Origin of the sequence: Salmonella sp. SAL04202 (assembly GCF_046550775.1) — a bacterium.
GTDB classification, from domain to species: Bacteria; Pseudomonadota; Gammaproteobacteria; order Enterobacterales; family Enterobacteriaceae; genus Salmonella; species Salmonella enterica.
This window is the reverse complement of sequence record NZ_JBGDXK010000001.1, coordinates 632,114-1,093,486: the sequence shown is the minus strand read 5'-3', so window position 1 is coordinate 1,093,486 and position 461,373 is coordinate 632,114. Positions and strand designations below refer to the sequence as shown.

The window sequence follows — 461,373 nt, the reverse complement described above, 5'->3', positions numbered from 1 at the left end:
CAGCGTCTGGACAACCAGGCTACTAAATACCGTAAGTAATAGTACCTGCGTAATAAAAATGGCGCACATCGTGCGCCATTTTTTTTACCCACATAACCACGCAAAGTATAATGTTATTGTTATGAACCGTACTAACAAGCTGATCTTAGGTGCAGTAGTTCTGGGTTCCACGTTACTGGCAGGTTGTTCAAGCAACGCTAAAATCGATCAGTTGTCTTCCGATGTACAGACGCTGAGCGCTAAAGTTGAGCAACTGAGTAATGACGTAAATGCAATGCGTTCCGACGTTCAGGCTGCTAAAGACGATGCTGCTCGCGCGAACCAGCGTCTGGACAACAAAGTAGTATCCCACGTCCGTAAGTAATTTGACGCACGATATAAAATGGCGCACATCGTGCGCCATTTTTTTGTCCGTCGTTTGCTGCGAAGACTACTGCGTGACGCGCGTTTGCCCCTCTTCTCCGACAAAACCGTTCTGAGCGGATTCGACTGCGGTCGTATTTACCGCTGGCGTCTGCCCGGCGCTCACGCTGACTGGATACCCGGCTCGCCGGTATAGCGCCTTATCGACCAGGCGACTATCCACCCCTTGCGCGTTTCTGAACGCGGTAAATTCCGCAGGCAACACGTAGGGCATCGTCTGCACGTTTTGCTCTTCTTCCGGCGATAGCGGCCTGTGTACCTCTACATAACGAATGCCATTCGGCTCGACAGAGAATTTCACCGGCTGGTTAATCACTTTTACCGGCGTCCCCGTTCTGACCTGCGCAAATAACGCTTTGATGTCCGGCGCGTTCATGCGAATACAACCGGAACTCACACGCAGACCCACGCTATCCGGCGCGCTGGTGCCATGAATGAGATATTCCCCATTACCGTGCGCCAGACGCAGCGCATAGCGTCCCAGCGGGTTATTTGGCCCGGCAGGGATCACCGGCGGCAGCGTGATCCCCCGCTCAAGCGAACGTTGGCGTATGCCCGCCGTCGGCGTCCACGTCGGGTTGGGGATCTTTTGCCCTATCCGGGTGTCCATGACGGGAGTTTCCAGCCCCTGCAAACCGATGCCGATGGGATACACCTGAACGCGGTTTTCTCCCGGCGGGTAATAATACAACCGTAGCTCCGCGAGGTTGACGATAACGCCTTCCCTGGGCGCATCCGGCAATAGCATCTGCGAGGGAATGGTAATTAGCGTACCGGGCTTAGGCACCGGCGCAATCGTATTGTTCGCTTCAAGAATGAGCATCGCCGCCGTATCAAAACGCCGGGCGATAGCCTGCAGGTTTTTATCACCTTCCTGTACGGTATAGGTTTGATTCTGACCAATAAGACGGCTGCCTTCGGGCGGTAATGGATAATCAACCGCCCAGGCTGCCTGTAACGCGCTATACGCGCCGATAATAGTTAGCGTAATGAAAGACGCACGTTTCATACCAAACCTCCTGTATTCCTGGTGATGCCCTCTGCGACGACTGGTAGCGCTTCGCTTATCAGAACAACAAAATATACGCTCTGTCCACTCTGGATAAAGCGACGTCGCCGTCCGACAAAGGATTTGACATCAGGTAGAACGCTGTCTGTACAGTTTAGCTAAGAGTGGCGGCCTTAGCGCGAATTGCGCGAATCATTGCTTCCAGCCCCTGAGAACGAGAAGGCGTGAGGTGCTGCGTAAGCGCCATTTTTTCGAACCATGGCCGGACATCAAAATGCACAATATCCTGCGCCGTCATTTGGTGGTACAAAATAAATACCACCGCCATAAGGCCTTTAACGATCGCCGCGTCGCTGTCGCCCTGCAATTCGATAATGCCGTTGGCGTTTCGCCGCATCACGATCCACACCTGGCTCTGACAGCCATGAATCGTATTTTGCGGATTGCGATCCTGCGGATTTAACTCCGCCAGGCACTGCCCCAACTCAATAATATATAAATATTTCTCTTCCCAATTAGCGCAACGCGTAAAGTTACGCAGCAATTTTTCTTTATCCGGTAGCGCAGCCATAAAACCTCACTGTTATCCCAATAAGCGGTGGATACGCGTTAATCCTGCCACCAGTCGGTCCACTTCTTCATGGGTGTTATACATCGCCAGCGAAGCCCGGCACATTGCCGGCACGCCATACCAGGCCATGAGCGGCATCGCGCAGTGATGCCCCGTTCGTACCGCGATACCGTAGTTATCAAGAAAGCTGCCGACGTCGTAAGCATGGTGTTTACCCAGATTGAACGCGATGACGCCCAACCGCTGCGCCGGACCATACAGCGTGATATCAGGCACCTGCGCCAGTTGCTCCAGCGCATAGCGCATCAGCATCTGCTCATAATCGCCAATCTTATCCAGTCCCAGCGACGTCACATAGTCAATTGCCGCGCCGAGACCGATGATGCCGCCAGTATTCGGCGTTCCCGCCTCAAAACGCCAGGGCGCTTTCGCCCATGTCGTTCCCTGCGTCAGGCTGACGGTCGAGATCATCGACCCGCCCCCTTCCCACGGCGGCATTTCTTGCAGCAACGCCTCTTTAACATACAGAATACCGATGCCGGTCGGCCCGTAAAGTTTATGGCCGGAGAAAACGTAAAAATCGCAGTCCAGCGCCTGGACGTCAACAACATGGTGCATCACGGCCTGGGCGCCATCCACCAGCACTTTCGCCCCATGCTGGCGCGCCAGCGCAATCATGTCCGGCAGTGGGTTTTCCGTCCCCAGCACATTGGAAACATGGGTAATGGCCAGCAGTCGGGTCCGGTCATCGAACAGCGTAGCTAAGGTCTCCAGCCGCAGCGTACCGTCAGGATGCAATGGGATCACGCGCAGTTCAGCGCCTTTGCGCTCGCACAGCATCTGCCAGGGAACGATGTTGGCGTGATGCTCCATCTCGCTGATGATAATGTTATCCCCGGCGCGAATATTTTCCGTTCCCCAACTGTTGGCGACAAGGTTAATGCCCTCCGTCGTACCGCGCACGAACACCAGTTCTTCTGCGGAGCGGGCGTTAATAAACCGCGACGCCTGCTTACGCACATTCTCCATGCTTTCGGTCGCCTGCGCGCTTAACGTATGGATACCCCGATGTACCGCAGCATAGCCGTGACGGTAGAAGGCAGATTCAGCATCAATCACCTGATTAGGTTTTTGAGCGCTGGCTGCGCTGTCCAGGTAAGCCAGCGGCAGGCCGTTAACTTCACGCTGCAGTATGGGAAAATCCGCCCGTACTTTTTCTACAGGAAATGTCATACCAGGCCTCCGGGCAGTCGCTGGCCGATTCGCGCCAGCACCTGCTGTTTAAGGGCGCTATCATAGATAGCTTCCGTTAACTCTGCGGCAAACGCGTAAAGAATCATGTGCCGCGCCTCCTGCTGCCTGATGCCGCGTGATTGCAGATAAAACATCTGCTCATCGTCAATACGCCCGATCGTCGCGCCGTGGCTGCACTTCACGTCATCGGCATAGATCTCTAATTGCGGTTTGGTATCGACTTCAGCCAGTTTCCCCAACAACAGGTTATTATTGGTCATCTGGCCGTCGGTTTTAATGGCGTGTTGCGCCACGTTAATCAGGCCATTAAAGACCGCGCGTCCTTTGTCGCTGACGATGGTCTTGTGCGACTGGCGGCTGTTACAGTAGCCTTTGTTATGTTCCAGCCATGTCCGCGTATCGCAGACTTCATTTTTCACCGGCATCGCCAGACTATTCAGTCGAAGCGTCGCGTTTTCACCATTCAGTTGTGAGCTGCTGTGGTGACGTAGTACTGCGGCGCCCAGCAGAAAACTGTGGCTAAACGCCGAGGCGTCTGTCGCCAGCAGAAGATCGTTATGCGCAAAGTGATAGCTGGACGCATTTTCAAACGCCAGTTTGATATGATGCAGTTGCGCATTGTCTGCAACGTTCATCGTCAGACGCGCGCCGGTAAAATGTTTTGCCGCTGTAAGGCTGACATAATGCTCAATAACCGTCGCTTCCGCGCCTTCCGCCAGCGCCAGATGGTGGCGATAATGCGCGGTGTTCAGCTCGTCGCCATCCACGCCCTGCGTGATATGCATTAACAGTAGCGGCCTGGTCGGACGCTGATTTCGCCGTACCTGTATATACGTGACACATTGCGCCAGGCTTTCCGTCAGATGCAGAAAAACCTCAGGATGTACCGGCGCGGCAAGCGTCTGGCGCTCATCCCTGACGCTAACGTCAAATCCGCTGTTTTGCGTGCTATCACTGAGCTCTGGCATAAACCGACCATCGACAAACACCAGCCGCACGGCATCGATTTGCAGCGCCAGCGCATCACGCTGTGCGGCGCTGATAGTCGCACACTGCTGGATAAACTGGCTATGGGTTAAGCCCTCCAGCGGCGTGTATTTCCAGTCTTCATGTTTACGCGTCGGCAATCCCAGACGTAACATCTGTTGTAAATGTTGTCTTGCTTGCTCAGTTCGACTTTCTCCTTTTTCTTCAAAGAGATGTTGCCATTGCTGTAGCGCTTTACTGCTGTTCGGTAAGCCAGCCATAACCCTGCTCCTCCAGTTGTTTGACCAGAGTAAAATCGCCGGAACGGACAATTCGCCCCTGATAGAGGACGTGGACGTAATCGGGCTTGATGTAGTCCAGTATGCGCTGATAGTGGGTCACGATAATAAAAGCGCGTTTATCGTCGCGTAACGCGTTGACGCCTCCCGCCACAATTTTCAACGCATCGATATCCAGTCCGGAGTCCGACTCATCAAGGATGCACAGTTCCGGCTCCAGCACCGCCATTTGCAAAATATCATTGCGCTTTTTCTCCCCGCCGGAAAAACCGACGTTTACCGAACGGATCAGCAAATCTTCCGGCATTTTCAGCAATGCGATCTTCTCTTCCATCAGATCCTGAAAATCAAAGCGATCCAACGACGCCTGCCCGCGGTAGGCGCGCACGGCATTCAGCGCGGTTTGCAGGAAAAACTGGTTACTGACGCCGGGGATTTCTACCGGGTACTGGAAGGCCATAAAAATCCCTTCGCCCGCCCGTTCCTCCGGCGACAGTTCAAGCAGATCTTTACCTTTGAACGTAACCGAGCCGCCGGTGACCTCATAATCTTCACGTCCCGCCAGAGTGGCGGAGAGCGTGCTTTTCCCGGAACCGTTCGGCCCCATAATGGCATGAACTTCGCCGGGGCGAATCTCCAGATTCAGGCCACGCAAAATCGCTTTTTCTTCCACACTGACCTGTAAATCTTTAATGCTTAACATGGGTTTTCCTTCATCATTAACCGACGCTGTGCTCAAGGCTAATCGCCAGCAGTTTTTGCGCTTCAACGGCGAACTCCAGCGGTAGTTCCGAGAAAACGTCTTTGCAGAAACCGTTGACGATCATCGAAATAGCGTCTTCTTCGCTGATACCGCGTTGCAGACAATAGAAAAGCTGATCTTCACCGATGCGTGATGTTGTCGCCTCGTGCTCCAGCTGCGCGCTGTTATTGCGGCATTCAACATACGGGAACGTATGCGCGCCGCAGTCCGCGCCAATCAACATGGAGTCGCATTGGGTGAAATTTCGGGCGTTGGTTGCCGTCGGCATAATTTTTACCAGCCCACGGTAGCTGTTCTGGCTGTGGCCGGCAGAAATGCCTTTTGAGATAATGGTTGAGCGCGTGTTTTTACCGATATGGATCATTTTGGTACCGGTGTCAGCCTGCTGATGTCCACTGGTCAGCGCAACGGAATAGAACTCGCCGATAGAATTATCACCGCGCAGGATACAGCTCGGGTATTTCCAGGTAATCGCCGAACCGGTTTCCGACTGGGTCCACGACATCTTGCTGTTTTCCCCTTCGCACAACGCCCGCTTGGTCACAAAGTTCAGAATGCCGCCCGTGTTGTTGTCGCCCGGGAACCAGTTTTGTACGGTGGAATATTTTACTTCAGCATCTTTATGGATGATGACTTCCACTACCGCGGCGTGGAGCTGATAACTGTCGCGTACGGGCGCGGAGCAGCCTTCGATATAACTCACATAGCTGCCTTCATCCGCCACCAGAATCGTGCGCTCAAACTGACCGGTTTTCTCGGCGTTAATGCGAAAATAGGTGGATAACTCCATTGGGCAACGCACGCCTTTGGGAACATAGATAAATGTCCCATCGGAAGCGACTGCCGCATTCAGCGCGGCAAAAAAGTTATCGTTCCCCGGCACGACGGTGCCAAGATATTTCCTGACCAGGTCAGGGTGATCGTGTATCGCTTCGCCAAAAGAACAGAAAATAATGCCCTGTTCCGCCAGTTTTTCACGGTATGTGGTCGCTACGGAGACCGAGTCAAAAATCGCATCGACGGCGACCTCTTTCCCTTCGCGAACCGGAACGCCAAGTTGCTCGAAGGCGTCTTCAACCTCTTTACTCAAAAAGGTATTCGCGCCCGTTTGCTGTACGGCTCCCGGCTGGGAAACGCAGCTATCGTCGCAGTTTCCGCATGATGGCGCAGAGTAATAGCTGTAGTCCTGATAGTTCAGTTTATCGTAGTGCGCTTTCAGCCAGTGCGGTTCATCCATGTCCAGCCAGGCTCTATAGGCATTGAGACGAAATTCCAGCATCCACTCAGGTTCGTTACGCTTTGCGGAAATCGCGCGCACCACCTCTTCGCTGATGCCTTTTGCCAGTTCATCAGTGGGTAATTGCGTGAAAAATCCTTCTTTGTAATTAAGGCGTCCGCCTGTCCAGATGCCGACCTCTTCCGTTGCTTCAGTATTACGAGACATAGTACCGCCTATACCCCAAAACTTTCGCCGCAGCCGCATTCATTCTGGGCTTTGGGGTTATGAAATTTAAATAACTGGTTCAGCCCTTCCTGTACGTAATCCACTTCTGTTCCGTCAATAAAAGGCATCGCCTGTAACGGTGCGAAAAGCTTTGCGCCTTCGGCTTCAAAAACCAGATCGTCTTTATCCGGCTCCCGAACGGTATCCAGAACATAGCCGAATCCGGCACATCCCGTCTGTTTTACGCTTAACCGCACGCCCAACATGCCCGGCTGCTTTGCTGCCAGTTCACGTATGTGCGCAGCCGCCGCTGGCGTTAACGTCAGCCCTTGCCAGGGGAAGTCCTCCGGGTTAAACGTGCCTGAATGCAATTCCATAGAGTTACCTCGCGTTCTAAATCACCAGGATATAACAGCATGTTAGTGATAATGATTATCACTTCAACCCCTTAACCGCAGGGGCTTTCCAACAAATGGTTATATTGAGCGCCTTTTATTAAGCATAGACCCTGTCCGCCAGGTCATACGACAGACAAAAAATCGCTTAACATTTTGATAATTAATGATTTATAAGACATTAACCGTTCTGGCAGGTCAAAAACGAAAAGATGTATAGAAAATGACTATTTAATTAATAGGCTGTCGACATTGCCGGGCTGCGAGGTCAGAACCCCATTTTTTGTATGGATACCTGGCGTTGCGCTCTTTATAATCCGCTGCGGTTCTATAACTCAGTTTGAGCTATAGGTTTATGTAAACTCTTTCCGGCATTTCAGGTGCTGAATGAGGCAAGAGGCTTAAAATATGGTTGTTACGCTCGCGTATATCGCACTTTTTTTGGTTTTCTCGTGGGTCATCTTGAGAATTAATCAAAAAAGCGATTCCCTGTCGAAAAGCGTTTTTATCGCTATCTTTTTAGGGGCTGTTATTGGTTTATCCCTGCATTTTATTTCAGCAAATCACACTAAAACCATTATCGAATGGTACAGCATCGTCGGCAATGGTTACGTCCATCTGTTGAAACTGGTCGCTATGCCGCTGATTTTTATTTCTATTCTTTCCGCCATCAATAAACTGGAAAATAGTGCCGGCATCGGAAAAATGTCGCTGACGATCGTCGGATGCATGTTATGTCTGGTGATGGTTGCCGGTTTTATCGGATTACTGACCGCTCATATACTGGGGCTTGACGCCAGCGCTTTTGTGCACATGCCGTCAATGTTAACTACAGAAGAAGTCAATAAGACGGCCGCGGTGTCGATTCCCCAGTTAGTGACATCGCTGATTCCGACTAATATTTTTCTTGATCTTACGGGGGCCAGAAGTGTTTCCGTTATCGGCATCGTTATCTTCACGCTAATAGCGGGGATCGCCCTGTTAAAGGTCAAAAAAGAGGCGCCGGAAGAAGGTCAGAAATTAAGCGCAGGCATTAACGCTATCCAGATCTGGGTCATGAAGATGGTACGTATCGTTATTGCATTAACGCCCTATGGCGTCATGGCATTAATGACTACCGTATTTTCATCATACCACTTTGAACAATTCGCCAGCTTACTTGGTTTTATCGGCGCCTGTTATATCGCGATTTTCATGATGTTTATCGTGCATGCCATCTTGCTGATCCTCAGCGGTAATAATCCAGCGCGTTATTTCAGAATGGTGTGGCCCGTCTTAACCTTTGCGTTTGTTTCCCGCAGCAGCGCAGCCTCTATCCCGCTGGCCATTTCCGCCCAGGAAAAATTTGGCGTACAAAGCACCATTGCCAATATTTCCGCCTCGTTTGGCTCCAGTATGGGGCAAAATGGCTGCGCCGGGATTTATCCGGCTATTATGGTAGCGATGATTGCGCCCACCATCGGCATTGATCCGCTCTCGCTGCATTTTCTGGCCGCGATGTTGCCTGCCATTGCGCTAGGGTCTATTGGCGTAGCCGGCGTCGGCGGCGGCGGTACGTTCGCGGCGCTGATTGTCCTGTCGACGTTGAATTTTCCCGTTGCGCTGGTCGGTATTTTTATTGCCATCGAACCTATCGTTGATATGGCCCGCACGGCTCTGAACGTTAACGGATCGATGATGTCAGGTGTGCTGGCTAACCGTATTTTGAATAATCATACGGCTGACGACATGCCAGCGGTTATTGACAGACCTTAGTTTTTTACGCGCCCGGAAAAGAAAAACCCTTAAGTCTGTTCAATACAGGCTTAAGGGTTCCGGCCCCATCCGGCGCTTATCTCCGGCACTCTTAATGGCTTAGCTCTTGAAGGGGCATAAGAATAATCTCATAAAGAGCGCGCGCCTTTTTAGCACAAATGGCGATCTGTATTTTTTTTAAACAAAATCAAGGGGGTTATCTATTACCTGGGGACAGTGTCTGGTGAGATTGCCTGGTAACATAGCCGGATGGCGGCTAACGCCTTATCCGGCCTACACAGACTTTATTAATGCACGCCCAACCGCCAAGCGAAATAGATCTCTTCTTTCAGTTCGGTTGCAGAGAGGGTGAGGAGATCGGCAAACTCTAACTCCAGCTGTTTTAAACGCTTCAAATACTGCGCGGGAGAAAGTTCGGTTTTATCACGGCGTAAAAATTCAATCGCCAGTTGGGTTGGGTCTAAATCAGTAGACATATCATCCTCGCTTATGTGTAAACGTGCACAGTATATCACCTTTTTCTGCGCACATTTTGACCAAAAGCAATATGCATCACACTTTTATGGTGACAACGTCACACAATCGCCGTAGTAAGGCGCGAAGAACAGCACAGACGTCCCTGTTCATCAAAGATCTCTATCTGCCAGACCTGATGGCGAGCCCCGGTATGCAACGCTTTACAGACGCCTCGTACGCGCCCCTGACGCGCCGACCGTACATGGTTGGCATTCACCTCCAGCCCCACCACCTTTTGCTCCCCCTGCGTACACAGATAGCCTGCGACCGAGCCGATACTTTCCGCCAGCACCACAGACGCTCCGCCATGCAGCAAGCCGAACGGCTGTTTGGTGCGATGATCGACGGGCATTGTCGCTTCCAGCGTATCGTCCCCAATACGCTCAAAGCGGATATCAAGCAGGCCAACCATATTCCCTTCCCCCATCGCATTAAGCGCATCGAGGGTCACTTCACGTTTCCAGATCAACCTATAATCTCCAGTAATGCCTGCAACGGGTGACGCACGCCCGTACCTTCAATGCGTTTAACCTGGCTTCGGCAGGAATAGCCGGTTGCCAGGCAGCGGTTTCGCGGTAGACGTTGCATCGCCTGATGCCAGGATAGCTCATAAATTCCCAGCGAATTTTTATGATTGGTGAGTTCATGTCCATAAGTGCCCGCCATACCGCAGCAGCCTACGCTGACATTTTCCAGCTTCGCGCCAAAATGGGCAAAGATGGCGGCCCACTGCGCAGGCGCGCCGGGTAAAGCCGTGACTTCCGTACAATGACCAAAAAAGTACCACGGTTCGCCGCTCATCTCGACGGACAGTCTTGCATTTATTTCCTGCGCCAGCCATTCATTCACCAGCAACACATGAAAATCGCCGCGCTGTTCGCCCAGCGCCAGTTTGTATTCGTCGCGATAACACAGAACCAGCGCCGGATCGACGCCCACCATCGGCATCCCCAACGCGGCGATCCGATTAAGGAACTCAGAGGTTTTTTTCGCCGTTTTCGCAAAGCGATTAAGAAAACCTTTAATATGCTGCGCCTTACCATTCGGCGAGAACGGTAACAATACCGGCCTCCTGCCCAGCTTTTCCGCCAGGCGGATAAAGTCCGCCACGACCCGGGCGTCGTAGTAGCTGGTAAACGGATCCTGAACCACCAGTACCGTTTTCGCTTTTTGCTCGGCGCTCATGCGCTCCAGTTGCTCAAGCGTCATATTAGCGGACGGATGGCCCACCAGTTGCTGTTGCAACGAAGGGGCAGAAAGCAGAGGTAAATCCACCATACCGATATGTTTTTTCGCCAGATTGCGAACCATCGGTTGGTTAATAAAAAAGTTAAAGGTCTTTGGCGCACGCGCCATCAGCGGCGCGTAGGTCTCGACCGTCGCCACCAGATGATCGCGTACCGGACGCAGATAACGCGTATGGTAAAGCTGTAAGAAACGTGAACGAAACTCCGGAACATCGATTTTAATCGGACACTGGGTCGTACAGGCTTTACACGCCAGACAGCCGGACATGGCCTCTTTAACTTCATGGGAAAAGTCATACTCGCCTTTGCGTTTGTGCCAACTATTCCGGGTGCGGGCAATCAGCGTGCGTAAGCTGGCGCGTTTTTCCGGCAGCTCCTTTTCCAGCTTCAACGGATCGACGCCGCGATCGGCCAATAGACGGAGCCATTCCCGCACCAGTGTCGCCCGCCCTTTCGGCGAGTGGATCCGGTTAAGGCTAATTTTCATCGACGGGCACATCGGGCTTTTCGCATCGAAATTAAAGCACAGGCCGTTACCATTACACTCCATAGCGCCGCGCCAGGTCTGCCGTACCGCCAGCGGGATTTGCCGATCCCAGGTGCCGCGTTTTACCGCATCCACCTTCATCATCGGCGCCTCTATCCCCTGCGGCGGACAGATTTTACCCGGGTTAAGTCGATTATGCGGATCAAAAGCCGCTTTTATTTTGCGCAGCTCGCCATACAGGACTTCGCCGAAAAAGGCCGGGCTGTATTCCGCGCGAAAACCTTTTCCATGCTCGCCCCACAACAGCCCGCCGTATCTGGCGGTCAGCGCGACGACCTCATCGGAGATCTGTTTCATCAACAGTTCCTGCTGCGGATCGCACATATCCAGCGCCGGACGCACATGCAGCACCCCGGCATCCACGTGGCCGAACATGCCGTAACTTAAGCCATGACCATCCAGCAGGGCGCGAAATTCGGCGATGTAATCGGCCAGATGTTCAGGCGGCACGCAGGTATCTTCCGCAAAAGGAATCGGTTTGGCAGCACCTTTCGCATTACCCAGCAGCCCTACCGCTTTTTTACGCATCGCGTAAATACGCTCAATACCCGTCAAATCGGTACAAAGTTGCCAGCCGATCACGCCCGCTTCCGCACGCGCCATCAGGCCATCCAGCCGGTGGCACAGCGCCTCGACCTGTCCGTCAATAAGCGCTTCATCGTCACCCGCGAATTCCACGATATTCAGGCCAAGCATCTCTTTATCCGGCACATCGGTAATCAATTCGCTAACGGAGTGCCAGACAATATCTTCCCGCGCAAGGTTAAGGACTTTGGAATCGACCGTCTCGACGGATAAGGCGCGCGCGTCAACCATAAAAGGGGCGTTACGCAGCGCGGAATCAAAGGAGTCGTATTTTACATTCACCAGACGGCGAACTTTGGGTATCGGGGTAATATCCAGCCGGGCTTCAGTAATAAACGCCAGCGTCCCTTCCGACCCCGTTAAGATGCGGGTAAGATCGAAGCGGGTCATGTCATCGTTAAAGACGTGGCGTAAATCGTAGCCTGTCAGGAAGCGATTGAGCTTTGGAAAGCTATCGAGGATAAGTTGACGGTTTTCCAGGCAGGACTGATAGACGGTCTGATAGATGCGGCCTGGCATCGTCGTGTTTTCACCCAGCGTCCGGGCAAGCTCTACGGGCATTGATTGCGTGTCAAGGATATCGCCCCCCAACAATACGGCCCGTATGCCTAAGACGTGATCTGACGTTTTCCCATAGACCAGCGAACCCTGACCAGAGGCATCGGTATTAATCATACCGCCAAGCGTGGCGCGATTACTGGTGGAAAGTTCCGGCGCAAAAAAATAGCCATACGGCTTTAACGCCTGATTAAGCTGATCTTTTATCACTCCCGCCTCTACCCGCACCCATCCCTCTTCAGGATTAATTTCAATAATGCGGTTCATATAGCGGGACATATCAACAATAATGCCCTGGTTTAGCGCCTGGCCATTCGTGCCAGTACCGCCGCCTCGCGGGGTAAATATCAGCGACGTAAAGCGCGGCTCCGCCGCCAGACGGGCAAGAAGCGCGACATCCGCCGTAGAACGGGGAAACACAACAGCATCGGGAAGAAGCTGGTAGATACTGTTATCGGTCGACATTGTCAGACGGTCGGCATAGCTGGTTGCCGTATCGCCCGTAAACCCTTGCTGCTCCAGCGCCTGCAAAAAATTGAGCACCAGCTGAACGACGCCGGGTGCCTGAGAAATTTGTGGAATCATTATATTGACCTTTTCCTGCGGTCTATGTTGTGAACGGTGGCGCCCAACCCGGCGAGCGCGAGCGGTCTACGCACAGGAAGGGATGCTTAATCGTTTGCGTGTTGCGTTATTTGTTGTATCACATTTTTTTCCTGTGCGCCCAACAGAATTACATGCAGAATCGGCCTGTTAAAAACCGCTGAAATTGCTCATCATTATAGGGTGTGGTTTGCATGTTCACGTCGCGCCAACGTTCTGGCGCAAAGACAAAGGTGAAAAGTATTTATGGTAAATGTTCGTCAGCCCAGGGATATTGCGCAAGTGCTGCTATCGGTGCTGTTTTTAGCCATCATGATTGTGGCCTGTTTGTGGATAGTACAGCCTTTTATTTTGGGGTTTGCATGGGCAGGTACGATTGTTATCGCGACCTGGCCCGTTTTGCTGAAATTACAAAAAATATTGTGGGGCCGCCGCTCGCTTGCCGTACTGGTCATGACGCTGCTGTTAGTGCTGCTCTTCGTTATTCCCGTCGCCTTGCTGGTGAACAGCATTGTCGATGGTAGCGGCCCGCTCATCCATGCAGTGACCGGCGGCGATATGACGCTACCCGATCTGGCATGGTTAAATAATATTCCGTTGGTTGGCGCCAAACTGTATGCCGGATGGCATAGCCTGCTGGATATGGGCGGTAGCGCTATTATGGCGAAAGTGCGGCCTTATATCGGCACAACCACGACCTGGTTTGTCGGTCAGGCGGCGCATATCGGACGCTTTATGATGCACTGCGCCCTGATGCTGTTGTTTAGCGCCCTGCTTTACTGGCGCGGCGAACAAGTGGCGATGGGTATACGCCATTTTGCCTGTCGTCTCGCGGCTAAACGCGGCGATGCGGCGGTTCTGCTGGCTGCCCAGGCGATCCGCGCCGTGGCGCTTGGCGTGGTGGTCACCGCGCTGGTACAGGCGGTACTTGGCGGCGTCGGGCTGGCGATTTCCGGCGTGCCTTACGCTACTCTGTTGACGGTAGTGATGATCCTTTCGTGTCTGGTTCAGTTGGGGCCGTTGCCGGTATTGATTCCAGCCATTATCTGGCTTTACTGGACAGGCGACACCACCTGGGGCACCGTGCTGCTGGTTTGGAGCGCCGTCGTCGGCACTCTGGATAACGTGATTCGCCCGGTACTCATCCGCATGGGCGCCGATTTACCGCTGCTTCTGATCCTTTCCGGGGTAATCGGCGGCCTGATTGCATTCGGTATGATTGGTCTGTTTATTGGACCGGTGCTTCTGGCCGTGACCTGGCGTTTGTTCTCCGCATGGGTACATGAAGTTCCGGCGCCGACGAATGAACCAGAGGAGATCCTTGAAGAGCTGGATGACATCGAGGAAGCCAACAAGCAGTCATAATCCCGTCGGGCGGCATTGCCGCCCGATGCTTTAGCGACGTTTATCAATTCAACGCACACCCCATTTTGATTCGCCCGTCTGTTCCCCGCCGCATCTCATTTCTGTCGCAAATCCGTTACAGTTTTTAAACTATTGAGACGAATCTGATCGACGCAAAAAGTGCTCATGCCTACTATTAGCACACGGTTATAAATCAACACATTGATTTATAAGCATGGAAATCCCCTGAGTGAAACAACGAATTGCTGTGTGTAGTCTTTGCCCGTCTCCTACGATGGGCTTTTTTTTTAACTTTTTTCGCTGCATTGTTACATAAGCCAGCTCCCGTTTCCCTTCAACACCGCGATATCTGCAACGAACAAATAATATTGCACAAAATAGTGTGATTCTGTTCAAGTCGAAACGGTGTCGGTGGTGCTATTTATAGCATCACTTTTTTCATATAAAAGCCTAAAAAATGATGAACGCGTTAGAACTACAAGCACTACGGCGTATTTTTGATATGACGATTGAAGAATGCACAATCTATATCACCCAGGATAATAATTCGGCAACCTGGCAACGATGGGAAGCTGGCGACATACCCATCTCTCCAGAAATCATTGCCAGGCTGAAGGAAATGAAAGCCAAGAGACAGCGACGAATTAACGCCATTGTTGACAAAATAAATAACCGCATCGGCAATAATACAATGCGTTACTTCCCTGATTTATCTTCTTTTCAGTCCATTTATACAGAGGGGGATTTTATCGAGTGGAAAATTTATCAATCTGTTGCTGCCGAACTTTTCGCACATGATCTGGAGCGGCTGTGTTAGACGTAAACTTTATCGCCGCATCGTATTGATACCGGATAGAAAACCACACAATCACGACATTGACTTGTCACCCTATCCAATATGCTTCCTGCCTGTGTATACCACTGTAACGTTCAGGCGGCATCTCTGAGTCAGATAATATGAAAAATCGTTATTTCCCTACCGCTGTAGGGTTGTATTTTAATTACTTTGTACATGGCATGGGGGTTATCCTGATGAGCCTGAACATGTCATCGCTTGAACAGCAATGGCATACCAGTGCCGCAGGCGTATCTATTGTGATCTCTTCGCTTGGTATTGGCCGGCTAAGCGTTTTGTTAATCGCCGGTATGCTTTCCGATCGCTTTGGTCGCCGTCCTTTTATCATTCTGGGGACCGCCTGTTACCTGATTTTTTTCATTGGCATTCTTTATGCTCAGACGATTTTTGTCGCTTATGCCTGTGGCTTTTTAGCGGGTATGGCCAACAGTTTTTTAGATGCAGGTACCTATCCCAGTTTGATGGAAGCCTTCCCTCGCTCCCCCAGTACGGCAAATATTCTGATCAAAGCATTTGTCTCTGGCGGGCAATTCTTGTTGCCCATTATTATCAGTTTATTAGTCTGGGCTAATATGTGGTTTGGCTGGTCCTTCCTGCTTGCCGGGGCGATCATGCTTATTAATGCTCTGTTTTTATTACGCTGCCCTTTTCCACCCTATCCTGGTCGGATATTGAAACCCAAAATCTCGCAAGCGCCTGTTGCAGGCGTACATCATTGCTCCCTCATCGATCTTATCAGCTACACCCTTTATGGCTATATCTCGATGGCAACCTTTTACCTTATCAGCCAGTGGCTGGCGCAGTATGGACAGTTCGTCGCAGGAATGTCGTATACCCAATCCATCAAACTGTTAAGTATTTATACCTGCGGATCGCTACTGTGCGTTTTTATTACTGCCCCGCTGGTCAGAAAAACAATTCGCTCTACCACATTATTGATGTTTTATACCTTTATCTCTTTTATTGCGCTTCTGACGGTCTGCCTGCATCCTCAGGCCTATGTTGTTATGATCTTCGCATTCGTCATTGGATTCTCTTCCGCCGGTGGCGTAGTACAAATCGGCCTGACGCTGATGGCGGCCCGTTTTCCACAGGAGAAAGGTAAAGCGACCGGCATTTATTACAGCGCCGGCAGTATCGCGACGTTCACTATTCCGTTGATCACAGCGCGGATTTCAGAAATGAGCATTGCACATATTATGTGGTTTGATACCGGTATCGCCGCAGTGGGATTTCTCCTCGCACTGTTCATCGGTTACCGAAGTCGGGCTGAATCACAACATCACGCTGAAGCAGCGTCAACTGCGCAATAAATGTTAGCGTGCCAACTGCAATATTATTGCCTTGCTATGCAAAATAAAACGTTAGCCATTATCACCGGGAAACAAAAAATGTAATTTTCGTGTTAATTATTATTCATTATCTTCACACTTATCAGAAAAATTGCGATGAGCATCACGAGTTATATGTATTAAACAACAAATTCGCAGCAATTTTTATATTTCCCGGCTAACAAATGAAATGCTATCAATGCAATAAACCTGGCATTTTAAACGCCATGTTATGTACATATAACGACAGTACCGACTTATAGTGTTACTGAACAATCGCTGCATGTAGTAATAGCAGTAATAAGAGCCTATCCCAGTAGGCGTTATTGGCGCAGCCAGTTTGGACACGGACAGCGCGCAAAAACCGGAGCGTACACGTAGTACGTGAGGATTTTGAGCACTGCCCAGGACCAAAATGGCAAGTAAAATAGCCCTAATGGGATAGGCTCTAAGCAGGACATTGAATCAAACCATCAGCAAGGAGCTGTGAACAAATGTCTCAGAACAAGGCTCGCAACATGCCATATTTGCTGGCTGTTATCTGCATTTATTTTAGTTACTTTCTCCACGGCATGAGTGTTATTACACTAGCCCAGAACATGACCTCCCTTGCACAGAAATTCTCCACGGATAGTGCCGGTATCGCCTATTTAATCTCTGGCATTGGTCTTGGTCGTCTGGTCAGTATTTTATTCTTTGGCGTACTGTCCGATAAATTTGGCCGTCGGGCAATAATACTGCTTGGCGCCGTACTATATATGCTATTTTTCTTCGGTATTCCCGCCAGTCCTAACCTGATGATCGCTTTCATATTAGCGGTGTGTGTCGGCGTGGCGAACTCCGCGCTGGATACCGGCGGATACCCTGCATTAATGGAGTGTTTTCCCAAAGCATCGGGCTCGGCAGTTATTCTGGTTAAAGCGATGGTCTCTTTTGGGCAAATGATTTATCCCCTTATCGTCAGCGCCTTGTTAGTCAACCATATCTGGTACGGCTACGCGGTGGTAATCCCCGGTATCCTTTTCGTCCTCATCACGTTGATGCTGTTGAAAAGCCGTTTTCCCAGCCAACTTGTCGATGCCAGTATTGCGAAAGAATTACCCCAGATGAACAGTACTCCCCTCGTCTGGCTGGAAGGCGTAGCTTCCGTTTTATTTGGCGTCGCCGCGTTCTCAACCTTCTATGTGATTGTGGTCTGGATGCCTAAATATGCGATGGCCTTCGCCGGAATGGCGGAATCCGACGCGCTGAAAACCATCTCTTATTACAGTATGGGATCGTTGGTTTGCGTGTTTATTTTTGCCGCATTGCTGAAAAAAATGGTTCGCCCCATCTGGGCCAATGTTTTCAATGCCGGGCTGGCGACACTCACCGCTGCGGCAATTTACCTGTATCCCTCTCCACTGATCTGTAATGCTGGCGCCTTCGTGATTGGTTTTTCCGCTGCTGGAGGTATTTTACAATTAGGCGTATCGGTAATGTCGGAATTTTTCCCTAAGAGTAAAGCTAAAGTCACCAGTATATATATGATGATGGGGGGCGTAGCTAACTTTCTTATCCCACTGATTACCGGTTATCTCTCTACTATTGGCCTACAATATATCATTTTGTTAGATTTTGCCTTTGCACTACTGACATTTATCACCGCCATTATTGTATTTATTCGCTATTATCGCGTATTTAAGATCCCGCAAAACGATGTCCGATTTGGCGAGCGTTATTTCCAGTAAAAATGTTAACTATGCGCAACAGGCATGCGCCCTGCTCTGCACTGTCCACTTATTAAGGAGTATAAAATGGATGTTACCGCAAAATATGAATTAATTGGTCTTATGGCGTATCCTATCCGTCATAGCTTATCGCCCGAAATGCAAAACAAAGCGTTAGAAAAAGCGGGGCTACCGTATACCTATATGGCTTTCGAAGTGGATAACACGACGTTTGCCAGCGCCATTGAAGGACTGAAAGCATTAAAAATGCGCGGTACGGGCGTCTCCATGCCAAACAAACAGCTCGCGTGTGAGTATGTCGATGAATTAACGCCAGCAGCAAAACTGGTTGGCGCTATCAACACCATTGTTAACGATGACGGCTATCTACGCGGCTACAACACGGATGGTACGGGCCATATTCGGGCAATTAAAGAAAGCGGTTTCGATATTCGGGGAAAAACCATGGTGCTGCTCGGCGCGGGAGGCGCGGCTACCGCCATTGGCGCCCAGGCAGCCATTGAAGGCATTAAGGAAATTAAACTGTTTAACCGTAAAGATGACTTTTTCGAAAAAGCGGTTGCCTTTGCGAAGCGGGTGAATGAAAACACCGATTGCGTCGTTACCGTCACCGATCTTGCCGATCAGCACGCTTTTACTGAAGCGCTTGCCAGAGCAGATATTCTGACGAACGGCACCAAAGTTGGCATGAAACCATTGGAGAACGAATCCCTGATCGGTGATGTTTCCCTGCTCCGCCCTGAATTGCTGGTCACCGAATGTGTTTATAATCCGCATATGACAAAGTTATTGCAGCAGGCGCAACAAGCTGGTTGCAAAACAATTGATGGTTACGGCATGTTGTTATGGCAAGGAGCCGAACAGTTTGAACTGTGGACAGGAAAAGCATTTCCATTGGACTATGTGAAGCAGGTGATGGGATTCACAGCCTGACCGGTAAAATTATAATTGCGACGAATGACAATGAAGGGTACCAAATGAAAACCGTAACTGTAAGAGATCTCGTGGTTGGCGAAGGCGCGCCAAAGATCATTGTGTCGCTAATGGGAAAAACCATTACCGATGTGAAATCGGAAGCACTCGCCTACCGTGAAGCGGATTTCGATATTCTGGAGTGGCGCGTTGACCATTTTGCCAACGTGACAACGGCGGAAAGCGTACTTGAGGCCGCCGGCGCCATCCGGGAGATTATCACCGATAAACCCTTGCTATTTACCTTCCGCAGCGCGAAAGAAGGCGGCGAACAGGCACTAACCACCGAACAGTATATCGCTCTGAATCGTGCAGCGGTTGACAGCGGTCTGGTCGATATGATCGATCTTGAGCTTTTTACCGGCGACGATGAGGTGAAAGCCACCGTCGGCTATGCTCATCAACACAATGTTGCGGTGATCATGTCTAACCATGATTTTCATAAAACGCCCGCAGCGGAAGAGATTGTTCAGCGTCTGCGTAAAATGCAGGAACTGGGCGCCGATATTCCGAAGATCGCCGTCATGCCGCAGACTAAAGCCGATGTCCTGACCTTACTTACCGCCACTGTAGAAATGCAGGAGCGCTATGCGGATCGTCCGATTATTACCATGTCGATGTCGAAAACCGGGGTAATATCTCGTCTTGCCGGCGAAGTGTTCGGTTCTGCAGCAACGTTTGGCGCGGTGAAAAAAGCATCTGCGCCGGGACAAATATCGGTAGCCGATCTGCGTACCGTATTAACTATATTGCACCAGGCGTAATACTTTATCGTGTGGCAGAATATTCTCTTTCTGCCACAATAAAAATAAATAGTTATCTGACATGAATATGTTCCATATTCATTGAAAGCCGCTGTCTTTATTACCTTAACACGGTTATATCGATATTGCTTTCAGGGATAATAGTGGAGTAAATATGAAACTCAATAAGCCATCACGCATTAATGGCCGCGTTCCCGTGCTCTCTGCACAAGAAGCAGTAAATTATATTCCAGACGAGGCCACTTTATGTATTCTGGGCGCAGGCGGCGGTATTCTCGAAGCGACAACATTAATTACCGCACTGGCAGATAAATATCAAGCAACCCAGTCACCACGAGATTTATCTATTATTAGCCCTACCGGATTAGGTGACCGCGCCGATCGCGGCATCAGCCCGCTGGCGCAGGAGGGACTGGTAAAATGGGCGCTATGCGGACATTGGGGGCAATCTCCCCGTATTTCTGAACTGGCTGAACAAAATAAAATCGCCGCCTATAACTACCCACAAGGCGTATTAACCCAGACGCTGCGCGCCAGCGCCGCACACCAGCCGGGTATTCTGAGCGATATCGGTATTGGTACCTTTGTCGACCCTCGCCAACAGGGCGGAAAATTAAACGACGTGACTAAAGAAGATCTCATTAAGCTGGTAGAGATCGATAATAAAGAATATCTCTATTATAAAGCGATAGCGCCTAATGTGGCTTTTATCCGCGCCACCACCTGCGACAGCGAAGGCTATGCATCATTTGAAGATGAGGTGATGTATCTTGATGCGCTGGTGATCGCCCAGGCCGTTCACAATAATGGCGGTATTGTAATGATGCAGGTACAGAAAATGGTAAAAAAAGCCACGCTGCATCCAAAATCCGTGCGTATTCCCGGCTATCTGGTGGATATTGTGGTTGTCGACGCCGACCAGACGCAACTCTATGGCGGCGCGCCGGTGAACCGATTTATCTCCGGGGATTTTACTCTTGATGATAGTACCCAGCTTACCCTGCCCCTTAATCAGCGCAAGCTGGTAGCCCGACGCGCGCTGTTTGAAATGCGTAAAGGCGCGGTAGGCAATGTGGGCGTAGGCATTGCCGACGGTATTGGTCTGGTCGCTCGCGAGGAAGGCTGCGCCGATGACTTCGTGCTGACCGTAGAAACTGGCCCGGTGGGCGGTATTACCTCTCAGGGCGTGGCCTTCGGCGCCAATGTCAATACCCGAGCGATCCTCGATATGACCTCACAATTTGATTTTTATCACGGCGGTGGGCTCGATGTCTGCTATTTAAGTTTTGCCGAAGTGGATCAACACGGTAATGTCGGTGTACATAAATTCAACGGCAAAATTATGGGCACCGGCGGGTTTATCGATATTAGCGCAACGTCGCAAAAAATTATTTTCTGCGGAACTCTGACGGCCGGAAGTTTAAAAACTGAAATTACCGATGGCAAATTAAATATTCTGCAGGAAGGTCGCGTGAAAAAATTCGTCAGCGAACTGCCGGAAATTACGTTCAGTGGAAAAATTGCGCTTGAGCGCGGGTTAGACGTGCGTTACATCACTGAACGTGCGGTTTTCACTCTCAAACAAGATGGCCTGCATTTAATTGAAATTGCGCCTGGCGTCGATCTGCAACGGGATATTCTTGACAAGATGGATTTTTCACCGGTTATCTCACCAGATTTAAAACTGATGGACACAAGATTATTTACCGATAGCACTATGGGATTCACGCTTCCTGACGCAACACATTAAAAGGAGTACAAATATGGATTTTTCATTAACTGAAGAACAAGAACTATTACTGGCCAGTATTCGCGAGTTAATCACCAGCAATTTTCCGGAAGAGTATTTCCGTACCTGCGATCAAACGGGCACCTATCCCAAAGAATTTATGCAGGCGCTGGCGGAAAACGGTATTTCGATGCTGGGCGTCCCGGAAGAATTCGGCGGCATTCCGGCTGACTATGTAACGCAAATGCTGGCGCTGATGGAAATCTCAAAATGCGGCGCTCCGGCCTTTTTGATTACCAACGGCCAATGCATTCACAGCATGCGCCGTTTTGGTTCCGCAGAACAACTGCGTAAAACAGCAGAAAGTACTCTGGCCACCGGCGATCCAGCATATGCGCTAGCCTTAACAGAACCTGGCGCGGGCTCTGATAATAATAGCGCCACAACAACCTGGACGCGTAAAAACGGCAAGGTTTATCTTAACGGCCAAAAAACATTTATCACCGGTGCAAAAGAATATCCTTACATGCTGGTTCTGGCGCGCGATACGGAGCCAAAAGATCCTAAAAAAGCGTTCACGCTTTGGTGGGTGGACTCAAATAAACCGGGCATAAAGATTAATCCGCTGCACAAAATTGGCTGGCACATGTTGAGTACATGCGAAGTTTATCTCGATAATGTCGAGGTGGACGAAAGCGACCGGGTCGGTGAAGAAGGCATGGGTTTCCTCAATGTCATGTACAATTTTGAGATGGAGCGTTTGATTAATGCGGCGCGCAGTACAGGTTTCGCCGAATGCGCATTTGAAGATGCCGCCCGTTACGCCAACCAGCGTATCGCCTTTGGTAAACCCATCGGCCATAACCAGATGATCCAGGAAAAGCTGGCGTTAATGGCCATCAAAATCGAAAACATGCGCAATATGGTGTTGAAAGTCGCCTGGCAGGCCGATCGGGAAGAGTCACTGCGTACCAGCGCCGCGCTGGCTAAGCTGTACTGCGCACGCACAGCGATGGAAGTGATTGACGATGCGATTCAGATTATGGGTGGACTTGGCTATACCGACGAAGCCCGTGTCTCCCGCTTCTGGCGCGATGTTCGCTGCGAACGTATCGGTGGCGGCACGGATGAAATTATGATCTATGTGGCAGGACGCCAGATTCTGAAAGACTATCAGAACAAGTAAGGATCGTACCGGAACGTCTTATTCGGCCTGACTGCTTTACGGCATCAGGCCGAATAAATCAGATATATTTCGCCGTCAGGTATTTGGCAGCAAATACGCCTGCTCAACCAGACTATTTTTAAATTGCTTACGATAATCGTTGGGAGAACATCCTACATGCCGCATAAACAATTTGGCAAAATGGTCCACATTTTCATATCCTACCCGCCATGAAATTTCTGCCAGTGGCGACTCAGTGTTTGTCAGCGCAAACTTGGCCTCGGTCATACGTCGTTGAATAACATAGTTGATAGGGGATATATGATATTCTTTGGCAAATTCATGGCATATATAACTGACGCTGGCACGAAATTTTTTCGATAGCTGGTCAAGCGTGATTTTTTCACGATAATTATTATTGAGATAAACAAGCACATCCTTAATTAATACATCTTTTTTAATGTAGCCTTGTTCAGAACGATAGGCATTTTTAAAATTTTCATAGTAAAGTGCGGTCAGAGTGTAAGCAAATGCATCGTATACAGAGGAAGCCAATACGTTTTTCCCCTGCGGAAGTAACACGCTTAATTCATTAAAGATACTTTTAATGACCTCTTTTCCCTGAACCACGGAAACCACCGGACAGGAATGACTCTGCAATAGTTGGTTTTCTTCCCAACCTGGAAAACAAAACCCATACAGCGCACAGGTATAGGTGGTAGCCGGCGAATTGCTGTCGGATGCTACAGCGTGTAGCCGCCCCCGCTCAACGACGACAATATCGTCCGCATGCGCGACGTAGAGTGAAGAGTCAATAATTAACCTGGCTATCCCTTTTTTGACGTAAATAAGCTCTGTTTCATTATCATGCATATGATGGCCAGACTCCCAGTTTGGATCATCGCTAATGACAAAACGTGAAAATCGAGGGGTCTTGTCCTGTTCAAAAATCGTCTCCGCGGCGGAGTCAAAACAGCGCTGATACATAATAACCTCTGTCAGGTTTAAAAAGATAACCAGGATAAAATAAAGCGAGCGTCAGTGTTGTACAACCGTGGAGATTACCAGCAAAACAAGATTATTCGTTCCGAATGCAAGATATTATGTTCTTTTGCAGACAGCTCAGATTACCTGTCGATAGCGTATTACCAGACAAAAATACATAGCCGACATATCTTTGATGTTTTCTTTTAACCTCACAGAAACAACATCGCACGTTTCATGTTAAAAAATGATGATATGCTTCGCACTTATTATTCTCACTACCGTATTTATATTTTTATGACGCCCTTTTCAGATGGTTGCTAACGATTCTCTGTTCGCAGATTTTTCGTGCAAGATTGTTGGCAAGGAAAACAGATTGACCCATCGAAAACCTCTTCAGACTGCCGCAGACTATTTTCAGTCAGATTTACGTTACTTATCCGCACGCGACTCACTGGAGATGCAATGAAAATAATAACCTGCTTTAAGTTGGTGCCTGAAGAACAGGACATTACCGTGACCCCGGAGCATTCGCTCAATTTTGATCGTGCCGAGGCCAAAATCAGCCAGTTTGATTTAAATGCAATTGAGGCCGCCGCGCAGTTAGCTGGCGATGGCGACGAGATCGCCGCGCTCACCGTCGGCGGCTCTCTGTTACAAAATTCAAAAGTCCGCAAAGATGTGTTATCCCGCGGGCCGGATGCGCTTTTTATGGTTCAGGATGCGCAACTGGAGCACGCCCTGCCCAAAGAAACCGCGCTGGCGCTAGCATCCGCGGCGGAGAAAATCGGCTTTGACCTGCTGCTCTTTGGAGAGGGCTCCGGCGATATTTATGCCCAACAGGTGGGCCTGCTGACTGGCGAACTCCTGAAACTCCCCGTCATCAACGCAGTAAGCCATATTCAACGCGACGGCGACAAAATCATCGTTGAACGCACACTGGAAGAAGACGTTGAAATTATCGAGCTCACGCTGCCCGCGGTACTTTGCGTGACCTCAGATATTAACGTTCCACGCATCCCGTCAATGAAAGCCATTCTCGGCGCCGGGAAAAAAGCCGTTACGTCGTGGCTGGCGAGCGATATCCACTGGACCCCAACCACGCCACTGGCGGAACTGGTCGCCATCTCGGTACCGCCGCAGACAGAACGCAAGCATATCATTCTCGATAACGATTCGCCGGAAGCCATTACCGCACTGGCCGACCATTTGAAAAAATCCCTGAACTAAACCCAACGGAGAAAAATTATCATGAATCATTTAGCTAACGTATGGGTATTTAGCGATAACGTAGAGCGTTATGCCGAATTAATGACCGGCGCGCGGCAGTGGGGAGAAAAAGTTTACGCCATCGTGCAAGGAAACACGGAGATCGACTACGTGAAAGCGCTTGGCGCTGATGAGATAGTCATTCTTGAATCGCATACGAATTTGCAGCGCGTGGAAAACTATGCCGAAACGCTGGCCTCGTTATTAGGCGACAAAAATGGGCTACTGCTCATGGCGGCGACCAAGCGCTGTAAAGCGCTGGGCGCCCGGTTGAGCATCCAGCTTGACGCCGTGATGGTGAACGACGCGACGTCTATTGACCTCCTCGACGGGACGCTACACGCAGAGCATCGCATGTACGGCGGACTTGCTTTCGGCAAAGAGAAATTAAACAGCCCGCAGGCGATTATTACGCTGGCACCCGGCGTGCTGGAACCCGCCGCCCCTCTCCCCGGTCATACTTGCCCGCAGACCACGCTGGCATATATTGCCCCACGCCACGAGGTATTGTGCCAGCAGCGGCGCGCAAAATCGTTAAGCAGCGTCGATTTGAGCAAAGCCAAACGGGTCATCGGCGTAGGACGAGGCCTGGCGGCGCAAAGCGATCTGGATATGGTGCATAAACTGGCGACCGTCCTCGGCGCAGAAGTGGGCTGTTCCCGCCCCATTGCGGAAGGTGAAAACTGGATGGAACGCGAGCGTTATATTGGCGTATCCGGCGTTCTGTTGAAATCCGATCTCTATCTGACGCTGGGCATTTCCGGCCAAATTCAACATATGGTGGGTGGAAACGGCGCAAAAATTATTGTCGCAATTAACAAAGATAAAAACGCGCCCATTTTCAATTATGCCGATTATGGTCTGGTGGGCGATATCTACAAGGTTGTTCCTGCCCTCATCGACCAGTTAAGCCGCTAATTCCTTTTTCAACGCACATCTCCCGTCGTCGATACGGCGGGAAAGGAGCATAAAGCATGTCGGATGATAAATTTGACGCTATTGTGGTGGGCGCAGGCGTAGCAGGAACGGTCGCTGCGTATGTGATGGCAAAAGCGGGACTGGATGTACTGGTTATTGAACGCGGAAACAGCGCGGGCAGCAAAAATATGACCGGTGGGCGGCTCTACGCTCACAGTATCGAAAGTATTATGCCGGGATTCGCAACGTCCGCCCCCATCGAACGCGTCGTTACCCGTGAAAAAATCTCCTTTTTAACCGAAGAAAGCGCCGTCACACTTGATTTTCACCGCGCGCCCCCTACTCCGCCCCTTACGTCATATACCGTACTGCGCAACAAACTGGACCCGTGGCTAATGGCGCAGGCGGAGCAGGCTGGCGCGCAGTTCATCCCAGGTGTACGGGTCGACGCTCTGGTACGTGAAGGCAATCGCGTCACTGGCGTTCAGGCCGGGGATGATATTCTTGATGCGAATATTGTAATTCTCGCGGACGGCGTGAATTCCATGCTGGGCCGTTCGCTGGACATGGTGCCTGTCTCTTCTGCGCATCACTATGCCGTCGGCGTAAAAGAGTTGATTGGGCTCTCTCCGGCACTTATTGAAGAGCGCTTTAATCTGGCGTCCCATGAAGGCGCCGCCTGGTTATTCGCTGGCGCGCCCTCCAACGGGCTCATGGGCGGCGGGTTTCTTTATACCAACCGCGATTCGGTTTCTCTGGGGCTGGTATGTGGCCTGGGCGACATTGCTCACGCGACCAAAAGCGTACCGCAAATGCTGGAAGATTTTAAACAGCATCCGGCAATACGCCCTTTGATTCAGGGGGGAACGCTGCTTGAATACTCCGCTCATATGGTGCCCGAAGGCGGCATAGCAATGATGCCGGAGCTGGCAAATGACGGCGTGATGATTGTCGGCGACGCCGCCGGTCTTTGCCTGAATCTCGGTTATACCGTCCGCGGCATGGATTTAGCCATCGCGTCCGCGCAAGCGGCCGCTCAAACCGCCATTGACGCTAAAGCGCGGCAAGATTTTTCCGCCGCGAGTCTTGCCGGTTACAAACGCGCGCTGGAGAAAAACGGCGTGTTACGCGATATGCGGCATTTCCGCAAACTCCCCGGATTAATGGAAAACCCACGGCTTTTTACCGAGTACCCGCGAATGGCGGCAAACATTGTGGGCGATCTGTTCACCGTTGATGGCGGTCCAGTCCCACCGTTGCGTAAAACTATCCTGTCACATGCGAAAAAAATTGGACTGGTGAATCTATTAAAAGACGGCATAAAAGGGGCTACGGCATTATGAGTTCGGACAATAAGGTGAATGTTGACGTCAAATTGGGCGTAAATAAATTTTACGTAGATGAAGGACACCCACATATCATTTTGCGCTCCTCGCCTGACATGCAGGAGTTTAATAAATTAATAAAAGCCTGCCCTGCCGGACTCTATAAGCTGGACGATGCGGGAAATATTCATTTTGACTCCGCGGGCTGCCTGGAATGCGGGACCTGCAGGGTTCTCTGCGGCAATACTCTTCTCGAAAAATGGGAATACCCGGCGGGAACGTTCGGCGTTGAGTTTCGCTACGGCTGACGCTCTGAAACACCGGATAACGACGCTACGGCGTCTTATTCGGCTTGCCCCCGGAGATTACGTCATTTGTATTAATAGAGAACAAGTCAATGAGTGTTACATTAACGTTTGACGCCGCAAGGCGGAAAACCTATCGCGAGTCCGGCTACTGGGGCGATGCTTCACTGGGCGACTACTGGCGGCAAACCGCACGCGCCGTACCCGATAAAATCGCCGTGGTCGATAATCATGGCGCGTCCTGGACCTACGCCGCGCTCGACTGCGCGGCAAGCCGCCTGGCAAACTGGTTACTGTCTCAGGGGATTCAACCGGGCGATCGCGTGGCCTTTCAGCTTCCGGGCTGGTGTGAGTTTACCCTCATTTATCTGGCCTGCCTGAAAACGGGCGCGGTATCTGTCCCGCTACTTCCCGCCTGGCGAGAAGCAGAGCTGGTTTGGGTGCTGAACAAATGTCAGGCTAAAATATTCTTCGCCCCCACCGTGTTCAAACAGAATCGACCGGTCGATCTTATCCTTCCGCTACAAAATCAACTGCGCCATCTGACGCATATTGTCGGCGTGGATAAACTGGCGCCTGCCACCACAGCGCTTGCGCTTAGTCAAATCATCGACCGCAGCGAACCGTTGCAGTCAGACATTAACATTCACGGTGATGAACTGGCGGCAGTGCTGTTTACCTCCGGCACAGAAGGAATGCCGAAAGGGGTAATGTTGACCCACAATAATATTCTTGCCAGCGAACGGGCGTATTGCGCGCGGTTGAATTTAACCTGGCAAGATGTGTTCCTGATGCCTGCGCCACTTGGCCACGCCACCGGATTTTTACACGGCGTCACCGCGCCCTTTTTAATCGGGGCGCGTAGCGTATTGCTGGACATCTTTACCCCAGAAGCCTGCCTTACCTTATTAGCGCAGCAACGCTGTACCTGTATGTCAGGCGCGACGCCGTTTATTTACGATCTGCTTTGTGCCGTTGAGCAACAGCCTGCCGACCTCTCCTCACTGCGATTCTTCTTATGCGGCGGCACGACTATTCCCAAAAAGGTTGCCCGCGACTGCCAGCAGCGCGGTATCAAATTATTGAGTATTTACGGTTCTACAGAAAGTTCTCCACACTCGATGGTTAATCTGGGTGATTCGACTTCACGCATGATGAACACCGATGGTTATGCCGCCACCGGTGTAGAAATTAAAATCGTGGATGAAGATCGCAATACGCTTCCAGCAGGCCACGAAGGCGAAGAAGCCTCGCGCGGGCCGAACGTTTTTATGGGATACCTGGACGAGCCGGAACTTACCGCCCGCGCACTGGATAATGAGGGCTGGTATTACAGCGGCGACCTCTGCCGCATGGATGAAGACGGTTATATCAAAATTACCGGGCGCAAAAAGGATATTATTATACGTGGAGGTGAAAATATCAGCAGTCGCGAGGTGGAGGATATTTTATTGCAACACCCCCGCATACACGATGCTTGCGTCGTTGCTATGCCTGATGAACGCTTAGGCGAACGTTCATGCGCGTATGTAGTCTTAAAACCGCCGCACCTTTCGCTGACGCTGGAAGAGGTGATCGCTTTTTTCAGTCGAAAACGGGTAGCGAAGTATAAATATCCGGAACGGATCGTCATCGTAGAAAAACTGCCCAGAACCGCCTCTGGCAAAGTGCAGAAGTTTCTGTTGCGGCAGGATATTATTGAGCGGCTGCGCCAGGAGCACACTGCGGTATAAATTGCCGGATGGCGACGTTAACGCCGCCATCCGGTATTACACTACTTCTTCAGTTCCGCCAGACTCAGCCAGGTCTGAACCACGGTGTCCGGGTTCAGCGACAGGCTGTCGATCCCCTCTTCCATCAGCCAGGCGGCAAAGTCTTCATGGTCGGACGGACCCTGACCGCAAATTCCAACATATTTGCCCTGTTTTTTCGCCGCGCGGATCGCCATCGACAGCAGCGCTTTCACCGCGTCGTTACGCTCGTCAAACAGTTCAGACACCACGCCGGAATCGCGATCCAGCCCCAGCGCCAGCTGCGTCATGTCGTTAGAACCAATCGAGAAGCCATCAAAATACTCGAGGAACTGTTCAGCCAGCAAGGCATTGGACGGGATCTCGCACATCATGATGATCTTCAGCCCGTTCTCGCCGCGTTTAAGCCCCTGGCGCGCCAGCTCTTCGATGACCGCTTTCGCCTGGTCGACCGTCCGCACGAACGGGATCATGATTTCGACGTTGGTAAGGCCCATATCGTTGCGCACGCGTTTCACCGCTTCGCATTCCAGCGCAAAACAATCGCGGAAACTTTCTGCGACGTAACGACCCGCGCCGCGGAAGCCCAGCATCGGGTTTTCTTCATGCGGCTCATAGCGTTCGCCGCCGACCAGGTTGGCGTATTCGTTGGACTTAAAGTCAGACAGGCGAACGATGACGCGTTTCGGGTAGAAGGCGGCGCCTAACGTCGCGATCCCTTCCGTCAGTCGACCAACGTAAAATTCACGCGGCGAGTCAAACCCTTTCATCATCTCACGAATGTCGTTTTGCAGCGCGGCATCCTGGTCGTCAAACTCCAGCAGCGCGCGTGGGTGAACGCCAATCATACGGTTAATGATGAATTCCAGTCGCGCCAGACCTACGCCTTCATTCGGCAGGCAGGCAAAGTCAAATGCCCTGTCCGGGTTGCCGACATTCATCATGACCTTCAGCGGTAGCTCTGGCATGGTGTCTACGCTGGAGCTTTTTACGCTGAAATCCAGCATGTCGGCATAAACATAACCGGTATCACCTTCTGCGCAGGAGACGGTTACTTTTTCGCCATCTTTCATGCGTTCGGTGGCGTCGCCGCAGCCGACTACCGCCGGAATGCCCAATTCGCGGGCGATAATCGCCGCGTGACAGGTGCGCCCGCCACGGTTAGTGACAATCGCCGCCGCTTTTTTCATGATCGGTTCCCAGTCCGGGTCGGTCATATCGGTGACAAGCACATCGCCAGGCTCAATACGGTTCATTTCGCCGATATCGTGAATAACTTTTACCGTACCTGCGCCGATACGATGCCCAATGGCGCGACCTTCGGCAATGATTTTCCCCTGCGCATGTAGCGTATAACGCTCCATCACCTGGCCACGGGAGCGCACGGTTTCCGGACGTGCCTGCACAATAAAGAGCTTACCGGTATGGCCGTCTTTCGCCCATTCGATATCCATCGGACGACCATAGTGCTGCTCAATCTGCACCGCTTGTTTCGCCAGTTCCTGCACTTCTTCGTTGGTGAGCGAGAAAATGTCGCGCTGTTCCTGCGGCACATCTTCAATCTTCACTTGCTTGCCGTGCTCCTGGGTGGCGGCGTAAACCATGCGGATTTTTTTCGACCCCATGGTGCGGCGTACGATGGCCGGACGGCCTGCCGCCAGGGTTGGCTTATGGACATAAAATTCATCCGGGTTAACCGCGCCCTGCACCACCATTTCACCCAGTCCCCATGCCGAGGTGATAAAGACCACCTGGTCAAAGCCGGATTCGGTATCGATAGAGAACATCACCCCTGACGAGGCGAGATCGGAGTGAACCATCCGCTGCACGCCAGCGGAAAGCGCTACGCCGCGATGATCATATCCCTGGTGAACGCGATAAGAGATGGCGCGATCGTTAAACAGAGAAGCAAATACGTGTTTCACTGCCACCAGTACCGCATCGAAGCCCTGAACGTTAAGAAACGTTTCCTGTTGGCCCGCAAACGAAGCATCTGGCATATCTTCCGCCGTGGCGGAGGAACGCACGGCAAAAGAGGCATTTTCATCATCCGACGAAAGCTGCGCATAGGCATCGCGGATGGCGTTTTCCAGCGCCGGCTGGAAAGGAGTGTCGATAATCCACTGGCGGATCTGCGCGCCCGCTTTCGCCAGCTGGGAGACATCATCAATATCTGTCTTATCCAGCAGCTCATAAATGCGCTGGTTTACGCCGCTTTGATCCAAAAACTGGTTAAACGCATCGGCAGTGGTTGCAAAACCATTCGGAACGGATACGCCCATGCCGGAAAGGTTAGTAATCATTTCACCCAGGGAGGCATTTTTGCCCCCAACTCTGTCTACATCATTCATGCCGAGTTGGTTATACCAAAGCACCAGCGGTGACGAGCCATTGTTGGACATCGAACAATCCTTTTGTGATAAATGAACGAGTTTAAGAAACACATAGTTGCGTATTTATCCTGGCATACTTAAACCCGCGAAAAAAACGGTGAATCGTTCAAGCAAATTTATTTTTTCATTTTTTCAGATTGTTTACGTAGTTGCGCAAACCCGCGCATAGCACGGCATTCCCTGAATAACCCCCGGTATAAACTGCGTTTCCAGGAAATGAAACACACTTTTCATTAATTATAAAAAGCGCCTGTCATTTTATAAAATAAGCGACAAGTTATACGTTTCCCGTTACTTTTAATTTATGCTTTCAGATAATTATGTTTACTCTTCAGGATGAACAGAATGGATAATGTTGTTGATCGCCATGTTTTCTATATTTCTGATGGTACCGCCATCACCGCCGAGGTCCTGGGTCACGCGGTCATGTCGCAGTTTCCGGTGACGATCAGCAGCATCACGCTGCCATTCGTGGAAAACGAAAGTCGCGCCCGCGCCGTCAAAGACCAAATTGACGCCATTTATCAGCAAACCGGCGTTCGCCCGCTGGTATTTTACTCGATTGTTTTACCTGAAATTCGCGCCATCATCTTACAGAGCGAAGGTTTCTGCCAGGATATCGTCCAGGCGCTGGTGGCGCCGCTTCAGCAGGAGATGAAACTGGATCCGACGCCGATCGCTCATCGTACTCATGGGCTTAATCCGGGTAACCTGAACAAGTATGACGCCCGTATTGCCGCTATCGATTATACCCTGGCGCATGATGATGGCATTTCATTGCGTAACCTCGATCAGGCCCAGGTCATTTTACTTGGCGTTTCGCGCTGTGGAAAAACGCCCACCAGCCTCTATCTGGCAATGCAATTCGGTATTCGTGCGGCTAACTACCCTTTCATCGCCGATGATATGGATAATTTGACGCTGCCCACATCGTTAAAACCGCTACAACATAAACTGTTCGGCCTGACAATTGACCCTGAACGCCTGGCGGCAATTCGCGAAGAACGCCGTGAAAACAGTCGCTATGCCTCGTTGCGTCAGTGCCGCATGGAAGTGGCGGAGGTCGAAGCGCTGTATCGTAAGAATCAGATCCCCTGCCTGAACAGCACCAATTATTCCGTTGAAGAGATAGCCACCAAAATTCTCGACATTATGGGGCTTAACCGCAGGATGTACTAGCAAACTAGTTTAATGGGTTGGTTTTTGTTATCATGCCGTTCTGCCTGCGAGGTGTGACACGCCTCGCACTTGAAATCAGCAGGGATTGGTTTATCGTGATGCCCATCACTTCCCGGTAGTCCTGCCGTTGAAGCAACAAATTTCTGAGACTTGTAATGAACAGAACCGACGAACTCCGTACTGCGCGTATCGACAGCCTGGCAACACCGACCGAACTCGCGCAGCGGTATCCTGTATCGTCCTCCGTCGCCAGTCACGTTACCGACTCCCGACGCCGGATAGAAAAGATTTTAAATGGTGAAGATCCACGGCTACTGGTCGTCATTGGCCCCTGTTCGATTCACGATCTGAATGCTGCCATGGAATACGCGACGCAGCTCCAGGCACAACGCCAAAAGCATCAGGCGCGTCTGGAAATCGTCATGCGCACCTATTTTGAAAAACCGCGCACCGTTGTGGGATGGAAAGGCCTGATTTCCGATCCTGACTTGAATGGAAGTTACCGCGTCAATTATGGGCTTGAACTGGCGCGTCGCTTGCTATTGCAGGTGAACGAACTGGGAGTACCGACCGCCACAGAGTTTCTTGATATGGTCACCGGCCAGTTTATTGCCGATCTGATCAGTTGGGGAGCGATTGGCGCGCGTACCACCGAAAGCCAAATCCATCGGGAAATGGCTTCCGCACTCTCTTGTCCGGTCGGCTTTAAAAATGGTACGGATGGCAATACTCGCATTGCCGTTGACGCTATTCGCGCCTCCCGCGCCAGCCATATGTTTCTCTCGCCGGATAAAGACGGACAGATGACCATCTACCAGACGAGTGGCAACCCGTATGGGCACATCATCATGCGCGGCGGTAAAAAACCGAACTACCACGCTGAAGATATTGCCGCCGCCTGCGACACGTTGCATGAATTTGATCTGCCGGAGCATCTGGTCGTCGACTTCAGCCACGGCAACTGTCAAAAACAGCATCGCCGCCAGTTGGAGGTATGTGATGATATTTGCCAGCAGATTCGTAATGGCTCCACGGCAATTGCCGGGATTATGGCCGAGAGTTTTTTACGGGAAGGCACGCAAAAAATTATCAGCGGTCAACCGTTAATCTATGGTCAATCCATTACCGATCCCTGCCTGAACTGGGAAGATACGGAAGTTCTGTTGGAAAAACTTGCCGCGGCGGTAGACAGCCGCTTTTAATAGCTCGCCCATCCTGCCGGGATGGGCGTTTCTTCGATGCGTTACCCACCCTTTTCTCTCCGCGCGCGTATATCACTCCACAGAATTAGCACTTGCTGTTATCGCATTAATTATTGATAATAATAATCATTGTGAGTTTGATTATTAATAAATAACATGTCGCGTATGGATAACACCGAGCTGCCTCACCCTAAGGAAATAGACAATGAAACGCTTCTCCCTGCCGCTGAACGGCGCGTCAACAGTCAGGCGCTATTAGGTCCGGACGGCAAAGTCATTATCGATCACAACGGTCAGGAGTATCTGTTGCGTAAAACTCAGGCTGGTAAGCTACTGTTAACCAAATAACGCTCCGCCAGCAGACGATGCTGCTGGCGTCAGGCTAACTTGAACAACTGACCTCCAGCCGCTTTCCCCACTCCGGCGGTCGGCTGGCATAGTCATCATCTCGATCGGTAAAAGGTTGACGTAAAACTTCATGCAACCGATGCAGTTCCGCCATGTCTCCTTGTTCAGCCGCATCTATCGCGCGTTGCGCCAGCCAGTTGCGCAACACAATCGCAGGATTCACGCGTTGCATCTGCTGCTGGCGCAGCGCGTCATCCACCGCCTCTGTGCGCAATCGCGCCCGGTAGTGGTCGAACCAGGCATCGAACGCCGCGCGATCGATAAACGTATCCCGCAACGGCGAGGAAGCGCTCTGTTGCTCCGTATGGCTTAACATCCGAAATGTACGGGTATAATCACTCCCTTCGCGCGCCATCAGACTAAACAATTCATTCAGTAAAGCGTTATCGTCTTTTTGCTCGGTAAAGAAACCCAGCTTCTGGCGCATTCGCTGCCCATAGTGCGTTAACAACGCGTCCTGGTAACGATCCAGCGCTCTGTTTAACGCGTCGATCTCAATAAAAGGGGTTAACGTCTGCGCCAGACGTTGTAAATTCCACAGCGCCACCGACGGTTGATTATCGAAGCGGTAACGTCCCTGATGATCGGAATGGTTACCAATGAAGCCGGGATCGTAGTCATCGAGAAAACCAAAGGGGCCATAGTCGATGGTCAGCCCCAGAATCGACATGTTATCCGTATTCATAACGCCGTGCGAAAAACCGACGGTTTGCCACTCGGCGATGAGTCTTCCGGTACGCGCCGCCACCTCTTCAAACCACAAAGCATATTTTTCCGGGACATCCTGCCATTGCGGCCAGTAATGACGAATAGCGAAATCAGCCAGTTGCTGAACTTTTTCCGGCTCACGGCGGTAGTAGAAATGTTCGAAATGACCAAAACGCATATGACTTTGTGCCAGACGCATTAACATCGCGCCCGTTTCCTGCGTCTCTCGCTGAACCGGCGTATCGCTGGCTACGATAGATAACGCGCGCGTAGTGGGAATACCCAGATAATGCATGGCTTCGCTGGCAAGACTTTCTCGTATGGTTGAACGCAGGACGGCGCGTCCATCCCCCATTCGCGAATAGGGTGTTAATCCGGCGCCTTTCAGATGCCAGTCGAGCGTCGAGCCATCCGCCAGGAGCTGTTCGCCCAGCAAAATACCGCGTCCGTCGCCGAGTTGCCCCGCCCAGACGCCGAACTGATGCCCGCTATATACCTGCGCGACAGGCGACATACCGGGTAATAAGGTTTCGCCGCCCCAAACGCCAGCGCCATTGGTAGCGTCAAATAACGAAGCGGGAATGGCTAACTGCTGCGCCAGTTCGTCGTTATACCAAATCAGTCGCGCATTTTTTAACGGTGTGGGTAAAAGCGCGGTATACGTTGCTGGCAATTCATCGCGCCAACGGGCAGTAAAAGACAGGGTCATAGGGCCTCCTGTCTCCAGTGTAGACGGTTAATCACCGGTTAAACACCGGCCAACAGAAAGGTTATCGCTGAACGAGTTTAATGAGCTGGCTTACCGGCACCGAAGGCCATAGTCCGCCCTGGAATGCGCTAAACCCCAATGGCGCTGCGCGCGCAAACATCGCCTCAGTATCAATACCGGCAATCATCAGCGACTCGCAGCTGGAGGAGATCTGGGCAACAATAGCGTGCATGAATGGTTCGAATGAGATCATTTCAGCTCGCTGCTGAATAAAATTTTTATCCAACATGACTCGTTTGAAAAGCCCATCGAAAATAGCTTTAGTCGACGCCTCGCCTGCGCCAAAATTTGCCAGCATTAATGGGAAATGCATTGCCAGATTAGCTAACGTTTCATTGTTTTTGCCCTGGTTTAACCCAGGATAATTCTCATTTATAGCTAATTCAAGAAACGGAAAGCGCGCTGCCCGGGAAAAAAGTTCGCTATCTAATAATAATAAGTCACTAATTGCAGGCGGTAAATTAAGCCATGCAATAAGTTTATGCTGAATAAAAAAGTGCTGACAGGTTTCTAACAACGCCAGTTTTTCAACAAACAGACAGTATTGTTCCTCCACCGAAAGGCGAGGCGCTACCAACTCAGTCGGCATCCGCACGGCGCCGTCTTCAGCGGCAAACGTTGCAATAATCTCCAAACCAACAAGCCGAGCGTTTTCATCCATGACGGGAAGGAAAAAGAGTTCGGAATGGTAAAGCTCATCAAGTGAAGCAATCATTACGCCAGTCCCATGGTTAGGGCGCTATTCGCCATCCAGTCACTACGGACGGAAACAGACGTAACTTCAGATACTAATTGAAGCGTCATCATTTTTCTTGTTTACCGGTGAACCGGTTCCTTTTTTTAACTTACTCTGATTATAAACCAATATTCAATCTTGTACTTTTAACAGGGCGTGAACACGCCCGTTTTTAATAAAAGTACGTTTGTAAATGCTACGGTTATATCATTATATATGATGACAACAGATGTCATAAGTTCAACCGGCGATATGTTAAAAATAGACTATAAAATTTATATCGTCTGCGAGGTTAAATTCGCCGTGCCTGCCAGAAGTTTTTTCGCCAGTACACATTATCCAGCGATGAACGCATCACGCCACGACTGGTAGAGGCATGAATAAACTCATTATTTGTATCGTAAATACCAACATGTAAACCACTTTCGCCCGAACCGGTTTTAAAGAAAACCAAATCTCCGGGCAGCAATTCATCTTTATCGATTCTGGTGCCGATTTTTGATTGTTCACGCGTATCACGAGGCAACTGCAAATCAAACTTGTCGCGCATAGTGACTACCACAAAGCCGGAACAGTCCACGCCTCTGCGACTCATGCCGCCGTAACGGTATGGCGTACCGCGCCAGGACTGCAACTGATCGTTCAGACCCGCAATGACGGTAATGGAGTCTGATAATCTGGCATTTGGCGCCGGTGCCCGATGAGTACTGCATCCTGCCAGGAACAATGCTGTGATAACAAGAAGCCAAAAACGCATGCCGCAACAATCCTCTGTTTTTATTTTGGTATTAATTTAGCGTCGAAATTACCTGCTTTTCAAGAAACGATTTTACTTAAGTGGCCGAAATGAGCATTGGATGCCCCTCGACGTCGAGTCGTCGAAAGCGCAGACCGTAGGCTTGCGCCAGATAAGAGGGGGTGAGCACCTCTTCCCGGCGGCCGCAGGCAATGAGTTTACCGCGCTTTAGTAACCAGGCTTTATGCGCATGGCGCAGCGTGTGGTTCAGATCGTGGCTACTCATCACAATCGCAATTCCTGCCTGACATAAATGATGTAATACCCGATCCAGAGCGTTTTGTTGCGCAACATCGAGACTGTTCATCGGCTCATCAAGCAGCAATAATTGACCGACCGGATTAGCGTCGGGATGAATTTGTAGTACAACGGCAGCAAGGCGAACACGCTGCCACTCGCCACCGGAAAGCTGATTCACGCTTCGCCCCAGTTTGTCGCCCAATCCAAGCATATCGGCCACCTCGTTAAGCTGCCCGGTTCGCGTTTTATCAGGTTGATGCAATGTCAGGTAATGCCAGACCGGCATGGCGAACGGCGGATTTTGCTGTTGCGCAAGATAAGCGCGGTGTTGGGCAAGCGTTGCCGTCGCCCATGCCTCCAGCGGCGCTCCGCCAAACCTGATGCTCCCCTCGCCGGAGGTTAACCCCGCCATACGCGCCAGTAGCGTGCTTTTCCCGGCACCGTTCGGCCCGACAAGATGAAGGATCTCTCCTGCGCTTACTTCGCCGGAAAGCGGCCCCAGGCGGGTGCTCTCGGCGACATCCTTTAATTGCATCAATTGAGACATTATTTTGCCAACGCGATTTTTATGCTTTCCATCACAATAGGATCTTCAGGCGTCATATCCGGCGAAAAACGCTGTACCACCTGACCATCCCGGCCTACCAAAAATTTTTCAAAATTCCACAGAATATCATCCGGATAGAGTGGCGTACGCCCTTTGCTTACCATCCGTTCGTAAAAGCCGCTCTTCTCCGGCGCGACTGCCGTTGGCGCAGCGGCTATCAGTTTTTGATACAGCGGATGGCGCGTGTCGCCATTCACATCAATTTTGCTGAACATCGGGAACGTGACGCCCCAGGTGCTGGCGCAATAGGTTTTAATCTCCTCTTCGCTGCCTGGCTCCTGCCCCATAAACTGGTTGCAGGGAAAACCCAACACGACAAACCCCTGATCTGCCCACGCCTTCTGGATATTTTCCAACTGTTCATATTGCGGCGTCAGGCCACATCTGGAGGCGACGTTTACAATGAGCAGCACTTTTCCGGCGTATTTTTCAAGTGTAGTAACCTCTCCATCAATCGTCGTAACGTGAGTATTAAGAAGCGAGTTTTGCATGGTGTCTCCCTGATGTCGGTAGAATAGCGGGTTTCATCGTTAGCCTTTAATCATAGACTGCGAATGATGAAAGCAGTTGTTTACCGATGCGCTAACGCGCGGATTTGAGTAGCAGCCAGATAAACACTGGTGCCCCCAATGTGGCGGTGACCACCCCGATAGGCAGTTCAGCCGACGCCAGCGCCAGTCGGGCGACCACATCAGCCAATAGCAGGGCGATAGCCCCGGCCAGCGCGCAGCCGGGAAGTAAAACCCGGTGATCGGTTAAACCACATAAGCGCAGGATGTGCGGAATAACCAGACCGATAAAACCAATCGCCCCCGCCATCGCCACGCTGACGCCCACCATCCAGCCGGTGGCGATGACCAACAAATTGCGCCAGAACCACAGCGGCAGGCCAAGCTGCCGCGCCGAGGTTTCCCCTAGCGCCAGCATATTCAGCGGTTGCGACTGGCAACATATCCAGATCAGTACCGGGATGAGCGCAATCATTAGCCAGCTCTGCTGCCAGTCAACGCCGCCAAATCCTCCCATCATCCAGTACATTAATTGCCGCAGATCGAAAGAGGTGGAAAAATAGATAGCCCACGTCATCAGCGCGCTACAGATAATGCCTAGCGCGACGCCCGCCAACAACAAGCGGCTGGTAGAAAGATGGCGACGCGCAAAACGCAGCAGGATTAACGTAATAATGAGCGCGCCGGCTATAGCGCACAGCCCCAGCGCCCATCCTGGCAGTTGCCCCTGCCCCAGTAAGACGGCGGCAATAAGCCCAACACCGGCCCCATTCGAAACGCCGAGCAGGCCCGGTTCAGCAAGTGGATTTTCAAACAGCGCCTGCATCACGGCGCCAGATAGCGCCAGCGCAGCGCCAACCAGCAATACCGCAAGCGTGCGGGGAAGGCGAATTTGCCAGACAAACAGTTCCCCCCGGGCGCTTAACCAGTCACCGGGGGCAATCCACTGTTCGCCTGCGCATAAGCTCAGAAGTGTAGCCAGTAGCACCAGCAGTGACAGGCTCAGAAGCCAGCGAACGTTTCGTCGCTGTTGTTGGCGGGCAAAAGTCAGCATGTTATCCATTCAGCTGAAAAGAGGTAGCGTGATTTTACGGTGGGTATCCTTTACTTGAAAGAAAAAAGGCCGCAATGCGGCCTTTTTAGTTATACGGGTCATCTTTCAGGCTGACAGATACGCTGTCATCCCGCTGATCTACTTTCGGGATGGCAGCGTATCTGCCGCAATACACCCTGATGGATGTTATGCCTGGATCTGATTACTCTTCTTTGGGCGAAGCGTTTTCGACCCGGCTCTTTAACTTCTGCCCGGGTCTGAAGGTCACCACGCGCCGTGCTGTAATAGGAATATCTTCACCCGTTTTCGGGTTACGCCCCGGACGTTGATTTTTATCACGCAGATCGAAGTTACCAAAACCAGAGAGTTTCACCTGCTCACCGTTTTCCAGAGCACGACGGATCTCTTCGAAAAACAGTTCAACCAGTTCTTTGGCATCCCGCTTGCTAAGCCCAAGCTTATCAAACAGATATTCTGACATTTCAGCTTTTGTAAGCGCCATAGGTTCAATCCCTCAATGATGCCTGGAATCGCTCTTTTAATGCCTCTACACATTTGGCGACGGTAGCGGCAATCTCCTCTTCTTCGAGTGTACGGTTGGTATCCTGAAGGATCAGGCTGATAGCGAGGCTCTTATAACCCTCCGCAACACCCTTACCGCGGTACACGTCAAATAAGTTTACGCCAACTACCTGATTTACGCCAACTTTCTTACATTCGGATAAAATATCCGCTGCGGGAACGTTTTCTGCAACAACAACCGCAATATCGCGACGGTTGGCCGGGAAGCGTGAAATCTCCCGCGCCTGCGGCACGATACGGTCTGCGAGCTTATTCCATTCCAGTTCAAACACCAGCGTACGACCATTCAGATCCAGTTTACGTTCCAGTTCAGGGTGAACAACCCCAATAAAACCAATATGTTCATCTTTCAGATAAATCGCCGCAGACTGTCCCGGATGCAGAGCCGGATTCATCTCCGCCTTAAACTGGATATCACCCAGTTTGCCGGTTAAATCCAGTACTGCTTCCAGATCGCCTTTCAAATCATAGAAATCAACGGTCTCTTTTGCCAGGTTCCAGTGCTCATCATAGCGGTTACCGCAAATCACGCCAGCCAGCATCAGATCCTGTCGAATACCCAGATTGGCTTGTGTATCCGGAACGAAACGTAAACCGGTTTCAAAAATACGCACGCGATTCTGCTGACGGTTTTGGTTATAGACCACCGTCGCCAACAATCCGCTCCACAGAGACAGACGCATCGCCGACATCTCAACGGAGATAGGGTTTGGCAGCAGCAGCGCTTCTGCGCCTGGATGGATGAGCTGTTGTACTTTAGGATCGACAAAGCTATAGGTAATCACTTCCTGATAGCCTTTGTCGTTCAGCATGGTTTTAACCCGCTTCAACGACAGATCGGCTTCACGGTGCGTCCCCATGATTAAACCGGCCTGGATTGGCTCGTCCGGAATATTGTTATAGCCGTAAACGCGGGCCACCTCTTCCACCAGATCTTCTTCAATTTCCATATCGAAACGCCAGGTCGGCGCTACGGCTTTCCACTCGTCCTGCCCTTCGGTCACTTCACAGCCCAGACGACGCAGAATATCACTGACCTGCTCATCCGCAATATGATGCCCGATCAGGCGATCCAGTTTACTGCGACGCAGCGTAATGGTGGCGCGTTTCGGCAACGTTGCTTCGTTGCTCACATCAATTATCGGACCCGCATCACCGCCACAGATATCAAGAAGCAGACGAGTAGCGCGCTCTATCGCTTTATATTGCAGCGCCGGGTCCACCCCGCGCTCGTAGCGGTGAGACGCATCGGTATGCAGACCGTGGCGGCGAGCGCGACCGGTGATAGACAGCGGATTAAAGTACGCACACTCCAGCAGCACATTTTGCGTTTCGCCGTTCACGCCGGAATGTTCGCCGCCAAAAATACCGGCTATCCCCAGCGCCTTATGGTGATCGGCGATCACCAGCGTGTCCGCATTTAACGTCGCTTCGCTACCGTCCAGCAGGACGACGGTTTCACCCTCTTTTGCCATCCGCACGACAATACCGCCATCAATGCGATCTTTATCGAAAGCATGCATTGGCTGACCCAGTTCGAGCAGCACATAGTTCGTGACGTCAACCACCGCATCGATGGAGCGAATACCGCAGCGACGCAGTTTCTCTTTCATCCACAGCGGCGTCGGCGCGTTAACATTGATGCCTTTTACCACCCGGCCCAGATAGCGTGGACACGCATCAGCGGCCTCTACTGTAATCGGCAGCGTATCGCTGATAGTTGCCGTAACCGGCGCCATTTCAGGCTCCTGGAGCGGCGCTTTGTTCAGTACCGCCACATCACGCGCAACGCCGATGATACCTAAGCAATCCGCACGGTTCGGCGTGACGCTAATTTCGATGGTATTGTCGTCAAGCTTCAGGTATTCACGGATATCGGTACCCAGCGGCGCATCCGCCGGCAGTTCGATAATGCCGCTGTGATCGTCGGAAATCCCCAGTTCGGAGAAGGAGCACAGCATCCCTTCAGACGGTTCGCCGCGCAGTTTCGCCGCTTTAATTTTGAAATCGCCCGGCAGAATAGCGCCAATGGTGGCCACCGCTACTTTCAGCCCCTGACGACAGTTTGGCGCGCCGCAGACGATATCCAACAGGCGTTCTCCGCCAACGTTGACTTTCGTTACACGCAATTTGTCAGCGTTCGGATGCTGGGCGCACTCAACCACTTCCCCAACCACAACGCCATTGAAGCTTCCCGCGACCGGCTCAACGCCGTCTACTTCCAGGCCAGCCATCGTAATCTGGTTAGCCAACGCATCGCTATCAATTGCCGGGTTAACCCACTCGCGTAACCACAGTTCGCTGAATTTCATTGTTTTATCCTGCCTTTATTTAAACTGTTTAAGGAAACGCAGATCGTTTTCGAAGAATGAACGCAGGTCGGTGACGCCGTAACGCAACATGGTCAGGCGTTCCATCCCCATACCAAAAGCGAAGCCAGAATAGATTTCCGGATCGATACCGACATTACGCAGCACATTCGGATGCACCATCCCGCAGCCCAGCACCTCCAGCCATTTACCGTTTTTACCCATCACATCCACTTCCGCAGAAGGTTCGGTAAACGGAAAATAAGAAGGACGGAAGCGAATCTGCAGATCCTCCTCAAAGAAATTACGCAGGAAGTCGTGCAGCGTACCTTTGAGGTTGGTGAAGCTGATGTTGGTATCAACAATCAGACCTTCCATCTGATGGAACATCGGAGTATGCGTCTGGTCGTAGTCATTACGGTATACACGGCCCGGCGCAATAATACGGATCGGCGGTTGCTGCGCTTTCATCGTCCGGATCTGGACGCCAGACGTCTGGGTCCGCAGCAGACGGGTCGCGTCAAACCAGAAGGTATCATGATCGGCGCGGGCCGGATGATGACCCGGAATGTTTAACGCATCGAAGTTATGGTAGTCATCTTCGATTTCCGGGCCAGTAGCCACGGTAAAACCAAGCTCGCCGAAGAAACTTTCAATACGGTCAATGGTACGCGTGACCGGATGCAGACCGCCGTTCTCAATACGGCGCCCCGGCAGGGAGATATCGATGGTTTCAGCGGCCAGACGGGCGTTAAGCGCTGCGCTTTCCAGCTCGGCTTTACGCCCGTTAAGAGCCTGTTGTACCTGCTCTTTCGCGGCGTTAATGACTGCCCCGGCTGCCGGACGCTCTTCCGGCGGCAGATCGCGTAGGGTCGTCATCTGAAGGGTTAAATGCCCTTTCTTGCCCAAATATTCGACGCGTACATTGTCTAACGCGGCAACATCTGACGCCTGGTTAATGGCGGCCGCTGCATTGGCAACCAGCTCTGCGAGATGTGACATGGTTTTCCTCATTGTGTCGGTGAAGACACCGGTTCATTGGACGTAATCTCTCGATTTCAGATACAAAAAAAGCCTCCATCAGGAGGCTTTTTTGCGCTGTTTTTCGTTTCGTTTTTCACGCGCTAGCCTCCTGGGATCAGGTGCTAAAGTAAAAAAAGAAACGGAAAATAGCAGCGTTCATGCTTGCGTTACCTTATGTGGTAAAACCGAATATCCTTTATTGAAAAGGGTTACAGGTCAATTGTCAACTCACTGAACAGTAAATAAAAGAGAGGGAGCCAGGCTCCCTCTTTTCACTGGCTTATGCCAGAGCTGCTTTCGCTTTTTCAACCAGCGCGGTGAACGCGACTTTGTCGAATACGGCGATATCAGCCAGGATCTTACGGTCGATTTCAACAGAGGCTTTTTTCAGGCCGTTGATGAATTTGCTGTAAGAAATACCGTTCTGACGTGCTGCTGCGTTGATACGCGCAATCCACAGTTGACGGAACTGACGCTTACGTTGACGACGGTCACGGTAAGCATACTGACCAGCTTTGATAACTGCCTGGAAGGCAACGCGGTATACGCGAGAACGCGCACCGTAGTAGCCTTTGGCTTGTTTCAAAATTTTCTTGTGACGTGCGCGTGCAATTACACCACGTTTTACGCGAGCCATATGTGCTCTCCTGTATCTATTCTAATTAAAAAGTTAAAAACGTTAACGGCTTATGCGTACGGCAGGCACGCGATAACCAGGCCCAGATCGCCTTTAGAAACCATGGCTTTCGGACGCAGGTGACGTTTACGTTTAGTCGCTTTTTTGGTCAGAATGTGACGCAGGTTAGCGTGCTTGTGCTTAAAACCACCTTTACCGGTTTTTTTGAAGCGCTTAGCAGCACCGCGTACGGTCTTAATTTTTGGCATTTTAATAACTTCCACTTCGCATTGTTAATAAACGAAACATAGGCGAACAAAACCTGTGAAGCCCGAAGGCTTCACAGAATTGTTACTTGAAGGCCTTACTGTTTCTTCTTAGGAGCAAGCACCATGATCATCTGACGGCCTTCGATCTTCGTTGGGAAGGATTCGACCACTGCCAGTTCTTGCAAATCGTCTTTCACGCGATTAAGCACTTCCATACCGATTTGCTGGTGGGCCATTTCACGACCGCGGAAACGCAGCGTGATTTTGGCCTTATCGCCCTCTTCGAGAAAGCGAATCAGGCTGCGGAGTTTTACCTGATAGTCGCCTTCATCTGTCCCAGGACGGAATTTAATTTCCTTCACCTGGATAACTTTTTGCTTTTTCTTCTGTTCCTTAGAAGACTTACTCTTTTCATAGAGGAATTTGCCGTAATCCATTATACGACAAACCGGCGGCTCGGCGTTAGGGCTGATTTCGACTAAGTCTACTCCGGCTTCTTCAGCTTTTTCCAGAGCTTCTCTCAGACTCACAATACCAAGCTGCTCGCCTTCCAGACCTGTTAAGCGAACTTCTTGCGCGCGAATTTCGCTATTAATACGATTCGGACGCGCCGTTTGAACTCGTTTTCCGCCTTTAATACTTTATTCCTCCAGTTGTTGAAGACTGCGGCTGCGAATCTCTTGTTGCAGCTTCTCAATCACGTCATTTACGTCCAGACTGCCCAGGTCTTTACCGCGGCGGGTGCGAACGGCAACTTTGCCTGCTTCCACCTCTTTATCACCACAGACCAACATATAAGGGACACGACGTAAAGTGTGCTCGCGGATTTTAAAGCCAATCTTCTCATTTCTCAAGTCTGCTTTTACACGAATGCCCGCATTTTGTAGTTTCTGCGTCAATTCGTTAACGTATTCAGACTGCGAATCGGTAATATTCATCACGACTACCTGAACAGGCGCGAGCCATGTCGGGAAGAAACCAGCGAACTCTTCGGTCAGGATACCGATGAAGCGTTCCATCGACCCAAGAATCGCACGGTGAATCATTACCGGCACCTTACGCTCGTTGTCTTCGCCTACATAGGAGGCGCTCAGACGAGACGGTAAGGAGAAGTCCAGCTGTACTGTACCGCACTGCCATGCACGATCGAGGCAGTCATATAAGGTAAATTCAATTTTCGGACCGTAGAATGCGCCTTCACCCAGTTGATACTCAAACGGGATATTATTTTCTTCCAGCGCAACCGCCAGATCCGCCTCAGCACGATCCCACATCTCATCGCTGCCGATACGCTTGTCAGGACGAGTGGAAAGCTTGACGACGATCTTCTCGAAGCCAAAGGTGCTGTACATATCGTAGACCATACGAATACAAGCGTTAACTTCATCGCGGATCTGCTCTTCGGTGCAGAAGATATGCGCATCATCCTGCGTAAAGCCGCGTACGCGCATCAGACCATGCAGCGCGCCTGATGGCTCGTTACGGTGGCAGCTACCGAATTCCGCCATACGCAGCGGCAAATCACGATAGGATTTCAGACCCTGGTTAAAGATCTGAACGTGGCCCGGGCAGTTCATCGGCTTGATGCAATATTCGCGGTTTTCTGAGGATGTGGTGAACATCGCATCTTTATAGTTGTCCCAGTGCCCGGTTTTTTCCCACAGCACACGGTCCATCATGAACGGGCCTTTAACTTCTTGATACTGGTACTCTTTGAGTTTAGAACGAACAAAGACCTCCAGCTCGCGGAAGATAGTCCAGCCGTCGTTATGCCAGAACACCATGCCCGGCGCTTCTTCCTGCATATGATACAGGTCGAGCTGCTTACCAATTTTACGGTGGTCGCGTTTTGCGGCCTCTTCCAGGCGCTGCAGATAAGCGTTCAGGGCTTTTTTATCTGCCCATGCCGTACCGTAAATACGCTGCAACATCTTATTATTGCTGTCACCGCGCCAGTATGCGCCGGCAGTTTTCATCAGTTTAAAGTGATGGCAGAAACGCATATTCGGCACGTGCGGACCACGACACATGTCGACATATTCTTCATGATGGTACAAGCCTGGCTTGTCATCATGAGCAATGTTTTCATCAAGAATGGAAACTTTGTAGCTTTCACCACGCTTCACGAAGGTTTCACGCGCTTCGTGCCAGCTGACTTTCTTCTTGATAACGTCGTAATTTTTCTCGGCGAGCTCATGCATCCGCTTTTCGAGCGCTTCGACATCTTCCTGAGTTAGCGTGCGGTCAAGATCAACGTCATAGTAAAAACCGTTGTCGACAACCGGGCCGATCGCCATTTTCGTGTGCGGCCAAAGTTGCTTGATAGCGTGACCTAACAGATGCGCGCAAGAGTGACGAATGATCTCCAGACCCTCTTCATCTTTTGCGGTGATGATGGAAAGCGTCGCATCATTTTCAATCAGATCGGAAGCATCAACCAGCTCGCCATTCACACGGCCCGCAATGGTGGCTTTCGCCAGGCCAGGACCAATGTCCAGAGCAACATCCATCGGGCTTACAGGGTGGTCATAATGGCGTTGGCTGCCATCAGGAAGAGTAATAACAGGCATGTAATATCCTTATTTGCAGTGGTGACCCATACGCAAGATCACATACAAAGAGAAAATGAATTTATTGACAGTGAGTTGTGTATCCATCTAGCCAACCATTGCTAAATTGGCGCACAACCTTCGACACAGACGAAAATCGCTATTTTCGTCCGGCATGACGATGGTAACACTAAAAAAAGGGAGATTGCATCACTCTGTAGCAAATCAAGGCCCTTGACAGAGTTTCTCCATTATCTTTCCACGCGCCGTATAGCGCTTCTCATCGACAACCTAACTTCTGCGCCAGACTCCCCTTTGTCGTTTTCACCTCGCTGGCTACCGCTTCAGGCAAGGCAGACCACAGCGTCAGCACTGGCTTCGTTTTATGTTCGATAGCCTCCACGGTAACCTGATAGTCGCAAAAATTCGCCGAACGAGGCGTATTCTGATCCATAATAAACGCAGCGTAATTTCCTTCACTTTTTGACGGCGCCGTTCCGGTGAATAAAACCTTCCAGTACCCGCTGGGAATTTCTACCGTCGCATCTTCTGGCAATGTGGCGATATGCCGCTCAAAAAGGGGGCCGGTCACTACGTGCACTACAGATACATCAGCCTGTTTGGCAAGTTCGCGCACCCGGTTTTCCAGTGCAGCCCATGCTCCCTGGTTCAGGGCGGATTTCTGCGGCGTAATATTCGATAAATAATTTAACGACGGCCAGTCCGAAACGCCGCCCAATCCTGCCAACGGCGCCTGGTGTCCCCTGTCGACTTTTAATAGCGTATGGGCATTTTTATAGGCCGAAGGGGCCAACGTATCCGAGGGCGGTAAATCGGGGTCCTGCGCCCAGTTCCGCGGGCGACCGCTTGCCTGGCTGGTCTTTGTCACGCTATAGGCAACCCAGTTGGCAAATTTCGTGGCGCTATTATTATTGAGCGTATAGACATGGCGATAGATTGTTTGTTGACTTCCTCCTTGAGGACAGCCAACGCTACAGTTATCAGGTTGTTGAACGAGTACGTTACGATGGGGTAACTCGGGTGCCGATGTTGTATCCTGGGGAGGATACGATGTAGTACATGCGCTTAATAATACTACGGGCAGTAATTTTAGCAGATTAATGGTCTTATTCACTTTTTCTTCCTTAATAATAACTGCCCTAATAATTCAGATAGTAATAATTTGGTTATATTACCCTACCAGCCGTTAGATACTCTCATCATTAAAGACAACACTATCACGGTAAAAATTAATAACAGATAAACATCGAAGCCATCAAAGAAAATGAGCTCAAAAGAATACAACGTGATATCCATATTGATACCAAAAAACATCGTATTATATGCATAATCGTGAAGCCAATAATTTCTCGCACTCAGATAGCGAATGAAAAATGGATATTCAATAATATCTGGCGCATGTTTTTTAACACCATTTTTCAACATTAAGGCAACGTATCCTCTCAATGACTCGCTGCTGGCAGGAGTTTAGTTATATTTAAAGGTTTAATAAGCACTGCGCATCATGCTGCTGTGCTTATTACTTTGTAAAAATAAGAGTATTCACTTTCATATTCAGGGGTAAAAAGTGAACAAATACAGCTATTGCGCAACGATGATTGCCGCCATACTCAGTACGACCACAATGGCCAATGCCAGTAGCCTTGCTATTTCAGTGGCGAATGATGATGCAGGTATATTTCAACCATCCTTAAATGCCCTTTATGGGCACAAGGCTGCAGACCGGGGTGATTATACTGCCGGGCTCTTTTTAGGCTACAGCCACGATCTCACTGACGCCAGTCAACTCTCTTTTCATATCGCGCAAGATATTTATTCTCCATCAGGCGCCAATAAGAGAAAGCCTGAAGCCGTCAAAGGCGACCGCGCGTTCAGCGCCTTTCTTCATACCGGACTGGAGTGGAATTCATTAGCCACCAATTGGTTACGTTATCGTTTAGGTACCGATATTGGCGTTATTGGTCCTGACGCAGGCGGTCAGGAGGTTCAGAATCGGGCGCATCGAATAATAGGCGCAGAAAAATACCCTGCCTGGCAGGATCAAATTGAAAACCGTTATGGTTACACGGCAAAAGGAATGGTCTCCCTTACGCCAGCTATTGATATTCTGGGTGTCAATGTGGGCTTCTATCCAGAAGTCTCTGCTGTCGGCGGCAATCTCTTCCAGTATTTGGGGTACGGCGCAACCGTTGCGCTGGGAAATGATAAGACCTTCAACTCTGATAATGGGTTTGGGTTACTGTCCCGCCGAGGGTTAATACACACTCAAAAAGAGGGATTGATCTATAAAGTATTTGCTGGCGTTGAGCGCAGGGAAGTTGATAAAAACTACACATTACAGGGGAAAACGCTGCAAACAAAAATGGAAACGGTGGATATTAATAAAACCGTGGATGAATATCGCGTCGGTGCCACCATCGGCTATTCTCCCGTCGCATTTTCTCTTTCTTTAAACAAAGTCACGTCGGAATTTCGCACCGGAGACGACTATTCTTATATCAACGGCGACATCACCTTCTTCTTCTGAGGCGTCACCACGGAATAACCGGGTTACGTAACGTAACCCGGCGCAATATTACATCTTATAGCCCAGCGTTACCGTAGTGCGGCGATCGGTATGTTCAGGCGCTGATTCAGGCGGCTGCGAGTTCCACGTTAAATTATACCCCACCTTTAGACCAAAATGTTCGTTAATGGCGACATTGAGGGCTGTTTCCGAATTTAGTGTGGTGTCTTCTGCGCCAAATACTGACACCCCCTGTGTAAACTTAGCATTGTCAGTTAACTGCCAGGCATAGCTGCCGGAAGCATAACCCAACGGCTGCGTTTCAGTAGTATCGTCCGTATGTTCGTCATAGCGAACCCCAGGACCGAATTCAAAACGGAAGCTGTGCACTGGGCCATTAAGGAACTGCCGCCCGTAACCGGCGGTCAGTACGTCGCGCTGACGATAACCGTTGAAACGGTCTGTCAGCCAACTGGCCTGGCCAAAGGTATAATCATAATCCGTCATATTAAAACGGTTACGCGCGCCTATCGCATATTTTTCTGAAGAGCGCTCATCATTAGAGGAGGTATTGCTGGCATTGCCCCATAATGACCAGGCGGTACGTTGTCCATACCAGGTCATCGCCGTGTCAGCCGTTAAGGAAGAACTTTTAGTATTGCCTGACTGAGCAAGGTAGCCCGCATTCAGATTACCTTCAAAAGGTTTTTTCGCGGTGGAGGGATCATCCATGACAGTAAAAACGGAATCATCGGCGGCGGCATACAGAGACGCGAACACGCCACCCGCCAGCATAACTACAGCGGGTACTGCCTTCAAAAGCTTCATTTATATAGAGTCCGTACAACTAAAAAAGAGACCACGACGGTCCCGGAAACTTTCATAGGGATCAATGACAAACGCCCCTGGAAAGGTAGCGAATTATAAGAAGCCCCGAATAACATAGCAATCAATTACTATTTCATTTTTTGAATAAGAACCCTCCCGAAGCATTCATTTATTTATATAACTTTACATCGTACTTCTTTAAATAAAGATCCGGAAAATCATATTGTTAATTCCTTCACTTTCCGGGGATTAAGTGCCAGACTGAAATCAGCCTAACAGGAGGTAACGATGGTACGTATCTATACGTTGACGCTTGCGCCCTCTCTCGATAGCGCAACAATCACGCCGCAAATTTATCCCGAAGGTAAACTGCGGTGCTCCGCGCCGGTATTCGAACCCGGCGGCGGGGGTATTAATGTCGCTCGCGCCATTGCGCATCTTGGCGGCACCGCGACCGCAATTTTCCCGGCTGGCGGCGCTACCGGCGAACATCTGGTCGCACTACTGGCTGACGAAAATGTCCCCGTGTCTACCGTCGATGCGAAGGACTGGACGCGTCAGAACCTGCACGTCCACGTCGAGTCCAGCGGCGAACAGTATCGTTTTGTTATGCCCGGCGCCACGCTGGACGATGACGAATTTCGCCAGCTTGAAGAACAGGTACTGGAAATTGAATCCGGGGCAATTCTGGTTATCAGCGGCAGCCTTCCGCCCGGCGTTAAGGTCGAGAAACTCACGCAACTGATTTCCGCCGCGCAGAAGCAAGGCATTCGCTGCATTATTGATAGCTCTGGCGACGCGCTCACCGCCGCGCTGGCGCTTGGCGATATCGAACTGGTGAAACCGAACCTGAAAGAATTGAGCGCGTTGGTTAATCGTGATCTGACGCAGCCTGATGATGTGCGTAAAGCGGCCCAGGAATTAGTGCAAAGCGGCAAGGCTCGCCGGGTAGTGGTCTCTCTGGGGCCGCAAGGGGCGCTGGGTATAGACAGTGAGAATTGCATCCAGGTTGTTCCTCCCCCGGTGAAAAGTCAAAGTACTGTTGGCGCAGGCGACAGTATGGTAGGCGCGATGACGTTAAAACTGGCGCAAGACGCGTCGCTGGAAGAGATGGTGCGCTTCGGTGTGGCGGCAGGCAGCGCTGCTACGCTCAATCAAGGTACGCGTCTGTGTTCTCGTGACGATACCCAAAAAATATACGCCTATCTTTCCGCGCAATAATCGTTTCCCCCTCGCCGAGGGGGATAACGGAAAATCGGTTAACGGGCGGCGCATCCGCCGCTGTTAAAAACACAGTTGCTCCCAACGAGGTGAACGATGGCCAGTGGCGATATTACCCGTTATGTTATTACCGTAACCTTCCATGAAGATTCCCTGACCGAGATTAACGAACTCAATAACCATCTGACGCGTAGCGGTTTTTTGCTGACATTAACGGACGATGAAGGGAATGTGCATGAGCTCGGCACCAATACGTTTGGCTTTGTTAGCGCTCAGAGCGCTGATGAAATCAAAGCGCTTGTCGCCGGACTTGCGAAAAGCGCGTTAGATAAGGATGTCGACATTACCGTGGCGACCTGGGAGGCGTGGAGTAAAAACGCACAATAAGTGCCATTCCCGCCGCGGCGCGTCCGCGATGTGCGTTAGTTCGTATTTTTCAACCGCATTTTTGCGCTAACCTTATGATCTGGCAGACAACGTGGGGAGAGACATTATGTGGCAAGCTATCAGTCGTCTTTTAAGCGAGCAAGTCGGTGAAGGCGAAATCGAACTGCGTAATGAACTGCCAGGCGGAGAAGTTCATGCCGCATGGCATTTACGTTATGCAGGCCATGATTTTTTCGTAAAGTGCGATGAACGAGAAATGCTTCGCGGTTTTACCGCTGAAGCCGATCAGCTGGAGCTGCTCTCCCGCAGTAAAACCGTTGTTGTGCCTAAGGTATGGGCGGTAGGTTCGGATCGGGATTACAGCTTTTTAGTCATGGACTACCTCTCGCCCCGCCCGCTGGATGCCCATAATGCGTTTATTCTTGGGCAACAGCTGGCGCGCCTGCACCAATGGAGCGACCAACCTCAATTCGGCCTCGATTTTGATAACGCGCTCTCTACCACGCCGCAGCCGAATACCTGGCAACGCCGTTGGTCGACTTTTTTCGCCGAACAGCGCATTGGCTGGCAGCTTGAACTCGCTGCGGAAAAAGGCATTACCTTTGGTAATATTGACGCCATTGTTGAACATGTTCAGCAACGTCTGGCGTCGCATCAACCGCAGCCTTCTCTTTTGCATGGCGATCTATGGTCGGCGAACTGCGCGCTTGGCCCTGACGGCCCCTATATCTTCGATCCAGCCTGCTATTGGGGCGACAGAGAATGCGATCTGGCGATGCTGCCGCTGCATACCGATCAGCCACCGCAGATTTATGATGGCTATCAGTCCGTTTCGCCGCTACCGCTGGATTTTCTCGACAGGCAGCCGATTTACCAGCTCTACACCCTGCTTAATCGGGCAAGGCTGTTTGGCGGTCAGCACCTGGCTACTGCGCAAAAAGCGATGGATCGGCTGCTTGCGGTATAGGTCCAGCCCATGCCGGATACGGACTATCCGGCATTTTTCAGTTTACATGAAGCCTAACAAGGAAAAGAAAAAGTAGCCGAGCACGATAATAATGACCGGCAAAATATAGAGCGGGAAAAACTGTAAAAAGATGGTATGGTGCGGCACCACGATACGTGACTCTATCTGCTCACGCGTTAGCCCTTCCGCGCCTTTTGCTTTTTCCAGGATCAACTGATCTTCCACGCCTTCACGCAAAAAACGTGACTGACGGCTCATTCTGGCGCCGGAATCCTGCATCGCCAGCCCGACAAAAATCAGAATAAAAATGAGCCAGAAACCGATATTCAGGCTTCCCTGAAAATTCGGCGTCGGCGAGTTGTACCAAAAAACATTCAGAAACGGCGTATTCACGCGCATCATGTCTATCATTACGTGGGTAAAATCCAGCATTACCGCATTTATCCCCTCCTGCTTTTCACTGTGCGCATACATAAATTTAAGGACTGAGATGAGCGTGGAAAGCAGTGCCGGAATAAAAATAACCCACCCAACAACTCTTTTTAGGATTGCAATGCGTCCAGCTTGTTGATACGTCATGAGTTCCCCTTGATAAAGACGCGTCGTTTTGGCCTAAGTCTACCTGTTGATTCCCGTTTTCGCCTGATCTTTAAGGGCGATATACTAAGAACATGGTCATAATGAACGCTTAATTCGTTATTTTTTAATCTCAACAGGAGAGGTTGTGATGTCAACCCCACGTCAAATTCTTGCTGCAATTTTCGATATGGATGGACTACTGATCGATTCCGAACCGCTCTGGGATCGCGCTGAACTGGACGTGATGGCAAGTTTAGGCGTAGATATTACTCGGCGCCATGAACTGCCAGACACGCTTGGGCTACGCATTGATATGGTTGTCGATCTCTGGTTTGCGCAGCAACCGTGGAACGGCCCCGATCGCCAGGAAGTGACAAACCGTGTTATTGCCCGCGCGATTACGCTTATCGAAGAGACGCGCCCTCTTTTACCGGGTGTGCGTGAGGCCGTGGCGCTATGTAAAGCGCAGGGGCTATTAGTGGGGCTTGCCTCGGCATCGCCGCTGCATATGCTGGAAAAAGTGCTCACCATGTTCGAACTGCGCGACAGTTTTGACGCGCTGACTTCTGCAGAAAAATTGCCCTACAGCAAACCGCACCCGCAGGTCTATCTGGATTGTGCGGCCAAACTAGGCGTTGATCCATTAACCTGCGTGGCGCTGGAGGATTCGGTGAATGGTTTAATTGCGGCAAAGGCGGCGCGAATGCGCGCCATTGTGGTGCCAGCAGAAGAAAACCAGCATGATCCGCGCTTTGCGCTGGCGAATGTCAAACTTAACTCACTGACAGAGCTGACGGCGGCGCATCTACTCGGTTAAGATGTTTCCGAAACAAAGTCAACGGGCAATTAGCCGCTGAGCCAGACGGCAAGCGGCTTTGACAGAGACAAAGAGTTACAACGTCACCACTTCCGCCTACTGTATAAAAACCCTATACTGTATGAATTGACAGTTTAATGGGTTTTATCATGACGGCGGAAGGACATCTTCTTTTTTCTATAGCCAGCGCGGTTTTCGCCAAGAATGCCGAGTTAACGCCCGTCCTTGCGCACGGCGACTGGTGGCATATTATTCCTTCGGCTATTTTGACCTGTCTGCTGCCGGATATCGACCACCCCAAATCTTTTCTTGGTCAGCGCCTGAAATGGGTATCAAAACCAATCGCCCGCGCGTTCGGTCACCGGGGGTTTACCCATAGTCTGCTGGCGGTCTTTGCCCTACTGGCGACCTTTTATCTCAAGGTACCGGATACGTGGATTATCCCGGCGGATGCGCTGCAAGGCATGGTACTTGGCTATTTAAGCCATATCGTCGCGGATATGCTCACCCCCGCAGGCGTTCCCTTACTGTGGCCGTGCCGCTGGCGTTTCCGCCTGCCTATTCTGGCGCCGCGCAAAGGCAATCAGCTGGAGCGATTTTTATGTATGGCGTTGTTTGCCTGGGCGGTGTGGATGCCGCAGTCCATGCCGGAAAACAACGTCATACGCTGGTCTTCGCAGATGATCACTATCCTGCAAATGCAGTTCAATCGTTTTATAAATCACCAGATTGATTAGTAAATCAACGCCAAAGTCATTTTTGGTATAAACCATTCCATTTGAATATAAGAGCCAGCTCACAGTTCTGCTAATCTTGCGCGAACAGAATCGCTAAAACACAGCGCTTCATAATAAAAAAATTAGGAGAACGGGGATGAATTTTCCATTAATTGCGAACATTGCGGTGTTCGTCATTCTGCTGTTTGTACTGGCGCAGGCCCGTCATAAACAGTGGAGTCTGGCTAAAAAAGTGCTTGTCGGCCTTGTGATGGGCGTGGTCTTTGGTCTGGCCCTGCACACCATTTATGGCGCTGACAGTCAGGTGTTAAAAGACTCCATTCAGTGGTTCAATATTGTCGGCAACGGTTATGTGCAATTGCTACAAATGATTGTGATGCCGCTGGTATTCGCCTCTATTTTAAGCGCCGTGGCACGACTGCATAACGCCTCTCAATTGGGGAAAATCAGTTTTCTGACTATCGGCACGCTGCTGTTTACTACCCTTATCGCAGCGCTGGTGGGCGTGCTGGTCACCAATCTGTTCGGACTGACGGCGGAAGGTCTGGTTCAGGGCGGCGCGGAAACCGCGCGTCTGAATGCCATTGAGACGAGCTATGTCGGCAAAGTGGCCGATCTCAGCGTGCCGCAACTGGTGCTGTCTTTTGTACCGAAAAATCCGTTTGCGGATCTGACTGGCGCAAATCCTACGTCTATTATCAGCGTGGTGATTTTCGCCGCATTCCTGGGCGTGGCCGCGCTTAAACTGCTGAAAGATGATGCGCCAAAAGGCGAGCGTGTGCTTGTTGCTATCGATACCCTGCAAAGCTGGGTGATGAAGCTGGTGCGTCTGGTGATGCAACTTACGCCTTATGGCGTACTGGCGCTGATGACGAAAGTGGTTGCCGGCTCTAATCTGCAGGACATCATTAAGCTTGGAAGCTTCGTGGTAGCGTCATATCTTGGTCTGGCGATAATGTTTGTGGTTCACGGCATACTATTGGGCGTGAACGGGATTAGCCCGCTGAAATATTTCCGCAAGGTGTGGCCGGTGCTGACATTTGCCTTTACCAGCCGCTCCAGCGCCGCCTCCATTCCACTTAATGTCGAAGCGCAAACCCGCCGCCTGGGCGTGCCGGAGTCCATCGCCAGCTTTGCTGCCTCTTTTGGCGCGACCATCGGCCAAAACGGTTGTGCCGGTCTTTATCCTGCAATGTTAGCGGTAATGGTTGCGCCGACGGTCGGCATCAACCCCTTAGACCCCGTATGGATAGCCACGCTGGTGGGTATCGTTACCGTAAGTTCGGCGGGTGTTGCCGGCGTTGGCGGCGGCGCGACCTTCGCCGCGCTGATTGTGCTGCCTGCCATGGGCTTACCGGTCACGCTGGTCGCGCTGTTAATCTCCGTCGAACCGTTGATTGATATGGGCCGTACCGCACTGAACGTGAGTGGCTCAATGACCGCGGGTACGCTGACCAGCCAGTGGCTGAAGCAGACCGATAAAACCATTCTCGATAGCGAAGAAGACGCTGAACTGGCGCATCGATAATACATTATCGGGAGTTCACATCGTCTGAGACACGACGATCGGCAACTCAAAATGTCTGTCACTAAAAACGCCGGTCTCCAGTACCGGCGTTTTGTTTTTTCTTAGTCAGCGATTTCGTTTTCCTGGCGAACCTGATTCGCCCAACGTTGCGCCGATTCTGGCACGCTAAAGGCGGGCGACCGTTGAAATGACTCCCCCGTCAGAACAAAGGCAACATATTTACCGCGCAGTATCCAGACGTCGCGAAACGTATCCATTTTTATCGCATGTTCCGGCGGCGCGGGTTCAACACGCGGAATATAGCTAATAATCTGGCGATTTTGCTGGCGAAGAGGTTTCATCATTAATGCTTCACTAAAAGAGGCTAAGAGCCTATCCCATTAGGGCTATTTTACTTGCCATTTTGGTCCTGGGCAGTGCTCAAAATCCTCACGTACTACGTGTACGCTCCGGTTTTTGCGCGCTGTCCGTGTCCAAACTGGCTGCGCCAATAACGCCTACTGGGATAGGCTCTAAGGCTAAAAATCAGAAAAACACTATTTTAGCCGATCTTCGCCCCCGACGTCCTGTTCCGCGCGTGCGATTTCCCTATTGAGCCTTGTCTGCCGTTCCGCTCTCCCCCGGCATAATTGCTGAAATGTTCTATAGTTAGAGTGATTTTGACTACTACCACGCCCATTTCAGTGATGAAAGCAGGAGACGAGTTCAATGTCGCATAATGAGAAATCCCCCCATCAGTCCCCCGTGCATGATACCCGTGAATCACAGCCCGGCCTGGACTCCCTGGCACCGTCAGACGGTTCACATCGCCCCACGCCAGAACCGACGCCGCCGGGCGCGCAACCAACGGCCCCCGGCAGCTTAAAAGCGCCCGAGACCGCGAATGATAAGCTCACCGCCCTCGACGCCTTTCGTAAAGGCAGCGAAAATTATGCGCTGACCACCAATCAGGGCGTGCGCATCGCCGACGATCAAAATTCTCTTCGCGCCGGCAGCCGTGGCCCTACGCTGTTGGAAGATTTTATCCTGCGCGAGAAAATTACCCACTTTGACCATGAGCGTATCCCGGAGAGGATCGTTCACGCCCGCGGATCAGCAGCGCACGGCTATTTCCAGCCATATAAAGACCTGAGCGACATCACGAAAGCCGCGTTTCTGTGCGATCCACAGAAAATTACCCCGGTCTTTGTTCGCTTTTCGACAGTACAGGGCGGCGCGGGATCTGCTGATACCGTACGTGATATCCGCGGTTTTGCGACCAAATTTTATACCGAAGAGGGAATTTTCGATCTCGTCGGTAATAACACGCCGATCTTTTTTATCCAGGATGCGCATAAGTTTCCGGATTTTGTGCACGCCGTTAAGCCCGAACCACATTGGGCTATTCCGCAAGGACAGAGCGCGCACGACACCTTCTGGGACTATGTTTCCTTACAGCCTGAGACGCTGCACAACGTCATGTGGGCAATGTCGGATCGCGGTATTCCACGCAGTTATCGGACGATGGAAGGGTTCGGCATTCACACCTTCCGTCTGATCAATGCACAAGGGAAAGCGACCTTTGTCCGTTTCCACTGGAAACCGTTGGCAGGTAAAGCCTCGCTGGTGTGGGATGAGTCACAAAAACTGACCGGTCGCGATCCGGATTTTCACCGCCGGGATCTGTGGGAGGCCATCGAAGCGGGCGATTTCCCGGAATACGAGCTGGGCCTACAACTCATTGCCGAAGAGGATGAATTTAAATTCGATTTTGATCTGCTCGATCCGACCAAACTGATTCCGGAAGAGTTGGTGCCAGTACAACGCGTCGGCAAAATGGTGTTAAACCGTAATCCGGATAACTTTTTCGCTGAAAACGAACAGGCGGCATTTCATCCAGGACATATTGTTCCCGGCATTGATTTTACCAACGATCCGCTGTTACAGGGGCGTCTGTTCTCTTATACCGACACGCAAATCAGTCGCCTGGGCGGGCCAAACTTCCACGAAATTCCGATTAACCGCCCTACCTGCCCCTACCATAACTTCCAGCGTGACGGTATGCACCGGATGGATATCGACACCAATCCGGCGAACTATGAACCGAACTCCATTAATGACAACTGGCCGCGCGAAACGCCGCCAGCGCCAAAACGCGGCGGCTTCGAATCATACCAGGAACGCGTGGATGGCAATAAAATCCGCGAACGCAGCCCCTCTTTCGGTGAATATTACTCGCATCCTCGCCTGTTCTGGCTCAGTCAGACGCCGATAGAACAGCAGCATATTATTGACGCGTTCAGCTTTGAACTGGGTAAAGTCGCCCGCGCGTATATTCGGGAGCGGGTGGTCGATCAGTTAGCGCATATTGATGTCACGCTGGCTCAGGGCGTCGCGCATAATCTCGGTTTTGCACTCACCCATGAGCAAACGCAAATTGCCCCGCCTCCTGATGTCAACGGTCTGAAAAAAGATCCGGCGCTCAGCCTGTATGCGGTGCCGGACGGCGATGTTAAAGGCCGCGTGGTCGCTATCCTGCTGAACGATAAGGTTAACGCCGCCGATCTGCTGACCATTTTGCAGGCTTTAAAAGCCAAAGGCGTCCACGCAAAACTGCTCTATTCACGGATGGGTGAAGTAACGGCTGATGACGGTTCAACATTAACTATTGCGGCAACCTTTGCCGGCGCGCCGTCGCTAACGGTCGATGCGGTAATAGTACCGTGCGGCAATATTGCCGATATCGAGAGTTGCGGCGATGCCCGTTACTACCTTCTGGAAGCCTACAAACATCTGAAGCCCATCGCACTGGCAGGCGACGCCCGACGGTTTAAGGCGCTTTTAAACATTGATAGCCAGGGGGAAGAAGGACTTGTTGAGGCAGATAACGTTGACCACCACTTTATGGACACTCTGCTGACGCTGATGGCGGCACACCGTGTCTGGTCGCGTGCGGGGAAAATTAACGCGATTCCTGCATAAACGGCAAAAAATGCGGCGCATTCTTGCGCCGCAAACTCAGGAGCTAAATATCAAGAAAACTGCCAGGACGATATCCACGTTCCGCAATCGCTGCCTTGAGTGACGCAGACGTCAACACTTCCAGTTCAGTTAAGCGGGGGTAACAATAGGCGCTCTGGCGAATAATGTTGTCCACAAACGCCGGATGACACATCACCTCCAGAGAGGCCTCTCCTCGATGCGCAGAGGCATCCAGAATGCGTAAAAAGCACGCTTCGGTGATCTCCTCGCCGTAAAATTCACTACTAAATCCTTGAGTGCTGCGCAAATCCGACGGCAGATCGTCGGCGTTCAACACCGTCTGGCGGTCAATACGTAACGCAATCCCGCGCTGCGCCGCAAAGCGGGCGACGATGGGGAAAATTTGCGGGAACATATGCACATGATGGTGACTGTCGAGATGCGTTGGCTCGCGGCCAAATACGTCGATGAAACGCTGATACTGACACGCCAGTTCATGCGCAATTTCATCCAGCGGAAGCGTATCCTCCTCCGCCATTTGCCAGATCCATTTCCCCAACAGGCCGTCTCGCGTCAGGCCCGGCATCTCTGACACCGGTTTGCCTAACGTCAAAACAAAATGCATTCCCACCCCAAGCGCAGGCAGCTCGCGGCTAAGCTGCGCCGCATGGTCAATAGCCTCGCCATTGACCAGCGCCGTCGTGGAGGTCACAACGCCGTTGCGATATGCTTCAACAATGCCGTAATTTTGCCCTTTACTCAGGCCAAAATCATCGGCATTCACAATCAACACGCGTTCCATAGCCTACCTCTGTCAGTGGTGCTTACCTTTAAGCGCTTCGATGCAAGCGGCAAAATTAGGCAGCCATTTTTCATGCGCCAGAATGAGTTCACGCGCCAGGACTTCTGCGTCGCGGTCGGAATGCACCAGCGGACTCAGGTTAAGCGCCAGCAGCACATCATTAAAGTTTCCGCTCAGCGCCGCATTGCTGGCCGCGACCTCAAATCCTTTAATCGTGTGGATAAGCCCCAGCACTTTTTCGTCAAAACGGGTGATACGCGGGTGCGGCGTCGCGCCATTGCGTCCCAGAATGCAGGTCATTTCCACCGCCCAGTCCGCCGGGATATTCTCGACATGCCCATGATGTGGAATATTAACGTAATGCTCAGTCTGCTTGTCATTATAAATAGCGTTAATGACTTCACAAGCGGCATCGGAATAATAAGCGCCGCCGCGTTGCTCAAGCTCTTTCGGCTTCACGTTTAGCTCAGGATCTTTGTACAAGTCGAAGAGTTGTTTCTCCACTTTCTGTACGACCTGAGCGCGCGCGCCGCCTTTGTAATATTCGCCCATTTCAATCGCCAACATCTCTTTTTGCTTGAAGTAATACAACAAATAAGAGCACGGCAGCATGTTCAGCGAACGAATCAATCCTTCACTAAACGGCAGATCAAAGATATTTTTTACGGTTGACGCTTTCAACTGACCGGACGCCACGCCATCCAGTAATTCTGCGAACCGTGAGGTGCCATTCACCAGCACGTCTTTAATAAAGACCATATGGTTTAGACCAAACAGGTCAATGGAGAGATCGTCATTCTCATTCAGCGCCAGCACGTCATGAATAAACATTTTCATGCCGACAGGAATATTACATACGCCAATGAACTTTTTAAAGTTGGTATGACGATAAACCGCTTCCGTCACCATCCCCGCCGGATTAGTAAAGTTAATGACCCACGCATTCGGACATAATTCTTCAACATCTTTAATGATGTCAAAAATAACCGGAATGGTACGTAACCCTTTAAATAAACCGCCAGCGCCGTTGGTTTCTTGCCCCAGATAGCCGTGGCTAAGCGGGATACGCTCGTCCAGCTCACGGGCTTTGAGTTGACCAACGCGTAGCTGGGTAGTGACAAAATTAGCGTCTTTCAGCGCTTCCCGGCGATCCAGCGTTTTATACAATTTTAGCGGAACGCCTGCTTTATCAATCATTCGCTGGCAGAGATCATAAATAATGCCCAGCTTCTCTTTCCCGTCTTCAACGTCAACCAGCCATAATTCGGTGACAGGTAATTCATGGTAGCGCTTAATAAAGCCTTCAAGTAATTCAGGGGTGTAGCTGCTCCCGCCACCAATAGTGACGACTTTTAATTTCTGGCTCATAATATCTCCCTTCAGTGTATGACACTGATATGTATTACGCTATGCCCGCTCGTAAGAAATAGCGTGACGTTCCCCGCGCTATTGGGGCAAGCGTGAAATGTAATTAATCGAGCAATGCAAACCGTTACTCATTAATTTCCGTCAATCGCTTCCGATAACTATTCGGCGTAAATGAGGTCATCTTCTTAAACGTTTTAATAAACAGACTTGGACTGCTATACCCGGCTTCATAAGCAATATCCGTAACCGAATAGTTGGTCATTTCCAACTGTTTCTTGGCAAAATTAATGCGAATCTCATTAATGATTTGCATCGGCGTTTTGCTGTAATAACGTCGGGTGGCGCGCGTCAGATACTCCTGGGATTTTGCCGACAGGCGCACCATATTTTCCAGCGCATGTTCGCCAAACTGCGTTTTATCATGCATTATCTCCACGGTTGCTTTCAGCCATTGTGGAATATCATCATAAACCTGCTCTTCGCGGTAATGGCGTAAGCGGTTTATAATATAAAATGTCACCACTTCGATAAATTCGTCGAGCCCATTGCCGCGAAAATTCAACGACGCAATCACCGTTTCAATATAGGTAAGGAAGGTGCTATTCGCCCTGTATACCTGCGATGCCACAAAACAAAACGGCAGTAACGGAAGATAATGCTGTTCAAAAAAACGTTTACTAATTCCTACGTTCAGAATACGTGTTGCGCCAAACTCATAGAAACTTTGGTGATTCGACCCCACCGGGATAAAAACAAAATCTCCACGTTCCAGCAGCACACGCTTCCCGTTAATCTCCTGGTAATAACGTCCGGTTAATACCAGGGTAAATTCATAGTAGTCGTGCTGATGCAGCCCGGTGACGCTTTCCGTCTTGTTATAGATAAACACATGGAAATTTTTGCCATTGAAGAGCTGCTGCTCATAAACCGTTTTGATTTCCGTTGCGTTAACCTGTAGCTGCATCATCCGCCCCCTGTTATTTCAGTTTCTCATGGAGCTCAATCAACTCAGCGATCAGTTCACGAGCCAACATTGAGGTCATCAAATGATCCTGAGCGTGAACCAGGACCAGACTGACTTTCATTTTACCTTCGCCCTGATCGCCTTCGATGAGTTTTGTCTGCACAAGATGCGCTTCATTGAGCGCTATGCGCGACTGGTCCATCATCGCTTTCGCCGCCTCAAAATCGCCTTCTTTCGCTTTTCTGAGCGCGCCATATGCCAGGCTGCGCGCCTGACCAGAATTGATGATAAGCCCCATAACGACTTCTTCGAGTTCCTCAGCCGCTGTCTGGTTATCTACAACATTTTCAAGATCAAACATAGTCTTTCCTCTGATTCAGCCCGGCATGGCATCCCATGCCGGCGCGGAGTTTAGAATTTCAGTGCGTTAGCGATATCTTCTTCGCTTTCTTCCTGCTCGATGGCGTTCTGCGCTTTGTTAGCCACCACCACGAAGGGGAGATAAATCAGGGTAGCGACTGCCAGGTTAAATAGCGCAACCAGCAACGCGGCGACACTGCCGTTGGTGTTAAAGAACGCCCCCAACCCGGTTGGCATGGTCCACGGCGCAATATTGGTAATCGGCGGAATAATACCCAAATAGTAAGCCACCAGCGTAATCGCCGCCAGAATCGGCTGAACCAGAATGAAGGGGATAAACATCACCGGGTTCATAATAATCGGCAGGCCAAACAGGATGGGTTCGTTAATCTGGAAGATACCTGATGGCAGCGCCAGTTTTGCCACCTGGCGATAGTCCGCGCGACGGGATGCCAGGAAGATAGCGATGATCAGACCCAGCGTTGCGCCGCTACCACCGAGGAAGATATAAGAATCCAGCATCGGTTTCGCCCAGATATGGAACGTTTTACCGGCTTCCAGTGCCGCATCGACGGAGCCATACTGCTGGTAAATAGAGATGTTTTCCAGCGCCCAGGGCGTCATGATGCCGCTATCCAGCGCGGTCAGCGCCAGCGAACCATGAATACCAAAGAACCACAGCAGCGGTACAAAAATGACATATGCCCACCCTACCACGCTACCCAGCGATGCCAGCGGCGTAGAGATAGTGTCCATAATAATCTGATGGAAGTTAGAACCGTAATTAGACAGCGCCCAGGCAATAATCCCCATAATAGAGAGAATAATAAAGCCGGGAATTAATGCTGAGAATGAACGAGACACCGAAGCCGGTACGCTGTCCGGTAGCTTAATCACCCAGTTGCGCCGGACAATAAATGTAAACATCTCCGCGACCACCAGGCCAATAATAATACCGGAGATAATATTTGCACCACCCAGCCAGTTAGCGCCTACGGCATAGGCCTCGCCGACACTATACGGCGTTACGGTCATAAATGCCGCCACGGAAAGCAATCCGGCGGCCAGCGCATCAACCTTGCGCTCTTCCGCCAGCGCCATGCCGATAAAAAATGGCGCCATGAGCGACATAATGCCCAATGTGCCGTTATAGACGTTCCCGCCGATGCCTTTCAATCCATTAAGTGTTTCAATGGTTGAGGCATCAAGCCGAATGCCCATGGAATAAAAAAACGACCCCTCCCCAAAGCTCAGGAAAACGTTATTAATTAATACAAACATCGCCCCCGCAAGGGTTAATGGCATTAAACGAATAAAGCCGTTCTTGATTGCATTAACGTGTGGCTGCTTTCCTATTTTTACAGCAAAAGGAAGGAGTACCTTTTCAAGTGAAGCAATAACGTTACTCATAGAAAAATACCCTTAAATACCGCAATAAAATATTGCGGTTAGTGTATGAAATAACTCTTTGACGGGAAAAATTAAAAAATAATTAATTCGCGGCGGCTTTTTTAATTGCCGCTACCGCAGCTTTAAGCACGCCTAAGCCATCTACCTTGCCGTACAACATTGAATCAATGACTTCTACCGGTTTACCGGGTAATAAACGCTGAATTTCGGGGAGCATATAAGCAATTTGCGGGCCTAATAACACGACGTCCGCTGCCGGGCCTTTTTCACCGGCCAGGGTTTCAGGGAATGCTTCAATAATCACCGGCACTTCATATTTTTCAGCCTGAGCGCGCATTTTTGATACCAGTAACGATGTTGACATGCCCGCAGAACAAAACAGATAAATGTGTTTCTTTTCCATAAAAACCTTCCTCATGTGCGATTATCTGTCAACCAGATACGCCGCAAGCCTCAACCTGCATCCATACTCTGGGCGACTTGCGTAACCGGATTTACTTTTTTAGGTGGCTGAAATGAGTATACGGGATCGGACCGCCGGATGGTATTTCCTTGACCCACTAAATTGTCTCTCATTGACCTGGCGTTATGACCCCCCTCACATTTCGGGCAAATAATTCGCGATAATAAATAAGGTTATGGCAGGCACAAAAAAACCGGCTCGCAGGCCGGTTTCCTTGAATGTTCAGGCAATGTACAGTTGTTACTGCTTCGGCGCCTGTGGGTCAGTGTCGTACTCCGCACAGGTCTGGTAGCCGGAGTTAATCACGTGCCCGGTATCATCCAGCGCAACAAAGTAGGTTTCCGCTTTACCATCACGTTGACCCAGGATGTAGGTCTGACAAGTACCGCGCGCATGAATCATGCTCACTTCAGATGACGGTTTGCCCGCAATCTGCGCAACCTGCGCCCTGCTCATTCCTTTTTTAACATCTTTAACGACAGGCTCAACAAATTGGTCTTTTGTACGATCATACGCCGTACAGCCTGCCAGCATAGTCATTACCGCCGCTGCGCTTAAAATTCCTGCTACGTTCTTGTTCATTTTCCGTCCTCTTGTTTATCAGCGTGTTATGTAAGCCTGGAATACATCAGAACATTTTTCAAGCCGCGCCTCGCCACAAAAAGTCTTTCGGAAAATTCTCTAACGCAGCGATATGTTGTTTTAAACACCGCTTAGCCCGCCAAACCTTGTCGTTTCAGCGGCGAAGGGTTAGCTTTAACAGGGTAAAGATTCATTTTTTTAATGTCGAAGGGGGTTAAATGACTCTGCAGCAAGAGATAATCCAGGCGCTTGGCGCGAAACCGCATATCAACCCTGAAGAAGAAATTCGCCGCAGCGTGGATTTTCTTAAAGCGTACCTGAAAACCTATCCCTTTTTGAAATCGCTGGTGTTAGGCATCAGCGGCGGGCAGGATTCGACGCTGGCCGGGAAACTTAGCCAGATGGCTATCGCCGAATTGCGGGAAGAGACTGGTGATAATGCGCTGCAGTTTATCGCCGTTCGTCTGCCTTATGGCGTACAGGCCGATGAACAGGATTGCCAGGACGCCATCGCTTTTATTCAGCCGGACAGAGTACTCACCGTCAATATTAAAGGCGCCGTCCTCGCCAGCGAACAGGCGCTGCGCGAAGCGGGAATTGAGCTGAGCGATTTTGTTCGCGGCAATGAAAAAGCGCGTGAGCGAATGAAAGCGCAATATAGCATCGCCGGTATGACTCACGGCGTCGTGGTGGGCACCGACCATGCGGCGGAAGCGATAACCGGGTTCTTCACCAAATATGGCGATGGCGGTACCGATATTAACCCGCTTCATCGCCTTAACAAACGCCAGGGCAAACAGCTTCTCGCAGCGCTGGGCTGTCCTGAGCATCTGTATAAAAAAGTCCCCACCGCCGATTTGGAAGACGACCGCCCTTCACTGCCTGATGAAGCCGCGCTGGGCGTAACGTATGACAATATTGACGATTACCTGGAAGGCAAAACGCTGGACTCCGCCATCACTAAAACTATCGAAGGCTGGTATGTAAAAACTGAACATAAGCGCCGTTTGCCGATTACGGTATTCGACGACTTTTGGAAAAAGTAAGCGTACTTCTACTGTTGTGCCGGATATCGCTCGTCTATCCGGCCTCCTCTCTTCCCAGCCTCTTTTTTAATCACCCATCCGCTGTTATACTGGATGAATAACCAGTTAACGGAGATCACTGTGGTACGGCGTCAATCAGCCCCCCGCCTTGAGTTTGAAGCAGCGGCCATTTACGAATATCCAGAACATTTACGTCCTTTCCTCAGCGAAGCGCCAGCCTTACCGGGCGTCTATATATTTCATAGCGAAAGCGAGACGCTGCCGCTTTATATCGGTAAAAGCGTAAATATTCGCAGCCGGGTGCTCTCACATCTGCGAACGCCTGACGAGGCCGCTATGCTGCGACAGGCGCGGCGGATAAGCTGGATCTGCACCGCTGGGGAAATGGGCGCGTTGCTGCTGGAGGCGCGACTGATCAAAGAACAACAGCCGCTGTTTAACAAGCGGTTACGTCGTAATCGCCAGCTTTGCTCTCTACAGTTGAGCGAACAAAAGATTGAGGTCGTTTCCGCCCGCAGCGTCGATTTTTCCCATGAGCCGAACCTGTTTGGGCTCTTCGCCAACCGTCGGGCAGCGCTGCAAAGCTTACAGAACCTCGCCGATGAACAAAAATTGTGTTATGGCCTGCTGGGGCTTGAACCGGTAAGCCGTGGGCGCGCCTGTTTTCGTTTCGCGCTGAAGCGCTGCGCTGGCGCGTGTTGTGGGCAAGAAACCCCGCAGGCGCATTTTCTTCGCCTGCAGGCCTCACTGGAACGGTTACGTGTGGTTTGCTGGCCCTGGAAAGGCGCTATCGCGTTAAAAGAGAGCCGCCCACAAATGACCCAGTTCCACATTATCAACAACTGGTTATGGCTGGGGGCGGTACCCTCGCTGGATGAGGCCGCCACCCTGGTGCGCACCCCTGCGGGCTTTGATCAGGATGGCTATAAAATTCTCTGTAAGCCACTAATGTCAGGTCAATATGAGATCATTGAACTGCACACCGACTGTCGTCAGTCATAAAGAAAACCGCCGATCCTGTCCACCTCAACGATTGTGTTGTCGACAAGACCGGCGGTCTTAAATTATGCGGAAAGTTATTCTGCCGCAGCAGGCATTTTACCTTCTTGCGCCGGGCGTTCTGTCAGACGCTTCTCAAAATTAGCGTTATATTGCTTTTTCTGCTCCGGCGTCAGAACGTTATAAATTTTATTCTGGGTTTCCATATGCGCCAGCATATTGGCCTTGCGCTGCGCTTCCATTTTCGTAATTTGCGCTTCGGCTTTGGCTTTATCGAAGGTATCGCTGGCAATAATATCATGCATGGCGCGACGCTCTTCCAGCGGCGGACGTTTCATTTGCTCGCGCTGCGCTCTCATAATGTCGCGAATTTGTTGCTTCTGCGCGTCCGTCAGGTTCAGGTTTTTAAACATCATATCGTGATGTGGGCCAAATTTACCTTTATGCTGCATCATTGGCTTCGCATCCGCTGGCGCGGCGGTGGTAGTCTCAGCGGCATGAGCCAGATTCGCAGCACCCATCGCCAGGGTAGAGGCAACAAATAGAGCAGTCAGTTTACGCATATTTCCATCCTTCCTTTCAGTTATTTTTACGGCATATTTAAAACAGCGCCGTGTTGTCGTGATTAACTTTAACCGTCTTAGCGTCAATTAGTCATAACAACGGTAAAACAATGAAAGTATAAAAAACACTTTTTCGCCAATTGTGAAGAAAAAAAGAATAAATTGCGCAGAGTTGAAAGAGAAATATACAACAGCATGATATAGCAGAAATTATGCAGAACTATAACTCAGCAACGCTTATTAATAAAGCAATTCTCCAGGAATAATCCGTAATAGCATGAAACTGTATCCCAAATCATCCCTGTAATCCTAACGTGAGCTTACAGGGACGTTTATCAGGGCAGTCTTTCCAGCATTAATCCAGCCCGCAATCCGCAGGCGACAGAGGGATTAGGAAAGAGAACATATTCAACGTCATGCGTCACCGTTACGCGCTTATCCCCCTCCTCGGCCAGCAACGTTCCCTTCGCAAAGGCAGTAAAATTCAGCGTTTGCGCATCCATATAAAGCGCGAACTTATCGCTGTGACGCGTGATTTGCGACACCACCCGATAGCGTAGCGGCGGCGAAAACGAGGTTGACGTTTCGACACCGCTCAGCAACGCCGACAACGCCTGCGAGGTTACGCTGAACTGCGTCAGATCGTTTTGCCCAAACGGCAACGCCTTTCCCAACTCCAGCGTACAGGAAAGCGCGCCGAAATGTTCAGAGCTAAAGTGCGTAAACGTACCGCCTGGCGCCTGATGAAATACCAACGCCTCCAGTCCTGCCGCGCCCAGCCACGCCAGAAAATCCGCCTCCCACGGGCGGTCGCGCTGCGGCAATACGCCAAAACGCAAATGATGCGAGCCACGAATGGCGGTATGCAGATCCAGATGCCAGCGTACCTGCGCCTGACCAGAGGAAAAGAAGGTCTCCAGACTTAGCTCCAGCTCACGCGCCCGCCGCGTTTCATCGCTTTCGGCAAAGGACTGCCAACGCCCGCCAAACATACGGTTCATATCGCTGTGACAGTAGCGTATTCCCGCCGCCAGCGCCTGCGGATTGCCGAGTACCACCAGCACTCGCCACGTTAACGTCAAGCTGCCTGAATACAGCGCCGACAGCAGCTTATCCAGCATCTCTACCGGCGCGGTTTCATTGCCGTGTATCCCCGCAGAAAGAATTAACGCGCGGTCGACCGGCGCATCGGGCGTGAGTTCAAGCAGACCATGGCCTAACCAGCGCCAGCGAAAACCCGCGCCCTTCCCCTGCGTCACCCGTGGTGTCGTGCCGCTTAGCGTCAACGCCAGAAAGTTATCCATCAGCCGCCCCCGTTTGCTGGAAAGGATAAACCGACCCCAAATCCAGCAGACGCGTTAACACATCCAGCGCCTCCCGGCCTTCTCGCAATAATAACGGATCGGCCAGATCGGCAGCGGTCAGGCGATCGCGATAATAACGATCCGCCCACGCGTTAAGGGCCGTAAACAGAGCGTCATTCATCATTACCGCTGGATTCACCGCCCGTCGTTCTTCTTCTGTTAACACCACGCGTAATCGCAGACAGGCCGGGCCGCCGCCGTTGGCCATACTTTCTCGCAAATCAAACACCTGCATCGCGCTGATGGGGTTATCCTCCGCCACCAGCTTATTCAGATAGCGCCAGACGCCGGCATGGTCCTGACATTCCCGCGGCAACACTAACAGCATTGAGCCGTCGTCACGGCTTAACAACTGACTATTAAACAGGTAGGTCGCCACAGCATCTGATACAGAAACCTCTCCGGCGGGCACCTCTATCGCCATAAAACCGTCAACGCGCGTACGCAACTGATTAATGAGCACTTTCTGCCGGGCAAACGCCGCTTCGTGACAAAACAATACCTGTCGATTCGAAACGGCGATGACATCATTATGGAATACGCCTTGATCGATGACCTCCGGGTTCTGCTGAGCGAAGATAACCTGTTGCGGATTCACCTGATTAAGACGCGCCACGGCCTCGCTGGCTTCGCGGCTCTGGCGCGCCGGATAACGAGCGGGTCGTATTTCATTCTCCTCTTCGCGCCCATAGACAAAAAGCTGCACGCCTGCCGAACCATACTCGCCGCCAAGACGGTTATGATTCGCCGCGCCTTCATCTCCCAATAATGCGACCTGCGGTAACGCGCTATGCACTGAAAACTGACTTTCATCGCGAAATATGGCGCGTAGCAGCGCTTCGGTAACAGGCGCCTCAAGAGCGCGATGAAATTTATTGTTTAAATTCGCCACCGTCAGGTGAACTTTCCCGTCCAGCGCATCTGCCGATGGGCAAACCGTCGCCGCATTCGCAACCCACATTGGCGACGCGGAACTCACGCTAGAAAGCCAGCGTGGCGCCTGACGCGCAACCTTATCCAGAATCTGCTCATCGCTACCCGTGAAGCCGAGCTGACGCAACGCCGGAATAAAAGGCCGCTCATGCGGCGGGATCACCGCCTGGGGAAAGCCGGCATCCGCCAAAGCCTTCATCTTTAGCAGCCCCTGCTTTACTGCCAGACGAGGATTCGACACCTGAAAACGGTGGCGGGTCGATGCCTCATTGCCGAAGGATAGCCCGGCATAATGGTGCGTAAGCCCCACCAGCCCGTCAAAATTAACTTCATGCGCCGTCATACCGCCTCCCTGCGAGAAAAGTCGAGGCCAGGGCTTAATGTCGCAGGCAACGTCAGTTCGGGAGATTCCAGACTGGCCATCGGCCAGGCGCAATAATCGGCGGCATACCAGGCGCTGGGCCGATGGTTGCCAGACGCGCCGACACCACCAAACGGCGCAGTACTCGCTGCCCCGGTGAGCGGTTTATTCCAGTTAACGATCCCTGCCCGCGCCTCCAGCAAGAGCTGTTCGAACTGCGCGCGATCCGTCGACACCAGCCCACACGACAGACCAAAACGGGTATTATTCGCCAGACGAATCGCCTCATCGAAATGCGCATAACGCCAGACGTTCAGCAGCGGACCAAACACCTCTTCATCCGGCACATCCGCGACGCCGGTCAGCTCAATGATGCCAGGCGTCAGCAGAGAGGTTCCCTCTTTGACCTTCCGCGGCGCCAGTAGCGTGCGACCGCCTAATGCCTCTCGTTGACGCCAGGCCTCCATCACATGCTGTGCCGCCTGCGCTGAAATCAGTCCGCCGATAAACGGCTGCGGATCGTCGTCCCATCTGCCGGGCTGCAGACGTCCGGCGACGTCAACCAGCCGCGCCAGAAATGCATCTCCCTGCGCACCCTGTTTTACCAGAAGGCGTCGCGCGCAGGTACAGCGCTGTCCGGCGGTAATAAACGCCGATTGCAGCGTCAGATGTACCGCCGCATCTATATTTGCCGCATCCTCAATAATGAGCGGATTGTTTCCGCCCATTTCAAGGGCCAGGATTTTTTCCGGCTGGCCGGATAGCTGGCGATGAAGCTGATATCCGGTACTGGCGCTGCCGGTAAACAGCAGTCCGTCGAGATCGTCGAGCGAACTTAGCGCTTGTCCGGTCTCCCGGCCGCCCTGCACCAGATTAAGAACGCCTGCCGGTAGCCCTGCCCGTTCCCAGAGTTTTATTACCGTTTCCCCGGTCCATGGCGTTAGCTCGCTAGGTTTGAAGATCAGCGTATTGCCTGCCAGCAACGCGGGCACAATATGACCATTCGGTAAATGGCCGGGAAAGTTATAAGGGCCGAATACCGCCAGCACACCGTGAGGACGATGGCGCAACGTCGCGGCGCCATCGACAAGTTCGCTTTTTTGTTCGCCTGTTCTGGCGTGGTAAGCCTTAATCGAGATGGCAATCTTATTGATCATCGCCGTCACTTCCGTTGCCGCCTCCCAGCGCGGTTTACCGGTTTCACGCGCGATGACTTCCGTGAGCTCGGCTTTATGCGCCTCCAGCAGGGCGGCAAATTTCTCTACGATAGCCTGTCGTGCCGCAAAAGGCTGTCTGGCCCAACGAGGAAACGCCGCGCGCGCCGCCTGACAGGCCTCGGCGACCTGTGCCGCATTAGCGTCATTCCCCTGCCAAATTATCTCCGCGCTCACCGGGTTCGTTTTGCGGCGGCGTTCGCCCTGACCGGTTATCCAGTCGCCGTTTATCCATAGCGTCATACGGTTTTCTCCTCTGCACAAAGGCGTACCAGCCGAACGTGGTCGCCCGCGCGACATTTCAGCGCATCCAACTGCGCTGCGGTAAGTACAAGTCGTGAAGTCTGCGGATCGGCACGCACCAGCGCGGCCCGAAAGTGGTGATAGTTTTCATTGGCGACCAGACATGCCGGATAGTCGCCAGGCGCGGGTTGCCCTTCCGCGACTTCCACCAGTCGGCTTTTACGAATAGCCCGCACGCGGTCAATATCACACTCCAGCGTCGGCCCACCGTCGAAGATGTCGATATAGTGGCGATAGCGAAAGCCTTCCTTTTCCAGCACCGCGCGGGCTGGCGCCGTTTGCGGGTGGACTTCGCCAATCACGGCCTGTGCCTCTTCAGATAAGAAGTGGGTATAAATAGGATGTTTGGGCATCAGCTCGGCGATAAACGCTTTTTGCCCGGTACCGCATAAAAAATCCGCCCGGCTGAAATCCATAGAAAAAAAGCGTTTGCCGAGACTTTGCCAGAAGGGAGAATAACCGTGCTCGTCAATGACGCCGCGCATTTCCGCCACCACTTTCTCATTGAATTTATCGCGAAACGCGGCCATAAACATAAAGCGCGATTTTGACAACAAGTAGCCGTTACCCTCTTTACGCCATTCGGGATCGAGAAACAGCGTGCAAAGCTCACTGCTGCCAGTGTGATCATTACTCAGGAATAATGTTGGCAACGCGTTATATACATTCAGCTCTTTGGAGGCATGAACCAGCGTACCGACACGATAGTTATACCAGGGGTCGTTAAGGCCGACCGCGACCTCAATGGCGCAGATCCCGCCGACCTCACCCGTTTCACTATCCTCGAGAACGAATACATATCCTTGTTCGCCTTTTGGCAGCTCGCCGGACCAGGTTTTTAGCGCGCGTTCAATGCGGGCCGCCAGCGTCGCTTCATTTGCCGGTAGCGAGGTTAAGCCGCCGCCCGTTTTGCCTGCAAGCTGCATCAGCGCGGCGATATCCGCATGTTCGACAGGACGAATCACCCGCATGGTGCGCCTCCCGTCTGAAGGCGTTCGCACGCCAGGGCAAAACGATCAAGCCCGGTGGCTATCTCCTCGTCGCTCACATTTAACGCTGGCGCAAAACGCACCACGTCGCCACCGGCAATGAGCACCATCACGCCTGCTTTTGCCGCTTCCTGAGCGATGAGTTTGGCTTTTCCGGCAAACTCCGTCTGTAGCACACAGCCAAGCAGTAGCCCCAGCCCGCGAATTTCACTGAACATGCCAAAACGTACATTAATGGTATTTAGACGTTCAATAAACGCATCGTGGCGCTGTCTGACGCCGTTTTGCATCTCCGGCGTATTGATGGTATCCAGTACTTTTCCGGCAACTGCCGTTGCCAGCGGATTACCGCCGTAGGTGGTGCCATGCGTGCCTGGCGTCATGACGCTGGCATAGTCTTGCGTGGTCAGCATCGCGCCGATCGGGAAGCCGCCGCCCAACGCTTTAGCGGTCGTCAGGATATCGGGCGTAACGCCATAATGCATATATGCATACAGTTCGCCGGTACGTCCGACGCCCGTCTGCACCTCATCAAAAATCAGTAACGCCTGATGCCGGTCGCACAATTCACGCAGCCCCTGCAAAAAAGCTTTCGTGGCGGGGATCACGCCGCCCTCGCCCTGCACAGGTTCTACGATCACGGCGCAGGTATTGTCATCAATTAGCGCGCTGGCGGAGTTCAGATCGTTATAGGCTGCATGACGAATATCCGGCGGCAGCGGCGCAAAGTCCTGTGAATAGGTGGGTTGACCGCCAGCGCTGACGGTAAAGAGCGTGCGGCCATGGAACGCGTTTTTAAAGGCCACAATGCCGCTTTTATGATTGCCGACACGATCGTGGGCATATTTGCGCGCCAGTTTTAATGCTGCTTCATTTGCTTCAGCGCCTGAATTACAAAAGAAAACGCGTTCGGCGAAGGTCGCGTCGATCAGTTTTTTCGCCAGTCGCAGCGCCGGCTCATTGGTGTAACCGTTCCCGGTATGCCAGAAGCGATTCGCCTGTTCATTTAACGCCTCGCGCAGCGCCGGATGCGCATGTCCCAAGGCGTTGACCGCGATCCCGCCAGCAAAATCAATGTACTCCTTCCCCTGCTGATCCCACAAGCGTGAGCCTTCTCCGCGTACAGGAATAAAAGGCGCGGGAACATACACCGGCACCATCCATTCATCAAAGTTTTCGCGCGTAACTGACAGAGACATAGCGACCTCTTTTGGTAAAAATAAAGTTATTTATATGTTAATTAATATGAGTGTTTGCGCTGTAAATGTAGATTGCAGCATTCGTGCCAGCCAGCGTTAACATTGCATAAACAGAGGTGATAAACGGTAAATCAATGAGTTACAGCGTAGCGATATTCACTTTTACTGCATGAAAAGTGAATATTTCCGCATAATCGGTGGCTAAAAAGAGGAAAAAGCGAAATATTATTCAGTTGCCAAATATAATTCTGGAATTGTGATCTTATACGAAATTTACTGGAAATTACCGCCCCGTTCTGGCGCATCTGCACGCAAACTGTGCCATTTTCGCGCTATAGAAAACACCATACGCTTCCATTGGCCGAATCTGACGATGAGTGGCAGTCACCCGGTAAAATTTCTGCTACCATCCCAACACGATTCACCTTGCAAAGTGGCAGTGACTATGAAATTTGTCTCTTTTAATATCAACGGCCTGCGCGCCCGTCCCCATCAGCTTGAAGCGATTGTCGAAAAACACCAGCCCGATGTGATCGGTCTACAGGAGACAAAAGTCCACGACGAAATGTTCCCGCTCGAAGAGGTCGCGAAGCTGGGCTATAACGTTTTCTATCATGGACAAAAGGGCCATTACGGCGTCGCGCTGCTAACAAAAGCCACGCCCATTTCCGTCAGACGCGGTTTCCCGGATGATGGCGAAGAGGCGCAACGCCGCATTATCATGGCGGAAATCCCCTCACCGCTGGGTAATATCACCGTCATTAACGGCTATTTCCCGCAGGGGGAAAGCCGGGATCATCCGTTGAAGTTCCCCGCGAAAGCGCAGTTTTACCAGAACTTGCAAAACTATCTTGAAACGGAACTCAAGTGTGATAATCCGGTATTAATTATGGGCGACATGAATATCAGCCCGACCGATCTGGATATTGGCATCGGCGAAGAGAACCGCAAACGCTGGCTGCGTACCGGTAAATGCTCCTTCCTGCCGGAGGAGCGTGAATGGATGTCACGGTTACTGAAGTGGGGATTAGTGGACACGTTCCGTGAGGCGAATCCGCAAACGATGGATAAATTTTCGTGGTTTGATTACCGCTCAAAAGGTTTCGTGGATAATCGCGGACTGCGCATCGATCTCTTGCTGGCAAGCGCTCCGCTGGCGGAACGTTGCGCAGAAACCGGTATAGACTACGACATTCGCAGTATGGAAAAACCCTCCGACCATGCGCCGGTCTGGGCGACGTTTCGTGTTTGATTCCGCTTTCTGATTAACCGTAAGGCCGGGATAGCGCGACGCTTCCCGGCAGGAATAACGACCTTAACGACAATGATAAAAAAACTCGATGTTGTTGCCGCCATCATTGAACGCGACGGCAAAATTCTGCTGGCCCAGCGCCCAGCTCATGCGGATCAAGCCGGTTTATGGGAGTTTGCCGGCGGTAAAGTCGAACCCGGCGAAACCCAGCCGCAGGCGCTTATCCGCGAGCTACGCGAAGAGTTAGGGATTGACGCCACGCCCGGCGTCTATATCGCCAGCCATCAACGCGACGTGTCTGGCCGACGAATTCATTTGCACGCCTGGCATGTGCCTGCGTTTAACGGTCTGATACGTGCGCTGGAACATCAGGCATTAGCCTGGTGTACGCCGGAAGAGGCGCTGGAGTACCCCCTCGCCCCGGCGGATATTCCGCTATTGCAGGCGTTTATGGCTTTACGCGACGCCAGACTAACGGATTCGTGCTGATGGTTTTTTCGTCACGCTGGCACTGGAGCAAGACGCCTTCCACTTTTATTACCGCGCCTTCGGAGTAATTCTGATCCTGGTAAACGCAGCACTGAATGCAGGGCTGGGACGACTGACCGCGCGTGCTGAAAACTTCCGGCGGGACATTCACCTGAATATCAGGACGACTGTTCTGGTTTGCCAGCCCGACCATTGGCATTATCGCCATCACGGCGACCACGAGGCTTCGGCGCATAGGATTTCCTTATTTTTCTAAGTATATTCTCAGTATAACGGTAAGCCGCCGTGAAAACTTTAATCCTCTTTTGTCATCGCTTTTAGTTATGACCCTCGCCCCGTTATGAATTTACTTAGCAGCGTCATTTTTTTCTTGCTTACCGTCACATTGCTGATGGTATAGTCGAAAACTGCAAATACATATTCTGATAAAACGCAAATACAACCACATTAATATATAAGAGGTTTTTATATCTATGGATCAGACATGTTCTCTGGAATCGTTCCTCAACCATGTACAAAAGCGCGACCCGCATCAAACCGAGTTCGCGCAAGCCGTCCGTGAAGTCATGACCACCCTGTGGCCGTTTCTTGAACAAAACCCCCGTTACCGCCACATGTCTTTACTGGAACGTTTGGTTGAACCAGAGCGCGTAATTCAGTTTCGCGTAGTGTGGCTGGACGACAAAAACCAGGTGCAGGTAAATCGCGCCTGGCGCGTGCAGTTCAACTCTGCTATCGGCCCCTATAAAGGCGGTATGCGCTTCCATCCTTCGGTAAACCTTTCCATCCTTAAGTTCCTCGGCTTTGAGCAAACCTTTAAAAATGCCCTCACCACGTTGCCGATGGGCGGCGGTAAAGGCGGCAGCGATTTCGATCCGAAAGGGAAAAGCGAAGGCGAAGTGATGCGTTTCTGCCAGGCGCTGATGACTGAACTGTATCGCCATTTAGGGCCGGATACCGACGTGCCTGCCGGGGATATCGGCGTGGGCGGGCGCGAAGTGGGCTTTATGGCGGGAATGATGCGCAAGCTTTCCAATAACAGCGCCTGCGTCTTCACCGGCAAAGGGCTTTCCTTCGGCGGCAGCCTGATTCGCCCGGAGGCGACGGGCTATGGCCTGGTCTACTTCACCGAAGCAATGCTTAAACGTCATGGTCTCGGTTTCGAAGGGATGCGCGTCGCCGTGTCCGGCTCCGGCAACGTAGCGCAATACGCCATTGAGAAAGCGATGGCCTTTGGCGCGCGCGTGGTTACCGCGTCGGATTCGAGCGGGACGGTGGTCGATGAAAGTGGCTTCACGCCAGAGAAGCTGGCGCGTCTGTGTGAAATTAAAGCCAGCCGTGACGGTCGCGTCGCTGACTACGCCCGTGAGTTTGGCTTAACCTATCTGGAAGGCCAGCAGCCCTGGAGCGTACCGGTGGATATCGCCCTGCCATGCGCGACGCAGAACGAACTGGACGTTGACGCCGCGCGCGTACTGATTGCCAATGGCGTAAAAGCCGTGGCGGAAGGGGCAAATATGCCAACCACGATTGAAGCGACCGATCTCTTCCTTGAGGCGGGCGTACTGTTTGCGCCGGGTAAAGCCGCCAACGCGGGCGGCGTGGCGACATCAGGGCTGGAAATGGCGCAGAACGCCGCGCGGTTGAGCTGGAAAGCCGAGAAAGTGGACGCCCGTCTGCATCACATTATGCTGGATATCCACCACGCCTGTGTCGAGTACGGCGGCGATAATAAGCATACCAACTACGTTCAGGGCGCCAACATCGCCGGTTTCGTGAAAGTCGCCGACGCCATGCTGGCGCAGGGCGTCATTTAATCCCGTCGTCAGGCCAGATAGCTTTACGCTTATTCGGTCTGACGGCCTGTCTCCTCAGCAGGCGGGCTTTTTTTGCCCGCTCGCTTACGCGGCGCGCTCTTTTTCTTGTCTCCACCGCCTGGCGCGACTATCCCTCTGAAGCGCTTCACCGGCGTGCGCTTAGCCTGCTCGATCAGCTGATATAACGTGCCGACCAGCGGTTGCATAAAATCCTGGTAACGGCACTGCTTTTCGCTGATTTGCGTCAAAACAGATTCCCAGTGCGCGGTCATATCTGGACGGGCCGCCATTTCCGGCAGCGAATGTATTAACGCTTTGCCAGCATCGGTAGAATGAATATAGCGCCCTTTTTTGGTCAGAAAGCTACGTTTGAACAGCAGTTCGATAATCCCGGCGCGCGTGGCTTCCGTCCCCAGCCCATCGGTCGCGCGCAGGATCTTTTTCAGATCTTTATCCTGCACGAAGCGGGCAATTCCGGTCATCGCGGAAAGCAATGTCGCATCGGTGAAATGACGCGGCGGCTGGGTTTGGCGCTCGACCACTTCCCCCTTTTCACACAGCAACTCATCACCTTTGGCGACAACCGGCAGCGGCGTACCGTCGTTTTCCTCGTCGCGCTCTTTACTGCCCAGTAACGTCCGCCAACCGGCCTCCGCCAGAAAACGCGCTTTGGCGACAAATTTTCCTTTGGCGATTTCCAGTTCAATAACGCATTTACGAAACACCGCGTCCGGGCAGAACTGCATCAGATACTGACGCGCAATCAGGGTGTACACTTTCGCTTCGTTTTCCGTCAGATGGACAGAAGAACTGCGCGCCGTCGGGATAATCGCGTGGTGCGCATCCACTTTTTTGTCATCCCAGCAGCGATTGCGCGTATCAGGGTTAACCACAGGCTGCGGCAGTAAATCCGGGGCGTGGACGCTAATCGCATTCATGACCGCCTGCCGTCCGGCAAAGTGTTCTTCCGGCAGATAACGGCAGTCGGAACGCGGATAGGTAATCAGTTTGTGGGTTTCATAGAGCTTCTGACAAATATCAAGCACGTTTTGCGCGCTCAGGCCAAAGCGTTTAGCGGCTTCAATCTGTAGCGTCGAGAGCGAAAACGGCAGCGGCGCGGATTCTGATTCCCGTTTATCATTATAACTGGTTACCAGCGCGGGCTGACCGTTGATTCGGTTCACTACATGCTCCGCCAGCGGACGATGCAGCAAGCGCCCCTCTTCATCCTGATAAGGTTCGCACGCCTCGCTCGGCTGCCAGATAGCGGTAAAACGCTCGTCGGCAGGCGTAACGATGTGCGCCTTCACTTCAAAGAAGTCTTTGGCGACGAAGTTCTCAATCTCTTCGTCTCGCCGCACCACCAGCCCCAGTACCGGCGTCTGCACGCGTCCCACGGATAACACGCCCTGATAGCCGGCATTACGGCCCAGGATCGTGTAAGCGCGGGTCATATTAATGCCATACAGCCAGTCCGCTCGCGCTCGCGCCAGCGCGGAGACGCACAGCGGCACGAAGTCGCTGTTCGCCCGCAGCCTGTCGATAGCACGCTCGACCGCCTGCGGGTTAAGGTCGTTTATCAGACAACGCCGCACCTGCTGGCGCTTTTCGGCAGGAAGCTGGAGATAATCCAGCACTTCATCAACCAGAAGCTGCCCTTCGCGATCCGGGTCGCCGGCGTGAATAATTTCACCGGCTTGATGCAAAAAGCGCTTAATCACATTGAGCTGTTTGGTGACGGAAGGACGAGGCTGAAGCTGCCATTTTTCCGGCACGATAGGCAGGTCAGCCAGATTCCAGCGCGCATAACGGCTGTCATACGCATCCGGCTGCGCCTGTTCCAGCAAATGACCAATACACCAGGTGACGACCTGCCCGTTTCCGCACTCAATAAAACCATCGCCTTTACGGTGCGGTTTTGGCAGCACATCCGCAATGGCGCGCCCCAGACTCGGTTTTTCGGCAATAAACAACCGCATCAGGTTAACGAATCTCAACCATAGCGCGACCGCCGCGGGCCTCGACCAGTTCGCCAATCGCGGTCAGATCGATACCAAATTCCGCCGCGGTGGCTTTAACATCGTCTTCGGCGTCCGGCGTTACCGCCAACAACAGACCGCCTGACGTTTGCGGATCGCACAGCAGGCTACGAACTTCACGCGACATGTCGCCCATCAAATGACCATAGCTGGCGAAGTTGCGCTCTGTGCCGCCCGGTACGGCGCCCAGAGCAATATACTCTTCCACGCCCGGCAGTTTAGGGATGTCCTGATAGCAAAGCAGCGCCTGCACGCCTGCGCCCTGGCACATCTCGCTCAGGTGCCCCAGCAGGCCAAAACCGGTAACGTCAGTCATAGCTTTTACGCCGTCGATATTGGCAAACGCCGCGCCAGCAATGTTCATCCGACACATGACTTCCGTCGCCAGCCCCTGATGTTCAGGCTTAAGCAGCGATTTTTTCTCGGCGGTGGTCAACACGCCAATCCCCAACGGTTTGGTCAGAAAGAGTTTGCATCCCGCCTGCGCGGTACTGTTTTTCTTCACCCGTTCGGTCGGCACTATGCCTGTGACCGCGAGACCAAAGATCGGCTCCGGGGCGTCAATAGAGTGTCCGCCCGCCAGCGCGATACCGGCCTGACGGCAGGCAAAACGCCCCCCCTCGGTCACTTCACGCGCAATATCGGGCGACAGGGTATTAATCGGCCAGCCAAGGATCGCGATCGCCATAATCGGTTTGCCGCCCATCGCAAAAATATCGCTGATGGCGTTTGTTGCCGCAATGCGGCCAAAATCAAACGGGTTGTCGACTATCGGCATAAAGAAGTCGGTGGTGCTGATAATACTGGTGCCATTACCCAGATCGTAAACCGCCGCATCATCGCGGGTTTCATTACCCACCAGCAGGTTCGGGTCGACGAACTTCGCCTGCTCGCTATGCAGGATAGTCTCCAGCACTTTAGGGGAAATTTTACAACCGCAACCAGCGCCGTGGCTGTATTGCGTTAAACGAATGGCTTGCTCGCTCATGGACATCTCCTGTCATTGCATTCGCGCTATGGTAGCGCTCATTCCCTGATGTGGTAAGTATCACTGTCTGAATTACCGCGCCTTTGCTCAGAATCCAGACAGTTTTATCCCTCAGCGTCAGAAATAACGCACAAACGGCGTGGGGTCGGGGGTACTGATCGTCGTTGACGCTTTGAGCTGCGGCGTGCCGAGATAGAGAAAACCAACAATTTTATCCTGCGGGCGGCACTCAAAGGCTTCCCGCACGATAGCGCTCTCCGTTAATGCGCCGCTACGCCAGATACCATTAAACCCTTGCGCAATCGCCGCCATTTGCATCGCCATCACCGCGCATCCGGCAGACATCTCCTGCTCCCACACTGGAACCTTATGGTTTTCTTCGCATTTCGCCACCACGGTAATGATCAGCGGTGCGCGAAACGGCGCATTACGCGCTTTTTCGATCGCTTTCTCATCGCCCCCGGCAGCGACAGCGCCTTGTTCAAGCACGGCGCTGAAGCGGTCGCGCCCCTCTCCTTCAATCACAAAAAAACGCCACGGCTGTAGAGATTTATGATCGGGAACACGCATTCCCGCCCGCAGAATGTTCTGTAATTGCTCTCCGACAGGCGCCGGTTCTGCGAGACGAGAGGCGCTACGACGGTTGACCAGCAGTTCTAGTGCATCCATTTGATTAACTCCAGCAATGATATTTATTCACAAAATTAACACGGGAGCGGATTTTGTTACAGCGCAGGCAGTGATTCCTGCTGACAACTGCCTGATGGGTCATTACGATAGCCACATCTTAATGCTTTATCCTCACCAAGGTATAAGCGTTGTTACTCAGATAGGGAGAATACATGCGAACCCTGTGGCGATTTATTGCCGGATTTTTTAAATGGACGTGGCGAGTGTTGAACTTCGTCCGTGAAATGGTACTCAACCTGTTCTTTATTTTTCTGGTTCTGGTGGGCGTTGGGATCTGGATGCAGATCGGTAACGGCAGCAACAGTGAGCAAACGGCGCGCGGCGCTCTGCTGCTGGATATTTCCGGCGTCATTGTGGATAAACCCTCCACCAATCACCGTCTGGGCGCGCTGGGACGCCAGTTATTTGGCGCCAGCTCCGACCGTCTGCAGGAAAACTCCCTGTTTGACATCGTCAACGCTATTCGTCAGGCGAAAGATGACCGTAACATCACGGGTATCGTTCTGGATCTGAAAAACTTCACCGGCGCCGATCAGCCGTCAATGCGCTATATCGGTAAAGCGCTGCGCGAATTCCGCGACAGCGGCAAACCGGTTTTTGCCGTGGGTGAAAACTACAGCCAGGGTCAGTATTACCTCGCCAGTTTCGCCAATAAAATTTGGCTTTCCCCACAGGGTCAGGTAGATCTTCACGGCTTCGCTACGAATGGCCTGTACTACAAAACGCTGCTGGATAAACTGAAAGTCTCTACCCACGTTTTCCGGGTCGGCACCTATAAATCCGCCGTCGAGCCGTTTATCCGCGACGATATGTCGCCCGCCGCCCGCGAGGCCGACAGCCGCTGGATAGGCGAACTGTGGCAGAACTACCTGCATACCGTTTCTGCCAATCGCCAGATTTCGCCGCAACAACTCTTCCCCGGCGCGCAGGCTATTATCGACGGGTTAACCAGCGTGGGCGGCGACACCGCCAAATATGCGCTCGACCATAAACTGGTGGACGCCCTCGCCTCCAGCGCAGATGTTGAAAAAGCGCTGACGAAGCAGTTTGGCTGGAGTAAAACCGAAAATAACTATCGCGCGATCAGCTATTACGATTATTCGCTGAAAACGCCTGCGGATACCGGCGGTACTATTGCGGTTATTTTCGCCAATGGCACGATTATGGATGGCGAAGAAACGCCAGGGAATGTCGGCGGCGACACTACGGCATCGCAGATCCGCGACGCACGCCTTGATCCTAAAGTGAAAGCGATTGTGCTGCGCGTCAATAGCCCAGGCGGTAGCGTCAACGCCTCCGAAGTTATCCGCGCCGAACTGGCGGCAGCAAGAGCGGCTGGCAAACCGGTGGTGGTCTCAATGGGCGGCATGGCGGCCTCCGGCGGTTACTGGATCTCTACGCCGGCAAACTATATCGTGGCCAGCCCCAGCACGCTGACGGGTTCAATTGGCATCTTCGGCGTCATCAATACGGTGGAAAACAGCCTGTCGTCGATTGGCGTACACAGCGACGGCGTTTCCACCTCGCCGCTGGCGGATATTTCGATGACCAAAGCGCTGTCACCGGAAGTGCAGCAGATGATGCAACTCAGTATTGAGTACGGCTACAAACGCTTTATCACGCTGGTGGCAGACGCGCGTAAGCGTACGCCGGAGCAGATTGATAAAATCGCACAAGGCCATGTCTGGACCGGAGAAGACGCGAAAGCCAATGGTCTGGTGGACAGTCTCGGCGACTTTGACGACGCCGTCGCCAAAGCGGCGGAGCTGGCGAAACTGAAACAGTGGCATCTTGATTACTATCAGGACGAACCGACGGTCCTTGATATGGTCATGGACAGTATGACCGGATCAGTACGCGCCATGCTGCCGGAGGCCATTCAGGCGATGCTCCCGGCGCCGCTCGTTTCCGCCGCCAACACGGTGAAGGCCGAGGGGGATAAACTGGCGGCATTTAACGATCCGCAAAACCGTTATGCGTTCTGTTTGACTTGCGCGAACGTTCGCTAATGCTTCATCAATAGCCATACCGGATGGCGGCGTCTGCTCATAGCCGCCATCCGATAATCATTAATACGTCCTTCGCGACACGACTGAACATTATCATGCAAAAGAAATCAATTTACGTTGCCTATACCGGCGGTACTATCGGTATGCAGCGCTCAGATAAAGGGTATATCCCGGTGTCCGGGCACCTTCAGCGGCAGCTGGCGCTGATGCCGGAATTCCACCGCCCGGAGATGCCGGATTTTACCATCCATGAATATGCCCCGCTGATGGATTCATCAGATATGACGCCGGAAGACTGGCAGCATATCGCTGCAGATATCAAAGCGCACTACGATGAGTATGACGGTTTTGTTATTCTGCACGGCACCGACACGATGGCGTATACCGCATCGGCGCTCTCTTTCATGCTGGAAAATCTGGGTAAACCAGTTATTGTGACAGGGTCACAAATTCCGCTGGCTGAGCTGCGCTCCGACGGGCAAATTAATTTGCTGAATGCGCTTTATGTCGCCGCCAACTACCCTGTTAATGAAGTAACGCTGTTTTTTAATAATCGTCTGTTCCGCGGTAATCGCACGACCAAAGCCCATGCGGATGGGTTTGACGCTTTTGCCTCTCCCAATCTGCCGCCCTTGCTGGAAGCAGGAATTCACATTCGCCGTTTAAATACGCCTCCCGCGCCCTACGGTTCTGGTGAATTAATCGTTCACCCTATTACGCCGCAGCCGATAGGCGTAGTAACGATTTATCCGGGGATTTCCGCCGAGGTAGTACGTAACTTTCTGCGTCAGCCGGTAAAAGCGCTGATTCTGCGCTCTTATGGCGTAGGCAACGCGCCGCAAAATAAAGCGTTTTTACAGGAGCTGAAAGAGGCCAGTTCGCGCGGCATCGTGGTGGTTAACCTGACGCAATGCATGTCAGGGCGAGTCAATATGGGCGGGTACGCTACCGGTAATGCGCTGGCGCACGCTGGCGTGATTGGCGGTGCCGATATGACCGTCGAAGCTACCTTAACCAAACTGCATTATTTGTTAAGCCAGGGTCTGGACACTCAGGCGATTCGTAGCGCGATGGCGCAAAACTTGCGTGGTGAATTGACGCCGGATGATTAAAAAATCCCGACGACAAGGAGAAGATAATGACAAACCGGGCCTTATTACTGGTCGACTTGCAAAATGACTTTTGCGCCGGCGGCGCGCTGGCTGTAGCGGAAGGCGACAGCACCATCGACATCGCCAACGCTCTTATTGACTGGTGCCAGCCCCGGCAGATTCCGGTGCTGGCCAGCCAGGACTGGCATCCCGCGCAGCATGGCAGCTTCGCCAGCCAGCATCAGGCGGAACCCTATAGTCAGGGAGAGCTGGACGGGCTGCCGCAAACGCTCTGGCCGGATCACTGCGTTCAACATACCGACGGCGCGGTGTTACATCCCCTGCTTAACCAACATGCGATTGACGCCTGCATCTATAAGGGTGAAAACCCGCTGATTGATAGCTACAGCGCGTTTTTTGACAACGAACATCGGCAGAAAACTACCCTTGATACCTGGCTTCGCGAACATGACGTTACCGAGCTTATCGTGATGGGGTTGGCGACCGATTACTGCGTAAAATTTACGGTGCTGGATGCGCTAGAGTTGGGCTATGCCGTTAACGTTATCACCGATGGCTGTCGCGGCGTGAATATTCACCCGCAGGATAGCGCACACGCGTTTATGGAGATGGCGGCGGCAGGCGCGACGCTGTATACGCTGGCAGACTGGGAAGAGACGCAGGGCCAGGCTGTCGCCAGGTAGCGGAGCAGGTATCGTATCCGGTCAATACATCACGCAACGGTGAGACCATTGCATAGATCTTTGGGCCGGATACGTCACGTCAGCGCCGCTACCAGGCAAAGCTCAACGCAGGCTGGAGAGCGCTTCTAACGAAACTCTTCTCGTTTCAATGCCAAAACAAAATAATATCAGCGCGCACGCCGCCAGCAGCATACCCAGCACAACAAAAACGGTGACAGATCCATAGCGGGTCAATAAAACCGCCACGCCGTAGGGGGTAAAGACAGCGACGATCCGCCCTACCGCATTCACAAAACCCGATCCACGTAGTCTAAGGTGCGTAGGCCATAATTCGGGAACGTAAACCGCCGAGGCGAAGCAGACGTACATATACAGAAAGGAAATCATGACTAGTCCATAAACCAGAATGGCCCATTCCTCAGTCTGTATTGAGTAAAAATATCCTACTACCGCAATAACGATAAGCAACAGCGAACCAAATAACCGTCTGGGGAAATGATCAATAATGAGCGCGGCGATAAATATGCCCACCGGCGCGCCAATCATAATGATGGCGGTCATGAAAATGGATTTTGTAACATCAATTCCTGAATTAACAAAAATTGTCGGGATCCATACCGTAATGGTATAAAGCGAAATGTTCATCGCAATCAATACAGTGATCGCCACTAACGTGCGCCGCAGCATTTGTCCTTTGAATAAGAGCCAGAATGTACCGTTTTCAAAGCGCGATTCCGTGGATTTATTGCTTTCCTGATGCGGCGGCAAAACAATACTTTTTTCTTTTTCTATTTGCGATTCAATCATGAGAAGCTGCTGTTCAGCCTCGCGTTGCCGCCCTTTACCTGCTAACCACCTGGGCGATTCGATAAAGTACTTCCCCGAAAGAGACCACGCCAGCAGCATCCCTATCCCGCCAAGAAGAAACATCATCCGCCAGCTTAAAAACGCAATGACCACTACGCCAATCCCCGCAGACAGCATCGGTGACCAGTTCCCTACAAAAGAGAGACGCGCGGACCATTTTCCTCGTACAACGGGAGGGATAAACTCGGTAAAAGAAGCATACCCAACCATAATCAATGCTCCCATGCCTGTCCCCATCAGACAACGAAAGAAAATCAGCCAGTACATATTGGGAACAAATGCGGCAGCCGTTGCGGAGATGCCCACAAGCAACAAATTAATGCGAAACGCTTTTCGACGCCCCAAGTAATCCCCAATAAAACCGCCGGTAAGCGAACCAATAAAATAGCCAAGCATCAGTGCCGATGTGAACGCGGCATTAAGATAATTATTCGACCAACCATTGTTTATCAATTTGGCCAGAACCACATTTCCTGAGTAACTCAAAAACCCCGTTAATAGCAGGCCAAAACTAATTATTCCAAAAATACGAAAATGAAACCGGGATAAAGGTAAGCGGTCTAGTCTGGCGCCGATATGATCATTGTCTTCCATCTGGATGGCCTCTAACGCAGCAAAATAATAAATTATTGTCTCGCGGCAAAGGGGTATTTGCCGCACTTGCTATCATCTGCCGTTTTTTTTGGCATAGTCCAGGCGAAAACAATCCAGGCAAGGATAATCTATCGATTAATAGACAAGCTGGATATTATTTTTATCGCAAAATGCGATCCATTCATCACCTGGCGTTTTATTCGTTATCAGGTAATGGATATGACTAAAATCGACCAACCGCACGAACGCTTTACGATCAAATTTTGAGTGGTCCACCAATAACGCCACCTCTGTGGCCTGGCGAATCATCGTTTTTTTGATTTCAGCTTCCGCCTCGTTAGAATCAAGCGCCCCGCTCGCCATATCCAGCCCTTTACAACTCATTACCATAATATCAACATGATAACGGCTGATTATTTCTTTAGTGATACGCCCCTGCAGCGACAGCGTATTTTTATTTAACTCACCGCCCGTAGAAACAAGATTAATGTCCGATTGCGCCAGTTCATGGAAAGCTTCCGCTGAGTTAGTTAACAAAGTAAGATCGTTTCGGTCTTTCAGGAGTTTTAGCAATTCCATTACCGTACTGCTGGAGTCGGCGGCCATCGTTGTTTTGTTTTTAATAAACGGAAGCGTATTACGGGCTATAATTTGCTTCTCTTCATAGAACGATTTTGCACGCTTATAAAAATGGATATTGTCAGCCAGCACCGCCGAATTTAATACCGCACCGCCATAAGTTCGAGTCAAAAAGCCTTCATCTTCGAGTTTTTCCAGATCGCGTCGAATTGTCTCTTCGGTTACCTGAAAAATTGAACTCAAGTTAGAGACTGTTACTTTTTTATCATTAGCGACCATTTGTTTGATCGCCTGAATCCTGTCTTTCGCCGCCACGATTACACCTCTGTTTTCGACGTCATGATAAACGTTGAGTATCTCACAGACTATGTTTACTTTCAAAATAAGCCGTTTGAATAACAGATTTTATCTGCATTTCGCCAAAAAAGAGGTGTAATGTATTGCTTATGGATTGTCCAGCGCTTCCGCCATTTGTCTCATCAATAACGCATCGTCATCCGTTAAGGTGATGGACAGCGCAGCGATATTCTCTCGTACCTGCTCCGGCGACGTGGCGCCGCTCAGTATCGAAATCAGTTCGCTTTGTCGCAATATCCACGCCAGCGCCAGCGTCGGGACGGCGCAATGGTATTTGTCGCACAGTGGCTGCCATTGCTCCAGCATATCAATAACCCGCAACATATTCTCACGCTGGAACCAGAGTTTATTCGCGCGCGCCCCGCCGGGAACATAGTCACGGGTAATGGTGCCGGTTAACAATCCCTGCTCCAGTGGCGAATAAACCTGTACCACGATGCCGTGCTCGCGGCATAGCGGCAGCAGCTCCGTTTCCAGCGCCCGGTCAAGAATGCTGTATTTCGCCTGTATGATGTCCAGCTCGCCATGTTTAAGGTATTCGCGGATATGGCTGACATCTACATTCGCCGCCCCGATAGAACGGATTTTCCCCTCTGCTTTCAGCTCATTGAGCACGCCAACGGTTTCCGCAATCGGCGTAAAAAACGGCGGTACCGACTGCCAGTGGGTCATATAGATATCAATATAATCAATCCCTAGTCGCTGGAGACTGGCATCAACTTCTTTACGAATAGAGTCCGGAGAAAGATTTTTATAAAGCTGGCGATCGCCGACTTTATTGAACAGGCTCCCTTCCCGCTCCCAGACGATCCCGCATTTGGTCTCCACCACCATCTCGTTACGCGGTAATTTTTTCAGCGCCTGGCCGACAATCACTTCGCTATTGCCAAAGTTATAGCCCGGCGCCGTATCAATCAGGTTAATACCGCAACGGTGCGCCTCAACGATAGTATCGATGCAAACCTGCATATCGAGGTTGCCATTCCATGCCGGACCGCCGCCGATAGCCCAGGTGCCGAGTCCCATACGGGAAAGCGCTATATCTGTATTACCTAAAGGTATCATTTTCATCTGCCGCTATTACCCTTCGTATTCATTCAGGAGTTGTTCCACTAGCATTCTGTTTTTCACGCCCGTTGTGGCGCCCACGCTGAGTACCGATATCGCGGCCGTCGCATTGGCGAACCGTGCGCATTCACGCAGCGTTTTTCCCTCCAGCAGCGCGGCGATAAATCCCGATGCAAAATTATCGCCGGCGCCAATAGTGTCGATGGCGGTAATGCCTGCCACCGCAGGCACCTCCATTTTTATATCGGCGCTTTTGATAAAGCAGCCTTTCTTGCCAGTTTTAATCACCACCGTTTTTACGCCACATTGCAAAAAACAATCGGCAATATCATCCAGCGTCTCTTTCCCGGTCAGCTTTTTGGCTTCATCAATATTAGGAAACAGATAATCGACAAAACTTAGCGCTTCGCGAATATCGTCCAGAGTTTCATTCAGCCGCGGTTTGATCATGTCAGCGCAGATAACCAGTTGATGCGCTTTCGCCTGCGTAAAAATAGCCGTTAATGCTTTGCCATCCAGCAGCGGGCTGTTAAAGATACTTGCCAGTGATAACAGCCTGACCTGAGAAAAACGGTCAAAATCGACATCGTTAATATTTAGCTTCCACAGACTGCCGTTACGGTTAGTGACAAAGGTGCGCTCACCATCATCAGTCACCAGCCCAACATTAATTGAGGTATCAATATCAGCATCCTGCTTCAGGCTCTGAATATCGATATTCTCCTTCCGACAGTGGTCGAGAATAAAATATCCTGCCGCATCGTCGCCAACGCGACTCATTAGCGCAGTGCGATGCCCGAGACGCGAAATAATCGTGGCTTCATTAATCGCATCTCCCCCTGTGGTCATGGCAATTCGTTCTAATGGATACGAATCGACATCAAAGATATTTTTACTAACCGGTTGCAAAGGAATGTCGACAATGGCCGCCCCTATGCAAAGAACTTCGATTTCGTCCATATCATCATTCCGCTTTACCATCTGAACCAAACAGTTTGATTTTTTCCAGTGCACGGGCTTTTACCGCTTTGCGTACTTCGCGTTCCAGATGCAGGAACGGCTGATCCTGATTCTCTTTTACAGCTACCATCGCGGCCTGACACAGTTCGGTGTGGATATTGATTTTCGAGATGCCCAGCGAAATGGCTTTTTTGATATCCGCGTCGCTAATACCGGAAGCGCCGTGTAACACTAGCGGTACGGAAACTGCCTGGCGCACGCGCTCCACGACCTCAAAATTCAGTTTTGGTTCAGAGGTGTACACGCCATGCTGGTTGCCAATGGCGACCGCCAGCGAGTCACAACCGGTGCGCGCTACAAATTCCGCCGCCTGATCCGGGTCGGTATAGTGATACCCCGCCAACGCCTCTTCATACACCGTTTCGTTCCCTACGTGCCCTAACTCCGCCTCTACCGGAATACCCAGCGGATGAAAGAAATCAACGGCTTCTTTGGTCAGGCGAATATTTTCTTCAAAATCAAAGGATGAAGCGTCACGCATCAGCGAGTTCATGCCGTGCGCCCAGGCATTATGGATAATGTCCATGCTACGTCCATGATCCCAGTGGGTAATTACCGGCACAGAGGCTTTTTTAGCCATGGAAACCATCATATGAGAGAAGTCTTCAAATGAAGTATTGCCCACAAATCCGGTACCAAAGGAGATAATAACCGGCGAATTTGCCTCTTCCGCCGCATCAATCACTCCCATCAACATTTCCGCATTCCACACGTTAAAGTGCGCAATCGCGTAATGTTTATTTTGTGCATCATTTTCCCAATATTTTATATCTGCCAACATCGCTGTTTCTCCCGTTTTTTATTAATCGCAAACTTTAATAACGCCTTTAATAATGTCGCGTTTGTTATTCACCGATTCTTCAAATGCACGTTGCACGTCTTTGTAATCGTAAATATGCGTCACCATTGATTTCACATCGAAACGCCCGGAGGAGATGGCATCAATAGTCACCGGATAGCGGTTGGCATAGCGGAATACCGTCTGGATGGAGACTTCACGGTTAATTTTGAGGAAATTAATCGCTGAATCTCCCGCGACAGTGCCAACAATCATGATCTTCCCGCCGCGCATGACCAGATACGGCGCTTGCTGAGTTGTGACGGCGGAACCGGCGGTTTCAAACACAATATCGGCGCCCATATCGTCGGTGAACTGCTGGCAGCGCGCGACAGTATCTTCTTTCGCCCCATTGATAACGGTTGTCGCGCCCAGTCGTTCAGCCATTGCCAGCCGTTTTTCCAGCACATCCACTACCGCGATATTGGTCGCCCCCAGACACTTACACGCTTGCAGGGTCATTAAACCAATGCAGCCCGCGCCGAGAATGACGATTTTCTTACCCGGTTTAACATCCGCCAGCATTGCCGCGTGCATTCCAACCGCAGCGGGTTCCACCAGCGCACCTTCCATAGTGTCCATATTGTCCGGAAGCTTGTACGTAAAACTTTCCGGATGGCACAGATAGTGAGTTAAGGCCCCGCGATAATTCGGCTGCGTCGCCATAAAATCAACATCCGGACAAATATTGTATTTTCCTTCCAGACAATAGCGGCAGTGGCCGCACGGCACGCCCGGCTCGATATTAACCCGATCGCCTGGCTTAAATTTGCTTACCCGATTGCCGACCGCAATGACCGTTCCGGCACACTCATGCCCCAGGCCAATTTCCTGATTTGGATCCTTCGGCGGAATGAATGGCCCGGATTCAAAACCGTGAACATCTGAACCGCAAATACCGACATATTCCACTTTGATCAGCACTTCGTTATCTTTTGGCACCGGAATATCCGCTGCGATAATTTTCATGGTGCCCGGCGTTTTTAATATCGCTTTTGAATTTTTCATTTTTATTCCTTTATTTACTCGTGACCTTATCAATGCCCAGACTTTCGACCGAAACACCCTTGGTCTCGATTCCGATAGTCGCTATTGCGACGGCGACGATAATCGAGACAGCGCCCAGCAGGACGAAAACGCCCGTCACGCCATAACCGTTGAGTAATACCGCCACCGCATAGGGGGCAGCGATACCGCTGATTCTGCCGACAGCGTTCGCCAGGCCGGAACCGCGAAGTTTCGCTTCTGTTGGCCAGATCTCCGGCACATAGACCGCCGAGGCATAACAGACATACATATAGACAAAGGTAATCAGGAAAAAGCCAATTAAGGTGATGAGCAACATGCTGGTTTGCAGCGAATAAATATATCCCAGCACGGCAATCAGAATTAATAAACCGACACCCATGGTTTTGCGCGGAATTTTATCCATTACCAGCATAGCGATAAATATGCCAAACGGTGCGCCGAACATACTCATGGTATTTAAAACGATCGAATCTTTGAGGTTGATGCCCTGTGTCATAAAGATGGTGGGCAGCCAGTTAATTAACGTGTATTGCACAACGTTCATGGCAATCAGCACGCAGGAACCCAAAATAACGCGTTTCAGTAATACGCCAGTGAGCAACGCTGAATACGGTACGGAACGCGGCGGCTTGCCGCTGCTTTCAATAACAACCGGCGGCAGCGGTTTTCCTGTCTGACGTTCGATGCCTGCTTCAATGGCCTGCATAACCTTTTCGGCTTCCTGATAACGCCCGCGCGATTCCAGCCAGCGGGGAGATTCAGGGAAGTATCGCCAGGCAAGCGCGGTAGCAATCAGCGACAGCACAGCCGGGATCAGTAACTGCACGCGCCAGTTCCATTCCGCGCTAATTAGCGGCGTCAGCCCCATTGCAATCAGGGAACACAATGGATATGACCAGTTGCCAATAAACGAAACACGACTCGACCAGGTGCCGCGATTTCTGCCGGGCATGTACTCAGTAAATCCGGCGAACAGCGTGACCAGTAGTGCCCCTAATCCCACGCCCATCACAAAACGACAGGCAATCAGGAACATCATATTCGGTGAAAATGCGCCCACGACCATCGAGGCAATGTGAATCGCTTCATAAAGAATAAAGGCGTTCCTGCGTCCGGTTTTATCGCCGATAATGCCGCCCACCAGCGCGCCGAGAAACATCCCCGCCGTGGTAATGGCGGAGAAGGTGGCTGTCGTGGAATTATCGGTCCAGCCTAACTCCTTGAGCTGGGCAAGAATTAATCCGCCGACGGCATTACTCCAGCAAACAAGCAGACCAAAGGCGACGACGGCAAACATTGATGAATGCCAGCGGCAATCCGGCAGGCGATCCAGCCGGGCGCCGCAGTGCGGTTTTGTTATCTGTTCCATGCGATAACGTTCCTTTAGCAGAAGGGTTATTCATCAAAGTCGTAGGTCATGATCACTTTAATGGCTGTCTTATCGACCATTGCGTCAAAGCCTTCGCGCCACTGAGAAAGACCGATACGATGGGTGATCATTGGTTTTACTTTGATAGCGCCGCTGGCAAGCAGGCGAATCGCATTGCGCCAGGATGTGGAGTCATAGGCCATATGCCCAATGATGCTTTTGTTCCAGGAAGTAATGTCGTTAATGGAGAAATCGAGCGGCTTAAATCCCATACCGACGCGAACCACTTCACCATTTGGCCGCAGCATGTCGATGGCCTGTTTAAGCGCAATGTTGGCACCGGAGCATTCGATCACCAGACCGAGGTTGTCTTTGCCGCAAATCTCCTGGCAGCGTGCGACGACATCTTCCGTGGAGCCGTTAACAAACGCCGTCGCGCCGAGTTCTTTGGCCACAGGGAAACGGACAGGAACATCCTCATCCAGGCCAACCACCACGATATTTACCGCCCCCATAATGCGGGCCATTTGGACCGAAAACAGACCTAACGGACCGGTGCCGATGACTACCACGTCCTGGCCGGGTAAAAATTTGGATTGCTGGGCGATAGATTTATAGGCGTTGCAGATAGGGTCCAGTACTGCGGCTTCCTCGTAATCCACGCCTTCCGGGATCTCCCACAGGGCATGGCGATGGATTTTCAGGATTTCTCCCGGAACCAGGCAGTATTTGGAAAATCCACCGCCCCAGGTGTTGTTATCCAGACCCAGATTCACTTTTTCTGTACAACACAGAAAATCACCTTGTTCACAGGCAGGGCAAACGCCGCAAACGTGTCCGCTGTTGTCAGAAACCACGCGCTGGCCGACTTTCCAGTCTTTCACTTTTTCGCCCACCCGCGCGATACGTCCGGCGAATTCATGACCGCGAACGGAGTTAAATTCGTCGGACCCGCTGTCAACGTTATAGTGCTTCATATCCGCGCCGCAGATCGCCGCCGCTTTGATTTCGATAATCACGTCTTCCGGACCGCATACCGGCTCCGGGACATCAATCATTTTGTAGCCGCCAAAGGCCTTGCCAAATCTCGCCAGTGCTTTCATTGCATCTTCCTTTGTGTTTGGTGTGCATCAATGCTCATCATACTTAACCATAAAATCTTTAAGGTCAACGATAAATCTTTAAAACACAGATAATGATCTGTATTTACCAACCAAGATCACAAACTCAACGAAACAAACGGCGATAAAACCAAAAAGATGGAAGCCGTATCGCGAAAGACGGCGTGAACGCCTGCGCAGGTTTCCATGGATGAAGACGCTAATCTGCTGCGGTTATTTTTTCGTCACTCCATTCTGTGGCGTGTTTCTGTTTTAGATGTCGAAGAGGATCGTTAAAGAAGCCCGCGCGGTGTTTATTAAACCGGCGCAGAAGATTGTCGACAAATATGGTCTCGATGGGATCGATCTTGACTGGGAATATTCGTTTAACGTCGCATTTAAAAGCGCTTCGTCAGCTAATAGGCCCCAAAAACGGGTCACCCTCGCCGTCGGCGCGAATGCGGAAAGTCCGAAAAGCTGGCTGGACGTGAAAGCTATAGCCCCGTAGCTCGACTTTATCAATTTGATGACTTACGACATGGCCTACGGCACGCAGTATTTCAACGCCAATCCGTATGACTCAAACGCCTGGCCTGCTGCTGTCAGTGAAGTCTGCCGGGGGAAAGCGCTGTTTGCCCTCCCTTATGAAAATCCGCGCTCGGTGGCGATCAACGCGGACCAGATTAAAAAGCGCGGGCTGGCTGGCGCAAGTTCTGGGAATAGGCCGCCGATGACAATAATCAGTTAGCGACACAGTTGGCGGACTCGCTGGACATTAAGCGTTATTCGTAAAAATATGGCGGGCCTGTGCCTGGCAGCAATGAGCAGGCCCGGTAAGCACAACGCATTGGCAATGAAACCGCCGGATGGCGGCTACCTCTTATCCGGCTGCCGTTACTGCATTTTCAATGTCGCAATCGGCTTTGACGTAATACCGAAATCCGCTTTGAGCTGCTGCTTGCTTTTCATCACCATCTGACCGTGAGTATCGATCGTCATATGTTGCGCTTCGGTATTGTGCCGCGCCTGCCATAGCATCACCAGTTGCAGGCTGTTTTCTTTCTGTTCCGGCGTCAACGCCACGCCATCCGGCCACTTACCCAGCTCAACGGCGGTGGATAAACGTTGATACACTTCCGGCGTCATGCTGTTAATGATCTCATCAAGATTCATGATGTGTCCGCTCCTGTGGAATAATTTGCTGAATCGTTTTTTCAGCCTTTCAATTGATCGCCGTTTTTCTCGTCAGAAAAGGCCAGCGAGGCCGAGTTAACGCAATAGCGCTCACCGGTTGGCTGCGGCCCGTCCGGGAAAACGTGTCCGAGATGCGCATCGCAGTTACCGCAACGAATTTCGACACGCTGCATGCCATGAGAAAAATCGTCTATGTAACGAATCGCCTCTTCGCTGACAGGCTGGTAAAAGCTAGGCCAGCCGCAGCCTGAATCGTATTTGGTGTGGGAGTGAAAAAGCGGCGTATCACAGACCAGGCAGTGATAAACCCCATCGCGTTTATTATGTAGCAGGCGTCCGGTAAATGGCGGTTCTGTGCCACGATCCTGCGTCACGTAGAATTGCATTTCGGACAATTTTTTCTTGAGTTCTTCTGCTGAAGGTTGGTTAGCCATTTGCTCACATCTCACTTTAAACGTGCTCACATTGCCTGACCGATTCTAACAAAACATTAACACCTCAGTACCAACTTTTGTTCTAAACTTGATCATTGCGAAATGGCGGCTCACGAATCGTGACTGATGTCACATTATTATCTCGGTTGCCCTTTAAAATTCGGGGCGGCGCCCCCATGTGGTTTCAAGCCGAAAGGAAGAGTGAGGCGAATCAGCCGCGCAAAGGTTGTGCAGAGGATTGATTTGTCGCAATGATTGACACGATTCCGCTTGACGCTGCGTAAGGTTTTTGTAATTTTACAGGCAACCTTTTATTCACTAACAAATAGCTGGTGGAATATATGACTATCAAAGTAGGTATCAACGGTTTTGGCCGTATCGGTCGCATTGTTTTCCGTGCTGCTCAGAAACGTTCTGACATCGAGATCGTTGCAATCAACGACCTGTTAGACGCAGAGTACATGGCATACATGCTGAAATATGACTCCACTCACGGCCGTTTCGACGGTACTGTTGAAGTGAAAGACGGTCATCTGATCGTTAACGGTAAAAAAATCCGTGTTACCGCTGAACGCGATCCGGCTAACCTGAAATGGGACGAAGTTGGTGTTGACGTAGTGGCTGAAGCTACCGGTATCTTCCTGACTGACGAAACCGCGCGTAAACACATCACCGCTGGCGCGAAAAAAGTGGTTCTGACGGGTCCGTCTAAAGACAACACCCCAATGTTTGTTAAAGGCGCTAACTTTGACAAATACGAAGGCCAGGACATCGTTTCCAACGCTTCCTGCACCACCAACTGCCTGGCGCCGCTGGCTAAAGTTATCAACGACAACTTCGGCATCATCGAAGGTCTGATGACTACTGTTCACGCGACTACCGCAACCCAGAAAACCGTTGACGGCCCGTCTCACAAAGACTGGCGCGGCGGCCGCGGCGCATCTCAGAACATCATCCCGTCCTCTACTGGCGCTGCTAAAGCGGTAGGTAAAGTACTGCCTGAACTGAATGGCAAACTGACCGGTATGGCGTTCCGTGTTCCTACTCCGAACGTATCCGTTGTTGACCTGACCGTTCGTCTGGAAAAAGCGGCTACCTACGAGCAGATCAAAGCTGCTGTTAAAGCTGCTGCCGAAGGCGAAATGAAAGGCGTTCTGGGTTACACCGAAGACGACGTTGTATCTACCGATTTCAACGGCGAAGTATGCACTTCCGTGTTCGATGCTAAAGCAGGCATCGCGCTGAACGACAACTTCGTGAAACTGGTCTCCTGGTACGATAACGAAACCGGTTACTCCAACAAAGTACTGGACCTGATTGCTCACATCTCCAAATAAGTTGAGATGACACAGTCATTGGTAAGAGCGACTCAGGTCGCTCTTTTTTTTGCTTAAAGATATACCCGTCATACTTCAAGTTGCAGGTGTGTTGGCTATGCTTTCTCACCCGAATCACTGACGGAAGTCGAACTTATCGGGATGAATCAGGGATGTCCCTGGCCGGAGATGACCTACGGTTGTTCAAGTTCGTTCCCGATGAATTTGTCGTTCACTTGCCGCGTTACTCGGCCTGCGGCCTCGTCTCTACGGGCCAGCGCAAGCACTGGTCAAGGCACAAGCGCCTTGTCATGCAACTCGAATTATTTAGGGTTAAGAGGATTGCGTAATGATTAATAAAATTTTTGCCCTCCCGGTTATCGAACAGCTTACCCCTGTCCTTTCCCGTCGTCAGCTTGATGACCTGGATCTGATCGTCGTTGACCATCCGCAGGTTAAAGCCTCTTTTGCATTACAGGGCGCGCACCTTCTCTCCTGGAAACCCGTTGGCGAGGAAGAGGTATTGTGGCTCAGTAATAATACGCCTTTCAAAACCGGCGTGGCGCTACGCGGCGGCGTACCGATCTGCTGGCCCTGGTTTGGACCTGCGGCTCAACAGGGTCTGCCGTCACACGGCTTTGCGCGTAATCTACCGTGGGCGCTAAAAGCGCATAATGAAGATGATAATGGCGTAATGCTGACATTTGAGCTGCAAAGCAGTGAGGCCACCCGGAAATACTGGCCGCACGATTTCACGCTGCTGGCACGTTTTAAAGTGGGCAAAACCTGTGAAATTGAACTGGAAGCGCATGGCGAGTTTGCAACCACATCCGCGCTCCACAGCTATTTTAACGTTGGCGACATCGCCAACGTTAAGGTCAGCGGACTCGGCGATCGGTTTATTGATAAAGTTAACGACGCTAAAGAAGATGTCCTGGCCGACGGTATACAAACCTTTCCGGACCGTACCGATCGCGTTTACCTCAATCCTGAAGCATGTAGCGTGATCCACGATGCGACATTAAACCGCACGATTGATGTAGTTCACCACCATCACCTTAACGTCGTAGGCTGGAACCCTGGCCCGGCGTTGTCCGTCAGCATGGGCGACATGCCGGATGACGGCTATAAAACGTTTGTCTGCGTTGAAACGGTTTACGCTACTGCGCCGCAACAAGCCACAGAAGAAAAACCCTCTCGTCTGGCGCAGACTATCTGCGTCGCTAAACGCTAAAAGTGAATGGATAACGGCGTTGCTATAGACTCTGGAAGGCGTCAGCCGCCATCAGGCATGACTTGCCGGATGGCGGCGCTTACACATTTTATCCGGCGTCACACCATATCCAACGCGGTTTTCCCTTTTGGCGCAGGCCAGGCGTTGTCCAGTAAGGCAAGTTCGTTTGCTGACAAGGCGATCTCAAGCGCCGCCGCATTTTGCTTCACGTGTTCTGTACTTCCGGCTTTCGGGATCGCCATCACGCCCGGATGCGCAATCACCCACGTCAGTAAGATTTGCGCCGCCGTTGCGTTATGCGCTTGCGCAATTTCATTCACCACCGGATGATTCAGTAAACCGCTACGTAACCGGCCAGCCTGAGCCAGCGGGCTATAGGCCATCACTGGCATTCGCTGTTGTTGACACCACGGCAATAAATCATACTCAATACCGCGTGACGCCAGATGATAGAGCACCTGATTTGTCGCGCATTGCTGTCCCCCGGGGATGCGCCACAGCGCCTGCATATCGTCATAATCAAGATTAGAGACTCCCCAACGGCGAATTTTTCCCTGCGCGATTAGCCGCTCCATACCTTCAACGGTCTCTTCGAATGAAAAGCTTCCGGCCCAGTGCAATAGATAGAGATCGAGGTAATCTGTTTTCAGACGACGCAGGCTTTCCTCACAGGCGGCAACTATCTTCTGGCCGCCAGCGTTCCACGGGTACACTTTTGACACCAGAAATGCCTCATCGCGTCGCCCTGCTAACGCCTCGCCCACGACCTTTTCCGCCCCGCCGTCGGCATACATTTCCGCCGTATCAATAAGGCGTAACCCCAAATCCAGCCCCGCGCGCAGCGCCGAAACCTCGCGCTGACGTTGATCCGCGCGCTCGCCCATATACCATGTTCCCTGTCCGATGGCAGGAAGCGTCACCTGCCCGCAAAACGTTACGTTTTTCACTGATTTCATTTCCTTTTCAATGTCACTCGACGGTAAAACAATACAGGACTCTTAGACCCTACGGTAATGTCCGGCATCATACCGCGCAAGGGGGCGATTTTCTTGTCACTGACGAACGTCATCCGCAATCATGTCGACGATGCGGGTAATATGCGCGGCGGGTCGCTGATTCAGTAATAATTGACGCATCACATTCATATAGGGCGTCACATGTTGAAAGAACTCCAGATATCCTTTACAGAGATAATTTTGCCGTTCGCCGCCGTCCATACAAATTCGATGTTTCGGACAACCGCCGTGACAGGCAAAGCGCCACGTACAGTTCTGGCAGCGTGAGGAAAGGTTTGCTTTAGCCGCGCCAAACTGCTGCTGAAAAGGAGAGGCCGCCATTTCTTCTAAAGAGTGTTGCTGCAGATTGCCCAGTTTATAGGCGGGAAAAACAAAATGGTCACAGCTAAACACGTCGCCATTCTGCTCCACCAGCAAACTTTGCCCGCAGGTCGACTGCATCGTACAAAGCGTGGCGGGCTCCCCCATCCAGACGCCAAGTAAGTTGTCAAAAAGCTGTACGAATATGCGTCCGACATCGTGACGTATCCATTGATCAAAAACATCGCACATAAAGGCGCCCCACCCTTCAGGCGTGACGGAAAAGGGCATCAACGAAGGCGAATCTTCATTGTCAGATAACGTCAAAGAACGCTGCGCTTTTTGCGCGAGCGGCTCAACAATGGGAATAAATTGCAGGTGTTTACTTTCCAGTTCCTGCGTCAAAAAATGATAAATAGCGTTGCCATGACGGCATGACGCATCATTCACGACAGTGAGCGTGTTGAACTCGACATCATTTGCCTGCAGAAGGCGGATAGCATTAACGACTCGGGAAAAAGACGCCCGCCCTGACGGTGTTTTCCGGTAATTATCATGAACGACTTGCGGCCCATCAATCGATATACCAATCAGGAACTGATGCTGCGCAAAGAATGCCGCCCACTCTTCATTGATTAATACGCCATTGGTTTGCAGACTGTTGTAGATAGTTTTGCCGTTGGCATAGCGTTGCTGCAAGCGCACCACTTTTTGGTAAAAAGAAAGACCGCATAGCGTCGGCTCTCCCCCCTGCCAGCAAAACGAGACCTCTGAGGATGGCGTATCATCAATTACCCGACGGATATACGTCTCCAGCACATCGTCAGACATGACGCGCTGGCCCCGGGGTTTATCAAGATAGAAACAGTACTTGCAGGATAAGTTACACAGACTGCCGCTGGGCTTGGCTACGGTATTGAATACTATGCTCATTCGTCTTACTCGCTGTGAAGAATGGGTATAGCATAAGCGGGACGTGACAGGGCGATATCAGCCAGCATTGCAACAATTATTACGCTAATTGTTAGCGCAGTTGTAATCACCTGGATTTTTCATATAAAAGGCTAGTTTTTTAAATTGATGTAACAAAGTATAAATCACGTAAGGCTGCGCCATCCCCGGTCAACAGCGCATTTATGCAAGCCGCCATGTTCGCGTTTCAGTTAGCACAAAGCCTGCATAACGCAGGCTTTGTCATGGTTTTTCCGGCAAATTCAATCAATCAGAATCTATAGGTCACGCCAGTAGAAAGGATACCGGTCCAGGATTTATCCACCATCGGGCTGTCGGTAATTTCATCCGACAGGCGGGTATAGCGCGCAGTACCATATACGCTCCAGTTACCGGCGAAATTATAGTTAGCGCTAAGTTCAAGATACGGGTTCCAGCTATCGTTCGGGTTATAGCCGCGCAGGCCGCTACGCGAAGATTCTTTACGTGATACGCCGTAATAGTAATCGTTCTGGTTCTCGCTATTCCATTCAACCCCGATACCTGGCGTTAAGGTCAGCCCGCCATTGGTATACCGATACAGCCAGGCCAGATCCCAGACAATACCGTTACTGTTATCCAACGTATCCCCTGCCAGTGAGGTACGCAGGAATCCATACTGGGTGTGATGCGCGTAAGAAACGCCCGCCATCATAGTACTTTTACGCCTGTCCAGACGACGCAACTGATGGTCATCGCTGTCGCCCGGTTTGAAGTACATCGGGGACCAGTATGCCATGATTGACAACTTATCGGCATTGTCATTCCACAAGTAGTACCCGCCGCCCAGACCACGGAACCAGAAGTTTTCGCTTTCATAAGCGATGACCGGTATCGGATAAACGTCGCTATCGTAATCTTTATAAGGGTGTTCAACCACACCAACGCCTGCGCCCAACGTCAGGTTGCTTTCAGCGTGCGCGACGCTGGCGGATGTTGCAATAAACACGCCAAGAGCCAGAAGTTTAAGTTTGGTCACAATCCATAATTCCTTATTCAAATGTTCTGCGGCAAAAGTGTAACCGCCAATACCTGTAAGCCCAACTATTTTACACAATGTAACCGTTTAATATCACCACAACCGATTATTTTCAGATGATCGGCTGATGATCGTTATGTGACCGGGAACGCTTTTTCTGATATCCACCAGCCTTTTCTACCTGATGAGTTATTGATATGTCATCGAAATCCACTGACGCGTACAGGCAAGTTTTGCAAATGCCATCTACGCTTAATGTTAAGAAGGTGTATCACCGGACACGTTGATCTTCTGACCAATAAAATGGCATGAGAGTTGCTTTTTTTTCCTTAGCAGAGACGGCGTTCAGTCTACCTCTTCCGGGAGCCTCTACTATTCATATGAACGGCTCTTAACATGTGCGAAAAAACGAAAGGATGGCATATCATGAATATATTCGATCACTATCGCCAGCGTTACGAAGCTGCCAAGGACGAAGAGTTCACACTGCAGGATTTTCTTACCATTTGTCGGCAAGATCGCAGTGCTTATGCCAACGCGGCAGAGCGGCTATTAATGGCTATCGGCGAGCCTAATATGGTCGACACTGCCCAGGAACCCCGACTTTCCCGACTCTTCTCCAACCGGGTTATTGCTCGCTATCCTGCGTTTGAAGAGTTTTACGGCATGGAAGACGCGATTGAACAGATTGTCTCTTATCTGAAACATGCGGCGCAAGGGCTGGAAGAGAAGAAGCAAATTCTCTATTTGCTGGGACCTGTGGGGGGTGGCAAATCATCGCTCGCTGAACGGCTGAAATCGCTAATGCAGCGCGTGCCAATTTATGTTTTAAGCGCCAACGGCGAGCGTAGTCCGGTCAACGATCATCCATTATGCCTGTTTAATCCGCAGGAAGACGCGCAGATTCTGGAAAAAGAGTACGGTATTCCGCGCCGCTATCTAGGTACGATTATGTCCCCGTGGGCGGCCAAACGCCTGCATGAGTTTGGCGGCGATATTACTAAATTCCGCGTGGTGAAAGTCTGGCCCTCCATTCTGGAGCAGATTGCCATCGCCAAAACGGAACCCGGCGATGAAAACAACCAGGATATTTCGGCGCTGGTCGGCAAGGTGGATATTCGTAAACTCGAACACCACGCCCAGAACGATCCGGATGCGTATGGTTACTCTGGCGCGCTGTGCCGCGCTAACCAGGGGATCATGGAGTTCGTCGAGATGTTTAAAGCGCCTATTAAGGTGCTGCACCCCTTGCTGACCGCAACTCAGGAAGGTAACTACAATGGTACGGAAGGTATTTCCGCCCTGCCCTTTAATGGCATCATACTTGCCCACTCAAACGAATCTGAATGGGTGACTTTCCGTAACAATAAAAATAACGAAGCGTTCCTCGACCGTGTCTATATTGTGAAGGTGCCTTATTGCCTGCGAATCTCCGAAGAGATCAAAATCTACGAGAAACTACTTAATCATAGCGAGCTGGCTCATGCGCCCTGCGCGCCGGGCACATTGGAAACGCTTTCGCGCTTCTCGATTCTTTCCCGCCTGAAAGAGCCGGAAAATTCCAGTATTTACTCGAAAATGCGCGTTTATGACGGTGAAAGCCTGAAAGATACCGACCCCAAAGCTAAATCGTACCAGGAGTATCGCGACTATGCGGGTGTGGACGAAGGGATGAACGGTCTCTCCACCCGATTCGCCTTTAAGATCCTCTCCCGCGTATTCAACTTCGACCATGCGGAAGTGGCGGCAAACCCGGTACATCTGTTCTACGTTCTGGAACAACAAATCGAGCGCGAGCAGTTCCCGCAGGAGCAAGCTGAGCGTTATCTGGAGTTCCTGAAAGGCTACCTGATCCCGAAATACGCCGAATTTATCGGCAAGGAGATCCAGACGGCCTATCTCGAATCTTATTCTGAGTACGGGCAGAACATTTTTGATCGTTACGTGACTTATGCGGATTTCTGGATTCAGGATCAGGAGTATCGCGACCCAGATACCGGTCAACTGTTCGATCGCGAGTCGCTGAACGCCGAACTGGAAAAAATTGAAAAACCAGCGGGTATCAGTAACCCGAAAGATTTCCGTAATGAGATAGTAAACTTTGTCCTGCGCGCCAGAGCCAACAATAGCGGCCGTAATCCAAACTGGACCAGTTACGAGAAGCTGCGCACGGTGATTGAGAAAAAAATGTTCTCTAATACTGAAGAGCTGTTGCCGGTCATTTCTTTTAACGCCAAAACGTCGACTGACGAGCAGAAAAAGCATGACGACTTTGTCGATCGGATGATGGAAAAAGGGTATACCCGTAAGCAGGTTCGTTTGCTGTGCGAGTGGTACCTGCGCGTGCGTAAATCGTCGTGATGTTAATGCCCGGTGGCGCTTGCGCTTACCGGGCCTACAAAGTAATGTTCTGTAGACTGGCTAAGCGTTAGCGCTATCCGGCACTAACAGAACAGGCGCTCAGTTGGCAGTACGGGGGGCATATGACCTGGTTCATAGACCGACGTCTTAACGGCAAAAATAAAAGCACGGTGAATCGCCAGCGCTTTTTGCGTCGTTATAAAGCACAAATTAAGCAGTCGATTTCCGAAGCGATTAATAAACGCTCTGTGACCGATGTCGACAGCGGAGAGTCCGTCTCTATTCCAACCGATGATATTAGCGAACCGATGTTTCATCAGGGGCGCGGCGGTCTGCGCCATCGCGTCCATCCGGGTAACGATCACTTTATCCAGAATGATCGCATTGAGCGTCCGCAAGGCGGTGGCGGCGGTTCCGGCAGCGGTCAAGGTCAGGCCAGCCAGGACGGCGAAGGCCAGGATGAGTTTGTTTTTCAGATTTCAAAAGATGAGTATCTGGATCTGCTCTTTGAAGATTTAGCGCTGCCTAATCTGAAAAAAAACCAGCATCGCCAGCTTAACGAGTATAAAACTCACCGCGCCGGTTTCACCTCAAACGGCGTGCCGGCCAATATCAGCGTGGTACGTTCGCTACAAAACTCTCTGGCGCGCCGTACAGCAATGACGGCAGGAAAACGCCGCGAACTGCACGCGCTGGAAACGGAACTGGAGACCATCAGCCACAGCGAACCAGCTCAACTGCTTGAAGAGGAGCGGTTACGTCGGGAGATTGCCGAACTACGGGCTAAAATCGAGCGAGTGCCGTTTATCGACACCTTTGATTTACGCTATAAAAATTATGAAAAACGGCCTGAGCCCTCCAGCCAGGCGGTGATGTTCTGTCTGATGGACGTCTCGGGTTCGATGGACCAGGCAACCAAAGATATGGCCAAGCGTTTTTACATTCTGCTTTATCTGTTTTTGAGCCGAACGTATAAGAACGTAGAAGTGGTTTATATCCGCCACCATACCCAGGCGAAGGAAGTGGACGAACATGAGTTCTTTTATTCGCAAGAGACCGGGGGGACGATTGTCTCCAGCGCGCTTAAACTCATGGATGAAGTGGTTAAAGAGCGCTACGACCCGGGGCAATGGAACATCTATGCGGCGCAAGCGTCAGACGGTGATAACTGGGCCGACGATTCACCGCTGTGTCATGAGATTCTGGCGAAAAAGCTGCTGCCGGTAGTGCGCTATTACAGCTATATTGAGATTACCCGCCGCGCCCACCAGACCTTATGGCGCGAGTATGAACATCTACAGGCGACGTTCGATAACTTCGCCATGCAGCATATTCGCGATCAGGAGGATATTTATCCGGTATTCCGCGAATTGTTTCAGAAACAGAGCGCCAATCAAAGTGCATAACCCTAAATCAGCCCGTAATGCGTCACGGGCTGATTTATCACTAACAAGGCGATTATACATACCGCCACTACAATAGCCGTAAACCTGTATATCAACTGACTGGATTTACCCTACATGCTCTTACTTACCACTGAAAGCCTATGGATTTATTAATGCCAGCAATGCTCACCAGAAGGTGGCGGGAATTGCAGAGAATCAGGTTTTGCAGCTTACAAAAAAGTCATAAAAACCATTTGATTTTCGTTAGTGTTAAATCGATGCCGTTAATTAACAATTTACTTTTTGCGACAATAGTTACGACTGAAAATATCAACATCACATATTATTGAATTTATTAAATCGAGAATGATTTTTATTTCATAACATCAACACGTTTTATTTTTAAACAGTCTATTAGAGGAATTCTCATCGCTATGGTAAACTAACGCATCCGACTTTCAGGGCTGTAGTTCATCATGAATTTGCATCATAAAGCGCTCAGGCACTTTATCTCAGCAAGCGTCATCGTTTTGACATCGTCCTTCCTGATTTACGAACTTATTGCCAGCGACAGGGCAATGAATGCCTATATGCGTTATATCATGGAGAGAGCCGATTCGTCGTTTTTGTACGATAAGTACCAGAATCAAAGCATCGCCGCACATTTGATGCGAACTTTTGAAGCGCCGGGAGATCCCGTCACTGCAGAAAAACGCCGCGCGTTTTGCGACGCCTTTGAGGCTATTAACGGTACGCACGGTGTCAACCTGACCCGGCATAATTATCCGGCGCTACATGGCACCCTGCAAACCGCCGCTACACAATGTACCGATAATCTTGATGACGCCCTTTTACTGCCTGCATTTGATCAGGCGGTAAGCATCAACCGTTCGCAGGACGACCACAGTCACGGGCTGGGCACACTGGAGCTTAAATTCCGTTATTACGTTGATTTAAATAAATATTATGTCTATTTCTATGATTTAATCAACTCACGGCGCTTCGCCATGCATCGTTGGACTTTTTTACAAAAAGGCACAATGGGTATTAACAGAAAAGATATAGATAAACTTTTTACCGGCCGTACGGTTATTTCAAGTATTTACATGGATGATATTACCCAGGAAAACGTCATGAGCTTTTTAACGCCAGTCTATCTGGCGGGAACGTTAAAAGGTATCGTGATGGTGGATGTTAACCAGGATAATTTAAAAAATATTTTTTATACTCAGGACCGTCCGCTGGTTTGGCGTTATCTTAACGTAACACTAAAGGACATGGACTCCGGAAAAGAAATTCTTATTAATCAAAGCAAAAATAATCTGTTTCAATATGTGAATTATAGCCATGATATCCCTGGTGGACTGCGCGTTTCGTTGTCCCTTGATTTAACCTATTTCCTTGTCTCGTCCTGGAAAGCGCTGGCCTTTTACTTACTGGCAACGGCGCTCCTGCTTAATATGGTACGGATGCACTTTCGGCTTTATCGCAACGTCACACGCGAAAATATTAGCGATGCCATGACCGGGCTTTACAACCGTAAAATATTAACACCGGTGCTGGAACAGCGACTGCAACGCCTGGTCAATACCGGGACGCCGGTGACATTTGTCGCTATTGATTGCGATAGGTTAAAACTGATCAACGATACCCAGGGGCACCAGGAAGGCGACCGAATTATAACCCTGTTGGCGAAAGCGATTAAAACATCGATTCGTAAAAGCGATTACGCCATTCGCCTCGGCGGCGATGAGTTCTGTATTATTCTTGTTGATTACGCGGCGGATTTGGCTATCCATCTGCCGGAGCGTATTATTCGTAACCTGCAAATTATCGCACCGGATAAGACAGTCCATTTTTCTGCCGGGATTTATAATATGCAGCCCAATGATACGATTAATGATGCCTACCAGGCTTCCGATGCGCAGCTCTATCTGAACAAACAACAAAAACAACATCGTTCATCATAGTGCTTCGCAGTAAATGTTCATATTGCACCAGGAGTGAGAAATGGCCGAAATGACTGAAGTCGCGAAGGGTGTCGCTACACACCAACGTTTAGTGGCTTTATTAACCCAGGAGAACGCGCGCTATCGTGTGGTGAACCATGAAGCGGTAGGGAAATGCGAAGCGGTATCTGAAATACGCGGTACTGCGCTGGGCCAGGGCGCAAAAGCGCTGGTCTGTAAAGTCAAAGGCAACGGCGTCAACCAGCACGTTCTTGCTATTCTGGCGGCCGATCAGCAAGCCGACCTCTCTCAGCTTGCTTCACATCTGGGCGGCTTACGCGCTTCCCTTGCCAGCCCGGCGGAAGTCGATATGCTGACCGGCTGCGTTTTTGGCGCGATCCCGCCTTTCAGTTTTCACCCTAATCTGAAACTGGTCGCCGATCCGCTCCTGTTTGAGCGTTTCGATGAAATTGCCTTTAATGCCGGCCTGCTGGAAAAATCAGTCATTATGAATACACAGGACTATCTGCGCATCGCCCGACCAGAACTGGCAGTTTTCCGCCGCTTTCAGTCATCGCCAACGGCTTAGAGCCTATCCCACCAGGCGTTATTGGCGCAGCCAGTTTGGACACGGACAGCGCGCAAAAACCGGAGCGTACACGTAGTACGTGAGGATTTTGAGCACTGCCCAGGTCCAAAATGGCAAGTAAAATAGCCCTAATGGGATAGGCTCTTAGTCCCCTTCCCCTTCAAGGAGCAATACCGACACAACGATAATGATAAAAATGGCGAAAAACGACGCCGTAATCATCAGCGCTTCAAGAAACGGTGGATCGTACATAATTGTATCCTCAGGAAGACAACAATGACGGTTCACCTGTTAGCAATACGCGGCGTTGATGGCAATTTAATGACAACGCCGTTTTTCACGTAGAGATTGTCTTTCAGGCAGTTGCCTGAAATCCGCATCAATCGTTAAAAAGGCCTGTGCGCTTTGCCGTTTGGGCGTAAAGTAGTCAGGCTTACTTTTTGGCAAGGAAACCATAATGTTTGATGTCACTCTGCTGATCCTGCTCGGACTGGCAGCTCTGGGATTTATCAGCCACAACACCACTGTCGCCGTCTCAATTCTGGTGCTGATTATTGTCCGCGTAACCCCGTTGAATACCTTTTTTCCCTGGATTGAAAAACAGGGACTCACCGTCGGGATTATCATTCTGACCATCGGCGTGATGGCTCCCATCGCCAGCGGAACCCTACCGCCCTCCACATTGATCCACTCTTTTGTGAACTGGAAATCGCTGGTCGCGATTGCCGTCGGCGTTTTCGTCTCCTGGCTGGGCGGCCGCGGCATTACGCTGATGGGAAACCAACCGCAGCTCGTCGCCGGGCTGCTGGTCGGTACGGTACTTGGCGTCGCGCTGTTTCGCGGCGTGCCGGTCGGCCCACTGATTGCGGCGGGGTTGGTCTCTTTAATTGTGGGGAAACAGTAACTCGCCCGTCAGATACTGGCCTGGCGTCTGCCCCAGGCCTTTTTTAAACATGGTAATGAATGCCGTGGTGGAATCATAACCCAGCATTTGCGCCGTCTGCTGTACATTACGCCCCGCGATCAGCGCTTGTAGCGCCAGAATTAATTGCAACTGATGACGCCAGCGACGAAAGCTTAGTCCCGTCTCTTTGACGACCAGCCGGGCAAGGTTACGCTCGCTCATCGCGAATACGCTGGCCCACTGCCCTAACGTATTCCATCGCGCGGGCTCCTGCGCCATTGTCTCAACCATTTGGCGAATTTTCGGATGCCCCGATACCGGTAATTGCAATTGTTCCTGCGGCTGCTGCGGCAGTTCATCAAACAACACCTGAATAAGGCGCTGCGTTGGCATTTGCGCTCTTTCGGGATCGGTTCTGCGCGCCAGCGATAAAATCAACTCCCGGCATAACGGCGAAATTTTCAGCGTGCAGCAACGCTCCGGCATGACGACCGCTGCAGGTTCAATAAATAAAAAGCACAGCTCCGCCCCTGCGGTCACATGATTACTGTGCGGCAGCGAGCCGGGGAGCCAGACGGCATACTGGGGCGGAACCATCCACATCGCATTTTCCACCTCACAGGTGATCGCGCCGTGCAGAGCGAGGATCAACTGTCCCTTGCGATGCTGATGGCGAGGGCTAAACAGTTCATCATCCCTGGCGCGAATACAAAAGGCCACAGCGGCATCGTGGTGAAGGTCGGGATCGTAACCGTCCAGTCTCAGACCAATCATTATATTGTCCGATTTTAGCGATAAATTGTCATTTTAGCTTGATTCATCCAAACAGTAAAAACTGTTAAGGTATCGCCTCGCCTGACGAGATGAGAAAACGATGACGACAGCCCTTTCACCACGCGGCAAACAGGGCGCTTTACTGATTGCCGGTATTTTGATGATAGCCACTACGCTACGTGTAACATTTACCGGCGCTGCGCCGTTGCTGGAGACAATCCGTTCGGATTACGGTCTTTCCACCGCCCAGACGGGCCTGCTAACAACCTTGCCGCTTCTGGCGTTTGCGCTGGTTTCGCCGCTGGCGGCCGGTATTGCCCGCCGGTTTGGGATGGAACGCAGTCTGTTTGCCGCAATGCTGCTGATTTGCGCGGGTATTGCCCTCCGCTCCCTGCCCTCCGCTGCATTGTTGTTTGCCGGAACTGCCATTATTGGGTGCGGGATAGCGCTGGGTAATGTGCTGCTACCAGGATTGATTAAGCGCGATTTTTCACAACATGTCGCCAGGCTGACGGGCGCGTACTCATTGACGATGGGCGCCGCCGCCGCGTTGGGGTCTGCGCTGGTGGTTCCGCTGGCGTTGCACGGTTTTGGCTGGCGCGGCGCGCTGTTAATGCTGATGCTGTTTCCGCTGTTGGCGTTTCTTATCTGGTTGCCGCAGTGGCGCACTACCCGCTCAGCTAACCTGAGTAGCTCCCGGGCATTACATGAACGCGGTATCTGGCGTTCGCCTTTAGCCTGGCAAGTTACGTTGTTTCTGGGACTTAACTCACTGATTTATTATGTGATTATCGGCTGGTTACCAACAATACTCATCAGCCACGGTTACAGCGAAGCACAGGCAGGATCGCTACATGGCCTGCTGCAACTGGCGACCGCGGCGCCTGGGTTAGCTATTCCGCTTATTTTGCATCGCTTTAACGATCAACGCTGGATTGCCGCGCTGGTCTCACTCTTGTGCGCAGTGGGCGCGGCGGGGCTTTGGTTTGTGCCGGGCCAGGCTGTCATCTGGACGCTACTGTTCGGCTTCGGTTCAGGCGCGACGATGATCCTCGGCCTGACGTTTATCGGCCTGCGCGCCAGTTCGGCGCATCAGGCGGCGGCGCTTTCCGGCATGGCGCAGTCGGTCGGGTATTTACTGGCGGCATGTGGGCCGCCCGTCATGGGAAAACTTCATGATGCCAGCGGTAGCTGGTATCTGCCGCTATCGGGCGTAACGGTTCTGGCTATCATCATGGCGATTTTCGGCCTCTACGCCGGACGCGATCGAGAGATAGCGTCATAAATAAACCTGATACCCACTTGAATGCCTGATGACGCTTCGTTTATCAGGCCTGATCCATTAAAATCATTACCGCTATCCGACAAAAGTACCGTAAGCGACACCAACACAGGAGGGAAAAATGCGAATCCAGTGTAAGCGCGTCTATTTCCCGGCGGAAAAAGACGATGGTTATCGGGTATTGGTTGACAGGCTATGGCCGCGCGGCATTAAAAAAGCAGCGCTGGTCTATGATGAATGGAATAAGGCCATTACGCCCTCCACCGAATTGCGCAAAGCCTTTCATAGCGAACTGATTGATTTTAACCACTTCGCGCAGCAATACCGGGCAGAACTTGCGCAACAGCATCAAGAAGGCAAACGGCTGGCGGATATTGCCCGACACCAGCCGCTAACGTTGCTATACGCCGCTAAAGATACTCGCCAGAACCATGCCATTGTGCTGGCAGAGTGGCTACGAGAGCTGTGATTGTCGTGCCGCCGCCTGGCCTGGTTGTCTGTCCGGGGACAACGGCATCAAATGTTCTGCCCGCACCCAGGCAAAACCGTGCTGACCATCGGCGGAGGCTACATCGCCCGTGACCAGCCACAGCGCCCGAGGCGCTTCTTTCGGCAGTAAGGTGACGTGTCCATTTACCGGGTTAATGAATTCATCTCCGGGTTGACACAGGCAAAATAGCTCAACCGATTTACCAATATTCTGCCGTCCGGCGGGTGTTTTAGCGCCAATAACTATTGCCAACGCGCCCGGCTTTAACTGAAACATATTTTCTTGCGCCGCATGAAACTCATTATCAGATTGTTCTTAATCATATCCCGTCGGACCGCAGGTTGTCACTTTTTCGTATCAGGGTGCTCTCTGCGCCATAATGTCCACTCATCAATGATTTCGCCATTGGGCAATTTGCAATCGGAACGCACGCCTTGTGGGGTCTGCACCGGCATCAGCGTACCGCCCTGTTGCTCACAGTAGACGGCTGCCGGATTAGGCATCCCAATACGCGGCGGCCTGGGGGCGTTGGGTTGCGACGATGAACAAGCGCTCAGCAGCAATACGCCTGGCAACGCAATCCACGTAAATTTCATAACGACTCCTTAAAGCGATATTTTGTCCAGGATAACCTGGCGGGTACGCTATTTCCATACTTTCTGTCAGCGCTTTAGTGGGTGTTTATCCCGGGTTAAGTCAGTAATAACCACGCCCTGTCACAAAGCAACCGACCTTTTGTCGCTGAGAAAACCCTGCTATTCTGGCGCCCCCTGAACAGTGAAGGTAATAGCATGAGAGTGGGTATCCTCTTCCCTGTCGTCATTTTCATTACGGCAATATTATTTTTGGCATGGTTTTTTATTGGCGGTTACGCCGCGCCGGGAGCATAACCATGAGGAAAACAACGATGGTGTTGATGGGCATCGCGCTAATTGCGGTGGCGGGTACCGAACTGGGCTGGTGGTAAATTCATTTTGAATAATAAAGGCTACCTGTCGTAGCCTTTATTATCTCTGAAAGTTCTGCGTTTAGCTTTTGATTTTTCTGTAGATTAACAGCACGACAATCGCGCCGATCACCGCGACTGCAAAGCTGCCGAAGTTGAAACCATCCACTTTGCCAAAGCCAAAGAACGTACTGATCCATCCTCCGACTACCGCACCAACGATCCCCAGAATGATCGTCATAAAGAATCCGCCGCCATCTTTACCTGGCATGATCCACTTAGCCAAAATACCCGCAATAAGTCCAAAAATAATCCATGAAAGAATGCCCATTTTTTCCTCACTTATGTCTTAACGTTAGCGGTTTATTTGCCGTTAAAAAGAATAGCACATCGTCAGGAAAGTGAAGTTTGTGATATCCATCACCTTTTAGCGCCGTGGATAAAAGCGCATAAATATCAGGGTTGCAATCATTAATGATAACGATTATCTTTATCAACACCGAGTAGTTGAGTTTATAACCCACCTGTTCGGTACGACATTGCTCACATTGCTTCCAGTATTATTTGCCCGCCTCACCGAGTGCGGGCTTTTTTTGCTAACCGCTATCTATCCCATGTCGAATTCATGGTCTTTTTCAGCCGCGCTATTTTGCGTGATACGGGGTCATCTCCAGCGCCGTACATTCATCCTGCTTGTCCTGCTGCATAAACACCACGGTCACCATAAACAAACCGATCATAAATGGCACTTCATAAAGCTCTTCAATCAAATCTGTGTAACGAGCGTTATGCAGGAATATCGGCGACAACCACCGATGATGCTCGACAGTGTCGGAAATCAGATATGAACATGCCGTCACGGTAAACAGCCACAATGGCAGAGGAGCGTCCCGTAGGCGACGAACAATCTCCTTACGGAGCCCGGCAGAAAACAGGACTGGCAAGACTAACGCAGCAATTAATAGCACTGAAATCGTTCTGAACAGCATACGCGGCTCGTCAGGGAAATAGTCACGCCCCCAACTGGTGCTTCTACCCAATAGCACCACCCACCAGACAACAGCCCATAGCCAAAACTGCTTTGCCCCTTCGGGACGGGAAAGTGGCCGTATATACCAGGCGGTAAATAGCGCCCCAAACAGTAACCATAACGCTTGTCCGTTTTCAATCCATCGGACCACCACGCCGTTAAGCAAAGGCAATTGCCAGTCCGCCGTAAACGGGATGACCACAGCGGCAAGCGCAAGAGTAAGTGCTGACGAAGTTAATCGGGTATCGAGTTTCATGATTATAAGACTCTTCTGGTTTTTAATACCCAATCATAAGTTTTATGAATACGCTCTCATTAGCAAACAATGCGATATTCTTAATGTTTTCTTAATGTTTCTTTTCAACCCATGTCTGATGTAAATAAACAGCGCTTTTCAATACGCAAAAACCGCATCACGCTGGCGACGCGCGATGCGGCTTCTGATTTAAAAAATCACTTTATATCAAATAGATACTACAAGATCCTTACCAACCGCAAACGTCGTGTTCGTTTTCGGTATCGTAGGAACGCACGGTATTGACCAAATCCTTCACAACTTCTGCTGCAACTTCAGGTACCAGCAACGTCATCGGTGCTTCCGTTTCATAGTCCACAGAGACGCCGTTGCTATTATTCGTGACCGTGACGGTATAAGTGGCTTTTCCCATTATTATTCTCTCCCGGCATGAATGACTTTTCGTGAGGTCGCCCCTTCCATCAGTACTTCCGGCGCGACAAAAAAGTCGATGTTAAAATAGGTATCATCCGTCATGACCTCAATATTGTGCCACTTTTCCGGAGGAAACACGCCAAACTCGCCGGCATTGATCACCATGATCTCTTCCGGCTCAGAGCAATGTTCATCAGCGTATCCGAGATATTTGACCGCCCCCTGCATCACCGAGAGGCGAGGATAAACGCCGGGTCGCGTTCCCTTATCAAGGTGGCGTTCGAAAATTCCGGCAGGCGCCGTCTCTTTGTTCCAGAAGGGCGTGGAACGTGTATGGATATGATTTTGTGGAATTTGCCGCATTTGCTTCCCTCTTCACGCAGGTTACTCAGCGATAATCTCATCGCTGTCGTAAAAAGGTTACGCTCCAAAAACAGTATTTTAAATACCATTTATTGGTTACTATTTTGCTGTTTTCCACGCAATAAAACCGAAAGGAGAGCAATGACCCGCCGTTGACGACGGGTCCGGGAGGGTTAAGACTGGAGCGTTGCCAGGCGGGCGGCAAACCCGACGAAAAGAAGGCCAATCAAAGAATTGCCCACTTTTGCCAGTTTCTTTTTGGTACCAATATAGTGGGTTACAAAAGCGCCAGAAAGAATTAAAAAGCTCAGATAGCAAAAACTGACGATTTCAAGGGTGGTGGCCAAAATAAAAAATGACACCCCAGTATGCGGCGCAGTAACATCAATAAATTGCACAAAAAAGGAAACATAAAAAAGTATGGCTTTAGGATTCGTCAGGCTAAGAATTAAAGCACGCTTAAAAATAGCGCCAAAAGGAACTACCGTTTCCGTCGCCGCACGCCCTTTTGAGGTCAGAGTGGCGTAAAGGATTTTTGCGCCAAGGTAGAGCAGATAAAACGCGCCGAGATAGCGAACAATGTTAAACAGAACCGGCGTTGTTTTGATCAGCGTCGCCACGCCCGCATACGCCAGAAACATTAATATCGCATCGCCGATAAACACGCCGCATGCGGCAAGATATCCTCCTTTAACCCCGCGTCCCACGCTATTTTTAAGCACAAAAAGCGTATTCGGCCCCGGTACCAGAACGATAAAAATCGCCCCGACCAGGTACGTCCAATAATTCAGAACACCATACTCCGCGAACACATTAACCTCTTCCTGAAAACATTTACGCTTAGCTGCGAAACAGTATGCTAACGAATGCACCGGAAGATGGGAAGCGAAACCACGTCTCTCCAGCCGCTATTCCGCCACGCTTATATCCCCATCACCCAAAAACGTTCTTTTATCGCGCCCCCGCAGGCAATCACCCGGTATTGGCCCACGTTTCCTCATGGGGGATTAACGCGCGCGTCGCACCAAAGATAGGGCTGCCAACACATCACTGATATCGCTCTCATTCAGATTCGGCGCATTAAAGTGCGTTCTCAGCCACACCATATCCTCATGGCTGAAAGCGCCGATCATCAGGCGCTGGCTGATAATGATCAACATTTGATTATCAAGTTGTCGAATACGTTGCCGGGTGACCGACAAGGTTTGTATCGGAAAGGAGGGTTCTGAGCCGGTTCGCCACTGCGCTAAATAGCGGTACTGTATCGCTTTACTGGCATCCATTAGCGAACGAATAAAAGGGGTTATCGAATGCGGGTCCAGACCGTTATTTTTCGCTTCTTCTTCAGCCTCGGCAAAAACATTTTGTTCACGTGTGAAATCCTCTATCGGCAGATGGTGCTTCATTTTATAAGCAGCCACATCTTTCATTAATAACATGCGTTCATTGAGCGCGGTTAAGAGCGCGCCAAGCGATACCGACGTTACCGAATCGGCAAAAGTGGTGCTGCACATCAATAAAGAACAAAGAAAAATGGCGATATGACGAATCATTAATCAACCTCCTTTTACGGAGGCCTGACAGTAATTTACCTTTATTAAGATAACATTAAGTAATTATTACAGATGGGTATTAATGCTTATTCGTTTAAACTGGAGTGATAAAAAGAACAGGCCGTTGATTCTACGGAATCTTCACCTTCACTTAAAGTGTATAAAATATACAACAAATCACACAAATGTGATGCACATCACGTTTTTATGATTTTTTATTACGGTTTTATGATATAGGTCTAATTTTAATAGGTCACTAATTTCTCTCCCCCGCTCAGGGAGATCGGCTTCAATTTACATCGAATATGGTGAAATATGACTACCATTACACTAGTCAACGAACAAAATAGTACTGGCAATCCTTTTTCTGCACATATGTTATGTGAACAGCGAGCTATTCAGGAAATTACTTACGAACTATTGCAATCGCAGCAGCATGTCTCAAATAAGGATATCATCGCCAAACTTATTGAAAAACTGGAAACAGAAAAAGACGTAGTGCAGCTTGATATTTACCGTAATGCCTTAGAAGCCGTTTTGTTTCAGACACCTGACGACATCTAATATATACCCAAAATAATGCGAGTTGCTTAAAGGCGGCAAGGGAGTGAGTCCCCAGGAGCATAGATAACTATGTGACTGGGGTGAACGACAAATCTGCCGGGAGCAGATTTGAACGTCGCGTGCGACGGCCCGTCAGGGCGAGGCCCATGGATGGGCCGAGTAATCCGTAGCCAACACATAAGCAACTTGAAGTATGAAGGGTATAAACAAGGGAGGGGGTTACTCCTCCCCTGTTCGTTAATAATGCAGATGCCTCAACGTGCGGTGCCTGATTTTTCGTAGCCGTTTGCATGGATTTGCGGTGCAACATGCTGCATGCTTTCTGGCATCTCATGCTGCCGATATACGGCTGGCAGTAATGTTAAGCCTGAGCCATTTTTCACATGAAGACTAAATTTACCCGATTCTTTTAAAGCCTGAATAAGATTTTCCTGCGCGGGAGTTAATGTCTCATCATGCCACAAAACAATATGCTCGAAAGACGTTGATAAAAGATCGGGCATCGGCGCCTGCCAGGGGATGACTTCAACTCGCATACCTTCACTACAATATTTAATCGTTTCCAGCCATAGCTCAATGGGGTCGTTCAGCGAAAACGCAGCAATAAGCATTGTGCCTGCTGGCGCCTTTCGTACGCTACTTAGCTGGAACGTGGCGTATTCAATAATCGCAGTATCCAGTAATGCCTTTTCAAATCGGCGTGCATCATCATCGCCTGCGGACAACCACAGCCGTAAAGGACGCAGTATTGACTCAATTACGATACACGGCGGAATTTCCCGACCATAACGCCAGAGTAATTTTCGCAATTTGGCGGGTTCGAATTTTCTACACTGCGCTAAAATCTCTTCCTGGTAGAATAACCATCCCGAGCGGCAATGCGTTTCTTCACCATAGAGGGCAGGTTTAATCTCTTTTAATGAAAAGCCTTTGCTTAACGCGTCGATAATATGCTGTATTCTGATAGCATCTTCTATGCAATAAAAACGATTGCCAGCTTCATCTTTGGTAGGTTGAAGCAGGCCATAGCGTTCCCAGGACCTGATATTTGCTGTTGTGACACCACACTGCGCCGCCATTGCGCTAATACTAAAAGTAGCCATGCCTGTCTGGCCTCATGATGATGTAAGAAAGCATAGTGAACCTAAACGCCATCAGAAGCAAATCATTATTAAGCAATGACCTTACTATTTACACGGGAAATTACATTATCAACATTATTTATTGTAAGCCAGTGCGTAAAGGCTTTAGAAACGGACAGTATTTGATAATCCAGAACTGTTCTACAACCTAATTTAGTCAGAACATGGTAGCGTACTGAGTAAATAGTTTTTAAATGTACATTCAGCTCACAGCTTATTTGTCGGATATCCATTCCTTTAACAAGCATCGCCAAAACATTTCTTTCATTCGCCGTTAATCTGACTTTCTCTGACCTGGGAAAAAATTGACCAGCAGCGGCCAAAATCAGTAACTCACGCCACTCAGCAATAGAGGCATCGACCTTTATTCGATATATAGCATGATGTTCATCAATAAAGTTATATTCATTATGGGTAACAATTCCAATGAGTACCGTTTTAAATGTGGAAGTAATATACTGCTGTACGGTGTAGTAATCGTCGATATCAAAAATAATATAATTTACGTTGCCAGCTATTATTGCGACGTCCTTAAATAAGGACTCCAGACCATAATTAAGAAACAGGTTTTCGCTCAATAGTCTTGTATCTGTCTTTAAAACAGATGATGCGGAACCAGTCATATCCACCTCAACAAAACGAGAGCCATGTGGGAATATCCATTCGATGGCCGCATAAGATCATCTGCTTACTTCAGCGATGAGAACCTATTAAGTAGTAGTTGAGGAACGCCGTTTGCGCAACCTGACAGACGTCCTGGGGCATCTTATGTGAACTGCGTGGGGATGTGCGCTTTGGCAAAATCCACAAAGCGTACGACCGCAGGCAGCAAAATATGCCAGTCCTGTTGCTCCAGACCTAAATATTCACGCTGCGCCGCACGCAACGTGGCAGCATAATCTTCTGGCAACTGAGGTAACAGCCAGTCAGCCGCCGCATCCTTAGAGGTAAATCTCCCGGTAGAAAGGGTATACCAGATACGCGCCAGGGTTAAAACGATATGATACTCATCTCCCTGCACATCTGCCGTGGATTGCCAAAGGTCGAGGGGATAACGCAAGGCCTTCAGCAACTGCGCCGCAGGGGCTGGCGTGAACAGCCGTTCCGCGCGTTCTCCCTTTAGCGGTATACTGGTTTCCAGAATTTGGGTTATCAGTAACACAATGTCCCAGTCCTGTTGCGCTGGTTCATAAATCCCCTGGCAAATGTCCTCTCTTAGCCACTCGCCAAATTGCATTTCCCGGGCAGGTGGAAAACACCAGGGAACCAGCTGCGAATAAAGCACGACCGTGGCCTCCAGAGCGCGTTTTTCTGCTGACGCCTCCGGCGGCGATGAAAGCGCCAGCAATTCCTGCATCAGCGTTGCGCGTTGGGCCTCCGTCAGCGGCTGGCATATTGTCACCAGCAGATCAATGTCGCTGTTTGGCTTCAGACCGCCCGCGACAGCGGAACCATATAAATGAATAGCACGCAACGTATCGCCTGTGACACGAGTAATCAGGCGACACGCCGCTTCCGTTTGGCATTGAATCGAGGGCGGTATGGACAGCGTCATCGTTGCTCCGGGGGCACAGGTATTTTTTATATTGATTGCCAGAAATATGGCATAACGGCAGAAAAAAGCTCGCTATTCATAGCGAGCTTTTAACATTGCATCAGACTTAATGATGTAGCATTTCGTCAACGACCTCATTCGCCTTTAACTGATAAGGATAATAGGTAGGCCAGTTTTCCATCTCTTGCAACAATGCCTGCTGCGAGGTATTTCCCATAAAGATATGGAAGTGCGCCGATTTGCGCGGGGCAATGATATGATCACTAAACTGAACATATTTAGGCGCTTTGCTATTCGCATCTTTACATTCGAACAGGTAGCGCACCCCTTTTTTACCCGATGCGTAAGTCAGAATTTTATAGCCGGCATAATTGTATTTACAGGATGCAACGTTATTGTCGCGATGGAATTCTATAACGCCATTTTCAATGCCGATCGTCTCAACATTCGTCGCGTATCCTTTGCGATAATACGCTTTAATATCCTCAAACGTTTTCTCCGGGTCTTTCTTCGCCTTTTGTCTGAAGACAGGGTCCAGCTCGCCGCTGACCAGATAAGGATAGACGGATTGCCACATACCATCCCAGTCGGTGAGCGCGCGATCGCGTACATTAGCGTCATCAAACACACCCGCTGCCGCTTTTTGCTCAACCTCCGTCATCGGCGCGCCATGAGCATGATGACCATGCGCGAAGGCAGGACTATTTACCAACAGCATTCCCAGAAGCATTGTCAGTTTTTTTAAATGAATCACCAAAACGTTACCCTCATCTTTCTTAGAAAGATGATTGTTATATTATAACATTGCATTTATTTCAACAGAAACTCAGCGGCCACCGCGCAGGTGGCCTTTTTTGATATCAACTGGTCCGCCATCGAGGAATTGAACCCCGAACCTTAGAGGTAGAAGCTCTATGCTCTATCCGGTTGAGCTAATGGCGGAAGAAAAATTACGCGGCCATTTTAAGGCAGGCGTCTGCGCATTGGCTGCATGCCCGCGCGCAATTCTGGCAATGGTCGTGATCGTGCCTTGCACACTCTTCGGCGCAGGCTTTGCAGATATCCGCGCACAGGCGACATAATTTTTGTGAGTACTCGCTTTCCAATGCCATAAATTGCGCCGCCAGGCGACAAATGGCCGCACATTGCATATCTAACTGGATGCAGTGCTTCATCATTTCGACGTTATCTTCACGCAGACAAGAAGAGGCGCAGATATCACACGCCGCCGCGCATTCATAACACTGCTCAATACACTCACGATGTTCTTGTTGCATAAATGACTCCTTATTTTATTAAGAGGAGTAGATAAGTCTGCACAGAAACGCCGGGATAGCCAAACGGCTACCCCTCTTTTTCATACTTTTTGAACAAAAGTGCTGAATAAAACAGCAATAGTAAAGCCGGAAATCGGCCTCCGTGATGTGACGTCTATACTGTAATGTTCATCTGCTTTTCATCGGAGGTAAAATGGAGTATTTAGCACGACTAAATATCGTTGCGATGCTGATGTCAACGACGTTCTGGATCAATCTGGCGGTCGTTTTTTTCGTCACCCTCATTACTTACTGGCTCATCAACTGGCTACTTAATGTGGTCTATAAAGCGCTACAACGCCCGGATAAAAAGGATGATGCTCATGGGCGGCTGCGGCCTATTGTTTTCGAGATGCTGAAAAAGACCAGTAAGATGCTAATCTTTTTTGCCGCATTTCTCTTTAGCCTGCGCTTTGTCGCCCTGCCCGACCGGTTATTCTCTACCCTCTCTCACGCCTGGTTTTTAGTGGTTGCGATTCAAATGGCGATTTGGCTTGATCAGGGCGTACAGTCATGGATGCGTCATTTACTGTATGCCCCAGGCTCCAATAAAAACCCGGTGACGTTAGTCATTCTTGGTATGATTTTGCGCGTGCTCGTCTGGTCTATGATGTTGCTCTCCATCCTGGCGAACGTCGGCGTGGATATTACCGCACTGGTAGCCAGCCTCGGCGTGGGCGGTATTGCTATTGCCCTGGCGGTACAAACCGTTCTGAGCGATGTCTTCGCTTCGCTGTCGATTGGTTTCGATAAGCCCTTCGAGATCGGCGATTTCGTCGTCTTTAATGATGTAGCCGGTACGATTGAACATATCGGTTTGAAAACCACTCGCATCCGTAGCCTCAGCGGCGAACAGATCGTTTGTGCGAACGCGCAGTTGTTGCAGCAAACCATACACAACTATAAGCGGATGCAAACGCGTCGTATCGTGTTTACTTTTGGCGTCGCCACTGCGACACCGCCGGAAAAGTTACGCCTCATCGGCGATATGGTGAAAAAGATTATTACCGATGTCGGCGAAACACAATTCGACCGCGCCCATCTACTGGCCTTTGGTCAGGATCGGCTGACCTATGAGGTGGTGCATATCGTCAATACCGCGGATTACAATAAATACATGGATATTCAGCAAGAGATAAATATCCGTATTATTGAAAAACTCATTGAGAATGATATCGAACTGGCGCTGCCAAGTCTGGTTGTCAGAGCCCCTGTACAGGTTGAAGAGACCAGGGACTACAGTAATACCGCTGATGCAAAAAACGCAGATAAACGCGTCATGCAGTAAAATCTCTGCCGACAATACCGGGAACCCATGGGTTCCCGGTGCGTTAACGGCGACACGGCAATGCGGAGAAACGACTTGCGGCTATTCCACCTGTAAATGGCGGGTACAGACTTGATCAAGTAGCGCAGACTGATGACTAATCACCAACATTCCTAATGAACGGCTGCGGCACACCTCAAGCACGTATACCCATATCGCTTTTTGAATAGACGGATCGAGTTGCGCCGTCATTTCGTCGGCAATCAGAAAACGCGTTCGCGGGTCAAGCGCGCGCAGTATCGCAATACGCGCCAACTCCCCGCCTGAGAGCTGCATTGGCCGACGCGTCAGCCACTCGGGCTGCACATGCAAACGCCTCATCGTTTCCGGGTCAGGCTGCCAGGCATCACGTACAGCGTCTCCGGCGCTTCGCCAGGGATTAAACGTCAGTTCAGGATGCTGGGGGACAAGCTGTACCGGACAATACTGATGCAGGGGTAACGGGCTGCCGTCCAGCAGAACATCGCCCGCCGTCGGCTTTTGCCATCCGGCCAGGACGCGCCCCAACGTTGTTTTCCCCGTTCCGCTTGGCGCATGAATTCCTACCCGTTCACCGGCAGAAATCGTAAACGTCAGGTTCTGCCATAAGACTTTCCCGCCCTGACGAATAACGAGGTCGCGGCAGCTTAGCATTCTATTCCCTCTCCGGTCGGCATAAATAACGGGTTTAGTTCAGGCAATGCTTGCCATTGCCGTTTTAACGGCTCACTCATCTCTTCCGGCTGTAACTGCTCGCAGCGGATATTGTCCGTGATATAACCCTGATGCAGCGCCACAATGCGATCGGCATACCGCGCCGCCAGCAGCAGGTCATGAGTCACCCACAGCACGCCGCATCCCCGCTTGCAAAGACCTCGCAAGTGCTCGAGCAACTGGTTTGCCAGTGCGGTATCAAGCCAGGCGGTGATCTCATCCGCGAGAATATAACGTGCCTGGCTAAGCGAGGCGTGGCACGCCAGAATTCGTTTAGCCATCCCGCCGGAGAGCTGGCGGGGAAAGCGTTCCAGAACTGTCGGTTCGAGATCGCTTTGCTGCAATAGCTGTACCATCTGCGTCTCATCCCAGGCGCGTCCGGTCAGATGACATGCTCTGTTCAAATGTTTTCTGATATTCAGCATGGGATTAAGCGCCTGTACCCCCTGCGGCACGTAGCTAAACGTATTGCCCCTAAGCTGCCTGATGGTATGTCTGTCCAGCCGGTTGCCATCAAGCGTAATCTCCCCCCGAAAGCGTAAATTTTCCGGCAGCAGATCGAGCAGGCATTGCAGCAGCAGACTTTTGCCCTCCCCGCTGCCGCCAACCAATGCCACCATTTCGCCGGGCGCGATATCAAAAGAGACATTCTGTAATAACGGCGACCAGCGTCTCGCGCCATACCAGCGATAACGCGCGCTTTCCAGCGTAACCTGTTGTAAACTCAGCATACGTCACTCCTTAGCCACAGCCGCTGAATGGCGCGCGCAAACTGATCGAAGAGCATCACCAGCGTGAATAACATTAGGCCGGGAAACAGCACCAGCCACCAGTTTCCATGGCTAATAAACCGTAACGCATCCGCCAGCAACAGCCCCAGCGAAGGCTCATGCGGCGCCAGCCCAAACCCCAGAAAACTTAACGCCGCGCTGTGCAATACCGCATGAGGAAACATCAATAACGTTCCCGTCAACCATTGCGGCAATAGCGCCGGAAAATAGTGATATCGCCAGCAATAAAGGTGTCCATGCCCCAGACGATAGGTCAATGTCAGGTAGTCACTCTGCGCTACCCGCTCCGCGTCGGCGCGCAGAATCAGCGCCAGACGGGGCCAGTGCGTTAACGCTACGGCCGCAATGACGCCGCTTTTACCGCCGCCGAGCGTAAAACAGATAAGGATCAGCAAAAGTAAATGCGGCATGGCGAGCATGGCATCGGTTATCAGCCGCATCAGGAGGTCCAGCCGGGGATGAATGCGCGCCACTGCCGCCATCACTAGCGCGATAACGCCGCTGCACAGCGCGGCGCCAACACCAATTTGTAAACTGGTGAAGGCCCCCTGAAAGCAACGAAGCCATACATCGCGCCCCAGATTATCGGTGCCAAACCAGTGCTGGATATCAGGCGACAGATGCCGGGCAAGCAGATTAACCTCTGGCGGCTGGCTCAACGTGGCATAACCGTATCCGGCAATAAACAGCAGACAGGTAACGGAGAGGATCAGACGAAACAACGTCGGGGCAGGATTATAGAGCATCGGGACGCTCCAGCGATCGATTAAGCACCACCACAAGCCAGGCTGAAATCGTATTTCCGGCAAACACTAATAGCGTACAGAATAAAACGATCCCCATGAGTAGCGGGACATCGCCACGCAGGCCGGCATCGATAGTGGCCTGTCCCAGCCCCGGATACGCAAAGACTTTTTCTGCCAGTAACGCTCCCCCCATCAGTTCTCCCAGAGAAGCAAACTGTAAACAGAGTGCTGGGGTAATCGCATGACGTAACACCTGGTGACGTAACAGCGACCATCCTTTATCCCCCTGAGCGCGCGCAAAACGAATAAATTCGCTCTTCATTACACTGGCTATTTTTTCTCGCGTATGCAGCGCAATTTGCCCCATGCCCAACAGACTTAACGCACATACCGGCAACACAAGATGGCGTAAGCGTTCCGATAAAAGAGCTGTTCCTGCATTATTTCCGGGGTCCCAGGCGCAACAAACAGGTAATACCGGCCAGCGGACGGCAAACAGCGCCAGCAACAGCATTGCTATCCAGAAAGTGGGCAACGATGACAATAAGTAGCTGATACGGCAAATCATCTTATCCGGCCAGCGGTAGAGAAAACGTCCGGCCAGAAAACCCAATGTCACGCCCAACACACCAGACAATAGCCAGGCGCCTGCCAGCAGCGCGAATGACGTTGCAAAACGTTCCCGGATCACGTTGGCGACAGGCATGTTGAACAGCATGGAATACCCCATGTCTCCCTGGAGCAAACGCCAAAACCAGTGACCGAAACGCTCCCACAGCGGCTGGTCGAGCCCCCAGCGCGCCGCAATCCGCGCATATTGTTCTGGCGGAACATGGAGCAGATCGTTGCCAATATAAGCACGGATAGGATCAACGGGCGAAAAGCTAAGCAAAATGAAGGTGCCGGCAGCCACCAGCACCAACAGAATAATCAGCCGCAAAAAATGACTGAAGAACAATTTCATCACCGACAGGTCCAGGTCCAGTCATCAAGATTGTTTAACACCGACCAGCTACCGTGGATTTCTGGCGCGCCTTTTCCCAGATCAATACAGGGGTTGGCCAGATAGGTATGCTGAATATTAAGCAGCCATGCCCATGCCGCATCGCCCTGGACGCCCGCGCCCTGCTTCCCATCCCACTCAACCTGCTGCCAGAAAGGAATCGCCTTTTGCCAGTCAGGCGCATCTATAGCCTGTTTCAGATGTGCTTCTACCGCAGGGTTGCTGTAATAGCCCGGGTTATAATATTCCACACCAGCGGCTTTCCCACTGTAGTGATGGAAGAGTTCCATCGGGTCCAGACTTCCCCAGCCAAACAGCGTAGGGTTAGCGTGCATATGGCGCTCTACAGTTTCCCAGCTTCCCGATTGCAACGAGACGACAATGCCTAAAGGCTGCAACATGGCGCGCACCGCCTCGGCCAGATCCCGTCGGGTGCTGTCGCCACTGGCATACCATAAGGTCAGACGCGCTTCTTTACCTGCTTTTTCACGCACGCCCGCACTGTTTATCTTCCAGCCAGCCTCTTCCAGGATGGCGCGCGCTTTTGCAATATCGCCATCGCTGAATATCACTGAAGGATTTTGCCACGGCAATCCCTGCACCGCGCTATAGGCGGGTATCGCATGGCCTTCCATCACCTGTTCCGCCAATTGCTTACGATTAATGGCATAGTTAATTGCGCGTCTGATAGCGACATCAGCGGTCACATCGTTGCCGACAGGATAACCGTTAGCATCCTTTTTACCGGCAGGCACCATCGGGAAGACAATGCCCCGGTTTTCAACGCTATCGCGTACCCAGAGTTTAAGATTATCCTGCTGCGGGGCCACCGCCATAGAAGGGGCAATGCGCACCAGTCCCAACTGTCCGCTGCGCGCGGCAGCATAAGCATTATCTTCATCCAGAAAGACAAAAACCAGTCGGTTAAAGTCATTCTTTTTACCCGCATACCAGGGATTAGCTTCAACGATCAGTTGCTGACCCGGCTGAAAGCTGACCAGTCGGTATGGACCGGCGCCTATCGGTTCACGGGCGAACGTTTTTTCATCATAACGGCTGGCCGGAACAATCCCTAACGATCCTAATACATTCACAAAGGTGCTCTGCGGATGGCTCAGCGTCATCTCAATTCGGCGCGCATCCAGCGCTCGCGCATGACTAAAGTTGCCCATGTCAATTTTACCGCCGCTCTTCGCCGCTTTGTTATATGTAAAAACGACATCTTCGGCAGTTAATGGCGAGCCATCGGAGAATTTCAGATCGGGTTTTAAGGTCAGTATCCAGGTTTTACCATCGGGGCTGGTGTCCACTTTTTCCGTCAGTAAATTACCCCAACTCATATCGGCGTTTTGCTTGAGCAACGGCGCATGAAGCAATAAGTAGCTGCCGTGGCTCCAGCCCAGCATAGGATCAAAGCCTTCCGTTGGCTCAGGGCCAATGGCCAACTTCAGGGTACGACCGTCTGCCGTGTCCGACGCGGCGAAAAGCGACGAAGTGAATACCAGAGTCAGTGCGCACGTCACGAGCGCCAGTTTGCCTTTAATCATCAATTTGTCCCAGATTATGCGTTGTTTTTGTTTCTCCCGGCGCAGCATAAACGTCGGGAGACCTCCTGAGGACGGCATTATGGCGAGCATTTGTAATGAAAAAATTGACGCAGAACAGAAAGTATGACGATCTTTTAAAAACATCATACGCACAAACGTCGGGAGCGCCAACGTGGGCTAAAGGCCGCTTTTGACGGGGATAAAACGCAAGGGAAATGACGCAAGGAATACCGGGTTAATTAACGCCATCTTATTCTCTTATTTCCTTTCTATTCTGTATTACGTCTTCCCATCCGACGCTGTTCATTTTCTCAACGTTATTAGTCAGTACTGAAACGTAAGAAGGTATCGTAATTAGCGCTTCCTGGCTTTAAACCTAAACCAATATTAAACGAACCGGGCGTTAATGAAACTTACCAGCAGAACGCCAGTCATATGGCAACCCGATGAAATGACATGCTATGGAGTCCAACCGAAAAATGTTAACGCCGCCAGGGCTCGTGATGATTTTTTTAGCCGTAGTGTTCTCATTGCTGACAGGATGCGCAAGTTATAAAAACACGGCATGGGGAATATATCCGGCTTCAACGGATATTTGTCCATCAGGTACGACATCAACAGGAGGGTGCAAAGAGTAATATCGCATATTTAATATACACCACTTTTTAAATGACTGTCCGGACATTTTCGGACGGTAAGTTTTCTATTAATTTATAATGGACTAATCCCATGACAAATAAAAAACACATTTTTTCAATTATCTTTATTGGTTCTCTTTTAACGGGGTGTGCTACAGGACCATCACCGACAGGGATTGGCTTATATACGGATGTTAAAGGGCCAATTACTGCCACGAGTCTCCCGGCAACCAAAACCGGTAAAGCGTGTGCGCAAACGGTATTGGGTATTGTAAATACCGGCGACGCATCTATTGATTCAGCGAAAAAAGCGGGCGATATTTCTTTAGTGTCGAGTGTTGATTATGAAACTACAGGCTCATATCCGTTTTATGGTAAAACCTGTGTTGTCGTAAGAGGACAATAACAACAGTAAGCCGGCGATGCCGCCGGCTTTTTATCCCATTTTACGTGCCGCTATCTCTGTCTGTTCCTTGCGACTCAGCCCCCGCTTTAAGGTTCTGTTAAGATTTTACGCATACCCTACAAGCAGTTGTTAATAAAGGATAATAATAATGGCACATTTCTCAAGACTGCAAATAACGCTTCACTGGTTAACACTGCTCCTGACAGGCATCGCATATGCGGCTATTGAGTTACGGGGGTGGGCGCCAAAAGGCTCCAGCGTTTACCTGTTTATGAAAGACATGCACTATGACATGGGCGTTCTGGTCTGGGCGCTGATGTTTTTACGGTTATATCTTAAACACAAATACCCGGATCCGGTCATTACGCCTCCCCCTCCTCACTGGCAGCACGTAGCCGCTAAATTAATGCATATCGCGCTTTATCTCACTTTTCTCGCCTTACCGCTGCTGGGCGTCGCGATGATGGCATCAGGCGGGAAAAGCTGGAGCTTTTTTGGTTTTACTGTACCGGTATTTTTGACGCCAGATAGCACCCTAAAATCGGATATAAAGCGTATTCATGAAATGCTGGCCAATATCGGCTATTTCCTGATTGCCATGCATGCAGCAGCGGCGTTGTTTCACCATTACATACAAAAAGACGATACATTTTCAAGGATGTTACCCGGTAAATCATGACTATTTCGGCCATCCCGGCGTGAGAGAGCACGCCGGGCAAGGCATTATTATTCCAGCGCTATCGGTTTCGACTGATAGCGCCTTATACCGTTTGTAATCGACAATATACGATATTTTTCCGGTTCCACGTGTAGGTGATATGTACGACGCCGCCCTCGCTAATAATAGCGGGATAAGAATACTCACCGCGGTCACTTTCCAGGTCCAGTAGCGGTAGCCATGATTCGCCATTATCCTGGGAAGCAATCAGTGAAAGCGGATAGCGCTTTCCCCAGTTGCCGTTGACCGGATTTAACCCAAGAATCAGCGTACCGTCCTGCATACTAACCAGATCGATACCACTATTATTATTCGGTAAAGATGTCGCGCGGGCAACAGACCAGGTAGCGCCATAGTCAATTGAATCACTGCGAAAAATTGCCCCGCGTGTGCTTCGTAACAACATATGGATATGTCCCGGAGAAGACTCCCACAGCGTAGGCTGAATAACGCCATCCCAGCGCAGGAGGTTTTCCAGACAACATTCCCACAACATCCCCTTTTTTACACCATCCCACAACGCTACGTTTGTCCCGGAAATAGCGTTATCAGGCTCCAGCGGAACAAAAGAGATATTCCAGTGTTTTCCTTCGTCAGAGGATCGATCCACAAATGCCCTCCACCGTTCAGGACTTTCAATCGACCCTGGCGCAATCCAGGCGCCATTTGATGCCAGCAGGAGTTTATTTTTTACGGGACCGCGCGGCAAAATATCATCGTTAACCAACGGAGCTGGCGTACTCCAGGTAAATCCTCGATCGCTGGAGGTGATAAACCAGGTTTTCCACACGTGTACATCGCTGCCTACTTTATAAAATAACCACAATTTATCCGACGGGTAAAATAACACCGGATTCCAGTGCGCTTCCCCCTCGCGTGCCGCCACTCGCTGCGGTGTTGTCCAGATATTATGTTCATAGCGAGATAGCCAGATGGCTGTATCTTCGCTTCCTTCGCGCAACCCCGCGAACCATGCGGCCACGAGCGTACCGCACGGTAAGCGAACAAGCGTAGAGGCATGGCACTGGAAGGACTCGGTTCCGCTTTCCGGTAAAATGACCTGCCGATTGACGAGCGCTAATTTCATACCTGCCTCGATTAAATAAGGTAAAAAGCATCAGCTTTTTTATGTATGAAAGTAGTGTTAGCAGAAATAGCATCAACGCGGTGAAAACGATCAACCGCTATACGAATTTATGTTCAGATATCGCGCCCATAACAGGCAGAATGTCGAGAGTGGACAAAAATTGGACTGACCTCGCGGATAATTCCAACTTACCGCCGTCCAATGGCGACGAGGTCAGTGGCACGGGATAATATAGAGGTCAGGGCTATAATATTTAGCGATCTGTGCCTACAAGCATGACGGGATACTTTTCGCTACAGACAATGAAGGCCCGTCTAAACGGGCCTTCATTAACGCGATTATGATTTGTGTTCAATCGCCTTTGGTTTACTTTCTATGGCAATTTTTTTCGGTTTCTCGCTTTCAGGGATCTCCTGGTAAATCTCGACCAACAAGAGGCCCTGTTCCAGTTTCGCATTATTCACCTTAGCATGTTCAGGCAAAGAAAAACTCAACTGGAAATCCGCCTTACGAATACCACGATAAATCCAGTGCGTCTGATCCTCTACCGTCTCTTCAGTGTGTTTACCCGTAATATTCAGGTTGCCGCCAACCGTTTCAATTTCAAGCTCTTCCTCTTTCCAGCCAGGAACGCTCACGGTAAGCAGATAGTTATTCGCATCGCGCTTTTGCAGATCGTAAGCTGGCGTCGCAGCGACTGGCGTATCTCCTGTTAATTGACTGAAAAGTCTATCAATACGGTTGAAACGGTCAGAGAAAAGAGAATCAGCAAACACGGGAAGTGCTGACAAGGTTCTGAGTGCCATCATTAACCTCCTGAATCACTATTCAAAAGTTCAACATCAAGGCAAGCATTGCTTGTCCACTGACTACATAGGGACGGAAAAAACATTTTCAAGCCTATAAAAGCTTTTTTTAGTCACGAATTTAAGTGGTTAACGAAAAGTCTCATCCCGTTCATTGCCATTTCCGCTGTCCCTTCATCTTTACAATTTTTCTTCATCAGTAGAATTGATAATGATTATCAATTGCATTAGTGTATACAGGTTGGTTATGGCAGTGACCAACGCCCTTCTCCATTATCAAACCCAGCGCCGCTTTCGGGCGGCCTTTTGGGAGGAAATATGGTCGCCAAAAATAAAATTCACGGTCGTCGTATTCGTCAATCTCTGCAACAGTTACATCATCGTTGTCTTTTTCAGCAACTGGCGGTAAGCCCACCAGGAACAAAATATGTTTCAGTCACCGCTGAAACAAAAAACTGGCTTATTCATCTTGTGACTTCAGAGGGCCGCTAGCACGCGGTAGTGACTGTCCATGTTGTCGCTAAAATTTTAATGAAATGACTTTTATACACCTACAATTTGCGCCCGGCTACTCCGGGCGCCATACCTGAAGATATGACACCCGTTGCCAACTGACTGGAATTTTAGCTATCGTCTCCGACGTAGAAAAATTCGATATCTTTATTAAACCATTTATCAATGTTGTGCCACATCAGACAACCGGTCAGAAAACTTGCGATCAATATCCCTCCTATAAGCCACTTTTTCACATATACTCCTGAATAACCCCTGTTGATGCCATTATCTGATCGATAATAAAAAGACCATCATTTGAAGAAATAGTTTCACTGACAGATACCGTATGAAACGAGACAGTGAACAGTACCGTTTTCTTCGGTTTTTATGCCATAGTATTGAGCAGTGGTGACAATCATTTTCTATCGCACCATAATGATTTGCAGCCTATAGTTTATGATTTTAAGATTTGTCTACTCATCACATATGCCAGTAATAGATAAATTATAATACGCTTTTCTGGCGCACTTTTCGTCAGTAAACAGGAATACTACAGCATTCATCATATTGATGCCGCTTTATCTCCCGTACTCCAGGGAATTAACGACAATTTTATGCACAAAGGATACTAATGATGAAACGTAAATTGATCCCATTTACCCTCTTTCTCGCTGCGCTTAGCGCCAGTACCACCTCTATAGCAGCTTCGCAGGAGATTTCTAAATCTATATACACCTGTAATGATAACCAGGTTATGGAGGTGATTTACGTCAACACCGAGGCTGGAAACGCCTATGCGATTATCAGTCAGGTAAACGAGATGATCCCGATGCGGTTAATGAAAATGGCCTCTGGAGCAAATTACGAAGCCATAGACAAAAATTATACTTATAAACTTTATACCAAAGGCAAAACGGCTGAACTGGTGGAAGGTGATGATAAACCTGTTCTCAGTAACTGTTCCTTAGCTAACTAACCTTAAGAAATGCCTGAAGGCTCATCAGGCATTTCCACTTCAACCTTCCTGTAACGTAACGTTAAAGAATATGTGAATCACTACCGTAGTATAATGGCTAATTAGTAACCACTTTTGAACATGGTTAATCCTATTTTTAAAGAAAAGTTCGAACTGTCTGAATTGTCGTTGTTGAGTGTTTAAATGTTTTGCTTTATTAAGTGGCCCAGGTAGAATTCGCAGCGGCTGGTAACCATTCATATTCGCACTATTGAACGATCACCGGCCAACCGCGCCAGGGTCTTGCATACGCTCTGGCGCGGTTAAATCCCCAGACCATAAACGAAATCACTGGTTTCTACTATTGATCGTATCTTTCACGTTAACCTGTATTATGCTTGCCCACCTGATGTAAAAAGACACCGCTCTGAACCATAGGGTGTGAATTTCATTTTATAAAAAATTGCGGTGCCGGGTGCCTCCCGGTGAACCATACCACAGTCAATATGGTTCGCGAGGAACATTAACTATTTGACTGGACGCCCCGCCGCAAAGGGGGATTCACCGCATAAGAAAAATCTACAACTCACAAGTAATAAAAGACAATAACATTTTTGTGCATTTTTTATAAATGACTATCTTGTCACGTAATAAATGAAATTATTCTGTAACAGGATTGCAAGACAATACTTATTCAAAACTGAAGTGGTCAGTGGGAGTCGAACCCACATCATCAGCCTGACACTGAGGTAATAACATTATACGATAACCACATTGGACCGCCACCGAGGCCTCGAACCTCGCACCATCAACTTAGGAGGTTGATGCTCTATCCAGCTGAGCTAGTGGCGGCTGGGGACTTCTGCCAGGCGCAAAAAAGGTGCTCTCCTGGATAAAATACATACCTTGCTACTTTTCAGTAGTCGTTCAACGGCAGGTACAATATGCGAAGGCGGTCACAAAATCTTGATGACATTGTGATTAATTCCAGGAAAATTTTTCAGAGTGAATCTTGTGAGATCTGGCGTTATTTACACCAGATTTTCCTTCCTGCTTATCACCTACCTGAGCAACCTTGATTGCTTACCACAACCCCTTATCTGTGCTTATGCTGGTGAGATGTTATGTACAGCGTCACTATGACGAAGAGAGAAAAGACAGGCAGGTACGTGTTACTGGTAAAGAAGCCCTGTTTTGTGACTGGCGGTGCGGAAGGCGAACCTTCCGCATAGCTTATGCTTTTCAGAAACGGTATCCAACCCCGACGTTGAAGCCGTTTATTTTTGTAGAGGAGATGTTGCTTCCTTCATACCCAACATCGACGACGATATTCTCCAGCGGATTCATCTGTACACCCGCGCCCCAGGCAAATCCCGTTTTCCTTGAGGAAATTTTGTTAGAAAAAGAATCGCCATCCTGAGTGGAATGTTCTTTAAATGTCGCCTTTACCGTGCCGACACCCGCCAGCGCGTATAACGAAAAATTGTCAGACAATCGATAGGCTGGCCCAACCATTAAAGAACCGTACTTCACCTCAAACTTGTCATGGTAATGAATACCTTCAGGCTCAACAGACCCGGAAGCCTGTCTGTCTCCATATAAGTAACTTAGCGAGGAAATAAAACTTACCGGAGAGTCATCCTCATAACGGTATTTCACATTTACCCCTCGGATATTTTTGAAATCCTGAACTTTACTTTGTGCATACCCCACGGAAAAGGCGTTAGTATCGGCCTGTGCAACATTTACAACCAAAACGCTTGTAGTAATAACTAAAGTGGATAAAATAATATTTTTCATAACAACTCCTTAATACTACTTATTATTTACGGTGTGTTTAAACACCTGCAGTACCGATCCGGCATTCAGTTATCGCCACTATGCCGAATCGACAAAACCACGAATAATTCACCGCTATCGCTCCTGATGTGTTTACTTCCTGAAAGATATTTTTACTACCGAAGCACTCTATCGCTCATTTAGGTAACCGGTTCTACAATGTCATCTAACTTTTATAGATTTGAATGCTAATTTTTCTCACGCATATATATTTAACAGAAACCATAAAGTGTTTAGCCACTATAGAACAACAAATCACCCATGCAACATTTTGATATTTAAAGAGAAAATCTCACAACCACATTAAGAAACCTGACGCCGAACGGCTAAAACATGTCATTAAGCAAACTCGCCATATAACCAGAACATATCGCATTGTGCTTCACAGTCCTCACGTGACGCTCCAGCCGCAATACCGTATATGCCATCGCAGGCGCTGTAATCATATTCACGATGATGCTTAGCACGATTTATTCCCGCTCCGATTTAATCTTTTAATATGTCTATCAGTTACAACATTTCTTGTTATAAGAATAGAATCAACACCACAATTCCAACATAAATATCACCTGTGTTGAGAGAGAATTTACATTCCAGAAAAATAATAACGGACGCAAATATTGAACGCGCGATAAAAAAGTCTATTTCGCTATAAAACCCATTATTATTAAGAGTGGTTAACTCTTCGTTGAATAAAAAATGCCAATGACGTTCCATAATTCATTAGATGAACTTCACAAGTCATTACATATAACAGGAGGTGCTATGAAACATCATGCTTTTATGCTTTGGTCATTACTTATTTTTTCATTCCATGTTTTGGCCAGTTCAGGCCATTGTTCTGATTTACAACAGGCATCATGGGATATTTTTATCTACGATTTTGGTAGTAAAACCCCGCAACCACCTACAAATACCGATAAAAAGCAAGCCAGGCAGATTAGTTCACCATCCTGCCCGACGACAAAACCCATGATGTCCGCACCAACCAACGACGCCAGGAAAGGAAATACTTTCTCCAGAACATAATGTTATTTATCTACAATGGTGCCGAACGACTACTTTTAGCCATCCGGAAATCTTGATTGCCATCAAATATAGCTGGCATTATTTTTCCTGACGTGTATAGTGCGCCTCGTTATCCCCATTAAGGAATTTGTTTGTCTCGTAAAATGACAGGAATTGTCAAAACCTTTGATTGTAAGAGCGGTAAAGGTCTCATCACCCCCTCCGATGGACGCAAAGATGTTCAGGTCCACATTTCAGCATGTCGCCAACACGAAACAGAAGCGCTTATCCCCGGTATACGCGTTGAGTTTTGTCGTATTAATGGCCTCCGCGGACCTACCGCCGCCAACGTTTATCTTTCATAATTCGTCACTCGGCATTTTTTCAGAAAAATTTAGCGAGTACGTATACCTCCGCAGTTTGCTATGAGGCTTTGCCTGAAAGGCTGCAGAATGTTTTCAGTGGCGAAAATCTAAAGGATTTATTTTGCTAATGACTCCTGTGACCTCTTTTATCATATATCGGGTGCCCCCCCTTCTCACTTTGTTTAACGTGAAGAAATGTACAGCCGTTTTTCACTGTGATAGCATCTAATATTGCAAAAGTATTTAACGCTATATACCCATCGTCACAGGAGTGGCTGGCTGCGCGCATTTAACCGAAGTATTTATGTGATTCTATCGGAATTATCTCTATTGCCGCTCAATGCTACGTCATATTCAGTGGGTATAAATCGCCAATATAGTTGTAACGCTATTTATTTTTAGGGTAATAATTGAATGACTTTGCTTTCAGGAAAAACCACACTGGTTCTCTGCCTCTCCTCTATTTTATGTGGATGTACGACGAACGGCTTACCCACACCTTATAGTATTAATTTGTCGTTCCCGGTCATTACACAAAACCAGATTAATTCCGGTGGTTATTACATAAATGACGCGGAACAAATTCGGACAACTGATGGTCTGTGCCTTGATGCAGGCCCAGATCAACAGAATCGTTTGACGCTGCGGGAGTGTAAGCATGTGCAATCTCAGCTTTTCTCATTTCACCGAGACAGAATCACGCAGGGTGAGAAATGTCTGGATGCCGCAGGACAAGGTACAAAAGAAGGCACACCAATCATTCTTTATTCATGCACGGGTAATGATAACCAGCGCTGGCTCACTGATGATAACAAAATTAAGGGGAAACAGAGCCGAAAATGCCTGGGCACAAATAGCATTATTGTCAGAAAAGGCGACCCTGTTGTGTTGGCCGATTGCGATTTTAGTCGCGCCCTGGAATTTACCATCAGGTAGCAGGACACCGCTGTGAAGAGAGAGCCGCTAACCTCATGACACGACAACAGGTTAGCGACCTTTACTTCCACGTGCGGTCACGTCCGCAACGTCAGGATGACAAAACGGCGGCTAAACCTTGACACCAGTTATATACCCAGCTTAAATACTGGTCATCCAACCAGTAAAAAGGAAATGGCGATGTTCGTCGAACTCGTTTATGACAAGCGAAATGTTGAAGGTTTGCCAGGCGCACGCGAAATCATCCTCAATGAACTCACAAAACGCGTACATCAACTTTTTCCCGATGCGCAAGTGAAAGTTAAGCCAATGCAGGCGAACGCATTAAACAGTGACTGTACAAAAACCGAGAAAGAACGACTGCACCGTATGCTGGAAGAGATGTTTGAAGAGGCTGATATGTGGCTGGTCGCCGAATAACGTCCCCTCCTGCGAAAGCGACATGTCCGATCGAAAACAGCGCCCTGAGGCGCTGTCTGTGACGATATAACGCAAACGCCACCACTCAGAACATGTTGTTGTTGATATCTCAGACCGGTATGTGGAACCGACATTCATCGCTTCACTGGCCTGTCGGTATGAGTAGCCCTTATCAACAATCAGCTATGCGCATTCCAGCCTGAACTCTGAAAGTACGTTTGGTTTTTTTGTTTATTAAGAGCCTATCCCATTAGACTCTTTTATTCGCCAAACTGGCTTTAACGATTACGCCTACTGGGATAGGTTCTAAACTTATCATCAATACGTAAAATACCTATTTACGAACAAAAAGTAACAGGTAAAAATCCGAAATAAAACCAGCATAACTAAAACTTACTGCAGATATGCACACGCATTATTACTATGTTTCCAGGATAGTCTCGACCAGTCAAGACTATCTATTTTATATAAAAAAGGGAAATACTTCACATGAATAAAATACATGTTACATATAAAAATCTCTTACTTCCGATTACCTTCATCGCGGCAACTCTAATTAGCGCCTGTGATAACGATAAAGATGCCATGGCGGAAGCTGAAAAAAATCAAGAGAAATACATGCAAAAAATCCAGCAAAAAGAGCACCAGCAATCAATGTTCTTTTACGACAAAGCCGAAATGCAAAAAGCTATTGCCAATATCAACGCAAAAGGTGGAGCCAATCTTGCGATTATTGAAGTCCGTTTCTTCAAGGGCGGGTATTCATTCATTCGACAGAGCGTTAACACCCCTGCTAAAGTAGAGATGTTTAAATTTAACAACGGCTACTGGGGGGGACCTTCGCCTGTCAACTTAACCATCTTTGGCACTATAACAGAGGAGCAAAAACAAGAAGCACTAAAAGAGGCTTTATTCAAATTCGACTCGATCAATTTCAGCATTATACCAGAGCGTATTCAGGAAACAATTAAACGCGCTAACGCCAGTGGCATCATTTCCGTTACGGAAGATAGCGATATCGTTGTACGAGCAGAGATAGCTCATAATGGCGAATTCGTCTATGACATTACCATCACTGCTAAAAATACAGCACGTGCGGTAATGACCTTAAATAAGGATGGTTCTATTGCCGGATATGAGACCAAAGAACCTTTCGACCCAAAAAAAGAAGCCGAAAAAGCACAGCAACTTGTTGAACAATCGAGAAAAGACATTGAAAGTCAGCGTAAAAAAGCAGCTGAAAAGATGAACGAAATACAACAGACATTTAAAAAATAGCAGGCGATACAAACATTGATAAAAATTATAGCACGAAAGAGCGCGTGCCAGGTACTAAGGCACTGCCTGAAGACAGCGAATCGCCATTTCATTCTCTGACACTGTAATTTTTCGTACTCAAAATATTTATTTATTGAGTCTTTTTTGGATAACCAGGTGACGTTATGTGACGCCAGGAACCTGGTCCAGCGGGCGTACTTGTTGGAGCCAGTGTGAAGCCGGGCAGCGCGCAGAAACCGGAGCGTACACGTTGTACGTGAGAATTTCGAGCACTGCCCGACCTAAAAATGACGAATAAGATAGATATTTTAAAGAGGTAATATGAAGAATTTTTTCAAAATAATTACTGATTTCATCGCGAATATTTCCCTTGATCTATTTGCTATATTTTTATGCATGCTATTCGTATACAAAACAGGACCATCAATTGGTGTGATATCATTTTTTATTGCATTAATTATGTATCTCATTCTTCATTTTGTTTTTTACTCATTTCGTGAAAAAATCATAAAAAAATATTCAAATAAGTATTGAAAATTATTTTTTTGAGGTACAAGTTCAGCGCAATAAAACAGAGCAACTCAAAAACAAAAAATTAGGCGTAGCGAAGTGGTAGAGGACTGTCATGTACTGGACCGTGAGCTGGTCGGGAGAGCAATGTACGGGAAAGAGCGCAATACTGTCATTGATGGCAACAGATGATAAGCGACAAATGGAAAAATACAGGGTGTTGGTAAACCGTGTGGACACATCAAAACCTGACTGGCCTGATAGGCCTGTAAGCCAGTAATATAACATTGTGAAAAATCAGGCTGGCGTTAATAAAACACACCAGCCTGAGGTAATATTCAGTTCAGGATGAGCTGATGAAACATAATAGTCAGATATACCCTCAGTCCTGATATGGTTGATATAGTTTTCTGTAAAAAACTAACAACCACAAACATCACACCACCCCGGTGGCTTTAGCTCACCTTCTGGCCAATGGTCACACCAGCCTGGGTGAACCAATGATTCGGGGTTTGGCCAGCCACCGAAGGCGTGTTTTGTATTATCTGGTGGGGGTTTTGAATCACTGGCAGCCATCGCCGATGCCGAAAAGGCTGTAGCCGACAACACCAGAAGCAATGGGAAAAATACACGATGTCTCATAATATCACCCGTAAATATTAAGATTATCCTTGCTGTTAACTTCCCTCATTTTCAGCATAACTCATGCTTCATCATCATTGAATAAACAATTAAGTTTGTTGAACGAAAATTTACTTAAAGAAAAAATAATAAGCCTTAATATTTTTTGCAGTATTTTAATTTATAGCAGAATAAATGTACGTAGATGGCGTAAAAACCTGATGAGCAGGAATATCGATAGCCAGTAAATCACTCCTGTGGTAATGCAGGACACCTGATGACTGTTAAGGTCGCTTCATCTGTAGCGCCGGTGAATTCCAGCGATTTAAGTGAAAAGTAGCCAGCAGGCGCTTCTGCTGGTCCATATTCCTCTATTTTTCAGGCCATACTGAAGTGCCACACAGGTATCTGACAGAACGGTCCTGAGATAATAAATATAAAAGCAGTTACTGCCTACCTCAAGAAGTATGTGCTCATGATCATTTAAAGCTCTTTTAAAGAGACTGATAATAAGCTTGTCAATATAATATTATGCAGTCTCTATTAAGCGCCTGGTTTATTTGTTTTGCATAATCATATAGTTGACTTTTCGAGTAAGAATTTTCTTGCAAAGACAAATAAACGTGTTTTATATCTCTAAATAAGCATACATCACCATGAATATGAGCTTCTATATAATTCCCTTCATAGCCTGTACCATAATTAGAATGAGCTAAAAATTTTTCGCCCTTAGCCATTTTAACCAAACTCTTAAAGCAATTATAACCAAAAAAATCATTTTGACAGGATGCAATCAGGTTCTCCATATGGCAAAATGTAGATAATTTACTCGTATCCAGGCCAAATCTGTGACCGTAGATATCAAAAGGTGAGAATGTACAATTTGTTTTTACATTATCATTTAATTCAAAAAATGATTTCCCATAGGCGCTGGCACCTCCATTTTCACCGTTCAGAAAGTCCAGTGCAGCATAAATTGGTCTGCTTGTAGGGCTAAAAGTTTTACTGTTGGGAGTATATGCTACGGAAAAACCGCCTGTCTGACCATATGGGGCATAAGGTGAATCTGCAAGCTTCTCCAGTTCAAATGCTTTAGTTTCAACTGAATCACGCCCGACATTATAAGCAGGTAAATCTCCCGGTCTGCAACCTAATGCATAAGAGTTCAGATATTCTTTATTTTTTAAGAGAGAGACAAAGTCAATTTTTGCTGCATTAAAATTTATTGTCAGCCGGGCATTTTGTAAAATATCCACCATCTTATTTAGCAAGAGAGCGCAATCTATTTCGGCACCACACTCACGGCTTATCCGCCTGAGCGCTTTTTCTCTTATTATGTCAGCGTCGCGCTGACACCTGGAATGAATATGCGCAAGTACTTGTTTTCCAAAAAGGCGGCCATACACCTTTTTACGCTCTTCATTGCTGAGACCGCAAAACACTTCGTCAAAAGAAAGCCTGTACGCTGCGCTTACAGAACCGCTCACCGCTCCGCTTTCTGGAAATGGCGGAACATCTTCAACAACATTTTTAACTTGCTGAATATCTGAAGACAGAGGAGTACGTCCGACATTTTTTTCCTTATCTGTTTCCAGATATTCCGGAACCTTTACACTTCCACTATAGCAGATAGGTTTGAGCATATGTCTCCTGAATTTTTACGACTAATAGTATTCACTTTCGCTGACGTATTCTTTATCAGGCTGATATTTCAACACTTTTTAGCCGCCTTGTAGAAGTGCAAATAAAGACACTAATGATTTCATAAAATGCTTAATCTACCCACTATTGCAGGCAATAAATTATCACCTTTTATTGAAATATTATCCTGATAATAACAACAAATCTAATAAGGCACTTTCAAAAAATAGCCAAACCACACATCATAAAGAAAACCACACACAATCAAAATCGGTAACTATCAGCTTTCAACGGGGCTCAGGTTATCATGACGATCGGGGTAAAGGATGGATTACTATTGCGGTCAGAATTGAGGAAGTTTTGATAAATTTTTTTGATAAAATTTTGATAACCGTTCGAATGCTAATAATAAAAACGGGGACGTTAAGTCCCCGTTTTTGTTTTTAACAATTATCGTTATTACATATTTGCGATAATCGCGTCGCCAAACTCACTACATTTCAGCAGTTTAGCGCCTTCCATCAGGCGTTCAAAGTCATAGGTCACGGTCTTCGCGGCAATCGCGCCTTCCATACCTTTAACAATCAGATCCGCCGCTTCGAACCACTGCATGTGACGCAGCATCATCTCCGCAGACAGAATAATGGAGCCTGGGTTGACTTTATCCTGGCCCGCATATTTCGGCGCAGTCCCGTGAGTCGCTTCAAACAACGCGCATTCGTCGCCGATATTCGCACCCGGTGCAATACCGATACCGCCAACCTGAGCCGCCAGGGCATCGGAAATATAGTCACCGTTCAGGTTCATACAGGCGATAACGTCGTATTCCGCCGGACGCAACAGGATCTGTTGCAGGAACGCATCGGCGATAACGTCTTTAACCACGATCTCTTTACCCGTGTTCGGGTTCTTAATTTTCAGCCACGGACCGCCGTCAATAAGCTCACCGCCGAACTCGTCGCGCGCCAACTGGTAGCCCCAGTCTTTAAACGCGCCTTCGGTGAACTTCATGATATTGCCTTTATGTACCAGCGTAACGGAATCGCGATCGTTGGTAATAGCGTATTCAATCGCCGCGCGAACCAGACGTTTAGTGCCTTCTTCAGAACACGGTTTGATACCGATACCGCAGTGCTCCGGGAAGCGAATTTTCTTCACGCCCATCTCTTCGCGCAGGAACTTGATCACTTTCTCAGCGTCTGCAGAGTCAGCTTTCCATTCAATTCCGGCGTAGATGTCTTCAGAGTTTTCACGGAAGATGACCATATCGGTCAGCTCCGGATGTTTCACCGGACTTGGCGTGCCCTGATAGTAGCGAACGGGACGCAGACAAACGTACAGGTCAAGCTCCTGACGCAGGGCAACGTTCAGAGAGCGGATACCGCCGCCAACCGGCGTGGTCAACGGACCTTTAATCGCTACGCGGTAATCACGAATTAAATCAAGGGTTTCAGCGGGAAGCCAGACATCCTGGCCGTAAACCTGTGTGGATTTTTCTCCGGTGTAAATTTCCATCCAGGAAATTTTACGCTCGCCTTTATAGGCTTTCTCGACGGCGGCATCGACCACTTTAAGCATGGCTGGAGTGACATCAACACCGATACCATCGCCTTCAATAAACGGGATAATCGGATTCTCAGGAACGTTGAGTTTGCCGTTTTGCAGGGTGATCTTCTTACCTTCCACCGGAACAACTACTTTGCTTTCCATTCACCTCTCCTTCGAGCGCTTCTGGTTTGCTCGTCTGTCATCGCGCTGCATGTGCAATGGCGTCCTGCTGCACGACTGCGTTAGAGCAATTTTTTGTTAATGTTTTGTAATGAGCATGTCAATACTACCCTATTGTTTGCCGCCATGAAAGACACTCATTATTGCGCTATAATGCGGCAATTAATAAGTTCTGAAAACACCATGCAAAAAACTTCTTTTAGAAATCACTACGTTAAGCGATTCAGCTCACGACAAGCATCTAAATCACGGAAAGAAAACCAGCCAAAACGCGTGGTTTTGTTCAATAAACCTTACGATGTGTTGCCGCAGTTCACGGATGAAGCAGGTCGCCGCACGTTAAAAGATTTTATTCCTGTGCAAGGCGTTTATGCCGCAGGCCGCCTGGACCGCGACAGCGAAGGGCTTTTGGTGCTGACTAATGACGGCGCGCTGCAGGCGCGCCTCACGCAACCGGGCAAACGCACCGGCAAGATTTACTATGTTCAGGTAGAAGGTATCCCGGATAATGCAGCGCTGCAGGCGCTTCGTACTGGCGTCACGCTCAACGATGGCCCTACCCTGCCCGCCGGTATTGAGATTGTCGCGGAGCCTGACTGGCTGTGGCCGCGCACCCCGCCGATTCGCGAACGGAAGAATATTCCCACCAGTTGGCTAAAAGTCACCTTATATGAAGGCCGCAACCGCCAGGTAAGACGCATGACAGCGCATGTCGGTCATCCCACTCTACGATTAATTCGTTACAGCATGGGCGACTACACGCTCAACGGCCTCGATAATGGACAGTGGCGCGAGATCGCACAGGAGAAAGACAGATGAAACGGCTTCTCATTGCTTTTGCTTTATTAACACCGTTATCCGTCGATGCGGCCAGCTTCGACTGCCAGAAAGCGCAGGCTGCGGATGAAAAGGCTATCTGCGCGCACCTGACGCTGAATGATAAAGACGTGGAAATGCACACCAAATATCAGTTTCTGAAAGGGTTGTTCGCGATGGGCAGTCGCGGCGCCCTGCAGGACGCCCAGCAGAGCTGGCTTAAACAGCGTCAGCAGTGCAAGGCCGACGTCACCTGCCTGACAAAAGCTTATAACGAGCGTCTGAAACAGCTTGACGCGATCTATGACCACATTGATAAACCGCTTTAATAAGGATGCCTATGTTCAAGCCGCACGTGACCGTTGCCTGCATCGTACATGCCGAAGATAAATTTCTGGTGGTGGAAGAGACCATCAACGGTAAATCGTTATGGAATCAACCTGCCGGACACCTGGAGGCAGATGAAACGCTGGCGCAGGCCGCCGCGCGTGAACTGTGGGAAGAGACTGGCATCACGGCGCAACCACAGTATTTTATCCGTATGCATCAGTGGATTGCGCCGGATAAGACCCCGTTCCTGCGCTTTTTATTCGCTATCAAGCTTGATCATATTTGCGCGACCGAACCCCATGACAATGACATCGATTGCTGCCGTTGGGTGAACGCCGACGAGATTCTGAACGCGCCGAATTTACGTTCTCCGCTGGTGGCTGAAAGCATTCGCAGTTATCAAACGGGACAACGTTACCCCTTATCTATAGTGGGCGAATTTAACTGGCCGTTTACAGAGGGTGTCAAGTAAAGGGCTGCGTGGTAGAATACGCCGCCTTGAAGTTCAATGTCGCGAGTATTCCAATGTCAGAAAGCCCAAAAAAAGTGATCGTCGGCATGTCCGGCGGTGTCGATTCCTCCGTTTCCGCCTGGCTGTTGCAACAACAGGGTTATCAGGTAGAAGGCCTGTTCATGAAGAACTGGGAAGAGGACGATGGTGAGGAATACTGTACCGCAGCAGCCGATCTGGCTGACGCGCAGGCCGTGTGCGACAAGCTTGGCATTGAACTGCATACCGTTAATTTTGCCGCAGAATATTGGGATAACGTCTTTGAACTGTTCCTTGAAGAGTACAAAGCGGGCCGTACGCCGAACCCGGATATTCTGTGCAATAAAGAGATCAAATTTAAAGCCTTCCTTGAATTTGCCGCAGAAGATTTAGGCGCCGACTATATCGCCACCGGTCACTACGTTCGCCGCGCGGATGTAAACGGCAAAAGCCGGTTGTTGCGCGGGCTCGACGGTAACAAAGATCAGAGCTACTTCCTCTATACGCTTGGCCATGAGCAGATTGCGCAAAGTCTGTTCCCGGTTGGCGAGCTGGAAAAACCGCAGGTGCGTAAAATCGCCGAAGATCTGGGGCTGGTAACCGCCAAGAAAAAAGATTCTACCGGTATCTGCTTTATCGGCGAGCGCAAATTCCGCGACTTTTTAGGGCGCTATCTGCCTGCGCAGCCGGGGAAAATCATTACCGTTGACGGCGATGAAATCGGCGAGCATCAGGGTCTGATGTATCATACGCTCGGTCAGCGTAAAGGGCTGGGAATCGGCGGCACCAAAGACGGTAGCGAAGACCCCTGGTATGTGGTGGATAAAGACGTTGAAAACAATGTGTTAATTGTCGCCCAGGGGCATGAGCACCCACGTCTGATGTCGGTAGGCCTCATCGCCCAGCAGCTACATTGGGTCGATCGCGAACCGTTCACCGGCACCCTGCGCTGTACGGTAAAAACCCGCTACCGCCAGACCGATATTCCGTGCACGATTAACGCGCTGGATGACGATCGTATCGAGGTCATTTTTGACGAGCCGGTTGCCGCCGTTACGCCGGGCCAGTCCGCTGTCTTTTACAGCGGCGAAGTCTGCCTGGGCGGCGGCATTATCGAGCAGCGACTGCCGCTGACGGTCTGATTATTCAATACACAACACCATTCAAGTCGCCTCAAAGCGGCTTAAAAGATGAAGTGTATTTTATTTGATACAAGGAAGCAGTGATTGTGGCAAAGAATTATTATGACATCACCCTCGCGCTGTCTGGCATTTGCCAGTCGGCACGCCTGGTGCAACAACTGGCGCACCAGGGGCACTGTGATGCCGACGCGTTGCACGTTTCACTCAACAGTGTCATTGATATGAATCCCAGTTCTACTCTGGGCGTGTTCGGCGGCAGCGAAGCTAACCTGCGTCTTGGTCTGGAAACACTGCTCGGCGTGCTGAATGCCAGCAGCCGACAAGGACTTAACGCCGAACTGACGCGTTATACGCTTAGCCTGATGGTGCTGGAGCGCAAGCTGTCATCCGCCAAAGGCGCATTGAATACGTTAGGCGATCGCATTAACGGCCTGCAGCGCCAGCTTGATCATTTTGATTTACAGTCAGACACGTTAATGAGCGCCATGGCGGGCATCTACGTGGATGTGATTAGCCCATTGGGCCCGCGCATTCAGGTGACGGGCTCCCCGGCCGTTCTGCAAAGTCCGCAGGTGCAGGCCAAAGTCCGCGCCTCGCTACTGGCAGGCATCCGTGCAGCCGTGCTCTGGCATCAGGTAGGCGGTGGTCGCCTACAACTTATGTTTTCTCGTCATCGCCTGACGACTCAGGCAAAACAAATTCTTGCTCATTTAACCCCGGAGTTATGATCTATGGAATTATCCTCACTGACCGCCGTTTCCCCTGTCGATGGACGCTACGGCGATAAAGTCAGCGCGCTGCGCGGAATTTTTAGCGAATACGGTTTGCTGAAATTTCGTGTACAAGTCGAAGTACGTTGGCTGCAGAAATTAGCCGCGCACGCAGCGATCAAGGAAGTTCCTGCTTTTGCTGCCGACGCAAACGGTTACCTGGATACGCTTGTGGCAAACTTCAATGAAGAAGATGCCGCGCGCATTAAAACCATTGAGCGCACCACGAATCACGATGTGAAAGCGGTTGAGTATTTTCTGAAAGAAAAAGTCGCCGCGATCCCGGCGCTACATGACGTTTCCGAATTTATCCACTTTGCCTGCACTTCTGAGGACATTAACAACCTGTCGCACGCGTTAATGCTCAAAACCGCGCGCGATGAAGTGATCCTGCCTTACTGGCGTCAGGTGATTAACGCGGTTAAAGATCTCGCCACGCAGTATCGCGATATTCCTCTGCTCTCCCGTACCCACGGTCAACCTGCCACCCCGTCTACGCTGGGCAAAGAAATGGCTAACGTGGCTTACCGTATGGAGCGTCAGTTCCGCCAGCTCAACCAGGTGGAGATCCTCGGTAAAATCAACGGCGCCGTAGGCAACTATAACGCGCATATCGCCGCCTATCCGGAAGTTGACTGGCATCAGTTCAGCGAAGAGTTCGTCACCTCGCTGGGCATCCAGTGGAACCCTTACACCACCCAGATTGAACCGCATGATTATATTGCGGAACTGTTTGACTGTATCGCGCGCTTTAACACCATCCTGATCGATTTCGATCGCGATGTATGGGGCTATATTGCGTTGAACCATTTCAAACAGAAAACCATCGCCGGGGAGATCGGTTCTTCTACCATGCCGCATAAAGTTAACCCCATTGACTTTGAAAACTCAGAAGGCAACCTCGGTCTGTCTAATGCAGTGTTGCACCATCTGGCAAACAAACTGCCGGTTTCCCGCTGGCAGCGCGATCTGACCGACTCAACCGTCCTGCGTAACCTGGGTGTCGGCATCGGCTATGCGCTTATCGCTTATCAGTCCACCCTGAAGGGCGTCAGCAAGCTGGAAGTAAACCGCGATCATCTGCTTGACGAACTGGATCACAACTGGGAAGTATTAGCCGAACCGATCCAGACCGTCATGCGCCGCTATGGTATTGAAAAACCATATGAAAAACTGAAAGAGTTGACCCGTGGCAAGCGTGTTGATGCCGAAGGAATGAAACAGTTTATTGATAGTCTGGCCCTGCCGGAAGCAGAAAAAACGCGCCTTAAAGCCATGACGCCGGCAAATTATATCGGTCGCGCTGTGACTCTGGTCGACGAACTTAAATAATGTCTGCCTCACCCTCTTTTCTTCAGAAAGAGGGTGACTATTTGTCTGGTTTATTAACTGTTTATCCCCAAAGCACCATAATCAACGCTAGACTGTTCTTATTGTTAACACAAGGGAGAAGAGATGATGCGCGTACTGGTTGTAGAGGATAATGCATTATTACGCCACCACCTGAAGGTTCAGCTCCAGGATTCAGGTCACCAGGTCGATGCCGCAGAAGATGCCAGGGAAGCTGATTACTACCTTAATGAACACCTTCCGGATATCGCTATTGTCGATTTAGGTCTGCCGGATGAAGACGGCCTTTCCTTGATACGCCGCTGGCGCAGCAGTGATGTTTCACTGCCGGTTCTGGTGTTAACCGCGCGCGAAGGCTGGCAGGATAAAGTCGAGGTTCTCAGCTCCGGGGCCGATGACTACGTAACGAAGCCATTCCACATCGAAGAGGTAATGGCTCGTATGCAGGCGTTAATGCGCCGTAATAGCGGTCTGGCCTCCCAGGTGATCAACATCCCGCCTTTCCAGGTGGATCTCTCACGTCGGGAATTATCCGTCAATGAAGAGGTCATCAAACTCACGGCGTTCGAATACACCATTATGGAAACGCTTATCCGTAACAACGGTAAAGTGGTCAGCAAAGATTCGCTGATGCTTCAACTGTATCCGGATGCGGAACTGCGGGAAAGTCATACCATTGATGTTCTCATGGGGCGTCTGCGGAAAAAAATACAGGCCCAGTATCCGCACGATGTCATTACCACCGTACGCGGACAAGGATATCTTTTTGAATTGCGCTAATGAATAAATTTGCTCGCCATTTTCTGCCGCTGTCGCTGCGGGTTCGTTTTTTGCTGGCGACAGCCGGCGTCGTGCTGGTGCTTTCTCTGGCATATGGCATAGTGGCGCTGGTCGGCTATAGCGTAAGTTTTGATAAAACCACCTTTCGTTTGCTGCGCGGCGAAAGCAACCTGTTTTATACCCTCGCCAAATGGGAAAATAATAAAATCAGCGTTGAGCTGCCTGAAAATCTGGACATGCAAAGCCCGACCATGACGCTGATTTACGATGAAACGGGCAAATTATTATGGACGCAGCGCAATATCCCCTGGCTGATTAAAAGCATTCAACCGGAATGGTTAAAAACGAACGGCTTCCATGAAATTGAAACCAACGTAGACGCCACCAGCACGCTGTTGAGCGAGGATCATTCCGCGCAGGAAAAACTCAAAGAAGTACGTGAAGATGACGATGATGCCGAGATGACCCACTCGGTAGCGGTAAATATTTATCCTGCCACGGCGCGGATGCCGCAGTTAACCATCGTGGTGGTCGATACCATTCCGATAGAACTAAAACGCTCCTATATGGTGTGGAGCTGGTTCGTATACGTGCTGGCCGCCAATTTACTGTTAGTCATTCCTTTACTGTGGATCGCCGCCTGGTGGAGCTTACGCCCTATCGAGGCGCTGGCGCGGGAAGTCCGCGAGCTTGAAGATCATCACCGCGAAATGCTCAATCCGGAGACGACGCGTGAGCTGACCAGCCTTGTGCGCAACCTTAATCAACTGCTCAAAAGCGAGCGTGAACGTTATAACAAATACCGCACGACCCTGACCGACCTGACGCACAGTTTAAAAACGCCGCTCGCGGTTTTGCAGAGTACGTTACGCTCTTTACGCAACGAAAAGATGAGCGTCAGCAAAGCTGAACCGGTGATGCTGGAACAGATCAGCCGGATTTCCCAGCAGATCGGCTATTATCTGCATCGCGCCAGTATGCGCGGTAGCGGCGTATTGTTAAGCCGCGAACTGCATCCCGTCGCGCCGTTGTTAGATAACCTGATCTCCGCGCTCAATAAAGTTTATCAGCGTAAAGGGGTGAATATCAGTATGGATATTTCACCAGAGATCAGTTTTGTCGGCGAGCAAAACGACTTTGTCGAAGTAATGGGCAACGTACTGGACAACGCTTGTAAATATTGCCTGGAGTTTGTCGAGATTTCGGCTCGCCAGACCGACGATCATTTGCATATTTTCGTCGAAGATGACGGCCCAGGCATTCCCCACAGCAAACGTTCCCTGGTGTTTGATCGCGGTCAGCGCGCCGATACCCTACGACCAGGACAAGGCGTGGGGCTGGCTGTCGCGCGCGAGATTACGGAACAATACGCCGGGCAGATCATTGCCAGCGACAGTCTGCTCGGCGGTGCCCGTATGGAGGTCGTTTTTGGCCGACAGCATCCCACACAGAAAGAGGAATAAACATTTCTGTGCGTTCTTCCACGCATCTCGTTAAGCATCCGTTATAATCGGTGTCAGATACCAGCCTGCGGATACTTAACATGGAATACCAATTAACTCTTAACTGGCCCGACTTTCTTGAACGCCACTGGCAAAAACGCCCGGTGGTCTTAAAACGTGGGTTTAGCAACTTTATCGATCCGCTCTCGCCGGATGAGCTGGCGGGGCTGGCGATGGAAAGCGAAATCGACAGCCGTCTCGTTAGCCATCAGGATGGCAAATGGCAGGTCAGCCATGGCCCTTTCGAAAGCTACGATCATCTGGGTGAGAGCAACTGGTCGCTGCTGGTACAGGCGGTAAACCACTGGCACGAACCCACCGCCGCCTTGATGCGCCCGTTCCGCGCTCTGCCGGACTGGCGTATCGACGATCTGATGATCTCCTTTTCCGTTCCCGGCGGCGGCGTTGGCCCGCATCTGGATCAGTATGATGTGTTTATTATCCAGGGAACCGGTCGCCGTCGCTGGCGCGTGGGCGAAAAGCTGCAAATGCGTCAGCACTGCCCACATCCCGACCTGTTACAAGTCGATCCGTTCGAGGCCATTATTGATGAAGAGCTGGAGCCGGGCGACATTCTGTATATTCCGCCAGGATTCCCGCATGAAGGCTATGCGCTGGAAAACGCCATGAACTATTCGGTCGGTTTTCGCGCGCCCAATAGCCGTGAGCTGATCAGCGGTTTTGCCGACTACGTCCTGCAACGGGAGTTGGGCAATACATACTACAGCGATCCGGATATGCCGTCCCGCAAGCATCCGGCGGATATCCTGCCGCAGGAGATGGATAAACTGCGTAATATGATGCTCGATTTGATCAATCAACCCGCGCATTTCCAACAGTGGCTTGGCGAGTTTCTCTCTCAGTCACGCCACGAACTGGATATTGCGCCGCCGGAGCCGCCGTATCAGCCTGATGAAATTTACGATGCCTTAAAGCAAGGCGAGGTATTAGTACGTCTCGGCGGGCTTCGCGTATTGCGTATCGGCGATGAGGTCTATGCGAATGGCGAAAAAATAGACTCTCCGCATCGCCCCGCTCTGGAGGCGCTCGCCAGTCATATTGCACTGACCGCTGAAAACTTCGGCGATGCGCTGGAAGACCCGTCCTTCCTCGCGATGCTGGCGGCACTGGTGAATAGCGGGTACTGGTTCTTCGAAGGATAAGAACATCGCAATGCCCGGCGACCGCCGGGCTGACGCAAACTATCCACAACGATCGCCGCCAGGTTTGGCGAAATCGTTATATTGCGGATCGCCCGGATAAATCGAGTGGGCCATTCGATGGCGAAATGACATTTGCCGATAGCGCCGCGCCAGTACGTTATCTCCAAGACCTTCGGCAATATTAGCCAGTTGCTGTAATCGTTCATACTGCATCTTTGCTGGATAAGCTACGGCATCAAGCGTAAAGGCGCGTTCCGCAAAGTCTTTTGCTTGTTCAAGCTGTTGATTATTCTTATAAAGCAGCGAAACACCATACAACACCATTGATACGTCAGACTGCCGACGTTTATATTCTTCCAGCAATGGGAGATAGAGGGAAGTACTGTCCAGGTCGATGTTTTCGGGCAAATAAAAGCGTAATCGTGATATTACCGTCGCCATTGGCGTTAAACGGCTCTGGTAATACGCGATAAGTTTAAGGTAGAGATCTTTCGCTTCCTTATAATGATGGCCCTGTGCATAAAAGCCAGCAAGATTATTGCTGTCAACCGTCATTTCGCCGAATTCGGCGCCATAAAGCGTTTGCTTAATTTTTAGCGCCTGACTTAGCGCATTAATCGCCTCGCTAATATGTCCTGCATTATAAGCAATATCCGCTTTCTGCTGCAAAAAAGAGGCGACGCGCTCACGATTATCCCAGGTTTTATCCCGTAAAATAACGCCCAACCACTGCCGCTCCGTTGCGTCTATCTTCGCCAAATAATAGGCTTTACGCGCACTATCACATTCGACATCCCGCTCTTCCAGCGCATCAGAATAAGCGTCGCGCATCCTGTTTAAGGTATAAACCAATGCCTCCGTCGATGCCTTTTTGTCTTTAAGACGCCACGTTAATGCCTGCTCTTGCCAGGCTATTCGCTGACGGTAATCAACCTTGATCTCGTATCGCCACTGCTCTGTAGATGAATACTCTATATGGCGATCGTCACTGTAAACATTAAAGGCCGCAAGGTGTTCAAACATATCGGCCCGATCGCCCGGATAAGTGCCCGCCGGAAATGTTTTCATGATTGCCCGCGCTCGCAGCAGCATTTGCGGCGTTAATTCAGGTTTACCCAGCCATTGATAAATATCGCTTTGTAATAGCAGGCTACGAACAAGCTGTATTGAGCGTTTGCCATATTGCCGCGAGGCCAGCCTCACCGCATCATCAATAAACGTCATGCAGGTTTCATCGCCGGTCATAAAACATGCTGCAGATTGTTGCTGGCGCTGGGACCAGGAAGGCGGATATTCGGCGCTCCAGGCAGAAAAATTGATGGCGGAAAATATCCCGCCATAAATAATAAAACGCTTCACCACAATGCGTAACATTCGCTACTGGCCGCGCTTCGCCGTCAGCTCCGCGATACGTACAATCACCTGTACCGCTTTTTCCATCCCCTCCAGCGTCACAAACTCATGTTTACCATGATAGTTATATCCGCCGGTAAAGAGATTAGGACACGGCAAGCCCATAAACGACAGTTGCGCCCCGTCTGTACCGCCGCGAATCGGTTTCATCTCCGGCGTAATATGACAGTCGCGCATGGCCTGCTGGGCGATATCGAGAATATGCGGATGCTCAACCACTTTTTCGCGCATATTGTAATAACTGTCTTCAATCACCAGTTCGATATAGCAGTCCGGATGCAGCCCCTTACCGACTTTTTTGGCAATCTCCATCATTTTGCGTTTACGCGCTTCAAACTGCTTACGGTCGAAATCGCGAATGATGTAGTGCATTTCGGCTCGGTCAACGGTGCCTTTCATGCTGGCCAGATGATAAAACCCTTCGTAACCTTCAGTGGTTTCAGGCGCTTCATCCGCCGGCACTTCCGCGTGAATCCTCGCCGCCAACGACAACGCATTGACCATCACACCTTTCGCCGTACCAGGATGCACGTTATTGCCGACGATTTTGATATTCACCGAGGCGGCATTGAAGTTTTCAAACTCCAGTTCGCCCACGCCGCCGCCGTCGACCGTATAGGCCCACTGCGCGCCAAATTCCTCAACATCGAAGTGCTTCGCGCCTTTCCCTACCTCTTCGTCAGGCGTAAACGCCACTTTAATGTCGCCGTGGGGAATAGGATTACCTTTCAGCACCGCCAGCGCGGTCATGATCTCCGCAACACCGGCTTTATCGTCCGCGCCCAGCAATGTCTTACCATCGGTAGTAATCAGCGTCTGTCCCAGTAATTGATGCAGTACCGGGAACATCACGGGTGACAACACCTCATCGCCAATCCCTAATGCTATATCGCCGCCGCGATAATTCTCGACAATCTGCGGGTTAACGTTTTTACCGCTGAAATCCGGAGAGGTATCCACATGGGAGATAAAACCAATGGCGGGAATATCCCCCTCAACATTGGCCGGGAGCGTCGCCATCAACGTCCCTTTTTCACTTAATGTAATGTTAACCAGCCCCATCTCTTCGAGCTGCTGTTTGAGCAAACGTAGTAACTTCCACTGCCCCTCAGTGCTGGGAACCTGCCGAACACCCGACTTTGATTGGGTATCCAGCGATACGTAGTGTAAAAAACGCTCAAGTAGTTTATCCATGCAGTCACCCTCACTTTTCGTGACAACATTATTAATAAGCAAGAAAAGACAAATATTGCGTCAGGTCACTTTTATCCCTGCAAACAAGAATATTTCACTTTGACACGCTTTCTGACTATAAAGCTAAGTCAGTAATTCGCAACAAGGATTGGCGATCACAGTGGTTTGCCGTAGAATGACCGCCCTCATTAAGAGTGATTAAGGTGGTTAACCACAAACCCCGCAGCGGTCAGCCATCCGTTGCGTTTACATGGGACAGAGTAAGAAATTGAATAATCAACCGCGTTCGCTTTCACCGCTGGTGCTTTTGTCGGGAATTAGCAAAAGTTTCGATGGCAAAGAGGTCATTTCACAGCTGGATTTGACCATTAACAATGGCGAATTCCTCACGCTGCTTGGCCCTTCCGGCTGTGGTAAAACAACCGTTCTTCGCCTGATTGCCGGCCTGGAAACCGTTGATGCCGGGCATATCATGTTGGATAACCAGGATATCACCCACGTTCCCGCCGAAAATCGTTATGTAAATACCGTATTTCAAAGCTACGCTTTATTTCCGCATATGACGGTGTTTGAAAATGTCGCGTTTGGCTTACGGATGCAAAAAACGCCAGCCGCCGAGATAGCGCCTCGCGTGACCGATGCGCTGCGTATGGTGCAGCTTGAAGAGTTTGCACAACGTAAACCGCACCAGCTTTCCGGCGGACAGCAGCAGCGTGTGGCTATCGCTCGCGCGGTGGTGAATAAACCTCGCCTGTTATTACTGGATGAATCGCTTTCCGCGCTGGACTATAAATTGCGCAAACAAATGCAGAACGAGCTTAAAGCATTACAGCGTAAACTCGGTATCACGTTTGTTTTTGTCACTCACGATCAGGAAGAAGCGCTCACCATGTCCGATCGTATCGTGGTAATGCGTAATGGCGTGATTGAGCAAGACGGCACGCCGCGTGAAATCTATGAAGAGCCAAAAAACCTGTTTGTCGCCGGTTTTATCGGCGAAATTAACCGCTTTGACGCAACCGTCATTGAACGGCTTGATGAACAGCGCGTCCGCGCCAGCGTAGAAGGTCGGGAGTGCAATATATACGTCAATTTCGCTGTCGAACCGGGCCAAAAACTGAACGTCCTGCTGCGACCGGAAGATCTACGCGTCGAAGAGATCAACGATGATAACCACATCGAAGGGCTTATCGGCTACGTGCGCGAGCGCAATTATAAAGGTATGACGCTGGAGTCGGTGGTTGAACTGGAAAATGGCAAAATGGTGATGGTCAGCGAATTCTTCAACGAAGACGATCCTGACTTCGACCATTCACTTGACCAAAAAATGGCCATTAGTTGGGTAGAAAGCTGGGAGGTCGTACTGGCTGATGAAGAACACAAGTAAATTCCAGAATGTAGTGATTGTCACTATCGTCGGTTGGCTTGTGTTATTCGTTTTTCTGCCCAACCTGATGATCATTGGCACCAGCTTTCTGACCCGTGACGACGCCAGTTTCGTCAAGATGGTCTTTACGCTGGATAACTACGCGCGCCTGCTCGATCCGCTCTATTTTGAAGTGCTCCTGCACTCTCTGAATATGGCGCTGATCGCCACCCTCTCCTGCCTGGTGCTGGGCTATCCTTTTGCCTGGTTTCTGGCGAAGTTACCGGAAAAGATACGTCCGTTATTGCTGTTTTTGCTGATTGTTCCTTTCTGGACCAACTCACTGATCCGCATCTATGGGCTGAAAATATTCCTGAGCACTAAAGGTTATCTCAATGAATTCCTGCTGTGGCTGGGCGTGATTGATACACCGATTCGCATCATGTTCACCCCGAGCGCCGTTATTATCGGCCTGGTTTACATTTTGCTGCCATTTATGGTCATGCCGCTCTACTCCAGCATTGAGAAGCTCGACAAACCACTACTGGAGGCCGCACGCGATCTCGGCGCCAGTAAAATGCAAACGTTCATCCGCATCATTATTCCATTAACCATGCCGGGCATTGTCGCCGGTTGCCTGCTCGTGATGCTACCGGCAATGGGCCTGTTCTACGTCTCCGATTTAATGGGTGGCGCGAAAAACCTGCTGATTGGTAACGTCATTAAGGTACAGTTTCTGAATATTCGCGACTGGCCGTTTGGCGCGGCGACCAGCATTACGCTGACCATTGTGATGGGACTCATGCTGTTGATTTACTGGCGGGCTTCCCGCTTATTGAATAAGAAGGTGAGTGATATAAGCGATTAATTGCGCAACGCTAACAAATCCACGCGCATTCAGGCATGAAGTTTATTCAAGGGTAAACTTCATGCCTCCGACATAAAAAACGCATGAAAGCAGTTTCCGCCAGCATTTCAAATCTACAGCATTATCTGCGGCAGGCCTTCTATTACTTTTACCTGTAGCGACGCTATCACAGACAGTAATGCATTTATACGTGGAGCTCTCAGGTTTTATACTGATTGCCAGTCTCTTTTAAATATTATATTACATCTGATGCGCCCGCAGTTGAGATAAAAAGGGTCGATTTAATCAATTATGTAGTCATTTTTACTCCAGTTTAAGTGAGATTATTATGCCGATTACTATAGGGAATGGTTTTTTAAAAAGCGAAATACTTATCAATCCCCCAGGGAATACGAAAGAAACATGTTGCAAAGTTTTATGGGAAAAAATTAAAGACCTCTTTTTTTCTACTGGCAAAGCAAAAGCGGACCGTTGTCTACATGAGATGTTGTTTGCCGATTGCACCCCCACACGAGAGCGGCTTACAGAGATTTTTTTTGAGTTGAAGGCATTAGCCTGCGCATCGCAAAGAGATAGATTTCAGGTTCATAATCCTCATGAAAATGATGCCATCATGATTCTTCGTATCATGGATCAAAACGAAGAGAACGAATTGTTACGTATCACTCAAAATACCGATACCTTTAGCTGTGAAGTCATGGGGAAGGTCTATTTTTTAATGAAAGATCGCCCGGATATTTTAAAATCGCATCCACAAATGGCGGCCATGATTAATAGAAGATATAGCGACATCGCAGATTACCCCCTCCCTTCGACATTATGTCTCAACCCTGCTGGCGCGCCGACATTATCGGTTCCATTAGACAACATAGAGGGGTATTTATATTCTGAATGGAGAAAAGGAAATTTAGATGAGTGGAAAACGCAAGAAAAGGTAACCTACCTGGCAGCGAAAATTCAGTCTGGGATTGAAAAGACAACGCGTATTTTACAGCATGCGAATATATCCGAAAGGACTCAGCAAAACGCATTTTTAGAAACAATGACAATGTGTGGCTTAAAACAGCTTGAAATACCACCACCACATACCCACATACCTATTGAAAAAATGGTAGAAGAGGTTTTACTGGCGGATAAGACGTTTCAGGCGTTCCTTGTAACGGATCCCAGCGCCAGTCTAAGCATGTTAGCTGAGATAATCGAAACCCTCTCTGATCAGGTTTTTCACGCCATTTTTAGAATAGACCCCCAGGCTATACAAAAAATGGCGGAAGAACAGTTAACCACGCTACACGTTCGCTCAGAACAACAAAGCGGCTGTTTATGTTGTTTTTTATAAAATCAGACGACGCTTTCTCAAACGTCACGTTCAGGGTTTACTCACGTACTCCATGTTTGCCTACAGAGTAACCTCTTGCCTGGTGCAATAATGCCGCATATGACCGGATCGGATGAGAATAGTCATTTAAATGGCCTTTTTTTCCCGCTCGTCTGGCAATTTGTTGTAAAATTCGCGGCTTCAAGCGGCAGCTTGCTTCTTCCCGGCTGCTGATAACCGCGAGACGTTTTGGAGAGATTTTGGAGAAGAGAAAAAATTGATCATTTTCAATACTCTAAAAGCACCCCATCCTCTGAATAAGAAGGTGGAACTTGAATGATCGGTCGGCTGCTCCGTGGCGGTTTCATGACTGCCATCTATGCGTATCTGTATATTCCCATCATTATTCTGATCGTGAACTCCTTCAACAGTTCGCGGTTCGGCATTAACTGGCAGGGCTTTACCACTAAATGGTACGAACTACTGGTCAATAACGACAGTCTGTTGCAGGCCGCTCAACATTCACTGACGATGGCGATTTTCTCAGCGACCTTCGCCACGTTGATTGGCTCGTTAACCGCGGTGGCGCTTTATCGCTACCGCTTTCGCGGGAAGCCATTCGTCAGCGGGATGCTGTTTGTAGTAATGATGTCGCCGGATATCGTGATGGCGATCTCCCTGCTGGTGCTGTTTATGTTACTCGGCATTCAACTGGGCTTTTGGTCGTTGCTGTTCTCGCACATCACCTTTAGCCTGCCGTTTGTGGTCGTCACGGTCTATTCGCGCCTGAAAGGCTTTGATGTCAGAATGCTGGAAGCCGCAAAAGACCTGGGGGCCAGTGAGGTAACGATTTTACGCAAAATCATTCTGCCGCTGGCGATGCCGGCGGTGGCGGCGGGCTGGTTGCTGAGCTTTACGTTGTCGATGGACGATGTAGTGGTCTCGTCGTTTGTCACCGGGCCGGGCTATGAAATTTTACCCTTAAAGATTTATTCCATGGTAAAAGTCGGCGTTTCACCAGAAGTGAACGCGCTGGCGACCGTTTTATTGGTGCTGTCTCTGGTAATGGTCATTGCCAGCCAGCTTATTGCTCGTGATAAAACCAAGGGCCGATAAGGCCCGTAATTCAGGGGACGTTAAATGAAAAAATGGTCACGCCACCTGCTCGCGGCGGGCGCCCTGGCGCTGGGTATGAGTGCCGCTCATGCCTCCGACAACGACACGCTCTATTTCTATAACTGGACTGAGTATGTACCGCCGGGCCTGCTGGAACAGTTCACTAAAGAGACCGGCATTAAGGTGATTTATTCGACCTACGAGTCGAACGAAACCATGTATGCCAAACTCAAAACCTATAAAGATGGCGCGTATGACCTGGTTGTTCCTTCTACATACTATGTCGACAAAATGCGCAAAGAAGGCATGATCCAGAAGATCGATAAGTCGAAATTAACCAATTTCCACAACCTCGATCCGGAAATGCTCAACAAACCGTTTGACCCCAACAACGATTATTCTGTTCCGTATATCTGGGGCGCAACGGCGATTGGCGTGAACAGCGATGCTATCGATCCAAAAACCATTACCAGCTGGGCTGACTTGTGGAAACCGGAATATAAAAACAGCCTGCTTTTAACCGACGATGCGCGAGAAGTCTTCCAGATGGCGCTGCGCAAGCTAGGTTATTCCGGTAACACTACCGATCCGAAAGAGATCGAAGCGGCATATGAAGAGTTGAAAAAACTGATGCCGAACGTAGCGGCTTTCAACTCCGATAATCCGGCGAATCCGTATATGGAAGGGGAAGTCAACCTGGGGATGGTGTGGAACGGTTCGGCCTTCGTTGCTCGTCAGGCTGGCACGCCGCTGGAGGTCGTCTGGCCGAAGGAAGGCGGTATTTTCTGGATGGATAGCCTGGCTATTCCGGCGAACGCGAAAAATAAAGAGGGCGCGCTGAAGCTAATCGACTTCCTGCTGCGTCCTGACGTCGCGAAAGAGGTGGCAGAAACCATCGGCTACCCTACCCCCAACCTGGCGGCGCGTAAGCTGTTAAGCCCGGAGGTCGCCAATGATAAGTCGCTCTATCCGGATGCGCAAACCATCAGCAAAGGCGAGTGGCAAAACGATGTCGGCGACGCCAGCGCCATTTATGAAGAGTATTATCAGAAGCTAAAAGCAGGACGCTAATTCAGCCAAAGCGCCTGTCGGGCCTACAGATGAACGTAACGTGAAATGTAGGCCGGATAAGGCGTTAACGGGCAAACAGCACTACAGCCCTTTCAGGAATTTATCAACAAATTCCGGCACAACCTGGCTTGCCGGGCCGTAGTGCTTCTCTTCAAACTCGCTGCCGACCTGGCTTGGCTCAAGATTCAGTTCCACCGTATGTGCGCCGTGCAGTTTTGCTTCATGCACAAACCCCGCAGCCGGATAGACATGACCGGATGTGCCAATGGCGATAAAAATATCCGCCATCGACAGCGCCATATAAATTTCATCCATGCCAAGCGGCATCTCGCCAAACCACACCACGTGCGGACGTAGCGGCGCCGGGAACTGACAGCAGTGACATTTATCTTCCGGCATCACATCGCCGTTCCATTCCAGAATCTGGCCGCTTTGCGAACAGCGCACCTTCAACAGCTCGCCATGCATATGAATGATGTTGCGATTGCCCGCGCGTTCATGCAAATTGTCGATGTTTTGCGTCACCAGCAAAAAGCGATCGCCAAGCGCTTCTTCAAGCTTCGCTAACGCCAGATGCGCCGCATTGGGTTGTATTTCCGGCTGTTGAAGCTGCTGACGGCGGGCATTATAAAATGTCTGCACCAGCCCCGGATTACGGGCGAATCCTTCCGGCGTTGCCACATCTTCAACCCGATGCTCTTCCCAAAGGCCATCCGCCGCGCGAAACGTACGAATACCAGACTCTGCAGAAATTCCTGCACCTGTAAGGACTAATACTCTTGGGTTTTCCATCATTTCCGGCACCACTCTGTCTCTGAAAAAGATCCGCTGGCGCAGACGTTCACGCAACAGACGTTTATTTTTACGAAAGCGGCTTAATCGATGAAACCGACGCGACTGCATAACAACCTCTTTTTTTGATTAGTCGGTAAGATGTAAAAAAGCAGCACCGCGCATCCCACCTGCATCCCCATGCCGCGCACGCTCAATGCGCGGCGCGCGGGCAACAGGGAGGAGATGGCGCGGCAGTCTTTCCGCCAGTTGCGTTGTTATTGCCGTAAAGTTCGATAGTCCGCCGCCGATCACCAATAAATCGGGATCGACAATCGTCAGTATATTCCCCAGACAAACCGCCAGTAAATCCAGATAGCGCTCAACATGCGCGTGTGCCCGCTCATCGCCTTGCTCCCACAACGCGATAATCTCCGGCGCCTGCAACGATTGATCATAATAATGCTGATATAGCCACGCAAACCCGCGCCCGGACAGATAATTCTCAATGCAACCCATCTGACCGCATCCACAACGGCGGAGAGGAAAATCAAACCCCATCAACGTTAGCGCGTCAACCGGCAAACGCATATGACCAAACTCGCCAGTGATATAGCTCTGACCGGTAATCGGCTTCCCGTTTAGCACCAGGCCGCCGCCGACGCCGGTGCCGAGGATAAGCCCCATAACCAAAGGGTATTGCGTGAATTCATCATCCCAGGCTTCGGACAAGGCAAAACAGTTAGCGTCATTGTCCAGACGCACATCGCGATCCAGTCTGGCGCTGAGATCGGCGCGCAACGGCTTACCGCTGGCTGCCGGGACATTCGCGGCGTACAGCGTGCCGTCTTCGGTTTCCGGCATACCGGGTATGCCAATCCCTACCGACCCTTTTACGCCAAATCGCTGGTCGGCTTCCGCGACCAGTTCGCACACAGCGTCTAAAAAGGTGCTATAGCTGGCATGAGGCGTGGGAACCCGTTTTTCCCACTGCAGCCGCCGCGTTGAGTCAAATACGCCTAACGCAATCTTTGTTCCGCCAATGTCAAACCCGTAATACATCACCGCTCCTTGTTTTTATATTCCGCGATTACTGACCGCTCAATACTCGCGCAGGGTCAATGTTGCTCGCCCGCCGCGCCGGATACCAGCTCGCCAGTAAGCTTAACAACAACGCCGTGACCAGTACGTAAACAACGTCCAGCCAATGTAATTCGGATGGCAGGAAGTCGATAAAATAGATATCGCCGGACAAAAACTGATGCCCGATCGCCTTTTCAATCCCATTAATAATGGCGGTAAGCTGAAGCGAAACGACAACGCCGATCGCCACGCCAATCAAGCTGCCCAGCAAGCCCGCCAGTAGTCCGTACCAGACGAAAATGGCACGAATCAAACCATCTTTCGCCCCCAGCGTTCTTAATACCGCAATGTCGCCGCTTTTGTCTTTTACCGCCATCACTAAGGTGGAAACGATATTAAAACAGGCCACGCCGATCACCAGAATCATCGCCAGATACATAATGGCGCGAATCATCTGGATATCGCGATACATATAGCCGTAGGTGCCGATCCAGCTCTTAATGTAGACATAGCTGTTAGTCACTTCACCCGCATCACGCACCAGTTTGTTCGCATTAAACACGTCGTGGACTTTAAGCGCGATACCGGAAACGCTGGACCCCATATCCAGATACTGCTGCGCATCCTCAAGCGGTATCATGGCGAAGCTGTGATCGAGCTGGCCGCTCAGTTGCAGAATCCCGATGACATGCAAACGCACGCGTTTGGGCTGGAGCAGCTTATGGTCGGCATTCGCATTGGGGATCATGATGGACACCCAGTCGCCCTGTTTCACGTTCAGCGCATCGGCGACGCCTTTACCGATAATGATCTGCTGCTCGCCCGCTTTGAAATGATCCCAGGCGTGATTTTGCACAAATGACGGTAACGCGCTAAGCTGCTGCTCTTGCTTAGGGTCGACGCCTTTAACCTGAATGGCGCGCAAATTCGCCCCGCTCTCTACCAGGCCGGTAAAATTGATATACGGCGCGGCGGCGGCAATGCCTGGCACCTTCTGCACTTTTGCCAGCGCTTCACGCCAGTTGGTCCACGGCTGATTGACCGCTTCAATCTCCCCGTGCGGAACCACCGCCAGAATACGGTTATTCAACTCGCGTTCGAAACCGTTCATCGCGCTTAAACCGACAATCAATACCGCCACGCCCAGCGCGATACCGATGGTAGAAATGACGGAAATGAGCGAAACCATACCGCCGCGCCGCCGTCCACGGCTGAAACGCAAGCCAATTAACAATGATAAAGGCGACGCCATTACTCCGCCCCCATCAGGCTCAGTTCCGCCGTCAGGCGGCCATCGCGCATCTCAAGCTGGCGGCTCATACGTTTCGCCAGTTGCAAATCGTGAGTCACCACCAGAAACGCGGTTCCCTGCAGACGATTTAACTCGCCCAAAAGCTCAAAAATACTGTCGGCATTACGCGCATCCAGATTACCGGTCGGCTCATCCGCCAGTACCAGACGCGGATTATTCACCAACGCGCGCGCTATCGCGACACGCTGGCGCTCACCGCCGGAAAGTTCCGAAGGTCGATGGGTTGCGCGATGCTCCAGCCCTACGGCGTGCAGCATTTCTCGCGCCCGAGCATCAATCTCCGCCGGTTTCTTTTTGCCAATCAATAATGGCATCGCCACGTTTTCCAGCGCCGTAAAATCCGGCAGGAGATGATGAAACTGATAGATAAACCCCAGTTTCTGGTTACGTAATTCCGCTTTTGCCGCAGAAGAGAGTTTGCTCATCGGCTGGCCGCTAAAAATCACATCGCCAGAGGTAGGCGTATCCAGCCCGCCTAACAGATGCAGCAACGTACTTTTACCCGAACCGGAACTGCCGACGATCGCCATCATTTCGCCTTCGCCGATACTGAAGCTGACATCGTGCAACACGTCGGTTTGTACGGTGCCTTCCTGATAGCGTTTGCACAGGTTGTCGCATTGCAACAGGATCTTATTCATAACGTAAAGCCTCAGCGGGTTGAGTGGCGGCAGCGCGCCAGGAAGGATAAAGCGTAGAAAGCAGCGCGATGGCCATTGCCACCAGAGCGATAACGATCACCTGTAACGGCTCTATCGCCACGGGCAACGCAGCGCCATCCAGAAACGCGCCGATGATCGGCATCAGGTTATTCAGTTGGCTGGCAAGCAATGCGCCCAGCGCGGCGCCCAACAGCGCGCCGATAATCCCGGCGCTGGCGCCCTGCACCATAAAGACCATCATAATTTGTCGCGGCGTCAGCCCTTGAGTTTGTAAAATCGCCACTTCGCCCTGCTTCTCCATGACCATCAGACCCAACGAAGTAATAATGTTAAAAGCCGCGACCGCCACGATGAGGCTCAGCAACAATCCCATCATGTTCTTTTCCATGCGCACAGCCTGGAACAACTCGCCTTTACGTTCGCGCCAGTCCTGCCACTTCGTGCCTTGCGGCAGCGTCTGTTGGCTGAGGGTATCGACTTGCAGCGGTTCATCCAGCCACAGACGCCAGCCGGTAATATTGCCTGCCGGATAGCGCATTAAACGCGACGCGTCCTGAATATTGACCAGCATTTCATAGCCATCGACCTCGCTATTGGCGGCAAATGTGCCAATCACCGTAAACAGACGCTGGCTGGGCAGACGTCCCATTGGCGTAAACTGGCTGGCAGATGGCACCATTAGCCGAATCTGATCGCCGCGGTTGACCCCTAACTGTCCGGCGAGCTGCTCGCCGAGGATGACATTATACTTACCCGGCTGTAATTCGCTTTGCTTCACATTGACCAGATACGGCGTTAACGGATCTTTTTGCGCCGGATCGATACCCAACATCACGCCAACCGCAACGCTACGCGCGCTTTGCAGTACGACATCGCCCGTCGTCAGCGGCGCAATACGGTTAACGCCTTGCAGATTCACCGCTTTTTCCGGCATCTGATTCGGGTTAAGAGAGCCATGTTCAGCAGAGAGGATGGCCTGAGGCATCAAACCAAGAATTTTATTTTGCAGTTCGCGCTCAAAACCGTTCATCACCGACAATACCGTGACCAGCGCCATCACCCCCAGGGTAATGCCGATAGTGGAAAGCCAGGAAACGAAGCGACCGAAGCGATCTGCTGCACGCCCGCGCATGTAACGCAGGCCAATGAATAGAGCGACAGGTTGATACATGTAATCCGTCTGGTTGCTGTTAGCAAAGTCCCGAGTATATAAGCGAAAGCGGAATGCGTAAATGTCTGAACCGTAAGAGTTCGTCAGCGTTATTCTGAAAAAGGCCGACAAATCAAGTCACTTACATGTTCATACTTTACCTGTTCGGCGCGTTATCCGGCGGATTCAATTTGCTAATAAACAACGATCGCGGATAATAAAGAACATTGCTTATCAGTCATATGCCCCTGAATACCTGAGTCCTTCATGCTGTCCCGGCGCGCAGCCAACCATGAAGCAGCCTGAAGGGTGACGCGTAGAGTGCGGCGTAAAACAAAAAGAGATACTGACAACCGTTATGCCTGAAAAACAACGTTACACGCTGCCGACAAAAGCGGGCGATCAGCGCCAGTTGGGCGAACTTACCGGTGCCGCCTGCGCTACGCTGGTGGCGGAGATAGCCGAACGCCATGCCGGTCCGGTGGTACTCATAGCGCCTGACATGCAAAATGCTCTGCGATTGCATGATGAAATCCGCCAGTTTACCGATCAGATGGTCATGAACCTGGCGGACTGGGAAACGCTACCGTATGACAGCTTCTCCCCGCATCAGGAAATTATCTCTTCGCGCCTGTCCACGCTCTACCAGTTGCCGTCGATGCAGCGCGGCGTCTTGATTGTACCGGTAAACACCCTGATGCAGCGCGTTTGTCCGCATAGCTATCTGCATGGTCATGCGCTGGTGATGAAAAAAGGCCAGCGGCTGTCCCGCGACGCTCTGCGCACGCAGCTTGACAGCGCCGGTTATCGGCATGTCGATCAGGTGATGGAGCATGGCGAATACGCGACGCGCGGCGCGCTGTTGGATCTCTTTCCGATGGGCAGCGAACAGCCTTATCGCCTCGACTTTTTTGATGATGAAATCGACAGCCTGCGTCTGTTTGACGCGGATACCCAGCGTACGCTGGAGGAGGTCGAGGCCATCAATTTGTTGCCCGCGCACGAATTTCCTACCGACAAAGCCGCTATTGAGCTTTTCCGTAGCCAGTGGCGCGATACCTTTGAGGTAAAACGCGACGCCGAGCACATCTATCAGCAGGTCAGCAAAGGCACCCTGCCCGCCGGGATCGAATACTGGCAGCCGCTCTTTTTCAGCGAACCGTTACCGCCATTATTTAGCTATTTCCCCGCCAATACTCTGGTGGTGAATACCGGCTCGCTGGAAACCAGCGCCGAACGCTTTCAGGCCGATACGCTGGCGCGTTTTGAAAATCGCGGCGTCGATCCTATGCGCCCGCTTTTGCCGCCGGAAGCCCTCTGGCTACGGGTAGATGAGCTCTTTTCCGAGCTTAAACGCTGGCCTCGTCTCCAGCTTAAAACCGACCATCTGCCGGAAAAAGCCGCCAATACCAATCTTGGTTTCCAGAAATTACCGGATTTGGCTATCCAGGCACAGCAGAAAGCGCCGCTGGACGCGCTGCGTAAATTCCTCGAATCTTTCAGCGGTCCGGTGATTTTTTCGGTGGAAAGCGAAGGACGCCGCGAAGCTCTGGGAGAGCTCCTGGCTCGCATAAAAATCGCGCCGAAGCGAATATTACGCCTGGACGAGGCGCAGGATGCGGGACGCTATCTGATGATTGGCGCCGCAGAACATGGCTTTATCGACACCCAACGCAATCTGGCGCTGATTTGTGAAAGCGATCTCTTGGGTGAGCGGGTGGCGCGTCGCCGCCTGGATTCCCGTCGTACGATCAACCCGGACACGTTGATTCGTAACCTGGCGGAGCTCCACGTCGGTCAACCGGTAGTGCATCTGGAGCACGGCGTCGGACGCTATGCCGGCATGACCACTCTGGAGGCTGGCGGCATCAAGGGTGAGTATCTGATGCTCACCTACGCCAATGACGCCAAACTGTATGTGCCGGTCTCCTCATTGCATCTGATTAGCCGCTATGCCGGCGGCGCGGAAGAAAGTGCGCCGCTGCATAAACTGGGCGGCGACGCCTGGTCGCGCGCCCGGCAGAAAGCGGCGGAAAAAGTGCGCGATGTCGCAGCGGAACTGTTGGATATTTATGCGCAACGGGCGGCAAAAGAGGGGTTTGCCTTTAAGCATGATCGTGAGCAGTATCAGTTATTCTGCGACAGCTTCCCGTTTGAAACGACGCCCGATCAGGCACAGGCGATTAACGCCGTATTGAGCGATATGTGCCAACCGCTGGCGATGGACAGGCTGGTGTGCGGCGACGTCGGCTTCGGCAAAACCGAAGTGGCGATGCGCGCTGCGTTCCTGGCAGTGGAAAACCATAAACAGGTGGCGGTACTGGTGCCGACTACGCTGCTGGCGCAGCAACACTATGACAACTTCCGCGACCGTTTCGCCAACTGGCCGGTACGCATTGAGATGCTGTCTCGCTTTCGCAGTGCCAAAGAGCAGACGCAAATCCTGGCGGAAGCCGCCGAGGGTAAGATCGATATTCTGATCGGTACGCATAAACTGCTACAAAGCGATGTGAAGCTGCGCGACCTCGGCCTGCTGATTGTCGATGAAGAGCACCGTTTCGGCGTGCGCCACAAAGAGCGAATTAAGGCGATGCGCGCCGATGTCGATATTCTGACGCTCACGGCGACGCCGATCCCGCGGACGCTGAATATGGCGATGAGTGGTATGCGCGATCTCTCCATTATCGCCACCCCCCCTGCCCGTCGTCTGGCGGTAAAAACCTTTGTCCGTGAGTATGATAGCCTGGTGGTAAGGGAAGCGATTCTGCGTGAAATCCTGCGCGGCGGTCAGGTTTACTATTTGTACAATGACGTCGAAAATATTCAGAAAGCCGCAGAGCGGCTGGCGGAACTGGTGCCGGAAGCGCGAATCGCTATAGGCCACGGGCAGATGCGCGAACGTGAGCTGGAACGGGTCATGAATGATTTCCACCATCAACGTTTTAACGTGCTGGTGTGTACTACCATTATCGAAACGGGGATCGACATTCCCACCGCTAACACGATCATCATTGAACGCGCGGATCATTTCGGCCTCGCGCAGTTGCACCAGCTGCGTGGCCGCGTTGGGCGCTCGCACCACCAGGCCTACGCCTGGCTGTTGACGCCACATCCTAAGGCCATGACCACCGATGCGCAAAAACGGCTGGAGGCGATTGCGTCGCTGGAGGATTTAGGCGCCGGGTTTGCGCTGGCGACTCACGATCTGGAGATCCGCGGCGCGGGCGAACTGCTTGGCGAAGAGCAAAGCGGCTCAATGGAAACCATCGGCTTCTCACTCTACATGGAATTGCTGGAAAACGCCGTCGATGCGCTGAAAGCAGGCCGCGAACCCTCGCTGGAAGATCTCACCAGTCAGCAAACGGAAGTCGAGCTGCGAATGCCGTCGTTACTGCCGGATGATTTTATTCCGGATGTTAATACCCGGCTGTCATTCTATAAACGCATTGCCAGCGCGAAGAACGAAAACGAGCTGGAAGAGATCAAAGTGGAATTGATCGACCGCTTCGGCCTGCTGCCCGATCCGGCGCGTAATCTGCTGGATATCGCACGCCTGCGCCAACAGGCGCAAAAGCTCGGCATCCGAAAACTGGAGGGTAACGAGAAAGGCGGAACGATTGAGTTCGCCGAGAAAAACCACGTTGACCCCGCCTGGCTTATCGGGTTGCTGCAAAAACAGCCGCAGCATTTCCGTCTGGATGGTCCGACGCGCCTCAAGTTTATTCAGGATTTAAGCGAACGTAAAACGCGTATAGACTGGGTACGCCAGTTCATGCAGCAACTGGAAGAAAACGCTATTGCATAAGCGTCAGGCCGGGCGTCATTACTCTGCGTCCGGCCTAATCTTTACAAATTCTTTGCACTTCCCTGCAGTTCCAGACACAGCCAGCCGCCATAATTCTTATTTCCTCTTTTATAAAAATAACCATATAATAATCATGGGTTTATTATAATGTTCAACAATACGCGACTCTCTCGCTGGTGGGCGTTGCTTGCGCTTACCGCGACCATCATGCTTGCCCTTCCCGCGCAGGCGAATACGTGGCCTCTTCCGCCCCCCGGCAGTCGACTGGTGGGAGAAAATAAATTCCATGTCGTTGAAGACGACGGCGGCTCGCTGGAGGCGATCGCCAAAAAATATAACGTGGGCTTTTTAGCCCTGTTACAGGCCAACCCTGGCATTGATCCTTACGTGCCACGCGCAGGCAGCGTGCTGACGATTCCGCTGCAAACGCTGCTACCGGACGCGCCACGTGAAGGTATCGTCATTAACCTCGCGGAATTACGGCTTTACTATTATCAACCGGGGAAAAATACGGTCACGGTCTACCCTATCGGGATTGGCCAACTGGGCGGCGATACCCTGACGCCAACGATGGTGACGACCATTTCGGATAAACGCGCCAATCCAACCTGGACGCCGACCGCCAATATTCGCGCCCGTTATAAAGCGCAAGGCATCGATCTCCCCGCCGTGGTGCCTGCCGGTCCCGATAACCCAATGGGGCATCACGCGATTCGTTTAGCGGCCTACGGCGGCGTCTATCTGTTACATGGCACGAATGCCGATTTTGGCATTGGTATGCGCGTCAGTTCCGGCTGTATCCGTCTGCGCGACGGTGATATAGAGACATTGTTCCGTCAGGTCACGCCGGGAACCAAAGTGAATATTATCAATACGCCGATTAAAGCCTCGGTGGAGCCAGGCGGCGTGCGACTGGTGGAAGTTCATCAGCCGCTGTCTAAAAATATAGGCGACGATCCGCAGGTGTTGCCGATTGTGCTGAATGGCCCGATGCAGACCTTTAAGGACGCGCCGCAGACCGACGCCGCGGTGATGGAACATGTTATGGAAGTGCGCTCCGGAATGCCGGTGGATGTAACCCGTCAAGCAGAGGCGAAACCGCAGTCGCTGTAAGCGTGAATAGCTGACCGACAAAAAAGCCTCGCGATGCATCGCGAGGCTTTCTCTTTTTATTGTGGCAATCGCAGCGGCATTAATGAGGGTTAATGCTTACTTATAGATTACCGCCGTACCGTGGAGGGTATTCGGGCCGGTAACAGAGGTAATACGGAAAGACTTCGCCCCCATCTCCTCCGCTTTTTGCGCCAGCTGATCTTCCAGCGAGCCCAGATTCGTGCCGCCATTCGCGGAAATGGTGCCGAACTTCTGTTGACCTTCTGGCGTTGCCTGAACTTCAACGGCGGCGAAGCTGGCGAATGAGAGCGAACTCAGTACCGCAGCAGCGATGAGGGTTTTTACGTTTTTCATAGTGATGACCTTTAGCAGATGAATGGGTGTCGTAAGCATTAACTTAACGATCGATAAGTTAATCATAGGTGTGATCTACATCACACGTCAACCTCTTTTTATAATGATCGTTATATAATTTATAAAGATGTTATTTTTCATGTGAATAGAATTGATTTATTTTTCTAATGAATACTCTGGAGCCAGAAGTGGTTTGTTTTTATAATAGAGAGACCGCTCTTTAAACAGGTACAACGGCATCATGACAACGGATACCACGAGTTGCGCGAAGAAAAGCCGTGGCCGACCAAAAGTGTTCGACAGGGAAGCTGCGCTTGATAAGGCCATGACTCTCTTCTGGCAGCACGGCTATGAAGCAACTTCGCTTGCCGATCTCGTAGAGGCTACCGGGGCGAAAGCGCCTACTCTCTATGCGGAATTCACTAACAAAGAAGGATTATTTCGCGCTGTCCTGGATCGCTACATCACTCGCTTTGCCTCAAAGCACGAAGCCCAGCTCTTTTGTGAAGAGAAAAGCGTGGAATCGGCGCTGGAAGATTACTTCACAGAAATTGCCGCCTGCTTTACCAGTACAGACACGCCGGCTGGCTGCTTTATGATTAATACGTCCGCCACCCTGGCCGCCTCCTCGCGCGATATCGCCCGCACGGTAAAATCACGCCACGCCATGCAGGAACAGACGCTCATCCAGTTTCTGCGCCAACGTCAGGAGCGCGGTGAAATTCCGGCGCACTGTAACCCGCAGGCGCTCGCGGAATATATAAACTGTATTTTACAGGGAATGTCGATCAGCGCCCGCGAGGGAGCCACCTTCGAACAACTGATGCAAATTACGCGTACGACTCTGCGCATCTGGCCTGAACTGCTCAAGTCCTGAACGACGCGGCTTCGGATAAAAAAAAGCCCCTCAGCCTGAGCGAATGAGGGGCTAACTTGCAGAGTACAGCTTTTTTATGCTTTGTTATTCAGAACCAGTTGGCCATTGCCGTCGAGGGGAATTTGCGTTCCGGGGTCTTTATCCATGCGGATTTTGCCCTGCTGATCGCCAATTTTGTAGGTCACGTCGTAGCCAAGCATCTTTTCAGATTTGTCATACACCGTCTTACAGCGTTGCTGCGTGGTAGTGTAAGTATCACTTTCCTGCATTGATCCCTGGATTTGATTGCCAGCATAACCGCCGCCCAGCGCCCCGACGACCGTCGCCACATCTTTACCACGACCGCCGCCAAATTGATGTCCAATCACGCCGCCTGCTACTGCGCCAAGCACCGAGCCGGCAATACGGTTTTCGTCCTGAACCGGTCTGCGATGCGTGACCGTGACATTACGGCACTCCTGACGCGGCGTTTTTACCGTCTCTTTAATCGGTTTAGCCGATATCACCTGCGCATATTGCGGACCACGATCAAATACGTTGAGACTGGCCACTGCCGCCACACCCAGCGCAGCCGCTACGCCAATCCCTATACCCGCCAACATTGATTTATTCACGGGAGTTCCTCCTTCGTTGCTATTGGTAACAATTTTGCAACCAGTATGCGAACAAAGCCAATCGGAATGAGGATGAAAAATGCGGGATGAGGCGGTAAAGCTGAAGGATTCGGACAACTCCGAAGCAAGAGATGGTGAAGCGCTCACCGGCGCGAGCAGCCGGTGAGGCGCAGAGAAATTAATGCAGTTTCAGGCGCGGACGAATGACGCGGTTAATACTGCCCACCAGCATCATCAGGCCGGTTTTAAAGTATCCATGCAGCGCTATCTGGTGCATACGGTATAGCGAGATATACACGAAGCGGGCGATACGTCCTTCAATCATCATTGAACCGCGGGTCAGGTTCCCCATCAGACTACCCACGGTAGAGAAGTTGGACAGAGAGACCAGCGATCCATGATCTTTATACTGGTAAGCTTTCAGCGGTTTGCCATTCATCTGCGCCAGAATGTTATTCATCGCGCAGGTAGCCATCTGATGCGCCGCCTGAGCGCGAGGCGGCACAAAACCTCCCTCCGGACGTGCGCAGGAAGCGCAGTCGCCAATCGCATAAATATCAGGATCGCGCGTGGTTTGCAGCGTCGGTTCCACCACCAGTTGGTTAATGCGGTTCGTTTCCAGACCACCAATCTCTTTCATAAAATCTGGCGCTTTGATACCCGCCGCCCACACCATCAGATCGGCCTGAATATATTCACCTTCTTTCGTATGCAGACCGCCTTCGTCGGCGCTGGTGACCATAGTTTGCGTCAGCACGCGAACGCCCAGTTTGGTCAATTCATTATGCGCGGCGCTGGAGATACGCGGCGGCAACGCAGGCAGAATACGCTCGCCAGCCTCAACCAACGTCACGTTCAGCGCGTCGTTGGTCAGCCCCTTATAACCATAGCTATGCAGCTGTTTTACCGCATTATGCAGTTCAGCCGACAGCTCAACCCCCGTCGCACCGCCGCCAACGATGGCGATATTGACCTTACCGTTCGCGCCCAGGTTAGCCGAATACTTGAGGAACAGGTTCAGCATCTCCTGGTGAAAACGGCGCGCCTGATGCGGGTTATCGAGGAAGATACAGTGCTCTTTTACGCCCGGCGTGTTGAAATCATTAGAGGTGCTGCCCAGCGCCATCACCAGCGTGTCATACGCGATTTTGCGCTCCGGCACCAGCAGTTCGCCCTTTTCATCACGCAACTCGGCAATAGTGATGGTTTTCGCTTCGCGATCGATATCCATCACCGACCCCAGTTGGAACTGGAAACCATGATTACGCGCATGAGCCAGATAGCTCAGCGCATCCACGCCTTCGTCCAGAGAGCCAGTCGCCACTTCGTGCAGCAATGGTTTCCACAGATGGCTGTGATTTCTGTCTACCAGCGTGATTTTCGCTTTTTTCTTGCGCCCCAGTTTATGGCCTAACTGCGTCGCCATTTCCAGCCCGCCAGCGCCGCCGCCGACAATCACGATCTTTTTTAATGGTGTAGTCAACGTGACCCCCTTAAATTTATTAACCAATTGTTAATTAAAAGTTATTAGCATAGCCTTTAATTAACAACAAGTTACGTTAATGAGAATAAGCTTCTGATATGAGAATAGCATGAACGGTGCATTGGTCATACCAAAATTGATGTGCATCAAGTTTTCATGCTGAAAAGATAGACAGTTTGCGAGAATTGAGCATAAAAAAACCAGCCGCAAGGCTGGTTATCCGGTCACTGATAACGCCATATTGCCGGGGGCGTTACCCCAGCGTTTTAAACGCTTTGATACGTTGCAAATGCGGCGAAATATTTTTGAATTTGTGAGTCTGTTCCTCATCCCACACAATTTCATAAAACGGGTGAAGCGCTTGCGCTGAGCGTTGGCTGTCCAGCGCTTCGTCATGACGCGAGAGGATCACCAGACAACGATCGCGATTTTTTTCGCGAAAGTTGGTCACGCACTTTGTAGCGATGTCCGCATATTCTTCCGGGCGATCGATTTTCCCCTCCATGTTTTCATAGGGGAACAGGTTCGGGTTAAAAACCACCTGACGGATATCGCACAAAAAGCCAATCCGCTCCGCCCAGTAACCGCCCAGCCCCACGCCACAGATTAAAGGGCGCTCGTCCACATTCAACTGCAACATTTTGTCCACTTCTTTCAGCAGATGCTGCATATCGTGCTTAGGATGCCGCGTACTGTAGCTTACCAGCCGAACATCCGGGTCGATAAACTGTAATTGCAACACTTTTTCATGGTTGCCCGGACTATTTGAATCAAAACCGTGTAAATAAATAATCATCTGGCACCCTCACGAAAACTCGAGTTAATGACCTGCTTTTTCTTCCTGCCAGCGTTCATGTAACTGGTTGAGCTGGGCGCTGGCTGTTTTCCAGCGTGCTGAGTCCATGAGCTCCCGGCGTGAAAATGAACCTTTATGATACAAACGTGTAACACGTTCTGCTTTGATCGGCGACAGATTATCCAGCACGCTGACTGCGCCTTTACGATTATTGCAGACCAGAATCATATCGCAACCCGCATCCAGCGACGCCTGAGCGCGCTCAGCATAGCTGCCCATAATCGCCGCGCCCTCCATAGACAGATCGTCGGAGAAAATGACGCCGTCAAAGCCTAGCTCCTGACGCAACACCGTTTTCAGCCAGTACGGCGAACCGCTTGCCGGACGCGGATCGATAGCGCGGTAGATCACGTGGGCAGGCATAATCGCATCCAGTTTATTCTCGCTAATCAGCGTGCGGAACACCGACATATCTTTGCCACGGATGTCCGTTTCAGGACGTGGATCGCACGGCGTCTCTTTGTGGGAGTCCGCCGTGACTGCGCCGTGGCCGGGGAAATGCTTACCGGTCGTTTTCATCCCGGCGTCATGCATGCCGTCAATAAAGCGCGTTGCCATTGCCAACGCTTTTGCGGGATCGGCATGATAGGAGCGCTCGCCAATTGCCGCGCTGATATGCCCGACGTCCAGCACTGGCGCAAAACTGATATCAATATCCATCGCGATCATTTCGCTGGCCATCAGCCACCCTGCCTCCTGCGCCAGTCGCCCCCCCTCTTCCAGCCCATGCAGCGCAAAAAAAGATTGCGCCGCGGGCAGGCGGGTAAACCCTTCACGGAAACGCTGTACGCGCCCGCCTTCCTGATCGACGGCCACCACCAGATGGTTACGCGATGCCGCCCGAATCTGGCGCACTAATTCGCGCAGCTGTTCCGGGTCATGGTAATTACGCGTGAACAGAATAAGCCCGCCAACCAGCGGATGCGCCAGTATCTCGCGCTCCTCCGCATCCAGCTCACATCCTTCGACATTCAACATTACTGGGCCCACACTGCTCTCCTTATCCTTTCATACGTAGCTGGCGCCAGGTTTCATCGGCCAGCCTGATAAATTGTTGCTCGCCGGTTTGTCGCCAGCGGTATTCGAACCACCCTGCTTTTAGCATAATGACCCAGGGGTGCCATAATCGTATCTGTCGCCATAGCTGCCGGGCGTCGATTCGCGCGCGCGCTGCATAAGCGTCTGCCAGTTGTCGGTGCTGGCGTTCATCCTCAACCCATACTGCCGCCAGCTCCAACGCAATATCGCCGTCGCCGGCATACTCCCAGTCAATCAGTTTCAACCCGGCGGACGTTAATACTATATTGTCGCCATGGACATCCATATGCAAAGGCGCGAGCCGCAGCGGGCGAGGTTCACCGTTTTTTTGCAACTGTTTGAGCCGCCGCAACCAAAACGGCGTACGCCTTGCCGGATCGCAACACGACCAGTACTGCGCCAATAGTGGCGATAGCGCGATACGCCAGCCAAAACGCGGCTGTTGATGCAAATGATACAGTAAGGCCGCCAGTTCGTCGGCATCTGGCAGAGCGGAATTTACCACACCATGCAGATATTCTACCGCCATCCAGCCCGGCGTATAAAAAAGCGCTCGCGGCGCCAGACTGGCCGGCAATTGGGATAAGGCGCGGTGATGACGTAAAAAATGGGCTGGTGGAGCGTCGGGGTCGTGATGACGGCGCAGCACGATACGGTGAGTATCGTGGGCAATAATACAGCTCCCGCCGCTTAGCCCCTGCGATGCGGCGACGGCGGGACGATACTGGGGAAAATAGCGCGACAGGATCTCGTCGCGCGTTAAGGGATTATTGTTGTTGGACCGCACCTTTACCTGACCAGATTATCTCGCCAGTTTGCACCAGCATTAACTGCATCTGTAATGCAGGCGCGTTAACGTTACCGGATGCGCTGGAGTAAAGTACATATTGCGCCCCGACATTGCGCGCAATGCCAATAGCTTTACTGCGCGTTCCCAGACTATCCTGCGGAGACAACCCTAACTGTTGTTTTGCCATCGCGAGTTGCTGTACGGAGACCAGCGTAAATTTACCGTTGTTCGCCAGCGCATTACGTAACGTTTCCGTTGCCTCGTTCGCATTTAACGACCCATTCGTCCGGTTATTCACGCTGTCGACAAGCAATACGCTTCCGGCCGTCACGCCATCAGACTGCAACATTTTGCTGACCAGCGGTTGCATCGCGCCGTTCCAGTCATAGTGGCGCACCTTAGGCGCTGGCTGGCCCGTTTGATCTTCATGTTCGATCGGCCCCGGTTGCTGTGGAATGGTTGGCACAGACGGCACAACAGGAGGCTGTGGTGGCTGCGCGGGTTGTTCTGGCGCTGGTTTTACCTCTTCAACTGGCGCAGGTTGACGTTGCGCCATACACCCGGAGAGAAATATCGCCAGCGCAGCAATGGCAGCGTAGCGATGCATTTTTGTCATCAAAATTCACTCCTCACAAATAAAGATAAAGCCTGACCTTATGCGCCCCCAGATAATTGGCGCTGCCAAATAGCGTTACCGACGAACGCGCGGGTATGGTTACGCTACGCGGCGCCTCCAGCGGATGCATCTCCAGCCCCCGCGCGTCATACCAGTAAAACCGATAATGAACGGTTATGGGCTCTTGCCTTTCGTTATAGACGCGGGAAGAGGCTGATGGCTGGATATCAGACGCCGTCAGTTCAGGCGGCTCTGCGGTGACGCCCGCCGCCAGAACCGTGGACTCCATCACCAGCGACTGCGCGTCGCTTACCGGAATTTCAGGGTGTGACCGGCAGCCGGTAAGCAGCAGCAAGCCCAGAGAAACCGCGATGCATCCTTTGATCATACTTACAAGCCTTTATGCGCCAGCATCGGGCCTAGCGGGCGGCCGCCCAGTAGGTGCATATGGATATGATAAACCTCCTGGCCCCCATGACGGTTGGTATTCATGATTAAACGATACCCATCTTCGGCAATGCCTTCCTGTTCGGCGATTTTCGCCGCCACGGTGATCATCCGACCTAACGCCTGTTCATGTTCCGCCGTCACGTCATTGACGGTTGGGATCAGGATATTGGGAATAATCAAGATATGCGTCGGCGCCTGCGGTGAAATATCACGAAAGGCGGTGACCAGCTCATCCTGATAAACGATATCCGAAGGGATTTCACGACGAATAATTTTGCTGAATATAGTTTCTTCTGCCACGACGTTTTCCTTTTTCATAATAGCCCTTGCAGCGCACATGCTACGCCGAGCCATACTGCGAGTATAGAGTATGAGCGAGTTACCGACGCTCTTTCAACTTTAACCCACGATTTATTAAGCGAAAAATGACTACATGCTGGACTTACCGCCATATCCCCCTGCCATGACGCCTTTGTACGCTTAAAAAATATTTCTAGTTTCCCTGGTTATACCGTTTTACACATTTAATACAAATGCGTATATTTCTCATTTGCATTTTTATGCGCATTAACTAGCAAAGAATGAAAAGGTTCAACGTCATACGTCCTGAACTTACCCCAATAACAAGCAAGGATTTTCAGATGTCTTTCATTCAATACCGCCGGGACAAACACCTTCAGTCCACCGCCGCACCGTCGCTGTTAGCTATGGGTATGGCGATGGCATTTATGCCTGCCGCCTTCGCGGCTGAGGATACCGTTATTGTCGAAGGCGCGACGACCGCTGACGCCGTAAACCGTGAAGAACAGGATTACAGCGTGAAAACGACCGCAGCGGGCACCAAAATGCCGATGACTCAGCGCGATATCCCGCAGTCGGTCAGTATTGTCAGCCAGCAGCGTATGGAAGACCAGCAGTTGCAAACCCTGGGCGAGGTGATGACCAATACGCTGGGGATCAGCGGAAGCCAGGCTGACTCCGATCGCATCAGCTATTACTCGCGCGGGTTTGAAATTGACAACTATATGGTTGACGGTATTCCAACGTATTTTGAGTCCCGCTGGAATCTGGGCGATGCGCTAACGGATACCGCGCTGTATGAGCGCGTGGAGGTGGTTCGCGGCGCGAATGGGCTGATGACCGGAACCGGCAATCCTTCTGCCTCAATTAATATGATCCGTAAACACGCCACCAGTCGGGAGTTCAAAGGTAACGTCTCCACAGAATACGGTAGCTGGAATAAGCAGCGTTACGTCATGGATCTGCAAAGTCCGCTCACCGCAGACGGCAATGTCCGTGGGCGCATCGTGGCGGGTTATCAGAATAATGATTCCTGGCTGGACCGCTATAACAGTGAGAAAGCGTTCTTTTCCGGAATTGTCGATGCCGATCTCGGTGCAACCACCAGCCTTTCAGCTGGTTATGAATATCAAAAAATTGATGTCAACAGCCCAACCTGGGGCGGTCTGCCGCGCTGGAACACCGATGGCAGCAAAAATAGCTATGACCGCGCGCGTAGTACCGCCCCGGACTGGGCTTATAACAACAAAGAGATAAATAAATTCTTCGTCACGTTTAAACAGCGTTTTGCCGAAAGCTGGCAGGCGACCCTGAATGCGACCCATACTGAGGTCAAATTCGACAGTAAAATGATGTATATCGATGCTTTAGTCGATAAAGAGACAGGTACGCTGGTGAGTCCTTATGGCGCAAGCTACCCCGTGGTCGGCGGTACGGGCTGGAACAGCGGCAAGCGCAAAGTAGATGCCATAGATCTCTTTGCCGATGGCGCTTATGAGCTGTTTGGCCGTCAGCACAATATGATGTTTGGCGGCAGTTATAGTAAGCAGAATAACCGCTATTTTAGCGCCTGGGCGAACGTCTTTCCGGACGACATTGGCAACTTCAGCGCCTTTAACGGTAATTTCCCCCAAACCCACTGGGCGCCACAAAATCTGGCGCAGGACGATACCACGCATATGAAATCGCTGTATGCCGCTACGCGCATTTCGCTGGCCGACCCGCTGCATCTGATTCTTGGCGCTCGTTATACCAACTGGCGTGTTGATACACTGACCTACAGCATGGAGAAAAACCATACCACGCCGTATGCCGGGCTGATTTATGATATCAACGACAACTGGTCCGCTTATGCCAGTTATACCTCTATCTTTCAGCCGCAGAATAAACGCGACAAAGCGGGTCAATATCTGGCTCCGATTACCGGTAATAACTATGAAGCGGGTCTGAAGTCCGACTGGATGAACAGTCGCCTCACCACCACGTTGTCCGTGTTCCGCATTGAGCAGAATAACGTCGCTCAGGCAACCACTATTCCCATCCCTGGCAGTAATGGGGAGTTTGCCTGGAAGTCTACTGACGGAACGGTGAGCAAAGGCGTCGAATTCGAAGTGAACGGCGCAATTACCGATAACTGGCAGATGACTTTCGGGGCTACCCGGTATGTTGCCGAGGACAATGAAGGTAACGCCGTGAACCCTAATCTCCCGCGCACCAGCGTGAAGTTATTCACCCGCTATCGTCTGCCGGCGATACCGGAGCTGACGGTCGGCGGCGGCGTGAACTGGCAGAATCGGGTTTACAAAGATACCACGACGCCGTACGGCACTTTCCGCGCCGAACAGGGCAGCTATGCGCTGGTCGATCTGTTTACCCGCTATCAGGTGACGAAAAATTTTTCCGTACAGGGAAACATCAACAACCTGTTCGATAAAACCTACGACACCAATATTGATGGTTCCATTGTTTACGGCGCGCCGCGTAACGTCAGCCTCACCGCCAATTATCAGTTCTGATAAACTGTCGGAGAGCGGCATGTAAAGCGCCATTAAAAAAAGGCAGCCGAATGGCTGCCTTAATTCTCCCCAACATCATTACTGCTTAGCTGTTACGGATGTACTCATCCATTTCCGTTTTCAGGTTATCGGATTTCGTACCGAAAATAGCCTGAACGCCGGAACCCGCGACGACAACGCCTGCCGCGCCCAGTTTCTTCAGGCCAGCCTGATCCACTTTCGCTACATCGGCTACGCTCACGCGCAGACGCGTGATACAGGCATCCAGGTTAGTAATGTTCTCTTTACCGCCAAACGCCGCAACCAAAGCCGGCGCCATTTCGCTGGTCGCGCCCGCTTTTGCGTCATCAGTAGTGTCTTCACGACCCGGCGTTTTCAGATCCAGCGCTTTGATCAGCACGCGGAACACGGTGTAGTACACAATCGCATAACCGGCGCCAACAATCGGGAACAGCCACAATTTGCTGCTGTTACCGGACAGCACGATAAAGTCGATCAGACCGTGGGAGAACGACGTACCGTCACGCATCCCCAGCAGGATACAGATCGGGAATGCCAGACCTGCCAGAATCGCGTGAATGATGTACAGGATCGGCGCCACGAACATGAAGGAGAACTCGATAGGCTCGGTAATACCCGTCAAAAACGAGGTCAGCGCGGCGGAAATCATGATACCGCCCACTTTTGCGCGGTTTTCCGGTTTAGCAGAGTGCCAGATAGCAATGGCCGCAGCCGGCAGACCGTACATTTTGAACAGGAAGCCGCCAGACAACATACCTGCCGTCGGGTCGCCCGCCATATAGCGCGGAATGTCGCCGTGGAATACCTGACCCGCTGCGTTGGTGTATTCGCCGATCTGCATCTGGAAAGGAACGTTCCAGATATGATGCAGACCAAACGGCACCAGGCAACGCTCGATAAAACCGTAAATACCAAACGCGACAACCGGGTTCTGATAAGCCGCCCACTGCGAGAACGCCTGGATAGCCGTACCGATTGGCGGCCATACGAAAGACAGCACCACACCGGTAAAAATAGCGGCCAGACCCGAAATGATCGGCACGAAGCGTTTGCCCGCAAAGAAGCCCAGATACTCAGGCAGTTTGATACGGTAGAAGCGGTTAAACATATACGCTGCGATCGCACCGGAGATAATCCCCCCGAGAACACCCGTATCAGCAAGGTGTTTAGCGGCGATCTCTTCAGCAGGTAAATGCAGAACCAGCGGCGCAACCACAGCCATGGTTTTCACCATGATGCCATACGCTACTACCGCCGCCAGAGCCGAAACGCCGTCGTTGTTGGTAAAGCCCAACGCCACGCCGATAGCGAAAATCAGCGGCATATTGGCAAAAACAGATCCGCCCGCTTCTGCCATAACGTGCGATACAACGGCTGGCAGCCAGCTGAAGTTAGCGGAACCGACACCCAGCAGGATACCTGCGATAGGGAGTACGGATACCGGCAGCATCAGCGATTTACCGACCTTTTGCAGGTTAGCAAATGCATTCTTAAACATAATTGAGAGTGCTCCTGAGTATTTGTGCTTTTCTACGTTCTCACGCATTGGCGAGGGGGGAGAACCCCGCCGTGGACAGGACATCTAAGTGCCCTTTTATTTATTACACAGAGTAAAATAAATACGTCTGATTTTGTTTGACGGCTATCACGTTTCAGCGCCAGATAGCCTAAAAAGTATCACATTCTGCCAAAATGAGTTTCCGAATGTTTCTATAAGCTCGTTCACCGCCCCTTTTGTGGCGGTGAACTTTACGCGCTTTGCTTATTAATTACGAGCTTTAAAAAAACTCGTTTAACGGATTGATGACAGGCGAGACGCGTCAATATGGAACAGGCGAGCAAAGTTATCGGTGGTGATCTGCGCCAGTTCTTCAACGGCAACCCCTGTCAATACCGCCATATATTCTGCGACGTCGCGTACCATCGCAGGCTGGTTCTCTTTACCGCGATGCGGCACCGGTGCCAGATAAGGAGAATCGGTCTCGACTAACAACCGATCCAGCGGCACATAGCGCGCCGCATCGCGCAACTGTTCAGCGTTACGGAACGTTACGATGCCGGAAAAAGAGATATAAAACCCCAGATCCAACAATTTGCTGGCCGTTTCTCTGTCTTCTGTAAAACAGTGTAGTACGCCGCCGCAATCCGTCACTTTTTCTTCGCGCAGGATAGCCAGCGTATCGGCACGCGCGTCGCGAGTATGGACAATCACCGGTTTATGCAATTCGCGGCCAATCTGGATATGATGAATAAAAGACGCCTGCTGGCGGATTTTGGTCTCAGGCGTGTAAAAGTAATCAAGCCCGGTCTCGCCCATCGCCACCACATCGTCTTCTGCAGCAAGGAGGCGCAGTTCTTCTACGTCATATGCTTCATCCTGATTTAACGGATGCACGCCGCAGGAAAAGACCACATTATCGCGCTTGCCTACCAGCTTGCGCATATGGCGATACCCCGGCAGCGTCGTCGCCACCGCTAAACAGAACTTCACATCGCGCGCGGCGGCTTTTGCCAGCACATCGTCCACGTCCTTATGCAAAGATTGATAATCCAGACCATCAAGATGGCAGTGTGAGTCGACTAAAAACATAATGTCTCTCTCAAAGATGAGGAACAGGCAACAAGGTGCCTGGTTGCAGGTAATGCTCGATGCGGAGAATGAGATCGGTTAATACCAGTTCGCGGTTTAATCCGGTCACATGAAGTAATTGATCACGACAATGGCAAACATCGTTCAGGATTGCCTGAATACGCGCCGGGGATAGCGGCCCCGCCAGCGCGGCAACAACCGCGTCCGCATCAACGTTTGTCAGGTACGACGCGCCGTGCTGACGTTTCAGCGCGTCTACCAGCAGCGTCGCCAGCCAGTGCAGGCGCGCCGGGGCTTGCTCATGATTGAGCGCCGTTAATAACGCATACCAGTCGCCCGTATGTAAACTGTCCATCAACGCCTGACACAGCGCCTCACGCTGCGCCCAACGTTCAGACTGCAACAGCGCCAGCGCGGCGCCGGGCGACCCCGCATTCAGGCGTAGCGCCGTGAGCAATGCTTCTTGTGACGCCGTCACTTCTCGCGACAGCCATGACATCGCATACGATTCGGACGGCGGCGCCAGATGATGCAGCCGGCAGCGGCTGCGTAATGTCGCCAACAGACGAGCAGGCTCCGGGCTGGCAAGGAAAAACCAGGTTTGCTCCGGCGGCTCTTCCAGCGTTTTGAGCAACGCATTGGCAGCGGCGTCGGTTAATAGCGCCGCATCCGCAATCCACACCACCTTCGCACCGCCCAGACGGGAGTGCTCGTACAATTTCTCGCTGACCTCGCGTACCGCATCTACGCCGAGGCTGCTTTTGCCTTTATCCGGCGTCAGCGTGTAATAGTCCGGATGCGTGCCAGCCTGCATAAGCTGACAACCACGGCAATGCCCACAGCTTTTGTGGCCCTCAGGCTGCTGGCATAACAGATAACGGCTCAGCGCATAGCACAGCGCCTCGTCGCCCATGCCAGGTAAGGCCTGAATCAGTAGCGCATGGTGCCCACGTCCCGCCTGGTAACTTTCTACCAGTTTTTCATAGGCGGGCCGTAACCATGGATACCATTTCATGCCGCTTGCTCCTGCACCCACTTCGTCACCGTGGCGCGAATGTCGCGCATGACGGCATCCAGCGGCTGGGTCGCGTCAATGGTGCGGATACGCGAGTCTTGCGCCGCCAGTTCCAGATAGCGCGCGCGAGTCCGGTTAAAGAAATCAAAAGATTCCTGCTCAATGCGATCCAAATCGCCGCGCGCTCTGGCGCGTTTTAGACCGACTTCCGGCGTGACATCCAGATACAGCGTCAGGTCAGGGCGAAAATCGCCCAGCACGGCATCGCGTAGTGTCGCCAGCATGGTTTGATCAATGCCGCGCCCTCCCCCCTGATACGCCTGGGTCGAGAGATCGTGGCGATCGCCGATCACCCATATGCCTTGCGCCAGCGCGGGTTTGATTACCGTTTCGACGAGCTGTACGCGAGCGGCATAAAACATCAGCACTTCCGCTTTATCGGTAATCACTTCGTCGCCTACCGATCGGATATCCAGCACCAGACTTCGTAGTTTTTCGGCAAGTTGCGTACCGCCCGGCTCACGGGTAAAAATCATGTTACGAATACCCAGTTGCTCAAGGGTCTCCACCACCACGTCGCGCGCAGTGGTTTTTCCGGCGCCTTCCAGGCCCTCGATGACGATATAATTACTGCCCATTTTTTTCCTTAAGCACTTTCAGGTACTCCTGCACTGACCGATTATGGCTGGCAAGATTGGTGTTAAATGTGTGACCGCCTTTACCGTCGGCTACAAAATAGAGATACGGCGTTTTCGCCGGATGCGCCGCCGCCTGCAATGACGCTTCGCTGGGCGATGCAATCGGTCCTGGCGGCAACCCGGTTATGGTATACGTGTTATAAGCCGTCGGCTTTTCCAGATCCGCACGCGACAAGTTACCATTATAACTCGTCCCCATCCCGTAAATCACGGTGGGATCGGTCTGAAGGCGCATACCGATTCTCAGGCGATTAATAAAGACTGAGGCCACCTGATCGCGTTCGCTGGCGACAGCCGTCTCTTTTTCAATAATCGAGGCCATTGTCACCAGTTGGTTCTGATCTTTATAAGGCAGCCCCTCGGCCCGACCTTTCCAGACAGTATCGACAGCTTTCACCATCTTTTGATGCGCTCGCTTGAGAATAGCGACATCGCTGGTGTTGGCGGTATACATCCAGGTATCAGGCCAGAACCACCCTTCTACCCATTCCGGGTGCGCAAGCTTTAATGCCTGAGCGACAGTGGCGTAGTCATCATCCGGCAATGTATGGCGAATATACGGCGCCTCTCGTAGCTGTTTCAGGTAATCGCTAAGGCGCATCCCTTCCACAAACCGCAACGGGAATTGCGCTTCTTTGCCGCTCTCCAGCAACTCAAGCATCTCCCGTACGGTCATCCCGGGCGTAAAACGGTAAGTTCCCGCTTTAAAGTGCGATAACTCAGGCTCCACGCGCAGCAGCCACTGAAATACCCGGGGGCGATTAATGATTTTTTCATCATAAAGCTGGTCGCCAAGCGCCAGCCGCCCCGTTCCCGCCTTGAGCGTAAAAATAGTCTCGTTTTTAATAAGTAACGTGCTGTTCGCCAGATGGCGAACTTTCCACATCCCCACGCCCGCGGCAATACCCAGCACAACCAACAGCAGAAGGAAAACGCCTGACAATTTTTTCATAACTAATTCGGATGCTCACAAAATGGGGCTAAAAATTGAAACAGTGTTCGCGAAGAATACGACGTCCCGTGATAGGCGCGTATGGGAATAATCGGCATTAGCGCGTTGCAGATGATAATCTCATCCGCCTGCCTGACTGCCTCCTCTCTCGCCTGTACTTCAAGAACCTGGAAAGGAGATTGCGCCAGTTGGCGTAAACAAAATTGTCGCATAATGCCGTTCACCCCAGCCTGATCCAGACGCGGCGTAAAAACAATGTCGCCTGTACGCCAGAACAAATTAGCCGCACAGCATTCCGTAACCCATCCCTCGCTGTCAAGAACCAGCGCCTCATCGGCGTCCGTCTGCTCAAGATGAGAGCGAATCAACACCTGTTCGAGGCGGTTCAGATGTTTTAATCCGGCAAGATAAGGATTGCGCCCAAGCGGTATGGGACTAAGGGTAAGAGTGATGCCTTGCTTACGCCACTGAGAATAATAAGCGGGATAAGCAGAAACGGAGAGAATTCGGGTAGCTGCCTGACAATTCATGGCGCTGTATCCCCGGCCGCCGCTACCACGGCTAATGATCACTTTCAACACGCCTGAATCATGCCCTGTGGCCAACATTGTCATCTCTTGCCGAAGGGTCGACCAATGGCTAAAAGCGATCCGTAATTTTTCACAGGCAACCTGCAAGCGCTGAAGATGCGCTTCCAGATGGCAAATGTTGCCATCAACAATACGTGCGGTCGTAAAACTGCCATCGCCGAACTGCGTCGCCCGGTCGCTTACAGCAAGTTGATCCTGCGCATGGCCATTAATTAAAAACATAGTGGCTCCTTATCCGTCGCCTGCTAGTGTGGCAGGATGAATAACGCAGAACAAGAGGTGATATGCCTGATAAAAAAGGCCCGACAAGCGGACCTTTTTATTAATGTCTGTCTCTGGCTTAACTTAGATCTTTTTAAAGATCAAGGAACCGTTAGTTCCGCCAAAACCAAAGGAGTTACACAGAGCGTACTCCAGATCGCTGACCTGGCGTGCTTCATGCGGCACGAAGTCCAGATCGCAACCTTCATCCGGGTTATCCAGATTAATGGTTGGCGGAATGGCCTGATCGCGTAGCGCCAGAATAGAGAAAATAGACTCTACTGCGCCTGCGGCGCCCAACAGATGGCCGGTCATCGATTTGGTCGAGCTCACCATCACTCGGCTTGCGGCATCGCCAAAGACTGACTTAACCGCCTGCGTCTCAGCTTTGTCGCCGGCAGGCGTCGACGTGCCGTGCGCGTTGACGTAGCCAATCTGAGCAGGCTCAATCGCGGCATCACGCAACGCGTTAACCATCGCCAGCGCAGCGCCTGCGCCATTTTCCGGCGGCGACGTCATATGGTAAGCATCGCTGCTCATACCAAAGCCGACGATTTCAGCATAGATTTTCGCACCACGCGCTTTTGCATGTTCGTACTCTTCAAGCACCAACATACCGGCACCGTCGCCCAGTACAAAACCATCGCGTTCTTTATCCCACGGACGGCTCGCCGCCTGTGGGTTATCGTTGCGGGTCGACAGCGCGCGCGCTGCGCCAAAACCACCTACGCCCAGCGGCGTACTGGCTTTTTCTGCGCCACCTGCCACCATCGCGTCCGCATCGCCATAGGCGATGATACGCGCGGCATGGCCGATGTTATGCACGCCTGAAGTACAGGCAGTCGCAATAGAGATGCTTGGCCCACGCAGGCCATACATGATAGTCAGATGGCCTGCTACCATGTTAACAATCGTCGACGGGACAAAGAACGGGCTAATCTTACGCGGTCCGCCTTTTACCAGCGAACTGTGGTTTTCTTCGATCAGACCGAGACCACCGATACCGGAGCCGATAGCGGCGCCAATACGGCTTGCGTTCTCTTCCGTCACTTCAAGGCCAGAATCCTGCATGGCCTGTACGCCAGCGACAATTCCATATTGAATGAAGGCATCCATCTTGCGCTGTTCTTTGCGCGAGATAATGTCATCACAGTTAAAATCCTTTACTAAGCCAGCAAATTTCGTTGCATAGGCGCTAGTATCGAAATGGTCGATCAGGCTGATGCCACTCTGACCGGCAAGGAGAGCTTTCCAGGTAGACTCTACGGTATTGCCGACAGGAGACAACATGCCCAGTCCGGTCACAACTACACGACGCTTAGACACGGTTGTCCTCCAGGGAGGGAAAATGATTCTAGTGGGACAAAAAGATAAAACTCAGGCGGTCGAACGACCGCCTGGAGATGTTCACTTACGCCTGGTGGCCGTTGATGTAATCAATGGCAGCCTGAACGGTGGTGATTTTCTCAGCTTCTTCGTCCGGAATCTCAGTATCAAACTCTTCTTCCAGAGCCATTACCAGCTCAACGGTGTCAAGAGAATCTGCGCCCAGGTCTTCAACGAAAGAAGCATTGTTGGTTACTTCTTCCTGCTTAACGCCCAGCTGTTCGCCGATAATTTTCTTAACGCGTTCTTCGATAGTGCTCATACTCTTAAATTTCCTATCAAAACTCGCTTTCGCGATGGTTTTCGTAGTGTATAAAATGTTGAAAAATTTGCAACTAAATCCCGGCAGGTCTTACCACGATTTTACGTTATTTTGCGGCCTTTCGCCCTAATAACGCAAATATTTTTCAATCGTGATTAAACCATGTACATTCCGCCGTTGACGTGCAGAGTCTCACCAGTGATGTAACTCGCTTCGTCAGAGGCTAAAAATGCAACCGCGCTGGCGATTTCCTGAGCGCCGCCGAGGCGACCCGCAGGCACCTGCGCCAGGATACCCGCACGCTGATCGTCAGACAGCGCACGCGTCATGTCCGTTTCAATAAAACCCGGAGCCACAACATTGACAGTAATACCACGGGACGCAACTTCACGCGCCAGTGATTTACTGAAACCGATCAGGCCCGCTTTCGCCGCAGCGTAGTTTGCCTGACCTGCATTTCCCATGGTACCAACCACAGAACCAATAGTGATAATGCGACCACAACGCTTTTTCATCATAGCGCGCATTACCGCTTTTGACAGGCGGAAAACGGATGATAAGTTGGTTTCGATAATATCGTTCCACTCATCATCTTTCATTCGCATCAACAGATTATCACGAGTGATACCGGCATTATTAACCAGGATATCCACTTCACCAAATTCTGCGCGAATATTTTCCAGAACAGATTCAATAGATGCAGGATCGGTCACATTCAACATCAAACCTTTCCCGTTAGCACCTAAATAGTCGCTAATGTTCTTCGCACCATTTTCACTGGTCGCAGTCCCGATAACTTTCGCGCCGCGGGCAACGAGAGTCTCTGCAATTGCGCGGCCTATGCCACGGCTTGCACCAGTCACCAGCGCAATCTTTCCTTCAAAGCTCATGGTTTTCCTCTTTTATTGCGTAAGTGCCGCAGACAGCGCCGCCGGCTCGTTCAGCGCCGACGCTGTCAGGGTGTCGACAATACGTTTCGTCAGACCAGTGAGGACTTTACCTGGACCCACTTCATAAAGATGTTCAACGCCCTGCGCCGCGATAAATTCCACGCTCTTCGTCCACTGTACCGGATTGTACAACTGGCGAACCAGCGCATCGCGGATAGCGGCGGCATCGGTTTCACATTTCACGTCAACGTTGTTTACTACCGGCACCGTTGGCGCGCTAAAGGTAATTTTGGCTAATTCAACCGCCAGCTTATCTGCCGCTGGTTTCATCAGCGCGCAGTGCGACGGTACGCTCACCGGCAGCGGCAGCGCGCGTTTCGCGCCAGCGGCTTTACAGGCTGCGCCCGCGCGTTCTACCGCCTCTTTATGCCCGGCGATAACCACCTGTCCCGGCGAGTTAAAGTTAACCGGCGAAACAACCTGCCCTTCGGCAGATTCTTCACAGGCTTTAGCAATAGAGGCATCATCCAGCCCGATGATCGCAGACATGCCGCCAGTGCCTTCCGGAACCGCTTCCTGCATGAATTTACCACGCATTTCCACCAGACGAACGGCATCAGCAAAGTTGATGACGCCAGCGCAAACCAGCGCGGAGTATTCGCCCAGGCTGTGACCCGCCATTAACGCAGGCATTTTACCGCCCTGCTGCTGCCAAACGCGCCAAAGCGCGACGGAAGCGGTTAATAACGCCGGCTGCGTCTGCCAGGTTTTATTCAATTCTTCCGCTGGACCTTGCTGGGTGAGCGCCCACAGATCATATCCCAGAGCCGCAGAAGCTTCAGCAAACGTTTCTTCTACGATAGGGTAATTTGCCGCCATTTCGGCCAACATCCCAACGCTCTGAGAACCCTGACCGGGGAACACAAATGCAAATTGCGTCATGTTTAAATCCTTATACTAGAAACGAATCAGCGCGGAGCCCCAGGTGAATCCACCCCCGAAGGCTTCAAGCAATACCAGCTGACCGGCTTTAATTCGCCCGTCACGCACGGCTTCATCCAGCGCGCACGGCACAGAAGCTGCGGAGGTATTGCCGTGCCTGTCCAGCGTGACGACGACATTATCCATCGACATGCCGAGTTTTTTCGCTGTCGCGCTAATGATACGCAGGTTAGCCTGATGCGGCACCAGCCAATCGAGTTCTGAGCGATCCAGGTTATTAGCCGCCAGCGTCTCATCGACAATATGCGCCAGTTCAGTGACCGCCACTTTAAAGACTTCATTGCCCGCCATCGTCAGGTAAATCGGGTTATCCGGATTTACGCGATCGGCATTCGGCAGGGTCAGTAATTCACCGTAACGGCCATCGGCATGAAGATGAGTGGAGATAATACCCGGTTCTTCAGAAGCGCTCAGTACGGCCGCGCCTGCGCCATCGCCGAAAATAATGATCGTACCGCGATCGCCAGGATCGCAAGTGCGGGCTAATACATCGGAACCGACCACCAGCGCGTGTTTAACCGCGCCGGATTTAACGTACTGGTCGGCGATGCTTAACGCGTAGGTGAAACCTGCGCACGCTGCCGCGACATCAAACGCCGGGCAACCTTTAATACCGAGCATACTTTGAATCTGACATGCCGCGCTTGGAAATGCATGCGTTGCTGATGTGGTAGCCACCACAATCAAGCCAATTTGGTCTTTATCGATCCCCGCCATCTCAATCGCGCGATTCGCAGCGGTAAAGCCCATCGTCGCGACAGTTTCATTAGGCGCGGCGATATGGCGTTCACGAATACCTGTACGAGTGACAATCCACTCGTCAGAGGTCTCAACCATTTTTTCCAGATCGGCGTTAGTCCGCACTTGTTCGGGCAGATAGCTGCCAGTACCAATAATCTTCGTATACATGTACGCTCAGTCACTTTTCGGTTATATACCGTTACCTGTAAACGTCTGGCACGCTGGCGGCGCCGGGGAGACAGCGATATTATCTGTGCGCCCGCAGGTTTACGCCTTTGCCATCGTCCAGCGGTTCAAATCCGGCTGGGTATACAGATTCCAGGCGAGCGGCAATTCGCTGAGGAACTTGTCGCTGCACCGCCTGCACTGCCTGTTCAATCGCGACTGCAAATGCTCGCTGATTGGCCGCACCATGACTTTTTATCACCGTGCCGCGCAATCCTAACAGACAGGCGCCATTATACTGGTCGGGGTTGAGGTGACTGAATCGCCTCGTCAGGCTTTTTTGTAACCAACGTTTTAATAACAGCAGCCACCACGACCGTTTTTTCCCCTCGCCCTGTGATTTCAGCAGTGAAAGGAACATTCTGACAACCCCCTCCATCGTTTTAAGTGTGACATTGCCTGTAAAGCCGTCACACACCAGTACATCGGTTTTTCCCGTCAGTAACTCATTCGCCTCAAGGTAGCCGATGTAATTGATGGTTGGGACTGTTTTTAACATTAAAGAGGCTTCGCGAATACTGTCGAGGCCTTTGGTTTCTTCTTCCCCGATATTGAGTAGCGCCACGCGGGGATTTTTGATCCCGACGACCTCTTCCGCCAAAACGGCGCCCATCACGGCAAACTGCACCAGCATGGTACTGTCACAGTCGACGTTGGCACCCAAATCAAGCACTACCGTTTTGCCCTTTTGCTGGTGCGGTAATACCGTCACCAACGCCGGACGCTCAATCCCCTCAAGAGGCTTGAGCAATAATTTCGCCAGCCCCATCAGCGCCCCGGTATTACCGGCGCTAACGCAAGCTTCGGCTCGGCCTTCTTTCACAAGCTCCAGGGCCACACGCATGGATGTCCCGCGACTGGCGCGGATCGCCTGCGAAGGCCGGGCATCACTGGCAATAACTGACTGTGCAGGGATAATCTGCAGACGCGAACGTTGTTCAAAGTCAGCTTTGGCAAGTAATGGCGTGATAATATCGGGATTCCCGACTAAAAGAAGAGTGAGCTGCGAATTAGCGTTCAGTGCCTGCAATGCTGCAGGCACCGTCACGGAAGGACCAAAATCGCCCCCCATGACATCTAACGCCAGGGTTAGACGTGTCAAGGTATCGTCGCTGCCTGGTTCGGTGTTCTCCGCTTACGCGGAGAAATCCTCACTAAGCTTTATCACGCTTGTACTCTTCGGCTTTTACACCACAGGCACGCCTGTGATGCAAAAGGCATCGAGTATCGCGCGATTACTTAGCGATGACCTTACGGCCGCGGTAGTAACCGTCGGCAGTGATGTGGTGACGCAGGTGTTTTTCACCAGAAGTTTTGTCTACAGACAGGCTGGTGACTGCGGTCAGAGCGTCATGGGAACGACGCATGCCACGTTTGGAACGGGTTGGTTTATTCTGTTGTACGGCCATGGACCTTACTCCTCAATTACGGTTTATCCCTGCGTCCGCGGGGAAGACCTATTACTTACGCTTTAAGCTGGCTAATACGGCAAATGGGTTTGGCTTTTGCGCTTCATCAGGCAGTTCGCCAAAGACCATGTCCGCCTCGGACACTTCACAGTGTTCAGAATCATGCACCGGAACTACCGGCAAGGCGAGGATGATTTCATCTTCAACCGTCGCCAGCAGATCGATTTCGCCGAATTCGTTTACCTCAATCGGCTCATACGCTTCCGGCAGTGCTTCAGCCTGCTCGTCGGAACGGACAGGGCTAAAACAATACGTTGTGTGAACCTGATGGGTAAACGGTTTCCCGCAACGCTGGCATTCGAGCGACACCGTAACGACCGCATCGCCGGTTAAAACGGCGAGACGCTGGTTATCGATAGCGAACGACATGGAGCATTCCACATCACTGTCCACACTGACTACAGATTCGGCAACGCGCTCAACCTGATCGGGGGTATAGATACCCTGGTAATCAAGGCGTTTTTGAGCGGTACGAACCGGATCAAGAGTCAGGGGTAATTTTACCTTTTGCATAGGGCGCGCATATTAACTTCGTAACGTCATATAGTCAAAGAAAAAGGCAGCCTGCGGTTGCCTTTTGCCAATAATTCGCACACATTGCGGGTTACAGACTTATTTTCGCTCAAGACGAGTCAGTATGACAGGCTTGAAGACCGAAGAGCATAGTTTAAGATGGCTCTCATCATTACGCTATATCTGAGGGAAAAAATATGCCCCGTCTCATCCTTGCGTCTACCTCTCCCTGGCGTCGCGCGCTGCTGGAAAAGCTGACGATTCCTTTCGAATGCGCCGCGCCGGATGTTGATGAAACCCCCATACCGGGCGAAGCGCCGCGTCAGTTGGTGCTGCGGCTGGCGCAGGCGAAGGCGCAATCGCTCGCCACGCGTTTCCCGAATCATTTGATTATTGGCTCCGACCAAATTTGTGTTCTGGACGGCGAAATCACCGGCAAACCGCTGACGGAAGAAAAAGCGCGTCAGCAATTAGCCAAAGCCAGCGGAAATATTGTGACGTTTTATACCGGACTGGCACTGTATAACTCCGCCTCCGGGCAATTACAAACCGAAGTGGAGCCTTTTGACGTTCATTTTCGCCATTTAAGCGAAGCGGAAATAGACGACTATGTCCGTAAAGAGCATCCGCTGCACTGCGCGGGAAGTTTTAAAAGCGAAGGTTTAGGCATTGCATTATTTGAGCGCCTGGAGGGTCGTGATCCGAACACGCTGATCGGCTTGCCGCTTATTGCCCTGTGCCAGATGCTGCGACGGGAGGGCTTCAACCCGCTACAGCAGTAAACGGCTTACTCTGTAGGCTTTTCAAATACCGCTAAAAGCCGTTTCTGCACGTGTTGGTAGTTATCTCCCGTTTATTGGGGAGCAGTTTCGACCGCTTCCAGTTCTAACCAACTGGAAAGCGCTTGTTGTGAACAATTTAGCGCCTGCCGATCTTCACTCTCTTCGTGCGGGCCCGTTTCCTGGTCAATCCATTCACCGACCAGAAAAAAAGCATTGGCATTACGAACCGATGTACGGTGCGTTTTATCCCATAGGGTATCAACAGCGGTGTACGTGCGCGTTAATGAATTCCCCATCTCAGTTCAGTTTTGTAAAAACACATGTTCTCAATACTCGCCTGACGCGCTCTACGGCGTCAAAAGCGGCTTACAAACTTATTCTCGCGAGCAACTCTCAGGACGTTTACTGTCCTGAAACCTTCCCTTTGCGACTCGTTAAATTCCATCTCGCGATGAGTTTACGCCCCCCCCTAACATTGCTTCACCTCACGACACATTCCTTTAATTAACGCTGCCAGCATCAGCCGCATCTTGTTGACTATTTATAAATTCAACCATCTGCTGAGTAAGATGGTTTATATCATTCTGCGTAATGAAAAAATTAAATTGTTGATCCTGAAAGTGTTCTTTTGCTGCCAGGTCGGCAAAAACCGCTTTTCCATTCGTTTCAAAGCGGACTTTATTTCCCTGTTTTTGCAGAAACTCGCCCATTGCGACCAGTTGGTCGAGCCGCTTTCCGCGCAGAAAATAATAGCGAGTCATCGTCTCATCCAGCGGTGTTACGGTTTTATTCCACGCAGCGTCAAAGACAGGCTTCACATCAGAGGGGAGCTTTAAAGCAGAATATTTTTTTCTGTTTTCACTACTCACATTTTTCAACCGAAGGATAAATCGATTGTTTACGTCACGAGCCACACGTAGCTCGTTCAGGAAAACCAGATTATCACGCTCAGACTGAATAACACCGGTGATCTTATCCTCCTGGCCGGTCTCATACACCACAGCAAAGATTTGCCCGTAGGCAGCTAATAGTACATCGTAGTCATCGGCGTAATGACCAAAAGCCTGACGTTGGGCTGGCGTCAACTCACAGACGCCCACCACGGGAGACGTAATGATTTGCGTATTCAAATACTCAACGAAAGCCCGTCGTGAACTATCGCCCTTTCCTTCGCAACCGGTCAGCATCGCGATCACGAGCGGCACGATAACGTATTTTCCCCAACGCTGAGTAAATGAGCGCATCCAACTAGTATTGGCCATCTGTTCGTCCTTAAACGCGCCGAAATCCGGATCGCAAGAATAAACAGTACACAACGGTAAAAATGCGTCGGATACAGCAAAACAAAAATATTATGAGAAAAGTGAGATTCGGGCAGATAACCTGCCCGAAAGAGGAACTATTTTGCGTTACGCAGCACCTGCAGACAGCGCTTCAGGGCGCTATCCATTGGCGCTTCAATGCGCATGACGTCGCCCGTTCCCGGATGTGTGAACTTCAGCGCCGCGGCATGCAGAAAGAGACGTTTAAGACCGGTTCCCGCTTCGGTAAGCTGTTGATCAAACTCACGGTCGCCGTAGCGATCGTCGAACGCAATAGGGTGACCGGCATATTGGGTATGTACGCGAATCTGATGCGTACGGCCCGTGACCGGGCTACAGCGCACCAGCGTGGCGAAGGCATAACGCTCTTCCACCTTGAAGCGCGTTTCTGACGGTTTGCCTTCCTGGCTCACGCGGACAATGCGTTCGCCGCTTTGCAGAATGTTCTTTAATAATGGCGCCTGTACGGTTTTAACGTGCGATTGCCACTGGCCGCGCACCAGCGCCAGATAATCTTTCTGCATTCCCTTTTCGCGCAGTTGCTCATGCAGCGAACGCAGCGCGGAGCGTTTTTTCGCCACCAACAGCACGCCGGAGGTATCGCGGTCAAGACGATGCACCAGTTCCAGGAATCGCGCTTCCGGACGCAACGCCCGCAGCCCTTCGATGACGCCAAAACTTAACCCGCTCCCGCCGTGTACGGCGGTGCCGGAAGGCTTATTCAGCACCAGAATATGGTCGTCTTCATACAAAATGACGTCCGCCAACGCCGCCACTTTTTGCAAATGCGGCGACACGGCCTCTTCTTCGCGTTCAGCAACGCGAACCGGCGGAATGCGGACTTCATCGCCCGCTTCCAGTTTGTATTCCGGTTTAATGCGTTTTTTGTTCACCCGCACCTCGCCTTTACGCAAGATGCGATAAATCATACTTTTTGGTACCCCTTTCAGTTGGGTGCGCAAAAAGTTATCAATGCGTTGCCCCGCTTCGTCAGCGGCGATAGCAACAATTTTTACGGATGGCGTTTCTGTTTTCATGGGGGGCGATTCTAAATAGCCTGTGAGATTCGCGCCACACATTTTTCTATGCTTATAGAGACGTCTACGCCAGTGGATGAACATTTTTCACTGCGGTTTTGCTGGTTATTAAAGCGATTGGCTCGCGCTGGTGAAAAAACTGTGAGTAAGCGGGTGATAAATGGTAAAAGTCATCTTGCTATAACAAGGTTAGCAGTGGAATAATGATGCGGTTTCCGCACCGAAACTTGTTAAAACAAAAAGTTTAGCGGAATAACCCATTTTGTCTGACCGATCATCAACGCAGCAATGGCGTAAGACGTATTGATTTTTCAGACAGTTAGCGGGCTGCGGGTTGCAGTCCTTACCGGTAGATAGGATCTTCTCTGGAGAGTAATGCCCAGGCTGCTTCCCTGATAATTGCGCTGTGTTTCCGTATGAAATACAGGCAACCGACACTCTGCGCCTCTTTGAGCTGACGATAACCGTGAGGTTGGCGACGCGAAATAGTCACGAGGCCATCGGTTCATGCCCGGTAAGGCGTCACCATGCCCGCAGCTTAGTCGTCAACGTAAGAATAATGAGTAAGTTACGATGAAAAGAATGTTAATCAACGCGACTCAGCAGGAAGAGTTGCGCGTCGCCCTTGTAGATGGGCAGCGTCTGTACGATCTGGATATAGAAAGCCCCGGACACGAGCAGAAAAAAGCGAACATCTATAAAGGCAAAATTACCCGTATTGAACCGAGCCTGGAAGCGGCTTTTGTTGATTACGGCGCAGAACGTCACGGTTTCCTCCCGTTAAAAGAAATTGCCCGCGAATATTTCCCCGCTAACTACAGCGCTCATGGTCGCCCGAACATTAAAGACGTGTTACGCGAAGGCCAGGAAGTCATTGTTCAAATCGATAAAGAAGAGCGCGGCAACAAAGGCGCGGCGTTAACCACCTTTATCAGTCTGGCGGGCAGCTACCTGGTGCTGATGCCGAATAACCCACGCGCGGGTGGTATTTCCCGTCGCATTGAAGGCGACGATCGTACCGAGTTAAAAGAAGCGTTGGCCAGCCTGGAACTTCCTGAAGGGATGGGGCTTATCGTGCGTACCGCTGGCGTGGGTAAATCCGCCGAAGCGTTGCAGTGGGATTTAAGCTTCCGCCTGAAACACTGGGAAGCCATTCAGAAAGCCGCTGAAAGCCGTCCCGCGCCGTTCCTGATCCATCAGGAAAGCAACGTCATCGTACGCGCGTTTCGCGACTATCTGCGTCAGGATATCGGTGAAATCCTGATCGACAATCCCAAAGTGATGGAAATGGCGCGTCAGCATATCGCCGCGTTGGGCCGCCCGGATTTTAGCAGCAAAATTAAGCTGTACACCGGTGAAATCCCGTTGTTCAGCCATTACCAGATCGAATCGCAGATCGAGTCTGCGTTCCAGCGTGAAGTGCGCCTGCCCTCCGGCGGCTCCATCGTCATTGACAGTACCGAAGCGTTAACCGCCATCGATATCAACTCCGCCCGCGCGACTCGCGGCGGCGATATCGAAGAAACGGCGTTTAATACCAACCTGGAAGCGGCCGATGAGATTGCCCGCCAGTTGCGTCTGCGCGACCTGGGCGGCCTGATCGTTATCGACTTTATCGATATGACGCCGGTACGTCACCAGCGCGCGGTAGAAAACCGTCTGCGTGAAGCGGTACGTCAGGACCGGGCGCGTATTCAGATTAGCCATATTTCCCGCTTCGGCCTGCTCGAAATGTCTCGTCAGCGCCTGAGCCCGTCGCTGGGCGAATCCAGCCATCACGTGTGTCCGCGCTGTAGCGGTACCGGCACCGTGCGCGATAACGAATCTCTGTCGCTGTCCATTCTGCGCCTGATTGAAGAAGAAGCGCTGAAAGAGAATACGCAGGAAGTCCATGCCATTGTTCCTGTGCCGATCGCCTCTTATCTGCTTAACGAAAAACGGACGGCAGTGAACGCTATTGAGACGCGTCAGGATGGCGTCCGCTGTGTCATCGTCCCGAACGATCAGATGGAAACGCCGCACTATTCCGTGCTGCGCGTACGCAAAGGGGAAGAAACGCCGACCCTGAGCTACATGCTGCCGAAGCTGCACGAAGAAGCGATGGCGCTGCCTTCTGAAGAAGAGTACGCCGAGCGTAAACGCCCGGAACAGCCTGCGCTGGCGACATTCGCTATGCCAGATGTGCCTCCAGCGCCGACGCCTGTCGAACCGGCGGTTAGCGTCGCCACGGCGAAAAAGGATAATGTTGCCGCCACGCAGCCTGCCCAGCCGGGTCTGTTTAGCCGCTTCCTTAACGCGCTGAAACAACTGTTCAGCGGTGAAGAAACGAAAACCGTTGAAACAGCCGCACCGAAAGCGGAAGAAAAAGCGGAGCGTCAGCAGGATCGTCGCAAGCCACGGCAGAACAACCGTCGCGATCGTAACGAACGCCGCGACACCCGTGATAACCGTGCCGGACGTGACGGCGGCGAGAGCCGCGACGATAATCGTCGTAACCGTCGCCAGGCGCAGCAGCAAAATGCAGAAACGCGCGACACCCGCCAGCAGGAAACGGCGGAAAAAGTGAAAACTGGCGATGAGCAGCAACAGACGCCGCGTCGCGAACGCAGCCGCCGCCGCAATGATGACAAGCGCCAGGCGCAGCAGGAAGTAAAAGCGCTTAACCGCGAAGAACAGCCTGTCCAGGAGACCGAGCAGGAAGAACGCGTTCAGCAGGTTCAGCCGCGCCGCAAGCAGCGTCAGCTTAATCAGAAAGTCCGCTTTACCAACAGCGCAGTGGTTGAAACGGTTGACACGCCGGTCGTCGTCGACGAACCACGCCCGGTTGAAAACGTTGAACAGCCCGTTCCAGCGCCGCGTACCGAGCTGGCGAAAGTTGATTTACCTGTCGTTGCCGATATCACGCCGGAGCAGGATGATAGCGTAGAACCTCGCGATAATACCGGTATGCCGCGTCGCTCCCGCCGTTCTCCGCGCCACCTGCGCGTAAGCGGTCAGCGTCGTCGTCGCTATCGTGACGAGCGCTACCCGACACAATCGCCGATGCCGTTAACCGTCGCCTGCGCGTCGCCGGAAATGGCGTCCGGTAAAGTCTGGATCCGCTACCCGATTGTCCGTCCTCAGGAAACGCAGGTTGTTGAAGAGCAGCGTGAAGCAGATCTGGCGCTGCCACAACCGGTTGTCGCTGAACCGCAGGTTATCGCTGCGACCGTAGCGCTCGAACCACAAGCGTCGGTACAGGCGGTAGAAAACGTTGCCGTTGAGCCGCAGACCGTCGCCGAACCACAGGCGCCGGAAGTCGTCGAGGTCGAGACAACGCATCCGGAAGTGATTGCCGCACCGGTTGATGAACAGCCGCAACTGATTGCCGAAAGCGATACGCCGGAAGCGCAAGAGGTTATTGCTGACGCCGAACCGGTAGCAGAAACCGCCGACGCGTCCATTACGGTGGCTGAAAACGTGGCTGATGTTGTCGTTGTCGAGCCAGAAGAAGAGACAAAAGCGGAAGCGGCTGTTGTGGAGCACACGGCAGAAGAAACCGTTATCGCACCGGCCCAGGTGGTGGAAAAGCCGCAGGACGTTGTCTGCGTTGACGACGATCATAACCACGCCAGCGCGCCGATGACGCGTGCGCCAGCGCCGGAATATGTGCCGGAAACCCCGCACCATAGCGACTGGCAGCGCCCTTCCTTCCACTTTGAAGGTAAAGGCGCAGCAGGCGGACACAGCGCCACACGTCACGCCAGCGCCCCGGCAACACGACCACAGCCGGTAGAATGATGTAAATGCTGATACAAAGCCGACCGCCAGGTCGGCTTTTTTATGCCCCTTACAGGGCGATGCCTCACCCCATGGCGTCTTTTAGTCACTCCAGGCGTTTATGAGATCGGGCGGGATAATACGTACGGATGGCGTCGCTACGGGCGCGACAATATGACCACTAACTCAATGACGACTAAAAAAATGCCCGCGCCGGGGTGGATGGCGCGGGCAGACAAAACATATCCAGTTTCGTGATATGTTTCAAAAAGAGGCGTTACCGGTTCAACTGGAAAAGCGACATTCCCTGCATGTCGGTAAACGTTTTATAGGACGCCTGTAATGCCGCCTGTTGCATGACGTAGGAGGAAATGACCGAGTTCCAGTCCACATCTACCAGGTTGCTCATCTGCAGCTTCTGTCCCAGCGCACGGTCGCTTCCCAGTGAATCCAGCGTACTGAGTTCGCTCAGTTGCGTTCCCAGTTCCGCACGAACGGTCAGGACGTTATTAAGCGAATTTTTTAAGCCGCGATTGGTTTTATCAATGGCGGCAGCGGCCTTTTCTTTTTCCACGTCATTGCCTTCCACCGGGGTCTTGAGTGCGGCAATTGCCGTATCGAGCATGACAAACAGATTCTTTTCGGAGTCCGAGCCATCCGGTTCCGGCACCGCATTGCTGGTGATGCTATTAAAAATTTGCGCTCCCGTATGGCCAATTACCATCGTGCGTGCGGAATCCACCTGCTGGGTAACACTTTTCTCGCCGCCATGATAACCACCTGTCGCCTGGTCGAATGGCGCCGCTTCCGTTTTATACCCGGCAAAGATATAGCGACCATTGCCGTCAGTGCTGTTTGCCAGGTTCATCAGCTGATCGCGGATCCCCTGTAAATCCGTCGCCAGCGACGCGCGGTCATCGTCGCTTAACGTGCCGTTTCCGGCATAGACGATTTTTTCCTGCGCGGTTTGAATCGCCGTCGTCACCTGACTGAGTACGCTTTCTTCCAGCGACACTTTTTGGGTGGCAAACGTACGCGCCAGGGCATACTGGCTATTCTGCGCCTGCGCCTGAGAGAGTACTACCGCCTGCGACGCGGCGATCGGATCGTCAGATGGGTTGGTAACGCGCTTACCGGTAGACATCTGCTCGCCCAGCTTCATCCATTCGGCCTGAGAATTAGTGATGCCGCTCATATTTTGTTCGTACATCATCTGGGTACTGATACGCATGTCATCCTTCTCCTTTAGCGAATATTCAATAACGCATCAAACAGCGCATTCGCGGTCTGCAATACTTGCGCATTCGCCAGATAATACTGCTGATAACGCTGCAAATTGCCGTACTCTTCGTCGAGGTTAACGCCGGAAACCGACTGTTGCTGTTTATAAAGCTGTTTAACCACATTCGCCTGCGTGGTGCTGCTGGTTTTCAGCGTTGACGTTTTGTTACCCACATCGCTGACCAACGTGGCGTAAGCATCGTTAAAAGTTTTGTTGCCGCCCACTACATTGCTGTTTTGTAAGTCCAGCAATGCCTGACCATTGCGGTTATCGCTGTCGCCGGTATCCACGTCAGGATCGAGTTTTGACTCAGACGCCATCGCAATCTCGGCTTCATTCGTCACTTTAACGTTCATGTCGACGATAGCATTGCTGACCGGCTTGAGAAGAAAACTGTCGTTTTTCTGTGCGCCAGTCCCTACCGTCACTTTCAGACCGTCAATCTCCAGTTTTCCGTCAGCATCTTTTGTCGCCGTGAAAGTGGTGTTATCCGCAGTGCGAGTAACCTGCCAGTCTGTACCGTCAAAAACAATCTTATAATCCGTCGCCTGAACCTTCGTGCTGTCGACCACCTTAGCGGTTAGCGATACCGTTTTATCGGCATTATTACTGTTGCTATATACCACCGGCGAGCCAATGCTAAAGAAGTCTTTCCCTTTATTGCCGTCGGCGTCATAACCTTTGGTATGCTGCGCGTTAAACGCATCGGCAAACGCCAACGCCAACTGGCCCAGCGTATTACGAGTCTGATCCAGATCCTGAGAACGGAACGTCAGTAACCCGCCGAGCGAACCAGTGTTCAGCAACTTTTCCGGAATTTCGATGTTACCGGCGGCCTCATCGACATAAGCGACAGTCGTTCGCGTCGGGTCGGCGCTGGAGGGAACCGCCGCCAACTGACGCGCCGTCGCCCCCTGCACCAGCGTATAGCCATTGGCCATCGTCAGGTTATAGGTGCCGCCGTCCTGTACACTCACCTCGACGCCAACGATCTTGTTAAGCTCGCTGACCAACTGATCACGCTGATCGAGCAGGTCGTTCGGCGATGCGCCCGCGCCTACGCCCGTCATACGGGAGATTTGATCGTTCAGGTTAGCTATCTGCTTCGCGTAATTGTTGATTTGCGCCACGCTGGAGCCAATCGCGATATTGACCTGTTTATCCTGATCGCGCAGATACTGATCGGTGGTTTTGAACTGGTTTACCAGCCCTTCCGCTTTACCAATCAGCGCCTGCCGCGCCGCAGGATCTTCCGCATTACTGACTAACGTTTGCAGGCTGGTAAAAAAACTCTGCAACGAACCAGACAGCGAGCTGGATTTATCAGCCAGCAGGTTGTCGATTTTCGACATTTGTTCATAGCGCGTGGTTAAGCCGCTGCTCTGGTTTTGCGCGCCGCGTAGCTGATTAGTGATAAACGCATCATATTCGCGCTGTACGCCTGAAACGTAAACGCCATTACCTATCCAGCCGCCAGCCCCTAACGTACTGTTTGCCTGCGCCAGAATAGTTGTCTGCCGGGTATAACCCGCAACGTTATAATTGTTGATGTTATTACTGACCGTATTTAACGCGGCCTGCGCGGCGTTAAGTCCGCTCATGGCGTGATTAATCAAGCTGGACATGATGGTTCCTTTTAATCCTTCAATACTCGTTGTTATCGGCAGCGACTACGTGGACTTGAGCAATTTAAAAGAGATTGTCGAGATTCGCGCTGTAGGTTTTGCTGACCTTTTCACTCATCGCTTTCAACTGCTGAATCATGCTGGTCAATTTACGCGCGTAATTCGGGTCAGTGGCGTATCCGGCGTTTTGCAGAGCCACTGCGCCCTGCTCTGCCGTGGCGGCAGTGGTCACGGCAGCGTAGCGTGGGTTACGCGTTAACAGCGCGACATAATCCGATAACGCCTCCAGATACGAGCTATAGACGCGGAATTTCGCTTTCACTTTTTTCGCTTCGCCATTTTCGTATTCAGTGGTGGTGATTTCCGTCACCGGCCCTTTCCAACTGGCGGTCGCTTTCACGCCAAATACGTTATAGCTGGGTTCGCCATTCTCCCGCAGGATTTGCCGCTGCCCCCAGCCGGACTCCAGTGCCGCCTGCGCCAGAATCAGATGATGCGGCACCCCGCTTTGTTCGCTGGCCAGCCTCGCAGGGAGCGAAAGCCGGGCCAGAAAGTCTTTACTGTCGCCGGAGAGCGGCGCATCGCTGCTGTCCGGCGTTTTCGGTATGGCTTTGCGCACCAGTTGGGTCAGCGCCTGATTTTGATAGCTGTTTACCGTCTCCAGGGAGAATTTAAGCGGTACTTGCGGCGCGTCATCCGCAGGCATCGTCTGCCCGCCCGTCATCTGTTTAACCATCATATCCGCCAGCCCCAATCCCTTACCGGCGGTCATCTGTTGGGCGATCTGCTGGTCATACATGCTGGTATACAGACGCGTCTGATCGCTGCTGAATAAGCCATCTTTGGGTAAAGCCTCGCGCATACTTTTCAGCATCATCTGCACAAACATCCCTTCCACCTGACGGGCCACAGGACGGATATTCGCCGCCGGGTCCTGGCCCGCTTTCGCTTTCAGTTCGTTCAGAGATTGCGCATCCCAGGCCGCGCTGGCCAGCAATTTACCGTCTCCGATCATCAGATGATTTCCAGTTTGGCGCGTAGACAGCCCGCGCTCTGCATGGACTGCAAAATCGACATCAGGTCCATCGGCGTCGCGCCAAGCGCATTCAGCGCACGCACTACGCTGTTCAGATTGGCGCTGGAACGCACGCTCTGTAGCGATCCGCCGCTCTGACGCAAATCTATTTGAGTCTGTGGCGTCACCACGGTCTGCCCGCCGCCAAATGGCGTATTCGGCTGGTTGACGTTGAGCTGGCGATTGACTGTCACTGACAAATTGCCCTGCGCCACAGCGCAGCTATCCAGCGTGACTTCCCGATTCATGACCACCGAACCGGTACGCGAGTTGATCACGACTTTTGCATCCTGCGGCGTCACGTTGACTTCCATATTTTGAATGTCCGCCAGAAAACGCACCTGCGAGCTGTTGCCGCTGGGCACGCGTACCTGTACCGTTCGCGCATCAAGCGCAGTGGCGCTGCCGTAACCGCGGGCGCGGTTGATGGCGTCGGTAATTTGCTGCGCCATCGTAAAATCTTCGTCGTTCAATTGCAGATTAATGGTGTTGCCAGCGCCGAACTGAGTCGGCAACTCGCGTTCGATAATCGCGCCATTAGTGATGCGCCCGCCATTAAGCTGGTTAACCTGCACGCTACTGCCGCCTGCGGAAGCGCCCGCGCCGCCGACCAGAATATTGCCCTGCGCCAGAGCATACACCTGGCTGTCCACCCCTTTTAACGGCGTCATTAATAACGTCCCGCCACGCAGACTTTTAGCGTTCCCCATTGAGGAAACGACGACATCGATCGTTTGTCCCTGTCGCGCAAAAGGCGGATACGACGCCGTCACCATCACCGCCGCCACGTTTTTCAACTGCATATTGGTGCCGGTGGGGACCGTAATCCCCAGTTGTGACAGCATGTTATTCAGCGTCTGGGTGGTAAATGGCGTCTGGGTGGTCTGGTCGCCCGTACCGTCCAGCCCGACCACCAGCCCGTAGCCGATCAGCGAGTTTTCCCGTACTCCCTGGACACTGGTCAGATCCCGGATACGCTCGGCGTGCGCCAGAGTGGCAACCAGTGCCAGAACGATTCCTGCAAGAGCTTTAAACACATACACCTCGCTTACATCGGCGACAAATTAAGGAAGAAACGTTGCAGCCAGCCCATATTTTGCGCTTCGTTAATATAGCCGTTCCCGACATATTCAATCCGCGCATCCGCCACCTGTGTCGAGGGAACGGAGTTGCTGCCGCTGATGGTGCGTGGATTTACCACGCCGGAGAAGCGGATGAATTCCGTTCCCTGATTAATCGCGATCTGTTTTTCCCCCACGACGTGTAAATTGCCATTGGCCAGAACCTGATCGACGGTCACGGTCAGCGTGCCGCTAAAGGTATTGCTGGCATTCGCGCCGCCTTTACCATTAAAAGAGTTGCCGCCGGAGGCCTCCATATCCGCGCGGGAATTACCGAATAATCCCTGCAGATAACGCGGTACCGTATCAAAACCAAAGCTGGTTTTGCCGTCGCGGCTGGCATTTGCCGACGAGCTTTTACTGGCGCTGACGTTTTCCTGTAACACAATCGTGAGCGTATCGCCGATATTACGCGGTCGACGATCTTCAAAAAGCGGCTGATAGCCATAATTAATCGGCTGCGCAGACTGAAATATGGAGCCATTCGCCACCGGTACCGGGCCAGGTATCGGCTGCGCCGTGGTCGCCCCCTGCACGAGCGGTTTAGCGGGTATCCAGGCGCATCCTGTCAGCGTCGCGACCATCAGGGCCATAACTGGGTAAGCGTGAAGCGCGTATTTTTGCATTACCTTCATCTTCAAAATCAGGGAGCCGGTGGCGTATCCCCACCGGCGGCCCCTTAGAGTTGCGTCAGTTTCTGCAGCATCTGATCGGTCGTCGATACTGCTTTACTGTTAATTTCATAGGCGCGTTGAACCTGAATCATGTTCACCAGCTCTTCCGCCACGTTAACGTTCGACGTTTCGACATACCCTTGATACAACAACCCCGCGCCGTTGAGCCCCGGCGTGCTTTCGTTCGGCGCGCCGGACGATTGCGTTTCGATATAGAGGTTCTCGCCGATGCTTTCCAGCCCGGTGTCGTTCATAAAGGTGGTCAGGTTAAGCTGCCCGACCTGAACCGGCGCGGCCTGCCCCTGCTGGGTCACGCTGACCACGCCGTCGCGGCCAATCGTGATGCTTAACGCGTTGGCCGGAATGGTGATTGCCGGCTGCACTTGAAAACCGCCCGCCGTCACCAGTTGACCATTCTGATCCACCTGGAAAGAGCCGTCGCGGGTATAGGCAGACGTACCGTCCGGCAGCATGACCTGGAAAAAGCCCTGCCCTTTAATCGCCACATCTTTACTGTTGTTGGTCTGCGACAGGTTCCCCTGACTGTGCAGACGCTCCGTGGCGACCGGACGCACGCCGGTACCGATTTGCAGCCCGGAAGGCAGCGTCGTCTGCTCGGACGACTGCGCGCCCGGCTGGCGGATGGTCTGATACAACAGATCTTCAAATACCGCGCGCTGACGCTTAAAACCATTGGTGCTGACGTTTGCCAGGTTATTGGCAATCACATCCATATTGGTTTGCTGCGCGTCCAGACCGGTTTTGGCGATCCATAATGAACTGATCATAAAATGTCCTGTATTAACTCATCGACAGCAGTTGGTTAGCTCGCCCTTCGTTCTCATCTACGCTGGTGATAACCTTCATCTGCATTTCAAAACGACGTGCGTTGGCGATCATGTCGGTCATGGCTTCAACCGGCTTGACGTTACTGCCCTCCAGCACGCCCGACATAATGCGAATTGACGGGTCGGCGGCCAGTACCGCCCCGCGTTCAGCCTGTGCCTCGGCGGTAAGGCGGAATAAACCGTCATCGCTCCGCTGCACCTCATTGCCTTCCGCTTTGACCAGCTTCAGTCGCCCAACGGGCGCCACCGTGTTTGGCGGGTCGCCGGGATTGAGCGCGGAGATCGTGCCGTCTGCCGCAATGGTGATTTCCGACCCTTCAGGAACGGTAATCGGGCCGCCTTCGCCGATAACCGGATGTCCCTGAATGGTTAACTGCCCGGTCGGACCCACCTGGATATTCCCGTTACGGGTATATCCTTCAGCGCCATCCGCCGCTTGCACTACCAGCCAGCCGTCCTGCTGTAACGCGACATCCAGCGGACGGGAGGTGTAGTCCAACTGACCCGGGGTCATATCCGCCCCGGGCGTCGACGCCGTAACCAGCGTGCGCGTTGCTAAAGAGAGGCCATCAACGGGCACCGCGCGTAGCGCGTTAAGCTGCGCGCGAAAGCCCGGCGTTGAGGCATTAGCCAGGTTGCTGGCCGTTACCGCCTGCTGGTTAAGCGTCTGGCTGGCCGCCCCCATGGCGGTATAAATTGCGTGATCCATTAAGCTATCCCGTCAGGCGCTTAGCGCAGGTTAACCAGCGTATTGAGGATCTGGTCCTGGGTTTTGATGGTCTGCGCATTCGACTGGTAGTTACGCTGCGCGACGATCATATTCACCAGCTCTTTACTCAAATCCACGTTAGAGGCTTCCAGCGCGCCGTTCGTCAGCTTACCGAAGTTGCCGGAACCGGCAGTCCCCAGCAGCGCTACCCCGGAAGCCTGCGTCGCCGCCCAGACGTTATCGCCCTGGGATGCCAGACCTTCGTTATTGGCGAAGTTAGCCAGCACAATCTGCCCCAGCACCTGCTCCTGCTCGTTGGAGTAGTTGCCAACCACGGTGCCGTCGTTGTTAATCTGGTAGCTCACCAGGTCGCCCGGCTTATAGCCGTTCTGATTGGTGGCGACGATGTTGTTCGACCCGGTGTTCTGCTGCATAGAGTTAAGGAAGCTGAGGGAGAAGGTGGCCTTAGTCGCGCCATTAATCGTACCGGTTTCGATGTCGTCGACTGTACCGCCGGATTTCAGTGTTCCGTCGGGATTAAACTCCAGCGTTGTTGCCAACGTCACTGGAGCCGTCGCTGCAGGAGCACTGCTGTCATGGGTGTACACGGCCCATTCATTATCTTTGGTAGAGCTTTTAACGAAATAGACGTTCATGTCATGGGCATTACCCTGGCTGTCATAAACGGTGACGGTGCCTTTTTTGTTATACGAATCCGCATCACTCACGCTAAAAGGTGTTTTAGACGGCGCAGGGTCCGTCGAGTTCAGGTTGATCTGCATTGATGCGGTGGTGGTCGATTTCGCCGCCATCAGCGTGTTCGGAATGGTGATCGGTGCAGGATTCGCCCCCTGCTGAATGGTCGGCGGCGTACCGGTGGCCGGATAGCCGGTCAACTGCATCCCCTGCATATTGACCAGGTTACGGTTCTCGTCCAGTTTGAACTGGCCGTTGCGGCTATAGAACACGGAACCGTTGCTGTCTACCAGGCGGAAAAAACCGTTCTGGCTAATCGCGACATCCAGCCCGCGCCCGGTGTTCGTTGTCGTACCGTCGGTAAAATCCTGGGTAATCCCCGCCACTTTTACGCCCAGCCCCACTTTGGAACCGGCAAACATATCGGCAAATGATGCCGTACCGGACTTAAAGCCATAGGTGGCGGAGTTGGCGATGTTATTACCGATAACATCAAGGTTGGTGGCCGCAGCGTTCAGGCCGCTAACCGCTTGAGAAAAAGACATGACTGACTCCTGATAAGTGTAAGGGCTTAGATTATTTGCCGAACTTCGTCGAGTGTGGTGGTGCCGTAGGTACCCAGATCCAACAGGTTGCCGTTACTGCCCTTCGTCACGCCCTGTACCAGAGCGAATTGCAGCGGCTGCGCCACCAGTTGCGTCCCGCCATTGCTGGCGGTAATCGCAATGTTGTAAGAACCATTCGGTACCGTTGTTCCGTCCGTTTGCTTACCATCCCAGGTAAAGGTGTGTACCCCGGCTCGCAACTCACCGATCTCCAGCGTCCGTACCACCCGGCCATCTTTATCGGTAATGGTTGCCGTCACTTTGTCCGCAGGCTGTTGCAATTCCACGCCAAACGGCGTCGTGGACGTCACGGCCCCTTCTTCCGCGCCTTTACCCGCCAGAATTGTGGTGCCAGGTACCATAACGCCATGTCCAATCAGCGTGGTCGCCTGTAGGGACTGACTATTATCGATTTGCCCGGAAATAGCCCCCAGCGTCGTATTCAGTTTTTCAATGCCGCTCACGGTACTGATTTGCGCCAACTGCGTCGTTAACTCATTATTTTGTAATGGGTTAGTCGGGTCCTGGTTCTTCAATTGCGCGACCAGTAAGGTCAGGAAACTGCTTTGCAGATCGGCAGCGTTGCTTCCGGTCATCGATCCGCTGCCGGTCGTCGTTTTGACGCCCGTGTTGGTCGGGTCATTCATATTTACGGCAATAGACATACGCGCCTCCTTTACTGGCCTAATGTCAGCGTTTTAAGCATCATGCTTTTTACGGTATTCAGGACTTCGATATTTGCCTGATAGCTGCGCGAGGCTGACATCGTGTTGACCATTTCGCCGACCACATCGACGTTGGGCATTTTGACGTAACCATTAGCGTCCGCCAGCGGATTGCCTGGCTCATAAACCAGCTTTTCCGGTGCCTGACTTTCAATCACGCTGGCGACCTTTACCCCGCCAGTGGCTTGACCCGGCGCGGCATCCACCTGAAAAACCACCTGTTTGGCGCGATAAGGCTGTCCGTCCGGGCCGGTGACGCTATCCGCATTCGCCAGGTTACTGGCCGCAACGTTCAACCGCTTGGACTGTGCGGCAAGCGCCGATCCGGCAATATCAAAAATGTTTAACAGCGCCACGAATTAGTTTCCTCCCTGTAGCACATTCATCATGCCTTTGAGTTGGCTACCCAGAACGGTAAGCCCCATCTGATATTTGAGACTGTTATCCGCAAACTGCGTACGTTCCCTGTCCATATCTACGGTGTTACCATCCAAAGAAGGCTGATCGGGTACGCGGTAAAGCAGATCCACTGCGGGAGAAGAGACCGCCTGAGCGGGAATATGGTGAGAGGAAGTCAACGTTAACGCGACGCCGCCGGTTTCTTCCCGTCCACGCACCATCACCTTTTTTAACTCACTGGCAAAATCAATATCGCGCGCCTGATACCCCGGCGTATCGGCATTGGCGATATTCGCCGCTAATATTTCCTGACGTTGCGCGCGCAGATTTAGCGCTTCCTGCTGAAATCGTAAGGCGGCATCGAGCCTGTCGAGCATATCTCCTCCGCAAATGGCAAAATTCAGCCGACAGCTTAAATGCCTTCACGCGCGCGTTATCGCCGGAATAAACGCAAAATGCGTCGCTATTTATTGCGTTGATGCTTGCTTCACACGGGTAGAATCCTGTCATGACATCAACCAGGGGGAAGTACCATGCAAACGTTAAAACGAGGATTCGCCGTGGCGGCTTTGCTGTTCAGCCCCCTGACAATGGCGCAGGACATCAACGCCCAGCTGACCACGTGGTTTTCCCAGCGTCTGGCTGGCTTCAGCGACGAGGTGGTTGTCACGCTCCGTTCATCGCCCAATCTGCTGCCGAGCTGCGAGCAGCCAGCCTTCAGCATGACGGGCAGCGCGAAGCTGTGGGGCAACGTCAATGTGGTGGCGCGCTGCGCCAATGAAAAACGTTATTTGCAGGTGAATGTGCAAGCGACCGGCAATTATGTCGCCGTTGCCGCGCCCGTCGCGCGCGGCGGAAAATTGACGCCGGCCAACGTCACGCTAAAACGTGGCAGGCTGGATCAGTTACCGCCGCGGACGGTACTGGATATCCGTCAGATTCAGGATGCCGTCAGTTTGCGCGATCTCGCTCCCGGGCAGCCGGTACAGCTTACGATGATACGTCAGGCCTGGCGCGTCAAAGCGGGTCAACGAGTACAGGTCATCGCCAATGGCGAGGGGTTTAGCGTCAATGCGGAAGGTCAGGCGATGAATAATGCCGCCGTCGCGCAAAATGCGCGCGTACGCATGACATCGGGTCAAATCGTGAGTGGAACCGTCGATTCTGATGGGAATATTCTTATTAACCTATAATTGTGTAAAGATTTTGTCGCGGCTGCCGATGAGATATTCAACCATGATGGTAGCTGGCCGCTACAACGTAACCCTCGATGAGGATAAATAAATGAGCATTGACCGTACCTCACCTTTGAAACCCGTTAGCACTGTCCAGACGCGCGAAACCAGCGATACGCCGGTACAAAAAACGCGTCAGGAAAAAACGTCCGCCGCGACGAGCGCCAGCGTAACGTTAAGCGACGCGCAAGCGAAGCTCATGCAGCCAGGCGTCAGCGACATTAATATGGAACGCGTCGAAGCATTAAAAACGGCTATCCGTAACGGTGAGTTAAAAATGGATACGGGAAAAATAGCAGACTCGCTCATTCGCGAGGCGCAGAGCTACTTACAGAGTAAATAAGCGTATGACTCGTTTGTCAGAAATACTTGACCAGATGACCACCGTCCTGAATGACCTGAAGACGGTGATGGACGCCGAGCAACAACAGCTTTCCGTAGGCCAGATTAACGGCAGCCAGCTACAGCGTATTACAGAAGAAAAAAGCTCGTTGCTGGCGACGCTGGATTATCTGGAACAACAGCGCCGTCTGGAGCAGAACGCGCAGCGTAGCGCAAACGATGACATTGCAGAGCGCTGGCAGGCGATTACCGAAAAAACGCAGCATCTTCGCGACCTCAACCAGCACAACGGCTGGCTGCTGGAAGGGCAAATCGAGCGTAATCAACAGGCGCTGGAGGTGCTGAAACCTCACCAGGAGCCGACCTTGTACGGGGCTGACGGTCAGACTTCCGTTTCTCACCGCGGCGGTAAAAAAATTTCTATCTAATCATTGCCGGATGGCGACGTTGCGCCTTTCCGGCCTGAATGCCTTGTAGGCCTGATAGCACAGCGCTATCAGGCACTGAATTTACGCCGTCCGGCGAACAAACTCTTTCACTTTAAAGCCCAACACGGCAAGCGCGGCGAAATAGGCCGCGATACCCGCAATCACTACCGCCATCAAACGTAGCAAACGCCATAACATCGACCCTTGCGACCACTCCGGCATAATATGCAACACGCCGAACAATACGGCAGCCATCACCAGTACGGAAATGATCAGACGCATCAGGAACCACATCCAGCCCGGTTGTGGCGTAAAGATATTCTGTTTGCGCAGTTGCCAGTACAGCAGCGACGCATTGAGACATGCCGCCAGACCAATAGAGAGCGACAGCCCGGCGTGTTTCAGCGGTCCAATAAACGCCAGGTTCATTAACTGCGTCATGATTAACGTCACTATGGCGATTTTCACCGGCGTTTTAATATCCTGGCGAGAATAGAAGCCCGGAGCCAGCACTTTTACGACGATCAAGCCAATCAGCCCCACCGAATAGGCGATTAACGCCCGCTGCGTCATTGCCGCATCAAAGGCGGTGAATTTACCGTACTGAAACAGCGAGACCGTCAGCGGCTTCGCCAGAATGCCTAACGCTACCGCGCTCGGCAACGCCAGTAAAAAGCACAAACGCAGCCCCCAGTCCATCAGGCGGCAGTACTCATCATGATTGCCGCTGGCAAAGCTTTTCGACAATGACGGCAACAGGATGGTCCCCAACGCCACGCCCAGCACGCCGGACGGGAACTCCATCAACCGATCGGCATAGTACATCCATGAGACCGAGCCGGAGGCCAGAAACGAGGCGAAAATGGTATTGATGATAAGGGAGATCTGACTGACGGAAACGCCCAAAATCGCCGGCCCCATCTGTTTGACCACCCGCATCGCCCCAGTGTCGCGAAAGTTAATGCGCGGCAGCACCAGCATACCGATCTTTTTCAAATACGGAAGTTGATACACCAGTTGCAGCACGCCGCCGACGGTGACTGCCCAGGCTAACGCCAGCACTGGCGGATTAAAGTATGGCGCGGCGAATAATGCAAAACCGATCATGCTGATATTAAGAAATGTCGGCGCAAAAGCGGGAATAGAGAAGCGATTCCAGGTGTTGAGAATGGCGCCAACCAGTGAAGCCAGCGAGATCAGCAGAATATAGGGAAACGTAATCCGCAGCAGTTGCGTCGTCAGCGCGAATTTATCCGCAGTATCGGCAAAACCCGGCGCGGTTACCATAATCACCCACGGGGCGGCCAGCATACCGGCCACCGTCACGACGGCCAATGCCAGCGTCAACAGGCCGGAAACGTAAGCGACAAAGATCCGCGTCGCTTCTTCACCCTGCTTGCTCTTATATTCCGCCAGGATAGGCACAAAGGCCTGAGAAAAAGCGCCTTCGGCAAAGATCCGGCGTAGTAGATTGGGGAGTTTAAACGCCACAAAAAAGGCGTCGGTCGCCATCCCTGCGCCAAAAATTCTGGCGACAATCGCATCACGGGCAAAGCCCAACACGCGTGAAAACATAGTCATCGAGCTGACGGCAGCCAGCGATTTCAATAAATTCATTTCTTTTGTATTCCAGACCCTGGCGTAAAACTCCTGCATGGCTGATCCATCGACCGGATAACGCAACTTCTGCCGTATCCGGCTGTATCACCGCGCCTGACGGCGACGTTAAAACGTCTTATCAGGCCTTACAGACTCCCCACGGTTTGCCATTATTCACTGTGAAAAGAGGTATTATGTAGAGTGGGCATATATACCCGCCATACTTCGAGCTGCATGTGCGTTAGCTTTTCTGCAACTCGAATTATTGAGGGTATAGTACCTGGATTACGATGAATTACTACCGCCAGATGTTACAGAGGGTTATTCGCTGATGGCGTCCCGCCACAGCGCCTCCACGACGCGCTGGGCCAAAATCGCCTGCTCCCCCGCCGTTTCCGGAACCGTCTGATTTTGTACGCAGTCAATGAAATGCCGCGCGCATCCGACAAAACCACGCTGTTCAAGCGTCGTTTGCCAACCCGGAATGGGTTTGATGAGAATACCCTGCCCGCGCTCTTCGCGCCATTCACGCATATCCGTCACGTCATACAACCCGCCGTCGGTGACGGCCTGGACCGATTCACGCTGACTTCCGGCGCGCCGGTGCATACTGGTGGTAATTTGTAGTTTGTCGGCGGAAAAATGATGTTCCGCATAGCACATTTCGCCGGACTCGCTGGTGAGCAACGTGCCGCTGGCAAGGCGCGCCTCGCCGCCCGCCAGCCACAGTGCGGTATCCACGACATGCAGATAGTCATCGAGCAAAGTAAAACGTAAGTCGTGCGGCCCGACGCTATCGGTACGATGTTTATCCATACGCAGTGACGCCGCAGTGCCGAGGCGCGTCTTCAGTTCGCGGTACAGCGGCGCGAAACGGCGATTAAAGCCAACCATCAGCGTCAATTTTTTTTGCGCCGCCAGCGCCACCAGCCGTTCGGCATCACGTAGATTTTCCGCCAGCGGTTTATCCACGCAAACATGGACGCCGGCATTGAGAAGTTCGCTGACCACGGCATAATGGCTTGCGGTACTGGAGTGGACGAAGACCGCATCGCAGCCGGACGCTAAATTCGCCAGCGAATCCACATACGGTATGCGCCAGCTTTCGCAGATACGTAAGGCTTTATCCCGCGAAGGAGACCAGGCGCCCTGTAATGTCCATCCGGCGGTGTTGGTTAATACCGGCAGCCAGGCCTTCTGCGCAATACCGCCTAATCCGACAATGCCAATCCGTAATGTTCTCACATTACTCTCCCAGGTGAGCTAACAAAGAATCCAGCCGCTGCTTTAACTCCGCCACTTCGCTTTCCAGCGCTTCGACGCGCGACTGAAGATCGCCCGACGCACTTTCCGGCGCAGACGTCTGGAGAGACAGTTCATCGACGTCGCCGCAAAAAAGGTGCATATAACGGCTTTCGCGCTTACCCGGTTCACGCGCCAGACGGACGACATACGGGCCGTCCTCACGACTGGCAAGCCGTTCCAGCGTGGATTCAACTTCCGCCATATCGCTGAATTCATGCATCCGCGACGCCCGACTACGCAACTCGCCGGGCGTTTGCGCGCCGCGCAGCAGCAGCGTAGTGACGAGCGCCACTTCCGCCGCGCTAAGTTTCAGATCGCCAAATTCGGAATTACAGAAACGCTGTTCATATTTGGTGACGCGATTGCCAAACCCGCTGACCGTACGCAAAAAGTGGCGTTTCACCAGGTTATCGAGCTGTTCTTGTACCTCCTGTTCCGTCAGGTTCATCACCGGTTCACGGTTGGTTTTCTGATTACAGGCTGTCACCACCCCGTTGACGGAAAGCGGATACTGTTCCGGCGTTGTCACCTGCTTTTCCAGCAGACAGCCAATCACTCGCGCTTCAGTGGCGGTTAATTCATATTTCATCGTTTTCTCCCTTTGCCTCTCATTCCGTAAGCCGCTCAACGCCCCGGCGTCCATAACGGCGTGGTTAACGCCGTCAGGACATGGTCGCGCCATTGTCCATCAATCAACAGGTAATCTTTCGCATAGCCTTCTTTCTCAAAGCCAAGCCGCGCCAGCAACGCGCCGCTACGTTTGTTGTGCGGCATATAGTTCGCCATGATACGGTGGATATGCTGAGTGCGCTGCATATAGCGAATCGCAGCGGTTAAGGCTTCAAACATCAGCCCCTGCCCCTGCCACTTCTGCGCAATGGAATAGCCCAGATAACAGGCATGAAAAGAACCGCGCACCACATTGGAAAAATTCGCCACGCCGATAATTTCTTTTTCTTCCGGATCAAGTAGCGCGAAATAGAAGGCGGAGCCCTGTTTGTGAAATTCACCGATCATTCCCAGACGCGCCTGCCATCCTGAAGGATAACAATGACTTTCATCACGGACCGGTTCCCAGGGTTTTAAAAAATGACGATTTTCCGCGTAATAATCGGCCAGACGCCAGGCATCACGCTCATGCACTAAACGTACCACCAGACGATCGGTGGTTAAGCGCACTTTTGGCACGTTACTACGATAGCCAAACATTCTATACCTACTCCTTCCTGTAACGTCTTCAGCACGCCAGTAACATTACTATACCTGCGCAACCAGGCTCTGTGAAAAGCGCAAATCGTCATTTTTTGAATTGCTGCCACATTTTGATGAAAACTCTCGATTAAAAAGGACTTTTGATAAAAAAATATTGTCCCGCTAACGGTAGGAAAAAACGAAACGCCGCCGCAGAATAGAAGACGCTCATCTTTTATTTCCCGGGAGGGGAAATGTCGCGCGTCTCGCAGGCGAGGAACCTGGGTAAATATTTTCTTCTCATCGATAACATGTTAGTGGTGCTGGGTTTTTTCGTCGTCTTCCCGCTCATCTCTATTCGCTTTGTCGATCAAATGGGGTGGGCTGCCGTAATGGTAGGGATCGCGCTCGGCCTGCGCCAGTTTATTCAACAAGGTCTGGGCATTTTTGGCGGCGCCATCGCCGATCGCTTTGGCGCGAAACCGATGATTGTCACCGGTATGCTGATGCGCGCCGCAGGCTTTGCCACCATGGGTATCGCGCATGAGCCCTGGCTCTTGTGGTTTTCCTGCTTTCTTTCCGGTCTCGGCGGTACGCTTTTCGACCCGCCGCGTTCAGCGCTGGTGGTCAAATTAATTCGTCCGGAGCAACGGGGCCGCTTCTTCTCTCTATTGATGATGCAGGACAGCGCGGGCGCGGTGATTGGCGCGCTGCTGGGAAGCTGGTTGCTACAATACGATTTTCGCCTGGTCTGCGCGACAGGCGCTATTTTGTTCATATTATGCGCCCTTTTCAACGCATGGCTGCTTCCGGCCTGGAAGCTATCAACGGTCAGAACGCCGGTGCGTGAAGGAATGCGCCGCGTCATGAGCGATAAAAGGTTTGTCACCTACGTGCTGACGCTGGCGGGCTACTATATGCTGGCGGTACAGGTCATGTTAATGCTGCCGATTATGGTAAACGATATCGCCGGTTCGCCTGCTGCCGTGAAATGGATGTACGCTATAGAGGCGTGTCTCTCGCTGACGTTGCTCTACCCGATTGCCCGCTGGAGCGAAAAGCGTTTTCGGCTGGAGCATCGGCTGATGGCCGGTTTGCTCGTCATGTCGCTGAGCATGCTCCCCATCGGGATGGTGGGCAATTTACAGCAGCTTTTTACGCTTATTTGCGCTTTCTACATCGGCTCGGTTATCGCCGAACCGGCGCGCGAAACGCTCAGCGCGTCGCTCGCAGACGCGAGGGCGCGGGGAAGCTATATGGGCTTTAGCCGTCTGGGATTAGCCATTGGCGGCGCGATTGGTTATATCGGCGGCGGCTGGTTGTTTGATATGGGGAAAGCGCTTGCGCAGCCTGAACTACCGTGGATGATGCTCGGTATTATCGGCTTTATCACCTTTTTGGCTTTAGGCTGGCAATTTAGTCATAAACGCACGCCGCGCCGGATGCTGGAACCCGGCGCCTGATTTGATACCTGTCGCTATCTCCTCCATACTGGTCAGATACCGACAGTCAAATGGAGGAGAAACGTGAAGCTTTATATTTACGATCATTGCCCTTTCTGCGTTAAAGCCCGCATGATTTTCGGCCTGAAGAACATCCCCGTTGAACTTAACGTGTTACAAAATGACGACGAGGCGACGCCCACCCGGATGATTGGTCAAAAGATGGTGCCCATCCTGCAAAAAGATGATAGTCGCTACCTTCCTGAAAGTATGGATATTGTACATTATGTCGACAACCTCGACGGCAAACCGCTGTTAACCGGGAAACGCAATCCAGCCATTGAAGAGTGGTTGCGCAAAGTTAACGGTTACGTTAATCAGCTACTGCTGCCGCGATTTGCAAAATCCGCTTTCGATGAATTTTCTACCCCTGCGGCGCGTCAGTATTTTATCCGCAAAAAAGAAGCCTCATCTGGCAGTTTTGACAACCATCTTGCGCACTCTGCCGGACTGATTAAAAAGATCGGCGATGATTTACGTTTGCTGGATAAACTCATCGTACAGCCTAACGCCGTTAACGGCGAATTATCGGAAGATGATATTCATCTGTTTCCGCTTCTGCGTAATCTGACGCTGGTCGCCGGTATTCACTGGCCGACAAAAGTCGCAGACTATCGCGATAATATGGCAAAGCAGACGCAAATTAATTTACTCTCCTCAATGGCTATCTAACGCCCGCCAGGCGGCAACCCTTTCTTGCCGCCTTTTTCAGCTTTTTCTAGTGGCGCCATGTCCGCTGGCGCGACATGCTGCTTTGTGTCAAGATTAGGGCACAGGCAACATGCTAAGGAACGCCATGAAAAAGTTTTTTTTTGCCGCTGCGCTGGTAGTTAGCGGCCTGTTAGTGGGTTGTAATCAACTTACGCAATACACCATTAGCGAACAAGAAATCAATCAAGCGCTTGAAAAACGGAATAATTTCTCAAAAGATATTGGTCTTCCCGGCATTGCCGACGCGCATATCGTATTGACTAATCTTGCCAGCCAGATTGGTCGGGAAGAGCCTAATAAAGTCACCCTTACTGGCGATGCCAGGCTGGATATGAATTCCCTGTTTGGCAGTCAAAAAGCGACGATGAAACTCAAGCTAAAAGCCCTGCCGGTCTTTGATAAAGAAAAAGGCGCCATCTATCTTCAGGAGATGGAAGTAGTAGACGCCACCGTGACGCCGGAGAAAATGCAATCGGTGCTACAAACGCTCCTGCCCTATTTAAATCAGTCTTTACGTAGCTACTTTAACCAGCGGCCCGCTTACGTGTTGCGTGAGGACAGCAGTAAAGGCGAAGCGTTAGCGAAGAAACTCGCGAAAGGCATTGAAGTTAAACCTGGTGAAATCGTTATTCCTTTCACCAATTGATTTCGGAGGGCGCGCTCGCGCCCTTTTTTTTACGTGCAAACGAAAACGTTTCCGCTTATCCTTTGTTTCCGGCAAAAAGACTATTCCTCAGCCGGAGCTTATTAATGACTGCACCATCCCAGGTTTTAAAGATCCGCCGCCCGGACGACTGGCACGTTCACCTTCGCGATGGCGACATGTTAAAAACGGTCGTACCCTATACCAGCGAAATTTATGGTCGCGCTATCGTGATGCCGAACCTGGCGTCCCCCATCACGACCGTTGATGCAGCGATCGCCTACCGCCAGCGTATTCTCGATGCGGTGCCCGCCGGGCATGATTTCACGCCGTTAATGACCTGCTATTTAACGGATTCGCTCGATGCCGATGAACTGGAGCGTGGTTTCCATGAAGGCGTGTTTACTGCGGCTAAGCTTTACCCGGCCAATGCCACCACTAACTCCAGTCATGGCGTAACGTCAGTCGACGCTATCATGCCGGTACTGGAGCGGATGGAAAAACTCGGAATGCCATTGCTGGTCCACGGTGAGGTGACCCATGCGGAGGTTGATATCTTCGATCGCGAAGCGCGTTTTATCGACACCGTAATGGAACCGCTACGCCAGCGTCTGACCACGCTTAAAGTGGTCTTTGAGCACATCACGACCAAAGATGCCGCGCAGTATGTACGTGACGGCAACGACTACCTGGCGGCTACCATTACGCCTCAACATTTAATGTTTAACCGTAATGATATGCTGGTCGGCGGCATTCGTCCTCACCTGTACTGTCTGCCGATTCTGAAACGCAATATTCACCAGCAGGCGTTACGCGAACTGGTCGCCAGTGGTTTTACGCGCGCCTTCCTGGGGACGGATTCAGCGCCGCATTCACGTCATCGTAAAGAGACCAGTTGCGGCTGCGCCGGTTGTTTCAACGCCCCCTCCGCCCTTGGCAGTTATGCCGCCGTGTTTGAGGAAATGAACGCGCTGGCGCACTTTGAAGCGTTCTGTTCACTGAATGGCCCGCAATTCTATGGCCTGCCGGTGAATACGGGGTGGGTGGAACTGGTTCGCGATGAACAACAGGTACCGGAAAATATCGCGCTGGCTGATGATTCGCTGGTGCCTTTTTTAGCGGGTGAAACAGTACGCTGGTCAGTAAAAAAATAAAAAATGCGCTTACCTGTTGCTATATATTGGATTTAACTGTATATATATCCAGTATATTCAACAGGGGGCCATTATGCGTATTGAAGTCACTATAGCCAAAACGTCACCTCTGCCTGCCGGTGCGATTGATGCGCTGGCGGGCGAACTCTCCCGCCGTATTAGCCATCATTTTCCGGAGAATTTGGGTAACGTCACCGTGCGTTACGCTACCGCCAACAACTTGTCCGTCATTGGCGCATCAAAAGAGGACAAAGAACGCATTAGCGAGATTCTCCAGGAGACCTGGGAGAGCGCTGATGACTGGTTCATCAATGAATAAAAAATGATATGCAGTGATGTATGTTTGCCGGGTCGCCCCGGCTTTTTTATTTGCGCAACTGATGAATATTTCACCTGACCGTCAAAATAATTGCACAACATCCTAAAAAAATATGAATGAACTGCCGCTTTATTGTTCATATAATTCTTAAAAAGAGAAATTTATCCTCCGCTCTCTTTAAAAACGCAGTGAATAGCCTTATTAATTGGTATACTGAAGTTGCTTCAGAAGAAAAACACGCATTGAACCTCGAGAACCGTTGTCTTATAACACGTACCAGGGGGGCATGATGGAAAAGAATAATGAAGTCATTCAGACCCATCCGCTTGTAGGATGGGACATCAGCACCGTCGATAGCTATGATGCGCTGATGCTGCGTTTACACTACCAGACCCCAAATCGTCCGGAACCGGAAGGGACTGAAGTTGGTCAAACGCTCTGGTTAACGACAGATGTAGCCAGGCAATTTATTTCAATATTAGAAGCCGGCATCGCCAAAATAGAATCAGGTGATTACCAGGAAAACGAGTATCGTCGCCATTAGCGTGACGCGCTCCCCCTCTCTCAGGCACCGTAAGGTGCCTCACTTATTTCTGGCTTGTATATCTCAGCGCAGTTATTTACCCTGAAATCATCGCGATAGCAGAGAGAAGCTGATGAAATACGACCTTATTATTATCGGCAGCGGTTCGGTTGGCGCCGCCGCTGGTTATTACGCCACCCGCGCCGGGCTAAAGGTCCTGATGACCGATGCGCATATGCCGCCTCATCAACAGGGCAGCCATCACGGCGATACCCGACTTATCCGCCACGCTTATGGTGAAGGCGAAAAATATGTCCCGCTGGTGCTTCGCGCCCAGGCGCTTTGGGATGAACTCTCCACACACAATGAAGAGCCTATTTTTGTCCGCTCCGGCGTCGTCAACCTCGGCCCGGCCGATTCCGCTTTCTTAGCCAACGTCGCACGAAGCGCACAACAGTGGCAATTGAACGTCGAGCGCCTGGACGCGACGGCCCTCATGACGCGCTGGCCGGAAATTCGCGTGCCCGATAATTATATCGGGCTGTTTGAAGCTGACTCCGGTTTCCTGCGCAGCGAATTAGCCATTACCACATGGCTTCGTCTGGCCCGAGAGGCAGGCTGCGCACAGCTATTTAACAGCCCGGTAAGCCATATTCACCATGATGATAACGGTGTGACGATAGAGACGAGTGAAGGCTGCTACCACGCCAGCAAGGCGCTGATTAGCGCGGGCACCTGGGTCAAAGCGCTGGTACCGGAGCTGCCCGTTCAGCCCGTACGTAAAGTTTTTGCCTGGTTTAAGGCGGATGGGCGTTACAGCACTAAAAACCGCTTTCCGGCCTTTACCGGCGAAATGCCCAACGGCGATCAATATTACGGCTTCCCGGCGGAGAACGACGAGTTAAAAATCGGCAAACACAATGGCGGACAGCTAATACAAGCTCCGGAAGAGCGCAAGCCCTTTGCCGCCGTTGCCAGCGATGGCGCGGAAGCATTTCCTTTCCTGCGTAACGTACTGCCGGGTATCGGCGGTTGTTTACATGGGGCGGCATGTACCTATGATAATTCGCCGGACGAGGATTATATTATCGATACGCTGCCTGGCCATGAGAACACGCTTGTCATCACTGGACTCAGCGGACATGGTTTTAAATTCGCCCCGGTGTTAGGAGAAATCGCTGCGGATTTTGCGTTGGGAAAAACGCCCTCCTTTGATCTGACGCCGTTCCGGCTTTCCCGTTTTAGCCAATAATTTGTCGGCCCCGTAAAGGGGCTGTTTATTAAGGTAAGCTATGCGTCGTCTCTTTCATTTTCTGATGAATAATATTCGCGAACATTTCATGCTTTACGTTATTCTTTGGTCGCTGCTGGCGGTGATGGATATTGTTTATCTCCTTTTCTTCTGATTGCTTTTCATTGACGTTAACTGACACTTCCTGAAAATTCCTCACTTTTTATTTCATAACGTTGAAGCACGGCAATAATGCCAGTTCTTGCCGTTGCGCGGTTATCAGGGGGAAATATCTCGAAACTTCTGAAGCTGAACCGCAAACAACATCAAAATTATTGAAATAAAAATAAATATCATTCAAATTCTTATTTATAAGTTGCATTCGGCGCTTTTCCACGCCATTTTCATTCTCTCGTGAAATATTCATTGGTGTGTTTATGCAATTTAAAAATACTCCACAGCGTTATGGCGTGGTTTCCGCCGCGCTCCACTGGCTGACCGCCCTGGTGGTCTATGGCATGTTTGCGTTGGGCTTATGGATGGTCACGCTCAGTTATTACGACGGCTGGTATCACCAGGCGCCGGAAATACATAAAAGTATTGGCATATTACTGATGATGGCGCTGATCGTGCGTATTATCTGGCGGCTTTATTCTCCGCCGCCCGTTGCGTTGACCAGCTATTCCCGTTTAACGCGCGCTGGCGCCGCCGCGGGTCATCTCCTCCTGTATCTCCTGCTCTTTGCGATAATCATTAGCGGCTACCTGATTTCCACCGCCGATGGTAAACCGATTAGCGTCTTTGGCTGGTTTGAGATTCCGGCCACGCTTACGGACGCGGGCGCGCAGGCTGACATCGCCGGAACGCTGCATCTGTGGTTTGCCTGGTCGCTGGTCATTATCTCGCTCTCGCATGGGGTTATGGCGCTAAAACACCATTTCATCGATAAAGACGACACACTGAAACGTATGACAGGAATGTCGTCATCTGACTATGGAGCTCAAAAATGAAAAAAAACCTGCTGGGATTCACCCTCGCATCCTTGTTATTCACGACCGGTTCCGCCGTGGCGGCGGAGTATAAAATTGATAAAGAAGGCCAACATGCGTTCGTCAATTTCCGCATCCAGCATTTGGGCTACAGCTGGCTATACGGCACCTTTAAAGATTTCGACGGCACGTTCACTTTTGACGAAAAAAATCCGTCGGCCGACAAAGTGAACGTGACCATTAACACCAATAGCGTCGACACTAACCATGCCGAACGTGACAAACACCTGCGTAGCGCGGAATTTCTTAATGTTGCGAAATTCCCGCAGGCAACCTTCACCTCTACCAGCGTGAAAAAAGAGGGCGATGAACTGGATATTACCGGCAATCTGACACTCAATGGCGTGACTAAACCGGTGACGCTGGAAGCGAAACTGATGGGCCAGGGCGACGATCCGTGGGGCGGTAAGCGCGCGGGCTTTGAGGCCGAAGGAAAAATTAAGCTGAAGGATTTCAATATAACTACCGATCTCGGCCCGGCCTCACAAGAGGTTGAGCTTATCATCTCAGTAGAAGGCGTTCAGCAGAAGTAACGCCTGGCGAAATGCCGGATAGCGGCCTTTACGCTGCTATCCGGCAAAATATTACTCAGCCGGATCGGGAATGCTCAGTTTGCTATTAAGCCGACCACGCGATTTATTAAAAATTTTGTTGCCGTTCTCGCGACCCGCGCGACGTCGGCGCTGTTCTTCCTCCGGCAAGGCCAACTCTTCACAGCATTGTTCACTACAGCAGCCGTTAAATTTACTGGCGCACTGCGGACACTGGATAAACAGCAGATGGCAACCGTCGTTTTTGCAGTTGGTATGGCTATCGCAGGGTGCGCCGCACTGATGGCAATGCGCGATAACCTCATCCGAGATTCGTTCGCCCATTCGCTCATCAAATACAAAATTTTTGCCGATAAAGCGAACGGGAAGCCCCTGCTCGCGCGCGCGACGGGCGTATTCAATGATGCCACCCTCAATATGCCAGACTTTATTGAAACCGTTGTGTTTCATCCAGGCGCTGGCTTTCTCACAACGAATACCGCCGGTACAGTACATCACTATCTTTTTATCTGCATGTTCCCGCAGCATTTCAACCGCTTTTGGCAACTGTTCACGAAACGTATCCGCCGGGATTTCCAGAGCATTTTCGAAATGGCCGACTTCATACTCATAGTGGTTGCGCATATCAATAAAGACCGCATCAGGATCGTCCAGCATCGCATTCACATCTGCCGCCTTCAGATAATCGCCGACATTACTGGCGTCAAAACTTGGATCGTCAATTCCGTCAGCGACGATACGGTCGCGAACTTTCATACGCAGCACCCAAAATGACTTTCCGTCATCCTCCAGCGCGATATTTAAACGCAGCCCGTCCAGCGCGGGATCGAACGTATAAAGCTGTTGACGAAAGGTCTCGAGCTTGCTTTGCGGCACGCTGATTTGCGCATTGATGCCTTCATGCGCCAGGTAAACGCGACCAAAAACGTCCAACGCCGTAAACACCTGATACAACGCGTCCCGCGTCTGTTGCGGAGAGGCGATAGTGAAATATTTATAAAAAGAAATTGTCGTACGCGGCTCGCTTTCCGCCAGCATTTTGGCTTTCAGCTCGTCATTAGAGATGCGGTTGTGTAACACTGGCATGGTGTACGTATCCTGCAATCAGCAAAAAATAAAGTGGGCAGGCATGATAAGGCAAGTCTCGCCAATTTACATCCACACATTTTGCGCTACATTTCCTGCTTTACACTAAATAATTAACAACAATTGTCGATTTAATCGCCACTCTCCTGCTACATATTTTTGCTCAACGCAAAAAGATGCGAGAATACGGGGAATTGTTCGTTGAAAGACAGGATAGAAATGACGAAGTTGCCTAAGTTCTCCGTGGCCTTACTGCACCCGCGCTATTGGTTAACCTGGTTGGGTATAGGCGCGCTTTGGTTGGTCGTGCAACTCCCCTACCCGGTCATCTATAAATTGGGTTGCGCATTGGGCCACCTGGCGCGACGCGTAATGAAACGCCGCGCGAAAATCGCCTATCGCAACCTTGAATTATGCTTTCCGGAAATGAGCGCGCAGGAACGCCACACCATGGTGGTCAAAAACTTTGAATCCGTCGGTATGGGCGTGATGGAAACCGGCATGGCCTGGTTCTGGCCCGATCGGCGAGTGAACCGCTGGATGGAAGCGAGCGGTCTGGAGCATATCCGTGAAGTTAAGGCGCAGGGGCTGGGGTTCATTCTGGTAGGAATACATTTTCTTACCCTTGAGTTTGGCGCCCGCATGTTTGGTATGCATAACCCGGGTATCGGAGTTTATCGCCCGAATGATAATCCGTTGCTCGACTGGTTACAGACCTGGGGACGCTTACGCTCCAATAAATCAATGTTGGATCGCAAAGATCTGAAAGGCATGGTTAAAGCATTGAAAAGCGGTGAATTGATCTGGTATGCGCCGGATCACGATTACGGCCCGCGCGCCAGCGTCTTTGTACCGTTATTCGCCGTCGACCAGGCCGCTACGACCTCCGGTACCTGGATGCTGGCGCGCATGTCTAAAGCCTGTATTATCCCCTTCGTGCCTCGCCGTAAACCCGATGGGAAAGGCTACGAACTGATCATTCTTCCAGCGGAATATTCGCCTCCGCTGGAGAGCGCAGAAGCGACTGCCGCATGGATGAATAAGATTGTTGAGCAGTGCATTATGATGGCGCCAGAGCAGTATATGTGGCTGCATCGCCGCTTTAAAACTCGCCCTGAAGGCGTACCGTCGCGCTATTGACAGGATTGCAGCCGTCAGGCTGCAATTTTTCCCCTCTTTTAGCTTTAAAAGCTCCCCACATTGCGAGGCTGGTAAGGTCGGCGCATAATTATAATTAGTACGCTCATAATTAAATTGATGATAGCGCAAAACGCGCATCATACAGTGGAACGCTATGTCACCCTCTGATGTCCCCATAAACTGGAAACGCAATCTAACCGTTACCTGGCTGGGCTGTTTTTTAACCGGCGCGGCATTCAGTCTGGTCATGCCTTTTCTCCCTCTCTACGTTGAGCAACTCGGCGTAACAGGCCATAGCGCGCTCAACATGTGGTCCGGGCTGGTCTTTAGTATTACGTTCCTCTTTTCAGCTATCGCTTCCCCTTTTTGGGGCGGTCTGGCGGATCGTAAAGGGCGTAAGATCATGCTGTTGCGTTCCGCTCTCGGCATGGCCATTGTGATGCTGTTAATGGGCATGGCGCAAAATATCTGGCAATTTCTGATCCTCCGCGCGTTATTAGGCCTGCTGGGCGGATTTATTCCCAACGCCAATGCGCTCATCGCCACTCAGGTGCCGCGCCATAAAAGCGGCTGGGCGTTAGGGACGCTCTCTACTGGCGGCGTCAGCGGCGCTCTGCTTGGCCCACTTGCGGGCGGTCTGCTCGCCGACCATTACGGCCTTCGCCCGGTCTTTTTTATTACCGCCAGCGTTTTGTTTATCTGTTTTCTGCTCACCTTCTTTTTTATTCGCGAGAATTTCCTGCCGGTGAGCAAAAAAGAGATGCTTCACGTTCGGGAAGTGGTCGCCTCGTTAAAAAATCCCCGCCTGGTGTTAAGCCTGTTTGTCACCACGCTGATTATTCAGGTGGCGACGGGGTCTATTGCGCCCATCCTGACGCTCTATGTGCGCGAACTCGCGGGAAATGTCAGTAATATTGCGTTCATTAGCGGGATGATAGCGTCCGTTCCCGGCGTGGCGGCATTACTTAGCGCCCCCCGGCTCGGCAAGCTTGGCGACAGAATTGGCCCGGAAAAGATTCTTATCGTCGCGCTGATTATTTCCGTACTGCTGCTGATTCCAATGTCTTTTGTGCAAACGCCGTGGCAGCTCGCGCTATTGCGGTTTCTGCTTGGCGCGGCGGATGGCGCGCTGCTGCCAGCCGTTCAAACTCTGCTGGTTTACAACTCTACCAACCAGATAGCCGGGCGCATATTCAGTTACAACCAATCTTTCCGCGATATCGGCAACGTCACCGGCCCTCTCATGGGCGCCGCAATTTCCGCGAGCTATGGCTTCCGCGCCGTATTCTGCGTCACGGCAGGCGTGGTGTTGTTCAATGCTATCTATTCATGGAACAGCTTACGACGGCGCAGACTGGCAATAGAATAATTTTTGCGCTTTCATACTTGCAATATTACAGAATCAGCTATTCTTTCCCTAAATACCTCATCAAATCAAAGGGAGACTCTGATGACCATGTATGCCACGCTGGAAGAAGCTATCGATGCAGCCCGGGAAGAATTTCTGGCTGACCATCCAGGCCTCGAACAAGATGAAGCGAATGTGCAGCAGTTCAACGTTCAGAAATATGTACTGCAGGATGGGGACATCATGTGGCAGGTCGAATTTTTCGCCGATGAAGGTGAAGATGGCGAATGTCTGCCGATGCTGAGTGGTGAAGCCGCGCAGAGCGTGTTTGACGGCGATTATGATGAGATAGAGATCCGCCAGGAATGGCAGGAAGAGAATACTTTGCATGAATGGGATGAAGGGGAATTCCAGCTTGAACCCCCGCTTGATACCGAGGAAGGCCGTACTGCGGCAGACGAATGGGATGAGCGTTAATTACTCATAAGGCCCGTGGTGAATATCGAGCGGCAGTAGCAGTGTATCGAAGATCAGTGAGAAGGGCAGATCGAGGATAGTGATATAGCGCCATGCGGAATCACGCATATCCCACTGCACGCCAGGGTAATACTGGTTGCCGTGTCCTTGTCCGGGGATCGTTCTGCTGATAATACTGCCGCAGCCGCTCAGGGTAATCACCATTATGCTCACCGCGAATATACGCACCTGATACCTCATTTCACTATAAAAATACCGGCATCACGCCGGTATTTTTCACCTCACTCCAGACCTGAAGACCTTATCCCGCTGACGATGTTCGTCCCTGCAACGCCTGCGGATTCAGGACGAGAGACTGATAATGGTTTACCCAGGAAGAGTATCTCTCTGGCGCATTCCAGACCCGATAGTGTAAACGCGCCATCGTCACCGGATCGCTGAGCAAAACCAAGCGCCGATCGCGGTTCAGTTTCTCCGGCGTTTCGTTTAGCGCCTGCTCCACATGACGATCGCGGGCTATTTCCAGCACCTTACTGGCGCGGTGACGCGCGGTGGCCATCGCGGTCGCCAGCGCATTAAGCGACGGGTTAAATACCGCATGCATAAAGCCATCGTCCAGAATACGGCGGCGATTCATCTCCAGATATTTATCGGTATCGACCAACACCTGAGGCGGCGAATACTCTTCCGGGATCAGGAACAGCTTCCAGCGTTTGGTGCGTAATCCTACCGTTGAACGACTGGAGATCACCGAAACAAATGGCGACAGAATCAGCGAAAAGACAATCGGCGCCAGCCAGAACAGAAAGCGTAAATCCAGCCACGCCATACCCACCGCCCAGACCAGCCCCAGCAGCAGTTGAGAGCCGTGACGCATAAAGGCTTCTCCCCACGGCGTAGAATCATCGTCGCGTTGCGGTGAGTTCCAGACCACTTCCCAGCCGAGGAACGCGCTGACCACAAACACGGTATGAAACAGCATACGCACCGGCGCCAGCAACACGGAGAACAGCACTTCCAGCAATAGCGACAGCGTAACGCGCCAGAAACCGCCATACTCTTTGGTGCCTTTACACCAGATCAGCATAATACTGAGCAGCTTCGGCAGGAACAGCAGCACCATCGTTGACGCAAACAGCGCGATTGCCAGTTCCGGACGCCACTGCGGCCAGACCGGAAAAAGCTGGCGCGGCTGAAGGAAATATTGCGGCTCTGTTAACGCATGAACGACCTGCAGCGCGGTAGAAAGCGCGAGGAACATAAACCATAACGGCGCAGACAGATATGACATTACCCCCGTCAGGAACACGGCGCGATGCACCGGGTGCATTCCTTTCACCAGGAACAGACGAAAGTTCATCAGGTTGCCGTGACACCAGCGGCGGTCGCGTTTAAGCTCATCCAGCAGGTTTGGCGGCAGCTCTTCATAGGAGCCGGGGAGATCGTAGGCAATCCAGACGCCCCACCCTGCCCGACGCATTAGCGCCGCCTCCACAAAGTCGTGGGAAAGAATCGATCCGGCGAACGAACCCTCTCCCGGCAGCGGCGCCAGAGCGCAGTGCTCGATAAACGGCTTCACGCGGATAATGGCATTGTGCCCCCAGTAGTGCGACTCCCCCAGCTGCCAGAAATGCAGCCCGGCGGTAAACAGCGGCCCATAAACACGGGTCGCGAACTGTTGGCAGCGGGCATACAGAGTATCCATTCCCGACGCTTTCGGCGAAGACTGGATAATCCCGGCGTTTGGATTCGCTTCCATCAGGCGCACCAGCCCGCTCAGACACTCGCCGCTCATCACTGAGTCCGCGTCCAGCACCACCATATAGCTGTACTGATTGCCCCAGCGGCGGCAAAAATCGTCAATATTGCCGCTTTTGCGTTTCATACGGCGGCGGCGGCGACGGTAAAAAATTTGGCCTTCGCCCTGCACTTCCGCGATAAGCTCCATCCACGCCTTTTGCTCCGCCACGCAGATATCCGGGTTATAACTGTCGCTAAGGATATAGACGTCGAAATGCGCGGCGTTGCCTGTGGCTTTAACAGACTCCCAGGTCGCGCGCAGACCGGCGAAAACGCGGCTAACGTCTTCATTACAGATAGGCATGATCAGCGCCGTCCGGTGTTCCGGATTGAGGGGCTCATCGCCAACCGTAGACGCGGAGATGCTGTACTTATCGCGCCCGATAAGCAGTTGCAGGAAGCCCATCAGCGCCGTCCAGAATCCGGCTGACACCCAGCAGAACAGCACGGCAAACAGAATCAGGATACCGGTTTGCAGCATGTAGGGCAGGAGCTGCATAAAAGAGACCCAAATATCCTGCCCCACCATATCCATAGGATTGATGAGCGCCCATCCCTGATAAGGCAGAATGGTCTTCATATACCAGGTCGCGACGACGGTTTGCGCCAGAGTCAAAATTAACAAAATATAGCGGCGTATAGTGCCGACGGTACGCCATTTTTGCTCGCTCGCCTGCTCTTCTTTTGTCAGACGAGAAACATAGCGCGGCGTTACATCCCGCCCACGCAGGCGATCCCAAAAACGGCCAACCGGGTTGGTTCGCCAGGGATCAGGAAACATCGAAGAGCGCGTCGCTTTTGGCATAGCCTGCAACTGATCGCGCCCTTCATCATCTTTAATTAACTGCCCCTTCGCCAATGAATCCGGCCAGGCGTGTTCAAGGCGGGCTTTTACGGAACCCTGCGGTGAATCGTCTTCTCGCGAGTAAGTCCGATGCTCGGCATCCAGCGCCTGATGCACGGCGCGGATGTCAGTTTTCGGCAATGCCGCTTTCTCACGATCAGAAAGCAGCAGTGCGTCAATATACTCAGTTGTTTTATTCATTGGCAGGTAACTGGTAGCTCCAGGTTTCACTTAGCGTCTGATCGGCATTCACCAATGCGGCACGCATTTCCGTGGTTTTCTTCGCGTCTTTGACTTTCACGCGCAGCATTAAACGCCAGCCTTTAGTGACTGGGTTATAGCGTACATTACTGTCAACGATTTCACCGTTATCGCCAATGCTGGTTTGCGCAGCGACAGGCGTATCCGGCGGCAGTTTTTTCATGTCGGCGCCAACGAAATCCACCACAAAGGCAATAGTGCCGTCGGGCTGGCGAATCAGATTCGACTGTTTAACGTCGCCCGTTGAGCGACGTGTTTGCAGCACCCAGGCATTATCCGGCGCATGAAGTTTATCTTCATCGCGGCTGAAGGTCAGAGTGTACTTGAAGTTCATCTCTTTACCCGGTTCCGGCAGTTGATCCGGAGTCCAGTAAGCGACGATGTTATCGTTGGTTTCATCATTGGTCGGAATTTCAACCAGTTCAACCTTACCTTTGCCCCAGTCGCCTTTCGGGGTAATCCAGGCGCTTGGACGCAGGTCGTAGCGATCGTCTAAATCTTCAAAGCGCGAGAACTCGCGACCACGCTGCAACAGGCCGAATCCCTGAGGGTTTTCCATTGCATAGCTGCTCACAGCGAGGTGTTTTGGATTGTTCAGCGGACGCCAAATCCACTCGCCATTACCCGCATGAATGGATAAGCCGTTCGAGTCATGCAGTTCCGGACGATAGTTGGTCGTCGGCGACGGCTGGTTTGGCCCAAACAGGAACATACTGGTTAATGGCGCAACGCCCAGCTTGCCCACTTTATCGCGCAGATAGACTTTTGACTGCACGTCCACCACGGTATCGCGGCCAGGAATGATCACAAAACGGTAAGCGCCGGTCGCACGCGGAGAATCCAGTAATGCATAGACGGTCAAACGCTTATCGGTGGGTTTTGGACGCTCAATCCAGAACTCGCGAAAGCGGGGAAACTCCTCACCAGATGGTAAGGCGGTATCAATCGCCAGGCCGCGCGCAGATAAGCCATATACCTGGCCTGCGCCGATAACGCGGAAATAGCTGGCGCCAAGCATACTGACGATTTCGTCGTTCTTATCTTTACTGTTGATGGGGTACAGAACTTTGAACCCGGCGAAGCCTAAATCTTTTACCGTGTCTTTATCGTGCTGAACATTGCCAAAATTGAAGTAATCCGGGCTGTATTTGATTCTTTTGACCGTCGTCGCCGTCACTTCGTTAATCTTGACCGGCGTATCGAAGTACATCCCCTGATGGTAAAATTCGAGCTTAAAAGGGGTCTTTAAGTTGTTCCAGTAGGCTTTATCGCTGTTAAACTGGATCTGCTGATAATCCGCATATTTCATGTCGCGGAAAACGGAGGGCAAGTTGCTTTTAGGCGCCTCATAGCCTTTCCCGGCTAAAGATTGAGCTTGTTTTGCCACGTCATCAATACTGAACGCCCAGCTCGATGATGCGTAGAGCGTTAACATAATAGCTGCGCCCAACCAACGCATTTTCATCATTTGTCGTTTATGTTTCATAATAAGTAAGCACTTCCCCCTTTGTGTGCTTATATCGATCCGATCCATTTTAATGGATAATCAGGCATTACGACAACTGAATCCAGGCTTTGTTCAGCGCGCTGGCTCATGGATTAAGCACCTCCCGCGCCTGTTTTCACTTTGCGTGCTTATCCTGGAGACAGGTTGTCGGAGTTGGTGTAGGGTTGCTACCGAATGTAACTATAATTCGCCTTATGGATAAGGTGAAAAATCTGAGAATACGTGACCTTATATGAGCTCTGTACCCGCGCCGCGTGAATATTTTCTTGACTCTATCCGCGCATGGTTGATGTTGTTAGGGATTCCCTTTCATATCTCGTTGATCTATTCCACTCACAGTTGGCATGTCAATAGCGCCACGCCATCGTGGTGGCTAACCCTGTTTAACGATTTTATCCACGCTTTTCGTATGCAGGTATTTTTTGTTATTTCTGGTTATTTTTCGTACATGTTGTTTTTACGTTATCCGTTAAAACGCTGGTGGAAAGTACGGGTAGAACGTGTGGGTATTCCCATGCTTACCGCAATCCCTTTGCTTACCTTGCCGCAATTTATCCTGTTGCAATATGTCAAAGAGAAAACAGAGAACTGGCCTACACTCTCTGCCTATGAAAAATATAATACGCTAGCGTGGGAACTCATTTCACATCTGTGGTTTTTACTGGTGCTGGTGATATTAACCACAGTCAGCATCGGGATTTTTACCTGGTTCCAAAAAAGGCAGGAAACAAGCAAGCCTCGTCCCGCCGCTATTTCACTGGCCAGGCTTTCGCTTATTTTTTTCCTGCTGGGGATCGCTTACGCCGCTATCAGGCGCATTATTTTCATCGTATATCCAGCAATCCTCAGTGACGGCATGTTCAATTTTATTGTGATGCAAACGCTATTTTATGTGCCGTTTTTTATTCTCGGTGCGTTGGCCTTCATTCACCCCGATCTGAAAGCGCGCTTCACCACGCCCTCACGCGGATGCACTTTAGGCGCTGCCGTTGCTTTTATCGCGTATCTGCTGAATCAACGTTATGGGAGCGGCGACGCCTGGATGTACGAAACCGAATCCGTGATTACGATGGTAATGGGGCTGTGGATGGTGAACGTGGTATTCTCACTGGGGCATCGCTTGTTAAACTTCCAGTCCGCGCGTGTCACCTATTTCGTGAATGCTTCGCTGTTTATCTATCTGGTGCATCATCCCTTAACGCTTTTCTTTGGCGCGTATATTACGCCGCATATCTCCTCCAACCTGATCGGGTTCTTGTGCGGGCTGATATTTGTTATGGGTATTGCGTTAATTCTGTATGAAATTCATTTACGCATCCCGCTTCTGAAATTTCTCTTTTCAGGTAAACCGCCGGTAAAACAAGAAAGCCGCGCCGCGATCGGGTAGTTTTCCGCGCGCGGGTTCACAGCAACCATTCCACAGGTAAAATTGCCGCCAACCGTACCAGAACTCGCTGCCAGAAACGCGTAGCGGGTTCTTTCTTTAACACCTTTTCCTCTTCTTGCTGACGATCGATCCAGTTAATTCGTCCCCAGCGATCCAGCCGCAGTTGCCAGGCCGCATCGCGTTGGCTCTGCGTAAAACGCTTATGAATAAGCGTCGCCAGCGTTTCACTTTCAATGACAAAGCCCATTTCGGTATTTAAAAGCGTTGAACGGGGATCAAAATTAAGCGACCCGATAAACACCTTACTACCATCAATACTGAACGTTTTAGCATGTAAGCTGGAACCTGAGTTCCCGGTGAGTCCGCGATCATGTACGGCGGTTTCATGTTCGCGGGTCGGTTTCAGTTCGTAGAGCTCCACGCCATAGCGCAGTAATTTCTTGCGCCAGCGCGCGTACCCTGCGTGAACGACCGCCACATCGTTGGCCGCCAGAGAGTTAGTTAAGATGGCGATCTTCACGCCTTTCCTGACCAGATTAAGCAACTGCGCCACGCCTGCGCGCGTAGGGACAAAGTAAGCGGAAATAATGTCGATACGCTCCGTCGGCGACCCCATCACGTCAAATAATCGCTGCGGAAGAAGCGAATGGCGCTGCGCCTTCCCCTCGCCTTTAGAAGGATCATCGCTAAGCAAGCGTGTTTTTGCCCAAATCAGCGGCAACGTTCCGCGATCGAGATCCGCCATAAACTGGCTGGTTTCCAGCTTATGCAGATAGCGGCGGGTGATCTCATCGTTATACCAGGATTCGGGAAGTTCGATACGTTGCGTCAGTTCCTGCTCAGAAAGGGATAATACTTGCTGCAATGTCGACACTGAACTACAGCGCCAGTAACGTTCAAAATCATTGGCGACATCATTGACCACCGGGCCAATGGCCATCACGTCCAGATCGGAAAATAGCGGCTCCTCGCCAGCGCCGAAATAGGCATCGCCGATGTTGCGCCCACCGACCAGCGTCACTACGCCGTCGGCAGTGTAACTTTTATTGTGCATCCGCCGATTCAGCCGCGCAAAATCCGTCAAATATCCCAGCGCGCGTAGCGTACGAAAAGAGAAAGGATTAAACAGACGAACTTCGATATTAGGATGGCTATCCAGCAAGCGCAACGTATCATCCAGACCAGGCGTATTGTTATCATCCAGCAGCAGACGAACATGAACGCCGCGCTTCGCCGCCGACAGCAGTACCGAAAAGAGCAGTCGCCCGGACATATCGTCTTCCCAAATATAATACTGCACATCCAGCGTCCGCGCCGCCATTTCGGTCAGGCGGTAGCGGGCGGCAAAAGCGTCCAGACTGTTATCCAGCGCGAGAATGCCGCACTCTCCGGGATGGCGCGCGCATAGCGGTTCAACGGCACGCTCCAGGCGTGTTTTATCAGGCAGGGTCGTCGCCTTGCTGAGTAAGTAATCTTGCGTAAAGCCGGGCAGTTTCTTCATCATAACAGACAAAGTATACCTGTTCAGGCAGAGCGTAACGGGTAATAAAATCTGAAACCGTCCTGACGGCGACTTCAGCGGCCTGGGCGCGTGGATAGCCATAAACGCCGGTACTGATTGCCGGAAAAGCGATGGAACGAAAGTGATTCGCCTCGGCAAGCAGCAAACAATTCCGGTATGCCTCTTCGAGTAGCTCAGCTTCCTGGTGTTCGCCGCCTCGCCAGACGGGCCCCACTGTGTGAATAACCGCCTTTGCCGAAAGCTTGCCAGCAGGCGTGATAACCGCATGTCCCGTCTGACATTCGCCCTGTTGCTGGCGGATGAGTTTACAGGCGGCCAGTAATGCCGGCCCCGCCGCGCGATGAATCGCGCCGTCTACGCCGCCGCCGCCCATTAATGATGCGTTAGCGGCATTCACAATCGCATCGACGCTAAGTTGAGTGATATCACCCTGTATGACCTGAAGACGTGATGTCATAACCCCCCCTTTGTCTCACCTTATCTGCAAAGTGTACAGCAGGGCTTTCAACAGAGTCGCTCTTTTTATATCTATGACACCGCCGTTAACGGTACTCAATATTCATCACCGCCAAGCTTTTTTGCGCATCGAGATAATGCAGCCTCACCGTCGCAATGGACTGAATATCCTGCGGTAATCCAGATGCCTGCCGAAGGTCAATCCGGTGCATTTGCTTTTTACCTTCGCGTAGGCAGGTTAAATCAATATTTTCGGCGTGAGTAGAAATATCGCACAGTGGCTCAACAATCGCGCCGCGAAAATGGATAACGCCGCCCTGTACCGTTTGTTGCCCTACCGCAGAATGGATAAAAAAAGCGCAGATACACAGGCCTATGGCAGGGATATTTTTCTTGATTACGGACATGTTAACTCCTCAATGATTAGTCATCCTCGAGGGTTCGGCGTTACCTTTTAGCGACATGCCGAGACGATGAGACGCTTTTATCGCCTCTTTATACCCAGGTCAGCCAATCCATTTCCGCCACCATCAAAAACTACTGTGCAGAAGGCGGCCATTGTTGTGATAAATGCAGTGATTGTCCGTCCGAAACAGTAACAATAATTTTAACCGAGTCCTCTGAAGATATATTTACACTAAGACGAGACAACTCAATCGGTTGATTAGCAGGTAAAGATAGCGTTTGTTTTTGCTGTGTATGGCTTTGTCCCCCGACGCCGTCGCGCACAGAGAGAATTTGCACCTGACAGACGCAGGGTTCGTTTAATGTGACCTGAGGGCTCACCGTGTAAATATCGCCTTGCTGAGTCGTGGTAAACGTAATCTGATTTGAAAGTGCGGCAAGGAGCAATAAAGTATGCATAATTTCCTCCCGAAAAAAAACAGGGCTTATGCCCTGTTTTTTTATTAGCGCAGACGCTAAATTAATACTGGTTAGCCGTGGCGTTGTTGCCAAAACCAACCTGACGCACCATTACGCTGGAATCAGATGCGGTCTGATTAACCAGCGCGGCGTTATTACCGCCGTATTGACCGACAGTAATATCGGAGTTTTTAGCGTTCCACTGGTCGATGGTGGCATTGTTTCTGAAACCATTCTGAGTCAGTTCAATAGTACTGTTATCCGCACCCTGGCCTACATCGGCGCCGTTACCATAACCGCTCTGGGTAATGGTCGTTTCAGATTTACGGGCATCGCTTTGCAGAGCAAGCGCAGCGTTAGCGGAACCGTACTGATAAATGCTCAACGTGGAATCCGGGCCGGAACTATTGCCGCCGCCGTTATGATTACCGCCGCCGCCCCATTGTGGAACGACGCCAGCCAGAGCACTGCCAGAAACTACGATTGCTGCGAATGCTGCCACTTTTAAAAGTTTCATGGTAAAACCCCCATCGGATTGATTTAAAAGTCGTAACGGTATTAGCGTTGGGTGACGCGAATAGCCATATGCGACTGTTTCTGCACTACAACTGCTGTTTTCTGCGTACCGTACTGGGTAATATTGGCCTTATTTCCAGAACCTTTCTGGATAATAGCCGCACTATTACCGTAAGCGCTTTGCGATATACTGGCATCGTTGGCATTGCCCGTTTGCTCAATATACGCAAAGTTATAATTCCCTGCCTGGTCGACTTTCGCCCGATTATTTCCTCCTTCTTGTGAAATAACGGACAATAGTTTTGATCCTTCCTGGCGTACTCTGGCACTATTATCCGTGCCGACTTGACCAATAATGGCCGCCTGATTAAATGAAGACTTGCTTAATTCATTTACCGCAAAATTATACTCTGAACGAGCCAGATCATAATTTGTCGCGGTTGCAATCCCAGGCGCACCCAGTATTGTCAACATCATAAATAACAATTTGTTTTTCATGCTGTCACCCTGGACCTGGTCGTACATAGCGAAAATTATCTATTACCTTGTTAGCGACATGCGTTTTTTGTTAACGCGTCGTTACGATGAAGAGTATGTCCGTGGAAACATTTTTAATAACTCACCCACGCGTGGTATTTTGTTATTTAAGCTCATACCAAAGTGCTAATAAAACGATAGCCATGTGATTTTTTATAATTGATTTTTGGCCATAGAAGATAGTGTATCGCGAATCCAAAAAATGAAGTGTTGGTGTGTGTTATGCCGCCATGGGGATGTTCTTATGCTTCCTATGGGGGGCAATACGCACAAGACGTGACACACTTCGTTTTTTTTGTCTTTGTGCTGTCCAGGTTAATGCCACGTCTCAAATTTTAAGAAAAAATAAAATCAAAACATGACATACAATAATTAAAACGATTAAAAATCAATGAATTATTATAATTTGTATGATTTTTTAAATCTATGCAATAACAGCGAAATGTACAACTTTACTATCAAATCTAAACTTCAAAAAAACCCAAAAACAACATTTTAATATATATTTTTACATATTGTTACAAGTTTAACACTTGCTTTAAGATTTGTAATGGCTAGATTGAAAACAGTTAAAAGTATTTTCGTAAATATTTTTCTCTTTCTGGATAATGGGCTATTTCAACCCACAGCAGTGCAACATCTGTCAGTACTTCTGGTGCCTTTATTTTATGGGGGCAGCTGTCAGATGTGCGATTAAAAAAAGTGGAGTTTCATCATGTTTAATGAAGTCCATAGTAGTCATGGTCACACACTATTGTTGATCACAAAGCCATCTCTGCAAGCTACGGCATTATTGCAACATTTAAAGCAATCGCTGGCCATAACCGGAAAACTGCATAATATTCAACGTTCTCTGGAAGATATCTCAGCCGGTTGCATTGTTTTAATGGATATGATGGAAGCGGATAAGAAGCTTATCCACTATTGGCAGGATAATTTAAGCCGCAAAAACAATAATATAAAAACATTATTGTTAAATACCCCTGACGATTATCCCTACCGTGAAATTGAAAACTGGCCTCATATTAACGGCGTGTTTTACGCCACTGAAGACCAGGAACACGTGGTCAGCGGATTACAGGGTATTCTGCGGGGCGAATGCTATTTTTCACAAAAATTAGCCAGTTACCTGATTACACACTCAGGAAATTACCGCTACAACAGCACCGAGTCCGCATTACTCACTCATCGCGAAAAAGAGATCCTCAATAAGTTACGTATTGGTGCCTCTAATAATGAAATCGCCAGGTCGCTATTTATCAGCGAGAATACGGTTAAGACACATCTTTATAATCTTTTCAAAAAGATAGCTGTCAAAAATCGCACCCAGGCAGTTTCATGGGCAAACGATAATCTCAGGCGGTAAGGCCATGAAACGCTATCTGACCTGGATTGTAGCAGCAGAGTTACTGTTCGCTACCGGAAACCTGCATGCCAATGAAGTTGAAGTCGAGGTTCCCGGATTGTTAACCGACCATACCGTCTCTTCGATAGGACATGAATTCTATCGTGCATTCAGCGACAAATGGGAAAGCGAATACACCGGCAATCTGACCATTAATGAAAGACCCAGTGCGCGTTGGGGAAGCTGGATCACCATAACGGTAAATCAGGACGTTATTTTCCAGACCTTTTTATTTCCAATGAAAAGAGACTTCGAGAAAACCGTCGTCTTCGCATTAGCGCAAACAGAGGAAGCATTAAATCGCCGACAAATAGATCAAACGCTATTAAGTACGAGTGATTTAGCGCGTGATGAATTCTAAAACATGATTTTTATCCGGAGGCTGTCATGCGTGTTAAACATGCAGTAGTGCTGCTCATGCTTTTTTCGCCATTAACCTGGGCTGGAAATATGACGTTCCAGTTCCGTAATCCTAACTTTGGTGGAAACCCCAATAACGGTTCCTTTTTATTGAATAGCGCCCAGGCGCAAAATTCATATAAAGACCCCGCTTATGATAACGATTTTGGTATCGAGACCCCCTCAGCGTTGGATAACTTTACGCAGGCTATTCAATCGCAAATTCTGGGCGGCTTGTTGACCAATATTAATACCGGAAAACCAGGACGTATGGTGACCAATGATTTTATTATCGATATCGCTAATCGCGACGGACAGCTCCAGCTCAACGTCACGGACAGAAAAACGGGAAGAACCTCGACCATCGAAGTGTCAGGTTTACAAACTCAGTCAACCGATTTTTAAGCTACAGTCACTAAAGGATATAAATCATGCCGCGCTTACTTATTTTGGTTGCCGTTTTATTGTTGAGCGGATGCTTAACTGCCCCGCCGAAACAAGCTGCGAAACCGACATTAATGCCCCGCGCACAAAGTTACAAAGATTTGACGCACTTACCTGCTCCCACCGGTAAGATCTTTGTTTCGGTATATAACATTCAGGATGAAACGGGCCAATTTAAACCTTACCCGGCAAGTAACTTTTCTACGGCTGTGCCGCAGAGCGCCACCGCTATGTTGGTTACCGCGCTGAAAGATTCGCGCTGGTTTATCCCGCTGGAACGACAAGGCTTACAGAATCTTTTGAATGAACGGAAAATTATTCGCGCAGCCCAGGAAAACGGCACCGTGGCGATGAATAACCGTATCCCGCTTCAGTCGCTGACGGCGGCAAATATTATGGTGGAAGGTTCTATTATTGGTTATGAAAGTAACGTCAAATCCGGCGGGGTCGGCGCAAGATATTTCGGTATTGGCGCCGATACGCAGTATCAGCTGGATCAGATTGCTGTCAACCTGCGCGTGGTTAACGTCAGTACGGGCGAGATCCTTTCTTCGGTGAACACCAGTAAAACGATCCTTTCCTATGAAGTACAGGCAGGCGTGTTCCGTTTTATTGATTACCAGCGCTTACTGGAAGGCGAAATCGGCTATACCTCGAACGAACCGGTGATGCTGTGTCTGATGTCAGCCATTGAAACCGGCGTTATCTTCCTCATTAATGATGGTATCGATCGCGGACTGTGGGATTTGCAGAATAAAGCGGACAGGCAAAATGATATTCTGGTGAAATACCGTGAGCTGTCAGTACCGCCAGAATCCTGATGAATACGACAAAGCGTGGGGAAGACCCCACGCTTTTTTTATTTTGTGACCGCCGTATTCGCTGAATGTTGCTCGCGGCGTGATGCCAGCCATAGCCCACTATTTTTCATGGCATAGCCAAAGATTAGCCCCAGCGCCAGCGACGGTAATACCAACCGCCAGTCACCCTGCCCTGCAAATGTCGCGCAGGCGCCGATAAATGTTCCCGGAACAAAAGAAAGCAATAGCTGCTTTGCCTGGATACACATCAGGAATGCCACGATCCCCGTCAACACGTAACTGACAATTTCCAGATGCGGCGCCAGCGCGCTACCGTGAATAATGACCAGCGCCCACACCATACCGCTTAACAGCGTACAGGCGGAAATCAACAATCCCTTAAAGCCGCCCTGCGGACAGGCGAAATAAGCCGTACAGCCTAAAAAACCGGCCCAGCTTAGTAACCCCAGGGAGACGGCCACCCATCCCCATATTCCAGAAAGGATGCCCGTCGTGATAGCAATAGAAAGAAGTATGTTCATGGCGCGCATCATAACAGAAAAGCGGCACATTAATGAGATCACGCACACATTTTATGCAATGATGTAAAACCCGTTGCAGTTAAGAGTGATTTACATCACATTATTCTTCATCTTCTTCCTGAAGTTCATCCCACATGGCCCCTATCGCATCACGCGTTAGCGGCGCCAGAGTGCGCCAGAATGGCGTAACGGCATGGGCTTCAACTTTACCGAGGAAGGTATTGCACCAGGGAAGCAGATAATCGGCAAATAAGGTTTCCAGCGCTTCACTTTCATCTTCGGCAGACTGATCTTCCAGCCAGGAGGCCGCGAGCAATAAAGTGCCAATGTGATCGGCAGGCGTATCGGCCAGCGGCATCCCTCGCGACGTTAAAAAAGCGCGCACCTCAGACTCTTCCGCGCCTTCGACCCACGCACTGCGGTATGGCGCTACCGCGCACTCTTCCCCAACAAATAACGCATTGTAATCAGTGGAAATCTGCGTGATATCGCAGCTTTTCTGTAAACGCGCCAGCATGTCATCCTGCTCCAGCGGCCAGTTTGCCGCCAGTTTACCTTCACGGATTAACGTAAACAGCGGAACCAGTAAAGGATCTTGCGGTTGGCGGTAAAACAACGATCCCAGCACACGGCACAGGATTGAAAACTCATTCATTGATATCTTCCCATAAATAACGATTAAAGTTCGGCAAATTCCGGTACAGGCGCCATACCGCGTGATTCGAGAAAGGCCAGTAAGCGCTGCGGCGAGACGTTCAGGATTCGATCTTCCGGAAAATTCACCGCATCCAGAATTTTCCGGCATTCGGTGAAATCGCCAAGCGTAAAGGCCGTATGGGAATCAGAGCCTAACGCTACCCAGCCTCCCGCATCGCGTACGGCGGCAGCGACCGCGCGGCAATTATCTTCGCTTCCTTTACGCGAATGCAGAAAAGAAGAGTTGTTGATTTCCAGCGCTACATGGTGTTTCGCCGCCGCCTGCGCGATGGCTTTAACCTCCACTGGATACTTTGGATTTCCGGGGTGACTAATTATATGCACCTTGCCGCTGGCGATGGTCGCGATCATCGCCTGGGTATTGGTTTCTTTATCATGTGGCGCAAAAACGGGCTCATGAAAGCCTGCGATAATCAGATCCAGCGAGTCGAACATCTTTCCGGAACAATCAATTTCACCGTTAATGTTCTTGATATTCGCCTCAATGCCACGCAGTATCCCCACGCCGTCAACCAGACGCGGCCAGATGCGCATGTTAATAAAATGCCAGTGATGCGGCGCATCTTCCATGTCCGGACCATGATCGGTAATCGCAAAAAGTTTAATGCCTTTGCGTTTGGCTTCCGCGATATAATCGCTCAGAGTACTGTAGGCATGAGTGCTGGCGACGGTATGCATATGCAGGTCAACGGGATACATTGCTCTCTCCTGTAGTCATTTCCGACAAGGATAGCAGGTATCGCCAGCGTTTTTTAGCGAAACCCGGCCCGCGCCGGGTTGATGTCAATATCCTCTCGCCCGATCCACCTGCCCCGTCACCGGCTCTCCCTTCTCCAGCTGGGTAATGGTGCGGCTAATATAATCGATGGCTTCCGCCGGACGGGTGACTGCCGCAATGTGCGGCGTCATGGCGACTCGCGGATGGCGCCATAATGGACTTTCCTGCGGTAACGGTTCCTGGCTAAAGACATCCAACATCGCGCCTTTTAGCTTACCGCTATCAAGCGCAGCCAGCAGATCCGCCTCCTGAACATGCACGCCGCGCGCGAGGTTCAGCACGTAAGCGCCATCCGGCAATTGATCCAACAATTCGCTATTAATAATTCCTACCGTTTGGGCCGTATTCGGCAGCAGATTAATCAGCACCCGCGTCTGGTTCAGGAAAGCGCGCAGCTCTTCACGCCCTACATAACTTTCCACGCCAGGCCAGGATTTGCGGCTACGACTCCAGCAACGTAACGGGAACCCCCACGCCTGTAGACTTTCTGCCACTTTTGCGCCCAGTACCCCTGCGCCCATGATACCGACGCTAAACTCTTCGCGGGTATATTCCGGCAACGGTTTCCATAGCGCCTGATTTTTCAGCGCCTGATAATCATCGAAACGACGGAACCAGTGTAATACCTGGCTGACGGCATACTCCTGCATTTGCAGGCCCATTCCGGTATCTTCCAGACGGAATAGAGGAATGGAGGCGTCCAGCATTTCCGGATGCGCATTTAATTTACTCAGAATTGCATCCACCCCCGCGCCCAGCGCAAAGACGGCTTTTAAGCGTCTTCCGGCCAGCATTTCAACCGGGGGCTGCCATACAAGCGCATAGTCTGCGGGGTTGTTATCACCGACCTTCCATTCACGAACGCGCGCATGTGGGAGAGCCTTCTCCAGCGCATTTACCCACCAGGCGGCGTTAAATGTCGGGTGATAAAAAATTATCTCCATGTTATCTCCTGAGCAGTATGGTGCGGAATGTGATTGCGCCTGTTATCAGCGTTTTCAACGGGATGTGCAGCATAGCAAATTTCCCGGCGCGGGCAAAAAAAGCAGTTTTCGCTTATTAAAGCCACAGATTGGTGGAAGTTTGTATAAACGCGCTTTTTTTTGAAAAAAGTTGATTGACGTAGAATGGATATTTCCCTACATTAGCGCCCGTTCCAGTAATGCTGGAGCGACAATTTGGTGAGGTGTCCGAGTGGCTGAAGGAGCACGCCTGGAAAGTGTGTATACGGCAACGTATCGGGGGTTCGAATCCCCCCCTCACCGCCATATTTAAGAAAGAGCTCGTACGAATGTACGGGCTTTTTCTTACATAAAGCCACCCTACAGGGGGGATGAGAACCACCGACCGGGGTTCGACAACTGGCGCAGCCAGTTGGACAGACGACGAGCTTGCGAGGAGACTGCCCGAAGGGCGAGCGCAGCGAGTCAATCCCCCCCTCACCGCCATATTTAAGTTGAGAGCCTGTACAGAAGTACGGGCTTTTTGCTTATATGTGACCCGTCCTGAATAGCGTTGACACGTTCCAGACTTAACTTTTTAAAATCTCCAGCAGGCAATTTCGCCGTTCAGCACAAATAGGTTCTGGCATGGTCTGGATCGGCACCAAAAAAATGTGCCATCTGAGCCATCGATAACCTGCTTTCACATACCCTACCCTGCCCATGATCACCTCGGAAGCAATGCCCCTTTTTCGCTGGACACGACTGATTTTAGCTCTCCTTCTCACTCATTCCATGTACTCACCGTCTTTTATTACCATCCGCTGATAATGATTTTCCCGTTTCTTCAGGTACTACCATCATTCAACATCTATGGGTATCTATGAGTTACATTTTTTAGCGCCCAACATTCCAGATTGAAGTCAGCAAAATCTGTTTGAGTCGTCGGTTCTCGTCTTCCAGGCCTGTGGTTTTTTAGTATCAGCCGCTTCCATCCCGCGAAATGTAGCGTTCCTGGTCTTCGGAAATATTGTTTTCACCAATAAGACTGAGAATGGCAGTGTCCAGCGTCGACACCAGCCTCCATAGCGTCATAGCGGTATGGCTTTCTACATCCGTCTCAAAGGCTATATCCGGGAAGACCCAAGCTTGAGCGTTATTGACTACGTATTCGGTAAGCGTGTGTAAATCACCTCCAATCCGTTAAATCCACAGCATTCCGCCTTAATGGCAGGATGCTGTTTTTGTCCGGAAACGGAGACAAAAAACCCGTGCCAGCAATGAGTTACGTCTGTTACGTTTCATATATGGGAGATGGCGGATGCCGGAAACTTCGGCGGTAGTGTGTCTGAAACGCCTGTCCTCCCCACTGCCACGAACGGGCCGTGGTTCCTTTTTCGCCAATGAATCCAGGATAAGGTTATGTCACAAAATGGCCTGCGTTTTACGCTGGATGTGGACGGATTAACGCCGACGGCAACCGCTGTCGTCGGCTTCCCCCTCTGGTGGTATCAACAGTTCAACAGGTGCAAGCTGGAATCAGAATGAAAGACTAAAAACACCAGATGAAGCACCTAATGATAGCATTAAATCAGGCCATGTTTGAGAAAAGATGAATGTTAAACTGGTATTATGCCGGGGCAAAGGGCTTAGAATCCAGGGGGAAATATTATGCGAGATCAAGACTTTAGTTACTTCATTGAGAAATTTGGAGAAGCTACATCTTATAGCGCTGTTCCAGAGAAAAGTATGACAAAATGGAAAGGAATTCTTCCGGATAAACTTCTTTCTTACTGGAAAACAGAGGGATGGGGAACGTATAAAAATGGATTGTTTAGTCTTGTCAATCCTGATGAGTATGAAGATGTACTGGATATATGGCTAGAAGATACTCCATTTAAAGAAATGGACGCATACCATGTCATAGCCAGGAGTGCCTTTGGCGAATTATATGTTTTTGGTGAGTCTACCGGAAGAAATATTACGATTCAGCCTTTATTTAATCAAATAATTTTTTTCGAAAATGGTTTTATGGTAAAAACAACAGATGAATTAAATAGTGAAATTGAATCTTTTCTTGCATTTTCAAGTGTTGAAGAGTTTGATTTATTTGATTGTAATGATAATTACATTTTTGACCGGGCAGTTAAACAACTAGGCGTATTAGCTGATAATGAAATGTTTAGTTTGGAACCTGCATACATTTTTGGCGGAGAAATAAAAATTGAAAATTTGAGTAAAGTGGACTGTCAAATACATTTGATGATTCTGAGAGAGTTATCTTCCCCTAATATTATAGGCTTCTAAAGGAGGGATTTATCAATTCTGGAAATGGCTTGAAATAGATGAATATTGACCTGAGGCTGGCTATGTAAAGATAACAGACTTAGACAGGAATGATATAATACATGATAAATAACCCAACTATTTTCTTGAGAATCTTTTAGATTTGTTGGATATAGTTCCCTGCATCGGAAAAAGCGCAGAAGAAGCAACTCCACCAGTAAAACAGGAAACACCGGCAGAAAAAAATGAAGGTGATGGCTGGTTAGATGGATTACAGACGGAACTTGATGTGGCTGGCCTTGTTCCAGGGCCTGGCATTTTTCCTGACCTGCTGAATGCAGGAATAAGCTTGTGCCGAGGGAGTTATGTTGAGGCTGGTTTTTCTCTTTTTGCTGCAATACCAATAGCTGGAGATGCTGCCGGGGCTGGTAAACTGGCCTAGAATGTAGTGAGACGTATAAAAAATCCGTAGCGTAATTATCTAAGGTTGATTGGTATAAATATATTAATGAGCAACTTAACCAAAATAAGCATATCATAAAATATTTAAGGAAATAATATGAATATTACTGAATGCATTAGCTTTCTAAGATTTACAACTATTCATCCACAATTTGATTTATATTTGATAACTAATGGAATAAGAAATCGCCCTCAAGATAAAGGTGGAATAGAATATTTTGATATTCCAGATGGTAGTGTTTCTCTTGGTTTTAGAATCAGATCCACTTATGAGTCTGAGAGTTTGCTTCCCATCAAGTCTGATGGGAAGTTTGTTTTTTCTGAACTTGTGGTCTATCAAAAAAACAAGGATGACTTACCATATAAATTAAATTTCAATGACCATCTACAATTCTTAAGAGAAAAGCTGGGAAGAGAGTTAAAAGATAATCAAAACGGGTTGCCAGAAAGAAGAGTTTTAACGTTTTTTCATGATTTTTTAGTTATCGTGATTTTCATGGATTCAAGTGAAAATATCAATCTTATTAAATTTATTTCCCCTGATGTTTTTCATCGAAAAAATTTAGGAATTAACATATAATATTTCTTTAAAACGAATCATTTCTTATAATATTAAATTTATCTAAGTTAAGATAGAGAATTGATATTATAGGGAATGCCGACATATCAGAAAGCATGCGTATAGCCTGACAGCAGCAACCGACTACGAGGATGCTTATCTCAAATCTTATTTATTCAACAAAGCCGTCTGGTTGGTGATTTTGGTTGTTTTGGCGATTGATCAGATCGCACAATCCGGGCTGAATTCCCTCAAAGTGATCTACTATTCTGCGTAGTTATTTAATCAGTGAGGTCGACAAATAATTAGTATGCGGCATAATAAAAAAATAATTTATGGTTTTGCTCTGATGTGTATACTTGTAACCAGCAATGTGCATTCAGAAAAATTATCCCCTGTTGCTCAGCAGGTAAAAAATATAGTTGAGAAACAAAAACTTGTTCGTGAACCACAATGTGTTGATTATGTATACATTCCGGATAGTGAGCCCAGTATAGATGTTGTTGATATTGTGGAGAAACATGGTGGAAGTTGTTCGGGCGATCCTCAAACTGCGCCCAGAATATTTAGCGTATTCGTAAACAAGAAAACGCATAAAATGGAGTCAGATATCGATATGGATGATCAGGTAAATGGTACGCGCTCAGTTTTTCCTGCAGTGAAATAAATCAAATATAGATACTGTGGCGTTTAGGTAATGAGAATGACATTAAACAATGAGTAAAATATCGCGGGTGTGGTGAAATAAAGCACCGGGTATTGGAATTGACCTGGAGGGATATATATAACCAAGCCCCTTTGTTGAAACCCCCTGGCCAGTACTACCAGAGTTGGCAGGTTCAACATCGGGGGCTATATTGACCGGGAAAGCAAATGTTAACATTGGTGGATAATGGTATCTTATGAAACTGTCAGGCAAGATTATCAAGGTGTATCATAATAATTTTTTTAGATTTTTTTTTGGCATCGTAATGTCATCGCTAATTTGTTTTTTATTGATCAGGAATATAAATAATATACATAGCATTATATTTATTAAATTTCTTGTAGCACTATCAGGATATATATTCTTTTATTATAGTGCATTTTCATTAGTAGACATTGGGATTGAGGGAATACACCACTTCCACATTAAATACAATAATAAAAACATTAATAAGCAGCCAATACTCTCATTTATGAAACATAAACATACGATAAGTTTCTCTTTAAAGATTTTTATTACTATATTTTATTTCTACATGGCCATTAAATTTATAATATTCGAATATTAGAAAAACTTTTAATATAAAATATTTAAGTTTTCTAGTTGTGATGTATTTTATGTTAAAAAATAAAATGTAGATAATCCAGAGAAATTTATTATAATGAAAGAAAGCAATAATAAACCATCCTTCCTGTGGGCAGTGACATGTAATTTTGAATACCAGAAAGAACATTTTTAGCGATGCCGTTATACATCCTCAGAAGTAACAAAATTATATTACAAGATATTACTCCCATCAGATGTAAAACCGGGCAGTATTAAACCTGAGCTAATCGCAGGAACTAATAATCTCTATGCTACTGGTTGCTATAAGACCATTTCAGAAGCAAAATCCCCCTTTACAGAACTTGATGTAGTCTATGAGCATATAAATAACGACCCATGCGCGTGAGCGTCTGGCGATCCGCAGATACAATCCGTCAACACCACTTACAGCATAGCGACCTTCCGCTTTAAGCCTGGAAACGGCTAAGGCGGACAGTTCTCTGGCTTTCTTTGGCATAATCCCCACTATTCTGCCATGCATCCTGTACTGCATAAAATGACGATTTTACGAAAAGATAGCAATACGCCAGCGAACAAAGAATAATGGCAACGCATTGTATATAAAGAAATAATTATGATTAATGCGAATGATAATGAACGTAAATATGGCAGCCCTCTCACCGCCATCTTCAAGAAGGAGCTCGTACGAAAGTACGGGCTTTTTTTCGTACTAAGTCACCTGACCGGGGATAGACAACAAAGCCCGGTCTCCCGGGCTCTGAAAGTCAATGCTATATTAGCTGTATGCGTGAAGCGTTCGCTGACAAAGCGCCGAGCGCACGCAGTCGTCTTTGTTGAAATGCACAATCCCTACCATTTCATCTTCTTCAAAGCGTTCCAACGCATCGCTCAACCCGGAACGCACGCCGCGCGGCAGGTCGCATTGCGTAATATCGCCATTGACAATGACCGTGACATTTTCGCCTAGTCGCGTCAAAAACATTTTCATTTGCGCCGCAGTCACATTTTGCGCCTCGTCGAGGATCACGACCGCATTTTCAAAAGTACGCCCCCGCATATAGGCGAACGGGGCAATTTCTACCTTACCGATTTCCGGGCGCAAACAATATTGCATAAAGGACGCGCCCAACCGTTTAAGCAGGACATCGTAGACGGGACGAAAATAAGGCGCGAATTTTTCAGCGATATCACCGGGCAAAAAACCAAGATCTTCATCAGCCTGCAATACCGGACGCGTCACAATGATCCTCTCGACGTCCTTATGAATCAATGCTTCTGCCGCCTTTGCCGCACTGATCCATGTTTTTCCACAGCCGGCTTCGCCGGTCGCAAAAATAAGCTGTTTACTGTCGATAGCGTTCAGATAATGCGCCTGTGCTTCATTTCGCGCCTTAACAGGAGAGGTATCGCGACTATCGCGCGCCATGCCAATGGCTTCTACTCCGCCCATCTGTACCAGTGACGTGACCGATTCTTCTTCACGTTGCTTATGACTACGCGAATCTCGTCTCAACACACGCTTTGCTTCACGACGAGCTTTGATCACTGCTTTTTGTCTTCCCATGGATAGCACCTTGAGTTGTAGGTATACATCACCCGCGTTCTCTTGAACGCGATTATGCGCACACACATCTGAGGGTTGGCTTCCTTGTAAGCCTTAGCTTGCTTTTTGAAACGACGCCACACACGGCTACGCGCACCACATATGACGTCATGGGTATGGACAGTAAGAGAAATGATGAGAGCTTTTAAGGTGACAAGACCACCACCGGAGAGAGAATGTCCGTACAGGGTGTTGTAACTACTGTAAACAATGTGTCCTGGTGCGGACATTACCATTCGCGATCTCCATAGTGAGTGACCATCACTGCCGGGGAACTACCGCTATTACTACTAAGTACAACACAAAACATCAATAATGCAACAATATATTCACCAAACATTAACCAAACATTATTGCGTCATTGTCAGTCTCTTACAGAAAGATTACACGATTATTTCATTGGCAGGAGACTAAAAAAGATAATCATTAGCTACTATGGGCATTAATGGTGAAACCACCCATAACCCATTGAATATTCAACATATAAAAAGTTAAAACGGAGTAATTAACGTGTCCTCTCTCCCATCGCTAAAACGGCATTATTTATGCAAAATTTTGTGCGGCATACTTACGCCAGTAACGCTGACTCGTTTTAATTTTTGTCATTACTCTCTTGCGTCAAGGCTATTGGTACCATTAACAGGCGATTTCATATATGGCCAGTTAGTGATTACTCGAGACGTATTACGGCCGCGTTAACGGCGCTCAAGGGCTAAAAATAGTTTGAGAGAGCGTCCTCATTTACCTGAACATCTTCAGTCAATCGGTCCGGGACTTATCAGAGGACCAGGCAGGCGTATAACGCCGCCTGGTAAAATATGTCCGATGGCAATAATGCTATCGGACATGTCGGTTATTCCGCCTGTAGCTTCGACGGCGGCGCGGAATGATAATGCGCGTCCGCTTTTGCAAAGCGTTCCTGCATCGCTGCTGTCGGCGCTTTGCCAAGCAGGCTAAAGATTACGATCCCCAGGCTGCCGAAAATGAAGCCAGGGATAATCTCATACAGATCCAGCCAGCCATATTGTTTCCAGACGATAACCGTCACCGCGCCAATAATCATTCCCGCCAGCGCGCCGTTACGGGTCATACGCGACCACATCACAGAAAACAGGACAACAGGTCCAAATGCCGCGCCGAATCCAGCCCAGGCGTAGCTCACCAGCCCCAGCACACGGTTATCGGGATTCGCCGCCAGCGCAATGGCGATCAGCGCTACCACCAGCACCATCACTCGCCCTACCCATACCAGCTCTTGCTGGCTGGCGCTTTTACGCAGAAAAGCCTTATATAAATCTTCCGTAATCGCGCTGGAGCATACCAGCAACTGACAGCTCAACGTCGACATCACCGCCGCCAGGATAGCAGACAGCAAAATACCGGCAATCCACGGGTTAAACAGGATCTGCGCCAGTTCAATAAATACGCGTTCTGAGTTTTGGTTCACCGCCCCGGCCAGCGCGGGGTTATTGTTAAAGTACGCAATGCCAAAGAAGCCCACCGCCACCGCGCCCGCCAGACACAGAATCATCCAGGTCATACTGATACGACGCGCATGAACAATACTGTGATGGGAATCCGCCGCCATAAAGCGCGCCAGGATATGCGGCTGACCGAAGTAACCCAGTCCCCAGCCCATCAGAGAAATAATAGCGACAAAATTCAGCCCCTTGAGCATGTCGACATTCTCGATGCTCTTTTGCTTGATCACCTCCAGCGACTCGCTAAAACCGCCTACGCCGACAATAACCATCACCGGCGTCAGGATTAACGCAAAAATCATCAGGCTGGCCTGAACGGTATCCGTCCAGCTAACGGCAAGAAACCCGCCGATAAAGGTATAAATAATGGTTGCCGCGGCCCCCGCCCACAGTGCGGTTTCATAGCTCATACCGAAGGTGCTTTCGAACAGTCGTGCCCCAGCGACAATACCTGATGCGCAATAGATAGTGAAAAACAGCAGAATGACCAGCGCGGAAATAATACGCAGGACTCGGCTCTTATCCTCAAACCGACCGGTAAAATAGTCCGGCAGCGTGAGCGCATTATTGTTAAATTCGGTATGCACGCGCAGGCGCCCGGCCACCAGCTTCCAGTTAATCCATGCGCCTAACGTCAGGCCAATGGCGATCCAGCTTTCAGAGATCCCCGACAGAAAGATAGCGCCAGGCAGCCCCATTAACAGCCAGCCGCTCATATCCGACGCGCCGGCTGATAAAGCCGTAACAAACGGCCCCAGGCTGCGACCGCCAAGAATATAGTCATCAAAGTTTTTGGTTGAGCGCCAGGCGATAAACCCAATCAATATCATGCCAAAAATATAGACACAGAATGTCACCAACATCGGTGTGCTAATAGCCATCAAGGTTCTCCAAATTTATTTATTGGCACTACCGTAGCGTGCCGTTTTGTACCCTGCCGGAACGTGGCAAGGGTGTTATGTTTACCAGGGCGACCGTATCCTGCCGGAAGCGGTGGTTATTCACAATCGATTTAACACACCATTTACATCAAATTTGATTGCAGAGGGATACTATTTTTCTCCAGGTTGCACTCTCTCACATTTTTTGCGGTTGCACCTTTTAAAAGTGTTAACTACCGCAGAGAAAATAAATCCAGATGGTTTTCCCCGTCAGACTCCCTCTTTCTTTTTTTAACAATTTATTCATTTTTAAGCTTGCAACGCAGGTCACATTTAACGCGGTTGCACAAAGTTGCAACATAGTGGATATTTTCCGCTAACTATTGGTTAGCAGATAGAGCGAATAACAGGAGTAGAGGGTATGGGAACCACCACGATGGGGGTTAAGCTGGACGACGCCACGCGCGAACGGATCAAAATGGCCGCGTCGCGTATCGATCGCACGCCGCACTGGTTAATAAAACAGGCAATCTTTAGCTATCTGGACAAGCTGGAAAATAGCGATACGCTACCGGAGCTACCTGCGCTGTTTGCCGGCGCGGCAAATGAAAGCGAGGAGCCGGTCGCGCCGCAGGATGAGCCGCATCAGCCCTTTCTGGAGTTTGCCGAACAGATTCTTCCCCAATCCGTCTCTCGCGCCGCCATCACCGCCGCCTGGCGCCGCCCGGAAACCGATGCAGTGTCAATGCTAATGGAACAGGCGCGCCTGTCGCCGCCTGTCGCTGAGCAGGCGCATAAACTGGCGTATCAACTGGCGGAGAAATTGCGCAATCAAAAATCCGCCAGCGGTCGCGCGGGTATGGTGCAAGGCCTGTTGCAGGAGTTTTCCCTCTCTTCGCAAGAAGGCGTTGCGCTGATGTGTCTGGCGGAAGCGCTGCTGCGTATTCCCGACAAAGCTACGCGCGATGCGTTAATTCGCGACAAAATCAGTAATGGCAACTGGCAGTCGCATATTGGCCGTAGCCCGTCGCTGTTTGTAAACGCCGCCACCTGGGGGCTGCTCTTTACCGGCCGACTGGTCTCAACGCATAACGAAGCCAATCTTTCGCGCTCGCTGAACCGCATTATCGGCAAGAGCGGCGAACCGTTAATCCGCAAAGGCGTCGACATGGCGATGCGTTTAATGGGCGAGCAGTTCGTGACTGGCGAAACCATTGCTCAGGCGCTGGCGAATGCCCGAAAACTGGAAGAGAAAGGGTTCCGCTATTCTTACGATATGCTGGGCGAAGCCGCGTTAACCGCCGCCGATGCGCAGGCCTATATGGTTTCTTACCAGCAAGCGATTCATGCCATCGGCAAAGCGTCTAACGGTCGCGGTATTTACGAAGGGCCAGGCATCTCGATTAAGCTGTCCGCCCTGCATCCACGCTATAGTCGCGCGCAATACGATCGGGTAATGGAGGAGCTTTATCCGCGCCTGAAATCCCTGACGCTGCTGGCGCGCCAGTATGATATCGGTCTCAATATCGACGCCGAAGAGGCGGATCGTCTGGAGATCTCGCTCGATCTGCTGGAAAAACTCTGCTTCGAACCCGAACTGGCGGGCTGGAACGGCATTGGCTTTGTGATCCAAGCTTACCAGAAACGCTGCCCGCTGGTCATTGATTATTTAGTCGATCTGGCCTCCCGTAGCCGCCGTCGGCTGATGATTCGTCTGGTGAAAGGCGCCTACTGGGATAGCGAAATCAAACGCGCGCAAATGGAAGGGCTGGAGGGCTATCCGGTTTATACCCGCAAAGTGTATACCGATGTCTCTTATCTGGCCTGCGCGAAAAAATTGCTCGCCGTCCCTAATCTGATCTACCCGCAGTTCGCGACCCATAACGCTCACACACTGGCGGCGATTTATCATCTGGCCGGGCAAAATTACTATCCGGGTCAGTACGAATTCCAGTGCCTGCACGGCATGGGAGAACCGCTGTATGAACAGGTCACCGGTAAAGTGGCGGACGGAAAACTTAACCGTCCCTGCCGTATTTACGCGCCGGTGGGAACACACGAAACCCTGCTGGCCTATCTGGTACGACGCCTGCTGGAAAACGGCGCCAACACCTCTTTTGTCAACCGCATCGCCGATGCCACCCTACCGCTCGATGAACTGGTGGCCGACCCGGTCGAGGCCGTGGAAAAACTGGCGCAGCAGGAAGGTCAGGCTGGCATACCGCATCCGAAAATTCCGCTGCCGCGCGATCTGTACGGCGAAGGTCGGATAAACTCCGCCGGACTTGATTTAGCGAATGAACATCGCCTCGCCTCGCTTTCTTCTGCCCTGTTAAGCAACGCCATGCAGAAATGGCAGGCAAAACCTGTGCTGGAACAACCGGTGGCCGACGGTGAGATGACGCCGGTTATCAACCCGGCGGAACCGAAAGATATTGTCGGCTGGGGACGCGAAGCGACAGAAAGCGAGGTTGAACAGGCATTGCAAAACGCGGTCAATCAGGCGCCGGTTTGGTTTGCGACGCCGCCGCAAGAACGCGCCGCCATTTTGCAGCGGGCGGCGGTATTGATGGAAGACCAAATGCAGCAGTTGATTGGCCTGTTGGTGCGTGAAGCGGGGAAAACGTTCAGCAACGCCATTGCCGAAGTGCGCGAAGCGGTAGACTTCCTCCATTATTATGCCGGTCAAGTGCGTGACGATTTCGATAACGAAACGCATCGCCCGTTAGGGCCGGTAGTCTGCATCAGTCCGTGGAACTTCCCGCTGGCCATTTTCACCGGCCAAATCGCCGCCGCGCTGGCGGCAGGTAACAGCGTTCTGGCGAAACCGGCAGAGCAGACATCGCTGATTGCCGCCCAGGGCATTGCCATTTTGCTGGAAGCGGGCGTACCGCCGGGCGTCGTGCAACTGTTGCCGGGACGGGGAGAAACCGTCGGCGCCCAGCTTACCGCCGATGCGCGTGTACGCGGCGTGATGTTTACCGGTTCCACGGAGGTCGCGACGTTGTTGCAGCGCAACATCGCCACGCGTCTTGACGCCCAGGGCCGCCCTATTCCGTTGATTGCGGAAACCGGCGGTATGAACGCTATGATTGTCGACTCTTCCGCGCTCACCGAGCAGGTGGTCGTGGATGTGCTGGCTTCCGCTTTCGACAGCGCCGGACAACGCTGTTCCGCGCTCCGCGTGCTGTGTTTGCAGGACGATATCGCCGAACATACGCTGAAAATGTTACGCGGCGCGATGGCGGAGTGTCGGATGGGGAATCCAGGCCGTCTGACGACCGATATCGGGCCGGTGATTGATAGCGAGGCCAAAGCCAACATCGAGCGTCATATCCAGACGATGCGCGCCAAAGGCCGCCCGGTTTTCCAGGCCGCGCGTGAAAACAACGATGACGCGCAGGAATGGCAGACCGGTACGTTTGTTATGCCCACGCTTATTGAGCTGGAAAACTTCGCAGAACTGGAAAAAGAGGTCTTCGGGCCCGTGCTGCATGTCGTGCGTTATAACCGTAACCAACTGGCGGAGCTTATCGAACAGATTAACGCTTCCGGCTACGGGCTAACACTGGGCGTACATACCCGTATTGATGAAACCATTGCGCAAGTCACCGGTTCCGCCCACGTCGGCAACCTGTACGTTAACCGTAATATGGTGGGCGCGGTCGTCGGCGTCCAGCCGTTTGGCGGCGAAGGACTGTCCGGCACCGGGCCAAAAGCGGGAGGACCGCTCTATCTCTACCGCCTGCTGGCACACCGCCCGCCCAATGCGCTCAATACGACGCTGACTCGTCAGGATGCGCGTTACCCGGTGGATGCGCAGCTTAAAACCACGCTACTCGCGCCGTTGACCGCCCTGACGCAATGGGCGGCGGATCGCCCGGCGCTACAGACGCTCTGCCGACAATTCGCCGATCTGGCGCAGGCCGGCACGCAGCGCCTGCTACCGGGACCGACCGGCGAGCGTAATACCTGGACGCTGTTGCCGCGTGAACGGGTATTATGCCTGGCTGATGACGAACAGGACGCGTTGACGCAGCTTGCCGCTGTTCTCGCCGTCGGCAGTCAGGCGCTATGGTCAGACGACGCCTTCCACCGCGATCTGGCGAAACGTCTCCCCGCCGCCGTCGCGGCGCGTGTCCAGTTTGCGAAAGCGGAAACGCTGATGGCGCAGCCGTTTGACGCGGTGATTTTCCACGGCGACTCCGACAAGCTGCGAACCGTGTGCGAAGCCGTCGCCGCCCGCGAAGGCGCGATAGTGTCGGTACAGGGGTTCGCCCGCGGCGAAAGCAATATACTGCTGGAACGGCTCTATATTGAACGTTCGCTGAGCGTAAACACTGCCGCCGCTGGCGGTAATGCCAGCCTGATGACAATTGGCTAATACTGTGGTTAATTAAGGCTCCGTCAATGGAGCCTTTTTACTCGCGTCAGAGGAGCGTATGAAACGAATTTTCCTTACCTGCGCGGCGTTGTTATTCAGCAGTCAGGCGTTGGCCGATGAGTGTGCCAGCGCCAGTACGCAGCTGGAAATGAATCGCTGCGCCGCCGCGCAATACCAGGCGGCAGATAAAAAGCTGAACGAAACCTATCAAAGCGCGATTAAGCGTGCGCAACCGCCGCAGCGCGAGCTGTTGCAAAAAGCGCAGGTGGCATGGATTGCACTGCGGGACGCCGATTGCGCTCTGATTCGCTCAGGTACGGAGGGCGGCAGCGTGCAACCCATGATCGCCAGCCAGTGCCTGACCGATAAAACGAACGAACGCGAAGCGTTTTTAGCCTCGCTGCTGCAATGTGAAGAGGGTGATTTGAGCTGCCCACTGCCGCCAGCCGGTTAACGCACGCGAATCCCTTCAATAATAATGCGCTGAACGCTTTCGACCGTTTGGTTAAAAAAGGCTTCATCGCGAAGCGTCGCGCCGGTTACCGCCTCAACCTGAGGGGCAAAATCGGCGTAATGTTGCGTGGCGGCCCAAATCATGAAGATCAAATGGTGCGGGGAGACGGGCGCCACTTTCCCGCTGTGCACCCATCCGGCAATCAGCGCGGATTTTTCATCTATCAACGCTTTTAGATCGCCGGTCAGTTCCTCCATTAAGAGCGGCGCGCCCGCCAGCATCTCCATGCAGAAGAGCCGCGACGCCTGCGGATAATCACGCGAAACTTCCAGCTTGAGACGGATATACTCTTTGATGGCCTCCAGAGGGGAAAATTCTGCGCGAAACGCCTTGAGCGGCGCCAGCCAGACATCCAGGATCTGTCGCATTACCGCGACATACAGCGCCTCTTTCGAAGGATAATAATAAAGCAGATTGGTTTTGGCGACGCCTGCCCGCTCGGCGACCTGCTCAAGACGCGCGCCATGGATACCATACTGGGAAAAAACAGCAAGCGCGGCGGTTAAGATAAGCTGCCGTTTTGCACCGGTGGCCTGCGAGCGTTTCCCGATTTTTTTCTCTGTGCGTTGCGACATGCGCCCTCTCCTTTTTGTCAGGACGCAAGCATACCAAATCCGGCTTATAAACAAAAAAACCGCCGGAAATCCGGCGGCGGTGGCGCATGACGCTTTTTAGCGCGAAACGCTCAGCGTCTTGCTGTTGTGACGCAGGCTAGCTATTACGGTTACTGCTTTTGCCCCCTTTTTTGCCTGCTTCGGATGCGCGCTGCGGGTCATTCTTAAAATTGCCCCCGCTGTGCTGACCACCTTTACGACCTGCTTCTGATGCTCTTTCGCGGTCTTCCGCAAAATTACCGGAACCGCCACGATGGTTTGCCATTACTGACCTCCGTCATAGATTAGACATCATATTGCATAGGTAATGAGGAGTATCTCCTCGCGCAGCGTATGAACGATATCATCAGTAACGCCGCGTAACATTAAGCATAGTGAAAAACGCCGTGGTAGGCCGCTTACCGAAATATTCTGCAACATCGGAAGCCGAATACGCAGAATAATAACCATAAGAAATAAATAAGTTATTCTTATATTTAGAAAAATCAAAGCGCTTAAAAATGTATCATTTTGCAACAAAGGTCGCCAAATTAATTATTGTTATAAATCAAAGAAATGGCGCTGAAATTTGCACTCTTCACAGGAGGGCATATCTTTAAATAGACGTAGCGAATCGCTACACACCTGATTAATCTGAGGAGTAGTACAAATGGCAAAGATTCTGGTGCTCTATTATTCCATGTACGGACACATTGAAACCATGGCGCACGCGGTGGCGGAAGGGGCAAAGAAAGTCGACGGCGCAGAGGTCATTATAAAGCGTGTGCCAGAAACAATGCCGCCTGAAATCTTCGCAAAAGCTGGCGGTAAAACGCAAAACGCACCGGTTGCCACCCCACAGGAGCTGGCGGATTACGATGCCATTATTTTTGGTACGCCAACCCGGTTTGGCAATATGTCAGGCCAGATGCGTACCTTCCTGGACCAAACCGGCGGACTGTGGGCATCCGGCGCGCTATACGGCAAGCTCGGCAGCGTGTTCAGTTCTACCGGAACGGGCGGCGGCCAGGAGCAGACCATCACCTCGACCTGGACTACGCTTGCCCATCATGGGATGGTGATCGTCCCGATAGGCTATGCCGCACAGGAACTCTTTGACGTCTCCCAGGTTCGCGGCGGCACGCCTTACGGCGCAACGACTATCGCCGGAGGCGACGGTTCACGTCAACCAAGCCAGGAGGAACTCTCTATCGCTCGCTATCAGGGGGAATACGTCGCCGGTCTGGCAGTCAAACTCAACGGCTAATCTTCAACAGGAGGATTCGAATGCCAACTCAAGAAGCAAAAGCGCACCGCGTCGGCGAATGGGCAAGCCTGCGTAATACGTCGCCGGAAATTGCCGAAGCCATTTTTGAAGTCGCTCACTATGACGAGAAACTGGCAGAAAAAATATGGGAAGAAGGTAGCGATGAGGTGCTGATCAAAGCCTTTGAGAAAACGGACAAAGACTCGCTCTTCTGGGGCGAACAAATCATCGAACGTAAGAACGTATAACACAAACGCCCCCGCCTGCGCGGGGGCATACGGCTATTTTGCAGCAGTGTTCATGACGTTATCGAACTTATCCAGCGGACAGAAGCCGTTCGCATCCACCGGACATCCTTTCAGTTCCAGGGTTACCCTTTGCGCGGGCGATTTGAGCGTTAACGCTTCCGCATTGCGTAACTGCCGGGCGCTCTGGTAGACATACTCGATTTTCATCAAATCCCGGTTAGCGTTGCCGTCATGCCAGCGTTGGAAGACAAGCTGACCGCCAATCGGCGTTCTCTCATACTGGTCATGGAGCTGATAGGGTTTAAAATCCAGGGCCGTCAGCAGCGACGCGATATTGGAATCATGCCCCACCAGCACGGTAACCTTTGGCGCGCTAACGCGATTGGCAACCAGCACCTTATCGATATATTTCACCAGCGGCGCAGCGACATTGCGCGCCACCGTGGGTGAGGTAAACAGGCTGTCCTGATAGCCGTTTTTCAGTTTTGACAGCACCTTCCACTGCCGATCGGTGTGGATCCCGCCCCAGGCGACCTGATCCATCGGAAACCCTTCGTAATATTGCAGGGTAAACGCATCCACCAGCGAGTTCCCTACTTTCAGCGGCCCCTGCACGCCAGGCTCTTGCTGATAGTTCGCGCTGAAGGTATCTTTCGCGTCGATTAGCGAACACTGATGCTTCTCTTTGCAGGACGGCGAGTCTTGATAATGCGTTATCTGCTCAAGCAGTTTATAACTCTCATCAAGATGTAGCTGACTACGCGCCTTTTCCATCGCCTGTACGGCCTGTTGCCGGAACGCGGCGGAATCATCGGTAATTACCGGATTGAAGGTAGGGTCCATAGTGCCCATTTTTTCCTGATGATGAACAGGAATATCACAGCCGGGGAAAGCGCCGGTAATGAAAAATTGCGCGGTGGCGACGGTGCGCTGCAAACTATTCGCATAGGCATATACCGTGTCGGGCGCCGGACATTCTCCCGACGGTATCAGCCCCTGCGCGACCAGCCATTCACGTGTGTAGTGTCCCATATAGACTTCCAGCACGCCGCCTTTCGTCGTCAGTTGCCCGCCGGGAACGTCCCACGCCGGCCAGGCGTTCGGCGTCGACTGCGCCAGTACGCTGCCATTATTCGCCAGCGGCGCCCGCAGATTATGGCGGCTCATCATCAGCACCTGTTGTAATTGATAACCCTCCGGCGTTGTCTGCGCCTGTACGGCGGATGACAACAAAACAGCCCCTGCCACAGCAACAGCGAGTAATGATTTTTTCATCCCTATGACCTCTTGTTGTTATCAAATCGTTCTGAGTGTGACAGAAATGGATCATTTTTCCGGGAACGATTTCGCAAAACGGGGGTTTTTCTTACAGTAAACGCGTTAGCGCCGGGGAACCCCGGCGCATATTCAGAACGTTTTTGCCCACCACAGCCGAAGCTTCATACCCCAATAACTGGTCCAGCCGCTGGTGGTGAACACAACCCGACCTTGTGAAACCACCACCAGCGTTGGCGTCACGCTGATTTCCCAGCCAGCGGATAAGGCGCCGTTAGCATCATTGACGACCGGGAAGTCAACGCCCTTGCGCGCCAGCCAGCGGGCAACCTCAGCGTCATCGCCGGAGCGGAGCGCAACGGTCATGACGTTTTCCCCTTCCGCCGCCAGGCGAGCGACCGCAGGCGTAGTAAAGCGGCATACCCCGCACCAGCTGGCCCAAAAATAGAGCAGTACGGGGCGTTCCTCGCTCAATGTCGCCAGAGTTGTCGACTCTCCCGTCAGCGTATGTAATGGTGTCGTGGCAAACGCCGGAGGCGCCTGCGGCGCGCGCCAGACGTCCATGACCACCATTATCGCGATGAGGAGCGCCAGAAAAACCGCGGCTTCACGCAGCCAACGCCGCAGTTTACCCGCCATTGGCAGCCGCCAGTTTTTCTTTCACCACCGCTTCCAGCGTATCCCAGGGCACTGCGCCCGGAATCAGCTCGTCGCCAATGATCGTCGCTGGCGTTCCTTGCACGCCGACCAGCCTTGCCAACTGCAAATTAGTGCGTATCGTTTCCATGCTTTTTTCATCCAGCGTCACTGGCGTAGCCCCTGCTTTCTGCTGGGCCTGTTTAATACTGTCATCCGTATGGTAACCGCGCTTTTGCATGAGTTTTTCATGTAGCGCGAGGAACTGTTGCGGATGATCGCGCCAGGTGGTCAGCGCAATACGCGCCGCCAGTACGGAGCTCTCTCCTTTGAATGGCAGCGGTTTAATAATGACCGCAACGTCAGGATATTTCTGCACAATCTTTTCCAGCATCGGATCGAGCTGTTTGCAGTACGGGCAGTTGTAATCCGTAAAGTTCACCAGCGTCAGCTTAGGGTGTTTAGCGCCTATCCGCGGGCTGGCAGGATCGTTAAACAACGCCGCATGGATCAGATTTTCAATCTGCTTTTCCTGATCCGGCGTAAAAGGAGCGGTTTCTTGCGCGATGCTCAGCGTCGAAAACAGCGCCAGCAGCAAAACAATCATGTATTTCATTGGGTTATTCCTTTCGCTTTTTTCAACGTTTGTAATACCGCATCGCGGGTCAGCAAAGTGGGCAGTGCCTCCCCTTCCGGCAAGCCGGGGCCATATACCTGATTAAACGGCACGGCGACCTGGCCGCGCGTTTTCAGAAAATCTGTAATGGCATCGGACGGCAGCGTCCAGTCTCCCCGCAGCGCCACAACATCCGGCTGTTGCAAGGCGGCCTGCACATCCTCTTTTTGCAGGACGTTGTATTTATTCACTTTACAGGTAATACACCAGTCCGCAGTGACATCGACAAATACCCGCTTATGCTGCGCCAGCGCCGACTGGATTGCCTGTTCACTCAACGGTTGCCACTGAACCGTGTCTTGCGCGCTCTTTGACGCAGTGAAGCCGAAATGCGGCAGGAGTAACGTCGCCAGCCAGATAGCCGACCCCAGCATCATCAGACCGAGGATCCTGCGCAGGACATTCATCCAACGCCCGGGGCGCGGTAAACGTAGCGCAAGCCCTGGTCGTATCGCGACCAGTAGCCACGGCGCGCTCATCCCCAGGCCTAGCGCAAGGAACAGCCCCCACAGCGTCGGCAACGACGCCGTGAGCGCCACGGCGACCGCCGTGCCCAGAAACGGCGCGCTACAAGGCGTCGCCAGCAGCGTGGCGAATGCCCCCTGCCAGAAATGTCCCGACATACCGTTACCGCCGTAAGTGGCCAGTTTCGTGGTCATAGATGAGGGAAGCCTGAACTCAAAAAGCCCGAACAGGCTGGCGCTAAACAACAACATCACCAGCGCCATAAAACCAATAAACCATGCATTCTGGAACTGGACTCCCCAGGCCAACGCATGGTTTGACAGGCGAAGGAGGGTCATAAACGCCGCCAGCGCCATAAATGACGCAATGATACCGGCGACCGAAGCCAAAAATTGTCGCCTGATGTGAGAGCGGCTTTTTTCCTCTACCAATAAAATAGAGCCAAGTTTCATGCCCAGAACCGGCAGTACGCAGGGCATTAAATTAAGAATCAGTCCGCCGATCAGCGCCATCATTACAACTTGCCAGAAAGGTAGCGCCGCATTGTCCGGCGTTTGCGCTGGCGCAGCGCCAATGGTTTGCGTGCTCTCCTGGGCGATAGCGCCATCGGCTAACACGAGGGTCAGCGATTTGTTGCGCAAATCGGGCGCCTTTTCGCCCCAACTGTCCGTCACCGGCACCGTCGCCTGTAACCTGTCGCCCTCTACGCGCAGGCGAGGCTTCGCAAAATCGACGTCATCTACGGTGTCAAGATAGAGCCCGGGCGATGACCAGCCCGCCGCTCGCGTAGCAGTGACCACCAGTTCTCCCGGGCGATAGCCGACGTCAAGCGAGTCCGTTAGCCCACTGCGGAGCGGAACTTTACCCATCGCCCGCGCATAGTCATGGGCAAAATCGGCATTCTGCACAGTGGGCTTCACGGAAAAGGGGTAATCGGTCAACAGACAAACATTGCTGCAGGTTGATAACGTCAACACGCCGCTCAAGGTCGCCGGCGGCGTACCGCGCACGATCATCGGAAAGGTCACCTCGTCGTGATATCCCTGGGTGGTGATATTCGCCACATCAAAGCGCGAGGGAGTTGGCCAGAACCAGCTTACCTCAGGCATGTCGCCTTTCCAGGCGATAGAGGGCGCCACGCCCCCTTCCCCCGGCGCGCGCCAGTAGGTTTTCCAGCCGTTTTCCAGTTTGACGTCAAGCAACAGCCGGGTCTCACCGTTAGCGGACGTATCGGCACGTAGCCGTATGCTGGCATGGTCGTTATCGGGCGAACGCAACCAGCCGCTTTCCGCCGCCCAGGAGACGGGCAGCCAAAGCCATAACAGGCAGAACAGTATCCGCCTGAACAAAATCATCATATTTTTTCTCCGTGAATGAGTAATTAACCGTTAGCAATAACCGGTCTGTCATTCACGGAAGACGCAAAATCGTAGATGTACCCGTAATGTGGGCGGCGAAATAGCCCGTGGAGGCGAAAACGGCAGGCGCATGACCCGGACAGGCGCCAGTAAGGAAAGCAGTAGACAAAGCGCAAGGATAGCGCCTTCAAAGAGTACCGGAGGCGCCGCCAGCAGCGACTTGGCGCTTAATTCGCAGGGGGTGACCGGCGAGCCGTCATCTGTCGAGGAGGGAGCGCTGACCACCGCAGCAGAGGCCGTCGCCTGCATCTGCAAGGCGTGCAGGCCCGCCATGCGTTGCGCGGTACAAACCATTACCACGACACATGCAAGGCAAAGAAACCACCAGCCCATCCGTTGTTGTTTCGCCATTGCGCCCTCACTGTTTAACGCGAGTTATCTTAGCCACTGGCGCGGTTTTGGCAACCTTTCCCCTGTAAAGTTATGTCGGCGCGCTGCGCAACCTTCTGATAGTCGAACAACGTAATTTATTCTTACTAATGATATAACTGGTGTTTTCATACGCACTTTTCAGGTTTACCCTACACTTAGTGGAGAAACCTTTTTGGGGTCCCTTCTGTATGTATTGATTTAGCGAGATGATGCTATGGAACTTAAGGATTATTACGCCATTATGGGCGTGAAACCGACGGACGATCTCAAGACGATTAAGACCGCCTATCGCCGACTGGCCCGCAAGTACCATCCAGATGTCAGCAAAGAACCCGATGCCGAAGCCCGTTTCAAAGAGGTTGCTGAAGCATGGGAAGTGCTGAGTGATGAGCAACGGCGCGCCGAGTATGACCAGTTATGGCAACACCGTAACGATCCACAATTTAATCGCCAGTTCCAGCAACACGAAGGCCAGCCGTATAACGCTGAAGATTTTGATGATATTTTCTCGTCTATTTTTGGTCAGCACGGTCGCCATTCGCACCACCGCCACGCCGCACGCGGTCATGATATCGAAATTGAAGTGGCGGTATTCCTGGAAGAAACGCTGGAAGAGCACCAGCGTACGATTAGCTATTCCGTCCCCGTTTATAACGCGTTCGGCCTGGTGGAGCGGGAAATTCCCAAAACATTGAATGTGAAAATCCCGGCTGGCGTCAGCAACGGGCAACGAATCAGACTGAAAGGCCAGGGCACGCCGGGGGAAAACGGCGGACCTAATGGCGATTTATGGCTCGTTATCCATATTGCCCCGCATCCGCTCTTTGATATCGTCAATCAGGATCTGGAAGTCGTCCTTCCGCTTGCCCCATGGGAGGCGGCGCTCGGCGCTAAGGTGTCTGTGCCAACGCTTAAAGAGCGTATTTTGCTGACCATTCCCCCCGGCAGCCAGGCAGGTCAGCGGCTGCGTATCAAAGGAAAAGGATTAGCCAGTAAAAAGCACACTGGCGATCTCTATGCCATCATCAAAATCGTTATGCCGCCGAAACCTGACGAGAAAACAGCTGCCCTGTGGCAACAACTGGCGGACGCGCAGTCGTCCTTTGACCCACGCCAGCAATGGGGGAAAGCATAATGGCTAACATCACTGTCACCTTTACCATCACCGAATTTTGTTTGCACACCGGCGTGACGGAAGAGGAGCTAAACGAAATCGTCGGACTTGGCGTAATTGAGCCTTACGAAGACGATAACGCCGACTGGCAATTCGACGATCGCGCAGCGAGCGTGGTACAACGCGCGCTACGCTTACGCGAGGAGCTGGCGCTCGACTGGCCTGGGATCGCGGTCGCGTTAACGCTGCTGGAAGAGAATTCACGGCTGCGCGAAGAAAACCGGTTACTACTGCAACGCCTTTCTCGCTTTATCTCGCATCCCTAATCCACGATAAAGGCAATAAACCGAGGGTGGGCTTTCTGCCCACCCCGGATTTACATGCACCCGGTATAATACCAGAATGCCTCTGACATACTTCCCCCAACGGAAGAAATATAGCCTTTCACCGCGCACAACCCGATCAACGAACCGCCAATGTCAGCCATTAATGCGCCATTGCGAAGATCATCGTTTAAATAAAGACCAGCCACACGTTCACATTTTTTAGATACGTCGGTTATTTTTACACGTTAGCGATCATTTATTGCCTGAAGAATATATTCTTTCACTGTTTTGTACTCTCTGGTTGATACGTACCTTCTCCCTGTCAATGCCGGGTAAAATGTACCGCTGCGCTTACAGGTTGCGGTATTTATAAATAAGAAATACAACAGTCACTTACAGTTTAATAATTGAGCGTTATAACATCCACTACCGCCCAATATTTACACCACCCCTAAAATACAAAAATGTAATAGAATGTAAACAAAATAAGAGCATAAAATAAATAACTTATTAAAAAATCAATATAAATAGAGTGGTCAATAAAAAACGATCGTTTTCAACGAGTTATGTTTCTCAGATTTTCATCTATCCTGAATAGGCTTGCGGAAAATGTAATTTACACCATTGACTATTTCACTTAAAAGGTTTCTGTAATGGAATGGAAGGTCGTTGATACAGTTATAAGTCCCTCTACCGGAGTGTCGTTTTCATGCATACATAGCCTAAAAAATCTTAGATTGACCTTATGGTATCAGGCAGATGTTTACATGCCTCCAGGTAGCATTATCATCCCCTTTAATAAGGGGGTCTTAATAAACGATAAACTTTATCCCGTTACTGTTTACAACGTTACCAGGTTTAATCCTGTTCTATGGAAATCGCTTAAAGAAAATAGCCACTGTCCTGGTAACTGCAATCCTAAACCAGAAGCCTGCAGTTATCCTTTCGAGTGTCTGGTATCCGTTTGTCCATTTGGTTTAACCAGAAATATTCAAATAGATAATAAGAAAGTTTAGGAAATAAAGTATGCATTAGCCATACTACTGATTAAGTGTATTCGCGCACGTTTGCAGTATTTTGCAGTTAAATATGTTTGATATAAAAATTGTACAGTTCGGATATTTTTTGATTCGTTTAATCTAACCTTCACTTTGGCAACGAGGAGCCGGTACAGAGGATATTACTGATGGCCGGCAGACAAAGAAACGCATTGCTTTTAACACTATATAAATTCCATCCGTGACATTCTTATTTAGTGATATTTCACCAGAGCAATCATCTTACCTTTATTGTGCATAAAAATCAGCAAGTAGTGTTTAGAAAAAATAATGTTTTAGACAAAAGCTCTGCGCGTCATGCTGATCGCCAAAAGCATAACGGGCTGACATCATGTCAGCCCGTGGGTTTACCCCTGCCCTGATACTTACGGTACGCTTATCGTCATATTGTCATGACCGACAATGACAGGGCCCGGGTAATTTTTCATGGCTTCCTGTTGCCAGACGTCATCCGCAACTGTCGCAGGCACCAGATGACTTAACACCAGTTTTTTCACGTGGGCCTCGCGAGCAATCTTACCGACATCTTCAATCGTGGTGTGATGCGACGCAATCGCTTCAGCCAGCGTTTTTCCGTTGCCAATACTATTAGCCAGTTTTGCTACCGAAGGGACATGTACCGCCTCATGTACCAGGATGTCCGCCCCCTGGGCAAACGTTGCAAGCGGCGGAAACCAGGACGTATCGCCAGAGAAGACGATTCGCTTACCCTGGGTATCAAAACGGTAAGCAAACGCTTCACCGTCCGGGAAAGGGGAATGAGGCACTTTTAGCGCGCTTATTGTGACCAGTTCATCTTTATAGATGACGCCCTGGCCAATATCGGTCGCCTTAACCAGGTTGCGCGGATCGGGTTTCCCCTCTTCCTCCATGCGTAGCGTGATATCCCTGTCAAAGACCTTCCAGCTAGCCTTCGTCATCGCCTGGGTTCCCGGCGGGCCATACACCTGTATGGTATGGTCTTTCAGACCACTTGCCCAGGCATTCATCAGCAAGGAAGGATAATCCAGTATGTGGTCGCTGTGCAGATGGGTGAGCAAAATAGTATTGATGTTGCGCAGTGGAATGCCGTTTTTCACCAGTTGCAGACTGGCGCCGTAGCCGGCATCTATCAGCCATATTTTATCGCCGATAGTGAGCGCCGTCGCTTGCGGTAGTCTGGCTGTATTGAGCAAAGAAGGCCCGCCTTTGGTGCCCAGTAAAACAATGTTGATCTCTTGAGGCGCAGGAGTACCGGCAGCAATGGCAAGGTGGCTTTGCGCCAGCATACAAACCGCCAGCATAGCGACGCTTTTTTTCATCATGTTTTTACTCTTCTTAGTTGAGAAAAGAGGGAACTTCACGTTGGCGAAACTGCGAAGGAGAACAGCCAGCAAGGCGATTAAAGAAACGGGCGAAATAAGCCGGATCTTTAAAACCTAATTGCCAGGCGATCTCGTTGACAGCATTGTCGGAAAAAAGCAGCAGTCGTTTCGCCTCGCGTAATTGCCGATCAAAAATCAGGCGTTTAGGCGGGCGATTAGCAAAACGTCGGCAAATATCGGTCAAACGAGATTCGGTAATATGCAGCTCGCAGGCATAATCGGGCACCGTCCAGTGCTGATGGAAGTGGTTGTCAATTAACAGGGTAAAGCGCTGAAAAAGTTTCAGTTCACCGCGCATCCCGGTTGCGGCGTGATCGTCCAGCTTCGCATTACGCAACAGCAAGGTAAATACCGCCTGCGCCAGTAGCACCAGGGTATGTTCGCAGCCAGCCAGTTGTTCCGTGGACTCCCGCTCAATTAGCTGCCAGTAATGTTTGAGCGCCGCCAGCTCGTTGGGTTTATCCGCCAGCGACAGACAGATTCCCGGCAGGCCGAAGGCCTCTCTGGTGCCGGGATAAAGCACTTCCAGCAGCGGCCAAACCAGCTCTTCGCGTACCGTCAGAACATGACCATCGCTATCCGATTCGGTAATAAAAGCATGCGGCACCGAGGGCGGCGTAAGCACAAATAGCGGCGCCTGCACCGAATAGCGATGATCGTCGAGCTGTAGCTCAATCTGCCCAGTATCAAGAAAGTGCATTTGAAAAAACTGGTCGTGGCGATGCGCCTGCATATCACGACCAAAGAAATCCGCCATACGAGCAAACGACTGATAATGCACATCGTTACTGCCCATGCTTTCGTCATACTCTTTGCTGATATCAATATTGGCGATCGCACGTTGGCACATAGTTTCTCCTCAAGGGGTGGCGCGCGGACGCGATGCTTTCATGGGAATGAGCCAGATAATGGCGGCGCCGACGACTAACAGAGAAGCGACAAACCAGAGTCCGCTATTGAAGCTACCGGTGATATCTTTTAGCCAGCCAATCATAAATGGGCTGAGTGCGGAGCCAATATTGCCGGTGGCATTGATGACCGCAATGCCTATCGCCCTGGCGCGTAAACTGATCGACTGATCCGGCGTGGTCCAGAAGATCGCCATCGCGCTAAAGGAACCCGTGGATGCCATCACGATCCCCAGGAGCTGGATCAAGTTATGGTCGGTCGCCGACGCCAGCAGCCAGCCCGCGGCGGCAAACAGGAACGGCAACGCCGTGTGATGTTTACGCTCCTGATGTTTGTCCGAATGGCGGCTCCAGTAAATCATGCCCAGAATAGTACAAATCTGCGGGATCGCCGCCAGCAGGCCGATGGTGATATTGCTGCTGCCTTCATTAAAACTTTTCAGGATTTGCGGCGTCCAGATACTAATGGCGCTAAGCGTATTGGTAAGGCAAAAATAGGCCAGCGTATACATCAGTACAATTGGCGTGAATACTTCGCGCCACAGACTACGCTGCTGCATGGCGTTATGGCTGATGGCCCCCTCCGGCTGAACCAGCGTCAGGCGGTCATTATCCATCATCTCCTGCAAACATTTTTTATCCTCTGCCGTCAGCCATTTGGCTTTTGCCGGGGTATCATCCAGGTAAAACCAGACCATAATGCCTAACAAAACTGACGGAAATCCTTCCAGCAGGAATAACCACTGCCATCCATGCAGATTGAATATGCCGTCCAGCGATAAAATATAGCCGGAGACAATCGACCCCAACGCGGTAGTGGCCGGCATGGCAATCATAAATAATGCGTTGGCGCGGGCGCGGAAAAATGCCGGGAACCAGTAGGTTAAATAGAGCAATATTCCTGGCAAAAAGCCCGCTTCGGTAATGCCCACCAGCATTCGCAGCACATACAGGCTTTTCGGTCCCACCGCGAACATCGTGGCGGTAGATGCAATGCCCCATAGCACCATAATGGTCGCAATCCAGCGGCGGGCGCCGACGATGCTCAACATCACGTTGCTGGGAATGCCGAAAATGACGTAGGTGGCGTAAAACAGCGTCGTGGCAAGGCCAAACATGGTGGCGCTTAACCCCAGATCCTGCCCCATCGTCAACCCGGCAAAACCGATGTTGATACGGTCTAAAAACGAGAAGATAAACAACACGAATAAAAATACGATCAGTCGGCGGAACAGTTTATTTATGACGGTTTGTTGACCCGTGCTGAGCGCGTTGTGCGAACTGACAGACTCGGGGCTTTCCGGAAGTGCAGATGATGTGTCGCTCATTTTTTTTCCTCTGATGGGAATTTTTGTAGGGTACTACGGTTGCCCGGTAGCGCTACGCTTACCGGGCCAGGCTTAATAGACGCCGGACGCACCGGACAGTTTTTTTTCTGCGCCAAAGCGCGCCGCCAGCGCCTCCGCTCCGCGCGCCAACAGCGTGGTGTCAACGCCGACGGCGACAAATAGCGCCCCCAGTTCCAGATAACGTTTCGCCAGTGCTTCATTGGCCATCAGAATCCCCGGCGCTTTCCCCGCCGCGCGTATCTGCACGATGGCGTTCTCAATCGCCGCCTGCACTTCCGGGTGCTGCGGATTGCCGGCAAAGCCCATATCGGCGCTGAGGTCCGCCGGGCCGATAAACACGCCGTCAATGCCATCCACGTCGAGAATTGACGCCAGATTGCTCATCGCCTCACGCGTTTCAATCTGCACCAGTACGCACATGGCGTCGTTGGCCTGGTGGAGATAGTCCGGAATGCGATTCCAGCGCGATGCCCGCGCCAGCGCGCTGCCCACGCCGCGAATACCGGCAGGCGGATAACGCGTAGCCGCCACGGCGTTTCGCGCTTCATCAGCATTCTGCACCATCGGTATCAGCAGCGTTTGCGCGCCGACGTCGAGCAGTTGCTTAATCTGTACCGGATCGTTCCATGACGGACGCACCACCGGCTGGCTGGGATAAGGCGCAATCGCCTGCAACTGGGTCAACACCGTCTGCACGTTGTTTGGCGCGTGTTCACCGTCAATCAGTAGCCAGTCGAAGCCGGCGCCCGCTAACAGTTCAGCGCTGTAACTGTTGGCAAGCCCCAGCCACAAACCGATTTGCGGACGCCCCGCTTTTAACGCGTCTTTGAAAGCATTTTTCATCGTTTTTTCCTTACACAAACCGGCAACTGATCGCGCCCATGTTGCCGTAATCGACATGGAAGGTGTCGCCCTTGCGCGCCGGCACCGGGCGGGTGAACGAGCCGCCGAGGATGATCTGCCCGGCTTCAAGCTGGACATCGTAGGGGGCAAGCTTGTTCGCCAGCCACGCCACGCCGTTGGCCGGATGATTCAGCACGCCTGCGGCGACGCCGGTTTCTTCGATCACGCCGTTGCGATAGAGCAGCGCGGAAATCCAGCGCAGATCCAGCTCGTCTGGTTTGATGGGACGACCACCGAGGATCACCCCGGCGTTGGCGGCGTTGTCGGAAATGGTGTCGAACACTTTGCGCGGACGCTGGGTTTCCGGGTCGATGTTGTGGCTGCGGGCGTCAATCAGTTCCAGCGCCGGAATCACATAATCCGTGGCGTTGTAGACGTCGAACAGCGTGCAGTGGGGGCCGCGCAGCGGTTTCGCCAGCACGAACGCCAGCTCCACTTCAATACGCGGGACGATAAAACGGTCGGTGGGGATATCGCCGCCGTCATGGAAGAACATATCGTCAAGCAGCGCGCCGTAATCCGGTTCGCTGATTTGCGAGCTGGCCTGCATCGCTTTTGAGGTCAGGCCGATTTTGTGGCCTTTGAGCGTGCGCCCTTCGGCGATCTTGATATTGACCCATTCACGCTGTACGGCATAGGCATCTTCAATAGTGATGTTGGGATAATCCAGCGACACTGCGCGAATCTGTTCACGCTGTTTTTCAGCCTGATTAAGTCGCTGAGCGATCAGGGTATGGGTCTGTTTATCGAGCATAGTTGCTTCCTGTTACGTCATTCGGTGCTGCTGCGCCGGGTGGCGACGCGGGTGCGTCTTACCCGGCCTACAGTTCGGTATTGCTTCGTGCATCGTTTTTTTGTAGGCCCGGTCAGCGCAGCGCCACCGGGCGAAAGAGTGTGCTATTTAAATAACGCGTGTACGTTGTTTTGTTTGTAATTGAGCGTTGGATGTAACTCGGCAATCTCAAACGACAGCGCCAGATAGCGGTTCTCCATCAGGTCGGCGAAGTGGGCTTTAATCAGCCCAAACAGCATTTCGCCGACTTCCTGACGGCTCTCCAGGCTGCGCCCGGCGCCGATTTTCAGCGTCATATGCACAAACGCGTAATCATGCTTACCGTCAGCCATCTGCCAGGTATCCAGCCAGTGGGCGCGACTGCGGATACCGCCGATGGGGAAAATCCCGCTGGCGGCCAGCGCCTCGTTTACCTTGCTGAACAGGCCGGGTAAATCAGCCTGCTCGCGAATATTTTCAGTACATTCAGCAATAAAGTGCGGCATAAACACCCCTTACGCAGGCAGCGGGAAAACAGCGTTTACCTGGCCGGTACCGGAGCTGGCGAACAGGTCGGTGATGAACTCCACCTTGCCGTCGTATTTGTCCCAACCCAGCATTCCCAGCAGCATGACCGTGTCGTGCATGTTGCCTTCGCCGTAGCAGTAGTCGGCGTACTCCGGCAACATGGTGCAAAACTCCTTGAATTTGCCTTCGCGCCACAGCTTGACCACGCGCTCGTCCATTTGATGATCGAACTCGCGGGTGTAGCTGTTCATCCCCTCTTCCGCCCGTTGGTCGTCAATAAAACGGTGCGACAGAGAACCACTGGCGAATACCGCTACGGTACCGTCATATTTCTCAATCGCCTTGAGAATGGCTTCGCCCAGTCTGCGACTGTCGGCAAAGTCATGCACAGTACAGAACGCCGAGATGGAGACCACTTTGAAGTGCTTGTCGCTGTTCATGTAGCGCATCGGCACCAGCGTGCCATACTCCAGCTTCAGGCTCGGGATGTTATGCGCTTTAGCGCGCACGCCCAGTTTGACTGCCTCGTCGGCGATCAGGTGGCCGAGCTCCGGATTACCGTCATAGTCATAGGTCATGTCGCGAATAAAGTGCGGCAATTCGTTGCTGGTATAGACGCCCTGGAAATGGTCGGCACAATTAATGTGGTAAGCGCTATTCACCAGCCAGTGGGTGTCGAATACGATAATGGTGTCAACGCCCATTTCGCGGCAACGCTTGCCAATTTCAATATGCCCATCAATGGCTGCCTGACGACAACCGTAATTTTTTCCCGGCAGTTCAGAAAGATACATCGACGGCACGTGGGTAATTTTTGCTGCTAACGCTAACTTGCCCATATCAAACTCCCCATTTTGGGATAGGATGGTCGCCCATTGAGATGCAGACGTTTTTCATTTCCGCAAACACTTCGAAGCTATATTCGCCGCCTTCGCGCCCGGTACCGGAGGCTTTCACGCCGCCGAACGGCTGGCGCAGGTCGCGGACGTTCTGGGTGTTGACGAAGACCATGCCGGCTTCAATCCCACGCGCCAGGCGCAACACTTTGCTCACGTCCTGGGTCCAGATATAAGAGGCCAGACCGTATTCCACGTCGTTCGCCAAACGTAACCCTTCCGCTTCGTCTTTGAATGGCAGCAGGCAGGCGACTGGCCCAAAGATCTCTTCCTGCGCGACGCGCATACGGTTGTCGACATCGGCCAGCACGGTTGGGCGCAGGAAGTTACCGCCTTTCAGATGCGCAGGCAGGTCAGTGGGTTTTTCCGCACCGCCCGCCAGCAGCGTTGCGCCCTCTTCAATGCCGAGGCGGATATAACCGGAGACTTTTTCCCAGTGCTGTTGGCTAATCAGCGCGCCGACCTGAGTGTTCGGGTCGGTCGGATCGCCGACACGCAGGCGATTCGCGCGTTCGGCAAAGCGCTTCACGAACTCAGGGTAAATGCTCTGCTGGATAAAGATGCGCGACCCGGCGGTGCAGCGTTCGCCGTTGATTGAGAAGATGGTGAACAGCGCGGCGTCCAGCGCGCGCTCAATGTCGGCATCTTCAAAAATCAGCACCGGCGATTTACCGCCCAGCTCCATCGAGTATTTTTTCAGGCCGGCATTTTTCATGATATTGCGACCGGTGGCAGTACCGCCGGTAAACGACACCGCACGCACGTCATGGTGGCGTACCAGCGCATCGCCCGCCGTCGCGCCGTAGCCCTGCACCACGTTCAGCACGCCTGCCGGAATTCCTGCCTCCAGCGCCAACTCGCCCAACCTGTCGGCAGTCAACGGCGACAGCTCGGACATTTTGAGCACCGCGGTGTTGCCCAGCGCCAGGCACGGCGCGACTTTCCAGGTCGCGGTCATAAACGGCACGTTCCACGGCGACACCAGCGCGCAGACGCCGACGGGCTGCACCAGCGTATAATTGAGCATTTTATCGTCAACCGGATAGGTCTTGCCGTTCATCTGCTGGCACACTTCGGCGAAGAATTCGAAGTTATGCGAGGCGCGCGGGATCAGCACGTTTTTAGTCTGGTGAATAGGCAGGCCGGTGTCGGCGGTTTCCATCGCCGCGATTTCCGGTACGTTCTGGTCAATCAGGTCACCCAGACGACGCATCAGGCGCGCGCGCTCTTTCATCGGCAGATTGGCCCATTTCGGGAACGCCTCTTTGGCCGCCGCGACAGCCTGGTTCACTTCTGCTTCACCGCCGGAGGCTACTTCCGCCAGCACGTCACCGGTCGCCGGGTTAGTGGTCTGGAAGTAGTCGTTACCTGCAACGTTTTTGCCGTTAATCCAATGATTTATTTTCTTCATTTTGCGCTCTCCTCACTGACGATTCGGTTAACCAGGCGACCCACGCCTTCTACTTCCACGACAACTTCATCCCCCGGCACCACATCGGACAGCCCTTTCGGCGTACCGGTGGCAATCATGTCGCCCGGTTGCAACGTCATAAATTCGCTCAGATAAGAAATCAGGAACGGGATGCTGAAGATCAGATCGGCGGTCGTCCCTTCCTGGCGCAGCTCACCGTTGACAAAGGTGCGTAACGTCAGGTTATGCGGATCAGAAACCGCCTCTTTATCCACAATCCACGGGCCTATCGGCGTCAGGCCGTCGCGGCTTTTTACCCGCAGATTCGGACGGTAGTAGTTTTCCAGATAGTCGCGGATCGCGTAGTCGTTGCAGACGGTGTAACCGGCCACATACTCCATAGCTTCGGCTTCGCTCACCTTACGCGCCGTTTTGCCAATCACCACGACCAGCTCGGCTTCGTAGTGCATATATTCGACGTTGTTCGGGCGCACCGACGTTTGGTGATGTTCGGTAAAGGTGTTTGGCGCTTTGATAAATACCAGCGGCTCTTTCGGCGGCGTAAATGCCAGCTCGCTGGCGTGATCGGCGTAGTTCAACCCCAGCGCAAATAACGTTCCCGTCGCTGACAGCGGCCACGTAAACGTCTGGTGGCGGGCGAATTCATCTTCTGCGACAACCGGATTTTCCAGAGCGGGTAAACCTTTCGCCAGAATACGCACCCGATCGCCGGGACGCAGCGCAACGCGATTCTGCGGTGTACCGAGTAAGATCGCATCGCCAGGGTTAAGCGTAGCGAACTCACTTAACGCGCTAAGCAGCTGTGCGGCGCTACGCTGTAAATCGGCAGTATTCCAGTGGTCCGCTTCTCGTCCGTTGATTTCCGTGATAATGGTGAGGTTATCCACATCACTCAGCGGCGCCATTTCACCCAACGGGCAAAAGCCATCGCGACATTTCGCTTTAATCGCCGGGCGATAAAAGCTCTCTTCCGGCAGGCTGACCTCGTTAGCCAGCGCATACCCGGCGATATAGTCCGCCGCCGCTTCAGGGCGTATCCGGCTGGCGGTTTTCCCCACAATGAGCGCCACTGTCGCGCCGCTCAGTACCTTTTCTCCCTGCGGATAAGGAATGGGTTCGCCGTGACGAATCACCGTATTACGCGGCTTGATGAACCACACTGCGGTTTTAGGCGGCGCATTATAGGGAGGCTGAGAGAAAGCCTCTTGCCAGGCATCAAGCTGACTGCGATGGTTTAACGCAACGGCGAAAACAGTACCCTTCATACATAAACTCCTCAGGCCGATTCAACGGGCTGTGATTTCATTAATATATTAATGATTAGATTTATGCTTTCGCTGTACATTTAGCAAGCTGAAGTAAAGTATTTGTGATGTGATTAACAATATTTTCACAAATTTATTATTAAATTCATACATATCAAAGAGTTAAATAAAACCCCTTGTTTCTGTTAAACTTTGGACATAAAACAGATGTCATAGCTCACATCGGTAAACACGATTATTCAGGTATTAATAATTCTGCAAAAGAGAAACGCTTATGCATGATTCATTAACCATCGCCTTGCTTCAGGCGCGCGAAGCGGCAATGACCTATTTCCGCCCCATCGTTAAAAGCCACAATCTGACCGACCAGCAATGGCGCATTGTGCGAATCCTGGCCGATAGCCCCTCTATGGATTTTCACGAGCTGGCCTTTCGTACCTGTATTTTGCGTCCAAGTCTGACCGGAATATTGACGCGCATGGAGCGAGACGGACTGGTGTTGCGACTCAAGCCGGTTAACGATCAGCGTAAGTTATATGTCATGTTGACGGAGCAGGGACAAACGTTGTACGCCCGTGCCCGAAGCCAGGTAGAAGAGGCTTATCGAAAAATTGAGGCCGATTTCACGCCCGAAAAAACACAGCAATTGATGCTGCTGCTGGACGATCTTATTGCTCTGGGGCGCCAGCATCCTGATAGCGAAGCGGAAGCATAGTATTCTTACCTTCCCACGCCGCCGACACGGGAATCCCCTCCCGCTTACAACGTTGACGGCGATCGCATTTTACTCTTCTTCTTCGACGTTCATCTGAAAAGTACCCGCCGTTGTCCTGAAAGTCTCTTCACAGTTTACGCTTCTGCCTATTCAATTAAACAACAAATAAGAAACATATTATTAACAAAAAATTCCGATTAACGAGGAAGAAGCCGCAATGAAACCTGAAGATTTTCGTACTGATAACAAGCGTCCGTTAACGGGCGAAGAGTATTTAAAAAGCCTGCAGGACGGGCGGGAAATTTATATTTACGGCGAACGCGTTAAAGATGTTACGACACATCCGGCATTCCGCAATGCCGCAGCCTCTGTCGCACAACTGTATGACGCATTACATAAACCGTCGATGCAAGATACCCTGTGCTGGAATACCGATACCGGCAGCGGCGGTTATACGCATAAATTTTTCCGCGTGGCGAAAAGCGCAGACGATCTGCGCCAACAGCGTGATGCTATCGCCGAGTGGTCACGCCTGAGTTACGGCTGGATGGGACGCACACCGGATTACAAAGCCGCCTTTGGTTGCGCTCTGGGCGCTAACCCAGCCTTCTACGGCCAGTTTGAGCAGAACGCCCGCAACTGGTACACCCGTATTCAGGAGACCGGCCTGTACTTTAACCATGCAATCGTCAACCCGCCCATTGACCGCCACAAACCTGCCGACGAAGTGAAAGACGTCTATATCAAGCTGGAGAAAGAGACGGACGCCGGGATTATTGTCAGCGGGGCGAAAGTCGTCGCCACTAACTCCGCCCTGACTCACTACAACATGATTGGTTTCGGCTCAGCCCAGGTGATGGGCGAAAACCCGGATTTTGCTCTGATGTTTGTCGCGCCAATGGATGCCGAAGGCGTAAAACTTATTTCGCGCGCCTCGTATGAAATGGTCGCGGGCGCGACGGGCTCGCCGTTTGATTATCCACTCTCCAGCCGCTTTGATGAAAACGATGCCATTCTGGTGATGGACAAGGTGTTGATCCCGTGGGAAAACGTGTTGATTTACCGTGATTTCGATCGTTGTCGTCGCTGGACGATGGAAGGCGGCTTTGCCCGTATGTATCCACTGCAAGCCTGTGTTCGTCTGGCGGTTAAACTTGATTTCATTACCGCGCTGCTGAAAAAATCGCTCGAATGTACGGGTACCGTAGAGTTCCGGGGCGTGCAGGCCGATCTCGGCGAAGTCGTGGCCTGGCGCAATATGTTCTGGGCATTGAGCGATTCTATGTGTTCTGAAGCAACCCCGTGGGTAAACGGCGCCTGGCTACCGGACCACGCCGCGCTGCAAACCTATCGTGTGATGGCCCCAATGGCCTACGCGAAAATTAAAAATATTATTGAACGTAACGTTACCAGCGGCCTGATTTACCTGCCTTCCAGCGCCCGCGATTTGAATAATCCGCAAATCGACCAGTACCTGGCGAAATACGTACGCGGCTCTAACGGAATGGACCATGTTGAACGTATCAAAATTCTTAAATTGATGTGGGATGCCATCGGCAGCGAGTTTGGCGGTCGCCATGAGCTGTACGAGATTAACTACTCGGGCAGCCAGGATGAAATTCGTCTGCAGTGCCTGCGTCAGGCCCAGAGCTCCGGCAATATGGATAAGATGATGGCAATGGTCGATCGCTGCCTCTCCGAATACGATCAGAATGGCTGGACGGTTTCGCATTTGCACAATAACGACGACATCAATCAACTGGATAAGCTGCTGAAATAACGCGGCAGGAGGTTCTCATGCAAGTAGATGAACAACGTCTGCGTTTTCGCGATGCGATGGCAAGTCTGGCGGCAGCGGTCAACATCGTAACCACGGCGGGTCACGCCGGACGCTGCGGTATCACCGCAACAGCGGTCTGTTCCGTCACCGATACGCCGCCCTCCGTGATGGTATGTATTAATGCCAATAGCGCCATGAACCCCGTTTTTCAGGGCAACGGCAGGCTGTGCATTAATGTACTTAACCATGAGCAGGAGCTGATGGCGCGCCACTTTGCCGGTATGACGGGGATGGCGATGGAGGAGCGTTTTCACCAGCCATGTTGGCAAAACGGGCCGCTGGGCCAGCCGGTACTTAGCGGCGCGCTGGCCGGTCTTGAAGGCGAGATCAGCGAGGTACAAACCATTGGCACGCATCTGGTGTATCTGGTGGCGATCAAAAATATTATTCTTAGCCAGGATGGGCATGGCCTGATTTATTTCAAACGCCGTTTTCATCCGGTCAGACTTGAGATGGAAGCGCCTGTTTAACCGTCACTCATGCCCACAAGCGGGATAACCACCGCTTGTGGGAGAAGAGTCGATACGCTGAAGATTTTTATTCCCGCCGCGATGTTTGCTCGCCATAAATCGCGGCGATTAATACAATCTAAGAGCCTATCCCACCAGGCGTTATTAGCGCAGCCAGTTTGGACACGGACAGCGCGCAAAAACCGGAGCGTACACGTAGTACGTGAGGTTTGACTCGCTACACTCGCCCTTCGGGCCGCCGCAAGCGGCGTTCAAAACGCTAACGCGTTTTGGCGAGCACTGCCCAGGACCAAAATAGCAAGTAAAATAGCCCTAATGGGATGGGCTCTAAATTAGCTCCCGCGATAGGTTGAATAACCATACTGACTTAATAACAGCGGCACATGATAGTGCTCATTCGTTTTGCTGATATGAAACTCGACGGGAATCTCCGGGAAAAACGTATCCAGTTTTTTACTTTCAAAATACTGGCCGGTTTTAAAAATAACGCGATAATCCCCCGGCGCGGCAGCTTTTTCGGGCCACAGTGCTTTAATTCGTCCATCCTGGTCGGTATGCCCGGTGTTTAATTGCGTCCATCCGTTATCCTTTTTCTGCTCCAGTACCACCTCCACGCCGGGCGCCGGTTTGCCTGTTTGCTGATCGAGAATATGTACGCTGAGAATATTGTTGCCAGCGGCCAGCGCCATTGCCGGGGCTGCAACAAGAGACGCTATCGCGGTAGCCAGTATATATCGTTTCATGCTTCACTCCTTTACGGTATTGATGCAGGAAAATATATCTGGCGCGTCCAGGATTAACCTTACACGGACATGACAATTATGTCATCTTGTTGGAGATTTACGGATTCGCTAACAAGCCTATGGCATACTGCGTCAATGAAGATTTTATTGATTGAAGATAACCAGAAAACCATTGAGTGGGTACGTCAGGGACTCACGGAGGCAGGCTATGTGGTTGATTATGCCTGTGATGGACGAGACGGATTACACCTGGCCCTTCAGGAACATTATTCATTGATTATTCTTGATATTATGCTGCCGGGGCTTGATGGATGGCAGGTTTTACGCGCGTTACGCACTGCGCATCAGTCCCCTGTTATTTGCCTGACGGCGCGCGACTCGGTTGAGGATCGCGTCAAAGGTCTTGAGGCGGGCGCTAATGATTACCTTGTTAAGCCTTTTTCCTTCGCCGAACTGCTGGCCCGGGTGAGAGCTCAACTCAGACAGCACGTCCCTGTCTTTACCCGACTGACGATCAATGGTCTGGACATGGATGCCACAAAGCAATCGGTGTCACGAAATGGCAAACCGATTTCCCTGACCCGCAAAGAATTCCTGCTCCTCTGGTTACTGGCGTCCCGGGCAGGAGAAATCGTGCCCCGAACCGCGATCGCCAGCGAAGTTTGGGGAATTAACTTTGATAGTGAAACCAACACCGTTGATGTCGCGATTCGTCGGCTGCGCGCCAAAGTAGACGATCCATTTGAAAAGAAGCTCATTATGACCGTCCGGGGGATGGGTTATCGATTACAGGCGGAAACGTCGCAGAATGGTTAAGTTATCAATGACGCTGCGCCTGACAATTTCTTTTATCGCCATCCTTATCCTCGCCTGTACCGGCATTAGCTGGACGCTCTATAACGCGCTGGGCAAAGAATTAACGTATCGGGATGATATGACGCTAATAAATCGGGCGGCGCAAATGCAGCAACTGTTACTGGATGGCGCCAGGCCGGAAAATCTGCCGCTCTATTTCAATCGGATGGTGGATACGAAGCAGGACATCTTATTGATCCATTCAGCAACAGGCCACAATGTTGCGATTAATCATAGCGGCATCCCCGACCAACGCTTTAACGAGATTCCGCTGGCTAAAAACATCACCCGCGAAACCTTATTTCGCCAGGCGGTGCAAGGCACGGAGCTGACCGCGGTACGAGTAAACGCCAGAAGCGGCGATGACCCGCTGACCCTTACTATTGCCAGGCTGGCGACGGAAAGGCGGCAAATGCTGGCGCAATATCGCCGTAACAGTTTGCTGATTAGCCTTATCGCGATCCTCGTCTGTTCGGCGCTCAGTCCATTAGTCATCAGAAACGGGCTGCGGGCCATTACGTCGCTCAGCCGACTCACCGCGGCGACAGATAGCGGCACACTTCGCCAGCCGCTGGCGGAACAGGCGTTACCCGTCGAGCTCAGGCCGCTTGGACAAGCGCTAAATACCATGCGCCAGAAGCTTTCCGACGATTTTGAACGCCTGAACCAATTTGCCGACGATCTGGCGCATGAGCTGCGCACGCCGGTTAATATTTTACTGGGGAAAAACCAGGTGATGCTGAGTCAGGAACGCTGCGTCGAAGAGTATCAACAAGCCCTTGTCGATAATATTGAAGAGCTGGAGGGACTGTCGCGACTGACAGAAAATATTCTCTTTCTGGCACGCGCGGAGCACCAGAATATAGCGGTAAAAAAACAGCCGGTTTCGCTCAATGCGCTGGTCGAAAATATGCTGGATTATCTTAGCCCCCTTGCCGAGGAAAAGCGTATCTGTTTTATAAATCAATGTCAGGGAACGGTATGGGCTGACGAAATATTATTACAAAGAGTGCTCTCAAACCTGCTGACGAATGCCATCCGTTATTCTGATGAAAACGCCGTGATACGTATTGAAAGCGCTTATGATGATAACGTTGCAGAAATTCGGGTCGCGAATCCGGGCAGCCACCCCGCCGATGCGGATAAGCTTTTCCGGCGTTTTTGGCGAGGAGATAATGCCCGCCACACTGCCGGTTTCGGCCTGGGGTTATCGTTAGTTAACGCGATTGCTCTATTACACGGTGGCTCGGCATCTTACCGCTATGCCGATGAACATAATATCTTTTCGGTTCGTCTGCCTGATAGCGGTGATAGCTAAGGTCAGGACAGGTTCTGTTCCCTTCCCTGCCACAGGTCTGTGGTTATCAATACAACCTCAATAAAAAGAAAATAAAGGATGCCGGCAAAGAATATTGCTGGCTCGATCACTTTCTCGGTTTCCAATCCAGGGTCAATTCATCCCATAACGCGTTATTCAGTGGGAACCTTTATGAAAAAGTATCTTGCATTCGCCGTTACGCTGCTGGGTATGGGTAAAGTCATCGCCTGTACTACCCTTTTGGTAGGCAATCAGGCTTCGGCTGACGGCTCCTTCATTATCGCGCGCAACGAGGATGGCTCGGCAAATAACGCCAAGCATAAGGTTATTCATCCCGTCGCGTTTCATCAACAAGGCGAGTATAAAGCACATCGGAACAATTTTAGCTGGCCGCTTCCGGAGACAGCGATGCGCTATACGGCAATTCATGACTTTGATACTAACGATAACGCCATGGGTGAAGCCGGTTTCAATTCGGCGGGCGTCGGAATGAGCGCAACGGAAACCATTTACAACGGCAGAGCGGCGCTGGCTGCCGATCCTTACGTGACAAAAACGGGAATCACGGAAGACGCCATTGAGTCCGTGATCCTGCCAGTGGCGCAATCGGCGCGTCAGGGCGCCAAATTACTGGGAGATATTATTGAACAAAAAGGCGCTGGCGAAGGTTTCGGCGTCGCGTTTATTGATAGCAAAGAGATATGGTATCTGGAGACGGGAAGCGGTCATCAATGGCTGGCAGTACGACTTCCGGCAGATAGCTATTTCGTTTCCGCCAATCAGGGACGTTTACGCCATTACGATCCGAATGATAATGCGAATTATATGGCGTCACCAACGTTAGTAAGCTTTGCGAAAAAGCAGGGATTATATGATCCGGCCCGCGGCGAATTCGACTTTCATCAAGCCTATTCGCAGGATAACAAAAACGATACCACCTATAATTATCCACGCGTCTGGACGCTACAACATCAGTTTAATCCGCATCTGGATACGGTCGTTAGCGAAGGGGAAACATTTCCTGTTTTTTTAACGCCAATAACGAAAATCAGCGTGGCGGCAGTAAAAAACGCGTTACGCAATCACTATCAGGGTACGTCGCACGACCCTTATGCCAGTCATAACCCACAAGAATCATGGCGACCCATATCCGTTTTTCGTACCCAGGAGTCACATATTTTACAGGTCAGACCTAAATTACCGCAGGCTATCGGCAACGTAGAATACATCGCCTATGGAATGCCATCTCTTAGCGTCTATCTCCCCTATTATCAGGGAATGCGTCATTATCAACCCGGAGATGATAAAGGAACCGATCGGGCGAGCAACGACTCTACCTACTGGACATTCCGCACGCTGCAAACGCTGGTTATGCAGGACTACAATACGTTTGCGCCAGATGTGCAACACGCCTGGAAAACATTTGAACAGCAAACAGCTAAGCAGCAGTATAAGATGGAACAGAGCTATCTGAGATTATATGCGTCGCATCCGAAAGAAGCGCAACGCTTACTGCAAAATTTTGAAGATAAAACGATGCAAAATGCGCAAACGCTCGCCCGTCGCCTGACCAATAATATTATTACGACAATGACTTACCGTACAGATATGAAATATCACTTTTCAAGTACGCAACCATAAATTCAATGACAATCTATTAGCCACTCATACACAATAAGATAAAGCGGCACCAGAATTAGCCAGATATAAAAGACAATAATTATTATGGATTCATAGAGAGGATAGTTTATGACACTCCAGGCAAATATCAGCAGAGAGACAAAAGCGGCAAAAACCCAGGAGGTATATAAGCACGTTGTTCTTTTCAAAATGGCCGCCTCCTCTCGCATAAAACGATAACTACAACTTATGTCCCGTGTTACATAACTTTTCCCGACAGGCCTCTTTTACCCATGCTGAAAAATTCCGCGTCTTTTCAGATTTCAACGCGAATTCTATCTGTTCAAGCATGGAATAGGAAAAACGAATATTCTTCGTCACGGTCTTACTTGTCCGGGGCTTTGCTGGCATACACACACCTGTATAACATTTGATGTAACGCCGTTACTTTACGCAGGAGTAAATCGGTGAATTTGATCTGAGTCAAGAAGGTGGGTTTTCAATAAAAGTTGTGCCCTAAATTGTGAAGTTTGTAGATTTTATGAACATTTGATGTACCGATCTCCCCCATGATCGCCACTACGTATGGACGTCAGGACACCTCCCCGCCTGATCAGAAGCGTTTCCTCATTAAAAAGGACATTTTTTTAAAGTTCCTGGTGCATAAAAGTCACATCCTTTTAAAGGGTTGTTAACCCTGTTGAATGTTCCCACTCCCCTATTCAGGAATATTAAAAACGCTATGCAAATACAGAGCTTCTATCACTCAGCTTCACTAAAAACCCAGGAGGCTTTTAAAAGCCTACAAAAAACCTTATACAACGGAATGCAGATTCTCTCAGGCCAGGGCAAAGCGCCGGCTAAAGCGCCCGACGCTCGCCCGGAAATTATTGTCCTGCGAGAACCTGGCGCGACATGGGGGAATTATCTACAGCATCAGAAGACGTCTAACCACTCGCTGCATGACCTCTATAACTTACAGCGCGATCTTCTCAACGTCGCGGCAACCGTTCTGGGTAAACAAGACCCAGTCCTGGCGTCAATGGCAAACCAAATGGAGTTAGCCAAAGTTAAAGCGGACCGGCCAGCAACAAAACAAGAAGAAGCCGCGGCAAAAGCATTGAAGAAAAATCTTATCGAACTTATTGCAGCACGCACTCAGCAGCAGGATGGCTTACCTGCAAAAGAAGCTCATCGCTTTGCGGCAGTAGCGTTTAGAGACGCTCAGGTCAAGCAGCTTAATAACCAGCCCTGGCAAACCATAAAAAATACACTCACGCATAACGGGCATCACTATACCAACACGCAGCTCCCTGCCGCAGAGATGAAAATCGGCGCAAAAGATATCTTTCCCAGTGCTTATCAGGGAAAGGGCGTATGCAGTTGGGATACCAAGAATATTCATCACGCCAATAATTTGTGGATGTCCACGGTGAGTGTGCATGAGGACGGTAAAGATAAAACGCTTTTTTGCGGGATACGTCATGGCGTGCTTTCCCCCTATCATGAAAAAGATCCGCTTCTGCGTCAGGTCGGCGCTGAAAACAAAGCCAAAGAAGTATTAACTGCGGCACTTTTTAGTAAACCTGAGTTGCTTAACAGAGCCTTAGCGGGCGAAGCGGTAAGCCTGAAACTGGTATCCGTCGGGTTACTCACCGCGTCGAATATTTTCGGCAAAGAGGGAACGATGGTCGAGGATCAAATGCGCGCATGGCAATCGTTGACCCAGCCGGGAAAAATGATTCATTTAAAAATCCGCAATAAAGATGGCGATCTACAGACGGTAAAAATAAAACCAGACGTCGCCGCATTTAATATGGGTGTTAATGAGCTGACGCTCAAGCTCGGCTTTGGCCTTAAGGCATCTGATAGATATAATGCCGAAGCGCTACATCAGTTATTAGGCAATGATTTACGCCCTGAAGCCAGACCAGGTGGCTGGGTTGGCGAATGGCTGGCGCAATACCCGGATAATTATGAGGTCGTCAATACATTAGCACGCCAGATTAAGGATATCTGGAAAAATAACCAACATCATAAAGATGGCGGCGAACCCTATAAACTCGCACAACGCCTTGCCATGTTAGCCCATGAAATTGACGCGGTGCCCGCCTGGAATTGTAAAAGCGGCAAAGATCGTACAGGGATGATGGATTCAGAAATCAAGCGAGAGATCATTTCTTTCCATCAGACCCATATGTTAAATGCGCCTGGCAGCCTTCCGGATAGCGGTGGACAGAAAATTTTCCAAAAAGTATTACTGAATAGTGGCAACCTGGAGATTCAGAAACAAAATACGGGCGGGGCGGGAAACAAAGTACTGAAAAATTTATCGCCAGAGGTGCTCAATCTTTCCTATCAAAAACGAATTGGGGATGAAAATATTTGGCAGTCAGTAAAAGGCATTTCTTCATTAATCACATCTTGAGTCTTGAGGTAACTATATGGAAAGTCTATTAAATCGTTTATATGCCGCGTTAGGCCTGGATGCGCCAGAAGATGAACCACTTCTCATCATTGATGATGGAATACAGGTTTATTTTAATGAATCCGATCATACACTGGAAATGTGCTGTCCCTTTATGCCATTGCCTGACGACACTCTAACTTTGCAGCATTTTTTACGTCTTAACTACGCCAGCACCGTCACTATCGGCGCTGACGCAGACAATACTGCTTTAGTGGCGCTTTATCGCTTGCCGCAAACCAGTACCGAAGAAGAGGCGCTCACTGGTTTTGAATTATTCATTTCTAACGTGAAGCAATTAAAAGAGCGTTATGCATAATTAACACGTCACATGCTTTTTTAATGAGATAAAACGCAATACGTATGCCCTTTACAAGAGACAAGGCCAGAATCTTTGGTGGAAATGTAAGGGGCAAACGTTCCTCTCTCTCATTTTGCTCTGTTTGCGGGAGCATTTTTAGTGTGTAAGTATTCCTGCTCATCAGGTTTTTACGCCATCTACGCGCATTTATTCTGCTATAAGTTGAAATACTGCAAAAAATATTAGTGCTTATTATTTTTTCTTTAAGTAAATTTTCGTTCAACAAACTCAATTGTTTGTTCAATAATGATGAAGCGTGAGTTATGCTGGAAATGAAGGAAGCCAATAGCAAGGATAATCTGATTATTCACGGGTGATATTATGAGACATCGTATATTTTTACCATTGCTTCTGGTGTTGTCGGCTACAGCCTTTTCGGCATCGGCGATGGCTGCCAGTGATTCCCCTCCACCACCAGATAATACAAAACACGCCTCCCGTGGCTGGCCACCAGACCCCGAAGCATTGATTCGCCCACGCTGGTGTGACAACTGGCCATCAGATATAGAGAAACCAGATTTTTGGTGTGATGTATGTGGTTGTTAATTTTTTACAGAAAGCTATAACAACCATATCAGAACTGAGAGTATTTCTGATCATTATGTTTCATCAGTTCCTGATGAACTGAATATGACTTCAGGCTGGCGTGTTTTATTAACGTCAGCCTGATTTTTTACAACATCATATTACTGACTTACAGGCGCAGCTAGTGCGTTCTATACCTAAGCTGGTGATTGTAACGACCCCGACAGTACTTCTGCTTCACCGTTATGGCAGAAATCATCGCCTCTTGTCAGATGCCAGACACCTACTCATCCCCAACCAAAGCTCTAAATACAAAAATCACCTTATATCTTTTTTTATTATTCCTTGTATAAATGTGACTTGTCTCACACCTATAAGGAATCGACTCACTTCCATAAGAAGGAATCAAAATGCCAATAACTAACGCGTCCCCAGAAAGTATATTAAAATATTTGTATGCGGCCGGTACCGGTACGAAAGAAGCAATGGAAAGTGCAACTTCACCACGCGGTATACTGGAGTGGTTTGTCAATTTTTTTACCTGTGGTGGAGTAAGAAGAAGCAATGAAAGATGCTTTCGGGAGGTAATTGGAAAACTGACCACATCATTATTATATGTAAATAAAGATGCTTTCTTCGATGGTAATAACATATTTCTGGAGGATGTCAACGGGTGTACTATATGTCTGTCATGTGGAGCAGCATCCGAAAATACGGATCCCATGGTCATTATTGAAGTGAAAAAAAATGGAAAAACTGTAACGGATAACGTTGATAGCGAGAGATTTTGGAATGTATGTCGAATGTTAAAGCTGATGAGTAAACATAATATACAACAGCCTGATTCACTTATAACCGAGGATGGTTTTCTGAACCTGCGCGGAGTAAACCTGGCTTATAAAGATTTCCAGGGGGAAGATTTGTCAGAAATAGATGCTTCTGATGCAGATTTCCGTGAAACAAATCTATCTAATGTAAATTTAGTCGGTGCAAATTTGTGTTGTGCAAATCTACACGCTGTAAATCTAATGGGTTCAAACATGACTAAAGCAAACCTGACTCACGCAAACCTGACTTGCGCTAACATGTCCGGTGTAAACTTAACCGCTGCAATTCTATTCGGCTCAGACTTAACTGACACCAAATTAAATGGTGCGAAATTAGATAAGATAGCTCTAACTTTAGCGAAAGCATTAACAGGAGCCGATCTGACAGGTAGTCAACATACCCCTACTCCACTCCCGGATTACAATGATAGAACTCTTTTCCCCCATCCGATATTTTAGTCGAGATAAAGGGATTTTATAAACAAGAAGTATTCAAACAGAGGCCCCCTTGTTTTATTAAATAAACCCCGCCCCTAAGTTTCATTATAAATAACATTTTCAGCGTATTACTTGTTGGCTTTGTCTGAATCATAGCGTTATCTGTATGTGGCACATTAACTAAAAACACTATTATTGTTTAATTTAAATAATTCATAATTGTAGTCAGGAAATAAGAAGTTATGCTTCCGGTCACCTACAGATTAATACCTCAAAGCGGAGTATCCACATATGGATTAAATACCGCAGATACACCTATTTTCCCCGATATTCCCGAACATGCACCAAACCCCTCACGGCTACGCCTTGCTCATGACAGCCTTGCCATAAACAGTGAATTCCGTCTGGAGCCAGAGTGTGTGGTGGAGTACCTTATCTCAGGCGCGGGTGGAATAGACCCTGATACAGAAATTGATGACGACACTTATGACGAATGTTACGATGAACTATCCTCCGTACTTCAAAATGCGTATACCCAAAGCGAAACATTCCGCAGACTGATGAATTACACATATGAAAAAGAACTACATGATGTGGAGCAGCGCTGGCTACTGGGGGCAGGCGAAGCCTTTGAAACTACCGTGACTCAGGAACACTTCAAACTTTCAGAAGGCAGGAAAGTTATTTGTCTCAATCTGGACGATTCTGATGATTCATATACCGAACATTATGAAAGTAACGAAGGACCACAACTTTTTGACACAAAACGTTCATTTATTCATAAAGTTGTACATGCACTGACCCATCTTCAGGATAAAGAAGAAAATCATCCAAGAGGCCCTGTTGTCGAATATACCAACATTATTCTGAAAGAGATGGGGCATCCTTCACCTCCCAGAATGGTCTACATCTTCAATAAATAGACACATCAGGAAACGAAAAGAAACTAAAAACCCGCGTAGTCCGTTTTTTCGGGAAATGTTCTGGCAGTATTTTCTAACTATATTCTAAGCGCCAAAAAAACAAAGGGGTTACCTTTCGGTAACCCCTTGTTTAATCTGGCGGAAGCGCAGAGATTCGAACTCTGGAACCCTTTCGGGTCGCCGGTTTTCAAGACCGGTGCCTTCAACCGCTCGGCCACACTTCCGGAATGAGGCGCACTATAAACATCCCGGTGCGTCATGTAAAGACCGAATGTGTTCGTTTGCGTGAAAAACAGGCAAAATTTCGTTAATTGCCTGAAATAGCGGCACATTGACCATTTCTTCAACACAAAAACGGGCTTAATACGTGTTGATCGTCCCCACTGTTTTACCTCTGTGATTATCAATTTTTTATCGGTAACGCGTGGTTGGCGCTGCCGCCTGTTTTATGGCGTAGCGCCAGGCATGAGCAGACCGTTTTAACGACGGTAATCACCTGAAATCTCTTAAGGAAACTAAACGTAAACGAATGCGTAAAGATGGGTAAAACCACTGGGTGACAGTGACTGTTTTTATTATTCTCCTTTATTAATTACATCTGTCATAAGAGAGTGACTAATGGATCGTATCATTACATCATCGCGTGATCGTAGCTCGCTACTGAGTACGCACAAAGTACTGCGCAACACCTATTTTCTGTTGAGCCTCACGCTGGCTTTCTCCGCAATTACCGCGACAGCCAGTACGGTACTGATGCTGCCCTCCCCCGGCCTGATTCTGACGCTGGTCGGTATGTATGGGCTGATGTTCCTGACCTATAAAACCGCCAATAAGCCGGTCGGTATCCTGTCTGCTTTTGCGTTTACCGGCTTCCTCGGCTATATCCTGGGCCCAATTCTTAACGCCTATCTGTCAGCAGGCATGGGCGATGTCATTGGCCTGGCGCTGGGTGGGACCGCGTTAGTATTTTTCTGCTGCTCCGCTTACGTTCTGACCACCCGTAAGGATATGTCTTTCCTGGGCGGTATGTTAATGGCCGGGATCGTCGTCGTGCTGATTGGTATGGTGGCGAATATTTTCCTGCAACTGCCTGCATTGCACCTGGCGATTAGCGCGGTGTTTATCCTGATTTCCTCGGGCGCTATCCTGTATGAAACCAGTAACATCATTCACGGCGGTGAAACCAACTATATTCGTGCGACCGTCAGTCTGTACGTTTCGCTGTACAACATCTTTGTCAGCCTGCTCAGCATTCTGGGCTTCGCCAGCCGCGACTAATCGACTTTCCCCTCTTCCAGCCCTGCTTATGCAGGGCTTTATTTTTTGCTACACTGCCGTCCGTGTTGATTACGCAGTGAAACGTTATGTTGATCTTTGAAGGTAAAGAAATCAGTACTGATAGCGAAGGCTATCTGAAAGAGACGACGCAGTGGAGTGAAACGCTGGCAGTCGCTATCGCCGCCAATGAAGGCATTGAGCTCTCTGCGGAACACTGGGAAGTCGTGCGCTTCGTGCGCGAATTTTACCTGGAGTTTAATACCTCTCCCGCCATCCGAATGCTGGTAAAAGCGATGGCGAATAAGTTCGGCGAAGAAAAAGGCAACAGCCGTTATCTGTATCGTCTGTTCCCGAAAGGCCCGGCAAAGCAAGCGACCAAAATCGCCGGTCTGCCCAAACCGGTAAAGTGTATTTAATACCGAATACTGAAGCCTGTTAGCGTCTCGCGAGGGCTGTGCGGTTCAGTGAGGATTTTGTCCACACGAGCAGAGCGCGGCCCGCCCTCTTTCAGCCACTTGATGAGTTTTTCCACCTGCGCCGCGTCGCCACAGGCCACTACTTCTACGCTTCCGTCATCCATATTCTTCGCATAGCCGGTTAACCCCAGCCGCTGCGCCTCATGCTGCGTGGTATAGCGAAACCCGACTCCCTGAACGCGACCATAAACCCAGGCGATAATGCAGACGTTCGACATGATGGTTCTCCTTTCATAATCAGTGGCGGAGGCTCATACAGGACATACTTAACGTACCTGACTGGGCAGACACCCATAATGTTGGCGGAATCTGGCCGTAAACCGCGACCCCGACAGGTAACCGCACCGTAGCGCTATTTCGCCGATCGGCAGCGTCGTCGATTGCAGTTGAGAAAGCGCGCAGGACATGCGCACCTCTTCAACAATTTGTCGATAACTCTGCGATTCGCGCTGCAAACGCCGACGCAGCGTCGATGTTCCCATAGCAAGACGGCGGGCTATCTCCTGGGCTGTCCATAGCTTAGCAGGCGAGAGCATAATCAGTTGCCGCACCTGCTCCGTGAGGGTGTAACGCCGTTCAATAAGCAGCGGTCCTGCCGCGCCATCATGCAAAAGCGCTAACAGTAACCCCATCGCCTGATGTTCCTGTAGCCCAACGGGTAAACCCTGGCGCACAGCATCCAACACGTTCTCCCACATAAATGTCAGGCTACGGCTCATCGGCGTACACAGCGATGTCAGGTTTGCCGGTGGATAATCCTGAACGTACATCGTTTTAAAGCGAGCAATAATCTCCGGTGAAAGTAACAACAGGTCGGAGCGAAAACCGTTCTGCGCAGGCTGATTAATAATCTCCAGCGGCGTGTTCGCCGGAATAATAATCAACTCGCCCGACCCGGCGACAAGGCGGCTATCATCCTGAATGATGACTTTACTGCCCTGCGTAATATGGCAGATAGCGGCGGAAAAAAGCGTAACACGATGCAAACGGTGCAGATGACTGGAACGCACCTCTGCCGTCGTAAGATCCTGATGTCGAATATGCATCTCCTGCACCGTGCCGTCCTCTGTTTTATCTTCCGTATGTGGCCGTGAATTGTGCTTTCGCAATCACATGCGCGTTAAGCATAAACCCTACCAACGCGCCACTCGACTCACTGTCGAGCGGCAGTGTTGCCGTATTCAGCGCCCACACAGTAAACTGATAGCGATGAGGCTTATCGCCCGGCGGCGGACAGGCGCCGCCAAAGCCAGCATAACCGAAATCATTCCGTCCCTGCACCACTCCAGCGGGTAACGTTTTTTTATCAGCCCCCGTCGGCAGGTCGTGAATCTGCGCAGGAATATTCACCATCGTCCAGTGCCACCAGCCGCTTCCGGTGGGCGCATCAGGATCGAAGACGGTAATAGCGTAGCTTTTGGTTCCGGCAGGCGAATTGCGCCAGCTCAGCTGCGGCGAAATATTTTCTCCGCTACAACCAAATCCTTTAAAGACGTGCTGTTGCGTTAAACGAAAATCCGCCGGAATATCCGCGCTACTGAGGCTAAACGCCGACGCGGCAGATACGCTGCCACTTAATGCCATCATTGCGGCTGCGGTCAAAGAGAAGACTGTTTTCATTGTATTTCCTTCTTCATATAAAGAAATAACACTATAAAAAGCGCCCGCTGAAGAAACTGTGCCTTTACGATTCTATTTTGTGCAGAAACGCTCACCACCATACGCTGGTGATTGCCCCTCTTATCTGTGCTACCCTACGCGCCATTTCGTTTTCACGGTCCCTGGCTGGAGCTATTATCCGGCTCGCGTCACTGTTTGTGAGAGGTTACTCCGCATGACTGAATCTACATTTCCGCAATATCCCCGTTTAGTCCTCAGCAAAGGGCGAGAAAAATCTTTACTCCGCCGCCACCCATGGGTCTTTTCCGGCGCCGTCTCCCGCCTGGAAGGCAAAGCCAACCTCGGTGAAACTATCGATATCGTCGACCATCAGGGAAAGTGGTTAGCACGCGGCGCCTGGTCGCCAGCATCCCAGATCCGCGCGCGCGTCTGGACATTTGATAAAGCAGAATCCATTGATATTGCGTTTTTCACCCGCCGCCTGCGCCAAGCGCAGCAGTGGCGCGACTGGCTGGCGAAAAAAGACGGCCTGGATAGCTATCGTCTGATCGCCGGTGAGTCCGATGGCCTGCCTGGCGTCACTATCGATCGTTTTGGCCATTTTTTGGTGCTGCAACTGCTCAGCGCCGGGGCCGAATATCAACGCGCCGCATTAATTAGCGCGCTGCAAACATGCTATCCGGATTGCGCTATTTACGATCGCAGCGACGTCGCCGTGCGGAAAAAAGAAGGGATGGCGCTGACGCAAGGCCCGGTCACTGGCGAACTGCCGCCTGCGCTTCTGCCAATTGAAGAACACGGTATGAAATTGCTGGTCGATATCCAGGGCGGCCACAAAACCGGTTATTATCTTGATCAGCGCGACAGTCGTCTGGCGACGCGCCGCTACGTGGAAAATCAGCGGGTACTGAACTGCTTCTCTTATACCGGCGGTTTTGCCGTGTCGGCGTTAATGGGCGGTTGTCGCCAGGTTGTCAGCGTGGATACCTCACAGGATGCGCTGGATATCGCCAGGCAAAACGTTGAACTGAACCAACTGGACTTGAGCAAAGCCGAATTCGTGCGCGACGACGTGTTTAAGTTGCTGCGCGCTTACCGTGAACACGGCGAAAAATTCGACGTCATCATCATGGACCCGCCCAAATTCGTTGAAAATAAAAGCCAGTTAATGGGCGCCTGCCGGGGCTATAAAGACATTAACATGTTAGCGATTCAACTGCTCAATCCGGGCGGCATACTGCTGACATTCTCTTGCTCCGGACTGATGACCAGCGATTTATTTCAGAAAATCATTGCCGATGCCGCAATAGATGCCGGTCGTGATGTACAATTTATAGAGCAGTTCCGTCAGGCCGCCGATCACCCGGTGATCGCCACCTACCCGGAAGGGCTGTATCTGAAAGGGTTTGCCTGTCGCGTCATGTAACTTGAAAAGTGGAATAGTATCCTCATATAAAGGGTATCTATTTCCCGGGAGGTGACTATGATAGCCAGCAAATTCGGTATCGGCCAACAGGTCCGCCATTCCCTGTTAGGTTACCTCGGAGTGGTCGTCGATATCGACCCGGAATATTCGCTTGATGAACCGTCGCCTGATGAACTGGCGGTTAACGACGAACTTCGCGCCGCTCCGTGGTACCACGTGGTAATGGAAGATGATGATGGTCAGCCAGTGCATACTTATCTGGCCGAGGCCCAGTTGCGAAGCGAAATGCGGGACGAGCATCCAGAACAGCCATCGATGGATGAACTGGCGCGTACCATTCGCAAGCAGCTTCAGGCGCCGCGACTACGTAACTGATTGTATGTAAAAGGCCGGAGAGCGATATCCGGCCACTTAAACTTTTATTTCGCCAGCCCCAGGCGAGGGATCTCAATCGCCGGGCAGCGATCCATCACCACGGTCATGCCTGCATCCCGCGCCAGTACCGCCGCCTGTTCGTTGATCACGCCAAGCTGTAGCCACAGCGTTTTTGCGCCGATGGCGATAGCTTCCTGCGCGACGCCCCATGCAGCTTCAGAGTTGCGAAAAACATCCACCATATCGACTTTTTCGGGAATATCCGCCAGCGTGGCATACCCCTGTTGCCCCAGCAATGTCTTACCCGCGACTTTTGGCGCAACCGGAATCACATGGTAGCCCTGTTCAAGCAGGTATTTCATTACCCGATAACTTGGACGATCGGGTTTATCGCTCGCACCTACCAGCGCGATAGTGCGAGTGGACGTCAAAACATCAGCAATATCGGTCTCTTTCATCATCTTTCTCCTGGCTGTTTTGCAAAGTGTACGACAAACCTGACATAGCAACCATTCATCCCATACCGATGTATGAGAGCAAAACGCCAAAATATGTCTATATGTTAGTAAACATGATCTAAGAAAAATTTCGATACATTATTAGCCAGACGGCCTTTGGACAGGAGAACCTTATGAAAACCGGCGCGCTAGCCACCTTCCTTGCTCTCTGTTTGCCGGTGACTGTTTTTGCCACAACGCTCCGTTTGTCTAATGAGGTTGATCTGCTGGTGCTGGACGGCAAAAAGGTGTCCAGCTCTTTATTACGCGGCGCAGAGAGCATTGAACTGGAAAACGGGCCGCATCAACTCGTTTTCCGGGTGGAAAAAACCATCCGCCTGCCCGGTAATGAAGAACGGCTTTATATTTCTCCGCCGCTGGTGATAAGTTTCGATACCCAACTGATAAGTCAGGTCAATTTCCAGCTCCCGCGGCTGGAAAACGAGCGCGAAGCCTCGCATTTTAACGCGGCGCCGCGTCTGGCGCTTTTGGACGGCGACGCCATGCCCATTCCGGTAAAACTCGATATTCTGGCCATTACTTCTACGGCTAAAGTGGTCGATTATGAAATAGAGACCGAGCGTTATAATAAATCGGCGAAACGCGCCTCGCTTCCTCAGTTCGCCACGATGATGGCAGACGACAGCACATTACTTTCCGACGTCTCAGAGCTTGATACCGTACCGCCGCAATCACAAACTCTGACAGAACAGCGGCTGAAATATTGGTTCCGACTGGCCGACCCGCAGACACGCCATCATTTTCTGCAATGGGCGGAAAAACAGCCGCCCTCTTGATATGAGTTGTCCCAGCGCGCAATTTTTTTGTCTTTCTCTTGCAGCATCAAGCGCTTCCAGTAATCTGTAGACAGGTTAACTACGGAATCGAATTATGGAACTGACGACTCGCACCTTGCCGACGCGCAAACATATCGCGTTGGTTGCTCACGACCACTGCAAACAGATGTTAATGAACTGGGTGGAACGCCATCAGCCGTTGCTGGAAAAACACGTTCTTTATGCAACCGGCACCACGGGGAATCTGATCCAGCGCGCAACCGGTATGGACGTTAATGCGATGCTGAGCGGCCCGATGGGCGGCGACCAGCAGGTTGGCGCGCTCATTTCAGAAGGGAAAATCGACGTGTTGATATTCTTCTGGGACCCGCTTAACGCGGTACCGCACGACCCCGATGTCAAAGCGCTACTGCGTCTGGCCACCGTATGGAATATCCCTGTCGCCACTAACGTCTCAACGGCGGACTTTATCATCCAGTCCCCGCATTTTAATGACGCTGTAGATATTCTTATTCCGGATTATGCGCGTTATCTGGCCGAGCGCCTGAAATAACCGCTACGCGGGCGGGATGCTGTACCGCCCGCGCTTTAGGGCTTCCTCGCCACTGGCACATCCAGCTGTTTAAGCGCCTCCACAAAGCGCGAGGGATTATCTTTATTGAAAAGCAGCCAGACCCGCGCACGCGCGCGCGTCAACGCCACATATAACAAACGCCGCTCTTCAGCGTCCGGAAAATCCTCAACCTGAGGAAGAAGCGCACTTTCCATAATGGATTCTCGCGCCGGGGCGGGGAAACCGTCGTTACCCTCCTGCAATCCGACAAGAATCACGTAATCGGCCTGTTGGCCTTTGCTGGCATGGATAGTCATGAAGTCTATCTGTAACTTCGGCCAGCGAGTCGCCGCTTTTTGTAGACTCGCGGGTTTCAGATGATGATAGCGCGCCAGCACCAGGATCCGTTCATCTTCCTTCGCATAGCCGGATAATTTATCCAGTAACGCGTCCAACTGGCTTTCATCCAATAACGTCACCGCTTTTTTATCGCCTGGGGTCAGACTATTTAACGGTTTTTTAAGCTGGTGCGGATTCTGCTGTACAAAGCGATTGGCAATATCGCCAATCCGACTGTTAAAGCGGTACGTGGTGTCCAGGTGGCAATGCTCGCCCTCGCCGAACGTCTGATGAAACGCCGTCGTTAAGGAGAGCTGCGCCCCGCTAAAACGGTAAATCGCCTGCCAGTCATCGCCAACGGCAAACAGCGTAGTCTGGCTATTCTGCTTGCGCAGCGCCTCTAACAGCGCCGCCCGTTGCGGGGAAATATCCTGAAATTCATCGACCAGAATATGCTTCCACGGGCTGATAAAACGCCCTTTTTCGAGGATCACCATTGCCTGATGGATCAGCCCGGAGAAATCAACGGCATTTTCCGCTTTCAACGCGCTTTTCCAGGCCTTTAGCAGCGGCGCCATCAGCTTAATGCGTTTGCCAAACAGCTCGCGGCACTCCTCTGGCGCGCCAGCGATCATTTCTGCCTGCGCGCCGCCGTGCATACGCATCAAACTGACCCAACGATCCAGGCGAGGGGCCAGACGCCGCTGCAATGTCTCATCGTCCCAGAAATTACCTTCCGGCACTACCCACTGCATCTCCTCTTCCAGCCAATGACGCCAGCCTTTGGCCTGCGCTTTTTTCTCGCTACACTGCTGACGCCAGGTGCGCAGAAATAGCTGATGCCGCGCGGTGGCGTCACTTTCCAGCTTACTGACAACCGGCGCTTTTTTACTGCCTTGCTGAATAATATACAGCGCCAGCGAATGGAACGTACGGGCAGTAATCTCTTCCGTATGTAAGCGCTCGCGGATACGCTCATCCATCTCTTCTGCCGCCTTGCGACCAAACGCCAGTAAAAGAATTTGCCCCGCATCGGCTTGTCCGCGCGCCAACAGCCAACCCGCGCGCGCCACCAGCACCGAGGTTTTGCCGCTTCCCGCGCCCGCCAGTACCAGTAACGATGATTCCCCGTTAACCACCGCCCTGGCCTGGGAAGGATTAAGCGGAGAAGATTCTATCTGCGTAAAAAAGTCGGCATGCGCTTCCAGCATGGCATCAGCATACGCCTGATTATGCTGCTGCCGACTTCCCTCGCTATCCTGTAACCAGGCCAGACACTTACGCCATATCTCGCGACAGTGAGCAAACTCCTCCAGACGTGAGACCGGCAGCGGCAAGGCGGCAAACGTCTGGCGAATTTCGTGTTCCAGCCCCCGAACGCGTTCACGGGTAAGCCATTGGTTTTCGCCCGTTCGCTCACTAATACGCGCCCATTGCTCCTGTAATGCCTGCGCGGCGACATCACTCATCTCCTGGCTCCAGCGACGCCAGTGCGCGTCCAGATAGCGATGGAATTGCTGGGTTTCCGACCACTCGGTACCGTGCAAACGCACGACTTTATCCTCCGGCAGGACAAACTCCAGCTCGCCCCATACCAGCCCACGCTTACAGTGAATCGCCAATAACTGATTGAATGGAATAAGATATTCATGCCTGTCGCCAGACACTTTCACCCCAGCGTTGAGGATCTCGGCACGATCATACGGGTGTTGCGCCAGACGTTTTCCAAGAGAAGTTGCTTTCAGTTCCATGACTCAGCGAATCCAGACGTAAAGATGTGCTTATCAGTGTAACCGCCAGAGAAAACGTGCTCCAGTCTAAAAAAACGTTACAATTGCCCGCAGTGATAGAAAACCGGAATGAACTGAGGGTTTATGCGTACCGTTCTGAATATTTTAAACTTTGTACTGGGCGGCTTTGCCACTACGCTGGCCTGGCTGCTGGCGACGCTGGTCAGTATTGTGCTTATTTTTACCCTGCCGTTGACCCGCTCCTGCTGGGAGATAACCAAACTGTCCCTGTTCCCTTACGGTAATGAAGCCATTCACGTTGACGAACTTAATCCGGCGGCGAAAAGCGTATTAATGAATACTGGCGGTACCGTGCTGAATATTTTCTGGTTACTTTTTTTCGGCTGGTGGCTATGCCTGATGCATATTGCCTCCGGTATCGCGCAGTGTGTCACTATCATCGGGATACCTGTCGGTATTGCGAACTTTAAAATTGCCGCGATTGCGCTTTGGCCTGTCGGTCGCCGCGTCGTCTCTGTAGAAACCGCTCGCGCCGCGCGAGAAGCTAACGCGCGCCGCCGTTTTGAATGATCGGGACAAATAGCCTTTATGTTAAGTCCGTTGATTCGCCGTTATACCTGGAACAGTACCTGGCTGTATTACATCCGCATTTTTATCGCTCTGTGCGGCACCACCGCCCTGCCCTGGTGGCTGGGCGACGTCAAACTGACCATCCCGCTCACGCTCGGTATGGTTGCCGCGGCGCTAACCGATCTCGACGACCGCCTTGCCGGACGTTTGCGTAATTTAATCATTACCTTAATTTGCTTTTTTATCGCGTCGGCTTCTGTGGAGCTACTCTTTCCCTGGCCGTGGCTATTTGCGTTGGGCTTAACGTTATCCACCAGCGGGTTTATTCTGTTGGGAGGACTGGGGCAACGCTATGCCACCATCGCGTTCGGCGCGTTACTCATTGCCATCTATACGATGCTGGGTACCTCTCTATACGATCACTGGTATCAACAACCACTGCTCCTGCTGGCAGGCGCAGTATGGTATAACCTACTGACGCTAACCGGGCATCTGCTATTTCCGATCCGTCCGTTGCAGGATAATCTGGCACGCAGTTACGAACAGTTAGCGCACTATCTGGAACTGAAATCACGTCTGTTTGATCCTGATATTGAAGATGAAAGCCAGGCGCCGCTCTATGATTTAGCGTTAGCGAACGGGCAGTTAATGGCGACGCTGAACCAAACGAAAGTGTCGTTGTTGACTCGCCTGCGCGGCGATCGCGGTCAACGCGGTACGCGCCGCACCCTCCATTACTATTTTGTGGCGCAGGATATTCATGAACGCGCCAGTTCTTCGCATATTCAATACCAGACGCTGCGCGATTATTTTCGCCATAGCGACGTCATGTTCCGCTTTCAGCGTCTGATGTCGATGCAGGCGCAGGCCTGTACGCAGCTGGCGCGCTGTATCTTACTGCGTACGCCGTACCAGCATGATCCGCGTTTTGAACGCGTCTTTACCCACATTGACGCCGCGCTTGAACGTATGCGCGCCAGCGGCGCTTCTTTAGAGCTGTTAAATACGCTTGGGTTCTTATTAACCAACCTACGCGCCATTGATGCGCAACTGGCGACGATCGAGTCGGAGCAGGCCCAGGCAATGCCGCGCAATGAGTCAGAAAACCAGTTGGCTGATGATAGCCTGCACGGGTTTAGCGACATCTGGCTGCGTCTGAGCCGTAATTTTACCCCGGAGTCCGCTCTCTTTCGCCATGCGGTACGCATGTCACTGGTATTGTGCATCGGTTATGCTCTCATCCAAATTACCGGGATGCGCCACGGGTACTGGATATTGCTCACCAGCCTGTTCGTTTGTCAGCCTAACTATAACGCGACCCGCCATCGCCTTGCGCTCAGGATTATCGGTACGTTGGTAGGCGTTGCGATCGGCCTGCCGATTTTATGGTTTGTCCCTTCGCTTGAAGGACAGTTAGTTCTGCTGGTGATTACCGGCGTGCTTTTCTTCGCATTCCGTAATGTGCAGTATGCCCATGCGACGATGTTCATCACCCTGCTGGTATTACTCTGCTTTAACCTCCTGGGCGAAGGCTTTGAGGTAGCGTTACCGCGCGTCGTCGACACGTTAATTGGCTGCGCTATCGCCTGGGCTGCGGTCAGCTTTATTTGGCCGGACTGGCGCTTTCGTAACCTTCCCCGGGTACTCCAGCGCGCCACCGATGCTAATTGCCGCTACCTTGATGCGATCCTTGAGCAATATCACCAGGGACGGGATAACCGCCTGGCCTATCGCATTGCCAGACGCGACGCGCACAACCGCGATGCAGAACTGGCATCCGTGGTTTCTAATATGTCGAGCGAACCCGACGTCACGGCTGAAACCCGGGAGGCGGCGTTCAGGCTGCTTTGCCTCAATCACACTTTTACCAGCTATATCTCCGCCCTCGGCGCGCACCGCGAAAAGCTCAGTAATCCGGACGTGTTGGGGCTTCTGGATGACGCGGTCTGCTACGTTGATGATGCGCTTCATCATCAACCTGAAGACGAACAGCGCGTACACCAGGCGCTGGAGGGTTTAAAGCAGCGAGTTCAGTCACTGGAAACACGTCCGGACAGCAAAGAACCTCTGGTTGTTCAACAAATTGGTTTGCTCATTGCCTTACTGCCCGAGATTGGACGCTTGCAACGGCAAATTTCACCGCCGACTTCTACATTAATTACCCAGCCGTAAGCGAATGAGCCCAGTCGGCAAGCTCCTGGCGACGACTCGCCGGGAGCGCCGCTTCATGTACGCCGACAATTGCGCCTTCCAGGGCATACAACACTTTCACCGTCAGCAAGGGATTGCTTTGTCGCAACCTTAGCCAGCACATTTTCGCGCCCAATATGCGTAACATATTTTCGTCCTTTATCCCTGACTCATTGAGCAATGTTTCCAGATGGAAGGTCATATTGGGGAGATCTTTGAGTCTGTGCTGTAAAATACGGCTGTGTTTTTCCTTCATTGCCGCGTCAAGAGAATACTTCGATAAACGCACCAGCTGCTGCTGATCGCGCCACAGGCTTTCATCCACCCGGTAATAGTTGAGCATAACGGGACGTCCACATTTCATAAACATGAGCCAGGCGGGAGGATGCTTCACACAGTAGGGTACACTTTCTTCACAGGCGCGGAGATAAAGCTCGCCATTAGCCACCATCGCAAAGACGGTATCCTCCACGGTCAGACTATAGCTACCGAATAAAGATCGATATTGGATCGTCCCCAAAGAGGCCAAATATTCTTGCGATTTATAGATCCTGTCATAAGAGAGTGCTCTCATAAAATTCCTTTTAAATCATAAAGTAAAAGAATGATTTGCAGTAACGGATCCGTTAATGACGAAAATAGGCAACTTATACTCCGCGAGCAAGATGATTTTTATTTTTGACGCCACTAAGAATAAAAATTGCGAGACAGTTTCCGAAAATAGAGTTGATCTTTCATCGCTACAGGGGTACTGTATGAATATACAGTAACTCACAGGGCTGGATTGATTATGTACACTTCAGGTTATGCAAATCGTTCTTCGTCATTTCCTACCACTACCCACAACGCTGCGCGCACCGCTACGGAAAATGCCGCGGCAGGACTGGTCAGTGAAGTTGTCTACCACGAAGACCAGCCCATGATGGCGCAACTCCTGCTTTTGCCTTTACTCCGTCAGTTAGGCCAACAATCACGCTGGCAGCTCTGGCTCACGCCGCAGCAAAAGCTCAGCCGTGAATGGGTACAGTCTTCAGGTTTGCCATTAACGAAAGTGATGCAAATTAGCCAGCTTGCGCCTCCTCATACGCTGGAGTCGATGATCCGCGCTTTGCGTACAGGAAATTACAGCGTGGTAATTGGTTGGATGACTGAAGAACTGACAGAAGAAGAACATGCCTGCCTGGTTGAAGCAGCGAAGGTAGGTAATGCGGTAGGGTTTATCATGCGCCCTGTACGTGCGCACGCTTTACCCAGGAGACAGCATTCCGGGCTAAAAATTCACTCTAATTTGTATCATTAAGTAAAATTAGGATTTATCCTGGACTTTTTTTTACGCGAACGTATCTCCTTTGAGTGCTAACGTTTTTTTTGCGAGAACGCTTGTCAGAAGCGGTTTCCGCAATTTTTGCTGTACGATTTATCATCTGAAACTGTTAAATGATGTGTATATCCGTCATGTTTTTTTCACATGTCTGACGGAGTTCACACTTGTAAGTTTCCAACTACGTTGTAGACTTTACATCGCCAGGGGTGCTCAGCATAAGCCGTAGATATCGGTAGAGTAACTATTGAGCAGATCCCCCGGTGAAGGATTTAACCGTGTTATCTCGTTGGAGATATTCATGGCGTATTTTGGATGATAACGAGGCGCAAAAAATGAAAAAGACAGCTATCGCGATTGCAGTGGCACTGGCTGGTTTCGCTACCGTAGCGCAGGCCGCTCCGAAAGATAACACCTGGTACGCTGGTGCTAAACTGGGCTGGTCTCAGTACCATGACACCGGCTTCATTAACAATGATGGCCCGACTCATGAAAACCAACTGGGCGCAGGTGCTTTTGGTGGTTACCAGGTTAACCCGTACGTTGGCTTTGAAATGGGCTACGACTGGTTAGGCCGTATGCCGTACAAAGGCGACAACATCAATGGCGCTTATAAAGCTCAGGGCGTTCAGTTGACCGCTAAACTGGGTTATCCAATCACTGACGATCTGGACGTTTATACCCGTCTGGGTGGTATGGTATGGCGTGCAGACACCAAGTCTAACGTCCCTGGCGGCCCGTCTACTAAAGACCACGACACCGGCGTTTCCCCGGTATTCGCGGGCGGTATCGAGTATGCCATCACCCCTGAAATCGCAACCCGTCTGGAATACCAGTGGACTAACAACATCGGTGATGCCAACACCATCGGCACCCGTCCGGACAACGGCCTGCTGAGCGTAGGTGTTTCCTACCGTTTCGGCCAGCAAGAAGCTGCTCCGGTAGTCGCTCCGGCACCGGCACCGGCTCCGGAAGTACAGACCAAGCACTTCACTCTGAAGTCTGACGTACTGTTCAACTTCAACAAATCTACCCTGAAGCCGGAAGGCCAGCAGGCTCTGGATCAGCTGTACAGCCAGCTGAGCAACCTGGATCCGAAAGACGGTTCCGTTGTCGTTCTGGGCTTCACTGACCGTATCGGTTCTGACGCTTACAACCAGGGTCTGTCCGAGAAACGTGCTCAGTCTGTTGTTGATTACCTGATCTCCAAAGGTATTCCGTCTGACAAAATCTCCGCACGTGGTATGGGCGAATCTAACCCGGTTACCGGCAACACCTGTGACAACGTGAAACCTCGCGCTGCCCTGATCGATTGCCTGGCTCCGGATCGTCGCGTAGAGATCGAAGTTAAAGGCGTTAAAGACGTGGTAACTCAGCCGCAGGCTTAAGTTTCCGTCTGATAAAAAACCCCGCGTCGCGGGGTTTTTTGCTCTGGTCTGGATGACAACGCCTTTCAGCGTTACTTCTTGCCTAATAACGCCTGTAAATCCTGCTTTAACGTGGTCATTTGCGTGGCATATTTCTCTTTATGCTCCGCGTCTTCTATCAGTTGCACTATCGTTTCGGATAATGTTTTACCGCGTCGCTGCGCAAGGCCCGCCAGACGCTGCCAGACCATAAACTCTAAATCGATAGATTTTTTGCGCGTATGCTGATGTTCCGCATTGAAGTGTCGTTTGCGTCTTGCCCGAATGGTTTGTTTCATCCGATTAAGCAAGGCAGGATTCATATGCCTGTCTATCCAGACATTTACCCGCACCGGTTCATTTTCGAGGGCCAACAACAAATTGACGGCTTCCTGGGCAGCACTGGCTTCCACGTAGCGGGTGATCAACTCCCCTTCGCGATGCTTTTTCACCAGATATTTCCATTTCCAACCGCTTTCAAGATTTTCAAGTTGTTGATATTTCATTGCGATCCCAATGTTACCGTGTAACTGTTATCAGAATATCAGTTTTTTAGCCATCTGAAGAAAAGAATCTCGAACCTGTGAATGGTTACACGTCTTCATATTACTTTGCATTCGCTTTCCGCGTGTGCAGCGTGACGGGTTAGGCTATAATCCCCCCTTTTACAACAGACTAAAAAACCTCAACTTTGACCATTACGAAACTTGCATGGCGTGATCTGGTTCCGGATAGCGAAAGCTATCAGGAGATATTTGCACAGCCACACGCGACTGACGAAAACGACACCTTACTCAGTGATACTCAGCCACGACTGCAATTTGCGCTTGAGCAACTTATACAGCCGTGGGCATCATCCTCTTTTATGCTGACTAAAGCGCCTGAAGAGCAAGAGTATCTCACTTTACTTTCAGATGCCGTCCGCGCTCTGCAAACCGATGCCGGACAATTAACCGGCGGACATTATGACGTTTCCGGGCATACTGTTCATTACCGCGCCGCGCAGAATGCGCAAGACAACTTTGCCACCGTCACACAAGTCGTCAGCGCGGACTGGGTCGAAGCCGAACAGCTCTTTGGTTGCCTGCGGCAGTATAACGGCGACATTATCCTGCAGCCGGGACTGGTTCATCAGGCGAACGGCGGCGTGCTGATTATTTCCTTACGAACCCTTCTGGCGCAGCCGTTACTGTGGATGCGTCTGAAAGCCATCGTTAGCCGCGAGCGTTTTGACTGGGTGGCCTTTGACGAGTCGCGTCCATTACCGGTCTCCGTGCCATCCATGCCGCTCAAACTGAAGGTGATTCTGGTTGGCGAACGTGAATCACTGGCTGATTTTCAGGAGATGGAACCGGAGCTCGCGGAACAGGCTATCTACAGTGAATTTGAAGACAATTTACAGATAGCGGACTCAGAAGCTATGACCCTGTGGTGTCAATGGGTGACGCGTATCGCTTTACGCGATAATTTGCCCCCTCCGGCTCCGGACGCCTGGCCCGTTCTGATACGCGAGGCTGTGCGCTATACCGGCGAACAGGATACGCTGCCTCTTTGCCCACTGTGGATAGCCCGCCAGTTTAAGGAGGCGTCGCCTTTATGCGAAGGCGATACCTGCGGCGCAGAAGCGCTCAGCCTGATGCTTGCCCGACGCGAATGGCGAGAAGGCTTTCTGGCGGAGCGGATGCAGGATGAGATTCTGCAAGAGCAGATCCTGATTGAAACCGAAGGCGAACGCGTTGGACAAATCAATGCGCTTTCCGTCATTGAGTTTCCCGGGCATCCGCGCGCCTTTGGCGAACCGTCGCGAATTAGCTGTGTTGTGCATATCGGCGATGGCGAATTTAACGATATTGAGCGCAAGGCCGAACTTGGCGGGAATATCCACGCTAAGGGAATGATGATTATGCAGGCCTTCCTGATGTCGGAGTTGCAGCTGGAGCAACAAATTCCCTTCTCTGCCTCGTTAACCTTTGAGCAGTCCTACAGCGAAGTGGATGGCGATAGCGCCTCAATGGCGGAATTATGTGCGCTCATCAGCGCGCTGGCCAATGTGCCGGTGAATCAAAACATTGCGATTACCGGCTCGGTCGATCAGTTTGGTCGCGCGCAACCGGTGGGTGGGCTAAACGAAAAAATTGAAGGTTTCTTCGCCATCTGCGAGCAGCGGGAATTAAACGGTAAACAGGGCGTGATTATCCCTGCCGCCAATGTCCGCCATCTCAGTCTTAAATCTGAACTGCTGCAAGCGGTTAAAGAAGAGAAGTTCACTATCTGGGCGGTAGACGACGTGACCGACGCCTTACCGTTACTGTTAAATCTGGTGTGGGATGGCGAAGGTCAAACGACGTTGATGCAGACTATCCAGGAGCGTATCGCGCAGGCGACGCAACAGGAAGGCCGTCATCGTTTCCCGTGGCCATTACGTTGGCTGAACGCTTTTATTCCGAACTGATCGGACTTGTTCAGCGTACACGTGTTAGCTATCCTGCGTGCTTCAATAAAATAAGGTTTACATAAAACATGGTAGATAAACGCGAATCCTATACAAAAGAAGACCTTCTTGCCTCTGGTCGTGGTGAACTGTTTGGCGCTAAAGGGCCGCAACTCCCTGCGCCGAACATGCTGATGATGGACCGCGTCGTTAAGATGACCGAAACGGGCGGCAATTTCGACAAAGGCTATGTCGAAGCCGAGCTGGATATCAATCCGGATCTATGGTTCTTCGGATGCCACTTTATCGGCGATCCGGTGATGCCCGGTTGTCTGGGTCTGGATGCTATGTGGCAATTGGTGGGATTCTACCTGGGCTGGTTGGGCGGCGAAGGCAAAGGCCGCGCTCTGGGCGTGGGCGAAGTGAAATTTACCGGCCAGGTTCTGCCGACAGCCAGGAAAGTCACCTATCGCATTCATTTCAAACGTATCGTAAACCGTCGCCTGATCATGGGTCTGGCGGACGGTGAGGTTCTGGTGGATGGTCGTCTGATCTATACCGCACACGATTTGAAAGTCGGTTTGTTCCAGGATACTTCCGCGTTCTAAGTGTTGAATTGATATTCCGCGCTATCGGTATCATGCTTGCAAAACCAATAAAGGCGAAACCTCCGCACTGCGGAGGTTTCTTTTTCTAAAGAGACAGAATCAGGCCATTACCGCCCTGTCCTCCATGGCTTGTCGCCAACCTCCCAACCAGTATGACCGTTGATTCAGCGTCTGATAGGGACACATTTCTTTTGATCGTCCGGCGATGCCGGCCTGATATCCACGTTGATGTGCCCGTTCCAGGCGATCTCGTTTTTGTCTCTTCATGCCTCGTTTCCCTCATATTTGTATCTGGTGGAAAAGAAAACAGTGATTACAAAATGTGCAATCACACTACACGAATACCTCTAAATGGATCGCCCGTCAATGCGCAAAATTCACACCAATGTCATATTTGTGAGCTATACGGTAAATCATTTGTACAAAAAATGTGAGCCATAACAACTATTTTTCCGGTGTCAAAAATAAAAAAACCGCCTCAGGCGCACGACCTGAAGCGGTTAAATTTACATTACTTTTATCTCAGGGAAGGCGCTTTATCTCATCTGCGATAGCGGCTGCTTCCTGACTCCATGCGCTTGCCAGTACTTTGACCATCTCATCATAGCCATCTTTCTGCTGGCTGGCTTCGATATGGAAAGGCCGCTTAATCAGTTGTCCGTTGTGGTTTAATAGCCACTCCCCGCTGACGATAACCTTACCATCGTAACGTCCATGGAATCCGGTTACGGTAACGTTCAACGTATCCTGGGTGGTTCCCAACGGCTGGGAAGCGACGACCCAGCCAGGAAGCCGGGCGCTAAGATTCGCCACCAGCGTGTTACGTAATTGCTGGTCCAGCGGGCTGGCCCACAAATTGTTATTGGCAATCACATACTGGACATCACTGGTTTGATACACCACGCCGTTACCTGCCAGATAGTCAGGTACGAAAACCTGCTCTACCCATAAGAGACGGTTGCCCTGGCTTGCGGTGCTTTGCACACCGCTTTGCGCTATCGGGAGCTGATAATAGCTTTTATTTTCTCCGCCGGAACTACATGACGCCAGCCAGAACGCCATTATCACGACTAGCCATTTTTTCATTGTTTCGCCCTCTTAGGCTCAGGATCTTTTTTATCCTTCGCTTCAAATACCAGCGCGTTGCTCTTCTCGTTCAGAGTTTTCAACACCGGTTGTAACTCACGAAGCACCTGATCGAGACGCTGCATATCCGCCACCATTTTGTTATACGCCGCCGATCCAGGCTGGAAGCCCTGCATACTGCGGTTAAGTTCGCGTAACGTCGTTTGCATATCCGCCGGAAGCTGCTGCATCGACTGACTGGAGGTAATCTTGTTCATATTATCCAGCGTGGTTTGCAGCCGACGCATAGTACGCTGGCTTTCAGACAGCGTATTGGTCGCTTGTTCAATCATCGGATTCAGCGGCAGGTTGTTGATCTTATCCAACGTTTCCACCAGTCGCTGTTGAATTTGCGCCAGGCCGCTGCTGACGGTGGGAATAATTTCATAACCATCAAATTCGCGTAGCCCGGTGATCGGCGGCTCCTTAGGATAAAAGTCCAGATCGACATACAGCGCCCCGGTCACCAGGTTGCCGGTTTTAAGCGAAGCGCGTAAACCGCGCTTAAGCAGTTCCGTCAAATGCGCGCCAACATCCGCATTTTCTCCCAGTTGCGCTTTCAGACGCTCCGGTTCAATGCGCACCAGCACAGGAATACGGTAATCATCATTAAATACCTGGCGCATTTTAGACGCAAAGAAAGGCACTTTGCTTACCGTCCCCAGACGAATACCACGGAACTCCAGCGGCGCGCCGGGTTGTAATCCGCGCACCGAATCTTTAAAGAACATCAGGTAATCGATATGATCGGTATACAGCGAATCCTGAATACTTTTTTGATCGTCGTAGAGATTAAAAGCCGTTTTTTCGGCGACGGGTTGCCCCTGCTCAAGTCCTTCCGGCACATCAAAACTCACGCCGCCGCCAAACAACGTCGTCAACGATCCCATTTCCACGCGCATTCCCGCCGATGTCAGATCCACAGCGATACCGCTATCTTTCCAGAATCGGACATTACTGGTGACCAATCGATCGTTTGGCGCCTTAATGAACAACTGATAACTCATTGTCCGTTTTTGCGGATCGAAAGAGCTGGTTTCAACGGATCCTACCCGATAACCCCGGAACAGAACGGGATCGCCAGGACTGAGCTGACCGGCCTTTTTGCTGTCCAGAATCACACGAATACCTTTGGCATCGGGCGGCGCCAACGGCGGTGAGTCAAGAAGCTGATAGCTTTCCGGCTGACTGCCCTTACTTCCTGGTTGTAGTTCAATATACGCGCCTGATAGCAGCGTCCCAAGCCCGCTGATGCCTTCACGCCCCACCTGCGGTTTTACGACCCAAAATACCGAGTCTTTATGCAGCAACTTTTCCATACCGGAATGAAGCCGCGCTTTGATTTGTACATGGGTCAGATCGTCAGTCAGCGTCGCGCTTTCAACCACGCCGACATCCACGCTGCGACTTTTGATCGTCGTTTTTCCGCCTTCAATGCCTTCCGCATTGGTGGTAATTAAGGTAACTTCCGGTCCCTGGTGGCTGTAGTGATAAAACAGAATCCAGGCTCCGATAAGCGCAGTAACAATCGGGAATATCCAGACAGGCGACCAATTTTTCACCTTTTGTACTTTGGCTTCCCCTTTTTTAGGTTCCATGCTATCAGGACTCCTCATGGCCTGGTTCGTATTCACGATCCCACGACAGACGCGGATCAAAGGTCATCGCAGAAAACATTGTCATTATGACGACTAAAGCAAACATCAACGCACCCATCGCAGGATAAATATTCATTAACCCTCCCATACGCACCAGCGCAGAGAGTACGGCAATGACAAAGACATCAATCATTGACCAGCGCCCCACAAACTCCACTACTTCATAAATAAAATGCATCCGTTCACTGTCGCGCTTACCGTGGCCTTTCGCATCCCAACAAAGCCAGGCAATGGCGATCATTTTTAGCGTCGGCACCATAATACTGGCGAGAAAGATAACCGCCGCCACCGGATAAGACCCCTCGCTCCACAGCAAAATCACGCCAGCCAGAATGGTCGACGGCATTTTCGAGCCCAGTAAGTCAGTAATCATAATCGGCAAAATATTGGCGGGCAGATAAAGCATGATCGAGGTAAATAATAACGCCAGCGTCCACTGCAAACTGTTTTTACGCCGGACATAGCCTTTCGTATGGCAACGCGGACAGACGAGACTCTCCGCAGGCAGGATCGCCGTACAGCAGGCGCAAGAACGCAAAGACTGCCGGATACCGGTAATCCCCGGCGTTAACGGCTGCGCCAGTGCAGGCTGCGGGGCGATATCATCCCACAACCAGCGGCGATCGACACACTGGAACGCCCGCAGTTGAACGAGACAAAATAAGCACCAGGGAATAAAACTGCTGCCGATGCCGATATCGCCGTAGGCCATCAGCTTAACAAAACTGACCAACACCCCGGCGAGAAATATTTCCGCCATTCCCCACGATTTGAGGAGGAAAAAGATCCTTGCCAGCGTTTTTTTTACCGACAACGGCAGACTGGCGCGGTTGACAAGTAATAGAATGGTCACCAGGCAAAATGCCGGCACCAGTTGGACAAATAATAAAAAGAACGTGCCGAGGCTGGCGTAATCTTCAGAAAACATGACGCCGGGGATTTCCAGAAGCGTGACTTCGCTGGTGACGCCCGCGACATTCATATTCACGAAGGGAAAAAGGTTAGAAAGCAGCAACATAAATAGTGCCGCTAACGCATAGGCGGTAGGACGCTGCCGGGGCGCGTCCCACTCGGTCGTTAACGTTGCGCCGCATCGTGGACATGCTGCTTTTTGCCCATGCGAGAGGCGGGGTAAAGCCACCAGCATGTCGCATTGCGGGCACAATATGTGCTTCGCAGCATGGTGATGTTCACACATAGGCGCTCCTTTCGTTATGCCCCGTTTTTCAGGCCTTCAAGATACTCCCAACGTTCGAAGGCTTGCTCAAGTTCTTGCTCCGCCTGACTTAAATCGGCCAGAACTTTTTGCGTTTGCTCATGGGGTTGGCTAAAAAAGGCCGCATCCGCAACCTGCGCCTGTAGCGCTTCCAGCTTCGCTTCCAGGTCTTCAAGCTGACCGGGTAACTGCTCCAGCTCGCGCTGCAGTTTATAGCTTAGTTTGCTACTGCCACGTTTTACAATTTCTGCTTTAGGGGCAATAACTTCCTCATTTTTTTTCGCCATCGGCTGTTTCGTCGCCAGATGCTGCTCTTGCTGCGCGCGCGCATCATGGTAGCCGCCGATATAACGTCCGATTTTGCCGCCGCCCTCGAAAATCCAGCATTCCGTCACGGTATTATCGACAAATTGCCGATCGTGGCTGACCAGTAGTACCGTGCCCTGATAGCCATCAATTAATTCTTCTAATAGTTCCAGCGTTTCGACGTCAAGATCGTTCGTTGGTTCATCGAGAATTAAAAGATTGCTCGGCTTGAGGAACAGTCGTGCCAGCAGCAGACGGTTACGTTCGCCGCCGGAAAGCGCGCGGACGGGTGTCATCGCCCGTTTGGGGTGAAACAGGAAGTCCTGCAAATAGCCCAGTACATGGCGCGGCTTACCGTTTACCATCACCTCTTGCTTGCCTTCCGCAAGGTTATCCATCACGGTTTTTTCCGGATCCAGTTCGGCGCGATGCTGATCGAAGTAGGCGACTTCCAGCTTCGTTCCTACGTGGATGCGCCCGCTGTCAGCCTGAAGCTGTCCCAGCATCAGTTTCAGTAGCGTGGTTTTACCGCAGCCGTTCGGGCCAATTAACGCAATCTTGTCGCCGCGCTGTACCTGAGCGGAGAAATCTTTTACCAGTTGTTTTCCTTCTACCTGGTAATCGACGTTTTCCATCTCAAAAACGATTTTACCGGAGCGCGTCGCCTCTTCGACCTGCATCTTCGCCGTGCCCATCACTTCCCGGCGCTCGCTGCGTTCACGACGCATCGCTTTTAACGCCCGCACGCGCCCTTCATTACGGGTGCGGCGCGCCTTGATACCCTGGCGAATCCAGACTTCTTCCTGCGCCAGTTTGCGATCAAATTCCGCGTTTTGTAATTCTTCTACGCGCAGCGCTTCTTCTTTCTCCAGCAGGTATTGATCGTAATTTCCCGGATAGGTGACCAGTTTGCCACGATCGAGATCGACAATGCGGGTTGCCATATTGCGAATAAACGAACGATCGTGAGAGATAAAAATAATCGTTCCGTTAAAGGTTTTCAGAAACCCTTCCAGCCAGTCGATAGTTTCGATATCCAGATGGTTAGTCGGTTCATCCAGTAACAATACGCGCGGATTGCTGACCAGCGCCCGACCCAGCGCGGCTTTACGCAGCCAGCCGCCGGAGAGCGACGACAGCGCGGCATTAGGATCGAGTCCAAGCTGCTCCAGCACTTCATTAATACGGTTTTCCAGCTGCCACAGATTATGATGATCGAGCTGTTCCTGTACGCGCGCCATTTCATTGAGGTTTTTCTCGCTGGGATCGGTCATCACCAGACGGGAAATCTCATGATAGCGCTTGAGGTATTCCGCTTGTTCTTCGATACCTTCGGCGACAAAGTCATAGACGCTGCCCGCAATATTACGGGGCGGGTCCTGTTGCAGACGCGCGACGATCAGATCCTGCTCATAAATAATACGCCCATCGTCCAGACCCTGTTCGCGGTTGAGGATCTTCATCAAGGTGGATTTCCCGGCGCCGTTACGCCCCACCAGACAGACGCGTTCGTTATCTTCGATATGCAACTCTGCGTTATCGAGAAGCGGCGCGTCGCTGAACGACAGCCATGCGCCATGCATACTGATTAATGACATTTACTTTTCCTTTCAGGCGGCGCGGATCAGCCAGCAGTTATGAATCTGACGGTTACGGGCAAAATCCGGGGAAAGCGTTTTTTGCGTAATTTCTTGTGCGGTAAGCCCCAGCTCAGCCAGCCCTTCCAGATCCATACGGAATCCGCGCTTATTATTTGAGAACATGATGGTGCCGCCTTTACGCAGCAGGCGTTTTAAATCTTTCATTAACGCGACATGATCGCGCTGAACATCAAACGACTCTTCCATACGTTTTGAGTTAGAGAACGTCGGCGGATCGATAAAGATCAAATCGAACTGTTCATTCGCCTCGCGCAGCCAGCCCAGGCAGTCGGCCTGAATCAGGCGATGCGCGCGGCCGCTCAGTCCGTTCAGACGCAAATTACGTTCGGCCCACTCCAGATAGGTACGGGACATATCCACCGTTGTGGTGCTGCGCGCGCCGCCCAGACCCGCATGTACGCTGGCGCTGCCGGTATAAGAAAAGAGATTCAGGAAATCTTTGCCTTTGCTCATTTCTCCCAGCATTCTGCGGGCAATACGGTGATCGAGGAACAGACCGGTGTCGAGATAATCCGTCAGATTTACCCATAAGCGCGCATTATATTCGCTGACCTCAAGGAACTCGCCCTTCTCGCTCATTTTCTGATACTGGTTTTTTCCTTTTTGCCGTTCACGGGTTTTTAACACCAGTTTATTCGGCGGAATACCGAGCACTGACAAGGTTGCCGCAATAATATCGAACAGACGTTGCCGCGCTTTTTGCGCATCCACCGTTTTCGGCGGCGCATATTCCTGAATCACCGCCCAGTCGCCGTAACGGTCTACCGCCACGTTATATTCCGGCAGGTCGGCATCATACAAGCGATAGCATTCAATCCCTTCCTGGCGCGCCCATTTCTCCAGCTTTTTAAGATTTTTACGCAGGCGATTAGCGTAATCTTCCGCCACCGTCGCCGGCTTACTGTCCGCCGTGGTTTCCGCAATATGATAGTTTTTCTGCACACAGTCCAGCGGGCCATTCTTGGCTTTAAACTGTTTGTCGGCACGCAATTGCAGGCTGCCCAGCAGATCGGGCGAAGCGCTGAACAGCGACAGGTTCCAGCCGCCAAACTGATTTTTCATGGTACGGCCCAGCAGGCTGTGCAACGCAATCAGCGCCGGTTCGCTGTCCAGACGTTCGCCGTAAGGCGGGTTACTGATCACCGTACCATACGGGCCTTTCGGCAATGGATTACTCAGTTGCGCCACATCTTTCACTTCAAAGGTGATAAGCTCGCCGATACCGGCGCGACGGGCGTTGCTGCGCGCCCGCTCAATGACGCGCGCATCGCTGTCGGAACCGTAGAAATGAGAGGAATACTCCGCCAGCCCCTTACGCGCCCGGGTCTGCGCTTCGGCTTTCACTTCCTGCCAGATAGTTTCGTCATGCTGTGCCCAGCCGCTAAATCCCCAGTGACCACGGTGCAGGCCCGGCGCGCGATCGGTCGCCCACATCGCGGCCTCAATCAACAGTGTCCCCGAACCACACATAGGGTCGAGCAGCGGCGTACCTGGTTGCCAGCCGGAACGCATAACAATCGCTGCCGCCAGCGTCTCTTTAATTGGCGCCAGCCCGGTGCGATCGCGATAACCGCGCAGGTGCAGGCCATCACCACTGAGATCCAGCGCAATGCTGGCAGTTTCTTTATTCAGCCAGACGTTAATACGGAGGTCCGGCGATTCGCGGTCCACATTTGGACGCGGAAGATTTTTCCGCGTAAACGCATCGACAATCGCGTCTTTAACTTTCATCGCGCCATACTGACTATTACGGATGGTGTCGTTCAGGCCGCTGAAATGCACCGCAAACGTCGCGCCAGGATTAAAAATCTCTGTCCAGTTTATCGCCTGAACGCCGAGGTAAAGATCGAGATCGCTGTAGACCTTGCACTCCCCCATCGGCAGGATAATACGCGAGGCCAGGCGGCTCCACATCAGGCTCTGGTAAATAAGCCGCGTGTCGCCCTGAAAATGGACCCCACCCTGAACAACCTGACACCCTACGGCGCCCAGTTTTTCCAGTTCAGTTTTTAACAGCTCTTCCAGCCCGCGGGCCGTACTGGCAAACAGAGAATTCATATTGTCACTTTTACGCTAAGAAAATTGTTGCGCATTATAGCTAATCTCACGCCCATGTCATAAAGTTGAAGGCTTATTTTCATTTGAGGGACTGTACGGTGGCGACGTTATCACGGCTCTTTATTCATCCGGTCAAATCCATGCGCGGCATTGGCCTGACTCATGCGCTGGCAGATATCAGCGGCCTGGCTTTTGATCGCATCTTCATGGTGACCGAGCCTGACGGCACATTTATTACCGCCCGCCAGTTTCCACAAATGGTACGTTTTACCCCCTCTCCCTTACACGACGGCCTCCATTTGACCGCGCCAGACGGCAGTAGCGCGCTGGTTCGCTTTACGGATTTCACCCCGCAGGATGCGCCGACCGAGGTCTGGGGAAACCATTTTACCGCTCGCGTCGCCCCGACGGCGATTAATCAATGGTTGAGCGGCTTTTTCTCCCGCGATGTCCAGTTGCGCTGGGTTGGGCCGCAGTTGACGCGCCGGGTTAAACGACATAACGCGGTGCCGCTGGGATTTGCCGATGGCTACCCGTATTTATTGACCAACGAAGCCTCGCTGCGCGATCTGCAACAGCGTTGTCCGGCAGGCGTACAAATGGAACAATTTCGCCCAAACTTAGTGGTTTCCGGCGTAGCGGCCTGGGAGGAAGATAGCTGGAAAGTGCTTCGCATTGGCGATGTGATTTTTGACGTCGTGAAGCCCTGTAGCCGCTGTATTTTTACGACCGTCAGCCCTGAAAAGGGGCAAAAACATCCTTCCGGAGAACCGCTGGCGACACTGCAAGCTTTTCGTACCGCCCAGGACAATGGCGATGTGGATTTCGGTCAGAATCTGATTGCCCGCAATAGCGGCGTCGTTCGCGTCGGCGATGAAGTGGAGATTCTGGCGACAGCTCCGGCAAAAGCTTATGGCGCCACAACGGTCGACGACAGCGTTACGCCAGATAAACACCCGGACGCGAGTGTAACCATCGACTGGCAGGGGCAAACCTTCTGCGGGAATAATCAACAGGTACTACTGGAACAGTTGGAGAATCAGGGGATTCGTATTCCGTATTCTTGCCGGGCTGGTATCTGTGGTTGCTGCCGGATACGTTTGCTGGAAGGCGAAGTAAGTCCGCTGAAAAAATCGGCTATAGGTGACGATGGTACGATTCTGAGCTGTAGCTGCGTGCCTAAGACCGCGTTACGACTGGAAAATTAAACCGCTTGTTCAAGGCTGAAACTGTGACAGTGAACCTGCGGTTTCAGCCTGTCGTTCATAATTTTAATCGCATCGCCAAGCTGCATGGTTCGGCCTGCTATCACCACACCCGGCTGGGCCAGCAGACACAACGCGGCATTTTCTCCCGGCTCAACGACCAGCAAATTAACCTGTTCCGCCGTATCGCTTAACCAGACGCTTGCGGCATCGCCCGTTCCCGGGGTCCACATTTCGCCATGCGCTACAAAATGCCAGCTTTTTGGCATCTGCGGTTTGAGATAGCGAATCGCCACCAGCGCATTCAACACCAACTCCGCGCGTTGCTCTTTGGTTAATTCGAAATCCCGGCATTTTTCTTCAAAGGAAAAATAGAGCGCGGCATCATCCACACAAAAACCGGTCGGGCAAAACGCGTCCGGCGTAAGCATTTTACGAGAGAAGCGCGAGCGAAAAAGCATACCATTGGCGAGATCGAGCATCATACGATCGTGCTCTTCATCATAATACCAGCGCCAGTTATCGTCAGGTTTAATTCGCATTACCTCTCTCCCGCTTTTAAGCAACTCGTAACAGCATTGTCCTTTTGCCGCTTCGTTTATTACCCCAATAATAAAAGCCTAAAATGTCTAAATAAGCAACAGTGGAGAAATATAAAACAACCAGCGCCGGAAATAAAGCCCTGGTTGTCTGATAAAGGCTAAAGTTTAGATGTGCGTTACGATTTCTTTAATCAATGGCGGGCCTTTAAAAATAAAGCCGGAATAAATTTGTACCAGCGTAGCTCCTGCCGCTATCTTCTCGCGCGCGGCGATAACTGAGTCAATGCCGCCGACGCCGATAATAGGCAATTGTCCCTTTAACTCCTGGGATAAACGGCGAATAATTTCTGTGCTTTTTAATTGTAATGGCCGGCCACTTAATCCCCCCGTTTGCTGGCAATTTTTCATTCCTTGTACCAGAGAACGATCGAGGGTGGTATTTGTCGCAATCACCCCATCAATATTATGACGAAGCAGGCTATCGGCAACCTGGATCAATTCTTCTTCACAAAGATCCGGCGCGATCTTTACTGCCACCGGCACATATTTATGGTGGATCGCCTGAAGATCGTTTTGCTTATTTTTAATGGCAGTTAACAGATCGTCCAGCGCATCGCCATACTGGAGCGTACGTAGCCCTGGCGTATTCGGCGAAGAAATATTAATGGCGATATAACCCGCATAAGCATAGACTTTTTCCATACAAATCAGGTAGTCATCTTTGCCATTTTCGACAGGTGTATCTTTATTTTTACCGATGTTAATTCCCAGAATACCATCAAAATGGGCTTTTTTAACATTCTCGACCAGGTTATCGACGCCCAGATTATTAAAGCCCATCCGATTGATGAGACCTTCAGCATCCACCAGACGAAAAAGACGCGGCTTATCGTTACCCGGCTGTGGGCGCGGCGTCACGGTGCCGATTTCCAGGGAGCCAAACCCCATCGCGCCTAACGCGTCGATGCACTCCCCGTCTTTATCCAGACCGGCAGCCAACCCCAGTGGATTTTTAAAGGTAAGTCCCATGCAGGTAACCGGCTTTGTCGGTACTTTCTGGCGCACCAGCGCTTCCAGCGGCGTACCTGTAATGCGGCGTAATTGTTGAAATGTAAATTCATGAGCGCGCTCTGGATCGAGCTGGAAAAGGGCTTTACGAACGAAGGGATAGTACATGAACTCTCCTGGATTCCCGGTGTGCAAACCGGGGGCGTATTATGGGCGATAACAAGGCAAAAGGGAATTGACCTACGGCAATAAATAGCAATCGTTTTCCTTCATTCTCACTTCACGTTTCGCCAGCGAGCGTCATCGTCCGGCAAAAAAATGCCCGGCAGCGCTAACGCTTACCGGGCATGTCTTACCTCTTTATAGCGGATACTGTCAGGCTAACGCTTTAGTTATCTTCTCGTACAGATCGCCGGAAAGATTCTCCAGTCCTTTTAACTGCTCCAACGCCGCGCGCATTTTCTCCTGACGCTTATCATCATAACGTTTCAGACGAATCAGCGGTTCAATGAGGCGAGATGCTACCTGCGGGTTACGGCTATTCAGATCGGTCAGCATTTCGACCAGGAACTGGTATCCGCTACCGTCTTGCGCATGGAACGCCGCCGGGTTGCTGCCAGCAAACGCGCCAATTAATGAACGGATGCGGTTCGGGTTGCTCATACTGAAAGAACGGTGTTTGAGCAGGCTGCGTACGGTTTCCAGTACATTTTCCGCCGGGCTTGTGGATTGCAGGATAAACCATTTATCCATCACCAGGCCGTCCTGATGCCACTTATCGTCATACTCTTGCATCAGCGTATCGCGGCACGGCAACTGCGCCGCCACCGCAGCAGACAGGGCCGCCAGCGCATCGGTCATATTATTGGCGTCGCGATACTGTTTGCTGACCAGCGTATTAGCCAGCTCCGTCTCGCCAAACGCCAGGAAGCGCAGGCAAGCATTGCGCAGCGTGCGCTTACCGATATCGCCGTGATCAACACGATACTCATCCAGATGATTGGCGTTATAGATAGCCAGGAACTCATCCGCCAGTTCTGCCGCCAGCGTACGCGTTAGCGCTTCACGAACTTGCGCAATGGCGATCGGGTCAATGACCTCAAACAGCTCCGCAATTTCATTGGCCGAAGGCAGCGTTAAAATTTCTGCGGCCAACGCCGGATCGATTTTCTCATCCAACAGTACTGCGCGGAACGCATCAGCGACATGCACCGGAAGCGATAGCGGTTGCCCCTGCTGATGACGCGCCACATTCAGTTTAATGTATGTGGCCAGCAGACTTTGCGCCGCATCCCAACGGGAGAAATCATTGCGCGCATGGCGCATCAGGAACGTCAACTGCTGATCGCTCCATTTATATTCCAGTTTCACCGGCGCTGAAAACTCGCACAGCAAGGCCGGAACAGGCTGGAAGTAAACATTATCGAAGGTAAATGTCTGCTCCGCCTGCGTGACGTTCAGCACGGCGTTGACCGGGTGACCGCCTTTTTGCAACGGAATGACGTTGCCTTCGTTATCGTACAGTTCGATGGCGAATGGAATATGCAGCGGCTGCTTCTCCGCCTGATCCGCCGTCGCCGGAGTGCGCTGGCTGATGGTCAACGTGTACTGCTCGGTTTCCGGATTATAATCATCTTTTACCGTTACAATCGGCGTGCCGGACTGACTGTACCAGCGGCGGAAATGGGACAAATCGACATTAGAAGCATCTTCCATCGCCTGTACGAAGTCATCACACGTCGCGGCGCTGCCGTCATGGCGCTCAAAATAAAGCTGCATCCCCTTCTGGAAATTTTCCTCACCCAGCAACGTGTGGATCATGCGAATGACTTCCGCACCCTTTTCATAAACGGTGAGGGTGTAGAAGTTATTCATTTCGATTACTTTATCCGGGCGGATAGGATGCGCCATCGGGCTGGCGTCTTCCGCGAATTGTAAACCGCGCATGGTACGCACGTTACTGATGCGGTTCACCGCGCGTGACCCCAAATCAGAGCTAAACTCCTGATCGCGGAACACGGTTAGCCCCTCTTTCAGGCTCAACTGGAACCAGTCGCGGCAGGTGACGCGGTTGCCGGTCCAGTTGTGGAAATACTCATGACCTATCACGCGCTCAATATCGAGATAATCTTTATCCGTCGCGGTATCGGTTCGCGCCAGCACGTATTTGGAGTTAAAGATATTGAGACCTTTATTCTCCATCGCGCCCATATTAAAGAAATCCACCGCGACAATCATATAGATGTCGAGGTCATATTCGAGCCCAAAACGCGTTTCATCCCATTTCATGGAATTTTTCAGCGAGGTCATTGCCCACGGCGCACGATCCAGATTGCCACGGTCAACGTACAGTTCTAATGCGACTTCACGCCCGGAGCGGGTGGTAAAGGTATCGCGCAGCACGTCAAAATCACCGGCCACCAGCGCAAACAGATAACACGGTTTCGGGAACGGATCTTGCCACTGAACCCAGTGACGGCCATTCTCCAGTTCACCCTGCGCAACACGGTTGCCATTGGAAAGCAGGAACGGATATTTGCTTTTATCGGCAATAATTTTGGTGGTAAATCGCGCCAGTACGTCCGGGCGGTCAAGATACCAGGTAATATGGCGGAAGCCCTCCGCTTCACACTGGGTACAGAGCGCATCGCCGGACTGGTACAATCCTTCCAGCGCCGTATTCGCCGCCGGACTTATCTCGTTGACAATGCGTAACGTAAAACGCTCTGGCAGGTCGCTGATGATAAGCGCGCCCTCTTCTTCCTTATATGCTGTCCACGGCGCATCGTTGACGTGGATAGATACCAGCGTTAAATCTTCCCCATCAAGGCGAAGAGGCGCATCAGGCGCGCCATGACGAACAGCCTGGCTTATTGCGGTGACCACGGTTTTTTCGGCATCGAGGTCAAAGGTCAAGTCAATATCAGTAATCTGGTAATCCGGCGCGCGATAGTCATGGCGGTATTTGGCTTGTGGCTGTTGTGTCATAAAAAACCTTTCGCATCTTTGTGTAGAGTGTCGACTCCAGTCTATTCCTGTTGCGCAAATCGCGCTACGCAGAATGTTCATCTTTTCAGGCACAAACGGCCTATTTGCTACATTTTTATAACATGGGGCACGAAATGCGCTCGACCCTAAAGACAGCTTATGGTGTGATCGGGGTTCAATAAATCGCTAAACAAGGTATACTCCAGCGGTTTTCTTAGTTGTTTATTGTACTAAACGCTCCCGTGAGAGGACGCAACAGCGCACCTATGACACAATTCGCTTCTCCTGTTCTGCACTCGTTGCTGGATACAGATGCTTATAAGTTGCATATGCAGCAAGCCGTTTTTCACCACTACTATGATGTGCAGGTAGCGGCTGAGTTTCGTTGCCGTGGCGACGACCTGCTGGGTATTTATGCCGATGCTATTCGCGAGCAGGTGGACGCGATGCAGCACCTGCGCCTCCAGGAGGACGAGTTCCAGTGGCTCTCCGGCCTGCCCTTTTTTAAACCGGATTATCTGAACTGGTTACGCGAGTTTCGCTATAACCCAGCTCAAGTCTGTGTCACCAACGATAACGGCAAGCTGCATATTCGCTTAACCGGCCCGTGGCGTGAAGTCATTATGTGGGAAGTGCCGCTGCTGGCCGTGATCAGTGAGCTGGTTCATCACTACCGCTCGCCAAACGCGGGCGTTGATCAGGCGCTCGACGCGCTGGAAAGTAAGCTGGTTGATTTCACTGCGTTAACCGCCAATCTCGATATGTCCCGCTTCCACCTGATGGACTTCGGCACCCGCCGCCGTTTCTCTCGTGAAGTGCAGCAGGCGATAGTTAAACGTCTCCAGCAGGAGTCATGGTTCGTCGGCACCAGCAACTATGATCTCGCGCGTCGCCTGGCGCTGACGCCGATGGGCACTCAGGCGCACGAATGGTTCCAGGCGCATCAACAAATCAGTCCGGACCTGGCGACCAGCCAGCGTGCCGCGTTGGCCGCCTGGCTTAACGAATATCCGGACCAGCTTGGTATCGCATTGACAGATTGCATTACAATGGATGCGTTTTTACGCGATTTCGGCATTGAATTCGCCAGCCGTTATCAGGGGTTACGCCACGACTCAGGAGACCCTGTCGCATGGGGCGAAAAGGCGATTGCCCATTATGAAAAGCTGGGGATTGATCCGCTGACAAAAACGCTGGTCTTTTCAGATAACCTTGATCTGCCAAAGGCGGTCGAGCTCTATCGCCATTTCGCCTCTCGCGTGCAGTTAAGCTTCGGCATCGGTACCCGCCTGACCTGCGATATCCCTCAGGTAAAACCGCTCAATATCGTGATTAAGCTCGTGGAATGTAACGGAAAGCCGGTGGCTAAACTTTCCGACAGCCCCGGTAAAACGATCTGTCATGATAAAGCGTTTGTGCGCGCGCTGCGTAAAGCGTTCGATCTCCCGCAGGTGCGTAAAGCAAGTTAACCATGCCTGTGCGAAGCGCCCGGAAAGTGGGCGCTTTGTTACTCTTCTGACCATCTTACCTGTTCTGGCCGCGATGGTTACTCTTCTTTCCCTTCACTCTTCGACATATTTACGTGCGTGATTTGCGTTGTTTTTACAGAATTAGTGTCCCGCTGTGTACGCGTTTTGAATATATTGAATTCGCTAATAAATTCTTTACGCAGCAAGAACAGAGCAATTACGTTGGGGATAACCAGAAAACCGACAGCAATATCAGCCATTAACCAGATTACCGGGATTTCCATATTAACGGCAATCAGTGGCGGCAAAAAATATAGCCATTTAATGATGCGTTCTAGCTTATCGCCAAAAATATAGTTTATCGAAGTGCGAAATTTAATATATGAACCAAGATAAGAAGTAAACAGAATCAACGCCACACCGAGACAGAGAACCTGAACAATAATCGGATGCCATGTTTCTTTTAAGGCGGCAAAGATAATCTGAATACCTTGATAACTGGCGTCTGTCCACATACCAGAAGCAAGTACAGCAAATGCGGTAAAGTTACAGGTAATCATTGAGACAAAAAAAACTTCCACTGCCCCCCACATTCCCTGACGGAAAGCATAATCCACGTTGGCAGTAGCATGTACTGTGGCCGAGGTACCCATGCCGGCTTCGTTAGTGAATATTCCGCGACTGGCTCCTTTACTGATGGCCATCATGATGGTTGACCCGACAAAGCCACCGGCTGCTGGCGCAGGGGCAAAGGCATAATAGAAAATACTTTTTATAACCTGTGGGATAGCCTCGATATTCAATACCACTACACCAGCGGCACCAATGAAATAGGCAATGGTGATCGGTGGAAGTGCAATCGTACAGAATTTACCAAGACTGGCGAGTCCTTTTAAAATAACCAACGCGCCTACGATGACAATAAATCCCCCGATGACGCTTGTTGGGATGTCAAACGTATAGTGAATGACCGCCGCCATCGTATTAGTTTGCACAAAACAGGCATCCGTAATAACCAGAATCATTAATGCAAACGCATATAATCCTGCCAGGGGATGCCATTTTTTATTGAGCCCTTTCTTAATATAATGCATTGGGCCGCCATAATATTCGCCATTCTCACCTTTACTTCGGTATTTCACCGCCAGCGTCACTTCAACCATTTTGGTCATCATACCCACGACCGCAATGATCCACATCCAGAAAATTGCCCCAGGTCCGCCAACCGCAATAGCCGCAGCAACACCTGCGATCGTTCCCGCGCCTAATGAGCCGGATAGCACAGTGGCAGCCACCTCTATTGATTTTAAGGATTTTTTAGACGCTGCCTCGCCAGTAGTGTTTTGTTTATTTTTTCCGGCAAGTGTACCAATTGTATTACGGTAAATTTCTTTTAAATTGATAATCTGGAAAAATTTGAGGCGTACTGTAAAATAAAAACCAATGCCGATGACACACAAAAATAATGGGCCACCCCATAGAAATTCAAAGAGTTGTGAAAGTTGCTCTAACATAATGACCTCGGATTTAAATTAATTCGTTCAGTCTCAGAAATAATCTTTCCAGTTCAGCGTAATCCTGAATTTTGCCAACAACACTAAACTGGAAAGTCAGCGGGTAGGAGCATCCCTTACTCACTAAATGCCGTTTTAATGGTATATTGTTATGAAGTTTTGCTTCCTGCATTAGGTTTATTATGCGTATAAAAAACGCGTTTTTTACATGCTGCCTTTATTATCTAATTTTTTAGTCGTAATGTTTAAGCACTGCGTCCGTTCCAGACTATATCTTCATAAATATCTGGGGACGTATCGCCTTCGGTGCTAATAAGCAGAACATGAGCACTGGCATCAAGCTGTAAGCGATTAGCAAGATCCTGATAATGCATATTGTTCATTAACTCATAAAGTAACCCTACGCCAATAGCTCCGGACTCGCCGGAAATAAAAGGCGTATCCGTACCTGGACGCGGCGCGGCAGAAATACGCATACCCTTAGCCGCCAGACAGTCATCAGCGGAAATAAAACAACTGGTGTTGTCCCGAATAATAGGCCAACTGATAATATTCGGCTCCCCACACGCAAGCCCGGCCATTATCGTCGCCATATCGCCAGTGACGCAGTGAGGTTGACCATCATCCATAACTGCGGATTGATAAAGACAGTTGGCCTGATGCGGCTCAACCACAATAATATTAGGGATATTTTCCTGCATTTTTTCAACAAAATAACCCATAACACTGCCAGCAAACGATCCCACCCCCGCTTGTAAAATAAGGTGGGTTGGCAACGGACTGTTTGTTTCTGCGAGCTGCTCATAAGCTTCAACCGCTAGTGTCATATAGCCTTGCATAATCCACGTTGGGATCTCTTCATACCCTGTCCAGGCTGTATCCTGCAAAAGCACCCAGCCTTTTGTTTGCGCCATTCTATGGGCCAGTCGCACTGCATCATCGTAGTTCAGATCGGTGATGGTGCATTCAGCTCCATGATGGCGAATATTCTCTGCCCGGATTAACGATGATCCTTTAGGCATATAAACGACGGCTTTTAGACCTAATTGCTCCGCTGCCCACGCCACACCACGGCCATGATTGCCATCCGTCGCGGTAACAAAAACACAATCTTTAATTTTTTCTTTAATCTCAGGAGTGTTAAGGGCAGCAAAACTTAACGAGTTAATATCACATTGCAATTTATCAGCGAGATATTTTCCTACAGCATAAGAGCCGCCCAGACCTTTAAAAGCATTCAGGCCAAAACGCCAGGACTCATCTTTAATATGGATGGACCCTAGTCCAAGCCGCCGGCTTAGATGCGCCAGATTATGTAACGGCGTAACGGCATAATTGGGTAATTTTTTATGAAATGCTAACACCTCACGCCCAACATTTCCGTTAAGCAAACTTAAGGCCGCTCCTGTACCATATTTTTTCCGACGTGTATTAAACTGGTATTTAATAAGCTCATGCATAATGATACCTTTTGTTAAAGTTTATTTATTGAAATAATATGTTTTTGGCAATTATTGAGTAGAAACAAGTAAAGAACTCGCGTTTTGTGGCTGTAGTAGTGGTTATCCTCACTTTAATAAACCGTACTGATAAAAGAGTCGCACAATATCTATTACGTCCTTTTCTTTATTCCGCTGATTATGATAGTACTATGCTTATTGCTGTTAAATGGCGCGAAAATGCCCATCGTCGTGCAATTTTCACCTTTTTTTAACGGCCTTGACGCGGCAAAATTGCGCACAGTGATAGTCATCACATTAAAGAGGTTATTTGCGATATGAAGCTTGACGCCTGGGATAAAAACATTCTGACATTATTGCAGCGCGATAATCGTCTTTCTCAGCGGGAAATCGCCGAACAGGTCAATCTTTCCCCTTCGGCAGTGAATCGTCGTATCGCGGCACTGGAGGAGGCGGGCATAATTAAAGGCAATGTCAGCCTTATTGATGCTGGCAAAGTGGGACGCCCGGTCACGATTGTGGTGCAGGTGGTGATCGAAAACGAGCGATTCAATTTACTGGAAGAGGCTCGTCAACGGTTTGTCAGTTGCCCGCAGGTGCAGCAGGTCTACTACGTAACGGGCGATTTCGACTTTTTACTGGTGCTCAATGTTCGTGACATGGCGGAATATGAAGCGCTTACCCGTGAGCTTTTCTTTTCCTCAGGCAATATTAAGTCTTTTAAAACGATTGTCGTGATGCAAAACGCCAAGCAAGAGATGCGCGTCCTGATCGAGTAACGTGCGCAAAGCTTGCAAAACCAGCCTAAATTCTCAATGGTTCGCGAGCAGGTGCGAACTTTTTACAGGTTTCTTTCTGAAAACCTGCTTCCAGATGCGATTTCTGCTTGTCTGATTGCAGATGCCAGGTAACATAGGAATACCCCCATTTCGGGTGGACAAGTGTTTATTTTTTCCGACTATTAACTAGAGAGAATATTATGAGCGTTGTGCCTGTAGCCGACGTACTCCAGGGCCGCGTAGCCGTTGACCAAGAAGTCACCGTGCGCGGATGGGTGCGTACCCGCCGAGATTCAAAAGCTGGCATCTCCTTCCTCGCCGTTTATGACGGCTCCTGCTTTGATCCTGTACAGGCTGTCATTAATAATTCTCTGCCCAATTATAATGAAGAAGTATTACACCTGACGACAGGCTGCTCCGTAGTAGTAACAGGTAAGGTTGTCGCGTCGCCGGGACAGGGGCAAAGTTTCGAAATCCAGGCCACGAAAGTAGAAGTCGCAGGCTGGGTGGAAGATCCGGATACCTACCCGATGGCGGCAAAACGCCATAGCATTGAGTATCTGCGTGAGGTCGCGCATCTGCGCCCGCGCACCAACCTGATTGGCGCGGTAGCGCGCGTCCGCCATACTCTGGCGCAGGCGCTGCATCGCTTCTTCGATGAGCAGGGTTTCTTTTGGGTCTCTACCCCGCTGATTACCGCTTCCGATACCGAAGGCGCTGGCGAAATGTTCCGCGTCTCAACGTTGGATCTGGAAAACCTGCCGCGTAACGACCAGGGCAGAGTAGATTTTGACAAAGACTTTTTTGGCAAAGAATCATTCCTGACCGTCTCCGGCCAGCTCAACGGTGAAACGTATGCCTGCGCGCTGTCCAAAATCTATACTTTTGGGCCGACCTTCCGCGCGGAAAATTCCAACACCAGCCGCCACCTGGCGGAGTTCTGGATGCTGGAGCCGGAAGTGGCGTTCGCCGATCTGGAAGACAACGCCCGTCTGGCGGAAGCCATGCTGAAATATGTCTTCAAGGCGGTTCTGGAAGAGCGTGCGGATGATATGAAGTTCTTTGCCGAACGCGTAGATAAAGACGCTATCGCTCGTCTGGAGCGTTTTGTCTCTACCGACTTCGCTCAGGTGGATTACACCGATGCGGTCGCCATTCTGGAACGCTGTGGTAAGACATTTGAAAACCCGGTGTTCTGGGGCGTCGACCTCTCTTCCGAACACGAACGCTATCTGGCGGAAGAGCATTTCAAAGCGCCGGTAGTGGTGAAAAACTATCCGAAGGAAATTAAAGCGTTTTACATGCGCCTTAACGAAGATGGCAAAACCGTGGCGGCCATGGATGTGCTGGCGCCGGGAATCGGCGAAATCATCGGTGGTTCCCAGCGTGAAGAGCGTCTGGATGTGCTGGATGCCCGTATGGCCGAAATGGGGCTGAATAAAGAGGATTACTGGTGGTATCGCGACTTGCGTCGCTACGGTACTGTACCGCATTCCGGCTTTGGCCTGGGCTTTGAACGCCTTATCGCTTACGTCACGGGTGTGCAAAACGTGCGCGATGTTATTCCGTTCCCACGGACCCCACGCAACGCCAGCTTCTGATTTTTACGTCACACTCAAGGCCAGCTATGCTGGCCTTTTTTTTCGCCTGAATGTCAGTTTTATTATCAATAAGTAAATAAATTTAATTACAACCCTATGAATTACCACATCTTGTTACTGTATATTTCACAAAAATATTTACACATAAAAATTAATCCTTAATTTTATTGCGGATTAGATTTTTCTGCTCTAATAGCACAATTTTTCACCACAATTTCGGACATTAAGACTTCTAAATGGCTATTTTTATGAAATAGCTCGCCTGCTGCTTTTTCAGGCACAACGGTTCTACAAGCCAATAATTGCAATAAAATCATAGTGATAAAAGAAAAACGATCAAATCAAAGCGAGAACTCAGGGGAAGTTTGACGTTGTTCACAAAGTTCCGCGAAAATAATATTTGTTTACATATTTTTTCCTTTTGAAACTAAATCTTTATATTTGTAGCACTTTCACGGTAGCGAAACGTTAGTTTGAATGGAAAGATGCCTGTCAGACACATAAAGACACCAAACTCTCATCAATATTTCTGTAAAGTTTTATTGACGGAATTTATTGACGGCAGTGGCAGGTGTCATATAAAAAAACCAATGAGGGTAATAAATAATGATGAAGCGCAAAATCATGGCAGCGGTGATCCCTGCCCTGCTGGCTGCTGCAACCGCAAACGCAGCAGAAATTTATAATAAAGATGGTAATAAGCTGGATCTGTACGGTAAAGCCGTGGGTCGTCACGTATGGACAACGACCGGCGATAGCAAAAATGCCGACCAGACTTATGCCCAGATTGGTTTTAAAGGGGAAACGCAGATTAACACCGATCTGACCGGTTTCGGTCAGTGGGAATACCGTACTAAAGCAGACCGCGCTGAAGGCGAACAGCAGAACTCGAATCTGGTCCGTCTGGCTTTCGCGGGTTTGAAATACGCGGAAGTGGGTTCAATCGATTATGGTCGTAACTACGGTATCGTTTACGATGTTGAATCCTATACCGATATGGCCCCCTACTTCTCCGGCGAAACCTGGGGCGGAGCCTATACCGATAACTACATGACCAGCCGTGCTGGCGGTTTGTTGACCTACCGTAACTCTGACTTCTTTGGTCTGGTGGACGGTCTCTCTTTCGGTATCCAGTATCAGGGTAAAAATCAGGACAACCACAGCATTAACTCTCAGAATGGCGATGGCGTAGGTTACACCATGGCATATGAGTTCGACGGCTTTGGCGTCACCGCAGCGTACAGCAACAGCAAGCGTACTAACGATCAGCAGGATCGCGATGGTAATGGCGATCGCGCAGAATCGTGGGCCGTTGGCGCGAAATATGATGCAAACAACGTCTACCTGGCTGCCGTATATGCTGAAACCCGCAATATGAGCATTGTTGAAAATACGGTTACCGATACCGTGGAAATGGCAAACAAAACGCAGAACCTGGAAGTGGTCGCTCAGTACCAGTTTGACTTCGGCCTGCGTCCGGCAATCTCGTATGTGCAGAGTAAAGGTAAGCAGTTGAACGGCGCCGACGGCTCGGCCGATCTGGCGAAATATATTCAGGCAGGCGCGACTTATTACTTCAACAAAAACATGAACGTATGGGTTGACTACCGTTTCAACCTGCTGGACGAAAACGACTACAGCTCCAGCTACGTTGGCACCGACGATCAGGCGGCTGTCGGTATTACTTACCAGTTCTGATCAGCAGACCCCTTTGTTTTATGCCTCAAAAACAGGACTTCGGTCCTGTTTTTTTATCTCTCTTAGAGAAAATGTGCGTCTTTCAAAAACAGGCGGGCTTTTTAGCGCTAACGGTTGGCATTTTGTAAATCTGCCGTTAACCTGATAGCGGATTTCCCTTCTGTAACTATAATGGAACCTCGTCATGTTTGAGAACATAACCGCCGCTCCTGCCGACCCGATTTTGGGCCTGACCGATCTGTTTCGCGCCGATGACCGTCCAGGGAAAATTAACCTTGGCATTGGCGTATATAAAGATGAAACCGGCAAAACACCGGTGCTCACCAGCGTTAAAAAAGCCGAGCAGTATTTACTGGAAAATGAAACGACGAAAAACTATCTCGGCATTGACGGGATTCCGGAATTTGCTCGCTGCACTCAGGAACTGCTGTTCGGCAAAGGCAGCGCGCTGATTAACGATAAGCGCGCACGCACGGCGCAAACGCCGGGCGGTACCGGCGCGTTACGCATTGCCGCCGACTTTTTGGCAAAAAATACTCCGGTAAAACGGGTGTGGGTGAGCAACCCCAGCTGGCCGAACCACAAAAGCGTGTTTAACGCTGCCGGCCTGGAAGTTCGGGAGTACGCTTACTACGATGCGGAAAATCACACGCTGGATTTTGAAGCGCTACAAGCCAGCCTGAGCGAAGCACAGGCCGGCGATGTGGTTCTGTTCCACGGTTGCTGTCATAACCCAACCGGCATTGACCCTACTCTGGAACAGTGGCAGGTTCTGGCTGAGCTTTCCGTTGAAAAAGGGTGGCTGCCGCTATTCGATTTCGCCTACCAGGGCTTTGCCCGCGGCCTGGAAGAAGATGCGGAAGGTCTGCGCGCCTTTGCCGCGCTGCATAAAGAGCTCATTGTCGCCAGCTCCTACTCCAAAAACTTCGGCTTATATAATGAGCGCGTCGGCGCCTGCACCCTCGTTGCCGCCGATGCGGAAACCGTGGATCGCGCTTTTAGCCAGATGAAATCCGCCATTCGCGCTAACTACTCCAACCCACCAGCGCACGGCGCGTCCATCGTCGCGACTATCCTGAGTAATGACGCCCTGCGCGCTATCTGGGAACAGGAACTGACGGACATGCGCCAGCGTATTCAGCGTATGCGTCAACTGTTCGTGAATACCTTGCAGGAAAAAGGCGCGAACCGTGACTTCAGCTTTATTATCAAGCAGAATGGGATGTTCTCATTCAGCGGTCTGACCAAAGATCAGGTGCTGCGTCTGCGTGAAGAGTTTGGCGTTTATGCCGTGGCTTCTGGTCGCGTAAACGTGGCGGGCATGACCCCGGATAATATGGCGCCGCTGTGCGAAGCCATTGTCGCGGTACTGTAAAAAGCTGCCGACTGGCGTGACCGATAAAAAAGCCTGCACATTGCAGGCTTTTTCATTGTCTATGGAAAACCCCCAGCTAGGCTGGGGGTTCCGGAAAGCTTTCAGCTTTAAGCCAGTTATTAAAACCCCTTTTGATTTGTTAAAACATCTTGCGGTCTGGCAACTGCAAAAGTTCAACAAGAAATCAAAAGGGGGTCCCAATGGGGGACGAAAAGAGCTTAGCGCACACCCGATGGAACTGTAAATATCACATAGTTTTCGCGCCCAAATACCGAAGACAAGCGTTCTATGGAGAGAAGCGTAGGGCAGTAGGCAGCATATTAAGAAAATTGTGTGAATGGAAAAACGTACGAATCCTGGAAGCGGAATGTTGTGCAGATCATATTCACATGCTTCTGGAGATCCCGCCGAAGATGAGTGTGTCGAGCTTCATGGGATATCTGAAGGGTAAAAGTAGTCTGATGCTTTACGAGCAGTTTGGGGATCTAAAATTCAAATACAGGAACAGGGAGTTCTGGTGCAGAGGGTACTATGTCGATACGGTGGGTAAGAACACGGCGAAGATACAGGAATACATAAAGCACCAGCTTGAAGAGGATAAAATGGGTGAGCAATTATCGATCCCTTATCCGGGCAGCCCGTTTACGGGCCGTAAGTAACGAAGTTTGATGCAAATGTCAGATCGTATGCGCCTGTTAGGGCGCGGCTGGTAAGAGAGCCTTACAGGCGCATCTGAAAAACCTCCGGCTATGCCGGAGGATATTTATTCTGCTTACCAGACCGGCATCTCATCTTGCAGGAAGGGATTATGCAGACGCTCGTACCCGAGCGTAGAGAGCGGGCCGTGGCCAGGAATAAAGGTCACATCATCGCCAAGCGGCAATAATTTACGCTTAATAGCGTCAATCAACTGGGTGTGATCGCCGCGAGGAAAATCGCTGCGCCCGACGCCACCTTTGAAAATCACATCGCCGGAGATCAGCAGTTGCGACTGTTCATCAAAGAAAACCACGTGTCCCGGCGTGTGTCCCGGACAATGTAACACCTGTAACGTCACATTCCCCACGCTGACGCGATCGCCGTCGTTCAACCAGCGATCAGGCGTCAGCGGCTGACACTCATCCAGACCAAACATGCGGCTTTGCGCCGGCAGTCCTTGCAGCCAGAACTCATCTTCTTTTTCCGGACCGATAACAGGAACGCCGTAATGCTGCGCCAGTTCACTCGCCGCGCCGACATGATCGAGATGCCCATGCGTGAGTAAAATTTGCATCAACGTCACGCCGCTGGCGTCCACTTCCTGTTTAATTTTTTCCGCGTCGCCGCCCGGATCGACCAGCGCCGCCAGCCGGGTTTGTTCGCACCAGATTAATGAACAGTTCTGGGAGAACGCGGTGACCGGAATAATACGATAGTTCATACTGCTCCTTTGATTAAGCCTCGCTGATTACCAGTGCCGCGCCGGCCCGGTATCAATATGCACAAAGTTACTACGTGGGTAATATCCTACACCACCTGCGCGCATAGATAACGCCGCTTTGCGAATATTGCTCAGCGCCACGCCTTCAATATGAAAATCCATCGCCTGCCCTTTTGTATGGTAGCTTTTTTTCGCTACGCCGCTGCTACGGGCGCGTAATTCATTATTGGTATCAAGAGAACGGTAGCCTGAGATGAGCTGCACAGGTTTACGCGTCCCTAACAGCCCCTGAAGTCGGTAAAGTTGGTCAAACAGGCGGGGATCGATTGATCGGACTTTATTCGCGCGATAGTCACGGAAAAAATGGTTTAACTTTGCTAATTCATCCTGAATGTAGGCTCTTCCATCGAAAAACTCCGCCTTGATTGACTCTCCGGTATGGAGATTGTTTAACGTCAAAATGCGCGGGCGTGGGGTCGAGAGTGTGGCAAACGCTGGCGCGGGCAGGATGGCGGCGCCGAGAGCGACACCACCAAGCGCCAGCAGCTTGCGGCGATTAGCGTCAAATTTGTCCATGATAATCAGGTCTACAGGTCAATGTTATCGTTAATACACTTCTACCTTTAAGCAGACATGATACCGGCTGGCACAGACTTCTGAACGGCCCGGTCGACTTAAAGGTTGTTGTATATGCACTTCTGGCGCACGAAAGGCACCTTAACTGCCGATAAAGCCCGCGTCAAGATGGCCCTCCCCCAGCCACAACGGGGGTCTACAGCGAAACGCCCCGTTGAAGCCAAACATTAGGACAACATATTTACCAGAACTTCTTCATTTACCTGATTAATTGTTCAACCTTTGGCACAATTTGTGCGCTGGATCGCGCTGTGAGATCGTAATTGTAAATATCTGTACGATATTGCATACGTCCATCTGCGCCGACAAACGCGGTCAGATAGTAAAGATTTACTGGAATGTTCTGCCGGATATTGACATACCGCGTGTCGCCTTGCTTCAGGGCGCCAGAGATCCGCGCATCGTTCCAGCCAGCATCCTGCAAGAGCATATTCGCCAGTTCAGAGGCCTTATTGACCCGCACGCAGCCGGAACTTAACGCCCTGGCGTCACGCTGAAAGAGAGTATGGTTAGGCGTATCGTGCAGATAGATCGCATCTGAACTCGGCATATTAAATTTATAACGCCCCAGCGAATTGTGCGCGCCTGGCGCCTGCTGGAAACGGAACGGAAGATTCGATGGCGTAATGGTGGCCCAGTCAACCTGCCACGGATCGATCGCTTCTTTGCTGTTCCAGCCGCGCATCACGGTGTAGCCATGGCGCTCCAGATAGCCTGGGTCATTCCACACCTTCGGTAAAATGTCTTTACGCGCAAGCGTGGGCGGAACGTTCCACGGCGGGTTCACCACCACATTATTCAGCGCGCTGCTCATCATCGGCGTTTTACGATCGGGACGCCCGACGATCACCCTTGAAGCCAGCACCTGGTTGCCATTCTGATAGTAGACCAGCGAATAAGCGGGAATGTTTACCATAATACCGGTAGAGAGTTCCGCTGGCAGCAGGCGTAAACGTTGGATATTCAGTGCCAGTACGCCTGCGCGTTGCGCGGGGGTCATATTAAGCCAGTTACGCGTCGCCGGGCCAATAACGCCATCCGCCCCCAGCCCTTGCCATGCCTGAAAACGCTTTACCGCCTCGACCAGCTCACGATCGTAGGCGCGTGCCGCCGGAGCCGACTTACTACGGCGGGTCGTTGGTTCGTCGACCGGCTGCGCCACCGATGTTTCGACTACCGCGGCGGAGGGGCTGACGACGGCACTATCAGCAGTGTTATCGCCGGGTAAGGCTATCTTTGGACCGCCATCCAGCATCCCCGTACGCTGTAATATTTCGCGCAGCGCAGGCACATCGTGACTCCATTGCCCCGGGCGCAGCGTCGCGGTATTGGCCAACTGCGGCCACGGGCGAGAGTCCGCCACCAGCTTCAGCAACGCGTCATGCATGGGCGCATACTGTGGATGCTGCGGCGCCAGGCTGGCGACAAACATCGGCAACTGGCCCTCTTCCAGCGCGATTTGCCACTGGTTAATCACCGAGACTGGCGGCGTCGCCAATGCGTAAGGTTTGTTGCTATATAACCAGCGCTGGCCTTTGACGGGGATATTCGCAATGAAATGGAGATAGCCCATCATGGCGTCTGACAACACAACATCGCGCGCCATACCATTTACGGCGGGATCGGTCAACAATGCCACCCAGGCGGTAAACTGCGGCTGGAATCCGGCAATCGCCACCTCCGCCAACTGTTGCTGGAAGGCTTTCACCGCATCGCGATTATCCCACATGGGCTTCATGTCGCGCGCGGCATACAGCAATGTCAGCTGGCTCATATAGACCGGCGTATAGCCGGAAGGAAGCTGCGACTGTAAATCAGCCCGGACTTTCTCGGCTGAAACGCCCTCCGGCAGCGGCTGAATCCCGGCCATAATCGCCGTCGCGGCGGATTGCTTCTGCGGCCCAGCCTGATCCGTCGCGGCAACGGCGCTATCGCCAGGTATCATTTCAGGCTCATCGGCCTGCGCATTGAACAGTGGAGCGAATGTTACGGCCAGGCATAAACTGATTGCCGACAGACAACGACCACACATCTTGTTAAGCAACATCCCTTGCCCCCTGTTTTCGTTATCATACTCCGCATGACTGTGCTGCCCGCAGCGCGGGTCAACCGCAACCAATGCTTTTGTTTAGTATGACGAGTCAGCCTGCTCACTCGTCAGGCTTAACTCCAGTATATAAAGTTCGTTACGTTTTTGCCTAACCTAATGTAAAGAAGTTTAAAGAAAATGCACTACCCGGAGAGATTTTTCAGATAAAGAAAAAGGCGGCTTTCGCCGCCCCAGGCTAATGATAAAACAGAACTTGTTGTGCCGGATGGCGGCGTAACCGACTTATCCGGCCTTGCCTGATAAGCGAGGCGCCATCAGGCACGTCATCGTTTCTGCCGTGTTTAACTCGCTTCTGAAGGCGTATCTTCCGTCTGCGTACCGGGAAGCGTTTCCGGAAGCTGCGGCGCAAAGCCACGCAGCCCGACAACATGAACATGCTCAGTATTCTGAAACACTTTACGCACCAGTTTATACGTCGTGCCCTTCTCCGGACTGATGTTTTCCGGCGCAGCGATGATGAGCTGCATCTGCAAACGTTCACATAGTTCAAACAGCGTGGCGATAGAGCGCGCATCCAGACGCGCCGCTTCATCGAGGAACAGCAGGCGACATGGCGAAATATCTTTCCCGCGCAGTCTGCGCGCTTCGTCTTCCCAGCTTTGCACCACCATCACCAGAATTGACATCCCGGTCCCGATAGCTTCCCCCGTTGATAGCGCGCCGGATTCCGCACGCAGCCAGCCGTCGGACCCACGGTTAACTTCAACTTCCATTTCCAGATAGTTACGGTAGTCCAGCAGCTCCTCGCCGATGGTCTGCGGCGTGCGTTGCCCCATATCGATCTGCGGATTCAGACGCTGGTACAGTTTCGCCAGCGCTTCGGAGAAGGTCAGACGATTGCTGTTAAACAGATCCTGGTGCTGCTCCTGCTGTTCTGAAAGCACATCCAGCAAGGTGGCATGCGTTTCACGCACGTTGACGTTTAACCGCACGCTATTCACCTGGCCAAACGAGACGCTTTGCAACCCCTGGTTCAGCATACGGATACGGTTCTGCTCACGCTGGATAGTCTTGCGGATAATGTTTGCCACGCTGCGGGAACTGATCGCCAGCTTTTGCTCACGCGATGTCAGCTCTTCCGTCAGACGGCTCAGCTCAATCTCCATTTGTTCAATGGCTTCAACCGGATCGTCGGTACGAATAATATCCTGACGAATACGTTCGCGCAGATGCTGGTAAACGGCCACAAAGAACTGGATTTTACGTTCCGGGCGTTTCGGATCTTCCGACAGACGCAATACGTCGCGCAGATGTTCGTTATCCGCGACGGCCAGGCGCAGCGCGCCCAACGCCTTATCCGACATGGAGCGCAGTTCATCCGCCGACAGATAAGCCAGCTCACGACGGTGCAGACGGCGTTCCACGCCATTGTCTTTCACCATCCGCATGACTGCGCACCAGCCGGCTTTCGCGGTCACAACCTGCTCGCGCATTTCATGATAATCGCGCTCCAGCTTGCGCAGCTTACGGGTCAGGTTCTCCATCTCCGCTTCGCAGAAGGTGAGCGCTTTCTCAAGCTGATTGCGACGCGAACGGTTATTGCTCAACTGGGCGTGCAGTTCATCGCGACGCTGGCGGGCGCGCTCTTCCGCCCCGCTGTCGGCGCGAACGCCAATATCCTGTAATTCGCGCTGCAAATCGTTAAGCAGCTCTTTTTTCGTGTCATAAGAGCTTTTTAGCGAGGCCAGAACCTGGCTGTACTGACTTAACTGCGCGGCATGGCTGCGCAACGCTTCGCGGGCGCGGGTACGCTCGGCTTCCGCCTGCTCCAGCCGCTGGCGCAGCTTTTCGTTGAGATCGCTGTTGCCGCTCAGCATTTCCGCCGAGTCGGAATAGCTGAAATGCGCCCGACGTTCGACGACTTCAGCCAGCGCAAAAGCCTGCTGGCGCGCGTCGCGCTGCATTTGCTGCGACCATGCATAGTCTTCTTTTAACTGCTCAAACTGTTCCGGATCGCTTTGCAGAACGGAAACCACCGGCTCCAGTTTGGCTAACTGGTTGCCATATTGCTGCACAAATCGCGCCGCTTCCTGCGCCTCATCCAACCGTTCCTGAATTTCATCGACCCGATCGGCCAGCGTTTCATCGGCCAATAAATTCAGCCGCGGCAGCAAACGGTTAAGCGCGGAAACGCCCTCTTTCGCCTGCTCAAACTGAAGGCGCTGCTGCTGGTTGTCGTTTTCATGCGTCGCCAGCGCGCGCTCCAGTTCGACGCGACGCCCGTTCAGTCGGCGAATTTCCGCTTCCGGATCATCCTCAAAGGCAACGGAAAGGTGGCTGCCGATAAAACGGCTGAACGCCTGGTGCAAACGCTGGGTTTTCTGCACGTCAAACGAGAGCGTGGCAAAGCGCTCGGAAAGCACTTCCCGTTCCGCATGGAGACTCTCAATACGGTTCTCGCGCGCCGCGCGGCCAAAAATAGGCAGCGATGGGAAACGCGAATAACGCCACTGACGGTCGGCAATTTTCACGACCACCGCCTTTTCCAGCTCGTCAACGCTGAATACGCTGTCATCAAAAGACTGCGGATCGCCTTCGATCAGGTACAGATCTTCCGGGCAGTCGGTCAGACCTTCAAGCTGTTCGGCTATTTGCGATAAATCCGGTACGACGATCGCATGGCGCGACGGGCCATACAGTGCGGAAAAGTACGGCGCATCTTCAAGGCTGACATCATCGTAGATTTCCGACAGCAGTACCCCGCCAAAACGCTCCGCCAGCGCATTCAAACGCTGGTCTTCCGCGCCGCCCGGCTGGCTTAAACGTTCGATCTCTTCATCAACCGCATTTTTACGCGCGCCCACTTCGTCGCGTTCGACAATGGCTTCGCGCTCACGCTCCAGTAGCTGTTGCAGGTATTCGGTCACTTCCTGGCTGGACGTAAACTCCTCGCCGCACTGTTCGCTAAGCTGGTTCAGGCTGTTTTGCGCCGCCAGCCAGACGGGCGCACGCCGCATCAGATGTTGAATACGCGACTGAAGCTGCTCCTGCTCCTGACGCAAGGCCATACGCTGTTCGCTGGCTGACGACACGCTATCAGACAAGGACGCGATGCGGGCTTCCAGCTCCTGATGCAGCGCTTCCAGTTCGTCAATATCAAAATTTTTGCCCTGTCGCTTACAGAACTCCGCCAGCAGACGTTCCGCCTCTTGCTGCTCGCGCAGCCGCTGTTCCAGTTCGCTCAGGCGCATCCGCAGCGGCTGTACCTGTTCCGCCAGATGACGCTGGTTCACACCGTCCCGTAACAGCTCGCGCGCCACGTCCCAGGCTTCGCTACGCGCCAGCGGGCCGTTGATCGCCGCTACCAGCTGATAAGCCTGCTCAAACTGGCTGTGCGCGGTTTGCGCCACGCTCATTTTTTGTTCCAACGACAGCAGTTTTTCCGTAGCTTCCTGCTCTTTTGCCTGGAAAGTATCCAGCCATTCGGCGGCGCTTTCCGGCGTTAGATCAGGCAGATGGCAAAGTTCTTTAGCGCGGGCGAGCGCTGATATCGCCTGGTTATACTGAATCGCGCGCGTTTGCTGTACATCCAGCGCCTGCTGGTAATCCGCAAGCTGGCTTTTGAGTTCATCGACTTCCAGCTCGGCGGCTTCGGCACGCGCTTCATTTTCGTCCTGCATTTCGGCGGCTTCCGCCACCACTTCATTTTGCTCTTCGAGTCGAATCTGCAGCTCTTCAAGATCCGCTTCGTAGCGTTCAATTTTTTCCTGCTGGCGCAGCGCGGTTTGCACCAGATTCAGGTGATCGCTCGCCGCCTGGTAATCCGCTTCAAGAGAACCTTCGGCGCCGTTATGTTCGCCCAACTCACGGGCCATATCGACGTGCTTGTACTGCTCCGCCGCCAGTTGTTTGCGCGATGTGTACAGTTCGCGTCGAAACGCCAACGCCTGATCAAGGTGAACCCGACGCTCATTAGCGTGACGCATATAATCCGCCGCCACATAATCGGTGGCTTCGCTGATCAAATGCTTAAACAGATCGCGATCGGATTGGGTAACACGAATCGCTTCCAGCGTGAGTCGGTTCTCGCGCAGCGCCGCTTCCATATCCTGGAATGCCTTGCGCACGCCACTGTTTTCCGGCAATAAATAATCGCGTAGCGACCGGGTAATGGCGCTGGAGATCCCGCCGTACAGCGAGGCCTCTATCAAACGATAGAATTTACTACGATCGGAGGCGGAACGCAGACGACGGGCGATAATCCCTAAGTCAAACATCAGTGAATGATAATCGGTGATGGAGTTAAACTGCTTAAACTGCACGCCTTCCATCTCGTCAAGCTTGTCTTTCAGCTCAGCAAGCGACAGTACGCGCGCCTGACGTTCATTTAATGTCTCCGTCACCAGTTGTGTCGGCTGTACCGACATCGGCAGCCCCTGGATAGCGAACGGTTTGATGTCCACTTTGCGATCGCGCCCAGCGACCTGCTGCAGACGCACGCCGACCACCACCCGCTGATGGCGGGAATTAATGGTGTCGAGCATGGAGTAACAGACGCCCGCCTTCAGCTTACCGTGCAGACCTTTATCGCGCGAACCGCTGGTGGCGCCGGCTTCCGTGGTGTTACGAAAGTGCAGTAATGTGAGATCCGGGATCAGCGCCGTGACGAACGCCGCCATCGTCGTGGATTTCCCGGCGCCGTTGCCCCCGGATAACGTCGTGACCAGTTCATCCAGGTCAAAAGTGCGGGCAAAAAAACCGTTCCAGTTAATCAGCGTTAGCGAGCGAAATTTACCGCGTTCAATCATTATTCTTCCTCTCCACTGTCCGGCTGACTCTCTTCGGTCTCATCATTAAGTTGCAGATGGTTTTCAATGGGCATCGCTTCCCCGTCGCGGATGAGACGACGCTGCGCCTCGCGAGGATCGTCGCCGGCGCGGACATCCGCGCCAAAGCGGAAGACCGATTCGGTAATGCGGAATTTGCTGCTGTCGTGGCCCATAAACCATACCATGCCCAAACGACGCAGGCGGTTTAAAGAAGAACGCACCTTTTCCTGCAGTTTCTGACGATCAACGTCAGATCCCGTCGAGCGGTTATTCACCAGCTTTAGCAGTTTGGCTTCGTCCGCAAGGGTAAGCAGCTCGTCATACAACTCTTGCTGAGTAAATATCCCTTCGTTGGCCAGACGCTCCGGGCTAAGATAGAGGTAGCAGAGAATTTTACCGACCATCATATCCAGTTCGGATAACACCGAGCGCGGGATAAGCGTGGTAGAACGCGGACGCAGGTAGAAGAACCCCTCCGGCGCGCGAATCAGCTCCACGTTATAACGCGCGTAAAACTCTTCCAGGTATTCCTGAAAATCCATCAGAAAGGCATGATTATCCAGTTCGTCCAGCCCAATGTGGCGGCCCGAACGTAATGCGCTATCCAGCGCCGGAAATAACGGATTCGCCAGCGCCTGCGCCAGCTTAACCGGCATCACTTGTTCAATATTTGTCAATGACATGCGCCTGTACCTTGGCTCCGTAATCATTAATCGGCTGCCATTTGGCTGGCAGTCCGGTGAAATCTGCTTGCGCTACGCCAAGACGTACCGCTTGATCGATAACAATACGCGCCACGTCGAAATGACGCACGCGCGGGTATTGCGCCAGATACTCGCGCACCACCAGCCCAAGATCCAGTGGCGTTTGTCTGGTTTTGTAGATAGCCAGCTGTTCTTCAATGATGGCCGCTAACTGCTCGCGGATCTCGTTAAACTCTTCATATTCCAGATCCGGCGGCAACTCCCCGGTGACTTCATCGTCACGCAACGCCATCTCTTCATCGCGCATATCCAGCAGACGATCGGCATTCGCGTAGGTTAGCGCCCACGGATCGTCAAAATAAGTCTGTACGGACTGGCGCAACCGCTGGGCGAAGACACGGTTTTTATCCATATCGATCGCGGTACGGATAAATTTATGCACGTGACGATCGTAACCGATCCATAAATCAATAGACTGCTGACCCCAACTGATAATGCGGTCGAGTTTACTTTGTAAGTCAAACACCAGCCTGTCGACAAAATGCAGATCGTCGTGCGTCATCGTGGCATCCTGAATGCGCAGCAGGTTAGCCTGCAGCTTATCGCCCGCCGCCTCCAACGTATCCTGCAACTCGCGCAGCGTACCGGACGTTTCGGAAAGCAGCAGTTCACAGCTGGAAATCGCCGCCCGCCAGTCTTTATTCAGCAGTTGTGCGATATCATCTTTCACCTGCTGCTGCTGTTCATCCATGATGCGCTGGGTGAGATCGATACTGTCGAAAATCTCCGCCACCGAATATTTCAATGGCGCGTAAACATTGCGATGCCAGTGGAACTCATCGCCACCCTCCGCTGCCGCATCCGCCGCGCGCTTCAATTCGCCGGCCACAATCGACAACTGCATAGAAAGACGCAGCGTAGAGAATTCGCGTTGACGAATGTAGTAATCGGTGATGCCAATCCCGAGCGGGGTTAATCGGTAAATCGCATTGCCTTCCGCCTGCTCGCTGGTAAAGCGGTTCAGCAGACGTTGACGCACCATATCGTTAATCGCGTTGTTCGCGCGCACGCCGATGGTTTCGCTGGTTTGCTCAAACGCATCACTCACATGGCGGAATGCATCCACCAGCTCGCCTTCACTCATCTCGCCGTCAAGGCGTTCGCCGTTCAACGTGGCGACCGCCAGCAGAAAGGAAAGCCTGTCTACCGGCAGCGAGATGGAAAAGTCGTTTTTTCTGGCCCAGGCAACCAGTTCGGGGACTGTCTGGGAAAATTCACTCATAGGTTATCCTTGCATCTGCGGCTAGCGCCGGGCTTTTAATCGCGGTGACATGAATGTAGCGCCCAAGGCTAATATACGGCTCCTGGCGGCAATAACGCGTTTCCAGTTCGACCAGGGTCTCATAACAGTCACGCTGCTGGTGTTTTTCACGCAGATAATCATGAAACACACGCACGCCGGTTTTACCGGTAATCTGCCAGCCAATCGCCTCCAGCCACTGGTACACCTGCGCGGGGTCGCGCGGGTAGTCAGGCGACAGCGTGCGCTTCTTGCGTTTAGGCATCCCCGCCTGCACGTAGTCAAAATTACCCGCCACCATATTGTGCATCAGCAAACCGTTAGCGTTATAGAACATCAACGACAGCGCGCCGCCAGGGCGCAATACTGACCAGAGCGTTTCTAATACGCCGACAGGATCGGCTACCCACTCCAGCACAGCATGAAACAATATCAGATCAACCGGGCTTTCCAAATGCGAAGCGACGTCCTGAGCCGGGCATTGTATAAAATGCATGTCTTTGCTCACACCTTTTGCCTCGGCCGCCTGCCGCGCGCGGGCGATCATTTCGCCAGACAGATCGCATAACGTCACCTGATGGCCGCGTTCCGCCATCTTAATCGCCGTTTGCCCTTCGCCGCCGCCGGCATCCAGTACCCGCAGTTTCCGCCCGCCAATCTCCTCCAGCACGCGATCCAGGTCTTGCCACAGAATGGCTTGCCGCAGTTGCCCTTTGGTCGTGCCGTAAATGTTACGGGAAAACTTTTCAGCAATGTCATCAAAATTGCGATCCTGCATCGGACTCTCCACAGGCTGGCTCAGGCGTTATCTGATAAAACCGCTATTTTGTCACAGCCGCGGCGAGAATGAACCTGTCTGGTGTAATATCACCGTTAATCCTCCGCTATATGGTTAAAAAAGGAACCAAAAAGGATGCTTTTTACGCTAAAGAAAGTGATTGGCGGTATGTTATTGCCGCTTCCGCTGATGTTGCTGATCATTGGCGTCGGCCTGGCGCTGCTCTGGTTTAGCCGCTTTCAGAAGACCGGAAAAGTATTTATCAGCGTAGGTTGGCTGGCGCTATTGCTATTAAGCCTGCAACCTGTTTCCGACCATTTGCTGCGTCCGATTGAAAACCGCTACCCTACCTGGCAGGGTCCGCAAAAGGTGGAATATATTGTGGTTCTCGGCGGCGGCTATACCTGGAACCCGCAGTGGGCGCCGAGCTCTAATTTAATTAACAACAGCTTGCCGCGGCTGGCGGAAGGCATCCGGCTGTGGCGCGCGAATCCGGGAGCAAAGCTGATTTTTACCGGCGGCGTAGCAAAAACCAATACGGTAAGCACGGCGGAAGTCGGTGCGCGGGTGGCGCAGTCGCTGGGCGTACCGCGTAGCGATATTATTACGCTGGATAAGCCAAAAGATACGGAAGAAGAAGCCGTCGCCGTTAAGCAGGCCATCGGCGACGCCCCTTTCTTGTTGGTAACCTCCGCCTCGCATTTGCCGCGTGCGATGATTTTCTTTCAGCATGCCGGGCTGAATCCGCTTCCCGCGCCGGCGAATCAGTTGGCGATCGATTCGCCGCTCAATCCCTGGGAGCGGGCAATTCCGTCCCCGGTCTGGCTGATGCACAGCGATCGCGCTGGGTATGAAACATTAGGGCGACTTTGGCAATGGCTGAAAGGCATATCAGGCAAGCCAGGGGAGTAATGATTTCGCCGCCAGATCAAAATTGGTACGGTTAAAACGTCCGGTATTGACCAATTGCGCAACCTCGTCCCACAGCACATAGAGCCAACGCCGCCAGATGAAGGACTCCGCCACTGGCGCGCGTTGCAGATAATGCCAAAGCAATCCCTCCGCCAATGGATTATCCATCAGGCGAAACAGTTCGAACTCTCTCGGCGCCCACAGCATCAGCCCGGGGCCGACCATCGCCAGAAGCTGATCGCTACGGGCGTCTTTAAGCATACTGCGCAGGCAGAAGTTGCCATGCACCAGTACGCAGTTGTCGTTAAACCCTTCAAATAACGAAGGAAGACATTCTCTGGTACGAAACAGAATGCGTCTATCCTGCATCGTCAGACCGGTATTGCTGAACTGATTTAGCGTCGTCCACAGCACCTCCACCCGCTGACGATACCAGGAAGGCCAGATATTCTCCTGAGTATGGTCTACGGCGCCAACGCAACCGCGGCTATCCTGCCGATGCCAGGCTAACAGCCCTTCGACAATCTGATCTTTTAGCTGTTCCCAGCGTTCCGGAGTGCGCGCCGGCGCCTCGACCGGCACACCGCGCAGTCGTTCCAGTAGCAGCACATCCGGACCAGGATGCTCTTCATGCGTCAATACGCCATAGATTACCGGCATCCTCACCGTACCGCTACGCGCCAGCATTGAGGTTTTCCATGCCAGTTGCTGCGCAACGCCGGGAGTGGTAAAGCTTCGCGCCATCAGCGGCATCGGATTTCCCTGGCTGTCATATAATGACCACAATGCGGAATCCGCTTTCTCATTCACGCACTCTATACGGCTAAGTTTTTCACCCAACAAATGACTGAGTTCGGCCCGCAACTGTTCCATTCCAGATTACCCCCATTAGTGCTACTGCTTTAATAATGAGCGTCGTATGGACAGATGTCACCCGTATCAGATCAAGGGAAGAAAAGAAAAATGAGGAAAATCGTAACGGTACGAGAAAGCCGCCACTGATGAGCAGACGTGAGTATTCATCTTTGCGCTATCATACCGCGCTGTTCATGACCGTCTAAGACGATCATGAACAGGATCATGTTAACGCATTTCAGCGCGTACGCGCTCCAGGTCGTCGGCGGTGTCTACGCCCGTGCCGGGCACCGCTTTGGCGACGGCGACATGAATTTTTTCGCCGTACCACAGCACACGGAGTTGCTCCAGCATTTCAATATGTTCCAGCGGGCTGGGTTGCCAGCTCACGTAACGGCGGATAAATCCCGCGCGATAGCCATAAATGCCCAGGTGACGAAGGCAAGTATCCCCTACCGTTTCCAGACTTTTTGCAAAGCGGTCGCGATCCCAGGGAATCGTCGCCCGGGAAAAGTAAAGCGCATAGCCTTCAGCATCCAGCACGACTTTTACCGCATTCGGGTTAAACGCTTCTTCGGCGCTGTGAATCGGCACCGCCAGCGTCGCCATGCCAACCTGGCGCTGCGCCAGATTTTCCGCTACCTGGCGAATAATAACCGCCGGGATCATCGGCTCATCGCCCTGAACGTTCACAATAACGGTATCGTCGCTGAATCCGCACTTCTCTACCACTTCCGCCAACCGTTCGGTGCCGGACTGGTGATCGGCGCGCGTCATGCACACTTCGCCGCCAGCCGCTTCTACCGCACGAGCCACGTCTTCATGATCGGTCGCGACAATAATGCGTTCCGCGCCAGATTCGCGCGCCCGCTCCAGGACATGAACAATCATGGGCTTACCATTAATATCCACTAATGGTTTGCCTGGCAGTCGGGTAGATGAAAAACGGGCCGGAATGATGACGACGAAACTCATGATTTACTCTCATCAGATGTCAGGGCGCGAGCTTCATTTTCCAGCAATACAGGAATGCCGTCGCGTAACGGGAAAGCGAGATTATCCAGTTTGCAAATTAATTCTTGCTGTTCCTGGTTATACCAGAGTTTGCCGTTACATACCGGGCAGGCGATGATTTCAAGCAGACGATGATCCATAGTTCCTCCAGATGGACCGGATTGTGAATCCTTCAATATTAACATAATCGGTTAGGGTGCAGGGTCTATTTCCCAGCCATGACGCATGGCGCTAAACAGGCCTGGCGGACATTGTCCCAGCGTCACGCGCGATACCCGTTGCCAGGCAGCAAACGCGCTAATCGCCTGCCAGATTCCTTTTTGCAGACTAACGCTAGGGCGAATATCGTCCTCCAGATACAGCGAGATAACCTCAAGCACCCCCGTTTTACGGTGCATTTTGGCATCCATTCGCCCGACTAAACGGCCCTGGTATAATAGCGGCAGCACAAAATAACCGTACTGGCGCTTCGCCGCAGGCGTATAACATTCCAGCCGATAGTTAAATCCGAAAAGCTGCGCTGCCCGCTTGCGATCCCATACCACAGGATCGAAAGGCGACAGCACTGCGCTATGGGTCGCCTTTAAGGCGTTATTCAGCGCCGGTTCCAGCTGCGAAAGAAGATCGGCATGAAGCCACATCCGCCCCAACGTTTCCACCTCGACCGGAATAATCTGCTGCTGTTCCGCCCGGCTCTCCCGCCATCCCTTAAGGTCAGGACGTTTCAGGCGGTAGTAATCCGCCAGCCACTGTTCACGGAAAATCCCCAGACTGCGCGCGCTATTATCCAGCATCAGGCTTTCCGCCTGCGGCTGTGACAGTCCATCGCGTTCATCATCCCAGTGCGGCATCACACGGGGCGTTAAATCATATACACGTTGAAAATTACGCCGCTCAACAACCATGACTTTTCCGGCGGTAAATAAACCCTCAAGGTGGCGTTTATGTGGTTTCCATTCCCACCAGCCGCTGACGCCTTTCCGCGCATGTTCAAAATCGGCAGAACGCACTGGACCGTGCTCCTGAATATGCCGCACTAGCTGTTCTATTTCTTCCGCGTGCTCATGCATCCATGCCGCGCGATATTTCCAGCCCATCTTTTCCGGCGACAGCATACGATGGCGGATAAGTTTAAAGTCGCGGCGTGGTAAGAAACAGGCCTCATGCGCCCAGTATTCCATTAACTCGCCGCGTCGCAGCGCCTCATCCAGCCAGGCCTGCGGGTACGAACCGAGACGGCTAAACAGCACCAGATAGGGGCTACGTGCGACAACATTGATGGTATCAATTTGCAGCAACGCCATGCGTGAGATGGCGGCAAGAACATCGCCAGGCAGCGCGTTACGGCGCGGCTTTTTCAATAGCCCCTGCGCAGCAAGGTGAAGACAACGGGCCTGGGAAAGAGAAAGGTACGGCAATGACATTCATGACTCCATAAATTCATCACTGCCGCTGCATTGGGGGACGCTAGCGAACCAGCGAGGTGATATGTTGAAGCAACTTATCAGGCTGCTCACCGGACAAACGCGCATCAACCGGTAAGAACCACCAGTTATCTTCGGCAAAAGCACGGCATTTCACCGCGTCTTTTTCCGTCATTACCAGGGTCTGCCCTTCACCGACCAACTCCTGAACGTCAGCAGGGGCGAGCGTTTGATGATCGGCCAGCGGGACGCACTTTTGCGGATGCGCGCCACAGGCTTCCAGCGTGGCGAAAAAGCGCGGCGGATGACCGATGCCCGCCATCGCCACAATATTGCTCAGTTGCGCCACATCGCAACGCGCTCCCGTACGTAAGTTCACCGCCAGTCCAGGCGCTAGCTGCATGGGGATTTCGCCCGCCCGGGCGACGCCGCCATTGACGATAGCGGCGTCTACGGTTTTCAGGCGACTGGCGCGTTCGCGCATAGGACCGGCAGGAAGCCACCAGCCGTTGCCAAAACGGCGCACGCCGTCAATCACCACAATTTCAATATCTCGCGCGAGTCGGTAATGCTGCAACCCATCGTCGGTGATAATAATCTGCACATTATGCGCCGCCAGAATCGCTTTCACCGCCGCGGCGCGTTCAGGCGCTACCGCGACAGGCGCGCCGGTCCGTTGATAAATCAATACCGGTTCATCTCCCGCTTCTGCGGTTGTCGTCTCCGGCGTCAGGAGCAGCGGATAAGCGGCAGCTTTCCCGCCGTAGCCGCGGGAAACGACCCCCACGCGCACGCCACGCTGTTGCAGCTTTTCCACCAGCCAAATGACTACGGGTGTTTTACCGTTACCGCCAGCCGTAAGATTCCCTACCACAACCACCGGTACCGGCGCTCGCCAGGCGCGTTTAAAACCAAGCTTATAGCTCAGACGAATCGCCCCGCTCACCAGGCCATACAGCCAGGAGAGCGGCAACAGTAACCGCCATAGCGGGGATTCACCCGACCAGATACGCGCAATCATTGGCCAAATTGCATCTTATGTAGCTGGGCGTAAACGCCGTGTTGCGCCAGCAGCTCGCTATGAGTGCCGCGCTCAACGATAATACCGTCTTCGACTACAACGATCTCATCCGCCTGTTCGATGGTGGAGAGACGGTGCGCAATCACCAGAGAGGTACGGTTTTTCTGCAGCTCATCCAACGCTGCCTGAATCGCACGTTCAGATTCGGTATCCAGCGCGGACGTAGCTTCATCAAGGATCAGAATCGGGCTGTCGCGCAGTAAGGCGCGGGCGATCGCGATACGCTGGCGCTGACCGCCGGAAAGCAGTACGCCGTTTTCGCCGATGATGGTATCCAGGCCATTATCCATCTTGTTGATAAAGTCCATGGCATAGGCCATGCGCGCCGCCTCTTCAATCTGCTCGCGGCTGTATTCTTCCGTCCGGGCATAAGCAATGTTATTGGCGACCGTGTCGTTAAACAGATGCACGTTTTGCGAAACCAGCGCCACCTGATTACGTAGAGAGGCCAGAGTGTATTCGCGTAGATCGTGACCATCCATCAGGATGTGTCCTTCATCAATATCGTAGAAACGGGTGATCAGACTGGCGATAGTTGATTTACCCGATCCGGAACGCCCCACCAGCGCCACGGTTTTCCCGGCAGGAATTTTCAAATTGATGTTACGCAATGCCGGCACTTCACGGCCCGGGTAAGTAAACGTCACATTGCGGAATTCGAGATCGCCGGTCGCGCGGTCAATGACACGTTTACCTTCATCTTTCTCCTGTTCGCTGTCCAGAATCGCAAACAACGTCTGACAAGCCGCCATCCCACGCTGGAACTGCGCGTTAACGTTTGTCAGCGATTTTAATGGACGCATCAGCGCGATCATGGAGGAGAACACCACGGTGATGGTCCCAGCCGTCAGGCTATCCATTACGCTTGGGAAGCTCGCAGCATAGAGGACAAACGCCAGCGCCAGCGAGGCAATGAGCTGAATGATAGGATCGGAAATTGACGAGGCAGAGACCATTTTCATGCCTTGCAGTCGCATCTTATTGCTGACTTTATCAAAGCGTTTAGTTTCGACTTCCTGACCGCCAAAAATCAGTACCTCTTTGTGTCCTTTCAGCATTTGTTCAGCGCTGGTAGTCACTTGTCCCATCGTGTTCTGCATATTTTTACTGATGCTGCGGAACCGCTTTGAGACAACGCGAATTGCAATCGACACAATCGGCGCTAAAACAACCAGGATGATCGACAGCTGCCAGCTGTAATAGAACATCATGATAAACAATCCGATGATCGATGCCCCTTCACGCACCACGGTAATCAGCGCGCCAGATGAAGAAGAGGCAACCTGTTCTGAATCGTATGTAATACGCGACAGCAGCGTACCGGTAGACTGTTTATCAAAGAAAGCGACGGGCATTCCCATCATATGGCCAAACAGGCGACGGCGCATGGTCATTACCACCTTGCCTGACACCCATGAAATACAGTAGCTGGAGATATAGCTAGTGATGCCTCGTAATATCATCAGCCCAATAACCACCAGCGGCATCCACAGCAACACTGAGCGATCCGTTTTACCGAAACCATCATCCAGTAATGGCTTGAGGAGCGATAGCATGAAGGTATCGCTGGCTGCGTTGAGAATTAACGCTATGCCCGCCACGATCAGACCTGCTTTAAAAGGCGCTATGGTTGGCCACAGTCGGCGGAAGGTCTGCCACGTAGAGAGATCTTTATCGTTATGCATTCAAAAAACCAGCATTTGTTGAAATAGCCGCATATTCTACCCGTTATCCTCGGACACGCCAAACCACTGATGATACCAGCGAGGTAAAATTTGATCCCGTAAGCCTTGTATGCGCCAGCCCTGCGGAGAAAACAGCAGCGAAATTTGCCCCTGGTGGGGTGTATCAAACCACTGATACGCCTGCTGTCGGTAGCGCTGTTTTACCTTGCGGGACGGCAGCCGCCATGCGTTATAGCGCGATGCGGACGCCAGCGCCGCTTCACCATGTACGCGCTGAATAAATGGTAGCGACGACGACGTATTACTACCATGATGCGGCACCTGGATAAACGTCGCCGCAAGATGTCGCCAGTAACGACTTAGCATTTTTTGTTCAGCGCCCGCTTCGATATCGCCCGTGAGCAGGATGCTATGTACACCGTCATCCACTTTGACCACACAAGAACGGTTATTTCCTCGATCGGCACTTTCGCGTAACGGCCAGTGCGCCTGAAACGTTAGCCCCTGCCATTGCCACTGCTCGCCGCGAAAACAGGGCAAATGCCCCTGCCAGCCTAACGAGCTGCGAATCCACATTGACGGCCAGACCTGCTGTAGCGAACGCAGCCCGCCCCGATGATCCAGATGCTCATGACTCAAAATAACGCCCTCCGGCGTCAGATTATGCCAGCGCAACCAGGGAATAATAACCTGTTGCCCGCTGTCGCCCTCCGGCCATGCCCGACCGGTATCGTAGAGTATTACTTTATCGCCCCTGACGATCGCTATCGCCAGCCCCTGACCAACATCCAGCATATGCACCTGCCATCCGCTGGCGTTTATCGGCCGCCAGAGTGGCCAGCTCATCAACAATAACCCGCATAAACAGACCGCCGGCCAGGTACGCCAGACGTTTAATCGCCACGCGATAAGCGTTAGCCAGGGTAAAAGCGTCAGCCACTGCCAACGGTTATCAATATTCACCCAGCCCTGCGGTAAAGCATTCAACAGGTAAAATAGCGCGGCTAACGCGCGATCGGTCAGGTACCATACCCACTCTTCAAGAAAAAACGGCCCGGTTAAATGCAGAATCATTCCCGCCAGGATGAGTGGAACCGTCACAAATGTGACCCAGGGTACGGCAAAAAGATTCGCCAGCATTGCGGTAACGCTTATGCCATGAAAAAGCGCCACCTGGAGAGGCAAAAGCAGAAGTGTAATGCCTGCCTGTAGGTGAAGCAGGTTAAGCAACCAGCGTAAGCCTCGTGGAAAATTTCCGTTTGGCGCAGGAAACCACTGATACCAGAATAACAGGCCGGCAACCGCAAATGCTGACAGCCAAAGACTTTGTGATATAACCGCCACAGGATCGGCGAAAATAATCGCGGCCAGACAGCAGCACCAGACTTGCCAGCCGCTCCACTGTCGTCCGCTTAATTTTAATCCTCCCCAGACGCTCAGCGCCGCCACCGTGCGCAGCGCAGGCGGTTGTAAGCCGGTAAGCCAGGCATAACATATCGCGCAAAGAATGCCGCCCAGCAATGGCGTCTGCCAACGAATCCATCTGACCGGCAAAAAGAATTGTCCGCCACGGATTAATCCGGCAGCCAATAACGCAGCAAAAGCGATATGCAGGCCGGAAATCGCCATCAAATGGGCAGTCCCCGTATCGCGCATAACGGCCTTCACCTCCTGCGACACCGCTCCCCGCTCCCCCATTCCCAACGCCAGAATAACCTGCTGCCACGGATAAGGCGCAAGCGTAGCGCGAAGCGAAGCAAGATAGCGCCCACGCAAGCTACACTCAGGGTTAATCGCTTTAGCCTGTAGGAAACGCCCGGTCAACGGTTGGTGCTGCGCTAGCGCGTAACGCTGGCTATCAAAACCGCCTTCGTTAAGCTGTCCGTGTACCGCTCTGACCTTCAGCGTCATCGCCCACTGTTGCCCGGCACACACTTCCGTGGGTAAGTACTGGCCATGCAGGACAATCCCTACAGCAGGAAAGAGCGGCTTTCCGCGCAAATGGGTGATTCGCCCATAATGAGTGGTCATATGATCGGTGGCAGTAATGACGACTGTCGCCTCCTGCGTCGCGGCGGGCAGGACGTTTCCCGCCCAGATGGCCTGCCTGGCGGCAAATATCCCCCACATGAAAAAGAGCAAAGTTAATGCCGCGTAGCGCGCATAGTGATGGGGTATGAGGCAAAGCAAACATGCCAGACAAAACAGCACCGCGAGAATCCACGTATCAGGTAATACTGGCAATATCATGAGTGGAAGTATGCCGCATACTACGCATACGCTGACCGTCGTTATCTTCATAGACACCTCCCTGTGCGGGAAAGTGTGCAGGTTCAGGACGCCATTGTCTGGAGGGGATTTTGTGCTATACGGCGCGGATTCCAGGTTTTTTACCTGATAAATGTAAGACGCAGCAAAAAATGCGAAACGTTTTCCAGTTTTCGGTCGAATAGCGTTTGCGCCTGACGGCGTATAAATGAAAAAAGCACCCTGACGGTGCTTTTTTCGGGTTCAAGTTTTGCGTTAAAACTTAACCGTAAATATTGGCGCGATCGCGCAGTTCTTTACCCGGTTTAAAGTGAGGAACGTATTTTCCTTCCAGTTCCACTTTATCGCCGGTCTTGGGGTTACGTCCGGTACGAGGCGCGCGGTAATGCAAAGAAAAACTGCCGAAACCGCGGATTTCAATACGCTCGCCCTGCGCAAGAGTCGAGGCCATATGCTCCAGCATCTCTTTTACCGCGTCTTCAACCGCCTTAGCGGGAATGTGAGATTGCTGGGTTGCAAGTCTTTCAATCAATTCTGACTTGGTCATGATTCCTCCGGTTCCTTAAAGGCAAATTGGCTGCAGCCGTGAGATTGATTAAGGGCGGCCGTAGCCGCCCTTAGTGCTTGATTACAGGCCGAAACCTGCAATCTGTCAAGTAATCTCGTTATACTTCGGACTAAAAGACCCGAAGTTTCAGAGGATTACTCGCCTTTAGCTGCTTTGAATGCTTCAGCCATTGCGTTGTTAGAGAAGTTTGCATCTTCCTGTTTGTTAACAGTTGCGATGGCATCTTTCTCATCAGCTTCGTCTTTCGCACGAACAGACAGGCTGATTGCGCGGTTTTTACGATCAACGCCGGTGAATTTAGCTTCAACGTCGTCGCCAACGCTCAGAACCAGAGTCGCATCTTCAACGCGGTCACGGGATGCTTCAGAAGCACGCAGGTAACCTTCAACGCCGTCAGCCAGTTCTACGGTTGCGCCTTTCGCGTCAACTGCAGTGACTTTACCGGTTACGATAGCGCCTTTCTTGTTCAGAGCAACCCAGTTGTTGAACGGATCTTCGGCGAGCTGTTTAACGCCCAGGGAGATACGTTCACGTTCTGCGTCAACCTGCAGAACAACTGCAGCGATTTCGTCGCCTTTTTTGTATTCACGAACTGCTTCTTCGCCTGCAACGTTCCAGGAGATGTCAGACAGGTGAACCAGGCCGTCGATGCCGCCGTCCAGGCCGATGAAGATACCGAAGTCAGTGATAGACTTGATTTTACCTTCAACGCGGTCGCCCTTGTTGTGGGTTTCTGCGAACTGCTGCCACGGGTTAGATTTGCACTGCTTCAACCCTAAGGAGATACGACGACGTTCTTCGTCGATATCCAGAACCATCACTTCCACTACGTCGCCAACGTTAACCACTTTGGACGGGTGGATGTTTTTGTTGGTCCAGTCCATTTCGGAAACGTGAACCAGGCCTTCAACGCCTTCTTCGATTTCAACGAAGCAGCCGTAGTCGGTCAGGTTGGTCACGCGACCGGTCAGTTTGGTACCTTCCGGATAACGTTTAGCGATAGCAACCCACGGATCTTCGCCCAGCTGTTTCAGGCCCAGAGATACACGGGTACGCTCGCGGTCGAATTTCAGCACTTTCACGTTGATTTCGTCGCCAACGTTCACGATTTCGCTCGGATGCTTAACGCGTTTCCAGGCCATATCAGTGATGTGCAGCAGGCCGTCAACGCCGCCCAGATCAACGAATGCACCGTAGTCAGTGAGGTTCTTAACGATACCTTTAACTTCCATGCCTTCCTGCAGGTTTTCCAGCAGCTGATCGCGTTCTGCGCTGTTTTCGGATTCGATAACGGCACGACGAGAAACCACAACGTTGTTACGTTTCTGGTCCAGCTTGATTACTTTGAATTCAAGCTCTTTGCCTTCCAGGTGCAGAGTGTCACGCACCGGACGAACGTCTACCAGAGAACCTGGCAGGAACGCGCGAATACCGTTCAGCTCAACAGTGAAGCCACCCTTAACTTTGCCGTTGATAACACCGGTAACAGTTTCAGCATCTTCGTAAGCTTTTTCCAGCGTGATCCATGCTTCGTGACGTTTAGCTTTCTCACGAGAGAGCAGAGTTTCACCGAAGCCGTCTTCTACTGCATCCAGAGCAACGTCAACTTCGTCACCAACCTGGATTTCCAGTTCGCCCTGGGCGTTTTTGAACTGCTCAGCCGGAATGGCAGACTCAGATTTCAGACCGGCGTCAACCAGTACTACGTCTTTGTCGATAGCAACAACAACACCACGAACGATGGAACCCGGGCGGGTTTCGATTTCTTTTAAGGATTCTTCAAAGAGTTGAGCAAAAGATTCAGTCATGTTTAATCTTCAGGTTTCATATTTAACGTCCACCTGGCTCCGTGCCGGATGGGGTTGTTTAACATACCCGCTGTCAATCCTTTGCAACGGGGGTACTACAAATTCGGTCGCATTTAAGCGAGAGCCAATTTTTGGCGCGCATATTGTAACGCTTTTTCAATCACTTGCTCAATGCTTAATCGGGTAGAATCCAAAACTAATGCATCAGCAGCAGGAACTAACGGCGCTACAGCGCGATTACGATCGCGATCGTCGCGTTCCTTGATCTCGGCCAAAAGGCGTTCAAAGTTAACACTAAAGCCATTCTCCTGCAACTGTAGCATACGTCGATGCGCACGTTCCTCCGAGGAGGCGTCAAGGAAAATTTTTACCGGCGCATCCGGGAAGACCACGGTCCCCATATCGCGTCCATCGGCGATTAAACCAGGCGCTTCGCGGAATGCGCGTTGGCGGCGAAGAAGCGCTTCACGCACGCGTGGGAATGCCGCCACCTGGGATGCCGCGTTCGCGACTTCCTGCGTACGAATTTCGCCGCTAACGTCCTCGCCTTCCAGGATAACTTCCAGGTTGCCGTCCGTTGAGACGAAACGCACGTCCAGATGGGACGCCAGCGGCACCAGCGCATCTTCAGAGGCAAGATCGACATGGTGGTGCAATGCCGCCAGCGCCAGTACGCGGTATATCGCGCCGGAATCCAGCAGATGCCATTGCAATGCTTCCGCCATTGCTTTGCACAAGGTGCCTTTACCTGCACCGCTTGGGCCATCAATGGTTATTACCGGGGCAATTGCCGTCATCTTTATCTCCTTAAACAGGCGTACCGTTAACGTAAACGCCGCGCATTATACGCGCCAACGCTCGCGACCGTTAACGTTGCGTGCAAAAACCAGTTTTGTCTGTAATCAGATGCGGAATAATTGCGCAATTATAGCGGGCCGGCGAGAAACCAGCCCGAAAGATGACAATGATTTACTTTTTATCTTCGGCAATTCTGTCGCGCATATGCTGCGCGCGATCGGCTGAGGCCGGGTGGGAGTCCATCAATGATTTTGCATGACCTGCGTCCATTGTGGCGAATTTATCGAATGCCGTGACTAAGCCCTGGGTGTTAATCCCGCGTTTTTTCAGCAGATCGTAAGAGAAGTCATCCGCATCCGACTCCTGACTGCGAGAAAACGCCGAATTGATGACGCCTTCCGCCAGATCGCCCAATTGAGACTGGGAAAGCTGCGCTGCGACGCCGCTGGTGGCGGAAATCGCATCGCGAGCCGCCAGCGTGGCATAGGCGGTCTGCATTGCCTTGCGGGAGTGCCCTAAAGAGACATGGCCCAGTTCATGGCCCAGTACGCCTTCAATTTCATTATCGGTCATCAGATCCATCAGGCCGGAGTATACGCGAACGCAACCGTTCGCCATCGCCCATGCGTTGATATCGCTGGTCATATAGACTTTATAGCTAACCGGCGTACCGTCAATGTTGTTACCCAGCGCTTTAGCGATTTTGCTCAGACGTTTGGTGTATTTGCTTTTCGAACCTGCCAGTTGATTCTCGCTGTCCATTTGTTTACAGGCATTATTAGATAATGCTTTAACATCCGCATCGGACAGTGTGGCGGCTTTGTAGGCTGACATGCCGGAACTGGCGATTAAATTGCCATTCACGCCATTTTTACATCCTGCCAGTAGCGTAGCGGAAATCGCCACCGCCAGTAATAATGATTTATTTTTCATACTAATCTTCCGTTGATAACTATTATAAAAAACACATAAATCAATGTGTTAAATCATCAACAAATTAGCATTAGTCATAATTATAAAAATAGTGCGAATACGGACTCGGCGCGCCAGCCCGTCGACTGGCGCAATAGAAGACTTAGGCAGGCGTACTCATTCGCGCCAGTTGTTCGAAATAATCAGGGAACGTTTTTGCGGTACATTTAGGGTCCAGGATCGTAACTGGCGTATCGGACAGTGCGACCAGTGAGAAGCACATCGCCATACGGTGGTCGTTGTACGTGCCAATATCCGCGTGTTGGAGCTTCGCCGGCGGCGTGATACGAATATAGTCGTGCCCTTCTTCGACTTCAGCGCCCACTTTACGTAGCTCGGTCGCCATCGCGAACAGGCGATCGGTTTCTTTCACTCGCCAGTTATAAATATTGCGCAACGTCGTGGTTCCTTTCGCAAACAACGCCGTGGTGGCAATCGTCATCGCCGCATCCGGAATATGGTTCATATCCATATCTATGGCGTGCAATTCGCCGCGCGTGCAGGCAATAAAATCATCGCCCCAGGTAATGGTCGCGCCCATTTTCTCCAGCACATCGGCAAAACGAATATCGCCCTGCATACTTTTGCGGCCAATTCCGGTCACTTTTACCGTGCCGCCTTTTATCGCCCCGGCGGCGAGAAAATAGGACGCTGACGAGGCATCGCCCTCGACCAGATAGCGACCCGGAGAGTGATACTGTTGACCGCCCTTCACGACAAATTGTTGGTAGTGATGGTTCGCTATCTCTACGCCAAAGGTTTTCATTAAATTTAGCGTGATATCGATGTAAGGCTTTGATACCAGTTCGCCTTTAACGCGAATAGTTGTGTCTTCAGGCGCCAGCGGCGCCGTCATCAGCAGAGCGGTCAGGAACTGGCTGGAAACGCTACCATCAACCTCAATGTCGCCGCCGATAAAACCGCCGCGCAGACGCAGGGGCGGATAGTTTTCCTGCTCCAGGTAATCAATATTCGCCCCACCCTGACGCAGCGAATCGACCAGATGGCCTATCGGACGCTCTTTCATACGCGGTTCGCCGGTTAACACTATCTCATTTTGCCCCAGACATAGCGCTGCCGCTAACGGACGCATCGCGGTTCCGGCATTACCGAGAAACAGTTCCAGAGCGCCTGACGCGCGTAATGGGCCGCCATTACCCGTGATATCACAGCGGGTGCGATCGGCAGAAAGGGTGTAATTGATCCCCAACGCGCTCAGGGCATTGAGCATATGGCGGACGTCATCGCTATCCAGCAGATTCGTCAGAACGGTTTTACCACAAGCTAAAGCCGCCAGGAGCAAAGCACGGTTTGAAACACTTTTGGAGCCAGGTAAATTAATGGCGCCATCGACCCGCGCGATAGGTTGTAACGTCAGGGATTCCATGAAACTCAACTCTCAAAAAACAGAAATAAAAACCCCACAGACTGGCCGTGGGGATGAAAAAAAACGTATTAGCCGTGGCGACGCTCAAAATCGATCATGAAATCGGTCAGCGCTTTCACCCCTTCAATTGGCATGGCGTTATAGATAGAGGCGCGCATACCGCCAACAACACGGTGCCCTTTTAAGGCGTGCAGACCGGCGGCGAAAGACTCTTCCAGAAAGACCTTGTCCAGCGCATTGTCCGCTAACTGGAACGGAACGTTCATCCGCGAACGGTTGGCCTGTGCGACATCGTTACGGTAGAAATCGCTGTTATCAATCACACCGTACAGCAACTCCGCTTTTTGCTGATTGATTTTGTGCATCGCCGCCACGCCGCCCTGCGCTTTCAACCATTTGAACACCAGGCCGGAAAGATACCAGGCGAAAGTCGGCGGCGTATTAAACATCGAGTCGTTATCATTCAGGACGGTGTAGTCGAGGATGGACGGGCAGCTCTCATGCGCCTTGCCTAACAGATCCTCCCGGACGATAACCAACGTCAGTCCTGCCGGACCGATATTCTTCTGCGCGCCAGCATAAATTACGCCATAGCGAGAGACGTCCAGCGGCGCAGACAGGATGGTAGAAGAAAAATCCGCCGTGACGACCACTTCCGGGCCAAAATCCGGCGTTTCATCGATGGCGATGCCGTCAATGGTCTCATTCGGGCAATAGTGTAAATAAGCGGCGTTATCGGAAAGCTGCCACTCGCGCATCGGTTTTACGGCACGTTTGCCGTCAACGGTGATTTTGGCGTCGATAATCTGCGGCGCACAGTATTTTTTGGCTTCTTTGATGGCGCTCGCCGCCCAGTAACCAGCATCGACATAATCCGCCGTGGTTTTATCGCCCAGCAGATTGAGCGGCACGCCAGCAAACTGCCCGCGACCGCCGCCGTGACAAAATAAAACTTTATAGTTGGAGGGGATATTAAGGAGATCGCGAAAATCCTGCTCCGCCTCTTCAGCGACCTGGATAAACTCTTTGCCTCGATGGCTAATTTCCATTACCGACGTACCAAGACCGTGCCAGTCACGCAGTTCCTGTTGCGCCAGTTTAAGTACTTCCGCCGGTAGCATCGCCGGACCTGAACTAAAATTAAAGACCTGAGCCATTTCCCCTCACCACGCTGCATTGTTCCCTGCCTGACAGACATCAGGCAAACGTTATTCATGTGAATATCGGTTTTATCATTCAGTGACACGCGCCGCAATGGGTAAAACAATGCGAGGAGAAAATGCGGCATGCGTCACACAACAGAATCTTCCGGATTAACCGTATAAATCCGATATTTTCGCTGTTAAACAACGCGTTTAGCCCGGCTTGCCTTCGTCCATTCTGGATTTGCGCAGCGCGGACATAATTGCTTTTCCCCGACATTCATGCGTATCACTTCACTGCAACGTACGCAGGCATAGTCGCCAGCCTCCGGCGCCACGATAAAGCGTGGCGTACAGTGCTCAGGAAGAATGCTTAACCCCGGCTTAACGTCTTTATTTTCAAAGAAATAGACGCTGATTTGTCCGTTTGTCTCCAGGATGGCCAGTCTGACCTGCCCCAGTTGCTCAACGCCATTCAAGCGAAGCTCCATAAAAAATTCAAACTCCGTCATGTTCGAGCGCTGCAGTTTTTCCCACGCCAGTTCGCCGTCTTCAACAATGACCACCGACTTGCCTTCCAGCAGATCTTCCAACTTTTCACTATGCGCCATCAGCCACATGACCAGGCGATAGAGCAGCGCCAGGGTGATGAATACCACCAGAACAGGGAGCATTGGAACGTCATCATAAAACGCGACGTCGCCTGCCGCCGATCCCAATGTCAAAATGATCAGCACTTCAAAAAGCGACATTTGCCGTACGCCGCGTCGTCCTGTCACCTTTAAGAAAAGAAACACCAGAACAAAGGTGTAAAAGCTACGTAGCGCCACTTCCCCCAAAAACGCTACCGGCACGTTATCCAGCGCCATTCGTTGCAAATCAAATGCTTTCATTTTTTATGCTCTTCCTGTGAATTCCAGTGTAAAAGCATAGCCAATACTTTTATTTCCGCCGATGTCCCGGCGAGATAGCGCCCGTCACATAAAACCCGTATCATTGCGCGCTTTCCGTACGACAAAAGTGATTTTCATGACGCAAACATTTATTCCCGGCAAAGACGCCGCGCTGGAAGACTCCATCGCCCGCTTCCAGCAAAAGTTACTCGACCTCGGCTTTCACATCGAAGAGGCCTCCTGGCTGAACCCGGTGCCAAACGTCTGGTCAGTGCATATTCGCGATAAAGAGTGCGCGTTATGCTTTACCAACGGAAAAGGCGCGACCAAAAAAGCGGCGCTGGCCTCGGCGCTGGGCGAATACTTCGAGCGTCTGTCAACCAACTACTTCTTTGCTGATTTCTGGCTTGGCGAAACAGTCGCCAACGGGCCATTCGTGCATTACCCGAACGAAAAGTGGTTCCCGCTGACTGAAAATGACGACGTACCGGAAGGCTTGCTTGATGCCCGTCTGCGCGCGTTTTACGATCCGGAAAATGAACTCACCGGAAGCCAGTTAATTGATCTTCAGTCCGGCAATGAAGCACGCGGCGTCTGCGGCCTGCCATTTACCCGTCAGTCCGATAACCAGACCGTGTATATTCCGATGAATATCATCGGCAACCTGTACGTCTCTAACGGAATGTCCGCCGGCAATACGCGTAATGAAGCCCGCGTTCAGGGACTATCGGAAGTCTTCGAGCGTTATGTGAAAAATCGCATCATTGCGGAAAGTATCAGTCTGCCGGAGATTCCCGCAGAGGTGATGGCGCGTTATCCGGCGGTAATGGAGTCAATCGCCACGCTGGAAGCCGAGGGTTTCCCGATTTTCGCCTATGACGGCTCGCTGGGCGGTAAGTATCCGGTTATCTGCGTCGTGCTGTTCAACCCGGGTAACGGTACCTGCTTTGCTTCTTTTGGCGCCCATCCTGACTTTGGCGTTGCGCTGGAACGTACAGTGACCGAGCTACTCCAGGGACGCGGACTGAAAGATCTTGATGTCTTCACCCCACCAACGTTCGATGATGAAGAAGTCGCGGAGCACACTAATCTGGAGACCCACTTCATCGACTCCAGCGGCCTGATTTCCTGGGATCTGTTCAAACAGGACGCCGATTACCCGTTCACGGACTGGAGTTTTTCCGGCACTACCGAAGAAGAATTCGCCACGCTGATGGCCATCTTCGCTGCTGAAGATAAAGAAGTTTACATTGCCGATTACGAGCATCTCGGCGTATACGCCTGTCGTATTATCGTACCGGGAATGTCTGATATTTATCCTGCCGAAGATCTGTGGCTGGCCAACAACAATATGGGTAGCCATCTTCGTGAGACTCTGCTTTCGCTGCCCGGTAGCGCCTGGAATAAAGAAGACTATCTCAATCTGATTGAACAATTGGATGAAGAAGGTTTTGACGATTTCACCCGCGTGCGTGAGCTGCTGGGTCTGGCGACCGGAGCGGACAATGGTTGGTATACACTGCGCGTCGGCGAATTAAAAGCAATGTTAGCGTTAGCGGGCGGCGATTTGGAGCAGGCGCTAATCTGGACAGAATGGACGATGGAGTTCAATTCGTCGGTCTTTAGTCCGGCACGCGCAAACTATTACCGTTGCCTGCAAACTCTGCTGCTCCTGTCGCAAGAAGATGCGCGTCAGCCGCTGCAATATCTCAATGCTTTTATAAAAATGTATGGCGCAGAGGCTGTAGAAGCCGCCAGCGCTGCGCTTAGCGGTGAAGCGGCTTTTTACGGACTACCGGCTGTCGACCACGATCTACAAGCGTTCCCGGCGCATCAGTCCTTGTTAAAAGCGTATGATAAATTACAGCGCGCGAAAGCGGCATACTGGTCAAAATAAGGCCATATGAGTGACTTAGGGTAGGTTTACCCTCTCGGCTGCGTTATATTACGGGGCGCCTTTGCGGCCCCGTTTTATTTATTTTCACTAAACGGCGAAAAATGTAATAACAAGGTTAAATATTGGTTGTTGATATTAAATTAATTGACATGGTGATGTTACTTTATTTGTTGATTACTCCATATTAATTAACCGTGCAGCAGGAGGAGTCAGGAAAAAATTCAACTCTATTTATAATTTTTAAAATTTATTTTTATTAGGATAATCAAAAAGTTACACCGTAATTGCATAAAAGCCATGCGACTTACGGGCCTATAAGCCAGGCGAGATATGATCTATATCAAATTCTCATCTATAATGCTTTGTTAGTATCTCGTCGCCGACTTAATAAAGAGAGAGTTAGTGTGAAAGCTGACAACCCTTTTGACCTTTTACTCCCTGCAGCAATGGCCAAAGTGGCTGAAGAAGCAGGCGTCTATAAAGCAACGAAACATCCGCTTAAGACTTTCTATCTGGCGATTACCGCCGGCGTATTCATTTCAATTGCCTTTGTTTTTTATATTACTGCGACAACCGGTACTGGCGCGATGCCTTATGGCATGGCGAAACTTATCGGGGGTATCTGTTTCTCTTTGGGACTGATTCTCTGTGTTATTTGCGGCGCTGATCTTTTCACCTCTACTGTTCTGATCGTTGTAGCTAAAGCTAGCGGTCGCATCACCTGGGGGCAACTGGCTAAAAACTGGTTAAACGTCTATTTTGGTAACCTGATTGGCGCTCTGCTTTTCGTGTTACTGATGTGGCTTTCCGGCGAGTATATGACTGCCAACGGTCAATGGGGACTTAACGTCCTGCAAACTGCCGACCACAAAATGCACCACACTTTTATTGAAGCTGTCTGCCTCGGTATTCTGGCGAACCTGATGGTTTGTCTGGCCGTGTGGATGAGCTACTCAGGTCGTAGCCTGATGGACAAAGCGTTCATCATGGTACTGCCCGTCGCCATGTTTGTCGCCAGCGGTTTTGAGCACAGTATCGCAAACATGTTTATGATTCCTATGGGTATTGTAATACGCGATTTCGCTACACCGGAGTTTTGGACCGCGGTTGGTTCGTCTCCGGAAAGTTTTTCTCACCTGACCGTGATGAGCTTCATCACTGATAACCTGATTCCGGTCACGATCGGTAATATTATCGGCGGCGGTTTGTTGGTCGGGTTGACATACTGGGTCATTTACCTGCGTGGTAACGAGCATCATTAATCTGTTGATGCCCATTACACGCAGTAAATAAAAAATCCACTTAAGAAGGTAGGTGTTACATGTCCGAGCTTAATGAAAAGTTAGCCACAGCCTGGGAAGGTTTTACCAAAGGTGACTGGCAGAATGAAGTAAACGTCCGTGACTTCATTCAGAAAAACTACACTCCGTATGAGGGTGACGAGTCCTTCCTGGCTGGCGCTACTGACGCGACCACCAAGCTGTGGGACAGCGTAATGGAAGGCGTTAAACAGGAAAACCGCACTCACGCGCCTGTTGACTTTGACACCTCCGTTGCTTCCACCATCACTTCTCACGACGCTGGCTACATCAACAAAGCGCTTGAGAAAATTGTTGGTCTGCAGACTGAAGCTCCGCTGAAGCGTGCGATTATCCCGTTCGGCGGTATCAAAATGGTTGAAGGTTCCTGCAAAGCGTACAATCGCGAGCTGGACCCAATGATCAAAAAAATCTTCACCGAATACCGTAAGACCCACAACCAGGGCGTGTTCGACGTTTATACTCCGGACATCCTGCGTTGCCGTAAATCCGGCGTTCTGACCGGTCTGCCGGATGCGTATGGCCGTGGCCGTATCATCGGTGACTACCGTCGCGTAGCGCTGTACGGTATCGACTACCTGATGAAAGACAAATTCGCACAGTTTACGTCTCTGCAATCCGATCTGGAAAACGGCGTAAATCTGGAAGCGACTATCCGTCTGCGTGAAGAAATCGCTGAACAGCACCGCGCTCTGGGTCAGATCAAAGAAATGGCGGCTAAATACGGCTGCGATATCTCTGGTCCGGCGACTAACGCTCAGGAAGCAATCCAGTGGACTTACTTCGGTTACCTGGCTGCGGTTAAATCTCAGAACGGCGCAGCAATGTCCTTCGGTCGTGTATCCACCTTCCTGGATGCGTACATCGAACGTGACCTGAAAGCAGGCAAAATCACCGAGCAAGACGCACAGGAAATGATTGACCACCTGGTCATGAAACTGCGTATGGTTCGCTTCCTGCGTACTCCTGAATATGATGAACTGTTCTCCGGCGACCCGATTTGGGCAACCGAATCTATCGGTGGTATGGGCGTTGATGGCCGTACTCTGGTTACCAAAAACAGCTTCCGCTTCCTGAACACCCTGTACACCATGGGGCCGTCTCCGGAGCCGAACATCACCGTTTTGTGGTCTGAAAAACTGCCGCTGAACTTCAAGAAATTCGCCGCTAAAGTCTCCATCGACACCTCTTCTCTGCAGTACGAGAACGATGACCTGATGCGTCCGGACTTCAACAACGATGACTACGCTATCGCATGCTGCGTAAGCCCGATGATCGTTGGTAAACAAATGCAGTTCTTCGGCGCGCGTGCAAACCTGGCGAAAACCATGCTGTACGCAATCAACGGCGGCGTTGATGAAAAACTGAAAATGCAGGTTGGTCCGAAATCCGAACCGATCAAAGGCGATGTTCTGAACTTCGACGAAGTGATGGATCGCATGGATCACTTCATGGACTGGCTGGCTAAACAGTATGTCACCGCGCTGAACGTTATCCACTACATGCACGACAAGTACAGCTACGAAGCCTCTCTGATGGCGTTGCACGACCGTGACGTTATCCGCACCATGGCGTGTGGTATCGCAGGTCTGTCCGTTGCGGCTGACTCCCTGTCTGCCATCAAATATGCGAAAGTTAAACCGATTCGTGACGAAGATGGTCTGGCTATCGACTTCGAAATCGAAGGCGAATACCCGCAGTTTGGTAACAACGACGCTCGTGTAGATGACATGGCGGTTGACCTGGTAGAACGTTTCATGAAGAAAATTCAGAAACTGACCACCTACCGTGGCGCTATCCCGACACAGTCTGTTCTGACCATTACTTCTAACGTTGTGTATGGTAAGAAAACCGGTAACACCCCGGATGGTCGTCGCGCTGGCGCGCCGTTCGGACCAGGTGCTAATCCGATGCACGGTCGTGACCAGAAAGGCGCTGTCGCTTCTCTGACCTCCGTTGCTAAACTGCCGTTTGCTTACGCGAAAGATGGTATTTCTTATACCTTCTCTATCGTTCCGAACGCACTGGGTAAAGACGACGAAGTTCGTAAGACTAACCTGGCAGGTCTGATGGATGGTTACTTCCACCACGAAGCGTCCATCGAAGGCGGTCAGCACCTGAACGTCAACGTCATGAACCGTGAAATGCTTCTGGACGCGATGGAACATCCGGAAAAATATCCGCAGCTGACCATCCGTGTATCTGGTTACGCAGTACGTTTTAACTCCCTGACGAAAGAACAGCAGCAGGACGTTATTACTCGTACCTTCACGCAGACCATGTAATGGGTTTGACTGAAATTACGCCATAAAAAGCGTACAAAAAAGGCTCCATATCAGTGGGGCCTTTTTAATTTTTATAAAAGCATATTTCGACAACCAGAATTTTTACTTATAAATAAAGTGTTATTATGTGATCTATATATTCTTCTCAGAATAGCATCAATTTCTCTTTTATTATTTTGATACTCCTCATAATCCTTATTTAATGCATCAGAAAACAGCATGGTGTTAGCTTCTGTAAAATCACATGACAATGACGGTATATATCCATGTAGCAGATAGATAAGTGTTGGATGAACCATATCAAACAGGACTTCTCCCTCTAATTCCCGGTAACCTATTTTACAAAATTGGGTAGAAATCTCAAAAGACCCCATTTGAAGACAACGTAGTTTATTCTTCTCATCCTCAGTAAGCGTACCATTCCATTCAACACATGCCATTTTTCGATTTTCTCCAGATCGCATAAGCTTATAAACTTCATCCCTAATTTCATCATCCTCATTAACTTTCTGCCTAAGGTCAAAAGCAAAGTTTTCTAATAATTCTGGATAGCAAGCAATTTTTTCTCCATACTTAATACATGCTTTAAAAAACAACTCTTCCTCATCTTCTTCCATCACTTTAAAAATACAGTTTTCTGAAACGTTGAGGATACGATGCAAATTACATTTATCAATAACCCTGCCATCAATCTCAAATAAAACTTGTGTCTGACTCACATCAAAACGCATAACAAAGCGGTCTTGTTGAGATGGATTAGCATATTGTTTTAATTGTGCAAAGGCATATATCTTCTCCATGCCGATTGTATCAACATTAAGTTCAGCTTGATTTTCACGTTCACATCCATGGATGAGTGTATATAATACCTCCAGCACCTCTCTTTTTTTGTGTGTTCTGAAGTAGTCCTTAAATCTATCCCATAACCCCATGTATAGCGCTTCTTCTTTATTAGGACTCATCAAACGGGCTAGCCGTGAAGCATTAACTTCATAGTTATGACGATTACCAAAACTTAACGCAACTGGCATAATAACTCCCTTGATTATTTACCGCGAAAGCAAAGTCCAATCCGTTGCTCTCATTTTTTGATTAAAACCACACTCTATTTAAGAGATTGAATCAGTCCGGGTTTAGAAATAACATCAGATTTACACCTGATTGCACGTTGAATGCGACGCCAGGCACTGGACAGGCATAACGTTCTTTGGACACATCTGAATTATGTTGAGAATTATTTTCGTTCTGACCACAACAAAACGGTGCCAACCATTCGAAAAAAGAGGCGGATCATAAACAGCAAAACCAGGACGCTACGGATGATACACTTACAGTATGTATTGCGGTTCGGGCGTTAAACAGAGGTACCGGGCTGATGAATTAGCCACAATTTCTGGCGGTGCAAGTTATGCAGCATAGATTTGCCGTATATTTTATACTGAATAGAGGTAAAATAGCTCCATTGCAGCACATTCTGGAACAGCCACACATTCTGTAGTCCAAAATTTACGCTCGCAGTACCGCTTTTTTACAGGATGCAACCCCCTTAACAGGGTGCTCAACATGCCCGGAATGTGTCCATAAACCCCATGTTATTTAGAGCTAGCCGAAGCGATATGAGTAACTTAACCGATTGTATTACAAATGAAAGTGTTGCAGTAACTGCTGATAAAAAGCCGGTTATTGGTCGCATTCACTCCTTTGAGTCCTGTGGCACCGTTGATGGCCCAGGCATCCGCTTTATTACCTTTTTCCAGGGCTGCCTGATGCGCTGCCTGTATTGCCATAACCGCGACACATGGGATACGCATGGCGGTAAAGAAATCACCGTTGAAGACTTAATGAAAGAGGTGGTGACCTATCGGCATTTTATGAATGCTTCTGGCGGCGGCGTGACGGCATCCGGCGGCGAGGCCATTTTGCAGGCAGAATTTGTACGCGACTGGTTTCGCGCCTGTAAAAAAGAAGGTATCCACACCTGTCTCGACACCAACGGCTTTGTGCGCCGTTATGACCCGGTGATTGATGAACTGCTGGACGTTACCGATCTGGTGATGCTCGATCTCAAGCAGATGAATGATGAGATCCACCAGAATCTGGTTGGTGTCTCTAATCACCGGACGCTGGAATTCGCGCAGTATTTATCAAAGAAAAATGTGAAGGTCTGGATCCGTTACGTTGTCGTTCCCGGCTGGTCTGACGACGATGATTCCGCGCATCGCCTGGGCGAGTTTACCCGCGATATGGGTAATGTCGAAAAAATCGAACTGCTGCCCTATCATGAGCTGGGCAAACATAAATGGGTGGCAATGGGCGAAGAATATAAACTGGATGGCGTAAAGCCGCCTAAAAAAGAGACCATGGAGCGTGTAAAGGGTATTCTTGAGCAGTATGGTCATAAAGTGATGTATTAATCGCCTGCTAACTTATCCGCTTTTAAACGGCTACCCATGACGGTAGCCGTTTTGCTGTCTGGATAACGCTCTTACCGCTAAAATACCCGACCCCGCCGTCAGACAGGCCTGGTTAACAATATTGCGCTTACCAGGAATTAAATGCAGGAGTCGCTTATCTGCTGCTGAGTTGAAGGTCTGACAACTATTGCTGCCCCGGCGCCTGTTAATACCGTGGTCTCCGCCTGGAACCCAGGCACCTGTAACCTTAAAAGGCGCTCGCCTGACAGGAGCGCCGTGGAAAAGAGCGTCGTTATGTGTTTCTACGCGCCAGCAGTGGGAAAATTAATCCCAACCCAACCAGGACAAAAGGCGTCACGATGTTCAACGTCAGCTGGAATGTCCACTCCGGCGTGAACGCCTCCATTTTGGGGAAAATACCGGTAAGGCAGGCAAACGCGGTGAAGGCGAAACACCATATCCCCACAGTTAACGCCAACGCCCGGTTGCGAATAAACACATATTCGGGTTTGTACTTTTGCGCCAGTCGAATGACGGCAATAAAGGCGACAAATACCCACAGATAGCGCAGCGGCATAACGACTGAATTGAGATTAAGCAGCCATTTGTACAGGTTGTTCATATCGCCGATGCCAAGCGTTGGCAACATAATCAAGATAGCGACCAACACTAATGTCAGCAAATAACCGTTAACTGGTGTACCTGAAGCGTTAGTACGACATAAGCGCTGCGGGATATATTTACTGTCTGCATCACCCAGTAAGACTTTCAGTGGCGCATCAATAGAAAACACCAGCGCGGCGATTTGCCCCAGAGTATTGGCAATGGCATAAATCACCATTAATGAATTACCCATATGGTAATACTCACCCAATTTCTGGAATGCATAATATTGCCCATTGGTCATTAAATCGTCAGGTATATGCCGGGAATCAAACATCATTCCCATCGCCAACGAACCGAGGATAGCGCAGACCGCAACCATGACGGCTAAAAAGAGCATCCCCTTAGGAAATTCTTTTCCTGGATTCCGCGTCTGGTTAACGTAAGGCGAGATCTTCTCTGCCCCACCAACCGCAAAGACCAACATAGAGATGGTGGTGATATAGGTAAAATCGATATGAGGAATAAATGACTGCCAGGTGATGTTAGTGGTCGCAATTTCAACGTTTGTAATTGCTGGCGCGGTCACTGCCATCACAACATATAAAATTGACATGATAAACATGGCAATTCCGGCCACAGACCCAACAACCTTTAGCGATTTCATCCCCCGGGAAGCAACCCACATAAAGAAAACAAACAATGCCAGCGTCAGCCCCTGCAAGGCAACGACGGTATATTCTTTTATCAACGAGCCGTCGCCTTTTAAAGCCCATCCCAATGCAATGAGTATCGCCTGCGGCTTTTGCGCCAGGTAGGGAATATGCACGACCCAATAGGTCCATGCCGCAAGGTAAGCCAACCCCGGCCCCATCGTATGCTTAATCCAGGTACTGACGCCCCCTTTTCCCTCTTTGAAGGTTGAGCCCAGTTGCCCTACGATTAAGGCATAAGGAATAAAATAGAGCGCAAAAATAAACACCCAGGAGAAGACAACCACTAACCCCTGGTTAGCATAGTTATTGACAACATTGCCGAATCCCCAAACGGTAATAAACGACATCAGGGCGATGTTGTACCATCGCAACTGTTTTTCCTGCACATTCGGCATAACGCGATCCTTCGTGAACACAATGCTATTACTATAAATGAAGCGGGGGATTATGCGCGGTAAAGACGAAGAGAGAAAATAGAGGAACGCAAAATTATAACCTTCGGCACATTTTATTTTTCAGTAAAGCAAGAAAATTATGCAGGTCAATTATTTTACGTAAAACATAAACAAAGAGTATGCAAGACTCACGTCCTGCATACGATTCAGAGAACAGTTAGATGTGGGCAACAGGATTGGGCGTCTGGCCGGCGTTACGTAACAGCATCAGCAGATAAATAAACGATACGCTGGCGATCATAATAAACAGCAGATTATCTGAATAATTCTGCATTAACATCGCAGCAAAAGACGGCCCCAACAGGCTCCCTACCGTATAACTTAACAACAGCGCCTGGTTCATTGCCACAAGCTGGTGGTGTTCGACTTTTTCACAGGCCCAGGCCATTGCAACAGGATAAAGCGTAAAACCCGCCGCCCCCAGAATAAACAGAGCTGGCGCCATCGCCGCCTGGGTTAACATGGCAATACTGCCGAGTATGACAACGAATACCTGTACGCGTAATACCAGCAAGCGACCAAATTTGTCCGCCAGACGTCCCATTGGCCATTGCCCCAAAATGCCGGCACTCACCAGCACCGCCATCCAGAAACCGATGCTGGCGTTAGCCATCCCCTGATGCTTCAGATATAACGGCATCAGGCCATATAATGAACCAAGAACAATGCCGGAAATAATACAACCATTCACGCCAAGACGCGCCTGGCGTAGCTTCAGCATGGCGCTAATAGAAGAGGAATGACGTGTCTGCGTTTGCTGATTTACAATTCGGGTAAAGAGTAGCGGCAGAATTCCCGCCAGAATCATTCCGGTCACCCAGGGAAGGACGTGCAGCAATTCACCAGATACTTTACTGACCAATAATTGTCCAAGGAAGGTCCCCATGTAATAGACCATCATATAGGCAGCCAGCAGGCGCCCGCGATTATGCGAGGTTCCGCTGCACATCAACGCGCTCTCGACAACCACCCAAATCATGGCGCAGCCGATACCGGCAATAAAACGCCAGCTCATCCAGCTCCAGAACCCCACCATCACCCCCAATCCGACACAACCCGTGGCGAAGATCAGCGAGGCAAGATAATAGCTACGGTTAAACCCAATGCGTTTAATTAAATACCCGGTAAATAACGTCCCGACCAGATTGCCGGTAAAATAAGACGAGCTGACCATCCCCACCTGCCAGGTAGGAAGGTTTGCCTGAGCAAGCCACAGCGGCACAAGCGTATTCAGTACCGCAATGGCCAGGGTCAACAAAAGTAGCCCGCACAGCAAAAGCATGACGGGACGGGTATAGGTGGACATGAATAAAAACCGTGAGGAAGTTCAAATTTCATGCGCATCATGCCATCGCCAAAAACATTGTCAATCGGCTCCGCATGGGCGATCCGCAAGTTTTGAGACTATCGATTTGATTTACTTATTCTGCGTGTGAATATATTGAAAGGCTAAAAATTCATCCCCTTGTTTTTATTGATCTAACCCGCAAAATCGGCGTTTTGTTCAGTCGAAAAATTTCATGGTTCCTTTAGCTTCGTTTTCTTCTCTATGGATTTATATGCGCCTTCTCCGCCCCGGTTATATTCCTTAGATTGATGGTGGCTAAAGGCGTATTCGGCCTGCACGTTCTGCAGGCCGAATGCGCGTCAACGCGTTAGCTGGCTACCGCCATGCCCACGGTCATATGCAGCCCATAGAATACGCCGCGGCCAATCAATTCCCCCGCCAGCATCAGAATGAAGGCGACAGAGAGCAACGGTACCGCAGGTTGATACCCTTTTAACTGTGGCACAATCCAGCAGCACAACGCCGCCGCAAGCAGCACCATACGCCAGGCCATCAGCGAACCATAATCCGGTACCAGAGCAGACGCCTGCTGAATGGAACTGTGGATCGTCGCCAGTTCCGCGCCCTGCATGGCCACCATAATGGCAATAACCACCAGCGCCAGCACCGAAACCGCAGGCAACAAACGCATCGCCCAACCGTTCACGCCTGCGATGCGCAGCAGCAGATAACCCAGTAGCGGGCCACCCATAAAGAGCGTCAGGAAGAAGCCCAGCGGCGTCCAGACGCTATACCAGGTCGGTACTGTATCGATGCTGTTATAGACGCGTACCATCATCCAGACGAAGACGACGCCCAGTACCATCGTGATAATCAGCCAGAGTGTGCGCAGTGCCGGCGGCAGCTTTTTCAGTACCGCCAGCAGCCAGCCAATCCCGCCGACCGCAAAAAACACCGAGCCGCTGGCAATTTCATTGCTCAGTGCGGAAGCACCCACGCGGTTAAGCGAGTTAAACGCGCGCATCGGCGAGCCCAGATGCAGCATCGAGGCGATAAAGCCAATCCCCATCAGCACCCACAGACCAAACATACAGGCGATCACCCGCTGCTGCGTTTCCGCGCGCAGGTCGCCCTTCATCAGCGCCAGAGCCAGAACAATAAAACTACCGGCCACGCACTGACCAAAGACCGTGAAGATCATCAACGGCCATTCATGCCATCCACTTCCCATCTTATACCTCCTTCGGATTGGCCAGATAACCGGTGGTGTCCCCGGTCGGGCGGCTGTTGGCGTTGGGTTTAATCACAATATTCGGCTTCGTGAAATGCGCGCGCGGCAACGGCGCGACGGCAGCCAGCTCACCGTGTTTTTTGCGCAGTTCGTCTATCGGGCCGAAATCCAGCGCCCGCAGCGGGCAGGATTCGACGCAGATCGGCTTTTTGCCTTCCGCCACCCGGTCATAACAGCCATCGCACTTGGTCATATGACCTTTGGCCGCGTTGTACTGCGGCGCGCCGTACGGGCAGGCCATGTGGCAGTAGCGGCAACCGATACAGACCTCTTCGTTCACCACCACAAAACCGTCATCGCGCTTGTGCATCGCGCCGCTCGGGCAGACTTTGGTGCAGGCCGGGTCTTCGCAGTGGTTACAGGAGATGGAGAGATAGTAGGCAAAGACGTTCTGGTGCCAGACGCCGTTATCCTCCTGCCAGTCGCCACCTGCATACTCATAAATGCGACGGAAGCTGACATCCGGGGTCAAATCTTTGTAGTCCTTGCAGGCCAGTTCGCAGGTTTTGCAACCGGTGCAACGGCTGGAATCAATAAAAAATCCATACTGGGTTGTCATCGGTTACTCCTTACGCCTTTTCAACCTGAACGAGGTTCGTATGTGACGGGTTCCCCTTCGCCAGCGGAGAAGGACGTTGGGTCGTCAGTACGTTAATACATCCGCCCTGATCCACGCGTTTTGCATCCGGGTCATACCATGCGCCTTCTCCCAGGGCGACCACACCCGGCATCATGCGCGGCGTCACTTTAGCCTCGATATGAACTTCGCCGCGATCGTTGAAGATGCGGACTTTATCGCCATTGTTGATACCGCGTTTCTGCGCATCCATTGGGTTAATCCACATTTCCTGGCGACAGGCGGCTTTCAGTACGTCTACGTTGCCATAAGTGGAATGCACACGCGCTTTATAGTGGAAACCCGTCAACTGCAGCGGGAATTTATCCGTTAGCGGATCGTTATAGTTTTCAAAACCTGGCGTGTAGATCGGTAATGGATCGATCACGTCGCCTTCCGGCAGCTCCCAGGTGGCGGCGATATCCGCCAACGCCTGTGAATAGATTTCAATCTTGCCCGATGGCGTTGTAAGTGGATTCGCTTGCGGATCTTCGCGGAAGTCTTTATAGGCGACATGGTGGCCTTCGGGGTCACGCTGTTTGAAGATGCCTTGCTTACGGAACTCCTCAAAGGTAGGCAGATTCGGAATGGATTTACGCGACTGTTCGTACAGATGACGCATCCACTCTTCTTGCGTCCGGCCTTCGGTAAACTGTTGTTCCACGCCAAGACGTTTCGCCAGTTCGCTGGTCATCTCATAAATCGTCTTACACTCGAAGCGCGGTTTAATCGCCTGGTCAGTGAAGATAACGTAAGACATGTTTCCGCAGGAGGCATCCAGCGCAAAGTCCATCTGCTCAGAAGCAGTGCAATCAGGCAACAGAATATCGGCGTATTTTGCCGACGAGGTCATATGACAGTCGATAACAACGATCATTTCGCATTTCTTGTCATCCTGCAGGATTTCGTGGGTGCGGTTAATCTCAGAGTGCTGGTTAATCAAACAGTTGCCAGCATAGTTCCAGATCATTTTGATCGGCACGTTCAGCTTATCTTTCCCCCGCACGCCATCACGCAACGCTGTCATTTCCGGGCCGCGTTCAATGGCATCGGTCCACATAAACATGGAGATGCTGGTTTCAACCGGGTTTTCTAACGTGGGCATACGTTCAAATGGCAGGGCATAAGACCCTTCGCGCGCGCCGCTGTTACCGCCGTTAATCCCAACATTACCCGTCAGGATCGCCAGCATCGAGATGGCGCGCGTGGCGATTTCTCCATTAGCATGACGCTGTGGCCCCCACCCCTGGCAAATATAGGCGGGTTTAGCGCTGCCGATTTCTCGCGCCAGCTTAATAATGCGATCCGCCGGAATACCGGTAATTTGCGCCGCCCACTCCGGCGTCTTCGCAATACCGTCTTTACCCTGGCCCAGAATATAGGCTTTGTAGTGACCGTTTTTCGGCGCGCTGGCAGGCAAGGTTTTTTCGTCATAACCGACACAATATTTATCCAGGAACGGCTGATCGACCATGTTCTCGGTGATTAAGACATATGCCAGACCATTGACCAGCGCCGCATCGGTACCTGGACGAATCGGAATCCACTCATCTTCGCGACCGGCGCCGGTGTCGGTGTAACGAGGATCGATAATGATCATCCGCGCGTTTGATTTCTGCCGCGCCTGTTCAAGATAATAGGTTACACCGCCCCCGCTCATGCGGGTTTCGCCAGGGTTATTACCAAACAATACCACCAGCTTACTGTTTTCAATGTCGGACGGACTATTGCCATCCGCCCAGCCGCCATAGGTGTAGTTCAGACCCGCTGCGATTTGCGCGGAAGAGTAATCACCGTAGTGGTTAAGATAACCGCCGCAGCAGTTCATCAGACGAGCGACCAGCGTTTTTCCTGGCGGCCATGAACGTGTCAAAGTGCCGCCCAGCGTACCCGTGCCATAGTTCAGATAAATGGACTCGTTGCCATACTCTTTGATAAGACGCTGCATATTGGTAGCAATGATATCGTAGGCTTCGTCCCAGCTAATACGCTCAAATTTACCTTCGCCGCGCGCGCCGACGCGCTTCATCGGATACTTGAGCCGATCCGGATTATAGACGCGACGACGCATAGAACGACCGCGCAGGCAGGCACGAACCTGATGCAGGCCATCGTAATCATCGTTTCCGGTATTATCCGTTTCTACATATTTGATTTCGCCATCCACAACATGCATACGTAGCGGACAACGGCTGCCACAGTTTACCGTACAGGCGCTCCAGACGACTTTCTCGCCGGTTTTCGCCGGGCTTATCGCCTCTGCGGCGTTAGCGATGCGGGTAAATGGCAGGGTAAATGCGCTACTGGCCATCGCCAGGCCGCCTATCGCGGTGGTTTTGACTAAACCACGACGGCTCACCTCGGCTGCCAGCACGGCATCAGGGATCTTAGTTTTCATAAGGGCTCACTCTGCTGCTCACAATAAAAAAGCAATAAAACGATGTATAGAATTTTATATAGCGATAACGTCGCTATAAAGTCTGATATATATCGAAAAAGTAGAAAAATAGTGTTAAAAACTGACCTTCATTCGAAATCAGTATTACCCCTAATAGGGTAGGGATTATTGTCCGGTATCAAACTGGCATAAAAAAAGCGCCCGAAGGCGCTTTTTAGAAGAGGAGAAAGCGAGGATTAGCCGATATATTCCAGTCCGTTCATGTACGGACGTAATACTTCCGGCACTTCAATGCGGCCATCAGCCTGCTGATAGTTTTCCATCACGGCCACCAGGGTACGACCTACCGCCAGACCAGAACCATTCAGGGTATGGACCAGACGGGTCTTTTTGTCGGACTTGCTGCGACAGCGTGCCTGCATACGACGCGCCTGGAAGTCCCAGACGTTAGAGCAGGAAGAGATCTCGCGGTAGGTATTCTGCGCCGGAACCCAGACTTCGAGGTCATAGGTTTTGCAGGCGCCGAAGCCCATATCGCCAGTGCACAGAATGATTTTACGGTACGGCAGTCCCAGTAGCTGGAGCACTTTTTCCGCGTGGCCGGTCATCTCTTCCAACGCAGCCATAGAATCTTCCGGGCGAACGATCTGCACCATCTCAACTTTGTCAAACTGATGCATACGAATCAGGCCACGGGTATCACGACCATAAGAGCCTGCTTCAGAACGGAAACAAGGCGTATGCGCCGTCATTTTAATCGGCAGCTGATCTTCGTCGATGATTTCATCGCGTACCAGATTGGTCAGCGGAACCTCCGCCGTCGGGATCAAAGCATAGTTGCTGCTGTCTGCTTCTTCTTCCAGCGGACGGGTATGGAACAAGTCGCCTGCGAATTTCGGCAGTTGACCGGTGCCATACAGCGTGTCGTGGTTAACCAGATACGGCACGTAGTTTTCGCTATAGCCGTGCTGTTCCGTATGCAGATCCAACATGAACTGCGACAATGCGCGATGCATACGCGCAATCTGTCCTTTCATCACCACAAAACGGGAGCCGGTCAGCTTAACCGCGGCGGCAAAGTCGAGGCCGGAGTGCATTTCCCCTAAGGTGACGTGATCGCGGATTTCAAAATCAAACTCACGCGGGGTACCCCAGCGGCTGACTTCAACGTTGTCGTTTTCATCTTTACCTACCGGCACTTCATCCGCAGGCAGGTTTGGGATGGTCAGCGCGATATCACGGATCTCCGCCAGCAAGGTATCCAGCTCGGCTTTCGCCGCATCCAGCTCTTCGCCCAGTTTATTCACTTCCAGGCGTAAAGGCTCGATATCTTCCCCGCGCGCTTTCGCCTGGCCGATGGATTTCGATCGAGAATTACGCTCCGCCTGCAGGTTTTCCGTGTTGACCTGCAAAACTTTACGACGCTCTTCAAGAGCGCGCAGCTTATCTACATCCAGCTTAAAGCCCCGGCGTGCCAGTTTTTCAGCGACTGCGTCTGGCTCATTACGCAGCAGATTGGGATCGAGCATGCTTATCCTGTGCTTATCGAATAATAAAAGGAAACGCGATCAATTGATGATCGCCTCTGATTGTATTGATGAACGTAAACCGCGTTTACGTAATAGCGACGTTTTCGCCTTACCAGACCGACGACAGCAACAACGCATCCATTGCGCTATACCCGCGGATCTCATAAGCAACGTGCTATCAGGCATAACGAGGTTCATCATCAACGCCATGATACCTGGAGCATCATATTTAGAGATAACCTTACCGCAACGTTTACACTAGCGGTAGCGTTTTGTGGGGCTATTTTGATCCTGTTCAGCCAGCCAGGCGAGCTTTTCGCCAATCTTACCTTCCAGACCACGATTTGTCGGATGATAATAGCGCGTTTGCGCGATTTCCGGCGGGAAGTACACTTCACCCGCAGCATAGGCATTGGGCTCATCGTGGGCATAGCGGTATTCCTGGCCATAGCCCATCTCTTTCATCAGTTTGGTTGGCGCATTACGCAGATGGACAGGAACGTCATAATCAGGACGTTCGCGCGCGTCGGCCAGCGCAGCCTTAAAGGCGGTATAGACGGCGTTGCTCTTCGGCGCGCAGGCGAGATAAACGATAGCCTGCGCGATTGCCCTTTCGCCTTCAGCCGGACCGACGCGGGTGAAACAATCCCACGCGGCAATAGCGACCTGCATCGCGCGCGGATCGGCATTACCCACATCTTCCGAGGCAATCGCCAGGCAGCGACGCGCCACGTACAGCGGATCGCCTCCCGCGGTAATGATACGGGCATACCAATAGAGGGCGGCATCCGGCGCGCTGCCGCGCACTGATTTATGTAAGGCGGAAATAAGATCGTAGAAGCGATCGCCTTTGTTATCAAAACGCGCGCTGCGCTCGCCGGCGATCTCGGTCAACAAGGCGGGCAATAAAACGCGTTTGCCGCTGTCATCCGCCTCCGCCATATCAGCCATCATTTCCAGCGTATTTAAGGCGCGCCGCGCGTCGCCATTGACCAGCTCAGCAATCGCTCGCCGTGTCTCATCCGGTAACACGATATCCTGATCGCCGTAACCACGCGTTTTGTCCTGCATCGCCTGGTCCAGTACTTGCTCGATATCGTCAGTGGTCAACGATTTCAGCAGATAGACCCGCGCTCGCGACAATAGCGCCGAGTTCAGCTCAAAAGAGGGATTTTCCGTGGTCGCGCCGATAAAGGTGATAGTGCCATCTTCGATATGCGGTAAAAAGGCGTCCTGTTGGCTTTTGTTAAAGCGATGCACTTCATCGACAAACAGGATGGTACGGCGTCCGGCATTACGATTCTGGCGGGCGCGCTCAATAGCTTCGCGAATCTCTTTTACCCCAGAAGTGACGGCGGAAATACGCTCGACATCGGCGCTGGCGTAGCGGGCGATCACTTCAGCGAGCGTGGTTTTCCCCGTCCCTGGCGGCCCCCATAAAATCATGGAGTGCAGATGCCCGGCCTCAATAGCGCGAGGCAACGGTTTACCTGCGGCCAGCAAATGCTGCTGGCCGATATACTGCGCTAAATTTTCCGGCCGCATTCGCGCGGCCAGCGGTTGAAACGTATTATCAGAAAAATCGAGCGACAGATTGCTCACTCATCGCCTCTACTTACGTTGGTCGTCTATCGTTACCCCTTGCGGCGGAGTAAACGTAAATTTTGACGGATCAACAGCGCCGTTTTGCTGGGATTTTAGCTGATAGGCGCTACGCTGATCGTCTTGTTCTACGGCGCTAAACTGGTGGATAGTCCCGTCGCGTCCCACATTGATGGTGAACTGTTTCAGATTGCCGTTGCTGGCTTTCGGCGTCAGCACAAAATTATCGCCATCCTGCTTAATATTATACTGCTGCCAGTCGCTGGCCTGGTTGCGGGCAATCAGCATAAACGGTGTATTTCCGGTGGCATCTTTCAACCACGTGGCGGTAGCCTGTTCTACAAACGGGTTATAGAACCATAACGTTTTGCCGTCAGAAACCAGAATACTCTCGTCAGGTTGCGTCATATGCCAGTTGAATAGATTTGGCCGCTTAACCCATAAATCACCCTGTCCCTCCTGCACCGCGGCACCGCTGCCATCGGTGACTTTTTGAGTAAAGGTGGCATGAAAGCTGCTCACTTTATCCAGACGGCTTTTCAGAGAGCTGGCGGCGTCAGCCCATACGCTGCTGGCTACAACGCTTGAAAGTAATGCACAGGCGATTGCCATTTTTTTCATCATTATTCCTCAGGTTTCGACACTCCCGACCAGGAGCTCCTTTTGCTTTCTATTCCAGGCCAAAAATCAGCATGAGGAAAGAAGAAAATACTGAATTTTGTTGCCGGATGGCAGCCTGCACAGCGCCATCCGGCTTACAGGTTTACTCAAAAGGCGGCGGAGCCAGCACTTCACGATTACCGTTATGCCCCTGAGCGCTGACAATACCCTGCGCTTCCATCTGTTCGATAATACGCGCCGCACGGTTATAGCCGATGCGGAACTGACGCTGAACGCCGGAAATGGACGCTTTACGCTTCTGGGTGACGAAATTAACGGCCTGATCGAATAGCGCATCTAATTCTTCGCCGCCGTCAAAACCGCCACCGCCACCTTCGCTTTCGCTGTCGGAGGTAATGCCATCCACATATTGCGGACGACCGCGCGCTTTCCAGTCCTGCACCACCGCATGGACTTCCTGGTCACGCACAAACGCCCCATGGACACGTACCGGCATGGTGGAGTTTGGTCCGGAATAGAGCATGTCCCCCATTCCCAATAACGACTCAGCGCCACCCTGATCAAGAATGGTGCGGGAGTCGATCTTGCTGGATACGGTAAAAGCGATACGGGTTGGTATGTTGGCTTTAATTAAACCAGTAATCACATCGACCGACGGACGCTGCGTCGCCAGTACCAGGTGAATCCCCGCGGCGCGCGCTTTCTGCGCCAGACGCGCGATCAGCTCTTCAACTTTTTTACCGACGGTCATCATCAGGTCGGCAAATTCATCAACCAGTACCACGATATACGGGAGTTTTTCCAGAACCGGATGCTGAACATCCATACTGTCGCCCGGCTTCCAGTACGGGTCCGGAATCGGGCGTCCCATGCGGGCCGCTTCGGCGATTTTCTCGTTATACCCAGCCAGATTACGCACGCCGAGCGCGGACATCAGCTTATAGCGACGCTCCATCTCATTGACGCTCCAGCGTAACGCGTTAGCCGCGTCTTTCATGTCGGTAACAACTTCTGTCAGCAGATGCGGTATACCTTCATAGACCGAGAGTTCTAACATTTTCGGGTCGATCATGATAAAGCGAACGTCTTCCGGCTGCGCTTTATACAGCATACTGAGGATCATGGCGTTAACCCCGACCGACTTACCGGAACCGGTCGTACCGGCCACCAGCAGGTGAGGCATTTTCGCCAGATCCGCCACTACCGGATCGCCCGCGATATCCTTACCTAACACCACGGTAAGCGGCGACGGATTCTCGCGGAATTTGGCGTTATCCAACACTTCGCGCAGATAAACGGTTTGCCGTTTCTTGTTCGGCAATTCCAACCCTACGTAAGGTTTGCCTGGAATGACTTCCACAACACGTACGGCTACCGTTGACAAGGAGCGCGCCAGATCCCGGGAAAGGTTGGAGATACGCGCCGCTTTAACGCCCGGGGCCAGATTCAGTTCAAAGCGAGTAATGACCGGGCCTGGCGAATAGTTCACCACATCAGCTTTAATGCGGAAATCCGCCAGACGCGCTTCAACCAGACGCGCCATTTGTTCCAGCGCAAAGGTATCTACCGGTTCAACTTCGCTCGGCGGCGGCGTCAGAAGATCTAACGAAGGCAGCGGCGTCGTCGGACGCTGTAATGGACGACTGTCGCCGTTACGCATCAACAGCGGGTGGATCAGGCTGTCTTGCGGCGCTGTCGGCTGTTGCGGCTGCTGATACTGCGGCTGCGGCGCTACCGGCTGTTGCGGCTGCTGATACTGCGGCTGCGGCGCTACCGGCTGTTGTGGCTGCTGGTACTGCGGCTGAGGCGCTACCGGCTGTTGCGGCTGCTGGTACTGTGGCTGAGGCTGCGGCGCTACCGGTTGCTGAACAGGCGTTGACTCGGGCATGACACCCGGCGTGAACAGCGGTTCGTGCGGACCTTCATCAACCAATACTTTCATTGGCGAGAAATCCAGATCGTCCAGTGAGAACGGCTGCGCGCCAGCGGGTTGCTCGCCGGAATAGCGCTGCTGTTGCGAAGCGGCAAACTGGCGGGCTAATTCAGCTTCCGCAGCGGTATCGTCATCTTCTGCCTGTTGAGTATCGTGCTGATACGTCTCACCATAACGATGCTGCTGCGACTGCGCGAACTGACGGGCTAACTCGTCCTGATGCATTGCATCTATTTCTTCATCGGTTAGCTGCGCGCCCGTCTCGTACTGATTGCGCTCCGCCTCGCGGGCTTTTTCTTCTGCAATCCTCTGTGACGGCAGCTTAATACCGTACGACGCCAGTTCCCGTCGGGTCGGCACGCGAACGCGGTTCGGACGCGGCAGTTGCGGACCAATCCCCTCTTTCACCTGCGGACGCGGCGCGCCGCCGGTAGCCAGACTAAATGCAGGCGCAGCGGCCGCGGCGCCTGCTGCCAGGGCGCCACTCTTAATACCTGCGTCAAGCGACGCGGCGGCTACCGCTTCCACTGGCGGTATGGACGGCGCGACAGATACCGTAGGTTTGACCGGCACGTTCTCTTTTACCGGCTCCGGAATCGGTTGATACCATGCCGCCAGTTGTTCGCGCTCACGGGCGCGTTTCTCTTCCACCTCTTCAAAATAGTAAAGCGGAGGACGGGCAGGTCTGGTCTCTTCTGTGTCAGGTTCAGGCTCGGTGGTAACCGGTTGTTCGATAGCCGGCGGCGGCATGTGAGAAGGTTCAGCCGCTATCGGCTCCGGCTGATAAACCGGCGTCGGCTGATGGGGCGGCTCCGGCTGCCAGTGTTGTTCGGCATCCGGCGCCTGCCATTGCGGCTGTGTTTCCTGCGGCGCAAGAGAGTCATATTCTGCTGCGGTCGCTGGCGTCGCGGCGTATTGCGGCGCGGAAGCGACAGGCACAGGTTGCTGCCACGGCGCACTTTGCGCCTCCTGCGGTTGAGCATATTGCGGATGCGGCTGATACCCCTCCGGCGCAGGCGCGATAACCGGTTCGCCGGTTTGCGGTCCCGGTACGGGCTGCCACTCCACGGTCGGTTGCGCGACAACCGGCTCAGCCCCCGGCATGGGCGGCGTTTGCATTATGGGATCGGCGGACGCTGCCCACGTCTGGGTGACGGCGGTTGCAGCCGCAGCGGCGGCGACCGGTTCGGTGACAGAATGGCCGTTTAACAGCGGATCATATTCATCATATTCCGGCTGCGTCGCACGGTTGCCCGAAAACAGAACGTCGTCGGGATCGGCAGCGACGCCGCGCGCGCTATACTGAATGTCCTCGTCATCATCCATCCGTTTGCCGGAAAAGAGCGCGGCATCGGTCTGACGGCCCCGTGGATTGCTGAATTTTTCAGCCAGTCGCTTACGACGCGCCAACGCGCCTCGCAAAATACGCGCCCGGCGAGATTCACGCTGCACGCCGTCGGTTTCTTCATCGTATTCGTCATCATACTCTTCGTCGTCAACCCACGTATCATCACGCCGGGTACGGTTGCTGGCGAAGGTCAGTATATTAAGCAGCCAGCCGCCTAATTTTTCGGCGATACTGACCCAGGACCAGCCGGTAAAGAGCGTCAGCCCGGCAGCCCAAATACAAAGAAGCATTATCGTTCCGCCGCTACTATGCAACAACGGCTGCAGCGTGGTGCTTAACAGGCTGCCAATTACGCCGCCGGAGGCGAAATACCAGATATCGTCGGCATTAATGGCCGCCAGACCGCAGGAAGTGAGAATCAGCGCCAGCACGCCGATAAGGCGTAGCGACACAGCAAAATAGTCGATGTAATCATCCGTAGACTGATGACGCCACGCAAACCAACACCCGCCGACAATAATGACAGGGATGGTGTAGGCCATTACGCCAAAAATAAAGAACAGTGTATCGGCCAGCCACGCGCCCGGCGCGCCGCCTAAATTATGGATGGGTTCATGCCAGGCGGTTTGCGACCAACTGGGGTCCGAAGGGTTAAAGCTCAACAAGGCCGCCATCAACCAGACGGCAAAAAGGGCAATAAGTATCAACAACGCTTCCAGAAGTCGGCGCCCGCTGCTTAACTTCGTCAATGTGACGTCTTTGTCTTCAGTATATTCCTGGCTCAAAAAAGGCTCTCCAGGTTCCAGGCTTTTCCCGCCCGATGCTAAAACGGACAACAGCACCGGGTTGCCCCGGCACTGTTGCTGTATGGATTAACAGGAGTGTAATCAAACTACAGCGATTTTGCACCTGTTCCGTGTTAGCGTGTCTTAATAACCAGACGATTACTCTGTTTTACCTCTTCCATCACTACGTAAGTTCGGGTGTCGTTCACACCTGGCAAGCGCAGTAACGTCTCTCCCAATAGTTTTCGATACGCTGACATATCCGGTACACGGGTTTTCAACAGGTAGTCGAAATCGCCGGAAACCAAATGACACTCCTGAATCTCTTCAAGCTTTTGCACGGCGGCATTAAACTGTTCAAACACATCCGGCGCGCCGCGATTTAAGGTAATCTCAACGAATACCAGAAGTGACGCATCCAGATAATGCGGGTTCAACAGCGCCGTATAGCCCTGGATAAACCCCTGTCGCTCCAGCCGACGCACACGCTCAAGGCAAGGTGTCGGCGAAAGTCCTACTCGTTTAGAAAGCTCGACGTTGGAAATACGCCCATCCTTTTGCAGTTCATTAAGAATGTTACGATCGATACGGTCGAGATCTTTGCCAGGGCGCTTCTTGCTATCTACCATTATTATTGTCTCTCTGTATTCCTTCCCTACTCCTGCCTGACTCTACTCACATCACTGTTCAGAGTCGCTGCCCATCACAATAGACCGAAACCCAGAGGGATTAACGGCGCGCAATGCCTGGTCTATGGTGAGAAGACCGTTGCCTCGCGGCAGCTATCGACATCACGAATGGCGTCTGTCCACGCCATGCGTAGATTTCACTAGCCCGGTAAACATGGTATTTACATGCATGATTATGCAGCACATACATAACACAGTTTTTTTCTTCCTCGAATGTTTTCGCAAAACAGCAGGTGATTGTCAAAGCAAAACATCGATTTTTAGTACAACATGCCAGTTATTCATTAGAGAGGGCGGTAAACTGTCATTTCGTCACCTTATAAGTTACCGATTTTAATTAAAGTTTGTGATGATAACGCCGCTGTCGCGGTCGTTCATCGGTTCATGCTATTACACATATTGTTAACAAAATCGTTATGCTCTTTTTTTACGTCTGTAAATTCCCTACAATTCTGCTCATTGTCTGCCAACAACTATGGGGATCTCATGGGCACGACCAAACACAGTAAGCTGCTTATTCTGGGCTCAGGACCGGCGGGATATACCGCGGCGGTGTATGCCGCGCGCGCAAATTTACAGCCGGTACTTATTACCGGTATGGAAAAAGGCGGTCAACTGACTACCACGACGGAAGTGGAAAACTGGCCCGGCGATCCAAACGATTTGACCGGCCCGCTGCTAATGGAACGCATGCATGAACATGCGGCAAAATTTGAAACCGAGATAATTTTTGATCACATCAACAACGTGGATCTGCAAAATCGTCCGTTCCGTCTGACAGGTGACAGCGCAGAGTACACTTGTGATGCGTTGATCATTGCGACCGGCGCTTCCGCGCGCTATCTGGGGCTGCCATCGGAAGAAGCCTTTAAAGGGCGCGGCGTTTCCGCCTGCGCAACCTGCGACGGTTTCTTCTACCGCAATCAGAAAGTGGCGGTGATCGGCGGCGGCAACACCGCGGTTGAAGAAGCGCTTTATCTGTCCAACATCGCTTCGGAAGTGCACCTTATCCATCGCCGTGACGGTTTCCGCGCTGAAAAAATCCTCATTAAGCGCCTGATGGATAAAGTCGAAAATGGCAATATCATTCTGCACACCAACCGGACGCTGGAAGAAGTGACCGGCGATCAGATGGGCGTCACCGGTCTGCGTCTTCGCGACACGCAGCAGAGCGATAATATCGAGACGCTGGACATCGCCGGACTTTTCGTAGCCATCGGTCATAGCCCAAACACGGCGCTCTTCGAAGGCCAGCTTGAGCTGGAAAATGGTTATATCAAAGTTCAGTCCGGCACCCATGGCAACGCCACACAAACCAGCATCCCTGGCGTATTCGCGGCGGGTGACGTTATGGATCATATTTACCGTCAGGCGATCACCTCTGCAGGTACGGGCTGTATGGCGGCGCTGGATGCTGAACGCTATCTCGATGGTCTGGCCGACGCGAGCAAATAGTTTTTACAAATCAGTAACAAAAGTAAAAAAGGCGACTATAAGTCGCCTTTATTTTTGCGTCGTTGTAACATTGCCCTGCCTGAAATTCCAATAACTCACCTGCTAAGCGTGCAATGAATAAAACCCGTCAAAAAGAGCTGACCCGCTGGTTAAAACAGCAAAGCGTAATCTCCCAACGGTGGTTGAATATTTCCCGCCTGTTGGGGTTCATGAGTGGCGTATTAATTGTCGCTCAGGCCTGGATCATGGCGCGTATCCTGCAACATATGATCATGGAGAACATTCCACGGGAAGCGCTGTTGCTCCCTTTTATCCTGCTGATACTGGTCTTTGTCCTCCGCGCCTGGGTGGTGTGGTTGCGCGAGCGCGTCGGTTTTCATGCCGGACAACATATTCGCTTTGAGATCCGCCGTCAGGTGTTGGATCGTCTGCAGCAAGCCGGCCCAGCCTGGATTCAGGGCAAGCCCGCCGGTAGCTGGGCGACGCTGGTGTTGGAACAGATTGACGATATGCATGACTATTATGCGCGCTATCTGCCGCAAATGGCGCTTGCCGTTTGCGTACCGCTCTTAATCGTGGCGGCGATTTTCCCGTCAAACTGGGCGGCGGCGCTGATTCTGCTGGGCACCGCCCCGCTCATTCCCCTATTTATGGCGATGGTGGGGATGGGCGCGGCTGACGCCAACCGCCGCAATTTCCTGGCGCTTGCCCGGCTAAGCGGCCATTTTCTTGACCGTCTGCGCGGGATGGAAACGCTGCGAATTTTCGGTCGTGGAGAAGCGGAAACCGAGAGCATTCGCGCAGCATCGCAGGATTTTCGTCAGCGCACGATGGAAGTTCTGCGCCTCGCCTTTTTATCTTCCGGCGTGCTGGAATTTTTCACCTCGCTTTCTATTGCGCTGGTCGCCGTTTATTTTGGCTTCTCTTACCTGGGCGAGCTGAACTTTGGTCATTACGGTACCGGCGTGACGCTCGCCGCCGGGTTCCTCGCCTTGATCCTCGCGCCGGAGTTTTTCCAGCCGTTACGCGACCTCGGCACGTTTTACCATGCTAAGGCGCAGGCGGTTGGCGCGGCGGATAGTCTGAAGACGTTTCTGGAAACGCCCCTCGCCCACCCGGCGCGCGGCGAAGTTGAGCTGGCGGAAAACGAACCTGTAACCATTGACGCAGTCAATCTTATTATCACCTCGCCAGAAGGCAAAACGCTTGCCGGGCCGCTGAATTTCTCATTAGCGGCAGGAGAACGCGCCGTCCTGGTAGGACGCAGCGGTTCCGGTAAAAGCTCTCTGTTGAATGTATTATCCGGTTTTCTCTCCTATCAGGGCTCTTTGCGTATTAACGGTGTCGAGCTTCGCGATCTCTCGCCGGAATCCTGGCGCCAGCATCTCTCCTGGGTTGGACAAAACCCGCAATTACCTGCGGCGACGCTACGCGAAAATGTATTACTGGCGCGCCCGGACGCCAGCGAGCAGGAACTTTATGCCGCGCTTGACGCCGCATGGGTAAGCGAGTTTTTACCGCTGCTGCCGCAGGGAGTAGACACCCCGCTCGGCAATCATGCCAGCAGACTTTCCGTCGGCCAGGCACAGCGTGTAGCGGTCGCCCGTGCGCTACTTAATCCCTGTCAACTGCTACTGCTGGATGAACCGGCGGCAAGCCTGGACGCTCACAGCGAGCAACGCGTCATGCAGGCGTTAAAAGCGGCGTCAAAACGCCAGACCACATTAATGGTGACGCATCAGTTGGAAGATCTCGCCGACTGGGACGCTATCTGGGTTATGCAAGATGGCGCGATTGTCGAACAAGGCAGTTATGCCGAACTCAGCGCCGCCAACGGCGCTTTTGCGACGTTATTGGCTCACCGTCAGGAGGATATTTAAATGCGCGCGCTACTCCCTTATCTGACGCTTTATAAACGCCATAAATGGATGCTAACGCTGGGAATTGCGCTGGCAATCCTGACCCTGCTTGCCAGTATCGGGCTGCTGACGCTTTCCGGCTGGTTCCTGTCCGCGTCCGCTATCGCAGGCTTCGCGGGAATTTACAGTTTTAACTATATGCTCCCGGCGGCCGGCGTGCGCGGCGCGGCCATTACCCGTACCGCTGGTCGTTATTTTGAACGTCTGGTAAGTCATGACGCCACGTTCCGCGTGCTGCAACATCTGCGTATTTATACCTTCAGCAAACTTTTACCGCTCTCCCCCGCGGGTCTGGCGCGTTATCAGCAAGGTGAACTGCTGAACCGCATCGTTGCCGACGTCGACACGCTGGACCATCTCTATTTGCGCGTCATCTCCCCGCTGGTCGGCGCTTTTGTAGTGATTATGATTGTCACCCTGGGGCTTAGCGTTCTCGACGTGACGCTGGCGATCACGCTGGGCGGCATTATGCTGTTGACGCTGTTTATTATGCCGCCGGTGTTTTATCGCGCCGGCAAAAATACCGGCCAAAATCTGACGCATCTACGCGGTCAGTATCGCCAGCAGCTCACGTCATGGTTACAGGGCCAGGCGGAACTCACCATTTTTGGCGCCAGCAAACGCTATCGGGCGCAAATGGAAGCCACCGAATTACAATGGCATGAGGCCCAACGCCGACAGTCTGAACTGACCGCCTTATCGCAGGCGTTAATGCTGCTGATTGGCGCGCTGGCGGTGATGTTAATGTTGTGGATGGCCTCCGGCGGCGTTGGCGGCAATACGCAGCCCGGCGCGCTCATCGCGCTGTTTGTCTTCTGCGCGCTGGCAGCTTTCGAGGCGCTTGCGCCCGTTACCGGCGCATTCCAGCATCTGGGGCAGGTTATCGCCTCTGCGCTTCGTATCACTGAATTAACGGAGCAAAAACCGGAGGTGACCTTTCCGCAGGCAGAAACTCCCGCGCCGGAAAAGGTCACACTCACCCTGCGGGACGTTTCGTTTCGTTATCCCGACCAGCCGATTAATGCGCTCAATGCCCTCTCATTACAGGCTAATCCTGGCGAGCATGTCGCTATTCTGGGGCGTACCGGCTGCGGAAAATCAACGCTGTTGCAGCTGCTCACCCGCGCCTGGGACCCGCAACAAGGCGAAATTCTGCTCAACGATCTTCCGCTATCCTCGCTGAACGAATCCGCCTTACGCCGGACTATCAGCGTGGTGCCGCAGCGTGTCCACCTGTTCAGCGCCACGCTGCGTGATAATTTATTACTGGCGGCGCCCAATGCCAGCGACGAAGCCCTTTCCGACATGCTGCGTCGCGTCGGCCTCGAAAATCTGCTCGAAGATAGTGGGCTTAATAGCTGGCTCGGCGAAGGCGGTCGCCTGCTATCCGGCGGCGAACTTCGTCGTCTGGCCATCGCCCGCGCGCTATTGCATGATGCTCCGTTAATGCTGTTGGATGAGCCCACTGAGGGGCTGGATGCGACCACCGAGAGCGAAATGCTGGAATTACTTGCCGATGTGATGCGCGAGAAAACCGTCCTGATGGTGACGCACCGTTTGCGCGGCCTGGCCCGTTTTGATCAAATCATCGTAATGGACGACGGGCGCATCATTGAGCGAGGCACTCATGCAGAATTGTTAGCCGGACAAGGGCGCTATTATCAGTTTAAACAACGTCTGTAAGCTATTATTGAACGATCCGACTTGCGTACTGGAGTTTCGCCGTCATGCGTCTGGTTCAGCTTTCCCGACATTCTATCGCCTTCCCTTCGCCGGAAGGCGCTTTACGCGAGCCTAACGGTTTACTGGCGCTGGGCGGCGATCTCAGCCCTGCCCGGTTGTTAATGGCCTACCAGCACGGGATTTTCCCGTGGTTTTCGCCGGGCGACCCGATTCTGTGGTGGTCGCCCGATCCGCGCGCCGTGCTGTGGCCTGAAAAGTTTCACCTCAGTCGCAGCATGAAGCGCTTTCACAACGCATCCCCTTACCGCGTGACGCTCAATTACGCTTTCGACCGGGTCATTGATGGATGCGCCAATCACCGTGACGAAGGCACCTGGATAACGCGTGGTATTGAGGAAGCCTATCGCCGATTACATGAATTGGGCCACGCGCACTCCATTGAAGTGTGGCGCGATCGGGAACTGGTCGGCGGGATGTATGGCGTCTCGCAGGGGGCGCTATTTTGCGGCGAATCGATGTTTAGCCGCCAGGAGAATGCCTCTAAAACCGCACTGCTGGTTTTTTGCGCTGAATTTATCCGCCACGGCGGTAAACTTATTGATTGTCAGGTACTTAATAGTCATACCGCCTCGCTCGGCGCCATTGAAATTCCACGTCGTGACTACCTCGATCACCTCGCGGCCTTACGCCAACAGCCGCTGGCCTCCCGTTTTTGGGTGCCGCGGACATTATTTTTGCCCCGGAAGTGAATGTTTTCGGCACATTTTTTATTGGGGTGTTATAATTGCTGCCGCAGAATTGGTTTAGCTCATTATCCCGCAGCCCGTTGTCAGGTAACGCCCATCGTTTATTTCACCGTTCCCTTATATGTTGCGCTTATGTCGATACATCAGGCGGTAGTATCAGGGAAAAGGTGTATAACGCGGCGTTGTCGTGTGTCGCGGAATCATGTGCTAAACCTGGTTTGCTGTGTTTTAAACGCACAAATCTTTACTTATCAAAAGAAGTTCGGCATTATCTTGCCGGTTCAAATTATGGTAGTGATACCCCAGAGGATTAGATGGCCAAAGAAGACAATATTGAAATGCAAGGTACCGTTCTCGAAACGTTACCTAATACCATGTTCCGCGTAGAGTTAGAAAACGGTCACGTGGTTACTGCACACATCTCCGGTAAAATGCGTAAGAACTACATCCGCATCCTGACGGGCGACAAAGTGACCGTTGAGCTGACCCCGTACGACCTGAGCAAAGGCCGCATTGTCTTCCGTAGTCGCTAATTGTCTCCTCACGCCCTGAAGGGCGGCTGGATAAAAGGTCGGTTTAACCGGCCTTTTTTGCGTCCATTAAGTTGATGAATGACGAGCAGGTTACTCTTCCACCATCCGCGCATACTCTTCCGTCAAAAAATCGACCAACGCGCGTACGGAAGGTAATAATCCTCGCCGGGATGGGAACACAGCATGAATAACCTCCCGCCGGGGCTCCCACTCTTCCAGCACCGCGACCAGTTCACCGGCGGCCAGTTGTTCTTTCACCATTAAGACAGGTAACTGCACAAGCCCCACGCCCGCCATCGCCGCCTCGCGTAGCGCCAACATGTCTGTAGTAATCATACGCGGGGTAAAATGGACTTCCGCACGCGCGCCCTGCGGGCCGTAAAGTTCCCAGCGGTGGATATGCTTGCCGGATGCAAGACTTAGCCCTGGCCAATGGCTCAACTCCGCCGGCGCGGAAGGGATTCCCATCCGTGCGATAAGATCCGGGCTGGCAAACAGGCGATGCCCTCTGTCAGCCAGGACGCGCATCACCAGGTCGCTATCTTCAAACGGGCGCGGCCTGACGCGAATCGCCACATCCACCCCCTCCCCTACGACGTCCACCCGACGATTGGTCGCTTCAAGCTGTAGCGAAACATCAGGATAACGCGCCATAAATTTCGCCAGCATTGGGCCGATGTGTACATGCAGCAGCGTCACCGGGCAGGTCAGCTTCACGATACCGCGAGGCTCTACCTGCAATGCGGCAATGGCATCCTGCGCCGCCTGAGCTTCCACCAGCATCGCTTTACAGTGCTCATAGAATGTTTGCCCCACTTCGGTAACGTTAAACTGCCGGGTGGTTCGCTGAATCAATCGCACGCCCAGCCGTTCCTCCAGTTGCGCAATACGCCGGCTCAGTTTTGATTTTGGTTCATCAAGCGCACGCCCCGCCGCGGCAAACCCACCCTCTTCGACCACATGCACAAACCACGCAAAATCATTGAGATCCGTTTTTATCATTACATTGTCCTATTAATGGAACGGTATGAGCCATTTTAGCCACTACCGAACCTTTTGTCATGAATATAAGCTTATTCACATCAAGACAACGCCACTGAGGAGAACACCATGAAACAGATTACAGGCGTCTATACCGCACCTCGCCCGCACTGGGTTGGCGATGGATTTCCGGTTCGTTCACTCTTTTCTTATCAGTCACATGCGCAGCAGTTGAGTCCCTTCCTGCTGCTGGATTATGCCGGGCCGCACACATTTACGCCGGGTAATGAAAAACGCGGCGTTGGGGAGCATCCACACCGCGGTTTCGAGACCGTGACGATTGTTTATAGTGGCGAAGTCGAGCATCGGGACTCTACCGGTCGCGGCGGCGTTATCGGCCCGGGCGACGTTCAGTGGATGACCGCAGGCGCAGGCATTTTGCATGAAGAGTTCCATTCCGACGCGTTTACCCGTCGGGGCGGCGAACTGGAAATGGTGCAGTTGTGGGTTAACCTTCCAATGAAGGACAAAATGACCACCCCGGGTTATCAAAGCATTACCCACGATGTTATCCCGACCGTTACGTTGCCGGATGACGCCGGAGTCGTGCGGGTCATCGCAGGGCGTTATGAAGAGACAAAAGGCCCGGCGCACACTTTCTCGCCGCTCAATGTCTGGGATATGCGCCTGCAACGCAATCGCCAGCTTACATTGGCACAGCCGGAAGGATGGAGCACCGCGCTGGTGGTACTGAAAGGCAATATCACGGTGAACGGCACGACGCCGGTCAACGAAGCGCAACTGGTGGTGTTGAGCCAGCAAGGGAAAACGCTGCACCTTGAGGCCAGCAGCGACGCCAGCGTATTGCTGTTATCAGGCGAGCCGCTGAATGAACCGATTGTGGGTTACGGCCCATTTGTTATGAACACGAAACAAGAGATCGCAGAAGCAGTCCGCGATTTCAACTCCGGCCGTTTTGGCCAAATCTGAAAACATGAAGGAGAACACGATGTCAAGTCCTGCTAATTTTAATGGTTTGCGCCCGGTAATTGATGTTAACGATTCCGTGATGCTTTTAATCGATCATCAAAGCGGTCTTTTCCAGACCGTAGGCGATATGCCAATGCCGGAATTACGCGCTCGCGCCGCGGCGTTGGCGAAGATGGCGACGTTAGCGAAAATGCCGGTCATTACCACGGCATCCGTACCGCAAGGTCCGAACGGCCCGCTGATCCCGGAGATCCACGCTAATGCGCCACATGCGCAGTACATTGCGCGCAAAGGTGAAATTAACGCCTGGGATAACGAAGATTTCGTTAAGGCGGTAAAAGCGACGGGTCGTAAGACGCTGATCATTGCCGGGACGATTACCAGCGTGTGTATGGCATTCCCGGCCATTAGCGCGGTAGCGGAAGGTTATAAGGTATTTGCCGTGATCGACGCATCCGGCACCTACAGTAAGATGGCGCAGGAGATCACTCTGGCGCGTATCGTACAGGCTGGCGTCGTACCGATGGATACTGCCGCAGTCGCCTCTGAGCTGCAAGGCACCTGGAACCGTGAAGACGCCGCCGCGTGGGCCGACGTTTATACTCAGGTATTCCCGGCCTATCAACTGCTGATCGAAAGCTACAGCAAAGCGCAGGATGTGGTGAAAAACAACGAAATGTTGGATTCACAGCGCTAATTTGCCTCCCCGCGCCAGTTTGGGCGGGGATTATGTCTATTGCATGAGCAAACGACAGTGAATATGTAAATTCTGCTTGACCGTTTTAGCGCAACTCCCTATAGTAGCGCCCCGTTGCCCCCCAAGCGGTCAGGCAGCAATACAATATGGTGAGGTGTCCGAGTGGCTGAAGGAGCACGCCTGGAAAGTGTGTATACGGCAACGTATCGGGGGTTCGAATCCCCCCCTCACCGCCATATTCAAGTTGAGAGCCTGTACAGAAGTACGGGCTTTTTGCTTATATGTATCCCCCAAACCAAGGGGGGATGAGAACCACCGACCGGGGTTCGACAACTGGCGCAGCCAGTTGGACAGACCGGGCGCGCAGCGAACGGGCTGCCCCGAAGGGGCGAGGCCCAGGGATGGGCTGAGTAGCGGCGCAGCCAGTTGGACAGACCGGGCGCACAGCGAACGGGCTGCCCCGAAGGGGCGAGCAAAGCGAGTCAATCCCCCCCCTCACCGCCATATTCAAGAAAGAGCTCGTACGAAAGTACGGGCTTTTGTATCTAAACTTCTTGTTTTTACTGTGATTTTCCTGATGAAAGGTTTGTTTTTGGACCTTTGGTTGCTACACCAAACTTACTATAGATTGTGTAAAACAGCCCTACTTCCCTACCTGAAACGCTTTAGAAAAGTTTGCATAAGTATCTCTCGGTAGTAAAAAAGCACCGAGTTCCTCTGTCTGATGCTGCTGTTGATTTGTTAAAAGATTTACCACGATTAAAAGATAACAATCATGTATTCCCTGCCCCTCGCGCTGAAACACTTTCTGATATGTCGTTATTGGCTGTATTGAAACGAATGGGATATATCGACTTAACGCAACATGGCTTCCGTTCTACTTTCCGTGAGTGGGCTGGTGAAGCAACGGATTATCAACGTGAGGTTATTGAACATGCGTTGGCGCACCAGTTGGCAGATAAGGCTGAAGCAGCGTATCAGCGTGGGACGTTATGGCCTAAACGAGTGGCGCTGATGGATGACTGGACGGGGTATAGCACTGCCAACAGCTAAGCTACCTGTACGAAAGCATTATCGTTGATAACAACGTAGAAAGTGTGATGCTAATAGCATTCGCTTTCGAAAATGTGATAAGGAATAATTTCACGATGAACTATTTCTTATATGATTATCATCATGGTTTGCAAATTACATAAACCACTCAAGGAGAGGTTATGCCCGGACTGATAGGCTACTGGAAGCAACTTCCCACCAAAGATGAATATATTAAAAAACACAATATGAGCAAAATATCCTGCTACAGTTGTGGTCACGAGAAATTCAGCGATGTTGGTTTGATACAGGTATGGGATAATCACAGAAGAATTCTTTGTGCTAAGTGTAAGACTACTCTTTTCAGAGAAGAGGATTAGTTTTTTTGGCATTGGTAACAGCGGCTTCAGCATCCCTTTTCACGCAGCGGGTCGGGCTTTTTTTCGCATTTGACCCGCCGATTACCGGATGATGGCGCAATTTACAAGCGCCTTATCCGCCTACCGCGAGCACAACGCCATCAGGCTAACTATTAGCCGGCATAAAAAAACCGGGCGCTAAGGCCCGGTTTGTACGGCAGTGAAACGAAGATTAATGCGCGGCTTCCGGCTTGTGCTTTTGCGCACTCTGGAAGCCATACGTCAACGCATTTTTCTCTTTATCCAGCGCGACGGTGACCTGTCCGCCGTCAACCAGCGATCCAAACAGCAACTCATTGGCCAGCGGTTTTTTCAGGTTGTCCTGAATCACACGCGCCATTGGTCGTGCGCCCATCGCCCGGTCATAGCCCTTTTCCGCCAGCCAGTCGCGCGCTTCCTGACTGACTTCCAGGGAGACGCCTTTCTGATCCAACTGAGCCTGCAACTCGACGATAAACTTATCGACAACCTGATGAATCACCTCGCCAGACAGATGATCGAACCAAATAATGTTGTCGAGACGGTTACGGAACTCCGGCGTAAACACTTTCTTGATCTCGCCCATCGCATCGGTACTGTTGTCCTGATGAATAAGACCAATAGATTTACGTTCGGTTTCTCGCACGCCGGCGTTGGTGGTCATCACCAGCACCACGTTGCGGAAATCCGCCTTACGGCCATTGTTATCGGTCAGCGTACCGTTATCCATCACCTGCAGCAGCAGGTTAAAGACATCCGGGTGCGCTTTTTCGATCTCATCCAGCAACAGCACCGCATGAGGATGCTTAATCACCGCATCTGTTAGCAGCCCGCCCTGGTCGAAACCGACGTATCCCGGAGGCGCGCCGATCAAACGGCTCACCGTATGACGCTCCATATATTCGGACATATCGAAGCGCAACAGCTCAATACCCAGCGCTTTTGAAAGCTGTACCGTAACTTCAGTTTTCCCTACGCCAGTTGGCCCGGCGAACAAGAATGAGCCGACAGGTTTATGCTCATGGCCCAGACCGGCACGACTCATCTTAATAGCTTCGGTCAGCGCCTCAATCGCGTTATCCTGGCCGAAGACCAGCATTTTCAGACGATCGCCCAGGTTCTTCAGCGTATCGCGATCGCTCTGCGAGACGCTCTTTTCAGGAATTCGCGCAATTCGCGCCACTACGGACTCAATATCCGCCACGTTGACCGTTTTCTTACGTTTGCTCACCGGCATCAGACGCGCCCGAGCGCCCGCTTCGTCAATCACGTCAATGGCTTTATCCGGCAGATGGCGGTCATTGATATATTTTACCGCCAGCTCGACCGCCGCACGCACCGCTTTCGCGGTATAACGCACGTCGTGGTGCGCTTCGTACTTAGGTTTCAAGCCGTTGATAATTTGCACCGTCTCTTCCACCGAAGGCTCGGTAATATCAATTTTCTGGAAACGGCGCGCTAATGCGCGGTCTTTCTCAAAAATATTGCTGAATTCCTGATAGGTCGTTGAGCCGATCACCCGGATCTTGCCGCTGGAAAGCAGCGGTTTAATCAGATTTGCCGCATCCACCTGTCCGCCCGACGCCGCGCCAGCGCCGATAATGGTATGGATTTCATCGATAAACAGGATGCTGTTGGTATCCTGCTCAAGCTGTTTCAGCAACGCCTTAAACCGTTTTTCAAAATCGCCGCGGTATTTGGTGCCCGCCAGCAGCGAACCGATATCCAGCGAGTAAATGGTGCAATCGGCCATCACTTCCGGCACATCGCCCTGCACGATACGCCAGGCCAGCCCTTCGGCAATCGCCGTTTTGCCGACGCCGGATTCCCCTACCAGCAACGGGTTATTTTTACGGCGACGACACAAGACCTGGATCGCGCGCTCCAGTTCTTTTTCACGACCAATCAGCGGATCGATGCCGCCCACGCGAGCAAGTTGGTTAAGATTCGTCGTGAAGTTTTCCATACGTTCCTCCCCGCCAGCTTGTTCGTCGCCAGTTGGCTGATTGCCGAGATCGGAAGATTGGCTCGGTTCGTCTTTTCGCGTCCCGTGAGAAATAAAGTTCACGATATCCAGACGGCTAACTTCATGCTTGCGCAGCAGATAAGCCGCCTGTGATTCCTGTTCGCTAAAGATAGCCACCAGCACATTCGCGCCAGTCACTTCACTACGCCCGGAAGACTGAACGTGGAAGACGGCACGTTGCAGGACACGCTGGAAACTTAACGTCGGCTGCGTATCACGCTCTTCTTCACTGGCAGGCAGTACGGGTGTGGTTTGTTCAATGAAGGCTTCGAGTTCCTGACGGAGCGCCACCAGATCCACGGAGCATGCTTCCAGCGCTTCGCGAGCCGATGGGTTGCTGAGCAGCGCCAGCAACAGATGCTCGACGGTCATAAACTCATGACGGTGCTCGCGCGCTCTGGCGAAAGCCATGTTTAAACTGAGTTCCAGTTCTTGATTGAGCATAGGCACCTCCCCCAATTTTTATACCTGCATTCAGGCTTTTTCCAGCGTACACAGCAACGGATGCTCGTTCTCCCTTGCATACTTGTTCACCATCGCCACTTTGGTTTCCGCCACCTCGGCGGTAAACACGCCGCAGATAGCTTTGCCTTGATAGTGAACTGCAAGCATCAATTGCGTTGCACGTTCTACATCATAAGAAAAGAATTTTTGTAACACGTCAATAACAAACTCCATCGGAGTGTAGTCATCATTGACTAATATCACTTTATACATAGATGGCGGTTTTAGCGCGTCGCGCACGCTATCTTCCACCAACTGGTCAAAATCCAGCCAATCGTTCGTCTTACCCATTGTCAGTCGTCATTATCGGTTACGGTTGTCGGCAGGAAAATCTGCCGCTGACCAGAGTCTATGCACACAATCAATCTACCTCAATTGATAGATAACTAACATCTATCAGTACCATCCGCGACATCTGTCACATTCCCGGCAATAGCGTTAACTGCTTCAAATTTTTGATTCATTTTTACCCGATCCCCCCTGCCTGATGCTTGACGCCTCGCCTGATTTCTCTAAATTGTAATGTCGAGAGTTGGTGAGGTTTTGAACAGCCCCCACTCCGTCACCGGTTCATTCCATCTTACTTATATAAGATTTACGAAGGATGTCGAAGCATGGAAACGGGTACTGTAAAGTGGTTCAACAATGCCAAAGGGTTTGGTTTCATCTGCCCTGAAGGCGGCGGCGAGGATATTTTCGCCCATTATTCCACCATTCAAATGGATGGTTACAGAACGCTTAAAGCCGGACAGTCTGTCCGGTTTGATGTCCACCAGGGGCCAAAAGGCAATCACGCCAGCGTCATCGTGCCCATCGAAGCAGAGGCCGTTGCATAGCTCCTCTGTCTCATTGTGTACATCCAGGAGGCAAAATGCCAGCCCGATCGGCTGGCATTTTTATTTAACGCCAGTTCCTGATAGCAACACCGTTGCATCTTATCAGGCCGACAAATGACGTCAGCAAGATTACTCCCTTGCCAGCGCATCCACCGGGTCCAGTCGCGCCGCGTTTCTCGCCGGTAGCCAGCCAAACAGTATCCCAGTAAATGTCGAACATAAAAACGCGCTCGCCAGCGCAGTCAGTGAAAAACCGATCTCCCAGCCGGGCAGGAAAAGCTGTAGCATAAATGCGATGAACATCGACAAGCTAATCCCCAGCGCTCCACCAACCAGGCAAACCAGCACCGCTTCAATAAGAAACTGCTGTAGCACATCGCTGGCGCGCGCGCCTACCGCCATACGGATGCCGATTTCACGCGTTCGCTCGGTGACGGAAACCAGCATAATATTCATAACGCCAATGCCGCCGACAACCAGCGAAATGACGGCCACCAGCGTCAGAAATAACTGAAGAGTATAGGTGGTTTTTTCAGCCGTTTTCAGGACGCTGTCCATATTCCAGGTGAAGAAGTCTTTTTTACCGTGGCGTAAGGTGAGCAGGCGGGTAAGCTGCTGTTCAGCCTGATCGCTATCAACGCCATCTTTCACACGAACGGTGATCGAGTTAAGCCATGACTGACCCATTATGCGATCTGACATCGTGCTATAGGGCAACCAAACTTGCAACAGATTGCTATTGCCGTACATGGACGGTTTCTCTTCCGCCACGCCAATAACAATAACCGGCATATTACCCACCAGCACCACTTCCCCTACGACATTCGCTTTATTTGGAAATAGCTGGCGTCGCGTGTTGGCATCCAGCACCACCACCTGCGCGCGATCCTGTTGCTGTACAGCATTGAAGGTGTTCCCCTCCCTAAAGGACATGCCGTAAACGTTAAAATAATCGCCACTGACGCCATTAGCATTTACGACAATATCAATATTGCCATAGCGAAGACGTAAGCTCTTTGAAACGCTGGGCGTCGCAGAGTTAACCCACGGCTGTTTCTGAATAGCGACCAGATCGTCATATTTCAGCGCCTGTCGATACTGCGGGTTGTCGTCGCCGAAATCTTTGCCTGGATGAATATCAATCGTATTAGTGCCCATAGCGCGGATATCCGCCAGTACCATCTGTTTTGCGGCGTCGCCGACCACCACAATCGACACCACCGACGCAATACCGATAATAATTCCCAGCATGGTCAGTAAAGTACGCATTTTGTTAGCGGCCATCGCTAACCACGCCATTGACAGCGCTTCGCGAAAGCTGCTGGCAAATTGCCGCCAGCCGGGAGCCGTATTAACTACGGCAGCGTCAACGCCCTGTTCGCGTTTCTTTTCCTGCGCGGGCGAATTATGGACAATCTTGCCATCGTGAATTTCAATAATCCGCTCCGCCTGGGCGGCAATCAGCGGATCGTGCGTCACAATGATCACCGTATGTCCGCGATCGCGCAGTTGGCGCAAAATCGCCATCACCTCTTCGCCGGAATGGCTATCCAGCGCGCCGGTCGGCTCATCTGCCAGAATCACCTGTCCGCCGTTCATCAGAGCGCGGGCAATACTGACACGCTGCTGCTGTCCGCCAGAAAGCTGTGAAGGTGGATAATCGACGCGATCGCTTAATCCCAGCCGCAGAAGTAACTCTCTGGCGCGCGCCTGGCGTTTTTTGCGTTCAATGCCGGCGTAGACGGCGGGGATTTCAACATTTTGCGCTGCCGTTAAATGCGACAACAGATGGTAGCGCTGAAAGATAAAGCCAAAATGCTCACGCCGCAGCTGCGCCAGCGCGTCCGGGTCCAGCGTCGAGACGTCCCGCCCCGCCACCCGATAAGTGCCGCTGGTCGGTTTATCCAGGCACCCGAGGATATTCATCAGCGTTGATTTTCCAGAACCGGAAACGCCGACGATCGCCACCATCTCCCCGGCGTGGATTTGCAGGGAGATATCTTTCAACACCGCCACCTGCTCTTCTCCGGAGGGGTAGCTGCGACTCACATTGCGCAGTTCAAGCAATGCCGTCATGGCGTCGCTCCTGGCCTGCTCTCGCCGATGATCACCTCATCGCCCGCTTCCAGACCTTTAACCACTTCCACGTCTGTATCGTTACGCTCGCCAATGATCACTTCGCGCTCACGTTTTTCGCCGTTACGCAACAGCGCCACTTTATAACGATTGCCGCCCACCGGTTCGCCAAGCGCGGCGAGAGGAATAATCAGCACATTTTTGACATCCATGAGTTGAATATAAACCTGTGCGGTCATATCAAGACGCAAGATTCTTTTGGGATTCGGCACTTCAAACCGGGCGTAATAAAAAATAGCGTCGTTGATCTTTTCCGGCGTCGGCAGAATATCTTTTAAAACGCCTTCATAGCGCGTTTGCGGATCGCCTGCAATGGTGAACCATGCTTTCTGCCCCGCCCGAAGATGGATCACGTCCGCTTCCGAGACCTGCGCTTTTACCAGCATGGTGCTCATATCCGCCAGCGTCAGAATATTGGGCGCCTGCTGAGCTGCAATCACCGTTTGTCCTTGCAGGGTAGTGATTTGCGTCACTTCCCCCGCCATGGGAGCAACAATACGGGTATATTCCAGGTTGGTTTTCGCGGTGTCCAACGAGGCCCGATTACGTTTGATCTGGGCATCTATGGTGCCAATACGCGCCTGTTTAACCGCCAACTCCGTCGCCGCAGTATCCAGATCCTGTTGCGATACCGCCTGAGTCTTAGCTAACTGCTGCTGGCGCGCCAGCGTAACCCGCGCCAGCTTTAACTCAGCAGCTGCCTGCTGACGCTCCGCGTTCAGCTCCATCAGGGTGGCCTCGACCTCTTTTATCTGGTTCTCCGCCTGATCTGGGTCAATCACGCCGAGTAGCTGATCTTTTTTAACGTTATCGCCAATGGAGACCAGCAGCGTTTTCAACTGGCCGCTCACCTGCGCGCCGACATCCACTTTACGCAACGCGTCCAGTTTTCCAGTCGCCAGTACACTCTGTTCAAGATCGCCTGGCCGCACGATTAATGTCTGATAAGTTGGCAGCGGCGCATTTATCATTCGCCAGCTAACCATCCCCCCCACTAAAAGAATTAAAATAATGACCAGATAACGCTTTTTAAATTTCTTTCCCTTAGCACGCATAGAAACCCTGACGGCAAAATTTTAACCAGAAAGTAAACCGTATCTAAACAAAGCTGACGCAATAAAGATAGCGTCGGCTGTATTGACGATTGGTTAATGTTTCCTGTGGTTCAATCTCGACAATCTTATGTCGCGGATTACGATCATGACACAGCTTACAGATAATACCTGGTACACTTCAGATTACATCTCTCCTTTACAATTATTTATTCGTCTGACGCGCGGGCAATTACAGCCAGGAAAATTCTGGCGTAAAGCCAGCTTTCGTCGCAAGTTTTTAATCCGCTCATTAGTCATGCCGCGTGCGACCAGCCAATTACTGACCAATCTCACCCAATGGCCGGAGTTAAATACGTTACTTGCTCGTCAGCCGCGTTTGCCTATTCGGCTACATCGTCCTTATATGGCTGTAAATATTAAACGCGATTTCGCCTTAGATGCGCTGTGTTTTCATTATCAACAGATGCGCCAACTTTTATCGCGGGAACAACAGGTTAGCTATTTAAGTCAGTATGGCCTGAATCTTGCTAAATTTGAAACTAAAACCGGCGAGTTGTTTCAACTTGATTTAGTCAGTCTGGTCTCACTGGATAAAGAAGGTGAAAGCACTATTGTTGTTCGCGACGCACAGTTACGTATTCTGGCAGAGATCACATTTACCCTGTGTCGCTTTAACCAACAACGCACACTATTTATCGGCGGATTACAGGGCGCGGCAAACGACGTCCCTCACGAAATTATCCAGCAGGCGACCAAAGCCTGCCATGGTCTTTTTCCCAAACGCATCGTGATGGAGGCTCTCTGTCAGTTTGCGCAAGTCTTTCAGGCAGAAAAGATTATAGCCGTGAGTAACGATGCGCACGTTTATCGTAGCTGGCGATACATGGATAAAAAGACGCAAATGCATGCCGACTATGACGCGTTTTGGGAATCGTTAGGCGGTGAAAGAATTAAAGGGAATTACTATACGCTGCCGCTGGCGATCGCCCGAAAAAGCGAAGCGGAGATCGCCAGTAAAAAACGGGCCGAGTATCGCCGCCGCTATGCATTACTCGATAGCGTCGTCGAACAGGTTCCGGCCACATTCAAACGCTAATCCGCCCGGCCCCGCGCCAGCCAAACCACGCGCGAGAACATCTTTCTGAACAGCGGCGGCACGGCGTCAATTCCGCGCCGCCCGGCTTCCATCGCGACTTCAATCGCCAAATCCGGCTTTGACGAGCGGTGGATAGCTTTAGTGATAATTTTCCGGGTATTCATCGGCACATTAGGCGGAAGTTGCGCAACCCGGTGAAAAACATCGGCAAAGCCCTGACGATACATAAAATGTTCCATATCCAGCGCAGGCAGCGCCGTGAGATGTTCGCGTTCTTCTTCCCGATCGTTATTAAGCAGACTGCGGACCGTCGCGGCATATTTTTTCCCCGCTTCGTCGCCATCCACCAGGACATGCCACTCGATTCCCATACGGCGAGCGAACTTCACCAGCGGTTTCAGGCCGGACTGAGCAAACTCAATGACTTTAATGCCCTCCGCATCAAAATGATGTCCACACTGACGCGCCAGCTCATTAATAACCCAGGTTTCCGTCTCGCCTTCCACCAGTAGCCAGCAACGCGCAAACAGCGACGACGCGCGATTAAAGCGGATATGAAAGGCGATACGCCGTCCATCTTCCGCGCTTAACCCGCCCGGGCCCAGACGCCAGGCGGCGACGCGGGAAGATTCGCGCACCAGCCGTACGACATGCTCCACCGGCGTTAGCGAGAGCAGTTCGCCTGAGTTGGTTGTCGCTATCCGCTGTAGCGGTAACAGATTGAGCAATTGCCAGGCGACTGAAAGCATAATGGGATGTAAACGGGTTTCCGGATCTTCCACCAGCAGTAATGGTCGCGCGTCTTTATGTAACCGCAGCGTCCCTTTCGCCTGTAACAGCGTGGAGAAAAGCCCCAGCAGGATCACCCGATGCGACCGGCTGCCCGGTTTGTCGATCATCCGATTAATAATATCCAGATAGCGCCAGCTACGCTGCTCATTTTGCGAACGCCGGCGCATGAGTCGGTGACGCGCCTGTCCTGCGCCCTGCTCTGAGAAATAGTGTTCAAGCAGTTGCACCATCGCGGACAGTCCCTGACGAATCTGCCCGTCGGTTAAATTTTGCGGCCGGGTCGCCAGCTCACGCGCCAGAAAATCCAGCTGTCGGGCCGTGACTTCAACATCCGGCACATTGGGCACCGTACCGTTGCGAATACGTCGCATAAAGCGCGCATCGCGCAAACGTAGCACTGGCATCAGACGAACCAGGTGGCGCACCTGATCGTTAATATTTTCCACCAGTAATGGCTGCCCATCGCTATTGAGAAAACTGCGCAGCGTCATCACGCTGCCATCGGCGCCGCATTCGCCCTCTAGCCGATAAAAAATACGGTGAAAATCATCCTCGCAAGGCGACCAGCATGCTTCCAGCGCTCGATAACGACGTACCCGATGCCGCCCTGGCTGCGTTTCGCGAAAAGTCAGAATAATATGCAGGTGATGCTCGCGTCCTTTTATGTCGCCAGGCGGAAACCAGAAATCCTCACGGACAAAATGGTAAAGATCGAGTTCCGGCGACAATAACAGAGTCAGCGCATCCAGCAGGCTGGATTTTCCCCAGGCGTTTTCCCCAATCAGCACGTTGTTTTGCTCCAGCATCAACGACAGTCGGTTGATACCGCGAAATCCTACTATTTCAACGCGTTCGAGAATCATGCTTCCTCCAGAAAAACGTCATCACTCCATAAAATTCACCGCAGTATAACGGCAAATGCGTCCGCCTGGCGTGATATTCCCCCCCTTTGCCTGGGGCAAATGTCTGATAAATGTACGGCTGACGGTGTCGCTTTACTGATAGTCTGGAATTCGGTAGTGTCATGTACGCTATTCAAACAATAAAAAAGGGCCCGGCTGTTCATGTTTTCAGGACTTTTAATCATTCTGGTTCCACTGATTGTGGGCTATCTCATTCCACTGCGACATAAAGCCGCATTACAACTTATTAACCGGCTACTGAGCTGGATCGTGTATCTTATTCTCTTTTTTATGGGAATAAGCCTGGCGTTTTTGGATAACCTCGCCAGTAATCTGGTGGCGATTTTTCATTATTCCGCCGTCAGTATTACGATTATTTTATTGTGTAATATCGCTGCCTTATTGTGGCTGGAACGTATCCTCCCGTGGCGTCACCATCATCAGCAGGAAAAACTGCCTTCGCGTATTGCCATGGCGCTGGAGTCGCTGCAACTGTGCGGCGTAGTGGTATTGGGGTTTGTTATCGGCCTGAGCGGACTCTCTGTTTTACAGCACGCCACCGAAGCCAGTGAATATACGCTGATCTTTTTATTGTTCCTGGTGGGGATTCAGCTACGAAATAGCGGCATGACCTTAAAGCAAATTGTGCTTAACCGCCGGGGAATGATGGTCGCGGTCGTTGTCGTGGCAAGCTCATTACTGGGCGGCGTGATTAATGCGTTTATCCTGGACTTACCGCTAAAAACCGCCCTGGCGATGGCGTCAGGTTTCGGCTGGTACTCTCTTTCCGGTATTTTGCTGACGGAGTCGTTTGGACCGGTTATCGGCAGCGCGGCATTTTTTAACGATCTGGCCCGCGAGCTCTTAGCCATTATGCTTATTCCCGGTCTGGTTCGCCGCAGCCGTTCAACGGCGTTGGGCCTGTGCGGAGCGACCTCAATGGACTTTACGTTGCCGGTATTACAGCGCTCCGGCGGCGTAGAGATTGTTCCGGCGGCTATCGTACATGGCTTTATCCTCAGCCTGCTGGTCCCCCTCTTAATGGCGTTCTTCTCGGCCTGATACCTCTTTGGCGGTAGGCATCTGCCGCCAAAATTGCGCTAAATCAATCTCCTTGCACATTATGGCAGAAATCCCTTTTATCCCTTTGTTCACAGGCATAATCTTAAACATGTATATTAAATATAACTTTAAAAGGTGTGACCATGTTTTGTGTGCAATGTGAACAAACCATCCGTACACCAGCCGGAAACGGCTGCTCCTACGCGCAGGGAATGTGCGGTAAAACGGCTGAAACGTCCGATCTGCAGGATCTGCTGATTGCGGCTTTGCAAGGTTTGTCTGCCTGGGCGGTGAAGGCCCGTGAATATGGCATCATTAATCACGACGTTGATAACTTTGCGCCGCGCGCGTTTTTCTCCACGCTGACCAACGTTAACTTCGACTCTCCGCGTATCGTCGGCTACGCCCGTGAAGCGATTGCCTTGCGTGAAGCGTTGAAAGCGCAGTGCCTGAGCGTGGATGCTAATGCGCATTGCGACAATCCGATGGCCGATCTGCAACTGGTCAGCGACGATCTGGGCGAACTGCAACGTCAGGCGGCGGAATTTACCCCGAATAAAGACAAAGCCGCCATTGGCGAGAACATCCTCGGCCTGCGTCTGCTGTGCCTGTACGGTCTGAAAGGCGCGGCGGCGTATATGGAACACGCGCACGTTCTCGGTCAATACGACAACGACATTTACGCGCAGTACCACAAAATCATGGCCTGGCTGGGCACCTGGCCTGCTGACATGAACGCGCTGCTGGAGTGCGCAATGGAAATCGGCCAGATGAACTTCAAAGTGATGAGCATTCTGGATGCCGGTGAAACCACCAAATACGGTCACCCAACGCCGACTCAGGTCAACGTCAAAGCGACTGAAGGCAAGTGCATTCTGATCTCCGGTCACGATCTGAAAGATCTCTACAACCTGCTGGAGCAGACCGAAGGCACCGGCGTTAACGTCTACACTCACGGTGAAATGCTGCCCGCACATGGCTATCCGGAACTGCGTAAATTCAAGCATCTGGTCGGTAACTACGGCAGCGGCTGGCAGAATCAGCAGGTCGAGTTCGCCCGCTTCCCTGGCCCAATCGTGATGACTTCTAACTGCATTATCGACCCGACCGTGGGCAGCTATGACGACCGTATCTGGACCCGTAGCATCGTCGGCTGGCCGGGCGTTAGCCATCTTGAAGGCGATGACTTCGGGCCGGTCATTGCCCAGGCGCAGCAAATGGCGGGCTTCCCGTATAGCGAAATTCCGCATCTCATCACCGTCGGTTTTGGCCGTCAGACCCTGCTCGGCGCTGCCGATACGCTCATCGATCTGGTCAGCCGTGAAAAACTGCGCCACATCTTCCTGGTCGGCGGCTGTGACGGCGCGCGCGGCGAGCGTAACTACTTTACCGATTTTGCCACCAGCGTACCGAATGACTGCCTGATCCTGACCCTGGCCTGCGGTAAATACCGTTTCAACAAACTGGAGTTCGGCGACATCGAAGGGCTGCCGCGTCTGGTCGATGCCGGTCAGTGTAACGATGCTTACTCCGCGATTATCCTGGCGGTGACGCTGGCGGAAAAACTGGGCTGCGGCGTCAACGATCTGCCGCTATCGCTGGTGCTCTCCTGGTTTGAGCAGAAAGCGATCGTGATTCTGCTGACGCTGCTGTCATTAGGCGTGAAAAATATTGTCACCGGGCCGACCTCGCCAGGCTTCTTCACGCCGGATCTGCTGGCTATCCTCAACGAGAAGTTCGGTCTGCGTTCCGTGACCACCGTTGAAGAAGACATGAAGCAATTACTGAGCGCGTAAGGAGGTCAATGATGACGATGCCAACCTCACAGTGTCCCTGGCGAATGCAGGTGCATCACATCCGTCAGGAGACGCCGGATGTATGGACAATTGCGCTATTATGCCATGACTACTACCCTTACCGCGCCGGGCAGTATGCGCTGGTGAGCGTGCGTAATTCAACGGAAACGCTGCGCGCCTACACCCTTTCGTCTACGCCGGGCGTCAGTGAATATATCACGCTGACCGTTCGTCGGATTGAAGATGGCACGGGTTCACAGTGGTTGACCCATGACATCAAGCGCGGCGATTACATCTGGCTGTCTGATGCAATGGGCGATTTTACCTGTGACGATAAAACAGAAGATAAGTTTCTGCTGCTCGCCGCCGGTTGTGGCGTAACGCCAATCATGTCGATGCGTCGCTGGCTGGCGAAATACCGCCCGCAGGCCGACGTGCAGGTCATCTTTAACGTCCGTTCGCCGGATGATGTGATTTTTGCCGACGAGTGGCGACAGTATCCGGTCACGCTAGTGGCGGAAAATCATGCCACGGAAGGTTTTGTCGCGGGCCGTCTGACCACGGAATTATTACAGCGCGTACCGGATTTGGCATCGCGCACCATCATGACCTGCGGCCCGGCGCCCTATATGGATTTCGTCGAACAGGGAGTGAAAGCGCTTGGCGTAACGCGCTTCTTTAAAGAGAAGTTCTTCACGCCGATGGCGGAAACGGCAACCAGCGGCCTGAAATTCACCAAGCTACAGCCAGCGCAGGAATTTTATGCCCCGATCGGTACAACGCTGTTGGAGGCGCTGGAGAGTAATAAAGTACCGGTTGCCGCTGCCTGTCGGGCAGGTGTTTGCGGCTGCTGTAAAACCAAAGTCGTTTCCGGCGACTATACGGTGAGCAGCACCATGACGCTGAGCGAGGCGGAGATTGCCGAAGGTTACGTACTGGCCTGCTCCTGCCATCCGCAGGGCGATCTTGTTCTCGCATAATCGGTAAACGTTCCATTGTAGGCCCGGTAAGCGTTAGCGCCACCGGGCGATTTACCACTCGCTTCATCCTTTCGCCCCTCTCTCCGCCAAAGAAAAACGTCATCGTCATCTTCAACTAAACTTGTAACCGTTATCACATTTAAGGAGATGGAGAACCATGAAACAAACCGTTGCCGCTTTTATTGCCAAAACGCTGGAACAGGCTGGCGTAAAACAAATCTGGGGCGTCACTGGCGACTCCCTGAACGGCCTGAGCGATAGTCTTAATCGTATGGGAACCATTGAATGGATGCCAACCCGCCACGAAGAGGTCGCCGCTTTCGCTGCCGGCGCACAAGCGCAGCTTACCGGCGAGCTGGCAGTGTGCGCCGGTTCATGCGGACCGGGCAACCTGCACCTGATCAATGGCCTGTTTGATTGCCACCGTAACCACGTCCCTGTTCTGGCGATCGCCGCCCATATTCCGTCCAGTGAAATCGGCAGCGGTTATTTCCAGGAGACCCACCCGCAGGAGTTGTTTCGTGAATGCAGCCACTATTGCGAGTTGGTTTCCAGCCCGGAGCAGATCCCGCAGGTACTCGCCATCGCCATGCGCAAAGCGGTGCTAAACCGCGGCGTCTCCGTGGTCGTACTTCCGGGTGACGTGGCGCTGAAACCTGCGCCTGAAAACGCCGTCACCCATTGGTACCATGCCCCGCACCCCGTCGTCACGCCGGCGGAGGAAGAGCTGAAAAAACTGGCGCAACTGCTGCGCTACTCCAGCAATATCGCATTAATGTGCGGTAGCGGCTGCGCGGGCGCGCATGAGGAGTTGGTCGCGTTGGCGGCAAAACTAAAAGCGCCAATCGTTCATGCCCTGCGCGGCAAAGAGCACGTTGAGTACGATAACCCTTATGATGTGGGAATGACCGGCCTGATTGGCTTCTCTTCTGGCTTCCACACCATGATGAACGCCGATACGCTGATCCTGCTCGGCACCCAGTTCCCCTACCGCGCCTTTTATCCGAGCGATGCCAAAATCATTCAGATTGACATCAACCCGGGCAGTATTGGCGCGCACAGCAAAGTCGACATGGCGCTGGTGGGCGATATTAAAGCCACGCTTCGCGCCCTGCTGCCGCTGGTGGAAGAAAAAAGCAATCGTAAATTCCTCGATAAAGCTCTGGAGCACTATCGGGACGCCCGTAAGGGACTTGATGACTTAGCCAAACTCAGCGATAAAGCCATCCATCCACAATATCTGGCGCAACAAATTAGCCATTTCGCCGCTGACGACGCTATTTTTACCTGCGATGTCGGCACGCCGACCGTCTGGGCGGCCCGCTATCTAAAAATGAACGGCAAGCGCCGCCTGCTGGGCTCGTTTAACCACGGGTCAATGGCCAACGCCATGCCGCAGGCGCTCGGCGCTCAGGCCACCGCGCCGGGTCGTCAGGTTATCGCGATGTGCGGTGATGGCGGCTTCAGTATGCTGATGGGCGATTTTCTCTCGGTGGTACAGATGAAGCTGCCGATAAAAATCGTCGTCTTTAATAACAGCGTGCTGGGCTTTGTGGCGATGGAAATGAAAGCCGGCGGCTACCTTACCGACGGTACCGAACTGCACGACACCAATTTCGCGCGTATCGCCGAAGCCTGCGGCATTACCGGTATTCGTGTGGAAAAAGCCGCAGACGTGGACGGAGCGCTACAGCGCGCGTTTTCCATTGACGGCCCGGTACTGGTTGACGTGGTCGTGGCAAAAGAAGAGCTGGCGATCCCGCCGCAGATCAAACTGGAACAAGCGAAAGGCTTTAGCCTGTACATGCTGCGCGCCATTATTAGCGGCCGCGGCGATGAAGTGATCGAACTGGCGAAAACGAACTGGCTAAGGTAAAACAGTGCACATCACCTTTTAAAATCCAGGGATGTGCCATGATTGATTTACGCAGTGATACCGTTACCCGACCGAGCCGCGCCATGCTCGAGGCGATGATGACCGCCCCGGTCGGGGACGACGTATACGGCGATGACCCTACCGTTAACGCCCTTCAGCGCTACGCCGCCGACCTTTCCGGTAAAGAAGCGGCGCTTTTTTTACCCACCGGCACCCAGGCCAATCTGGTCGCGCTGCTTAGCCATTGTGAACGCGGCGAAGAGTATATCGTCGGTCAGGGCGCGCATAATTATCTCTATGAAGCTGGCGGCGCTGCGGTGCTCGGCAGCATTCAGCCGCAGCCCATCGACGCCGCCGCGGACGGTACGCTGCCGCTGGAGAACGTGGCGGCGAAGATTAAAGCGGATGACATCCACTTCGCGCGCACGCGCTTGCTCAGTCTGGAAAATACGCATAACGGGAAAGTGCTGCCGCGCGCGTATCTGAAAGACGCCTGGACATTTACCCGCGAACGTGGACTGGCGCTGCACGTTGACGGCGCCCGAATTTTTAACGCGGTGGTTGCCTACGGTTGTGAGTTAAAAGAGATTACGCAGTATTGCGACTCTTTTACCATCTGCCTGTCAAAAGGTCTCGGAACGCCGGTCGGTTCGCTGCTGGTCGGCAACCGCGATTACATTAAACGCGCGACGCGCTGGCGTAAAATGGTCGGCGGCGGAATGCGCCAGGCCGGGATTCTGGCAGCGGCCGGACTGTATGCGCTGAAGCATAACGTGGCGCGTCTGCAAGAGGACCATGATAACGCCGCCTGGCTGGCGCAGCAGCTTCGCGAAGCGGGCGCGGAGGTCATGCGCCACGAAACGAATATGCTGTTTGTTCGCGTTGGCGAAGCACAGGCCGCCGCGCTTGGCGACTATTTGCGGGAACGGAATATCCTGATTAACGCCGCGCCGATTGTGCGTCTGGTGACGCATCTGGATGTTTCTCGCGAACAGCTTGCCGACGTCGTCGCCCACTGGCGCGCCTTTTTAGCCCGCTAAGGAGAGCAACGTGGCGCAACGCATTCTGGTTCTCGGCGCCAGCGGCTATATCGGCCAGCACCTGGTCTGTGCGCTAAGTCAGCAAGGGCATCAGGTGCGGGCGGCGGCGCGGCGCGTGGAACGTCTGGAAAAACAGCGCCTCGCCAACGTCAGTTGTCATAAGGTCGATCTGCACTGGCCGGAAAATTTACCTGCGCTGCTTCGCGACGTTGATACCGTTTACTATCTGGTACACGGCATGGGCGAAGGCGGCGATTTTATCGCCCATGAACGTCAGGCGGCGCTCAACGTGCGCGACGCGCTGCGCCAGACGCCGGTTAAACAACTTATTTTCCTCAGTTCATTGCAGGCGCCGACGCATGAGCAATCCGATCACCTGCGCGCCCGCCAGCTTACGGCTGACACGCTGCGCGACGCAGGCGTACCGGTGACGGAATTACGCGCCGGGATCATCGTCGGCGCAGGCTCCGCCGCCTTCGAAGTCATGCGTGACATGGTTTACAACCTGCCAATACTCACGCCGCCGCGCTGGGTGCGTTCGCGCACCACGCCCATCGCTCTGGAAAATTTACTCTACTACCTGGTCGGCTTGCTGGACCACCCTGCGCACGAGCATCGTATTCTGGAAGCCGCCGGGCCGCAGGTATTAAGCTATCAGCAGCAGTTTGAACGTTTTATGGCCGTCAGCGGTAAACGGCGTCCGCTGATCCCGGTGCCTTTTCCGACCCGCTGGATTTCGGTCTGGTTTTTAAACGTCATTACCTCCGTGCCGCCGACTACCGCAAAAGCCTTAATCCAGGGGTTAAGGCACGATTTGCTGGCCGATGACGCCGCGTTAAAAAAGTTGATCCCCCAAACGCTTATCACCTTTGACGACGCCGTTCGCCGCACGCTGAAAGAAGAAGAAAAACTGGTGAACTCCAGCGACTGGGGCTACGACGCGCTGGCCTTCGCCCGCTGGCGTCCCGAATACGGCTATTTTCCAAAGCAGGCGGGCTTTACCGCGCAGACCCCGGCCAGCCTATCGGCGCTCTGGCAGGTCGTAAATCGGCTGGGTGGCAAAGAGGGCTATTTTTTCGGCAATATTTTGTGGCAGACGCGCGCCGGGATGGACCGTCTGGTGGGGCATAAACTGGCGAAAGGCCGCCCGTCGCATACTTTGCTCAAGCCTGGCGATACGGTAGATAGCTGGAAAGTGATCATTGTCGAACCAGAAAAACAGCTCACGCTCTTGTTTGGCATGAAAGCGCCGGGTCTGGGGCGGCTTAGCTTCACGCTGCACGATAAAGGTCGCTACCGCGAAATTGACGTGCGCGCCTGGTGGCATCCACACGGAATGCCGGGCCTGATTTACTGGCTACTGATGATCCCGGCGCACCTGTTTATTTTCCGGGGAATGGCAAGGCGTATTGCCCGACTTGCAGAACAAATCACAGAAAAATGAGAAAAAGTTGCTGTATTCTTTCGTGTTTCCCATTGCATACCGACGTAATTCACGGAAGAATGCGCACGACGGTTTATTAAACACAGTGGATTGATATGAAGGTACTGGTTACCGGCGCCACCAGCGGCTTAGGTCGAAACGCGGTTGAATTTTTGCGCAATAAAGGCATCAGCGTCAGAGCGACGGGTCGCAATGAAGCGATGGGCAAGCTGCTTGAAAAAATGGGCGCGGAATTCGTCCATGCGGATTTAACCGAACTGGTCTCCTCGCAGGCTAAAGTGATGCTCGCCGGGATCGACACGTTGTGGCACTGCTCCAGCTTTACCTCGCCCTGGGGAACCCAACAAGCTTTCGATCTGGCGAATGTTCGCGCCACCCGCCGCCTGGGAGAATGGGCGGTCGCCTGGGGCGTGCGCAATTTTATTCATATCTCCTCTCCCTCGCTCTATTTTGATTACCACCATCACCGTGATATCAAAGAGGATTTCCGTCCGCATCGGTTTGCCAATGAGTTCGCCCGCAGTAAAGCCGCCGGTGAAGAGGTGATTAATCTGCTGGCGCAGGCCAATCCGCAAACACGTTTTACGGTGTTGCGTCCGCAAAGCCTGTTTGGCCCGCACGATAAAGTATTTATCCCACGTCTGGCGCATATGATGCACCATTACGGTAGCGTCTTATTACCGCACGGGGGCAGCGCGCTGGTCGATATGACCTACTATGAAAATGCGATCCACGCCATGTGGCTGGCCAGCCAGCCGGGCTGCGATCATCTGCCTTCTGGCCGCGCTTATAACATCACTAACGGCGAAAACCGCACCTTACGCAGCATCGTACAAAAGTTAATTGATGAACTGTCTATCGACTGCCGCATTCGCTCTGTGCCTTACCCGATGCTGGATATGATCGCCCGCAGTATGGAGCGCTTCGGCAAAAAATCCGCCAAAGAGCCTCCGCTAACGCATTACGGCGTGTCAAAACTGAATTTTGATTTTACGCTCGATACGACTCGCGCGCAGGACGAGTTGGGCTACCAGCCCATCGTCACGCTGGATGAAGGCATTGAGCGCACCGCCGCCTGGCTGCGCGATCACGGAAATTTACCGCGTTAATCCTGGCCGTACTTCTCCAGTAATGCTTCGGCAATCGCCTGCGTTTCGGCATCTGCGATACCGTTCCATTGCGCCGGACGGAAGTGCATCTGGAACGCCATAATCACCCGCTGCTGCTCGCGCGCCGTCATATCGGCTTTGACTTCATAGCCATAGCGCGAGAGTAACGCAAGCACCGTTGCGGTATCGACTGGCGTATACGGCGTGCGTCCAGCCAGATAAAACGCCACACGCTGGGCGTCAGGCCAGGCGCCAATCCCCTGCGCCGCCAGCTCGCGCCACGGGAAGCGCGGGCCGGGATCGTCTTTACGCTGCGGCGCGATATCCGCATGGGCCACCACATTCTGCGGTTTGATGTTATAGCGCGCGATAATGTCCTTCGCTAAAGGAATCAATGCCTGAATTTGCGCGGATTCAAACGGCGCGAAAGATTTCACCCCGCCGGACATTTGCCAGCCGCGATTTTCCAGCTCAATGCCAATAGACGTATCATTGAGACGCGTGGCGCCTCGCCAGAAACTGACGCCCGCATGCCAGGCCTGATCCTGTTCCGGCACCAGTTGCCAGATGCGCGGTTTACCGCCATATAATGGCGGGGTTGCGGGAATCAGGTAATGCGAACTGACGTTGCGGCCCGTTAACGTCGCCAGCGAAACGTCAAAGTTTTCCGCCGTATAGTGAATCACCAGGACTTTAATGCGCGGATAGGCCGCCTGCGCCCGATGTCGGGTATCAAGCTGATATCCCTCTTTATCGATAATTCCTTTTTCGCTCGCGCAGCCTGTTAACAGCAACGCAAGACCAACCAGCCACAGTAGCGCTCTCATCGGCGCGTTTTCACCGCCGTTCCGCTGACGCTGACCATCAGCATACTGCCATCCTTGCCGACAGTTTCGTAATCAATATCGATGCCTACCACCGCATCGGCGCCCAACGCTTTAGCCTGCTCGCCAAGTTCCTGAAAAGCAATTTCACGCGCTTTACGCAGCTCTTTCTCATACGCGCCGGAACGTCCGCCGACGATATCCCGAATGCCGGCGAAAAAATCGCGGAAAATATTGGCGCCTAAAATGGCTTCGCCCGTTACCACACCGCAATACTCCACGATGCTTTGTCCTTCCAGCGTTGGGGTTGTTGAAAACTGCATAGTGAATCTCCCGGGTTAGCTAAGCACACGATCTCAAACGCATTATCAAGCTGATACGCTATCATTGAAAGGATATAATTGATTATCGTAGATCGGTTTTTGCTCGATCGCCTATAAGGAAATCATCATGCGCTATTCTAAACTCTCTTTGCTCATCCCGTGCGCGCTTCTGCTTAGCGCCTGTACGACCGTCACTCCCGCCTACAAAGATAATGGCCCGCGTATCGGCGCGTGTGTGGAAGGCGGCCCGGACAGCGTGGCTCAACAATTTTACGACTACCGTATTCAACACCACAGCAATGATATCGCCGCGCTTCGCCCCTACTTGAGTGATAACCTGGCGAAATTGTTGACCGACGCCAGCCGCGATACGGAGCACCGCCAGTTGATGAGCGGCGATCTGTTCTCCAGCCGCGCTACGCTGCCGGATAGCGCCAACGTCGCCAGCGCATCAACCATTCCGAACCGAGATGCGCGCAACATTCCTCTGCGGGTGGCGTTAAAACAGGGCGATCAAAGCTGGCAGGATGAAGTGCTTATGATTCACGAAGGCTCATGCTGGGTGATTGACGACGTTCGCTATCTGGGCGGAGATGTCCATGCCCCTGCCGGTACGCTGCGCCAGTCGATAGAAAACCGTTAACAGACAGTATTCCCCCGCTTTTGCACCCATAACCCCGTAAATTGTCTGGCATTCTGCCCGGGATGCCGACAATTCTTCTTACCTACTATTCCTCCTGCTATTTTGTGCTATGTTTACGAAAGAATGTGGGATATATTTAACTTTTAACGCATAAATATTGCATAACTATTCTGCGAAAGGTACTATCTGCGGCTTCAATAGCTATCAGACTGCCTGTATACGAGTGTCAATGAGTATTCAATTAAACGGCATTAATTGCTTTTACGGCGCGCATCAGGCGCTGTTCGATATCACGCTGGATTGCCCCGAAGGCGAAACGCTGGTGTTGCTTGGCCCAAGCGGGGCGGGTAAAAGTTCGCTGCTGCGTGTACTCAATCTGCTTGAGATGCCGCGCTCCGGCACTCTGACTATCGCCGGGAACCATTTTGACTTTACGAAAACGCCGTCCGATAAGGCGATTCGTGAGCTACGTCAAAATGTCGGAATGGTCTTTCAGCAATATAATCTTTGGCCGCATCTCACCGTTGTGCAGAATCTGATTGAAGCGCCCTGCCGCGTACTGGGTCTGACAAAAGATCAGGCGCTGGCGCGCGCAGAAAAGCTGCTGGAGCGTTTACGTCTGAAGCCCTATAGCGATCGTTATCCGTTGCATCTTTCCGGCGGTCAGCAGCAGCGCGTCGCGATTGCCCGCGCGCTGATGATGGAGCCGCAGGTGCTGCTGTTTGATGAACCGACCGCCGCGCTGGACCCGGAAATTACCGCTCAAATCGTCAGCATTATTCATGAGCTGGCGGAAACGAACATTACTCAGGTGATCGTTACGCATGAAGTCGAAGTGGCGCGTAAGACCGCCAGTCGTGTGATTTATATGGAAAATGGTCACATCGTCGAGCACGGTGATGCGGGTTGCTTTGCCCACCCTCAGACCGAAGCGTTCAAAAACTATCTCTCTCACTAAGATTCGGGACAATGACAATGAAAAAAGTTCTGATTGCCGCGCTAATTGCAGGCTTTAGCCTTTCCGCTACAGCAGCCCAGACCATTCGTTTTGCGACCGAAGCGTCCTATCCGCCGTTCGAATCGATGGATGCTAATAACAAGATTGTCGGCTTTGACGTCGACCTGGCCAACGCGCTATGTAAAGAGATCGACGCCTCCTGTACCTTTACCAATCAGGCGTTCGACAGCCTGATCCCCAGCCTGAAATTCCGCCGCTTCGACGCTGTAATGGCGGGAATGGATATCACGCCGGAACGTGAAAAGCAGGTGCTGTTTACCACGCCATATTACGACAACTCCGCGCTGTTCGTGGGTCAGCAGGGCAAATACACCAGCGTTGATCAACTGAAAGGCAAGAAAGTCGGCGTACAGAACGGTACGACGCACCAGAAATTCATCATGGATAAGCATCCGGAAATCACCACCGTACCGTATGACAGCTATCAGAACGCGAAGCTGGATCTACAAAATGGCCGTATCGACGCTGTTTTCGGCGACACGGCGGTCGTGACCGAATGGCTGAAAGCCAATCCTAAGCTGGCGCCGGTCGGCGATAAAGTCACCGATAAAGATTATTTCGGCACCGGCCTGGGTATCGCGGTACGTCAGGGCAACACCGAGCTGCAGCAGAAATTCAATACTGCGCTGGAAAAAGTGAAGAAAGATGGGACTTACGAGACCATCTATAACAAATGGTTCCAGAAGTAATCTTTGATGAACGAATTTTTTCCTTTAGCAAGCGCCGCCGGGATGACCGTCGGCCTTGCCGTCTGTGCGCTGATCATTGGCCTCGCGTTAGCCATGTTCTTTGCCGTCTGGGAGTCCGTAAAATGGCGCCCGATTGCCTGGATAGGCTCCGCGCTGGTCACTATTTTGCGCGGCCTGCCGGAAATTCTGGTGGTGCTGTTTATCTATTTCGGCTCCTCGCAACTCCTGCTTACGCTGTCTGACGGGTTTACCCTCCATCTCGGCTTTACGCAGATCCCGGTGCAAATGGAGATTGAGAACTTTGACGTCAGTCCGTTCCTGTGCGGCGTGATTGCGTTGTCCCTGCTGTATGCGGCCTATGCGTCGCAGACGCTACGCGGCGCGCTGAAAGCCGTTCCGTCTGGTCAGTGGGAGTCGGGTCAGGCACTGGGATTATCAAAGACGGCGATTTTTTTCCGTCTGGTGATGCCGCAGATGTGGCGTCACGCCCTGCCAGGGCTGGGTAATCAGTGGCTGGTGTTGCTAAAAGATACGGCTCTGGTCAGCCTTATCAGCGTTAACGATCTGATGTTGCAGACCAAAAGTATTGCCACACGCACCCAGGAACCGTTTAACTGGTACATTATTGCGGCGGCTATTTACCTGGTCATTACGCTGATCAGTCAGTACATTCTCAAACGCATAGACCTGCGCGCGACACGTTTTGAGCGGAGGCCGGACTAATGCTTGAGTATTTACCTGAACTGCTAAAAGGGCTACACACCAGCCTGACGCTGACCGTGGCTTCTATTGCCGTCGCTTTGGTGCTGGCGTTAGTTTTTACCATTATCCTGACGCTAAAAACGCCGTTCGTGGTGTGGCTGGTGCGCGGCTATATCACGTTGTTTACCGGTACGCCGTTGTTGGTGCAAATTTTCCTAATCTACTACGGACCCGGTCAATTCCCGACGCTGCAAGAGTATCCGCTACTCTGGCATCTACTGTCTGAACCGTGGCTGTGCGCACTGATCGCGTTGTCGCTAAACAGCGCCGCTTATACCACGCAGCTATTTTATGGCGCGATTCGCGCGATTCCGGAAGGTCAGTGGCAGTCCTGTGGCGCGCTGGGGATGAGTAAGAAAGATACGCTGGCGATTTTGTTGCCCTATGCGTTTAAACGCGCCCTCTCCTCCTATTCTAATGAGGTGGTACTGGTCTTCAAAAGTACCTCGCTGGCCTATACCATCACCTTGATGGAAGTCATGGGGTACAGTCAGTTGCTCTATGGTCGTACCTACGATGTGGTGGTATTTGGCGCGGCAGGCGTAATTTACCTGGTCGTCAACGGTCTATTGACGCTGATGATGCGGTTGATTGAGCGTAAAGCCCTGGCGTTTGAGCGGCGCAATTAACCAGGCAGGATAAGGCATTCTCGCCGCCGTTCGACAATGGTCAGATGGCGCTGCGCTTATCAAGCCTACGATGCATAATATTGAATAAATCCGACGGACAAGTGGTTAACCTGTCCGTCTTTTTTTATCCATTTCAAAATATTTAATCATTTTTATTGCATACAAATTCAATTGATGGCATTGTAAATCTATGCCGCAGACACGGCGCATAATCATAAGATTACGGGAGTGACATCATGAAAAAGTTAGTTCTGGCCGCATTACTCGCCTCTTTCGCCACTGGCAGCATCGCCGCTGAAAAAATCAATTTCGGGGTTTCCGCCACCTATCCCCCGTTTGAATCCCTGGATGCGAGTAATAAAATTGTGGGCTTCGATATCGATCTGGCAACCGCATTATGCAAGCAAATGCAGGCAGAATGTACTTTTACCAATCATGCTTTCGATAGTCTTATCCCGGCGCTGAAATTCAGAAAATATGATGCCGTCATTTCCGGAATGGACATTACCCCGGAGCGCAGTAAGCAGGTCGCCTTTAGCAATCCCTATTATGCGAACTCCGCGCTGGTGATTGCCAAAAAAGACACCTATAAAACCTTTACCGATCTAAAAGGTAAGCGTATCGGTATGGAAAATGGCACCACGCATCAAAAATATCTCCAGGATAAACATCCGGAGGTCAAAACCGTGGCCTACGACAGCTACCAGAATGCGATTATCGACCTGAAAAATGGCCGTATTGACGGTGTCTTTGGCGATACCGCAGTGGTCAATGAGTGGCTGAAAACGAATCCGCAACTGGGTCCGGCAACAGAGAAAGTGACCGATCCGCAATACTTCGGTACCGGACTTGGCATCGCGGTGCGCCCGGACAATAAGGCGTTGCTGGAAAAACTGAATAATGCGCTGGCCGCCATTAAAGCGGACGGCACTTATCAGAAAATTAGCGATCAGTGGTTCCCGCAGTAAGACGTATGTGATTAGCCTACCGTGTTGCGAAATGGCAGTATAAATACCTTATTCAGCCCACGGGTCGCCATCAGGAAACTATCCTGGCCTGATAAGCGCAGCGCCATTGAGCATGCTACAGTTTGTCATCAGTCTCAAACGCCTGCATCAACAGGCGATTCGGACTAATACTTGCCGGGTGACGCTGACGCGTACCCGGCTTACAACATTGTTACGTTTTTAGATAACATCCAGACCCAGACGGCGATACTGCTCCGCCGGAGCATCATTTTCTTTCATCAAACGGATAAGTAAGTTGATCATCCTTGCTTCGATGGCCTCATCATGAATAGGATGTTGCTGCTGCGGATCGTCTCTGAGATCAAACAAGAGATGACCAAAGCTATTCACACCTTTATATTTTTCCCTGGCCGGAATACGTAATACCTGAAGCCCTTTAGTGAATTTAAACGGAGGTGCCAGAGATAATTTTCCCAGTTCATCCACTTCATAACGCGCATTCATCTTGATCGGCATTAACGTGTAGTTCGCAATGTCATGCTCACGCCCCGGCTGCGCGGCCCGCATATAAACATAGCGTCCGTCGGTAACATTAACATGTCCGCTAAACACGCCAAACAGCGCGCCTTCCCTGACGGGTTCATCACTGGCAATGACTTTCGCCAGCGGTTGGCCCTGCATATCTGCGGGAATAGGTTGCTGAAAATAATCCAGTAGCGTTGGCGCCCAGTCAATCATCTGCACCAGCGACTGCCGTCGCGCTCCGCATACCGCGCTGCGCGGGTCCCAGATAAACAGCGGGTTATTCGCCACCTCGTTATAATAGGGCATTTGATTTTTAGCCCACCAACCGTGCTCCCCCAGCAAGAAGCCGTGATCGGTACCGACAATCAGCATCGTATCGCGCCAGAGATCGTGTTCATCCATCAGATCAAGGATACGTCCCAGATTGCGGTCGCACATGGAAACCAGGGCCCGATAACGACAGCGAATATGCGCTATCGCCTCCTCACTTTCACTGACTTTGCCGCGCGGCCAGTCATAATGCGGGCCTTGCCACTCATCGTCATAGAGCGATAAATATTCCTCGGTGGTATAAAACGGCTCATGCGGATCAAACGTCTCAACCTGCAATAACCAGTTATCTTCGGCATGATTTTTATGGATAAAATCGCACCCGGCGTCAAAAACTTTCGTCTGGGGAAAATCGGCTTCCTGCTGGATGTATTCGCGGTTCGCCCAGTCATGACGCCATAGCCCGGAAACGCCGCCTCCGGTTTGTTTTTGTGGAACGCGCAGTACTTCCGGAATGGGCGGCTCGCCAACACTTGCCTTCCAGTGATCGCCCTCCTGACCGCGTACTACGTCCCAGGAGCTATAGCGGTTATGGTAGTTACCGCCGCCGTCTTCCCAGTAATGCAGATGATCGCTGATAAGATGGGTGTAGATCCCTGCTTTTTTCAATAATTCCGGCATGGAATCATCAAAGGGTTCCAGCGGCCCCCACTCACGATGCAGGAAATTATAGCGCCCGGTGTGCAGTTCCCGACGGGCTGGCATACAGGGCATACTGCCGACATAACTATTGTCAAAGGTGGCGGCATGTGCCGCCAGGCGTTGAAAGTTAGGCGCTTTCGTTAGCAAATCACCATAGGGCGGCAAATAGTTTTTATTCAGACTGTCAAACAGCAGAATAATCGCTTTCATGACTCACCCTCATTTGTTGAGCAGGTGCGGAAAATTTTTCTCTACCACATCGTAAATCTGTTTACCTATTGATTCGCCATCCATGATATTTTCAATGGGAATGAGATATTGTCCGTGTTTAGGATCGAGGCTAACAACATCAAGCAATTTTTTCGAAATCGCATAAATATCTGCCCAGTCGGTAAATCCACCGACCTCTCCCGCTGCCGTATGCTCCATATCAAAAGAGAAGTCATATTTTGCTAACGCTTTTTTAACAACAGTCTGTAACATTACGCTACTGCCTACACCATAACCGCATACGAATAAAATATTTACAGAATCTTTCATAATAAAATCCTTTATATAAACCGAATCAATTAAATGGAATAAGGACCAAGATGGAACGTTGAAGCAATAAATTTCAGTAATTCACAAATTGCAGGCCACAGAGTCGCCCAGTCAAATATTCCCGTCCAGCCCACGCCTTCTTTTGCCAGCCCGGTTAAAGGAATGGCCCATACCGTACCGAAAGTCTGAATAATCCCTAGAAGGAAAGTACAAATAATAACGGAACGATATCCCCCCATTCGGTTGGCTAATACGCCGATGGGACCGCCGGAAAAGAAGAGCGGAACAAAACCAGGCAATACCATAATAGGGCTATGGATGAGCAGCAGAATGCCCATGGAAAAAATCGTGCCGAAGGTACAAAAGACGAATCCCAGCGTGGCCGCGTTCGGCGAAAAAGGTAATAAAGCAGCAACATCCACAGCCGGTATAGCGTTAGGAATAAAGCGATCCTGCCATCCTTTAAACGAACCGTTAATTTCGCCTACCATCATCCGCACGCCCTGCAGCAAGATGACCATATACATAGAGAATTGCAGGCCCAGATTGATGATATAGATATACCAGGGTTTGCCTTTCGCCATTAACTGTACGTTATCGATCCCTGTCGCCAATAAAAAACCGCCAACGAAGAGCGTCATCACAATGGCGATTGCCGTCACGTTGTGGTTAAAAATGGCTAACCAACCGGGAAGTTTCAGGTTTTCGGCGTCATGCTTTTCCGGATCGCCGAATTTATGCGCGAATTTCGAGAAAAACCACAGTCCCAACATCTGGTTATGCGCGATGGTAAAACCGGCGTTATTGGTCACTTTGGCGATGGGTTTAACAATAAGCGTAGTTGAAAACGCCCAAAAGACCCCGGTCAATACCCCGGCAATCACAATGGATTGTACCCAACCGAACCCCAGCCAGAAGACGATTAACCACAGTACCGCCTGTGAATGAGAGACCCCGGTATTACCGGTAAGAAATATACCTTTTGCGCCGGTATAACGGCCAAATAAAACTAATAACAGGTTAGTAAAAAACGCCAGTACAAAAACGTATCCTACATAGCCGAAATTATCGCCCAGCGCTATTTGCGTCGCGGCTTTCATGGCGTATGAATCCATTAAGTATCCATGCACGCCATAAGCTTTGCTGACTGCCTCTGCAACCGGTTTAAAAGTGGCTGAAAATTGAAAGCCGCCAAATAACACCATCATCAAACCGACCATCGCGCTGATCATACCGGTGATAATTTTTATAGGCGTCTTTTTATCCAGCGCATAGCCAACACCGACTAATATCCCAATTAATATTGCCGGTTCAGTTAAAAACGTTTGAATAACATCTATAAATTTGGCAAACATCGTCTGAACGCCCTCCATAAGCGTGCCTATTCGTTGTCATGATTGACCCCTTTACTGACGTTACGTATTGCTTCGCTGATGCTATTGAAAGTTACCCGATAAACCACCTTGTCTAATTTTGCCTTACACGCACTGTAATAATCAAAATTAGTCATTAAAAGATTTAAAGTGATTATTTGTGATTTGATTTGCAAAAATAGGGTAATATATAACCACGATCGATCGGAGTTTTTTATCGATCGATCATGGTTATTATTATTTATGGATAATTAGATAGTTAATATAGATATTTTGTATGTCTGGCTTTTGGCGCTACAGCCTGCAAAGCAGTGTTAACACTTCATAATGCGCGGTATGCGGGAACATATCGAAAAGCTGAACACGTTGAATACGGTAGTTCGGCAGATGACGAATATCCTGCGCCATCGTCTGCGCGTTACAGCTCGAATAAATAATAAAACGCGGCGCCATTTGTGCAAGGTAATCGCACAACGGCTTGCCAATGCCGCGGCGGGGAGGATTCACCAACACCAGGTCGGGCGTTTCGCCTTGTGCGGTGGCGAATTGGGTGGAATCCAGCGCCTGGAAATGAAGGCGGGTCAATCCCAGCTCGGCAGCGGATTGCTTCGCGCAGGCAATCGCCTCCGGCGCGATCTCAATACCGGTTAATTGCATCTGCGGCGTCGCGCAGTGCAGGCCGAATCCGCCCACTCCGCAAAAAAGATCCCACATATGGCGTACCGGCAGTTGCCCTACCCAATCGCGCGCCGTTGCATATAATCGGCTGGCGACCGTAGGGTTGGTCTGAAAGAAACTTTGCGGACGAATCCACAGCGGCACATCGTTAAAACGTTCCGCCAGCGCCTGCTGATCCGTCAGGTAGATTTCCGTCTCCCCTTCCATAATCGCCATATGTACCGGCTGGATATTTGCGGTGATCACTCTGAGCTGCGGCAGTTGCGCGCGCAGCCACGGTAACGCCGCGCGCAGTTGCGTAAGTTTGGTTTCTGAACGCAACACGAAGCGTAGCATCATACCGCCATCGAACTGGCTTTCCGTCAGCAACAGGTATTTCAGTTCGCCGCGTTTTCGCGCCACGTTATAAGGCGTGAGTCCGGCACGGGCAATAAAAGGTTTTAGCGCGCTGAATACGGGGGCAAAGGAGGCGGGATACAGCGGGCAGCCGCAAAGATCGACCGGCGTACCGTCGCGATGCAGCATCCCGAAGAGCGGTTTTTCTACACTACCGCTCACGACCATTTTCGCTTTGTTGCGGAAATGCTGTTCCGGGCCGCCAATCGGCGCGCACCACTGTTCAACAGGCAGCCCGGCGAGCAAACGATGTAAATCGGCTGTTTTTGCGGAAAGTTGTTCGTTAACCGACTGCGTAATCCATTGACAGGAACGGCAGCGACCCGCGTCATAGAGTGCGCACTGCATACCAAAAAACCTTCATATTATCCGGGGCGACGATTATACACATTATTGCAGCCGGAAGAACCGACGGCTGGGAGCGGGAATAAACAGCAGAAACAGAATTAAAAGATCGGGGAGTTTTTGCATGACCAGGGAATGCAGGATATCACGCTTCGATTCTCCCGCGATGCTAAACAACTCCGGATATCCGTAGCCTAACGACGCCGCCCACAGATATCCGCTCACAATAATTTGTGTCGCCAGGTACACCCAGCGCGCCCAGCTACGGCCTTTCACCAGCGAAAACGCACAATAAATTTCAACAAAGACCAGCACTAAACTGGCCAGAAAGACCAGGGTTAAGCTCCACGTCTGCACGCTGCGATGAATAAACTCGCCCATCCCGCGTATGCCGAGGGTATTCATAATCATCAGCACATCGAGACCGCGAATCAAAATAATCGCCATAGCCGCAACCTGCACCAGCGTAGGCACATTTAAACGGGCATGTGATGAGGTTGATTGCTTTATAAATCCCAATGAATGTCTTCCCTGAAAATGATGCCGCGACCCGCGCGGCAACGCATTGCCATAGTGGAAGATTTTAGTGGCTTCAGCCGCGTCTTGCACGCTGGATATCGCGAATCCGCTGTTTTTCCGCTCGCGCCATCAGGTACCATGCAATAAATCCGACGATTCCTACCACGCCGAGGATTAACGTCGCCAGCGCGTTGATTTCCGGGTTCACGCCCATGCGCACGCTGGAGAAAACCAGCATCGGTAGCGTGGTGGCGCCGGGACCGGAAACGAAGCTGGCAATCACCAGATCGTCAAGGGAAAGCGTAAAGGCCAACAGCCAGCCCGAGATCACCGCTGGCATGATCATCGGTAACGTAATGACGAAAAAGACCTTCAACGGCGCCGCGCCAAGATCCATCGCCGCCTCTTCAATCGAACGATCCAGTTCGCGTAATCGCGAAGCGATCACCACTGCCACATAGGCGGTACAGAAAGTGACGTGCGCCAACCAGATGGTCAGCATCCCGCGATCGGAGGGCCAGCCGATAGCATGACCGAGCGCGACAAACAGCAGCAGCAGCGACAGCCCGGTAATCACATCCGGCATCACCAGCGGCGCGGTGATCATAAACGCAAAGCCGTTTGCGCCGCGAAATCGTCCAAATCGCACCATCACCACCGCGGCGATAGTACCGAGCACCACCGCCATCGTCGCCGCGCAGGCGGCAATTGTCAGGCTTAGTCCCACTGCGCTCATCATGGCGGTATCCCGAAAGAGCTCGCCATACCAGCGCGTCGACCATCCCGCCCACACCGTCACCAGCTTCGAACTGTTAAACGAGTAAATCACCAACATTAACATCGGCGCATAGAGAAAAGTAAACCCCAGCACCAGAATCAGAATGCGCCAGGGCGAGCGAACGACCGGTAAGTTATTCATCCGTGCTCCCCCACACTTTTTTGCTGATGTTTATGGAACCACATGATCGGGACTATCAGCAGCAGCAACATAATAATGGCGACCGCAGAAGCCACCGGCCAGTCGCGGTTATTGAAAAACTCCTGCCACAGGACGCGACCAATCATGATACTGTCCGGCCCGCCAAGCAGTTCCGGGATCACAAACTCGCCCACCGCCGGGATAAAAACCAGCATCGAGCCGGCGATGATTCCGCCTTTGGTGAGCGGGACAATGATGCTAAAAAATGTTTTCAGCGGTCGGGCGCCGAGATCCAGCGACGCTTCCACCAGCGAATAATCAATACGCGTTAATGCGGTATAAATGGGCAGAACCATAAACGGCAGATACGCATAAACAATGCCGATATAGACGGCCAGGTTAGTGTGCAGGATCGTCAGCGGCTGATCGATAACCCCGAGCCACAGCAACACATTGTTCAGCACGCCGTTGTTTTTCAAAATGCCCATCCAGGCATAGACGCGTATTAAAAAAGACGTCCACGAGGGCAGGATCACCAGCAGCAGCAGGATATTGCGCGTGGAGGGCTTGCTGTGCGCCACCGCCCACGCCAGCGGGTAGCCCAGCAGCAGGCAGCAGATTGTGGAAATACCGGCAATTTGTAACGATTGCAGATAGGCTTCGAAATAAAGCGGATCGTCGGTCAGTTGCAAAAAATTACCGAGATTGAGCGTAATCGACAACTGACCGTCAGCCCATTCCAGCAGATCGGTATACGGCGGGATCGCCCGCGCCATTTCCGCTAGGCTTATCTTAAAGACGATAAGAAACGGCAGTAAAAACAGCAGAATGAGCCAGATATAAGGCAAAGCAATAACCAGCTTACGCCCATGTTTCATTTGCATTCGCGCCAACCATAGCGCCGCGCCGCCATGTTTACTGATGCGTGCCGGAGGTTCAAGTGTGCTCATGTTTCCCCCTTATACCGTCAGGACCACGCAGCTATCCGCTTCCCAGCACAAACGCACTTCATCGCCCCAGGTCGGTAACCCTTTCCGGTAACGGTGCGCATTCTGCAGTTGAGCGCTGATCATCTGCCCGCTTTTTAGCCGCACATGATAAATAGACAGATCGCCGAGATACGCAATATGCGCCACTTCGCCGACGGCGAAATTATAGCCATCGGCAGGCGGCGACTCACACAGCATGATTTTTTCCGGACGTAGCGCCACATATACCGGCACATTATCAACGACAGAGGCATCTGCATCGACTTTTAACGGATGAACCAAACCGGGCGCGTCAATGACCAGACCGTCCTCCTCACGCGCTTTCAGTAAGCCCTCAAAAACATTTACCGATCCGATAAATTCGGCGCTATAGCGGGTCGTCGGATGCTCGTAAATCTCCTCCGGTTCGCCAATTTGCACAAATTTTCCACGGTTCATGATGGCAATGCGCCCCGCCATCGTCATCGCTTCTTCCTGATCGTGCGTCACCATGACGCAGGTCACGCCGACGCGCTCAAGGATATCCACCACTTCAAGCTGCATCCGGTCGCGTAATTTTTTATCCAGCGCGCCCATCGGTTCATCCAACAAGAGCAGCTTAGGACGTTTCGCCAGGCTGCGCGCCAGGGCCACGCGCTGGCGCTGACCGCCGGAAAGCTGATGCGGCTTACGTTTCGCAAACTCCTGCATGTGCACCAGACCCAGCATCTCATTGACGCGGCTGGTAATCTCCGCCTTCGGCAGTTTGTCCTGCTTCAGACCAAAAGCGATGTTCTGCTCTACCGTCATATGCGGAAACAACGCATAGGACTGAAACATCATATTAATCGGACGCTGATACGGCGGAACATGCGCCAGATCGACGCCGTCGAGCATAATTTGCCCGCTGCTCGGCGGTTCAAAACCTGCCAGCATCCGTAGCAGAGTCGATTTTCCACAACCTGACGCGCCCAGCAGGGCAAAAATCTCGCCTTTATAGATAGTCAGACTGACATCATCGACAGCATGTTGCCCGTCGAATGACTTCGTCAGGTTGCGAATTTCCAGAAGCGGCGTCAGCGCTTTACGGGTTTTCACCTGCGGGCGGTGGGGGACATCATTCACAAGGCGCTCTCCGGCATAACACAATCAAACGATACAAACGGTGGAATGCCCGATAGCGCATGCTTATCAGGCCATACCGTTAATCAATTACTTACCGCTTTTCACCTTCGTCCATGCGCGGGTGCGGACGCGATCAATCTTCGGCTCCTGCACTTTCAGGGTAAACAACTTGGCCCGCACATCCGCCGGCGGATAAATTCCCGGGTTATCGCGCACCTGCTGGCTGACCAGCGCCGTCGCCTCTTTATTCGCATTGGCGTAGAAAACGTGATCGGAAATATGGGCAATCACATCAGGGCGCAGCAGATAATTAAGGAACTGGTAGGCCTCGTCTTTATTTTTGGCGTCAGCCGGCATGGCAAACACATCAAAAAACGCCATTGCCCCCTCTTTGGGGATCGAGAAAGAGATATTGACGCCATTTTTCGCCTCTTTCGCCCGGTTAGCGGCCTGCCAGACATCGCCCGCCCAGCCGATGGCCACACAGGTATCGCCATTAGCCAGATCGTTAATGTATTGCGAGGAGTGGAAATAGCGAATGTTTGGCCGTAGCTTCAACAACAGATCGGTTGCCGGGCCGGTGTAGTCATCCGCTTTGCTGCTATTCGGATCTTTACCCAGATAGTTCAGCACGGTGGCAAAAATTTCTTCAGGCGCATCAAGGAAAGAGACGCCGCAGCTTTTTAGCTTCTCCAGATTTTCCGGCTTGAGGACTAAATCCCAGCTATTCACTGGCGCATCATCCCCCAGCACCGCTTTCACTTTATCAACGTTATAGCCAATGCCCGTCGTGGCCCACATATAGGGCATGGCGTATTTGTTGTCAGGATCGTGCTTCGCTACCAGTTTCAGCAGTTCAGGATCGAGGTTTTTCCAGCCGGGAAGTTTGCTTTTATCCAGCGGCTGAAAAACGCCCGCGGTGAGCTGGCGCTCAAGAAAACTGGCCGATGGCACCACCAGATCGAACCCGGTGCTGCCTGCCATTAACTTGCCTTCCAGCACTTCGTTAGAGTCAAAGACATCATAGATAACGTTAATCCCGGTCTCTTTTTCAAAGTTCGCCACCGTGTCCGGCGCGATATAATCTGACCAGTTATAAATGTGCAGCGTTTTTTGTTCGGCAGCGAGCGTGCCGACAGAGACGACCATCAGAGCACCCGCAACCAGACCCGATAGCCATTTTTTCTTTAAGGCGGTCATCATCGCTTTCCTTCTGAAATCCGTTAACAAATGAACCCATTAGGCGTGGTTTAAAACATGCCTGAAATGTGCATACCTTTTCATTTGATACAAATGAAGAAGAGAGGTCACCCTCCCTGCCATCAAGCTCGCTATAGAAGTTTCGCAAGAATAACTTTAGCTAAGGTTTGAGGCTATAGCCCAGATTAAAAAACGCCTTTTATCAATTTTTTATGCAGGTTTTGTCTATGTGATAAAGCGAAATGGTCAGAAAGGAGGTGAATAATTCTTTAAATAAAGGTTAACGGCAGCATAAAAAAACGTAAACGGCAGCCGCGCTGGCAGCGACTGCCTGATTATCGGGAGGGATCAGTGAAGAAAATGGTCAACCGCGCTGGTTTTTTGCACGTCTTCTTCCGCGTTAAACAGAAGCTGATGCGCCCCGGCCTCAAGGATCACCATAGAAATCTGCTCTTCACTTTGGCGAACAAACCATTCGAACTGTTCGTAGGTGACGCCTTGCATAACGGATAAAGACTGGCACACAACCAGTTTTGGTAGATTATCATCCTGCATATCGAGAAAGGCTTTTACCGTCAACGAACTGGCGTTGATAGCAGAGAGATCGGCCGCCAGCGGCAGCAACGCGGAAGGCCTGACCTCCGCCATCGCGGAAAAAAGAACGGTGTTGTCCACCAAATCGATTTTAGCATCGTAGACGCCGTCAAAATTCTGCATATGCGGCAAATGCAGCGCCTGGCAGGTATCACATTCGAAGAAATTCATGCCCAGGTCGTCGAGCCATTGACGCAACGTATCCAGAGTGGGAACGACCAGTGATATCATAATAATGTGCTACCTCTTACGATGACGATGAAAAAATTACCGGCACAGCTTACGCAAAAAGCGTGCTTCGTACTACGGCGGAATCCACGATTGCGATTAGCCGCCGATTTTAAGGCAAAATTCAGGCGTAGCGTGACGTTCTATCCACTGAATCATTCGCCCCGCGATATCCACGCCCGTAGTCTTTTCGATACCTTCCAGTCCCGGCGAGGCATTCACCTCCATCACCAGCGGCCCGCGCGCGGCGCGTAAAATATCGACACCCGCCACATCCAGCCCCAGCGTTTGTGCGGCTTTGATGGCGATATCCCGTTCACGGGGCGTGATCGTCGCGATGCTGGCCACCCCGCCACGATGAAGATTGGAGCGAAAATCACCGGCTTTCGCGCACCGCTCAATCGCCGCCACAACCTCATTGCCGACGACCAGACAACGAATATCGCATCCTTTAGCTTCGGCAATGTATTCCTGAACCAGGATATGGGCATTCAGCCCCCGAAACGCATCAATAACGCTTTCAGCAGCCTGACGCGTCTCCGCCAATACCACGCCGATCCCTTGCGTGCCTTCTACCAGCTTCACGACCAGCGGCGCCCCGCCAACCATCTTAATAAGATCGCTGGTATCATCCGGCGAATGGGCGATCCCGGTAATGGGGAGATCGATCCCCTGGCGCGCCAGAAGTTGTAGCGATCGCAGCTTATCGCGCGCGCGGGTAATAGCGACGGATTCATTCAGCGGATAGCTACCCAGTAGCTCAAACTGACGTAGCGCAGCGGTACCATAAAAGGTAATGGCCGAACCAATACGGGGAATAACGGCGTCAAAATGGGGCAGACGACGCCCCTTGTAATGGATCGACGACGCTGCCGGATTAATATTCATATAGCAGGAAAGAGGATCGAGTATCTCGACCAGATGGCCGCGCCGCATCGCCGCTTCGCGCAGACGTTTGCAAGAATAGAGCGTTCCATCCCTGGACAATATGGCAATTTTCACCCTGCACCTCGCTGAAAACCCTGAAAAGCCCGCGTATCATACACTGGCCCGCAGGTTTTAGCGCGTCGCCCAGCCCTGTTTATGCAAATATTCAAGGATAAATGGGCGATTTTCTTTAATCAGGGTGCGACGGATATGATCGCTCCAGGTATCGCGTCGCGTATTACTGCCGCGGGTCAGATAATACTCAGCCAACTGCTCGTCATAGCGCGCCAGCAGCTTTTCATCAAGCGGTTGATACTGGTTCTCATGAACCACAAGCTCGGCAGGCAGGCGCGGTTTCAGATCCGGATTATCCGCAGGCCATCCCAAACACAGGCCAAAGAGCGGCAATACATGCTTCGGCAATTTTAATAGTTCGGTAACAGACTCAATATTGTTACGGATGCCGCCGATATACACGCCGCCTAACCCCAGTGATTCCGCCGCCGTCAGCGCATTTTGCCCCATCATCGCCGTATCGACGACACCGAGCAGCAGTTGTTCGGCAAGCCCCAACTGCGCGTCAGGGCAGATCTGCAAATGACGATTAAAATCGGCGCAAAATACCCAGAACTCAGCGGCCTGCGCCACATGCTTTTGCCCGCCCGTCAGGGGCACTAACGCCTCGCGCAGCGCCCGATCGGTAATACGGATAATAGAGCTGCACTGTAAAAAACTGGAACTGGACGTGCTGCGCGCGGCGGCAATAATGGCCTCTCGCTGCGCGTCAGTCACGGGTTCATCGGTGAAATGGCGAATAGAACGATGGCCACAAAGAAGTTCAATGGTCGGACTCATTATGCTTTTCTCTATCTGAACGGGAAGAAATGTCGGGTGGACGTTTCATCAACTGCGGCGCCAGTAACTGCGCAATACGCCACATCATCGCCACCGCGGCGGGGAGGATCAACACGACGCCGAGGAAAACCATCAATACGCCAGCCAGCGACGTATTGAACGGCGCGGGCAGCGTAAGGTAATGATTAAGCGATAGCAGAGCAAGCACCAGCAAAATCATACCAAGGTATTCCAGTATCAGTACGCTTTTGGGTAACACGCCAATCGTGCGCATATCAAGCCTCCCGGTTAACTGACGCACAGTGTAGAACGTTCTGGTCCGGCGTGCTTAACAGATATAGCCCTGGGTTATCAAAGGAACAGGCGTAACCTGCTTTTCATCTGCCGTAAATCGCGGCATGATAACACCTGTTCGCCGTCTGGCTTTATGTTCGAGGAGAGATATGTTTACTGTTATTTTTGGCCGCCCAGGGTGCCCTTATTGCGTGCGTGCAAAAGAGTTGGCGGAAAAACTGAGCAAAGAACGCGACGATTTTAACTACCGCTATATTGATATCCATGCTGAAGGCATTACTAAAGCGGATTTGGAAAAAACCGTAGGTAAACCTGTAGAAACCGTACCGCAGATTTTTGTCGATCAAAAACATATCGGCGGCTGTACGGATTTTGAAGCATGGGCAAAAGAAAATCTGAATCTTTTCGCCTGATTGCTCTGGCAACGCCCTCTACCGGAGGGCGCTATCGGCGTTTTTTTCGCCGGTGGCTAAACAGGCTGCTAATAAACAAATAGCAGAGCGCGCCTAACGCACACCAGAATACGGCGCTAAATAACCACGCCAGTTCTTGCCAAAACGATCGGGTAGGCATAAATACCACGCGCATTAACACCAGGCAAAACGGCGCCGCCAGCATCGCCCCGATCAGCGGTCGGATCACCTCGCGTCGGTGAGAACAAAAACTGGCCACCGCACCAGGCAACGTAAAAAATAACAGTCCAATCTCAGGATGCCCTGCCGCGCGAAAAGCGCCTTGTACATGCATAGTTAATGAAAGACACACCACAATAAAGAGTACAAAGCAGCAGACAACGCTTGCCCACCCGTGTTTATGTTTCAATCGTTCCTCCTGACACTCTCTATCGAACACGCTTTCCGCCGTGAGGCATCCAGTCAGATAAAGTCATGTGGCATTCCATGCCAAAAACACACCTGCACGATTCTTATAGCCGTTAGTACGCAATAAGATTAAACTAGCAGGATATATTGTTGTGTTGTTTTTATTTGGATGCTGTATGCAATACGATTGCACCCTTAATTCATGATAAAAACAGTAGCGTAAATTACCATTTCTTTCAACAGCTTACTCGTAAACAAGAAGTTAGTCTCCGTGAATATAAACGTCGCAGATTTGTTAAATGGGAATTACATCCTGTTATTATTTGTGGTCCTGGCTCTTGGCCTGTGTCTTGGCAAGTTACGTCTGGGTTCAGTCCAACTTGGTAATTCCATTGGCGTTTTAGTGGTCTCTCTATTATTAGGGCAGCAACACTTCAGTATTAACACCGACGCGCTAAATCTGGGATTTATGCTGTTTATTTTTTGTGTCGGCGTCGAGGCTGGCCCCAACTTTTTTTCGATTTTTTTTCGCGACGGTAAAAACTATCTGATGCTTGCCCTGGTCATGGTCGGTAGCGCTCTGCTAATCGCCTTAGGCCTTGGTAAGCTATTCGGCTGGGATATCGGCCTGACGGCCGGTATGCTGGCCGGCTCAATGACATCCACGCCCGTGCTGGTTGGCGCAGGCGATACCCTGCGACATTCCGGCATCGCCAGCACCCAACTCTCCTCCGCTCTTGATAATCTGAGCCTGGGCTATGCCCTGACCTATCTGATTGGCTTGGTCAGTCTGATCGTGGGCGCGCGCTACTTGCCTAAACTACAGCATCAGGATTTGCAAACCAGCGCCCAGCAAATTGCCCGCGAGCGCGGTCTGGATACCGATGCTAATCGCAAGGTTTATTTGCCGGTTATCCGCGCCTATCGGGTTGGTCCGGAACTGGTGGCCTGGACTGACGGCAAAAACCTGCGCGAGCTGGGTATTTACCGCCAGACAGGCTGCTATATCGAACGTATTCGTCGTAACGGTATTCTGGCGAACCCGGATGGCGATGCGGTGCTGCAAATGGGCGATGAGATTGCGCTGGTCGGCTATCCGGACGCGCACGCCAGGCTCGATCCCAGCTTTCGTAATGGTAAGGAAGTGTTTGATCGCGATCTGCTTGATATGCGCATCGTGACGGAGGAAATTGTGGTGAAAAACCACAATGCGGTCGGTCGCCGCCTCGCTCAGCTCAAGCTGACCGATCATGGCTGCTTCCTTAACCGCGTCATCCGCAGCCAGATCGAAATGCCTATCGACGATAACGTTGTGCTGAATAAAGGCGACGTGTTACAGGTGAGCGGCGACGCCAGACGCGTAAAAACCATCGCCGATCGCATTGGTTTTATTTCGATCCATAGCCAGGTGACGGACCTGCTCGCCTTCTGCGCTTTTTTTATCATCGGGTTAATGATCGGGATGATTACCTTCCAGTTCAGCAATTTTAGTTTCGGCATCGGCAACGCGGCCGGATTGCTGTTCGCCGGGATCATGCTCGGTTTCCTGCGCGCTAACCATCCTACCTTTGGTTATATTCCGCAGGGCGCGCTTAACATGGTGAAAGAATTCGGCTTGATGGTATTTATGGCAGGCGTTGGTTTAAGCGCCGGCAGCGGTATCAGCAACGGTCTGGGCGCGGTCGGCGGACAAATGCTGATCGCCGGACTTGTCGTCAGCCTGGTACCGGTGGTGATCTGCTTCTTGTTTGGCGCTTATGTGCTGCGCATGAATCGGGCGCTGCTGTTCGGCGCCATGATGGGCGCGCGTACCTGCGCCCCGGCGATGGAAATCATTAGCGATACGGCGCGCAGTAATATTCCAGCGCTGGGTTATGCGGGGACTTACGCCATCGCCAACGTTCTGCTAACGCTGGCGGGGACGCTTATTGTCATCATCTGGCCGGGGTTAGGATAAAACTGAAGTTTGCCTTTAAGTGAAAAAATTTTGCCAATAGGTCGAACTTTTCGTTAAAGCATCAGTCATACCTATTGCCACTGCTTTTCTTTGATGTCCCCATTTTGTGGAGCCCATCAACCCCGCCATTTCGGTTCAAGGTTGGTGGGTTTTTTGTTGCCTTAAATTTATGCTGTTTAAAATCATGATGTTAGAAGCACTATTTTTTAACGATGGCGACAAAATGGCGGCAGCGTTAAAGAGAGAGCGCCACCTGTCCTGATTTCATTGGATGCGGCTGAACCGGATTTGACTCTTTTGGCGTTGCAATCGAACGAACAAAAGTTTCATGGGTAACAAAAGTATGGCTGCAGTTAGTGTTCTGGCACTGGTTGTAACGCTCTTTGGTCAATGAAGATACCTGAAAACTGCTGCGAGTATGGGCGGCACTTCCACACAGTGGGCAAATCATCATTTTTCGAGTTCTCCCCATTTTTGCTAAATTCACAATAATGATACCGCATTATTCCATTTTGCAAACTTAAAAGTTCTCCATTGCGAAGAATCATTCCATTTCGAAATCATCAATCCTCACTTCAAGCTCCAGACTGGTCGTAAAACCGTTATCCGGGCTGACGGTATGTGTCAGAGTCGTAATGGTCCATTCCGCATCATCTATCGGCTGTTTAAAGCCACTGACTTTCACTGGCATTTCCGTGTAGAGATCTGCCCGCCCTTCCGCCAGTTGTAGCGAGAATGACGCAACACCGCGTTGCAGGCGTTCCCACTGCATTTTCGCTGCCCGTTCGGCGTTACTCCGATTGGCATAAGTGCGATTGAGTACCAGCACGTTTTCATCCGTACCCACCAGGTAATCGCCCTGCTTCGCTTCCGGCTCTTTCTTCTGCTTCTTAGTCCTGCGCTTACGCTTCACCGTAGTGCTTTCTTTCTTCGCGGGTATGCAACCAGCTGGCAATTACGCCCGTGTAAGCTCCGCGATCTGCCAGGGTAAAGCGGTGACTGTCGCCGTCCTTACGTGTGATAGTGATAACCGGTAGTGGTTTACCGCTGGCGCTTTTACTCTGTCCCTGCCGGATGAATAACAGATTGCCATTTTTCACCGACACAATAGCACCGTACTGGCGCGACAGCCGCATCAGAAAACTGCCGTCACTCTCATTAGTCTGGTCTATATGATCCACGGTTTTATCCGACAAGTCTTTACCCAGTGCCATCTTCAGTTTGTGCCGCGCGGCTATTTCCTTCACCACTTCCCCGACGGTGGTCTTGTGCCACGATTTTTCACGGCGGGTATTCAGCGTTTCTCGAAAATCAGCACTTCGCGCCCGGATAGTCAGGCGGCCCGGTGCGCCAGTGTGTTCAATCTCGTCCACCGTGAATGCCCCTTTCGGGAAAAGCGGCTGCCCCTTCCAGCCCAGCGCCAGCGTAATGACCGCACCACGGCGCGGCAGCACGATTTTTCCGTCGGCGTCGTCCAGCTCCAGATCAAGCTGGTCCGCTTCAAAGCCCCGATTGTCCGTCAGCGTCAGACTCATCAGGCGGTTATCCAGCACAGTAGTGATATCTCTGCCCTCAATACTGATGCTGAATGCCGGAGTTTTATTGCCTTTGTTAAGCAGTTCAGAACTGAAATTCACGACAGCAGCCCTCCCACCGTTTTACTGATATCGCTTAAGGCAGACATTGCCGTGTCCTGCCAAGGGGCGCAAGCGCCCTGGTCGGCTGCTGCCTCCTGAACGTCAACGGCCTTACGAACCTTTTTCCACTTCATCGCGTGCGTGCAAATCTTGCCCTCTGCAATCGGGGACCAGATGCCATAGATACGGATACCGTGATCGCCGTAGGCGCTCGGTTCGTCGTTAAGCTCATAAGCCGTGCGGACAAGGTGATGTTTACGGGGAACTAGTACACCGCCCTGCTTCATGATGTAGGTGGCAAAGCAGCCCGCATCAGCTGCCGCCAGTACCGCATCCAGACGCGGGTTATCCAATACCGGCGCACCCGCTTTGCGTTCGCCCTGCACTCTGGCCGCCTGACCAGCCAGCAAACGCAGCTCTCGGTATGCCTGACGCCCCGGAATACCAAAGAAACGGAATTGCTGGACACGGTGCAGTGACGCCCAGGCGCTGACATGCTCGGCGCTGTCACGCAGTGATCTGCCGGTTTCTTTGCTGATTTCTTTAGCCAGCCCGCGCCCGTCGATGTTCTTACTGATGTATTTGGCAATGTAGCTGGTCGGCGTGCCCTTGCGCGGGTTGATTAGCTCGGACTTGAAGCGCGGCCCGGTATTGGTGCCCAGCTCCTCGCGGTCTTCACGGATGGCAAACTTACGCAGCAGCGCGGTGATGGAACGGCGGTCTTTTTTGCGCATGAAGCACAGAAGATGCCAGTGCACGGTGACGTCATGATGCGGCTCAGCCACCCGCACGCCATACCAGCGCAACCCGGCTTTGTGCATAGCCTTACGAAATGCAGCAAACATGCCGACCAGATAATCGCTGCTTTGTCTTACCGTCGCGTTTGTCCAGGTCGGGTTTGGCCTGCCGTTATTGAGCGTGGAATGGAAACGTGACGGACAGGTAATGGTGTAGAAAACAGCGCAGTCACCGCGCATTTCCGCGATAAGCTCCAGACCTTTAACACAGGCCATCATCTCATTGCGACGATGCGCAGGGTTGCTGCTGCTGGCGTTTACCACGTCTTCCATATCCAGCGTGTCGCCGTCTTCGTTTACCAGTTCATGAGAACGGAAAAACTCCAACGACTTACGGCGCTGCTCACGTTTATGCATCACGGCTTCATAGCTGACATAGGGAGATGCTTTTTTGCTGACCAGGCAGACAGCACGCAACTGCTCTTCCCTCCATTCGCAACGCATCTTCCATAATTTCCGATACCATCAGTCGGCGCACAACATACGCGCCAGCGAACCCGGAATGAGTTCATAGGGCACGGGTTTACGGCGGTTTCTTTTCCGACGGAGTTTCTCAAACGCAGGTGGGATGACATCCAGACGCAGGGTTTCCGCCGCCACCTTTTCCCATGTCTTGCGGATTTCTTCTGGCTTAACGTCATCGGTGGCATACAAATCACCACAAGCTGCATCAAGGCACATGCTCATATGCGCAGCTACCAAGGTGGACAGGCGTTTCACCTGATCCTGACTCATTTCAGGCAGAATCAGCAGGCCGTCCAGCCCTTCATGGCTTGCCATAAAGCGAAAAGAAGTAGATAGCTGACTGTCGCGTACATGCTCCAGCCGTTCCAGACATGGCTTAATCGTCTCACGCAAATAGCGGGAATAAGCCTTTGGCCTGCCCAGGCTGCTGAAGTATTCAATACGTTGCATCAGCGGCTTGCTGATATGGGAAGGCTGGGCGTTAACGTCCGCCAGAATGACCATGTCTGGATTAAAACGCTGCTGCTCATGCGCCAGCTTTGCCCGGCTAATGAGCTTATCCTGCTCCATTTCGCGTTGGACAGGATCACGGGATTCATTAAAGAAATAACGCTCCCAGACCTGATCACTCAGTGCCTCGCGGTGCAGCTGTTCCTGCTCGTTATCGGCAGCGTACAGAGTGATCAGGTTTGAAAGCGCAGAAACCGGCGCGACTTCCGCCGGGTCCAGATAAGGGTTAATGGCCTTTTTCGGGCTGTTCCATGAGAATGCTGCGGCGACCTCGTTAAAGCCGCTGCAGTTGTTCATATCAGCATGGCTCATGCACGCACTCCGTACACGGCAGAACAATCCGCGCCACGCGAAGGATCAAATCCTACCCAGCAGCGCGGCCCGGCAACAGCGATGATTTCTGTTGCAGATTTACTATCACCAGCTGCCACACCGATGCTGCGTTTTGCCTTGATATAGTGGTGAATAAAATTGCGATACAGCGAACGGATCAGGGATGTGTCACTGTTAGAAACAATGACGGGATGTCCTTCTGATGACCGATGTTCAAGAACGGACGCCAGGTGATACTGGTCATCTTCAGTGAAGCCGTCAGTGTGATAACCGGAAAACGTGCCGTCATAAGGCGGATCGCAATACACCACATCCTCCACCTGCAGCATCGCCAGCGTTTCATCAAAGCTTGCGCAGATAAACGTTGCCCGCTGGGCTTTCTCTGCAAATGCGCGAATTTCTTTTTCAGGGAAATACGGATTTTTATAATTACCGTACGGAATGTTGAAATGCCCGCTCTTGTTATAGCGACATAACCCACGGTAACCATGACGATTGAGATACAGGAAATATACCGCTTTCATGAAATCAGTAATTTCAGTGGAGTAATTAAACTCCTGCCTTATGTTGTAATAAGCCACCTCCCTGTTTGCCGCCTCAAATAAAGCTCTGGCACGAGATATAAACGCCTCGCAATCAGCAGCAACCTTTTTATAGAGGTTGATTAAATCAGGATTAATATCCGCAACAAGATAGCTGGGGTAATCCGTCTCCATCATCACTGCACAGGAACCCGCGAAAGGTTCAACCAGTCGCGGGCCAGCAGGAAGATGCTTTTTCAGTTCGGACATAATGGCGGTTTTATTTCCCGCCCATTTCAGGATGGTGCTCATACAGCACCTCCGTTGTAATGTTTGCCTTTCAGCTCTGCGATTTCCTGACAGGTAATGCAAAGCTGCATACCCGGAATGGCGCGGCGGCGTGCTGGCGGAATTGGTGCTTCACACTCAATGCAAAGCACGCGGGACACGCCCGGTGTTTTGTCACGGGCAGCACGGATATGGCGCTGGCGTTCTTCTTCAACGCGCTGCTGTACGAGATCCATTGCATCAGCCATTAGTGGATCTCCTGCGCTTCGTTCTGGATTGCTTCAGCAGTCACACGCAGCAGTTCTGCCGCTTCGACGTGGTTTAGCTGGCGGGATGTAATATGACACGCTAGGCTATCAAGGCAAGCTGCCATTGCTTCAGCCCTTGCCCTGCGTTCTTCCAGACGGGCCTCTGTCAGTAAAATATTAAGCCCTGCGTCATCCGGTCCGGTTTTAGTCGTGAGGTTTTCAATATTACGCATAATCAATTCTCCTGAATTTAGATAAAGGGATGCCCGGCGGGTTTACGCCATTAATTTCATTAGTTGGTTAATTCGGCATGGTTAGCCGTCTGGGAAATAAGCTCACCACTGCACGAAAATGATTCATTGCTTTAATCAACTCCCGCTTTTCGTCAGTGGTCAGCTCATTAATGCTGATGCTATGACGTTCAGCTGGAATTTTTGCCATAAAGAATATGGCAGCCAGTGCCCGTTTATTTTGTTCATTATTGATATCCCGTGGATCACGCATATCTTTAATAAACCGCTCAAGCTCTGACTCAATATTCAGGCCAAAAACTTTCGCCCTTAACTCCGCAATATGATTAAGCCCATTCAGGCGTTCACCGGGGCTTAATGGAACAGTCGCCGCAGCGCCTTTAATAGCCATTTATGCATCCCACAACACATCTACTAAAAAATTTTTGATATGCTCCATTACCAACATATTGATAGCTAGAAGGAATCATCAATGTTGAACCCAGTTGAAAGAGAGCGTATAGAGCAACTTGAAAACGAGATCTCCAGTCTTCGCGATGAGGTTGCTGTTCAACGAATTCTTGTTTCAGGTCTGATCCACTCCTTATATCGAACTGACTCAGCAAATCAATCAGCATTTTTTGAGCTCCTCCGCGAAGAATTAAACAAACTTCCTTTAGGTTCGGTTAAACAACAAGAATTCACTCATCTGATACAGACACTGATAGATCGTTACCGATAAATATTTCGCCGATAACGTTCAAGAGGTGATGTCTTTATACGCATCACTTCTTGTACTCTTTCACCACGTATAAAGGTTCCATCCTTTAGCGTGAAAAAGTAGCTACCATCGCCCGACAACGACGGATAACAACAGAGCAAATCATCTTAAGGTACTGAATAACTCTCTCCTCTGTAACGAAACTGATAAACCACTTCACTTTCTGCCGCATACATTTGGACTTTCTCCGTTTCCTCGTGGTCAATTCAGACAGCAATTCATCTTGTGAATGACATGGATGCCAGCGTTTACCATCCTCACCCATGATCCAGCCGTGACCGTAGTGCATTGCCGGACTTTGTTTTACCAGCAGCGATGCAAATGATGGTTCTTTCGTCAACATAAGCACCTAACAACAAACCGAATGAAGCACCGAGGCCAGTCACGGTATCAACTGCACTCGCCATCGCAGGATTAGCCTGTAAACGGGCCTGCAATGAAACAGCCGCCAGTACCATCAGTCGTGTTACAGCGTTAATGCTGCTGATAGCATCACGACGACCTGCACTGGTTTTTACATCGCCAGATACCGCACCTGCAGCAACACGCCCGATCTCTGCGGTTGCACTCATGACGTAATGTGGCAGTTTCTCTTTTGCTACCTCATTAATCGGTACACATGGCAGGCAGTGAATCTGAGCCAGAAAACCATCTATCAGCGTTGAATCTTCAGTCAGATCGGTAAGCAACCAGATTTCTGGTGCGGTTAATAAATGAGGTTGAGCTGGGTTCAGCTTGTTCCGCAGAATCTGCACATCCATGCCTGCATGTTCTGCCAGTTGCACCAGGTTGTGGCGCAGTGCGAATGCACGACAGGCTTCATCAAAATGTGGATGTTTGGAAACTTGGTAATCAAACATGGTCGCCCCCCTTGATGTATCCCAAAATGGAACTAGTTGAATACAACATTGCAATCAGTAAGTGCATCAACGGTAAGAGCAGCAAGGTTGATCATTACCTTTTCCTTTTTCTTGTCTTTCCGAAGGCGATGGCGAGGGATGCGACCATCAGCCAGCATATCGTTGATTGTGTCGATAGAAAGACCAGTAAGTTCGCTATAACGCTCAATTGTGACGTGTGGCGTATTCAGAGTTATTGAAATGTTAGGGGTCATGATGCAACATCTCCTATTGGCTTGTGGTGAGCCATTGGCTTGTGGTGAGCCGGTTTGAATTGTGACCAGAACTTCACAAAACGGAGATTTGAATCTTATAACGGTTATGTCAACTCAAAAAAACACATTTCGCCATGTTAGCGAGAGTCTAAAAACTTCAATAATGCAAAACCGTGGGGGACAGAAAGTAATTGAGCGTATACTTGTTGCGTATGGTTTTACTTCGCGCCAAGCATTTTGCAATCATCTGGGTATCTCACAAAGCACGATGGCTAACAGGTATGCTCGTGACACATTTCCTGCTGACTGGATGATAATTTGCAGTATAGAGACCGGCGCATCTATCGACTGGCTGGCATCGGGAATCAGCTGTGAATCATCCTCAGTTTTATTAAATGATGAACGTTTAGCCCATACCAAATCTGATGACCTGGATAGAACTAACTCAACAATCCAAAAGTTCCCAATCGAGACCAGTATAAATCCTAATAAAGGAGGAAAGGCAGCAATTGATCGCTTAGTCGCAGCCTACGGCTTTAGCACTCGACAAGCCCTAGCAAACCATTTGCAGGTTTCAAAAAGCACTGTAGCAAACAGGTACTTACGAGACACGTTTCCTAGCGATTGGATCATTCAATGTGCTCTTGAAACAGGAGCTTCATTACTCTGGCTCACAAACGGCAATGGCCCCAAATTTATCGATAATTCCAGCTCTGTTGCCCAACTTAAACACCAAACAATCATTGACGGTAAATTACATGATGAAGGCTACTTAGCATTTGACAAGACGCTTATACCTTCCGGATTGAAAAAACCGATTGGAGTTACCGCAGAAGGAAAAACCTTTATTGCGGATACAGAATATGATGATGTTTCAGATGGTAGTTGGTTGATTGAGATTGAAGGTAAAGTAAGTTTAAGAAAATTAACAAGAATTCCAGTTAGAAAAGTAAAAATCACATCAGATACAACTGATTTTGTTTGTGAACTTGAAGACATTACAACCATCGCAAAATGTTGTTGCGTTTTTTCAAAGGAAATTTAAAGGAATACACATGAATTCTGAAAATAAAAAAAATGAAAACAACTATTATGCTGAAAAAGTTAATTGCGAATGGAAAGATCTTTATAATACTTTAAATGAAAATCCGCATAAATTTAATGAAAATGAGCGTTCCTACTTAATCGAATTATTAAAAAAAGGTGAAATTGATAAATTCAGAGAATACTACTGGAAATTCACTCAGCAAGAAAAAATGAATTACAGCGATAAAGGTGATGAGTTTTTTATTAATGAAAACAATAAGATGAACGAATTAATAAAAGAACAAAAACATCTTCGAGAGATAATGCGATCATATACTAAGCGTTTATTGGAGGCTGAAGAGTCCAAAGCTACGTTACATCTTCGGAATGAAAATTTAGAAAAACTAAATTCTGAAAAAGAAGCAATTATTGAGCAAGCCGTATCTAGAATAAAGCAACTTGAAGCATCGAACAGCGAATTACAAAGCCGAGTACAACAAGAAAGGATTGATGAGAAAATACCAGGATATGTCGATAGCGTTAAAAGTGAACTAAGTTCAGATGACTTATATTTCATTAAAATGTCGCAAGTATGGGCTTTTTCTGGCTGCATTTTCGGGCTACTTGCTGTATGTGCATCATTTTATACACTCTACGCCACAATTGACTTCAACAATGTTAAAGGCTTTGAGCTATTTTATTTTTTCACACGTGGTTTAATTGGTATTTCCATTCTTTCTTGGCTAGCATATATTTGCCTTGGAAACTCTAAAAAATACACCCATGAATCAATTTTGAGAAAAGACAGAAGACATGCACTAATGTTTGGGCAAGTATTCCTGCAAATTTATGGCTCCACGTCAACAAAAGAAGATGCTGTATTAGTCTTTAAAGACTGGAATATGTCTGGTAACTCCGCATTTTCTGACAAAACAGAACTCCCTCCGGGAATCCAATCTTTATGGGATTCAACCAAAGAAAAACTAAAGCCAAGTACCGCTGAAAAAGCACAGGAGTAGGGCCAATGTTTATTTCACCCTAAACATACATTGATAACTGTTTAAATATACAGTTAAATTTAGCCCTCAAACATGAGGGCATTTTTTATGGCAGTACTAAAACTCACCACAGGAAAATGGCTTTGCGAATGTTACCCCGCCGGACGCAGTGGGCGTCGTGTGCGTAAACAATTCGCCACCAAAGGCGAAGCTCTGGCTTTTGAGCGCCACACGATGGAAGAAACCGAAGCAAATCCCTGGCTGGGTGAATCAGTGGCTCGTCGAACACTGAAAGACGTGGTTGAGCTATGGTTCAAACTACATGGTAAATCTCTAACCGCTGGGCAGCATGTCTATGACAAATTGCTGTTGATAGTTGACGCTCTGGGCAATCCCCTTGCAACCGATCTCACATCTAAAATGTTTGCCCACTATCGAGATAAACGCCTGACAGGAGAGATCTACTTCAGTGAGAAATGGAAGAAAGGAGCAAGCCCGGTCACCATTAACCTGGAGCAAAGCTATCTAAGTAGTGTTTTTAGCGAACTATCCCGCTTGGGCGAATGGTCGTATCCGAACCTACTGGAGAACATGCGAAAATTCACCATCGCAGAAAAAGAGATGGCATGGCTTACCCATGAGTAGATTGTTGAATTGCTGGCTGATTGCAAACGTCAGGACCCAATTCTGGCACTGGTAGTTAAGATATGCTTAAGCACAGGCGCAAGGTGGCGAGAAGTAATCAATCTGACCCGATCACAGGTGACCAAATACCGAATTACCTTTGTAAGAACGAAGGGGAAGAAAAACAGAAGCATCCCTATCAGTAAAGAGCTTTATGAAGAGATCATGGCGCTTGATGGGTTCAATTTCTTCACAGACTGCTATTTTCAATTTTTATCCGTGATGGAAAAAACGTCTATCGTGCTCCCTCGCGGTCAGCTTACCCACGTTCTGCGCCATACGTTTGCAGCACACTTTATGATGTCAGGCGGTAACATCCTCGCCCTTCAGAAAATCCTTGGTCACCACGACATAAAAATGACCATGCGCTATGCTCACTTGGCCCCTGAACACCTTGAAACAGCGCTGCGCTTTAACCCATTGGCTACCCTGCCAAATGGCGACAAAGTGGCGGCAGCGGTTGGCATTGCCCCGTAATCACCACTACTTATCACTAACCTAACTTATTGATTATATTGTAACTCATTGTTTTCACTAACCCGTTTACATAAGTGGTTTTTTTGTTGCCTGACGCAGAGTGACACTACATTGACGCTCCGGCGATTCGCTTTACCATCTGTAAAATCGCTTCACGCGCCAGCGGCGTTCGATCCGTTACAAAATGCAGCGTCATCCCCTCGATAAACGCATCCAGCGCGCGGGCGGTCTGTGCGTCAAACCACTGCGCCAGCGTATTCTGGCTACGCTGCATCCAGTTTTGCATGACTATTTTTAACGCTGGCTTATCGCTGGCATAGGCATATAACTGATACATTAACGCCATATTATCCGGCGTCGTAACCTGCGAGCCGTAAATCATTTCCGTTATCGCCTGGCACGCCCCCTCCGCATCCGTCACCTGCGCAAAAAAATCCTGGTATTGACGCGACATGTTCTCGGTGAAAAGTGTAAAAGCTTCACTCAATAACGCATCCATACCGGCAAAATAGTAGGTCATCGAGCCAAGCGGCACCTGAGCGATAGCGGCGATTTTCCGGTGCGTCACGGCATGAACGCCATAGGTCTTTACCGCTTCCAGTGTGGCCTGAATTATTTTTTCCCGTCGCTTAGGATCATTGGCGCGTCTTACGGCATTTTCTTTCATGATGAGTTCCACATCTCATTCAGGATGCAGGCGATAGTAGCCTGCCGCTTACGCTGAAAAAACAGACAGTAAAAACTGTCTGCACAACGAAGTATGACGACGATATGTACAAATGTACACAAGCTTGCTAATGTTTACCTCTCGCTTCTATTTTCTGGCCTGACGCTATGACCGTCCTCTCCTCACGTAACGCCTTAAAACGCCGTACCTGGGCGCTGTTTATGTTCTTCTTTTTACCCGGACTGCTGATGGCCTCCTGGGCAACCCGAACGCCTGCTATTCGGGATATTCTTTCCGTCTCTACCGCGGAAATGGGGGCGGTCTTATTCGGGCTTTCTATCGGTTCAATGAGCGGTATTCTTTGTTCCGCCTGGCTGGTGAAACGATTTGGCACCCGGAAGGTTATTCGCACGACGATGACCTGCGCAGTAGGCGGGATGGTTATTCTTAGCGTCGCGCTGTGGTGCGCCTCGCCGCTGATTTTTGCCCTTGGATTAGCCGTTTTCGGCGCCAGTTTTGGCGCCGCCGAAGTGGCGATTAATGTCGAAGGCGCGGCGGTCGAACGCGAGCTGAATAAAACTGTTCTGCCGATGATGCATGGTTTTTACAGTTTCGGCACGCTGGCGGGCGCTGGTGTCGGCATGGCGTTAACCGCATTAAGCGTCCCGGCTAACATCCATATCATCCTCGCGGCTGCCGTGGCGATCGCGCCCATTTTTATCGCCATTCGGGCGATCCCTGACGGTACGGGTAAAAACGCATCGGAAGATGCTCACCTTCAGGAAAAAGGATTACCTTTTTATCGGGACATCCAGCTTTTGCTTATTGGCGTGGTGGTGCTGGCAATGGCATTCGCCGAAGGCTCTGCGAATGACTGGCTGCCGCTACTGATGGTAGACGGACACGGTTTTAGCCCAACCTCCGGCTCTCTGATCTACGCCGGTTTCACGCTTGGTATGACCGTTGGCCGCTTTACCGGCGGCTGGTTTATTGACCGCTATAGCCGGGTGACGGTTGTTCGCGCCAGCGCGTTGATGGGAGCGCTGGGCATTGGCCTGATTATTTTTGTCGATAGCGACTGGGTCGCCGGCGTCTCGGTCATTCTTTGGGGCTTGGGCGCTTCGCTCGGCTTCCCGCTGACCATTTCCGCCGCCAGCGATACCGGTCCCGACGCGCCGACGCGCGTGAGCGTTGTCGCCACGACCGGCTATCTGGCGTTTTTGGTCGGGCCGCCGCTGTTGGGCTATCTGGGAGAGCATTATGGATTACGCAGCGCCATGATGGTTGTGCTGGCGCTGGTTATTCTGGCGGCGCTGGTGGCGAAGGCCGTCGCCAAACCTGTATCGACTCCGCAACCGGTGATGGAGCATAACGCATGAGTATTAAATTAATTGCCGTCGACATGGACGGCACGTTTCTGAGCGATCAAAAAACCTATAACCGTGACCGGTTTATGGCGCAGTACCAACAAATGAAGCGGCAAGGCATTCGCTTTGTCGTGGCCAGCGGCAACCAGTATTACCAGTTAATCTCGTTCTTTCCGGAAATTGCGCACGAAATCGCTTTTGTCGCGGAAAACGGCGGTTGGGTGGTCAGCGAAGGAGAGGATATTTTTAACGGCGAGCTGACAAAAGCCGACTTCCAGACGGTTGTCGAACACCTGCTCACACGCGCCGATGTGGAGATTATCGCCTGTGGAAAAAACAGCGCCTACACGCTGAAACGGTACAACGATGCGTTAAAAGCCGTTGCGGCAATGTATTATCATCGTCTGGAGTTTGTGGATAATTTCAACAATATCAACGATGTCTTTTTCAAATTCGGCCTTAATATTACCGATGAACGGATACCGGAAGTACAGGCGGCGCTGCACGACGCCATTGGCGATATCATGGTCCCCGTTCATACCGGCTATGGCAGTATTGATTTAATAATTCCCGGCGTGCATAAAGCCAACGGCCTGCGTCTGTTACAGCAGCGCTGGGGCATTCATGATAGTGAAGTGGTGGTATTCGGCGACGGCGGCAACGATATTGAGATGCTGCGTCAGGCCGGGTTTAGTTTTGCCATGTCGCACGCCAGCGAGGCGGTCGCGGCGGCGGCGAAATACCGCGCCGGATCGAACAACCAGGAAGGCGTGCTGGATATTATCGACAGCGTATTAAACAACGAGCCGCCGTTCAACGTCTAGCGGATGCCTCTCTATGCCTGATAACAGAAAGCTTATCAGGCGTAGCCGCTCTCTCAGACTGTTTGCAAATTCCCCGTCCGCTTATCTTTTAAGAAGACCAGCATCAGCAGTAGCCAAAGAATACCGTTTGCCAGATTAAACAGGCTAAATAGCCCATTGCCGCCGCTTAACCAGGCGTGTTTACTTACTTCAATGCCAACGGTAAAAATCAGCATTTGTAGCATTCCCATCGCCGCCGAGACCGTTCCTTTACTCATATCGCTGGAGAAGAGCGTCAGGCGCACCAGTCCGGCATTCGCCAGCCCAATGCCAAAAGCGTATACGCTTAATCCCGCCGTCATCCATAAATAAGCATGGGATGAAACCACCGTCGCCGCCGCGGCGATGATCAGCCCCGCGACGATAGGCCAGCCGCCCATCACGATCAGCGAGCGAACCGTACGTCGGGAGGTTAAACGCGCCAACACCAGATTACCGGCAATGAGCGCGCCAAAAACGGGCACCTGCAGCAGACCATATTCATAGCTGCTGAGCTGTTCGCCGCTAATGATGATAATCGGCGACTGCGCAATCCAGGCCAACAGCGGCAGGCTGACAAATCCCAGCGCTAACGCCCCTGCGACGAACCGCCGGTTTTTTATCACCAGCCGATAGTCACGGCCCAGCGCCTTAAATGACAACGTTTCGCCCCGCCGCGTGGCGGTCTCCGGCATTGCGCGCTGTAGCCCGAAAAAGGCGATAGCGGCCAGTGCGGCAAATAAAATAAACATCCCCTCCCACGGCAGAACATGCACCCATGCCGCCCCAACCAGTGGTCCCAGTAGCGGCGCGATTAACGCCACGTTCGCCATCAGCGCGGTAATTTTTATACACACCGCTTCCTCAAAGGATTCCTGAATCGCGGCATACCCTACAGCGCCGATAAAACACAGGCTAATCCCTTGCAAAAAACGCAGGAAGGTAAATTGTTCGATGTTTTTCGCCAGTAACGTCGCCAGGCAGGTGACAATAAACCACACGACGCCCGCCAGCATCACGGGACGACGGCCAATCCGGTCAGACAACGGGCCAAGCAGCCATTGTAAGAACATACCGCCCGCCAGATAAGCGGTCATGGACGTCGGAACCCAGTCCAGGCCCGCCTGATACTGCTCAACCACCGCCAGCATACCCGGCTGGATCATGTCGTTGCCAATATAAGTAGAAAACTCGTACAGCACCAGACAGAGAGGAAAAAGCAGCGCCTGACGTCCCAGCCTGCCGCCTGATTGTAAACGATTCTGCATACCATCTCTTCGCCAATAAAAACCGCGCAGAGTGTAATGAAAGTCGGGGAACTGAGATAGCGAATTATGAGGCTGCAAGGGAAATAGCGCACATTTTTACAGAAAGCCGCTTAGCGCTTGCGTACTTTAAGGTTAATTTAAGTTTGCGCCGTTATCATCGACATTATTTTATGCCATTGTCTTAAATCTCTTCATGTTGCCGCCAAATAAGACAATACTGCTTTTCCTCTCTGTTACGCTGCATTTATGCTCAGTTTGCACGGGGATGAGCTGGCTATCCCTTTTGATTTCATTGCTCCGAGCCTGGATGTTATGCTGGAAAACCTTAACAACTCGCTGTTTTATTTTATTAACGCCACGCCTGATTCCGCGCAGTGGACGATTTCGCTCGCTATCTTTATCGCCAAAGATGTCATCAACATCGTCCCGCTCTTAGCCGTGGTACTCTGGCTGTGGGGTCCCCGCGATCGGGTCTGCGCCCAGCGTCAGCTGATCGTTAAAATCGGCATCGCGCTGATTATCAGTCTGGCGGTCTCCTGGACAATGGGACACCTTTTCCCGCACGACCGTCCGTTTGTCGATCATATCGGCTATAACTTCCTGCATCATGCCGCCGATGACTCGTTCCCCAGCGATCACGGTACGGTGATTTTTACCTTTGCGCTGGCGTTTTTGTTCTGGCACCGCCTCTGGTCAGGCATCGTGATGATGGCGATAGCCATGACCATCGCCTGGTCGCGCGTCTATCTCGGCGTACACTGGCCGTTAGATATGATTGGCGCGCTGCTGGTAGCGATGCTTGGCTGCCTGAGCGCACAGCTGATCTGGCAGTGGTACGGCGCGCCGCTCTACCAGGCGCTGCAACGTTGTTACCGTTTCTGTTTCGCATTGCCCATTCGAAAAGGCTGGGTACGTGACTAAATAGCGAAAAAAAGAGTAATATTAAGCGCTCTGTATGGTGCAGAGCGCTTATTTAACTCTCCAGGGGAACTATGGAAACGCGACGCGACGAGCGTATTGGTCAATTGCTGCAGGCCTTAAAACGCAGCGATAAACTTCATCTAAAAGAAGCCGCGACCCTGTTGGGCGTCTCTGAAATGACCATTCGTCGCGACCTGAACCATAAAAGCGCGCCTGTCGTGTTGCTGGGCGGCTATATCGTACTGGAGCCCCGCAGCGCCAGTCATTATCTGTTAAGCGATCAAAAATCTCGTCTGGTGGAAGAAAAACGCCGAGCCGCTCAGTTGGCTGCGGGCCTGGTACAAGCGCATCAGACGGTATTTATTGATTGCGGCACCACCACGCCGTGGATCATTGAAGCCATTGATAATGACCTTCCCTTTACGGCGGTGTGCTATTCACTTAATACCTTCCTGGCGCTGCAGGACAAACCCCATTGCCGCGCCATCCTCAGCGGCGGGGAGTTTCACGCCAGCAACGCCATTTTCAAACCGCTTGATTTCCATGAAACGTTAAACAATATTTGTCCGGATATCGCGTTTTATTCCGCCGCCGGCGTTCATACCAGTAAAGGCGCTACCTGCTTTAATCTGGAAGAGCTGCCGGTAAAACATTGGGCCATGACAATGGCACAGAGCCATGTACTGGTGGTGGATCACAGTAAATTCGGCAAGGTACGTCCGGCGCGGATGGGGGAATTATCACGCTTTGATACGATTATCAGCGACCGCCGTCCCGATGAGGCCTTTGTGGCCTACGCTAAAGCGCAACAAATTACTCTGATGTATTAACCGCCCGTAGCCGGATGCGACGCGCACCCGGCAACGGAGTTATTTTACGAGAACCAACTGCCAAACCACTGATGGAGTTTCATCAGCACAAAATCCCACATCCGGCTGAAAAATCCCCCCTCCTCGACGTTTTCCATCACCATTAACGGGCGTTGCTCAATGGATTTTCCGTTAAGCTGGAAATCGATGGTGCCGACAACCTGCCCTTTCTTCAACGGCGCCGTGAGCTGTGGTTCGTTCAACGTAAAGCTGGCCTTCAGGTTTTTAAGCTGCCCACGTGGAATCGTCACTGACCCCGCATCGCCCGCCCCTAAATTGACCTCACGCTTATCGCCAAACCAGACCCGTTGCGTCACGAATGTCGCGTCAGGTTTAATCGGCGTGACCGTTTCAAAGAAGCGGAAACCCCAGGTCAGCAGTTTTTCTGACTCATTAAAACGAATACGGTCCGTTTTCGCCCCCAGCACGACAGAGATCAGGCGCATATCGCCCTGGGTGGCGGAGGCGACAAGGTTATATCCAGCCCCTGCCGTTGTCCCCGTTTTCATGCCGTCGACATGCAGATTGGTGCTCCACAACAGGCGGTTGCGGTTCGGTTGACGAATATTATTAAAAGTAAATTCTTTCTCTTTATGAATGGCGTATTCGTCAGGCACATCGTGAATCAAGGCCTTGCCGAGCAACGCCATATCGCGAGCGGTACTGAACTGCCCTGGCGCATCAAGACCGTGTACCGTCTGGAAGGTTGTATTGGTTAACCCCAGTCGTTTCGCATAGGCGTTCATCAGGCCGATAAAGGACTCCTGGCTTCCGGCGACGTAGTCGGCAAGCGCGATACAGGCATCATTACCTGACTGAATGATGATGCCTTTATTAAGATCCGCAACAGACACCTGATCGCCTGGCTTCAGAAACATCACCGACGACCCACGTAGCGCCGGGTTCCCCGTCGCCCAGGCATCTTTGCCCACCGTTACCATATCGGTTAGCTTGATTTTCCCTGCCTTCAGCGCCTGGCCCACCACGTAGCTGGTCATAATTTTTGTCAAACTGGCAGGGTCGAGTTTCTCATCGGCGTTGCCTTCCGCCAGTACTTTACCGCTGGCGTAATCCATTAAGATCCAGGCTCGCGCATCAACGCCCGGCGGCGCGATCGTTTGTTCCTCTGCCTTTACAGGCGAAGCGAAAAGGAATAAGAGAACCGAACCTGCCGCGAGGCTACGAAGGGAAGAAGCGTATTGCGTCATAGTACCACCCGAGTATCCATTCCAAAAACACACGTCACACCACCGTGTAATAAGTGCGGTGAGTAATAACGCACTCACGACGTTAAAGAAACCGTAACTTGGTAAAGTTTTTAAAGTTTATGCAATAACATCCCGTTACGCTTCCTTCATAACGATTTTTTTACAGACCATTGTGTAAATGTTAGGTTTATCTCACGGTAGGCCGATTACTGTCATCATCCTGATAAAACGGAAGGGGTTAATATGATTACGCTGTGGGGCCGGAACAACTCGACTAATGTTAAAAAAGTGTTGTGGACGCTTGAAGAGCTGGAACTGCCATACGATCAAATTCTGGCAGGCGGAAAATACGGCGTTAACCAGGATGCCGACTATCTGGCGATGAATCCTAATGGGCTGGTGCCGCTGCTTAAAGATGATGAAACCGACCTGTTATTGTGGGAATCCAATGCCATTGTCCGCTATCTGGCGGCGCAATACGGCCAGAACCGGCTATGGGTTGATAATCCGGCGCGGCGTGCGGAGGGCGAAAAATGGATGGACTGGGCGAATCAAACGTTGAGCCCGGCGCACCGCGTGATCCTGATGGGACTGGTCAGAACCCCGCCGGAAAAACGCGACCAGGCGGCAATTGAAGCTGGTATCGAAAAGTGTGATGGCCTGTTTGCGCTTCTTGATGACGCTCTGGCCCGCCAGCCGTGGTTCTCCGGAGATAACTTTGGCACCGGCGATATCGCTGTTGCGCCTTTCGTCTATAACCTGCTGAACGTGGGTCTGAAATGGACGCCGCGCCCGAATCTGGAGCGCTGGTATCAGCAGCTTACCGAGCGCCCTGCTTTTCGCAAAGTGGTGATGATCCCGGTGACCTAACGCGTGACTGCAGGACTTACCTTGAGTAACTGCCCGTCGGACTCATCGGTTAACACATATAAGTAGCCGTCAGGTCCGACACGCACATCCCGAATACGCTGCTTTCTGTCACCCAGAATACGGCCTTCTTCCGTCACCGTATTGCCATCGACGCGCATCACAATGACCTCTTTATCTTTTAGCGCGCCGATAAACAGTTTGTGCCGCCACGGCGCAAAAACGTCGCTGGCATAAAAAGCCATCCCGCTGATCGCCGGAGAATCCTTCCAGTAGTAAACCGGTTGCTCCGTTCCCTCGACAATTTCACCTTTGGCTTCCGGCACTTTCAGACCGCTATAGTTGACGCCCCATGTGGCCAGCGGCCAGCCATAATTTTTGCCTTTTTCCGGGATGTTAATTTCATCGCCGCCGCGCGGACCGTGTTCATGCAGCCATAGCGCGCCGCTCCAGGGATTGATGGCCAGCCCCTGCGGATTACGAATACCGTAAGACCAGATTTCCGGACGCGCGCCCGCCTGATGCACAAACGGATTATCCGGCGGAATTTCGCCCTGCCCGGTCAGGCGCACCAGCTTACCCTGTAATTTATCCAAATCCTGCGCGGTAGCGCGCTGGTTATTTTCACCCAGGGCAATAAAAAGAAACCCTTGCGCATCGAATACCATACGTCCGCCAAAATGGTTGCCGGTAGACAGCTTAGGCATCTGGCGAAACACGGTACGAAAATGCTCCAGACGCTGAAGATCGTCGCTCAGCCGTCCAAAACCGACTGCCGTACCGGCGTTTCCTTCGCGGTCAGCTTCAGCATAGCTCAGCCAGACGCGGCGCGACTGGGCAAAGTCAGGCGCCAGCACGACGTCCAGCAAACCTCCCTGCCCGTTTGCCCACACTTTCGGTACGCCAGCCAGCGGATCGGAAAGTCCCCGCCCCGCCTGCCAGTGGCGCAGTTGTCCCCCTTTCAGGGTAATGAGCATCCCACGGTTATCCGGCAAAAAAGCCAGCGACCACGGGTGATCGAGTCGGGTTTGCAGCACCTCAACGTTCACCGGCGCAAGATTGGCGTTCGCCCATGAAGAGAAAAGAGAGAATGAAACTATCGCGAGAAGTATTCGACGCATACCGCCTCCTTCAGGGCTCTGCGTTAAAGCGTAGTCAGCATCGCAAGAGGTCGGTTTATTTTTACAAAACATTAAACGGCGCGGTCCGGTAAAAAGGGGGAGTCGCCTCCCCCTTATTCAGACCTGTGTAAGCGGTGAATGTGCTTTCAGACTCTGAATACTCAGCGTCAAAGTTGTCAGACAGTTTTCAAGTTTATCTGCGTTGACGGCAATAAAGGTCGGACAATCATGGTGTCCGCTCATTAAACAAACGGCGGCGGCCGCAAGCGCGCCTTCGGCACGGCGCAGCGCGTTCCACTCTTCCTGATCGAGATGCAGTCCCTGCCGTAAAGCGTGATCGTGGAGCTCGCGATTCAGTTCAAAAAAATTGTCACGCAGAGTGTCACTTTCGCTGACTGACATATACCCCTTCGCTTTTCGCAATTGCAGATAAGCGGCAAGATCGATACGCGCGTTTATCAGCTTGTTGAGAAGATCGGTTCTCAGTCTGTCAACGACCATACCTTTTTTCCTCCTCTTTTCTACCAGGGTTCAACTTAATAGTATGGTCGTTTTTTAGACAAAGGGGTGTCAGAGATCAAGAATTTTCTTAGAATTGCTCTTTTTCACCTTTTGCTGATAACCACAACGGTTGATGCCGCCGCTCCTGATGAGATTGCGATACAATTTTTGTTCGGATATCTGTAGAATCCCTGCCCTGACCATTCCAATAAATGAACACTTTTTAAGCTATGAGTAATGTAACCCACCAGCCAAAGATCGGCTTCGTTTCCCTGGGCTGTCCGAAAAACCTCGTTGATTCGGAACGCATCCTGACTGAGCTGCGTACCGAAGGCTATGACGTTGTGCCACGCTATGACGATGCGGATATGGTTATCGTTAATACCTGTGGCTTTATTGACAGCGCGGTACAAGAGTCACTGGAAGCCATTGGCGAAGCGCTGAACGAAAACGGTAAGGTAATCGTCACCGGCTGCCTGGGCGCAAAAGAAGATCAGATCCGCGAAGTGCATCCGAAAGTACTGGAAATCACCGGGCCGCATAGCTATGAGCAAGTTCTGCAGCACGTACATCATTACGTACCGAAGCCGAAGCACAATCCATTTTTAAGCCTCGTACCGGAACAGGGTGTAAAACTGACGCCGCGCCATTATGCGTATCTGAAAATTTCTGAAGGCTGTAATCACCGCTGCACGTTCTGCATCATCCCGTCGATGCGCGGGGATCTGGTCAGCCGCCCGATTGGCGACGTATTAAGCGAAGCGAAACGTCTGGTTGATGCCGGGGTCAAAGAGATTCTGGTGATTTCGCAAGATACCTCCGCCTACGGCGTAGATGTGAAGCACCGCACCGGATTCCATAATGGCGAACCGGTGAAAACCAGTATGGTGAGCCTATGCGAGCAGTTATCAAAACTGGGCGTCTGGACACGTCTGCACTACGTCTACCCCTACCCACACGTTGATGATGTGATTCCGCTAATGGCGGAAGGCAAAATCCTGCCTTATCTGGACATTCCGCTGCAACATGCCAGCCCGCGGATTCTTAAACTGATGAAACGTCCCGGTTCCGTTGACCGCCAGCTGGCGCGCATTAAGCAGTGGCGCGAAATCTGCCCGGAACTGACCCTACGCTCCACCTTTATTGTCGGCTTCCCCGGCGAAACGGAAGAAGACTTCCAGATGCTGCTCGACTTCCTGAAAGAAGCGCGCCTCGATCGTGTAGGCTGCTTCAAGTACAGCCCGGTGGAAGGCGCAGGCGCGAATGACCTGCCGGATCAGGTGCCGGAAGAGGTGAAAGAAGAACGCTGGAACCGCTTTATGCAACTGCAACAGCAAATCTCCGCTGAGCGCTTGCAGGAAAAAGTGGGCCGCGAAATTCTGGTGATCGTCGATGAGGTTGACGAAGAAGGCGCTATCGGGCGTAGCATGGCGGATGCGCCGGAAATTGACGGCGCGGTCTATTTGAACGGCGAAACCAACGTCAAGCCGGGCGATATCGTGCGCGTGAAAGTGGAAAACGCCGACGAATATGATTTGTGGGGCAGTCGGGTTTAACGCCACCTCCCCCGGCGCGGGTGCCGGATGTGTTATCCCGCCTGACGAGCCCGTTCCAGGCCCGCCAGGCGTCAACGCCACCGGGCTGGCTTACCCCTTAATCTTCGGGTCCAGCGCATCGCGCAACCCGTCGCCTAACAGGTTAAACGCCAGCACAGTCAGGAAAATCGCCACCGCCGGGAAGAGCGCTACGTGCGGCGCGATGACCATATCCGCCCGCGCTTCATTGAGCATCGCTCCCCACTCCGGCGTTGGCGGCTGCGCGCCTAATCCGAGAAATGACAGGCTTGCCGCGGAAATAATTGACGTACCGATACGCATCGTAAAGAAAACCACAATTGACGAGACCGTTCCCGGCAAGATATGGCTAAACAAAATCGTCGTGTCGCTGGCGCCGATACTGCGGGCAGACTCAATAAACGTCTGCTGTTTTAAGACCAGGGTATTTCCGCGCACCAGACGAGCAAACGCCGGAATAGAGAAAATCGCCACCGCAACGATCACATTAGCAATACCGCTGCCTAACACCGCCACAACGGCAATCGCCAGCAAAATGCCGGGGAAGGCGAACAGCACATCGCAAATGCGCATAATAAAACGATCCCACCAGCCTTCATAATATCCCGCCAGCAATCCCAACACCGTACCAATTATCGCGCCGATAAATACCGCGAACACGCCCGCCGCCAGTGAGATCTGCGCCCCAACGAGAACCCGGCTAAAGATGTCTCTTCCCAGCGAGTCAACGCCAAACCAGTGCTGCAAAGAGGGGCCATTGTTCAGGCTATCGTAGTCAAAATAGTTTTCCGCATCGTAGGGCGTCAGCCAACGGGCAAAAATCGCCACCAGAATTAACGCCAGTACGAATCCCCCGGCGACCAACGCGACATGCTGGCGGCGAAAACGACGCCAGAACTCCCGCCACGGCGTGCGTATCTGGTCGGGTTTTATCACCGGCATTGCATGTAAAATCGCCTGACGGCGCCAGTTAAATAATCGCATCCTTACTTATACCTGATAGCCGGATTAATGGCGGCATAGAGAACATCCACCACTAAGTTGATAAGAATAAATTCCAGAGAAAACAGCAGCACTTCTGCCTGAATCACGGGGTAGTCGCGCATGTCGACGGAGTCGACCAGTAATCGCCCAAGCCCCGGCCAGTTAAACACTTTTTCAACGACGATCGAGCCGCCAAGCAAAAAGCCAAATTGCAGTCCCATCATGGTGACGACCGGGATCATTGCATTGCGCAGGCCATGTTTTAACACCACCCACGTTTCACTGACGCCTTTCGCCCGCGCGGTCCTCATGTAATCCTCGCTCAGGACATCGACAAACGAGGAGCGCGTAAAACGCGCCATGACTGATGCCACCGCCGCACCAAGCGTCAGGGAGGGTAAAATATAATGTTGCCAGCTATCCGCCCCCACGGTCGGTAGCCAGCCCAGATCCACGGAAAAAATCTGCATTAACAACATTCCCAGCGCAAAAGCCGGGAAAGAAATGCCGGTCACGGCAAGCGTCATTCCTACCCGGTCAGGCCAGCGATTACGCCACACGGCGGCGGCGATGCCGATCGCCATGCCAAACAGCACCGCCCATATCATACTGGTTATCGTCAGCCACAGCGTCGGCAAAAAGCGGCTGGCGATCTCCTCAGAAACCGGGCGGCGGGAAACCATTGACGTCCCGAAATCGCCTTGTAAAACATGAGTGATGTAACGCCAAAACTGGACATGAAGCGGCTGATCAAGTCCCAGCTGCTGACGAACCAGCGCGATCACCTGCGCGTCGGCTTCCGGTCCGGCTATCAGCCGCGCCGGGTCGCCGGGCAACAAATGAACAAATAAAAACACCAGCACTGCCACAATCAACAGCGTAGGAATTAATCCCAGCAGGCGCTTGAGAACATAGTTAAGCATCACACGAACCTTTTACCGGATGGCGGACAACGCGCGCGCCATCCAGCCCCATCGCATTACTTACTTCAAATCCGCATCGTCAAAGCTGAAACCGGTATCCGGCATAATCCAGAAACCGGTCAAATTTTTACTGTGCGCAGAAACCAATTTCTCCACCACCAACGGTATCCAGGGCGACTCTTTCCAGATAATATCCTGCGCCTCTTTGTACAATCGTGTTTTCTCCTGCGGATCGTTGGTTTTTAAGGCCGCCGCTAAATCGCTGTCGACCTGCTTGTTGCTGTAAAAAGCGGTATTAAACTGCGTCGGCGGCCAGTTTTGTGATGCGAAGAGCGGCGATAACGCCCAGTCAGCTTCGCCCGTCGACGCCGACCAGCCGGTATAGAACATTCGCACGCCGCTCTCTTTTTGCCCTTTGCCCTCGACTTCCGCGGCGCGCTGGCCGGCGTCCATCGCGGTTATCCGGGCTTTAATGCCAATCTGCGCCAGTTGCTGTTGGGTAAACTGCAACACTTTTTGCGCGGTGCTATGGTTGTGCGATGACCACAGCGTGGTACTGAAACCGTCTGGATACCCCGCCTCTTTCAACAGTTCGCGCGCTTTAGCCGGATCATAGGGCCACGGCTGATAGCTTTGCGCATAGGCTATCGACGGCGGCACCACGCCCGTCGCCGGCGTGGCGTATCCGGCAAACGCCACTTTAACCAGCGCCTGACGATTGATAGCGTAATTCAACGCCTCACGCACCTTAGGATTATCAAACGGCTTCTGCGTCACATTCATACTGATATAACGCTGCATAATGGACGGGCTGGCGACCAGTTCGAGGTTTTTATTTTTCGCCAGTAACGCGGCCTGCTCATAAGGGATAGGAAAAGCAAATTGCGCTTCGCCGGTTTGCAGCATCGCCGCGCGGGTATTGTTGTCAGTAACCGGACGCCAGGTAATAGAATCCAGCTTGGGTAAGCCCTGCTGCCAGTAACCGGCGAACTTTTTCACTTTGACAAAGTCGGTCTGATTCCAGGTTTCAAGCTGATATGGACCAGTGCCGACCGGATGAAAACCAATATCCTTGCCATATTTTTCCAGCGCTTGCGGCGAGATCATCGCCGTCGACGGGTGCGCCAGAATATTAATGAAAGCGGAGAACGGCTGTTTCAGGGTAATTTTTACCGTTGCCGGGTCGACAACCTCCGTTTTTGCGATATTTTTATACAGGTTATAACGCTTGAGGTGGTTATCCGGATTGCTGGCGCGATCGAGATTCGCTTTCACCGCCGCCGCATCAAAATCCGCGCCGTCCTGAAATTTCACCCCCTGCCGTAGGGTAATGGTGTAGGTCAGACCGTCATCAGAAACGGTATAGCCTTCCGCCAGGACGTTTTTTACCTTCATGTCTTTATCCAGGCCAAACAGCCCCTGATAAAATGACTTCGCCACCGCCTGCGAGAGTGTATCGTTGGCGTCATACGGATCGAGCGTGGTGAAATTAGACCCTACCGCCACCACCACATCTTTGGCCGCCAGGGCCGGAAAAGCCGCAATGGATGAGGCCAGTCCCAGCGCCGCCAGCCATTTATGCGTAATAAATTGCGTCATGTTGTTCTCCTGAAACCCTGCCTGTCTGAATGTTATAAGCGCGAGAGCGCATTATCCTGCAGCGGCCGCGCAACATAATGTCCCGGCCCGACCAACTGTAATGAAACGGCGGGCGTCTCTTCGCCACGTTTATGAATATTGCTGGGTATATCATCTGATAGCAGAACGCGCCGCGGCCGGTGTCTGGAGGGATCGGCAACCGGCACCGCCGCCATCAATTTACGCGTATAAGGATGCTGCGGATTTTCAAAAACGGCGCGCCGCGGCCCCATCTCAACAATTTGACCAAGATACATCACCGCTACGCGATGGCTAATTCGCTCCACGACCGCCATATCATGCGAAATAAACAGGTAGGCGATCCCCATTTCCCGTTGTAAATCGAGCAGTAAATTAATGATCTGCCCGCGAACGGAAACATCCAGCGCGGAGACCGCCTCATCAGCAATAATCACTTTAGGATTCAATGCCAGCGCGCGAGCAATGCAGATGCGCTGACGTTGACCACCGGAAAACTCATGCGGATAACGCCAGGCATGTTCAGGACGTAATCCGACACGCTCAAGCAACCAGGCCACGCGCTTTGCCGCAGCGTCCCCCTGCCCCAGGCCATGAATCCGTAAAGGTTCCATAATGGAATACCCCACGGTCTGGCGCGGGTCGAGCGAGGCGTAAGGGTCCTGGAAAATACACTGAATATCGCGGCGCAACGGCTGGAGTTTACCCGCAGACAGCGTGTCAATGCGCTGGCCGTTAAAGATAATCTCCCCCTGCCGGGATTCAACCAACCGCAGCAGCGCGCGTCCGGTCGTCGATTTTCCGCTACCGGACTCGCCCACCAGCGATAGCGTTTCGCCGGGCCAGAGATCGAAACTGATATTCTCAACGGCATGAACTTCACGCGTAACGCGGTTAAAGAGACCGCTACGCAGCGGGAATCGCGTCACCAGCCCCCGAACCTGGAGAATAGGCTCGCCTTCCACCACCGTGTCTTGCTCAATCTGCGATTCATAAAGGGCCGGTTCGTCAGCGGAAATCAACGGGAAACGGCGTGGCAGCGAGTGGCCGCGCATCGCGCCAAGCTGAGGGACGGCCGCCAGTAACGTTTGGGTATAAGGATGCGTCGGCGCATGGAAAATCTGCTCTACGCTGCCGGTTTCCACGGCCTCGCCCTGATACATCACCAGCACGCGATCGGCGATATCCGCCACGACGCCCATGTCGTGGGTGATAAAAATCACGCCCATCGACATCTCTTGCTGCAACACTTTGATAAGTTGCAGAATTTGCGCCTGGATAGTGACATCCAGCGCCGTGGTGGGTTCATCGGCAATCAATACCGCCGGACGACAGGATAGCGCCATCGCGATCATGACTCGCTGGCGCATCCCGCCGGAAAGCTGATGCGGATAACGCGATAAAATCGCCTGCGACTCCGGGATCCGTACCTGATCGAGCATACGTTTCGCTTCCGCCAGCGCCTCTTCGTGGCTGGCCCCCTGATGCAAACGAATAGATTCGGCAATTTGCTCGCCAACGGTAAATACCGGGTTGAGCGAGGTCATTGGCTCCTGGAAAATCATGGCGATATCCGCGCCGCGCACACGCCGCATCTGCGCGTCACTCTGCTCAGACAGCTCAATCACCTGGCGATTACGCCGACGCAACAGCATTTCGCCGCAGCGCACGTTCGCGCCCGACTGCTCAATCAGCCGCATTAACGCCAGCGCCGTCACCGATTTTCCCGATCCCGACTCGCCGACAATCGCCAGAGTCTCTCCACGCTTCAGGCGTAATGACACATTACGCACGGCGTCTACCTGTTGCCCTTCGTGGTGAAACGCGATATTCAGGCCACTGACGGACAGAACATCGCGGCTATCCAGTTCATCGCTGTGCGGCACCTGCGGCTCCTTATTCCCGGTAAATTCCTGTGGTAGGCGTATCCCCGGCATATCCCCAGGCGCGATACATCCCTTCGCTGTTAAACGGCAACGCGACATTACCTTCGTGATCAACGGCGATTAATCCACCGCTGCCGCCCAGCGCCGGTAATTTTTCCATCACCACGCGCTCACAGGCGTCGGCAAGGCTGAGTCCGCCATATTCCATCAATGCGGCGATATCGTAAGCCGCGAGCGTGCGAATAAAGACCTCTCCCGTTCCGGTACAGGAAACGGCGACGCTGGCGTTGTTGGCATAACACCCGGCGCCGACCAGCGGGCTGTCGCCGACGCGCCCGGGCAATTTATTGGTCATCCCGCCGGTAGACGTTGCCGCCGCCAGATTGCCGAATTTATCCCGCGCCACCGCGCCGACTGTACCCATTTTTTTCGTTTCGTCCAGCGGCGCGCCGCTGTGATCGAGCGCCATTTCGCCCGCCGCACGCGCCGCCAGTAATTGCTTGTAACGCGCCGGGGTGGAAAAGATATCCGGCGAAACGCGCGCCATCCCCTGTGAAAAGGCAAAGTTTTCCGCCCCTTCCCCCACCATGAGTACATGCGGGCTGCGCTCCATCACCAGTCTGGCGGCGAGCACAGGATGGCGAACATGACTCACGCCCGCGACGGCTCCGGCTTTCAGGGTATTGCCGTCCATCACGCAGGCATCCAGTTCATGAGTCCCGTCTCGGGTATAGACCGCGCCGATACCCGCATTGAAGAGCGGACACGCTTCCAGCAGGCGCACCGCTTCCGTCACTACATCAAGCGCGCTGTCACCCGCTTCCAGCATCTTTTGCCCGCTTTCGACAATCTCTGACAGCGCCTGGATATAGCGTAGCTCCTGCTCATGGCTCATTTGCGCGCGAGCAATCGCGCCTGCGCCGCCGTGAATCGCAATCACTGCTTTATTCATTTTTAGGGTCCATTAACGGTGGCACACAACTTTTACTATAACTATCAGAATTGTTGTGAGTTATTCATTCGATTTTTGAATATAGAAAGATGCGTAAGGTATGTAAAGGCGCAAGGCCGTCTCTAAGACCGAGGTAGCATACTGCCCACCACTGTTTTCTGACATAATAGCCGGATTCGATTTTGCCTCGCAGGAGTATGTTCATGGAATTTTCCGCCGGATTAATGCCGCTTGAAACGGCGCTGACCCAGATGCTTTCACGTATTACCCCGCTCACCGCCGTAGAAACGTTGCCGCTGGTGAACTGCTTTGGCCGCATCCTGGCGACCGATATCGTATCTCCCCTTGATGTCCCCGGCTTTGATAATTCAGCTATGGATGGTTATGCGGTACGCGTGGCGGATTTGTCCGCCGATAAGCCGCTGCCCGTCGCCGGCAAAGCATTTGCCGGTCAGCCCTACCAGGGAGAGTGGCCTGCGGGAACCTGCATTCGCATTATGACCGGCGCCCCGGTACCGGCAGGTTGCGAGGCGGTAGTCATGCAAGAGCAGACGGAACAAACCGATGACGGCGTGCGTTTTACCGCCGATGTTCGTTGCGGACAAAACATCCGCCGCCGCGGCGAGGATATTCGCCAGGATGCGGTGGTCTTTCCGGCCGGTACGCGCCTGACTACTGCCGAACTGCCAGTGCTGGCGTCGCTGGGAATTGCCGATGCGCAGGTTGTACGTAAAGTGCGCGTAGCGCTGTTCTCGACCGGCGACGAGCTCCAGCTTCCGGGCCAGCCGCTGGAGGCGGGACAAATTTATGACACTAACCGTCTAACTATACATTTGATGCTGCAACAGCTTGGCTGCGAAGTGATCAATTTAGGCATTATTCCTGACGATCCCGGTAAGCTTCGCGCCGCGTTTATCGACGCCGACAGCCAGGCCGATGTAGTGATAAGCTCCGGCGGCGTCTCGGTTGGTGAAGCGGACTATACCAAAACCATCCTTGAGGAGCTGGGCGAAATCGCCTTCTGGAAGCTGGCTATCAAGCCAGGCAAACCGTTTGCCTTCGGCAAACTCAGTAATAGCTGGTTCTGTGGCCTGCCGGGGAATCCAGTCTCTGCGGCGCTCACTTTTTATCAACTGGTTCAGCCCTTACTGGCGAAGCTTGGCGGCAATACGGCAAGCGCTGTACCGCCGCGCCAGCGTGTACGCACAACATCTCGTCTGAAGAAAACGCCAGGGCGTCTCGATTTCCAGCGCGGCATCCTGCAACGTAGCGCCAACGGCGAACTGGAGGTCACGACCACCGGACACCAGGGTTCACATATTTTTAGCTCGTTTAGTCTGGGCAACTGCTTTATTGTGCTGGAGCGTGAACGCGGCAATGTTGAGCCGGGAGAATGGGTGGAAGTCGAGCCGTTTAATGCTCTGTTCGGAGGCCTGTAATGGCGGAACTTAGCGACCAGGAGATGCTGCGCTATAACCGACAAATTATTCTGCGCGGCTTCGATTTTGAAGGGCAGGAAGCGTTAAAAGAGGCGCGGGTATTAGTGGTCGGGCTGGGCGGACTCGGCTGCGCGGCAACGCAGTATCTGGCCGGCGCTGGCGTCGGGCAACTGACGCTACTCGATTTTGATACCGTTTCCGTTTCCAATCTCCAGCGTCAAACCTTGCACAGCGACGCCACGGTCGGGCAGCCAAAGGTTGAGTCCGCCCGCGACGCGCTGGCGCGAATCAACCCGCATATTACCATTACGCCCGTTAACGCGCGGCTGGACGACGACGCTATGACCAGCCTGATTGCCGGGCATTCGCTGGTACTGGACTGTACCGATAACGTTAGCGTACGTAATCAACTTAACGCCGGGTGCTATACCGCGAAAGTGCCGCTAATCTCCGGCGCGGCAATTCGTATGGAAGGACAAGTTACCGTCTTTACGTATCGGGAAAACGAACCCTGTTACCGCTGCCTGAGCCGTCTGTTTGGCGAAAACGCTCTGACCTGCGTAGAGGCAGGGGTGATGGCGCCGCTGATTGGCGTGATCGGTTCGCTACAGGCAATGGAGGCCATTAAGCTGCTGGCGCATTACGGTCAGCCCGCTAGCGGAAAAATCGTCATGTACGATGCGATGACCTGTCAGTTCCGCGAAATGAAGTTGATGCGCAACCCCGGCTGTGAAGTCTGCGGACAGTAGCCACTTTACGGATAAACATACCAAAGCACGGTTTATGGCCGTGCTGTATCAACAGATAATTACTGTCATCAGACGCAAAGCCAGCTTACCCAAGCTCCGACTGACGATCGGCTCAAGCAGCGCGGCATCATCTTAAACGCCATACCACAACCTCAAACCGTGATGTTGTACCTCATTTAACGCCTCTTTGTCAGAACCTCTCCATTCGTTGACGCACATCAAGACAACTTTCATTCGAAAGTAATTTAATCTTTATATGAAATAAGAGAGGCCGTTTATGATCTTCAATATTCAGCGCTATTCTACCCACGATGGCCCCGGTATCCGTACCGTAGTATTTCTCAAAGGCTGTTCGTTGGGCTGTCGCTGGTGCCAGAACCCGGA

440 protein-coding genes, 5 tRNA genes, 2 other RNA genes, 12 pseudogenes and 1 other annotated feature (2 of these 460 only partly in view) are annotated in these 461,373 nt (G+C 51.5%); of the genes and pseudogenes, 192 read left to right on the top strand and 267 right to left on the bottom strand.

The window, feature by feature from the left end:
- Window positions 1–39, top strand: partial view of a murein lipoprotein Lpp gene (lpp, locus tag ACLJQJ_RS05485; protein WP_001082307.1) — the final stretch only. 198 nt of this gene lie to the left of the window's left edge; 39 of the gene's 237 nt are visible here — the last part of the coding sequence; the start codon falls outside the window, past its left edge; it ends in the stop codon at window positions 37–39.
- Between the two features lie 82 nt (window positions 40–121).
- Window positions 122–364 (top strand): major outer membrane lipoprotein, encoded by a 243-nt coding sequence (locus tag ACLJQJ_RS05480; protein WP_001082328.1) that lies wholly within the window; start codon window positions 122–124, stop codon window positions 362–364.
- Between the two features lie 66 nt (window positions 365–430).
- Here the strand turns inward: ACLJQJ_RS05480 and ACLJQJ_RS05475 are convergent, their stop codons facing one another.
- The 7 genes from ACLJQJ_RS05475 to sufA all read right to left on the bottom strand — a co-directional run bounded on the left by ACLJQJ_RS05475 (window position 431) and on the right by sufA (window position 7,106).
- Complete coding sequence (locus ACLJQJ_RS05475; RefSeq protein WP_000817060.1) at window positions 431–1,432, bottom strand: L,D-transpeptidase family protein; 1,002 nt, start codon at window positions 1,430–1,432, stop codon at window positions 431–433.
- Window positions 1,433–1,586: 154 nt separating this feature from the next.
- Window positions 1,587–2,003 carry a cysteine desulfuration protein SufE gene (gene sufE / locus ACLJQJ_RS05470; RefSeq protein WP_063809084.1) on the bottom strand — a complete coding sequence of 139 codons (417 nt, stop codon included), beginning with the start codon at window positions 2,001–2,003 and terminating at the stop codon, window positions 1,587–1,589.
- Window positions 2,004–2,015: 12 nt separating this feature from the next.
- Entirely contained in the window at window positions 2,016–3,236 is a 1,221-nt protein-coding gene (gene sufS / locus ACLJQJ_RS05465; protein ID WP_063809085.1) for a cysteine desulfurase SufS, read from the bottom strand.
- Entirely contained in the window at window positions 3,233–4,504 is a 1,272-nt protein-coding gene (gene sufD / locus ACLJQJ_RS05460) for a Fe-S cluster assembly protein SufD (protein WP_063809086.1), read from the bottom strand. The genes sufS and sufD overlap by 4 nt, the downstream gene beginning before the upstream one ends.
- Window positions 4,479–5,225 (bottom strand): Fe-S cluster assembly ATPase SufC, encoded by a 747-nt coding sequence (sufC, locus tag ACLJQJ_RS05455; RefSeq protein ID WP_063809087.1) that lies wholly within the window; start codon window positions 5,223–5,225, stop codon window positions 4,479–4,481. The genes sufD and sufC overlap by 26 nt, the downstream gene beginning before the upstream one ends.
- Before the next feature lie 16 nt (window positions 5,226–5,241).
- Complete coding sequence (gene sufB / locus ACLJQJ_RS05450; RefSeq protein ID WP_000089383.1) at window positions 5,242–6,729, bottom strand: Fe-S cluster assembly protein SufB; 1,488 nt, start codon at window positions 6,727–6,729, stop codon at window positions 5,242–5,244.
- Between the two features lie 8 nt (window positions 6,730–6,737).
- A complete protein-coding gene (gene sufA / locus ACLJQJ_RS05445; RefSeq protein WP_000418973.1) occupies window positions 6,738–7,106 on the bottom strand; it encodes a Fe-S cluster assembly scaffold SufA in 369 nt (122 codons plus the stop codon).
- 426 nt (window positions 7,107–7,532) lie between these two features.
- On the opposite strand from sufA, the gene ACLJQJ_RS05440 reads away from it, so the two are divergent.
- Entirely contained in the window at window positions 7,533–8,879 is a 1,347-nt protein-coding gene (locus ACLJQJ_RS05440) for an L-cystine transporter (protein ID WP_063809088.1), read from the top strand.
- Between the two features lie 287 nt (window positions 8,880–9,166).
- Here the strand turns inward: ACLJQJ_RS05440 and ACLJQJ_RS05435 are convergent, their stop codons facing one another.
- From ACLJQJ_RS05435 to ACLJQJ_RS05425, 3 genes are all read right to left on the bottom strand, one after another.
- Window positions 9,167–9,355, bottom strand: a complete 189-nt coding sequence (locus tag ACLJQJ_RS05435) for a YdiH family protein (RefSeq protein WP_001537749.1) — start codon at window positions 9,353–9,355, stop codon at window positions 9,167–9,169.
- Window positions 9,356–9,453: 98 nt separating this feature from the next.
- On the bottom strand, window positions 9,454–9,864 hold the full coding sequence (menI, locus tag ACLJQJ_RS05430) for a 1,4-dihydroxy-2-naphthoyl-CoA hydrolase (RefSeq protein ID WP_000637930.1): 411 nt from the start codon (window positions 9,862–9,864) through the stop codon (window positions 9,454–9,456).
- Window positions 9,861–12,917, bottom strand: a complete 3,057-nt coding sequence (locus ACLJQJ_RS05425) for an FAD-binding and (Fe-S)-binding domain-containing protein (protein WP_063809089.1) — start codon at window positions 12,915–12,917, stop codon at window positions 9,861–9,863. The genes menI and ACLJQJ_RS05425 overlap by 4 nt, the downstream gene beginning before the upstream one ends.
- 264 nt (window positions 12,918–13,181) lie before the next feature.
- Here ACLJQJ_RS05425 and ydiK point away from each other — a divergent pair, with 264 nt between their 5' ends.
- The 9 genes from ydiK to ACLJQJ_RS05380 all read left to right on the top strand — a co-directional run bounded on the left by ydiK (window position 13,182) and on the right by ACLJQJ_RS05380 (window position 22,868).
- Complete coding sequence (gene ydiK, locus ACLJQJ_RS05420; protein ID WP_000248615.1) at window positions 13,182–14,300, top strand: AI-2E family transporter YdiK; 1,119 nt, start codon at window positions 13,182–13,184, stop codon at window positions 14,298–14,300.
- A 182-nt stretch (window positions 14,301–14,482) separates the two neighbouring features.
- An RNA gene (gene rprA, locus ACLJQJ_RS05415) (antisense sRNA RprA) lies at window positions 14,483–14,590 on the top strand.
- 167 nt (window positions 14,591–14,757) lie between these two features.
- Entirely contained in the window at window positions 14,758–15,117 is a 360-nt protein-coding gene (locus ACLJQJ_RS05410; protein ID WP_000980451.1) for a YdiL family protein, read from the top strand.
- Window positions 15,118–15,257: 140 nt separating this feature from the next.
- Window positions 15,258–16,469 carry an MFS transporter gene (locus ACLJQJ_RS05405; RefSeq protein ID WP_000797667.1) on the top strand — a complete coding sequence of 404 codons (1,212 nt, stop codon included), beginning with the start codon at window positions 15,258–15,260 and terminating at the stop codon, window positions 16,467–16,469.
- A gap of 512 nt (window positions 16,470–16,981) precedes the next feature.
- Window positions 16,982–18,217, top strand: a complete 1,236-nt coding sequence (locus ACLJQJ_RS05400) for an MFS transporter (protein ID WP_000081211.1) — start codon at window positions 16,982–16,984, stop codon at window positions 18,215–18,217.
- Window positions 18,218–18,283: 66 nt separating this feature from the next.
- Window positions 18,284–19,150 carry a quinate/shikimate dehydrogenase gene (gene ydiB, locus ACLJQJ_RS05395; RefSeq protein WP_063809728.1) on the top strand — a complete coding sequence of 289 codons (867 nt, stop codon included), beginning with the start codon at window positions 18,284–18,286 and terminating at the stop codon, window positions 19,148–19,150.
- A gap of 44 nt (window positions 19,151–19,194) precedes the next feature.
- Window positions 19,195–19,953, top strand: coding sequence for a type I 3-dehydroquinate dehydratase (aroD, locus tag ACLJQJ_RS05390; protein ID WP_000860221.1), 759 nt, complete (start codon window positions 19,195–19,197; stop codon window positions 19,951–19,953).
- 154 nt (window positions 19,954–20,107) lie between these two features.
- Window positions 20,108–21,703, top strand: a complete 1,596-nt coding sequence (locus ACLJQJ_RS05385; protein WP_024798032.1) for an acyl CoA:acetate/3-ketoacid CoA transferase — start codon at window positions 20,108–20,110, stop codon at window positions 21,701–21,703.
- Between the two features lie 13 nt (window positions 21,704–21,716).
- A complete protein-coding gene (locus ACLJQJ_RS05380; RefSeq protein ID WP_000347819.1) occupies window positions 21,717–22,868 on the top strand; it encodes an acyl-CoA dehydrogenase in 1,152 nt (383 codons plus the stop codon).
- 75 nt (window positions 22,869–22,943) lie between these two features.
- On the opposite strand, the gene ACLJQJ_RS05375 is transcribed toward ACLJQJ_RS05380, so the two are convergent.
- Complete coding sequence (locus ACLJQJ_RS05375) at window positions 22,944–23,834, bottom strand: AraC family transcriptional regulator (protein WP_000284832.1); 891 nt, start codon at window positions 23,832–23,834, stop codon at window positions 22,944–22,946.
- A gap of 462 nt (window positions 23,835–24,296) precedes the next feature.
- On the opposite strand from ACLJQJ_RS05375, the gene ACLJQJ_RS05370 reads away from it, so the two are divergent.
- The 5 genes from ACLJQJ_RS05370 to fadK all read left to right on the top strand — a co-directional run bounded on the left by ACLJQJ_RS05370 (window position 24,297) and on the right by fadK (window position 29,381).
- Entirely contained in the window at window positions 24,297–25,061 is a 765-nt protein-coding gene (locus tag ACLJQJ_RS05370; RefSeq protein WP_000692095.1) for an electron transfer flavoprotein, read from the top strand.
- Between the two features lie 21 nt (window positions 25,062–25,082).
- Window positions 25,083–26,018, top strand: a complete 936-nt coding sequence (locus tag ACLJQJ_RS05365; RefSeq protein WP_001728262.1) for an electron transfer flavoprotein subunit alpha — start codon at window positions 25,083–25,085, stop codon at window positions 26,016–26,018.
- 56 nt (window positions 26,019–26,074) lie between these two features.
- Window positions 26,075–27,361: an FAD-dependent oxidoreductase gene (locus tag ACLJQJ_RS05360; protein WP_001278565.1), complete on the top strand. Its 1,287-nt coding sequence runs from the start codon at window positions 26,075–26,077 to the stop codon at window positions 27,359–27,361.
- Window positions 27,358–27,651, top strand: coding sequence for a ferredoxin family protein (locus ACLJQJ_RS05355; protein WP_000093362.1), 294 nt, complete (start codon window positions 27,358–27,360; stop codon window positions 27,649–27,651). The genes ACLJQJ_RS05360 and ACLJQJ_RS05355 overlap by 4 nt, the downstream gene beginning before the upstream one ends.
- Before the next feature lie 89 nt (window positions 27,652–27,740).
- On the top strand, window positions 27,741–29,381 hold the full coding sequence (fadK, locus tag ACLJQJ_RS05350) for a medium-chain fatty-acid--CoA ligase (protein ID WP_000117492.1): 1,641 nt from the start codon (window positions 27,741–27,743) through the stop codon (window positions 29,379–29,381).
- Window positions 29,382–29,422: 41 nt separating this feature from the next.
- Here the strand turns inward: fadK and ppsA are convergent, their stop codons facing one another.
- Window positions 29,423–31,801 carry a phosphoenolpyruvate synthase gene (gene ppsA, locus ACLJQJ_RS05345; protein WP_063809623.1) on the bottom strand — a complete coding sequence of 793 codons (2,379 nt, stop codon included), beginning with the start codon at window positions 31,799–31,801 and terminating at the stop codon, window positions 29,423–29,425.
- Between the two features lie 336 nt (window positions 31,802–32,137).
- Here ppsA and ppsR point away from each other — a divergent pair, with 336 nt between their 5' ends.
- The 3 genes from ppsR to hemP all read left to right on the top strand — a co-directional run bounded on the left by ppsR (window position 32,138) and on the right by hemP (window position 34,521).
- On the top strand, window positions 32,138–32,971 hold the full coding sequence (gene ppsR, locus ACLJQJ_RS05340) for a posphoenolpyruvate synthetase regulatory kinase/phosphorylase PpsR (RefSeq protein WP_000370992.1): 834 nt from the start codon (window positions 32,138–32,140) through the stop codon (window positions 32,969–32,971).
- A gap of 155 nt (window positions 32,972–33,126) precedes the next feature.
- A complete protein-coding gene (gene aroH / locus ACLJQJ_RS05335) occupies window positions 33,127–34,173 on the top strand; it encodes a 3-deoxy-7-phosphoheptulonate synthase AroH (RefSeq protein WP_063809622.1) in 1,047 nt (348 codons plus the stop codon).
- Between the two features lie 156 nt (window positions 34,174–34,329).
- Window positions 34,330–34,521: a hemin uptake protein HemP gene (gene hemP, locus ACLJQJ_RS05330; RefSeq protein ID WP_000089115.1), complete on the top strand. Its 192-nt coding sequence runs from the start codon at window positions 34,330–34,332 to the stop codon at window positions 34,519–34,521.
- A 34-nt stretch (window positions 34,522–34,555) separates the two neighbouring features.
- Here hemP and selO read toward each other — a convergent pair whose 3' ends face one another.
- The 16 genes and pseudogenes from selO to ACLJQJ_RS05250 form a co-directional block, all read right to left on the bottom strand.
- A complete protein-coding gene (selO, locus tag ACLJQJ_RS05325; protein ID WP_063809621.1) occupies window positions 34,556–35,998 on the bottom strand; it encodes a protein adenylyltransferase SelO in 1,443 nt (480 codons plus the stop codon).
- Window positions 35,999–36,059: 61 nt separating this feature from the next.
- A complete protein-coding gene (ydiV, locus tag ACLJQJ_RS05320) occupies window positions 36,060–36,773 on the bottom strand; it encodes an anti-FlhDC factor YdiV (RefSeq protein ID WP_000562006.1) in 714 nt (237 codons plus the stop codon).
- Window positions 36,774–37,086: 313 nt separating this feature from the next.
- Window positions 37,087–37,551 (bottom strand): C40 family peptidase, encoded by a 465-nt coding sequence (locus tag ACLJQJ_RS05315; RefSeq protein ID WP_001213256.1) that lies wholly within the window; start codon window positions 37,549–37,551, stop codon window positions 37,087–37,089.
- Between the two features lie 76 nt (window positions 37,552–37,627).
- Complete coding sequence (gene btuD / locus ACLJQJ_RS05310) at window positions 37,628–38,377, bottom strand: vitamin B12 ABC transporter ATP-binding protein BtuD (RefSeq protein WP_000080607.1); 750 nt, start codon at window positions 38,375–38,377, stop codon at window positions 37,628–37,630.
- On the bottom strand, window positions 38,377–38,928 hold the full coding sequence (locus tag ACLJQJ_RS05305; RefSeq protein WP_063809620.1) for a glutathione peroxidase: 552 nt from the start codon (window positions 38,926–38,928) through the stop codon (window positions 38,377–38,379). Before ACLJQJ_RS05305 ends, btuD begins: the two co-directional genes overlap by 1 nt.
- Before the next feature lie 91 nt (window positions 38,929–39,019).
- Complete coding sequence (gene btuC / locus ACLJQJ_RS05300) at window positions 39,020–40,000, bottom strand: vitamin B12 ABC transporter permease BtuC (protein WP_000954982.1); 981 nt, start codon at window positions 39,998–40,000, stop codon at window positions 39,020–39,022.
- A gap of 202 nt (window positions 40,001–40,202) precedes the next feature.
- Window positions 40,203–40,502 (bottom strand): integration host factor subunit alpha, encoded by a 300-nt coding sequence (gene ihfA / locus ACLJQJ_RS05295; RefSeq protein ID WP_001229266.1) that lies wholly within the window; start codon window positions 40,500–40,502, stop codon window positions 40,203–40,205.
- A 4-nt stretch (window positions 40,503–40,506) separates the two neighbouring features.
- A complete protein-coding gene (pheT, locus tag ACLJQJ_RS05290) occupies window positions 40,507–42,894 on the bottom strand; it encodes a phenylalanine--tRNA ligase subunit beta (RefSeq protein ID WP_063809619.1) in 2,388 nt (795 codons plus the stop codon).
- Between the two features lie 15 nt (window positions 42,895–42,909).
- Window positions 42,910–43,893 (bottom strand): phenylalanine--tRNA ligase subunit alpha, encoded by a 984-nt coding sequence (pheS, locus tag ACLJQJ_RS05285; protein WP_063809618.1) that lies wholly within the window; start codon window positions 43,891–43,893, stop codon window positions 42,910–42,912.
- A gap of 62 nt (window positions 43,894–43,955) precedes the next feature.
- Window positions 43,956–44,079 (bottom strand) — a sequence feature (Phe leader region).
- Complete coding sequence (gene pheM / locus ACLJQJ_RS05280; protein WP_001386830.1) at window positions 44,030–44,074, bottom strand: pheST operon leader peptide PheM; 45 nt, start codon at window positions 44,072–44,074, stop codon at window positions 44,030–44,032. (Overlaps the previous feature by 45 nt.)
- Window positions 44,080–44,194: 115 nt before the next feature.
- Window positions 44,195–44,551, bottom strand: coding sequence for a 50S ribosomal protein L20 (rplT, locus tag ACLJQJ_RS05275; RefSeq protein ID WP_000124850.1), 357 nt, complete (start codon window positions 44,549–44,551; stop codon window positions 44,195–44,197).
- A gap of 50 nt (window positions 44,552–44,601) precedes the next feature.
- Window positions 44,602–44,799, bottom strand: coding sequence for a 50S ribosomal protein L35 (gene rpmI / locus ACLJQJ_RS05270; protein ID WP_001124225.1), 198 nt, complete (start codon window positions 44,797–44,799; stop codon window positions 44,602–44,604).
- A 95-nt stretch (window positions 44,800–44,894) separates the two neighbouring features.
- A complete protein-coding gene (infC, locus tag ACLJQJ_RS05265) occupies window positions 44,895–45,437 on the bottom strand; it encodes a translation initiation factor IF-3 (protein ID WP_001574431.1) in 543 nt (180 codons plus the stop codon).
- 3 nt (window positions 45,438–45,440) lie between these two features.
- Window positions 45,441–47,369: a threonine--tRNA ligase gene (gene thrS, locus ACLJQJ_RS05260; RefSeq protein ID WP_001144226.1), complete on the bottom strand. Its 1,929-nt coding sequence runs from the start codon at window positions 47,367–47,369 to the stop codon at window positions 45,441–45,443.
- Window positions 47,370–47,628: 259 nt separating this feature from the next.
- On the bottom strand, window positions 47,629–48,483 hold the full coding sequence (locus ACLJQJ_RS05255; RefSeq protein WP_001044093.1) for a DNA/RNA non-specific endonuclease: 855 nt from the start codon (window positions 48,481–48,483) through the stop codon (window positions 47,629–47,631).
- Window positions 48,480–48,794: pseudogene (locus ACLJQJ_RS05250) on the bottom strand (hypothetical protein). The gene ACLJQJ_RS05255 and the pseudogene ACLJQJ_RS05250 overlap by 4 nt, the downstream one beginning before the upstream one ends.
- 142 nt (window positions 48,795–48,936) lie before the next feature.
- Here ACLJQJ_RS05250 and ACLJQJ_RS05245 point away from each other — a divergent pair.
- Window positions 48,937–49,896, top strand: a complete 960-nt coding sequence (locus tag ACLJQJ_RS05245; protein ID WP_001046434.1) for a lipid A deacylase LpxR family protein — start codon at window positions 48,937–48,939, stop codon at window positions 49,894–49,896.
- A gap of 48 nt (window positions 49,897–49,944) precedes the next feature.
- Here the strand turns inward: ACLJQJ_RS05245 and ACLJQJ_RS05240 are convergent, their stop codons facing one another.
- Entirely contained in the window at window positions 49,945–50,703 is a 759-nt protein-coding gene (locus ACLJQJ_RS05240) for a YdiY family protein (RefSeq protein ID WP_000770979.1), read from the bottom strand.
- Between the two features lie 288 nt (window positions 50,704–50,991).
- Here ACLJQJ_RS05240 and pfkB point away from each other — a divergent pair, with 288 nt between their 5' ends.
- The 3 genes from pfkB (at window position 50,992) to ACLJQJ_RS05225 (ending at window position 53,278) form a co-directional block, all read left to right on the top strand.
- Window positions 50,992–51,924: a 6-phosphofructokinase II gene (gene pfkB / locus ACLJQJ_RS05235; protein ID WP_000251707.1), complete on the top strand. Its 933-nt coding sequence runs from the start codon at window positions 50,992–50,994 to the stop codon at window positions 51,922–51,924.
- Window positions 51,925–52,020: 96 nt separating this feature from the next.
- The gene (gene ghoS, locus ACLJQJ_RS05230) at window positions 52,021–52,311 is read left to right on the top strand and encodes a type V toxin-antitoxin system endoribonuclease antitoxin GhoS (RefSeq protein WP_000146133.1); all 291 of its coding nucleotides are present in this window, start codon (window positions 52,021–52,023) and stop codon (window positions 52,309–52,311) included.
- A 106-nt stretch (window positions 52,312–52,417) separates the two neighbouring features.
- On the top strand, window positions 52,418–53,278 hold the full coding sequence (locus ACLJQJ_RS05225; RefSeq protein WP_000267686.1) for a fructosamine kinase family protein: 861 nt from the start codon (window positions 52,418–52,420) through the stop codon (window positions 53,276–53,278).
- 42 nt (window positions 53,279–53,320) lie between these two features.
- On the opposite strand, the gene ACLJQJ_RS05220 is transcribed toward ACLJQJ_RS05225, so the two are convergent.
- The gene (locus ACLJQJ_RS05220) at window positions 53,321–53,857 is read right to left on the bottom strand and encodes a YniB family protein (RefSeq protein ID WP_000222158.1); all 537 of its coding nucleotides are present in this window, start codon (window positions 53,855–53,857) and stop codon (window positions 53,321–53,323) included.
- Window positions 53,858–54,005: 148 nt separating this feature from the next.
- Between ACLJQJ_RS05220 and hxpB the strand changes: the two genes are divergently transcribed.
- The 3 genes from hxpB to tcyP all read left to right on the top strand — a co-directional run bounded on the left by hxpB (window position 54,006) and on the right by tcyP (window position 56,939).
- Window positions 54,006–54,674, top strand: a complete 669-nt coding sequence (gene hxpB / locus ACLJQJ_RS05215) for a hexitol phosphatase HxpB (protein ID WP_063809616.1) — start codon at window positions 54,006–54,008, stop codon at window positions 54,672–54,674.
- Between the two features lie 137 nt (window positions 54,675–54,811).
- On the top strand, window positions 54,812–55,411 hold the full coding sequence (locus ACLJQJ_RS05210) for a metal-dependent hydrolase (protein ID WP_000505804.1): 600 nt from the start codon (window positions 54,812–54,814) through the stop codon (window positions 55,409–55,411).
- A 136-nt stretch (window positions 55,412–55,547) separates the two neighbouring features.
- Complete coding sequence (tcyP, locus tag ACLJQJ_RS05205; RefSeq protein ID WP_001010662.1) at window positions 55,548–56,939, top strand: cystine/sulfocysteine:cation symporter; 1,392 nt, start codon at window positions 55,548–55,550, stop codon at window positions 56,937–56,939.
- A 101-nt stretch (window positions 56,940–57,040) separates the two neighbouring features.
- Here the strand turns inward: tcyP and cedA are convergent, their stop codons facing one another.
- A complete protein-coding gene (gene cedA / locus ACLJQJ_RS05200) occupies window positions 57,041–57,283 on the bottom strand; it encodes a cell division activator CedA (protein ID WP_000977510.1) in 243 nt (80 codons plus the stop codon).
- Between the two features lie 364 nt (window positions 57,284–57,647).
- Between cedA and katE the strand changes: the two genes are divergently transcribed.
- On the top strand, window positions 57,648–59,900 hold the full coding sequence (katE, locus tag ACLJQJ_RS05195) for a catalase HPII (protein WP_000019103.1): 2,253 nt from the start codon (window positions 57,648–57,650) through the stop codon (window positions 59,898–59,900).
- A 43-nt stretch (window positions 59,901–59,943) separates the two neighbouring features.
- On the opposite strand, the gene chbG is transcribed toward katE, so the two are convergent.
- From chbG to osmE, 7 genes are all read right to left on the bottom strand, one after another.
- Window positions 59,944–60,702: a chitin disaccharide deacetylase gene (gene chbG, locus ACLJQJ_RS05190; protein WP_000442730.1), complete on the bottom strand. Its 759-nt coding sequence runs from the start codon at window positions 60,700–60,702 to the stop codon at window positions 59,944–59,946.
- 12 nt (window positions 60,703–60,714) lie between these two features.
- Window positions 60,715–62,070 carry a 6-phospho-beta-glucosidase gene (locus ACLJQJ_RS05185; RefSeq protein ID WP_000078777.1) on the bottom strand — a complete coding sequence of 452 codons (1,356 nt, stop codon included), beginning with the start codon at window positions 62,068–62,070 and terminating at the stop codon, window positions 60,715–60,717.
- A 124-nt stretch (window positions 62,071–62,194) separates the two neighbouring features.
- Window positions 62,195–63,037 carry a transcriptional regulator ChbR gene (gene chbR, locus ACLJQJ_RS05180; protein WP_000983393.1) on the bottom strand — a complete coding sequence of 281 codons (843 nt, stop codon included), beginning with the start codon at window positions 63,035–63,037 and terminating at the stop codon, window positions 62,195–62,197.
- 10 nt (window positions 63,038–63,047) lie between these two features.
- Window positions 63,048–63,395, bottom strand: coding sequence for a PTS N,N'-diacetylchitobiose transporter subunit IIA (gene chbA, locus ACLJQJ_RS05175; RefSeq protein WP_000459883.1), 348 nt, complete (start codon window positions 63,393–63,395; stop codon window positions 63,048–63,050).
- A gap of 50 nt (window positions 63,396–63,445) precedes the next feature.
- On the bottom strand, window positions 63,446–64,804 hold the full coding sequence (gene chbC, locus ACLJQJ_RS05170) for a PTS N,N'-diacetylchitobiose transporter subunit IIC (protein WP_000073063.1): 1,359 nt from the start codon (window positions 64,802–64,804) through the stop codon (window positions 63,446–63,448).
- 82 nt (window positions 64,805–64,886) lie between these two features.
- A complete protein-coding gene (chbB, locus tag ACLJQJ_RS05165; protein ID WP_000412161.1) occupies window positions 64,887–65,207 on the bottom strand; it encodes a PTS N,N'-diacetylchitobiose transporter subunit IIB in 321 nt (106 codons plus the stop codon).
- 300 nt (window positions 65,208–65,507) lie between these two features.
- The gene (osmE, locus tag ACLJQJ_RS05160; RefSeq protein WP_001039301.1) at window positions 65,508–65,849 is read right to left on the bottom strand and encodes an osmotically-inducible lipoprotein OsmE; all 342 of its coding nucleotides are present in this window, start codon (window positions 65,847–65,849) and stop codon (window positions 65,508–65,510) included.
- Window positions 65,850–66,067: 218 nt separating this feature from the next.
- On the opposite strand from osmE, the gene nadE reads away from it, so the two are divergent.
- Entirely contained in the window at window positions 66,068–66,895 is an 828-nt protein-coding gene (nadE, locus tag ACLJQJ_RS05155) for an ammonia-dependent NAD(+) synthetase (RefSeq protein WP_063809672.1), read from the top strand.
- 120 nt (window positions 66,896–67,015) lie between these two features.
- Entirely contained in the window at window positions 67,016–67,897 is an 882-nt protein-coding gene (gene cho / locus ACLJQJ_RS05150; RefSeq protein WP_001805139.1) for an excinuclease Cho, read from the top strand.
- A gap of 74 nt (window positions 67,898–67,971) precedes the next feature.
- Here cho and spy read toward each other — a convergent pair whose 3' ends face one another.
- The 6 genes from spy to ACLJQJ_RS05120 form a co-directional block, all read right to left on the bottom strand.
- A complete protein-coding gene (gene spy, locus ACLJQJ_RS05145) occupies window positions 67,972–68,457 on the bottom strand; it encodes an ATP-independent periplasmic protein-refolding chaperone Spy (RefSeq protein WP_001229002.1) in 486 nt (161 codons plus the stop codon).
- A gap of 335 nt (window positions 68,458–68,792) precedes the next feature.
- A complete protein-coding gene (gene astE / locus ACLJQJ_RS05140) occupies window positions 68,793–69,761 on the bottom strand; it encodes a succinylglutamate desuccinylase (protein ID WP_063809671.1) in 969 nt (322 codons plus the stop codon).
- Window positions 69,754–71,097: an N-succinylarginine dihydrolase gene (gene astB / locus ACLJQJ_RS05135; protein ID WP_000123947.1), complete on the bottom strand. Its 1,344-nt coding sequence runs from the start codon at window positions 71,095–71,097 to the stop codon at window positions 69,754–69,756. The genes astE and astB overlap by 8 nt, the downstream gene beginning before the upstream one ends.
- Entirely contained in the window at window positions 71,094–72,572 is a 1,479-nt protein-coding gene (gene astD, locus ACLJQJ_RS05130) for a succinylglutamate-semialdehyde dehydrogenase (protein WP_063809670.1), read from the bottom strand. The genes astB and astD overlap by 4 nt, the downstream gene beginning before the upstream one ends.
- Window positions 72,569–73,603 carry an arginine N-succinyltransferase gene (gene astA, locus ACLJQJ_RS05125; RefSeq protein WP_001263889.1) on the bottom strand — a complete coding sequence of 345 codons (1,035 nt, stop codon included), beginning with the start codon at window positions 73,601–73,603 and terminating at the stop codon, window positions 72,569–72,571. Before astA ends, astD begins: the two co-directional genes overlap by 4 nt.
- Window positions 73,594–74,820 (bottom strand): aspartate aminotransferase family protein, encoded by a 1,227-nt coding sequence (locus ACLJQJ_RS05120; protein ID WP_063809669.1) that lies wholly within the window; start codon window positions 74,818–74,820, stop codon window positions 73,594–73,596. The genes astA and ACLJQJ_RS05120 overlap by 10 nt, the downstream gene beginning before the upstream one ends.
- Window positions 74,821–75,265: 445 nt before the next feature.
- On the opposite strand from ACLJQJ_RS05120, the gene xthA reads away from it, so the two are divergent.
- Window positions 75,266–76,072 carry an exodeoxyribonuclease III gene (gene xthA / locus ACLJQJ_RS05115; protein ID WP_000673951.1) on the top strand — a complete coding sequence of 269 codons (807 nt, stop codon included), beginning with the start codon at window positions 75,266–75,268 and terminating at the stop codon, window positions 76,070–76,072.
- A gap of 72 nt (window positions 76,073–76,144) precedes the next feature.
- The gene (locus tag ACLJQJ_RS05110) at window positions 76,145–76,561 is read left to right on the top strand and encodes a pyrimidine (deoxy)nucleoside triphosphate diphosphatase (RefSeq protein ID WP_000592136.1); all 417 of its coding nucleotides are present in this window, start codon (window positions 76,145–76,147) and stop codon (window positions 76,559–76,561) included.
- On the opposite strand, the gene ACLJQJ_RS05105 is transcribed toward ACLJQJ_RS05110, so the two are convergent.
- Complete coding sequence (locus ACLJQJ_RS05105; protein WP_001254682.1) at window positions 76,521–76,796, bottom strand: YnjH family protein; 276 nt, start codon at window positions 76,794–76,796, stop codon at window positions 76,521–76,523. The genes ACLJQJ_RS05110 and ACLJQJ_RS05105 overlap by 41 nt on opposite strands.
- Window positions 76,797–77,034: 238 nt before the next feature.
- On the opposite strand from ACLJQJ_RS05105, the gene gdhA reads away from it, so the two are divergent.
- Entirely contained in the window at window positions 77,035–78,378 is a 1,344-nt protein-coding gene (gene gdhA / locus ACLJQJ_RS05100) for an NADP-specific glutamate dehydrogenase (RefSeq protein ID WP_000372865.1), read from the top strand.
- 29 nt (window positions 78,379–78,407) lie between these two features.
- On the opposite strand, the gene topB is transcribed toward gdhA, so the two are convergent.
- From topB to ACLJQJ_RS05085, 3 genes are all read right to left on the bottom strand, one after another.
- Window positions 78,408–80,357 carry a DNA topoisomerase III gene (gene topB / locus ACLJQJ_RS05095; RefSeq protein WP_001235866.1) on the bottom strand — a complete coding sequence of 650 codons (1,950 nt, stop codon included), beginning with the start codon at window positions 80,355–80,357 and terminating at the stop codon, window positions 78,408–78,410.
- Between the two features lie 4 nt (window positions 80,358–80,361).
- On the bottom strand, window positions 80,362–81,405 hold the full coding sequence (selD, locus tag ACLJQJ_RS05090; RefSeq protein WP_063809668.1) for a selenide, water dikinase SelD: 1,044 nt from the start codon (window positions 81,403–81,405) through the stop codon (window positions 80,362–80,364).
- A gap of 117 nt (window positions 81,406–81,522) precedes the next feature.
- Window positions 81,523–82,074, bottom strand: a complete 552-nt coding sequence (locus ACLJQJ_RS05085) for an NAD(P)H nitroreductase (protein WP_000339313.1) — start codon at window positions 82,072–82,074, stop codon at window positions 81,523–81,525.
- Window positions 82,075–82,247: 173 nt separating this feature from the next.
- On the opposite strand from ACLJQJ_RS05085, the gene sppA reads away from it, so the two are divergent.
- From sppA to pncA, 3 genes are all read left to right on the top strand, one after another.
- Window positions 82,248–84,104, top strand: coding sequence for a signal peptide peptidase SppA (gene sppA / locus ACLJQJ_RS05080; protein WP_063809667.1), 1,857 nt, complete (start codon window positions 82,248–82,250; stop codon window positions 84,102–84,104).
- 95 nt (window positions 84,105–84,199) lie between these two features.
- Window positions 84,200–85,216 (top strand): asparaginase, encoded by a 1,017-nt coding sequence (gene ansA, locus ACLJQJ_RS05075; RefSeq protein WP_001170138.1) that lies wholly within the window; start codon window positions 84,200–84,202, stop codon window positions 85,214–85,216.
- Window positions 85,217–85,242: 26 nt separating this feature from the next.
- The gene (pncA, locus tag ACLJQJ_RS05070) at window positions 85,243–85,899 is read left to right on the top strand and encodes a bifunctional nicotinamidase/pyrazinamidase (RefSeq protein ID WP_063809666.1); all 657 of its coding nucleotides are present in this window, start codon (window positions 85,243–85,245) and stop codon (window positions 85,897–85,899) included.
- Between the two features lie 102 nt (window positions 85,900–86,001).
- On the opposite strand, the gene ACLJQJ_RS05065 is transcribed toward pncA, so the two are convergent.
- The 8 genes from ACLJQJ_RS05065 to ACLJQJ_RS05030 all read right to left on the bottom strand — a co-directional run bounded on the left by ACLJQJ_RS05065 (window position 86,002) and on the right by ACLJQJ_RS05030 (window position 94,723).
- On the bottom strand, window positions 86,002–87,360 hold the full coding sequence (locus ACLJQJ_RS05065) for an MFS transporter (RefSeq protein ID WP_057935504.1): 1,359 nt from the start codon (window positions 87,358–87,360) through the stop codon (window positions 86,002–86,004).
- Between the two features lie 135 nt (window positions 87,361–87,495).
- On the bottom strand, window positions 87,496–88,254 hold the full coding sequence (locus ACLJQJ_RS05060; protein ID WP_000719104.1) for a DeoR/GlpR family DNA-binding transcription regulator: 759 nt from the start codon (window positions 88,252–88,254) through the stop codon (window positions 87,496–87,498).
- 129 nt (window positions 88,255–88,383) lie between these two features.
- A complete protein-coding gene (locus ACLJQJ_RS05055) occupies window positions 88,384–89,367 on the bottom strand; it encodes an aldo/keto reductase (RefSeq protein WP_000782142.1) in 984 nt (327 codons plus the stop codon).
- Window positions 89,368–89,376: 9 nt separating this feature from the next.
- Window positions 89,377–90,324, bottom strand: a complete 948-nt coding sequence (locus ACLJQJ_RS05050; protein ID WP_000343332.1) for a sugar kinase — start codon at window positions 90,322–90,324, stop codon at window positions 89,377–89,379.
- A gap of 4 nt (window positions 90,325–90,328) precedes the next feature.
- On the bottom strand, window positions 90,329–91,165 hold the full coding sequence (locus tag ACLJQJ_RS05045; RefSeq protein ID WP_000878867.1) for a ketose-bisphosphate aldolase: 837 nt from the start codon (window positions 91,163–91,165) through the stop codon (window positions 90,329–90,331).
- A gap of 21 nt (window positions 91,166–91,186) precedes the next feature.
- A complete protein-coding gene (locus ACLJQJ_RS05040) occupies window positions 91,187–92,230 on the bottom strand; it encodes an NAD(P)-dependent alcohol dehydrogenase (protein ID WP_001624385.1) in 1,044 nt (347 codons plus the stop codon).
- A 10-nt stretch (window positions 92,231–92,240) separates the two neighbouring features.
- Window positions 92,241–93,620 (bottom strand): MFS transporter, encoded by a 1,380-nt coding sequence (locus tag ACLJQJ_RS05035; RefSeq protein WP_000435326.1) that lies wholly within the window; start codon window positions 93,618–93,620, stop codon window positions 92,241–92,243.
- A 26-nt stretch (window positions 93,621–93,646) separates the two neighbouring features.
- Window positions 93,647–94,723, bottom strand: a complete 1,077-nt coding sequence (locus tag ACLJQJ_RS05030) for a zinc-binding dehydrogenase (protein ID WP_000645183.1) — start codon at window positions 94,721–94,723, stop codon at window positions 93,647–93,649.
- A 295-nt stretch (window positions 94,724–95,018) separates the two neighbouring features.
- Between ACLJQJ_RS05030 and ACLJQJ_RS05025 the strand changes: the two are divergent.
- A pseudogene (locus ACLJQJ_RS05025) lies at window positions 95,019–95,440 on the top strand (glycosyl hydrolase family 18 protein); the annotation flags it as partial.
- A 174-nt stretch (window positions 95,441–95,614) separates the two neighbouring features.
- Here ACLJQJ_RS05025 and ACLJQJ_RS05020 read toward each other — a convergent pair.
- A complete protein-coding gene (locus ACLJQJ_RS05020) occupies window positions 95,615–95,893 on the bottom strand; it encodes a YeaC family protein (protein ID WP_001046864.1) in 279 nt (92 codons plus the stop codon).
- A 41-nt stretch (window positions 95,894–95,934) separates the two neighbouring features.
- On the bottom strand, window positions 95,935–96,348 hold the full coding sequence (gene msrB / locus ACLJQJ_RS05015; RefSeq protein WP_001519539.1) for a peptide-methionine (R)-S-oxide reductase MsrB: 414 nt from the start codon (window positions 96,346–96,348) through the stop codon (window positions 95,935–95,937).
- A 341-nt stretch (window positions 96,349–96,689) separates the two neighbouring features.
- Here msrB and gapA point away from each other — a divergent pair, with 341 nt between their 5' ends.
- Together gapA and ACLJQJ_RS05005 are read left to right on the top strand one after the other, a co-directional pair.
- The gene (gene gapA, locus ACLJQJ_RS05010) at window positions 96,690–97,685 is read left to right on the top strand and encodes a glyceraldehyde-3-phosphate dehydrogenase (protein WP_000153505.1); all 996 of its coding nucleotides are present in this window, start codon (window positions 96,690–96,692) and stop codon (window positions 97,683–97,685) included.
- Window positions 97,686–98,013: 328 nt separating this feature from the next.
- On the top strand, window positions 98,014–98,898 hold the full coding sequence (locus ACLJQJ_RS05005) for a D-hexose-6-phosphate mutarotase (protein ID WP_000608657.1): 885 nt from the start codon (window positions 98,014–98,016) through the stop codon (window positions 98,896–98,898).
- 98 nt (window positions 98,899–98,996) lie between these two features.
- Here the strand turns inward: ACLJQJ_RS05005 and ACLJQJ_RS05000 are convergent, their stop codons facing one another.
- The 3 genes from ACLJQJ_RS05000 to ACLJQJ_RS04990 all read right to left on the bottom strand — a co-directional run bounded on the left by ACLJQJ_RS05000 (window position 98,997) and on the right by ACLJQJ_RS04990 (window position 102,183).
- Complete coding sequence (locus ACLJQJ_RS05000) at window positions 98,997–99,854, bottom strand: aldo/keto reductase (RefSeq protein ID WP_000843751.1); 858 nt, start codon at window positions 99,852–99,854, stop codon at window positions 98,997–98,999.
- Window positions 99,855–99,950: 96 nt separating this feature from the next.
- The gene (locus ACLJQJ_RS04995; RefSeq protein WP_000029247.1) at window positions 99,951–101,147 is read right to left on the bottom strand and encodes an anaerobic sulfatase maturase; all 1,197 of its coding nucleotides are present in this window, start codon (window positions 101,145–101,147) and stop codon (window positions 99,951–99,953) included.
- Between the two features lie 289 nt (window positions 101,148–101,436).
- Entirely contained in the window at window positions 101,437–102,183 is a 747-nt protein-coding gene (locus ACLJQJ_RS04990; protein ID WP_000163762.1) for a MipA/OmpV family protein, read from the bottom strand.
- Window positions 102,184–102,609: 426 nt separating this feature from the next.
- On the opposite strand from ACLJQJ_RS04990, the gene yeaG reads away from it, so the two are divergent.
- The 4 genes from yeaG to ACLJQJ_RS04970 all read left to right on the top strand — a co-directional run bounded on the left by yeaG (window position 102,610) and on the right by ACLJQJ_RS04970 (window position 108,467).
- Window positions 102,610–104,544 (top strand): protein kinase YeaG, encoded by a 1,935-nt coding sequence (gene yeaG, locus ACLJQJ_RS04985; protein ID WP_001518010.1) that lies wholly within the window; start codon window positions 102,610–102,612, stop codon window positions 104,542–104,544.
- 122 nt (window positions 104,545–104,666) lie between these two features.
- Entirely contained in the window at window positions 104,667–105,950 is a 1,284-nt protein-coding gene (locus ACLJQJ_RS04980; protein ID WP_000219721.1) for a YeaH/YhbH family protein, read from the top strand.
- A 455-nt stretch (window positions 105,951–106,405) separates the two neighbouring features.
- Window positions 106,406–107,899, top strand: a complete 1,494-nt coding sequence (dgcJ, locus tag ACLJQJ_RS04975) for a diguanylate cyclase DgcJ (RefSeq protein WP_063809663.1) — start codon at window positions 106,406–106,408, stop codon at window positions 107,897–107,899.
- A gap of 49 nt (window positions 107,900–107,948) precedes the next feature.
- Window positions 107,949–108,467 (top strand): YbaK/prolyl-tRNA synthetase associated domain-containing protein, encoded by a 519-nt coding sequence (locus ACLJQJ_RS04970; protein ID WP_010989016.1) that lies wholly within the window; start codon window positions 107,949–107,951, stop codon window positions 108,465–108,467.
- Window positions 108,468–108,611: 144 nt separating this feature from the next.
- On the opposite strand, the gene yoaI is transcribed toward ACLJQJ_RS04970, so the two are convergent.
- The gene (yoaI, locus tag ACLJQJ_RS04965; RefSeq protein ID WP_000272239.1) at window positions 108,612–108,719 is read right to left on the bottom strand and encodes a small membrane protein YoaI; all 108 of its coding nucleotides are present in this window, start codon (window positions 108,717–108,719) and stop codon (window positions 108,612–108,614) included.
- Window positions 108,720–108,924: 205 nt separating this feature from the next.
- On the opposite strand from yoaI, the gene ACLJQJ_RS04960 reads away from it, so the two are divergent.
- On the top strand, window positions 108,925–109,371 hold the full coding sequence (locus ACLJQJ_RS04960) for a DUF441 domain-containing protein (RefSeq protein ID WP_000460698.1): 447 nt from the start codon (window positions 108,925–108,927) through the stop codon (window positions 109,369–109,371).
- Here ACLJQJ_RS04960 and ACLJQJ_RS04955 read toward each other — a convergent pair.
- Window positions 109,351–110,145, bottom strand: a complete 795-nt coding sequence (locus tag ACLJQJ_RS04955; protein WP_048348861.1) for an AraC family transcriptional regulator — start codon at window positions 110,143–110,145, stop codon at window positions 109,351–109,353. The genes ACLJQJ_RS04960 and ACLJQJ_RS04955 overlap by 21 nt on opposite strands.
- A 100-nt stretch (window positions 110,146–110,245) precedes the next feature.
- Here ACLJQJ_RS04955 and ACLJQJ_RS04950 point away from each other — a divergent pair, with 100 nt between their 5' ends.
- The gene (locus ACLJQJ_RS04950; RefSeq protein ID WP_000205342.1) at window positions 110,246–111,430 is read left to right on the top strand and encodes a CynX/NimT family MFS transporter; all 1,185 of its coding nucleotides are present in this window, start codon (window positions 110,246–110,248) and stop codon (window positions 111,428–111,430) included.
- A gap of 118 nt (window positions 111,431–111,548) precedes the next feature.
- Window positions 111,549–111,896: a DUF488 domain-containing protein gene (locus ACLJQJ_RS04945; protein WP_001222527.1), complete on the top strand. Its 348-nt coding sequence runs from the start codon at window positions 111,549–111,551 to the stop codon at window positions 111,894–111,896.
- Here the strand turns inward: ACLJQJ_RS04945 and ACLJQJ_RS04940 are convergent.
- Both ACLJQJ_RS04940 and ACLJQJ_RS04935 read right to left on the bottom strand, forming a co-directional pair.
- The gene (locus tag ACLJQJ_RS04940) at window positions 111,882–112,193 is read right to left on the bottom strand and encodes a hypothetical protein (protein WP_000487126.1); all 312 of its coding nucleotides are present in this window, start codon (window positions 112,191–112,193) and stop codon (window positions 111,882–111,884) included. The genes ACLJQJ_RS04945 and ACLJQJ_RS04940 overlap by 15 nt on opposite strands.
- 68 nt (window positions 112,194–112,261) lie before the next feature.
- Window positions 112,262–112,513 carry a DUF333 domain-containing protein gene (locus ACLJQJ_RS04935; RefSeq protein ID WP_000673492.1) on the bottom strand — a complete coding sequence of 84 codons (252 nt, stop codon included), beginning with the start codon at window positions 112,511–112,513 and terminating at the stop codon, window positions 112,262–112,264.
- 195 nt (window positions 112,514–112,708) lie between these two features.
- Here ACLJQJ_RS04935 and ACLJQJ_RS04930 point away from each other — a divergent pair, with 195 nt between their 5' ends.
- The gene (locus ACLJQJ_RS04930; protein ID WP_001589065.1) at window positions 112,709–112,807 is read left to right on the top strand and encodes a YoaK family small membrane protein; all 99 of its coding nucleotides are present in this window, start codon (window positions 112,709–112,711) and stop codon (window positions 112,805–112,807) included.
- A 138-nt stretch (window positions 112,808–112,945) separates the two neighbouring features.
- Here the strand turns inward: ACLJQJ_RS04930 and ACLJQJ_RS04925 are convergent, their stop codons facing one another.
- The 6 genes from ACLJQJ_RS04925 to ACLJQJ_RS04900 all read right to left on the bottom strand — a co-directional run bounded on the left by ACLJQJ_RS04925 (window position 112,946) and on the right by ACLJQJ_RS04900 (window position 116,479).
- Window positions 112,946–113,194 (bottom strand): GlsB/YeaQ/YmgE family stress response membrane protein, encoded by a 249-nt coding sequence (locus ACLJQJ_RS04925; RefSeq protein ID WP_000512149.1) that lies wholly within the window; start codon window positions 113,192–113,194, stop codon window positions 112,946–112,948.
- A 313-nt stretch (window positions 113,195–113,507) separates the two neighbouring features.
- Window positions 113,508–114,149: a hypothetical protein gene (locus tag ACLJQJ_RS04920; protein WP_001576139.1), complete on the bottom strand. Its 642-nt coding sequence runs from the start codon at window positions 114,147–114,149 to the stop codon at window positions 113,508–113,510.
- A gap of 229 nt (window positions 114,150–114,378) precedes the next feature.
- Window positions 114,379–114,561, bottom strand: coding sequence for a DUF1869 domain-containing protein (locus ACLJQJ_RS04915; RefSeq protein WP_000513733.1), 183 nt, complete (start codon window positions 114,559–114,561; stop codon window positions 114,379–114,381).
- A 2-nt stretch (window positions 114,562–114,563) separates the two neighbouring features.
- Window positions 114,564–114,926, bottom strand: a complete 363-nt coding sequence (yeaR, locus tag ACLJQJ_RS04910) for a DUF1971 domain-containing protein YeaR (RefSeq protein WP_001248993.1) — start codon at window positions 114,924–114,926, stop codon at window positions 114,564–114,566.
- 173 nt (window positions 114,927–115,099) lie between these two features.
- Window positions 115,100–115,738, bottom strand: coding sequence for a leucine efflux protein LeuE (leuE, locus tag ACLJQJ_RS04905; protein WP_000457190.1), 639 nt, complete (start codon window positions 115,736–115,738; stop codon window positions 115,100–115,102).
- Between the two features lie 195 nt (window positions 115,739–115,933).
- A complete protein-coding gene (locus ACLJQJ_RS04900; protein WP_063809680.1) occupies window positions 115,934–116,479 on the bottom strand; it encodes a chorismate mutase in 546 nt (181 codons plus the stop codon).
- Window positions 116,480–116,561: 82 nt separating this feature from the next.
- Between ACLJQJ_RS04900 and ACLJQJ_RS04895 the strand changes: the two are divergent.
- Window positions 116,562–116,716: pseudogene (locus ACLJQJ_RS04895) on the top strand (hypothetical protein).
- A gap of 78 nt (window positions 116,717–116,794) precedes the next feature.
- Window positions 116,795–117,043 (top strand): biofilm/acid-resistance regulator YmgB/AriR, encoded by a 249-nt coding sequence (locus ACLJQJ_RS04890; protein ID WP_000208086.1) that lies wholly within the window; start codon window positions 116,795–116,797, stop codon window positions 117,041–117,043.
- 254 nt (window positions 117,044–117,297) lie between these two features.
- On the opposite strand, the gene ACLJQJ_RS04885 is transcribed toward ACLJQJ_RS04890, so the two are convergent.
- The 6 genes from ACLJQJ_RS04885 to ACLJQJ_RS04860 form a co-directional block, all read right to left on the bottom strand.
- The gene (locus ACLJQJ_RS04885) at window positions 117,298–118,146 is read right to left on the bottom strand and encodes a MerR family transcriptional regulator (RefSeq protein WP_000190263.1); all 849 of its coding nucleotides are present in this window, start codon (window positions 118,144–118,146) and stop codon (window positions 117,298–117,300) included.
- Window positions 118,147–118,214: 68 nt separating this feature from the next.
- Window positions 118,215–118,808, bottom strand: a complete 594-nt coding sequence (locus ACLJQJ_RS04880) for a helix-turn-helix domain-containing protein (protein WP_001562706.1) — start codon at window positions 118,806–118,808, stop codon at window positions 118,215–118,217.
- A 143-nt stretch (window positions 118,809–118,951) separates the two neighbouring features.
- Window positions 118,952–119,740 carry a cryptic aminoglycoside nucleotidyltransferase ANT(3'')/ANT(9) gene (gene aadA, locus ACLJQJ_RS04875; protein ID WP_063809516.1) on the bottom strand — a complete coding sequence of 263 codons (789 nt, stop codon included), beginning with the start codon at window positions 119,738–119,740 and terminating at the stop codon, window positions 118,952–118,954.
- 106 nt (window positions 119,741–119,846) lie between these two features.
- Window positions 119,847–120,494, bottom strand: coding sequence for a metal-binding protein ZinT (gene zinT / locus ACLJQJ_RS04870; protein WP_001537483.1), 648 nt, complete (start codon window positions 120,492–120,494; stop codon window positions 119,847–119,849).
- A 111-nt stretch (window positions 120,495–120,605) separates the two neighbouring features.
- Window positions 120,606–120,682 (bottom strand) — tRNA-Arg (locus ACLJQJ_RS04865).
- Window positions 120,683–120,690: 8 nt separating this feature from the next.
- Window positions 120,691–121,017, bottom strand: coding sequence for a four-helix bundle copper-binding protein (locus ACLJQJ_RS04860; protein ID WP_001183699.1), 327 nt, complete (start codon window positions 121,015–121,017; stop codon window positions 120,691–120,693).
- Between the two features lie 193 nt (window positions 121,018–121,210).
- Here ACLJQJ_RS04860 and ACLJQJ_RS04855 point away from each other — a divergent pair, with 193 nt between their 5' ends.
- The gene (locus ACLJQJ_RS04855) at window positions 121,211–122,344 is read left to right on the top strand and encodes a mechanosensitive ion channel family protein (RefSeq protein WP_000456065.1); all 1,134 of its coding nucleotides are present in this window, start codon (window positions 121,211–121,213) and stop codon (window positions 122,342–122,344) included.
- An 81-nt stretch (window positions 122,345–122,425) separates the two neighbouring features.
- Here ACLJQJ_RS04855 and ACLJQJ_RS04850 read toward each other — a convergent pair whose 3' ends face one another.
- Genes ACLJQJ_RS04850 through ACLJQJ_RS04830 form a run of 5 tightly spaced genes read right to left on the bottom strand, consistent with a single transcriptional unit; the run spans window position 122,426 to window position 127,211 of the window.
- On the bottom strand, window positions 122,426–123,016 hold the full coding sequence (locus ACLJQJ_RS04850) for an ATP-binding cassette domain-containing protein (RefSeq protein WP_000947460.1): 591 nt from the start codon (window positions 123,014–123,016) through the stop codon (window positions 122,426–122,428).
- Window positions 123,010–123,807, bottom strand: a complete 798-nt coding sequence (locus ACLJQJ_RS04845) for an ATP-binding cassette domain-containing protein (RefSeq protein WP_063809515.1) — start codon at window positions 123,805–123,807, stop codon at window positions 123,010–123,012. Before ACLJQJ_RS04845 ends, ACLJQJ_RS04850 begins: the two co-directional genes overlap by 7 nt.
- Window positions 123,801–124,613, bottom strand: coding sequence for an ABC transporter permease (locus ACLJQJ_RS04840; protein ID WP_000966637.1), 813 nt, complete (start codon window positions 124,611–124,613; stop codon window positions 123,801–123,803). Before ACLJQJ_RS04840 ends, ACLJQJ_RS04845 begins: the two co-directional genes overlap by 7 nt.
- Complete coding sequence (locus tag ACLJQJ_RS04835) at window positions 124,603–125,577, bottom strand: ABC transporter permease (protein WP_001748353.1); 975 nt, start codon at window positions 125,575–125,577, stop codon at window positions 124,603–124,605. The genes ACLJQJ_RS04840 and ACLJQJ_RS04835 overlap by 11 nt, the downstream gene beginning before the upstream one ends.
- Window positions 125,577–127,211, bottom strand: a complete 1,635-nt coding sequence (locus tag ACLJQJ_RS04830; protein WP_021294179.1) for an ABC transporter substrate-binding protein — start codon at window positions 127,209–127,211, stop codon at window positions 125,577–125,579. The genes ACLJQJ_RS04835 and ACLJQJ_RS04830 overlap by 1 nt, the downstream gene beginning before the upstream one ends.
- A 681-nt stretch (window positions 127,212–127,892) precedes the next feature.
- Here ACLJQJ_RS04830 and ACLJQJ_RS04825 point away from each other — a divergent pair.
- Window positions 127,893–128,207, top strand: a complete 315-nt coding sequence (locus ACLJQJ_RS04825; protein WP_000182479.1) for a TRL-like family protein — start codon at window positions 127,893–127,895, stop codon at window positions 128,205–128,207.
- A 148-nt stretch (window positions 128,208–128,355) separates the two neighbouring features.
- Complete coding sequence (locus tag ACLJQJ_RS04820; RefSeq protein WP_000929974.1) at window positions 128,356–128,886, top strand: cytochrome b; 531 nt, start codon at window positions 128,356–128,358, stop codon at window positions 128,884–128,886.
- A gap of 82 nt (window positions 128,887–128,968) precedes the next feature.
- On the opposite strand, the gene ACLJQJ_RS04815 is transcribed toward ACLJQJ_RS04820, so the two are convergent.
- The 3 genes from ACLJQJ_RS04815 to ACLJQJ_RS04805 all read right to left on the bottom strand — a co-directional run bounded on the left by ACLJQJ_RS04815 (window position 128,969) and on the right by ACLJQJ_RS04805 (window position 131,242).
- Window positions 128,969–130,012: a sialidase family protein gene (locus ACLJQJ_RS04815; protein WP_063809514.1), complete on the bottom strand. Its 1,044-nt coding sequence runs from the start codon at window positions 130,010–130,012 to the stop codon at window positions 128,969–128,971.
- Window positions 130,013–130,350: 338 nt separating this feature from the next.
- Window positions 130,351–130,818: an Hsp20 family protein gene (locus tag ACLJQJ_RS04810; protein WP_001218118.1), complete on the bottom strand. Its 468-nt coding sequence runs from the start codon at window positions 130,816–130,818 to the stop codon at window positions 130,351–130,353.
- A 196-nt stretch (window positions 130,819–131,014) separates the two neighbouring features.
- Window positions 131,015–131,242 (bottom strand): hypothetical protein, encoded by a 228-nt coding sequence (locus tag ACLJQJ_RS04805; protein ID WP_077950906.1) that lies wholly within the window; start codon window positions 131,240–131,242, stop codon window positions 131,015–131,017.
- A 702-nt stretch (window positions 131,243–131,944) separates the two neighbouring features.
- On the opposite strand from ACLJQJ_RS04805, the gene ACLJQJ_RS04800 reads away from it, so the two are divergent.
- Window positions 131,945–132,289 carry a c-type lysozyme inhibitor gene (locus tag ACLJQJ_RS04800; protein ID WP_000977725.1) on the top strand — a complete coding sequence of 115 codons (345 nt, stop codon included), beginning with the start codon at window positions 131,945–131,947 and terminating at the stop codon, window positions 132,287–132,289.
- Between the two features lie 754 nt (window positions 132,290–133,043).
- On the opposite strand, the gene ACLJQJ_RS04795 is transcribed toward ACLJQJ_RS04800, so the two are convergent.
- Window positions 133,044–133,120, bottom strand: a tRNA-Arg gene (locus ACLJQJ_RS04795).
- Window positions 133,121–133,510: 390 nt separating this feature from the next.
- A complete protein-coding gene (gene pagC / locus ACLJQJ_RS04790; protein WP_000789471.1) occupies window positions 133,511–134,068 on the bottom strand; it encodes a virulence membrane protein PagC in 558 nt (185 codons plus the stop codon).
- A gap of 804 nt (window positions 134,069–134,872) precedes the next feature.
- Here pagC and pagD point away from each other — a divergent pair.
- From pagD to ACLJQJ_RS04755, 7 genes and pseudogenes are all read left to right on the top strand, one after another.
- The gene (pagD, locus tag ACLJQJ_RS04785; RefSeq protein WP_024149275.1) at window positions 134,873–135,136 is read left to right on the top strand and encodes a virulence protein PagD; all 264 of its coding nucleotides are present in this window, start codon (window positions 134,873–134,875) and stop codon (window positions 135,134–135,136) included.
- Window positions 135,137–135,267: 131 nt separating this feature from the next.
- The gene (gene cspF / locus ACLJQJ_RS04780; RefSeq protein WP_001537306.1) at window positions 135,268–135,480 is read left to right on the top strand and encodes a cold shock-like protein CspF; all 213 of its coding nucleotides are present in this window, start codon (window positions 135,268–135,270) and stop codon (window positions 135,478–135,480) included.
- 414 nt (window positions 135,481–135,894) lie between these two features.
- Window positions 135,895–136,416, top strand: coding sequence for an RICIN domain-containing protein (locus tag ACLJQJ_RS04775; protein ID WP_001520581.1), 522 nt, complete (start codon window positions 135,895–135,897; stop codon window positions 136,414–136,416).
- Window positions 136,417–136,596: 180 nt separating this feature from the next.
- Window positions 136,597–136,836 (top strand): virulence protein MsgA, encoded by a 240-nt coding sequence (gene msgA, locus ACLJQJ_RS04770; protein ID WP_000497451.1) that lies wholly within the window; start codon window positions 136,597–136,599, stop codon window positions 136,834–136,836.
- Between the two features lie 489 nt (window positions 136,837–137,325).
- Window positions 137,326–138,114: a putative envelope lipoprotein EnvF gene (envF, locus tag ACLJQJ_RS04765; protein ID WP_061423638.1), complete on the top strand. Its 789-nt coding sequence runs from the start codon at window positions 137,326–137,328 to the stop codon at window positions 138,112–138,114.
- Between the two features lie 321 nt (window positions 138,115–138,435).
- Complete coding sequence (locus tag ACLJQJ_RS04760; RefSeq protein WP_000787630.1) at window positions 138,436–138,648, top strand: hypothetical protein; 213 nt, start codon at window positions 138,436–138,438, stop codon at window positions 138,646–138,648.
- Between the two features lie 647 nt (window positions 138,649–139,295).
- Window positions 139,296–139,478, top strand: a pseudogene (locus ACLJQJ_RS04755) (hypothetical protein); the annotation flags it as partial.
- A 285-nt stretch (window positions 139,479–139,763) separates the two neighbouring features.
- On the opposite strand, the gene sopF reads toward ACLJQJ_RS04755, so the two are convergent.
- Both sopF and icd read right to left on the bottom strand, forming a co-directional pair.
- Window positions 139,764–140,888, bottom strand: coding sequence for a type III secretion system effector SopF (gene sopF, locus ACLJQJ_RS04750; protein WP_000917278.1), 1,125 nt, complete (start codon window positions 140,886–140,888; stop codon window positions 139,764–139,766).
- Window positions 140,889–141,345: 457 nt separating this feature from the next.
- Complete coding sequence (gene icd, locus ACLJQJ_RS04745; RefSeq protein WP_000444508.1) at window positions 141,346–142,596, bottom strand: NADP-dependent isocitrate dehydrogenase; 1,251 nt, start codon at window positions 142,594–142,596, stop codon at window positions 141,346–141,348.
- 171 nt (window positions 142,597–142,767) lie between these two features.
- On the opposite strand from icd, the gene rluE reads away from it, so the two are divergent.
- The 9 genes from rluE to roxA all read left to right on the top strand — a co-directional run bounded on the left by rluE (window position 142,768) and on the right by roxA (window position 150,957).
- Complete coding sequence (gene rluE / locus ACLJQJ_RS04740) at window positions 142,768–143,433, top strand: 23S rRNA pseudouridine(2457) synthase RluE (protein WP_001249412.1); 666 nt, start codon at window positions 142,768–142,770, stop codon at window positions 143,431–143,433.
- Entirely contained in the window at window positions 143,430–143,759 is a 330-nt protein-coding gene (locus ACLJQJ_RS04735) for a lysozyme inhibitor LprI family protein (protein ID WP_023138632.1), read from the top strand. The genes rluE and ACLJQJ_RS04735 overlap by 4 nt, the downstream gene beginning before the upstream one ends.
- A gap of 11 nt (window positions 143,760–143,770) precedes the next feature.
- Window positions 143,771–144,232, top strand: a complete 462-nt coding sequence (locus ACLJQJ_RS04730) for an NUDIX hydrolase (RefSeq protein WP_023138631.1) — start codon at window positions 143,771–143,773, stop codon at window positions 144,230–144,232.
- Between the two features lie 53 nt (window positions 144,233–144,285).
- On the top strand, window positions 144,286–145,392 hold the full coding sequence (gene mnmA, locus ACLJQJ_RS04725) for a tRNA 2-thiouridine(34) synthase MnmA (protein ID WP_000004540.1): 1,107 nt from the start codon (window positions 144,286–144,288) through the stop codon (window positions 145,390–145,392).
- 86 nt (window positions 145,393–145,478) lie between these two features.
- Window positions 145,479–146,120, top strand: coding sequence for a high frequency lysogenization protein HflD (gene hflD, locus ACLJQJ_RS04720; RefSeq protein WP_001519653.1), 642 nt, complete (start codon window positions 145,479–145,481; stop codon window positions 146,118–146,120).
- Between the two features lie 3 nt (window positions 146,121–146,123).
- Window positions 146,124–147,494 carry an adenylosuccinate lyase gene (gene purB, locus ACLJQJ_RS04715; RefSeq protein ID WP_000423763.1) on the top strand — a complete coding sequence of 457 codons (1,371 nt, stop codon included), beginning with the start codon at window positions 146,124–146,126 and terminating at the stop codon, window positions 147,492–147,494.
- A gap of 126 nt (window positions 147,495–147,620) precedes the next feature.
- Complete coding sequence (gene phoP, locus ACLJQJ_RS04710) at window positions 147,621–148,292, top strand: two-component system response regulator PhoP (RefSeq protein WP_001537766.1); 672 nt, start codon at window positions 147,621–147,623, stop codon at window positions 148,290–148,292.
- The gene (phoQ, locus tag ACLJQJ_RS04705) at window positions 148,292–149,755 is read left to right on the top strand and encodes a two-component system sensor histidine kinase PhoQ (RefSeq protein WP_001031687.1); all 1,464 of its coding nucleotides are present in this window, start codon (window positions 148,292–148,294) and stop codon (window positions 149,753–149,755) included. The genes phoP and phoQ overlap by 1 nt, the downstream gene beginning before the upstream one ends.
- Before the next feature lie 80 nt (window positions 149,756–149,835).
- Window positions 149,836–150,957, top strand: a complete 1,122-nt coding sequence (roxA, locus tag ACLJQJ_RS04700) for a [50S ribosomal protein L16]-arginine 3-hydroxylase (protein WP_000456514.1) — start codon at window positions 149,836–149,838, stop codon at window positions 150,955–150,957.
- Window positions 150,958–150,996: 39 nt separating this feature from the next.
- Here the strand turns inward: roxA and ACLJQJ_RS04695 are convergent, their stop codons facing one another.
- A complete protein-coding gene (locus tag ACLJQJ_RS04695) occupies window positions 150,997–152,331 on the bottom strand; it encodes a hypothetical protein (RefSeq protein ID WP_063809513.1) in 1,335 nt (444 codons plus the stop codon).
- A 3-nt stretch (window positions 152,332–152,334) separates the two neighbouring features.
- Window positions 152,335–153,564, bottom strand: a complete 1,230-nt coding sequence (pepT, locus tag ACLJQJ_RS04690) for a peptidase T (protein ID WP_000359412.1) — start codon at window positions 153,562–153,564, stop codon at window positions 152,335–152,337.
- A gap of 250 nt (window positions 153,565–153,814) precedes the next feature.
- On the opposite strand from pepT, the gene potA reads away from it, so the two are divergent.
- The 5 genes from potA (at window position 153,815) to potD (ending at window position 159,303) form a co-directional block, all read left to right on the top strand.
- A complete protein-coding gene (potA, locus tag ACLJQJ_RS04685) occupies window positions 153,815–154,951 on the top strand; it encodes a spermidine/putrescine ABC transporter ATP-binding protein PotA (protein ID WP_000531607.1) in 1,137 nt (378 codons plus the stop codon).
- Window positions 154,935–155,798, top strand: coding sequence for a spermidine/putrescine ABC transporter permease PotB (gene potB / locus ACLJQJ_RS04680; RefSeq protein ID WP_000799391.1), 864 nt, complete (start codon window positions 154,935–154,937; stop codon window positions 155,796–155,798). The genes potA and potB overlap by 17 nt, the downstream gene beginning before the upstream one ends.
- A gap of 328 nt (window positions 155,799–156,126) precedes the next feature.
- Complete coding sequence (gene sifA / locus ACLJQJ_RS04675; RefSeq protein WP_063809512.1) at window positions 156,127–157,137, top strand: SPI-2 type III secretion system effector SifA; 1,011 nt, start codon at window positions 156,127–156,129, stop codon at window positions 157,135–157,137.
- Window positions 157,138–157,452: 315 nt separating this feature from the next.
- Window positions 157,453–158,232: a spermidine/putrescine ABC transporter permease PotC gene (gene potC / locus ACLJQJ_RS04670; RefSeq protein ID WP_000580299.1), complete on the top strand. Its 780-nt coding sequence runs from the start codon at window positions 157,453–157,455 to the stop codon at window positions 158,230–158,232.
- 24 nt (window positions 158,233–158,256) lie between these two features.
- Window positions 158,257–159,303, top strand: coding sequence for a spermidine/putrescine ABC transporter substrate-binding protein PotD (gene potD / locus ACLJQJ_RS04665; protein ID WP_063809511.1), 1,047 nt, complete (start codon window positions 158,257–158,259; stop codon window positions 159,301–159,303).
- Between the two features lie 81 nt (window positions 159,304–159,384).
- On the opposite strand, the gene cobB is transcribed toward potD, so the two are convergent.
- The 5 genes from cobB to lolC are packed head-to-tail and all read right to left on the bottom strand — an operon-like array spanning window position 159,385 to window position 164,302.
- Window positions 159,385–160,206 carry a Sir2 family NAD+-dependent deacetylase gene (cobB, locus tag ACLJQJ_RS04660; RefSeq protein WP_001191856.1) on the bottom strand — a complete coding sequence of 274 codons (822 nt, stop codon included), beginning with the start codon at window positions 160,204–160,206 and terminating at the stop codon, window positions 159,385–159,387.
- Between the two features lie 18 nt (window positions 160,207–160,224).
- Entirely contained in the window at window positions 160,225–161,136 is a 912-nt protein-coding gene (gene nagK, locus ACLJQJ_RS04655; RefSeq protein WP_063809510.1) for an N-acetylglucosamine kinase, read from the bottom strand.
- A 28-nt stretch (window positions 161,137–161,164) separates the two neighbouring features.
- Window positions 161,165–162,409, bottom strand: a complete 1,245-nt coding sequence (gene lolE / locus ACLJQJ_RS04650; protein ID WP_000168091.1) for a lipoprotein-releasing ABC transporter permease subunit LolE — start codon at window positions 162,407–162,409, stop codon at window positions 161,165–161,167.
- Window positions 162,409–163,110 (bottom strand): lipoprotein-releasing ABC transporter ATP-binding protein LolD, encoded by a 702-nt coding sequence (lolD, locus tag ACLJQJ_RS04645; protein WP_001033714.1) that lies wholly within the window; start codon window positions 163,108–163,110, stop codon window positions 162,409–162,411. Before lolD ends, lolE begins: the two co-directional genes overlap by 1 nt.
- Window positions 163,103–164,302 (bottom strand): lipoprotein-releasing ABC transporter permease subunit LolC, encoded by a 1,200-nt coding sequence (gene lolC, locus ACLJQJ_RS04640; protein WP_063809509.1) that lies wholly within the window; start codon window positions 164,300–164,302, stop codon window positions 163,103–163,105. The genes lolD and lolC overlap by 8 nt, the downstream gene beginning before the upstream one ends.
- Before the next feature lie 337 nt (window positions 164,303–164,639).
- Here lolC and mfd point away from each other — a divergent pair, with 337 nt between their 5' ends.
- Together mfd and ACLJQJ_RS04630 are read left to right on the top strand one after the other, a co-directional pair.
- Window positions 164,640–168,086 (top strand): transcription-repair coupling factor, encoded by a 3,447-nt coding sequence (gene mfd / locus ACLJQJ_RS04635; RefSeq protein ID WP_063809508.1) that lies wholly within the window; start codon window positions 164,640–164,642, stop codon window positions 168,084–168,086.
- Window positions 168,087–168,233: 147 nt separating this feature from the next.
- On the top strand, window positions 168,234–169,199 hold the full coding sequence (locus tag ACLJQJ_RS04630; RefSeq protein WP_000482970.1) for a L,D-transpeptidase family protein: 966 nt from the start codon (window positions 168,234–168,236) through the stop codon (window positions 169,197–169,199).
- Window positions 169,200–169,295: 96 nt separating this feature from the next.
- Here ACLJQJ_RS04630 and bhsA read toward each other — a convergent pair whose 3' ends face one another.
- Window positions 169,296–169,553, bottom strand: coding sequence for a multiple stress resistance protein BhsA (gene bhsA / locus ACLJQJ_RS04625; RefSeq protein WP_000800158.1), 258 nt, complete (start codon window positions 169,551–169,553; stop codon window positions 169,296–169,298).
- A gap of 241 nt (window positions 169,554–169,794) precedes the next feature.
- Here bhsA and comR point away from each other — a divergent pair, with 241 nt between their 5' ends.
- A complete protein-coding gene (gene comR, locus ACLJQJ_RS04620; RefSeq protein WP_000205986.1) occupies window positions 169,795–170,430 on the top strand; it encodes a TetR family copper-responsive transcriptional repressor ComR in 636 nt (211 codons plus the stop codon).
- Between the two features lie 74 nt (window positions 170,431–170,504).
- Here comR and ACLJQJ_RS04615 read toward each other — a convergent pair whose 3' ends face one another.
- The 8 genes from ACLJQJ_RS04615 to hinT all read right to left on the bottom strand — a co-directional run bounded on the left by ACLJQJ_RS04615 (window position 170,505) and on the right by hinT (window position 176,577).
- A complete protein-coding gene (locus ACLJQJ_RS04615) occupies window positions 170,505–171,044 on the bottom strand; it encodes a glycine zipper 2TM domain-containing protein (protein WP_001043449.1) in 540 nt (179 codons plus the stop codon).
- A gap of 178 nt (window positions 171,045–171,222) precedes the next feature.
- On the bottom strand, window positions 171,223–172,527 hold the full coding sequence (gene ndh, locus ACLJQJ_RS04610; protein WP_000211053.1) for an NADH-quinone dehydrogenase: 1,305 nt from the start codon (window positions 172,525–172,527) through the stop codon (window positions 171,223–171,225).
- 253 nt (window positions 172,528–172,780) lie between these two features.
- On the bottom strand, window positions 172,781–173,323 hold the full coding sequence (ycfP, locus tag ACLJQJ_RS04605) for an alpha/beta hydrolase YcfP (protein ID WP_000587943.1): 543 nt from the start codon (window positions 173,321–173,323) through the stop codon (window positions 172,781–172,783).
- 24 nt (window positions 173,324–173,347) lie between these two features.
- Window positions 173,348–174,373, bottom strand: a complete 1,026-nt coding sequence (gene nagZ / locus ACLJQJ_RS04600) for a beta-N-acetylhexosaminidase (protein WP_000529340.1) — start codon at window positions 174,371–174,373, stop codon at window positions 173,348–173,350.
- Between the two features lie 10 nt (window positions 174,374–174,383).
- Entirely contained in the window at window positions 174,384–175,208 is an 825-nt protein-coding gene (gene thiK, locus ACLJQJ_RS04595) for a thiamine kinase (RefSeq protein ID WP_063809507.1), read from the bottom strand.
- On the bottom strand, window positions 175,189–175,827 hold the full coding sequence (gene lpoB / locus ACLJQJ_RS04590; protein ID WP_063809506.1) for a penicillin-binding protein activator LpoB: 639 nt from the start codon (window positions 175,825–175,827) through the stop codon (window positions 175,189–175,191). The genes thiK and lpoB overlap by 20 nt, the downstream gene beginning before the upstream one ends.
- Before the next feature lie 13 nt (window positions 175,828–175,840).
- Complete coding sequence (locus ACLJQJ_RS04585) at window positions 175,841–176,215, bottom strand: YcfL family protein (protein ID WP_000589563.1); 375 nt, start codon at window positions 176,213–176,215, stop codon at window positions 175,841–175,843.
- Between the two features lie 2 nt (window positions 176,216–176,217).
- Window positions 176,218–176,577, bottom strand: coding sequence for a purine nucleoside phosphoramidase (gene hinT / locus ACLJQJ_RS04580; RefSeq protein WP_001532068.1), 360 nt, complete (start codon window positions 176,575–176,577; stop codon window positions 176,218–176,220).
- Window positions 176,578–176,918: 341 nt separating this feature from the next.
- Here hinT and fhuE point away from each other — a divergent pair, with 341 nt between their 5' ends.
- Complete coding sequence (fhuE, locus tag ACLJQJ_RS04575) at window positions 176,919–179,093, top strand: ferric-rhodotorulic acid/ferric-coprogen receptor FhuE (RefSeq protein ID WP_063809505.1); 2,175 nt, start codon at window positions 176,919–176,921, stop codon at window positions 179,091–179,093.
- Between the two features lie 85 nt (window positions 179,094–179,178).
- Here fhuE and ptsG read toward each other — a convergent pair whose 3' ends face one another.
- The 14 genes from ptsG to yceD form a co-directional block, all read right to left on the bottom strand.
- The gene (gene ptsG, locus ACLJQJ_RS04570) at window positions 179,179–180,612 is read right to left on the bottom strand and encodes a PTS glucose transporter subunit IIBC (RefSeq protein ID WP_000475705.1); all 1,434 of its coding nucleotides are present in this window, start codon (window positions 180,610–180,612) and stop codon (window positions 179,179–179,181) included.
- Window positions 180,613–180,906: 294 nt separating this feature from the next.
- Window positions 180,907–181,704, bottom strand: coding sequence for a metal-dependent hydrolase (locus ACLJQJ_RS04565; protein WP_063809504.1), 798 nt, complete (start codon window positions 181,702–181,704; stop codon window positions 180,907–180,909).
- Between the two features lie 10 nt (window positions 181,705–181,714).
- Window positions 181,715–182,719 (bottom strand): DNA polymerase III subunit delta', encoded by a 1,005-nt coding sequence (gene holB, locus ACLJQJ_RS04560; protein WP_000872450.1) that lies wholly within the window; start codon window positions 182,717–182,719, stop codon window positions 181,715–181,717.
- Window positions 182,716–183,357 carry a dTMP kinase gene (tmk, locus tag ACLJQJ_RS04555; RefSeq protein ID WP_000535396.1) on the bottom strand — a complete coding sequence of 214 codons (642 nt, stop codon included), beginning with the start codon at window positions 183,355–183,357 and terminating at the stop codon, window positions 182,716–182,718. Before tmk ends, holB begins: the two co-directional genes overlap by 4 nt.
- The gene (gene yceG / locus ACLJQJ_RS04550) at window positions 183,347–184,369 is read right to left on the bottom strand and encodes a cell division protein YceG (protein WP_000736459.1); all 1,023 of its coding nucleotides are present in this window, start codon (window positions 184,367–184,369) and stop codon (window positions 183,347–183,349) included. The genes tmk and yceG overlap by 11 nt, the downstream gene beginning before the upstream one ends.
- Window positions 184,370–184,371: 2 nt before the next feature.
- Window positions 184,372–185,181: an aminodeoxychorismate lyase gene (gene pabC / locus ACLJQJ_RS04545; protein ID WP_000478660.1), complete on the bottom strand. Its 810-nt coding sequence runs from the start codon at window positions 185,179–185,181 to the stop codon at window positions 184,372–184,374.
- A 123-nt stretch (window positions 185,182–185,304) separates the two neighbouring features.
- Window positions 185,305–186,546, bottom strand: coding sequence for a beta-ketoacyl-ACP synthase II (fabF, locus tag ACLJQJ_RS04540; RefSeq protein WP_000044664.1), 1,242 nt, complete (start codon window positions 186,544–186,546; stop codon window positions 185,305–185,307).
- A gap of 85 nt (window positions 186,547–186,631) precedes the next feature.
- Window positions 186,632–186,868, bottom strand: coding sequence for an acyl carrier protein (gene acpP, locus ACLJQJ_RS04535; protein WP_000103754.1), 237 nt, complete (start codon window positions 186,866–186,868; stop codon window positions 186,632–186,634).
- Window positions 186,869–187,023: 155 nt separating this feature from the next.
- Window positions 187,024–187,758, bottom strand: coding sequence for a 3-oxoacyl-ACP reductase FabG (gene fabG, locus ACLJQJ_RS04530; RefSeq protein ID WP_000007236.1), 735 nt, complete (start codon window positions 187,756–187,758; stop codon window positions 187,024–187,026).
- 12 nt (window positions 187,759–187,770) lie between these two features.
- Complete coding sequence (fabD, locus tag ACLJQJ_RS04525) at window positions 187,771–188,700, bottom strand: ACP S-malonyltransferase (protein ID WP_000191343.1); 930 nt, start codon at window positions 188,698–188,700, stop codon at window positions 187,771–187,773.
- 15 nt (window positions 188,701–188,715) lie between these two features.
- The gene (fabH, locus tag ACLJQJ_RS04520; protein WP_000288148.1) at window positions 188,716–189,669 is read right to left on the bottom strand and encodes a beta-ketoacyl-ACP synthase III; all 954 of its coding nucleotides are present in this window, start codon (window positions 189,667–189,669) and stop codon (window positions 188,716–188,718) included.
- Window positions 189,670–189,748: 79 nt separating this feature from the next.
- Window positions 189,749–190,828 (bottom strand): phosphate acyltransferase PlsX, encoded by a 1,080-nt coding sequence (gene plsX, locus ACLJQJ_RS04515; protein WP_001518286.1) that lies wholly within the window; start codon window positions 190,826–190,828, stop codon window positions 189,749–189,751.
- Window positions 190,829–190,961: 133 nt separating this feature from the next.
- Window positions 190,962–191,135: a 50S ribosomal protein L32 gene (gene rpmF / locus ACLJQJ_RS04510; protein ID WP_000290727.1), complete on the bottom strand. Its 174-nt coding sequence runs from the start codon at window positions 191,133–191,135 to the stop codon at window positions 190,962–190,964.
- 51 nt (window positions 191,136–191,186) lie between these two features.
- Window positions 191,187–191,708: a 23S rRNA accumulation protein YceD gene (gene yceD, locus ACLJQJ_RS04505; RefSeq protein WP_001174492.1), complete on the bottom strand. Its 522-nt coding sequence runs from the start codon at window positions 191,706–191,708 to the stop codon at window positions 191,187–191,189.
- A gap of 197 nt (window positions 191,709–191,905) precedes the next feature.
- On the opposite strand from yceD, the gene ACLJQJ_RS04500 reads away from it, so the two are divergent.
- Window positions 191,906–192,490: a Maf family protein gene (locus tag ACLJQJ_RS04500; protein WP_047607177.1), complete on the top strand. Its 585-nt coding sequence runs from the start codon at window positions 191,906–191,908 to the stop codon at window positions 192,488–192,490.
- Window positions 192,491–192,561: 71 nt separating this feature from the next.
- Here the strand turns inward: ACLJQJ_RS04500 and ACLJQJ_RS04495 are convergent, their stop codons facing one another.
- The 3 genes from ACLJQJ_RS04495 to rluC all read right to left on the bottom strand — a co-directional run bounded on the left by ACLJQJ_RS04495 (window position 192,562) and on the right by rluC (window position 194,849).
- A complete protein-coding gene (locus ACLJQJ_RS04495) occupies window positions 192,562–192,786 on the bottom strand; it encodes a hypothetical protein (RefSeq protein WP_000528428.1) in 225 nt (74 codons plus the stop codon).
- A gap of 204 nt (window positions 192,787–192,990) precedes the next feature.
- Entirely contained in the window at window positions 192,991–193,734 is a 744-nt protein-coding gene (locus ACLJQJ_RS04490) for a DUF3053 domain-containing protein (RefSeq protein WP_077944724.1), read from the bottom strand.
- A gap of 155 nt (window positions 193,735–193,889) precedes the next feature.
- Window positions 193,890–194,849: a 23S rRNA pseudouridine(955/2504/2580) synthase RluC gene (gene rluC, locus ACLJQJ_RS04485; RefSeq protein WP_000846316.1), complete on the bottom strand. Its 960-nt coding sequence runs from the start codon at window positions 194,847–194,849 to the stop codon at window positions 193,890–193,892.
- Window positions 194,850–195,422: 573 nt separating this feature from the next.
- Between rluC and rne the strand changes: the two genes are divergently transcribed.
- Window positions 195,423–198,629, top strand: coding sequence for a ribonuclease E (gene rne / locus ACLJQJ_RS04480; RefSeq protein WP_063809503.1), 3,207 nt, complete (start codon window positions 195,423–195,425; stop codon window positions 198,627–198,629).
- A 256-nt stretch (window positions 198,630–198,885) separates the two neighbouring features.
- Here the strand turns inward: rne and flgL are convergent, their stop codons facing one another.
- From flgL to flgB, 11 genes are all read right to left on the bottom strand, one after another.
- A complete protein-coding gene (gene flgL / locus ACLJQJ_RS04475) occupies window positions 198,886–199,839 on the bottom strand; it encodes a flagellar hook-associated protein FlgL (RefSeq protein ID WP_001223032.1) in 954 nt (317 codons plus the stop codon).
- A 14-nt stretch (window positions 199,840–199,853) separates the two neighbouring features.
- Complete coding sequence (gene flgK, locus ACLJQJ_RS04470; RefSeq protein ID WP_000096422.1) at window positions 199,854–201,515, bottom strand: flagellar hook-associated protein FlgK; 1,662 nt, start codon at window positions 201,513–201,515, stop codon at window positions 199,854–199,856.
- A 64-nt stretch (window positions 201,516–201,579) separates the two neighbouring features.
- Window positions 201,580–202,530 carry a flagellar assembly peptidoglycan hydrolase FlgJ gene (gene flgJ / locus ACLJQJ_RS04465; RefSeq protein WP_000578685.1) on the bottom strand — a complete coding sequence of 317 codons (951 nt, stop codon included), beginning with the start codon at window positions 202,528–202,530 and terminating at the stop codon, window positions 201,580–201,582.
- The gene (locus tag ACLJQJ_RS04460) at window positions 202,530–203,627 is read right to left on the bottom strand and encodes a flagellar basal body P-ring protein FlgI (protein ID WP_001518955.1); all 1,098 of its coding nucleotides are present in this window, start codon (window positions 203,625–203,627) and stop codon (window positions 202,530–202,532) included. Before ACLJQJ_RS04460 ends, flgJ begins: the two co-directional genes overlap by 1 nt.
- Before the next feature lie 11 nt (window positions 203,628–203,638).
- Window positions 203,639–204,337 (bottom strand): flagellar basal body L-ring protein FlgH, encoded by a 699-nt coding sequence (flgH, locus tag ACLJQJ_RS04455; RefSeq protein ID WP_001174897.1) that lies wholly within the window; start codon window positions 204,335–204,337, stop codon window positions 203,639–203,641.
- A 53-nt stretch (window positions 204,338–204,390) separates the two neighbouring features.
- Window positions 204,391–205,173 (bottom strand): flagellar basal-body rod protein FlgG, encoded by a 783-nt coding sequence (gene flgG, locus ACLJQJ_RS04450; protein WP_000625851.1) that lies wholly within the window; start codon window positions 205,171–205,173, stop codon window positions 204,391–204,393.
- Window positions 205,174–205,186: 13 nt separating this feature from the next.
- The gene (locus ACLJQJ_RS04445) at window positions 205,187–205,942 is read right to left on the bottom strand and encodes a flagellar basal body rod protein FlgF (RefSeq protein WP_000349278.1); all 756 of its coding nucleotides are present in this window, start codon (window positions 205,940–205,942) and stop codon (window positions 205,187–205,189) included.
- Between the two features lie 20 nt (window positions 205,943–205,962).
- Entirely contained in the window at window positions 205,963–207,183 is a 1,221-nt protein-coding gene (flgE, locus tag ACLJQJ_RS04440; protein WP_063809502.1) for a flagellar hook protein FlgE, read from the bottom strand.
- A 26-nt stretch (window positions 207,184–207,209) separates the two neighbouring features.
- On the bottom strand, window positions 207,210–207,908 hold the full coding sequence (gene flgD, locus ACLJQJ_RS04435) for a flagellar hook assembly protein FlgD (protein ID WP_000020450.1): 699 nt from the start codon (window positions 207,906–207,908) through the stop codon (window positions 207,210–207,212).
- A gap of 11 nt (window positions 207,909–207,919) precedes the next feature.
- Window positions 207,920–208,324 carry a flagellar basal body rod protein FlgC gene (gene flgC, locus ACLJQJ_RS04430; RefSeq protein ID WP_001196448.1) on the bottom strand — a complete coding sequence of 135 codons (405 nt, stop codon included), beginning with the start codon at window positions 208,322–208,324 and terminating at the stop codon, window positions 207,920–207,922.
- 3 nt (window positions 208,325–208,327) lie between these two features.
- Window positions 208,328–208,744: a flagellar basal body rod protein FlgB gene (flgB, locus tag ACLJQJ_RS04425; RefSeq protein ID WP_000887043.1), complete on the bottom strand. Its 417-nt coding sequence runs from the start codon at window positions 208,742–208,744 to the stop codon at window positions 208,328–208,330.
- 156 nt (window positions 208,745–208,900) lie between these two features.
- On the opposite strand from flgB, the gene flgA reads away from it, so the two are divergent.
- The 3 genes from flgA (at window position 208,901) to flgN (ending at window position 210,372) form a co-directional block, all read left to right on the top strand.
- Window positions 208,901–209,560, top strand: a complete 660-nt coding sequence (flgA, locus tag ACLJQJ_RS04420; protein WP_001194086.1) for a flagellar basal body P-ring formation chaperone FlgA — start codon at window positions 208,901–208,903, stop codon at window positions 209,558–209,560.
- A gap of 91 nt (window positions 209,561–209,651) precedes the next feature.
- A complete protein-coding gene (gene flgM / locus ACLJQJ_RS04415) occupies window positions 209,652–209,945 on the top strand; it encodes a flagellar biosynthesis anti-sigma factor FlgM (protein WP_000020893.1) in 294 nt (97 codons plus the stop codon).
- 4 nt (window positions 209,946–209,949) lie between these two features.
- Window positions 209,950–210,372, top strand: a complete 423-nt coding sequence (flgN, locus tag ACLJQJ_RS04410) for a flagella biosynthesis chaperone FlgN (protein ID WP_000197547.1) — start codon at window positions 209,950–209,952, stop codon at window positions 210,370–210,372.
- Window positions 210,373–210,453: 81 nt separating this feature from the next.
- On the opposite strand, the gene murJ is transcribed toward flgN, so the two are convergent.
- The 4 genes from murJ to rimJ form a co-directional block, all read right to left on the bottom strand.
- A complete protein-coding gene (murJ, locus tag ACLJQJ_RS04405) occupies window positions 210,454–211,989 on the bottom strand; it encodes a murein biosynthesis integral membrane protein MurJ (protein ID WP_001537775.1) in 1,536 nt (511 codons plus the stop codon).
- Window positions 211,990–212,292: 303 nt separating this feature from the next.
- Window positions 212,293–213,216 (bottom strand): Gfo/Idh/MocA family protein, encoded by a 924-nt coding sequence (locus ACLJQJ_RS04400; RefSeq protein ID WP_001259728.1) that lies wholly within the window; start codon window positions 213,214–213,216, stop codon window positions 212,293–212,295.
- A 1-nt stretch (window position 213,217) separates the two neighbouring features.
- A complete protein-coding gene (locus ACLJQJ_RS04395; RefSeq protein WP_000873047.1) occupies window positions 213,218–213,865 on the bottom strand; it encodes a YceH family protein in 648 nt (215 codons plus the stop codon).
- 35 nt (window positions 213,866–213,900) lie between these two features.
- Complete coding sequence (gene rimJ, locus ACLJQJ_RS04390; protein WP_000468204.1) at window positions 213,901–214,485, bottom strand: ribosomal protein S5-alanine N-acetyltransferase; 585 nt, start codon at window positions 214,483–214,485, stop codon at window positions 213,901–213,903.
- A 236-nt stretch (window positions 214,486–214,721) separates the two neighbouring features.
- Here rimJ and mdtH point away from each other — a divergent pair, with 236 nt between their 5' ends.
- The 10 genes from mdtH to ACLJQJ_RS04340 all read left to right on the top strand — a co-directional run bounded on the left by mdtH (window position 214,722) and on the right by ACLJQJ_RS04340 (window position 222,132).
- Window positions 214,722–215,930 (top strand): multidrug efflux MFS transporter MdtH, encoded by a 1,209-nt coding sequence (mdtH, locus tag ACLJQJ_RS04385; RefSeq protein WP_000092178.1) that lies wholly within the window; start codon window positions 214,722–214,724, stop codon window positions 215,928–215,930.
- A 63-nt stretch (window positions 215,931–215,993) separates the two neighbouring features.
- Complete coding sequence (gene grxB / locus ACLJQJ_RS04380; protein WP_000780893.1) at window positions 215,994–216,641, top strand: glutaredoxin 2; 648 nt, start codon at window positions 215,994–215,996, stop codon at window positions 216,639–216,641.
- A 124-nt stretch (window positions 216,642–216,765) separates the two neighbouring features.
- Entirely contained in the window at window positions 216,766–217,326 is a 561-nt protein-coding gene (locus ACLJQJ_RS04375; RefSeq protein ID WP_000713054.1) for a lipoprotein, read from the top strand.
- A 104-nt stretch (window positions 217,327–217,430) separates the two neighbouring features.
- Window positions 217,431–218,477, top strand: coding sequence for a dihydroorotase (gene pyrC / locus ACLJQJ_RS04370; protein WP_020898670.1), 1,047 nt, complete (start codon window positions 217,431–217,433; stop codon window positions 218,475–218,477).
- 73 nt (window positions 218,478–218,550) lie between these two features.
- Entirely contained in the window at window positions 218,551–218,796 is a 246-nt protein-coding gene (dinI, locus tag ACLJQJ_RS04365; RefSeq protein WP_001217763.1) for a DNA damage-inducible protein I, read from the top strand.
- A gap of 289 nt (window positions 218,797–219,085) precedes the next feature.
- The gene (gene bssS / locus ACLJQJ_RS04360; RefSeq protein ID WP_000414441.1) at window positions 219,086–219,340 is read left to right on the top strand and encodes a biofilm formation regulator BssS; all 255 of its coding nucleotides are present in this window, start codon (window positions 219,086–219,088) and stop codon (window positions 219,338–219,340) included.
- Between the two features lie 112 nt (window positions 219,341–219,452).
- A complete protein-coding gene (gene solA, locus ACLJQJ_RS04355) occupies window positions 219,453–220,571 on the top strand; it encodes an N-methyl-L-tryptophan oxidase (protein ID WP_045340720.1) in 1,119 nt (372 codons plus the stop codon).
- Window positions 220,572–220,611: 40 nt separating this feature from the next.
- Complete coding sequence (locus ACLJQJ_RS04350) at window positions 220,612–220,725, top strand: YceO family protein (protein WP_001253282.1); 114 nt, start codon at window positions 220,612–220,614, stop codon at window positions 220,723–220,725.
- 262 nt (window positions 220,726–220,987) lie between these two features.
- Entirely contained in the window at window positions 220,988–221,560 is a 573-nt protein-coding gene (locus ACLJQJ_RS04345; protein ID WP_001159784.1) for a cytochrome b, read from the top strand.
- Window positions 221,557–222,132: a YceI family protein gene (locus tag ACLJQJ_RS04340; RefSeq protein ID WP_000739886.1), complete on the top strand. Its 576-nt coding sequence runs from the start codon at window positions 221,557–221,559 to the stop codon at window positions 222,130–222,132. Before ACLJQJ_RS04345 ends, ACLJQJ_RS04340 begins: the two co-directional genes overlap by 4 nt.
- A 51-nt stretch (window positions 222,133–222,183) precedes the next feature.
- Here the strand turns inward: ACLJQJ_RS04340 and ACLJQJ_RS04335 are convergent, their stop codons facing one another.
- Complete coding sequence (locus tag ACLJQJ_RS04335) at window positions 222,184–223,236, bottom strand: rhodanese-related sulfurtransferase (RefSeq protein ID WP_001144623.1); 1,053 nt, start codon at window positions 223,234–223,236, stop codon at window positions 222,184–222,186.
- Window positions 223,237–223,455: 219 nt separating this feature from the next.
- On the opposite strand from ACLJQJ_RS04335, the gene ACLJQJ_RS04330 reads away from it, so the two are divergent.
- The 3 genes from ACLJQJ_RS04330 to ACLJQJ_RS04320 all read left to right on the top strand — a co-directional run bounded on the left by ACLJQJ_RS04330 (window position 223,456) and on the right by ACLJQJ_RS04320 (window position 226,201).
- Window positions 223,456–224,376 carry a Kdo(2)-lipid IV(A) acyltransferase gene (locus tag ACLJQJ_RS04330; protein WP_000163973.1) on the top strand — a complete coding sequence of 307 codons (921 nt, stop codon included), beginning with the start codon at window positions 223,456–223,458 and terminating at the stop codon, window positions 224,374–224,376.
- Between the two features lie 154 nt (window positions 224,377–224,530).
- Window positions 224,531–225,745: a multidrug efflux MFS transporter MdtG gene (mdtG, locus tag ACLJQJ_RS04325; RefSeq protein ID WP_000075053.1), complete on the top strand. Its 1,215-nt coding sequence runs from the start codon at window positions 224,531–224,533 to the stop codon at window positions 225,743–225,745.
- Window positions 225,746–225,826: 81 nt separating this feature from the next.
- A complete protein-coding gene (locus ACLJQJ_RS04320) occupies window positions 225,827–226,201 on the top strand; it encodes a MysB family protein (RefSeq protein ID WP_000180050.1) in 375 nt (124 codons plus the stop codon).
- Here ACLJQJ_RS04320 and ACLJQJ_RS04315 read toward each other — a convergent pair whose 3' ends face one another.
- The 3 genes from ACLJQJ_RS04315 to mdoG form a co-directional block, all read right to left on the bottom strand.
- A complete protein-coding gene (locus ACLJQJ_RS04315) occupies window positions 226,202–226,429 on the bottom strand; it encodes a YceK/YidQ family lipoprotein (RefSeq protein ID WP_001217832.1) in 228 nt (75 codons plus the stop codon). It abuts the gene before it with no gap.
- A gap of 73 nt (window positions 226,430–226,502) precedes the next feature.
- Window positions 226,503–229,046, bottom strand: a complete 2,544-nt coding sequence (mdoH, locus tag ACLJQJ_RS04310; RefSeq protein ID WP_001044596.1) for a glucans biosynthesis glucosyltransferase MdoH — start codon at window positions 229,044–229,046, stop codon at window positions 226,503–226,505.
- The gene (gene mdoG / locus ACLJQJ_RS04305) at window positions 229,039–230,574 is read right to left on the bottom strand and encodes a glucans biosynthesis protein MdoG (protein WP_001562609.1); all 1,536 of its coding nucleotides are present in this window, start codon (window positions 230,572–230,574) and stop codon (window positions 229,039–229,041) included. Before mdoG ends, mdoH begins: the two co-directional genes overlap by 8 nt.
- A 271-nt stretch (window positions 230,575–230,845) precedes the next feature.
- On the opposite strand from mdoG, the gene mdoC reads away from it, so the two are divergent.
- Window positions 230,846–232,000, top strand: coding sequence for a glucans biosynthesis protein MdoC (gene mdoC / locus ACLJQJ_RS04300; RefSeq protein ID WP_020898666.1), 1,155 nt, complete (start codon window positions 230,846–230,848; stop codon window positions 231,998–232,000).
- Window positions 232,001–232,016: 16 nt separating this feature from the next.
- Here the strand turns inward: mdoC and ACLJQJ_RS04295 are convergent, their stop codons facing one another.
- From ACLJQJ_RS04295 to csgB, 6 genes are all read right to left on the bottom strand, one after another.
- Window positions 232,017–233,504 carry a phospholipase D family protein gene (locus ACLJQJ_RS04295; protein ID WP_000976323.1) on the bottom strand — a complete coding sequence of 496 codons (1,488 nt, stop codon included), beginning with the start codon at window positions 233,502–233,504 and terminating at the stop codon, window positions 232,017–232,019.
- The gene (gene ymdB, locus ACLJQJ_RS04290) at window positions 233,440–233,979 is read right to left on the bottom strand and encodes an O-acetyl-ADP-ribose deacetylase (protein WP_063809651.1); all 540 of its coding nucleotides are present in this window, start codon (window positions 233,977–233,979) and stop codon (window positions 233,440–233,442) included. Before ymdB ends, ACLJQJ_RS04295 begins: the two co-directional genes overlap by 65 nt.
- Window positions 233,980–234,064: 85 nt before the next feature.
- Window positions 234,065–234,385 carry a type 1 fimbrial protein gene (locus tag ACLJQJ_RS04285; RefSeq protein WP_000111254.1) on the bottom strand — a complete coding sequence of 107 codons (321 nt, stop codon included), beginning with the start codon at window positions 234,383–234,385 and terminating at the stop codon, window positions 234,065–234,067.
- Between the two features lie 130 nt (window positions 234,386–234,515).
- Window positions 234,516–234,842 carry a curli assembly chaperone CsgC gene (gene csgC / locus ACLJQJ_RS04280; protein ID WP_063809650.1) on the bottom strand — a complete coding sequence of 109 codons (327 nt, stop codon included), beginning with the start codon at window positions 234,840–234,842 and terminating at the stop codon, window positions 234,516–234,518.
- A gap of 61 nt (window positions 234,843–234,903) precedes the next feature.
- The gene (gene csgA, locus ACLJQJ_RS04275; RefSeq protein ID WP_000771416.1) at window positions 234,904–235,359 is read right to left on the bottom strand and encodes a curli major subunit CsgA; all 456 of its coding nucleotides are present in this window, start codon (window positions 235,357–235,359) and stop codon (window positions 234,904–234,906) included.
- A gap of 41 nt (window positions 235,360–235,400) precedes the next feature.
- Entirely contained in the window at window positions 235,401–235,856 is a 456-nt protein-coding gene (gene csgB / locus ACLJQJ_RS04270) for a curli minor subunit CsgB (RefSeq protein WP_000791655.1), read from the bottom strand.
- A gap of 754 nt (window positions 235,857–236,610) precedes the next feature.
- Between csgB and csgD the strand changes: the two genes are divergently transcribed.
- Genes csgD through csgG form a run of 4 tightly spaced genes read left to right on the top strand, consistent with a single transcriptional unit; the run spans window position 236,611 to window position 238,964 of the window.
- On the top strand, window positions 236,611–237,261 hold the full coding sequence (gene csgD, locus ACLJQJ_RS04265) for a biofilm master transcriptional regulator CsgD (RefSeq protein WP_000481517.1): 651 nt from the start codon (window positions 236,611–236,613) through the stop codon (window positions 237,259–237,261).
- A 4-nt stretch (window positions 237,262–237,265) separates the two neighbouring features.
- Window positions 237,266–237,661 carry a curli production assembly/transport protein CsgE gene (gene csgE, locus ACLJQJ_RS04260; protein ID WP_000833307.1) on the top strand — a complete coding sequence of 132 codons (396 nt, stop codon included), beginning with the start codon at window positions 237,266–237,268 and terminating at the stop codon, window positions 237,659–237,661.
- Window positions 237,662–237,687: 26 nt separating this feature from the next.
- Entirely contained in the window at window positions 237,688–238,104 is a 417-nt protein-coding gene (gene csgF / locus ACLJQJ_RS04255) for a curli production assembly/transport protein CsgF (protein WP_001264073.1), read from the top strand.
- Between the two features lie 26 nt (window positions 238,105–238,130).
- Complete coding sequence (gene csgG / locus ACLJQJ_RS04250; RefSeq protein ID WP_001137620.1) at window positions 238,131–238,964, top strand: curli production assembly/transport protein CsgG; 834 nt, start codon at window positions 238,131–238,133, stop codon at window positions 238,962–238,964.
- A 38-nt stretch (window positions 238,965–239,002) separates the two neighbouring features.
- Here the strand turns inward: csgG and ACLJQJ_RS04245 are convergent, their stop codons facing one another.
- The 4 genes from ACLJQJ_RS04245 to ghrA form a co-directional block, all read right to left on the bottom strand.
- A complete protein-coding gene (locus ACLJQJ_RS04245; RefSeq protein WP_001546652.1) occupies window positions 239,003–239,485 on the bottom strand; it encodes a DUF1097 domain-containing protein in 483 nt (160 codons plus the stop codon).
- A gap of 100 nt (window positions 239,486–239,585) precedes the next feature.
- Window positions 239,586–240,140: a molecular chaperone gene (locus ACLJQJ_RS04240; RefSeq protein ID WP_001001883.1), complete on the bottom strand. Its 555-nt coding sequence runs from the start codon at window positions 240,138–240,140 to the stop codon at window positions 239,586–239,588.
- Between the two features lie 23 nt (window positions 240,141–240,163).
- A complete protein-coding gene (locus ACLJQJ_RS04235; protein WP_000283643.1) occupies window positions 240,164–240,901 on the bottom strand; it encodes a phosphatase in 738 nt (245 codons plus the stop codon).
- Window positions 240,902–240,985: 84 nt separating this feature from the next.
- Window positions 240,986–241,924, bottom strand: a complete 939-nt coding sequence (gene ghrA, locus ACLJQJ_RS04230; protein ID WP_000402552.1) for a glyoxylate/hydroxypyruvate reductase GhrA — start codon at window positions 241,922–241,924, stop codon at window positions 240,986–240,988.
- A gap of 236 nt (window positions 241,925–242,160) precedes the next feature.
- On the opposite strand from ghrA, the gene ACLJQJ_RS04225 reads away from it, so the two are divergent.
- From ACLJQJ_RS04225 to ACLJQJ_RS04195, 7 genes are all read left to right on the top strand, one after another.
- Window positions 242,161–242,248: transfer RNA gene (locus tag ACLJQJ_RS04225), tRNA-Ser, on the top strand.
- A 44-nt stretch (window positions 242,249–242,292) separates the two neighbouring features.
- Window positions 242,293–242,428, top strand: a non-coding RNA gene (locus ACLJQJ_RS04220) — RtT sRNA.
- 915 nt (window positions 242,429–243,343) lie between these two features.
- Entirely contained in the window at window positions 243,344–243,469 is a 126-nt protein-coding gene (locus ACLJQJ_RS04215) for a hypothetical protein (protein WP_020898662.1), read from the top strand.
- Window positions 243,470–243,592: 123 nt separating this feature from the next.
- Window positions 243,593–244,228, top strand: coding sequence for a GAD-like domain-containing protein (locus tag ACLJQJ_RS04210; protein ID WP_001205572.1), 636 nt, complete (start codon window positions 243,593–243,595; stop codon window positions 244,226–244,228).
- A 142-nt stretch (window positions 244,229–244,370) separates the two neighbouring features.
- On the top strand, window positions 244,371–244,649 hold the full coding sequence (locus ACLJQJ_RS04205) for a hypothetical protein (protein ID WP_125011029.1): 279 nt from the start codon (window positions 244,371–244,373) through the stop codon (window positions 244,647–244,649).
- Between the two features lie 117 nt (window positions 244,650–244,766).
- Window positions 244,767–245,249 carry a hypothetical protein gene (locus ACLJQJ_RS04200; protein ID WP_001027753.1) on the top strand — a complete coding sequence of 161 codons (483 nt, stop codon included), beginning with the start codon at window positions 244,767–244,769 and terminating at the stop codon, window positions 245,247–245,249.
- 289 nt (window positions 245,250–245,538) lie between these two features.
- Complete coding sequence (locus ACLJQJ_RS04195) at window positions 245,539–245,895, top strand: hypothetical protein (RefSeq protein WP_001805614.1); 357 nt, start codon at window positions 245,539–245,541, stop codon at window positions 245,893–245,895.
- Window positions 245,896–246,868: 973 nt separating this feature from the next.
- On the opposite strand, the pseudogene ACLJQJ_RS04190 reads toward ACLJQJ_RS04195, so the two are convergent.
- From ACLJQJ_RS04190 to putP, 3 genes and pseudogenes are all read right to left on the bottom strand, one after another.
- Window positions 246,869–246,997: pseudogene (locus ACLJQJ_RS04190) on the bottom strand (integrase); the annotation flags it as partial.
- Between the two features lie 279 nt (window positions 246,998–247,276).
- A complete protein-coding gene (phoH, locus tag ACLJQJ_RS04185; RefSeq protein WP_000533527.1) occupies window positions 247,277–248,065 on the bottom strand; it encodes a phosphate starvation-inducible protein PhoH in 789 nt (262 codons plus the stop codon).
- 892 nt (window positions 248,066–248,957) lie between these two features.
- Window positions 248,958–250,466, bottom strand: a complete 1,509-nt coding sequence (gene putP, locus ACLJQJ_RS04180; protein WP_001018463.1) for a sodium/proline symporter PutP — start codon at window positions 250,464–250,466, stop codon at window positions 248,958–248,960.
- Between the two features lie 421 nt (window positions 250,467–250,887).
- Here putP and putA point away from each other — a divergent pair, with 421 nt between their 5' ends.
- Both putA and ACLJQJ_RS04170 read left to right on the top strand, forming a co-directional pair.
- On the top strand, window positions 250,888–254,850 hold the full coding sequence (putA, locus tag ACLJQJ_RS04175; RefSeq protein ID WP_063809455.1) for a trifunctional transcriptional regulator/proline dehydrogenase/L-glutamate gamma-semialdehyde dehydrogenase: 3,963 nt from the start codon (window positions 250,888–250,890) through the stop codon (window positions 254,848–254,850).
- Between the two features lie 58 nt (window positions 254,851–254,908).
- Window positions 254,909–255,304 carry a lysozyme inhibitor LprI family protein gene (locus ACLJQJ_RS04170; RefSeq protein ID WP_000821059.1) on the top strand — a complete coding sequence of 132 codons (396 nt, stop codon included), beginning with the start codon at window positions 254,909–254,911 and terminating at the stop codon, window positions 255,302–255,304.
- Here the strand turns inward: ACLJQJ_RS04170 and rutR are convergent.
- On the bottom strand, window positions 255,301–255,939 hold the full coding sequence (gene rutR / locus ACLJQJ_RS04165) for an HTH-type transcriptional regulator RutR (RefSeq protein WP_063809453.1): 639 nt from the start codon (window positions 255,937–255,939) through the stop codon (window positions 255,301–255,303). The genes ACLJQJ_RS04170 and rutR overlap by 4 nt on opposite strands.
- Window positions 255,940–256,075: 136 nt before the next feature.
- The gene (locus ACLJQJ_RS04160) at window positions 256,076–256,243 is read right to left on the bottom strand and encodes a general stress protein (RefSeq protein WP_001273663.1); all 168 of its coding nucleotides are present in this window, start codon (window positions 256,241–256,243) and stop codon (window positions 256,076–256,078) included.
- A 384-nt stretch (window positions 256,244–256,627) separates the two neighbouring features.
- Between ACLJQJ_RS04160 and wrbA the strand changes: the two genes are divergently transcribed.
- Together wrbA and ACLJQJ_RS04150 are read left to right on the top strand one after the other, a co-directional pair.
- The gene (gene wrbA / locus ACLJQJ_RS04155; RefSeq protein ID WP_001062898.1) at window positions 256,628–257,224 is read left to right on the top strand and encodes an NAD(P)H:quinone oxidoreductase; all 597 of its coding nucleotides are present in this window, start codon (window positions 256,628–256,630) and stop codon (window positions 257,222–257,224) included.
- 20 nt (window positions 257,225–257,244) lie between these two features.
- On the top strand, window positions 257,245–257,472 hold the full coding sequence (locus ACLJQJ_RS04150) for a YccJ family protein (RefSeq protein ID WP_001143125.1): 228 nt from the start codon (window positions 257,245–257,247) through the stop codon (window positions 257,470–257,472).
- 33 nt (window positions 257,473–257,505) lie between these two features.
- Here ACLJQJ_RS04150 and agp read toward each other — a convergent pair whose 3' ends face one another.
- From agp to ACLJQJ_RS04125, 5 genes are all read right to left on the bottom strand, one after another.
- Window positions 257,506–258,747 carry a bifunctional glucose-1-phosphatase/inositol phosphatase gene (agp, locus tag ACLJQJ_RS04145; protein ID WP_063809451.1) on the bottom strand — a complete coding sequence of 414 codons (1,242 nt, stop codon included), beginning with the start codon at window positions 258,745–258,747 and terminating at the stop codon, window positions 257,506–257,508.
- Window positions 258,748–258,879: 132 nt separating this feature from the next.
- The gene (locus ACLJQJ_RS04140) at window positions 258,880–259,386 is read right to left on the bottom strand and encodes a protein disulfide oxidoreductase (RefSeq protein WP_063809449.1); all 507 of its coding nucleotides are present in this window, start codon (window positions 259,384–259,386) and stop codon (window positions 258,880–258,882) included.
- A complete protein-coding gene (locus ACLJQJ_RS04135) occupies window positions 259,376–259,999 on the bottom strand; it encodes a DsbA family protein (protein ID WP_000876687.1) in 624 nt (207 codons plus the stop codon). Before ACLJQJ_RS04135 ends, ACLJQJ_RS04140 begins: the two co-directional genes overlap by 11 nt.
- Window positions 259,996–261,882, bottom strand: a complete 1,887-nt coding sequence (locus tag ACLJQJ_RS04130) for a protein-disulfide reductase DsbD family protein (protein WP_063809447.1) — start codon at window positions 261,880–261,882, stop codon at window positions 259,996–259,998. The genes ACLJQJ_RS04135 and ACLJQJ_RS04130 overlap by 4 nt, the downstream gene beginning before the upstream one ends.
- 48 nt (window positions 261,883–261,930) lie before the next feature.
- Window positions 261,931–262,293 carry a copper resistance protein gene (locus tag ACLJQJ_RS04125; RefSeq protein ID WP_001118902.1) on the bottom strand — a complete coding sequence of 121 codons (363 nt, stop codon included), beginning with the start codon at window positions 262,291–262,293 and terminating at the stop codon, window positions 261,931–261,933.
- A 235-nt stretch (window positions 262,294–262,528) separates the two neighbouring features.
- Here ACLJQJ_RS04125 and cbpA point away from each other — a divergent pair, with 235 nt between their 5' ends.
- From cbpA to ACLJQJ_RS04110, 3 genes are all read left to right on the top strand, one after another.
- Window positions 262,529–263,449: a curved DNA-binding protein gene (gene cbpA / locus ACLJQJ_RS04120; protein WP_000420603.1), complete on the top strand. Its 921-nt coding sequence runs from the start codon at window positions 262,529–262,531 to the stop codon at window positions 263,447–263,449.
- The gene (gene cbpM, locus ACLJQJ_RS04115) at window positions 263,449–263,754 is read left to right on the top strand and encodes a chaperone modulator CbpM (RefSeq protein WP_001284251.1); all 306 of its coding nucleotides are present in this window, start codon (window positions 263,449–263,451) and stop codon (window positions 263,752–263,754) included. The genes cbpA and cbpM overlap by 1 nt, the downstream gene beginning before the upstream one ends.
- A 653-nt stretch (window positions 263,755–264,407) precedes the next feature.
- Window positions 264,408–264,770: an anti-adapter protein IraM gene (locus tag ACLJQJ_RS04110; RefSeq protein WP_001537781.1), complete on the top strand. Its 363-nt coding sequence runs from the start codon at window positions 264,408–264,410 to the stop codon at window positions 264,768–264,770.
- 407 nt (window positions 264,771–265,177) lie between these two features.
- Here ACLJQJ_RS04110 and ACLJQJ_RS04105 read toward each other — a convergent pair whose 3' ends face one another.
- From ACLJQJ_RS04105 to hpaG, 9 genes are all read right to left on the bottom strand, one after another.
- Window positions 265,178–266,116 (bottom strand): MBL fold metallo-hydrolase, encoded by a 939-nt coding sequence (locus tag ACLJQJ_RS04105; protein WP_000976561.1) that lies wholly within the window; start codon window positions 266,114–266,116, stop codon window positions 265,178–265,180.
- 13 nt (window positions 266,117–266,129) lie between these two features.
- The gene (gene hpaA, locus ACLJQJ_RS04100; protein ID WP_000336602.1) at window positions 266,130–267,026 is read right to left on the bottom strand and encodes a 4-hydroxyphenylacetate catabolism regulatory protein HpaA; all 897 of its coding nucleotides are present in this window, start codon (window positions 267,024–267,026) and stop codon (window positions 266,130–266,132) included.
- A 9-nt stretch (window positions 267,027–267,035) separates the two neighbouring features.
- On the bottom strand, window positions 267,036–268,412 hold the full coding sequence (gene hpaX / locus ACLJQJ_RS04095) for a 4-hydroxyphenylacetate permease (protein ID WP_001285803.1): 1,377 nt from the start codon (window positions 268,410–268,412) through the stop codon (window positions 267,036–267,038).
- Window positions 268,413–268,484: 72 nt separating this feature from the next.
- On the bottom strand, window positions 268,485–269,276 hold the full coding sequence (gene hpaI / locus ACLJQJ_RS04090; RefSeq protein WP_000785061.1) for a 4-hydroxy-2-oxoheptanedioate aldolase: 792 nt from the start codon (window positions 269,274–269,276) through the stop codon (window positions 268,485–268,487).
- Between the two features lie 10 nt (window positions 269,277–269,286).
- Entirely contained in the window at window positions 269,287–270,090 is an 804-nt protein-coding gene (gene hpaH, locus ACLJQJ_RS04085) for a 2-oxo-hept-4-ene-1,7-dioate hydratase (protein WP_000884795.1), read from the bottom strand.
- Window positions 270,091–270,233: 143 nt separating this feature from the next.
- On the bottom strand, window positions 270,234–270,614 hold the full coding sequence (locus tag ACLJQJ_RS04080; RefSeq protein ID WP_001119849.1) for a 5-carboxymethyl-2-hydroxymuconate Delta-isomerase: 381 nt from the start codon (window positions 270,612–270,614) through the stop codon (window positions 270,234–270,236).
- 9 nt (window positions 270,615–270,623) lie between these two features.
- Window positions 270,624–271,475 carry a 3,4-dihydroxyphenylacetate 2,3-dioxygenase gene (hpaD, locus tag ACLJQJ_RS04075; protein WP_000517001.1) on the bottom strand — a complete coding sequence of 284 codons (852 nt, stop codon included), beginning with the start codon at window positions 271,473–271,475 and terminating at the stop codon, window positions 270,624–270,626.
- Between the two features lies 1 nt (window position 271,476).
- Window positions 271,477–272,943 (bottom strand): 5-carboxymethyl-2-hydroxymuconate semialdehyde dehydrogenase, encoded by a 1,467-nt coding sequence (hpaE, locus tag ACLJQJ_RS04070; protein ID WP_000723529.1) that lies wholly within the window; start codon window positions 272,941–272,943, stop codon window positions 271,477–271,479.
- Entirely contained in the window at window positions 272,940–274,229 is a 1,290-nt protein-coding gene (gene hpaG / locus ACLJQJ_RS04065) for a 4-hydroxyphenylacetate degradation bifunctional isomerase/decarboxylase (protein ID WP_000679210.1), read from the bottom strand. The genes hpaE and hpaG overlap by 4 nt, the downstream gene beginning before the upstream one ends.
- Window positions 274,230–274,503: 274 nt before the next feature.
- Between hpaG and hpaR the strand changes: the two genes are divergently transcribed.
- From hpaR to ACLJQJ_RS04050, 3 genes are all read left to right on the top strand, one after another.
- Entirely contained in the window at window positions 274,504–274,944 is a 441-nt protein-coding gene (gene hpaR, locus ACLJQJ_RS04060) for a homoprotocatechuate degradation operon regulator HpaR (RefSeq protein ID WP_000543922.1), read from the top strand.
- Window positions 274,945–275,161: 217 nt separating this feature from the next.
- Window positions 275,162–276,724, top strand: coding sequence for a 4-hydroxyphenylacetate 3-monooxygenase, oxygenase component (hpaB, locus tag ACLJQJ_RS04055; RefSeq protein ID WP_000801496.1), 1,563 nt, complete (start codon window positions 275,162–275,164; stop codon window positions 276,722–276,724).
- 17 nt (window positions 276,725–276,741) lie between these two features.
- Window positions 276,742–277,254 (top strand): 4-hydroxyphenylacetate 3-monooxygenase reductase subunit, encoded by a 513-nt coding sequence (locus ACLJQJ_RS04050; protein ID WP_063809445.1) that lies wholly within the window; start codon window positions 276,742–276,744, stop codon window positions 277,252–277,254.
- Window positions 277,255–277,586: 332 nt separating this feature from the next.
- On the opposite strand, the gene hiuH is transcribed toward ACLJQJ_RS04050, so the two are convergent.
- A complete protein-coding gene (gene hiuH, locus ACLJQJ_RS04045; protein ID WP_000833182.1) occupies window positions 277,587–277,997 on the bottom strand; it encodes a hydroxyisourate hydrolase in 411 nt (136 codons plus the stop codon).
- A 135-nt stretch (window positions 277,998–278,132) separates the two neighbouring features.
- On the opposite strand from hiuH, the gene hprR reads away from it, so the two are divergent.
- The 4 genes from hprR (at window position 278,133) to ACLJQJ_RS04025 (ending at window position 282,030) form a co-directional block, all read left to right on the top strand.
- Entirely contained in the window at window positions 278,133–278,813 is a 681-nt protein-coding gene (hprR, locus tag ACLJQJ_RS04040) for a response regulator transcription factor HprR (protein ID WP_000698207.1), read from the top strand.
- Window positions 278,806–280,170, top strand: coding sequence for a heavy metal sensor histidine kinase (locus ACLJQJ_RS04035; RefSeq protein WP_063809320.1), 1,365 nt, complete (start codon window positions 278,806–278,808; stop codon window positions 280,168–280,170). The genes hprR and ACLJQJ_RS04035 overlap by 8 nt, the downstream gene beginning before the upstream one ends.
- A gap of 171 nt (window positions 280,171–280,341) precedes the next feature.
- A complete protein-coding gene (locus ACLJQJ_RS04030; RefSeq protein WP_039590782.1) occupies window positions 280,342–281,811 on the top strand; it encodes a C69 family dipeptidase in 1,470 nt (489 codons plus the stop codon).
- Between the two features lie 108 nt (window positions 281,812–281,919).
- Window positions 281,920–282,030: a hypothetical protein gene (locus ACLJQJ_RS04025; protein ID WP_000174815.1), complete on the top strand. Its 111-nt coding sequence runs from the start codon at window positions 281,920–281,922 to the stop codon at window positions 282,028–282,030.
- Here ACLJQJ_RS04025 and ACLJQJ_RS04020 read toward each other — a convergent pair whose 3' ends face one another.
- On the bottom strand, window positions 282,031–282,201 hold the full coding sequence (locus tag ACLJQJ_RS04020) for a YlcI/YnfO family protein (protein ID WP_001111006.1): 171 nt from the start codon (window positions 282,199–282,201) through the stop codon (window positions 282,031–282,033).
- A 331-nt stretch (window positions 282,202–282,532) separates the two neighbouring features.
- On the opposite strand from ACLJQJ_RS04020, the gene sopB reads away from it, so the two are divergent.
- Together sopB and sigE are read left to right on the top strand one after the other, a co-directional pair.
- Window positions 282,533–284,218 carry an SPI-1 type III secretion system effector inositol phosphate phosphatase SopB gene (sopB, locus tag ACLJQJ_RS04015; RefSeq protein ID WP_063809321.1) on the top strand — a complete coding sequence of 562 codons (1,686 nt, stop codon included), beginning with the start codon at window positions 282,533–282,535 and terminating at the stop codon, window positions 284,216–284,218.
- Window positions 284,219–284,234: 16 nt separating this feature from the next.
- Window positions 284,235–284,576, top strand: coding sequence for a type III secretion system chaperone SigE (gene sigE, locus ACLJQJ_RS04010; protein WP_023181918.1), 342 nt, complete (start codon window positions 284,235–284,237; stop codon window positions 284,574–284,576).
- On the opposite strand, the gene ACLJQJ_RS04005 is transcribed toward sigE, so the two are convergent.
- Window positions 284,542–284,904 carry a hypothetical protein gene (locus ACLJQJ_RS04005; protein WP_077950910.1) on the bottom strand — a complete coding sequence of 121 codons (363 nt, stop codon included), beginning with the start codon at window positions 284,902–284,904 and terminating at the stop codon, window positions 284,542–284,544. The genes sigE and ACLJQJ_RS04005 overlap by 35 nt on opposite strands.
- Before the next feature lie 35 nt (window positions 284,905–284,939).
- Between ACLJQJ_RS04005 and ACLJQJ_RS04000 the strand changes: the two genes are divergently transcribed.
- The 3 genes from ACLJQJ_RS04000 (at window position 284,940) to pipA (ending at window position 287,331) form a co-directional block, all read left to right on the top strand.
- A complete protein-coding gene (locus ACLJQJ_RS04000) occupies window positions 284,940–285,164 on the top strand; it encodes a PagK family vesicle-borne virulence factor (protein WP_074182093.1) in 225 nt (74 codons plus the stop codon).
- A gap of 389 nt (window positions 285,165–285,553) precedes the next feature.
- Window positions 285,554–286,429, top strand: coding sequence for an SPI-2 type III secretion system effector PipB (pipB, locus tag ACLJQJ_RS03995; RefSeq protein ID WP_063809323.1), 876 nt, complete (start codon window positions 285,554–285,556; stop codon window positions 286,427–286,429).
- Between the two features lie 221 nt (window positions 286,430–286,650).
- A complete protein-coding gene (gene pipA, locus ACLJQJ_RS03990; RefSeq protein WP_063809324.1) occupies window positions 286,651–287,331 on the top strand; it encodes a type III secretion system effector protease PipA in 681 nt (226 codons plus the stop codon).
- A gap of 136 nt (window positions 287,332–287,467) precedes the next feature.
- On the opposite strand, the gene ACLJQJ_RS03985 is transcribed toward pipA, so the two are convergent.
- Window positions 287,468–287,555: transfer RNA gene (locus tag ACLJQJ_RS03985), tRNA-Ser, on the bottom strand.
- A gap of 394 nt (window positions 287,556–287,949) precedes the next feature.
- Here ACLJQJ_RS03985 and yccA point away from each other — a divergent pair.
- Together yccA and tusE are read left to right on the top strand one after the other, a co-directional pair.
- The gene (yccA, locus tag ACLJQJ_RS03980; RefSeq protein ID WP_000374046.1) at window positions 287,950–288,609 is read left to right on the top strand and encodes an FtsH protease modulator YccA; all 660 of its coding nucleotides are present in this window, start codon (window positions 287,950–287,952) and stop codon (window positions 288,607–288,609) included.
- Between the two features lie 86 nt (window positions 288,610–288,695).
- Window positions 288,696–289,025 carry a sulfurtransferase TusE gene (tusE, locus tag ACLJQJ_RS03975; protein WP_000904449.1) on the top strand — a complete coding sequence of 110 codons (330 nt, stop codon included), beginning with the start codon at window positions 288,696–288,698 and terminating at the stop codon, window positions 289,023–289,025.
- On the opposite strand, the gene yccX is transcribed toward tusE, so the two are convergent.
- Genes yccX through ACLJQJ_RS03960 form a run of 3 tightly spaced genes read right to left on the bottom strand, consistent with a single transcriptional unit; the run spans window position 289,022 to window position 290,705 of the window.
- Window positions 289,022–289,303 (bottom strand): acylphosphatase, encoded by a 282-nt coding sequence (gene yccX, locus ACLJQJ_RS03970; protein WP_000072884.1) that lies wholly within the window; start codon window positions 289,301–289,303, stop codon window positions 289,022–289,024. The genes tusE and yccX overlap by 4 nt on opposite strands.
- A 48-nt stretch (window positions 289,304–289,351) precedes the next feature.
- On the bottom strand, window positions 289,352–290,131 hold the full coding sequence (locus tag ACLJQJ_RS03965; protein ID WP_023215819.1) for an AraC family transcriptional regulator: 780 nt from the start codon (window positions 290,129–290,131) through the stop codon (window positions 289,352–289,354).
- Between the two features lie 25 nt (window positions 290,132–290,156).
- Window positions 290,157–290,705 (bottom strand): YbhB/YbcL family Raf kinase inhibitor-like protein, encoded by a 549-nt coding sequence (locus ACLJQJ_RS03960; protein WP_024158869.1) that lies wholly within the window; start codon window positions 290,703–290,705, stop codon window positions 290,157–290,159.
- A gap of 214 nt (window positions 290,706–290,919) precedes the next feature.
- On the opposite strand from ACLJQJ_RS03960, the gene rlmI reads away from it, so the two are divergent.
- Together rlmI and hspQ are read left to right on the top strand one after the other, a co-directional pair.
- Window positions 290,920–292,131, top strand: coding sequence for a 23S rRNA (cytosine(1962)-C(5))-methyltransferase RlmI (rlmI, locus tag ACLJQJ_RS03955; protein ID WP_000140480.1), 1,212 nt, complete (start codon window positions 290,920–290,922; stop codon window positions 292,129–292,131).
- Window positions 292,132–292,188: 57 nt separating this feature from the next.
- Entirely contained in the window at window positions 292,189–292,506 is a 318-nt protein-coding gene (gene hspQ, locus ACLJQJ_RS03950) for a heat shock protein HspQ (RefSeq protein ID WP_000561983.1), read from the top strand.
- 44 nt (window positions 292,507–292,550) lie between these two features.
- Here the strand turns inward: hspQ and ACLJQJ_RS03945 are convergent, their stop codons facing one another.
- Window positions 292,551–292,964: a CoA-binding protein gene (locus tag ACLJQJ_RS03945; protein WP_001537782.1), complete on the bottom strand. Its 414-nt coding sequence runs from the start codon at window positions 292,962–292,964 to the stop codon at window positions 292,551–292,553.
- A 173-nt stretch (window positions 292,965–293,137) separates the two neighbouring features.
- On the opposite strand from ACLJQJ_RS03945, the gene ACLJQJ_RS03940 reads away from it, so the two are divergent.
- Window positions 293,138–293,800, top strand: a complete 663-nt coding sequence (locus ACLJQJ_RS03940) for a DUF2057 family protein (RefSeq protein ID WP_000847719.1) — start codon at window positions 293,138–293,140, stop codon at window positions 293,798–293,800.
- A 94-nt stretch (window positions 293,801–293,894) separates the two neighbouring features.
- Window positions 293,895–294,353, top strand: a complete 459-nt coding sequence (mgsA, locus tag ACLJQJ_RS03935; protein WP_000424187.1) for a methylglyoxal synthase — start codon at window positions 293,895–293,897, stop codon at window positions 294,351–294,353.
- A gap of 35 nt (window positions 294,354–294,388) precedes the next feature.
- Here mgsA and helD read toward each other — a convergent pair whose 3' ends face one another.
- On the bottom strand, window positions 294,389–296,443 hold the full coding sequence (gene helD / locus ACLJQJ_RS03930; RefSeq protein WP_063809325.1) for a DNA helicase IV: 2,055 nt from the start codon (window positions 296,441–296,443) through the stop codon (window positions 294,389–294,391).
- Between the two features lie 123 nt (window positions 296,444–296,566).
- Here helD and ACLJQJ_RS03925 point away from each other — a divergent pair, with 123 nt between their 5' ends.
- Both ACLJQJ_RS03925 and yccS read left to right on the top strand, forming a co-directional pair.
- Window positions 296,567–297,013: a YccF domain-containing protein gene (locus tag ACLJQJ_RS03925; RefSeq protein ID WP_023243628.1), complete on the top strand. Its 447-nt coding sequence runs from the start codon at window positions 296,567–296,569 to the stop codon at window positions 297,011–297,013.
- Window positions 297,014–297,031: 18 nt separating this feature from the next.
- Window positions 297,032–299,185, top strand: a complete 2,154-nt coding sequence (yccS, locus tag ACLJQJ_RS03920; RefSeq protein WP_000950881.1) for a YccS family putative transporter — start codon at window positions 297,032–297,034, stop codon at window positions 299,183–299,185.
- Here yccS and ACLJQJ_RS03915 read toward each other — a convergent pair.
- A complete protein-coding gene (locus ACLJQJ_RS03915) occupies window positions 299,172–299,777 on the bottom strand; it encodes a TfoX/Sxy family DNA transformation protein (protein ID WP_001202375.1) in 606 nt (201 codons plus the stop codon). The two genes, yccS and ACLJQJ_RS03915, sit on opposite strands and share 14 nt — an antisense overlap.
- Window positions 299,778–299,993: 216 nt before the next feature.
- Here ACLJQJ_RS03915 and sulA point away from each other — a divergent pair, with 216 nt between their 5' ends.
- Both sulA and ompA read left to right on the top strand, forming a co-directional pair.
- Window positions 299,994–300,503, top strand: coding sequence for an SOS-induced cell division inhibitor SulA (gene sulA, locus ACLJQJ_RS03910; RefSeq protein ID WP_063809326.1), 510 nt, complete (start codon window positions 299,994–299,996; stop codon window positions 300,501–300,503).
- Between the two features lie 356 nt (window positions 300,504–300,859).
- Complete coding sequence (gene ompA, locus ACLJQJ_RS03905) at window positions 300,860–301,912, top strand: porin OmpA (RefSeq protein ID WP_001670727.1); 1,053 nt, start codon at window positions 300,860–300,862, stop codon at window positions 301,910–301,912.
- Between the two features lie 71 nt (window positions 301,913–301,983).
- Here ompA and matP read toward each other — a convergent pair whose 3' ends face one another.
- On the bottom strand, window positions 301,984–302,436 hold the full coding sequence (gene matP, locus ACLJQJ_RS03900) for a macrodomain Ter protein MatP (protein WP_000877172.1): 453 nt from the start codon (window positions 302,434–302,436) through the stop codon (window positions 301,984–301,986).
- Window positions 302,437–302,621: 185 nt separating this feature from the next.
- Here matP and ACLJQJ_RS03895 point away from each other — a divergent pair, with 185 nt between their 5' ends.
- Window positions 302,622–304,382 carry a Lon protease family protein gene (locus ACLJQJ_RS03895; protein ID WP_063809327.1) on the top strand — a complete coding sequence of 587 codons (1,761 nt, stop codon included), beginning with the start codon at window positions 302,622–302,624 and terminating at the stop codon, window positions 304,380–304,382.
- Between the two features lie 68 nt (window positions 304,383–304,450).
- Window positions 304,451–304,969, top strand: coding sequence for a bifunctional 3-hydroxydecanoyl-ACP dehydratase/trans-2-decenoyl-ACP isomerase (gene fabA / locus ACLJQJ_RS03890; protein WP_000227928.1), 519 nt, complete (start codon window positions 304,451–304,453; stop codon window positions 304,967–304,969).
- A 99-nt stretch (window positions 304,970–305,068) separates the two neighbouring features.
- On the opposite strand, the gene rmf is transcribed toward fabA, so the two are convergent.
- The 6 genes from rmf to rlmKL form a co-directional block, all read right to left on the bottom strand.
- Window positions 305,069–305,236 carry a ribosome modulation factor gene (gene rmf, locus ACLJQJ_RS03885; RefSeq protein WP_001537784.1) on the bottom strand — a complete coding sequence of 56 codons (168 nt, stop codon included), beginning with the start codon at window positions 305,234–305,236 and terminating at the stop codon, window positions 305,069–305,071.
- 255 nt (window positions 305,237–305,491) lie between these two features.
- On the bottom strand, window positions 305,492–306,055 hold the full coding sequence (gene pqiC, locus ACLJQJ_RS03880; RefSeq protein ID WP_063809328.1) for a membrane integrity-associated transporter subunit PqiC: 564 nt from the start codon (window positions 306,053–306,055) through the stop codon (window positions 305,492–305,494).
- Entirely contained in the window at window positions 306,052–307,692 is a 1,641-nt protein-coding gene (gene pqiB / locus ACLJQJ_RS03875) for an intermembrane transport protein PqiB (protein WP_000433414.1), read from the bottom strand. The genes pqiC and pqiB overlap by 4 nt, the downstream gene beginning before the upstream one ends.
- 4 nt (window positions 307,693–307,696) lie before the next feature.
- Window positions 307,697–308,950: a membrane integrity-associated transporter subunit PqiA gene (gene pqiA / locus ACLJQJ_RS03870; RefSeq protein ID WP_000333152.1), complete on the bottom strand. Its 1,254-nt coding sequence runs from the start codon at window positions 308,948–308,950 to the stop codon at window positions 307,697–307,699.
- Window positions 308,951–308,964: 14 nt separating this feature from the next.
- Entirely contained in the window at window positions 308,965–310,872 is a 1,908-nt protein-coding gene (locus tag ACLJQJ_RS03865) for an ABC transporter ATP-binding protein (RefSeq protein WP_000053051.1), read from the bottom strand.
- Between the two features lie 12 nt (window positions 310,873–310,884).
- Entirely contained in the window at window positions 310,885–312,993 is a 2,109-nt protein-coding gene (gene rlmKL, locus ACLJQJ_RS03860; RefSeq protein WP_001086485.1) for a bifunctional 23S rRNA (guanine(2069)-N(7))-methyltransferase RlmK/23S rRNA (guanine(2445)-N(2))-methyltransferase RlmL, read from the bottom strand.
- Between the two features lie 98 nt (window positions 312,994–313,091).
- Here rlmKL and ACLJQJ_RS03855 point away from each other — a divergent pair, with 98 nt between their 5' ends.
- Window positions 313,092–314,201 (top strand): YcbX family protein, encoded by a 1,110-nt coding sequence (locus ACLJQJ_RS03855; protein WP_000224078.1) that lies wholly within the window; start codon window positions 313,092–313,094, stop codon window positions 314,199–314,201.
- Here ACLJQJ_RS03855 and zapC read toward each other — a convergent pair.
- The 3 genes from zapC to pepN all read right to left on the bottom strand — a co-directional run bounded on the left by zapC (window position 314,198) and on the right by pepN (window position 318,736).
- The gene (gene zapC / locus ACLJQJ_RS03850; RefSeq protein WP_001220671.1) at window positions 314,198–314,740 is read right to left on the bottom strand and encodes a cell division protein ZapC; all 543 of its coding nucleotides are present in this window, start codon (window positions 314,738–314,740) and stop codon (window positions 314,198–314,200) included. The genes ACLJQJ_RS03855 and zapC overlap by 4 nt on opposite strands.
- A gap of 165 nt (window positions 314,741–314,905) precedes the next feature.
- Complete coding sequence (gene pyrD, locus ACLJQJ_RS03845) at window positions 314,906–315,916, bottom strand: quinone-dependent dihydroorotate dehydrogenase (protein WP_000291723.1); 1,011 nt, start codon at window positions 315,914–315,916, stop codon at window positions 314,906–314,908.
- A 207-nt stretch (window positions 315,917–316,123) separates the two neighbouring features.
- A complete protein-coding gene (gene pepN, locus ACLJQJ_RS03840) occupies window positions 316,124–318,736 on the bottom strand; it encodes an aminopeptidase N (protein ID WP_000193776.1) in 2,613 nt (870 codons plus the stop codon).
- A 266-nt stretch (window positions 318,737–319,002) separates the two neighbouring features.
- Between pepN and pncB the strand changes: the two genes are divergently transcribed.
- Window positions 319,003–320,205, top strand: a complete 1,203-nt coding sequence (pncB, locus tag ACLJQJ_RS03835) for a nicotinate phosphoribosyltransferase (RefSeq protein WP_021294195.1) — start codon at window positions 319,003–319,005, stop codon at window positions 320,203–320,205.
- Window positions 320,206–320,282: 77 nt separating this feature from the next.
- On the opposite strand, the gene ACLJQJ_RS03830 is transcribed toward pncB, so the two are convergent.
- Together ACLJQJ_RS03830 and dpaL are read right to left on the bottom strand one after the other, a co-directional pair.
- Complete coding sequence (locus ACLJQJ_RS03830) at window positions 320,283–321,719, bottom strand: alanine/glycine:cation symporter family protein (protein WP_063809329.1); 1,437 nt, start codon at window positions 321,717–321,719, stop codon at window positions 320,283–320,285.
- Between the two features lie 245 nt (window positions 321,720–321,964).
- Complete coding sequence (gene dpaL / locus ACLJQJ_RS03825; RefSeq protein ID WP_000544857.1) at window positions 321,965–323,179, bottom strand: diaminopropionate ammonia-lyase; 1,215 nt, start codon at window positions 323,177–323,179, stop codon at window positions 321,965–321,967.
- 317 nt (window positions 323,180–323,496) lie between these two features.
- On the opposite strand from dpaL, the gene ACLJQJ_RS03820 reads away from it, so the two are divergent.
- From ACLJQJ_RS03820 to tnpA, 5 genes are all read left to right on the top strand, one after another.
- Window positions 323,497–323,958, top strand: a complete 462-nt coding sequence (locus ACLJQJ_RS03820; protein ID WP_000762342.1) for an Lrp/AsnC family transcriptional regulator — start codon at window positions 323,497–323,499, stop codon at window positions 323,956–323,958.
- Window positions 323,959–324,158: 200 nt separating this feature from the next.
- Window positions 324,159–325,559 carry an asparagine--tRNA ligase gene (gene asnS / locus ACLJQJ_RS03815; protein WP_000117867.1) on the top strand — a complete coding sequence of 467 codons (1,401 nt, stop codon included), beginning with the start codon at window positions 324,159–324,161 and terminating at the stop codon, window positions 325,557–325,559.
- 606 nt (window positions 325,560–326,165) lie between these two features.
- On the top strand, window positions 326,166–327,257 hold the full coding sequence (ompF, locus tag ACLJQJ_RS03810) for a porin OmpF (protein WP_063809330.1): 1,092 nt from the start codon (window positions 326,166–326,168) through the stop codon (window positions 327,255–327,257).
- 184 nt (window positions 327,258–327,441) lie between these two features.
- On the top strand, window positions 327,442–328,632 hold the full coding sequence (aspC, locus tag ACLJQJ_RS03805; protein WP_000462706.1) for an aspartate transaminase: 1,191 nt from the start codon (window positions 327,442–327,444) through the stop codon (window positions 328,630–328,632).
- Window positions 328,633–328,832: 200 nt separating this feature from the next.
- A complete protein-coding gene (gene tnpA / locus ACLJQJ_RS03800; protein WP_000502120.1) occupies window positions 328,833–329,291 on the top strand; it encodes an IS200/IS605-like element IS200F family transposase in 459 nt (152 codons plus the stop codon).
- 113 nt (window positions 329,292–329,404) lie between these two features.
- Here the strand turns inward: tnpA and ACLJQJ_RS03795 are convergent, their stop codons facing one another.
- From ACLJQJ_RS03795 to cmoM, 7 genes are all read right to left on the bottom strand, one after another.
- A complete protein-coding gene (locus ACLJQJ_RS03795) occupies window positions 329,405–330,052 on the bottom strand; it encodes an MBL fold metallo-hydrolase (RefSeq protein WP_001109471.1) in 648 nt (215 codons plus the stop codon).
- Window positions 330,053–330,079: 27 nt separating this feature from the next.
- Window positions 330,080–330,628 (bottom strand): YcbK family protein, encoded by a 549-nt coding sequence (locus ACLJQJ_RS03790; protein ID WP_000357052.1) that lies wholly within the window; start codon window positions 330,626–330,628, stop codon window positions 330,080–330,082.
- 259 nt (window positions 330,629–330,887) lie between these two features.
- A complete protein-coding gene (ldtD, locus tag ACLJQJ_RS03785) occupies window positions 330,888–332,735 on the bottom strand; it encodes a L,D-transpeptidase (RefSeq protein ID WP_063809331.1) in 1,848 nt (615 codons plus the stop codon).
- Between the two features lie 344 nt (window positions 332,736–333,079).
- Window positions 333,080–337,546 (bottom strand): chromosome partition protein MukB, encoded by a 4,467-nt coding sequence (gene mukB, locus ACLJQJ_RS03780; protein WP_000572743.1) that lies wholly within the window; start codon window positions 337,544–337,546, stop codon window positions 333,080–333,082.
- Window positions 337,546–338,250, bottom strand: a complete 705-nt coding sequence (gene mukE / locus ACLJQJ_RS03775) for a chromosome partition protein MukE (RefSeq protein WP_000060025.1) — start codon at window positions 338,248–338,250, stop codon at window positions 337,546–337,548. The genes mukB and mukE overlap by 1 nt, the downstream gene beginning before the upstream one ends.
- On the bottom strand, window positions 338,231–339,553 hold the full coding sequence (gene mukF, locus ACLJQJ_RS03770; protein WP_063809332.1) for a chromosome partition protein MukF: 1,323 nt from the start codon (window positions 339,551–339,553) through the stop codon (window positions 338,231–338,233). Before mukF ends, mukE begins: the two co-directional genes overlap by 20 nt.
- A complete protein-coding gene (gene cmoM / locus ACLJQJ_RS03765) occupies window positions 339,546–340,349 on the bottom strand; it encodes a tRNA uridine 5-oxyacetic acid(34) methyltransferase CmoM (protein WP_001154025.1) in 804 nt (267 codons plus the stop codon). The genes mukF and cmoM overlap by 8 nt, the downstream gene beginning before the upstream one ends.
- A 135-nt stretch (window positions 340,350–340,484) precedes the next feature.
- Between cmoM and elyC the strand changes: the two genes are divergently transcribed.
- Window positions 340,485–341,261, top strand: a complete 777-nt coding sequence (gene elyC / locus ACLJQJ_RS03760; RefSeq protein ID WP_000899551.1) for an envelope biogenesis factor ElyC — start codon at window positions 340,485–340,487, stop codon at window positions 341,259–341,261.
- On the opposite strand, the gene ACLJQJ_RS03755 is transcribed toward elyC, so the two are convergent.
- From ACLJQJ_RS03755 to ACLJQJ_RS03690, 14 genes are all read right to left on the bottom strand, one after another.
- Complete coding sequence (locus ACLJQJ_RS03755) at window positions 341,241–342,134, bottom strand: YcbJ family phosphotransferase (RefSeq protein ID WP_000436894.1); 894 nt, start codon at window positions 342,132–342,134, stop codon at window positions 341,241–341,243. The two genes, elyC and ACLJQJ_RS03755, sit on opposite strands and share 21 nt — an antisense overlap.
- A gap of 210 nt (window positions 342,135–342,344) precedes the next feature.
- Window positions 342,345–343,091 carry a 3-deoxy-manno-octulosonate cytidylyltransferase gene (gene kdsB / locus ACLJQJ_RS03750; RefSeq protein WP_000011576.1) on the bottom strand — a complete coding sequence of 249 codons (747 nt, stop codon included), beginning with the start codon at window positions 343,089–343,091 and terminating at the stop codon, window positions 342,345–342,347.
- On the bottom strand, window positions 343,088–343,270 hold the full coding sequence (gene ycaR, locus ACLJQJ_RS03745; RefSeq protein ID WP_000350061.1) for a protein YcaR: 183 nt from the start codon (window positions 343,268–343,270) through the stop codon (window positions 343,088–343,090). The genes kdsB and ycaR overlap by 4 nt, the downstream gene beginning before the upstream one ends.
- A 51-nt stretch (window positions 343,271–343,321) precedes the next feature.
- Window positions 343,322–344,554 carry a winged helix-turn-helix domain-containing protein gene (locus ACLJQJ_RS03740; RefSeq protein ID WP_410967644.1) on the bottom strand — a complete coding sequence of 411 codons (1,233 nt, stop codon included), beginning with the start codon at window positions 344,552–344,554 and terminating at the stop codon, window positions 343,322–343,324.
- A 43-nt stretch (window positions 344,555–344,597) separates the two neighbouring features.
- A complete protein-coding gene (gene lpxK / locus ACLJQJ_RS03735) occupies window positions 344,598–345,575 on the bottom strand; it encodes a tetraacyldisaccharide 4'-kinase (RefSeq protein ID WP_023231946.1) in 978 nt (325 codons plus the stop codon).
- Window positions 345,572–347,320, bottom strand: a complete 1,749-nt coding sequence (msbA, locus tag ACLJQJ_RS03730) for a lipid A ABC transporter ATP-binding protein/permease MsbA (protein WP_000551246.1) — start codon at window positions 347,318–347,320, stop codon at window positions 345,572–345,574. Before msbA ends, lpxK begins: the two co-directional genes overlap by 4 nt.
- Before the next feature lie 36 nt (window positions 347,321–347,356).
- Window positions 347,357–349,621, bottom strand: a complete 2,265-nt coding sequence (locus tag ACLJQJ_RS03725; RefSeq protein ID WP_063809335.1) for a ComEC family protein — start codon at window positions 349,619–349,621, stop codon at window positions 347,357–347,359.
- Window positions 349,622–349,850: 229 nt separating this feature from the next.
- Window positions 349,851–350,135 carry an integration host factor subunit beta gene (gene ihfB / locus ACLJQJ_RS03720; protein WP_000167332.1) on the bottom strand — a complete coding sequence of 95 codons (285 nt, stop codon included), beginning with the start codon at window positions 350,133–350,135 and terminating at the stop codon, window positions 349,851–349,853.
- Between the two features lie 155 nt (window positions 350,136–350,290).
- Window positions 350,291–351,964, bottom strand: a complete 1,674-nt coding sequence (gene rpsA, locus ACLJQJ_RS03715) for a 30S ribosomal protein S1 (protein ID WP_000140324.1) — start codon at window positions 351,962–351,964, stop codon at window positions 350,291–350,293.
- Between the two features lie 113 nt (window positions 351,965–352,077).
- Window positions 352,078–352,761, bottom strand: a complete 684-nt coding sequence (gene cmk / locus ACLJQJ_RS03710; protein WP_000125007.1) for a (d)CMP kinase — start codon at window positions 352,759–352,761, stop codon at window positions 352,078–352,080.
- Window positions 352,762–352,933: 172 nt separating this feature from the next.
- On the bottom strand, window positions 352,934–353,695 hold the full coding sequence (locus ACLJQJ_RS03705; RefSeq protein ID WP_000792301.1) for a M48 family metallopeptidase: 762 nt from the start codon (window positions 353,693–353,695) through the stop codon (window positions 352,934–352,936).
- Window positions 353,696–353,837: 142 nt separating this feature from the next.
- Window positions 353,838–355,121 carry a 3-phosphoshikimate 1-carboxyvinyltransferase gene (gene aroA, locus ACLJQJ_RS03700; RefSeq protein WP_061380416.1) on the bottom strand — a complete coding sequence of 428 codons (1,284 nt, stop codon included), beginning with the start codon at window positions 355,119–355,121 and terminating at the stop codon, window positions 353,838–353,840.
- A gap of 68 nt (window positions 355,122–355,189) precedes the next feature.
- Complete coding sequence (gene serC / locus ACLJQJ_RS03695) at window positions 355,190–356,278, bottom strand: 3-phosphoserine/phosphohydroxythreonine transaminase (protein ID WP_000079590.1); 1,089 nt, start codon at window positions 356,276–356,278, stop codon at window positions 355,190–355,192.
- Window positions 356,279–356,463: 185 nt separating this feature from the next.
- Window positions 356,464–357,156 (bottom strand): DUF421 domain-containing protein, encoded by a 693-nt coding sequence (locus tag ACLJQJ_RS03690; RefSeq protein ID WP_000642868.1) that lies wholly within the window; start codon window positions 357,154–357,156, stop codon window positions 356,464–356,466.
- 136 nt (window positions 357,157–357,292) lie between these two features.
- Between ACLJQJ_RS03690 and ycaO the strand changes: the two genes are divergently transcribed.
- The 3 genes from ycaO to pflB all read left to right on the top strand — a co-directional run bounded on the left by ycaO (window position 357,293) and on the right by pflB (window position 362,657).
- Window positions 357,293–359,053, top strand: a complete 1,761-nt coding sequence (ycaO, locus tag ACLJQJ_RS03685; RefSeq protein WP_000194825.1) for a 30S ribosomal protein S12 methylthiotransferase accessory factor YcaO — start codon at window positions 357,293–357,295, stop codon at window positions 359,051–359,053.
- Between the two features lie 404 nt (window positions 359,054–359,457).
- The gene (gene focA / locus ACLJQJ_RS03680) at window positions 359,458–360,315 is read left to right on the top strand and encodes a formate transporter FocA (protein ID WP_000642539.1); all 858 of its coding nucleotides are present in this window, start codon (window positions 359,458–359,460) and stop codon (window positions 360,313–360,315) included.
- Between the two features lie 59 nt (window positions 360,316–360,374).
- Window positions 360,375–362,657 carry a formate C-acetyltransferase gene (gene pflB / locus ACLJQJ_RS03675; protein ID WP_001292799.1) on the top strand — a complete coding sequence of 761 codons (2,283 nt, stop codon included), beginning with the start codon at window positions 360,375–360,377 and terminating at the stop codon, window positions 362,655–362,657.
- 71 nt (window positions 362,658–362,728) lie between these two features.
- Here the strand turns inward: pflB and sopD2 are convergent, their stop codons facing one another.
- Window positions 362,729–363,688 carry a type III secretion system effector SopD2 gene (gene sopD2 / locus ACLJQJ_RS03670; protein ID WP_063809336.1) on the bottom strand — a complete coding sequence of 320 codons (960 nt, stop codon included), beginning with the start codon at window positions 363,686–363,688 and terminating at the stop codon, window positions 362,729–362,731.
- 130 nt (window positions 363,689–363,818) lie between these two features.
- Between sopD2 and ACLJQJ_RS03665 the strand changes: the two are divergent.
- Window positions 363,819–364,155: pseudogene (locus ACLJQJ_RS03665) on the top strand (cytoplasmic protein).
- 118 nt (window positions 364,156–364,273) lie between these two features.
- The gene (gene pflA / locus ACLJQJ_RS03660) at window positions 364,274–365,071 is read left to right on the top strand and encodes a pyruvate formate lyase 1-activating protein (protein WP_000067928.1); all 798 of its coding nucleotides are present in this window, start codon (window positions 364,274–364,276) and stop codon (window positions 365,069–365,071) included.
- Window positions 365,072–365,363: 292 nt separating this feature from the next.
- Here the strand turns inward: pflA and ACLJQJ_RS03655 are convergent, their stop codons facing one another.
- From ACLJQJ_RS03655 to lrp, 10 genes are all read right to left on the bottom strand, one after another.
- The gene (locus ACLJQJ_RS03655; RefSeq protein ID WP_001134264.1) at window positions 365,364–366,785 is read right to left on the bottom strand and encodes an APC family permease; all 1,422 of its coding nucleotides are present in this window, start codon (window positions 366,783–366,785) and stop codon (window positions 365,364–365,366) included.
- A gap of 217 nt (window positions 366,786–367,002) precedes the next feature.
- Entirely contained in the window at window positions 367,003–368,151 is a 1,149-nt protein-coding gene (locus tag ACLJQJ_RS03650; protein ID WP_000109278.1) for an MFS transporter, read from the bottom strand.
- Between the two features lie 349 nt (window positions 368,152–368,500).
- Window positions 368,501–369,364 carry a dimethyl sulfoxide reductase anchor subunit family protein gene (locus tag ACLJQJ_RS03645; protein ID WP_063809337.1) on the bottom strand — a complete coding sequence of 288 codons (864 nt, stop codon included), beginning with the start codon at window positions 369,362–369,364 and terminating at the stop codon, window positions 368,501–368,503.
- 1 nt (window position 369,365) lies between these two features.
- Window positions 369,366–369,983: a dimethylsulfoxide reductase iron-sulfur subunit DmsB gene (gene dmsB, locus ACLJQJ_RS03640; RefSeq protein ID WP_000213069.1), complete on the bottom strand. Its 618-nt coding sequence runs from the start codon at window positions 369,981–369,983 to the stop codon at window positions 369,366–369,368.
- Window positions 369,984–369,993: 10 nt separating this feature from the next.
- Window positions 369,994–372,438: a dimethylsulfoxide reductase subunit A gene (gene dmsA / locus ACLJQJ_RS03635; RefSeq protein WP_063809338.1), complete on the bottom strand. Its 2,445-nt coding sequence runs from the start codon at window positions 372,436–372,438 to the stop codon at window positions 369,994–369,996.
- A 236-nt stretch (window positions 372,439–372,674) separates the two neighbouring features.
- Window positions 372,675–373,967, bottom strand: coding sequence for a serine--tRNA ligase (gene serS, locus ACLJQJ_RS03630; RefSeq protein ID WP_000886697.1), 1,293 nt, complete (start codon window positions 373,965–373,967; stop codon window positions 372,675–372,677).
- A gap of 258 nt (window positions 373,968–374,225) precedes the next feature.
- Entirely contained in the window at window positions 374,226–375,569 is a 1,344-nt protein-coding gene (gene rarA / locus ACLJQJ_RS03625; protein WP_000067785.1) for a replication-associated recombination protein RarA, read from the bottom strand.
- Window positions 375,570–375,578: 9 nt separating this feature from the next.
- A complete protein-coding gene (lolA, locus tag ACLJQJ_RS03620) occupies window positions 375,579–376,190 on the bottom strand; it encodes an outer membrane lipoprotein chaperone LolA (protein WP_001519746.1) in 612 nt (203 codons plus the stop codon).
- 142 nt (window positions 376,191–376,332) lie between these two features.
- Window positions 376,333–380,256: a DNA translocase FtsK gene (gene ftsK / locus ACLJQJ_RS03615; protein ID WP_063809340.1), complete on the bottom strand. Its 3,924-nt coding sequence runs from the start codon at window positions 380,254–380,256 to the stop codon at window positions 376,333–376,335.
- A gap of 134 nt (window positions 380,257–380,390) precedes the next feature.
- The gene (lrp, locus tag ACLJQJ_RS03610; RefSeq protein WP_000228469.1) at window positions 380,391–380,885 is read right to left on the bottom strand and encodes a leucine-responsive transcriptional regulator Lrp; all 495 of its coding nucleotides are present in this window, start codon (window positions 380,883–380,885) and stop codon (window positions 380,391–380,393) included.
- 546 nt (window positions 380,886–381,431) lie between these two features.
- Between lrp and trxB the strand changes: the two genes are divergently transcribed.
- The 5 genes from trxB (at window position 381,432) to infA (ending at window position 387,281) form a co-directional block, all read left to right on the top strand.
- Window positions 381,432–382,400, top strand: a complete 969-nt coding sequence (gene trxB / locus ACLJQJ_RS03605; protein ID WP_000537407.1) for a thioredoxin-disulfide reductase — start codon at window positions 381,432–381,434, stop codon at window positions 382,398–382,400.
- A gap of 113 nt (window positions 382,401–382,513) precedes the next feature.
- Entirely contained in the window at window positions 382,514–384,280 is a 1,767-nt protein-coding gene (gene cydD, locus ACLJQJ_RS03600) for a heme ABC transporter permease/ATP-binding protein CydD (protein WP_001044541.1), read from the top strand.
- Entirely contained in the window at window positions 384,281–386,002 is a 1,722-nt protein-coding gene (gene cydC / locus ACLJQJ_RS03595) for a heme ABC transporter ATP-binding protein/permease CydC (protein WP_063809339.1), read from the top strand.
- A 44-nt stretch (window positions 386,003–386,046) separates the two neighbouring features.
- The gene (aat, locus tag ACLJQJ_RS03590) at window positions 386,047–386,751 is read left to right on the top strand and encodes a leucyl/phenylalanyl-tRNA--protein transferase (RefSeq protein ID WP_001241649.1); all 705 of its coding nucleotides are present in this window, start codon (window positions 386,047–386,049) and stop codon (window positions 386,749–386,751) included.
- A 311-nt stretch (window positions 386,752–387,062) separates the two neighbouring features.
- Entirely contained in the window at window positions 387,063–387,281 is a 219-nt protein-coding gene (infA, locus tag ACLJQJ_RS03585; protein ID WP_001040187.1) for a translation initiation factor IF-1, read from the top strand.
- A 90-nt stretch (window positions 387,282–387,371) separates the two neighbouring features.
- On the opposite strand, the gene ACLJQJ_RS03580 is transcribed toward infA, so the two are convergent.
- Window positions 387,372–388,283, bottom strand: a complete 912-nt coding sequence (locus ACLJQJ_RS03580; protein ID WP_000597928.1) for a LysR family transcriptional regulator — start codon at window positions 388,281–388,283, stop codon at window positions 387,372–387,374.
- A gap of 108 nt (window positions 388,284–388,391) precedes the next feature.
- Here ACLJQJ_RS03580 and ACLJQJ_RS03575 point away from each other — a divergent pair, with 108 nt between their 5' ends.
- The 5 genes and pseudogenes from ACLJQJ_RS03575 to ACLJQJ_RS03555 all read left to right on the top strand — a co-directional run bounded on the left by ACLJQJ_RS03575 (window position 388,392) and on the right by ACLJQJ_RS03555 (window position 391,361).
- Entirely contained in the window at window positions 388,392–389,252 is an 861-nt protein-coding gene (locus tag ACLJQJ_RS03575; protein WP_000809969.1) for a pirin family protein, read from the top strand.
- 19 nt (window positions 389,253–389,271) lie between these two features.
- Window positions 389,272–389,949, top strand: coding sequence for a hydrolase (locus ACLJQJ_RS03570; protein WP_000097893.1), 678 nt, complete (start codon window positions 389,272–389,274; stop codon window positions 389,947–389,949).
- Window positions 389,950–390,097: 148 nt separating this feature from the next.
- A tRNA-Ser gene (locus ACLJQJ_RS03565) sits at window positions 390,098–390,185 on the top strand.
- 463 nt (window positions 390,186–390,648) lie between these two features.
- A pseudogene (locus ACLJQJ_RS03560) lies at window positions 390,649–391,002 on the top strand (tyrosine-type recombinase/integrase); the annotation flags it as partial.
- Window positions 391,003–391,163: 161 nt separating this feature from the next.
- Entirely contained in the window at window positions 391,164–391,361 is a 198-nt protein-coding gene (locus ACLJQJ_RS03555; protein WP_001117984.1) for a hypothetical protein, read from the top strand.
- Window positions 391,362–391,572: 211 nt separating this feature from the next.
- Here the strand turns inward: ACLJQJ_RS03555 and clpA are convergent, their stop codons facing one another.
- The 3 genes from clpA to ACLJQJ_RS03540 form a co-directional block, all read right to left on the bottom strand.
- Window positions 391,573–393,849 (bottom strand): ATP-dependent Clp protease ATP-binding subunit ClpA, encoded by a 2,277-nt coding sequence (clpA, locus tag ACLJQJ_RS03550; protein ID WP_000934064.1) that lies wholly within the window; start codon window positions 393,847–393,849, stop codon window positions 391,573–391,575.
- Window positions 393,850–393,879: 30 nt separating this feature from the next.
- On the bottom strand, window positions 393,880–394,200 hold the full coding sequence (gene clpS, locus ACLJQJ_RS03545; protein WP_000520789.1) for an ATP-dependent Clp protease adapter ClpS: 321 nt from the start codon (window positions 394,198–394,200) through the stop codon (window positions 393,880–393,882).
- A gap of 95 nt (window positions 394,201–394,295) precedes the next feature.
- Complete coding sequence (locus ACLJQJ_RS03540) at window positions 394,296–394,373, bottom strand: hypothetical protein (RefSeq protein ID WP_212742690.1); 78 nt, start codon at window positions 394,371–394,373, stop codon at window positions 394,296–394,298.
- Window positions 394,374–394,523: 150 nt separating this feature from the next.
- Between ACLJQJ_RS03540 and cspD the strand changes: the two genes are divergently transcribed.
- Entirely contained in the window at window positions 394,524–394,745 is a 222-nt protein-coding gene (cspD, locus tag ACLJQJ_RS03535) for a cold shock-like protein CspD (protein ID WP_000447499.1), read from the top strand.
- A gap of 129 nt (window positions 394,746–394,874) precedes the next feature.
- On the opposite strand, the gene macB is transcribed toward cspD, so the two are convergent.
- Both macB and macA read right to left on the bottom strand, forming a co-directional pair.
- Complete coding sequence (gene macB / locus ACLJQJ_RS03530) at window positions 394,875–396,821, bottom strand: macrolide ABC transporter ATP-binding protein/permease MacB (RefSeq protein ID WP_063809363.1); 1,947 nt, start codon at window positions 396,819–396,821, stop codon at window positions 394,875–394,877.
- Window positions 396,818–397,936, bottom strand: coding sequence for a macrolide transporter subunit MacA (gene macA / locus ACLJQJ_RS03525; protein WP_023227176.1), 1,119 nt, complete (start codon window positions 397,934–397,936; stop codon window positions 396,818–396,820). Before macA ends, macB begins: the two co-directional genes overlap by 4 nt.
- Before the next feature lie 145 nt (window positions 397,937–398,081).
- Here macA and ACLJQJ_RS03520 point away from each other — a divergent pair, with 145 nt between their 5' ends.
- Window positions 398,082–399,032, top strand: a complete 951-nt coding sequence (locus ACLJQJ_RS03520; protein ID WP_001519667.1) for a VirK/YbjX family protein — start codon at window positions 398,082–398,084, stop codon at window positions 399,030–399,032.
- Here ACLJQJ_RS03520 and ACLJQJ_RS03515 read toward each other — a convergent pair.
- The gene (locus ACLJQJ_RS03515; RefSeq protein WP_000599765.1) at window positions 399,029–400,687 is read right to left on the bottom strand and encodes an ATP-dependent endonuclease; all 1,659 of its coding nucleotides are present in this window, start codon (window positions 400,685–400,687) and stop codon (window positions 399,029–399,031) included. The genes ACLJQJ_RS03520 and ACLJQJ_RS03515 overlap by 4 nt on opposite strands.
- A gap of 201 nt (window positions 400,688–400,888) precedes the next feature.
- On the opposite strand from ACLJQJ_RS03515, the gene ACLJQJ_RS03510 reads away from it, so the two are divergent.
- From ACLJQJ_RS03510 to ACLJQJ_RS03480, 7 genes are all read left to right on the top strand, one after another.
- Window positions 400,889–401,788, top strand: a complete 900-nt coding sequence (locus ACLJQJ_RS03510) for a lysine exporter LysO family protein (RefSeq protein WP_000491118.1) — start codon at window positions 400,889–400,891, stop codon at window positions 401,786–401,788.
- Between the two features lie 143 nt (window positions 401,789–401,931).
- Window positions 401,932–403,584: a hydroxylamine reductase gene (hcp, locus tag ACLJQJ_RS03505; RefSeq protein WP_063809362.1), complete on the top strand. Its 1,653-nt coding sequence runs from the start codon at window positions 401,932–401,934 to the stop codon at window positions 403,582–403,584.
- Between the two features lie 11 nt (window positions 403,585–403,595).
- Window positions 403,596–404,564, top strand: a complete 969-nt coding sequence (hcr, locus tag ACLJQJ_RS03500) for an NADH oxidoreductase (protein ID WP_063809361.1) — start codon at window positions 403,596–403,598, stop codon at window positions 404,562–404,564.
- A gap of 157 nt (window positions 404,565–404,721) precedes the next feature.
- Window positions 404,722–406,440 carry a ubiquinone-dependent pyruvate dehydrogenase gene (gene poxB / locus ACLJQJ_RS03495; protein WP_000815309.1) on the top strand — a complete coding sequence of 573 codons (1,719 nt, stop codon included), beginning with the start codon at window positions 404,722–404,724 and terminating at the stop codon, window positions 406,438–406,440.
- Between the two features lie 38 nt (window positions 406,441–406,478).
- Window positions 406,479–407,480: a low-specificity L-threonine aldolase gene (ltaE, locus tag ACLJQJ_RS03490; RefSeq protein ID WP_000566421.1), complete on the top strand. Its 1,002-nt coding sequence runs from the start codon at window positions 406,479–406,481 to the stop codon at window positions 407,478–407,480.
- 10 nt (window positions 407,481–407,490) lie between these two features.
- Window positions 407,491–408,924 carry an SDR family oxidoreductase gene (locus tag ACLJQJ_RS03485; RefSeq protein WP_063809360.1) on the top strand — a complete coding sequence of 478 codons (1,434 nt, stop codon included), beginning with the start codon at window positions 407,491–407,493 and terminating at the stop codon, window positions 408,922–408,924.
- A 95-nt stretch (window positions 408,925–409,019) separates the two neighbouring features.
- On the top strand, window positions 409,020–410,033 hold the full coding sequence (locus tag ACLJQJ_RS03480; protein WP_000866903.1) for an NAD-dependent epimerase/dehydratase family protein: 1,014 nt from the start codon (window positions 409,020–409,022) through the stop codon (window positions 410,031–410,033).
- Here ACLJQJ_RS03480 and ACLJQJ_RS03475 read toward each other — a convergent pair.
- Window positions 410,030–410,860 (bottom strand): N-acetylmuramoyl-L-alanine amidase, encoded by an 831-nt coding sequence (locus ACLJQJ_RS03475; RefSeq protein ID WP_063809359.1) that lies wholly within the window; start codon window positions 410,858–410,860, stop codon window positions 410,030–410,032. The two genes, ACLJQJ_RS03480 and ACLJQJ_RS03475, sit on opposite strands and share 4 nt — an antisense overlap.
- Window positions 410,857–411,180 carry a heavy metal-binding domain-containing protein gene (locus ACLJQJ_RS03470; protein WP_001160725.1) on the bottom strand — a complete coding sequence of 108 codons (324 nt, stop codon included), beginning with the start codon at window positions 411,178–411,180 and terminating at the stop codon, window positions 410,857–410,859. Before ACLJQJ_RS03470 ends, ACLJQJ_RS03475 begins: the two co-directional genes overlap by 4 nt.
- A gap of 127 nt (window positions 411,181–411,307) precedes the next feature.
- Between ACLJQJ_RS03470 and ACLJQJ_RS03465 the strand changes: the two genes are divergently transcribed.
- The 6 genes from ACLJQJ_RS03465 to artJ all read left to right on the top strand — a co-directional run bounded on the left by ACLJQJ_RS03465 (window position 411,308) and on the right by artJ (window position 415,889).
- Window positions 411,308–411,823: a lipoprotein gene (locus tag ACLJQJ_RS03465; protein WP_001270724.1), complete on the top strand. Its 516-nt coding sequence runs from the start codon at window positions 411,308–411,310 to the stop codon at window positions 411,821–411,823.
- Between the two features lie 229 nt (window positions 411,824–412,052).
- Window positions 412,053–412,781 (top strand): arginine ABC transporter ATP-binding protein ArtP, encoded by a 729-nt coding sequence (gene artP / locus ACLJQJ_RS03460; protein ID WP_000027186.1) that lies wholly within the window; start codon window positions 412,053–412,055, stop codon window positions 412,779–412,781.
- A 17-nt stretch (window positions 412,782–412,798) separates the two neighbouring features.
- On the top strand, window positions 412,799–413,530 hold the full coding sequence (gene artI / locus ACLJQJ_RS03455) for an arginine ABC transporter substrate-binding protein ArtI (RefSeq protein ID WP_000756586.1): 732 nt from the start codon (window positions 412,799–412,801) through the stop codon (window positions 413,528–413,530).
- A 6-nt stretch (window positions 413,531–413,536) separates the two neighbouring features.
- The gene (gene artQ / locus ACLJQJ_RS03450) at window positions 413,537–414,253 is read left to right on the top strand and encodes an arginine ABC transporter permease ArtQ (RefSeq protein WP_001001677.1); all 717 of its coding nucleotides are present in this window, start codon (window positions 413,537–413,539) and stop codon (window positions 414,251–414,253) included.
- A complete protein-coding gene (gene artM / locus ACLJQJ_RS03445) occupies window positions 414,253–414,921 on the top strand; it encodes an arginine ABC transporter permease ArtM (protein WP_000895396.1) in 669 nt (222 codons plus the stop codon). Before artQ ends, artM begins: the two co-directional genes overlap by 1 nt.
- 236 nt (window positions 414,922–415,157) lie before the next feature.
- On the top strand, window positions 415,158–415,889 hold the full coding sequence (artJ, locus tag ACLJQJ_RS03440; protein WP_000737538.1) for an arginine ABC transporter substrate-binding protein ArtJ: 732 nt from the start codon (window positions 415,158–415,160) through the stop codon (window positions 415,887–415,889).
- Between the two features lie 219 nt (window positions 415,890–416,108).
- Here the strand turns inward: artJ and ACLJQJ_RS03435 are convergent, their stop codons facing one another.
- The 13 genes from ACLJQJ_RS03435 to ACLJQJ_RS03375 all read right to left on the bottom strand — a co-directional run bounded on the left by ACLJQJ_RS03435 (window position 416,109) and on the right by ACLJQJ_RS03375 (window position 428,327).
- Complete coding sequence (locus tag ACLJQJ_RS03435) at window positions 416,109–417,596, bottom strand: sulfatase (protein WP_023232356.1); 1,488 nt, start codon at window positions 417,594–417,596, stop codon at window positions 416,109–416,111.
- Window positions 417,597–417,605: 9 nt separating this feature from the next.
- Window positions 417,606–417,926, bottom strand: a complete 321-nt coding sequence (locus ACLJQJ_RS03430) for a PTS sugar transporter subunit IIB (RefSeq protein WP_000655399.1) — start codon at window positions 417,924–417,926, stop codon at window positions 417,606–417,608.
- A gap of 29 nt (window positions 417,927–417,955) precedes the next feature.
- Entirely contained in the window at window positions 417,956–419,299 is a 1,344-nt protein-coding gene (locus ACLJQJ_RS03425; RefSeq protein WP_000399323.1) for a PTS sugar transporter subunit IIC, read from the bottom strand.
- A 294-nt stretch (window positions 419,300–419,593) separates the two neighbouring features.
- Window positions 419,594–420,721, bottom strand: coding sequence for a 23S rRNA (uracil(747)-C(5))-methyltransferase RlmC (gene rlmC, locus ACLJQJ_RS03420; RefSeq protein WP_001623325.1), 1,128 nt, complete (start codon window positions 420,719–420,721; stop codon window positions 419,594–419,596).
- Between the two features lie 42 nt (window positions 420,722–420,763).
- On the bottom strand, window positions 420,764–421,237 hold the full coding sequence (locus tag ACLJQJ_RS03415; RefSeq protein ID WP_000505788.1) for a YbjO family protein: 474 nt from the start codon (window positions 421,235–421,237) through the stop codon (window positions 420,764–420,766).
- A gap of 73 nt (window positions 421,238–421,310) precedes the next feature.
- Window positions 421,311–422,156 (bottom strand): putrescine ABC transporter permease PotI, encoded by an 846-nt coding sequence (gene potI / locus ACLJQJ_RS03410; RefSeq protein ID WP_001061629.1) that lies wholly within the window; start codon window positions 422,154–422,156, stop codon window positions 421,311–421,313.
- Window positions 422,153–423,106 carry a putrescine ABC transporter permease PotH gene (potH, locus tag ACLJQJ_RS03405; RefSeq protein WP_063809358.1) on the bottom strand — a complete coding sequence of 318 codons (954 nt, stop codon included), beginning with the start codon at window positions 423,104–423,106 and terminating at the stop codon, window positions 422,153–422,155. The genes potI and potH overlap by 4 nt, the downstream gene beginning before the upstream one ends.
- 9 nt (window positions 423,107–423,115) lie before the next feature.
- The gene (gene potG / locus ACLJQJ_RS03400; RefSeq protein WP_001000698.1) at window positions 423,116–424,249 is read right to left on the bottom strand and encodes a putrescine ABC transporter ATP-binding subunit PotG; all 1,134 of its coding nucleotides are present in this window, start codon (window positions 424,247–424,249) and stop codon (window positions 423,116–423,118) included.
- An 87-nt stretch (window positions 424,250–424,336) separates the two neighbouring features.
- Window positions 424,337–425,449, bottom strand: a complete 1,113-nt coding sequence (gene potF / locus ACLJQJ_RS03395) for a spermidine/putrescine ABC transporter substrate-binding protein PotF (protein ID WP_000125769.1) — start codon at window positions 425,447–425,449, stop codon at window positions 424,337–424,339.
- A 348-nt stretch (window positions 425,450–425,797) separates the two neighbouring features.
- Window positions 425,798–426,274, bottom strand: coding sequence for a YbjN domain-containing protein (locus tag ACLJQJ_RS03390; protein ID WP_063809357.1), 477 nt, complete (start codon window positions 426,272–426,274; stop codon window positions 425,798–425,800).
- A 96-nt stretch (window positions 426,275–426,370) separates the two neighbouring features.
- Window positions 426,371–427,273 carry a 30S ribosomal protein S6--L-glutamate ligase gene (gene rimK, locus ACLJQJ_RS03385; protein WP_000684361.1) on the bottom strand — a complete coding sequence of 301 codons (903 nt, stop codon included), beginning with the start codon at window positions 427,271–427,273 and terminating at the stop codon, window positions 426,371–426,373.
- 57 nt (window positions 427,274–427,330) lie between these two features.
- Complete coding sequence (nfsA, locus tag ACLJQJ_RS03380) at window positions 427,331–428,053, bottom strand: nitroreductase NfsA (protein WP_000075300.1); 723 nt, start codon at window positions 428,051–428,053, stop codon at window positions 427,331–427,333.
- A complete protein-coding gene (locus ACLJQJ_RS03375) occupies window positions 428,037–428,327 on the bottom strand; it encodes a YbjC family protein (RefSeq protein ID WP_063809356.1) in 291 nt (96 codons plus the stop codon). The genes nfsA and ACLJQJ_RS03375 overlap by 17 nt, the downstream gene beginning before the upstream one ends.
- A gap of 169 nt (window positions 428,328–428,496) precedes the next feature.
- On the opposite strand from ACLJQJ_RS03375, the gene ACLJQJ_RS03370 reads away from it, so the two are divergent.
- Window positions 428,497–428,760 carry a GrxA family glutaredoxin gene (locus ACLJQJ_RS03370; RefSeq protein WP_000495513.1) on the top strand — a complete coding sequence of 88 codons (264 nt, stop codon included), beginning with the start codon at window positions 428,497–428,499 and terminating at the stop codon, window positions 428,758–428,760.
- 31 nt (window positions 428,761–428,791) lie between these two features.
- Here the strand turns inward: ACLJQJ_RS03370 and ACLJQJ_RS03365 are convergent, their stop codons facing one another.
- Window positions 428,792–429,169, bottom strand: a complete 378-nt coding sequence (locus tag ACLJQJ_RS03365) for an inner membrane protein YbjM (RefSeq protein WP_000680850.1) — start codon at window positions 429,167–429,169, stop codon at window positions 428,792–428,794.
- Between the two features lie 270 nt (window positions 429,170–429,439).
- Here ACLJQJ_RS03365 and ACLJQJ_RS03360 point away from each other — a divergent pair, with 270 nt between their 5' ends.
- Window positions 429,440–431,125: an aspartate:alanine antiporter gene (locus ACLJQJ_RS03360; RefSeq protein WP_001024853.1), complete on the top strand. Its 1,686-nt coding sequence runs from the start codon at window positions 429,440–429,442 to the stop codon at window positions 431,123–431,125.
- Window positions 431,126–431,360: 235 nt separating this feature from the next.
- Here ACLJQJ_RS03360 and ACLJQJ_RS03355 read toward each other — a convergent pair whose 3' ends face one another.
- The 7 genes and pseudogenes from ACLJQJ_RS03355 to ACLJQJ_RS03325 all read right to left on the bottom strand — a co-directional run bounded on the left by ACLJQJ_RS03355 (window position 431,361) and on the right by ACLJQJ_RS03325 (window position 436,566).
- A complete protein-coding gene (locus ACLJQJ_RS03355; protein WP_063809355.1) occupies window positions 431,361–431,579 on the bottom strand; it encodes an ogr/Delta-like zinc finger family protein in 219 nt (72 codons plus the stop codon).
- 90 nt (window positions 431,580–431,669) lie between these two features.
- Window positions 431,670–432,762: pseudogene (locus ACLJQJ_RS03350) on the bottom strand (phage late control D family protein).
- Window positions 432,759–434,846, bottom strand: a pseudogene (locus ACLJQJ_RS03345) (replication endonuclease). Before ACLJQJ_RS03345 ends, ACLJQJ_RS03350 begins: the two co-directional pseudogenes overlap by 4 nt.
- Window positions 434,843–435,700 carry a DNA adenine methylase gene (locus ACLJQJ_RS03340; RefSeq protein WP_063809354.1) on the bottom strand — a complete coding sequence of 286 codons (858 nt, stop codon included), beginning with the start codon at window positions 435,698–435,700 and terminating at the stop codon, window positions 434,843–434,845. The pseudogene ACLJQJ_RS03345 and the gene ACLJQJ_RS03340 overlap by 4 nt, the downstream one beginning before the upstream one ends.
- A complete protein-coding gene (locus ACLJQJ_RS03335; RefSeq protein ID WP_063809353.1) occupies window positions 435,697–435,924 on the bottom strand; it encodes a TraR/DksA family transcriptional regulator in 228 nt (75 codons plus the stop codon). The genes ACLJQJ_RS03340 and ACLJQJ_RS03335 overlap by 4 nt, the downstream gene beginning before the upstream one ends.
- On the bottom strand, window positions 435,924–436,157 hold the full coding sequence (locus ACLJQJ_RS03330; protein ID WP_063809352.1) for a DUF2732 family protein: 234 nt from the start codon (window positions 436,155–436,157) through the stop codon (window positions 435,924–435,926). The genes ACLJQJ_RS03335 and ACLJQJ_RS03330 overlap by 1 nt, the downstream gene beginning before the upstream one ends.
- A gap of 67 nt (window positions 436,158–436,224) precedes the next feature.
- On the bottom strand, window positions 436,225–436,566 hold the full coding sequence (locus ACLJQJ_RS03325) for a DUF5347 domain-containing protein (protein ID WP_063809351.1): 342 nt from the start codon (window positions 436,564–436,566) through the stop codon (window positions 436,225–436,227).
- An 81-nt stretch (window positions 436,567–436,647) separates the two neighbouring features.
- Here ACLJQJ_RS03325 and ACLJQJ_RS03320 point away from each other — a divergent pair, with 81 nt between their 5' ends.
- Window positions 436,648–436,896, top strand: a complete 249-nt coding sequence (locus tag ACLJQJ_RS03320) for a hypothetical protein (RefSeq protein WP_063809350.1) — start codon at window positions 436,648–436,650, stop codon at window positions 436,894–436,896.
- A 271-nt stretch (window positions 436,897–437,167) separates the two neighbouring features.
- Here ACLJQJ_RS03320 and ACLJQJ_RS03315 read toward each other — a convergent pair.
- From ACLJQJ_RS03315 to ACLJQJ_RS03305, 3 genes and pseudogenes are all read right to left on the bottom strand, one after another.
- Window positions 437,168–437,278, bottom strand: a pseudogene (locus ACLJQJ_RS03315) (phage filamentation protein Fil family protein); the annotation flags it as partial.
- Window positions 437,279–437,288: 10 nt separating this feature from the next.
- Window positions 437,289–437,795: pseudogene (locus tag ACLJQJ_RS03310) on the bottom strand (phage regulatory CII family protein); the annotation flags it as partial.
- A gap of 32 nt (window positions 437,796–437,827) precedes the next feature.
- Window positions 437,828–438,049 (bottom strand): hypothetical protein, encoded by a 222-nt coding sequence (locus ACLJQJ_RS03305; RefSeq protein WP_063809348.1) that lies wholly within the window; start codon window positions 438,047–438,049, stop codon window positions 437,828–437,830.
- A 106-nt stretch (window positions 438,050–438,155) separates the two neighbouring features.
- On the opposite strand from ACLJQJ_RS03305, the gene ACLJQJ_RS03300 reads away from it, so the two are divergent.
- From ACLJQJ_RS03300 to ACLJQJ_RS03290, 3 genes and pseudogenes are all read left to right on the top strand, one after another.
- Entirely contained in the window at window positions 438,156–439,094 is a 939-nt protein-coding gene (locus ACLJQJ_RS03300) for a phage repressor protein CI (protein WP_077950919.1), read from the top strand.
- Window positions 439,095–439,104: 10 nt separating this feature from the next.
- A complete protein-coding gene (locus ACLJQJ_RS03295) occupies window positions 439,105–440,094 on the top strand; it encodes a hypothetical protein (protein ID WP_063809347.1) in 990 nt (329 codons plus the stop codon).
- A gap of 87 nt (window positions 440,095–440,181) precedes the next feature.
- Window positions 440,182–441,259, top strand: a pseudogene (locus tag ACLJQJ_RS03290) (tyrosine-type recombinase/integrase).
- Window positions 441,260–441,340: 81 nt separating this feature from the next.
- Here the strand turns inward: ACLJQJ_RS03290 and ACLJQJ_RS03285 are convergent.
- A complete protein-coding gene (locus tag ACLJQJ_RS03285) occupies window positions 441,341–441,901 on the bottom strand; it encodes a TetR/AcrR family transcriptional regulator (RefSeq protein ID WP_023209113.1) in 561 nt (186 codons plus the stop codon).
- Window positions 441,902–442,068: 167 nt separating this feature from the next.
- Here ACLJQJ_RS03285 and ACLJQJ_RS03280 point away from each other — a divergent pair, with 167 nt between their 5' ends.
- Window positions 442,069–443,280, top strand: coding sequence for an MFS transporter (locus ACLJQJ_RS03280; RefSeq protein WP_000217418.1), 1,212 nt, complete (start codon window positions 442,069–442,071; stop codon window positions 443,278–443,280).
- Window positions 443,277–444,092 (top strand): Cof-type HAD-IIB family hydrolase, encoded by an 816-nt coding sequence (locus tag ACLJQJ_RS03275; protein WP_000023554.1) that lies wholly within the window; start codon window positions 443,277–443,279, stop codon window positions 444,090–444,092. The genes ACLJQJ_RS03280 and ACLJQJ_RS03275 overlap by 4 nt, the downstream gene beginning before the upstream one ends.
- Before the next feature lie 53 nt (window positions 444,093–444,145).
- Here the strand turns inward: ACLJQJ_RS03275 and ACLJQJ_RS03270 are convergent, their stop codons facing one another.
- Entirely contained in the window at window positions 444,146–445,378 is a 1,233-nt protein-coding gene (locus ACLJQJ_RS03270; RefSeq protein ID WP_001181284.1) for an MFS transporter, read from the bottom strand.
- 312 nt (window positions 445,379–445,690) lie between these two features.
- Between ACLJQJ_RS03270 and ybjG the strand changes: the two genes are divergently transcribed.
- Together ybjG and deoR are read left to right on the top strand one after the other, a co-directional pair.
- A complete protein-coding gene (gene ybjG / locus ACLJQJ_RS03265) occupies window positions 445,691–446,299 on the top strand; it encodes an undecaprenyl-diphosphate phosphatase (RefSeq protein ID WP_023181381.1) in 609 nt (202 codons plus the stop codon).
- A 71-nt stretch (window positions 446,300–446,370) separates the two neighbouring features.
- Window positions 446,371–447,129: a DNA-binding transcriptional repressor DeoR gene (gene deoR / locus ACLJQJ_RS03260; protein WP_000450106.1), complete on the top strand. Its 759-nt coding sequence runs from the start codon at window positions 446,371–446,373 to the stop codon at window positions 447,127–447,129.
- Window positions 447,130–447,173: 44 nt separating this feature from the next.
- On the opposite strand, the gene dacC is transcribed toward deoR, so the two are convergent.
- Entirely contained in the window at window positions 447,174–448,376 is a 1,203-nt protein-coding gene (gene dacC, locus ACLJQJ_RS03255; protein WP_000195712.1) for a serine-type D-Ala-D-Ala carboxypeptidase, read from the bottom strand.
- A gap of 243 nt (window positions 448,377–448,619) precedes the next feature.
- Here dacC and ACLJQJ_RS03250 point away from each other — a divergent pair, with 243 nt between their 5' ends.
- Window positions 448,620–449,246 (top strand): glutathione S-transferase family protein, encoded by a 627-nt coding sequence (locus ACLJQJ_RS03250; RefSeq protein WP_063809346.1) that lies wholly within the window; start codon window positions 448,620–448,622, stop codon window positions 449,244–449,246.
- On the opposite strand, the gene ACLJQJ_RS03245 is transcribed toward ACLJQJ_RS03250, so the two are convergent.
- Together ACLJQJ_RS03245 and bssR are read right to left on the bottom strand one after the other, a co-directional pair.
- Entirely contained in the window at window positions 449,243–450,364 is a 1,122-nt protein-coding gene (locus ACLJQJ_RS03245) for a PQQ-dependent sugar dehydrogenase (protein ID WP_063809345.1), read from the bottom strand. The genes ACLJQJ_RS03250 and ACLJQJ_RS03245 overlap by 4 nt on opposite strands.
- A 117-nt stretch (window positions 450,365–450,481) precedes the next feature.
- Complete coding sequence (bssR, locus tag ACLJQJ_RS03240; protein WP_000259651.1) at window positions 450,482–450,865, bottom strand: biofilm formation regulator BssR; 384 nt, start codon at window positions 450,863–450,865, stop codon at window positions 450,482–450,484.
- 230 nt (window positions 450,866–451,095) lie between these two features.
- Between bssR and rimO the strand changes: the two genes are divergently transcribed.
- Complete coding sequence (rimO, locus tag ACLJQJ_RS03235; protein ID WP_000073314.1) at window positions 451,096–452,421, top strand: 30S ribosomal protein S12 methylthiotransferase RimO; 1,326 nt, start codon at window positions 451,096–451,098, stop codon at window positions 452,419–452,421.
- Between the two features lie 90 nt (window positions 452,422–452,511).
- On the opposite strand, the gene gsiD is transcribed toward rimO, so the two are convergent.
- Genes gsiD through iaaA form a run of 5 tightly spaced genes read right to left on the bottom strand, consistent with a single transcriptional unit; the run spans window position 452,512 to window position 458,801 of the window.
- A complete protein-coding gene (gene gsiD / locus ACLJQJ_RS03230) occupies window positions 452,512–453,423 on the bottom strand; it encodes a glutathione ABC transporter permease GsiD (protein ID WP_001236020.1) in 912 nt (303 codons plus the stop codon).
- 2 nt (window positions 453,424–453,425) lie between these two features.
- Entirely contained in the window at window positions 453,426–454,346 is a 921-nt protein-coding gene (gene gsiC, locus ACLJQJ_RS03225; protein WP_000936069.1) for a glutathione ABC transporter permease GsiC, read from the bottom strand.
- A gap of 60 nt (window positions 454,347–454,406) precedes the next feature.
- Entirely contained in the window at window positions 454,407–455,945 is a 1,539-nt protein-coding gene (gene gsiB / locus ACLJQJ_RS03220) for a glutathione ABC transporter substrate-binding protein GsiB (protein ID WP_063809344.1), read from the bottom strand.
- A gap of 32 nt (window positions 455,946–455,977) precedes the next feature.
- Entirely contained in the window at window positions 455,978–457,849 is a 1,872-nt protein-coding gene (gene gsiA / locus ACLJQJ_RS03215) for a glutathione ABC transporter ATP-binding protein GsiA (protein WP_001120598.1), read from the bottom strand.
- 10 nt (window positions 457,850–457,859) lie between these two features.
- On the bottom strand, window positions 457,860–458,801 hold the full coding sequence (gene iaaA / locus ACLJQJ_RS03210; protein ID WP_063809343.1) for a beta-aspartyl-peptidase: 942 nt from the start codon (window positions 458,799–458,801) through the stop codon (window positions 457,860–457,862).
- 203 nt (window positions 458,802–459,004) lie between these two features.
- Here iaaA and moeA point away from each other — a divergent pair, with 203 nt between their 5' ends.
- The 3 genes from moeA to ACLJQJ_RS03195 all read left to right on the top strand — a co-directional run.
- Window positions 459,005–460,240 carry a molybdopterin molybdotransferase MoeA gene (gene moeA / locus ACLJQJ_RS03205; protein ID WP_000395792.1) on the top strand — a complete coding sequence of 412 codons (1,236 nt, stop codon included), beginning with the start codon at window positions 459,005–459,007 and terminating at the stop codon, window positions 460,238–460,240.
- Entirely contained in the window at window positions 460,240–460,989 is a 750-nt protein-coding gene (moeB, locus tag ACLJQJ_RS03200) for a molybdopterin-synthase adenylyltransferase MoeB (RefSeq protein WP_000829286.1), read from the top strand. Before moeA ends, moeB begins: the two co-directional genes overlap by 1 nt.
- A gap of 277 nt (window positions 460,990–461,266) precedes the next feature.
- Window positions 461,267–461,373: the 5' portion of a glycyl-radical enzyme activating protein gene (locus tag ACLJQJ_RS03195; protein ID WP_000576947.1), read on the top strand. 793 nt of this gene lie beyond the right edge of the window; 107 of the gene's 900 nt are visible here — the first part of the coding sequence; it begins with the start codon at window positions 461,267–461,269; its stop codon lies off the right edge, out of view.

Bases quoted from the DNA above. Each gene is read 5' to 3' on its own strand.
- ACLJQJ_RS05480 (WP_001082328.1), top strand. From the start codon at position 122: ATGAACCGTACTAACAAGCTGATCTTAGGTGCAGTAGTTCTGGGTTCC.
- ACLJQJ_RS05475 (WP_000817060.1), bottom strand. From the start codon at position 1,432: ATGAAACGTGCGTCTTTCATTACGCTAACTATTATCGGCGCGTATAGC.
- sufE (WP_063809084.1), bottom strand. From the start codon at position 2,003: ATGGCTGCGCTACCGGATAAAGAAAAATTGCTGCGTAACTTTACGCGT.
- sufS (WP_063809085.1), bottom strand. From the start codon at position 3,236: ATGACATTTCCTGTAGAAAAAGTACGGGCGGATTTTCCCATACTGCAG.
- sufD (WP_063809086.1), bottom strand. From the start codon at position 4,504: ATGGCTGGCTTACCGAACAGCAGTAAAGCGCTACAGCAATGGCAACAT.
- sufC (WP_063809087.1), bottom strand. From the start codon at position 5,225: ATGTTAAGCATTAAAGATTTACAGGTCAGTGTGGAAGAAAAAGCGATT.
- sufB (WP_000089383.1), bottom strand. From the start codon at position 6,729: ATGTCTCGTAATACTGAAGCAACGGAAGAGGTCGGCATCTGGACAGGC.
- sufA (WP_000418973.1), bottom strand. From the start codon at position 7,106: ATGGAATTGCATTCAGGCACGTTTAACCCGGAGGACTTCCCCTGGCAA.
- ACLJQJ_RS05440 (WP_063809088.1), top strand. From the start codon at position 7,533: ATGGTTGTTACGCTCGCGTATATCGCACTTTTTTTGGTTTTCTCGTGG.
- ACLJQJ_RS05435 (WP_001537749.1), bottom strand. From the start codon at position 9,355: ATGTCTACTGATTTAGACCCAACCCAACTGGCGATTGAATTTTTACGC.
- ACLJQJ_RS05425 (WP_063809089.1), bottom strand. From the start codon at position 12,917: ATGATTCCACAAATTTCTCAGGCACCCGGCGTCGTTCAGCTGGTGCTC.
- ydiK (WP_000248615.1), top strand. From the start codon at position 13,182: ATGGTAAATGTTCGTCAGCCCAGGGATATTGCGCAAGTGCTGCTATCG.
- ACLJQJ_RS05410 (WP_000980451.1), top strand. From the start codon at position 14,758: ATGATGAACGCGTTAGAACTACAAGCACTACGGCGTATTTTTGATATG.
- ACLJQJ_RS05405 (WP_000797667.1), top strand. From the start codon at position 15,258: ATGAAAAATCGTTATTTCCCTACCGCTGTAGGGTTGTATTTTAATTAC.
- ACLJQJ_RS05400 (WP_000081211.1), top strand. From the start codon at position 16,982: ATGTCTCAGAACAAGGCTCGCAACATGCCATATTTGCTGGCTGTTATC.
- ydiB (WP_063809728.1), top strand. From the start codon at position 18,284: ATGGATGTTACCGCAAAATATGAATTAATTGGTCTTATGGCGTATCCT.
- aroD (WP_000860221.1), top strand. From the start codon at position 19,195: ATGAAAACCGTAACTGTAAGAGATCTCGTGGTTGGCGAAGGCGCGCCA.
- ACLJQJ_RS05385 (WP_024798032.1), top strand. From the start codon at position 20,108: ATGAAACTCAATAAGCCATCACGCATTAATGGCCGCGTTCCCGTGCTC.
- ACLJQJ_RS05380 (WP_000347819.1), top strand. From the start codon at position 21,717: ATGGATTTTTCATTAACTGAAGAACAAGAACTATTACTGGCCAGTATT.
- ACLJQJ_RS05375 (WP_000284832.1), bottom strand. From the start codon at position 23,834: ATGTATCAGCGCTGTTTTGACTCCGCCGCGGAGACGATTTTTGAACAG.
- ACLJQJ_RS05370 (WP_000692095.1), top strand. From the start codon at position 24,297: ATGAAAATAATAACCTGCTTTAAGTTGGTGCCTGAAGAACAGGACATT.
- ACLJQJ_RS05365 (WP_001728262.1), top strand. From the start codon at position 25,083: ATGAATCATTTAGCTAACGTATGGGTATTTAGCGATAACGTAGAGCGT.
- ACLJQJ_RS05360 (WP_001278565.1), top strand. From the start codon at position 26,075: ATGTCGGATGATAAATTTGACGCTATTGTGGTGGGCGCAGGCGTAGCA.
- ACLJQJ_RS05355 (WP_000093362.1), top strand. From the start codon at position 27,358: ATGAGTTCGGACAATAAGGTGAATGTTGACGTCAAATTGGGCGTAAAT.
- fadK (WP_000117492.1), top strand. From the start codon at position 27,741: ATGAGTGTTACATTAACGTTTGACGCCGCAAGGCGGAAAACCTATCGC.
- ppsA (WP_063809623.1), bottom strand. From the start codon at position 31,801: ATGTCCAACAATGGCTCGTCACCGCTGGTGCTTTGGTATAACCAACTC.
- ppsR (WP_000370992.1), top strand. From the start codon at position 32,138: ATGGATAATGTTGTTGATCGCCATGTTTTCTATATTTCTGATGGTACC.
- aroH (WP_063809622.1), top strand. From the start codon at position 33,127: ATGAACAGAACCGACGAACTCCGTACTGCGCGTATCGACAGCCTGGCA.
- hemP (WP_000089115.1), top strand. From the start codon at position 34,330: ATGTCGCGTATGGATAACACCGAGCTGCCTCACCCTAAGGAAATAGAC.
- selO (WP_063809621.1), bottom strand. From the start codon at position 35,998: ATGACCCTGTCTTTTACTGCCCGTTGGCGCGATGAATTGCCAGCAACG.
- ydiV (WP_000562006.1), bottom strand. From the start codon at position 36,773: ATGATTGCTTCACTTGATGAGCTTTACCATTCCGAACTCTTTTTCCTT.
- ACLJQJ_RS05315 (WP_001213256.1), bottom strand. From the start codon at position 37,551: ATGCGTTTTTGGCTTCTTGTTATCACAGCATTGTTCCTGGCAGGATGC.
- btuD (WP_000080607.1), bottom strand. From the start codon at position 38,377: ATGTCTCAATTGATGCAATTAAAGGATGTCGCCGAGAGCACCCGCCTG.
- ACLJQJ_RS05305 (WP_063809620.1), bottom strand. From the start codon at position 38,928: ATGCAAAACTCGCTTCTTAATACTCACGTTACGACGATTGATGGAGAG.
- btuC (WP_000954982.1), bottom strand. From the start codon at position 40,000: ATGCTGACTTTTGCCCGCCAACAACAGCGACGAAACGTTCGCTGGCTT.
- ihfA (WP_001229266.1), bottom strand. From the start codon at position 40,502: ATGGCGCTTACAAAAGCTGAAATGTCAGAATATCTGTTTGATAAGCTT.
- pheT (WP_063809619.1), bottom strand. From the start codon at position 42,894: ATGAAATTCAGCGAACTGTGGTTACGCGAGTGGGTTAACCCGGCAATT.
- pheS (WP_063809618.1), bottom strand. From the start codon at position 43,893: ATGTCACATCTCGCAGAGCTGGTTGCCAATGCAGCGGCCGCCATTAAC.
- rplT (WP_000124850.1), bottom strand. From the start codon at position 44,551: ATGGCTCGCGTAAAACGTGGTGTAATTGCACGCGCACGTCACAAGAAA.
- rpmI (WP_001124225.1), bottom strand. From the start codon at position 44,799: ATGCCAAAAATTAAGACCGTACGCGGTGCTGCTAAGCGCTTCAAAAAA.
- thrS (WP_001144226.1), bottom strand. From the start codon at position 47,369: ATGCCTGTTATTACTCTTCCTGATGGCAGCCAACGCCATTATGACCAC.
- ACLJQJ_RS05240 (WP_000770979.1), bottom strand. From the start codon at position 50,703: ATGAAGCTTTTGAAGGCAGTACCCGCTGTAGTTATGCTGGCGGGTGGC.
- pfkB (WP_000251707.1), top strand. From the start codon at position 50,992: ATGGTACGTATCTATACGTTGACGCTTGCGCCCTCTCTCGATAGCGCA.
- ghoS (WP_000146133.1), top strand. From the start codon at position 52,021: ATGGCCAGTGGCGATATTACCCGTTATGTTATTACCGTAACCTTCCAT.
- ACLJQJ_RS05225 (WP_000267686.1), top strand. From the start codon at position 52,418: ATGTGGCAAGCTATCAGTCGTCTTTTAAGCGAGCAAGTCGGTGAAGGC.
- ACLJQJ_RS05220 (WP_000222158.1), bottom strand. From the start codon at position 53,857: ATGACGTATCAACAAGCTGGACGCATTGCAATCCTAAAAAGAGTTGTT.
- hxpB (WP_063809616.1), top strand. From the start codon at position 54,006: ATGTCAACCCCACGTCAAATTCTTGCTGCAATTTTCGATATGGATGGA.
- ACLJQJ_RS05210 (WP_000505804.1), top strand. From the start codon at position 54,812: ATGGGTTTTATCATGACGGCGGAAGGACATCTTCTTTTTTCTATAGCC.
- tcyP (WP_001010662.1), top strand. From the start codon at position 55,548: ATGAATTTTCCATTAATTGCGAACATTGCGGTGTTCGTCATTCTGCTG.
- cedA (WP_000977510.1), bottom strand. From the start codon at position 57,283: ATGATGAAACCTCTTCGCCAGCAAAATCGCCAGATTATTAGCTATATT.
- katE (WP_000019103.1), top strand. From the start codon at position 57,648: ATGTCGCATAATGAGAAATCCCCCCATCAGTCCCCCGTGCATGATACC.
- chbG (WP_000442730.1), bottom strand. From the start codon at position 60,702: ATGGAACGCGTGTTGATTGTGAATGCCGATGATTTTGGCCTGAGTAAA.
- ACLJQJ_RS05185 (WP_000078777.1), bottom strand. From the start codon at position 62,070: ATGAGCCAGAAATTAAAAGTCGTCACTATTGGTGGCGGGAGCAGCTAC.
- chbR (WP_000983393.1), bottom strand. From the start codon at position 63,037: ATGATGCAGCTACAGGTTAACGCAACGGAAATCAAAACGGTTTATGAG.
- chbA (WP_000459883.1), bottom strand. From the start codon at position 63,395: ATGTTTGATCTTGAAAATGTTGTAGATAACCAGACAGCGGCTGAGGAA.
- chbC (WP_000073063.1), bottom strand. From the start codon at position 64,804: ATGAGTAACGTTATTGCTTCACTTGAAAAGGTACTCCTTCCTTTTGCT.
- chbB (WP_000412161.1), bottom strand. From the start codon at position 65,207: ATGGAAAAGAAACACATTTATCTGTTTTGTTCTGCGGGCATGTCAACA.
- osmE (WP_001039301.1), bottom strand. From the start codon at position 65,849: ATGAACAAGAACGTAGCAGGAATTTTAAGCGCAGCGGCGGTAATGACT.
- nadE (WP_063809672.1), top strand. From the start codon at position 66,068: ATGACTCTGCAGCAAGAGATAATCCAGGCGCTTGGCGCGAAACCGCAT.
- spy (WP_001229002.1), bottom strand. From the start codon at position 68,457: ATGCGTAAACTGACTGCTCTATTTGTTGCCTCTACCCTGGCGATGGGT.
- astE (WP_063809671.1), bottom strand. From the start codon at position 69,761: ATGGATAACTTTCTGGCGTTGACGCTAAGCGGCACGACACCACGGGTG.
- astB (WP_000123947.1), bottom strand. From the start codon at position 71,097: ATGACGGCGCATGAAGTTAATTTTGACGGGCTGGTGGGGCTTACGCAC.
- astD (WP_063809670.1), bottom strand. From the start codon at position 72,572: ATGACGCTATGGATAAACGGCGACTGGATAACCGGTCAGGGCGAACGC.
- astA (WP_001263889.1), bottom strand. From the start codon at position 73,603: ATGCGGGTGATTCGTCCTGTCGAACATGCGGATATCGCCGCGCTGATG.
- ACLJQJ_RS05120 (WP_063809669.1), bottom strand. From the start codon at position 74,820: ATGTCTCTGTCAGTTACGCGCGAAAACTTTGATGAATGGATGGTGCCG.
- xthA (WP_000673951.1), top strand. From the start codon at position 75,266: ATGAAATTTGTCTCTTTTAATATCAACGGCCTGCGCGCCCGTCCCCAT.
- ACLJQJ_RS05110 (WP_000592136.1), top strand. From the start codon at position 76,145: ATGATAAAAAAACTCGATGTTGTTGCCGCCATCATTGAACGCGACGGC.
- ACLJQJ_RS05105 (WP_001254682.1), bottom strand. From the start codon at position 76,796: ATGCGCCGAAGCCTCGTGGTCGCCGTGATGGCGATAATGCCAATGGTC.
- gdhA (WP_000372865.1), top strand. From the start codon at position 77,035: ATGGATCAGACATGTTCTCTGGAATCGTTCCTCAACCATGTACAAAAG.
- topB (WP_001235866.1), bottom strand. From the start codon at position 80,357: ATGCGGTTGTTTATTGCCGAAAAACCGAGTCTGGGGCGCGCCATTGCG.
- selD (WP_063809668.1), bottom strand. From the start codon at position 81,405: ATGAGCGAGCAAGCCATTCGTTTAACGCAATACAGCCACGGCGCTGGT.
- ACLJQJ_RS05085 (WP_000339313.1), bottom strand. From the start codon at position 82,074: ATGGATGCACTAGAACTGCTGGTCAACCGTCGTAGCGCCTCTCGTCTC.
- sppA (WP_063809667.1), top strand. From the start codon at position 82,248: ATGCGAACCCTGTGGCGATTTATTGCCGGATTTTTTAAATGGACGTGG.
- ansA (WP_001170138.1), top strand. From the start codon at position 84,200: ATGCAAAAGAAATCAATTTACGTTGCCTATACCGGCGGTACTATCGGT.
- pncA (WP_063809666.1), top strand. From the start codon at position 85,243: ATGACAAACCGGGCCTTATTACTGGTCGACTTGCAAAATGACTTTTGC.
- ACLJQJ_RS05065 (WP_057935504.1), bottom strand. From the start codon at position 87,360: ATGGAAGACAATGATCATATCGGCGCCAGACTAGACCGCTTACCTTTA.
- ACLJQJ_RS05055 (WP_000782142.1), bottom strand. From the start codon at position 89,367: ATGAAAATGATACCTTTAGGTAATACAGATATAGCGCTTTCCCGTATG.
- ACLJQJ_RS05050 (WP_000343332.1), bottom strand. From the start codon at position 90,324: ATGGACGAAATCGAAGTTCTTTGCATAGGGGCGGCCATTGTCGACATT.
- ACLJQJ_RS05045 (WP_000878867.1), bottom strand. From the start codon at position 91,165: ATGTTGGCAGATATAAAATATTGGGAAAATGATGCACAAAATAAACAT.
- ACLJQJ_RS05040 (WP_001624385.1), bottom strand. From the start codon at position 92,230: ATGAAAAATTCAAAAGCGATATTAAAAACGCCGGGCACCATGAAAATT.
- ACLJQJ_RS05035 (WP_000435326.1), bottom strand. From the start codon at position 93,620: ATGGAACAGATAACAAAACCGCACTGCGGCGCCCGGCTGGATCGCCTG.
- ACLJQJ_RS05030 (WP_000645183.1), bottom strand. From the start codon at position 94,723: ATGAAAGCACTGGCGAGATTTGGCAAGGCCTTTGGCGGCTACAAAATG.
- ACLJQJ_RS05020 (WP_001046864.1), bottom strand. From the start codon at position 95,893: ATGAATCTTGATGAGATCATTAACAGCATGACGCCGGAAGTGTATCAA.
- msrB (WP_001519539.1), bottom strand. From the start codon at position 96,348: ATGGCTAACCAACCTTCAGCAGAAGAACTCAAGAAAAAATTGTCCGAA.
- gapA (WP_000153505.1), top strand. From the start codon at position 96,690: ATGACTATCAAAGTAGGTATCAACGGTTTTGGCCGTATCGGTCGCATT.
- ACLJQJ_RS05005 (WP_000608657.1), top strand. From the start codon at position 98,014: ATGATTAATAAAATTTTTGCCCTCCCGGTTATCGAACAGCTTACCCCT.
- ACLJQJ_RS05000 (WP_000843751.1), bottom strand. From the start codon at position 99,854: ATGAAATCAGTGAAAAACGTAACGTTTTGCGGGCAGGTGACGCTTCCT.
- ACLJQJ_RS04995 (WP_000029247.1), bottom strand. From the start codon at position 101,147: ATGAGCATAGTATTCAATACCGTAGCCAAGCCCAGCGGCAGTCTGTGT.
- yeaG (WP_001518010.1), top strand. From the start codon at position 102,610: ATGAATATATTCGATCACTATCGCCAGCGTTACGAAGCTGCCAAGGAC.
- ACLJQJ_RS04980 (WP_000219721.1), top strand. From the start codon at position 104,667: ATGACCTGGTTCATAGACCGACGTCTTAACGGCAAAAATAAAAGCACG.
- dgcJ (WP_063809663.1), top strand. From the start codon at position 106,406: ATGAATTTGCATCATAAAGCGCTCAGGCACTTTATCTCAGCAAGCGTC.
- ACLJQJ_RS04970 (WP_010989016.1), top strand. From the start codon at position 107,949: ATGACTGAAGTCGCGAAGGGTGTCGCTACACACCAACGTTTAGTGGCT.
- yoaI (WP_000272239.1), bottom strand. From the start codon at position 108,719: ATGTACGATCCACCGTTTCTTGAAGCGCTGATGATTACGGCGTCGTTT.
- ACLJQJ_RS04960 (WP_000460698.1), top strand. From the start codon at position 108,925: ATGTTTGATGTCACTCTGCTGATCCTGCTCGGACTGGCAGCTCTGGGA.
- ACLJQJ_RS04955 (WP_048348861.1), bottom strand. From the start codon at position 110,145: ATGATTGGTCTGAGACTGGACGGTTACGATCCCGACCTTCACCACGAT.
- ACLJQJ_RS04950 (WP_000205342.1), top strand. From the start codon at position 110,246: ATGACGACAGCCCTTTCACCACGCGGCAAACAGGGCGCTTTACTGATT.
- ACLJQJ_RS04945 (WP_001222527.1), top strand. From the start codon at position 111,549: ATGCGAATCCAGTGTAAGCGCGTCTATTTCCCGGCGGAAAAAGACGAT.
- ACLJQJ_RS04940 (WP_000487126.1), bottom strand. From the start codon at position 112,193: ATGTTTCAGTTAAAGCCGGGCGCGTTGGCAATAGTTATTGGCGCTAAA.
- ACLJQJ_RS04935 (WP_000673492.1), bottom strand. From the start codon at position 112,513: ATGAAATTTACGTGGATTGCGTTGCCAGGCGTATTGCTGCTGAGCGCT.
- ACLJQJ_RS04930 (WP_001589065.1), top strand. From the start codon at position 112,709: ATGAGAGTGGGTATCCTCTTCCCTGTCGTCATTTTCATTACGGCAATA.
- ACLJQJ_RS04925 (WP_000512149.1), bottom strand. From the start codon at position 113,194: ATGGGCATTCTTTCATGGATTATTTTTGGACTTATTGCGGGTATTTTG.
- ACLJQJ_RS04920 (WP_001576139.1), bottom strand. From the start codon at position 114,149: ATGAAACTCGATACCCGATTAACTTCGTCAGCACTTACTCTTGCGCTT.
- ACLJQJ_RS04915 (WP_000513733.1), bottom strand. From the start codon at position 114,561: ATGGGAAAAGCCACTTATACCGTCACGGTCACGAATAATAGCAACGGC.
- yeaR (WP_001248993.1), bottom strand. From the start codon at position 114,926: ATGCGGCAAATTCCACAAAATCATATCCATACACGTTCCACGCCCTTC.
- ACLJQJ_RS04900 (WP_063809680.1), bottom strand. From the start codon at position 116,479: ATGATTCGTCATATCGCCATTTTTCTTTGTTCTTTATTGATGTGCAGC.
- ACLJQJ_RS04890 (WP_000208086.1), top strand. From the start codon at position 116,795: ATGACTACCATTACACTAGTCAACGAACAAAATAGTACTGGCAATCCT.
- ACLJQJ_RS04885 (WP_000190263.1), bottom strand. From the start codon at position 118,146: ATGGCTACTTTTAGTATTAGCGCAATGGCGGCGCAGTGTGGTGTCACA.
- ACLJQJ_RS04880 (WP_001562706.1), bottom strand. From the start codon at position 118,808: ATGACTGGTTCCGCATCATCTGTTTTAAAGACAGATACAAGACTATTG.
- aadA (WP_063809516.1), bottom strand. From the start codon at position 119,740: ATGACGCTGTCCATACCGCCCTCGATTCAATGCCAAACGGAAGCGGCG.
- ACLJQJ_RS04860 (WP_001183699.1), bottom strand. From the start codon at position 121,017: ATGCAACAAGAACATCGTGAGTGTATTGAGCAGTGTTATGAATGCGCG.
- ACLJQJ_RS04855 (WP_000456065.1), top strand. From the start codon at position 121,211: ATGGAGTATTTAGCACGACTAAATATCGTTGCGATGCTGATGTCAACG.
- ACLJQJ_RS04850 (WP_000947460.1), bottom strand. From the start codon at position 123,016: ATGCTAAGCTGCCGCGACCTCGTTATTCGTCAGGGCGGGAAAGTCTTA.
- ACLJQJ_RS04845 (WP_063809515.1), bottom strand. From the start codon at position 123,807: ATGCTGAGTTTACAACAGGTTACGCTGGAAAGCGCGCGTTATCGCTGG.
- ACLJQJ_RS04840 (WP_000966637.1), bottom strand. From the start codon at position 124,613: ATGCTCTATAATCCTGCCCCGACGTTGTTTCGTCTGATCCTCTCCGTT.
- ACLJQJ_RS04835 (WP_001748353.1), bottom strand. From the start codon at position 125,577: ATGAAATTGTTCTTCAGTCATTTTTTGCGGCTGATTATTCTGTTGGTG.
- ACLJQJ_RS04830 (WP_021294179.1), bottom strand. From the start codon at position 127,211: ATGCTGCGCCGGGAGAAACAAAAACAACGCATAATCTGGGACAAATTG.
- ACLJQJ_RS04825 (WP_000182479.1), top strand. From the start codon at position 127,893: ATGACAAATAAAAAACACATTTTTTCAATTATCTTTATTGGTTCTCTT.
- ACLJQJ_RS04820 (WP_000929974.1), top strand. From the start codon at position 128,356: ATGGCACATTTCTCAAGACTGCAAATAACGCTTCACTGGTTAACACTG.
- ACLJQJ_RS04815 (WP_063809514.1), bottom strand. From the start codon at position 130,012: ATGAAATTAGCGCTCGTCAATCGGCAGGTCATTTTACCGGAAAGCGGA.
- ACLJQJ_RS04810 (WP_001218118.1), bottom strand. From the start codon at position 130,818: ATGGCACTCAGAACCTTGTCAGCACTTCCCGTGTTTGCTGATTCTCTT.
- ACLJQJ_RS04800 (WP_000977725.1), top strand. From the start codon at position 131,945: ATGATGAAACGTAAATTGATCCCATTTACCCTCTTTCTCGCTGCGCTT.
- pagC (WP_000789471.1), bottom strand. From the start codon at position 134,068: ATGAAAAATATTATTTTATCCACTTTAGTTATTACTACAAGCGTTTTG.
- pagD (WP_024149275.1), top strand. From the start codon at position 134,873: ATGAAACATCATGCTTTTATGCTTTGGTCATTACTTATTTTTTCATTC.
- ACLJQJ_RS04775 (WP_001520581.1), top strand. From the start codon at position 135,895: ATGACTTTGCTTTCAGGAAAAACCACACTGGTTCTCTGCCTCTCCTCT.
- msgA (WP_000497451.1), top strand. From the start codon at position 136,597: ATGTTCGTCGAACTCGTTTATGACAAGCGAAATGTTGAAGGTTTGCCA.
- envF (WP_061423638.1), top strand. From the start codon at position 137,326: ATGAATAAAATACATGTTACATATAAAAATCTCTTACTTCCGATTACC.
- ACLJQJ_RS04760 (WP_000787630.1), top strand. From the start codon at position 138,436: ATGAAGAATTTTTTCAAAATAATTACTGATTTCATCGCGAATATTTCC.
- sopF (WP_000917278.1), bottom strand. From the start codon at position 140,888: ATGCTCAAACCTATCTGCTATAGTGGAAGTGTAAAGGTTCCGGAATAT.
- icd (WP_000444508.1), bottom strand. From the start codon at position 142,596: ATGGAAAGCAAAGTAGTTGTTCCGGTGGAAGGTAAGAAGATCACCCTG.
- rluE (WP_001249412.1), top strand. From the start codon at position 142,768: ATGCGGCAATTAATAAGTTCTGAAAACACCATGCAAAAAACTTCTTTT.
- ACLJQJ_RS04735 (WP_023138632.1), top strand. From the start codon at position 143,430: ATGAAACGGCTTCTCATTGCTTTTGCTTTATTAACACCGTTATCCGTC.
- ACLJQJ_RS04730 (WP_023138631.1), top strand. From the start codon at position 143,771: ATGTTCAAGCCGCACGTGACCGTTGCCTGCATCGTACATGCCGAAGAT.
- mnmA (WP_000004540.1), top strand. From the start codon at position 144,286: ATGTCAGAAAGCCCAAAAAAAGTGATCGTCGGCATGTCCGGCGGTGTC.
- purB (WP_000423763.1), top strand. From the start codon at position 146,124: ATGGAATTATCCTCACTGACCGCCGTTTCCCCTGTCGATGGACGCTAC.
- phoP (WP_001537766.1), top strand. From the start codon at position 147,621: ATGCGCGTACTGGTTGTAGAGGATAATGCATTATTACGCCACCACCTG.
- phoQ (WP_001031687.1), top strand. From the start codon at position 148,292: ATGAATAAATTTGCTCGCCATTTTCTGCCGCTGTCGCTGCGGGTTCGT.
- roxA (WP_000456514.1), top strand. From the start codon at position 149,836: ATGGAATACCAATTAACTCTTAACTGGCCCGACTTTCTTGAACGCCAC.
- ACLJQJ_RS04695 (WP_063809513.1), bottom strand. From the start codon at position 152,331: ATGTTACGCATTGTGGTGAAGCGTTTTATTATTTATGGCGGGATATTT.
- pepT (WP_000359412.1), bottom strand. From the start codon at position 153,564: ATGGATAAACTACTTGAGCGTTTTTTACACTACGTATCGCTGGATACC.
- potA (WP_000531607.1), top strand. From the start codon at position 153,815: ATGGGACAGAGTAAGAAATTGAATAATCAACCGCGTTCGCTTTCACCG.
- potB (WP_000799391.1), top strand. From the start codon at position 154,935: ATGAAGAACACAAGTAAATTCCAGAATGTAGTGATTGTCACTATCGTC.
- sifA (WP_063809512.1), top strand. From the start codon at position 156,127: ATGCCGATTACTATAGGGAATGGTTTTTTAAAAAGCGAAATACTTATC.
- potC (WP_000580299.1), top strand. From the start codon at position 157,453: ATGATCGGTCGGCTGCTCCGTGGCGGTTTCATGACTGCCATCTATGCG.
- potD (WP_063809511.1), top strand. From the start codon at position 158,257: ATGAAAAAATGGTCACGCCACCTGCTCGCGGCGGGCGCCCTGGCGCTG.
- cobB (WP_001191856.1), bottom strand. From the start codon at position 160,206: ATGCAGTCGCGTCGGTTTCATCGATTAAGCCGCTTTCGTAAAAATAAA.
- nagK (WP_063809510.1), bottom strand. From the start codon at position 161,136: ATGTATTACGGGTTTGACATTGGCGGAACAAAGATTGCGTTAGGCGTA.
- lolE (WP_000168091.1), bottom strand. From the start codon at position 162,409: ATGGCGTCGCCTTTATCATTGTTAATTGGCTTGCGTTTCAGCCGTGGA.
- lolD (WP_001033714.1), bottom strand. From the start codon at position 163,110: ATGAATAAGATCCTGTTGCAATGCGACAACCTGTGCAAACGCTATCAG.
- lolC (WP_063809509.1), bottom strand. From the start codon at position 164,302: ATGTATCAACCTGTCGCTCTATTCATTGGCCTGCGTTACATGCGCGGG.
- mfd (WP_063809508.1), top strand. From the start codon at position 164,640: ATGCCTGAAAAACAACGTTACACGCTGCCGACAAAAGCGGGCGATCAG.
- ACLJQJ_RS04630 (WP_000482970.1), top strand. From the start codon at position 168,234: ATGTTCAACAATACGCGACTCTCTCGCTGGTGGGCGTTGCTTGCGCTT.
- bhsA (WP_000800158.1), bottom strand. From the start codon at position 169,553: ATGAAAAACGTAAAAACCCTCATCGCTGCTGCGGTACTGAGTTCGCTC.
- comR (WP_000205986.1), top strand. From the start codon at position 169,795: ATGACAACGGATACCACGAGTTGCGCGAAGAAAAGCCGTGGCCGACCA.
- ycfP (WP_000587943.1), bottom strand. From the start codon at position 173,323: ATGATTATTTATTTACACGGTTTTGATTCAAATAGTCCGGGCAACCAT.
- lpoB (WP_063809506.1), bottom strand. From the start codon at position 175,827: ATGACAAAAATGCATCGCTACGCTGCCATTGCTGCGCTGGCGATATTT.
- ACLJQJ_RS04585 (WP_000589563.1), bottom strand. From the start codon at position 176,215: ATGATCAAAGGATGCATCGCGGTTTCTCTGGGCTTGCTGCTGCTTACC.
- fhuE (WP_063809505.1), top strand. From the start codon at position 176,919: ATGTCTTTCATTCAATACCGCCGGGACAAACACCTTCAGTCCACCGCC.
- ptsG (WP_000475705.1), bottom strand. From the start codon at position 180,612: ATGTTTAAGAATGCATTTGCTAACCTGCAAAAGGTCGGTAAATCGCTG.
- ACLJQJ_RS04565 (WP_063809504.1), bottom strand. From the start codon at position 181,704: ATGTTTTTAGTCGACTCACACTGCCATCTTGATGGTCTGGATTATCAA.
- holB (WP_000872450.1), bottom strand. From the start codon at position 182,719: ATGAAATGGTATCCATGGTTACGGCCCGCCTATGAAAAACTGGTAGAA.
- tmk (WP_000535396.1), bottom strand. From the start codon at position 183,357: ATGGGCAGTAATTATATCGTCATCGAGGGCCTGGAAGGCGCCGGAAAA.
- yceG (WP_000736459.1), bottom strand. From the start codon at position 184,369: ATGAAAAAATTGTCAGGCGTTTTCCTTCTGCTGTTGGTTGTGCTGGGT.
- pabC (WP_000478660.1), bottom strand. From the start codon at position 185,181: ATGTTTTTAATTAATGGCCATGCGCAGGATCAACTTGCTGTAAGCGAC.
- acpP (WP_000103754.1), bottom strand. From the start codon at position 186,868: ATGAGCACTATCGAAGAACGCGTTAAGAAAATTATCGGCGAACAGCTG.
- fabG (WP_000007236.1), bottom strand. From the start codon at position 187,758: ATGAGCTTTGAAGGAAAGATTGCGCTGGTGACTGGTGCAAGCCGTGGC.
- fabD (WP_000191343.1), bottom strand. From the start codon at position 188,700: ATGACGCAATTTGCATTTGTGTTCCCCGGTCAGGGTTCTCAGAGCGTT.
- fabH (WP_000288148.1), bottom strand. From the start codon at position 189,669: ATGTATACGAAGATTATTGGTACTGGCAGCTATCTGCCCGAACAAGTG.
- rpmF (WP_000290727.1), bottom strand. From the start codon at position 191,135: ATGGCCGTACAACAGAATAAACCAACCCGTTCCAAACGTGGCATGCGT.
- yceD (WP_001174492.1), bottom strand. From the start codon at position 191,708: ATGCAAAAGGTAAAATTACCCCTGACTCTTGATCCGGTTCGTACCGCT.
- ACLJQJ_RS04500 (WP_047607177.1), top strand. From the start codon at position 191,906: ATGCCCCGTCTCATCCTTGCGTCTACCTCTCCCTGGCGTCGCGCGCTG.
- ACLJQJ_RS04495 (WP_000528428.1), bottom strand. From the start codon at position 192,786: ATGGGGAATTCATTAACGCGCACGTACACCGCTGTTGATACCCTATGG.
- ACLJQJ_RS04490 (WP_077944724.1), bottom strand. From the start codon at position 193,734: ATGCGCTCATTTACTCAGCGTTGGGGAAAATACGTTATCGTGCCGCTC.
- rluC (WP_000846316.1), bottom strand. From the start codon at position 194,849: ATGAAAACAGAAACGCCATCCGTAAAAATTGTTGCTATCGCCGCTGAC.
- rne (WP_063809503.1), top strand. From the start codon at position 195,423: ATGAAAAGAATGTTAATCAACGCGACTCAGCAGGAAGAGTTGCGCGTC.
- flgL (WP_001223032.1), bottom strand. From the start codon at position 199,839: ATGCGTATCAGTACCCAGATGATGTACGAACAAAATATGAGCGGCATC.
- flgK (WP_000096422.1), bottom strand. From the start codon at position 201,515: ATGTCCAGCTTGATTAATCACGCCATGAGCGGACTTAACGCCGCGCAG.
- flgJ (WP_000578685.1), bottom strand. From the start codon at position 202,530: ATGATCGGAGACGGTAAATTGCTGGCCAGCGCGGCCTGGGATGCGCAA.
- flgH (WP_001174897.1), bottom strand. From the start codon at position 204,337: ATGCAAAAATACGCGCTTCACGCTTACCCAGTTATGGCCCTGATGGTC.
- flgG (WP_000625851.1), bottom strand. From the start codon at position 205,173: ATGATCAGTTCATTATGGATCGCCAAAACCGGTCTGGACGCGCAGCAA.
- ACLJQJ_RS04445 (WP_000349278.1), bottom strand. From the start codon at position 205,942: ATGGATCACGCAATTTATACCGCCATGGGGGCGGCCAGCCAGACGCTT.
- flgE (WP_063809502.1), bottom strand. From the start codon at position 207,183: ATGTCTTTTTCTCAAGCGGTTAGCGGCCTGAACGCTGCGGCCACCAAC.
- flgD (WP_000020450.1), bottom strand. From the start codon at position 207,908: ATGTCTATTGCCGTAAATATGAATGACCCGACCAACACGGGCGTCAAA.
- flgB (WP_000887043.1), bottom strand. From the start codon at position 208,744: ATGCTCGACAGGCTCGATGCCGCCTTACGATTTCAGCAGGAAGCGCTA.
- flgA (WP_001194086.1), top strand. From the start codon at position 208,901: ATGCAAACGTTAAAACGAGGATTCGCCGTGGCGGCTTTGCTGTTCAGC.
- flgM (WP_000020893.1), top strand. From the start codon at position 209,652: ATGAGCATTGACCGTACCTCACCTTTGAAACCCGTTAGCACTGTCCAG.
- flgN (WP_000197547.1), top strand. From the start codon at position 209,950: ATGACTCGTTTGTCAGAAATACTTGACCAGATGACCACCGTCCTGAAT.
- murJ (WP_001537775.1), bottom strand. From the start codon at position 211,989: ATGAATTTATTGAAATCGCTGGCTGCCGTCAGCTCGATGACTATGTTT.
- ACLJQJ_RS04395 (WP_000873047.1), bottom strand. From the start codon at position 213,865: ATGAAATATGAATTAACCGCCACTGAAGCGCGAGTGATTGGCTGTCTG.
- rimJ (WP_000468204.1), bottom strand. From the start codon at position 214,485: ATGTTTGGCTATCGTAGTAACGTGCCAAAAGTGCGCTTAACCACCGAT.
- mdtH (WP_000092178.1), top strand. From the start codon at position 214,722: ATGTCGCGCGTCTCGCAGGCGAGGAACCTGGGTAAATATTTTCTTCTC.
- ACLJQJ_RS04375 (WP_000713054.1), top strand. From the start codon at position 216,766: ATGAAAAAGTTTTTTTTTGCCGCTGCGCTGGTAGTTAGCGGCCTGTTA.
- pyrC (WP_020898670.1), top strand. From the start codon at position 217,431: ATGACTGCACCATCCCAGGTTTTAAAGATCCGCCGCCCGGACGACTGG.
- dinI (WP_001217763.1), top strand. From the start codon at position 218,551: ATGCGTATTGAAGTCACTATAGCCAAAACGTCACCTCTGCCTGCCGGT.
- bssS (WP_000414441.1), top strand. From the start codon at position 219,086: ATGGAAAAGAATAATGAAGTCATTCAGACCCATCCGCTTGTAGGATGG.
- solA (WP_045340720.1), top strand. From the start codon at position 219,453: ATGAAATACGACCTTATTATTATCGGCAGCGGTTCGGTTGGCGCCGCC.
- ACLJQJ_RS04350 (WP_001253282.1), top strand. From the start codon at position 220,612: ATGCGTCGTCTCTTTCATTTTCTGATGAATAATATTCGCGAACATTTC.
- ACLJQJ_RS04345 (WP_001159784.1), top strand. From the start codon at position 220,988: ATGCAATTTAAAAATACTCCACAGCGTTATGGCGTGGTTTCCGCCGCG.
- ACLJQJ_RS04340 (WP_000739886.1), top strand. From the start codon at position 221,557: ATGAAAAAAAACCTGCTGGGATTCACCCTCGCATCCTTGTTATTCACG.
- ACLJQJ_RS04335 (WP_001144623.1), bottom strand. From the start codon at position 223,236: ATGCCAGTGTTACACAACCGCATCTCTAATGACGAGCTGAAAGCCAAA.
- ACLJQJ_RS04330 (WP_000163973.1), top strand. From the start codon at position 223,456: ATGACGAAGTTGCCTAAGTTCTCCGTGGCCTTACTGCACCCGCGCTAT.
- mdtG (WP_000075053.1), top strand. From the start codon at position 224,531: ATGTCACCCTCTGATGTCCCCATAAACTGGAAACGCAATCTAACCGTT.
- ACLJQJ_RS04320 (WP_000180050.1), top strand. From the start codon at position 225,827: ATGACCATGTATGCCACGCTGGAAGAAGCTATCGATGCAGCCCGGGAA.
- mdoH (WP_001044596.1), bottom strand. From the start codon at position 229,046: ATGAATAAAACAACTGAGTATATTGACGCACTGCTGCTTTCTGATCGT.
- mdoG (WP_001562609.1), bottom strand. From the start codon at position 230,574: ATGATGAAAATGCGTTGGTTGGGCGCAGCTATTATGTTAACGCTCTAC.
- mdoC (WP_020898666.1), top strand. From the start codon at position 230,846: ATGAGCTCTGTACCCGCGCCGCGTGAATATTTTCTTGACTCTATCCGC.
- ACLJQJ_RS04295 (WP_000976323.1), bottom strand. From the start codon at position 233,504: ATGATGAAGAAACTGCCCGGCTTTACGCAAGATTACTTACTCAGCAAG.
- ymdB (WP_063809651.1), bottom strand. From the start codon at position 233,979: ATGACATCACGTCTTCAGGTCATACAGGGTGATATCACTCAACTTAGC.
- ACLJQJ_RS04285 (WP_000111254.1), bottom strand. From the start codon at position 234,385: ATGTCCGTAATCAAGAAAAATATCCCTGCCATAGGCCTGTGTATCTGC.
- csgC (WP_063809650.1), bottom strand. From the start codon at position 234,842: ATGCATACTTTATTGCTCCTTGCCGCACTTTCAAATCAGATTACGTTT.
- csgA (WP_000771416.1), bottom strand. From the start codon at position 235,359: ATGAAACTTTTAAAAGTGGCAGCATTCGCAGCAATCGTAGTTTCTGGC.
- csgB (WP_000791655.1), bottom strand. From the start codon at position 235,856: ATGAAAAACAAATTGTTATTTATGATGTTGACAATACTGGGTGCGCCT.
- csgD (WP_000481517.1), top strand. From the start codon at position 236,611: ATGTTTAATGAAGTCCATAGTAGTCATGGTCACACACTATTGTTGATC.
- csgE (WP_000833307.1), top strand. From the start codon at position 237,266: ATGAAACGCTATCTGACCTGGATTGTAGCAGCAGAGTTACTGTTCGCT.
- csgF (WP_001264073.1), top strand. From the start codon at position 237,688: ATGCGTGTTAAACATGCAGTAGTGCTGCTCATGCTTTTTTCGCCATTA.
- csgG (WP_001137620.1), top strand. From the start codon at position 238,131: ATGCCGCGCTTACTTATTTTGGTTGCCGTTTTATTGTTGAGCGGATGC.
- ACLJQJ_RS04245 (WP_001546652.1), bottom strand. From the start codon at position 239,485: ATGAACATACTTCTTTCTATTGCTATCACGACGGGCATCCTTTCTGGA.
- ACLJQJ_RS04240 (WP_001001883.1), bottom strand. From the start codon at position 240,140: ATGAATGAGTTTTCAATCCTGTGCCGTGTGCTGGGATCGTTGTTTTAC.
- ACLJQJ_RS04235 (WP_000283643.1), bottom strand. From the start codon at position 240,901: ATGTATCCCGTTGACCTGCATATGCATACCGTCGCCAGCACTCATGCC.
- ghrA (WP_000402552.1), bottom strand. From the start codon at position 241,924: ATGGAGATAATTTTTTATCACCCGACATTTAACGCCGCCTGGTGGGTA.
- ACLJQJ_RS04215 (WP_020898662.1), top strand. From the start codon at position 243,344: ATGTCACAAAATGGCCTGCGTTTTACGCTGGATGTGGACGGATTAACG.
- ACLJQJ_RS04210 (WP_001205572.1), top strand. From the start codon at position 243,593: ATGCGAGATCAAGACTTTAGTTACTTCATTGAGAAATTTGGAGAAGCT.
- ACLJQJ_RS04200 (WP_001027753.1), top strand. From the start codon at position 244,767: ATGAATATTACTGAATGCATTAGCTTTCTAAGATTTACAACTATTCAT.
- ACLJQJ_RS04195 (WP_001805614.1), top strand. From the start codon at position 245,539: ATGCGGCATAATAAAAAAATAATTTATGGTTTTGCTCTGATGTGTATA.
- phoH (WP_000533527.1), bottom strand. From the start codon at position 248,065: ATGGGAAGACAAAAAGCAGTGATCAAAGCTCGTCGTGAAGCAAAGCGT.
- putP (WP_001018463.1), bottom strand. From the start codon at position 250,466: ATGGCTATTAGCACACCGATGTTGGTGACATTCTGTGTCTATATTTTT.
- putA (WP_063809455.1), top strand. From the start codon at position 250,888: ATGGGAACCACCACGATGGGGGTTAAGCTGGACGACGCCACGCGCGAA.
- ACLJQJ_RS04170 (WP_000821059.1), top strand. From the start codon at position 254,909: ATGAAACGAATTTTCCTTACCTGCGCGGCGTTGTTATTCAGCAGTCAG.
- rutR (WP_063809453.1), bottom strand. From the start codon at position 255,939: ATGTCGCAACGCACAGAGAAAAAAATCGGGAAACGCTCGCAGGCCACC.
- ACLJQJ_RS04160 (WP_001273663.1), bottom strand. From the start codon at position 256,243: ATGGCAAACCATCGTGGCGGTTCCGGTAATTTTGCGGAAGACCGCGAA.
- wrbA (WP_001062898.1), top strand. From the start codon at position 256,628: ATGGCAAAGATTCTGGTGCTCTATTATTCCATGTACGGACACATTGAA.
- ACLJQJ_RS04150 (WP_001143125.1), top strand. From the start codon at position 257,245: ATGCCAACTCAAGAAGCAAAAGCGCACCGCGTCGGCGAATGGGCAAGC.
- agp (WP_063809451.1), bottom strand. From the start codon at position 258,747: ATGAAAAAATCATTACTCGCTGTTGCTGTGGCAGGGGCTGTTTTGTTG.
- ACLJQJ_RS04140 (WP_063809449.1), bottom strand. From the start codon at position 259,386: ATGGCGGGTAAACTGCGGCGTTGGCTGCGTGAAGCCGCGGTTTTTCTG.
- ACLJQJ_RS04135 (WP_000876687.1), bottom strand. From the start codon at position 259,999: ATGAAATACATGATTGTTTTGCTGCTGGCGCTGTTTTCGACGCTGAGC.
- ACLJQJ_RS04130 (WP_063809447.1), bottom strand. From the start codon at position 261,882: ATGATGATTTTGTTCAGGCGGATACTGTTCTGCCTGTTATGGCTTTGG.
- ACLJQJ_RS04125 (WP_001118902.1), bottom strand. From the start codon at position 262,293: ATGGCGAAACAACAACGGATGGGCTGGTGGTTTCTTTGCCTTGCATGT.
- cbpA (WP_000420603.1), top strand. From the start codon at position 262,529: ATGGAACTTAAGGATTATTACGCCATTATGGGCGTGAAACCGACGGAC.
- cbpM (WP_001284251.1), top strand. From the start codon at position 263,449: ATGGCTAACATCACTGTCACCTTTACCATCACCGAATTTTGTTTGCAC.
- ACLJQJ_RS04110 (WP_001537781.1), top strand. From the start codon at position 264,408: ATGGAATGGAAGGTCGTTGATACAGTTATAAGTCCCTCTACCGGAGTG.
- ACLJQJ_RS04105 (WP_000976561.1), bottom strand. From the start codon at position 266,116: ATGATGAAAAAAAGCGTCGCTATGCTGGCGGTTTGTATGCTGGCGCAA.
- hpaA (WP_000336602.1), bottom strand. From the start codon at position 267,026: ATGTGCCAACGTGCGATCGCCAATATTGATATCAGCAAAGAGTATGAC.
- hpaX (WP_001285803.1), bottom strand. From the start codon at position 268,412: ATGAGCGACACATCATCTGCACTTCCGGAAAGCCCCGAGTCTGTCAGT.
- hpaI (WP_000785061.1), bottom strand. From the start codon at position 269,276: ATGAAAAATGCTTTCAAAGACGCGTTAAAAGCGGGGCGTCCGCAAATC.
- hpaH (WP_000884795.1), bottom strand. From the start codon at position 270,090: ATGCTCGATAAACAGACCCATACCCTGATCGCTCAGCGACTTAATCAG.
- ACLJQJ_RS04080 (WP_001119849.1), bottom strand. From the start codon at position 270,614: ATGCCGCACTTTATTGCTGAATGTACTGAAAATATTCGCGAGCAGGCT.
- hpaD (WP_000517001.1), bottom strand. From the start codon at position 271,475: ATGGGCAAGTTAGCGTTAGCAGCAAAAATTACCCACGTGCCGTCGATG.
- hpaE (WP_000723529.1), bottom strand. From the start codon at position 272,943: ATGAAGAAAATAAATCATTGGATTAACGGCAAAAACGTTGCAGGTAAC.
- hpaG (WP_000679210.1), bottom strand. From the start codon at position 274,229: ATGAAGGGTACTGTTTTCGCCGTTGCGTTAAACCATCGCAGTCAGCTT.
- hpaR (WP_000543922.1), top strand. From the start codon at position 274,504: ATGCATGATTCATTAACCATCGCCTTGCTTCAGGCGCGCGAAGCGGCA.
- hpaB (WP_000801496.1), top strand. From the start codon at position 275,162: ATGAAACCTGAAGATTTTCGTACTGATAACAAGCGTCCGTTAACGGGC.
- ACLJQJ_RS04050 (WP_063809445.1), top strand. From the start codon at position 276,742: ATGCAAGTAGATGAACAACGTCTGCGTTTTCGCGATGCGATGGCAAGT.
- hiuH (WP_000833182.1), bottom strand. From the start codon at position 277,997: ATGAAACGATATATACTGGCTACCGCGATAGCGTCTCTTGTTGCAGCC.
- hprR (WP_000698207.1), top strand. From the start codon at position 278,133: ATGAAGATTTTATTGATTGAAGATAACCAGAAAACCATTGAGTGGGTA.
- ACLJQJ_RS04035 (WP_063809320.1), top strand. From the start codon at position 278,806: ATGGTTAAGTTATCAATGACGCTGCGCCTGACAATTTCTTTTATCGCC.
- ACLJQJ_RS04030 (WP_039590782.1), top strand. From the start codon at position 280,342: ATGAAAAAGTATCTTGCATTCGCCGTTACGCTGCTGGGTATGGGTAAA.
- ACLJQJ_RS04025 (WP_000174815.1), top strand. From the start codon at position 281,920: ATGACACTCCAGGCAAATATCAGCAGAGAGACAAAAGCGGCAAAAACC.
- ACLJQJ_RS04020 (WP_001111006.1), bottom strand. From the start codon at position 282,201: ATGCCAGCAAAGCCCCGGACAAGTAAGACCGTGACGAAGAATATTCGT.
- sopB (WP_063809321.1), top strand. From the start codon at position 282,533: ATGCAAATACAGAGCTTCTATCACTCAGCTTCACTAAAAACCCAGGAG.
- sigE (WP_023181918.1), top strand. From the start codon at position 284,235: ATGGAAAGTCTATTAAATCGTTTATATGCCGCGTTAGGCCTGGATGCG.
- ACLJQJ_RS04000 (WP_074182093.1), top strand. From the start codon at position 284,940: ATGAGACATCGTATATTTTTACCATTGCTTCTGGTGTTGTCGGCTACA.
- pipB (WP_063809323.1), top strand. From the start codon at position 285,554: ATGCCAATAACTAACGCGTCCCCAGAAAGTATATTAAAATATTTGTAT.
- pipA (WP_063809324.1), top strand. From the start codon at position 286,651: ATGCTTCCGGTCACCTACAGATTAATACCTCAAAGCGGAGTATCCACA.
- yccA (WP_000374046.1), top strand. From the start codon at position 287,950: ATGGATCGTATCATTACATCATCGCGTGATCGTAGCTCGCTACTGAGT.
- tusE (WP_000904449.1), top strand. From the start codon at position 288,696: ATGTTGATCTTTGAAGGTAAAGAAATCAGTACTGATAGCGAAGGCTAT.
- yccX (WP_000072884.1), bottom strand. From the start codon at position 289,303: ATGTCGAACGTCTGCATTATCGCCTGGGTTTATGGTCGCGTTCAGGGA.
- ACLJQJ_RS03965 (WP_023215819.1), bottom strand. From the start codon at position 290,131: ATGCATATTCGACATCAGGATCTTACGACGGCAGAGGTGCGTTCCAGT.
- ACLJQJ_RS03960 (WP_024158869.1), bottom strand. From the start codon at position 290,705: ATGAAAACAGTCTTCTCTTTGACCGCAGCCGCAATGATGGCATTAAGT.
- rlmI (WP_000140480.1), top strand. From the start codon at position 290,920: ATGACTGAATCTACATTTCCGCAATATCCCCGTTTAGTCCTCAGCAAA.
- hspQ (WP_000561983.1), top strand. From the start codon at position 292,189: ATGATAGCCAGCAAATTCGGTATCGGCCAACAGGTCCGCCATTCCCTG.
- ACLJQJ_RS03945 (WP_001537782.1), bottom strand. From the start codon at position 292,964: ATGAAAGAGACCGATATTGCTGATGTTTTGACGTCCACTCGCACTATC.
- ACLJQJ_RS03940 (WP_000847719.1), top strand. From the start codon at position 293,138: ATGAAAACCGGCGCGCTAGCCACCTTCCTTGCTCTCTGTTTGCCGGTG.
- mgsA (WP_000424187.1), top strand. From the start codon at position 293,895: ATGGAACTGACGACTCGCACCTTGCCGACGCGCAAACATATCGCGTTG.
- helD (WP_063809325.1), bottom strand. From the start codon at position 296,443: ATGGAACTGAAAGCAACTTCTCTTGGAAAACGTCTGGCGCAACACCCG.
- ACLJQJ_RS03925 (WP_023243628.1), top strand. From the start codon at position 296,567: ATGCGTACCGTTCTGAATATTTTAAACTTTGTACTGGGCGGCTTTGCC.
- yccS (WP_000950881.1), top strand. From the start codon at position 297,032: ATGTTAAGTCCGTTGATTCGCCGTTATACCTGGAACAGTACCTGGCTG.
- ACLJQJ_RS03915 (WP_001202375.1), bottom strand. From the start codon at position 299,777: ATGAGAGCACTCTCTTATGACAGGATCTATAAATCGCAAGAATATTTG.
- sulA (WP_063809326.1), top strand. From the start codon at position 299,994: ATGTACACTTCAGGTTATGCAAATCGTTCTTCGTCATTTCCTACCACT.
- ompA (WP_001670727.1), top strand. From the start codon at position 300,860: ATGAAAAAGACAGCTATCGCGATTGCAGTGGCACTGGCTGGTTTCGCT.
- matP (WP_000877172.1), bottom strand. From the start codon at position 302,436: ATGAAATATCAACAACTTGAAAATCTTGAAAGCGGTTGGAAATGGAAA.
- fabA (WP_000227928.1), top strand. From the start codon at position 304,451: ATGGTAGATAAACGCGAATCCTATACAAAAGAAGACCTTCTTGCCTCT.
- rmf (WP_001537784.1), bottom strand. From the start codon at position 305,236: ATGAAGAGACAAAAACGAGATCGCCTGGAACGGGCACATCAACGTGGA.
- pqiC (WP_063809328.1), bottom strand. From the start codon at position 306,055: ATGAAAAAATGGCTAGTCGTGATAATGGCGTTCTGGCTGGCGTCATGT.
- pqiB (WP_000433414.1), bottom strand. From the start codon at position 307,692: ATGGAACCTAAAAAAGGGGAAGCCAAAGTACAAAAGGTGAAAAATTGG.
- pqiA (WP_000333152.1), bottom strand. From the start codon at position 308,950: ATGTGTGAACATCACCATGCTGCGAAGCACATATTGTGCCCGCAATGC.
- ACLJQJ_RS03865 (WP_000053051.1), bottom strand. From the start codon at position 310,872: ATGTCATTAATCAGTATGCATGGCGCATGGCTGTCGTTCAGCGACGCG.
- rlmKL (WP_001086485.1), bottom strand. From the start codon at position 312,993: ATGAATTCTCTGTTTGCCAGTACGGCCCGCGGGCTGGAAGAGCTGTTA.
- zapC (WP_001220671.1), bottom strand. From the start codon at position 314,740: ATGCGAATTAAACCTGACGATAACTGGCGCTGGTATTATGATGAAGAG.
- pyrD (WP_000291723.1), bottom strand. From the start codon at position 315,916: ATGTACTATCCCTTCGTTCGTAAAGCCCTTTTCCAGCTCGATCCAGAG.
- pepN (WP_000193776.1), bottom strand. From the start codon at position 318,736: ATGACACAACAGCCACAAGCCAAATACCGCCATGACTATCGCGCGCCG.
- pncB (WP_021294195.1), top strand. From the start codon at position 319,003: ATGACACAATTCGCTTCTCCTGTTCTGCACTCGTTGCTGGATACAGAT.
- ACLJQJ_RS03830 (WP_063809329.1), bottom strand. From the start codon at position 321,719: ATGTTAGAGCAACTTTCACAACTCTTTGAATTTCTATGGGGTGGCCCA.
- dpaL (WP_000544857.1), bottom strand. From the start codon at position 323,179: ATGCATGAGCTTATTAAATACCAGTTTAATACACGTCGGAAAAAATAT.
- ACLJQJ_RS03820 (WP_000762342.1), top strand. From the start codon at position 323,497: ATGAAGCTTGACGCCTGGGATAAAAACATTCTGACATTATTGCAGCGC.
- asnS (WP_000117867.1), top strand. From the start codon at position 324,159: ATGAGCGTTGTGCCTGTAGCCGACGTACTCCAGGGCCGCGTAGCCGTT.
- ompF (WP_063809330.1), top strand. From the start codon at position 326,166: ATGATGAAGCGCAAAATCATGGCAGCGGTGATCCCTGCCCTGCTGGCT.
- aspC (WP_000462706.1), top strand. From the start codon at position 327,442: ATGTTTGAGAACATAACCGCCGCTCCTGCCGACCCGATTTTGGGCCTG.
- tnpA (WP_000502120.1), top strand. From the start codon at position 328,833: ATGGGGGACGAAAAGAGCTTAGCGCACACCCGATGGAACTGTAAATAT.
- ACLJQJ_RS03795 (WP_001109471.1), bottom strand. From the start codon at position 330,052: ATGAACTATCGTATTATTCCGGTCACCGCGTTCTCCCAGAACTGTTCA.
- ACLJQJ_RS03790 (WP_000357052.1), bottom strand. From the start codon at position 330,628: ATGGACAAATTTGACGCTAATCGCCGCAAGCTGCTGGCGCTTGGTGGT.
- ldtD (WP_063809331.1), bottom strand. From the start codon at position 332,735: ATGTTGCTTAACAAGATGTGTGGTCGTTGTCTGTCGGCAATCAGTTTA.
- mukB (WP_000572743.1), bottom strand. From the start codon at position 337,546: ATGATTGAACGCGGTAAATTTCGCTCGCTAACGCTGATTAACTGGAAC.
- mukE (WP_000060025.1), bottom strand. From the start codon at position 338,250: ATGTCATTGACAAATATTGAACAAGTGATGCCGGTTAAGCTGGCGCAG.
- mukF (WP_063809332.1), bottom strand. From the start codon at position 339,553: ATGAGTGAATTTTCCCAGACAGTCCCCGAACTGGTTGCCTGGGCCAGA.
- cmoM (WP_001154025.1), bottom strand. From the start codon at position 340,349: ATGCAGGATCGCAATTTTGATGACATTGCTGAAAAGTTTTCCCGTAAC.
- elyC (WP_000899551.1), top strand. From the start codon at position 340,485: ATGCTTTTTACGCTAAAGAAAGTGATTGGCGGTATGTTATTGCCGCTT.
- ACLJQJ_RS03755 (WP_000436894.1), bottom strand. From the start codon at position 342,134: ATGGAACAGTTGCGGGCCGAACTCAGTCATTTGTTGGGTGAAAAACTT.
- kdsB (WP_000011576.1), bottom strand. From the start codon at position 343,091: ATGAGTTTCGTCGTCATCATTCCGGCCCGTTTTTCATCTACCCGACTG.
- ycaR (WP_000350061.1), bottom strand. From the start codon at position 343,270: ATGGATCATCGTCTGCTTGAAATCATCGCCTGCCCGGTATGTAACGGC.
- ACLJQJ_RS03740 (WP_410967644.1), bottom strand. From the start codon at position 344,554: ATGTCATTGCCGTACCTTTCTCTTTCCCAGGCCCGTTGTCTTCACCTT.
- lpxK (WP_023231946.1), bottom strand. From the start codon at position 345,575: ATGATTGCGCGTATCTGGTCGGGTGAATCCCCGCTATGGCGGTTACTG.
- msbA (WP_000551246.1), bottom strand. From the start codon at position 347,320: ATGCATAACGATAAAGATCTCTCTACGTGGCAGACCTTCCGCCGACTG.
- ACLJQJ_RS03725 (WP_063809335.1), bottom strand. From the start codon at position 349,621: ATGAAGATAACGACGGTCAGCGTATGCGTAGTATGCGGCATACTTCCA.
- ihfB (WP_000167332.1), bottom strand. From the start codon at position 350,135: ATGACCAAGTCAGAATTGATTGAAAGACTTGCAACCCAGCAATCTCAC.
- rpsA (WP_000140324.1), bottom strand. From the start codon at position 351,964: ATGACTGAATCTTTTGCTCAACTCTTTGAAGAATCCTTAAAAGAAATC.
- cmk (WP_000125007.1), bottom strand. From the start codon at position 352,761: ATGACGGCAATTGCCCCGGTAATAACCATTGATGGCCCAAGCGGTGCA.
- ACLJQJ_RS03705 (WP_000792301.1), bottom strand. From the start codon at position 353,695: ATGAAAAATAAATCATTATTACTGGCGGTGGCGATTTCCGCTACGCTA.
- aroA (WP_061380416.1), bottom strand. From the start codon at position 355,121: ATGGAATCCCTGACGTTACAACCTATCGCGCGGGTCGATGGCGCCATT.
- serC (WP_000079590.1), bottom strand. From the start codon at position 356,278: ATGGCTCAGGTCTTTAATTTTAGTTCAGGTCCGGCGATGCTACCGGCG.
- ACLJQJ_RS03690 (WP_000642868.1), bottom strand. From the start codon at position 357,156: ATGAAAGCATTTGATTTGCAACGAATGGCGCTGGATAACGTGCCGGTA.
- ycaO (WP_000194825.1), top strand. From the start codon at position 357,293: ATGACGCAAACATTTATTCCCGGCAAAGACGCCGCGCTGGAAGACTCC.
- pflB (WP_001292799.1), top strand. From the start codon at position 360,375: ATGTCCGAGCTTAATGAAAAGTTAGCCACAGCCTGGGAAGGTTTTACC.
- sopD2 (WP_063809336.1), bottom strand. From the start codon at position 363,688: ATGCCAGTTGCGTTAAGTTTTGGTAATCGTCATAACTATGAAGTTAAT.
- pflA (WP_000067928.1), top strand. From the start codon at position 364,274: ATGAGTAACTTAACCGATTGTATTACAAATGAAAGTGTTGCAGTAACT.
- ACLJQJ_RS03655 (WP_001134264.1), bottom strand. From the start codon at position 366,785: ATGCCGAATGTGCAGGAAAAACAGTTGCGATGGTACAACATCGCCCTG.
- ACLJQJ_RS03650 (WP_000109278.1), bottom strand. From the start codon at position 368,151: ATGTCCACCTATACCCGTCCCGTCATGCTTTTGCTGTGCGGGCTACTT.
- ACLJQJ_RS03645 (WP_063809337.1), bottom strand. From the start codon at position 369,364: ATGGGAAGTGGATGGCATGAATGGCCGTTGATGATCTTCACGGTCTTT.
- dmsB (WP_000213069.1), bottom strand. From the start codon at position 369,983: ATGACAACCCAGTATGGATTTTTTATTGATTCCAGCCGTTGCACCGGT.
- dmsA (WP_063809338.1), bottom strand. From the start codon at position 372,438: ATGAAAACTAAGATCCCTGATGCCGTGCTGGCAGCCGAGGTGAGCCGT.
- serS (WP_000886697.1), bottom strand. From the start codon at position 373,967: ATGCTCGATCCCAATCTGCTGCGTAATGAGCCAGACGCAGTCGCTGAA.
- lolA (WP_001519746.1), bottom strand. From the start codon at position 376,190: ATGAAAAAAATGGCAATCGCCTGTGCATTACTTTCAAGCGTTGTAGCC.
- lrp (WP_000228469.1), bottom strand. From the start codon at position 380,885: ATGGTAGATAGCAAGAAGCGCCCTGGCAAAGATCTCGACCGTATCGAT.
- trxB (WP_000537407.1), top strand. From the start codon at position 381,432: ATGGGCACGACCAAACACAGTAAGCTGCTTATTCTGGGCTCAGGACCG.
- cydD (WP_001044541.1), top strand. From the start codon at position 382,514: ATGAATAAAACCCGTCAAAAAGAGCTGACCCGCTGGTTAAAACAGCAA.
- cydC (WP_063809339.1), top strand. From the start codon at position 384,281: ATGCGCGCGCTACTCCCTTATCTGACGCTTTATAAACGCCATAAATGG.
- aat (WP_001241649.1), top strand. From the start codon at position 386,047: ATGCGTCTGGTTCAGCTTTCCCGACATTCTATCGCCTTCCCTTCGCCG.
- infA (WP_001040187.1), top strand. From the start codon at position 387,063: ATGGCCAAAGAAGACAATATTGAAATGCAAGGTACCGTTCTCGAAACG.
- ACLJQJ_RS03580 (WP_000597928.1), bottom strand. From the start codon at position 388,283: ATGATAAAAACGGATCTCAATGATTTTGCGTGGTTTGTGCATGTGGTC.
- ACLJQJ_RS03575 (WP_000809969.1), top strand. From the start codon at position 388,392: ATGAAACAGATTACAGGCGTCTATACCGCACCTCGCCCGCACTGGGTT.
- ACLJQJ_RS03570 (WP_000097893.1), top strand. From the start codon at position 389,272: ATGTCAAGTCCTGCTAATTTTAATGGTTTGCGCCCGGTAATTGATGTT.
- ACLJQJ_RS03555 (WP_001117984.1), top strand. From the start codon at position 391,164: ATGCCCGGACTGATAGGCTACTGGAAGCAACTTCCCACCAAAGATGAA.
- clpA (WP_000934064.1), bottom strand. From the start codon at position 393,849: ATGCTCAATCAAGAACTGGAACTCAGTTTAAACATGGCTTTCGCCAGA.
- clpS (WP_000520789.1), bottom strand. From the start codon at position 394,200: ATGGGTAAGACGAACGATTGGCTGGATTTTGACCAGTTGGTGGAAGAT.
- ACLJQJ_RS03540 (WP_212742690.1), bottom strand. From the start codon at position 394,373: ATGAATCAAAAATTTGAAGCAGTTAACGCTATTGCCGGGAATGTGACA.
- cspD (WP_000447499.1), top strand. From the start codon at position 394,524: ATGGAAACGGGTACTGTAAAGTGGTTCAACAATGCCAAAGGGTTTGGT.
- macB (WP_063809363.1), bottom strand. From the start codon at position 396,821: ATGACGGCATTGCTTGAACTGCGCAATGTGAGTCGCAGCTACCCCTCC.
- macA (WP_023227176.1), bottom strand. From the start codon at position 397,936: ATGCGTGCTAAGGGAAAGAAATTTAAAAAGCGTTATCTGGTCATTATT.
- ACLJQJ_RS03520 (WP_001519667.1), top strand. From the start codon at position 398,082: ATGACACAGCTTACAGATAATACCTGGTACACTTCAGATTACATCTCT.
- ACLJQJ_RS03515 (WP_000599765.1), bottom strand. From the start codon at position 400,687: ATGATTCTCGAACGCGTTGAAATAGTAGGATTTCGCGGTATCAACCGA.
- ACLJQJ_RS03510 (WP_000491118.1), top strand. From the start codon at position 400,889: ATGTTTTCAGGACTTTTAATCATTCTGGTTCCACTGATTGTGGGCTAT.
- hcp (WP_063809362.1), top strand. From the start codon at position 401,932: ATGTTTTGTGTGCAATGTGAACAAACCATCCGTACACCAGCCGGAAAC.
- hcr (WP_063809361.1), top strand. From the start codon at position 403,596: ATGACGATGCCAACCTCACAGTGTCCCTGGCGAATGCAGGTGCATCAC.
- poxB (WP_000815309.1), top strand. From the start codon at position 404,722: ATGAAACAAACCGTTGCCGCTTTTATTGCCAAAACGCTGGAACAGGCT.
- ltaE (WP_000566421.1), top strand. From the start codon at position 406,479: ATGATTGATTTACGCAGTGATACCGTTACCCGACCGAGCCGCGCCATG.
- ACLJQJ_RS03480 (WP_000866903.1), top strand. From the start codon at position 409,020: ATGAAGGTACTGGTTACCGGCGCCACCAGCGGCTTAGGTCGAAACGCG.
- ACLJQJ_RS03475 (WP_063809359.1), bottom strand. From the start codon at position 410,860: ATGAGAGCGCTACTGTGGCTGGTTGGTCTTGCGTTGCTGTTAACAGGC.
- ACLJQJ_RS03470 (WP_001160725.1), bottom strand. From the start codon at position 411,180: ATGCAGTTTTCAACAACCCCAACGCTGGAAGGACAAAGCATCGTGGAG.
- ACLJQJ_RS03465 (WP_001270724.1), top strand. From the start codon at position 411,308: ATGCGCTATTCTAAACTCTCTTTGCTCATCCCGTGCGCGCTTCTGCTT.
- artP (WP_000027186.1), top strand. From the start codon at position 412,053: ATGAGTATTCAATTAAACGGCATTAATTGCTTTTACGGCGCGCATCAG.
- artI (WP_000756586.1), top strand. From the start codon at position 412,799: ATGAAAAAAGTTCTGATTGCCGCGCTAATTGCAGGCTTTAGCCTTTCC.
- artQ (WP_001001677.1), top strand. From the start codon at position 413,537: ATGAACGAATTTTTTCCTTTAGCAAGCGCCGCCGGGATGACCGTCGGC.
- artM (WP_000895396.1), top strand. From the start codon at position 414,253: ATGCTTGAGTATTTACCTGAACTGCTAAAAGGGCTACACACCAGCCTG.
- artJ (WP_000737538.1), top strand. From the start codon at position 415,158: ATGAAAAAGTTAGTTCTGGCCGCATTACTCGCCTCTTTCGCCACTGGC.
- ACLJQJ_RS03435 (WP_023232356.1), bottom strand. From the start codon at position 417,596: ATGAAAGCGATTATTCTGCTGTTTGACAGTCTGAATAAAAACTATTTG.
- ACLJQJ_RS03430 (WP_000655399.1), bottom strand. From the start codon at position 417,926: ATGAAAGATTCTGTAAATATTTTATTCGTATGCGGTTATGGTGTAGGC.
- ACLJQJ_RS03425 (WP_000399323.1), bottom strand. From the start codon at position 419,299: ATGGAGGGCGTTCAGACGATGTTTGCCAAATTTATAGATGTTATTCAA.
- rlmC (WP_001623325.1), bottom strand. From the start codon at position 420,721: ATGCAGTGCGCACTCTATGACGCGGGTCGCTGCCGTTCCTGTCAATGG.
- potI (WP_001061629.1), bottom strand. From the start codon at position 422,156: ATGAATAACTTACCGGTCGTTCGCTCGCCCTGGCGCATTCTGATTCTG.
- potH (WP_063809358.1), bottom strand. From the start codon at position 423,106: ATGAGCACACTTGAACCTCCGGCACGCATCAGTAAACATGGCGGCGCG.
- potF (WP_000125769.1), bottom strand. From the start codon at position 425,449: ATGACCGCCTTAAAGAAAAAATGGCTATCGGGTCTGGTTGCGGGTGCT.
- ACLJQJ_RS03390 (WP_063809357.1), bottom strand. From the start codon at position 426,274: ATGATATCACTGGTCGTTCCCACTCTGGATACGTTGCGTCAATGGCTC.
- nfsA (WP_000075300.1), bottom strand. From the start codon at position 428,053: ATGAGTCCGACCATTGAACTTCTTTGTGGCCATCGTTCTATTCGCCAT.
- ACLJQJ_RS03375 (WP_063809356.1), bottom strand. From the start codon at position 428,327: ATGCGCACGATTGGCGTGTTACCCAAAAGCGTACTGATACTGGAATAC.
- ACLJQJ_RS03370 (WP_000495513.1), top strand. From the start codon at position 428,497: ATGTTTACTGTTATTTTTGGCCGCCCAGGGTGCCCTTATTGCGTGCGT.
- ACLJQJ_RS03355 (WP_063809355.1), bottom strand. From the start codon at position 431,579: ATGATGATTTGCCCACTGTGTGGAAGTGCCGCCCATACTCGCAGCAGT.
- ACLJQJ_RS03340 (WP_063809354.1), bottom strand. From the start codon at position 435,700: ATGAGCACCATCCTGAAATGGGCGGGAAATAAAACCGCCATTATGTCC.
- ACLJQJ_RS03335 (WP_063809353.1), bottom strand. From the start codon at position 435,924: ATGGCTGATGCAATGGATCTCGTACAGCAGCGCGTTGAAGAAGAACGC.
- ACLJQJ_RS03330 (WP_063809352.1), bottom strand. From the start codon at position 436,157: ATGCGTAATATTGAAAACCTCACGACTAAAACCGGACCGGATGACGCA.
- ACLJQJ_RS03325 (WP_063809351.1), bottom strand. From the start codon at position 436,566: ATGGCTATTAAAGGCGCTGCGGCGACTGTTCCATTAAGCCCCGGTGAA.
- ACLJQJ_RS03320 (WP_063809350.1), top strand. From the start codon at position 436,648: ATGTTGAACCCAGTTGAAAGAGAGCGTATAGAGCAACTTGAAAACGAG.
- ACLJQJ_RS03305 (WP_063809348.1), bottom strand. From the start codon at position 438,049: ATGACCCCTAACATTTCAATAACTCTGAATACGCCACACGTCACAATT.
- ACLJQJ_RS03300 (WP_077950919.1), top strand. From the start codon at position 438,156: ATGTCAACTCAAAAAAACACATTTCGCCATGTTAGCGAGAGTCTAAAA.
- ACLJQJ_RS03295 (WP_063809347.1), top strand. From the start codon at position 439,105: ATGAATTCTGAAAATAAAAAAAATGAAAACAACTATTATGCTGAAAAA.
- ACLJQJ_RS03285 (WP_023209113.1), bottom strand. From the start codon at position 441,901: ATGAAAGAAAATGCCGTAAGACGCGCCAATGATCCTAAGCGACGGGAA.
- ACLJQJ_RS03280 (WP_000217418.1), top strand. From the start codon at position 442,069: ATGACCGTCCTCTCCTCACGTAACGCCTTAAAACGCCGTACCTGGGCG.
- ACLJQJ_RS03275 (WP_000023554.1), top strand. From the start codon at position 443,277: ATGAGTATTAAATTAATTGCCGTCGACATGGACGGCACGTTTCTGAGC.
- ACLJQJ_RS03270 (WP_001181284.1), bottom strand. From the start codon at position 445,378: ATGCAGAATCGTTTACAATCAGGCGGCAGGCTGGGACGTCAGGCGCTG.
- ybjG (WP_023181381.1), top strand. From the start codon at position 445,691: ATGCTGGAAAACCTTAACAACTCGCTGTTTTATTTTATTAACGCCACG.
- deoR (WP_000450106.1), top strand. From the start codon at position 446,371: ATGGAAACGCGACGCGACGAGCGTATTGGTCAATTGCTGCAGGCCTTA.
- dacC (WP_000195712.1), bottom strand. From the start codon at position 448,376: ATGACGCAATACGCTTCTTCCCTTCGTAGCCTCGCGGCAGGTTCGGTT.
- ACLJQJ_RS03250 (WP_063809346.1), top strand. From the start codon at position 448,620: ATGATTACGCTGTGGGGCCGGAACAACTCGACTAATGTTAAAAAAGTG.
- ACLJQJ_RS03245 (WP_063809345.1), bottom strand. From the start codon at position 450,364: ATGCGTCGAATACTTCTCGCGATAGTTTCATTCTCTCTTTTCTCTTCA.
- bssR (WP_000259651.1), bottom strand. From the start codon at position 450,865: ATGGTCGTTGACAGACTGAGAACCGATCTTCTCAACAAGCTGATAAAC.
- rimO (WP_000073314.1), top strand. From the start codon at position 451,096: ATGAGTAATGTAACCCACCAGCCAAAGATCGGCTTCGTTTCCCTGGGC.
- gsiD (WP_001236020.1), bottom strand. From the start codon at position 453,423: ATGCGATTATTTAACTGGCGCCGTCAGGCGATTTTACATGCAATGCCG.
- gsiC (WP_000936069.1), bottom strand. From the start codon at position 454,346: ATGCTTAACTATGTTCTCAAGCGCCTGCTGGGATTAATTCCTACGCTG.
- gsiB (WP_063809344.1), bottom strand. From the start codon at position 455,945: ATGACGCAATTTATTACGCATAAATGGCTGGCGGCGCTGGGACTGGCC.
- iaaA (WP_063809343.1), bottom strand. From the start codon at position 458,801: ATGAATAAAGCAGTGATTGCGATTCACGGCGGCGCAGGCGCGATTGCT.
- moeA (WP_000395792.1), top strand. From the start codon at position 459,005: ATGGAATTTTCCGCCGGATTAATGCCGCTTGAAACGGCGCTGACCCAG.
- moeB (WP_000829286.1), top strand. From the start codon at position 460,240: ATGGCGGAACTTAGCGACCAGGAGATGCTGCGCTATAACCGACAAATT.